This window comes from Sorangium aterium (genome assembly GCF_028368935.1).
Lineage (GTDB): Bacteria > Myxococcota_A > Polyangia > Polyangiales > Polyangiaceae > Sorangium > Sorangium atrum.
Genome location: NZ_JAQNDK010000001.1, coordinates 3,282,425 through 3,743,797 on the forward strand (window position 1 = coordinate 3,282,425; position 461,373 = coordinate 3,743,797).

Here is a 461,373-nt window from a genome sequence, read left to right on the forward strand (position 1 = left end):
GGCCACCCGAGCGGCGGGATGTACATCTGGTACGACTCCGTCAGCGACGACGTCGCCGCCCCCCTGGTCACGCGAGAAGCAGATCGGATCGCCGCCGCGCTCGCCGCCCTGGTAGCCGCCCGCCCCACTGTCGGCCAGCCCCTCGTCACCGGCTTCTCGCAGGGCGGCATCATGACCTTTGCCCTGGCGGTCACCCACCCCGAGGCGCTGGCGGCCGCCTTCCCCATCAGCGGTCTGCTCCCGCCGTCGCTCTACCCGTCGGCGGCGCTGAGCTCGGGGCCGCGCCCGGCGACGCTTCCGCCGGTCACCGCCTTCCACGGCGCCTCCGACCTGGCGGTGCCGACCCGAGGCGCGCGCGCCTCGATCGCCGAGCTGCGGCTCGCCGGGTACACCGCGGAGCTGCGCGAGTACGCCGGGGTCGAGCACGACACCTCCGACGAGGAAGTGGGCGAGATCTTGGAGCGGATGGGGCGGGCCGCCGACGGCCTCGGGAACGCGGCGCCGGCGCCTTGAAGCGGGCGCGCTCGTCGACTTCTGCGCGGGACGCGCAAGGGGGGTAGCTCAGGGCAGGACGCTCGCACCCTCGCGGAGCGCCGGGAGGCCCCATGTCCGCAGCGGCGCCGACTGAGAAGCTTCTGGGTGTACAAGTGGACATGCGGTATGGCGCTCGATGTCCTCGAGTGCCCGGCCTGCAAGGGCAGGATGAAGCTCGTCGCCATGATCACCGAACCGAGCAACATCGCCCGCTTCCTCACCGCGCTCGGCGAGCCGACCGACGTTCCAGGCCGCTGCTGACGATGGTGCATGGCGAGGTCGAGCGCGAGCGGGTGTCGACTGCGCTGGGCGCTGTGCTGCCGTGGGCTGATGTTGGATTCGACGCGCCGCGAACCGCGACGGCGGCCGTTGGGACGAGCTCAGTACGGTACAGCTATACGGTAGGATGCCTTCCGCTTGGTGCTACGTCGCGGTAATCGCAGGCGTTTCACGAGTGGAAGGCCTGTCTCATCGCATGAGGATTGTTCTGTCGATGATCTCGTACACTCGGACTGCACGAGTCAGGAACGGCTCCGAGAATCTCGACTTTGCGGAGCGTGTTTGCTTGTCCTATCCGCTTGCGTCACTGCAATATTGACGCGCGAGCGCCAAGGTGGCCGCTGCGGTTTGGAGGAGCAAAGATGAACCTTTCTACCATGATGGGCCTCGCAGTGGGCGTCTCGTTGGCTTTCGGAGCAGGCTGCTCTGGAACCGGCGATGACGGCGGAGGCGGAACGAGCAGCGGCGGCACGGTCATTCCTCCAGGTTCGGGCGGCGGCACAGCCGGCGGAGGAGCGGGCACCGGCGGAGGAGCGGGCACCGGCGGAGGTGAGGTCGGCGGCAATGGCGCAGGCGGAAGCGGCAGTGCGACCAACGCGGGCGGCAGTGCCGCGGATGGTGGGGCTACCTCGGGTTCGGGCGGTGAGACGGGTGGAGGCTCGGGCGGTGAGACGGGTGGTGGAGGCTCCGGCGGGGCCGCGCCCATCGATTGCGATTCCGGCGGGGCAGTGATGACCTACCCTACCCTTCCGGGCGCCTCCGAGAGCCCGCTCTATACGGTGACGGCCAACGGGGCGGCGCAATTCGTCGAAAAGATGACCAAGTTTGGCCAGGAGATGCAGGTGCACTACGCCCACTTCGGCGTGGCAAGCGGCTGCAAGGCGACCGTCGCCGTCACGGTGAACGGCGGCTTCAGCTCCTACACCTTGAGCCCGAAGAGCCGAATGCTGTCGGCGACCAAAAACGGTGACACGCTCACCTTCGACAGCGGGCCCAACTACTTGATCCTGCAGATCGCCTCGAAGGAATTGCTGTTCGTCCTCATTGACGACCAAGAGATCGATCCGCCGAAATTGGGCGACGCCGACGTGAAGAGCCTCGCAGACTACGGCGTGGACAACACGGGCGCAGCGCTCGTCACCTCCAAGGTGCAGTCCGCCATCGACGCCGCCTCCGGATCCGCGCAGAACATCCTCTACGTGCCTCCGGGACGCTACAAGACCGGGGAGTTGTGGCTGAAGAGCAACATGACCATGTATCTGGCGGCCGGCGCCATCCTGGACGGTTCGACCAGCACGGGCGACTACAATGGCACGGGCGCACCGGCCGTCGAAAACACCTCCCACGGCGTGGTTCACATGAACAAGGTGAGCAACACGAAGATCCTCGGTCGGGGGGTGATCGACGGCAACGGCTCGAAGATCCGTGGCACCAACAACGATACACCCTCTTTCAAGATCAACACCCTCCGGATCGACGACAGCACGGACGTGTTGGTCGACGGCATCGTCGTGCGCGATCCAGTCTTCTGGAACACGCTGATCTTCGACAGCGACAAGGTGACCATCCAGAACTTCAAGGTGATCAATCGCCGCCCCACCACAACAGCTTACAACCAAACCGACGGAGTGGACTTCGACTGCTCCACGAACGGTAAGCTCTACAACGCCTTCATCTACAGCGGTGATGACAGCATGTCGCCGAAGCGCGAGCAAGAAGGCAAGCTGGACACCAAGGCCATCACCTATGAGAAGGTGGTTGCCTACAGCAACTCAGCGGCGACGAAGATCGGAACCAAGACCTACGGCCAGGTGATCGAGGATATCACCTTCAAAGACCTCGACATCGTCAAGGCCGGCCGGGCCCTCGGGATCAACGCGGACGACACCGCTGTCATCCAGAACATCACCTGGCAGGACGTCAGGGTCGAGACGGTCGACGGCAGGATCATCGACTTCGAAGAAGATGCAACGGCAACCTGGCGCAACGCTCCCAACCGGGCCACGGTCAAGGAAGTGTTCATCAACAATGTTGCCTCTGCCGTGAACAAAGAGATCTACATTCACGGCAAGTCGAGCACCGTGAACTTCAATGGGATTCACTTCGACAATTTCACCATCCAGGGCAACAAGGTCACGGGTCGAAACGGCTGGAACGTGAACCAGTACGTGTCCAACATCACGTTCAAGTGAAAGAACGCCGAAAGCCAACTCCTCCGGAGTTGGCTTTCCCAGGCACCCGTTGCGTGGGCAGGCACCTACGTGCTTTCGAGCGCTAGGGCCGCGGATCCACGGTCAAGTAATCGGTGACGCCCTCGAAGACGACACCAGGTGGCGTGAAATAGATGTCCGTGATCGGCGCCCCGCCCGGGGTCGTCGAGATGACCGGCGCCCCGCCTCCCCAGTAGTTGTGCTCGGCGAACAGGTAAATGCGCGAGTCCGGAACCACGTCTGCCGGCGAGAACGACACCGACACATCTCCGTCGACCGGGGCGACAGGATCGATGCCGGCTGGATTCACTCCTGGCGGCAGATTGCCGGGTACGCCATTGTTGACGAAGCGATTGTTCCCGACGCTCCCGAGCGTCCCGCCGCCCAGATCGATGACAGCCCCGCCATCCGCTCCAATCGGCACGGAGCTCGACTGCGACCAGTAAACGGCTTCTCCCGTCAGGTTCTCGAACGAGGAGTTCTCGACCAGGACGTGAAGCTGGTCGATCTTGTTCGTGTTCACGGTCCGGGTCGGTGCCACCCTCAAACCGATCCCGCGGCCGAGGCCCGAGATGTCGACGTTCCGAACGGTGAGATTAATCGCCTTGGTCTGAGGCATTTCCGTCCCGCTGTACCGAATTTGCGCGTCCTCGTTGCCGTTGTTGTTGGTCACGGGGTCGTAGATGCCGTTCGTGTTCCTGTTGCTGAGGACGGAGTCGCTGATCGAGACATTGTAGGTGCCGTTCTGCGGGTTGGCGGCATCGATGAGCTTGACGTTCGTGCTCGCTGGATCGCTCAGATGAGCACGGCGAATGTCGACGTTCAGGATGCCGTCCGCGCTCGCGTGGTGCTGGATCTCGATCGAATCGCCGTTGGCGTTGTCGCCCGTGAGGAACGGATTGCTGATCGAGACGTCCCACACGTCCGCGTCCACGAGGGGGCTGTAGCCGCAGGCCAGGAACACCAGGCCATCGGCCGCGAACGTTCCGAACGGCGAGAGGTTCGACGCGTCGTAGTTGGTCAACTCCAAGTTCGATACGGAGTGGTCGATCGTGATGAGCGTGATGCCTCTCGACCGGACCACGTGGTCGGTGATCCCGATCGTCGTCGGATCGGGAAGGTCCTGCGACAGGTCCTTGATGACGTTGTGATCGACGTCGAACGTGGAGGTCACGCCCGTGTCGTCGATGAGCATGATCCCGTCAGAATTGCTGTCGCGAATCACGTTGCGCTTGATGTCGACGGTCCCAGCGTCGGCGATCGATCCCGGCGCGCCGAGAAAGCTGCAGTAGCTCTGCGCCTGCAGCTGCGGATCGAGCAGCGGCGTCCCCCGCGCGTCCGGACCGCACGACACCAGCGTAATGGCGCCGAAGTGGTTCGTCTGAGGCGCGAAGAGGATGTAGCCATTCGGCCATTCGCCGGCGCACGTCGTGCCGCTGCACGTCGAGGGCGGCGGCCCCTCGATCTCGGGCAGATCGTGGACCGCCATGTCGTTGGTCATCAGGTTGTCCTCGATACATGGATTCTCGGCGTTGATGCCGAGAATCGATGAGCGGAACGCGTTGTCGATATGGATGTTCCGAACCACGTTGTTCTTGGCCAGCCGGATCACGTCTCCGTCGTAGCGGGCGCCGCTCGTATTGGTGAGCGTCGCGCGGGCGCTATGGGGGTTGGCGACCGTCACCTTGGGGCCCAATCCAATCAGCTGTTGTCCGTCCTTCAGCTGAATCCCACCGTCGAGCACGCCATGGGACTGAATTACATAAAGGGTGTCGCCGGGGCCGGAGCGAGCCTCCAGGGCCTGTAACGAGTTGAAGGGCCGATTCTTCGAGCCGTTGCCTGCATGCGGCGGATCAGCCTTGACGTACCACGTGGCGGCCTCGCTGCTGCCTGCAATCAGCAACACGCCCAGCATGACCAGCGACGAACCGCCTGCCGACAGTCCTCTGTCGCGCAACTTCATCTGTGACCTCCCCCCGAGTCGGTTGATGGCAGTAAACAGCGGCCTAATGTTCTGTAGTACAAGGAAACTGTCAAGGCTCGGAGGACGGCGATCGAGGGTCGCCAGCGGACATCTCGGGGCGCTGACGTCGAGGGCGCGACGAGGGCGTCGAGATCGGCTCCAGCGAGATCAACGTGGCTGTCCACGACGATCAGGGGAGAAGGAATCCCAAACCGTTCTTGACTCGTGTTTCGCCCTTTTTGTTGCCTATCGACCGGGGCACCTCTCCGAGGAGAATGCCGACGGTTCCGCGCCGCGCGCTCGCGCGTCGCGCTGTCATACCGCGCATCCCTCCATCTTCGTCCGCAGGGGTCCGTCGAGGGGCGCGCGGGGTGGCGAGCGAGCGGCTTCGGACGGCATCCCGCGGCGGGAGGTGCTACCCCCTCGCGCACCGTGAGCCCCCGCTTTCCGCAAGAGCAGTCATCCGCTACGCCCGCTTCCAGCGGCCGGACCTCGTCCCCGCCCGCTTCGGGGGGCCCGGTCCGCTTTCCCGAGGAGCTGCCCATCTCGGCGCGGGTGCTCGATATCGCCCGGGCCATCGAGGCGCACCAGGTCGTCATCGTCGCGGGCGAGACCGGCTCGGGTAAGACCACGCAGCTCCCCAAGATTTGCCTGGCCATGGGCCGCGGCCTCTCCGCGCGGATCGGCGTCACGCAGCCGCGCCGCATCGCCGCGACCAGCGTCGCGGCCCGCGTCGCCAAGGAGCTCGGCGTCGAGCTCGGCAAGGAGGTCGGCTACAAGATCCGCTTCTCGGACAGGACGAGCCCGGCCACGTACGTCAAGTACATGACCGACGGCATCGTCCTCGCCGAGATCCAGGGCGATCCGCGGCTCTCGGGCTACGACACGCTCATCATCGACGAGGCCCACGAGCGCAGCCTCAACATCGATTTCCTGCTCGGCTACCTCAAGCGCCTGCTGCCAAGGCGCCCGGATCTCCGCGTCATCGTCAGCTCCGCGACGCTCGAGACCGACAGGTTCGCGGCCTACTTCGGCGGCGCTCCGGTCATCGAGGTCTCCGGCCGCACGTACCCCGTGGAGGTCATCCACCGCCGCCCGGAGAGCGGGGAGGCCGAGATCGCCGACGCCGTCGCCGCCACGGTCGAGGAGATCACCTCGATCGATCCGCGCGGGGACATCCTCGTCTTCCTCCCCGGAGAGCGGGAGATCCACGACACCATGGCCGAGCTCACGCGCCACGGCCTGCCGCACACGACGCTGCTGCCGCTCTACGGGCGGCTCCCTCAGGGCGACCAGCAGCGCGTGTTCCAGTCCTTGCCGGGGCGGCGGATCGTGCTCGCGACCAACGTCGCGGAGACGTCGCTCACCATCCCGGGCATCGTGTACGTCATCGACTCCGGGCTCGCCCGCGTCAACCGCTACAGCCCGCGCACGGGCGTCACCCAGCTCCAGATCGAGCCCATCTCGCGCGCGAGCGCCGATCAGCGCAAGGGGCGCGCGGGCCGCGTGCAGAGCGGCGTGTGCTTCCGGCTCTACGACGAGCAGGACGACCGGGGGCGGCCCGCGTACACCGATCCGGAGATCCTGCGCGTCGGCCTCTCGGGCGTCATCCTCCAGATGAAGGCGCTCGGGCTCGGCGCCATCGAGGATTTCCCCTTCCTCGACGCGCCGTCGAAGCGCGCCGTGGACGAGGGCTACAGGGTCCTCGAGGAGCTCGGCGCCCTCGACGACGCGGCTGAGCTCACGGACATCGGCAGGAAGCTCGCGCGGCTGCCGCTCGACCCGCGGCTCGGCCGGATGGTCCTGGGCGGCGAGAGCGAGGGGGCGCTGGCCGAGGTGCTGATCATCGCCGCCGCGCTCGGCGTGCAGGATCCGCGGGAGCGGCCGCTCGCCGCCCAGAAGCAGGCCGACGACGCGCACCGGAAGTTCAAGGACGAGGCCTCGGATTTCGTGGGGCTCCTGAAGCTGTGGAGCTTCTACCAGGACGCGCAGGGCCGGCTGACCCAGAACCAGCTCAGGAAGGCCTGCCGCGACCATTTCGTCTCGTACCTCCGCATGCGCGAGTGGGCCGACGTGCACCGTCAGATCAGCCGGATCACGAAGGAGATGGAGTTCTCGCCGAACGACGCGCCCGCGAAGGGCGACGCCATCCACCGCGCGCTGCTGCCCGGGCTGCTCAGCCGCATCGGCATGTGGAACCAGGAGAACAAGGTCTACCTGGGCGCCCGGCAGACGCGCTTCCAGCTCCACCCCTCGTCGGGCCTCGCGAAGAAGCCGCCCGCGTGGATCATGGCCGCCGAGCTGGTCGAGACGTCGCAGCTCTTCGCCCGGATGGCGGCCGCCGTCGATCCCGCGTGGATCGAGGCCGCGGCCGGGCCGCTCTGCAAGCGCAGCCACAGCGACCCGCACTGGGCCGCGAAGCCGGCGGCCGTGATGGCGCGGGAGCAGGTGACGCTGTACGGGCTGCCGATCGCGCGGGATCGGCGGGTCGACTTCGGGGCGATCGACCCGAAGTCCGCGCGCCAGATCTTCCTCCTCCACGCGCTGGTCCGGCAGGAGTACGCGACGCGCGCGCCGTTCATGGACGCGAACCGGCGGCTCTTCGAGGAGGTCAGCCGGCTGCGCGACAAGGCGAGGAGGAGCGAGATGCTGGCCGACGAGCACGCGCTCGAGCTCTTCTTCGACCGGCGCGTCCCCGAGGGCGTTTATAGCGGCAAGACGTTCGAGGCGTGGCGGAAGGAGGCCGAGGCGGAGGACCCGCGGGCGCTCCACCTGTCGCTCGCCGACGTCCTGCTCGACGAGGCCGCGGAGCTCACGCCCGAGCGCTTCCCCGATTCGCTCGAGCTCTACGGCGCCGCCGTGCCGCTCTCGTACCGCTTCGATCCGGGCGAGGACGACGACGGCATCTCCCTCTCGCTGCCGCTCGTGCTCCTGCCGCAGGCCGATCCCGACGAGCTCGAGTGGATGATCCCCGGGTGGCACGCCGAGAAGATCGCGCAGCTGCTCGAGTCGCTGCCGAAATCGCTCCGCAAAGCGCTCGTCCCGCTCGCCCCCCTCCGCGAGGTCGCCCGGGAGATCGCGGCGGAGCTACGGCCGTTCCAGGGCCCGCTGCGGGCCGTCCTCGCGCGCGCGGTCGAGGACCGCACCGCCGAGCGCGTGCCCGCCGACGCGTTCCGGCCCCAGGATCTGCCGCCGTACCTGCGCTTCTATTTCCGCGTGGTCGACGAGGACGGCCGGGTGATCGGCGAGGGGCGCGAGCTCCGGGAGCTCAAGGAGCGGCTTTCCGGCCGGGCGCGTGAGGCCTGGGCGAGGGTCGGCAAGGCGGGCCTGGAGCGGGACGGGCTCACGTCGTTCAGCGTCGAGGCGCTGCCCGAGCGCGTCCAGGTCGACGCCGGGCGCCACAAGGTGTTCGGCTACCCGGCGCTGATCGACGGGGAGACGTCCGTGTCGGTGCGCGTGCTCGCCTCGAGGGCCGCGGCGGCCGAGGCGACGCGCGCCGGGCTGCGGCGGCTCCTCTTGCTGCAGCTCGGGGGCAAGATGAGCCAGCTCGAGCAGCCGCTGCGGAGCGCCGTGGCCGTGAGCGGCCTCGGCGCCAAGGTGGCCCCGGGCGAGCCAGGCCTCGCCCGGCAGATCGCGCTGCGCGCGCTCGACGAGGCGTTCCAGCTCGGCGATCCCGGCGCCTTTCCGAGGACGAAGGCCGCGTTCCTCGCGCGCCTGGACAAGGGCCGCGGGTCGCTGCAGGGCGTGCTGGGGAAGCTCGCGGGGCTGGCGCGGGAGATCGGCGTCGAGGTCGACCGCGTGCAGGCGATGCTCCGGTCGATGACGGGGAAGCCGGGCGCGCCGAGGCCGGCGCTCGACGACGTGCGCACGCAGGTCGACTTCCTGCTGCCGGTCGGGCTCTTCTCGCGCGCGCCGCTCGATCGGCTCGCGCACCTGCCCCGGTACCTGCGCGCCGCGCAGATCCGGCTCGAGCGGCTGCCCAACGGGCCGCAAAAGGACCAGAGCAAGGCCGCGCAGGTGCTGCCGTTCTGGCAGGACTACCTCAAGCACCAGCAGGGGCTGCGCGACAAGGGCGTGCCCGCGGAAGAGCTCGAGTCGTTCCGCTGGCTGATCGAGGAGCTCCGGGTGTCGCTCTTCGCGCCCGAGCTGAAGGCGGCTGTCCCCGTGTCGGCGCAGCGGCTGACGGAGCAGTGGAAGCGGCTGCTGGGATAGCGGCGCAGGGACGCGCGCGACCACGGCCCCGAACAGGGCCCCACGACCGCGCCGCGCGCCGCGCCCCGTCCGACGCACGGCCGCCGCCGGTTTCCCCGACCGGGTTTTTCCTTAAGACGTACGCCCGCTTGGCCGCGGCGCACCCGCTCCAATGAGCACTGGACGCAGCGCTCACCCCGCTGGCAGGCTGCGCGCCGGCGAGGCTCCTCGTCCGGGTCCTCGGTGAGCGATGCAGGCAGGTGACATCATCGACGGCCGGTTCTGCATCGAGCACCTCGCGGCCTCGGGCGGGATGGGGGCCATCTACCGGGCCCGCGATCAGGAGACCGGCGAGGCGGTCGCGATCAAGCTCCTGACCACCGAGAGCGCGCAGCACCTCGTCCGCTTCGAGCGCGAGGCCCACGTGCTCGCAGCGGCCCGCGTGCCCGGCGTCGTGCGCTACGTCGCGCACGGCGCCACCGCGTGGGGACAGCCGTTCCTCGCCATGCAGTGGCTCGACGGCGAGACGCTCTCCGACCGGCTCACCCGCCAGGGCCTCACGCTCGAGGAGACCCTCGATCTCGGCCTCCACGTCGCGAGGACGCTCGGCGCCGTCCACAGGCTCGGCCTCGTCCACCGCGACCTGAAGCCGAGCAACCTGCTGCTCGAAGGCGGCTCGCTCGAGCGCGTGCACCTCATCGACTTCGGCCTCGCCCGCGCCGTCGCCGACGAGCCGCTGACGGCCGCCGGCCTCGTCCTGGGAACGCCCGGGTACATGGCCCCCGAGCAGGCGCGCGGCGAGCTCAGCGTCGACACCCGCGCCGATGTGTTCGCCCTCGGCTGCATCCTCTACCGCTGCCTCACCGGCCGCGCCGCCTTCCAGGGCAACGCCGGGCTCGCCGTGCTGATGAAGGTCCTCCTCGAGGAGCCGCCCCGCGCGCGCGACCTCCGGCCCGCCACCCCCGCCGCGCTCGACGACCTCGTCGCCCGCATGCTGGCGAAATCCCCGCTGGATCGGCCGGCCGACGGCGGCGCCGTGGCGGCCGAGCTCGCCACGATCGACGCGCCCGAGAGCAGCGTCGGCGGGCCCCGCTCCTTCCCGCCGCGCGCGGTGGAGCTCACGACCGGCGAGCGGCGCGTGACCTGCCTCGTGGTCACCCGCGAGCGCGCTATCAACTCGAGCAGCGCGGCGGAGCCGCGCTGGGGCAACTCAAGCAGCGCGGCGGAGCCGCACCGGGACGACGCAGGCGCCGCGGCGGAGCCGCACAGGGACGGCGCACGCGACGCGGCGGAGCCACGCCAGGCGGAGCTCTGGCAGCTGCACGACGTGGCCGAGCAGTACCGCGGCGAGCTCGAGCTCCTCGAGGGCCGCTCGCCGCTCATCGTGCTGTCCGGCGCGGGCGCGCCGACCGACCTCGCGGCGCGGGCCGCCCGGTGCGCGCTCGCGCTGCAGGAGCTGCTCGGCGGCGCGCCCGTCGCGCTCGCCACCGGCCGGGCGGAGCTCTCGGCGCGCGTGCCCGTCGGCGAGCTCATCGACCGCGCCTTCCAGATGCTCGCGGCCCACGACGACCGCTCCCTCCCCGCGGGCGTCCGCATCGACGAGGTGACCGCGGGCCTCATCGGCATGCGGTTCGACGTCACCGAGGACGCCGCGGGCCGCGTCCTGCACGGGGCGCGCGACGAGCGGACCGCGCAGCTGCTTGGCAAGCCGACCACCTACGTTGGCCGCGAGCGCGAGCTCGCCATGCTCGTGGCCGAGGTCGATCGCTGCATCGACGAGGGCGCCGCGGGCGCGGTGCTCGTGACGGCCGAGGCCGGGATGGGCAAGTCGCGCCTGCGCAAGGAGCTCATCCGCAAGCTCCGCGAGCGGGGAGACAGGTTCGAGGTCTGGATCGGCCAGGGCGACCCCATGGGCGCCGGCGCCGCCTTCGGCCTGCTCGCGAGCGCGCTCCGGGACGCGCTCGGCGTCGCGGACGGCGAGCCCCTGGAGGCGCGGCAGCGCAAGATCCGGAGCCGCGTAGAGCAGCACGGGGGCACGGACGCGCCGCGGGTCGCGGCCTTCCTCGGCGAGCTGGTCGGCGCGCCGTTCCCCGACGAGCACGACGTGCAGCTCCGGCTCGCGCGGCGCGACGCCGTGCTGATGGGCGACCAGCTCCGCCTCGCCTGGGAGGACTTCCTCCGGGCGGCGTGCCGCGCGGGGCCCGTGCTCCTCGTGCTCGAGGACCTCCAGTGGGGCGATCTCCCCACCGTCACGATGGTCGACGAGGCGCTGCGCCAGCTCAAGGACATGCCGCTGCTCGTGCTGGCGCTGGGGCGGCCCGACGTGCGCCGGCTCTTCCCGAAGCTCTGGGAGGGCCGGCTGGCCCACGAGCTCCACCTCACGCCGCTCCCGCGCCGCGCGAGCGAGCGGCTCGTGCGCGAGGCGCTGGGCGCGCACGCCCGGCACGATCTCGTGGGGCGGCTCGTCGAGCGCGCGGACGGCAACGCGTTCTTCCTCGAGGAGCAGATCCGCGCGGCCGCCGAGGGCAAGAGCGAGGGCCAGCCGGAGACGGTGGTGGCCATGGTGCAGGCGCGGCTGGAGACGCTCGACGCCGAGGCGCGGCGGCTCCTCAGGGCGGCGAGCATCTTCGGCGAGACGTTCAGGTCGAGCGCGGTCGCGGCGCTCCTCGGGAGCGCGGACATCGCGCAGGTCCTCGCGGAGCTGCTCCGGCGCGAGGTGATCGTGCGGCGGGGCGAGGGGCGGCCGCGGGACGACGCGGAGTACTGCTTCCGCCACGCGCTCGTCCGCGAGGCCGCCTACGGCATGCTGACGGCGCGCGACCTCCGCATCGGCCACGCGCTCGCGGGCAGCTTCCTCGAGGCGGCCGGCGAGGGCGATCCGAGGGCCCTCGCCGAGCACTTCGAGCGCGGCGAGGAGCCCGAGAAGGCCGCCGAGTGGTACCTGCGCGCGGCCGACAACGCCCTGCGCGGCAACGACCTCGCCGAGGCGATCGCCTGCGCGGAGCGCGGCATCGCCTGCAGGCCGGATCCGGCCGCTGTGGGCGCGCTCCGCCTCGTCGAGGCCGAGGCGCTGCTCTGGCGCGGCGAGCCGGCCCTCGCGGAGCAGCGCGGGATCGAGGCGACGCGGCACCTCGTGCCGGGCTCCGTGGCGTGGTTCTCGGCGTTCACGCAGCTCGCGGGGGCGGGGCACAAGCAGGGCCACTACGAGCGCGTCGAGCGCTGGATGATGGTCGTCCTCGGCACGGAGCCGCTCGACGGCGCGCGCATCGCGAGGAACGCCTGCCTGCTCGAGGGGGCGATCGTGCTCCTGCTCGGCGGCCGCTACGCGTGCGTCGACGCGCTGATCGACGCGGTCGAGCGGGCGACGGAGGACGCGTCGGCCGCGGATCTCATGATCGAGGCGAAGCTCCTCTACCTGCACGGCCTCCTCCGGCAGCACAACGGCGATCCGAGCGCCTGCATCGCGAGCATGAGCGCGGCGCTCGCCGCGTTCGAGGACATCGGCGATCGCCGCGAGGCGTGCCGGGCGCGGCTCAACATGGGCCTCTGCTACGTCCAGTTCGGGTACTTCGAGGCGGCGGCGGGGGTGCTGCGCGCCGGGCTCGAGGAGGCGGAGCGGATGGCGCTCGACGACCGGGTCCCGAACGCGCTGCAGAACCTCGGCCTCGCGCTGGCCCACGCGGGCGAGGTCGACGCGGCGAGGACGGCCCTGCGGAGCTCGATCGAGGCGCTCACGCGCCGCGGCGACCGGCGGCGGGAGTGCGAGAGCCGGCTCCAGCTCGCGCGCGTCCTGCTCCTCGCGGGCGAGCCCGCGCTCGCCGAGGCGGAGGCGCAGGCGGCCGAGGCGCTCGCGCGGGGGGTGCCGGAGCGGCTCCCCGCGGCCATCGCGGCGCGCGCGCGCGCGCTGCTCGATCTCGGGCGCGCCGGCGAGGCGCTCGCCGCCACGACGGAGGCCCTGTCCCTGCTCGAGTCGGGCCGCCGTGACGAGGAGGGCCCGCTGGTGCGCCTTGTCCACGCCGAGGCGCTGGCCGCGACGGGCCAGATGGCCGAGGCCAAGGGCGCCATCGCCCTGGCCCGCAACGGGCTGCTCGTGCGGGCCGGGAGGATCGGCGATCCTGTCTGGCGCGAGCGCTTCTTGCGCGATGTCCCCGACAACGCGCGGATCCTGGCGCTCGCGCAGGGCTGGCTCGACGGACAGCCGCCCTGAAGCGGCTCCCGCTCTGCAGAGAGGGTCGGTCTTTCGCGGGGAAGCGCCGATTCCGCGGCACTTTCCTGCTCCACGGCGGGTGGAATCATTTTGTCGCGCTGGATAGGCGACGTCACACGTAAGCTGAGTGCCTCCATCTGACCTTGTGATTGCGCGCAGGGAGGCAGCTCCATGATCCGGTCGTCCGTCGTGTTGATTCCCCTCGTGGCCATCGCCGTGGCAGTCTCCTGCAGCGACGAAAGGAGATTCCGGCCGCCGACGTCGGGGGACCTGCCCTCCGCCAGCAGCACGACCAGCGGCGGCGGACAGGGCGGCGCCGGCGGGCAAGGCGGCGGCGCCGGCGGGCAGGGCGGCGGCACCGGCGGACAGGGCGGCGCCGGCGGGCAGGGCGGCGCCGGCGGGCAGGGCGGCGCCGGCGGGCAGGGCGGCGGCGACATGCCGAGCTGTTCCAACGGCGCGAAGGACAGCAACGAGACGGACATCGACTGCGGCGGTGCCTGCGCGACGCCGTGCCGGGTCGATCAGGCGTGCGCGGAGGCCGCGGACTGCTTCTCAGGGCGGTGCGAGGAGAGCGGAGGCAGCGGCGGCGCTGGGCGCGCGTGCGTGGCGGCGCAGTGCGACAACGGCGTGAAGGACGGCGACGAGACGGACACCGACTGCGGCGGCGGCGCCAGGCCGCGCGGCGGCAACCCGGCGTGCCCGCCGTGCGCGACCAGCAAGGCCTGCGCAGCGGGCTCGGATTGCGAGTCGTTGAGCTGCGTGAACGGCCAGTGTCTGGAGCCGACCTGCAGCGACGCCGTGAAGAACGGCAAGGAGACCGACGTCGATTGCGGCGGGCTCTGCGGCGGCTGCGCGCCTGGCGACGCGTGCTCCAAGTCGACCGACTGCCGCGAGCTCGTCTGCTACGAGCAAATCTGCCAGGACGCGACATGCAGCGACGGCGTGAAGAACGGCAAGGAGACCGACATCGACTGCGGCGGGACGGAGGCGTGCAGCACCCGGTGCCCTGCGGGGCAGCGTTGCAACGCCAACACCGATTGCGCGACGTCGATCTGCAACACGACGAACCACGTCTGCGCGTGCCCGGCGTGGATGGTGATCTCGCCCGTGAGCGGCGGCGGGAGCTACTGCATCGATCAATACGAGGTGACGAAGCAGGATTACGAGGTCTTCCTCCAGGCGAACCCGGTGCTCGCCGGCATGCCGGCGGAGTGCGCAGGGAACATCTACCGTCCCTCGTTCGGGTGGCCCTACACGGAGGGGCGGGTGCCCGTCACCTACGTCGACTGGTGCGACGCCTACGCGTACTGCTCCTACATGGGCAAACACCTCTGCGGCAAGATCGGCGGAGGCGCGAACTCGCCTGCCGACTTCGCGACCCCGACGCGGAGCGAGTGGTTCAACGCGTGCTCCGGCCAGGGCGTGAACGAATACCCGTACAGCGATCTCTACAGTGAGGCGACCTGCAAGGTGGAAGACCCGACCGGCGAGCTCGCCAAGAAGCCCGTGCCCCCCAACCCCATCCCGCCGATCTCGCCCTGCGAAGGCGGGATCACGGGCCTCTTTCACATGAGCGGCAACGTGGCGGAGTGGGAGAACTCGTGCGACGCGCAGGGCAATTGCCTCGTCCGCGGCGGCTCACGGGCCTCGCAGCAGGACGCCGATGACATTGCGCGCGACGCGCTCAAGGCGGCCAGGTGCGACGCGCTCCTGGACCAGGATCGCCTCACCCCGTCTCCGGACATCGGCTTCCGCTGCTGTCTCTGAGCGCCCGCGCCGGATACGCGCCAGGCGGCCGCCCGGCCGCCGCGCTCGCGGCGGGCGCAGAGGGCGCTCGACGCGCCCCGCGCCGGCCGCCACCGCCAGCGGGCGGCGGCCGCGCTCATCGGCGCCGCCGCCCGGCCGACGAGCTCACTGCGCCGGTTCGGGATCGCAGCCGTAGAGGACGTCGACAGCGGCCATGGAGTCGTCCTGGACCAGCCGGCACGCATCGGGACAGAGCGTGATCATGTCGTTCGCGATGTAGAAGGAGCCCGGGGTGCACGCCGCCGCGCTCGCCACCTGGTCGAACGACTGCGGATCGCTGCCGTCGCCGGGCGTGTACTGGACGACCACGGTCGAGAGGTCGATGACCTCCCCCGGCGGCGAGTCCGGCACCTCGAACTCGCACGCGACCACCGCGCCCGTGATGACGCCCTCCGCGATCGCCTGGAACACCACGTCATAAGAGCTCGTCTGGCAGAGCGGGAACCTGAGGCCGCCCGTCCTCTTGCTGAGCGTCTGGTAGCCCGTTCCCGGCGCCACGGCGGTGCCGCACATCTCCTCGACCACGTCCGCGTCGGGCGCGTAAGCGTCCGTGGCGACCGTGTTCTCGTGGAGCCCGACGATGCTGTGAAAGACGTAGTTGGGCGCGGTCACGTCGCCGAAGACCGCCGGGTCCAGGCCGAACAGCATCTCTTCGAAGTCCGTGGCGACGTCCTCCCATTCCTGTCGCGTGTCGTCGATATAGATGTTGCGCGGCAGGTGCGTCGACTGGCAGCCCACGTGGTCGTCGGTGATCACGGTGATCACCTTGAGCGAGTCCTCGCGCACCCACTCCGACCACCCGGCCGGCGCCACGCCGAACTCGTCGGGCAGGCCGCCGTTGTAGCTCCCGAGGAGCACGCAGAGCGCGTCGTTGCTCCTGATCTCGTGGCTGTAATGGTAGAAGACGGGCGGGTTGTTCCCCGGCGCCTCGGGGACCGGGGAGCAGCTCGCGGCGCTGAGCGGGGCGCCGACGCAGATCGAGTCGTCGACCTCCGCAGCGCCGTGCGCGGAGATCATGATGACGCGGTAATCGATGCCGCTCTCGCCGATGATCGAGGCGAAGCTCTCATTGATGTTGTTCTGTACGCTGATGATCTCGTTCGCCATGCTGGGCGAGTTGTCGATGACGAACACGATGTCGACCGGCCGCTTCGTGAGCGTGGCGTGGGCGACCGTGGCGACACAGGCGGTGTCGGGCGTCACGGGGCCGCTGCCGCCCGTGTTGGAGCCGCTGGAGCCGTTTCCGATCATCCCCCCGTCTTCACCGCCCGCGCCGCCCTCGCCCCCGCCCGCGCCGCCCTCGCCGCCCCCACCCACGCCGTCGCCTCCACCGACGCTCGCTCCAGCCGTCGCGCTCGCCTCGCCCTCCGCCCCGGAGCTGCAGGAGCACCCTGTGGCGCCGGTCATCACCAGGACACCCAACCCAACAAGCGGAACCAACATGGTAGACCGGGAGAGCTTCACATGAACCTCGACCGCTAGGGCGCATGAACGCGCCATTCCAGATTGCACAACTGCAACGAGATGTGGTGACGATTTTGGCCCGACCGCGATTTTTCTCGGGGGCTGTTCCATGACATGTGTCATGGAAGGGCCTTTGTCATTCCACGTGGTGCGCACGGCGAGGCGCGTGGAGGGAGGCGCGGGCAGGCCGGCGGTGACCGGCGCCGGCCACCGGTCACCGGCCGCGAAGCGCGGGCGCCAGCTGGAACGCGGCGCCGCGGCGCGTCGGGCGCCTCGGCTCCTCCGACGCTCCGCGTGGGCTGGATGGTCTCTGCACAATGCGCCCCTAGGATGCAGGTATGAGCCTACGTCATGACTTTCCTCGCATCGGCATCGATGCGATCGCCCTCGCCGTCCCCCGCCGCTTCGTCGACCTCACCGAGCTCGCCGAGGCGCGAGGGATCGCACCATCCAAGTACCTGACCGGCCTGGGGACCCGCCGGATGGCGATCGCCGCGCCCGACGAGGATCCGATCACCCTCGGGGCCAACGCGGCCCGCCGGCTGTTCCAGCGGTCGGGCGCGAGCCCTGCGGACATCGGGCTCTGCGTCGTGGGCACCGAGACCGCCGTGGACCACGCGAAGCCGGCGGCCTCCTTCCTCCACGGCCTGCTCGGGCTGCCGAGCGCGTGCCGGGTCTTCGAGGCCAAGCACGCCTGCTTCGGGGGCACCGCGGGCCTCCTCAACGCGGTGGACTGGATCGCCTCGGGCTCGGCCCGCGGCCGCGCCGCGCTCGTCGTGTGCTCGGACGTGGCGCGCTACGCGCTCGGCTCCGCGGGCGAGCCCACCCAGGGCGCCGGCGCCGTGGCGCTGCTCGTGCGCGAGCGCCCGCGCCTCGTCGAGATCGAGGTCGGCCAGACCGGCACGTACGCGCGCGACGTCTACGATTTCTGGCGGCCGCTCCACCACAAGGAGGCGCTCGTCGACGGTCACTACTCGGTGCAGTGCTACCTCGACGCCCTCGCCGGGGCCTACGGCGACTGGCGCCGCGTGGCGGGCGACGGCGATCCCCTCGCGCGCACCTGCTACCACGTCCCCTACGGCAAGATGGCCCGCAAGGCGCACCGCCACCGGCTGGCGATGGACGGCCTGACCGAGCAGGCCGCCGACGAGAGCTTCGCCGTCGAGGTGGAGCCGTCGCTCGATCTGCCGTCGCGCATCGGCAACATCTACACGGGCTCGCTCTACCTGGCGCTCGCGTCCCTGCTCAACGCGGAGGCCCGCGCGCTCGAGGGGCAGCGCGTCGGGCTGTTCAGCTACGGATCCGGCTGCTGCGCCGAGTTCTTCGCGGGCAGGATCGGGCCGGAGGCCGGGGCGGTCGCGGCCGCCCTCGAGATCGACGCCCCGCTCGACGGGTGCCACCGCGCCTCCGTCGCGGAGTACGAGGCGCTGCGCAAAGGCGACGAGGCCGCCGACCGCCGGCCGGCGCCCGAGGGCGCCGAGCGCGCGGCCGCGCGCCTCGACAGCCGGGTGGTGTACCTGGGGCTCGACTCGAGCGAGCGGCGCGTCTACGCCAACGAGTGAGCGCCGGAGCGGGCGGCTCGCTCAGCCGGAGCCGGACGGTAGGGACGTGAGGTCCGAGAGCTTCACGGTGAAGAGCTCCGCCCCGCCGGCCGCTGCGACGACGACCCGCAGCGTGCCGGAGGGGGCCGGTCGCTTCAGGCGCGCGGCGACCGCGCGCGTGACCGGCGCGAGCGGCGCGATGATCTCGGCCATCGCCGAGCGCGCCATCACGCCGACCAGCATCGGCGCGCGCTCGCCGGCGGCCAGGGCGGAGCGGAGCACGCGCTCGGGTTCGAGCGCCGGGTCGCGCTGCTGCAGGCCGATCGCGATGAGGTAGCCCGTCGGTTCTCGCAACGAGAGGAGATAACCCGTCAGCGGCGAGGAGGCGCTGCTGCGGGCCGGAAGGCGCTGCAGCAGGCGCGCGAGCTCCGGGCGGTGATCGGCGAGCAGCTCGGCCCGCTCCTCGTGATCGGACATGCCCGCCCGCCCTTGCTTCGCGTAGGCGTTCGGCGTGAGACCGCGATTCCGCGGGGTGATCGTCGCTGCGTCTTTCGGGACCATGTTCCTCCAGCGAGGGCTCCTGCCCTCCGTGTTGTTTGTTCCGGTCACCGCGCCGCGGGTGTCACGAAATCGGACGCGACCTCGCATCGCTCGCAAACACCGGCCGCACGGCGCTGCACCGGGGCGCTTCGAGCCCGCTCCGCCGCGCGCGCGCCCGTTCGCGCCCCGGCGGACGACCGCCCGGCGCGCACGGCCGGCGGAGAGGGCACATCCTCGTGCGGCCGATGGCCGGCCAGGGGCCGGGAGCGGGCCGCGGAGGCGCCCTGGACCCCGCCTCGATCGGCAGAGAGCGCGCGGCGACGGCTGCGCCCGTCGTCCATCGCGAGGGCGCGGCCCCCGCCCGCGGCGAGGGCGCGGACCTTGCGATGAGGCGCCGCGAGCTCGCTGCCCTCCGGCGTGGAGCGCTCCGGCGCCCGGTGCGCCTGCGCGGAGGAGCGCCAGCCAGAGGGAGAGCCAGCCGATGCGAGATCGAATGGGGAGGATGGGACAGGTGATGGCCGCAGCCGCCATGGTGGGGGGCTGCGCCTCCACCGAGGCGCCGCGGGACCCCGCGCCGTCGGTGGACGGCGCGGCGGCGGCGCCCGCGGCGCCCGACACGGCGGTGGCCCCCGCGCGCCTGCGGGCGGCGTACATCGCGGCCGTGCAGGCGTCGGCGCCCGAGAGCTACCGGGTGATCGAGGTGTCCCCGGGCGGGAACGAGGCGAGCCTGCGCGCACCGAACCCGGCGCACCGGCTCGCGGCCGATTTCAGCGCGTCGGGCGTGCGGATCGCGCCGGAGGAGGGCGAGGCGCGGTGGAGCTTCTCGATGGCCGCCGCCCGGTACGGATGCGCGGGCGATCTGCGCGAGGTCGCGCGCGCGTCCCCGAGCGCCACGAAGAACCGCGTGGAGCTCCGCCGGCAAGGCGAGGCGCCGGGCGAGGAGCTCGTGGAGTGGTACGTGAACGGGCCGCTCGGGCTGGAGCAGGGCTTCACGGTGCCCGGGGCGCCTCCCTGCCTCGCCCCCGGGGACCAGGACCTCGTGATCGAGCTCGCCCTGGGCGGCGATCTCCGCGCGACGCCGCTCGCCGGCGGCGACGGGGTCGCGCTGCGCGAGGCGTCCGGCGCGGTGGCGATGCGGTACACGGATCTCCACGCCACCGACGCCGCGGGGCGGACGCTGCCCGCGTGGATGGAGCTCGGCGTCGACGAGCGCACGCTGTCGCTGCGGGTGGACACCGCCGGGGCCGCGTACCCGGTGACGGTGGATCCGCTCGCCGCCTCGGAGCGGACGGCGCTCATCGCGGTCGACGGCTCGACCCCGATCCACCTGAACGGCGACGCGATCGCCATGTCGGGCGACACCGCGATCGTCGGGGCGCCCGGGAGCGCGGCGTACGTGTTCGTGAAGAGCGGCGGCGCCTGGACGCAACAAGCCAGGCTCGTCCCGGGCGACGGGCCCGCAGGCGACGGCTTCGGCACCTCGGTCGCGATCTCGGCGGACACGGCCGTGGTCGGGGCGCCCTGGGGGACCGGGGGCGCGGGCGCCGCCTACCTGTTCGTGCGGAGCGGGGGCGTGTGGTCCGAGCAGGCCAAGCTCGTCGCGAGCGGCGGCGCCTCGAACCCCGCGGGCGGAGCGGTCGCGGTCGACGGGGACCGGGCCGTCCTCTCCGCCGAGACGTCGGTCTACGTGTTCGCCCGCAGCGGCGGGGCCTGGAGCGAGGAGGTCGAGCTCGTCGCCCCGGCCGGCGCCAACGCCTGGAGCACGCCGCCCGTCGCGATCGAGGGCGGCACGGTGGTCGTGGGCTCGCCGGGGGACTCGTGGTGGTGGGAGGGCGACGGCGCGGGTGCCGCGTTCGTCTTCGAGGCGAGCGACTGGGGCGACGCGCGCAGGCTCGCGGCGCACCCGCCGGATACGTTCGATCGCTTCGGCAGCTCGGTCGCGATCTCGGGCGGGCGCATCGTCGTGGGCGCGCCGGGCACCGACAGCCCGCCGATGCCGTGGTACCGCCTCGGGCGGGGCATGGCGTACGTGTTCGACCGCGGTGCGAGCGGCTGGAACCAGGAGGCCCGGTTGATCGCGAACGACGGCAGGACCGGGGACGGCCTGGGAGGCGCCGTCGCTGTCTCCGGCAACGCGGCCATCGTCGGCGCGATCCTGGCCGATCGCTTCGATCAACCGGACGCGGGCGCGGCGTACGTGTTCGTGCCGACGGGCGGCGAGTGGGTCGAGGGCCCGCAGGCCAAGCTCGCCGGCAGCGGACCGACCGGCAGCGCGTTCGGCAAGACCGTCGCGATGTCGGGGAGCTCGGTCATCGTGGGCTCTCCCGCGTACGCGTTCGAGCTCGCCCAGGACAGCGACGCCGACGGCGTGATCGACGCGGACGACAACTGCCCTGCCGCCGCGAATCCGTCGCAGGTGGACAGCGACGCCGACGGTCACGGCGACGCGTGCGACCCGCGGTGCGTGACCTTCCGGCGCGGCCTCGGCGGCGACGTGGCCGACGCGACGCTCTGGCAGGTCTCGCCCACGTGGAACGACGCCGTGAGCACCACGCTCTCGACGGGCACCGGCACGGGCGGCGTCCGGCGGAGCCTCCTCCGGTTCAACCTCGCCGGCGTCCCGGCGAGCGCGGAGATCGCCTCGGCGACGCTGTCGCTGTACCAGACGTACAAGATCGAGAGCAGCACCGTGCGCGTCCACCGGGCCACCGCCGCGTGGACGGAGTCGGGCGTCACGTGGGGCAACTTCGGCGGCGGCGGCCATTTCGATCCGGCGATCGAGGCCTCCTTCGTCACCGGCGGGCCAGGCGGCACCACCGGCTTCCGGAACGTCGACGTGACCGCGCTCGCGCAGGCCTGGGTGAGCGGCGAGCTCGCCAACCACGGCGTGCTGATCGAGGAGGCCGCGGTGACCCGGAGCTCGCTGCGGAGCAGCGAGAGCGCGAGCACCACGGAGCGGCCGGCGCTCACGGTCTGCTACCACGACACCTGCGAGGACGGGATCCGCAACGGCGCCGAGTCCGGCGTGGACTGCGGGGGCCCGAGCTGCGCGCCGTGCGCCCCCGGCAGCGTCCTCTGGAGCAGGCTCTTCATCAACGGCTGGTACGAGTCGATGCGCGCGCGCGCCGTCGCGGTCGACGGCGCGGACAACGTGATCTTCGGCGGCTACGCCTATGGCCCGATCGACTTCGCCGAGAACGGCGCGCCGGCCTCCATGGAGCTGTGGAATACCCAGTTCCTCGCGAAGCTCGACCCCGCGGGGTACGGGGGGTGGAACACGCGCCCGCTCCACGGCAACACCGTCCGGAGCGTCGCCGCGTCGGGGGCCGGCGAGCTGCTTGTGGGCTCGAACACCGGGCTGCAGCGGTACAGCGCGTGGGGCGAGCTCCTCGCGGAGGTCGAGGGCCTCTACCAGGTCGAGGTCGCCCGGGCCGGCTCGGGCGCCGCGCTCGCCAGCGTCCTCTGGGACGCGGTCGATCTCGGCACCGGCCCCCTCGGCGGCGCGCCGGGCAGCGAGCTCCTCGTCGCGAAGCTCGGCGCGGCGGGCGCGCCGATCTGGACCAGGACCTTCGCGGCGGACCCGTACGACAGCGACCCCACGAGCGTCGCCGTCGACGGCGCGGGCAATGTCATCGTCCTCGGCAGCTTCTCCGGCGCCCTCGACCTCGGCGGCGGACCGCTGGCGAGCTCGCCCGCGGCTCAGGGCACGTACCTGGCGAAGTTCGATGCGGCCGGGAATCACGTCTTCAGCCGGGTCGTCTCCTGGGCGCCGGGCGACGGCGAGGTCGCCGCGACCCCGTCCGGGGACCTGGTCGTCGCCCTGGGAACGACCGTGACCAGGTTCACCGACTCGGGCGCTCCGCTGTGGAGCGTCGATACGAGCGGCCTCGGCACGCTCTCCAGCTACTGGGACATCAGCTCTGTCGCCGTGGACAGCGCCGGCAATGTGTTCGTCAACCCCCGCGGCGCTGTCGCGAAGCTCTCGCCGTCGGGCGCCGTGCTGTGGTCGGTCGACCCGATCGGCGACGCGGAACACGGGCAGATCTTCGATCTGGCCGTGGACAGCGCCGGCAACGTGATCGGCGCGGGCACGTACGACCACGAGGACGCGATCGTCGTGAAGCTCGCTCCGTAGCCCGGGCAGCGCCCCGGCGCGGTCGCGGTCGTCGCGGGCTCCTGGCGCCTGGCCAGGAGCCCGGGATCACGAGCTCCGCGCGCGGGCGGTCGACTCCAGCCCGCCGGGCACGAAGTCCGTCCCCTTCTGGACACGGTCGTTCCACGTCTCGGGGGGCTTGCCTGAAGGCACTTCCCGCATCGTGATGCACCCCGGCACCGGGCACACCAGCGCGCACAGATTGCAGCCGATGCACTCCTCTTCGTCGACGAACGGGACCCGCGACGGCGCCGCCTCCCCGCTCGGATCCGCCGTCACCGCGCGATCCGGGAGGACCTTCGGGAGGTGGGTGTGGCCCGCCGCGCGCGCCTCCGCCTCCGTCCTCCCCGGCAGGTGGATGCACTGGTGCGCCCCGTCCATGCAGGCGACGTAACAGAGCTGGCACCCGATGCACTTGTCGGCGCTGATGTCCGCGACCACGCGGTACGACAGGTCGAGCTCGCCCCACTCCTGGACCTGCGGGATCGCCCTGCCGCGCAGCTCGTTCACCGAGCGCATCCCGTGATCGTCGAGCCAGTCGCTGAGCCCCTCGATCATCTCCTCGACGATGCGGTAGCCGTAGTGCATCACCGCGGTGCAGACCTGGACGCTCGTCGCGCCGAGCGCGATGAACTCGGCGGCGTCGCGGGAGTTCGAGATGCCGCCGATGCCGGAGATGGGCAGCCGGCCGACGCCGGGGTGGCGCGCCAGCTGGCTCAGCAGGTGGAGCGCGATCGGCTTGACCGCGGGCCCGCAATAGCCGCCGTTCGTCGACGCGCCGCCGACCCGCGGGAGCGGGACCATCCGCTCCAGATCGACGCCCATGAGCGACTTGACCGTGTTGATCAGCGAGACGCCGTGCGCCCCGGAGCGGAGCACGGCCTCGCCCGGCTCCAGGATGTCGCCGACGTTGGGCGTGAGCTTCACGATGACCGGCGTCGTCGCGAACTCGACGGCCCAGCGCGCGATCTCCTGGAGGACCGCCGGCTCGTTGCCGACGGCCGAGCCCATGCCGCGCTCGCACATCCCGTGCGGACAGCCGAAGTTGAGCTCGAGCCCGTCCGCGCCCGTGTCCTCGGCCTTGCGGATGATCTCGCGCCACTCGTCCTTCGTCTCGACCATCAGCGAGGCGATGAGCGCGTGGCTCGGGTAGCGCCGCTTGATCTCGCGCATCTCCTTGAGGTTCACGTCGAGCGGGCGATCGGTGATGAGCTCGACGTTGTTGAGCCCCATGAGCCGCGTGTTGCCGTAGTCGATGCCGCCGAACCGGCTCGACACGTTGACGATAGGGTTCCCGAGCGTCTTCCAGACCGCGCCGCCCCAGCCGGCGTCGAAGGCGCGCCGGACCTGATCTCCGGTGTTGGTCGGCGGCGCCGAGGCGAGCCAGAACGGGTTCGGGCTCTTGATCCCGGCGAAGTCGATAGAGAGGTCGGCCATCGCTCAGCTCCCTTGCGGTGAGGGCCCGGGCGCCGCGCCGCCCGCCCGCGCCGTCGTCGTCATCATCGCTTCGTGCATCGCGCGCGCGGCGATCTTCGCCTCGGCGACCGCGTTGACGACCTCCTTGCCGCCGTTCACGCAGTCGCCGCCGCTGTAGACCCTCGGGTTGCCCGTGCGGTGCGTCGCCGGGTCGACCACCACGCGCCCCCTCGCGTCGAGCACCACCCCCTCGAACGCGAGCGCCACCTGCGTCGCCCGGCTCTGCCCGATCGCGACAGCGACGAGGTCGGCGGGCAGGAGCTCCTCTTCGGCCGGCCCCGGCGCGGGGCCCCGCGCGCCCATGTCGGCGGGCGCGTCGGCGGGCGCGATCCGCAGCGCGACGACCTTGCCGCCCTCGCGCACCACCTCGACCGGCACCCGGTTCTCGACGAGGCGCGCTCCGGCGACCCGCGCGCCCTCGAGCTCGTGCGCATAGCCCGACATCTCGGCCTCGGAGCGGCGGTACACGACGGCCACGTCGACCCCGAGCAGCGCGAGCTCGTGGGCGACGTCGAGCGCCGTGTTGCCGCCGCCGATCACGACCGCGCGCCGCACGCCCGCGAGGTCGAGGCCCGGGTCGGCCTTGAGCCGCTCGATGAACGCGGTCGCGCCCACCACGCCGTCGCCGTCCTCGCCGCGGAGCGCGAGGCGCGCGTCGGCGCCCAGGCCGAGCCCCAGGAAGACCGCGTCGTGCTCCGCGAGCAGGTCGCGCGCGGAGACCTCCCCCGGCCCGGCCGCCTGCGCGACGACCGAGACGCCGGCGCGGAGCTCGACGTCCCCGAGCGACAGGACCCACTCGAGCTCCCGGAGCGCCTCGTGCCCCTTCATCTTGTAGGGCGCGATCCCGAGCGTGTTCAGGCCGCCGGGGATCGCCTTCCGCTCGAAGATCACGGCGCGGTGCCCCTCGAGGGCGAGGTAGCCCGCCGCGGCGATCGACGCGGGCCCCGCGCCCACGAGCGCGACGCTCTTGCCGGTGGGCGGCTTCGCCCGGAAGATCGCCGGATCGCGCGCGAGGGCCGACTCGACCGCGTAGCGCTGGAGGCGGCCGATCGCGATCGGCTCGCGCCCCCACGCGTTGTAGACGCAGTCGCCCACGCAGAGCACCTCGACGGGGCAGGCCTGCCCGCACGACTGGCCGAGCAGGTTGGCCGTGAGGATGGTGCGGGCCGCGCCCTTCACCTGGCCAGCCGCGATCTTCCGGATGAACGTCGGGATATCGATCGCCGTCGGGCACGCCTTGACGCAGGGCGCGTCGACGCAATAGAGGCACCGGTTCGCCTCGGCGACCGCCTCGGCGTCGGTGTAGCGCGGGCTCTTGTCCTCGAATCGCTCTTCGATCCGACCGGACGGGAGGGCTGAGAGGCGTATCGGGGCTCGGGTCATGCTGGCGCTCGCGCGGCTCCTCTCGATGGGTGCGTGGTGGGTGGTGACTAGAAGGCCTGGGCTCCCTGGCTCGGTCCGAGCCGGCGCGGGAGGTAGCGCCCGGCGCCCCGCTGCACGTCGAGCTTGCCGTCCGTGCACTGGACCCGGCCGTTCACGATGACGTGCGTCGGCTTCCCCTTCACCTCGAAGCCCTCGAAGATGCTCCTGTCGCACCGGTGATGGTGCGTCTTCGCGGAGATCGTGCTCGTCCCCTTCGGGTCGAAGATCACGAGATCCGCGTCGCCGCCCGGCACGATCGAGCCTTTGCGCGGGTACAGCCCGAAGATCTTGGCCGGCTGCGTCGAGAAGAGATCGACGAAGCGGTGGACGTCGATCCGCCCCGCGAGCACCCCGTAGGTCCAGAGGAGGGCGAGGCGGTTCTCGATGCCGGCGGCGCCGTTCGGGATCCGCGAGAAATCGTCCTTGCCCATGTCCTTCTGGCCGACCTGGTTGAAGGGACAGTGGTCGGTCGCCACGGTCTGGATGAGCCCCGACGAGAGCGCGGCCCACAGCGCGTCCTGGTGGCCCTTCGGCCGGATCGGCGGGCTCATCACGTAGGCCGCCCCCTCGAAGCCGGGCTTCTCGTACACCGAGTCGTCGAGCAGGAGGTACTGCGGGCACGTCTCGGCCATGACCACCTGGCCCCGGCTCCGCGCCTCGGTGACCGCGGCGAGCGCCTCCTTGCAGGTGAGGTGGACGATGTAGATCGGCTCGCCGATCATCCGGGCGAGCATGATCGCGCGCCCCGTCGCCTCGCCCTCGATCGGCGCGGGGCGGCTCTGCGCGTGGAACCGCGGGTGGGTCTTGCCCTCCTTCAGGAGCTTCTTCTGGAGCGCGACGACCGCGTCGCCGTGCTCGGCGTGGACGGTCACGAGCGCGCCGAGGCCCTTGGCGGCCTCCATCACCTGGATGAGCTCCGGATCGTCGACGCCGATGGCCCCGCGGTAGGCCATGAAGGTCTTGAACGACGGGATGCCGTGCTCGCGCGTGCAGACGGCCATCTCCTTGAGCGTGTCGTCGCCGAACCAGGTGACGGCCATGTGGAAGGCGTAATCGGAGACCGCCTTCTTCGCCTTCTCGTTCCACATCGCGAGCCCGTCGAGCAGCGCCTGCCCTCGGGCCGGGATCACGAAATCGATGATCGAGGTCGTGCCCCCGGCGACGCCCGCCGCCGTGCCGGTCTCGAAATCATCGGAGCTCTCGGTCCCCATGAACGGCAGCTCCATGTGCACGTGGGCGTCGACCCCGCCGGGGAAGATGAGCTGCCCCGAGGCGTCGATCACGGTGTCCCCCGCGCGCTCCTTCGACAGCCCGGCGCCGACCGCGGCGATCTTCCCGTCCTCGCAGTAGACGTCGCCGACGAACCGGTCGCTCGCTGTGATGATCTCGCCGTTCTTGATCAGGATGCCCATGTTGCTCCTCTGCGGGTGAGCGCCGGGCGGCGGGTCCCCTCCGGGGGGAGGCGCCGCCATGGCGAGGGAAACGCCGGGGGAGAGAGCCGGCCGCGAACAGCGCCCCGGCGCTGCTGGTGTCTTCGCGGTGGACTTCGCATCGCTCGTCGCGCTCGTCGCCTGACCTCTCCGTCCTCCCGCCGCCCCGGGCCCTCAGGGCAGATGTTCCGTGAGCTCGCCGTACGTCTCGGGCCGGCGATCGCGGTAGAACTGCCACGTCCTCCGCACCTCCTCGATCAGGTCGAGGTTCATCTCGGCGACGACGAGCTCGTCCTTGTCCTCGCTCCCCGTCGCGAGGAAGCTGCCCCTCGGGTCGCAGAAGTAGCTCGTCCCGTAGAACTTGCCGATGTTCCACGGCGCCTCGGTGCCGACGCGGTTCGAGGCGGCGATGAAGTAGCCGTTGGCCACGGCGTGCGCGGGCTGCTCGAGCTTCCAGAGGTACTGGGAGAGCCCGGCGACCGTCGCCGAGGGGTTCCACACGATCTCGGCGCCGTTCAGGCCGAGCAGCCGCGCCCCCTCCGGGAAGTGGCGATCATAGCAGATATAAACGCCGATCCGCGCATACCGCGTCTGGAACGTGGGATACCCGAGGTTCCCCGGCTTGAAGAAGAACTTCTCCCAGAACCCGTTCGTGTGCGGGATGTGCGTCTTCCGGTACTTGCCGAGGTACGTGCCGTCGGCGTCGACCACGGCGGCCGTGTTGTAGTAGACGCCCGCCATCTCCCGCTCGTAGATCGGGATGATCATCACCATCTTGTACTTCTTGGCATACGCCGCGAGCCGCTCGACCGTCGGGCCGGGGACGGGCTCGGCCACATCGCACCATTTCGCGTCCTGCGAAGGACAGAAGTAAGGTGTGTTGAAGACCTCCTGCAAACAGAGGATCTGCACACCCCTCTTCCCCGCCTCGTCGATGAACGGCAGGTGCTTCTCGAACATCGCGTCCCGGATGGCCATGACGGAGGCGCCGTCGTCGCCGATCGGGGTGGAGCACTGGATCAGCCCGCCAAGTACATTCCTTGCCATCAGAACCACCTCGTGATGACGATCTTGCGCTCCGTGTAGAAGTCGATGGCCGTCGGGCCGTGCGCCTTCAGATCGCCGAAGAAGCTGCCCTTCTGGCCGCCGAAGGGGAAGAAGGCCATGGGCGCCGCGACGCCGATGTTCACGCCGACCATCCCGGCGCCCACGCGGTGCTGGAACTCGCGCGCCGCGCGGCCGCTCGACGTGTAGATCGACGCCGCATTGCCGTACTCGCTCCGGTTCGCGATCGCGATCGCCTCGTCGAGGTCGCTCGCGCGCATCAGGCACGCGACCGGCCCGAAGATCTCCTCGGTCGCGATCACCATCCCTGGCCGCACGTCGTCGAAGACCGTGGGCCCTACCCAGTTGCCGTCCGGATACCCCTCGACCCTGGCGTCCCGGCCGTCGAGGAGGAGCGTCGCCCCCTCCGCCACGCCCTGGTTGATGTACGAGAGCACCCGGTCCCTGTGCGCCGCCGAGATCACCGGGCCCATGGTCACGCCCGGCTTCGACCCGTCGCCCAGCACGATCCCCTTCGCGTGGCGCACGAGCCCGTCGCGCACGGCCTCGTAGGTGTCGCCGACGCACACGACGACGCTGCCGGCCAGGCATCGCTGGCCGGAGCAGCCGTAGATGGACTCGGCCACGTTGGCGACCGTCATCTGCCGCTCGGCGTCCGGCATCACGACGAGGAAGTTCTTCGCCCCGCCGAGCGCCTGGACCCGCTTGCCCGCCTCCGCGGCGCTCTTGTACACGTGGCGCGCGACCGCCGACGAGCCGACGAACGACACGCCCGCGATGTCCCTGTGCGCGCAGAAGGCGTTCACGACGTCGCGGCCGCCGTGGACCAGGTTCACCACCCCGGGCGGCAGCCCGGCCTGCTCGATCAGCTCGAAGATGCGCTGCTGCGAGAGCGGGACCTGCTCCGACGGCTTGAGCACGAACGTGTTCCCCGTCGCGATCGCGTACGGCAAGAACCAGAGCGGCACCATCGGGGGGAAATTGAACGGCGTGATCGCCGCGAAGACGCCGAGCGGCTGGCGGATCGTGTGGCAGTCGATCCGGGACGCCACGTCCTCGAGGCCCTGCCCCATCAGGAGGGCCGGGATGCCGGCCGCGTGCTCGACGTTCTCGATGCCGCGACCGAAATCGTTCCGGGCCTCGGACAGCGTCTTGCCGTGCTCGGAGGTGCAGATCGCCGCGATCTCGTCGCGATGGGCGTCGAAGATCTCGCGCAGCTTGAAGAGGTAGCGCGCCCGCTGCACCGGCGGCGTCGCGCTCCAGCCGGGGAACGCCGCCTGCGCGGCCTTCACCGCCGCGTCGACGTCGGCCGCCGTCGAGAGGGGGACCTCCGCAAGAGATTCCCCGGTCGCCGGGTTCTTCACCTCGAGGCGCGTCGTCCCCGAAGCTCGAGACCAGGCTCCGCCGACGAAGTTTTCCAGCACACGCATCGTGAAAAACCTTTCCCCCCGGCGAGGTCGTCACTCGGCAGCCCCGACCAACAGGCCGGGCGCCGCCCCTGGCTGCTGGGCATCACAGCCCACCGATCGAGCGCTACATGCGGTGGGGGCCATCCGTCAAGCCTCGCTGCGAAGCGGCGCGCGCCGCACCCGCCTGCGGAAGATCCCCAGCGCACATCCCGTAGTATAGACCACAGAGCGGCTGGCGGCCCACCGTGCAACTGCCCAGCAGGACGTCATGAAATACTTTGGAAATAACTCGGGTATGCCCTGGGTGGGCCGCGTGAACGACGCGAACGACGCAAACGAGAGGACCATGCCGCTCGAGCGACTCCATCCGCCACGGCGCCCCACGCCGAGCCGGCCCGGCGCGGCACCGCCTTGGCCGCGCACGGCGCGTCGCGCGCGGCCAAGGCGTCACGCGCGGCCAGGGAGGAGTCGCGCCGAAGCACCGCGCGGCACCTCGACCGGAGCACCGCATCGAAAGTCGCTCGTGGTCGTTGCCCCGTCGATCGAACCGTCCTAGGTGCACCCCATGGACCTCGCGGATCCTTGCCCGGTGGCCAGGCGCACGACTATCCCAGGGGATGGCTGTGCGCGCTGGCGGCTCGGCGGTGCGCAGACGTAAGATCGGTGCGCGCTCGGTGAGACGATGACCAGACCCAGCATGCTGTTCGACACGACGGAGCACGTGCTCATCGCCGTCCACGGCAGGGAACCGCCGAGCGACGAGGAATGGGAATCGTATATGGTGGCGGCGGGCAGCCTGCCGCCCACCTGCACGAAGACTCTCGTGGTGACCGCCGGAGGGGGACCCAACGCGAAGCAGCGGGCGTCCATCAACGACTACGTGAGCAAGACCGCGCTCACCGTGGCGATCTGCACGGACGCGCTCCTCGTCAGGCAGATCGGGACCGCGCTCAGCTGGTTCAACCCGCGGGTCAAGGCGTTCCGGGGCAGCGACGTCGTGGCCGCGCTGCGCTATCTGGAGATCACCGGGCCTGAGGCCGCCTTGGTGCAACACAAGGTCACGAAGATGAGACTCGAGATCGAGGGCCGGCCGTCGCGCGCGCCGCGCTGACCCGGGGGCCGCCGGGGAGATCGGGGCGACGCGCGGGGCGCGGGGGTGGTAGGACAGGGACCGGACCACCGCGATGAACACGACCCGCTGGCAGCAGCTCATCTCCTTGCGAGAAGCGCGAGAAGCGCGAGAGGCGCGAGAGGCCCCGAACGGCGCGTGGCGGCCCCGCTTCTTCCGCCCGGCGCGCGAGGACGACGCGGAGGAGCTCGGCCGCTTGCTCCACGACGACGCCCGGATCGAGATCTTCGACACGATCGACCGGCAGCTCGCCGACCTCGTGAAGACCCGCCACCCCCGGGAGCGCCTCGGTGAGCGGGACATCGCGCGGCTCGTGGGAGAGCGCCTGAACGGCGTCCCTATCGAGGCCTATGGAGTCTGGGTCTACTATCCGTGGTCGCACCGCCTCGTGCACCTGCTCGATGAGGCGGAGTTCGTCGAGCTGCGGACCGACCGGAACAAGCACAAGATCAGCGGTGAGGAGCAGGCCGCGCTCGCCCGCCGGCGCGTGGGCGTCGTCGGCCTCTCCGTGGGGCAGTCCGTGGCGATGACCATCGCGCTCGAGCGGGGCGCCGGCGAGCTGCGCCTCGCGGACTTCGACCACCTCGATCTCTCGAACCTGAACCGGATCCGGACCGGCGCGCACAACCTCGATCTGCCGAAGGTCGTCGCCACGGCGCGCGAGATCGCCGAGCTCGACCCGTTCCTCGACGTGAAGTGCTTCCCCGAGGGGGTCACGGCGGACAATATCGATCGCTTCCTGCTCGACGGGGGCAAGCTCGATGTCCTCGTGGACGAGTGCGACAGCCTCGATATCAAGCTCCTGCTCCGCGCGAACGCGCGCGCCCACCGCATACCGGTCGTGATGGAGACGAGCGACCGGGGGCTCATCGACGTCGAGCGCTTCGATCTGGAGGGCGATCGGCCGATCCTCCATGGGCTCGTCGGCGATCTCACGCCCGAGCGCCTCCGCGGCCTGTCGACCGAGGACAAGGTGCCTTATGTCATGCAGATCATCGGGCAAGACGCGATCTCGCTGCGGCTCCGCGCGTCGCTCATCGAGGTGCAGCAATCGGTGAGCACATGGCCTCAGCTCGGGTCGGCGGTCGTCCACGGCGGGGCGGCCGCCGCGGACACGGCGCGCCGGATCGCCCTCGGCGAGCCGGTGCGGTCGGGCCGGTACTACGTCGACCTGGAGCAGCTCATCGGCGGCCCCGAGGGGGAGCCTGCCGCCGCGGACGCGCCGCGCGCGCCGGGCCCTGCCCTCGCCGCGGCGGCGGGCCCGCTCCCGGCCGCCGAGGCGGGCGCCGTCGAGCTCGACCCGGCGCGGCTCCGGCGGCTCGTCGCGGCGGGCGTCGCGGCGCCCTCGGGCGGCAACTGCCAGCCCTGGCTCTGGGTCCACGAGGGCCGTCGCCTCGGGCTGTTCCACGACCGCGCGCGCTCCGAGTCGCTCGCCGACTTCCAGGGCGCGGGCGGCGTGGTCGCGCTCGGCGCGGCCGCCGAGAACGTCGTCCTCGCCGCGCACCGCGAGGGGCTCAGCGTGCGCGTCTCGCCGTTCCCGCGCGAGGGCGACGAGGACCTGGCCGCGACGTTCGCGTTCTTCGGCGCGCCGCCGCCCGGCGCCGAGGAGCACCTGATGGATGGCCTCGCGGACGCCATCGGGATCCGGCACACGAACCGGCGCCCCGGCCAGCGGGCGCCGCTCGCGGAGGAGCACCGCGCCGCCCTCCGCGCCGCGGTCGAGTCCGTGCCCGGGGCGCGCCTCGAGCTGCTCGAGGCGCCGGCGGAGCTCGACGAGATCGGCGCCCTCATCGGCGCCGGGGATCGGCTCCGGATGCTCGCGAGGCAGACCCACGCCGACATGATGAGGGAGGTCCGCTGGACCGAGGCGGAGGCCGAGGCGCGCCGGGACGGGCTGTTCGTCGGCACGCTCGAGCTCTCGCCGACCGATCTCGCGGGGTTCAAGATCTGCCGGGATTACCGCGCCCTGGAGCTCGTGCGGCGCTGGGGCGGCGGCCGGGGGCTGGAGAGGATGGCGCAGAAGGCGATCCGCTGCGCGACGGCCGTCGGGCTGATCACCCTGCCGCGCGCCCGGCCCACCGACTATTTCCAGGGCGGCAGGGCGGTCGAGCGCGCGTGGCTCACCGCGGCGCAGCTGGGCATCGCGGTCTACCCGATGACGACGCTGCCTTACCTGTTCGCGCGGCTGATCCGGGGCCGCGGCGAGGGGCTCGACGCGGAGACCGCGGAGGCCGCGACCGGGCTCCGGGAGCGTTATCTCCGGCTGTTCGACGTCACCGACGCGACGGCGGAGGTCCTGCTCTTCCGCCTGTCGCTCGCGGGCCCCGTGTCGGCGCGCTCCCTCCGCCGCCCCCTCGACGACGTGCTCGTCGTGCGCTGACCCGGTGGCGCGGGCGGCCCGCGCCGCTCCGCGGCGGCCTGCGCAGAGCCGCGGCGGCCCGCGCGGCGCCGGCCCTCACGGCGTCGGGCGATCGCCGAGGAGCCAGCTGCGCGCGGCCCCCTCGTCCTTGAAGACCCGCACGAGCTGCGCGGTCCCCGCCTCACGGGCGATCCGGCTCGCCTGCAGCGCCGCGAGATCGCTTTGCACGAGCTCGGCGGCCCTGATCACCCCCATCGCGGTCGAGGTCGCCGCGATGTCTCGGAGGAGCTCCGTCGCCTCCTCCGAGGCGATGGAAAAGCCACGGAAGTCCACGAGGACGCGGATCCTCCGGCCGTAGAGCGAGCCAAGGGCCTTCTTGTACTCCGCGGCGTACGCTTGCGCCTCCTCCGTGCGCACGACGCCCTGCAACGTGACCTCGATGAGAGCGTTGATGAGGTCGATCTTGAGCTGGTACATGCCGCCTCACCTGGAGAACCGAGACCAAGAGACCATAGCGTCGCGCCGCCGCCGATCCAGGCCGTTATCGCAGCTTCGGCTCCGTGAGCCGGTAGACGTGCTCCACGAACTCCGGGACGACCTCCCTGGCGACGATCCACAGCCGTCCTTCGCCGAGGTCGAGCAAGCTGGCAGGCCCCTCGTACGTCAGCTTGCCGCGCTCACCGAAGTAGATGAACGACTTCCTGTCATGGGCGCGGAACCAGCCGCACGCCGCGTCGAGCAGCGGGCCCAGCGCGGCGTCTCCGCCGGGGTGCATCGGGAAGATGCGCACCGAGTCGAGGAGGCGGAAGAGGTTCGTGCCGAGCTCGCCGAGCTCGAGGACCGCGACCGCCAGCGGCTCGCCGTGCTGGCGCGCCACGAAGAGCGCGCGCTCCCGCTCCAGGCCCGCGCTGCGCCAGCGCTCGACGCAGGGCCCCATCCCGAGCCTGCCTGGCACGAGATCGAGCGCCTCCGCGTACATGCGCGGCGACGTCGCGCACACGAGGCCGAGCAGCGCCGCCTGCTCCCCGGGGGTCGGCTCGCCGATCTCGATCGGCCCGCCGGCCACGTGCTGCCCGCCCGCCACGTGCGGAGCGCGCGGCGCGGCGCGCGCGTCCACCCCCATCAGGCGGAAAGGCAGCGACAGCACGTGGCCCGTCTCCTGGCGCGCGCGGGCGAACTCGAACAGCGATCGCTCGTTCCACGCGACGTGCGCCTCCGCGTAGGCGATGATCCAGCGGCACTCCGGATCGGCCATCGCGTGCTCGAAGCAGCGAGTGAACATGTCGCGGAGCACCTGCCGTGAGCTCAGGTTCGACGCGGACTTTGGCCGCTTCGCGAGCTGATGAATCATCCACGTGCTGTGGTATGGCTTCATGATCGAGAAATTGCCCTCGATCCCGTGCTCGGACAGACACGCCACGTTGTACAGGAGGTGCGGCACCGCCGCGGCCTTCTGCGCCATGGTCAGGAAGCTCGGCTTGATGGCCTCGAAGTGCTCTGGCCGCCGCCCGGAGAGGTTGAAATAGCCGGACGAGTCGAAGAGATCCCAGAGCTCCGCCTGCCACGCGGTCCCCCCGTAGGTCGTCGCGTGCAGGATGCGGGAAACGAGCCTGAGCCAGCGCCGCTCGTCCTCGCGCCGCGCGGCGGTCACGTGCACGCTGCAGAGCTGGGTGTCCGCGCCCTCCACGGCCGACACCGACCGCACCTCGCCCCGCAGGTGGACGACCCCGTCGTCGCCGTCGGGGAGCTCCAGCGAGAGCTTGAGCCTGGGGAGCAGCGGCGGGTGCCCCCTCGTCAGCGCCATCCGCAGGCCCGCGAAGGACACGTCGACCACCTCGGCCTCGATCGGCGGGAGGTGAAGCCACTGGGGGTGCAGGAAGCGCGCGGTGAGGTCGGCCTCGACGCCCCGCTGCTGCAGGCTCTTGCGGAGGCGCTCCACGCGCGCCGGCAGCGCGGAGACGAGCTCGCCCGGGCGCACCTCGTCGGCGCGGACGTTGAAGCGAAAGACGGAGTTCTGCCCGGCGATCTCGACCGCGGCGTCCTCGCTCCAGCCCTTGATGCCGAACCACGTGACCGTCCCGGCCCCCACCTCGCCGAGCATCACGCAGAGGGGCGGCGCGCTCTCGGCGGAGCGGCGGACGACGCCCTTCCTCCGCAGCAGGAAGCCGAGGATGTTGCGCACCCTCCTGGGGTCGTCGATGATCTCGCGCACTTGCCCCGCGTCCGTGGCCGTGGGCCTGAACAGGCTCGCCGCGGCCGCCTTGGCCACGCCCTCATCGACGAGGGCGCGCAGCACGTCGTGGATCTGCCCCGCCGCGCGCGAGGGGGTCGCGTCCTGGAACGACAGCCCGATGAGCGGCCCCCGCAGGCCCATCGACTGGAGCACCAGCACGGCGGAGAGCGGACCGATCTCGACGTCGCGGGCGTACAGGCGCACCCGGACGGCGCTGCCGAAAGGGAACGAGGTCCGATAGTCGGGCTCGATCCAGGCGCCCATCGAGCCGAGCAGGACGACCGGGTAGCTCGGATCCCGCCCCTCGATGCGCAGCCGGACCGCGCCGCCGTCCAGCCAGCACGCCTCCGGCACCCCGATCGCCGGATCGCCCCCGAGGAGCACCCGATCCAGCGGCGCCCCATCCGCGCTGCCGCCGGCGGTCCAGCGCGCGTCCTGCCCGAAGCCGACCTTCGGAATCACGGTCACGCGGTCGCCCCCTCTACCGTGAGGCCACGCGCTCCAGATGAGGAACAGGCAACGATGCTGCTCCGCCGACGTGGCGAGGAAGCACGACGCCGTTCGGCGAGCTCGCCAACACCCCGCAGGAGCTCACCTGGAAGCCGGGAAGGAGGCAGATCCACTTGCGCGTACTTCCATATCCTCTGTACCGGATGTCAACATCCCGCGTCAAGCGCCGCCCGTGCCGCGCGCGCCGACGAGCATCGACGTCGCCGTCGTCAACGTCATCGACGGCGCCACGTCGCCACGTCGCCACGTCGCCACGTACCTTTGCGTTCACCCGTCCGTCGTAATCGCGGTCGCCCCGCGCCCTGAACACGGGAGCAAGATCGCGATGGATCCACGGGAGAGCGGGGCGATGGTCTGGACGTGGCAGGCGGCCACGGCTGTCCGTGCTACAAAGCGCCACCCCGATGCCCGACTTGAGCGCCTTTCTGCACGCCGACGGCTGGATCACGCTGGCGACCCTCAGCGCGCTGGAGATCGTGCTTGGGATCGACAACATCGTCTTCCTCTCCATCATGACGGCGAAGCTGCCGCCGGAGCAACAGCCGCTCGCCCGCCGCATCGGCCTCCTGCTCGCCCTCGGGATGCGGCTGCTCCTCCTGCTCGCGATCTCGTGGGTGATGGGACTCAAGGCCACCCTGTTCAGCCTGCTCGGACAGGACTTCAGCGGGCGTGATCTGATCCTGCTCGGCGGCGGCGTGTTCTTGATTGGCAAGGCGACCCACGAGATGTTCGACAAACTCGAGGTCGACGATCCCAAGGAAGAGCAGCCGAAGGCGAAGGGGTCGTTCGTCTCCGTCATCACGCAGATCGTGCTGCTCGACATCGTCTTTTCGCTCGACTCGGTCATCACCGCCGTCGGCATGGCGCAGCACATCTCGATCATGATGGTGGCCATGTTCATCGCGGTGGGCGTGATGCTCGTCTTCGCCGGGAGCATCGGCGCGTTCATCCAGCGCCACCCGAGCATGAAGATCCTCGCGCTGAGCTTCCTGCTCCTCATCGGCGTGGTGCTGGTGGCCGACGGCATGGGCCAGCACATCAGCAAGGGGTATATCTACTTCGCGATGGCCTTCTCGCTCGGCGTCGAGCTCATCAACATGCACCTCCGGGCGCGCCAGCGGCGCACGAAGATGGGGAGCTCTCCAGACCTCTCGCCGGCGCACGAGCAGGCTCCTCCGGGGAGCTGAGGCCACGCGGGGATCTCCGCGGAAGAGCCGGAGAGGCGGCGGAGACCGGGGCTCTTGGAGCGAGCACCGGGAGAGCCTGTAAACAATTCGCACAGAGGTGGTCTCCGAGGGTAGACGGCGAGAGCGGCCGGTCCCAGAAGTGACACCGGGGTTCTCCACCGAGGTGAGTGTGAGCGACGAGCGAGACGACCAAGGAGACTCAGAGCGGGGAAAGCGGCGGCGCATCGTCGTCGTCGACGACGACGACGCGATCGTCGAGACGCTGGCGGAGGTGCTGCTGGCCGAAGGGTATGAGGTCGAGGGGTACACCGACCCCCTCGAGGCCCTGGAGCGGCTGCGCTCCCAGGCGCCGCCCGACGCCATCGTCATCGACTGCGTGATGCCGTTCCTGGACGGGCCGCGCCTCATCGAGACGCTCGCGGCCGAGGGGAGAGCGGCGCCCGTCGTGCTCGTGACCGCGCTCAGCGATCCCGGCTTCTGCATCGATCCGAACCACCCGGACGCGACGAGGATCATCAACAAGCCGTTCGACCTGGAGCAGCTGCTGGAGACGCTCGACGACCTCACGAGCGCGCCCCCGGTGAGCGCGCCAGAGGCGCGGCGGCGCTCGCGGACCGCGTCGACGCAGCGGACGTAGCGGCGTCGGCGCGTCAGCGCTGGCGCGCCGTGGTACGGGCGCGCCTGCGCACGAGGCCGGCGCGGCGCCCCGCTCAGGGGCCGCCGCGTCGGCGCGCCTGCGCGCCGTGGTCGCGCGGGGCGCTCAGGGCCGGGGGAGCGCCGCGGAGAGCCCGTGGACGGCCTCGGCGCCCACGGGGACGGTGACGCTCGACCCCTTGAAGTCGCCGCCGACCGGCTCGTAGGAGCCGTCGAGGCACTGCGCGAGGAACGTCTCCGCGATCGCGTTGAACGACATGGAGTTCTCCGGGCGGGCGAAGCCGTGTCCCTCGTCGGGGTACAGCACGTACGTGACCGGGATCCCCTTGCTCGTCATCGCCTTGACGATCTGATCGCTCTCGGCCTGCTTCACGCGCGGATCGTTGGCGCCCTGGCCGATGAGGAGGGGCCGCTTGATCTGGTCGGCGCGGTAGAGCGGCGAGCGCGTGCGCAGGAGATCGCGGCCGTCCTCCGTGCGGGGGTCGCCGACCCGCTTCGCGAAGAGCTCGAGCATCGGCGCCCAGTAGGGCGGGATGGACTGGAGCAGGGTCACGAGGTTCGACGGGCCGACGATGTCGACGCCGCAGGCGAAGGTCTCCGGCGTGAAGGTCAGGCCGACGAGCGTCGCGTAGCCGCCGTAGCTGCCGCCCATGATCGCCACGCGAGCCCTGTCGGCGATGCCCTGCGCGACGGACCAGTCCACCGCGTCGAGCAGGTCGTTGTGCATCTTGCCCGCCCACTCGAGGTCGCCCGCGTTGACGAACTTCTTCCCGAGGCCCGTCGAGCCCCGGAAGTTGACGCTCAGCACGGCGTAGCCGCGGTTCGCGAGCCACTGGTGCATCGGATCGAGGCGGAAGGAGCTGCGCGCCCAGGGGCCGCCGTGGACGAGGAGCACCATCGAGAGCGGCCTGTCGGGCTTGCCGTCGCCGTCGGGGTCGGCGCCGCGCGGCAGCGACAGGTAGCTCACGAGCTCGAGGCCGTCGCGCGCCTTGATGACCACGGGCCGCAGCTTCACGAGCGGCTGCGACTCGAGCGCGGCGCGGTTCGTGAAAAGGAACGTCGCCTTCTTCGCGTCACGATCGTAGAGGTAGTATCGGACCGGGCCGTCCGAGACCGTGTATCCGACGGTCCAGCGCTTGTCGTCGAGCGACCGGCTCAGCACGTCGAGCTCGCCGTCGGCGACCGCGCGGAGGGCGTCGAGATCCGGCTGGATGCTCTTGTCGAGCACCTGCCAGCGCTTGCGCTCGCGCTCGGAGGCCGCCGCCTGGACCTTGCCCGTCTTCGGGTGGACGATCACGTCGCTGACATCGGCCTTCGCGTCCTCGGCGAGCACCGCGGGCTTCGCCTTCCGCAGATCGAGGGTGACGAGCGCGGAGGTGTCGCGGCCGCGGCTGTCGCGGAAATAGAGCGTCTTGTCGGCCGCGTCGAAGCCGATCGCCTCGCTCGTCACGGCGTCCTCGGGCCCGAACGCGACGAAGGGCTTCGGCTCCTTGCCCGTGAGGTCGAGGTACTCCTGGCCTCCGTCGCGCGTCATCCTCGACGCGAGCCGCACCTTGAAGTCATGGTCGGTGACGAACCCCACGAACCCGTCGTTCTGCCGCACGAGCTTGCGCTCGCCGGTGCGCACGTCGACGCGGTAGAGGTCGTGGACCTTCTTGTCCCGATCGTTCATGCCGATCAGGATCTCGTTCGGGATCTTGGGGCTCATCCCCTCGAACATCGCGGAGATGCCGTCGAAGGGGGTGAGATCCTTGATCTGCCCGGTCTTGAGCTCGACGGCGTAGATGTGCCAGTTCTCGTCGCCGGCCTTGTCCTGGCGATAGAGGACGTAGTCCTTCGCGTAAGGGAACAGGAAGGTGCGCACCCCGCGGCTCTGCTCCTTCGTGACAGGCTTGGCCGACGCGGGCGCCTGGGCCGGGCCGACCCACACGTTGAGCACGCCGTCGGAGGGGGCGAGGAACCCGAGCCGCTGGCCGTCCGGGCTGATCTGGGGGGACATGCGATCCGGGTTGCCGAAGAGCATGCGCCGGGGCATGAGCGTCGCGTCGGCGCGCGGCCCGGCCTTCGTCGGCGCGGCCGGGGCCGCTGCCGCCGGGGCCGCGGACGCCGGGGCTGCGGGCGCAGCCGGGGCCGGCGCTGCGGCCTGTCGGGGGGGCGGCGGCGCGGACGCCGGAGCGCCGCCGCAGGCAAGCGGCGCGACCAAGGGCAGCAGGAACAGGGATCGGAGCTTCTGGGGCAAGTCCATGGGTTCACCCGGGGCGCGGAGCCGCTGGCGGCACCCCGCATGCGCCGGGCCCGCGCGCCGAGCGTCATAACCGAGATCCCGGAGGCCGGTCTACGGCGCCGCGCCGGAGGCGCCCGCGATCCGCCCAGCCCGGATCGCCTGATCCGGGGGCGTGCCAGGTCCGTGTCAGGCGGCTTGCTGCGGGGTCGTGCTGGTGGGCGCGCCGCGCGTGTCGAGCGCGAGCTTGCTCGACAGCCACGCTCGCACGCGCTCGAGGTGGAGCGCCTCGTGCTGCTCGGCCACGCGGAACTCGGCGGCCATCTCTTCCTGGCCGTAGGCGATCGCCAGGTCGATGAGCATCCGCCAGCCGTCGTTGTCCGTGAGCTCGGCGACGAGCAGCGCCTGCAGGCTCTGCCCGAGGTTGATCCTCGGCTCGACGGCGACCGCGAGGACGCCGGTCGACGCCAGGCCGATGACGTCGGCGCCGGGCGTCATCGCGGTCGGATCGGCCCCGAGCCGCTCGATCGCGCGCTTCACCAGCGCGAAGTGCAGGAGCTCCTCGTCGCGGATCGCCTCGAGGTCAGCGCGCGTCGGGCCTCCCTCGAAGCTCCCCTCCGCGTCGTGCTTGGCGATCATCGCCTCGTAGAGGCGCGTGCCCGAGCGCTCGAACTGGAGGCGCTCGCCGAGCTTGTCGATGAGGAGCGCGGGGGGCCTGCCGTGGATGAGCTCTCCGGCTGCCTTGACGACCCCCTTGACGCTCGCCGGCGGCGGCACGCTCCCGACCGTGCCCGACTCCCTCGCGTACTCGCTCCTGACCGCCGCGGCGTCGGCCTCGCTCCCGGGGGAGCTCGGCGGGATCACCTGCGCAAACTCGATGAGCTCCTTGCTGTCGATGGGAGAGGTCGCGATGCCCGTGGTGTTGGTCCCCATCTTGATCTGTTTCATGGCGTCGCCTCCTTCTGTCCGTCGATCTTCTCGGCGCGCCGCGAGAGCTCGGTGCCCGGCGTGAACCGGTAGCCCGCGGCCACGATCTCGGAGGGGGAGCCGGCGGAGTTCATCTGCTGCCGGTAGGCGATCGTCGCGGCGCTCTCCGGGACGACCCTCGGATCGACGATGTCCTCGCCGACGGCGCGGAGATGCACCTCTCTGGACAGCACGTCGCGCACGAACTGGCGGTGGCTCTCGTGGGAGATCGGGTCCGGGAGCGAGGCGGGGAGGATCTCGGCCGCGTCGCGCCCCTCGATCCGGTTGAGGTGGTCGATGGCCACGTGGAGCTGCCCGAGCTCGTAGTCGAGGAACCGCTCCCAGATCCGCTTCACGCGGGCGTTCTGCTCCTGCTGGAGGCAGCTCCAGTAGTTGTAGACCTCGGTGGCCTCATGGAGGACCCACTTCTCCAGCCAGGTCTCCTCGGGGTCGATGATCGCCTCGTACTGCGTGACGTGCTGCTCCTCGATCGAGGCGATCTCGGCGTAGAGCAGCCGCGCCACCGGGTCCGTGAAGAACGGCCCGACGTTGACGTAGTAGTTGTGCGTCTGCTGCTCGGCCGACATGATGGTGAGCGCGTTGAGCTTCGTGATCCCGCTCGCGGTCCGCCGGTCGTACGGCGCGCGCACGTCGTCCTCGGGGGCGCGGTGCTCCACCGCGGTCGGACGCCCCGCCGTCACGTCGGTGTACGACTGCAGGATGTTGTTCGCGTCCTTGCCTTCCAGGCGGTCCAGGAGCGCCGAGTAGCGATACAGGTGATCGTAGTCCTCGAGCATGCCGAAGCGATAGACCTGCGCGAGGTACGGGTCAGGCTCGGCGAGCGCCACGTGCGCGGTGATCTCGATCGCGACCTGCTCGTATCCGATGGTGGTCTCCAGCGGCGACTGATCCGGCGGGTTGAGCCAGTTCACCAGCGTGGCCTGGTGGTGATCGACGCGCCGCACCTGGGCGAGCACGCGCCGCAGATCCCGGTTCATGCGCGCGAAGCTGTGCAGGAACCGCACGCTCTCGAGCTCGATGCCGTTCATCAGGATGACGCGCACGCGGGTGAACGCGTCGTCGTCGAGCTTGCTGAACGGCACCTGGACGAGATCACGCCAGTTGAACGACTGGCGGTCGAGCGGTGTCCCCCGCTCTCTCAGGAGATCAAGAGCCATGTTGCCCCTCCTCGCGCGTCGCGCTCGTGCGCCGTGCTGGTGCGCCGATGAACGGCCGCTGCGGCGATACCTGAAGCCGCCTTCACGAGGGCGCAAGCGTGGGTTTATCCCGAGAGGCCGGGTCCGCGCGCCGGCCTTTCCCGCATGAATCCGCCAGACGCATGTGCGCGCCCGCGTCCGCGCTGTGCTAGAAGAGCGGTCACGTTGATCAAGCGAGAAATAAACCGCCAAGGACGCCAAGGACGCCAAGATAAGATTCTCTTCTTGGCGCTCTTGGTGTCTTGGCGGTTCGAAATTCCGCGCTTTTCAGGCAATTTCAACCCGTTTGTCGCTCTAGAGCACCGCTCGTCCTGAAGAGAGAGCAGAGCGCCGGGGCCGCCGCGGCGCGCTGGCGGGCCGGTCGTGGAGGAGGTGTCGTGATCTCCAGCAGCGTCCCCGAGCTCCGGCTCCGCACCCGCAACGCGATGCCTGTCCGCGAGGGCGGCGACTACGTCCTTTACTGGATGATCGCGAGTCGCCGGACACGGTACAATTTCGGTCTGGAGCGCGCGATCGCTTGGTCCATGGCGCTCGATCGACCGCTCGTCGTGCTCGAGGCGCTCCGGTGCGGCTACCGCTGGGCGAGCGACAGGATCCATCGCTTCGTGATCGACGGCATGGCCGACAACGCGCGCCGCCTCGCGGCGGCCGGCGTCGCGCACCACCCCTACGTCGAGCCGGCCGAGGGGGCCGGCAAGGGCCTGCTCGGCGCGCTCGCGGCGCGGGCGTGCGTGGTGGTGACGGACGACTACCCCTGCTTTTTTCTCCCGCGGATGGTCGCCTCGGCCGCACGGCAGGCGCCGGTCCGCCTCGAGCAGGTGGACTCGAACGGCCTCTTGCCGATGCGCGCGGCCGATCGGGTGTTCACGACCGCGCGCTCGTTCCGCATCTTCTGGCAGCGGGTGATCGGCGAGCACCTCGGCGCGCAGCCGGCGGCCGATCCGCTGAAGCGGGCGAAGCTCCGACCTGCGGCTCCCCTCCCCCGCGCGATCGCGCGCAGGTGGCCGGCGGCCTCACAGGCGCTCCTCGGGGGCGACCCTGCGGCGCTCTCCGCGCTCCCCATCGATCACACCGTCCCGCCGGCGCCCTGCCGGGGCGGCCCGGAGGCGGCTGGCAAGGCGCTCGCGCGCTTCGTCTCGGAGCGGCTGCCGCGCTACCTGGAAGAGCGCGATCACCCCGACGCCGGCGCGACGAGCGGCCTGTCGCCGTACCTGCACTTCGGCCACCTCGCGGCGCACGAGGTCTTCGCCGCCGTTGCCCGGCGCGAGGCCTTCCGCGTCGAACGGCTCGGCCTCCCCGGGGACGGCGTGAAGCGGCCGAGCGGCAGCCGCGAGGGGTTCTGGGGGATGAGCGCCTCTGCCGAGGCGTTCCTCGAGCAGCTCGTCACCTGGCGGGAGCTCGGCTTCAACGCCTTCGCGCTCGGGGCGAGCGAGGGAGACGGGCCGCGCCCCTCGTGGAAGCGCGATCCGACCGATTACGCGTCTCTCCCGGACTGGGCGCTCGCGACGCTCGAGAAGCACGCGCGCGACAGGCGCCCGCGCGTCTACCCGCTCGAGGCGCTCGCGGCGGGGGCGACCTACGACAGGATCTGGAACGCGTCGCAGGTCGAGCTCCTCCGCGAGGGGCGAATCCACAATTATTTGCGGATGCTGTGGGGCAAGAAGATCCTGGAATGGTCGCGGACGCCGCGCGAGGCGCTCGAGATCATGATCGAGCTCAACGACCGCTATGCGCTCGACGGCCGCGACCCGAACTCGACCTCCGGCATCTTCTGGGTGCTCGGCCGCTACGATCGGGCCTGGGGTCCAGAGCGGGAGATCTTTGGCACGATACGTTACATGTCGTCAGAGAACACGGCCCGGAAGCTGCACCTCAAGGAGTACCTGGCGCGCTATGCGCGATAGCGCGCGCGGCCACGGACGGCGCGGGCGGAACGCGGGGGGCTCGCCCTCGGCGCTCGGGGAGGTGGAGCCGGGGAGCTCACCCCGGGAGCAGCCCGGCAGGCCGTGAGCAGCGCGGGGCACCTCGCCACCGGCGGCTCCTACGCCGGACGCTGGCGGCGCGCTGGCGGCCAGGGCGCACGCGGGGTTCGACGCGGCCGCCGAGGTGAGCTATCGAGCGGCCGTGGAACTCCTCCGTGAATTTTTCAGCAGGCTGAGGGAGCTCGAGTCGCTGCTCCAGTGGGGCGGCTACCCCGTCCTGATGATCATCATCTTTGCCGAGACGGGGTTGCTCATCGGGTTCTTCCTTCCCGGGGACTCGCTGCTCGTCACCGCCGGGGTGCTGGTCAACGCGGGGCTCATCAACCCGCTCGGTCTACCGAACTTCCAGAACCTGCTCCTGATGAACGTCACGCTGATGGCGATGGCGATCATCGGCGATGCGGTGGGCTTCACGATCGGGCGGCGCGCCGGCCCGAAGATCTTCACGCGCGAGCAGTCGCTCCTGTTCCGCAAGGATCACCTGATCGCGACGCAGAAGTTCTACGAGAAGCACGGCGGCAAGACGATCATCCTCGCGCGCTTCATGCCGTTCGCCCGGACGTTCGCGCCCGTCGTGGCGGGCGTGGGGCAGATGCAGTACCGGCGCTTCGCGATGTTCAACGTGGTGGGCGGCGTGCTCTGGGTCTTCTCGATGACCTTCCTCGGCTACTTCCTTGGAAAGGTCTTCGACGCCAAGCAGATCGAGCGGGTCGTCTACCTGATCATCTTCGTCTCCGTGGCGCCGGTCCTCTTCGGGGCGATCAAGCACAGGCTCCAGCAGAAGAAGGACGCCGCGCGGATCGGGGCCGAACCGTAAGCGTAGTCCGACGGACGTCGCGAGCGGATCGCGTCGAGCACGTCATCGCGCGAGCCCTCCCGGGCCGTGCGCTCCCGAGAGCCCCAGGAGGCTGCCCGCCTCTTGTACTCCGCACCACCTCCCCGCTACGCTCTCGTCCCACCATGGCGCAGCTGCCCGCCGTCCCCACCGGCGTCCCGGTTCCCGGCGACGTCCTCGCGGGCAAGTACCGCATCGAGCGCGTCCTCGGCGCGGGGGGCATGGGCGTGGTCCTGGCGGCCTGGGACGTCGTCCTGGAGCGCCGCGTCGCCGTCAAGTTCCTCCTTCCCGAGGCCGCCGCGCTCCCCGACGCCCGCGCCCGCTTCCTCCGCGAGGCCCGCGCCGCCGCGGCCCTCGACGGACAGCACATCGCGCGTGTCCTCGACATGGGCGCGCTGAGCACCGGCGCCGCCTACATGGTGCTGGAGTACCTGACCGGCGACGATCTCGGCCACGTGCTCCAGACCCGCGGCCACCTCCCGCTCGCCGACGCCGCCGACTACCTGCTCCAGGCCTGCGAGGCGATCGCCGAGGCCCACGCGCGCGGCATCATCCACCGCGATCTCAAGCCGAAGAACCTCTTCCTCACCCGCCGCCCCGACGGGACTCCCCTCCTCAAGGTCCTCGACTTCGGCCTGTCGAAGTTCGTCGCCACGGGCGACTCCGTCAAGGAGGCGAGCCTGACCGCGACGGGCCTCATCATGGGCTCCATCCATTACATGTCGCCGGAGCAGATTCGCAGCCTCAAATACGCAGATGTCCGCACGGACATCTGGGCACTCGGCGTGATCCTGTATCGCATGCTCACCGGGCGGCACCCGTTCGAGGGCGACAGCATCACCGCGGTCACGGCGGCCATCATCATGGACACGCCCACCTCCGTCCTCGCCCTGCGGCCGGACCTGCCGCCCGCCGTCGGGGAGCTCGTGAGCAGGTGCCTTGTGAAGGACCCGGGCGCCCGCGTCCAGAGCGTCGCCGAGATCGGCCGCGTGCTCGCGCCATTCGGGACGCAGCGCGGGCGGCTCTCGTTCGAGAGCATCGACCGGATCCTGCCGGAGCGTGCATCCCGCGCCGGGTACCCGCCGGTGGGCGCTCCCCCCGCGGCCCCCGGCGCGCTCGGCACGTCCTCACCCGCGTGGCGTGGAGCGCCCGGAGCGGCCGAGGCCGCGACGGCGCCCATGCCGGTTCGCCCGGACATGCCGTCATCGCCCGGGAGCGAGGTGGCGGGAGCAGCGCACGCGACGCTGCCGCACGCTTCCTGGGGCAACACGACGCGGACCCGGGGGCCGCGCAGCCGCGTGGCGCTGCTGGCGGGCGCCGCCGCCGCGCTCGTCCTGATGACCGGGTTCTTCCTTGCGTGGCGGCAGACGGCGAGCGTGTCCCCTGACAGCGACTCGCCGGTGGCCTCATCGGGCGCTGCGCCCGAGAGCGGACCTGTATCCCCGGGCGCGACCCGCACCCCCGACGCGGCCGGCGTCCCCGGCGCGGCCGGCGTCCCCGGCGCGGCCGGCGCTGTGACGGCGACCCCCACCGTCGCCGTGATGGAGACCGCGAGCGCTGCGCTAGAGGCCGGCGCAGCGCCGGTCGCGAGCGCCTCCCCGGACGTCGGCGCGAAGGCAGCGGCATCTTCGACAGCGGCGAAACCGCCCGTGAAGGCGAGCGCGAACACCGTGAGCACGGCCAGACCGCCGTCGTCTTCACAGGTCAGGACGCAGAACAAGCGCGAGGATCCTTGGAACAAATGGGACTGAGACGAACAAGGGGCACTCGCGCGCTGCGCTGCGCCGCGCTATGCGCCGTCCTCTGCGCGATGAGCCCCCCGGCTTCCGCGCAGCCCAATGATCCGAAGGCCCAGGCACAGGAGCTCTTCGAGCAGGGCCGCGCAGCGGTGGAAGCGCGAGACTGCGTGCGCGCGATTCCGCTCTTCCGCCGGAGCCAGGCGACCTATCCGTCGCGCGGTACGCTGTTCAACCTGGCCCAGTGTGAAGCGGACCTCGGGCGCGTGGCGAGCGCATGGCAGCACTTCAAGGAGCTGCTCACGCAGCTGACACCGGGCGATCCCCGTCTGCCCATCACCGAGCAACGCATCAGGGAGCTGGAGCCGCGCCTGCCCAAGCTGGTCATCGAGCTCGCGCAGGGCGCACCGGCGCCGACGGAGCTGCTCCTCGATCAAGCGCCGCTGCCGCAAGCCAGCGTCGGCAACGAGCTCCCGCTCGACCCCGGGAACCATGGCGTCGTCGCGCGATGGCCCGGCGGCCGGCAGACCGACGCGCCCGTGACCCTCGCGGAGGGTGCGCGCAACGTCGTGCGCCTCGAGCCGCCGCCGGCCGCCGCGCCGCCTCCGGTCCCCGTACCCGACGCGCCGCAGGCCCCCGCGATCTCCCCGGGCTCGCCCGCCATTTCCCCTCCCCCGTTGCCCCCTCCCTCGAGCTTCAGGCGCACCCTCGGTTTCGTCATCGGCGGCGTCGGCGCCGCGGCCGTGGGCGGGAGCCTCATCACGGGCGGGCTCGCGCTCGGCACGAAGGGCGACCTCGAGAAGGAATGCCCAGATCCCTCGCGGTGCAGCGACGACGGCATGTCCCTCAGCTCGCGGGGCCAGACGCTCACCACCGCGAGCACCGTGCTCGGCGCCGTCGGCCTCGCCGGGATCGGCGCTGGCCTTGTGCTGCTCCTGACGGCGCCGCAGGAGCGCAGCTCGGTCGCCCTCGCGCCCGCGATCCTGCCGGGCGGCGGCGGCGCGCTGCTGCGCAGCCGCTTCTGAGGGCCCGGACCGGCGCCGCCGGCGGGCCAATTCCATAATCAACAGGAATTACGCATACTTGATAGCATCTCAAAAAAAGATCGCCCGGCGTGTCGATCCCGCGCACCGCCGTTCGTCGTGACGATGAAGCCACGGCTCGCCCCGGGCAAGAGACCCTCCGGAGCCCAGCTCCACCACGGAAGCAAGGAGACACGACCATGCGATTCATGATCCTGATCAAGGCCACCAAGGACAGCGAAGCGGGTGTCATGCCGAGCGAGCAGCTCCTCACCGAGATGGGGAAGTTCAACGAAGAGCTCGTCAAGGCCGGCGTGATGGTCGCGGGCGAGGGGCTCCACCCGAGCACGAAGGGCGCGCGCATCCGGTTCTCGGGCGAGAAGAGGACCGTCGTCGACGGGCCCTTCACCGAGACGAAGGAGCTGATCGCGGGCTTCTGGATCTGGGACGTGAAGTCGAAGGAAGAGGCGATCGAGTGGGTGAAGCGCTGTCCCAACCCGATGTACGAGGACTCCGAGATCGAGATTCGCCAGGTGTTCACGGCGGACGACTTCGGCCCTGCGCTCACGCCCGAGCTCAGGGAGCAGGAGGAGCGCCTGCGCGCGCAGACGGCGGAGAAGAAGTAGCCCCGCGCGCCTCGGGGCGCGCGCAGGCGGCGGAGGGCTTGCGCCGGCGGCGGAAGGTGTTCTGATCGGGCGCCGTGACGGCCCCCGATGTGCATCGCACCATCCACGCGGTCTTCCGCATCGAGTCGGCCAGGCTCATCGCCGGCCTCGCGCGGATGGTGCGCGACGTCGGCCTCGCCGAGGAGCTCGCGCAGGACGCGCTCGTCGCCGCGCTGGAGCGGTGGCCGGAGTCGGGCGTCCCGGACAAGCCGGGCGCGTGGCTCATGGCCACCGCGAAGCGCCGCGCGATCGACGAGCTCCGCCGGAGCAAGCGGCTCGAGCGCAAGCACGAGGAGCTCGGCCACGAGATCGAGGCCCAGCACGCGCTGGCCGCGCCGGATCTGGACGCCGCGCTCGACGATGACGTCGGCGACGACCTCCTGCGCCTCGTCTTCACGGCCTGCCATCCGGTCCTCTCGACCGAGGCGCAGGTCGCGCTCACGCTCCGCCTTCTCGGAGGCCTGACGACCGAGGAGATCGCGCGCGCGTTCCTCGTCCCGGAGCCGACCGTCGCCCAGCGGATCGTCCGCGCCAAGCGGACCCTCGCCGAGGCGCGCGTCCCCTTCGAGGTCCCCCGCGGGGCCGAGCTCGCGCCCCGCCTCTCGTCGGTGCTCCAGGTCATCTACCTGGTCTTCAACGAGGGCTACTCCGCGACGGCCGGCGGCGACTGGATGCGGCCTGCCCTCTGCGAGGACGCGCTCCGCCTCGGCCGCATCGTGGCCGAGCTCGTGCCGAAGGAGCCGGAGGTCCACGGCCTCGTCGCGCTCCTGGAGATCCAGGCGTCGCGCTCCAGGGCGCGGGTCGGCCCGTCGGGAGAGCCTATCCTGCTCCTGGATCAGAACCGCGCGCGCTGGGATCACCTGCTGATCCGCCGCGGCCTCGCGGCGCTCGAGCGCGCCGAGGCGCTCGGCGGCGCGCGCGGTCCCTACGCGCTCCAGGCCGCGATCGCCGCCTGCCACGCGCGCGCGCGCGCCGCGGCGGAGACGGACTGGGCGCGCATCGCGGCGCTCTATGCGGCGCTCGCCCAGGTCACGCCGTCGCCCGTCGTCGAGCTGAACCGCGCCGTCGCCCTCTCGATGGCGTTCGGCCCGGCGGCGGGCCTCGCCGTCGTCGACGCGCTCACCTCGGAGCGCTCCCTCGAGGGCTACCACCTCTTGCCGAGCGTGCGCGGCGACCTCCTCGCGAAGCTCGGCCGCCTCGACGAGGCCCGCGTGGAGCTCGAGCGCGCGGCGTCGCTCACGCGCAACACGCGCGAGCGCGACCTGCTCCTCGCGCGCGCCGCCGCGTGCGCGGGCGGCTCGGCGCCGCCGTCGCGGTGATCACGGCGGGGGCGGCGCCCCTACCGAGCCGCGGACAGCCGTCGGCTCACCCTCGATCCACGGCCGCCGCGAACACCGCCCCGCTCGCCGCCGTCGCCGCGCTGGCCAGCCATCGCTCCAGCGCCGCAGGCTCGTCGCACGCGAGCACCCGCGCCTGCACCGCCTCCGGCACCGCGAGCCCCCGCGCCGAGAGCACCGCGAGGATCGCGCGCGCCTGGGTGCGCGCCTCGACCCACTCGTCCGTGAACCGCGCCGCGTCGCGCTCCTCGAACAGCGCCGCGACCGGCACGGCGCCGAGGCCGTGCTTGCCCAGCTCCGGCAGGAGGGGCACCTCCGCGCCCGGACGGTAGGTGATCGACGCCGTCCCCGGCCGCACGACCTCGAGCTCCCGCCGCTCCGCGTGCGCGATCCACACCCACGGCCACTCGTGCTCCAGGTAGAGCTTCACCTTCTCCTCGAGGTAGCGCCTCGACTGCGTGCCCCGGATCTCCACGGCCAGCAGCGGCGTGCCGCGGTAGGCGTCGTTCCGCGGCGACGAGAGATCGCCCACCACCACCACGTCCGGCGCCCGGAGCGACGGCCCCCCCGGGTCGCTGAGATCGCAGTACACGTCGGTCATCACCGTGAAGCCCTCGCGCGCGTGCGTGCGGAAGAGGGCGGCGAGGAGCGCCATCACGATGCCATGGATGTCCTTGCTCCCCATCTGCTCGATCAGCTCCCCGCGGTGCAGCTCCCACGGGCTGCCGTCGTAACAGTCGTCGGGCGTGCCCAGACGGCGGCCGGTGGGGCCGAAATCGCGCAGCTCGATCGGCCCCGTGTTCCGGGGCGGACGGGTCGGCAGGCCGTTCGTGCGTGCAGTCATGCCCACGATCCTAGCACGTCGCCGCGCCCCCCCCCGCCGGGCGCGCTCGCCGCAGCCACAGACGTGCTCTTCCGGCGGCCCGTGAAGGGCCGCGTCGCGCCCGAGGTCCTCAGGCCGAGAGCCGCTGGTCCGCCACGTCGAGCGCCGCGTCGAGCGCCGCGATCCCCTCGTCGATCTCCGCCTCGCTGATGATGAGCGGCGGCGCCACGAGCAGGTGGCTCACCCACCCCATGACGGACACCCCGCGCTTCGCCGCCTCGGCGACCACCGCGTCGACCACCAGGGGCCGCCGAGCCGCCTTGTCCTGCGGCACGTTGAACGGCTCCTTGGTCGCGCGGTCCTTCACGAGCTCCACCGCCCAGAACAGGCCGATCCCGCGCACGTCGCCGATCGAGGGGTGCTTCTCCTTGAGGGCGCGGAGCTTCGCGCCCACGACGTCTCCCATCTTCGTCGCGCGCTCGAGGAGGTCCAGCCGGCGATACTCGTCGATCGCGGCGATCACCGGGGCCAGCGTGAGGGGGTGGGCCTCGTAGGTGTGGCCGTGCGCGAACATGTTGTCGTCGAAGTAGTCCGCGATCGCGCGGGAGGTCGCGACGACCCCGAGCGGCGCGGCCGCGTTGGTCACGCCCTTCGCGGTCGTCAGGATATCCGGCACCACCCCCCAGTGATCGACAGCAAACCACTTTCCGGTCCTGCCCCAGCCGCTCATCACCTCATCCGCGATGAGGAGCACGCCGCGCTTCCGCGCGACCTCGGCGATCTTCGGCAGGTAGTCGGCCGGCGGGATGAGGACGCCGTTCGTGCCCACGACCGGCTCGACGATCACCGCCGCGACGTTCTCCTCGTGATCGATCATGTAAGCCAGGTAGTCGGCGCACGCGACGCCGCACTCGGGGTGGCTCCGGCCGAGCGGGCAGCGGTAGCAGTTCACCTCCGGGCCGAACACCACGCCCGGGATCTTGCCGGCCGGCTCGATGAACCAGCGGCGAAAGTCGCCGGTCGCCGCGACCGAGCCCGCGGTCGACCCGTGGTACGACGTGTAGCGCGCGATGATCTTGTGCTTGCCCGTGTAGAGCCGGGCCATCTTGAACGCCGCCTCGTTCGCCTCCGTGCCCGACGTCGCGAAGAAGAACTTGTCGAGCCCCTTCGGCATCACCTCCAGGAGCTTCTGCGCCACCCTGGCCCGCACCTCGCACGTGTGCGCCGGGCTGATGTAGGCGAGCTGCCTCGCCTGCGCGCAGATGGCCTCGATCACGGCCTCGTTCTGGTGGCCGAGGTTCGAGCAGATGAGCTGCGAGGACAGGTCCAGGTAGCGCTTGCCGGACGCATCCCAGAACGCGCAGCCCTCCGCGCGGGTGACATGGATCGGCTTCCAGCCGCGCTGGGCGCGCCAGGTGCCGTACGTGTGCTTCGTGGTCAGCTCGACGATGTCATCGCTCATGGCAACCTTCGCGGTTCGAGGAGGCGCTCAGCGTAGAGGGTGATCAGACCTCCTCGCACGCGAATTCCCCGGCGCCGCTCGCCCGCTCCCGCGCGCCGCGCCCGCGATTCCGTGCAGCGCGCCCGCGATTCCGCGCGGCGCTCCGCCGTCGCCGCCGCGACGCTCGGACGGATCGAGCGCGCTCGCGGTGCCGCGCGCGATCCCGTCGCCAAGGACGGTCGCGATCCGTCCATGAGCGGGCGAGCTCGCCGTCATGCCGATCGTTGACATATTAGAGGTTACTAATATGGTGCGGCGCATGACCACGAGCCACGAACCCCCCGCTCCTCCCCCCATTTCGCCTTACCTGACGGTCGACGACGCCCGCGCGGCCATCGACTTCTACAAGCGCGCGTTCGGCGCGACGGTGGTGGCCGAACAGCCGACGCCGGACGGCAAGAAGCTCATCCACGCGGCCCTCCTGGTGAACGGCGGCCTCGTGATGCTCAGCGACGATTTCCCGGAACAGTGCGGCGGGGTGAGCCGCACGCCGAAGGCGTTCGGCGGCACCGCGGTGACGCTCCACCTCGATCTGCCCGACGTCGACGCGACCTGGAAGCGCGCGGTCGAGGCGGGCGCCAACGTCGAGATGCCGCTCGCGGACATGTTCTGGGGCGACCGATACGGCATCATGACCGACCCGTTCGGTCACCGCTGGTCGCTCGCGACGCGGAAGAAGGCGGCCACGCAGGAGGAGCTGGACGCCGGCGCCAAGAAGCACTTCCCCGCGGCGACGTGATGTGGCGCGAGGTGGCGCGCGGCGGCGTGAGGTGACGTGAGGTGACGGACGCGCGCTCCCCGGACGAGACGTTCCGCGCGATCGCGGACCCCACGCGGCGCGCGATCCTCGACGCGCTGGCCGGCGGGGAGCGCTCGGTCACCGAGCTGTGCGCGATGTTCGACGTGACCCAGTCGGCGATCTCGCAGCACCTCAGGGTGCTGCGGGACGCCGGGCTCGTCGCGCCCCGCCGGGAAGGGCGCTCGCGGCTCTACCGCGTGGAGGCCGCGCCGCTGCGCGCGGTCTACGACTGGGCCGCTCATTACGAGCGATGCTGGTGCAGGAGCTCCGGTCGCGAGGTGCCCCGGTGAGAGGCGCTCAGGAGAAGCCCATCGGGCACCGCCCTGCAGGCTGCGGCGCGGCGGGCCGGAGCGCCGGCTCCGCCGGGCTGCCCTGGACCGCAGCCGCGCGGCCTTCCGCGCTCGCTCGCTCGCGCTCCCCTTCCAGGATCATCGCCACATCCCCGCTCGGCCCCATGGTGAGCCCGCGGCGCACGTGTCGAATGGGCGCCTGGCTCTCGAGCCGGAGCCTGTATCTCCCGAGGATCGTGCCGAGGACGACCTTCATCTCGTACATCGCGAACGCCGCGCCAAGGCACCGGCGGGCGCCGCCGCCGAAGGCGATGAACTCGAAGGGCGTGAACTTCCGCTCGAGGAACCGCGAAGGGCGGAATCGCTGAGGCGACGGGTAGAGGTCCTCGCGGCCGTGCAGGAGCAGCGGCGAGGCGGCGATCGCCTCGCCGGCCGGGACGGTATAGCCCTTGAGCTGGAACGGCCTCTTCACGACGCGGGCCACGTCCACCACCGGCGGGTGGATGCGGAGCGCCTCCAGGCACACCGCCTCCAGGTACGGCAGCGACGCGAGCGCGTCCGGCTCGGGCGCGGGGCCGAGCGCGTCGAGCTCCTCGCAGAGGCGCGCGAGCACGGCCGGCTCGCGGTGCAGCCAGTACATCGCCCACCCGAGCGACATGGCCGTCGTCTCGTGGCCAGCGAACAGGAGCGCCCGGAGCTGGTCCGCGATCTCGACGTCGCTCATGCCCGCGCCGTCGTCGTGGCGGGCGCTCATCAGCAGGCCCAGGATGTCCTGCGAAGCGTCCCCCTCCGCACGCCTTGCCCGGATCTCCTCGAAGAGCAGCGCGTCGAGCGCCCTGGCCGCGCGCTTGTGGCGCGCGTAGGGGCCAAAGCCGGCGAAATCGCGGCGGAGCGCAGGGATGATCATGAAGCTCCGGCCCAGCGACTCGATGAGCCCGAGCACGGCCTCGCGGGTCCTGCCGACGCGCGCCTCGCCTCTCACGCCGAAGACCACGCGGACGATCACGTCGAGCGCGATCGCCTGGGTCGCCGCGAGCATCGAGAACGAGTGACCCGGCCGCCACCGCGACGCCACGTCCAGGCTGATGTCCGCGATCGCGCCGCCATAACCCCGCATCGCTGCGGCGTTGAACGGCGGGGCGAGCAGCCGCCGATCGCGCCGGTGCCGCGCGCCCGCCGTCACGACCACCGACGAGGTCCCGAAGACCGGCTCCGTCAGCTGAACGCCCCAGACATCGAACTCGTCGGGGTCGGCCGCGTAGACCGCGCGGATGGCCTGCGGATCGCCCGTGATAGTCAGCACTCCGTTCGGCGACCTCACGCGAAATGTGGGACCGTACTCGGCGGCGTAGCGCCTGAAGACGGGCTCGGAGGAGAAGAATCCTGCGCGAATGGTATCCACGAGGCCGAGCGACTTCGGCCCGGGCGGCAGAGTTCCCATGGTGCTGCTCCGTGAGTAAAACGAGGGTTGTCGGGGTGTCCCCGGCCGGAGACGACCAGGGCGCCGGGGACATTCCGACACGCGGACCGGCGTTCGGTTCCGTCGGTTTCGTCGATTCCGAGCGATCGCCGGCCCGCGCTCAGGCGAGCGGCGCGCACCGCTGCGCCACCTCGACAACGGCCTCCTCGAGCAGAAGCTCGCGCTGCTGCCCGCCCTCCCGCTCACGGATCGTCACGGAGCGGCGCTCGGCTTCGCGTCTTCCGATCACCGCGACGAGCGGGATCGCCGCCGCGTGCGCAATGGCGATCTTCCGCGAGAGCGTGTCGTCCCCTGCATCGAGGATCGCGCGCACCCCCTTCCGCTGGAAGTCGAGGAGGACCTCTTCGGCATAGGCGCGCTGCGCGTCCGTCACAGGAACGACGACGAGCTGCTCGGGAGACAGCCAGAGCGGCAGCGCGCCCCGATAATGCTCCAGCAGGATGCCCAGGAAGCGCTCCACGCTGCCGAACAGGGCGCGGTGCAGGATGGCGGGTCGCCGGCGCGCGCCGGACGCGTCGACATAGGTGATGTCGAAGCGCTCCGGCAGCACGAGATCGAGCTGGATCGTGCCGCATTGCCAGCTCCGCCCGAGCCGGTCGCGCAGCACGAACTCGAGCTTGGGCCCGTAGAAGGCCCCTTCCCCGGGCTGCAGCCTGTACTCGAGCCCCGCGCTCCTCGCCGCGCCGGACAGCGCCGCCTCCGCCCTGTCCCACACGGCGTCGCTCCCGGAGCGCTCGGCGGGGCGGGTCGAGAAGCCGACCACCATGTCGCGGAAGCCGAAGCCAGCATAGAAGTCGCGCAGCGCGCTCGCGAAGCGCACGACCTCGGCCTCGACCTGCTCCTCGACACAGAAGATGTGGCCGTCGTCCTGGGTGAACTGGCGCAGGCGAAAGAGGCCGTGGAGCGTGCCGCTCGGCTCGTCCCTGTGCACCATGCCGAGCTCGCCGATACGCAGCGGGAGATCCCGGTACGAAGGCGCCATGCGCGCCACGATCTGCATGTGACCCGGGCAGTTCACCGGCTTGATCGCGGCGGCGTGATCCTCCTCGTGCAGCCGGAACATGTTCGAGGAGAAATTGTCCCAGTGGCCGCTGGCCTTCCAGATCGCCTGTCGCAGGATGAGGGGCGTCCGGACCTCTCGATAGCTGTCACGCATCATCTGGCGCCGGACCGCCTCCTCGAGGAGGCGATAGAGCGTGAACCCGCGCGCGTGCCAGAACACCATGCCTGGCGCCTCCTCCTGGATGTGGAACAGGTCGAGGCGCTGGCCTAGATAACGATGATCGTCTTCGTCGAGCATGTCAGTCTCCGTCGGCGGTGGCCGGCCAGACGGAGCGCTGCAAAGCGACGTGCCCCGTCCGGATCCCGGCGGGGCTTGGTTCCTCGTATGCTCGTCAGCTCACCGCACGCACACGAGACCAATCCCGCCGGTGCGGGTCGTGGTCGTCGTGGTCGCGGTGAAGCCGGCGCTCACGTGGACATGTGTATCGCGGCGTCCGGATCTCGTCAACCCGGACGTTTCTCGTCAGGTTCAGGTTCAGGGACGGACAGCGACCGCGCGGGACAGGAGCAGCGCGCCGGTGAAGAGGTAGCCCGAGCAGGACCGGAAGACATCGTAGGAGCGGCCGAGCAGCGGAGCGCTCCGAAGAATGTCCCCGATGCGCCACATCTCCTCGATGCGCGTGATCTCGAAGCTCTCGCCGCCGTCGATCATGCAGAAATCGTAGGTCAGGATCACCCGCACGGGATACGCGCAGCGCGGGAACAGCCTCAGGTACAAGGTGCTGTCGACCAGGGTACGGCCCGCGTCACGCGGCTCGGAGAGCTGGACGTCCAGCTGGGAGATGTCGAGGTCGAAACGGACGCCGACGCGAGATCCCGAGAGGCCGACCTGGTACGTCTCGATCCCGCGCACGCGCCGCCATGGATTGACGAACTCGATGCCGCGGGCGAGGTAGGGATAGACCTCCTTCTCCAGCGTCGCGATCGGAACCTTCGTGTCGTACATGAGGAGCGAGAGGCGCCGGAAGCGCGCCTCCAGGTCGGCGAGCCCGAGGCGCGGCATCGTGGGGATCGTGAACGGGAGGCAGTTCACCTTTGTCGCCATGTCGTGACTCTCCATCCGGGTACGCCCCCGCCCGGTGTGAAGCGCCGGTCCGGGCGCGGAACGACGAAGGCCGAGACGCAATGGATGGGCCGAGGCGGAGCGTGCTGGAGGTGCGTGCTCTGCGGCGCGTCGCGCCGCCCCGCGCGCGCCGCGTGTGTGCCGCCGCGCAGAGCGCTCGAAAGGCGCTGTTCTCCGCGCGGTTCAGGGAGAGAATCGGCGCGTCCGCCGTGGATTGCCCTGGTCCCTGGGGCGCCCGCGGTTATCTTCCCGGGCCGTTCGGCACGAGGCGCGCGGCGTTTCGCCCTCTCTGCCGGCGGCGAGTCACGAGGAGAAGAAGTGTCACGGGTCGTGGAGCGCGCAGCGAAGGCCGCCAGCAGTATCACGGAGCGGCGCAGGGCCGCGGCGCGGCGGGTCGCCGCGTTCATGGCGCTCACCCTCGCCTCGGCGGGGTGCGCCGCGCAGGGCGCGCCGGCGCCCGCCGCGCGCGGCGGCGCCGACCCCGGCGCGAGCGCGGGAGCTCCGGCGCCCGCCGCGCGCGGCGGCGCCGACCCCGGCGCGAGCGCGGCGGCCGAGCCGCTCTTCCGTGAGGCGGAGTCGCTCGCGGGGCGCTACCGCGTGATCGGCGTACAGCTCTTCGTGCTCGACCAGGCCGCGGAGGCGGGCGCGGACAGCGCGCGCGGCGCGGCGCGGCGGGCGGCGCTCGAAGCAGAGGCCGCGCGGCTGCGGGCCGGCGTCGCGGCGGCCTACGCCGCGCTCGTCGACGCGCCGGCGCTGCGCGCAGCGGAGCAGCGGCCGCGGGCGCTCCTCGCGCTCGCGCGGGCGCTCCAGGACGGCGGGGACGCGCGCGGCGCCGAGGCGCGGCTGCGCCAGCTCGCCCTCGAGCACCCGGCGTCCGGCGAGGCGGCCGAGGCCTACCTCGCCCTGGCCGACCTGGCGTTCGCCGCGGGGCGCCTCGACGAGGCGGTGAGCGCCTGCGACGGCGCGCTCCGCGGCGCCGCGGGGGCGCCGCTGCGCAAGCGCGCGCTCTACGTGAAGTCGTGGAGCCTGCGGGGCATCGGCGGCCGAGGCGCCACCGAGGGGGCCATGAGGGCGCTGCGCGCGATCGTGCAGCTCGGCCCCGGGCGCGCCGGCTCGCTGGAGGCGACGATCGACGAGGCCGCGGAGCGAGAGCTCGTCGAGCTCTACGCGGCGCACGGCGACCTCACCCAGGCCCGCGCCTTCTTCGCGGGCGCGGGCGAGCGCGCGGGCCCGCGGCTGCTCGGCGAGGTGAAGGCCCGCGCCGCGCGGCGCGGGCGCCCGGAGCCGCCCGACCGGCCGACCCTGTGAGGAGCGCCGCCGCCCGGGAGCCTCACCCCTCGCCTGCGTCGATCCGGAACCGCGGCGCCTCGATGCGCTCCCCTCGGCACGCGGGGCAGCGGCTCGGCTTCGCGAGCGACCGCCGCTCGTCGAACGCGTAGCCGCAGCGCAGGCAGCGCGCCGGCGCGACCGAGAGCCGCTCGCCGCGCGCGCGCAACGAGCGCGCGAGGTGCTCGAGGTGCGGCGCCACGTCGCGCTCCCGCATCCCGAGGCGGGTGGAGAGCTCCCACGCGGTCGCCGCTCCCCTGCGGAGCTCCTCCAGGAGCGCCTGCCGCGCCGTCTCCGACCGGGGCGCTGGGCTCGGCGGTGGCTTCGGGTCGCTCATCGCTCTCCGCGAGCGTGACACCGCGGCGGCGCCGGTCCAGCGCGCGAGCGCGCCCGCGGCTCGCGGCTCGCGCGAGCGCGCTCGCCAGCGCGGCGTGGGCACGACAGGCGCACAGGTGCTGACTCTCACGACGGCGGGGCAGCGCAGCGCGGCAGAGCCCGCGCGGCCATTGCGCTGCCCACAGCGCGCACGGAGAATGCCGCTCCGGAGAACAGCAGCGCATGACCCCGTGCCCGTCCGACGACGCCCTGGCCACCTGGCTCGCGGGCAACTTCCCGCACGACGACGCGGCGAGCATCCGCGGGCACGTGGCCGGCTGCAACAGCTGCCGCGCGCGGATCTCGGCGCGCCCGAGCGACAGCGACCTCGGGGCGCCGCTCTTCCTCCACGCGACGCACCAGCGCTTCGGCGAGAGCGAGCTGCCGCCGCCGCCCCCGCTCTCCTGGACGCCGCCCTCGACCTTCGACGACTACCGCGTGGTGCGGCCGCTCGGCCGCGGGGGCATGGGGCAGGTGTACCTCGCCCACGACGAGGTCCTCGACCGGCCCGTCGCGCTCAAGTTCGTCGCGGCAGACAGCCCGGATCCCAGGACCATCGAGCGGCTGCGCGTCGAAGCCCGCGCGATCGCGCGCCTCCAGCACCCCAACGTCGTCGCCGTCTACCGGATCGGCGAGGTGCGCGGGCGGCCGTACATCGCCTACGAGTTCGTCGAGGGTGAGCCGCTCGAGCTGCTCCCGAAGCCGCTCCCGTGGCCGTCCGCGCTGCGCCTCGCGCTCGGCCTCGCCCGCGGGCTCGCCGCGGCGCACCGGCGGGGCGTCCTCCACCGCGACATCAAGCCGGCGAACGTGATGCTCGACGCGAGCGGCGAGGTGAAGCTGCTCGACTTCGGCCTCGCCAAGCTCGCCGACCGGCCCGGCGCCGCCGCCCTCGACGCGGGCCTTCGCGCCGCGCCGAAGGCCTCCGTCGCGCCCGCGCCGTGGGCGCTCGCGGACATGTCCGCCCTGACGACCGCGATCCCGGTGGCGCTCGACGCGGCCTCCGCGCTCGGGACCGCGAGCCTGACCGACGGCGGCATGATGATGGGCACGCCGCTCTACCTCGCGCCGGAGCTCTGGGCGGGCACCGCCGGCACGCCCCGCTCCGACGTCTACGCGCTCGGGCTCGTCTTCTACGAGCTGTGCGCGGGCCGGCTGCCTCACGCGGGGCTCGAGGTGCACGCGATCGCCAGCTGGGTGACGGCGCGGGCGCTCCCGCCGCTGCGCTCGATCTGCCCCGACGTCCCGGAGATGCTCGCGGCCGTCATCGATCGCTGCGTCCTGCGCGAGCCGGAGGCGCGCTTCGCGTCGGCCGAGGAGGTGCAGGCCGCGCTCGAGGAGACCGAGGCGCTCTGCCGGGCGTTCCAGATCGTGCGCCACGCGTCGTCCCCCGCGAGCGCGCAGGACGCTGGCGCGGACGTCGTGCGCGCCTCGTTCGAGCGCCTCGCCCCGCGCGCCGAGGCGCTCGTGACGCGCTTCTACGAGCGGCTCTTCACCCGCGAGCCGGCGCTCCGGGCGCTGTTCCCGCCGGACATGCGCGAGCAGCGGCTCAAGCTCGCCGCGGCGCTGCAGCTCGTGATCGACAACCTGCGCGCGCCGGACAAGCTGGTCGAGATGCTCGAGGCGCTCGGGCGCCGCCACGCGGCGTACGCCGCGTTGCCCGAGCATTTCGACGCCGTGGGCCGCGCGCTGCTCGAGGCGCTCGAGGAGCTCGAAGGAGACGCGTGGGCGCCCACCACCGCGCGGGCGTGGGCGGGCGCGTACGCGCAGGTCGCCGAGGCGATGCGGCGCGGGCTCGAGGCCGCGCGGGAGGGGGCGGTCTCCTCCACGCGGGCGCCCGCGCGGCTGCACGCGGCGGAGACCCGCTTCGCCACGAGCGCCGACGCGAGCCTTGCCTACAAGACCACGGGCGGCGGGCCGATCGATCTGGTGCTGGTCCAGGGGTGGGTGACGCACGTGGAGGCCGCGTGGGAGGGCGCGCTCATCTCCCGGTTCTTCGCCGAGCTCGGCGCGTGGGCGCGGCTCATCGTGCTCGACCAGCGCGGCACCGGGATGAGCGAGCGCGAGGGCGTGGGCGTTCCGGCCGAGCAGCAGGCGGAGGATCTGCTGGCGGTGCTGGACGCGGCCGGCGTGGCGCGCGCCGCGCTCCTCGGCGTCGGCGCCGGGTTCGCGCCGTGCGCGCTGCTCGCGGCGGCTCACCCGGCGCGGGCGCGCGCCCTGATCGCGCTCGGGAGCGCGGCGCAGATGTCTGCCTGGCCGGGGTGCCTCTTCGGGCTCGCCGGCGAGGACGCCGAGGAGGCGGAGCGCGCGCTGCGGAGCGGCTGGGGCGAGCCGCTCTTCCTCGATCGCCTTGCCCCGTCCGCGGCGGATGACGGCGCGTTCCGGCGCTTCTGGGCCGCGTACCTGCGCCACGGCGCGAGCCCGGGCGGGGCGGCGCGCATGCTCCGGACACACGCGGCGGCCGACGTCCGGGCCGCGCTGAGCCGTGTGAGCGCCCCCACGCTCGTGCTGCACCGGGCCGGCGATCGGGCCGTCCCGGCGGCGGCCGGGCGCGACCTCGCCGGCCGCATCCGCGGCGCGCGCTACGTCGAGCTGCCGGGCGTCGATCACCTGCCCTTCGTCGGCGAGTCGGGTCCGCTGCTCGCGGAGCTGCAGGCCTTCCTCGGCGCGGATGCCGGGGGGAGCCCCGTCTCGAGCCTCGTGCCCTCCACGGCGCTCGGCGCCGCCTCCGGCGGCTGACGCGCTCGGCGCGGGGCCAAGTACGCGGTGCGTCGTCGCCCGGCTCGCGCCGCGAAGCTCTCGCGGACACTCCTGCGCTCGCACGACGAGCCGCCGGGCGCGCCCGCCTCTCGGACGCTCGCGCTCGCTGCGCTTCCTCAACCGATGTTTGCCCGCGTCACGATGGGCTCGAGTTCAGCGTGCGGACGTCCGCGTCTCCGGCTTCGCCCGATACGACTTGAGAGTTCTCCTTATCTCGATGTCTCGCCCGAAAAAAGGAAACATCCTATCTACCTTGCGATCGCGGGATTCGGCCGCTAGCTTGAATTGATGATGCGATGGTCACGCCCGTTGACCTGCTGTGTCGCTGCCGTGCTTGGCGCATTCGCGAGCGCTTGCTCCGGGACGGAGCAGGGCTCCGCCGGCGCAGCCGGCGTGGCGGGCGCAGACGGGGCGGGAGGCGACGGCAGCGCCGAGGGCGCGGGCGGCGCCGAGAGCGCAGGCGTCGAGGACGCGGGCGGGGGCGCCGACTGCCCTCCTGGTGAGGAAGGCTGTCCGTGCGGGCCTCTGGGTCGGTGCGACGACGGGCTCTGCTGCGCAGACAGCGGTTGTATTTCGGAGTGTGCCAGCGCCGATGAGGACGCGACGGTCCACGGCGACTGCGACTGGCGGGGAGGCCTGCAGGACCCGTCGTTCCAGCGCTCGGATACGTGGTTCACCACAGGGGAAGCGCTCGTCTCCCCCGAGATCGAGGGCAACGGCAACCCGGGGGCCGGCGTCATCGGGAGAGAAGCGGTGTGCCAGATGGCCGGCTTCTATCAGCGCCTCTCGCTGCCGGACCTCGCGTGCGTCGGCCCGCTCCTCCTCACGTTCGCCGCGCGCATCGGCTGCGAGCTCGCGATGGACTGCCTCGGCCCTCCGGGGGTCGGGGTCCGGATCGACGGAGGGTTCACCGACCTCGATCTCATGCCCTCTTCGTCCTTTGCCCCGCAACGCGTGTGCCTGGGAGAGCGCGCCTACGGCAGGCCGATCGAGCTGCTCCTCGGGCCCGCCCGGCGTTCTCCCCTGTGCGATGAGGGCGCCGGACAGGACTTCACGCTGACGTTCGATGACGTCGCCCTTCAGCCTGATGAAATGAACGAGTGCCCGCAGCCTGGCCAGGTGTTGAACGGCGACTTCGAAGCAGGCGCCGCCGGCTGGAAGGCGACCCCCGAGAGCGGCGTCTCCGAGATCGGGGGCGGCCTGGGCCAGGGCGGCGGCAAGGGTGGACATCTCGCCACCACACGGTTCTGCCAGGCTCCCTCGCTCGAGGGCACGCTCTCGGCGCCCTTGCCGTCCGCCGCGCTTCCGAGCCCGGCGCTCCGCATCTGGAGCCGTGGGAGCCCCGGGGCGATCGTCGACGTGATGCTGAGCGCGCACCGGCTGACGGCCCTGACGGGCACGGGCGAGGCGCGGGTCTCGCATGCCTGCTTGCCCCGGTGGGCGCTCGGCATGGCGCACCGCCTCGCGTTCGCCTTCCGGAACCGGCACAGCCAGCCTTGCATGGACGAGAACGAGCGGGACTTCACGGTGGATGATCTCGCCATCGTCTCTGACGACCGCTGCCCCGAAGACGCGCCGCTCTTCGACCCCGGCTTCGAGAACGACGGCGCCGACGCCGGCCTCTCGCCGACATGGGTCCTCAACGCGGAGGACCCGGCGCGCGGCAGCGCCAGGCTCGCCGTCGATTCGGCGGCCGCGCACGCCGGCGACGTCTCGCTCTCGCTGTCCGTGCGGAAGCCGTGCCGCGAGCCCTCGGCCTCCACCGTGTTCACCGTCCCCGAGCCCCAGGGGACGGCCGGTCCGGCGCTGAAGTTCTGGTACCGCACGAGCCACCTCCTCGAGGCGACCGCCTCCTCGACGCCAGGGGGCGCCCTGGCGGCCAGCGAGCGCTGGACGCAACAGACGATCTGCCTGGATCCGCGCACGGCGGGCGGGCCCCAGCAGCTCTCGTTCAAGATAAAGGCCAGCGGGACCTGCGACGCGCCGCTCGACGACGAGGCCTTGCACGTGGACGACGTCGAGGCGACGACCGACCCCTCCTGCCCGGCCGCGCTGCTCCCCTGAGCAGCGGAGCCCTGGCGCATCGCTCCAGTCGCTGGCAGAAGGTGCCTCTCGGCTCAGCCGCGCTTCCGGCCCACCAGGATCACGATCGGATACGCGAAGTGGACCTCGTCTCCCCGGAGCTCTGCGCCCACGCCGAGCGCATCCACGCCGACGTCGGCGCGGTAGAGGGCCCGGAGCCGGTCCGCTCCGCCGGGCTCCGGGAAGGAGGCCCGGAGCGCGGCCTCGAGCTCCACCTCGAGCCGGTACCGCGTCGTCGTCTCGATCTCCAGCCCCGCTGCGTCGAACAGGGCTCGGAGCTCCCGCTCGGTGAGCGCGCTCGCGTGCGACGGATCGCGGATCTTCTCCGCGGCATCGTACGCTGCCTGCTTGTCCGCGGCGGGCGCCACGTCGATCACGGCGACTCGCCCGCTCCTCTGGCACACGCGGGCCATCTCGCGCAGCGTCACGAGCGGCTCCAGCAGGTGATGGAAGCTGTAGCGCGTCGTGACCAGGCGATAGCTCTCGTCCGGATAGGGCAGCCGGCTCGCGTCGCCGAGCTCCCAGGTGACGTTGGAGAGGCCGAGGCTCGCCTGCCGCTTCCGCGCCTCGTCCAGCATCGCCGGGACGATGTCGAGCCCCCGCACGCTCGCCACCCGCTGGGCCAGCGCGCAGGCGACGATCCCCGGCCCGCAGGCCACGTCGAGGGCCGCGTCGCCCGGCGCCGGGGCGAGCGCGTCGAGCAGCAGCCCCATGGCGGACTCCGCCGAGTGGGCCTGGACCTCGGCGAACGGCCTGGCCTGGCGGGTGAACTGTTCCTGTATCAACGCATCGTGCGCCGTGGGAGTGGCTTGCTTCATGGCGTTCGAGGGTGGACGCTCTTCGGCTTTACGGCTGCCGGCGAACGGACAAAGATCGCCGCCGAGAGGCCACGCCTTGCAAGCCCGCGTCCTGACCCCGACGGAGACCACCGAGCACCTCGCGCGCCTCGGGCTCGATCATGCCGGCGCGCGCGCGTTCTCCTACGAAGACGAGCTGCCGGGAGCCGCCTACGGCTGGCACACCCACGCGCGGCACCAGCTGCTCTGCCCGCTCGCCGGCACGGCGCGCCTCGAGGTCGAGGACGCGTCCTTCCTGCTTCCCCCGCAGCTCGCCGCGCTCATCCCCGCGGGCGAGCGGCACGCCACCACCTGCGGCGACGCGTCCATCGTCTCGATCTATTTCGAGCCCGCCGCGTTCCCCTCCCCCCTCGCGGCGGTGAGGATCTTCGAGATCCCCGCGCTCCTGCGCGAGATGGTGATCTACGCGCGCCGCTGGCCGGTCGCGCGGCGTCCGGACGACGCCGCGGCCAACACGTTCTTCGCGGCGATGGCGGACATCATCGGCCCGCTCCTCGATCGGGGCGCCACGTACCGGCTGCCCCGCGGCAGGACGCGGCCGGTGCAGCGCGCGATCGAGTGCGCGCTGCGCGACGTCTCCAGCGCCGATCTCCCGCGGGCCGCGGCGTTCGCAGGGGCGACGGAGCGCACGCTACGGCGGCGGTTCCGCGAGGAGACCGGCGTCACGTGGCGCGGCTTCGTCACCCGCGCGCGCGTTCTCCGGGCGATCGACCTGCTCTCCGGCCCGAACGCCAGCGTGACGCAGGTCGCGCTGGACGTCGGCTTTCAGAGCCTCGGCGCGTTCGCCGCCGCGTTCCGCGCCGTCACCGGCCAGACGCCGAGCGAGTTTCGCAGGACCGCCCGGCCATCGCCGGGCGGTGGACACAAAAGCTAAAAGCTGACCCGAGCCGACCTGACGGCGCGGACGCGACCGTCGAAGAGCGCGCCGCGGGCGGCGGCGTGCGCCGCGAGTTACTGCGTGATCGCCCGGAGGTCGAGCATCTCCTCGACGCTCGGCACCACGATGAGGTCGCAGCGGCGGTTCTTCTGCCGGCCCTCGTCGGTGTCGTTGGTCGCGACCGGATCGGTGTCCGCGAAGCCCGCCGCGCTCCAGTTCGCGACGGGGAGCGCGCCCCCGCCGCCCTTGACGTCGGCCGGGCTGACGAGGAACACGAGCACCTCGCGGGCGCGCATCAGCGACAGGCCCCAGTTGTCGCGGAACTGGCCGCCCGCGAGCGGCTTGTTGTCCGTGTGGCCGGCGACCTGGTAGTCGCGCTGGAGCAGCGACTTGTCGTTCTTGACGACCGTCGCCACCTTGAGAAGGATCTCCTTGCCCTCCTTCTTCAGCGTCTCGCGCCCGGAGTCGAAGAGGACGTCGCCCGGCAGCGAGATGACCATCCGGTTGTTCCGGATGTTCACCGCCAGGCCGAGCTTCGTGAGCTCGTCCAGCTTCTTCTTGAGCGTCTCGAACCGCGCCTTGATCGCCTCCAGCTGGCGGGCGCGGGCCTTGAACTCGGCGAGCGCCTTTTCACGCTCCTCCAGCGTCGAGCTGAGCTGCGACACCTGCGTGCTCGTCGCCTGGAGGTTCTCGTTCAGCTTGCTGATGTCGACGCCGGCCGCCTCGAGCTGCTTCGTCAGCTCCGCGACCTTCGCCTGGGTCGCCTCGAGCTCCTTCTGCGTCTCGGCGAGGCGGCCCTCCGTGGTCTGGTGCTGGCTCTGAAGGCGGTTGTACTTGTCGAGCTGGGCCTTCCACTCCTCCTCGGAGTAGCCGCACCCCAGCGAGGACGACGCGATCACGGCAGGCAGGAAGGCCGCGAAAGCGGTTCTGCGACCTTTCAAGACACGAGGGTGCATGAGCACGCTCCTTCACTCTAGTTGGTGAACATGAGCTGGGGCCGATCGCCCGGCCCGCGCCCGGTTCCAGGGGACAGCGGCCTGTCAGGCCGTGCGGAGGCGTACCCTACCGAGGTCGCGCGCGATTGTAAAAGGCCGTATCGAGCCGCCCGACCCGCTGCCTCGTGCGCCTCTCTCCGTCGCCGCGCCCCATCACCGCGTCAGCCAGGCGCGGCGCGCTGACGCGGCGCGTGTATGCGCCATCGCAACACGGGTGCGCTTGTCCATTGTTCCCGCCTGCGCACCTGCTATTGGGACGGCCCATGGCCTATCGCATCACGCTGATCCCGGGCGACGGCATCGGCCCGGAGGTCGTGACGGCGACTCAGGATGTGGTCTCCGCCGCCGGCGTCGCCGTCGACTGGGAGATCCACCACGCGGGCATCGAGGTCGCGAAGCTGACTGGATCGCCGCTCCCCCTCCCCGTGATCGACGCCGTGCGGAAGAACCGGATCGCCCTGAAAGGCCCGGTGACGACGCCGATCGGGGGCGGGTTCCGCTCGGTCAACGTGACGCTCCGGCAGACGCTCGATCTCTACGCGAACGTGCGGCCGATCCGCAGCCTGCCGGGCGTCGACACGCGGTTCGACGTCGACATGGTCATCGTGCGCGAGAACACCGAGGGGCTCTACGCCGGGCTCGAGCTCATGATCCTGCCCGGCGTGGCCCAGAGCATCAAGCTCACGACCGAGCGGGGCTCGACGCGCATCGCGGAGTTCGCGTTCCGGTACGCGAAGGAGCACGGCCGGAGCAAGGTGACGATCGTCCACAAGGCGAACATCATGAAGATCTCCGACGGCCTCGCGCTCGACTGCGCGCGGAGGGTGGCCGTGGGGCACCCCGAGATCCAGCTCGGCGAGATGATCGTCGACGCGGCCGCCATGACGATGGTCCGCGATCCGAACCGGCTCGGCGTGATCGTGACGGAGAACCTCTACGGCGACATCCTCTCGGACCTCGGGGCCGGCCTGGTCGGCGGGCTCGGGATCGTGCCCGGCGCGAACATCGGCGACGACGCGGCGGTCTTCGAGGCGGTGCACGGGTCGGCGCCGGACATCGCGGGCAAGGGCTACGCGAACCCGACGGCGCTCGTGCAGAGCGCCGTGATGATGCTGCGGCACCTCGGCGAGCACGACGCGGGCGATCGGATCGAGCGGGCGCTGACGACGCTCTACCGGGCCGGCCAGGTGCGCACGCGCGACCTTGGCGGCGCCGCGAGCACAGGCGACTTCACCCGGGCGCTCTGCGCGGAGATCGAAAGGCCTCGCGCGGAGGCCTAGCGGAGGGCATCCTGATCCCGCAGACGTGGGATCCGCCTTCACGTGGCTGCTCGAGTGGTGCGCCGAGCTCGTCGGCGCGACGGATGGGGCTGCCGGCGCCACGGGCGACGAGGCGAGGCGCCGGCGGCGGCTTGTGCTGTTCCTCGCGCTCTCGTCCATCGTCGCGGCGAGCTACTTCCTCAGCGAGATCTGGGGCGTGAAGGGCCTGCTCCCCGCCGTCACATTCTTCGTGCTCGCGGTGCAGGCGACGCGCGCCGTCCTCGACGCGCGCGCGTCGCTGTGGCGCGCCGCCGCGCTCGACCTCGACGACCCGGCGCAGCGCCCGCGCGCTGGCGCGGATCCGTGGTTCTCTCCGCCGACGGCGAGGGTCCTGCGCGCGCTGGCCGCCGTGATCGACGCCACGCGCCGCGAGCGCTACGCGGCCGCGCTGGAGCGGCTCCCGTCGGTCGATCGGGCCGCGCTCCGGCCCGACGAGGCGCGGCTGCTCGAAGCGGCCCGCGCGCTGCTCTCCCTGGGCCTCGGCGACCCGACGCGCGCGGCGCAGCAGGCGATCGTCGCGCTGCCCACGGGGATCGACGCCATCGACGCGCGGCTCGGCCGCGTGGTGATCGCCGACGCGTGGAAGAGCCCCGCGCGGCTCGAGGCGATCGATCGCGCGTGGCGGCAGGAGCTCCAGGGCGGCGTGGCGTCCGAGGCGCTCGAGCGCCTCCTGTCGCTGTCGCGGCTGCGCCTCGCGCCGCACGCGGTGGAGGCGCTCCAGCCGGTCGAGGCGCGCGCGCTGTCGGCCGAGGCCTGGTCGATCGGCGAGGAGGAGCTCGCCGCGGCGCTCGAGTCCCGCGCGCGGAGCGGCGTCTACCGCTGAGCCGGCGGCTCACCGCGGCGGCAGCAGTCGGGTCACAGCAGTCGGGTCACAGCAGGCGGCTCACCGCGGCGGCTCGCGGCGGCTCACCGCGGCGGCTCGCGCGGCACGGCGGGCGCGACCTCGCGCACGAGGCGGAGGCCGCCGAGCGAGATCTCGACCACAGCGGCGAGCCGCTCCGCCACGAGCTGCTCCGCCGAGGGCCCCGCGGCGCGCGTCTCCGCGATGAAGGCGAAGCAGCGCCGGCCGGAGCCGCCGAAGGCGACCGCGAAGCCGTCGATCGGCGCTCCCGGCGGGGTGTCGGCGACACCGATCGCCACGACCGTGTCGAACCCTTCCGGCACGTCGATCCGGCGCTCGGCGGCGGTGAGGCCCTCGCCGGGGCTCGGCAGGTCGCGCCAGAGCCGCGCGCGCGCCTCGCACGCCGCGCGGCTCGCGCGGCCGTCCTCGCGCCAGGTGCGCACGAGCAGCGACGTCGACGACGCGGCGTGGGTCGCGACGAGCCAGGGGCCCTCGCCGTCCTCGACGCGGAAGCCGCGCGCATCGGGCAGCGGGAGCCGGAGATCGAAGCGATCCGAGCGGTATTCACCGCGCTCCCCGTCGCCGAGCGTCGACGCCGCCTGCGCTGGCGGCGCGGGCCTCGGCGGCTCGGGCGGCGCGGCTGGCGCCGGCGCGCACGCGGGCACCAGGGCGAGCAGCGCGGCGGCCGGCGCGAGGGCGCGGCGCGGCGCGCGCGCCTTCGGCTGCGACCCGTGCCCCGGCGCTCCGCCGGGCTCGGCGCGCGACGCGGACCTCATCGCGTGAGCAGCACGAGCAACGCGCCTGCGCCGCCCTCCACGTCCGGGGCCGTCGCGAAGGCGGCGACGTGGCGGGCGACGCGGCCGTTGCTGAGCCAGGCCGCGATCTCGCCGCGGAGCACGGCGTGGCCGCCGGGCGAGTGGTTGCCCTTGCCGTGGACGATGGCGACGACGCGGTCTCCGTCGCGCTGCCGCTTGCAGACGAACGCCTCGACGGCCTCGCGCGCCGCCTCGAGCCTCAGGCCGTGCAGATCGAGGGTGCCGTCGACGGCGTAGCGTGCGCGGCGGAGCCGCCTGAGCTCGCGCGGATCGACGTCGAGGCGCCGGCCCTCGATGCGCTCGCTGTCGTCCGTGGTCTCGAACTTGATCCCCTCGATGACGAGCGAGCGCATGCGCGAGCGCGCGTCCTCGTCCGGGTCGAACGCGATCGTCGGGAGCGCGGCCCGCTCGACGCGGCTGGCGGTGACCGGGATCCGGGTCGCGCGATCCTCGAGCACGCGGACGCCGGCCATGTAAATGGCGAAGGTCTCGGGGTCGACGGGCCGCGGCGCCTGCTCGGCGCCTGCCCGCGGCGCCGCGCCGGCGCCCGGGGGCGCGATCGATCTCGCCTTCGTCTTCGCCTCGGGCGCGGACGCTGTCGCCTTGGCCTTCGCCTCGGGCGAGGACGCCGTCGCCTTGGTCTTGGCCTCGGGCGCCGGCTTGGCCTTGGGCTTGTTCAGCTGCCGGAGCGTGGCGAACGGCTGATAGAACGCCTCATCCGCCTTGCGCGCCGCCGCCTTCGCGGCTCGCGCCGGGCTGGCCGCCGATTTCGGGTCTCTCTCGCGCTTCGCGCCCTTCGCCATCCCCCAGAACATCGCTCGCGAGGCCGCGGAGTGCAAACCGGACGGCTTCGATGCCGGCGAGCTGCCCGTCCTCGAAGTGCCAGTCGGGGTCGTCGAGGCCGGGGAAGTCGTGCGGGTTGCGGATGTCCTCGGCCGTGAGCGTGGGGATGAGGCGCCGCGCGAGGTCGATGACCTTGGCCCTCTGCGCTCCCTCCATGTCGGCGAGCAGCTCGAAGATGCGATGGAAGAGCTCGGCGGGCGAGGGGGGCGGCTTGCGGCGCGCCGGGGCGGGCCGCGTCGTGAGAGCGCATCGGGCGCAGCATACGCCATCGGGCCGAGCGCGCCGCGCCCCGCCGCCCGACCGCGCGTGGAGCTCAGCCGCCTCCCGCGCGCGGGAGCGCGGGCCGCGGCGAGGGGAAGCAGGGCTCCGCCGGCACCCCGAAGGCAGCCAGCGTGAGCACCGGCATGATGGCGCCGAACACGCCGAGCCCCATGAAGGCCGCGATCCCGAGGTGCAGCAGGGAGGTGGCCACGACGACGGCGCGCCGGGTGAGCCGTGGCCAGATCAGGAAGGCGTACCCGAGCTCCACGGCGAGCACGGACCACCCAGCGGCCTGCGCGACCCACGGGTGACTCGCCAGCCAGGAGAAATCGAGCTGGCGATACTCCGGGAGCATCACCGAGCGCCAGATCGCCTCACCGTTCCACCAGGCTTGGCCTGCAGCCTTTTCCAGTCCGCTCGCCAGGTAGGCGACGCAGAGGTGCAGCTGGACGACGCGCAGCCCGAGCCGCGCGGCAGGCGTCGGCTCGTCGGGCGCGCAGGCGAGGGCGCGACGTGACCCATGCCCCCGCCGATCGAAGGACAGCGCCGCGCCGGAGGGCACCCAGACGAGATAGAAAAGAAAGATGTTGGCGAACACGTCGGCTCCGTAGACGGTCGGGTCCGCCGTCACCATCAGCATCCTGTGGGTGCTCCAGGCGAGCAGCGCAGCGGCCCTCGTCCTGAGGCCACAGAGCAGCGCGGCCAGGGAGAGCGCGTAGACGGCTCCGGTGCCCACGAGGATCGGGGCTTCGCCGATCCCGAGCGGGGCGAGGAGCGCGGTCAGCCAACCGATGCCGGGCAGCTCGCGCGGGGTGAACGCGTCCCGGAGCGGGTCCTGCAGGATGCCCGCGGGGCCGTAGAGATCGAAGAGCAGCGGAGCGACGAGCGCCGCCTGGGTGAGGAGCACGGCGGCGAGCCCGATGCGGAGCGCCGCGAGGGGCATGGCGGACGCCGGGGCGAGCGCGAACCGTTCGATCGCCGAGGCCGCCGAGGCCAGCGCGGAGACCGGGAAGAGCCCGGCCCTGCCCGAGGCGCCGCTCGGCTCGCTGCTCACGGTCACGGCGCGCCGCCCTTCGCGCGCGAGGCGGCCTGGAACCTGCGCCGGGGGACGAGCTTCGCCTGGTAGATCAGGCCCCACGTCGGCCGCTTGCCCTCGCGGTATTCCTGCATCGACGGGAGATCGCAGACCTCCAGCCGGACGATCACGCTCGCGGCTCCTGGGTACCTCGCGAGCACCTTGCCTGCCCACGAGGCCGCGAGCGAGCGCCGCAGCGACTCGTCCTCTTCGGTCATGAAGAGCGCCACGATGCTCCTGACCCGGAGATCCGCCTCGTGGTTCGCCCCGGACTCCAGGACGTCGGAGATCACCCTCCCTCGCGCGTCCGTCACCTGAAACCTCGCCCAGGGCAGCGCGCTGACCGAGGGAGCGAAGAAGTTGTAGCCGCTGTCGGCCCCGGAGAGCGCCCCGTAATACGCGGCCGCCTGGCCGAGCCGCCCCGCCTCGCGCAGATCGACCTGGAGCGCCCCGAGCACGACGAAGCCGAGGTGCGCTGCCGCCGCGGCCATGGCCAACGGGGCGAGGCGCCGACGTCCTTGTCTTCCACCCATGAGGCTCCCTCCGCCGGCCCCCGCGCTCGAGGACCGGCACCTCCCCGCGGCGCGCGCGGAGTCATCGGTTCTCCGGCTGGACCAATCCTGCGGTTTCCACACAGCGCGACGCGACGAACGGGGCCCGCCGCGCCCAGGCGGCGCTCCTGGATCGAGGTCAGCGAGGCTCTTCGAGGCTCATGATCGGCCCGGAGGGGTCCTCTGCCGGCGCTGCATCCGATCGCCCGTGGTCAAGGGGCCGCCCGTAGGGATGGAAGTCCCCGTAGGGCCGGACCGGTCTGAACGGCCGGAAGCTCCCATACGGCCTGTACGGCCTGTGCGGCCGGAAGTACCCATACGGCCTGTATGGCCAGAATGGCCTGAACGGCCGGAAATTCCCATGGTAAGGGACATCATCCGGGGGAAACCAGGCGTCGGGAAAGTCCGAGCTCGTTGTCTCCTCGACGAGCACGAGATCCTGGATGGGTGTCGTGCTCTCCGCAGCAGCGATCTGCGCGGTGCCGAGCGCCATTCCGGACAGCGTCAGGGCCCCGAGCGCTTTCACCAGCTTCATCACGGAATCCTTTCACGATGCGAGCGCCTTGCCGGGCGTCATCCCGTGCAGGCTGCGTCCATGGCGATGCAAGCGTGAGGCCCGTTCGCGGCGGACCGCTGGCTCCGCGCGCGGCGGCGCGGGTTCCTGACAACCGCGGCTCGGCGCCGCGCGCGCGCCTCGCACGCCCCGGGGCGTCGCGTGTGCGCGCGGTGGACAGCGACCGACACCGGCCTGAGCGCGTGCGCGTCGCTATCGACGCGACGCCCCTGCCCGGCTCAGGGCGAGATCAGGACATTCGCCAGATCATCGACGATCCTGCCGACATCGCCGCCCTCGAGATTGACGAGCACGGTGATAGAAGCATCCTTGTCGACCGCGTAATAAGACGACGACGTGAAGCCCCAGATACCACCGTCGTGACCGACCAGGACGCCGAGCGGAGATTCCCGGCGCGACAGCCCGAGGCCGTACCCGGTGACCTCGCCGAGGGGCGCGTCGACCCACGCGGTCATCTCTTCGAGCTCGGCGGGGCCGAGCAGCGCGCCGTCGAGCACCTTGCGGTAGAAGCTCGTGAGGTCACCCGTGGTCGAGACCAGCGCGCCCGCCGCGCCCGCCGCGGACGCGTCGATCGCGGAGGTCATCTCGACGAGCTCCCCTCGGCTCCGCCCGTAACCGTGCACGAGGCCGGGCACGGCCTCCTCGGCGCCGTCGAGGTACGTGTGCGCGAGCCCCGCCGGCTCGAGGACGCGGCTGCGGAGCAGCTCGCCGATCGGCTCTCCCGAGGCCGCCTCGACGATCAGGCCGGCGATGATGTAGTTCGTGTTGGAGTAGGCGAAGCCGCGCCCTGGCTCGAAATACGGCGGCTTCGACGCCGCGAGCTCGATGAGCTCCGCGGGTGTCCACGTGCGCGTCGGATCGTCGAGGGCCGCGGTCCAGAACTCGTCGAGCGCCGTGTAGTCGAAGATACCGCTCGTGTGGTTCAGGATCTGTCGCACGGAGATCTTCTCTCCGTGGGGGACACCGCCGACGTACGCGGATACGGTATCGTCGAGCGACAGCCGGCCTTCTGCGCGGAGCATCAGCGCCAGCGTGGAGACGAAGGTCTTCGTGATGCTCCCTGCGCGGAAGAGATCGCCGGGCTGGATGGCCACGTCGGCCTCGGTGTCCGCGACCCCCGCGGCGCCGAGCCAGCTGCACCCGCCGAGGTGCACGGCGGCGGCCGCGCCGGGGAGCCGCTGCGCTTCCACGGCCGCGTCGAGCGCTCTCTGGAGCTCCAGCGAGAGCTCGTCGCAGCCGGCGCCCGGCGTATCGCCTGAGCCGCCGGGTCCAGCGGCGGCGCTGCCGACTCCGACGCTCCCACCGCCGTCGTCGTCCGCGGTGGCCACCGTGTCGAGCGGAGCAGGCGAGGAGCTCATGCACCCCGCGAGCAGGACAACGCCGATGCAAGAGAAGAAAGCGGTCGGCCGAAGAACACGGCGCATCGATCGGGTCTCCATGGCCTCCCCGTGAGGTCCACTGCTGCGCTCCGCGGCGCCGCTCCCGATCTCCCGGGGCGGCCCCGCGAAGGGCGCGCATCAAGACGCGACAGGTCCGACCGTGTCAACCGGCCCGCGCAGGCGCGAGTGCTCTCGCCCACGCTGGACGTCGATAGCGCAGCTTATCGCGTGTGCCGGCGGACAGGCCGTTCCCACGAATCACGCGGTCAGCGCGGCGCCGCCGTCGCGACGGCGAGGGCCCGCAGCAGGGTGATCACGGCGATCGAGTGGCTGATCCGGCCGTCCTGCATCGCTGCCATCACGTCGCCTGCGCTCATCACGACCGCTTCCGTGCTCTCGTGCTCGTCGCCCTCGGGCTCGCCGACCCGCCGCGCGCCGCGCGCCAGGTAGAGGAAGCAGCGATTCGCCTGGAGCGCGGGATTCGGGTGTACCCACCCGAGCGTCTCGAGCGACTCCACAGTATACCCCGTCTCCTCCAGGAGCTCGCGCGGCGCAGCGGCCGCCGGCTCTTCCCCTGGATCGACAAGGCCGCCTGCCGTCTCGATGGTCACCGCGTCGACCCCGTGCCGGTACTGCCGCACCAGGACGAACTGGCCTTCATCCGTGATCGCGGCCACCGAGATCCAGTCGGCGAGCTCCAGCGTGAAGGCGGGATACGACGCGCCCGCGGCCATGACTTCGTGGCGATGGATCGCGAGCGGACCGAACGTACCGGCGAGCGCCGAGGCGTGCCGGCGAGGAATCGTGATACCCATCCCGCCTCACTACTACGGCGTGCCCCTCGCCGCCGTCTCCGGCGGGGCGCCCGCCTTCTCCGGCGCCGCTCCCGTCTTCTCCGGCACGGTGCTCGCCTTCTCCGGCGCCGCACTCGCCGCCTTCTCCGGCGCCGCTCCCGCCGTCTCCGAAGCGGAGCTCGCCCTCTCCGGCGCCGCGCTCGCCTTGTCCGACACAGGGCCCGCCATCTTCTCCGGCGCCGTGCTCGCAGACCTGTCGCGGCGCTCCCGCCGGAGCACCTCCTCCGCGTCCTCGCCGGACATCCCCTCGGTCGCCCCTCGCCCTTCGTCCTGCGGCGGCGGCCACGCGGTCACATAGCGGGGTGCCTCGCCGGGTCCGGACGCGTCGATCCACGAGACGCTCCCCGTCCCTGGCGCGCGCACGTCGACGTGCACGAACGAGCTGTTCGGATAGTACCCACAGCCCGTGTCGGCGAGCGCGCGGCAGGCGGCTGCGAGCTCGTCGTTCCTCACCCCGGCGATGCGCAGATCGAGCGCCCGCCCCGTCTGGTGCAGGCTGCCCTGGCTCTGCGGCCTGTACCCGCTCACGAGCGACACGAGCCGGCCCGGGTACCGCCGCGCCAGCGCGTCGATGCGGGAGAGCAGCCCGGGATCGAGCAGCCGCACGCCGGGCGCGACCTCCCCTGCCTGCACCCCGCTCGCCCTGCTCCCGACGGCTCGCGGCTCATCGCCAGCGCGCCGCCCCTTGCGGCTCGCCGCTTCCGGCCTCCGCGCGGGCGCGCCCTCGTCGGACAGGATCGGCCGCGGCGTGCCCCACGGGCGCGCAAGCAAGGAGAGGGCGCGCCGGGCCTCCTCGCGCGGCTTCCCCTTGCAGTCGACAAGCTCGAGGCGCTCGGGCTCCAGCCCGCTGCGGTCCATCGAGAGCACCGGTCCGTGGCACGGCTTCGGAGGCGCCTCCCGCTCCATCCCCTTCTTCGCCCCGCGCCGCTTGCTCTCGACCGTGCGCGCCGCCCGCCTCTTCTCCTTCTTCTTCTCGCCGCCCGCCTTCTTCTTGGCGACCCCCTTTTTCCCGCCGCCCGCCTTCGCCGAACCGCCCGCGTTTTCCTCGGCGTCTGCAGCCGCGTGCGGCGCCTTCCCGCGGGAGCGAGCCGTCCCCGTCCGGTTCCGGTCCCCCGCCCCGCTCGTCTTCTCGTCACCGGTCGCGGCCGACGCGCTCTTCGCACGGCCATGGTGCGAGCTCTCCCGCGTCTTCGTTCGCGGGGCTTGCTCCGCACCTGCAGGGCTCGCTGGCGCGCGATCCCGACGGGTCTGCACGCTCCCCTCTTCCCTGGATTCCCCGGACCTCTCGGCAGCGGCGTGCGCCCCGGGCAGCGGCTCCGCGCGGACGGGCCCCGCCAGGATCGCCGGCACCGCGATGCTCACCAGCACCGAGAGCGCGGCCGCGCGAGCACGCCTCAGGCGCGCACGCGGCTCCCCCCTGCGCACAGCTCCCCCTGCGTCCCGCGGCGCCGCGCCTGCACTGCTCACGGATCGAAGGCTCATCATGGAAAGCTCCAGTCGGGTCGGGTGCGAGTGCCATCCACCACGAAGCAGATCTCCAGGACACGGCGTCGCCGCCCGTCCGCAGGATGGGGGTTGGTAAGGGCAGTCGGCGGTCCGCTTCTTGAATCGACCTGGGACGAGACCGGCAACCTCGAAACGGCGTCTCCGAGACGCCCCTCGCGGAAGCTCGAAAGCTCGGAAGGGAGACTCGGAAGGCAAGCTCAGAAGGGACCGAACCCTGAGGACAGGAATGGCATGAAGTGCGGAGGGCAGCCCAATTTTCTGCGGCGCTGACCAAAGGCTGTGGTAGGAACCAGCTGCCTCGCGACTGCGGTCGGGTCGTGAGCGCGGCTCCGGGGTGCATGGGGGCAGAGCCCCTCGTCACGCGGTCCGCGGTCGGGTATCGCCCGGCGCACCACGCACTGCGGCGTGGCCCTACCTTCACGATCAACGCGGCCAGCGTGATCAGCGCGAAGATAGGCGTCGCGTCCCTTGCGCAACATCGTCCGGGCCATCGCGGATCGCGGGGGAAGCGCCCGGCCCAACACGCACCAGCCTCATTCACCACACCATCGATGCAAGCGGGGCGCCACACGCGGGATGCGGAAGCCGAACCCGGTGGCGCGTCCATGATCGCTCCGAGGTCACCAGGGGCACGACATGCGGCGAATTCGTAGAGACGCAACCAAGGTCTGGCACAATCCCGAGCTCCACACGGCCTATGGCCGTGGTCAGCCGAACAGCGCGGGGCTGCCGCGTCCGACGCAGACCGGCGAGGACCGGCGGGCAGCCAAGCAACACCGCGCCGCGCTCGAGGCGCTGTTCTCTCCGCGCAAGGAGCCGGAGGCAGAGGACAGCAAGGGCGGGCGCGTCAAGTCCGGACGCGACGCCGCGTCCAAGGCGCCGGGGCGCATCGTCCTCGCGCCGCCTCCGCAGAGCGACCCGAAGGCCGTCGAGCGCCAGCGGCTCCTGTCGAAGCTGCTCTGCGCGTCGGGCCGGCCCAACATCTCCAAGGCCGCGAACGAGTTCCTCCGCGCCGGCCACGCGTTCCCCGCGGAGCAGGACGTGTACCTGCAGCTGCTCGAGCACAGCGACGAGCAGCGCATCCAGGAGGCGATCGACGAGCTCGCGGGCATCCTCGTCGGCGAGCTGCCGAAGCGGCGCGCCGTGCTCGAGTCGCGGCTCCGCCGCATCGAGGAGTTCGCGGAGGAGCCCGCGACGCGCGAGGCCGCCGAGCGGCTGCGCCGCCAGGTGAGCGGCAGGCCCGAGGCCCCGGCCGCGGATGGCGCGCCCCGGCGCAGCGCGGGCGGCGACATCTCCGAAGCGAGCGGCGAGGCGGAATGACGCGCGCGGAATTCGAGGCCGAGCTCCGCAAGCTGATCCAGACGTTCGAGACGGGCACCGGCAACGAGCGGTGCGTCGCGTGCGTGTCGTGCGAGCGCTGCGTCGACTGCACGTTCTGCCGCAACTCGAAGGCGCTGCAGCGGTGCCACTACTGCGTCGACACCCAGCGCTCCTCGGACAGCACGCACTGCCGCGGCTGCCGCGATCTCATCGCGTGTAGCCACTGCGTCGCGTCCGAGCGGTGCACGCAGTCGTCGTACCTCGTGCGCTCGGTCGACTGCACCGGCTGCACCTACTGCTTCGGCTGCGTGGGCCTCGTCCGGAAGGACTTTCACATCCTCAACCAGCCGTACGATCGCGGCACCTACTTCAAGCTCACGGCCAAGCTGATGCGCGAGCTCGGGCTGAGCGCGGGCACCGGGGCGGAGCCCGCCGCCGCCGCGCCGAGTCGAAGCGCGGCCGCGCAGCGCTAGCGATGCGCGCGGTCGTTCAACGCGCGCTCGGCGCGCGCGTCGAGGTCGAGGGCCAGGTGGTCGGCGCCATCGAGCGCGGCCTCGTGGCCTTCGTCGGCGCCGCGAAGGACGATGACGACGCCGACGCCGACCACGTCGCCGGCAAGATCGCGGGCCTCCGCGTGTTCAGCGACGACGCCGGCAAGATGTCGCGGGCGCTTTCGGACGTGCGCGGCGCCGGCGTGCTCGCGATCAGCCAGTTCACGCTCTTCGGCGACGTCCGGCGCGGCCTGAGGCCGAGCTTCGACGGCGCCATGGAGCCCGTGCGCGCCGAGGCGCTGTACGAGCGCTTCATCGCCGCCTTGCGGGCCCGCGGCCTCACGGTGGCCACGGGCCGCTTCCGCGCCGACATGCGCGTATTCGTCGAGAACGACGGCCCGGTCACCATCCTCATCGATTCGAAGCGGACGTTCTGAGGGATCCGCCGCGATCGACGGCGACAGCCACCCCCTTCTCCCCGAGCGCCGCGCAGGCTACGGGGGGAGCCATGCGGATCAGCATCGTGGGCGCGGGCGCGCTCGGGCGGATCTACGGCGTGCGCCTCGCCACCCAGGGAAACGACGTCACGTTCGTGGTCCGGCCCGAGCGCGTCCACGACGCACGGCCGTTCGTGGTCGAGCAGGTGAACGGCGCCGATCGACGCGACACGCTCGCTCGCCCGCGCCTCGCGGCCGAGATCCCGGCCGACGCGGACGTCGTCCTGATCACCGTGCGCTTCGATCAGCTCGTCCCCCGCGCCGACCTCGGCGGCGCCGCGCAGCGCGGGGCGGGCGGCAGGTCGGTGGCAGATCTGCTCCGCGGCGGCCCGGCCGCGCCCGCCGTGGTGCTCACGCCGCTCCTGCCCAGGGAGCGCGCCGACCTCGAGGAGGCCGCCCGGCGCCGCATCACCCCCGCGATGCCGGGCGTCTCGGGCTACCTGGACGAGCGCGGCGTGGTCCGCGCCTGGATCACCGAGCTCGCGTCCACGCTCATCGACGAAGAGGGGGGCGCCCCCGCCGAACGACCGCTGCTCGAGGAGCTCGCGCGCCGCCTCACGAGCGCCGGTGTTCCGGCGCGGATCGAGCCCGACGTGGGCGCGCAGAACGTGGCCACCACGACCGCGTTCTTCCCCCTGATCGCCGCCATCGACGCGGGCGGCGGGGCGAGCGCCCTCCTCGAGAACGACAGCGTGCTCAGCACCGTGATCGAGGCCACCAGGGAGTCCGTAGCGCTCGCGAACCGGCTGGGCAAGGTGGCCCCGTGGACGAAGCTCCTCCTCCGGTTCATCGGGCCGCTCACGCTGAAGCCGGGCATCGCGCTCGTGCGCCTGCTGGCCCCGGAGTTCTTGCGGTTCCTCGACGTGCATTTCGGCCCCAAGCTCCACGCGCAGCACCTCGCGATGGGCGCCACCGTCCTCGAGATGGGCCGAGAGCGCGGCGTGAGCATGCCGGCGCTCGAGCGGCTGCTCGCGCACCTCGGCGGCCGCCCCGGGGCGCGCTGAGCCGCGCCTTCCTGCGCCCGCGCGCAAGCGTCGGCGTGTCGCCGCGTCAGCGCGCGCGCGCGGCCGCGAGCTGCGCCGCGAGCACGATCGCCTCGCGCATCCCGCGCGGGTCGGCGCGGCCCGTCCCCGCGAGATCGTACGCGGTGCCATGGTCGACGCTCGTGCGCACGATCGGCAGGCCGAGCGTGACGTTCACGGCCTCGCCGAAGCCCAGGAGCTTGCTCGGGATCGTCGCCTGGTCGTGGTACATGGCGACGACCCCGTCGAGCGCGCCGCGCGCCGCGAGCCGGAACGCCGTCTCCGCGCCGACGGGCCCGGTCAGCTCCGCCGCCGGGCCCGAGCGCGAAAGCCGCCGCGCCGCGAGGCGGATCCCCGGCGTGATCCGCACCTGCTCCTCGTCGCCGAGGAGGCCGCCTTCGCCAGCGTGCGGGTTGAGCGCGGCGACGGCGACGCGCGGTTTCTCGCGGCCGAGGTCGCCGAGCAGCCGCGCGAGCCACACCGCGGCGCGCGCCACCTCGCGCGGGCTCACCGCCTCCGGCACGTCGCGCAGCGGCAGGTGCGTCGTCACGAGGGCGGTCACGAGCTTGCCCGAGGCGAAGGCCATCGTGACCTCGCGCGCGCGGAGCCGCCGGCCCAGGTGCTCTGTGTGCCCGAGGAAGTCCGCGGACCCTGGCGCGCCGCTCGTGGCGATCGCGTGCTTCGACGCGGGCCCCGTGACCAGCGCCGCAGCGACGCCGTCGCGGACCAGGTCCGTCGCCGCGTCGATCCATGCGAGCTGCGCCGCGCCGTCCTCCGCCTCGGGCCGACCGAACGCGCTCGGCCGCGAGAGCCGCGTGCTGCCCGCCCAGAGCCCGATCGTGCCGGGCGCGAGCTGCTCGATGGCCGCGCGCCCATCGACCACGACGAGCCGGCGGGCCGCGACCCGGACGAGCCGCGCTGCCCGCCGGACGATCGCCTCATCGCCGACGAGCACGCAGCGCGCGCCCTCGACGGACGCCGCGCCGGCCACGGCCACCTCGGGGCCCACCCCGCTGGGGCACCCGACGCTGATCGCGACGATCGGCGGCCCTTCGGCGCGCGAGCGGCCGCCGCCGCGCGCCGCAGCGGCGGTCGTTCGCGCGCCGCCGCGGCGAACCGGCGACGTCATCGGGTGATGCGCCGCTCGCGCCCGGGCGGCGCAGCGTCGTGCGCAGACGGCCCCGCTCGCCGCTCGGCTTGCGCGGATTCCTCGTCCTCGCCGTCCTCGCCGCCCTCGTCCTCGTCGCCCTCGTCGTCGCTCTCCTCGTCCTCGTCCTCGTCGCGCAGCTCCCCGCGCTCGTCGCCCTGGGCCTCCTCGCCGGCCCCGCTTCGCTGGAGCGCCCTGCTCGCGTCGCCGCCCTCGGGACCACCGGCGCCGGGGATCGGCGACTCGAGGCGGTACCCGGCCCCGCGCAGCGTGACGAGGGGCAGCGCCGCGCCGAGCTTCGCCCTGAGGCGCCTCACGTGGATGTCGACGGTCCGCGCGCCGCCCTCGTACTGGCTGCCCCAGACACGGCGGAGGAGCTCTGTCCGCGACACAACTTTTCCGCGGCGCTCGCACACGTACGAGAGCAGCGCGAATTCCTTCGCGGTGAGCGGCACATGCATGCCGCCGACCGAGACGTCATGGGCCGCGCGGTCGATGACGATCGCGCCCACCTTCACCCGCTCCTCGGTCGCGAACTCGCTGCGGCGCCACTCGACGAGGCGCACGCGCGCGTAGAGCTCGGCGGGCACGTACGGCACGAGCAGGAAGTCGTCGAAGCCGCTCGACGGCTCGATCCGCGCGATCTGCGCGACGCTCACGGCGACCAGCGCGCCGACCTCCTCGAGGCGCGGCTCGCGGCGCAGCGCGCGAAGCGCCGCGGCGGCCAGATCCGGCCTGTCGAGCGCCTCGACGACGATCGCCCGTGCCTTGCTCTCGTCGTCGTGGAAGAGCCGCGGTGGATCGTCCCAGAGATCCAGGGTCCGCACGTCAGCGCCCAGCGAGCGCAAGACCGATGCGGCACCCTCGTCGCGCTCCAGATCCGGTCCGTGTCCAACGATGGCTATGAACGAGCGACGCGCCATGAACGCCCCGTATACGGGTGTCACGGCGGGCCGGCAAGACGCACCGCGCTAAACCCACCAATCCCGCTGTCGTGCTTACCTTCCGCCTGGCGTTCCAGCCTTGAAAATCAGCCGATCCGCGTTCCGCCGACCGTGATGAGATCGATCTTGATTGTGGGGCAGCCAACACCCACGGGGACGCTCTGTCCGTCCTTGCCGCACGTCCAGATGCCGTCGGAGACGGCCACGTCGTGGCCGAGCATGGTGACGCGCCGGAGCACCTCGGGGCCGTTGCCGATGAGGTTCACGCCCTTGAGCGGCGCGGTCAGCTTGCCGTCCTCGATGAGGTAGCTCTCGGTCAGCGAGAACACGAAATCGCCGTTCGAGATGTCGACCTGGCCGCCGCCGAACTTCTTCGCGAAGACGCCGCGCTTCACGGACCTCACGATCTCCTCGGGATCGTGCGGGCCCGCGAGCAGGATGGTGTTCGTCATCCTGGGCATCGGCGCGGCGGCGAAGCTCTCGCGACGCCCGTTGCCGGTCGGCGTGAGCCCGAAGTGCCGGGCCGAGAGCCGGTCGTGCATGTACCCGACGAGCTTGCCGTTCTCGATGAGCGTGCTGCGCTCGGGCTCGTGGCCCTCGTCGTCCACGTTGATCGTGCCGCGCGACTGCAGGAGCGTCGCGTCGTCCACCACCGTGCAGAGCGGGCTCGCGACGTCCTTGCCGACCTGTCCCGCGTAGTTGCTGGTCCCCTTGCGGTTGAAGTCCGCCTCGAGCCCGTGCCCCACCGCCTCGTGGAGCAGGATGCCGCTGTCGCCCGGGGCGAGCACGACGTTCATCTCGCCCGCGGGCGCGTCGCGGGCGTCGAGCATCGCGACCGCCTGCCGGGCGGCCTCCTCGGCGTGCCACTCCGGCGACTTGCCCTCGAAGTAGGCCGTCGTCATGCGCCCGCCGCCGCCGCTCGATCCTTCCTGGCGCTTTCCGCTGCGCTCGGCGAGCGCCCGCACGCCGAAGCGGATGAGCGGCTGGACGTCGTGCGCCATCCGCCCGTCGCTCGTGGCCACGAGGACCTCGCGCACCTCCTCGACGAAGCTCGCCTCCGCCTTGACGATGCTGGGATCGTAGGCGAGCGCCGCGGCGCTCGCGCGCTCGAGCAGCGCGCGCTTCGCGAGCCCGGGGGCGTCGAGCGAGATGCTGGGCAGCTCGTAGCGGGTCGGCAGCTCGCGGCGCCTGAGCTCGATCTTCTCCTTGCCGCCGGAGCCCGTCGCGATCTGCGCCGCCGTCTCGGCCGCGCGCCGCATCGCGTCCCAGGTGAGGTCCTCCGTGTACGCGTACCCGGTCGCGTCTCCTCGCTGGACGCGGACGCCGACCCCCATCGACACCCCGCGCGACGCCGCCTTCAGGATCCCTTCGTCGAAGGTGAACCCGCCTCCGGCGCGGTACTCGAAGAAGAGGTCAGCGTAATCACCTCCCTTGGACAGGGCGACGGAGAGGAGCCGCTCGCAAAGCGCGGCGTCGACGGCATTTTCCTCTCCAGGAGCGAACGGGGCACGGTAGGCCTGGCTGCGCGACATGGTGCCCAACTCTAGGTCCATTCGCCGGGACGGTCGAGAAACGGCGGCGGTCCGGAGCGCCCTCCCGCCGACGCCCGCGCCCGCCCCCGCCGACGGCCGAGCTCGCGACCTACCCCCTGCCCTTTCATCCGGCGCGGCGCGCATACATCGCCCGCGCGCCCACGCCCGACGCCCACGCCGCGATCGCGGGGTCGCGCGACCGCGCTACCGCCAGCGAAGCGACCGCGGGTCGCGGAAGATCTCACGAAATGTGCAACAAGGCCGCTCGACTGCTAGGCTTAACGCTGTCTTCGCGGGAATGGCGGCGCTCGCCACCTTCCCCGCGATCTTCGCGAATCCCCGGCCGTTCAGCGCGTTCCTACAGGGTAGGGCGCGCTCTTCGACGCGCCTCGACCGGACCGCCCAGCGTCCGACCGGGGCGGGGGCTCGCGGCCACCGCGCCAGGCGGTCGCCGCGTCGCCAGACAGGGGGCCCCCGGGGGGCCGCACACTGCAAACAAGCACCTTCGCGGTAGCTTCCGGAACTTCCGGCGCCGCGCGCTTGTACGTGGTGGCGGGATTGGCTAGGTGTTTTTTAGGCGAGGTGAGGGATGCCGACGAGGCGCCCGAGCAACGCCTTGCTGCCCTCAGCAGGAGATTCCCATCGCCGTGGCGGTCGATCGCGACAAGGTACTCCAGACCGCGCAGAAGCTTGTCGAGCGGAAGCGCTTCGACAAGGCCATTGTCGAGTACCAGAAGCTGGTCGCAGACGATCCGAAGGACGTCCGCACGCTGCTCAAGATCGGCGACCTCTACCTGAAGACGGAGGAGTACGTCGAGGCGATCACCACCTACGAGCGCGTCGGCCAGTTCTACTCCCTTCAGGGCTTCGCGCTCAAAGCGATCGCCGTTTACAAGCAGATCCGCGAGATCATCCACAAGCACGTCCCGCAGTACGAGGATCGCTTCGGCCACATCGTCCCGCGCCTCGCGGAGATCTACACGCAGCTCGGGCTCACGAGCGACGCGCTCGCCGCCTACGACGAGGTCGCGACGCGCCTCCTCCGCGCGGGGCGACCGACCGCGACGCGATCGACATCTTCAAGCGGGTCGTCGACCTCGACACGAACAACCCCCTCGCCTACCTCCGCCTCGCGGAGGCGCTGATCCGGGTCCGCGACTACGACGCCGCGATCCAGCGCTTCGGGACGGCGGCCGAGCTCCTGCTCAAGCTCGGGCGGCGCGACGACGCGCTGAAGGTGGTCGAGCGCCTGCTGCAGCACCGCCCGGACGCCCGGTTCGCCCGCATGGCCGCCGAGATCTACCTCGATCGCGGCGATCCGAGCGACGGGATGTCGGCCCTGACCAAGCTGCAGATCGCGTTCAAGGAGAACCCGCGAGACCTGGAGACGCTCGCGCTCCTCGCCCGCGCCTTCGATCTGCTCGGGCAGCCGGCCAAGGCGATCGAGGTGCAGAAGGAGTCGGCGCGCATCGCCAAGGAGGCCGGGCGGGTCGACCATTTCGCCGCGCTCGTCTCGGCCCTGATCACGCGCGCCCCGAACGACGAGGGCGTGCGCCAGCTCGCCTCCCAGATCGCGCCCTCGTCGAGGAGCACGCGCGCGTCGATCGACGTCGAGCTCGACGAGGGCGAGGGCGAGGGCGACGACGAGGAGGCGGAGGAGCTCGACGTCGAGGACGACGAGCCCGCGTCCGCGGTGCCGATCCCGCTCCGCGCGTCGCAGCCCTCGACGTCGCCGATCGCGAGCCCGCGGCAGCTCGTCGCGCACGCCGAGAGCCTCCGGCGCGACCGGCAGTACGACAAGGCGGTCGCCCTGCTCAAGGGCGGCGTCGCCCGGCTGCCGGCCGCTCGAGAGCTGCGCGAGAAGCTCTGCGACGTCCTGATCGAGGCGGGCGATCAGGACGCCGCCGTCGAGCAGATGCTCGCGTTCGCGCAGCAGCTGGCCAGCGAGGACGCCGTCGACGACGCGGCGAGGCTCCTCGACGAGGTGCTGCTGCTCGATCCCGGCAACGCGCAGGCCACGGAGATGCTCAACCTGCTCGGCTACGCCGTCCCGCAGGAGGACGAGCTCGCCGACGAGGAGCACGCCGAGCCGGAAGCCTCGCCGACGGCCGGCGAGAACGACGCGTACGCGTCCGAGGTGCCGAGCCAGGACCTCTACGACCCCGACGCGCCGCTGCCCGCGTACACCCTCGACGAAGACGGCGTCGTCGAGGCGCTCCCCCGGCGGCCCGAGCTCGTCACGCACCTCGACGACCCGTTCGCGAACGAGCCGCCGCTGCCGAGCTTCCCGATCGAGGACGTCGAAGAGGTCGAGGACGTCGAGGAGCTCGAGGCCATCGACGACGAGGAGGAGGAGACGGCGTCGGTCAACCCGAGCCGTGCGCCCGAGCACCCCCTGGCCGTCGCTGCGTCCCAGGCTCCGCCCCCGGCGTCCTCGATACCTCCCCCTCCCGTGCTCGCGGCGCCGCCGCCGGCCCTGTACAGCCCGGTGTCGGGCCGACCGGCGTCGGTCCGACCGGCGTCGGGCCGCTCCGTGCCGCCGGGGTCCTTGCGGCGCGCGGACGCGCTCGACGAGGACGCGCTCGAGGAGGTCGAGTTCTTCGCGCAGCACGGGATGTTCGACGAGGCGCGGAACATCCTCGAGGAGCAGCTCGCGCGGCTGCCGAACCACCCGCTCCTGATGGAGCGGCTGCGCGAGGTCACGGAGCTGGCCTCGGACGCGCGGGGGGTGGTGCGGGCGGCGACCGACAACGAGAGCGGCACGCGGGCCGTCCCGCGCGGCAGCGAGCGGCCGGACGAGGATCGCGCGTTCGACATCGCCGAGTCGCTCAAGATGATCGATGAGCTTGAGGTCGTTCCGGGCTCGGTGACGGGCGTCCAGGACGATCCTCGGCAGATCAGCGTCGAGAGCGTCTTCGAGCAGTTCAAGGCGGGCGTCGCGGCGCAGATCTCCGAGTCCGACGCGTCGACGCACTACGATCTCGGCGTCGCCTACAAGGAGATGGGGCTCTACGCCGACGCGATCGGCGAGTTCGAGCTCGCCGCCCGCGACCCCGGGCGAGAGTGCGTCTGCCAATCGATGATCGGCGTCACCCACCTCCAGATGGGCAACATCGAGGCGGGCATCGACGCGCTCATCCGCGGGCTGCACGCCTCGCACAAGACGGTCGAGCAGGAGCTCGCGCTGACCTACGAGATCGCGAACGCCTACGAGATGCGCGGCGTCCCCGAGCAGGCGCTCTACTACTTCCAGCGCGTCGCCCGGATGAGCCCGAGCTACAGCGACCCGCGCGGCAGCGTGGCGGAGCGGCTGCGCCGCATCGACGTCCCGAAGCCGGCCGCGCGCGCCGTCGGCGCCGAGATGATCGCGGACGAGTTCGACGCCGCCTTCGACGATATGCTCCCGAGCGGCAAGCTGCCCTGAACGCATCGCGCGCGCGGCCGCGCGGGTGCGCCCTGGAAACGACAGAAATTGGGCCACGGCGGGCGCTCTCCGGTACCGGAGGGGCATGAACCGACCGCTCCTCTTCGCCGCCCTCACCTCGGTCCTGGCTGCCGGTTGCGGCGCCGGGATCGAGACGAACGCTCGATCCGGTCGCCCGCAGGACGGCTCCGCCAAGGTGGCGGCGCAAGCGCGGCGCGAGGTCCCGCAGCGGACGAAGGGTTCGCTCGACGAGCGCGGCCCGATCGCCGACGAGGCGTCCGGCGCGCGCAAGCCCGGCGATTATGTGGCCTACCGGTTCTCGGGCAGCTTCAGGAAGACGCCGCTGCTCCTCACGCAGCGGGTCGTCGCGCGTGAAGGGGACGTCCTCGTGGTCGACGTGACCCTCGAGGACGGCAAGAAGACCGAGGCCCTGCGGGTCCGCATGAGCGACGAGCCCAGCAGGCGCGGTGAGATCCTCGGCGCGGCGTGGATCGACGATGGCGCGGAGCGGCCGGCGACCCTCTCGGCCTACGACGCGATGATGGCCAAGACCGCGCTCGCCGCCGACGAGAACGAGGACGTGCTCGGCAGCGAGGCGGTGAACGTCGAGGTCGGCGGCTCCTCCATCCCGTGCCAGCGGACCAGCTTCCGCGTGCGCATCGGCAAGACGAAGGCGACGATGCGCACGCTCCAGAGCGACGACTTCGCCTGGGGCGACGTGGGCGGTGAGATCACGGCCGAGGACGGGCGCGTGCTCTACCGCGCCGAGCTGATCGACAGGGGCCACGCGGACATGGATGAGCGCGCGGCCGCCGGCGCAGAGCCCAGCCCCGCGCCCCGACCGGCGACCGTGGCGCGCTCCGCTGACGAAGACGAGGCGTACGACGACTACGAGGACTGAGCCGGCAGGGGCGCGTCGCCCCGGTTTCCCTTCGCGACGAGGATCTCGAGCGCGCGCGCGGCCGCCGCCTTGACCAGGTGGCCCATCTTCGGGTGCTCGGGCTCGAAATCCGGCTCGATCCCCTCGGCGCGCAGCGCCTCCGTGCAGACCGGCCCGATGGACGCCACCACGCCCCGCGCGAGCGCGGCGCGCAGCCGCTCGACGAGCCCCTCCTCGGCCGCCACGAGGAGCGCGTGCTCGACCTGCGCGCGGCTCGTGAAGAGCGTGATCGCCGCGCCGCCGTCCGCCATGAGGCGGAGCGCCTGCCGGAGCGGCGCGGTGTCCTCCGGGAGCGCCCAGCGGTACACCGGCACCGGCGTGACATGCGCGCCGGCCGCCGAGAGGCTCGCGTAAAGCTCGTGGCTCGGCGCGCCGTGCTCCTGGACGGCGACGCGCTTTCCGCTCAGGTCGCCGAGCACGCTGACGGCCTCGACGATCTCCCGCCAGGTGTTCGGCTCGCGGACGGTGATGAAGCGGGTCAGGCCCAGCTCGCGCAGCGCCGAGGCCGGCTTGGGGCCGCGCACGACGATCTGCACGGACGAAAGCGCCGCCGCCAGGAGAGATACGCCCTGGGCGTCCGCACCAGCGTCACCGTCGGACGCCTCGCCGCCCTGGCTCGGCTCGAGCGCAGGCGCCGCCTCGGCCACGAGCGCCCGGGTCCCGACGCCGGTCATCAGGATCACGACGTCGAACTCGGCGCCCGCGAGGCGCCGCGCGAAGTCGAGAGCGCGCTCGTTCCTCTCGATGGGCACCTCGCGGAGCGTGGGCGCCGTGACGGGCACACCGCCATACCGCTGGATCAGCGAGGCCATCTCGGAGGCGCGGCGGCTCTCGAAGCAGATGACGCGGCGCCCGGCGAAGTCAGACGGCGCGGGCGGAGAGGGACGGTCGTTTCGTGGGTGGGTGGGCGTGCTCACCCGCGCAGCATAGCCCGGGTCCAGCGCTGGCGGGTTTCGGGCGGTTGACCAGTTTGCTAAGCTCCTCGTGTGAGCCATCCGATGAGCAACGAGGCTTCCGGGGTCCAGGGGAGCGGGCTCTCGCGTGCGACGTCGGAGAACGACGTCGGCCCCGATCCCGTCATCGGCGCGGGCATCGCGCTGCTCGGGATCTTCTTGATGGGGGTGGGGGGCGCGCAGGGCGCGCACTACCTCTTCAACTTCGGCGTGCTCGTGGCGGTTCTCGGGGCCGTCCTGTTCGTCCTGTTCGTGGCGCTCACGGCGCTGAAGCAGCGACGGGCGCTCGGCCTCGCGAGCCGCGCTCCGAGCCCCGAGGGCAGCGCCGAGCAGCGCGACGCGCGCGACTGATCGGCCGAGCGGCGGCGGCGCCCGGCAGCGGCGCGACGCGCGCGACAGAACAGATCAGCCGAGCGGCGCTGGCGCCCAGCAGCGGCGCGACACACGCGACGGATCAGCCGAGCGGCGCTCGCGCCCGGGTCACGCCGGGGGCTCGCTGCCGGGATCGCTCCGGTCGTCCGGCAGCGCCGGAGAGCCGGCCTGAGGGCCGGCCTCGACGGAGAGGTCCGGCTCGATGTCAGCGAGCGAGACGCCGAGCTCCTCGGCGATGCGCTCGATCTCGGCCCGCTCGGCCGGCGTGGGCGTGCCATCCGCGGCCGCGAGCCGGATCAAGAGGCGCACGACCTCCACCCGCTCGCTCGCGTTGCAGAGCGCCTTGAGCTCGCGGTAGCAGCGGTCGACCTCGCCCTCCTGGAGCGCGGGCAGCTTGCCCTGCAGGGCGTTGAACACCGCCTCGACGCCGCTCGGCGCGAGCCCGTCGACGTGCGTGAGCAGCTCGCGGAGCAGCTCGTCTTCCTTGTCGGAGAAGCGGCCGTCGACGCACGCGACCTTGCCGAGCAGGACGATGACGGTGGCGATGTAGCGGAGGACGACCGCCTCGTCGTCCGGGAGCGCCGCGCGGAGCTCCGTCAGGAGGGCGTCGAGGTTAGGGAACGAGCCCCCCTGCTTCAGGCCGAGCCAGGCGAGGAGTCCCACGTGATGAGGCTACCAGATCCTCGCCGGGCAGGGCAGCCCGGCGGAGCCCCGCCCTCTACGCCCATCACGCCCGTCACCGCGTTCGTCCATGTCGCCGTCGCCTTGGTCCATTCCCCAGCGGCCTACTCCTCGCCGCCGCGGTCCGCAATCCAATCGTCCACGGGGTTGTCGGACTTCGGGGTCTTCAGGATCGAGCCGTCAGGCCCGTCCTTGCGCACGACGAGCGTGCGCCGCGTCGTGGTGTCGGGCGTCTCGCGCGCGACCACGGTGATCACGTTGACCCCCGGCCGGAGCGGCGCCTCGAACGAGAACTCGGCCTTCTTCGGGTCGGCGCCGTCGCGGTTCGACTTGTAGTAGAGCTTCCTCGACCCGACGAAGATGAAGGTGTCGAGCAGCCGCTCGCTGTCCGACGCCGTCCCCGTGATCTTCATGGTGCCGGCGCTCGTCGCCAGCGCCGCCGCGGCGATGTCCAGCGTCGGCGGCGCGTGCGAGTAGAGGTCCTCGAACGCGACCGCCGCCGGAGCCGGCCCGCCGCCAGGGGTCACCTCGCGCGCCGCGACGAACGCGAAGCGCCCGGCGCTGAGGTCGATCTTGACGAACCCGCCTGGCGCCTCGCCGAGCACCTTGACCACGGCGCCCGCCGCGAGCCGGCCGAAGCCGCGCGCGCTCGCCTCCGGCGACGGGAGCAGGGTCGCCCCCTCCGCCCCGGCCTTCATGGTGGAGCCGCCGCCGTTGAGCTGGATGCGCGGCGAGATCGGGATCTTCACCTTCTCGCTGGCGAACTCGCGGAGATCGCGATCGCCGACCGAGAGCGTGAGGGTCGCCTCGGGCTCCGACAGCTGCTGCTCCACGTCGAAGCTGAAGACCACCTTGCGCACGTCGCCCGGCTTGATGTTCGAGATGTCGAAGCGCCCCGCGTGCAGCATGAGCCCGTCGCCCGAGAGGTTCGCGATGTTCGCCTGCGTCTCGTACGACGGCCCCTTGCCGACGTTCTTGACGGTCAGGTACATGCTGACCCGCTCTCCCTTCTGGATGAGCCCGTCGCCGTTGCCCTCGCGGTCATCCGCGATCTGATAGGCGTACTGGAAGAGCGGCCGGTCGAGCGCGCGCACCGTGGGCCGGATCTCGACCGCCGGCGGCTCCGCCGCGGCCGCGACCTCGAACTTCACCTTGAGGCCGTCGCTCCGGGAGAGGGCGTCCATCGGGATCGTGCAGACGCGCTTCTCGTTCGCCTTCCTCGGCTTCGTCGAGCCGATCTTCCGCCCCTCGACCTCGCACCAGCCGAGCGGCGCCTTCGCGCTCTTCGTCTGGCCGGGGCCGATCTTGCCGAAGATGAGCTCCTTGCTGTCGAAGTACGGGTTGTCGCTCTCCGTCGTCCCACGGAGCCGGTAGACCGGCTGCTTTCCGTTGTTCTTGACCGTGACCCGGAGCTCCATCGGCTGGCCCGCGGTCACCTCGGCGCTCGGGCGATCGGTCTCGACCTTCACGTCGAGCTCGGACTTCGCCGCCGGCGTGGCGCCCTCGGGCGCGTCGGACCAGTCGACGCCGAGCTTCGTCAGCTCGGCCGCGACCTTGCCAAGCTCCTCCTTGCCGACCTGATCGATGTAGTCGTGCATCGCCCGGAGCTGCTGGAGCCTCGGCGTGGAGGGCGGCATCCGCGCGGCGAGATCCCGCGCGAAGCGGATGGGGAAGTCGACGGCGAAGTCCTCGTCGATGTCGCCGCCGCGCTCCCGCATCTGCTCGCGCTCGGCGCTCGTGAGCTGGTAACGGACGACCTCGGACGGCTTGCCCGCGGCCGCCGCGCGCGCGTTCGAGAGGTGCGCCGAGAGATCGCGCTCCCGGAGCCCATCCTTCTGCACGGTGAGATCCATCTCGAGGTCGTCGACCGTCATTGGATCGAGCTCGATGTCCGGCGTGACGCCGACGCCCTGGATCGAGATGTCGCCCGGCGTCAGGTACTGCGCGATCGTGAGCTTGAGGGCCGCCTTCTCGGCCGTGACGTCGGGGAAGACGAGCTGCACGCTGCCCTTGCCGAACGTCTGCGAGCCGACGATGACGGCGCGATCGTTGTTCTTCAGCGCCCCGGCCACGATCTCGCTCGCGCTCGCGCTGTTGCCGCTCACGAGCACCACGATCGGGTACAGCGGCTCGGTGCCCGGCCCCTTGGCGCGCTTCTCCTCGCGCCCTTCGGAGGCGCCGACCGTGGACACGATGACGCCGTCGGCGAGGAACTTGTCGGCGATGCGCGCGGCCTGATCGAGCAGGCCGCCCGGGTTGCCGCGCAGATCGAGCACGAGCCCCTTCAGCGGCCCCTTGCTGCGCAGCCCGTCGAGCGCCGCGTCGAGCTCCGCGGTGGAGGTCGCCTGGAACGTCTTGAGCCGGACGTAGCCGACGCCGCCCTCCAGGGCGCGCGACTCGACGGACCTCACCTTGATCACCTCACGGGTCAGCTCGAAGGCCTTCGGCCCCTGCCACCCGCCCTCGCCCTCGCGGGTCAGCCACACGGTGACCGGGGTGCCCGGATCGCCGCGGAGCCTCCGCACAGCGTCGTCGAGCGGCATGTTGAGCGTCGACTCGTTGTTGATCTTCACGATCCGATCGAGCCGCTTGAGGCCCGCCCTGCCCGCGGGCGTGTCGGGCATCGGGTTCAGGACGGTGAGCATCTGGTCGCGGATCGAGATCACGACGCCGAGCCCGCCGAACGCGCCCGACGTGGAGAGGTTCATCTCCTTGTACGCCTCGGGGCTCAGGAACGTCGAGTGCGGGTCGAGCGTGTGCAGCATGCCGTTGCACGCGGCGTACTCGACGTCCCGCAGATCGACCTCGGTGCCGCGGAGGTTCTTCTGGAGGAAGGTGAAGACCTCGCGGAGGCGCGCGGAGACGTCCCAGGGGCCCTGGATGTTGTCGATCCGGAACTTCTTCTCGCTGGTCTCGACGCGGACGGTGACCTCGTTGGGATCCTCGTTGAGGACGATCACCTGCGCGACGTCGCGCTGGACGGCGTTGAGCGCCGACAGCAGCATCTCCTTCGGCTTGACGCGATCCGGCTCGACGTACTTGTCCCGGATCATCTTGAGCGTCTCGTTGACGGCCTCGAGGCGGGTGAGGTCGTACGGCGCCTTGGCCACCTGTCCGGTGACCGCGAGCGCGGGCTCGAACCCGCGCCAGAGCCCGCCAGGGCCGAACTGAAGGACGAAGTACGCTGCCAGCGGGAACGCGGCGGACACGACGAGCGCCTTGGCGATGCGCTCCATGGGTCGGTGAGGCATACGGCGATCGAGTATAGACGCGCTCCAGCGAGCGTCGACCGACGTCGATGCTCGCTGGCCCGAGCACCGCGTTCCAGCGCGGGCGCTACACGGGCTTGTGCGTGTCCTCTTGCTTTTCTTCGGGCTTCGCCGGGAGTTGCTTGGCCGCCTCCTCGTCGTCGTCGCGGAGCCCCTTCTTGAAATTCCGGATGCCCTCGCCGATCCCCTTCCCGACGTCGGCGATCCTCCCCGCGCCGAAGAGGAGCAGTGCGAGGCCTACGAGGAGGGCGATTTCAAGCGGTCCGATGCGGCCCATAGCGTTGATCCCTTGAAGGCTGCCACGCTCTCAGCGGCAGGTGGCGGCGGTCCACAGCCCGGTTCGAGTGGACCCATACCACCCATCCTCCGCACCGGCAACGCAGCGGTTCGAAGCGCGGAGACCCGTGCTAGGCTCGCGCACCGGCTTCGCTGGAGGAGAGACCAGGCGCGTGAGCACCCGCTCGCTCCGCCAGCGGTTCACAAATCAAGAACGGCTCGACGGCCCAGACGGGATCGCCAGCCGACCGGCCCGGACGCCAGCCTCGGATGAGGCAGGCGGTGATCCATGGCTCGAGCCCTCGCAGGCTTCGCGACAGTCGACACGGGGAAAACACGATGCCGATGAACCGCTTGAATCGTAAGGCAGCGCATTGTCTGGCAGGAGCGTCCGTGGCAGCGGCGGTGCTCGCCGGCGCCGCCGGGCGCGCGAGCGCTCAGCAGGCGAGCGGGGGAGACACGGTGAGCGTCGACGGCAAGGGGATCGTCGGCGGCGCGTTGCTCGGCGGCGAGGTCGTGATGCTGACCATGGGGGCGATCGGGGTCGAGCGCGCCTGGCCGTACCTCGTGTTCGGCGGGCTCGGCGCGGTGGGCGGCGGCGTCGCCGGCTACTTCGTCGAGGCCGCGGAGCCGCCCGCGGAGGTGCCGCTCTACATGCTCGCCGGGGGCATGGCGCTGGTCATCCCGACCCTCGTCGTCACCCTGAACGCCACCGCGTACAAGCCCCCCGAGTCCGACCAGAGCGAGCCGATCCGCAACGAGCCGGCCGCGGAGCCCGCGCAGCCGGGGATCAACGTCCAGCTCACGACGGACGCAGCGCAGGTCCTCCGGCGAGCCCGCCGGGAAGCGCCCCGGCTCGGCCTCGTCGACATCACGCCGCGCCGGGTCGCGCTCGGCGTGCCCGCGCTCTCGTTCAAGCCGCTCTACTCCCAGGACGAGATGTTCAAGTTCGGCGTGGCGCAGGGGCACGAGGTCCGCGTCCCCGTCCTCCGGGCGACCTTCTGAGGGGCCCGGGGTCGCCCCGGGCGGCGGCGCGGGGCAGGCGCCCCCCTGCCCCGCGCGCCGGTCTCTGTGCCGATCCCTACGCTCGGCGTTAGGCTCTCGCCGTGGCCGACCTCCACGACCCTCCGCTCCCCTGGTCCACGCGGCTCTGGTTCGCCTTCGCGTGCTTCTTCCGCGTGCTGTTCGATCCCCAGTTCGCCGAGCGGGCCTGGCAGGCGCGCGAGGCGGTCGCCGCCCTGCCGCCGGCCGAGCGCGCCGAGCCGCGGCAGCTCGAGCGAGATCGAGCAGGCGGCGCGCCCGCCGCCCCCGAGGCGGCTGCGGCGAGGGAGCCCGCCCCCGCGCCGGTCACCGCGCCCGCGCCGCAGGCCGCGCCCGCGGTGAGCTCGGCGCTCCAGCTGCTCTCGCTGCTCCAGCGCGAAGGGCGGCTCGTCGACTTCCTCGAGCAGGACATCGCCTCGTTCGGCGACGCGGACGTGGGCGTGGCGGCGAGGATGGTCCACGAGGGCTGCCGCAAGGCGCTGCGAAGCCACGCGAAGCTCGCGCCCGTGCGGCGCGAGGACGAGGGGGCGAAGGTGACGCTCGAGGCCGGCTACAACCCCTCCGAGATCAAGCTCATCGGCAACGTGTCCGGGACCGCGCCCTACAGAGGGGTGCTGCGCCACCGGGGCTGGCGCGCCGACGATGTCTCGCTGCCGACGCCGGTCGCCGGCCACGACGCCAGCATCATCGCCCCCGCGGAGGTCGAGCTATGAGCGCGCGCTACATCATCGGCATCGATCTCGGCACCACCCACTGCGCGCTCGCCTATGCGCGCCTGCCCGAGGACGGAGCCGACGCGCGGCTCGCGCCGTCGCCCGAGGTGATGGCCGCCCCGCAGCTCGTGGCGCAGGGGACGCTCGAGGCGCGGCCGCTCCTGCCCTCCTTCATGTACATCCCTCACGAGAGCGAGGGCCCCCAGGCGCTGCCCTGGGACGCCGAGCGGCGCTTCGCCGTCGGCGAGCACGCCCGGGCGCGCGGCGTCGACGCGCCGGCGCGCCTCATCTCGAGCGCGAAGAGCTGGCTCAGCCACGCTGGCATCGACCGGCGCGGCTCGACGCTCCCGCTCGGCGCGCCCGAGGACATCGAGAAGATCTCGCCCGTCGAGGCGTCGTGGCGGTACCTCGAGCACCTCACCGAGGCGTGGGATCACCAGTTCGCGAAGGACGATCCGGCGCTCGCCCTCGTGAAGCAGGAGATCGTGATCACGGTGCCCGCGTCGTTCGACGCCGCCGCGCGCGATCTCACGGTCGAGGCCGCGAGCGCCGCGGGGTTCGAGGACCTCACCCTGCTCGAGGAGCCGCAGGCCGCCGTGTACGCCTGGATCGACGCGGCCGGCGAGGCGTGGCGCAAGCACCTCCAGCCGGGCGACGTGCTGCTCGTGATCGACGTCGGCGGCGGGACCACCGACTTCTCCGCGATCGCCGCGGTCCCGCGCGACGGCTCGCTCGAGCTCGTCCGCGTGGCGGTCGGCGACCACATCCTGCTCGGCGGCGACAACATGGACCTCGCGCTCGCGCACGTCGTGAAGGCGAAGCTCGCCGCCGAGGGCAAGGAGCTCGATCGCTGGCAGATGTCGTCGCTGACCCACGCCGCGCGCGTCGCCAAGGAGCGGCTGCTCGGCGATCCGTCGATCAGCGAGGCGCCGATCGCGATCGCCGGCCGCGGCTCGAAGCTGCTCGGGGCGGCGATCCGGACCGAGCTCACGCGGGACGAGATCACGAGGACGCTCGTGGACGGGTTCTTCCCCGAGGTCCCCTCGTCCGCGCGCCCCGCGACCCGCGCGCGCGCCGGCCTGACGCAGCTCGGCCTCCCGTACGCGCAGGACCCGGCGATCACCCGCCACCTGGCCGCGTTCCTGGGGCGGCAGGCCGGCGCGACGTCGAAGCTTCCGGGCTTCGCCCCACAGGGAGGGGCGAACGCCGAGCCCGGCCGCGCGCCGCTCCTCCTGCACCCGACGGCGGTGCTCTTCAACGGGGGCGTCATGAAGAGCGCGGCGCTGCGCGAGCGGCTCGTCGCGACGCTCGGCGCCTGGCTCGAGCAGGACGGCGCGCCCCGGCCGCGGGTGCTCCCGAGCGACGACCTGGATCTCGCGGTCGCGCGGGGCGCCGCCGCCTACGGCCTCGCGCGGCGCGGCCGTGGGCTCCGGATCCGCGGCGGGACAGCGCGGGCCTACTACGTGGGCATCGAGGGCGCCGTCCCCGCGGTGCCCGGCCTGGAGCCGCCGATCACGGCGCTCTGCCTCGCGCCGTTCGGCATGGAGGAAGGCACCGAGGCGACGCTGCCGCCGCAGGAGTTCGGCGTGGTGGTCGGCGAGCCGGTGCGCTTCCGCTTCTTCAGCTCGTCGGTGCGCCGGGATGACCAGGCCGGGACCGAGCTCGAGAGCTGGAAGCCCGGAGAGCTCGAGGAGCTCTCGCCGATCGAGGTCACCTTGCCCGCGGAGGGCCGCCGGGAGGGCGACATGGTGCCAGTGCAGCTGCGCGCGTCGGTCACCGAGGTGGGGACGCTGCTCCTGGAGGCGATCCCCCGCGAGGCGCAGAAGCCGAACGAGCGCTGGCGGATCGAGCTGTCGGTGCGCGCCGAGGCGTGAGCGCGGGGGTGCCTGCGTCTGAAGCGGCACGACCCGCCGTCCATCCTGAAGCGCAGCGCGCCCACGCGCGCTACCCTCACGACGCGCCGCAGCATGCAGGAGGCCAAGGAGCGAGAGGCGGAGCGCGAGGCCAAGCCGGAGCGCGCTCATCGAGGGCACGACATGGCACCGACAATTCGCAGGCTCCGCGTCGTCCATTCCACGAGATATACCTACGATCGCCCGGTGGAGCGCAGCGTGCACAAGCTGCATCTCTGCCCGGTGCACGACCGGGATCAACGGGTGCTCTCGCACACGCTCACGATCGATCCCTGCGTGCCCACGGTGGAGTTCGAGGACGTCTTCGGCAACCGGGTCACACGCTTCGAGATCACCGCCCCGTATACCGCGCTCACGATCTCGGCCGACTCGATCGTGGAGCTCTGCGACGCCGATCCTTTCGCGTTCGCGAAGAAGAAGATCCGGCCCGCGTTCCCCCTCGTCTGGATGCCCTGGGAGCAAGCGATCATCGCGCCTTATGTGCGCCCGGCGGAGCTCCCCGACACCCAGCTCCAGGAGCTCTTCGATTACGCCATGTCGTTCGTCGAGAAGAACGACGCGGACCTGATGGAGACGCTCTTCGCGATCAACCTGACGCTCTTCCGCGAATACAAGTACGTGCCGGGCTCCACGAACCTGGCGACCACCCCGTATGACGCCTTCGTGAACCGGCGCGGGGTCTGCCAGGATTTCGCGAATCTGTTCATCTGCATGGCGCGGCTCCTCGGCATTCCGGCGCGCTACGTGTGCGGATACCTCTATACCGGCAACGTCGGCACGAGCCGCGCGGGGTCCGACGCGACCCACGCGTGGGTCCAGCTCTACATCCCGAACATCGGCTGGGAGGGGTTCGACCCCACGAACGGCGTGCTGGCCAGCCTCAACCACGTGCGGGTCGGTTACGGCCGCAACTACATGGACGCAACGCCGACGGCGGGGACGCTCTACACAGCCGCCGCCGAGACGATGAGCGTCGATGTGACGGTGGCCGAGGTCGACTAGCTCTCTCCGCTGGCTCGCCCGCGCACCGACAGGCGCCTGTCGCAGCGAGCGCACAACGACATGGGAGAGCGCGAAATGGCGGCCGCGGGGGAGGCAGGCGTCCTGCCTTCCCCTGCGGCCACGGGGCGAATCGCTGAAGGTCGGTCGGACAGAGCCGCTGGACCTCAGCGCGTCGAGATCACTGGCCGTCCTGGAGACAGGCGGTCCCCTGCTCGATGCACGCGCCCTCAGCGGTGGTGGCCGCCTCGGTGCCGCACGCGTTGCACGCCTCGTCCGCCGCCTCGTCCGTTGTGCACGCGACATAGCAGGGGTCGCCCTCCGCCGCGCCGCAGGCCTCGCAGATACACTGCGTGACCGCCTCGTATTTCGGGATCGAGGACTCGCAGAGGTCCGCCGGGTCGGCGTCGGCCACGAGAGGCGCCGAGCAGGTCACGCAGTCCGCGCCGCCGCCCGTGCCGCCGGCACCGCCCTCGCCGCTGCCGCCCTGGCCGCTGCCGCCCTGGCCGCTGCCGCCCGTGCCGCCGCTGCCGCCCTCGCCGGCCGAGGTGCTCGCGGTGGTCCCGCCGCCCGAGCCCGTCGTCTCGGTGTCGTCCCCGCACCCCGCGGAGAAGGCGGTCGCGCCAAGGATGAGAGCCATCGAGCCAATGCTGACAAGATTAATATTACGCATGTTGTCCTCCGGCGCGCTCGAACGAGCGCCCGTCGTCGATCGTCGCTTCGTCTGTCAGTCCCAAGGGGACTCGCCGGTCGCGACAACCCCCGCGTGCCGGCGGCGGCACACTACTCCACCCAGGCTGTGACGCTCAACTATCTTCCATGCGGCGCGCGAAACGGCTGACCGCGCCTGGCCCGGTCGAGCGACCCCAAATACCATGGCATGCGCGTTGAGGACGAGCCGACCAGCGCCCGCGGTTCGGGGATCGCCCGACTCGGACGCCCCGACGAAACAGCACCGAAATCGCGCGTCGCGAGCCGCGCGCGCCGCCGTGGCCGGGGGCTCGCGGCGCACGCTCGCCGCGAGCGTCGCACCGAATCCCGCAAGTCACGAGTTCCGAGCCTCCTTGTGCTCCACGGAACGCCGCCCCGTCGCCGGAGCGCCGCTGCCCGCGCAGCGCTGCGCCATCTCGATGCCTCGAGCGAATCTGGAGATGGCGGCGGACGTGGCCGGGAGCGCGCGCCTTCGACGACTTGAAGGTGGAAGTTGGAAAGCGCTCGTGACAGCGGCCCTGGAGCGCGGCTCTGCTATGATCAGAGGCGCGGCGCCTGCGTCGTGCGCGATCGCAGAGCCCGGCCTCGCGCTGCGATCGCGCACGACGGCGCCAGCGATACGGCCCCACGCGCGCCGCGGAGCTGCGGCGCGCGCGGGGCTCGTCGCGCGTCACGGGGGAGGGCACGATGAGCATCCGGTTGCGCGTGTTGCGCGTGTGTCTGGCGGCGACGCTCGCGGGCCTGTCCGCCTGCGCGAGCACGCCCGTGCAATGGGCCTCGCCGGAAGGGCAGCCGAAGCTCCCGCCCCCGCGGGAGATCAACGCCGTCGCGCGGCCGGACGCCGCGCACTGCGCGGCGATCGTCGGGGCCACGCTCATCGACGGCCGGGGAGGGCCGCCCGTGCGCGACGCCGTCGTCGTGGTCCGCGGCGACCGCATCGTCGCCGCGGGCGCGCGCGGCGCCACCGACGTCCCGGCCGGCGCGGAGGTCGTCCGCGGCGCGGGGCTCTGGGTGCTGCCCGGCCTCATCGACGCGCACTTCCACCTCGAGGGCGATGACGGGCTGCCCGGCGTCATCCTGCAGCGCGGCGTCACCTCGCTGCGCGAGCCGGGGAACTGGATCGAGGCGTACGACGCCGCGCGCAAGCTCGGCCCGACGCCGCGGCTCTTCCTGGCGGGGCCGCTGCTCGACGGGCCGTATCCGGCCTATCCGGAGAACGCGATGCTGGTGCGCGACGCGGCCGAGGCGCGCTGGGCCGTCGATCAGCTGGTCGAGCGCGGGGCATCGGCGATCAAGGTCTATTTCCGCCTGCCCCTCGGGCTCGTCGAGGAGATCGCCAAGGCCGCGCACGCGCGCGGGGTGATCGCCGTCGCGCACCTCGAGACCGTGGACGCCGCGGCCGCGGTCCGCGCCGGGCTCGACGGCATCGAGCACATCACGTCGCTCGGCACGGCCCTCGTGCCGCCGCGCGAGGCGGAGCGCTACCGCCAGTCGGTGATCGCCGACAACGACGCGCGCGTTCCGGGGCGCTACGAGATCTTTCGCGGCATCTCCCTCGCCGCGCCGCGGACCCGAGCGCTGCTCGGGCTGCTCGTGGCGCGGGGCACCTTCCTCACCCCGACGCTCGCCATCTTCGAGCGCCGCGCCGGCGACGCGGGCGCGACGGAGACCGAGGTGCGCGGCTTCGAGAACATGATGAAGCTCACCCTCGCGGCGCGCCGCGCCGGCGTGCGGGTGGTCGTCGGCTCCCACGGCAAGGCGCCGGGCGCCGAGCGAGGCTGGGCCTACCAGCACGAGATGGAGCTGCTCGTCGAGAGCGGCCTCTCGCCCATGGAGGTCCTCGTCGCTGGCACGCTGGAGAACGCCAGGTACTTTCGCGTCGACGACCGGCTCGGCAGCGTCGAGCCGGGCAAGCTCGCCGACCTCGTCCTGGTCGAAGGCGACCCGCTCGCGGACATCCGGGCGATGCGCCGCGTGAAGCGGGTCATGCTGAACGGGAGGTGGGTCGGCCCGGCTCAGGCCGAGTGAGCCGCGCGCGCGCTCGCCGCCGCGGGCTCGGCGCGCGCGTTACGTGGAGTTGCGCGGGCAGGACGAGCGCACGCGGAGCGCGCCGCCGCCATCGCGCGGCGCGCTCCGACAGAGGGCCTTCAGCCCATCTCGATCTCGACGCGCACCGTCGAGCCGGCCGGCGACAGGGGAATCACGTTCCCCGCGACGGTCTTGCCGTCCACGGTCAGCTTCTTCACGCCCTTGCACACCCCCGAGTTCTTGACGCTGATCTCGTAGGTGGCGCCGCGGAAGCGGCGGGAGATGGAGAAGCTCTTCCACGCCTTGGGCACGCAGGGATCGAGCTTCAGCCCGTCGTACTGGGGCTGCACGCCGAGGATCCCCTGGCTCACGGACACGAACGTCCAGGCCGCCGTGCCGGTGAGCCAGGCATTCTTGGCTTCACCGAAGACCGGGGCGTCCTTGCCAGCGATCATCTGCGCATAGACGTAGGGCTCGGCGCGATAGGTCTCGATCTGGCTCTCCTTCGCCGAGGGGCAGATGGAGAGATAGTACTCCAGCGCGCGCTCCCCTTCGCCGAGGAGACACCAGCCGAGGTGGATCCAGGTGTTGTTGTGGCAGAAGATGCCCGCGTTCTCCTTCACGCCCGGCGGATACGAGGTCACCTCACCGAGCTCGAGGTGATAGGTCGTGTACGCGGGCTGCTGCAGCACGATGCCGTTCTTCGTGTAGAGGTGCTTGTGCACGCTCTCCATCGCCTGCTTGGCGCGGCCGTTGTCCGCGCCGGCGCCGCCTAGGACGCACCAGCCCTGGCTCTCGATGAAGATCTTCCCCTCCTCGTTCTCCTTGCTCCCGACCGGCCGGCTCTCGGCGTCGTAGGCGCGGCGGTACCACTCGCCGTCCCAGGCCTCCTTCTCGATGACGGCCAGCATCTCCGCGTACTGCTCACGCATGCGCGCAGCGTCGGACTTCTGGCCCATCCAGTCGTACAGGGCCGCCATCTCGCGGCTGGCATAGAGGAAGAGGCCGGCGATCATCACGGACTCGGCCTTCGAGTCCTTCACGTCGCCCGCGGTCTGGAAGCTCTCGTTGGGCTCGGTGCTGAAACAGTTCAGGTTGAGGCAGTCGTTCCAGTCCGCGTGGCCGATCAGCGGCAGGCCGTGCGGGCCCCGCTTCTTCATCGTGTAGGCGATGGACGTCTCGAGGTGGTGAAGGAGGTCCTCCTTCGAGCCCGGCTTGTCGGCGTAGCCCACAGCCTCCTTGAGGATGGCCTTGTCGCCGGTCTCCTTGATGTACGCGCACGTGGAGAGGATCAGCCACAGGTGATCATCGTAGAAGTCGCCGCCGATGTCGGCGTTCCCCTTCTTCGTCAGCGGCTGGTACTGGTGGTAGCAGGTGCCGTCGCTGAGCTGGGTGGCGGCGATGTCGAGGATGCGCTGGCGGGCGCGCTCGGGGACGAGGTGCACGAAGCCCAGGAGATCCTGGTTCGAGTCGCGGAAGCCCATGCCCCGGCCGATGCCGGTCTCGTACATGCTGGCCGACCGAGAGAGGTTGAAGGTCGCCATGCACTGGTACTGATTCCAGGTGTTGAGCATGCGTGTCGCGTGCTCGTCCGGGCAGTCGGCCTGGAAGTTCGAGAGGATCCCGGCCCAGTCCGACTTCAGCTGGGCGAACGCGCCGTCCACGACGCCGGGCGCCGAGTACTTGGCGAGGATCTCCTTGCCCTTCTGCTTGTTCAGGACGAAGGGCGCCTTGAACTTGGGCAGGTCCCCGTGGTCCACGTACGAGAGCACGAAGCTCATCGTCTCGCTCGCGCCGGGCTCGAGCGAGAGGCTCACCTGGTGGCTGCCGATCGGGTTCCAGCCGAACGCCTTGGAGTTCGTGGCCTTCCCCTTGGCCGGCACCTGGGCCTCGTGGAGGCCGTGGTGGACGCTGCCGCAGAAGGCGTCACGGCTCGTGTCGAACCCGTCGATCGCGCGCGTGCAGGCGAAGAGCGTGTAATGGGAGCGGCGCTCGCGGAACTCGGTCTTGTGATAGATGGCGCTCCCCTCGATCTCCACCTCGCCGATGGAGTAGGTGCGCTGGTAGTTCGTCATGTCGTTGAGCGCCTCGAAGAAGCAGAACTCCTGAAAGGAGAAGAGCTGGATGTCCTTCTTCGAGCCGCTCTTGTTGGTGACCCGGGTGCGCCAGATCTCCACGTTCTCGCCGGGAACGATGAAGAAGAGGACCTCCACCTCGACGCCGTTCTTCTCGCCCGTGATCTTCGTGTAGCCCAGGCCGTGGCGGCACTCGTAGCGATCCAGAGCCGTCTTGAGGGGCTTCCACATGGGGTTCCACACGACCCCGCCGTCGTTCACGTACAGGTAGCGCCCGCCGAGGTCCATCGGCACGTTGTTGTACCGGTAGCGCGTCAACCGGCGCAGCTTGGCGTCCTTCCAGAACGTGTAGCCGCCGGCCGTGTTGGTGCAGAGGCCGAACATCTCGTCCGAGCCCAGGTAGTTGAGCCAGGGCAGCGGCGTGTCGGGCCGGGTGATGACGTACTCGCGGCTCTCGTCGTCGAAGTGGCCGTACTGATTGCTCATGGACGCGCGGTCTCCGTGGATAGCGACAGAAAAAAACCCGGAGGCAGCGCTGCCCCGGGTCGGATAAGCCGATGATTGTCAGGCCTGGGGCCTCCGAGCGAGCTCAGAGGGTCGCCACTCTAGACCCCGGCGCCTCCGCTTGTCAACGGGGCCTGGGGGCGCGCTCGCCGGCGTTTTGCCAGGGAGAACGCCGCGCTCCGTCGCGCTCCGTCGCGCTCCGTCGCGCCGTGTTGCGCGTTGGCGCATGGTTGGTGTGCGGCAGACAACGCAGGATTGCAGTGAAGGAGAAATTTTACACACCGAAGCTCCGCGGGCCTCGACTCGCTCGCGGAGCCGCGTATCCGCCGCTTCAACCGGCCTTGAACGTGTCGTAACGGCCGGCGCGCGGCGCGACGCGCGCCTCCAGCGCTGCGCGCTCCGCGGGCGGCATCGGGAAGGAGAGGGATCGCGCGCCCAGGTTCTCGCGCACCTCGGCGATCGACGAGCAGCCGATGATCACCGTGTCGGCGTGGCTCGCCGCGTAGTGGATGAGCTCGCTCGCGCTCGCGGCGCGATCCTGGAGCAGGCGGCCCGCGGCCATGATCTTCATGCCGATGACGCCGACTCCGCGCCGCCGCGCCTCCTCGACAACGGTCGTCAGGAACGGTCGCCGCGCCGGATCTGCGGGGTTTACCGCGCAGAGCACGGTGTCCACAGGATACCGCCGCATCGCCTCCAGGAGGATCCGCGGGTCGTGGTGGCCGGTGATCCCGACGTGGCGCACGCGGCCGTCCGCCCTGGCCTGCTCCACGGCCTCGATGGCGCCCCGCTTGCCGAAGATGGCGTCGAGCTCCTCGATCTCCCGCAGATCGTGCAGCTGCCATAAATCGAGGTGGTCTGTCCCGAGCCGACGCAGGCTGTCGTCGAGCAGCCGCAGCGCGCCGTCGCGATCGCGCGCATGGGTCTTGGAGGCGAGGAAGACCTGCTCGCGCGCCTTCGGGCCGGCGGCGCGGAAGGCCTCACCGTAGTAGTCCTGGCTCTGCTGGTATGCAGGCGCGGTGTCGCAGTACCTGACCCCGAGGCGCAGGGCCTCCAGGATCACGGGCACCGCCTCGCGGTGACGGCCCGTCGTGCGGAGGATCCCCTCGCCCCCGAGCGACACCGGCTCCACCTGCGCGCCGGTCCGCCCGAGCGTGCGGGCCGGCCCCCCGGCGGCCGCAGGCGCCGCCGGCGACGGGCGGCCGGCTACCCCGACCGCCACGGCCGCTGCGGTCGTGGCGACCGCTCCCAGCACGCCACGATGGCCGCCGTCGGCAACTCCCGTCTCGCTCGGCTCGCGCATAGGGCCTCCTGGGGACAACTCTATCAACCGAAGGGTCACACGTAAACCGGGGGCAGGATCCATGCAGTCACGGCTCCGGCGACCGGTCCCACGCGTCGGTGCGCTGCTGCGTGGGCAGCAATCGTGGGGCCTCGTGTTGCTATGGCACGACGCGGACGCTACAAGCGGGCTCACAGCTTCTGCGCGAGCGACACGGCTGTCGCTCTCCGCTGGCGGCCCGCTCCCGGAGACTGCTGCGGGGCGGGCGGGAGGTGGTCATCGGCCGTGATCGAGCTGCGTGACGTCAGCAAGGTGTACCGGCACGGCGGGCGCGAGGTGACGGCGCTGGAGGGCGTCTCCTTGCGCGTGGCCCCGGGCGAGGTGTTCGGGGTGCTGGGGCACAGCGGCGCGGGCAAATCCACCCTCATCCGCTGCGTCAACCTGCTTGAGCGGCCCACCGCGGGCGAGGTGAAGGTCGAGGGACGGGACATGCTGGCGCTCGGCCCGCGGGAGCTCCGGCAGGCCCGCCAGGGCATCGGCATGATCTTCCAGCACTTCAATCTCTTCTCTGCGCAAACCGTGGCGGAGAACATCGCCTATCCGCTGGCCATCGCGGGCTGGCCGCCGGGACGCATCCGCGAGCGGGTGGATGAGCTCCTCTCGCTTGTCGACCTCTCGGACAAGGCGTGGGCCTACCCGGCCCAGCTGTCCGGCGGCCAGAAGCAGCGGGTGGGGATCGCCCGGGCGCTCGCGCCGCGGCCGCGCGTGCTGCTGTCCGACGAGGCCACCTCCGCGCTCGACCCGGAGACGACACGCGCGGTGCTCGGCCTGCTGCGGGACATCAACCGGCAGCTGGGGCTCACCATCCTGCTCATCACCCACCAGACGGAGGTGCTCAAGGAGATCTGCCGCTCGGCGGCCGTGCTGGAGCGTGGCCGCGTGGTCGAGCAAGGCAAGGTCATCGACCTGCTCGCGCTCCCCGGCGCACGCTTGAGCGCGCTGTGTTATCCGCCGTTCACCGCGGGCAGCTGGTCTGTCCGCCCCGGAGGCCGCCCCGGAGGCCGCCTCGTCTGCCTGTCCCTCGCCGGGGACGCTGCCGCTCAGCCGGTATTCGCCGTGCTGGCGCGCCGCTTCGGCGTGGACGCCACCCTGCTCGAAGGCACGGTGGAGCGGGTTGGAGGCGTCCCGGTGGGCCGGCTCTTGGTCGAGCTCACCGGCGCCCCCGACGCGCTGGAGCAGGCGCTGAGCCACCTGCGCGAGCAGCGTTGTCTGTCGGAGGCCGTCGCCCATGCCTAGCGAGCTCGTGGCGTCGCTGTGGATAGCCACCGTCGAGACGCTCTACATGGCGTCGGTCTCCGCGATCCTGGTCGTGCTCGCCGGGCTCCCGCTCGGCGTGCTGCTGGTGATCACCGACCGCGGCGGGCTCTGGGAGCGGCCGCTGGTCAACCGCTCGCTCGGCACGCTCGTGAACGTGGGGCGCTCCGTGCCGTTCATCATCCTCATGGTGGCCATCGTGCCGCTCACCCGGCTCCTCGTCGGCACCACCATCGGCACCACGGCCGCCATCGTGCCGCTGGTCGTCGCTGCGATCCCGTTCATGGGGCGCGTCGTGGAGCAGAGCTTGCGGGAGGTCGACCCCGGGCTCCTGGAGGCGGCGGTGGCGATGGGCTCCACCCACCGGCAGGTGATCCTCCGGGTGCTCCTGCCCGAGGCGCTGCCGTCCCTCGTGCGCGGCACGGCGCTCATGGTGATCAGCGTGCTCGGATACAGCGCCATGGCGGGCGCCGTGGGCGGCGGCGGCCTCGGCGACCTGGCGGTGAAATACGGTTACATGCGCTTTCGCACGGATGTGATGCTGGGCTGTCTCGTCGTGCTCCTCGTGCTGGTGCAAGGCGTCCAGCTGCTCGGGGACCGCCTCGCCTCCCGGCTCGACCGCACGAGCCCCCGGGGCGCCGGCGCCCGCGATTGACCCTGTTCCAGCGGCCTGGCCCGCGCCGCCTCGCCCCATGAACCCTCCGGAGGACTGACCATGAAGGGAACCCCAGCGATCGTTGTCTCAGCGCTCCTGCTCTCGGTGACGGCGCTGCTCTCCAGCTGCGGTAAGCCGGACGAACCTGCCGGCGCCGGCGGCAGCCGCACCTTGAAGGTCGGCGCCACCCCCGTGCCGCACGCGGAGATCCTCCGGGCGGCCGCGCCGCTGGCCGAGCGGGAGGGTGTGAAGATCGAGGTGGTCGAGTTCACCGACTACATCCAGCCGAACATCGCGCTTTCGGACGGCCAGCTCGGCGCCAATTACTTCCAGCACGTGCCCTACCTGGAGCGCTTCAGCGCCGATCGCCGGCTCTCGCTGAGCAGCGCGGCGGCCGTGCACCTCGAGCCGCTGGCCCTTTACTCCACCAAGCACGCTCGCCTCGAGGACCTGCCCGAGGCAGCGCAGGTGACGATCCCGGCCGACCCGACCAACGGGAGCCGGGCCCTCCAGCTCCTGGCCCAGCACGGGCTCTTGCGCCTCCGCGAGGGGGTGGGGGTCGCCGCGACCGTGAAGGACGTGCTCGACAGCCCGCGCAAGCTCGCGCTGCGCGAGATCGACGCCGAGCAGCAGCCGCGCACGCTGGCGGACGTCGACGCCGCCGTCATCAACGGCAACTACTTCCTCGAGGCGCAGAAGAACCTGAAGCTGGACGCGAAGGTGCTCGCCCGCGAGTCCGCCAAGGGCAACCCGTACGCGAACGTGCTGCCGGTGCGGAAGGGCGATGAGACGCGGCCCGAGGTGCAGGCGTTGATCAAGGCGCTGCACTCCGACGACGTGCGGCGCTTCATCGAGTCCCACTACGGCGGCGCGGTGGTGCCGGCGTTCTGAGGTGGGCGCGCGCCGGCCGACGCTCCAGGGCGAGCGCTACCGGCTACCGGTCGGGCCGGGCGCGCGCCTTGCGCCGGTAGGCGCCCGGGGTCTCGCCCATGTGGCGCCTGAAGGCCTTCACGAACGCGCCGTCGGTGGCGTACCCCACGGCGCCCGCCACCGACGCCATGCTCGCGGCCTCGTCGGCGAGCATCTCGGCGGCGCGGTGCATGCGCCAGCGCGTCAGGTACTCGAGCGGAGCGACGCCGAGCGCCCCCTTGAAGCGTGCGGCGAAGGCCGAGCGCGACACGCCCGCGGCGCGCGCGAGCGCCTCGACCGTCCACGGGTCGGCGGGCCGCTCGTGCATCCGCTGCAAGGCGACGCCGAGGGAGGGGTCCCAGAGCGCTCGAAGCCAGCCCGGTTGCTCGCACGTGACGCCCGCGACATGGGTGCGCAGCGCCTGCACGAACAGCACGTCGGCCAGGCGGCCCGCGACGAGCTCGTAGCCGGGCATCTCCGCGTCCATCTCGGCGGCGACGAACTGCAATGTCGACTCGATCCACCGCGTCGCGACGCCGCCGTCGCCCTGCACGTGAATGAGCTCGGGCAGGCTCGCGAGGAGCGGGTTCAGGCGCGCGTCGGTGAAGTGAAGGCCGCCCGCGACGATCGTCGTCGGCGCCCCATCGCCGCCGTAGTGCACGATGCCCCCGCATCGGCCCCCGCGCTGCGCATACACCACCTCGGGCGAGACGGCGCGCGAGCCGGGGCGGTCGCGCAGCGCATGCGCGAGCCGGGCGCGCAAGAAGACGACGTCGCCGGGCGCCAGCGTCAGGCGGCGCCCGCCCGCGTCGAGCACGCAGCCGCCCCGCGAGAGCGCGTAAAACGTCGTCACGTCGTGCGCGTCGATCCGCATGCCCCAGGGCGCCTTCAGCTCGAGCCGACCGTAGATCTGGCTCTGCAGCTGGACGCTGCGGAGCGCCTCCGTCAGGACGTCCATGCATCTTCCTCTCTGGACGATCGAACCATTTCTATGGACGATACAGCGCTGTTCGTCTCTTCGCGAGCCCTTATCGTGGAGCGCGTGGGGGCCGGCGCTGCGGCGCCACGGGGCCGACCCACGCGCGAAGGGAGACCCAGTCATGACCACGAAGGAGAGGCTCGTCCTCGTCACCGGAGCTACCGGACAGCAGGGCGGCGGCGCGGCGCGAGCGCTGCTGTCGCGCGGCGTTCGCGTCCGTGCTCTCGTCAGAAATCCCCAGGGAGAGCCCGCCGCGGCGCTGCGCCGGCTCGGGGCAGAGGTCGTGGGCGGCGACCTGGGCGACCGCGCCTCGCTCGAGGCCGCGGCCCGGGGGGCGGACGCCGTCTTCAGCGTGCAGCCGAGCGAGGGGCAACCGCAGTACGGCGTCACGTCGGAGGACGAGGCGCGCTTCGGCAAGAACGTCGCCGACGCCGCGCGCGCGGCGAGGGTCCGGCACCTTGTGTACACCTCGATGGCCGGCCTCGAGCCGGGCACGGGAGTCGGCCACTTCGAGAGCAAGTGGCAGATCGAGACGTACGTTCGCTCGCTCGACGTGCCCTTCACCATCCTGCGCCCGGGGGCGTTCTTCGAGCTGCTCACCCAGCCGCAGTTCTACGCGGCGCCGGGGAAGTTCACGTTCTTCTACCCGCCGGAGCACCGTATCCCCTTCATCGCGGCCGAGGACATCGGCGCGATCGCGGCCGCGGTCCTCGCGGCGCCCGACGCCTTCGCAGGCCGAACCCTCGAGCTCGGCGGCGACGTGCTCACCGGCGTCGAGACGGCGGCCGCGCTCGGGCGCGCGACGGGGCAGCCGCTCGCCTATGCGCGCTTTCCGGCCGAGGCCCTGCGCGAAAATACCCTGTTCGAGCGCATCGTCGAGGCCGCGCTCAAGCTCCGCGTCGACATCGACGTCGCCTCGCTCCGCGCGCTTCACCCGACGCTGAAGACGCTCGCGACCTGGCTCGAAGAAGGGGGCGCCGCGCGCATTCCCGTCACGTCGCGCAGCGGCGCGCAATGAGCATCGGGCCTCGGTAGGGCCGAGCTCGGCGGGCCAATGATCCGGCCGCCCACGGCCTCAGGGACGAGCCTTGGGCACCCGGAAATAGCCCTCAGTCCCTCGCTACCACCGGTCGTCGGAGTCGTCGTCGTCCGACCCCCTGCCCCGATCGTCGTCCTCGAACACCAGCCTTCCAATCACCACCTGGCGCACCGCCGCGGGATAATAGGCCGTGACGGCGGCCGTGCTCCAGGTGTGCCCGACGATGGTGTCCGAGGTGTTCGTATAGAGCCGCATCGTCCCGTAGCCGGCGCCGGAGGCCCCCCGGCCGCTCGACGCGTACCTGGAGTCGGACGAGCCGTGGTGCGTGCTCGTCGAGTCGACGATGCTCACCTCGAACTGGAATGTGCCCGCGACGAGGGGGCTGACGGGTAGCTTCGCCCTCGGCGCCCGGCGGAGGATCGCGACGTGCCCGGTCGACGACTCGCCAGCGGGGTAGCGGATGGCGATGATGTCGGCGGCGCGCGCGTCCCTGGGGTCGTGGATCCTCTTGAATCCATTCTCCTCGACGATGGCGTCGTAGTAGGCGGCCGCGCTCGGGCTCCGGCTGCCCAGCCAGTCGTTCAGCGATGCTTCGGTGAACCCGTAGCCCCGCTTGAGCAGCTCGGTCAGGAAGGTGGCGCACTGCGTCCGGTTCGCGTAGCGGCGCGCGCCGGCCACGCCAGCCCAGCTGATGAAGCTGGGGCTCGAGTTGTATTCGTTGTTCTCCGAGCTGACGTTGTCCACGAGGCTCTCCGCCCACCTGAGATGGTCGACGTGATGCGCAGCCGCGGTGCGCGGCGAAATCCACACGAGCCCCGGAAGGACGAGACAAGCGATCTCCAGCATACGACGACGAACGCTCGCCATGATCCACCTTGGAATGCAATGAGTTGCTCGAACTGGCGCGTCGCACTCAGCGCGCGGATTCCCGTGATGTATTAAGTACGATCGAGAGGCGCCGTTCAATACAAATTTGCAGCACAATCATCTTTGGGAGTCGCTTGTCCCACAGGCGCACAGACGGACAGGCATCCTCTCGCGCCGTGCGCCTCGCGGGGCGGACGGTGACGCGATAGCCAGCGCGGCGCGGGTGAGCTGCGCGAGGACGGAAGGAAGGGCGACGAGCGTAATGGGGGCAACGAGCGAAGCCGAGGCAACCGACGTGACCGACGTAACCAACGCGACCAACAACCAGCGGGCCAGTGCGCCGTAACCCCGCGACAAACCGGGGCACGCGCTTGCGTCGATCGAAATCGGTCGATTTCGAATGAGTGGCTGTGTTAACCTGGCCTGTTGTTCCGAGGCCCGGGTGGCCCAGGAGAAGGCTCGGGGAGGGGCGTGTCGGACCTGGAGCGACGGGCAGGCGGCCTCGGTCGGCCGCCAGCCGGTCACTTCGACTTGATGCGGAACTCCACGCGCCGGTTCATGGCGCGGCAGCCCTCGTCGTTCGTGAAGCAGAGAGGCGCGCCGGCGCCGTAGCCCGGCGCCGTCATCGGCGTCGCGACGCCGTGCTGGACGAGGTAGCGGACCACGGCGTTCGCGCGGCGCTCGGACAGCTTGATGTTGTGATCCACGCTGCCCTGGTTGTCCGTGTGCCCCTCGACCGTGAGCGCGGTGATCTCCGGGTGCGTCCGCAGGATGTTCGCCACCGCATCGAGGACCGAGAACGACTCCGGCCGGATCTCGTCCTTGTCGAGGTCGTAGAAGATCGGCCGGGCGATCTTGATGCGATCCCCCTCGATGACCGCCTCGGCAGGCGCCGCCGGCTGGACGACCACCGGAGGAGGAGGAGGCGGCGGCGCCGCGCTCGCCGCCACCGACATCTCGGTCTTCGCCGACCCGCACCCCGCCGCAAGGGCGCCCAGGACCACAAGCCAGATCGCTCGGTTCGCTCGCATTTCGCGGCTCTAGCACGGGGAATCGCCCGGAAGAACCGGAAGAAGCGCGCGGGCGCGCGCGAGCCGGCGCGGCGGCGCGCCGGACCTGCGGAATGCGCCGCGACGATCCAGTATCGTTGCTGCGCGCACGCATGTCCGCCCCCGCGAAGAGCTCGAGCCTGATCGTCGGAATCGACCTCGGCACCACGCACACCGTGGTTGCGTGGGCCGAGCGCGACGCCGATCCCGGCGCGATCCGCGTCTTCTCGATCCCGCAGCTCGTGACGGCCACCGAGATCGAGGCGCGCCCGCTGCTGCCGTCGCTGCTCTACGCGCCCCTCCCCGGCGAGGCGCCGGCCGATCCGTTCGGCGACGCGCCCTTCGCGATCGGCGAGCACGCGCGCCGGCGCGGCGGCGAGATCCCCGGGCGGCTCATCGCCTCGGCGAAGAGCTGGCTCTGCCACCCAGCCGTCGACCGCACGGCGCCCATCCTGCCATGGGGCGCGGCCGAGGACGCGGCCTCCCTGCCGCGCGTCTCGCCGCTCGACGCGAGCGCCCGGATCCTCGCCCACGTGCGGCGCACCTGGGACGACGCCTTCCCGGAGCGCCCGCTCGCGGCGCAGGAGGTCGTGCTCACCGTGCCGGCCTCGTTCGACGAGGTCGCGCGCGAGCTCACCGTCGAGGCCGCCCGCCGCGCCGGCCTCTCGGCGCGCCTCCTCGAGGAGCCGCAGGCCGCGTTCTACGACTTCATGCGGCTCGCCGGCGCCGAGGGCCTCGACGCCCTGCTCGCCCGCTCGGGCGGCGAGGCGATGGTCCTCGTCTGCGACGTCGGGGGCGGCACGACCGATCTGTCGCTCATCCGGGTGGCCCAGGGCGCTGGCGCGGCCAGGGGCCGCCCCGAGGTCTCGCGCGTCGCGGTCGGCCACCACCTCTTGCTCGGCGGCGACAACATGGACCTGGCGCTCGCCCACCTCTGCGAGCCGCGCCTCGTGGGCGCAGGGGAGAAGCTCGACCCGGCGCGCTTCGGGCAGCTCGTGCTGGCCTGCCGCGCCGCCAAGGAGCGCCTGCTCGCCGGCGGCGCGTCGTCGGGCGGCGCCGGCAGCGCCGCGTCGTCCGGCGGCGCCGGCGCGGCGCTGCCGGCGCCGCCGGACGACGCGCCGGTCACCGTGCTCTCGCACGGCGCGCGGCTCGTGGGCGGCGCGCTGACGACGCGCCTCGGCCGCGAGGAGGTCGAGGGCGTCGTGCTGGACGGCTTTTTCCCGGAGGCGCCGCGGGACGCCCGGCCGCAGCGCGGGCGGAGCGGGCTCGTCGCGTTCGGCCTGCCCTACGAGCGGGACGTCGCGATCACCCGGCACGTGGCCTGGTTCTTCGCGCGCCACGCCCCCGAGGCGCGAGGGCCGACCGCGCTGCTCCTGAACGGCGGCGTGTTCCGCGCCCGCCGCGTCGCGGAGCGCCTCGCGCAGGTCGTCGAGCGCTGGGGCGGCCCGCCGCTCGATCTGCTCCCGCACGCCGATCCCGACCTCGCGGTGGCGCGGGGTGCGGTCGCCTACGGCCTCGCCCTCGCGGGCCGCGGCGTGCGCATCGAGGGGGGCGCGGCGCGCGGCTACTACGTCGGCCTCGAGCCGCCGGCCGCCGGGGGGCCGCGGCCGGCGGTCTGCGTCGTGCCGCGCGGCGCGAAGGAGGGCAGCGTCCACGCGGCGGCCGGGCGGACGTTCGCGCTCGTCGTGGGGCGCCCGGTGCGGTTCGACCTGTTCGCGTCGGACGACGCGCGCGCCGATCGCGCGGGCGACCTCGTCCCCCTCGAGGACGACCGGTTCGAGGCGCTGCCGCCGATCGCTGTGGCGTTCGACGCGGGGGACGCGGCGCGCGCCGCGACCGGAAAGCAGGCGGAGGTGCGGGTGCAGATCGAGGGGGAGCTCACCGCGATTGGCACCCTGGACCTCGCCTGCGTCGAGGTGGACGCCGCGGCGCCGCGCCGATTCCGGCTGGCGTTCCAGCTGCGCGAGGACGGCCGCGGCGCGCGCGCGGCCGAGGCCGCGGGAAGCGCGCCGGACGGCGCCCCGGCGGAGCGGGCGCAGGCGAGGCCTCACGCCGCGGCGACGCCGGGCGGCAAGCGCCTCGACGAGGCCCGGGAGGCGATCGAGCGGGTGTTCGGCAAGGGGCGGCCCGACGTGGCGCCGCGGGAGGCGAAGAACCTCGTGCGCGAGCTCGAGCGCATCCTCGGGGAGCGCGCCGCCTGGACGACGGAGACCGCGCGGGCGCTGCTCGACACCCTCGTCCCGAGCGCGCGCTCGCGGCGGCGCTCGGCCGATCACGAGCGCGTGTTCTGGTCGCTCGCCGGCTACTGCCTCCGCCCCGGGTTCGGCGACGCGGGCGACCCGGCGCGCGTCGCCGCGCTCGCGCCGCTCTTCGCCGAGCGGCTGGCGTTCCCGCAGGAGGCGCGCTCCTGGCAGCAGTTCTGGATCGCCTGGCGCCGCATCGCGGGCGGCCTCGACGAGCCGCTGCAGGTCGCGATCCGGGATCTGGCGGATCCGTTCCTGGCCCCGGCCGAGCAGCGGCTGAAGAAGCCGAAAGGCGTGAAGCCGGAGGCGCTCGACGATCTGCTCGAGCTCTGCGCGTCGCTGGAGCGCGTGCCCGCCGGCCGGCGGAGCGAGCTCGGCGCGTGGATCCTGGAGCGCACGTGGACCGACCGCGACGCGCGGCTCTGGGCGGCGATCGGCCGCCTCGGCGCGCGCGTGCCGGCCTACGCGAGCGTCCACCATGTGGTGTCGCCGGCGGCGGCCGAGCGGTGGCTCGACCACCTGCTGCGCGAGAAGTGGCAGGAGCTGCCGTCCGCGGCGCCGGCCGCGGTGCAGCTCGCGCGCAGGACCGGGGACCGGGCGCGCGACGTCTCGGACCGGGTCCGCGGCGAGGTGGAGCGGCGGCTCGTCAAGGCGGGCGCGCCCGAGGCGTGGCTCAAGGCGGTGCGCGAGGTGGTGGCCGTCGAGGAGTCCGAGCGCGCGGCGTTCTTTGGAGAGGGGCTGCCGGTGGGGCTGCGGCTCGTGGGAGAGTAGGGAAAGCGCTTCTGCACGCTTCGAGATCGACTGACGGTCTCACTTCCAGAGAGAGCAGGCGCGGTCCACGCACCCGCAGGCCGCCTCCGGGCTCAGGCGGTCACATGTCGAGATCCGTCGCCCGGAGGGAGATCATGAAAGAGATCGGCGCCGCAAGGGTCAGCGCCGAAGTCGGCGCCCGAACCTGCGCTCCGCTCTACTCGCCGGAAGCCGCCTCGATGCAGGCCTCGAGCTCCGGCGTCGCCCGCCAGCCGCACTCGCCCGACGCGCCCCGCTCGCACACGCTGTGCTCCTTGTAACACGCGTACTCCTCGAGCCACTCGCACGTGGTGACGACGTCCAGATCCTTGTCCGCGCAGATCTGACCGCTGCAGCCCGTCACCTTGCACGGCGCAGGCTCGTCGCCGCCAAGGCACGCCTCGAGCTCCGGCGTCGCCCGCCAGCCGCACTCGCCCGACGCGCCCCGCTCGCACACGCCGTGCGCCTTGTAACACGCATATTCCTCCCGGTACTCACACGTCGTGGCCACCTCCTCATCGGCGCAGACCTGGCCGCTGCAGCCGGTCACCTTGCACGGGGCAGGCTTGTCGCCGCCGAGGCACGCCTCGAGCTCCGGCGTCGCGCGCCAGCCGCACTCGCCCGACGCGCCCCGCTCGCATACGCCGTGCTCCTCGTAACACGCGTACTCCTCGCGCCACTCGCAGGTCGTGACCACCTCCTCATCGGCGTCGGCGCAGACCTGACCGCTGCAGCCGGTCACCACGCACGGGGCAGGCTCGTCGCCGCCGAGGCACGCCTCGAGCTCCGGTGTCGCGCGCCAGCCGCACTCGCCCGACGCGCCCCGCTCGCACACGCCGTGCTCCTTGTAACACGCGTATTCCTCGCGCCACTCGCAGGTCGTGACCACGTCCTCATCGGCATCGGCGCAGACCTGACCGCTGCAGCCGGTCACCTTGCACGAGGCCGGCTCGCCGCCCGCCACCCCGCCTCCCCCAGGGCCAGCTCCCCCGCCCTCGATCGGGCCCTGACAGCCTTTGCCCTTGGCGCCGGTGAGCAAAGGTACGAAGAGCATGAGCATCGCAACGACGAGCCGGTGACGTTTGCTGAAAAGATCCATCATCAAGCCTCCTATCAAGAGATAGACTGACCGTGCCATTCGGCAGCCGCAGGCGCCAGGGTTCATACTTCGTGCCAAGCGCGGCGCCGACGCCCGCACGCATCCCTGCGCGCAGGCGCGATGCTCCCTCGGTGACGAACAGATGCCCACAAGCGGTGTGAGCCGCCTCCTGGTCATGAGAGCTCACCCCGAGATCGGGGCATCGAACAGCGCCACGGCGCACGCCTTGCGGGCAGGTCCCTGACCGCCGGCGGCCCGCCGGTCGCACACTCTGGCACAAGCCGCGGGAATACACGCAAATTCCTTGGCTTTTTCGTGGGGTTCTGCATGGCCCACGGCTTGCTAAGTGCGCCGGGCACGGGACCTGAACAGTGCACGCGCACCGGCGCAGACATGACGCCCTGTGTCTCGTCCTCAACGAGGTGAACAATGACCTTCCTGTCCAGAACTTACGCCGGCTGGCTCGTCCTCGCGACGGCGGCGGCCTCGGCCGGACTCACCGGCTGCGGGAACGGCTCGACGGGGCCTTCCTCCGAAACCGGCTCGACCGATTTCATCTCTGACAACCCGAGGGCCGGCGGTGGAAGAGATACGGCCGAGGATGGTGGCGGCGTCGCAGCGGGCACCGGCGGCGACGGCGCCCCGACCGCGCCCCCGGCCGATGGCGACGCCGAGCGCGCGATCACCGAGGCCGACATCATCCAGGTCAAGGACGGCAAGCTCTACGCGCTCTCGCAGTATTCGGGGCTCAGCATCATCGACATCTCCCGGCGCGACCGGCTGAGCCTCGTCGGGCGCTACCGGGCGAGCGGGATCCCCTTCGAGATGTACCTGCGCGACGGGGTCGTCTACGCGATGTTCTCGTCGTGGACTCAATACATCTACGACGCGGCCACCGGCTCATACTCCTATGAGCAATCGAGCCACATCGAGGCGCTCGACGTCTCCGACCCGGCGGATATCGAGCAGATCGGCTCGTTCGACCTGCCGGGCGCCATCTCCGACTCGCGCATCGTCGGCGACGTGCTCTATACCGTCACGTTCGAGGATGGCGGTTGCTGGGGGTGCAAGGAATCGCGGAACACCACGGTCACCTCCCTGGCCGTCGGCGACCCAGCCCATATCGCCGTGGTCGATCAGCTGAGCTACGACGACGACCCCAACGACTACGGGTGGCAGCGCAGCGTGAGCGTCACCCAGGACCGCATGTACATCGCCGGCATCGAGTGGGACGGCACCGACGAGGGGCACTCCACCATCCAGGTCGTCGACATCTCCGACCCCGGCGGCGCGCTCGTCGAGGGCGCGAGCGTCGAGGCCGTCGGCCAGATCCAGAGCCGCTGGCAGATGGACGAGCACGAGGGCGTCCTCCGCGTCGTCAGCCAGCCCGGCATCTGGCGGACCAACGCGCTGCCCGGCGTCCAGACCTTCACCGTCGCGTCCTCGCAAGAGCTCACGCCCCTCGGCTTCACCGAGCTCACCCTGCCCAAGCCCGAGACGCTGCGCTCCGTCCGCTTCGACGGCGACCGCGCCTACGCGATCACGGCGGAGCAGACCGACCCGCTCTTCACCATCGACCTCAGCGACCCGGAGCACCCCGCCCAGGTCGGCGAGCTCGAGATGCCCGGCTGGGTCTACCACATGGAGCCGCGCGGCGACCGGCTGCTCGCCCTCGGCTTCGACAACGCCGCCACCGACGGCTCGCTCCACGTCTCCCTCTTCGACGTCTCCGATCTCGCGAAGCCCACGATGCTGAAGCGCGTCCATTTCGGCGGCGACTGGGCGAGCTTCGCCGAGGACCAGGACCGGATCCACAAGGCCTTCACCATCCTCGACGATCTCGGCACCCTCCTCGTGCCGTACAGCGGCTGGGACATCGCCGAGGGCAAGGGCTGCGGCTCGTACAAGAGCGGCGTCCAGCTGATCGACTTCACGGCCGACACGCTCACGAAGCGCGGCTCCGCCCCGGCGCGCGGCCAGGCGCGCCGCGCGTTCGTCCATGACACGCGGCTCTTCGCCGTCTCCGACCAGGAGGTCGGGACGTTCAACATCGATGATCGCGACGCCCCGGTCGAGGCCGCCGACCTGGCCCTGGCGACGGTCGTCAGCAACACGGTGGCCACCGGAGATCTCGTGGTCCGCATGGGCGCGGACTGGTGGACGCAGGCCGCAGAGCTCGATGTCGTGTACGCCGCGGAGCCGGGGCGAGCCGAGCCGATCGGGAAGCTCGACCTCGCGACGCTGGCCGCCGGATCGACGGACGACTGCTATGGATCCGGCCTCTCCAGCGCGCAGCTCTTCGCGCACGGGCAATTCGCCTACCTGCTCTGGCCCTCGTACGCGGACTCGACGAAGACGAGCCTCGCCGTCATCGACCTCACGAACCCCCAAGCCCCTCGGATCGCGAGCCAGCGCGATCTGCCGTTCAACAGCAACGCGCTCTACTATTACGGGTACTACGGCAGGATCGTCTCCGCCGGCAGCGCCGTGGTCCAGGCAGGGAGCACGCTCGTGCTCCGCAATGTCCAGGAAGAGTACTACTACTACGAGGACGGCAGCGCGCAGCCGCAGCCCCGTGATCCGTCGCTCGAGATCATCGACCTCTCGAACCCGTCGAGCCCGACGCACCGCTCGCTGCCCCTGCCCGACGGCGGCGGCTACACGGGCCTGCAGGTCGACGGCACCACCGTGCTGACGTCGCACTGGGTGCCGCTGCCGAACGACCCCTCCAGGGCGCGCTTCTACCTCGACCGCATCGATGTGGCCGATCCCTCCTCGCCGGTCGTGCGGACGTCGGTCAATGTGCCCGGCTCGCTGCTCGCCTTCGATGGCGCGTTGAACCGCGCGCTCACGGTCGACTACGAGGCGGTCGAGATCCAGGTCGCGAAATACCAGGAGTGCTACAGCGCGTTCAGCTACACCGCTGAATTCGTGCCGGCGAACCAGGAGAATTATGAGGGGCCCGGCGTCTGCCGCGGGACGCGCCACACCCTCAAGCTGCTCGACGTCGGCAGCGCGAGCGCGCGCCTCCGGGACGAGCACACGCTCGACGACGACACCCGCGTGGACCAGGTGTTCGTGGGCGATGACCGCGTGTTCATGTACACGTCCGGGTACTTCGCCGTGGGCGACGCGGTGGGCGGGGGCGCGTACTCGTCCGGGATCCTCGTGGCCAGCGGGCTCGTGGAAGGCAGCATCGATGTCGCGATGCAGGAGCTCTCGGCCCCCGACGCCGGCTGGCCGCGCGCCGTGGACGGGACGCGCCTCCTCCTCGCCGGCTACAGCCCGCCCGCGCTCTCGGTGCTCGACGCGGCCGACCTCGACGAGCTGACGCTCGAAACGAAGGGCGAGCTCTCGTCGTACGCCTCGCAGGTGACGATCTCCGGCGACACGGCGCTCTGCGCGCTCTGGTACCACGGGCTCGACGTCGTCGACATCGGCGACTGATCCGCGCGCCGCCCCTTCGCCCCGCGCGGCTCGTCACGGGCAGCGCGGCGAAGGCGCCGCCCGGCCGCTACCCTCCCCCGTAGATCTGCCCGATCTTCTGCACCGAATCCCACACGTACACGCAGCCCGAGGTCAGCAGGAGCCCGGGCAGGATCACCGCCGACCAGGCGAGCGAGAGCCGCGCGCTCGGCGAAGGGCGCTCCGTCTCCACCAGCGCGGCGCGGGCGAGGCGCCGGACCGCGTCGGCCCGGGCCGGATCGAGCGGGGCGACCTCCGGCAGCTCGGCGAGGCCCCTCGCCAGCGGATCCTCTCCTGAGAACGGCTTCATCGAGAACCTCTCCGCGCGTGTCTATCCACAGCGTCCGTCGCGTCCGCGGCGGAGATCGGGGTCGTCGATCCCCGCCGGGGCCGCTCAGCATTTCGCCTTTCGAGGTGGGCCGCAAGCTCGGCGCGGGCGCGCGACAGGCGCTTGCGCGCGGCGTCCTCGCGGATGCCGAGCACCAGGGCGACCTGCGCCGAGTCGAGCCCCTCGACGGCCCCGAGGAGCAACACCTCGCGGTGCACCGCCGCGAGCTCGCGGAGCGCCGCCTCCAGCGCCGCCACGTCGGCTCGGGCGTCCGCCGCGCCCTCGGGCTCGGGCGCAGCCGGCGCGGGCTCGCGGGAGAACAGCGCGGCGCGGGCGAGGTCGAGCAAGGCGGAGCGGCGGTGGCTCCGGTAGCGGTTCCTGGCGATCGTGAACAGCCACGCGGCGAGATCCGTGTCCTCGGCGAGCCGGCCGGCGTGGCGCGCGACGGCGAGCCAGGTGTCCTGGAACAGGTCCTCGGCGACGTCGCGCCGGCCGGAGAGGCGCACGAGGAAGCTGAAGATCCGGGCGTTATAGCGCGCGTAGAGCGCGTCGAAGGCGCGCGGATCGCGGCGCCTCAGGCGAGCCGCGAGCTCGGCGTCGGACGGAGCTGCTGCGCCCTCCCTCTCCACGCCGGCATAACGCGCGAGCGCCGCGGGCGTGACAAGGAAGTTTTCCTGTCACGGGATCCGCGGCGCCGCGTTGGGGCTCGTGAAGGCCGGCGCACACGGCGGCGGCGACGACGACACGCGGCAGGCAGAGAAGAGCAGACGAGAGGGAGACACCGATGTTCGATTTCTTCGTCGAGGGCGGCTGGGGGATGTGGCCTATCCTGGTCTTCGGGATGGTCACGGTCGGCGCGGGGCTGCAGTTCGCCCGGCGGCCGGAGCCCGGCAAGCTCGGGTTCATCGCGGCGATGGGGCTGACGACGCTCGTCGCGACGATCCACGCGACGTGGATCGACCTCGGCGCTGTGTTCAGCTACCTGTCCGACCCGGCGAAGGTGCCGGACGGCGAGCTCGCGCGCGTGCTCGTCGTGGGGCTGAAGGAGAGCACGCGGCCCGGGTCGCTCGGCGGCTTGCTGCTCGCCATCGCGTGCCTGCTCTCGGCGGTGGGCGTCCTGCGCGCCGGCCGGGCGCCGGCGGACGGCGGCGCGCGCCGCGGCGAGCCGCGCGACGCGCATTCATGAGCGCCGGCCGCGCGGCCGCGAGGGCTCCCGCACCCGGCGGAGAGGGCGGGCGGGAGCGCGGCGGCGGGTCCCGCCCGACGCCCGCGCTTGGCGCCGGGGCCCGGGTGCGGCACACAAGGTCCATGGGCAGAGCCGAGCTCGCGCAGCTGATCGATCGCGAAGGCCTCGACGCCTCGGATGGCTCGCGAGGCCGCCTCGCGATCGCCGTCCCGGCGGCGTGGGCGCGCGACGGCGCGGACATCGAGGTCGCCGTGCCCGCCCGCGTCACCTGCGCCCGCTGCGACGGCGGCGGCTGCGACAGCTGCGCCCGGAGCGGCGCCCACCGCGCCCCGACGGAGGTCGCCGCGAGGACGCTGCGGCTCCGGCTCCCCCCCGATCTCAGCGGCGGCGTGACGCTCCGCCTCGTGCGCCCGTTCGGCGAGCTCGCCCCGCTCGATCAGCTCCTCGTCGAGCTCCGCGAAGGCAGCGCGGCGTCGCCGGGCGTGCACCGCGTCACGCCGCCCCCGTCGGACGCGCTCGCGCGCCCCCCGAGCGCGAGCGGCGGGCGCTTCGGTGTGCTCGGCGCCGGGCTCGGCGCGCCGGCCCTCATCGCGACCCTCGCCGCGATCGCGGCGGTCCTGGGGCTCCTGTTCGGCCGCTGAGCGCGCAGGGAGTCGCTCGCTCCGCCCTCGGTCGACGCGAGCGAGCCCGGCTGGAGGCCCTCGCTGCCGTGCTTTGCTCATGCTAGCGAGAGGCCCGCGGACGCGCGCTGGAGTCGACCGCACCGCCACCGCCGCGGAGGGAGAGCAAGCACATGAGCCTCAGCGAGCCCATACGGGCCAGGATCGCCACCATCATCCGCGAGAGCGATGTCGTCCTGTTCATGAAGGGAACGCGCACCATGCCGCAGTGCGGGTTCTCCGCCGCGGTCGTGAGCATCCTCGACGAGCACCTCCCCGAGTACCAGACGGTGGACGTCCTCTCGGATGCCGCCCTGCGCGACGGCATCAAGGAGTTCTCGAGCTGGCCCACGATCCCGCAGCTCTACATCCGCGGCGAGTTCATCGGCGGCTGCGACATCGTGAAGGAGCTGCACGCGACCGGGGAGCTCGTGAAGGCGCTCGGGCTCGCGCATGGCGAGGGGCAGGCGCCGCCCACGCTCCGCGTGACCGCGGCGGCGCTCGCAGCGTTCGCGGCCGCGAAGGAGTCCGAGGCCGACTTCGTCCACATCGAGATCGACCCGTCCTACAACTACGGTCTTTATTTTGGACCGCGGCAGGCAGGCGACATCGAGGCCCAGGCGGGCGGGGCGGTGTTCCTGCTCGACCGCGCGAGCGCGCGGCGCGCCGAGGGGCTGTCGATCGACTTCGTCGAGGGCCCCTCCGGCGGCGGCTTCAAGCTGGAGAGCCCGAACGAGCCGCCGAAGGTCAAACAGATCTCGTCGGCCGCGCTCAAGGCCTTGATGGACGGCGGCGAGGCGATCGAGCTGTTCGACGTCCGGACCGAGCAGGAGCGCAAGATCGCCAGGATCGAGGGGGCCCGTCACCTCGACCAGGCAGGGCAGCGGCACCTGGAGACGCTCGCGAAGGACGCGCGGATCGTCTTCCACTGCCACCACGGCGGCCGCAGCCAGGCGGCCGCCGAGCATTACCTCGCGAAGGGCTACAGGAACCTTTACAACCTCCAGGGCGGAATCGATGCGTGGTCGCAAGATGTCGACCCCTCGGTGCCGCGGTACTGAGCGCCTCGGCCAGAGGCACGCCCATGACGAGCAGCGGCACCCCCACGGCGAGAGACACGCAGGCATCGTGTCTCGGTAGAATTTTTCGACCACACCGTCCGACATGTGAGAGCCTTCAGGGCCGGCGTGGGATCATGTATGCGTAAGGTGTGGGTGCCGACGATCAGTCGACGATCAGGGCGTCCGACACCGAGCCGTCGGCGTCGCCGGAGGGGGCGACGCCTGGCCTGGTGGTCATCTTCGCCCGCGGCCAGCCTGCCTGCGCGCCGATCCCGCTCGAGGGCGGCGCGGTCGTGCTGGGCCGCGCAGCGGCGGACGACACGGTCGTCGTCGAGGACGAGCAGGTGTCGCGCCGGCACGCCCGCATCGCGCTGTCGGGCGACGGTCTCCGGATCACCGATCTCGGGAGCAGGAACGGCACCTTCGTCGATGGAGCGCAGATCGAGGATCAGGTCTTCTCGTCGCTCCCGCGCGTGATCCGGCTCGGGAGCACGCTGCTGCGCTTCACCGCGGACATCGAGCCGTTCCAGCGCGGCGGGGTCCTGGAGCACGAGGACGGGCTGGTCGGCCCCACGCTCAGGCAGGTCCGCGAGGCGATCCACCGCGCGGGGATGCGCGGGGATACCTTGCTGCTCACCGGGCCGAGCGGCTCGGGCAAGGAGCTCGCGGCGCGCGCCTACCACGCGGCGACGGGGCGGGGCGGCCCCTTCGTCGCCGTGAACTGCGCCGCGATCCCGGAGGGCCTCGCGGAGCGGCTGTTCTTCGGGGCGCGGCGCGGGGCCTACTCGGACGCGACCGCCGACGCCGAGGGCTATGTCCAGGCGGCTCACGGCGGCACGTTGTTCCTCGACGAGGTCGCGGAGCTCGATCCGTCGGTTCAGCCCAAGCTGCTCCGCGTCCTCGAGACCCGGGAGGTGGTCGCGCTCGGCGACACGCGCCCGCGCAAGGTGGAGTTCCGCCTGTGCGCGGCCACGTTGAAGGATCTCCAGGCCGAGGTCGCGGCGCGCCGGTTCCGGGACGACCTCTATTACCGGATCGGCCGGCCCGAGGTGAGGATCCCGTCGCTGACAGAGCGTCTCGAGGAGCTCCCCTGGCTGGCGGCGGCGGAGCTCAGGCGCACCGGCGCGCGGCTCGCGCCGGGCGCCAGCTTCCTGGAGTGCTGCGCGCTGCGCGCGTGGCCGGGCAACGTGCGGGAGCTGCTCTGCGAGGTGCGGCAGGCGGGCCTCGCGGCGCTCGCGGCCGGGCGCACCGTCGTGGAGGTGGCGGATCTCGCGCCGTCCGCGGGCCTCGACATCACGGAGGTCGCGAGGCGCACGCCGGCGCCGCCGGAGATGCGGCGGCTCGCCATCGAGACGGCCCTGCGGCGCGAGCAGGGGAACGTCACGCGCGCGGCGCGCTCGCTCGGGATGCACAGGAACCAGCTGCGCCGGTGGCTCGCCCGGCATGGCATCGACTCGGCGGCGTTCGCCGGCGCGGGCAAGCGCAAGAGCGGCGCCTCCCTCCCCACCGCCAAGGATGGCGAGCGCCACGAGCCCTCGTGACCGGCGGCGGATGAGCGGTTGAATCCGGCGGGCGACAACCTATGAAGATGGCCAGGGAGTCTTCATGAGCTCAGAGATCAGAACCACGGATCTATGCGATGAGCACCCGGACGTCCTGGTCGCCGATCCGATCTTCCGGGATTACGGCGGAGCTCGGCTGTTTCACGGGCGCATCACCACCGTGAAGGTGCATGAGGACAACGTGCTCGTCCGCAAGGCGCTCGAGGAGCCCGGCCAGGGGCGGGTGCTGGTCGTGGACGGAGGCGGCTCCCTCCGCTGCGCGCTCCTCGGAGACAACATCGCCGCCATGGCCCATCAGAACGGCTGGGCCGGTGTGATCGTCCACGGCTGCATCCGCGATGCGGAGGCGATCGCCCGCATCCCGATCGGCGTGAAGGCCCTCGCGACGCACCCGAGGAAGAGCGCCAAGAAGGGCGCGGGGGACCGCGACGTCGCCGTGACGTTCGCCGGGGTCACGTGGGTTCCTGGCGAGCTCGTCTATGCCGATCATGACGGCATCATCTGCGCGCAGAAGCAGCTTGCCTGAGAGCCCGAACGCGCGCTCGCGTCCGAGGTGGGGCAAAACGCACGTCCTTGGGCGCTTTCGCCACACATCGAGAGAAGGTCGCGCGGCGGCTGCGCCCAGCATCGATGGGCTCGGCTCCAGTCGGGACGCGTGAACTTCGCGCGCTGCGTCGAAGCGCGCCAACTGGCGCGGCCAATGCATCACCAGCGGAGGAGGAGCAATCAACACCTCGTAGAAACGGGAGGACAAGAATGAGCAACATCACGTCCGAACTGAAGAGCGATCTGAACAAGAGCCTGTCGTCGCTCCAGACCCTGCGCGACGAGATCCGCGTCAGGCTCCACCTTGCCGGCATGGATGCGAAGGACGCCTGGGACAAGCTGGAGCCCAAGCTCCTCGACGCCGAGAAGCTGGCCGAGGACGTCTCCGAGGCCTCGCGGAACGCGCTGCGCGAGATCGTGGAGAAGGTGAAGGAGTTCCGCTCGTCGCTCCCGTCCTGATCGCCGCGTCATCGCGGCGGAATCGAGACGGGAACGCGACGAGATCGCGGTGGGGGCGCGACGCCGGATCAGCCCCGTAGCGCGGCCGCCACGACGCGCGCGACGCTCCCCCACCGCGGATCCGCGGCGCAGGCCGCGAGCCTCTCCCCGACGACGTGGGAGCGCCGGTGATCGTAGAAGCCGGGCGGCCGCGGGAAGGTGGTGAGCGGCGCGCGCAGGATCGACTTCTCGACCTGCGCGAGCATCGCCGTGTTGTGCACGAAGCCGAGCCCGCTCTGGATGTCGGCGAGCGTCGAGCCCGGGTGGCCTCCCCAGGGCGGGACGACGGCCGCGTGCGCGGCGGCGGGCGCCTGGTTCACCGCGATCACGCCGTACCGAAGATCGAGCAGCGCGCGGTCGAGCGCGGCCCCGACGGCGGGGTCCTCCTCGCTCATCGGGTGCACAACGATCGTCGCGCCAAGGCTGCCCCTGAGCTGGTCGTTGCAGAAGCGGGTCGCCGCCTCGAGGAACTCCGCCGGATCGCTCGATCCGACCTCGACGACGGAGAGCACGCCGCCGAGCGGCTCGGCCGAGAACAGCGGCTCGGCGGCGTCCGACGCGGCGAGCCCGGCGATCAGCGTCCAGGGGAGCTCGCCCGGCCCTGGCGCGCCGATGCGCGCGACACCGCACGGCAGCGGCACGTCAGCGGAAGCCTCGAGGCGCTCGGGGTCGATCGGCGCGCGCCCGGCCGTGAGCGCGGCGTACCGCGCCTCGGCCTCCGGGTGCGCGGCGCGCCGCGGCGGAACGGCGGCGAGCGCGCGGCGCAGCATCCGGAAGAGCAGCGGCCGCTGCGCGAAGCCCCGGGGCAGCACGAGGACGCTCGCAGCGTGGCTGCCGTACGCTCCGCTGACGACCTGGCTCGCGAGGCACCTCGCCTGGAACCAGAGCTCGTCGCCGCCGTAGAGCCACGGCATCACGAGGACCGGGCTGGCGCCGCCGAGCGTGGAGGAGACGGGCTTGTCCAGCAGCCGCTCTCCCGAGGCCCGCCGGCGCGCCTGCAGCGGGCCCGGCGGCCCCCAGACGAGCGCGTCGTGCGCGGCCGCCGTGCCCGTGACGTGGACCTCCGAGACGGCGGGGTGGGCCGCGAGGTAGGCGCCCGCATCGGCGCCGCCGTAGACGAAGCGGAGGAGCCCGCGCGAGACGAGCGGCGCGAGGGCGCGCTCGACCACCGCGCCGAGGGGCGCGCTCCGCGGGCTCATCGCGAGCGCCACGACGCGCCCCTCGACGAAGAGCTTGTGCAGCGCATCCCGGAGGGGGACGCCGGCGACGTCGCCCGCGCCGAGCACCAGCGCGACGCCCCCCTCGGGGTCGCGCTGCTGGTAGAAGCGCGCCTGCTCTTGCCGCACGCTCTCGCGCGTCGCCCCGGGCTGCATCAGCGCGCGCGCGCGGAGCGGCCCGTGCAGGGCGGTGTCCTTCAGGCGCGCCGGGAACACCTCCACCTCGATCCGGCCGTCCGCGCGGGTGCGCACCGCCCCGCGGCCGAGCCGGGGGCGTCCGCGCGCGGCGATCTCCTCGAGCGCCTCGGCGAGGCGGCGCACCTGCGAGAGCGTGACGCAAGGCCCCGTGAGCCACGCCTCGCCGCTCGCCGCCGAGCCGGGATCGAGCCCCCTTTCGGCGCAAACCATCTCGACCTCGGCGCGCGCGGCGGCGAGCAGGCCGGGGAGCGACGAGCGGAGCAGGAAGGCCTTCTCGAGGGCCGGCATGCGAGCGAACCCGAGCGCGGCGTCGCCCAGCTCGGACAGCGCACGATCGAGCTCGGCCGAGGGTGTCTCGGCGCTGCGCGCGGCGCGCGGATCGACCGCCGGCACGGCCGCGGCTCCGCTCGAGGCGGCGCTTCCGGGCGCGAGTTCTGTGACGGCGACGACTTCGGGGACTGGCGGCATCGGCACGGAGATTACAGGCTGGAGATCGCGCGCGCGAGCGCAGCGACGGTTCGCGGCGCACGTGTAGCCGACGTGCTCGGGATTCGGTACAGTCCACCGCCATGGATTGCGCTTTCACCACGGGTCGGGGCCCAGCGCGCGCGCCCTCCTCCAGGGCAGCTCTCCACCCGGCAGCTTGCGGCCTCCTTCTCGGCCTCGGCTCGCTCCTCCTCGCGCCAGCGGCGACAGCGCAACAGAACGCTCAGCCGCTCCCGCAGGGCCAGGCGCAGCCCGGCGGAGCTGCCCAGACGCCGTCCGGGTATCCTCAGCAGCAGGGGTATCCTCAGCAAGGTTACCCTCAGCAGCAGGGGTATCCTCAGCAAGGCTACCCTCAGCAGCAGGGATATCCTCAGCAGCAGGGATATCCTCAGCAGCAAGGCTACCCTCAGCAGCAGGGATATCCTCAGCAGCAAGGCTATCCTCAGCAACAGGGATATCCTCAGCAGCAAGGCTACCCTCAGCAGCAAGGCTATCCTCAGCAGCAAGGCTACCCTCAGCAGCAAGGCTATCCTCAGCAGCAAGGCTATCCTCAGCAGGGCTACCCCCAGCAAGGTTACCCTCAGCAGGGCTATCCTCAGCAAGGCTATCCTCAACAGCCGCCCGGCTATGGTCCGGGCTACGCCTTGCCGGCCGGGCCCCCACCGCCCCCGAAGCCCCCCGAGTCCACCTGCTGCCGCTGGTCGGTCCGCTACAACGCCCTGGATCTCCTGTTCGGAAGGATGACCTTCGAGGGCGAGGTCGCCGTCATCGGGCCGCTCACCATCGGGATCGCGCCGTCGTGGATCTGGGGCTCGCTCGAGGATGCGTCGCTCGACACGACCGGCTACGCGCTCGCGGCCGACGTCGGCGTCTACGTCGAAGGCAAGGCGCTGCGGGGCTTCTGGGTGAAAGGGCGCATCGGCTACGAGTCGTTCGAGGCGGTCATCACCCCTCCAGGGCGGCTCGAGGGCCGCGGCGATGTGAGCAGCGTCGTCCTCGGCGGCATGGTGGGGAGCACGAACGTGCTCAGCCGAGACGGCGGGTTCGCCATGTCGGGAGGCTTCGGGATCGGCGTGGCGCTCGCCGATCCCGTGACGATCACCGCGGGCCCCTACCAGTATTCCTTCTACGAGAAGGCGGGGAAGATCAAGCTCATGGGCTCGCTCTCGCTCGGCGTCGTCTTCTGATCGACGCCCTCGCCTGTTCGTGGCCTCAGCCTCCCCGCACGCGGCGCCGGCCCGGTCGGTGAGCGCGGCGCCTGCCACGGGAAAGGCGACCGGCGGCGAACCTCTCGCGCGCGGCGCGCGGCGCGCGGATCGACCCCCCCGCACGGCCGGCGGCGTCCCCGGAACTTGGCCCCGCGCGCGGCGCCGTGGGACTCCTGGACCATGCCCTCTCGCATCGCCCGCCGCCCCGGGCCGGCGCTGCTGCTCCCGTTCCTGGCGGCGCTCCTGTCGATCGCGTTCGCCCTCCCCGCGCGCGCGTGGGTCGAGGTGCACGTCGCCGGCGACGACGTGCGGCTGTCGATCGATCGGGCCGGCGCCGCCACGGTCGAGCACAAGGTCACGCTGAAGATCTCGGGCGGGCCGCTCCGCGCGCTCGACATCCAGGGCGTCGACCCGGACGCCCAGCTCGACGAGGGCAGCTACGCCGTGCCCTTCAAGGCCGCGGAGGCGGGCTCGCTCGCGTCCGCGACGCCGGTCGCGATCGAGCTCCTGCCGCCCGACCCCCGGCCGCGCGAGGACGGCACGCGCCGCCCGGCGGCGATGCGGGCCCGCTTCGACGGCAAGGGGCTGAGCCGCGGGGTGTTCGTGCTCTTCTTCCGCTACCGCACGGACCTCATGAAGCGCGGGCTCATCCGGCAGGACGGCCCGAGCTCCCGCGTCTCCTGGAGCGGCCCCGTCTGGGACGACGGCTACGACTCGGCGCGGCTCACCGTCGCGCTGCCGGCCGCGCCCGACGAGCCGCGCGTCGACGAGGCGCGGCCCGACGAGGCGGGCGAGGCGGCGTCCCCCGACGCGCTCCCGGCGCCGACGACGCTCTCCACGCTCCGCCGCGCGCTCGACAAGGACGAGCTGGAGCTGCTCCGCCCGTACGCCCCCAAGGCCGAGCCGATCCGGTGGGCGGTCCGCGCCGACGCGCGCGCCTTCCAGCCCGAGCCCGCCGCGGCGAAGCCCGGGGCCGACACGCTCGGCCGCATCTCGGACGCCGCGGCCGGCAGCCCCGATCGCAGCCGCACCCTCTACGTGGCCGCGGGCGTGGTCCTCTTCGCGCTCTACAGCGCCCTCGTCGCGCTCAAGGCGCGCGAGCACGAGCGCCTCGCCCGCGCCGCGGGCGTCGCGCCGCGGCCCATCGTCCCGATCCCGCTCGCGCCGCGCGCCGCGCTCGCGGGGCTCGCGCTCGTCGCGGGCGTCGCCCTGGAGCTCCTGCTCACGGACGGCACGCCGGGCGCCGCGCTCGTGGCCGCGGCGACCGCGCTCGCCGCGCACCGCACGCCCCGCCCGGAGCGCGCCGCCGCGACCTTGCGGCGCCCTGGCAAGTGGCTCCCCATCGCGGAGGCCGAGGCGTTCCGCGAGCCGCCGCGGGTGCGCGGCGTCTACCTCGACGTCTCGACGCGCGCCGGCAAGGCGCTGCTCGTCGCGCTGCTCGCCGCGCTCGGCGCGGGCGTCCACGCCGTGGCGGCGGCCTCGCCGTACCACGCCCACCTGCTCGCGCTCGACGCGACGGCGCTGCTCGCGATCTTCTGTACCGGCCGGCTCGCCGAGCTCCCCGCCGATCCGGCGGCGCGGCCGGTCGCGTTCCTGCGCGACGTCGCGCGGCGCGTGCGGCGCTTGCGGAAGGCCCCCGCCGGCGCCGCGGCTGCGGCGCAGGAGCTCCGCGTCGTCGGCCGCCTCCGCATCCCGGACGGCAGCCCCGACGCCGACGAGCTCCGGCTCGGCCTCTCGCCGCGCGCGGCGCTCCCCGGCTTCGTCGCGATCGAGGTCGGCGTCGTCTACGCGCCCGGCGCCGGCGGCGCCATCGGGCTGCCCGAGGTCCTGCTGCGCGTCGCCCCCGGCTCTCCGTGCGAGCGCGCCGTCGAGGGGGTCGCGAAGAGCGGCCGCTCCTCGCGCGGCCGGCGCCCCGGCGAGCGCGTGCTCGCGTTCACGCCGCGCCTGCCGACCGCGAGGATGACGGCGGCCATCGCCGCCGCGCTGGTCCGCGCCGTGTCCACCCCGCCCGCGAGCGCCACACCCACGAAGCCGTCCGGCGCCGGCGCGGCCGGGGCGACTCGCGCGCCGCGCCCCCGCAAGAAGGCGGTCTCCGCTGCGGCGTAGCGCCGAGTCGGCCCCCGTCCCGACACGCTCTCGCGATCCGCGAGCCCCTCGTCAGCGTCCGTGAGCCTTCGTAAGCCTTCGTAGACAGCGCGCGAACATCTCGATATATGGCCGCGCGATGAGCTTCGGAGTTGCGGGCTCGAGCTTTCTTACGCGGTTCCAGCCCATGCGCACGCCGCTGCTCGTCAGCGAGCGGATCTACGCTGCTGTCGGGGGCTTGCTCGGGCTGCTGACCACCGGGGTCGTGATGCACGCTTGCCTCGGCCCCACCGCGCACGCTCCGCTCCTGATAGCGCCGATCGGCGCTTCGACCGTGCTCGTGTTCGGGGTCCCCGCGAGCCCGCTCGCCCAGCCGTGGTCCGTGCTCGGCGGCAACGTGCTGGCGGCCGTCATCGGCGTCACGGCGGCTCGCGTCATCCCCGATCCGCTGTGCGCCGGCGCCGCCGCGGTCGCGCTCACCATCGCCGTCACGAGCCTGCTCCGGTGCTTGCACCCGCCCGCGGGCGCGGTGGCGCTCACGGCGGTCATCGGCGGCCCGGTCGTGACGAGCCTGGGCTATCACTTCGCGCTCGTGCCGGTCGCCATCAACTCCCTGCTGCTCGTGGCAGCCGGGCTGCTGTTCAACAACCTGGTGCGCCGCAGCTACCCGCACGTCGTGACCTTGCCGGTCTCGCCCCACGGCACCGCCGACGCCCCGCCCGAGCTCCGCGTCGGCTTTTCGCCGAGCGACATCGACGCCGCCCTCGAGCGCCTGGGTACGCCCCTCGACGTCGAGCGCGAAGACCTGATCGCCCTCGTCCGGCACGTCGAAGAGGAGGCGCACCGGCGGCTGCGCGGAGGCCTCACCTGCGGCGAGATCATGTCGCGCGATCTGGTCACGATTCACCCCGACGATCCGAGCGCGCTCGCGCTCCGCCGCCTCCGCGAGCGCGCCCTGCGCGTCTTGCCGGTGGTCGACGAGCGAGGCGTCGTGCACGGCGCGATCGACGTCTCGATCGCGTCTGTCATGCCCGAGGCCACCGTGCGGGACTTGCCGTCCATCTACTTCGAGACCGCCGGCGAGGACACGCCGATCAACGAGCTCTTCCAGCTCCTCTCCCGAGGGCGCGTGCACGAAGCGCTGATCGTCGACGCCAAGATGCGCCTGCGCGGCATCGTGACCCAAACGGATCTCCTGGCCGTGATCGGCCGCGCGCAGCTCGCCAAGGGCTCGGCGCTGGTCGGGTAGTGCGCCCAGGGCAGTACGCCCCCATGCGACACAGGCGCGCATCGCCACAGCGCACCATCCATGCACACGCCTTCACGTGCAAGAACACCTTGCTACGCCGGCAAGACGACAAGACGACAAGACGGCAAGACAACAAATCGCGGTCGGCTCCGCTCGAGCGTATAGCGAGCGATGACCGAAGCATGGTAGTCTCGAGATAATCGTCTTTGTCTCCAGCGCCATCGCTGAAACGGATCGAATCCTGCATGGGTCGGCGCCCTCGCGGCCTCTCCAGCGAGGGTTGAGCGGCCAGTCGACGCTCGCGACCCCATCGTCGGCCTTGGTCACCTCGGAGTCTGGTCACACGGCACATTTGCACGTCACATTTGCACGTGTTGAGCCGGCCCTGAAGGAGCTCTGGCGCCCATCACGCCTGTTGCGGTCATCCGTCCTCGAACAGGCCTCAACCGATCGGGAGCGAACATGGCAGAAAGACCCATTGTCCGCGTCATCACATCCAGGCCGCTGTCCGTGTGCGCTGCGGCCTGCGCCTGGCTCGCCGCGGGCGATGCGTCGGCGGCGTACCAGTTCGACGCCACGGAGGCCGCGTACGACGCGACCTACGCGGCGGCCCCCATCGACGTGACCGGCGTCGTCGTCGACGAGGCGGGATCGCCGGTCGCGGGGGCGGAGGTGACGGCCATCGGCTGGGGGAGCGGCGCGGTCAACCACGGCGAGATCGCGTTCACCGACGGCGCGGGCGCGTTCACGCTCTCGGCGCTCGCGCGGCGCTCGGTCCTGCTGCGCGTCGAGGTCGACGGGTACTACAGCGAGATCATCCCTGCCGACCTGCACCGGCCGCTCGCCGAGGCGGGTGCCGGGGTCGGCCGGGTCGTGCTGACCGAGCAGCGCGCGGGCCGCGCCCGGATCCTCGTGGGAGGCGACACGATGTTCGGTCGGCGCTTCATCGACAGCGACGAAGACGGCATCGAGGGAGAGGTGGGCGACCTCATCCGCCCCGCGACGCGGCAAGCCGACGCGAGCGCCATCCTCACCTTCCTGCGCGACGTCCTCTCGTCGGCCGACTACACCCAGGTCAACCTGGAGTGCCCCGTCACCGCCAACCCGCAGACACCCCACCCCTACAAGTCGTTCACGTTCTTCTCCTACCCCGAGACGGTCAGGGCGCTCGCGCTCTCCGGCGTCGACGCCGTGAGCCTCGGCAACAACCACATGTTCGATTACCTGGGGGCAGGAGTCGCCGACACGCTCACCGCCGTCCCGAACGCCGGCCTCGACTGGTTCGGCGCAGGGCTCGACGAGACGATGGCGAAGGGCACCGTGCTCTACCGGACGCTCCGCGGCGTCGACGTGGCCTTCCAGGGGTTCAACCAGATCGTCAACGACGGGACGACGCTCCCGGAGTACGCGCTCACCGCCTCCGACGGGCCTCCTCCCAAGGCGGGCGCGCTCGAGCTGGGCCTCACGGAGATCAGCGACTTCATGGCGCAGGACGCGGTCGGGCGCTTCGCCATCCCGGTGGTGCACGGAGGCATCGAGTACAGCGACTATCCGTCGTCCGGCATGCGGCGGCGGTTCACCCAGCTCGTCCAGAAGGGCGCCGGCATGGTCGTGGCGCACCACCCGCACACGATCCACGGCATCGGGCTGTACAACGCCGGCGCCGGCCCCCGCTACATCTTCATGTCGCTCGGCAACATGGTCTTCGATCAGGACGTCTTCGAGACGTACCAGTCGTACCTCGCCGCCATCGACATCGACGAGGACGCGAGCGGCAACCGCGCGGTGCACCGCGTGCAGCTCATCCCGTTCCAGAACGAGGACTACGTCCCGAAGCTCGTGGGCGGCGCCTGGCTCGGCCGGGCGATCCGCCACATCGGTCACCTCTCCACGACGCTGCCAGCGGCGCCCGCGCCCGGCGAGGCGGCGGACGGCCTCACCGGGGCCGTCGTGTTCGCGAGCGGCCCGCGGGCCGTCGCGGCGAGCAGCCCCTCGCAGTACACGACGAGCGACGCCGTCGAGACGCGGAGCGCGCCGCTCACGAGCCGCCGCACAGCCCCCCTCGCGCACCTGCGCTCGAGCCCGGCGGACTCGCTCGCCGCCGTCCGGACGACGGCCGCCGCGAGCTGCGACTACGGCCGGGAGATCATGCTCTACGGCGACTTCGAGGACGGCGACATCGACGACACCTCGCACGAAGGCTCGATGTGGTCGATGAGCGAATACCGCTACATCGAGAACAGCGTCGTCCACGGCGGGACCGGAGCGATGGTGTTCCTGCGCAAGTCGAGCAGCACCTCCGAGGTCTCCACCTACATGAACAACCGCGTCAAGTTCGAGCCTGGCCGCAAGCTGACCCTGACCGGCTACATGAAGGGAGACAACGCCGGCCAGATGCGTGTGCAGGTCTACTGGTACACGAGCGGCGGGACCAGCGTGTCGAACAGCGTCGTGTTCACGCGCGCGGCCGGCACCTACGGCTGGCAGCCGTTCACCGTCGACCTGACCCCGCCGGCGAACGCGGGCTCCGTCCGGTTCTATTTCAGGGCGGGTGTGCCGGCGAGCGGCGAGGCCACCTCGTTCCTCGACGACGTGTCGCTCATCGAGTGGGAGGGCACGGTCGCCGACAGCTCCCTCGGGTTCGCGTTCGCCACGCCGAACGACTGGAGCTTCGTGCGTTGCACCGCCACGGATCCCGCGCTCACGAGCCTCGGTGTGACGATGACGCACCGGTCGTACGCGCTGGCCCCGGCGACGCCCTGAGCGCGCCGCCGCGGCCCGCGACGGCGGGGGGCGCGGCGGGCGCGCGAACACGCCGCGCGGCGTCGAGCAGGCCGAGCTCGACGCCGAGGCAGAGCTCGGGCCCGCCGCCGACGTCGAGCGCGCCCTCGCCCCGCAACGTCATGTAGCCGCCCGCGCAGACGAACGGCGAGAGGCGCTCCGCCAGCGCGTACGAGGCCGAGACGCGCGCCTTGAGCACCTCGTTCCGCCCGGGGAGATCGCCCTGGAACGGGCCGCGGTGGTAGGCGCCGACATCGGCGCTCAGCGAGAGGTCCTCGACGTCGAGCGGCAGGCGAGAGCCCATCGCGAGGCCCACGGCATACAGGGGCTCGCGCTCCGCCGCGCGCCCGTCGTTGGCGTTCGGCGCGCGCGGCTCGCTGTGGAGCCCGAAGCTCAAAATCGTATAGGCATACCGGCTCGAGAACTTGAGGCCGACGTTGCCGTGCAGGCCAGTGCTCCCCCAGAGCGCGAGCCGGATCCCCCCCTCGCGCGGCAGCGGGATGAGGCCGAGCGACTCCCCCTCGAGGTTGTCGGTCACGTTGATGACGCCGATCTGGAGCCCGTCGATCTTGCGGGCCACGTTGATGATGCCGATCTGGAGCCCGCGCTGCTCCTGCGAGACGTTGATGGCGCCGATCTGGAGCCCGTCGACGCGGCCGATATTGACGGCAGCCGCCTGCACGCCCGTCACCTGTCCGCGAGCGACGTTGACGGCGCCGGCCGCCTGCAGGCCGTCGACGTCGGCGTACGTCTGGTTGGCGACGCCGGCGATCTGCGCGCCGGCGACCGTCGTGCTCGCCCAGCCGAAGAGCCCCGCGAGCTGCACCCCCGCGAGCGGAGCGTCCGCCAAGGCGAAGCCCGCCGCGAGCTGCAGCCCCTCGGCGCGCCCCGAGACGACGCTCGCGACCCCGAGCTGTAACCCGCGCAGATCCCCCGACGTCCACGAGAACAGGCCGATCTGGGCGCCGTCCACGAACCCGACGCGCCCGAGCAGGAGCGCGAGATCGAGGTGGGTCGCGAGATCGGGCGCCGTGGCGTTGGTGCTCAGCGGGAAAATGAGCGACAGGTTGACGGGGAAATACGGCGTATCCGGGCCGCGGCGCGCCCGCTCCCCGCCCGCGCCGCCGGCGCCGGATGGGTCGCTCGGCCCGGCGGATCGGGGCGCGGCGCGCCCGGGCGCCGCGTCCGCCGGCTGCTGCGCGAGAGCGCTGCGCGGCGCCAGCACGGCCGGAGCGAGCGCGCAGGCCGCGACGATCGGCGCGGTCCGAAGAGAACACCTCGCGCACCGCGACATCGCACCATCGTACACGCGTGCAGCGCCGAAAGGCTGCTCCGCAGGCGATGAATCGAGCCATGGTGCGGCGTCACGCCGCGCGGGTCCATCACGGCGCCGCATGGATCCATCACAGCACCCCTGGCTCGACTTCCGCGCGGTGCTTCGATACCCTGCGGGGGCGGCGCTGCGCCGTGGACTCGCCACCTGCGCTGCGCCCACGCACCACGGACTCGCCACCATGAAGCCATCGTCTCTCGCGCCCGTGCTGGCCCTCTCCGCGCTCGCCGCCGGCTGCGGCTCGGAGACTGAAGGCCCAGACCTCGTGTGGCCGATCGGAGGGACGGACGAGATCCAGCCGATGTCGTCGAGCTTCGGTCCCCGCCTGCAGACCTCGCGCGATGGCGTCTACGACTTCCACCGCGGCATCGATATCCCCACCGTCATGGGCACCCCGGTGTACGCGGTCGCCGACGGAAAGGTGATACGCGCAGGCCGCTACCAGGACTTCGAGGACGTCGTTGTGCAGATCGAGCACTGCGATCCGCCGGGCGCTTGCTTCTACAGCACCTATATCCACCTGGCGATGCCGGTCGTCGAGACCGGCGATCAGGTCGGGCGCGGTCAGCACATCGGCTATACCGGCCTCGCGGCCAGCAGCCTGTTCCCCCACCTGCACTTCGAGATCCGCGAGGGAGGGCACGAGAAGGTGTACTGCGTGCACCCGCTCCGCTTCCTCCCGACGCCGGGCGGGCTGCCGCCGGCGCTCTCCGCGCGCCGCACCGACGAGGACGCCACGTCGAGCGTCTCGGTCGAGGTCGAGGCCACCCTGCCAGGCATCTCCCCGGGCCTCGTCGAGGTCGCGGTCGCGACGTCAAGCCGGTCGACCGGAGAGGTCATCGAGGAGCGGGTGTTCAACTACGAGGAGTGGAACCGCAAATATACAGGGGAGGGAGACGCCGCGACCATCGACGAACAGAGCCTCGGAGGCATCCGGATCGAGCCGGCGAAGTTCAATGCGCAGTCGTCGGCGTACGTGATCGCGTTCCGCTTCAGCGACCTCGGCGGCACGGCGTCGGCCGACGAGCTCCAGATCACGGCGCGGGCGCGCGACGTCGAGGGCCATGTCGTCGAGGCGAGCGCGCCCTGAGGCGGCGCGGCGCCCGGGCGAGGCGCGCGTGCGCGCTCGCTCGGTCGAGGCGCGAGCGCGCCCCGAGGCGGCGCGGCGCCCGGGCGAGCCCGCGGCTCAGGCCTCGCCGACCAGCGCCGCCATGTCCGCGGGCAGCGACGACGTCACGACGAACGCAGGCACCGCGTCGCTGCCGCCCCACCCGATGTAGTGCGCGTGCAGCGCGTGGCGGCTCAGCCCCTCCACCGCGGGCCCGCCGTAGAGCACGTCGCCGGCCAGCGGGTGCCCCACCGACGCGAAGTGCGCCCGTATCTGGTGCCGCAGCGCCCGCGGCGCCCGCGCCTCGACGAGCTCCCAGAGCCCCACCTGCCGCACGCGCTTGTACATCGTCGCGGCCGGCCTCGGGGCGTATCGCGCCACGTCGCGCGGGTGGATGCACGGGTAGACCCGCTTCTTGTCCTTCGGGTGCGGCGCGAGCGGCACCTCGATCGAGCCCATCTCGGGGAGATCGCCGATCTGGCAGATGAGCAGGTAGCGCTTGTCGAGCCGGCCCTCCTTCAGCCCGGCGCCCAGCGCCGCGAACGCCGCGGCCGTGCGCGCCGCGAGCACGAGGCCGCTCGTGTCCGTGTCGAGCCGGTGGCACAGCCCGGGCTCCCGTGGAGAGAAGCCGATGCCCGCCATCTCGGGGTACCGCGCCACGAGCGCGTTCGCGACCGTCCCGCGCTCGCCCGGATGGAGCGGCGCCGTCGGCACCCCGGCGGGCTTGTTCACCACCACCAGATCGTCGCGCTCGAGCACCACGTCGAGCGGCGCGGAAGGATCCGGCGTCGCCGCGCCGGAGGCCTCCGTGGGCTCGACGTCGACCTCCAGCACCTCGCCGGCCGCCGCGACGTCGCCCTTCGACGCGCGCCGGCCAGCGCCGCTCTTCCCCACCCCGAGCACACGCACGCGCCCCTCGGAGAACAGCCGCTTCGCGCCCGCCCGCCCCAGCCCGGGGAGAAGCTGCACGAGCAGCTTGTCGAGGCGCGTCCCTGCATCCAGCTCGGTGATCGTGATCTTCATAGCTCCTACGGAATCGCCCCCTGCCACCCGAGGCCGAGCGCGGGCGCTCGCCGGCTCCCGACCACGCTCTCTCCTATCACTCCCAACATGGGCAGGCCGAACCGGTTCCACGAGGGGCCCGCGCTGCGGGCGCCGGCCGTGGTAGGGCGGGTCACGCGCCACGCGACGCCCGCCCCGAGCAGAAAGCCCGCGGCCGTGGCGCCGACCCAGGCCCGCTGCTGCGCCTCGGTCGGCGACTCGAACACGAGCGGGCTGGCCAGCGCGGCGGCGCCCAGCCCGCCGAGCATCGCGCCCACGTCGATCGCCAGGATCTCCGACGGCGTGACGTCGAGCTGCGTCGCCGCCGCGGCCGCCGCCAGCCAGCCGAGCGCCGCGCCGTAGCCCATCCCGGCGATCGGCGTCCGCTGCACGTCGCCCCGCCCCGCCCACTCGACCAGCCCGCCCATCATGAGCCCCAGCCCGCCGCCCGACTGCGCCATCAGCGCGCCGCCCTCGGACATCCGGCCCAGCGAGAGCCCGAGCGCCGCCAGCGTGATCCCGGCGGTCCCGCCGATCAGCCCGGAGGCCCAGCGCTCCTGGGCCGGATCCTCCGCGTGCTGCGCGAAGCGGCCCTGGTAGATCAGGTGCCCCGCGATCGTCGGCCACCACGTGCCGGACCCGAGGTACCACGCGTCGGCCACGCCGACGTCCCACTCCTCCGCGATGATGATCGCGCCGCCGAGCCCGATGCCGGCGCCGACCGCCAGGAGCGGGTAGAGCAGGCGCGGGTCGTCCGAGCCGCTCGATCGCTGGATCGAGAAGCCCACGAGGCCTCCGTAGAGCGTCGCGTTGGCCGCGAGCGTCGCCTTCCCCATGCTGCGCGCCGGCGTGGCGAGGCGCCCGCGGCACCGCTCGGGGCACGGCGCCTCGCGGGCCGAGGCAGAGGCCGCGGCGGCGCCGACGTCGAGCTCGGCCAGGAGGTCGCGGAGCATCACCGCGGCGCGCACCGCGAGGTCGTCCCGCGCGACGCGCTCGACCCGCACCCTCAGCGACCTCGATCCGCCGGACGCAAGGGCGAGCCTGAGCTCCACCTCGTCGCCGCGCAGCTCGAGGCTCGGCGCGATGAAGAGCTTGTCGCTGGAGCGCGCGCGCTCGATGAGCTCGGCCTCGTCGGGCCGCGATCGCGAGGCGACGCGGTCCGCCAGATCCACCGAGAGGCCGAGGTCCTGCGCCGTGTCCGAGAGGAGCGCGTCGAGCGCGCTGGCGAGCGGCGCGGCGCGCTCCTCGGCCTCGGGCGCGACCGCTGTCGCGAGCACCACGGCCGACCTCGACGGCTGCGCGGGTGCCGGCGGCTGCGCCGAGCGCTCGTGTCCTCCGGAGCGCGCGGGCGACGCGGCGTCTTCAGGCTGAACCGACGCGGGCGACGCCGCGCCTTCAGGCTGAGCCGACGCTGGCAGCGCGGCGGCGAGCGCCGCGGCGAGCGCCAGGGCGCCCGCGCCACCGCGGAGGTGCCAGGGGTCGATCATGGGGTTGCTGCTTCGGCCAGAGGCGGCGCTCGCCGCGGTGGCCACGCCGCTCGGGGCGTCGATCAGAACATGAACGTGCCGCTCGCGAAGAGGTCGAACGTGTTGCTGTCGTTGATGTAGAAGCGGCGGCCGACCGCGTTGATGGTCGGGCGGTAGTTGGGGTTCGGGCTGCCGGTGACGGTGAGGCGCCCGTCCGCGTCCTGGCGGCGGCAAGGCCCTGCCGCCCCGAGGCTGTCCTTGTACTGGGAGTTGCACGGCTGGTCGCCGCCGATGCCGTGCCCGCCATCGTGGCGGAAGCCCGCGCCGATCTGGAACTTCACGAGCTCCGCCGCCCTCCACGTCACGCTCGCCGAGGCGCGGTACGAGCCGTACGGCTGGACGTCGCTGAGCCCCGTGAAGTACGTCCGCTGCGAGCCCTGGTCGACGACCGACGGCGAGCAGGCCCTCGCATCGCCGGTCCTGCACAGGTCCGGATCGTACGCGTCGTTGTCGCGGAACGCCGCCCACTGCGGCTGGCGCAGCGAGCTCGCGTCGCTCGAGCCGAGCGCGTCGAACAGCTCCGAGTAGTCGCGCCCCTCGGAGTGGTACTCGCCGGTGAAGCGCAGATCGAGCGTGAGCCCGGTGTACTTCTCGCGGTTCTCCCAGGGGACGATCATCACGCCGAGCATCACGCTGCCGACGAGCGGCGGGTGGTTCACCAGCGACGTCTTCAGGTCGGTGAGGCCGTAGTCGCTCGACTCCTGCTGGAACTCGAACAGCGCCTTGAACCCGCCGTACGGCTCGACGTACTTGATCCGCTTCGACAGGTACGTGTGGACCTCGAGGCCGATGGTGCCGCGCGACACGCCGGGGTCGCGCTGGGCGATCCCCTCCCCCTCGAACTCGCTGTCGCTGCTGTTGTTCCGGTTGACGTCCGTCGGATCGGCGCACTTCACCTGGCCGCTCTTCGGCGCCTCGGTGCAGGCGTGCATCGGCTCGCTCACGGGGAAGCGCCCCTCGACCCCGAACAGCCAGGTCGGCTTCGTCCGGTCGCGCGCCTGGTTCATGATGTTCACGTCGAGGCCGACGGCGAGGTACTCGATGCCGCTCCGGTTCGGCGACGTGAAGGGCATCTGGAACAGCTGCTCCCCCGGGGCTCCCGCGAGCGCGACGGCCTGCGCCTCCGCCCCGGCGCTGCCGTTGAGATCGGTGAGCTCGCGCGTGTGGTTCAGGATGAGCGGCATCCTGAGGTAGAGCGCCAGGTCCCGGTAGAGGCCGACGTCGAGGCGCAGGTTGAGCTTCGAGGTCGCCTCGTTGTAGGTCGCCACGTTGAGCAGGTTCGACGTGTAGCCGCCCGACGACAGCCCCGGCCCGGCGATGCTCGTCTCGCGCCGGATCTTCGCGCTCTTCGACGCGTACTCGAAGCCGAAGCTGAAGTTCAGATCAAAGGTGTCGCCGTCGTCGAACGCGTCGACGACGCTCGTGATCTCGCCCGTCTCCATCATGAGCCGCGGCTCGGTGGCGCTCCGCGGCTCGTCGGCGGCCGCGGGGGACGCGGCGAGGAGAGCCGCCGCAGCGAGCGCGAGCGACGCGAACGCCGAGCCCCCAGCCACGTTGATGGCGACGCGAGCGAGATGGCCTTCGCAGTACCTTCTGCCGTGCATGCTCATGGTTATCCGTCGGACGGACGCTACCGGCCGGGGTAGGAGGGTGTCAATCCGCGAATCGCTCGCCCGGCTCGCGCGGTCGCGCCCCGCCGCTCACGCCGCAGCAATTCGCTCCGTTCCGCGTCGTCCGCGGCCGCGGGGCGCCGTTCAGGGCGCCGTTCAGCGCGCCGAGGAGCGCTCCTCGGGGGCGAACGGGCTCTTCCCCTCCTCGCTGTCGGGGAAGATCTCGCTCGTGATGTCCTCCGCGGCGAGCTCCTCGCGGGCGGTGCTCAGGTCGCGCGACGTCTGGTCGAGCCGGTCGGCGAGCACCCCCAGGAACTGCCAGAGCAGCTTCACGGCGAGCTCGTGCTCCTTGCGGAGGATCTCGAAGAAATCGGCGCGACGGACGGCGATGAGCTCGCTCTGCTCCACGGCCGAGACGGTGGCCGAGCGCGGCATGCTGCGGATGAGGGCCATCTCGCCGAAGTGCTCGCCCGGGCCGACCTCGCTCAGCACCGATTCGCCGCGGATGATCCGGACGAGGCCCGAGAGCACGATGAAGAGCTCGTCGCCGCGATCTCCCTCGCGCACCACGATCTGGCCGGGCTCGAACGAGAGCACCTCGGCGACCTGCATGACCCGGAGCATCTCGCGCTCCTGCAGGCGCGCGAAGAGCGGCATCTTCGCGAGCACGTCGCGCTTCAGGGCGAGCAGCCGGGCGCGGACGCTGTCGCGGTGGTCGCCCTGGCCGAGCCGCACGAGGATCGCGGTGATGTTGTCCTTGCCGCCCTTCCTGTTCGCGAGATCGATGAGGCCGTTGGCGGCGATCTCGCCGTTCTCCTCCTCGAAGAACGGCTCGAGCTCCGCGGTGTGCGCGATGTACCCGTGGAGCCCGTCCGACGCGAGGAGGAACTGGTCGCCCGGGAGCACCTCGATGGTGAGCGTGTCGACCTCGACGCGCTCGTACACGCCGACGGCGCGGGTGATCGCGTTCTTCTGCGCGACCTTCTCGATCTGATCGCGCGTGAGCTTCCCGCGCTTGATGAGCTCGTTGTAGACGGTGTGATCCTCGGTGACCTGCTGGATGCGGCCCTCGCGGAGGAGGTAGATGCGGCTGTCGCCGACGTGCGCGATGTAGCCGTGCGAGCCGGCGATGAGGAGCGCGGAGAGCGTCGTGCCCATGCCGCGCTTCGTCGTGTCGGCCTTCGCTTCCTCGTGGATCCGGGCGCACGCGCGCTGGACGGCGTGCTCGAGCAGGCTGAGGACCTCCTTCATCGCGGCGCGCCGCACGTTGCTGCGCGCCTGGTTCTCGATGAGGTCCCGCTCCTTCTTCAGCTCCTCGTGGATGATGCGGACGGCGAGGGCGCTCGCGACCTCGCCAGCGGCGTGCCCGCCCATCCCGTCGGCGACCACGAAGAGCGCGAGCTTCTTGTCGACGAGGTAGTTGTCCTCGTTGTGGTCCCGCATGCGGCCAACATCGGTCGCCGCATAAAACCTGATGTTTTCGGACAGGCCCATCGGTTCGGGCAGGCTAACCGAGGGCGCGGGAGGAAATCACTACCGATTGCGCCCACCACGAACCAGGCGGTGGAGGACGTCGACGGACGACCTCCTCCCGTCCATCGCGCCCTCACCGCGCCCGGGGCGTGGCCGCTGGCGTACGGCGCGTGCGGCGCGTGCGGCGTGCGGCGTCGGGAGACGCTCGGGGGGCGGGTGGGGAATCGACCGCGTGGCCGCGGTTGCGAGCGGCGGTACATTCAGAGCGCGTAGAATGGGGGTTGTATGCGGCTCATCCTCTTCGATAACACCGACGTCGGGTGGGGTAGCGCGCGGCGGGCGAACGGCGCGAGGCGGCGCGATGACGCGGCGGCGCGCGCGCGCCCAGCAGCGGCCGACGCCGCCGGTTCCGCCGAGACCGGGGATCTCGAGGTCCTGGGCGAGGCCGTGGGCGCGACGATCGGGCTCACGCCGATCTGGCGCGCCGGTGCGCTCCTGCACCGCATGACGGGCGCGGCCGACGCGTGGCAGTCCGCCGCGAGCTGGGCCGAGGCGCTCGGCTGGGCGGCGCGCGCGGCGCGGGAGCGCGGCCGGAAGATCGCGTCGCTGCAGGCCTGGGGGCACGGCGGCTGGGGGTACATGCGCATGGGCGGGACGCGGCTCGACGAGGCCGCGCTCCGGCCCGGCTCGCCGCTCGATGAGGCGCTCGACGCCCTGAGGGCCGAGCTCGCGGGGCCGGACGCCCTCGTGTGGCTCCGCTGCTGCAGCGCGTTCGGGCACACCGGCCGGTCCTTCGCACAGGCGCTCGCGAGGCGGCTCGGCTGCCGCGTCGCGGGGCACACGTACATCATCGCGTTCTACCAGAGCGGGACGCATTCGCTGCGCCCGGGCGAGACGCCGTCGTGGGATCCACACGAGGGCGTGCGCTTCGCCGGCGGGGCGCCGACCGGCGCCAAGTGGTCGTCGCGCGGGGCGCCGAACACCGTCTCGTGCCTGGCGGGCGATCTCCCGCAGGGCTACTGACGCCGAAGGCGCGGCGAGGCCCGGCCCGCTCGGGCGCTCGACCCGCGCCGCCGCGCCGGCGTACGCTGCCGCCATGACGTCGTCCGGAGCGCAGCGAGCGCGCGCGCTCGATCTGCTGAGCCGCGGGGACATGGCGGGCGGGATCGCCGGGCTCGAGGCGCACGTCGCGGGCGCGCCGGACGACGCGGGGGCGTGGCTCGCGCTCGGCGCCGCGTACGCGGCGGAGGAGCGCTGGGCGGACGCGGCGAGGGCGCTCGCGCGCGGGGTGAAAACCGGCGGAGAGGAGCAGATCGAGGCGCGCCTCGCCTACGCCCGCGCCCTGGTCCGCCTCGGCCGGCTGGACGAGGCGGCCGCGGAGCTCCGGCGGGGCGCGGCGATCGAGCCGCCCGATCCGCGGGCGCTGCGCGAGCTCGGGGTCGTGCTCTACGATCTGCGCCTCTACGACGAGGCGGCGCGCTGGCTCGCGCGCGCGTGCGAGGCGGCGCCGGAGGACGCGCGGGCGGCCTTCGCGCTCGGGCTCGCGCACGAGGCGCGGCGGGAGATCGCGCCGGCCATCGCGGCCTACCGCGAGGCGGTGAGGCGCGCGCCCTCGTTCCCCGACGCCCGGCTCACGCTCGCGGACGCGCTCGCGTCGATCGGGGAGCATGAGCGAGCGCTGGGCGAGCTCGAGGCGCTGCTCGCGCGCGAGCGGAGCCACGAGCAGGCGGCGAGGAACCGCGAGGTGCTGCAGCGCGCGCTCGCCGAGATGCGCGCGCGCCGGCTGCTCGGCAAGACGGAGCGGGAGCTCGCGCGGTCGGCGCTCGTCATGGAGGCGCAGCTCAGGCGCCGCGAGGCGCGCGCGGCGCCCGCGACGGCGGAGGGAGCGGCGGCGCGGCAGATCGTCCGCTACACGGCGCCGCTCCTCGAGCTCCACGTGACCCTCGACTCCCCGAACAATGGCCCCGGGAGCGGCGCGATCGAGGCGCTGCACCTCGCGCTGACCGATCCGGACCGCGCCGCGCGCGCCGAGGACGACGTCTTCAAGGTCACGGTGATCGGCGAGGACGGCAGGCAGGCGCCGGTGAGCTACGCGACGGGCGCGTCGCTCACGCTCGTGCGCGAGGCGATCGGCTGCCCGATGACGCAGGCGAGCGCGCTCTATACCTCGCTGCTGAAGGGGAGCCCCTCGGTCGACTGGGGCGGCGCGACGCTGCGGTTCGCGAGCGTGCCAGGCACCGGAGGGGCGCCCGGCGGCGAGCGGCACGGCCTCCTGGTCGGCCAGCGCGCCTAGCCTCGGCTCGGCGGTGCGGCGGCGCGGGGCGCGTCGCCGGGCGCGATCATCCCGAGATCGAGCAGCGAGGAGTAGTGCCCGTCCGGCGCGAGGATGACGTGGTCGACGAGCGGCACGCCGATCACCTCGCCGGCGGCGGCGACCGCGTTGGTCATGGCCACGTCCTCGGGCGACGGCGCCGAGTCGCCGCTCGGGTGGTTGTGCACCAGAACGAGCGCCGAGGCCGCGTCCGAGAGCGCGGCGCGGAGGATGTCCCTCGCCGTGACGGAGCACCCGTGGAGCCCGCCCTGCGCGACCCTGCGCGCTCCCCTCATCCCGTTGCGTCCGTCGAGCGAGATCACCCACATCTGCTCGTGATCGAGCGGGCCGAGCTGCGCCGCGCACCACGCCGCGATCGAGGCCGAGGTGCGCACCGGAGGCCGCGGGCGCACGGCGCGCTCGAAGGCGCGCCGCCCGAGCTCGAGCGACGCGGCGATCCGGAGCGCCTTCGCGAGCCCGAGGCCGGGGTGCTCGGCGAGCGCGTGCGGGCCGAGCCGCGCGAGCCCCTCCAGCCCCGCGAAGCGCGAGAGGAGCGCGGCGGAGACGAGCGTCACGGGGGTGCCGACCAGCCCTGTGCCCAGCACGATCGCGAGCAGGTCGGCGTCGCCGAGCGACCAGATCCCCTCCTCGAGCGCTCGCTCTCGCGGGCCGACGAAGGCGGCCAGCGCCGCGGGGTCGTCGGTGCACGTCTCGGGGAGGTGATCAGGGAGCAAGGCGGCGCGCTTCCACGGGCTCATGCGCGAGCGACAAGCACGCTGCGGGCCCGCCTGCCGGCCCGGGGCGCCGCGGGGACGCGCGCGCCGGCGAGGCGGCGGAGCGGCGGCGGAGGGTGGCGGCCGCCAGGCCCTCGACGGCCGCCAGGCCCTCGGCGGCCGCCAGGCCCTCGCGCCGTCGCGCCCTCGCCCGGAGCGCGAACGACGCCGCGCGCGCGTCACTCGACGCGGACGATCGTCTCGGCGGGGAGGCTCTCGGCGAACGCGTCGCGCGCCGCGCGCACCCTCGCCTCGACGAGGCCGTCGAACGTGAGCTTCGTGCGGTACTCGATGCCGGACCACCTCGGGTAGGAGCCGATGTCGACGTCGCGGTGGGCCTCGACCACGCGGTCGAGCATCGGCTTGAGCTGCCCCTCGTCGAGCGTCGTGAACACCGCGAGCGAGACGAACGGCGCCCCGCCGGAGAGCTCCGCCTGGATGAGCGCCTGCTTCGCCCGGAAGATCTGCGGCACGCCGGGCAGCATCCACACGTTGCGCATCACCACGCCGGGCCACGCGGCGCTGCCGCCGGTCACGAGCCGCGCGCCCTCCGGGATGCGGGCCATGAGCAGGTGCCCCTCGGTGAGCCGATCACCATAGTAATCGCGCAGGAGGCTCTCGATGTTGGGCGCGCTGACCACCGGCACGCCGAACGCGCGCGCGACGCCCGCGATCGTCAGGTCGTCGTGCGTCGGGCCCACGCCGCCGCTCGTGAAGACCCAGTCGTGCGACGCCGCGAGCGCGCGCACCTCGGCGGCGATCACCTCGAGCTCGTCGAGCACCATGACCGCCCGCTCCAGCCTGACGCCGAGCGCGCGCAGGGTGCCCGCGAGCACGACCAGGTTCTCGTCAGCGATCTTCCCGCTGAGCAGCTCGTTGCCGATGATCAGCGCCGCTGCGGTCCTCATGTCACCCTTCTTCCGCTCAGCTCTCGAACTCGCGCGTCACCGGGCGCCCGTCGGCGTCCATCCCGAGCAGCTCCTCGACGCGCTTCTCCGCGCGATCGAGGCGCTCCTGCGCCGAGCGCGAGAGGCGGATGCCCTCCTCGAAGAGCGAGAGCGCGCGCTCGAGCGGCAGGTCGCCGCCCTCGAGCTCCGCGACGATCTTCGCGAGGCGGCGCGTCGACTCCTCGAACGACATCGCGTCGGCGCCCGCGGCCGCGCCGCCGCTCCGCGGAGCGCGGTCGGCCTCGGCCTTCGCCGGCGCCCCGGCGGCGCGGGGCTCCGCGCTCGATTCGACGCGTGATTCGGCGCGTGATTCCACGCCCGCGTCGCCCTCGTCCGTCGCGTTGCTCATCGTCGTCATGAGCCAGGGTCCCCCGGGGGTGCGGCCGGCGCAAGCAGGACGGCGCTCGCGCCGGGCGGCACCGCCGGCACGAGGAGCACGCCGTCGGGATCGGCCACGACGGGGACCGCCAGCCCATCCGGCCGGACGAGCCGTGCCGGGCGCGAGGAGGCGCTCATGGACGCGCTCCGGTCGTTCGGGACGATGGCCACCCACACGACGCCCGTCGCCAGCGCGGAGCGCGGCCGATCGAGCGCCCGCGCGTCGACGCCGGAGAGGGCGGCCCGCGCGAGCGCGCGCACCCCTTCGTCAGGATCGAGATCCCGCGCCGCGACGAGGACGCGCCTGCGCTGCACCTCGGCGCGCCGGGACAGGCCGCGGACGATCGCGCGGCGCACCGCGGGGTCGTCCTCGAAGCGGTACGCGCGGGCGAGAAGGGAGACGCTGTCGGGCATGGGGTCGCTCCCGAGGCCGAGCGCGACGTGCGCGCGCACGACGGGATCGCTCCCCTCGAGCAGCCGCTCGATCCTGCCGCGGACCACCTCGTCGTCGCGGGCCGCGAGCGCGCGGGCGGCGAGCGGCGACAGCGGTCCGCCCGCCTCTGCGAGCGCGGCGAGCCGCGAGGTCGCGATCGCCCCGCCCCCGGGCTCCGCGAGCAGCGCGACGCCGGCGGAGATCGCCGCCGCGTCGGGCGCCGCGTCGCCGCTCTGCGCGGCGCTCGCGGCGCCGGGCGGCGACGCGGCGAGCGCCGCGAAGAGCGGCGCGAGGGCGGCGAGGGCGCGCTCGCCCCGGGCGAGCGCGCCGCGCGCCGCCGCGTGGACCGCCGCGCGATCGCAGGAGGACGGGGAGCAGGCGCCGACGACATCGACCGCGTCGCGGAGGCCGAGCGCCACGGCGCCGAACACCCCGACGGCGCGATCGCTCGACCCCTTCGGCGCGGCGAGCGCGGCGAGCAGCCGCTTCTCGAGCGCCTCGGGCGCGTCGCGCAGCGCGAGCCCGCGGACCACCCCGGCGCGCAGGCCGAGCCTGCGGAGGTCCGCGTCCTTCGCCGCGCGCGGGCCGTCGAAGAGCTCCGCGACCGCGGCCCGCGCCTCGGCCCCCGGCATCGTCGCCAGCGCGAACGCGGCCGCCGTCGCGAGCTCGGGGCGCTCGCTCGGGAGCCGGCGCAGCTGCCGCGCCGCCTCCGTGCCGCCCGCGCGGCCGATCGCCGCGACCGCGCGGGGCCGCGCGTCGTCGGGGAGCAGCGGGAGAGAGCGCGCGAGCGCCGGCACGAGCCGCTCCGCCGGCGCGAGCTCGGCCAGCCTGAGCCCCTCCATCCGCCCGAGCTCGGATCCGAGCAGCGCGGCCACGGCGTCCGGCGCCTCCGGCGCGCCGAGGTAGACGAGGATCTCCGCGGTCGGCTCGAAGAGCCCCGGCTCTGGCTTCCGGAGCCACGCGCGGGCCTTCGCCAGCGCCGCCTCGTCGCCGAGGCGCGCGAGGGCGCGCGCGGCGGCCACCTGCGCCGCCCTGTCGCCGCCCTCGAGCATCGGCCGGAGCGCCGCGATCGCCCGGAGATCGCCGAGATCGCCGAGGAAGCTCGCGAGCGCCGGCTCGATCCGCTTGCGGCTGCCGAGCAGGAGCTGGAGCGACGCGGGCGGGTGCGCCTTGAGCGCGCGGGCGGCGGCCTCGCCCGCGGCCCCGCCCTGCACGATCGCGTTCACGAGCACGCCGAGCGCGCGCCGCTCGCCGGTGCGCGCGAGCGCGAGGGCGGCGGTGCCGCGCAGCACCTCGCCGAGCGGCGAGGCGGCGCCGCGCGCGGGCGCGCTCTCCGAGAGCTCGCGCGCCAGGAGCTGGCGCACGCTGTCGCGCTGCGCGTGCGGCGCGAGCGCCCGCACCGCCGCGAGGCGCGCCCTGGGATCGCGCGCCCCCGGGGCGCCGTGCTGCTCCAGCGCGGCGAGCAGCGCGCTCACCGCCTCCTCGGTGCCGATCGCCCCGAGCCGCTCGATGCCGCGGAGCCGCGCTGCCGGGTCGCTCGACGAGAGCAGCCGCTCGCCGACGGGCACGCCGAGGCTGCCGCGCAGCGGCGTCGCGCCGGCCTCGGCCCCCGCGGGCGCCTTGCCGCCTTCGTCCGCGGCCTGCGGCGCCCGGGCGGTCCGCGCGACCGGCTGAGCCGCTGCCGAGCCCGCCATCGCGGTGGCCGCGAGCGCCGCGGCGAGGCCCAGGGCGCGGGGGGTTCCAGGGAGGAATCGCATTCGCTGCACCGCACTATCCCGCGATCGACGGCCCGCTGTCACGCCCCAGGCCAGGCCGTGTCAGCGCCGCGTGACAGCCTGGAATTTGATGGAAGCACGCGCTAGGTCGACCTACCGTGCAGCCGCGATAATGCGGCTGTGAGAGAGGTGACGCTTGATCGACCTGGTACGGACACTGGAAAAGGCCATCACGGTCTCCGCCGACAAGGCGTGGCCGGTCTTGCGGCGACTGAGCCGCCTCGGCGGCGAGCCCAGGCCGTTTCACCCGAAGTGGAGCGACAAGCCGATCCCGAGGGGCGGCGAGCGCACGGCGCCCCCGCTCGGCTGGCCTCGCGAGACGGACAGCCTGTGCCCGCGCTGCGTCAAGGAGGCGCGCGCCGAGATCCTGAGTGGCAGGGCGGACTGGACCAGGCTCATCACGGACAACCCCGGTGAGATCCGCGCCAGCATCGTCGCGCGCGAAGGGCGCGTGGTCATGGAGAAGACGTGCCCGAAGCACGGCTTCTTCTCGGACACGATCTCGATCGACCCGGCGTTCCTGGCGCGGATCGAGCGCCTCTTCGGCGGCCGCGACGTCGAGATGACGAAGGACAGGATCCACGACCACGGCTCGAGCACCATCCGTTACGGCCGCGGCGCGGTGCTCACGGTCGACCTGACGAACCGCTGCAACATGATGTGCGACCCGTGCTTCATGGATGCCAATCAGGTCGGCTACGTGCATGAGCTCTCCTGGGAGGAGATCACGCGGATCCTGGACGACGCGGCGGCGGTGCGCCCGCGCCGCCAGATGTCGATCCAGTTCTCCGGCGGCGAGCCGACGCTGAGCCCGCACTTCCTCGACGCGATCCGGTACGCGCGCGAGAAGGGGTACTTCGCGGTGCAGTGCGCGACGAACGGGATCCGCTTCGCGGACGAGCCGGGCTTCGCCAGGAAGGCCAAGGAAGCGGGCCTCCGGATGGCGTACCTGCAGTTCGACGGGGTCACGAACGACGCGAACGGCCACCGGAAGATCGGGAACCTCTACGACGTGAAGCTGCGGGCGATCGAGGAGCTCTCGGCCGCCGGGATCGACGTCATCCTGGTCGTGACGATCGTCAACGGGGTCAACAACGATCAGGTGGGGCCCATCATCGACTTTGCGGTCCAGAACGCCGACAAGATCACGGTCGTCAGCTTCCAGCCGGTCAGCTTCACCGGCCGCGACGAGGACATCTCCGACGAGCTGCGCGAGAAGCAGCGCTATACGCTGAGCCACCTCGCGCACGACATCGCCCGGCAGACCGGCGTGACCGACCCGTTGCGCGACTGGTTCCCCCTGTCGGCGCTCAGCCCCTTCGGCAACGTGACCGACCTCCTCGACGGCCCCGACAAGGACTGGGGGCAAATCAACTGCGGCTGCCACCCGAACTGCGGGATCGGGACCGTGCTGTTCGTCCACAAGAAGACGAAGCAGATGGTCCCGCTGCTCGACTTCATCAATGTCGAAGGGCTGCTCTCCGACCTTCGCGCGATCTTCGACGCGGGGCGCGGCCGCGCCATCACGAAGGCGCAGGTCGTCGCGGCGCTGCTGCGCCATTACCAACCGGACAAGGCGCCGCCCGGCTTCCACCTCGCGACGCTCTTGAAGCAGTTCATGAGCCAGACGGGCGCCGCGCACGCCGGCGAGGGCGACGCCCGCGAGTACGAGTGGCGGGTCCTTTTCGTCGCGGGCATGTGGTTCCAGGATCTGTTCAATTACGACTTCCGCCGCACCGAGATGTGCATCATTCCGTACGGAACGCAGCTCGGCGAGATCAGCTTTTGTGCGTACAACACCGGGGCTGGATGGCGGAACATCCTCGAGAAGATGAAGGCCAACGCCACCGTGGCCGAGTGGTACAAGAAGCACGGTAGGCACCCTGTCTATGCGAAGAATCAGGATCTTCCTTTACCGGCCTACGACAACCCCCTAACGATCATCGAGCACGACCTTGCGTTGCGCGAGCGCGAGCAGGGCGGCGCGCGCACACGGCGGGCGGCCCGGCGGCTGCCGATCGTGAGCTGATCGCGCCTCCTCCTCCCACGCCGCGCGCGGCACCACAGCCCCGGATCGCCGACGGACAGGTCACGTGAGCCCCTGGGCTCGGCGCCTCTGGGCCCGGCGACCAGTCGCAGGGCGCCTCACATCGACACAGAATCCGGTTCTCCTCGCGGCCGTGTGGGCCGTGTGGGAGGAGCACGCGCTCGCGCGAGCGGCGCGGGAGTCGTGGAGAACGCACCACGCATGGTGTAGTCTGGTCACGTGACCTTGCACGCGGGCCGCTATGAGAGCTTGCGCGCCATCGCGTCAGGCGGCATGGCGACGGTGTATCTCGGGCGTGCCGTGGGCGCCGGCGGGTTCGAGCGCCTCGTCGCCCTGAAGATGATGCACCCGCACATCGCGGCGGAGCCCGAGTTCGTCGCGATGTTCCTCGACGAGGCGCGCCTCGCGGCGCGGGTCCGCCACCCCAACGTCGTCGCGACGTTCGATCTCGTCGAGGACCCGCTGTTCCTCGTCATGGAGTACATCGAGGGGCCGTCGCTGCACAACCTGCTCCGCACGTGCGCGCGGGCGAAGCGGCCCGTCCCGCTCGGGATCGCGCTCCGCATCTTCCTCGACGTGCTCGCGGGTCTCCACGCCGCGCACGAGCTCACGGGGAGCGAGGGCGAGCCGCTCCACCTCGTGCACCGCGACGTCTCGCCGCAGAACGTGCTCGTCGGCGTCGACGGCATCGCGCGCATCACCGACTTCGGCGTGGCCCGCGCCGAGACGAGGCTCGTGTCGACGCGGGGCAACGCGCTCAAGGGCAAGCTCGCCTACATGGCGCCCGAGCAGATCCGGGCCGCGAACGTCGATCGTCGCAGCGACGTGTACTCGGCCGGCGTGGTGCTCTGGGAGATGCTCACGGAGGAGCGCCTGTTCAAGGCCGACAACGACGGCGCGCTGCTCGCGCAGATCCTCGAGGGCGCGCCCACGGGTCCGCGCGGGGTGGTCCCGTCGGTGCCGACCGCGCTCGACCAGATCTGCCTGCGCGCGCTGCGCACCGACCCCGACGACCGCTTCCCGACCGCCGCGGCGTTCGCCGAGGCGCTGGAAGACGCGGCCACGCAGACGCCGGGCCTCGCCGTGTCGTCGCCCCGAGCGGTGGAGGCGCTCATCAAGGAGGTCGGTTTGCGCGGGCCGCCGGAGGGCCTCGCCGGGCCGGTCAGCGCGCGGAGCGGTCCCGCGTCGGCGCCCAGGTCGGCGCGATCGCCGCTGAGCCAGCGCTCTCCGTTGAGCGATCGTCTGCCCCTGAGCCAGCGCGCTCCGTCGAGCGATCGTCTGCCCCTGAGCCAGCGCGCTCCGTCGAGCGATCGTCTGCCCCTGAGCCAGCGCGCTCCGTCGAGCGATCGTCTGCCCCTGAGCCAGCGGAGCGCCGAGGCGGCGCCGGACAACTCGGGCGTCGAGGGCAGCGCGCCGGGGCTGGGCGCCGTCGTCTCCGAGGCCGTCTCCCGCGGCCGGCACCACATCGTGCGTCGCCGCGTGCTCGCCAGCGCCTGCGCGGTCGCGCTCACGCTCGGGGCAGGCGCCTTTCTCGCCGTCGGCCAGCGCGAGCCCGCCGCTCCCTTCACGGCGGAGAGCGCCTCTGTCTCCCGGATCTCGTCCTTCTTCCCCGCGGCCGCGGCGGCCAGCGGGCCGCTCCAGGCGATCGCGCCCGGGCATCCCGGCGAACCGGCCGGATCCCCGGTCCCCGGCGGCTCCGCTCAGGGCGCTGTTCCCGACAGCTCCGCTCAGGGCGTGATTCCGGGCAGAGCCGCCCAGAGCTCCGCCCCGGGCTCCGCGGGGAGGCCCGCACAGGTCCCTGCTCCCACCGCCAACCGTGCGACGAGCCCCGCTCCGCGGCCGAGCTCCAGAGCGACCCCGCCCACGGCCGTCAAGCCCAGGACGAGCCGGCCCGACACGCGCACGACCAGCGGATCCACGGCCCCGACGGCGAAGCCGGCCACCCGCTCATCGACCGCTCGAAGCGCGGCGCCGAAGACCCCGCCAAAGGCGCCAGAGCCGAAGCGGAGCGCTCCACGGACGACCTCCCGGACGCCCTTCAAGCCATCAGGCCTGTGACGCGCACAGGGCTGTGACGCACGACGTCACTGCGGAGATAGCCCGAGACGGTACCTGCGCATGGCCCCAGCGCGGCCCCCGGGCCGAGCCATGATCCTTTTCGCCACCTCGTCCAACACTCCGACCATGGAGACACGTCCAATACCCCGACGACCGCGAGCACCCGCGACCTCGGCGCCGATAGCGCGACGTCGGGTCGCGCTATCGCACATTGAACGCGCCGCAGCGTGGCCTACATGCTCACGGAAGACAGCAGAACGTCAGTGGTCGCCTCACGAGCGCGATAGGGGAGGTAGGCTATTCTTGTCGTGGGGCGGTATGTGCTCGCCCAAGTGAAAGACGCGCCGCACGTCGGACGTTACCCCGGGGGGAACCAGCTCATGCGCTCGCTTTTCGAGCAGGTCGTCGAGTGCTGTGGCCTCGCACCCGCGTTCGCCAGAAGGATCATCCAGGAGGCCTGCGAGCGGTGCGACGTGTCGCCGCCCGAAGCGATGACGCCAGCCGATCTCATCCGCTCGCTCCCGCACATCCGCCAGGCCCTCGGCGTCTTCCTCGATCCTGGGGAGGTGGCGCTGAAGACGGCCGCGATGCGAGCCCTCGTCAAGGGCTCCTGGCCGTCGATGGCCGCGGTCGTCCCCCCTGATTCGAACCAGGAGAGCCGGACGGCTCAGGACGAGCCCAAGGTCAAATCGAGCTCGTAGAGCTCGTAGTGCGAACGCCGCATTCCGAGCGCGACATACGTCGACTGCGCTCGCGCGTTCGCGGTCTCCACGTACAGGCGAATGCCGCATACGTCCCCCGCGTCCGCTGCCATCTCGTGGACTCGCCGATACAGCGCCCGGAAGACCCCGTTGCGCCGCTGCGCGGGGGTCACATAGACGGACTGGATCCACCAGAAAGTACCGTTTCTCCAGTCACTCCATTCATAGGTTATCATCAGCTGCCCGGCCATCTCGGACGCGTGCTCAGCCACCAGATAGAACCCTTTGGCCTCATCCACGATCAGCGCGGCGGCGCCGCGGAGGGTGGTGGCGGCATCCAGCACCTTGCCCTCCGTCTCGAGCGCCATGGCCCGGTTGTTCGCCGCGATCAGCGCGGCGTCGGTGGGCGCCGCCCGGCGGATCACGAGCGCTGTCACGAGGCGACCTCCCGGCGGGCGTCGCAGGGACGCGCTCGGCCCGTGCGGCCGGAGAGCTCGGGAGCGCTGCGTCGGATCGACATGGCCGACCCCATAGCGCGGGCAGCACGGCTGCTCAATCACTACGCGCACGCACAACGCGCATGACGCGCGGCGCCTCGATCCAGCGACGAGCGCGGCCGGCGACGACCGCTCGCGAAGGCGTCGCCGCGGCGCGTTATGTTTCAAGGAGCGATCCTCGATGGGCGCGCCCGGCGCGCGGCGCGCGGTCCGTGGCTCGGCCGCGCCGGCGGCCTCTTGCGCCGGTTGGCGGAGGTTGTGCTCCTCGCCCGATCGCGCATACCCTCCGGGCGCCGAAGCCTCCCGGAGGGTGACCCTTGACACTGCTCGTCAGCGACTCGATTGCCCAGCGCGTCCAGCGGCTGGAGATCCCTTTCAACAGCTTCGGGGTCGATCCTTACGGCATCTCCCAGAAGCACCTGGGTCTCTTCTTCTCCCTCCTGGACTTCTTCTATCATCACTACTTCTCAGTGGGCGTCACGGGCCTGGAGAACGTCCCCGCGCGCGGTCGGGCGATGCTCGTCGGCAATCACTGCGGGGGAGTCGCCATCGACGGGGCGATGGTGGTCGCGTCGATGTTCTTCGAGATGGATCCGCCGCGCCTGGCCGAGGGGATGGCGGAGAAATTCATCAATCGCCTCCCCTTCACCTCGCTCTGGTCGAGCCGCACAGGGCAGTTCACCGGCCTCCCCGAGCACGCGAGCCGCCTCCTCGAGGACGAGCGGCTGCTCATGGTGTTCCCCGAGGGGGCGCGCGGCACCGCCAAGCTCTACAGCGAGCGCAACTCGCTCGTGCACTTCGGGTCCGGGTTCGTCCGGCTCGCGATGAAGACGAGGACGCCCGTCATCCCCTTCGGCTTCGTCGGCGGCGGCGAGGCGGTGCCGACCATCGCCAACTCGTACACGATCGGCCGGCTGCTGGGGGTGCCGTACATCCCCATCACCCCGTACCTCATCCCGGCGCCGCTGCCGGTCCAGCTGGAGATCACCTACGGCGAGCCGATGACGTTCGCCGGGACCGGCGCCGAGGAAGACGAGGTGATCCTGGGCCACGTCGAGCAGGTGAAGGCGAGGATCGCCGAGCTCATCGAGGCCGGACGAAAGCGGCGCCGCGGGAAGCTTTCGCTGGACTGGCGCGGCGCCACGCCGCCCAGGCCCGCCTCATCGAAGGAGCACGCATGAGGGTCCTCATTCCAGGGATCACCGGCCAGCTTGGCCGCATGGTCGCGACGCGCCTCCTCGAGGAGGGGCACGAGGTGATCGGCATCGACCGGCGGCCGTGGCCGACCGCCCCGGCCGGCATCGAGATGCACAACGTGGATCTGCAGAAGCGCGCCGCCGAGGACGTGTTCCGCAAGGCCCGGCCCCAGGCCGTCATCCACATGGCGACCGTGACGCACCTCGTGGAGCAGACGGAGGAGCGGTATCGGATCAACCTCGGAGGCACGCGCGTCGTCTTCGACAACAGCCGCGCCTGCGGGGTCGAGCACGTGATCTTCGTCGGCCGACACACCTACTACGGCGCCGGCCCCGAGTCGCCGCTCTACCACACGGAGGAGGATCCTCCGATGGCGGTGTCCACCTTCCCCGAGCTCGCCGACCTCGTCGCGGCCGATCTCTACGCCTGCACGGCGCTCTGGCGCGCTCCGGAGCTCTGCACGACCGTTCTCCGCATGTGCTACACGCTCGGCCCGACAGGCCACGGCACGCTGGCGAGCTTCCTCCGCGGCCCCCACGTCCCGTACGTGCTCGGGTTCGACCCGCTGTTCCAGTTCATGCACGAGCAGGACGTCGTCACCGCCATCTGCCTCGCCCTCGAGAAGCGCATCCGCGGCGTCTACAACGTCTCTGGCCCGCAGCCTGTGCCCCTGTCGCTCATCATCCGGGCGGCGGGCCGGGTGGCGGTGCCCCTCCCCGAGTTCGTCCTGCGCAACGCGCTCGGCCGCTTCGGCCTGCCGAAGCTCCCGCGCGCGGCGCTGACCCACATCAAGTACCCCGTCGTCGTGGACGGGGCCGCGTTCCGCGCCGCGACCGGGTTCAAGCACGCCATCGACGAAGCCCAGGCCATCCGCGAGTACCGCGACGCCCACCCGGTCCCAGCGAGCCGCTCCTGAGCCGGGGATAACCTCTCATGAGATAAGGAGGTCCCGATGTTGTTGTCCGAAAAGGTCAAGCAGTTCGCGCCGGCCAGGCTCACCGCGGACATCGGCGATCTGCCCGAGCCGGAGAAGAGAGCGCTCGCCAAGCTCATCGAGGCTTCGCGGCAGCTCGATCCCGTGTTCGATCGGCAGGCCTACGCCGGGAACCCGGAGCTCCGCGAGGAGCTCGTCGCGGACGGCACCCCGGAGGGGCGGGACAGGCTCGCCTACTTCGACATCATGCGCGGCCCATGGGACAGGCAGGATCACCACCGCCCCTTCGCCATCGACGAGCCCCATCCGCCCGGCGCCGGCTTCTACCCGGAAGATCTCTCGGCCGACGAGCTCAACGCGTGGATCGAGCAGCACCCGGGCGACAAGGAGGCCTTCACGAGCCTGTTCACGCTCATCCGCCGGGACCAGGGCCGGCTCGTCGCCGTGCCGTACAGCCAGGCTTATGCGGCGTGGCTCGGCCCCGCCGGCGCGCTCCTCGAGGAGGCCGCGGCGCTCACCGCGAGCGAGAGCCTGCGACGGTTCCTGAGGTCCCGGGCCGCCGCGTTCCGCTCCGACGACTACTATGCATCCGACAAGGACTGGATGGACCTCGACAGCCGCGTCGAGGCGACCATCGGCCCTTATGAGACCTACGAGGACGAGCTCCTCGGCCTCAAGGCCTCGTTCGAGTCGTTCGTCACGGTGAGCGACCCCGACGCCTCCCGGAAGCTCTCGAAGTACAAGGAGCTCCTCCCGGAGATGGAGCGCAACCTGCCTGTCCCCGAGGACGTGAAGACGGCGCGCGGCGGGGAGAGCCCCATCCAGGTCGTCGACCTCGTGTTCAGCGCTGGCGACGCCCGCAAATCGGTCCAGACGATCGCGTTCAACCTGCCGAACGACGAGCGCGTCCGCGCCGAGAAGGGGGCCAAGAAGGTCCTGCTCCGCAACGTCATCGAGACGAAGTTCGAGCTGATCATGCGCCCCATCGCCGAGCGCATCCTCGACCCGGCGCAGCTCGATCACCTGTCCTCCGACGCGTTCTTCAACGAGACGCTCTTCCACGAGCTCTCGCACAGCCTGGGCCCTGCGTTCACGACCGTGAGCGGGGAGCGGGTCGAGGTGCGGATCGCGCTCGGCCCGACGTACTCGGCGCTGGAGGAGGCCAAGGCCGACGTGATGGGCGCTTACAACGTCCTCTTCATGATCCAGCGAGGCCACTTCGCGGCCGATTTCAGGGAAAAGCTCCTCATCTCCTATTTCGCAGGGCTCTTCAGGAGCACCCGCTTCGGCGTGGCCGAGGCGCACGGCAAGGGGGCCGCGCTCCAGATCAACCGGTTCCTCGAGGAGCGCGCCGCCCGCTTCGACCCGGCGACACGACGCTTCACCGTCGACGCCGCGGAGCTCGAGGCCGCGATCACCCGCCTCGTCCGCGACCTCTGCATGGTGCAGCACCGCGGCGACAGGCAGGCCGCCGGCGAGCTCCTCGCCAGGTACGGAGAGGTCTCGGAGCCAATGCAGCAGGCGCTCGGCGGCCTCGAGGGGATCCCGATCGACATCCGGCCGATCTACCCGCTCGCCGGCGAGTGAGCCGCCGGCGAGCGGCGCTCACGGCCCGATCTGCACGAGGAACGCGTCGCCGGCGCCCCGGCTCGTGGCCGTGGCCGCCCCGAGATCGAGGACGCCGTCGAAGCGGCCGGTCACCCAGCTGTCGCCGAGGAGATCGACGGCGACGGCGGCGCCGCGCTGCTCGCCCGAGTCGCCGAACGAGCGCAGCCAGATCGGGTTGCTGGCAGGGTCGAGCTTCGCCACGAACACGTCGGCGGCGCCCGTGGCGGAGTCCGCCTCGTTGCCGATGTCGAGGCTCCCCTGGAAGGAGCCGGTGAGGAGGATGTTGCCCGCCAGATCGACCGCGACGGAGGCGCCCTCCTGATCGGCGTCGTCGCCGAAGTCCTCGCACCACTGGAGGACACCGTTCTCGTCCAGCCGGAGGAGGAAGATGTCCTTGTCTCCATTGCTCGTGAGCAGCGACTCGCCGAAGGAGATCGCTCTCCGGAACGAGCCGGTCACGAGGATGTTGCCCGCTCCATCGACGGCCACGCCGAGCGCTTCGGCCGCGTTGGTCGCGTCAGCCGCCTTGCTCCAGACGTGATCGCCCGAGGGGTCGAGCTTCGCGATGAACAGGTCGGTCTTGGCCTCGGTGGTGAGCGGCTTCTCGCCCCCGAAATCGACCTCCCCGCTGAACCAGCCGACGACGATGATGTTGCCGTCGCCGTCGACGGCGACGCCCGTGCCGGCCTGATCTCCCTTGCCGCCGAGCCGCTTGGCCCATTCGACGTTGCCGGCGGCGTCGAGCTTGGCCAGGAAGGCATCGCTCCTGCCGTGGCTCTCCAGGGTGAACCGCTCGCCCTGACGGCCCTCGCCAAAGTCGAGCGTGCCCGAGAACTCGCCGGTGATGAAGGCGTTGCCCGCCTGGTCCACGGCGACCGCCGCCGCCTGTTGCGTGGCCTCGTCGCCGAAGCGCCGGCTGAACTGGTGCGCCCCGGTCGCGTCGAACCGCGCCACGACGACGTCGGCGCGGCGGCCGGCGCCCGCGAGCACGCCGCCGCCGAAATCGACGTCGCCGGCCACGCTGCCCGCGAGCACCACGTCGCCCCCCGGCGCGAGCGCGACCGCCCGGGCGACGCTGTCCGCGAAGCGGCGGCCGAACCGGAACCGCCCCTCGCGCGTGGAGGCGTCGCGGGAGAACGAGACGAGGAAAGAGTCCGGCTCGGCGAGCGCGCCCAGCTCGTCCGACGGGCCCGCGCCGAGATCGGTGCTGCCCGACGCCGAGCCGACCACCACGACGGCGTCGGCCGAGGCGGCGATGCCCAGGCCCTGCTGAGCGCCGGCCCCGCCGAGCGCGACGCTGTGCACGGGATCGCCCGTGCACGCTCGCCCGTCGCAGTTCTCGTCCTCGGGCGTGGCGCAGCTCTCGAACGTGGGCAGCACCTGGCCGACGCAGGCGCCGACGTCCGTCCCGTCGTCATTGCACGCGGCGACGCCGCCCACGCAGAGGCCGACGCCCTGCGTGCCCTGCGGCCCCGCGTAGCAGGCCGCCTCGGTACGGGGAACGCAGATCTCCTGCACCTCGCTGCCGCCGCCCGCCCCAACGCCGCCGCCGCCGGCTCCCCCCTCGCCCACCGGCACGGGATCCGCCGCCACGTCGGGGAACGGCGCGATGAAGGCGCACGCTCCGAGGCCGGTGCAGGCGAAGGCGAGCGCCGCGACGATGCCCGCTCCGGGGCGATGGGCGCCGCTCACAGCACTCCCTGCACGGCGACCCCGGCGCCGTCCGCGCCGACCCATGGCGAGAGCGCCGTCGGGCCGGGGGTGCGGGGCGCGGGCGCAAGCCGCCGCCCGGCGGCGTCCGGAGGAGCCGCGGGCGAGGAGGACGAGGGCCAGAAGAGGTACGTGGCGACGCCGCCTGCGATGAGGGCGGCCCCGGTGAGCACCGTGCTCGTGACGGCGAGCGCTTGCCCGCGATCGTGCAGCGCCTGCCGCTCGCCCAGCGAGCCCGGGGCAGGGTTCGCGTTCTTCTTCAGGAAGCTGTGCCGCACGTCGTACGCCACGACGCCCGTGACCACGGCGCCGGCGGCGAGCGCGGCCGCCGTGCCCACGACGACCACCGGCGAGATGCGCGGGCCGGGCGCGGGCGCGCTGGGCAGCGCCCGGCGCGCGGGCGCGATGGACAGCAGGACCGCGGGCGATCGCTTGCGGCCGAGATCGGCCCGCAGCTCGACGACCGCGCCCGTCTCGGCCTGCACCGACGCCTCGAACCGCGCCGCATAGTTCTCGGCCTCCACCACGACCCGCCGCGCCCCGGGGCTCACGAGGATGGCCGCGCCGACGAGCGCGGCGTGGATCGGCTCACCATCGATCTCGACGCGCACGCCGGTCGCGTCCTCGGGCAGCTGCAGGACGATCTGCGACGTCTTCACGCGAAGCTTCTCTAGTCGTGCCCGCGACTCCCTGGCGAGCGCGAGCTCGCTCCGCGCGGTCGCGCCGGACGCGGCGAGCTCAAATGCGTTGAGCGCCTCGACGACGTGGCCGAGCGCTTCATGACAGACCCCGAGGTGATACCAGAGAGGCGGGGACACGACGATCTTGCTGATGCGCTCGTACGTCTCCAGCGCCTCTGCCCACCGGCCGCCGTCCTCCGCGGCGAGGCCGAGCGCGAAGAGGCGCCGCGCGGACGCGAGCTCCGCGGCGCTCGGCTTGTGGGGCGCGGCGAGAGCCGCAGTGTCGCTCGCGACCGCGGCCGGCGGCGCGCGCCCGGCGTCCTCCGGGGGAAGCTCGGCGAACGCAGCCGGACCGACGCCGACCAGGGCGAAGAATACCACTCCGCCGATGGTGATCCGATGCTTCACCCACGCCTCCTTCCATCACCAAGCGATAGAGGCAGTCTAACCGTACTCACGCAGATCGATCCTCGACAACTGGAAAATTGTTTGAGATTGGCGTCCGATCCTGGAACGCTCTTGCACGACCCGCCTGGAACGCTCTCCCACTGTCGGTGAGGGCTTCAGCATGGTCGGATTCACGACGACACAGGAGTCGCAGGTACGAGCTGTGATAGCGCCCGTCGATCTCGTGCCAGGCCAGCTTCTCGGCCGCTATGAGCTGCTGATCGCCATCGCGCAGGGCGGAATGGGGACGGTGTGGGCGGCCCGAGAGCGCGGCGGGGCGGAGGGCGACAAGATCGTGGCAGTCAAGACGATGCTGCCGGCGCTCTCCAGCGATCCGCGCTGCAAGCGCATGTTCCTCACGGAGTCGCGCATCGCGGCCCGGATCAAGCACCCCAATGTGTGCGCGATCCTGGATCAAGGTGAGCAGAGCGGGGTGCTCTACTTCGTCATGGAGTGGATCGACGGCGACGCGCTCGTGGCGCTGCTCGGCGGCAGCACCCGCAAGCAGGGCAGCCCGCTCCCCCTGCCCGTCGCGGTGAGGATCGCGATCGAGGCGGCGCGGGGGCTCCATGCGGCCCACGAGCTACGGGACGACGGCGGCGCGCTGATCGGGCTCGTTCACCGGGACGTCTCGCCGCACAACATCCTGATCACGCGGGACGGCTCGGTCAAAATCGCCGATTTCGGCGTGGCCAAGGCCATGGCGCAGGTGGACAACCCGACGACCAACACCGGGCACATGAAGGGCAAGATCCTCTTCATGGCGCCCGAGCAGGTCTATAGCGAGCAGCTGGACCGGCGGTCCGACGTCTTCGCGCTCGGGATCGTGCTCTATCAGCTGACGACGGGCACCCACCCGTTCGCCGCCAGCCACGACCTCGCGACGATGGCGCGCATCGCGCGGCCCGAGCCGGTCGATCCGCCGGGCCCCCTCGTCCCCGGGTACCCCGCCGCGCTCGAGGCGGCGGTGATGCGCGCGCTCGCCAAGGATCCGGCCGAGCGCTTCGCGACGATGGCCGAGCTCGCGGACGCGCTGGAGGCGGTGAGCGCCGCCCTCGGCAGCCGCCCCGGCGAGGTCACGGGGTACATCCGCAATGCGCTCGCCGCGCGCACCGCGCGTCGCGCGGCGCTGATCAAGGACGCGCTGCGCGCCGCGGAGGGCAGATCGCGGGGGCGCCCCCCCTCGCGCCTGGACCCGCGCCGCCGCGCCCGGACGATCGCCACCGCGGCGGCGCTCGTCGCCTCGGGCGCGCTGCTCGGGGCGGCGACGCTCCTGTGGATCGGCCTTGGGGAGGGCCCCGGCGCGCCGCCCGTGGCGGTGCCCGCGGCGCCGGCCATCGCGGTGGAGCCGCGCCCGGGGGTCGTCACCGCCGAGCCGCACGCCCCGGAGCCCGCGCACGTGTCAGAGCCGGCCCCGTCCACCACGCCCGCGGCGCCGCCGTCCTCCACCCCCGCCGCGAGCGCGAGCCCGCCTCGCTCCCGATCGCCTGGCGAGACCGGGCGCGCCAAGTTCCGCGAGCCCGGCTTCTAGCGCGCGCCGGGGCCCCGCCCCGCGCCGACGAGCGCGCGCCGGGGCCCCGCCTCGCGCCGAGGAATATTCGAGAGGCGCCGGTTGTCCTCGGGCGGCCGGGCTTGCTATGAGCTCCCACCCGTTATGCACGACGTACGCGCCCTGAACGAGCTGGTCGCCAAAGAGAGCGCCTTCATCGACACCCTGCTGAGCGAGGTCGGCAAGGTCATCGTCGGTCAGACGTACATGATCGAGCGCATCCTCATCGGGCTGCTCACCGGGGGACACGTCCTCCTCGAGGGCGTCCCGGGCCTCGCCAAGACGCTCACGGTGCGGACGCTCTGCGACGCCATCCACGCGAAGTTCTCGCGGATCCAGTTCACGCCGGATCTGCTGCCCGCCGACCTCATCGGCACCGTCATCTACAACCACCAGAAGGGCGACTTCACCTCCAAGCTGGGCCCGATCTTCGCGAACCTCGTGCTCGCCGACGAGATCAACCGCGCCCCCGCGAAGGTGCAGAGCGCGCTCCTCGAGGCGATGCAGGAGCGGCAGGTCACGATCGGCGACACGACCTACCCGCTGCCGAGCCCGTTCGTGGTCATGGCGACCCAGAACCCGATCGAGCAGGAGGGGACCTACCGCCTCCCCGAGGCGCAGGTCGACAGGTTCATGCTCATGGTCAAGGTCGGGTACCCCGCGCGGGCCGAAGAGCGGCAGATCATCGACCGCACGACGTCCGCGATCGAGGGCAAGGCCGCGAAGGTGACGACCCCCGAGGAGCTCGTGTCCGCGCGCAAGGTCGTGCGCGACGTGTACATGGATGATCGCGTGAAGGACTACATCGTGGACGTGGTCTTCGCGACGCGCGAGCCCGGGCAGAAGGGGATGCGGGAGCTGAGCAGCCTCATCGAGTACGGGGCGAGCCCGCGCGCCTCGATCGCGCTGGCGCTCGCGGCGCGCGCGCACGCCTTCCTGCGCCACCGGGGCTACGTCACGCCGGAGGACGTGAAGGCGATCGGCCCCGACGTGCTCCGGCACCGGGTCGTCCTGACCTACGAGGCGGAGGCCGAGGAGGTCACGTCCGAGCAGATCGTCCGGCGCGTGTTCGAGGTGGTCGAGGTGCCGTGATCAAGGCCTCCGGCTCGAAGAACCCGCTGCCGCCCGAGCTCCTGAAGCAGCTCCGGCGCATCGAGATCCGGACGCAACGGCTCGCCAACGAGCAGCTCTCCGGGACGTACTCGTCCGTCTTCAAGGGGCAAGGGCTCTCGTTCCGCGAGGTGCGCGCGTACCTGCCCGGCGACGACGTGCGCTGGATCGACTGGAACGTCTCGGCCCGCATGAGCGAGCCGTTCGTGAAGGTGTTCGTCGAGGAGCGGGAGATGACCGTCATGCTGGTCGTCGACGCCTCGCAGAGCGAGCAGTTCGGCACGCGGCGCGCGTCGAAGGCGCGCGTCGCCGCCGAGATCGCCGCGCTCTGCTCCTTCAGCGCCATCAAGAACAACGACCGCGTGGGCCTCGTGCTCGCGACCGAGGCCATCGAGAAGCTCGTCCCGCCGAAGAAGGGGGACAAGCACGTGATGCGCGTCATCCGGGAGATCCTCGGGCACGAGCCGAAGTACACGGGGACGAACCTGAAGCTCGCGCTCGAGACCCTGGTGAAGGTGGCCAAGCGGAGGAGCGTGGCCTTCGTGATCAGCGATTTCTTCGCCTCCGGCTTCGAGCGCTCGCTCTCGCTCGCGAGCGCCAAGCACGACGTGATCCCGGTGATGCTGGTCGACCCGCGCGACGAAGAGCTGCCCGACGTGGGGCTCGCGACGTTCGAGGACTTCGAGACCGGGGAAGAGGTCGTAGTGGACACCGGCGATCGGGCGGTGCGCGACCACTACCGCGCCGCCATGCGCAAGGTGCGGAGCGACCGCGACAAGCTGTTCAAGAAGCTCGCGCTCGACGCCGTGGTGGTGAAGACCGGCGAGAGCTTCGTGAGCCCGCTGCGCGACCTGTTCGCCAAGCGGGCGCGGAGGCTCAGGCGATGAGGACGCGCCGCTCGGCGGTCCACGCCGCGCGCGGCGCGAGCCCGCTCGCGTGGGCCGCGCTGGCGACGGCGCTCGCGTGCGCGGCGCCGGCGCGATCGCAGCCGGACGCTGGCGGCGCCGGCGGGCCCGCCGCTGACGACACCCCGCCGCCGCCGGCGCTGCCGGCCCCGGCGTCGGCAGCGCCGGCGGCGAAGGAGCGCGGCGAGAGCGTGTGGGCCTCGTGCGCGGAGCACGTGCCGCCCGGCGCGACGCGCCCCCGGATCGAGGAGACGTTCCCGAAGAACGGGTTCAGCGGGTACGCGGCCCACCTCGAGATCACGGTCACGCACGGCAAGGGCGAGACGGTGCTGCCGGAGGGCTTCAAGGTCCAGGGCGACAGCGACGCCGCGCGCGCGATCCAGAAGGCGGGGTTCGTCCTGCCGGAGGCCGACGCGGGCGCGGGGCCGACCAGCACGACGACGGCGACCGACGCCGGCGCCACGACCAAGCTCGTCATCCCGTTCGTCCCGCTGCCCAAGGAGCCCGGGAGGAGCGCCCTCCTGCTGCCGCCGGTGCCGATCGCCGTGTCCCGCGCGAGCGGGGAGCTCGTCACCGTCTGCACCCGGCCGCACGAGATCGTGATCGAGGACCCGATCGCCAACGAGCGGGATCCCAAGGTCAAGCCGAACCCGCCGCCGCGGCCGCAGCGGGAGGAGTGGGTGCTCGCGAAGCAGCTCACGGTCGGCATCCTCATCGGCGCGGCGCTCGGGCTGCTCGTGGCGTGGCTGGTCCGGCGCTGGCTGCGCCGGCCCCGCGTCGTGGTCGCGCCGCCGCCCAAGCTGCCGTGGATCGCCGCGCTCGAGGAGCTCGAGGCGCTCCGGCGCTCCGACCTGCTCGGCGAGGGGCGGACCGGTGAGTACTTCGACCGCGTGAGCGACTGCGTGCGCAAGTACCTCGGCGCGCGGTACGGCTTCGACGGCCTCGAGACGACGAGCGACGAGATGCGGGAGCTGCTCGCGCGGGTGCGCCCGCCCGTGCCGGTGCTGCCGCAGATCGCGCGGTTCCTCGCCGACTGCGATCTCGTGAAGTTCGCGCGCCTCCAGCCGAGCGAGGCCGACTGCCTCACGGCGCTCGACGACGGCGAGAACATCGTGCACCGCACGACCCCGCCGGCGGCGCGGCCCGGCGACGGCGCCGGCCCCCGGAGCTCGCCCGCCGGCGGGCAGCAGCCGCCCGCTCGCCCGTCCGGGACGCCGGAGGAGGCGCCTTGAGCCGCACGAAGCGCGCATCGCTCGCCCTCATCGCGACGCTCGTCGTCGCCGCGGTCGCCTGCGTGTACCCCTACCTCGCGCGCCGCGAGGCCTGGTCCTCGGCGAGCTGGCAGAACCCCTGGTTCTTGCTCGCGCTCATCGCGGTGCCCGTCGTCTGGTACTGGGGCATCTTCGCGGAGGACGCGCGCAGGCCGCGGCTACGGCTCGGCACGGTCGCGCCGCTCGCGCGCGGGCCGCGCGGCCTGCGCAGCCACCTGCGCGACCTGCCGGGCGTGCTGCGCGCCGTGGCGCTCGCGCTGCTCGTCCTCGCGATGGGGCGGCCGGTCAGCGTGCTCCGCGAGCAGCGCTCGGACGACAAGGGCATCGACATCGTCGTGGCGCTCGACCTGTCGGGCTCGATGCGCGCGATCCTCGACGCGCGGCCGAGCGACCTCCCCGGCCAGCCGAAGCTGCCGCGCGGCAAGCGGCTGACCCGGCTCGACACGGCCAAGCTCGTCCTCCAGGACTTCATCAGCCGCAGGAGGACCGATCGCCTCGGCGTCGTCGTCTTCGGCAAGGCCGCCTACGTGCTGTCGCCGCCGACGCTCGACTACCACCTGCTGACGCAGATGGTCTCGCAGATGACGCTCAACGTGATCGACGGCAGCGCGACGGCGATCGGCGACGCGCTCGGCACCGCGGTCGCGCGCCTGCGCAGGAGCGACGCGCAGTCGAAGGTCGTCATCCTCCTGACCGACGGCGACTCGAACGCCGGGGCCATCTCCCCCGAGTACGCGACCCACCTCGCGACCTCGCTCGGCGCGAAGGTCTACACGATCCAGATCGGCACCGACGACGAGGTCGAGGTCGAGGACGGCATCGATCTCTTCGGGCAGCCGCGCTACGTGCGCCACCGCTTCCCGGTGAACCCCGCGCTGCTCCAGGAGATCGCGCAGAAGACCGGCGGCGCGTCGTACGTGGCGACCGACGCGAAGGGGCTCGCGGCCAGCATGCACGACGTGCTCGACCGGCTGGAGAAGACCCGCTTCGAGGCGTCGAGCGCCGCGTACGAGGATCTCTTCCCGTTCCTGCTCCTGCCCGGGGTGTTCCTGATCGGGCTCGACGCGCTCCTGCGCGCCTGGCTGCTCCGGAGGTTCCCGTGAACTTTGCGGCTCCCTGGTTCCTGCTCGGGACGGCGTTCGCCGCGCTGATCGGCCTCCTGCTCATCCTCGGCGGCTTCGGCGTGGCGCGCGCCATCAAGCGCTTCGGCGACGAAGATCGCGTGAAGGCGCTCACCACCGCCGATCCGGCGAAGCGCCGCGCCTGGAAGGGCGTGCTGCTCGTGCTCGCGACGGCGCTCGCGTTCGTGGCCGCGGCGCGCCCCCAGTACGGCAAAGGCACGCGGCTCGTGCCGGCGACCAACGTCGACGTGGTGATCGTGCTCGACTACTCGAAGAGCATGTACGCGCGCGACGTCGAGCCGTCCCGCATCTTCCGGGCGAAGGTCGAGGTCGCCCGCCTCATCAAGGATCTCGAGGGCGCGCGCTTCGGCGCGGTCGCGTTCGCCGGCGAGCCGATGGGCTTCCCGCTGACCGCCGACGGCGCGGCGATCGCGCAGTTCTTCCGCCAGCTCGACCCGAACGACATGCCGATCGGCGGCACGGCGATCGCGCGCGCGCTCGACCAGGCGAACGAGCTCCTGAGGCGCGATCCGAAGTCCGCCGAGCACAAGCGGATCATCCTGCTCGTCACGGACGGCGAGGACCTCGAGGGCTACCCGCTGAGCGTCGCGCAGGCGATCGGCGCCCAGGGCACGACGATCCACGTCGTTCAGATCGGCGGGCGCACGCCGGAGCCGATCCCGGAGATCGGCCAGGACGGCCGCATCGTTGGGTGGCGGACGGATCGCCAGGGCAAGCCGCTCACGACCGAGCTGTCGCTGTCGGGCGAGCAGCAGCTCGCGTCGATCGCGCAGGCGACGCCGGGCGGGCAGATCATCCGCGCGGAGAAGGGGACCACGGGCATCGAGACGATCGCCGCGGAGCTCAGGCGGCAGATGAAGAGCGAGCTCTCGGAGCGGGTCGAGACGGTCTACGCGGACGTCTACTTCTACCCGCTCGGCCTCGCGATCCTGCTCCTCATCGCCGAGGTGTTCCTCAAGGACGCTCCGCGCCGTCGCTTCGTGGCGACACACCCCGAGGCCGCGCCGAAGCGCGCCGGACTGCTGAAGGGGCGCCCGCTCGGCGCGGACCTCGCGGCGGGAGCGGGGCCGACGCCTCGGGGCAACGCGGGAGGGCAGCATGCCGCGTCGTGATCGCAAGCGCGTGGATCTCGCCGGGTTCTTCGCGCGCCGGGGGCGCTGGATCGCGATCGGGCTCGCCGCCGCGTGCCTCACCGGGGCCGCGTTCTCGGCGGCGACCGGGTGCAGCGGGTGGGATCCGACGTCCCCGTTCGAGCGGAACGCGCCGGCGGTCGACCAGGCGATCCGCGATCTCGACGCGGGCAACCTCGAGTCTGCCGCGCAGGCCCTCGAGAGCTACCTGGGGACGGGCGCGTGCAGCGACGCCGGCATCGGGCTGCCGGACTCCGTTCGCCAGAAGCCGAACGGCTCGTTCGATCTCGGGCTGACGCTGTTCCACCTGGCCGAGCGCTACGGTCATCGGTTCGGTGACGAGGGGCTCGCGGACGGCGGGCCGGAGCAGGAGCAGAGCGACGCGCTGCGCGGGATCGAGATCGACTGCGCGCTGGTCCTCGTGAAGGCGATCGGGGCCGATCCGAGCGTGCCGGCCGACCTGCGCGCGCGGGCCCGCTACCTCTCGGGCAACCTCGAGTTCTTGCGGCGCAAGTACGAGGATGCGGTGACGTATTACGACCAGGCGCTGGCCATCATCCCCGGGGTCCTCGAGGAGGCCGGTGGCGACGGCGTCGGCCGGGACGCGGCCTGGAACCGGGCGATCGCGCTGCGGCGCATCGAGGACCAGAAGGACGCCGCGCCGCCGGACGCCGAGCCCGATGCGCCGCCGGACGCCGAGCCCGATGCGCCGCCGGACGCCGAGCCCGACGCGGGCGACGACGGCGGCGACCAGGACGCGGGCAACGACGGCGGCGAGCCTGACGCGGGCGACGACGGCGGCGGCCAGGACGCGGGCAACGACGGCGGCGACCAGGATCAGAGCCCCGACGCTGGCCCGCAGGATCAGGCGCCCGACGCCGGCTCACCCGAGCAACCCGAGCCGCCGCGCGAGCAGCCCCAGGAGCCGCCGCAGACCGGTCGGCAGGACGATCGCATCCTCGACCAGCTCGAGGAGGCGCCGACGTATCAGGAGCAGGAGGCGAAGAACAAGGCCGGTATGCGGCGCGGCCGCGGCATGGAGGACAAGTGACGCTCGCGCTCGCCCCCCCGCGCCTCGCGCCGCTCGCGGCCGCGCTGCTCGTGGCGTTGCTCGCGTTGATCGCCCCGCTCCGCGCGCGTGCCCAGCAGCAGCCGGAGCTCACGGCGCGCGCGAGCGCCACCGACGTCGAGGTCGGCGAGCCGTTCACGGTCGAGGTGAAGGCGCTCGTCGAGCGCGGCGCCGGCATGCCCTCCGATCCGGAGCTGCGTGTCCCGCCCGACCTCTCCATCGTCTCCGGCCCGAGCATCGGGACGCAGATGAAGACGCAGCTCGGGGGCGGCGTCATGATCACGCAGCTGGGCATCAGCGCGACGTGGCAGATCGTCGCGAACAAACCCGGCCGCTACACCATCCCGGGGCCGACGATCTCGTGGAACGGCAGGCGCCTGCCGGCGGCTCCGATCCTGATCAAGGTCGCGCCGGCGAGCGGGCGGCCTCGCCGGCCGAGCAACCCGTTCCTGTTGCCCGGCGGCCCGCTGCAGGGCTTCCCATGGCCGTTCGGCGGTCCGGGCGGCCTCTTCGACGACGAGGCGACCCAGGACCAGCCCGAGGCCGAGGCGACAGAGCTGGCGATGCCGCGCGAGCCCGACCCGGTGGTGTTCCTGCGCGCCATCCCCGACAAGACGACCGCGGTGGTCGGCGAGCAGGTCACTGTCTCGTTCTACCTGTACTTCCGCGAGAACGCCGAGATGACCGAGCCCCGCGCGGCGCCCGCGCCGGACTTCCTTCGCCACACGCTCCTCGAGGACCCCCGCACCGAACGGCCCGTGTACACGCGGGTCGGCGGGTACCGCTATGCGGCCCGCCTCGTCGACAAGCTGGCGCTGTTCCCGCTGAAGACGGGCGAGCTGCGCACGGGCAGCATGCAGACGCGCATCACCGGTCGCCGGATCGGCGCGCGCGTGCTGCGCGAATCGAACGACGTCGTCGTGAAGGTCACGGAGCCGCCCCTCGCCGGCCGCCCGTCCGGCTATGCCGTCGGCGACGTCGGTCAGTTCACGCTCAAGGCGACGGTGCAGCCGCGCCAGATCGAGCAGGGCGGCTCGGTGGCCGTGAACGTGCAGATCGCGGGCACCGGCAACTTCCCCCAGTCGCTCCGGGTGCCGGAGCGGACCGGGCTCGACTGGCTCGACCCGGAGAAGCGCGACGCGATCGAGCCGCGCGGCGGCGCGATCGGCGGCACCCGCTCGTTCGGCTACGTCGTCCGGATCCAGGAGAGCGGCGCGGTCGATCTCGGGAAGATCGAGCTCCCCTACTGGGATCCGGCGCAGAAGCGCTACGTGGTCGAGCGCGCCGAGCTCGGCGTCGTCCAGGTCAGCCCGGTGGCTCCTCCGGCGTCGTCCGGACCGCCGTCCAGGGCGCCTCTCGCCGAGGGCGACGGCGCCGGCCGCGGCGCGCCGTTCGCCGGCATGCCGGGGCTCCGCACGTCGCTCGGCCCGCACACCCCGCCCGCGACGCTGCCCCTCGACGGCGCGCCGTTCTGGCTGCTCCTGGCCGCGCCGCCGCTCGCCGTCACGCTGTTCGGCGCGGGCGATCGGCTCTTGCGCCGGGCGCGCGATCGCCGCGCGGCGGGCGCGAGCTCGCCCGCCCGGCTCGCGGCGATAGCGCAGCGCGAAGCGGAGGAGGCGGCCGCGCAGGGAGATCTCGGGGCGACGGCCGCGGCGATCGAGCGTGCGGTGCACCGGGCGATCGAGTCCGCGACGGGCCTCCGCTCGCGCGGCGTCCTGCTCGCGGAGCTCCCTGGCGAGCTCGGCCGGCGCGGCGTCCCCGAGCCGCTCTCGTCGCGCGCGTGCGAGGCGCTGGCCGCGTGCGAGGCGATCCGGTTCGAGCCGACCGCGCAGGAGGGCGGCGGCGCCGCCGCCGCGGCGCTCGTCGAGCAGAGCCGCGCCGTCGTGACCGAGCTCTCGCGATGGAAGCCCGCATGAACGGCCGCCGCAGGCGCCTCCTCGCCGGCGCGCTCCTCCTCGCCGCCAGCCTCGCGCCGGCGCTGCCGTCGAGCGAGGCGCGCGCGCAGCCGGCGGAGTCCCCGGAAGTGATGTTCCAGGAGGGCACGGCGGCGCTCGGCCGCGGCGAGTACGGCGCGGCGATCGACACGTTCGAGCTGCTCGCCGACCGCGGCTTCGTGCACCCGGACGCGAGCTACAACCGCGGGCTCGCCTACGTCACGCGCGTCCGCGAGGGCGCGGATCGCCCCGGAGACCTCGGCCGGGCGGCGGCCGCGTTCGAGGAGGCGCTGCGGCTCCGTCCGGGCGACGCCGACGCGGATCGCGCGCTGGATCTCGTGCGCGCCGAGATCACCCGCCGGCGCTCGCGCCGCGCCACGGATGCGGTCGACGTGCGCCCGACGCTCGGCCGGGTCATCGTCGGCCTCGCCTCGGAGCGCACCTGGGCGGCGGCCGCGCTCCTCGCGTCGCTGCTCCTCGCCCTGGGCGTGGTCCTGCGGCGCCGCCCTGCCGGCCCTGCGCACGTCGCGGGCAGCGTCCTTGCGCCGACGGCGCTCGTCGCGCTGCTCGCGCTGGTGCCGCTCACCTATGCGGCGCGGCACCTCCGCCTCACGACCCGGGCCGGCGTCGTGGTGGTCCCCGAGGTCCGGCTCCTCGACGAGGACGGGCGCGCGCTGCCCCGCGCGGAGCACAGCGCGATCCCCGAGGGTGCGTCGGTCGAGGTCGGCAGGAGATCGGGCGGGCTCGCGGAGGTCCGCTGGGGCGCAACGGAGGGGTGGGTTCCGGCGTCGAGCATCCGGCTGCTCGCTCCATGAGCCGCGCCATCGTGTGCTAGGTTGTCCGCGTGTGGGTACGCCGCGCAGCCATTCGCCCCGTCCCCTCGTACGCTCAGGTGCCGGCGCGCGTCCTGTCCGAGATCGAGGATCAGCTCGCCGAGGATGACGACGACTCGCGCAAGCAGCTCGACGACGCGTTCACGCGCTTCGAGCAGACGCAGCCTGCGCTCGCGGATCGGATCTCCTCGGTGCTCTCCGGCCCGCTCGACGAGACGGCGCTCGCCCTCGGCTATTTCCTGACGCTCGCGATCTGGCTCGCCTTCGACGAGCTGTTCGGTCAGGACCTCGACGAGGTCACCGAGACGGCGCTCACGGGCGTCGAGGAGTCGCTGAACCTGGACGAGCAGATCCGCCTCCACGATCCTGCCGAGGCGGTCGACTCGGACGACGTCATCGCGATGGAGCAGCCCGACGTCCTCGCCTTCGTGCAGGAGCACCTCGACGCGGCGCTCGAGGCGAACGCGCACGAGGTCGACGTCGACGACGTCCACGCGATCTACCGGGTGGTGCTGATCGAGGTCCTGGCCCTGAGCTACGCCGTCCGCCCGCCCTCGAACTGGGTAGCGCTGACGACCGAGTTCACCGCGTAACTTCCCGCCCGTCTCTAGACGACGCCGCTCTATCGTGCTGAGAAGGTGGCTAGGAAGGCTGGCATCTCCGCGCTGCGGCCGTCCTGGAGGAGGACGGTTCGGCGCGGGGCATTGATCGCGTCGAGCACGGCGACGAGCTCGCGGAACGGCGTCTTGTCGTCGCTGTGGAGCACCGCCTGGTCGGCGCGGCGGTCGCTCGGCGCGCGGTGCTCGCCGCTCCGCTCCCACTCGCGCTGGATGGCCTCGCCGAGCTCTCTGTAACGGATCGCGGTGGCTCCCGCCCTGCCGATCTCGACAGGACGTTTGGGGACGCTCACCTCGCTCAGGACAGTCGCGCCCTGCTTCCACACGAGGTTGAACTGATCCTCGCCGACGTGGACATGCATCGTCCTGAGAGGCTCCTTCTGGCACTCCTCACCGCACCCCGCGGCAGCAGGCACCTCCGCGCTCGTCTTGAGCCGCGAGTTCGTGACCCACACCGCCGTGATCAGCAGGAAGGCGATGGTCACCATCAGCAGATCGATGAACGGAATCATGTTGATCTCGCTGTTTCGCGCCCGCCTCTCGCCACCTCCCACGTCGACGCCCGCCATGGCTGCCTCCTTGTGTGTTCGTGTTGTCGCGGCGCACTCGCCCTCTCGGCGGCCGCGCTGCGATAGGAGGACAGAGCGCGGCGCGCGCCGGATGTTCCTGGAAAGCACCAACGTCCGCTCCCCCCGCCACGGGTGAACCGCTCGCGCGGGTGGGCCGCGCCGGCGATCCCGATGAGCGCGACGAGCGCACTCTCAGGCGGCCCACACTCCGCATCGTCCACTATTTCGGAGGCGCTTCGCTCCGCCCAGCCGCAAAAGACGCAACGCGTCAACACAAAGCAGCCTCATCCTTGCACGCCCTGAACATGGACAGGGCGGATGAAAAGCTCGATTTTCTCGGCATGGGCGGAGAGGCAGGTGCCCGTCGCCACGGACGAGAGGGCATCGTACCGTCCCCGGGCCAACGCAGCGTGCCGACCCTCGTGCGTCATGGCCGAGCTGTCCCTTGACAAACAATCCGCTATAACGGATGATGGACCTACGGGTTGGAGGTAAGCGGATGCGCCCCCAGAGTGCTCAAGTGATCGACCTCGAGGAATACCGGCAGCAGCGGCGGGTGGCTCGGAACGAGCATGCTCCCGACAGGAAGCCGTTGCCGGGCAGCTCATTGACCATGCAGGTCGCCCTCTGGTGGTTCCCGATGTGGACGTGGATGCCCGTCTGGCAGATGCGATGAAGACCGTCCGTCAGAACACACCACGGAGCTCTCCTGGGCTCGTTTCCGGCGATGGGCTCGGCGCGTCGTTGCCCGTGGAGGGCTACCAGAACGGCGTGCAAGCGTCCGCCGTATCGGCGGGGCGCCCTTCATCGCCCGTTGGACCACGCTCGCAGCGCAGACCGGAGAGCGTCGCTGGCCCCGCGAGCTCGTACTCCAGCCGCGCAAACGGAGAGGGGCCGCAGCGGGACGTGGACGAGGCCTCCGGAGACGCCTGGGCCTACGAGATGGCCCCGCAGGACGCCTCCTCGGCGCTCACCGGCATCGTCGGGGCCAACCTGCGTCGCCTCCGGACCAAGCGAGGGCTCTCCCTCGAGCGGCTGGCGAAGGCGTCTGGCGTGAGCCGGGCGATGCTCAGCCAGATCGAACTCGGCCAGAGCACGCCGACGATCAACGTGCTCTGGAAGATCGCGCGGGCGCTCGGCGTGCCCTTCTCGGCGCTGATCAGCGACCAGTCGCTCGGCGGCACATCGCTCATCCTGGCCGCGCGCGCCAAGGTGTTGACGTCGCATGACGGCTCGTTCACGTCCCGCGCGCTGTTCCCGTTCGACGTGCCGAGGACCGTCGAATTCTACGAGATCACGCTCGCGCCCCTCGCCACGGAACACGCGGATCCTCACCCACCGGGCACCGTGGAGAACCTCGTGGTGACCTCCGGAACGCTGGAGATGGTCGTCGGCGCCGAGCGCCATGTGCTTGCGACCGGCGACGCGATCATGTTCGACGCCGACGTGCCCCATCAGTACAGGAACCTGACCGATCAGCAGGTCATCCTTTACCTGGTGATGACGTACGTCGAGAAGACGGGCTGACAGGGGCGCTCGACAGCTCGGATCACCGAGGCGCCAGGACGCCGAGAGGGAAAGGACGTCTCCCGGCGCTGCTCTTCTCCCTCCGGTGCCGCGGCGATTCCGTGTGTTCTGCGCTGCGCTCGGGAAATGCCGGCCGCGCCGCCGCGCTCACCTGGATATGCTGGCGACGTTCGAGCCGGCGCCCATGTTGCTCGTGCCGCTCGCGCCGACGCCCATGCCGGTGCTCATGCACATCATCATTGGCATGTTGCCGCACATCATCATCATGGGCATGCCCATTCCCATCATCTTCATCATGGCTTCGCAGCGCTGGCGCAGCATGTCCATCCCCATGCCATCCATGGGAATCATCTTGCAGACCATACCCTCTTTATCCATCTCACAGGTCATCCGCGCCATGATCGGCATCTGACCCATCATGCCCATCATCTGCGGCATCATGCCCATCATCTGCGGCATCATGCCCATCATCTGCGGCATCATGCCCATCATCTGCGGCATCATTCCCATCATCTGGGGCATCATGCCCATCGTCTGCGGCATCATGCCCATCATCTGCGGCATCATTCCCATCGTCTGCGGCATCATCCCCATAGGCCCCATCATCGGCAGGCTCATCATCGGCATCATGGTGTTTCCCTCCGCGCTGCGCTGGTTTCGTTCGCGGTCCAGGCTAGGTGCTCGCGTAGGTAGGGGCAAGCAACGCCACCTGGCCGCGCCCCTTTTCCTCCGATGGAGCAGACAGGTCGCCGCCCCCGACGGATGCTGCGCCGGTTGAGCTCGATGCCCACGTGTGGTTGTGCTCGTTCGGACAGTCGATGACAGGTAGGGCCTCATGAACCGCGCGGCCTCACTCCGGGCAAAGGACATGGACGCTACGTCTCAGCCCCCGAGATACGCGGGTAGCTCCGCACACCGCTTCTGCCCGAGGACATGAATGTTCGGTGCGGTGCAGCGTCGCCCCTGGCCTGCCGGACGCGATGGCGGGCCGAGGCGAGGCCCGCGGAATCGACCGCTGACCGACGCCGGCCAAGCATCACGCCGCGGCGTCGCGCGCCCGTCCGCGCTATCATCGCGCCGCCTCGTCCCGGGCAGCCTGGCCCCCGCCGCATGTCCCAGCCCCCTACCGCGCCCGCGTTCGCCGAGATGACCGTCGGCGCGCACCGCCTCGCGCTCCTCAAGGACGGCGCGCAGGCGTACCCGGCCATGCTCGAGGCCATCGCCCGCGCCCGGCGCACGATCTGCCTCGAGACGTACATCCTCCGGGGCGATCGCACCGGCCAGCGCTTCGCCGAGGCGCTCATGGAGCGGGCGGCGGCCGGCGTCGAGGTGAACGTCCTCTTCGACGCCTGGGGCTCTTCCGTGTCGTCGTCCTTCCTCGACGGGCTCCGCCGCGCCGGCGTCCGCCCCCTCGCCTTCCGCCCCCTCGACCTCTCCGCCCCCCTCGGGAAGGTCGCCCGCCGCGACCACCGCAAGGCGCTCATCGTCGACGGTGCGGTCGCCTTCACGGGCGGCCTCAACCTCTCCGACGACTACGCCGCTCCGGAGGATGGCGGCGCCGACTGGCGCGATACCCACCTCCGCATCGAGGGCCCCGCCGCCGCCGAGCTCCAGTACTTCTTCTTGCGCACATGGCAGCGCACAGGCGGCGCTCCCATCGACGACGAGCGCTACGGCTACGCCGAGCGCAGGCCCGACCCGGCCGTGCAGATCATCAGCAACGACCTCCCCCGCCGGAGGCACCGCCACGGCATCCGCGAAGCCTACCGGCTCGCCATCGAGCGCGCCCGGCGCAAGATCTTCATCACCAACGCCTACTTCCTGCCGCCGCTCCGGATCATCCACGCGCTGTCCGCCGCGGCTCGCCGCGGCGTCGACGTCAGGATCATGGTCGCCGGCACCACCGACGTGCCCGCGGTCCTGCTCGCGTCGCGCGCGATCTACGGCCACCTCCTCGACGCCGGCGCGCGCATGTTCGAGTGGCGCGGCCGCGTCCTCCACGCCAAGACCGCGGTCATCGACGGCCTCTGGTCCACCGTCGGCTCCACCAACCTCGACAGCCAGTCGCTCCGCATGAACCTCGAGGTGAACGCCATCATCTCGCACCGCGGGTTCGCGGGCGCGATGGAGCGGATGTTCGCCGACGACCTCGCCCACTGCCGCGAGATCACCGTCGCGCGCTGGGCCCGGCGCCCGCTCTGGGAGCGCGCCGCCTCGTGGACGGCCTACCTCGCGCGCGACTGGCTCTGATCCGGCGCTGTCCGCCGCGCTCGGCCGGGGGTGCTACCGTTGCGGCATGTCCGATTTCCGCCGCTTCCGCGGCACCGAACGCTACCTCACGAGCGAGGCGCTCGAGGCCGCCGTCAACTGCGCGCTGGTGCTCGAGCGGCCGCTCCTCGTCAAGGGAGAGCCCGGCACCGGCAAGACGCTGCTCGCCGAGGCCATCGCTCGGAGCCTGTCGGCCGAGCTCATCACCTGGCACGTCAAGAGCACCACGCGGGCCCAGGACGGGCTCTACGTCTACGACACCGTGCAGCGGCTCTACGACGCGCGCTTCGGCGACGGCGACGTCCGCGACATCCGCAGGTACATCAAGCTCGGCCCGCTCGGTAATGCGTTCAACGCCTCGGCGCGCGTCGTGCTCCTCATCGACGAGGTCGACAAGGCGGATCTCGAGTTCCCGAACGATCTCCTCCACGAGCTCGATCGGATGCGCTTCCGCGTCGCCGAGACCGGCGACGAGATCGCCGCGCGGGAGCGGCCTGTCGTGATCATCACCAGCAACAACGAGAAGGAGCTGCCGGACGCCTTCCTGCGCCGCTGCGTCTTCCACTTCATCGATTTCCCGGAGCCCGAGCTCATGCGGGAGATCATCCGCGTCCATCACCCCGATCTCGATCGGACGCTCGCCGACCAGGCGATGCAGGTCTTCTACGAGATCCGGAAGAACACCCGGATCCGGAAGCGCCCCTCGACGAGCGAGCTCATCGACTGGATCGCCGTCCTGCGCAGGGCGGGCGTGGGTGAGGTGAAGCTCGACAAGGCGCTGCCGTTCCTCGGCGCGCTGCTCAAGAAGGAGCAGGACCTTGTCGCGCTGGCCGATCAGCTGGCGGGCGGCAGGCGGTTCCGGTCGTAGCGATGTTCGTCGCGTTCCTCTACGAGCTCCGGGCCCGCAAGGTCCCTGTCGGCGCCCAGGAGGCCGTCGGCCTCGCGCGCGCGCTCGCCGCTGGCCTCCACGAGAGCTCGCTCGAAGGCTTCTACCACGTCGCGCGGGCGATGCTCGTCCACTCGGAGGCGCACCTCGACGACTTCGATCTGGCGTTCGCCCAGCACTTCCGCGGCGTGCACGTGGAGGCCAAGGCGGTCACGGAGGAGCTCCTCTCGTGGCTCCGGGATCCCATCAAGATGCGCGCCCTCTCGGACGAGGAGAGGGCGATGATCGAGGAGCTCGATCTGGAAGAGGTGCTCCGGCGGTTCGAGGAGCGCCTCCGCGAGCAGCGCGAGCGCCACGACGGGGGGAGCCGGTGGATCGGGACCGGCGGCACCTCGCCGTTCGGCCGCGGCGGCTTCCATCCGAGCGGCATCCAGGTCGGCGGCCCCGCAGGCGGGCGCAGCGGCGCCGTGCAGAACGCCGACGCCCGCCGCTACCGCCCCTACCGCAGCGATCTCACGCTCGACGTGCGCCAGATCGAGGTGGCGCTGCGCAAGCTGCGCGCCTTCGCGCGCGAGGGCGGCGATCGCGAGCTCGACATCGAGGCGACCATCGACGCGACGGCCAGGAACGCGGGCGAGATCGAGATCGTCACGCGGCCCCCGCGCCGGCCGAACACGCGCGTGATCCTGATGATGGACGTGGGCGGCTCCATGGATCCCAGCGCCGCGCTCGTGTCGCAGCTCTTCAGCGCGGCGAAGCGCGCGACGCACTGGAAGGAGCTGCGGAGCTACTACTTCCACAACTGCGTCTACGAGAGGGTCTTCAGGACCGAGGGGCTCCTCGACCCGATCCCGGTGCGCGAGCTCCTCCGCGAGTGCGGGAAGCACCACAAGCTCGTGATGGTCGGAGACGCCTCGATGGCGCCCTACGAGCTGCTCGGCTCGTCGGGCTCCGGCGGCGGTGCGGGCTCCTCGTTCGACCCCGACGCGCGGCTGCCCGGCGTCGCCTGGCTGATGATGCTCCGCGACCATTTCGATCGCGCCGTGTGGCTGAACCCGGATGGGATCGGCCCCTACCCCCACCCGACCGTCGACGCGATCAAGGGCATCTTCCCGATGTTCGCGCTCACGCTGGAGGGCCTGGGAGAGGCCATCGCCGAGCTCGTCCGCGGCCGCGGCCGCGCCTGATCCATGCGGCGCGCGGGCCCGGGTCAACGGCCCGCGCGGCGGAACACCTCCGCCGTGGCCGACGCGACGAGCGCGCGGTCGAGCCAGCGGTCGAGCTCGCGCTCGCTCCTGCACGCCGAGATCTTCGCCGCGGCCGCCTTCGTGAGCCGCAATCCTCGCCGATCGAGGACACGCCTCAGCGCGTCGCGCTTGCCCTCGAGGATCCCCTCCTCGCGCCCCGCTTCACGGCCTTCCTCGCGCCCCTCTTCGCGACCTTCCTCGCGCCCCTCTTCGCGACCTTCCTCGCGCCCTGCATCGAGCACGGCGTCGAGATCCTCGTATCCACGCCGCTGGAGGAGGTTGGTCAGCGTGCTCTTCTCCGCCTCGCTTCGATCATAGAGCGCCTCGACGCGGACCGCGTTCTTCAGGATGCCCGGCGCGCTCAGCTGCTCCCCGGGGAGCGCGACGCGCACCTTCCGGTGCGGCTCGTGCACCTCGACCCGCCGTGGACCGATGAGGCGCACAACCCACAGGAGCTTCGTACCAGCCGCGAGCAGGTCGGCGATCTTCTCCTTCAGCGCCGCCTCGTCCTGCCCCACGTCGGCGTACTCGATCGCGAGCTCCGGCACGCCCTTCACCCAGCCCGGCCTGTCGGGCACGTTCCCTACCGCGACGTCCGGCGCCAGGAGGGTGCCCGGATCTGGGGAGTACCCCGTGTCCACGCCCACCTCCTTGACCGCCGGGTCCCACCCGACGACCGAGCTGCCCAGGTGGTTCGGCCCCGAGGCGCGCCCCCCCGTGGGGGCGCAGTAGACGGGGTGGCCGTTCGACAGCTCGTACGGATCACCCGCGCGGAGGTGCTCCGCGCGGAAAGGGCCTCGCTCCGCTGTCCGGCGCTTGACCTGCATGAGAGGACGTTAGCACGTCGAGGTGGCGTCCCGGCGACGCTCGCCACGCTCCGCGGCCGTCACGCGTTCGGCAACCACATGCGGAACGCAGCGCCCCCGCACCGGCCCGCCGTCGCGGCGATCTCGCCGCCGTGCGCCTCGACGATGACCCGGCTCAGCGCGAGGCCGAGGCCGGTCCCCTTCACCTTGGCGGTCACGAGCGGATCGAAGAGGTGGTCGGCCACGCACGGATGAACGCCGGGGCCGTTGTCCTCGACCTCGAGGTGCGTGCGCTCATCGCCCCTCCACGCCCGCGTGACGATCACGCCGCCGGCCCCCTCGTCGAACGCCTCGATCGCGTTGAGGTAGAGGTTCGAGAAGACGCGCTCGAGAAGGATCGGGTCGCACAGGAGCGTGAGGTCGGCCGGCGCGACGGCGACCTCGAACCGGACCGCCGTGCGCAACACCAGCGCGTGCCGCGCGCTCTCGATGAGCCGGCCGAGGTGCGCCGGCTCGCGCCGCAGCGGCTCGCCGCGCGCCAGCCCGAGGACGCTGCCGATGACCTCGTGCGCCTTGCGGATCTCGCACGTCACCCGATCGAGGTGGCGCAGCAGGCAAGGCCGATCGTCGAGATCGCGCTGCGCCAGGTAGAGCGACGACTCCGCGACCGCGAGGGCGTTGCGCAGCTCGTGCGCGACGCTCGCGCCGACCGCCCCCGCCGCGGCCAGGCGCGCGGCGCAGCACGCCATCTCGTGACCCTCCTTCGCCATAAAGCAAAGCCCAGCGTAGCCGATCCACGAGCGATCGCCCGCGCACGCTCCACGCTTCGCGCCCCGTACGCCGCCGCCGCCGCCGCCGGGAGGATCTTTACGACGCGACCGTCCCGGGCTGGCTCACTCGGCGTCCGCGGCGACCGGGAGGGCGGGTGTTTGCTCCGGAGCCGACTTGACGCGGCGCGCCCGCTCGAGATCGAAGAGCGAGAAGCGCTCGCCCGCTGCGGAGCCCGCCGGCGAGGCGCGGCCGAACAGCTGAAGCCGCACGGCGCGGTGCGGCGGCGGCGTGATCGCGCCCGGCGCCTCTCCCGGCTCTCCCGCGATCACCGCCGCGACCTCGGACGACTTCACCGCACCCGAGCCGCGGATGTCGACCTCGACCTCGAGGGCGACGAGGTCGCCGACGAGCCCGGCGCGCGCGAGCGCCGAGTGGACCTCGGGCCCGCCGACCTCGGCCCGCACGAGGTACTGGCGCACGTCGACCATCTTGGCGAGCCGCTCGATCTCCCGGCGGATCGGGAGCGACGCGGCCGAGAGGGCGGCGCTGCAGCGGGCCGCGAGGAGCGCCTCCGCGTCGCCGCCGATCGCGGAGCGCGCGAAGGCGAGCGCGTAGCGCGCGCCGGCGATCAGCTTGCTCAGGGACGGGTCCTCCGGGCCGAGCTTGACGGCGCCGCGGAACACCAGCCCGCGCGGGCTCGCGGCCGACATCGCGGCGACGAGCGCGTTGAGCGCGGCGGGATCGAGGTCGCGCTCGAGGCGGAGGTCGACGTACTCGTCGAGGCTGATCACGCCGAGCGAGAGCGCCGGCGAGAAGGTCATGTCGGGCTTCGGGTGGAAGCCCGCGGTGTAGGTCATCGGCGCGCCGACGCGCCGGAGCACGCGGGGCAGCTCGCGCACGACGTCGAGGTGGCCGAGCAGCGCCATCGGCCCGGCCTTCTCGAAGCGGAAGCGGTAGCGGAAGCCGCCGCGCCCCTTCGGCGCCGGCGCGATCCGCCGCGCGCGGTGGGGCGCCTCCCCTGCGGCGCGCGAGGGCTCCCTCTCGTCGCCGCTCGCCGGCTCCGCAGCGGGCGCGCTGACCCGCTCCGCTCCGCCATCGCTCGCCCGCTCCGCTCCGCCTCCGCTCGCCCGCTCCGCTCCGCCTCCGCTCGCCGGCTCGCCAGAGGGACCCGCGGCGACCGCGGGCGGCGCGGCGCCTGCCTCGGTGAGCACCGGAAGCGAGCGCCGGTGGGCGCCGAGCCGATCGAGGAAGGTGAGCCGCTCCTCGCGCATCTGCGTCATGTCGCAGGCGACACCGCAGTCGTAACAGACGAGCCGCCGCGTGTCGGCCTTGGCGTCGTCGAGGTTCGTGTGGTGGACGAACGCGCCGGCGACCTTGCCGCACGGCGGGCTCAGGCGGCTCTGGAGCGCCTTCCTGTACTCCTTCGCGAGGAAGCCCTCCTCGAGGCCGACGTCGATGTGATCCCAGGGCAGCCGCGCCGTCACGGGGAGGGTTCCGAGGTACTTCGCGCGGCCGACGCCGACGTGCGTGAACGCCTCCTCCCACACGGCGAGATCGAGCTGGTCCTCCCACGAATCGAAGCGGGCGCCGTGCCGCCAGGCCCGCTCGAGGACGTCGGCGAGGGGGCGGTCGCCGCGGGCGAAGATGCCCTCGAGGACGCTGGCGTGAGCCTCGTGGGTCTTCAGCGTGACGGCGCGATACGGCCGCACCGTGTCCTTGAGCAGCTGCTGCTTGCGCCCGACCTCGCCGAGCGGGTCCATCGCCGCCCACTGGAAGGGCGTGTGAGGCTTCGGCACGTGGGTCGAGACGCTGACCGTCACGTCGACCGGCTTGCCCTTGCCCGCCGCCCTCCGCCCGGCGCCGGCCGCGCGGGCGCCCGTCTCGACGATGCCGCGCACGTCCTCGTCGGTCTCGGTCGGCAGGCCGATCATGAAGTAGAGCTTCATCTTGCCCCAGCCCCGGCTGAACACGCGCTCGGCCGTCTCGAGGAGCTGCTCCTCCGTGACGTTCTTGTTCACGACGTCGCGCATCCGCTGGGTCCCCGCCTCCGGCGCGAAGGTGAGGCCAGTCGCGCGCACGCGCTTGAGCTCGTCGAGCAGGTCGGGCTCGAGCCCGTAGGCGCGCAGCGACGAGACGCCGAGCGAGATGCGCTCCGCGGTGAGGCGCTCGGTGACCTTCTTGATGAGCGGCGAGATGCACGAGACGTCGGCGGTCGACAGCGCCGTGAGCGAGACCTCGTCCTGGCCGGACCTCTGCACCGCGCGCATCACGGTGTCGACGATCTGCTCGGGATCGCGCTCGCGGACGGGTCGGTAGATCATGCCGGCCTGGCAGAAGCGGCACCCCTCGGTGCAGCCGCGGGCGATCTCGATCGACATGCGGTCGAAGATGGCCTCGGGCCCGCCGGTGGGGCTCTCGTCGGGGAACGGGTACTGGTTCAGATCGACGAGGGCGCGCTCGATCGGGAAAGGGATCCCGGAGGCGAGCGGGCGGTCCACGACCTCGAAGCCGGTGTCGGGATCGAGCCGGGTCGCGTAGAGCGAGGGCACGTAGACGGCGCCGAGGCGCGCGATCGCGACGAGCCGCTCGCGCCGCGGCACGCCCTCGCGCTTGAGCCGCGCCCACGTGAGGGCGACCTCGGTCGCCTTCTCCTCGCCGTCGCCGATGACGATGGCGTCGAGGAAGGGGGCGATCGGCTCGGGGTGGGTCGCCGTCGGGCCGCCCGCGATCACGATCGGGTCGTCCTCGCCGCGGTCCGCCGCGCGCAGCGGGATGCCGCCGAGGTGCAGCATCGTGAGGATGTTGGAGTACGTGAGCTCGAACTGGAGGGAGAAGCCCACGACGTCGAAGTCCCTGAGCGGGCGCGCGGACTCGAGGGACACGAGCGGCAGCCCGCGCTTCACGAGCTGGGCCTCCATGTCGATCCAGGGCGTATAACAGCGCTCGGCCAGCGTGCGCGGGTCGTCGTTCAGGAGCTTGTAGAGGATCTTGAAGCCGAGGTGGCTCATCCCGATGTCGTAGACATCCGGGAATGCCAGGCAGACGCGCGCCTCGACCGACGCCCAGTCCTTCACGACCGAGCCGACCTCGCCGCCCGCGTAGCGCGCGGGCTTCTCGACCTGATCGAGGAAGGAGGCGTACGGGTGATCGGCGAGCAGGGGGAGGCTGTCCATGGCGCTTCGGCGCGTAGCATGGCCGGCCGGCGCCGGCACCCGCGGCTCGCTCGAGCCGGCTCGAGCCGCCGTCCGGGGCCGCAGGCCGGAGCGGCGCGGCGGTCTCCTTGGGCTATGCTCACGACGTGCGCGAGCGTGATGCCCATCATGTGGAGCTCGACCGGGCGCGGCACGTCGAGTACCGGGACCCCAGCGAGTTCGACCGGATCGCCTTTGCCATGCGCACGCTGGACCGCCTCCGGCCGAAGCGGATGACGGTGGCCGTCTACCCCGCGCTCGCCGCGATGCGCGTCGAGCGCGGGAGCAACTTGCATCGCGGCGAGGGCGGCTCGTGGGCGATCGTCGGCATCCCGCCGCACGCGAGCCGCGAGCACATCGCGTACGCCCTCGCCGAGCTCGCGGGCGTCGAGTCGGTGCCTTACGCCGTACAGAGCCTCCTCGCCGCCGACAGGAACACCGACGCCTAGGCGCGCGCGCCGTAGCGTTGGAGCGCCCGAGCGCCGCTGCGCGGACATCGCCGCCGTCCCGAGATCGGCCGCGCGCGGCGGCGGGGCGGATGGTATTGCGCCCCGCACGAGGGAGAGCGACGCTGCGCCCGTGCCTGCTCCGATCCGGCAACACATCGCGCGCCACCGCGCGGCGAAGGCGGTGTGGAGCGTCATCATCAGCCTGGATCGCCACAACGGGCCGCGGGCCGCGAGCGCGATGGCCTTCGACGCGTTCCTCAGCCTGATCCCGCTCGCCGCCTTCGCCGGCTATGTGCTCAGCCGGATCCACCAGTGGTCGGATGTGGTGGTGCGGCCCATCCTGCAGGCGGCGCCCCCGGACGTCGCGAAGCTCGTCTCGGAGGAGCTCATCCGGCTCTCGCAGTCGTCGGCGGTCGCGCCGATCAGCATCACCGGCTTCCTCTGGATCACGTCCTCCGGGCTCTCGACCGCCATGGGCGTGTTCGACACGATCTACAACACGCGCGAGCGCCCCTGGTACGTGCGCAGGGCGATCGCGGCGGCGTGCGTGATGGCCAGCCTCGCCGTGGTGCCCGTGGTCGCAGGCGTCGGCGTGCTGATCGGCACGCTCTCCGGATCGATCGGCGCCCGCATCGTCGCCTTCGCCCTCCCCGGGGGCCTCGTCATCTGCATGGTCGCCGCCTTCTTCAGGATCTCGATCCAGCGCCCGAACATCGAGCGACGCCGGATCTTCCCGGGCGCGGTGCTCACGGTGGTGCTCTGGTCCGCCGTGTCGACCCTCTTCTCGCTCTACGTGGCCACGCTCGGCCGCTACGCCACGTTCTACGGGAGCCTCGCGACCGTCGCGATCTTCCTGTTCTGGCTGTGGCTCCTGGCGCTGGCGCTGCTCATCGGAGGCGAGCTGAACGCGCGCCTGGAGCGAGAGCGCGCCGGCGTGACGTCGATCCCACCCCCCGGCAAGTGGAGCGCGCTCGCGCTCTCCGACCTGCCCGAGTTCTCCGACCTGCCCCAGGGCGTCACGCCGCCGCCCCAGAGCGTCACGCCGCTGCCCCTGAGCACCACCCTCCCCCAGGGCGCAGCGCTCCCCCGCGGGGCCGCGGCGCGGCTCGGCGACGCCCAGGGCGCGGGCGGCGCGGACGAGGACGAAGCGCGCGGCGCACCGAGCTCGCCGCGCGAGCACCAAGCCGCTGGGTAGGCCGAAGCGGCGAAGGCCGACGCCCCCGGCGGCCGCGCGCTGAAGGACGGACGGTCGACGCGCGACGGTTCGGCTCGGCACGGGCGGTGAAAGCGCCTTCGCTCGTCCGCCACTCGGCGCTCACTCGGCGCGCATTCGCACGGTGGGTGCGCGCAACTCGCGCAGGGGCATGTCGAGGGCGGGCGTGAGGGGGAGCAGTCGAGCGTGCACGCGCACTACGGAGCGGGGGGTGACGGGGGCGGCGACCGACGCGCCGCGCCTTTGCCGGGCGACGCCGGGCTGTACTTTCTGGGGGCGCTGCACGAGCTCGTCGCCGTCGGCCTGCACCGCCCCGCGCTCGAGGCGCTGTGCGCAGGGCAGCGCGACCTCGCGGAGCCGCCCATCGACCGCGCGTACCTGCTCAAGATCCTCGACGAGGAGATCTGCCGCCAGTTCGGGCATCCGCTCCGGCCGCTCATCGAGCTCGTGCTCAACGCGGCCGACGCGGCCCGCGCGCCGCAGCCCGTCGTCGACGTCGCCGTCACCGACGGGCGCGTCGAGGTCAGCGACGCCGGCGCCGGCATGGGGCTCCGGGCAATCCTCTCACGGCTGCTCATCCCGTTCGCGACGGACAAGCGGCCAGGGATCGATCTCGGCCGGTTCGGGGTCGGGTTCTTTTCCGTGCTCGGGCTGGGGCTCTCGGATCCGGAGAGCTTCAGCCTGCACCTCACCACCGGCGACGGCGTCGAGGGCTGGGCGATCCGCGTCGTGGCCTGGCCCAGCGCGGGCGACGCGAGCAGCGCGCCTGCGGCCGCCTCGGAGGAGCTCGGGCAAGCCCGCGGCCGCGCGTCGCCCGAGCTCACCGCCGCCCTGATGTGCTCGGTGCGCCGGATCGCGCCGCTGCTCGGGACGCGCGTGCGCGTCACCTCGGCGCTGCTCGAGACCGCCACGGTCCGCGCTTACCTGCGCGACGCGCTCCACTTCTTCCCCGCGAGCCGCGCCCTCGTGCTGCTCGACGGCGCGGCCGTGAACGACGGCCGGCTGATCTCCGGCGGGCAGCTCATCCAGGAGCGGGTCGCGGTCGCGGTCGCGCCCCAGCCCCCCGGCGCGGCCGCGCTGGAGTCGCGGCCCCACCTCGAGGAGGAGCGCGACGACGCGCTCCTCGCGCGGTTCCACGTCGGCGGGCGAGGGCTGCTCCCGAGCATCTCGGCGGCCACCTTCCATGCCGGGGTCAAGGTCGACGCCTGCCTCGCCCTCGCCGAGCTCGCGCTCATCGATTTCCCGGCCGCCGTGGAGCTCACCGAGGGGCGGGACGCGCTCAAGGTCGGGCCCGAGTTCACCGCGGTCGCGACGGCGTTCTACCGGCGCCTCATCGAGCTCGCCGCGGCGAGCGGCGAGGGCCGTCGCACGCGCGACAGGCTCGCCGAGATGGCCGCCCAGATCAGCGCGCTCATGCTGCAATCCGCGGGCTGGGACGAGGTCGCCCTCGATCTCGCGCGCGCCCTGCTCGGCCCCGGGCGCTGCATGGTGACCCCCGAGCGGCGCGAGGCGCTGCTCGGGTTCCTCGGGCCGAGCGTGGCCGAGCGGCTGTTCGTGCCGGAGAGCTTCTGGGCGGAGCGCGAGTGGCAGCCTCACCTGCCCGGCGAGCGCGAGCTGCTCGAGGACGAGCTCGAGATCGACGCGCCGGAGACGCTCTCGGCCCTGGCGCGGCGCCGCGGCGACCTCGGGGGGCTGCCGCTGCTCGTCGCGCGGGCGACGAGCCCGCACACGACGATGGTCGCCCTCTGCCGGAGCCGGCTCCAGCCGGATCGCGGCGCGGGCGCGGCGGCGCGCCGGGCGCCGGGCGCGCCGCCGCTCCCCGACGCGCCGGGGCGGCGGCCGGCCGGGCCGCTGCCGTGCCTCGGCACGCGCCGGCTCCTGCTCATCCGCGACGACAGCGCGGCGGTGCGGCGCCCCTCGGGCTGGAGCGACTGGTACGCGCTGCGGGCCGCCTTCGACCGGGCCTCCGGGGTGCGCGAGGCCGATCTCGAGCGCGATCTCATCGTCGGCGAACCCGTGGACGGGACGGCCTTCGCGGCGCCCCGGCCCGGCGAAAGGACGTCTGGAGGCGAGCCATGACCCAGATCTCGTACGGGCTTTTCTCGGAGCTCTTGCTCGTGCGGATCCACGGGCGCGCCGAGGCCTACCTGCAGGCGAGCAGCGCGGAGCGCCTCGCGCTCGTCGCCGCCTGCCGCGGCGAGGCCACGGTGCCCGACCTCGCGCAGCGCATCCTCTCGCGCACCATCTACGCGCAGGCGTCGTCGCGCATCGGCCCGCTCCGCGAGCTGCTCCAGAACGCGCTCGACGCGTCGCCGCCGGGCGCCCGCATCGACGTCCGCTCGTCCGAGGACGGGCGCGAGATCTCGGTCACCGATCAAGGCCGCGGCATGAGCCGGACCGAGCTCCTCGCCGACCTGCTCGTGCCCTTCCGGAGCGGCAAGGCGGGCGAGCCCGACGCGATCGGCGAGCACGGGATAGGCTTCTTCTCCGTGCTCGAGATCGCGCCGTGGATCGAGGTGGTCACGGCGACGCCCTCGGGCGGGCACCGGCTGCTCGTCGCGCCGCTCGGCGGGGGGCCGCCCTACGAGGACTTCTCGTGGACGCTCCTGTCCTTGCCCCGCCCCTCGCCCGCGCCGTACGCGGACGGCGGCCGCGCGGGCGTCCCCGCGTCGCCGCGCGCCTCCGAGCCGCCGCGCCGCCCGACGACGGGCACCTCGGTGAGGCTGTCGCTCGCGCAGCCGATCTCGCGGCCCGCGCTCGCCGCGGAGGTCGCCGCGGCGGTGGGGCTGGTCGACGCGGCCGTCGCGCGGATCTACGTGGACGGCGCGCTCGTCAACACGGCGCGCGGGCGCCTCCGCCGCGCCGCGGAGGTGCCGCTCCGGCTCCCGCCGTCGGGCGAGCTCTGCGGGGCGGTCGAGCTGCTCGTGGGCCGGGGCGAGGGCATCGAGCCGCAGCTCACGATCACCCAGAAGGGGCTCACGGTGGCGGCGCGGATCGATCCCTTCCCCGGCCCCGAGCTCGGGCTTCACCGCGAGCTCGCGCGGGCGATCACGGCGGCGGGCTTCGGCCTGGTCGCGGAGCTGCCGCTCGGCGTGCCGCTCAACAAGGGCCGCTCCGCGGTCGCGGCGACCGCGTCCACGGCGGTCGAGGCGGCGCTCGTCGCGGCCTTCGAGCGGTTCGTCCTGCGCGACGCCCTGTACGACCGCGAGCTCCTGCGCGCGGTCGATCACCGCCTCTCCTCGGTCCTCGACCGGCTCCTCCACGCGGCGCTGCTCGGCGAGAGCATCACGATCGCGTCCGCGCAGGCGGTGGACGAGATCGATCCGGTCGCGCGCACCCCCACGGTGGCGGCGCCCGAGCACGTCATCCGCTTCGCGAGCGGGCTGCTCGACGCGCCCCTCTTCCGGTCGATCGTGGTCGACGCCGGCCAGCGGCCCTCGGGGGCGGCGCTGTCCCCGCCCGGCCAGGTCCACTACCGGAGCGCGCCGCTGACGCTGCGCGAGCTGCTCCAAGCGCACCGGACCGGCGCGCTCCGCCCGCTAGAGGCCGCGCCGTCGCTGTCGTCGAGCCAGGTCCGCAGCACCGCCCGCTGGCCGCTCGGCGCCTCCGGTCCGGGGCCGGAGCTCGCCGTGGGGCGGGAGACGCCCGGCGTGCGGCCCGGGGAGCTCGTGTACCTCGCGCTCGACGAGCCGCTCGCGCAGGCGTTCTGGCGGCGCCTCGCGAGCGAGGGCGCGGCGTCGCAGCCCCTCCAGGCCGCCGCCGGGGCGCCTCCGCGGGCGCCGAGCGCCGCCCCGTGCCCGATGCCCCGCACCTCGCGCGAGGCGCTCCTCAAGACCGCGATCGACGTGCCCGGCGTCCGCGCCGTGGCCGCGGTGATGACGATCATCGAGCGGCTCGACGCGGCGATCTCCGAGTCCACGGACCTGCCGGCGTCGCCGATCTGGGTGCACCAGGACCTCTACGGCCCCGACGAGATGGCGCACACCGACGGGAGCGGGATCAGCGTGAACCTCGCGTCGGCGCGGGTGCGGGCGCTGCTCACCGCGGTGCTCCTGCGCGACGACGCGGTCGCCTTCACGGCGCTGGCGGATCTCCTGCTCCACGAGAAGACGCACGTCTCGCTGGCGAGCTACGTCCCGCGCCCGACGGCCGAGCACGGCACGAGCTTCTACCGCCGCAAGGACTGGATGCGCCGCCGCCTGCTCGCGGCGATCGCGAGCGGCGCGGTCGCCGACCCGATGCGCTGGCTCGCGGTGGCGCGCCGGGGGCTCGCGAGCGCGGCGCTGCCGGCGCCGTCGGAGCTCTCGCGGGCGTTCCTCGCGGCGGCCGCGGCCGCATAACGCATCACGCTTGTCAGAGATAGGCTGTTCGACCTGCGCGAGATCGCCACGGGGCGTCGCGCGAACGGGCGCTCGGAGGACCCGAGCGCCCTCATGAAGCGTTGAAACTCCATGTGGCAGCGGACCTGCGCCTCGGTCGGCCCGAGCTCAGGTACGCAAACCATGATCACCGTGACGCGCCGGCACAACCCGACACAGTTCCAGCAACGTGGAACCGTTCCGGCGCGCTTCCCCGAACCGGCTCAGCGGGAGACGAGGTCCTGCATCCAGGCGACGTCGTCCGGCGTCGTCTCCTGGAGCTCGCCGGCCCACTCCTCGTCGGTCATGCGCTGGAAGTCTCCGGTGATCTTCTCGAAGTACGAGGAGGCGAGCCCCACGAAGGCGCGCCGCGCGCCGCACGGATCGGCGGTGACGACCATGAGCCGCGGCCGGCCGGTGCCCACGTGCAGCACGCGCCCGACCGGCGCGCCGCCCTCGTCGGTCGGCTGCGTGTGCACGTCGGCGATCGTCGGGTCCTCGGCCACGGTCTGGAAGACGTCGTAGAAGAGCCCGGCGTACCAGCCCTCCGCCCCCTCGTCCGAGCCGCAGCCGTGCTGAATCCGGACGGCCTGGTTGATGAAATCGAGGTGCCCCGCCGTGAGCGGCACCCCGGCGCGCTCGTTCTCGGCCATCTCGCCGAGCGTCCGCGCGACGCTCTGCAGCCGCGCGAAGTACGCCGGCACCCGCTGGTTCAGCCCCGGCGAGCCCGATAGATCGAGCGCGTCGACGACGCGCCCGCCTTGCTCCGCCAGCTCGGCGATGCGCGCATAGAACGCCGGGTACGGGTCGACGTAGGCGTCAGGGAACTCGCACGTGGCGCCGCTCGTGTACGACTGCTTGGCGTAGAGCAGCGTGTCGTGCCGGAGCTCGGCCCACGAGGCGAGCTGGGTGTTCAGGAGGCGCCGGCCCCACGCCTCGGTCTTCGCCACCGCGGGCAGCCCCGCGGTGTCGGCGAGCGCCTTCGCCGGCGACAGCTCCCGCAGCGCGCCGAGCCAGCGGTTGTAGAGGTTCTTGCTCCAGAAGTCGCCGGGGTGCGCGTCGACGAGCACGCGCATCATGTGCAGGTCCGGCGCGTAGGGGAACTGCCCGAGCTCGGGCGCGAGCAGCTGTCCCGCCTGATCGTTGCCGAGCGCGGCGAAGCCCACGTCGAGCGGGCTCGGCATCATGCGCTTGACGGTGCCGCCCTTCACCCGATCGTAGACCACGTTCGAGAAGACGTGGGAGTCGACGACGTACCGCTGGCCGAGCAGCGCGAAGCTCGACGAGAGGGGCATCGTACCCTTGTCGAGGCCGTTGATCATGATGTGGCTCGAGATCCGCTGCGTCCCGTGGCCCTTCTTCACCACGACGTCGATGATCTGCTCGTCCGAGAGCCCGGCGAGGCCGGCGGCGTCGGCGAGGCCGAGGTCCGTGAGCAGGACGTCGAGCTCGGGCAGCGTCATGTAGTCGCTCTCGCCGACGAAGGTCTGGACCGTGTCGTCGATGCGCGTGTACCGGGCGAGGGTGTTCTGGTCGGCGAGGGCGCGCAGCGCGTAGGCGCCCTCGAGCTGCCGCCGCTGGAGGATCTGCGTGCCGTCCTGCTGGGTCTCCAGGAAGCGGAAGTCGACGCGGCCGAGCCACATCATGCTGCGGAAGTAGCGCTGGAGCGCCGGTGCGTCGGTGTAGTGGCCGCGGGGCTCGAACTGTGAAAAGTCCATGATCCGGCCTGTGCCGAAGAGGCGCACGTTGCCCGTGCCCTGGTGGGCCTTGGCGCCCGCGACGAGCTCGTCGATCTTCGCGGCGTCCGCGCCCGCGACGGGCGCGACGGGCGCGTCGTTCAGGAGCGAGAGCGCCACGGCGGTGAAGAGGTCCACGTCGGCGCGCGCCTCGGCGCCGAGCTCGCCGGCGGCGCCCGCGGCGAGCCGCGCGCGCATCTCCTCGAGCATGGCCCCGAGCTCGGGCGCGAGCGCGGCGAGCTCCACGTCCTTCAGGATCGCGTCGTACGAGCGGTGGACCGCGTACAGGATGGAGTCGGCGGACACGTAGAGCGGCAGATCGAGCGCGTAGATGCTCGCGTAGCCGTAAGTGAAGGTCGGGAAGGCCTTCTTCTCCGAAATGACGAAGCCGTTCGCGGAGAGCTTCGCGAGCTCGTCCTGGTCGAGGGCGAGCGTGGAGCCCTGGACGAGCGAGAGGCCCTCGGCGTCCGCCGGCGCGTAAGGCAGGCCCGAGGCGAAGGGGACGGCGTACCTCGAGGCGAAGTCCTCCGCGGTCATGTTCGCCGAGGACTCCTGCTCATCGAGCAGCGCGTTGAGCTCCGCCTGCTGCTCGGGCCCGAGCGGCGCAGGGGGCTGCTCCGATTGCGTACCGCCGCTCTGCGTACCGCCGGTGTCGGGCTGCTGGTTGCTCTCGCCGGAGCAGCCGCCGGCGAGCGCAAGGAGGATCGGGACGACGTGAAAGTGAAGAAGCATTTTGCGCATCGTGTTTCCCTTCCAGAGCGCGCCTCCAGTGCGCGGGGCGCGGCGACCCCGCTACGGGCAAGGACAGTGCCGCGGGCGCGAGGCGCGCTCCCGTCCTCGTCCGAACAGGAAAGATCTGCTCCGATGCATCAGGATACGACTCCATCGGGAGGGCACGCCGCCGAGGAGGACCGGCGCGATGTCGCCGCGCCGGGATCGGATCGGGCCGCTCGCGATCTGCGCTTTGCGCGGAGAGCGCGTGGATTGACCATGAAGACCGTCGGCGAGAAGAAGCTCTCGTGTTGTCCTGACGACTCTCCTGCTCACTCTTCGCGCCGATCGGTGCTTGAGGGACCGCCGCTCGTGAGCCGCCCATGACTGTCGATTTCTTGCTCCCCATGACAAAATGGGAACACCGCTGTTCAACGGGGCCCCGAGGAAACTTGGCGGCCCCACGCACGATGAGCGTGACGGCGGCGAATCGGATCCACTACAAGGGGCGCCGGAGGCCAACCATGACCATCACGTTCTATTACGCCCCTCAGTCCAGCGCTGGTCGCATCCGCATCTCGCTCGCCGAGCTCGGCGTCCCCCACGAGGCCGTCCGGGTCGATCTGCGCGCCGGAGACCAGAGGAAGCCGGAGTTCCTCGCGCTCAACCCCAATGGCCAGGTGCCGACCCTCGTGATCGACGGCACGCCGATGTTCGAGTCGGTGGCGATCCAGATCGCCCTCGGCGAGCGCTACGGCGTCCAGAAGGGCCTGTGGCCGGCCCCCGGCTCGCCCGAGCAGCTCATGGCCCTGACCTGGCTCGTCTGGGGACAGGTCAACGTCACCAGCGCCCTGTACCGCTACATGAAGAACACGAGCGAGTGGTTCCCCAAGGAGCAGCAGGACGCCAAGCAGGCCGAGGCCGCGCTGAACGAGGTGCGCGGCCTGCTCCGCATCCTCGACAGCCGGCTCGACGGCCGCCCGTACGTCACCGGCGAGCGCTGTACCCTGGCGGATCTCGATCTTGCGTCCGTGCTCGGGTGGGGCCTGTCGATGACCAAGATCGACACCTCGGATCTGAAGAACCTGAAGGGCTGGCTCGGCCGCGTCATGGAGCGCCCGGCCGTGAAGGCCGCCATGGTCGACGACTGAGCCCGCGGGCGCCTCGCTCGCCCCGAGCGGGCGAGGCGCCGCCGCCTCTTCACCGCCCGCGCGGCCCGCGCCGACCGTCACGCGCGCTGTCGACGTCATGTCGGCGCGCGATGTCGCGGCCCGCGCCCCGAGCGCCCTTGCGCGCGCCCGACACATGCTAGAACTCGGCCGCAATGACGGTCCTCCAGGTCGCCGACCTCAGCTTCGGTTACGGCGCGGACAGGCTCTTCCAGGGCATCACCTTCTCCCTGGAGCAAGGCCAGCGCGCCGCGCTCGTCGCCCCGAACGGCGCGGGCAAATCGACGCTGCTCCGCCTTGTCACCCGCGAGCTCACCCCCGACACGGGCTCGGTCGTGATCCGCAAGGGGATCCGGTTCGCGTACTTCCGGCAGTCGCACGAGCTCGCGGCCGAGGGCACGGTGCTCGACGCCTTCCTCTCCGGCTTCTCCGAGGTGCTCGAGCTGCGCCACGCCCTCACCGCGGCGCAGCACGCGGCCGCCAGCGGCAGCGAGGCCGACCTCGCCCGCCTCAGCGATCTCACCGACCGCTACCACATCGCCGGCGGCGACGACCTCGAGCGCCGCGTGGAGATCATCGCGGCCCACCTCGGGTTCTCGCCCGCCGACATGGATCGCCCCGTCGCGAGCCTGTCCGGCGGCGAGCGCGGGCGCCTGCAGCTCGGCGTTGTGCTCGCCATCGAGCCCGATCTCCTGCTGCTCGACGAGCCCACGAACCACCTCGACATCGAGACCATCACCTGGCTCGAGAAGCACCTCGCGGGCCTCGGCGGCGCGCTGCTCTGCGTCTCGCACGACCGCGCGTTCCTCGACGCCGTCTGCCCGCACACGTTCGAGCTCGGGCAGCGCAGCTTCCGCGCCTACCCGCTCAAGTACAGCGACTACGCGCTCGCCCGCGAGGAGGACCTCGCCCGGGAGCGGGAGCTCGCCGAGCGGCAAGAGGCGTTCGTCGCCAAGACCGAGGACTTCATCCGGCGCAACATCGCCGGCCAGAAGACGAAGCAGGCGCAGAGCCGGCGCAAGATGCTCGACAAGCTCGAGACGATCGACCGGCCCGAGGACGTGTGGGCGACCGCCGAGAGGGTCCGGTTCCGGTTCGCGCCCGCCCCGCGCAGCGGGGACATCGTGCTCGACGCGCGCGGGCTGGGCGCCTCGCGCGGCGGGCGCACGCTCTTCTCCGGCGTGGACCTCCTCCTGCGGCGCGGCGACCGCGTCGGGATCGTGGGGCCCAACGGGACCGGCAAATCGACGCTGCTCAAGCTGCTCGCGGGCGCGGGCGCGCCCGAGGACGCGGGCGACGTGCGGCGCGGGACGAACCTCTGCCAGGGCTACTTCGACCAGCACCTCGGCTCGCTCGACCCGTCGAGGACCGCGGTCGAGGAGATCCGCAGCGTGCGGGCCGACATGAACGTCGACGCGACACGCCAGTACCTGTCGCGCTTCCGCTTCTACGGGGACGACGCGCTCCGGAAGGTGCAGGGCTTCTCCGGCGGCGAGCGGAGCCGGCTCGCGCTCGGCAAGCTGCTCCTCGAGCCGCGCAACCTGCTCTTCCTCGACGAGCCGACGAACCACCTCGACATCCCCGCCGCCGAGATCCTCGAGGAGGCGCTCGCGGGCTTCGAGGGCACGGTGCTGCTCGTCTCGCACGACCGCAGGTTCCTCGAGGCGGTGACGACGCGCATCGTCGCGGTGCGCGAGGGGCGCGTGGACATCTACCCCGGCGGCTTCCGCGACTACCGCGACAACCTCGAGAAGCTCGCGGCCGAGGCGGAGGAGGCGGAGCGCGCGCGCGAGGAGGGCGAGAGGGCGAAGGGCGCGCGGGGAGCGCGGAAGGCGGCGAGCGCGCCGCCGCCGCGCGAGGAGCCGCGGGCGGAGGCGGCGGACAGGGGCGCGAAGGCTCCTGGCCGCGCGGTGCGGCGGAGCGGCGCGACGATGCCGCCGCCGGACGACGCGGGCGCGGGCGACGCGGCGGCGCGGCGCCGGGCGTTCGAGAGCGACAAGGCGGCGGCGCGGGCGACGGAGCGCAAGCGCAAGCGGGTCAAGGAGCTGGAGGCGGAGATCGCGGCGGGCGAGTCGCGGCTCGCGGAGATGCGCGAGGCGCTCAAGCAGGACCCGGGCGGCGACTGGGCGAAGCTCGCAGCGGCGGCGCGCGAGGAGCAGGCGCTCGCGAAGCGCGTCGACGCGGCGATGGCGGAGTGGATGGCCCTGAGCGAGGAGCTCGGGGCCGCGGCGACGTTGGGAGGCGAGGCGTGAGGCGGGCGGGGGGCCCGCGAGGGGGGCGCGCCGCGGGGGCCCGCGTCGCGGGGGTGCTGCTCGCGCTCGCCGCGGCGGCGCTCGGCCCGGCGTGCAAGGAGAAGCGCGACGACGGGACCACGCCGGCGCAGGCGGTCGCCGAGCTGCCGCCGCTCGAGCTCCGCGACGACACGGCGAACCTGATGCTGACGTGGATCGACGAGAAGGGCGACACGCACGTCGAGATGCGCCCGGCCGACGTGCCGGCCGAGGGCCGCGCGCTCGTGCGCGCCATGCTCTCGGACCGGACGGAGGGGACGCGGGACGCGTTCTACGTCGCGGATCTGACGCAGAAGCGGCCGGACGGCACGTATGCGGTCCGGACGATGCCGCGGAGGGAATGGGAGTCGCTGCTGGAGAAGCGGCGCGCCGAGCACCTCGCGAAGACGGCGCCGCCGCCCGCAGCGCCGGGCCCCGGCGCGTCTGCGGGCGCCGGCGCGCCGGGCGCGCCGAGCCACCTCGCGGGGGTCACGGTGATCATCTACGGCGCCTCGTGGTGCAAGCCGTGCCACCAGGCCGCGGACTACCTGCGCTCGAAGGGGATCGCCGCGGTGGTGAAGGACATCGAGGAGGACGCGGGCGCGGCCGCGGAGATGCAGGACAAGCTCGCGAAGAGCCACCAGCGCGGCGGCAGCATCCCGATCATCGACGTGCGGGGGCAGATCCTCGTGGGGTTCAGCCCGGGGGCCATCGACCAGGCGCTCGCGCGGGCGGCAGGCGGGACGACGCTCTGAGGGGGCGGCGGCGGGCCGCTGCGCTCGCCGGGGGCGCGGCGGTGCGCGCCGCGAGGGCGTGGGCGGCACGGGCCGCCGCCCTGCGCAGATGGAGCGTTCGACCGCGGCCGCAGCTCGAGCTCCGAAGCTCTGCGACTCCGGCACCTCGAGCTGGCGACCCAGGGCACTCACTCCGCGATCCACGCATTCAGCTCGTCGAAGAGCGAGGCGGGAAGCAGATGAGGGAACTCCTCCACGAACTGCGCGACGTCTTTCCGGAGCTGCCGCAGAGAGTCCTGCTGCATTTGGCCAACGGCGCGCAGACTATCGTCACATCGCAAGCGTAACCACTCGACATCCAGACGCGGAACGTCTGCAGTCCGCTCGAGGACGAGCAAACAGGCCCGGAGTCGCTCGACCGTTTCAACCGTGGGCATAGAACCGCCTTGCTTGCTTCAGGGAGTGTTGCAGAGCTGCGCTGGATGCCTCCTTGGTTCCGGCAAGAGGGGTCCGAGAGACCGGCCCGAACCCCACAGATCGCGGCCGGGCGGGCTCGAATACCACCTCCTGGTCGATCAGAGTGGCACCCCTCTCGCCGTCGAGATGACGCCGGTCAACGTCCATGACTCGAAGATGTTCACGCCCATGGTGGATGCCGTGCCGCCGATCGCGCGTCCTCGCGGCTGACCGCGACGACGCCCCAAGAAGCTGCACGCCGACAAGGCATACGACGACCCGGCCCTGCGCTTGGCTTGCCATCTGCACCACATCCTACCCCGCATTGCTCGCAAGGGTATCGAGTCGTCGGAGAAGCTCGGCCGCTATCGATGGGTCGTCGAACGGACGATCGCATGGCTGCGTCGCTTCCGGCGCCTGACCGTACGCTACGAACGGCGGGCCGACATCCACCGTGGGTTCCTCAAGCTCTCCGTTTGCCTGATCTGCCTCATTTACGCCCGGGCTCGCCTTTGTTAGGTGCTCTTACTCAACGTGGACCATCGGTCCGCAGCGTCGAGTTAAGCGGCCGCTGGCGTGGGCTCCCGCAAGGTCCGGTGCCTCGGCACAGGCAGTCGGTGAGACAATCACCTGGACTCAGCCCTTGTGGGCGTCGATGCCCATTTCCACCGCTGTCACTGGCTGCGATCTGCGCCAGCTCCTGGATCGAACGTGGCGATTATTTTCTGCAGATTCACAACAACCTGAGTCCTGAAACGAAGACGCTCACACAACCTCTCCGCAACGAATACAACAACACTCTCATACATCCGATCGTAACTGGAGAGGCGCATCCCAGATTCGAACGCCACCAACTTCAACTGGTACATATACTCAGAAAAATTAATTCCACAATCATCACCCAGACCGTGATCTCCAATCAATACAACCTCAATATCGAGGAGCCTACCACGGTAAAGAATTCCAACATCAGTCTCTTCTTTCACCAGAGAGCAGCCGAGAATCTCGGTGAGAGCGCTGAGGAGCACCCCTTCATCGCCGCAAAAATCAACGAACACACTCATCGGCCTGGACATGGTCACCTCGGAGTCCATCTGAAGAAATACCCATCACCAATCATCGTGAGACCGTCAAGCTTGCCCCGTGAGATACCCAGGGCTCTCGCTGCGCCCTTCTCTGCTGCTTCCTTGGTGAGTCCGGTACCACGTGCATCCATGATAATCTCACGTGCCTGACCCCCGCCGCGAATGGAGTCATTCACGACGTTCTTCACAGTACCCGGGCCTGCCCCTGGGTCCAGCGGCCCGCGCTCCTCGTCGCCCGGGCGAGAGAGAGAGAGAGAGTGCGGTATGAAGATGCGCTAGAGCATTACCGCGTTCACGAGCATCGGCTCATGAGCATCATGCCGGCGCGAGAGAACCGCAGCAGGAGGTCGTGTTGATGGTTCTCATGGGACGACCTGAGGCGGCGCTTCAGGATCTCCTTTCTTGTTTTCGGATCAAATGGATTACCGACGCTCACGCCGGCTTCGAGCATGCGCCGAACGACCTCGTGCGCGACCTCGTTATCTTCGATGATAACCCCATGATTCGTGCTAATGTCGACGATCGCATACTCCTGGCTCGAGGAGTCGCCGCCTTCGACTTCGCTCAGCATGTAGCACTCCTTGTCCGATTGCCACATATGCTCAAACTCTTTCAGCCTATTGTCGTCCATGTTCCAATTCCCTCTACTACTTCTTGGGCGAGGCTGACCAAATGCAATCACGTTCATATCATGCTCTATCACTGTAGACACGCTCTGTGGCGAGCCCGCCTTGCGCAAATCCTTAAGGAATCCGAGATCCTGCTCGCTGGGCCCGTAGTCACCGCCCTTTGGATGAGTGTGACTGTTGAGACGGATGTTTGGCCCAATGGGCGGCCTGACCCTTGCGACGGACCCAGAGTAAATCCAGTACGTGCCGCCTCCACCACCTCGTCCCATTCCGGTTCGATAGACCAGAGCGAACTCGACTCTGAACTCCTTCTGCAGCGACCACATATCCATTGGGGTGAGGCGTCTTGAGATCATGACTCCGACTTCGCCGGGTGGCTCGGAGACGATGATGGATGGACTCCGCTGCTCAAGCGTCGCGATGGGGCGCCCTCCTGGGGAGCTGAAAGCCTTGCCGGACGGTAACACGGAGGATGCTGACAGGCCTGGGGTGCTCTCTCGCCCCTCATCCTTCCCCGCCGCCGGTCTCCACGTCGGCGAGATATTCGCCCTGGCGGCGGAGCTGAGAGCCCGAACATCGGAACGGAGCATGAAAATCGCTCCTGCAAGCTGGATCGCACCCACGACGGCCCCAAGGACGGGGTTCTCCTCCGTCAGGTATCGATAGACTGCGGCGGTCTCAGGGGACATCCTGTCGGTCGGACCGCCGCTGCTCCTTCCAGGCGGCACATAGGTAGCTCCGGCCGGGCCTGTTCCTCGTCCCGGCGGGGTCGAGTGAGTCGCTCCCGGAGACGATGTGCTCGTCTCGGGAGGCGGCGCAACCTGTAGCTCACCGATCTGCTTGATGTCCTTCCTGTCGCCGAAGATGCTTCTTGTCCTGTGCTGGACAGGCTTCACCGTGTCATCGTCAGCGGATACGGTCTTCAGCTGAAACCTGAGGCCAGCCTTGAATTATCAACCTCTTTCGACTCCGTCCCATTGGCGTCCACCAGCCGTATCGGATTCCCCCGCACGTACTGATACAGGTTCGGCCCATCTACAATCCCCGCCGGATCTGCGCTCGTCCACCTCCCCAGCCACGGCGCGTAGTACCGTGCCCCGTGGTCGTAGAGCCCCGTCTCCTCGTCCTTCTCCTTGCCCGTGTACCGGTACCTCCTCTGCGAGACCTCGATCCCCGACGCCGCCGACCAGTACGCCGTCGTCCCATAGGGATGGTACTCCTCATAGCCGATCACAAGCCCCGCCCCGTCGACCTCCAGCGACGCCGACCCGAGGTGGTTATCGAGCTGATACCGCACCCGCGGCGTCACCGTGAACGGCCCCGACGTGTCGACCGTCTTGGTCTCCACCATCGCCACCCGCCGCGCGCCATCCATCACGTGCAGCGTCTGCCGCTCCAGCACCAGCCCCGACCCGTTGCGCCTCCGGTACACCTCGTAGCCGCCGAGGTAGATGCGCTCGTCCACAAGCCCGTTGTGCTCCCAGACCTTGCGCACGCGCTGCCCCGCAGCGTCGTAGTCGTAATAGACATCGCCGCCGCCGTCGAGGTCCGTGCTCCGCACCTGGTCTTTCTCGTCCCAGGTCAGCGCCGTGATGTGCGGCATCGACGTCATGTTGCCGTGCGCGTCATACGCATAGTTGCGGAACGGCCCGTTCACCGGGTCCCCGGTCGTGCTCGTCAGCCGGTTGTTCTCCGTCTCCTGGTACGCATACCACCGCGTCCAGCTTCCCGTGCCCGCCTGGTGCACCATCCTCTGCAGGTTGCCCACCGCATCGTAGACATACTGCTCCGTATAGTTCCTCAGCGCCTGCGCGTCGTTCGCGTGCGGCAGCGACTGGATCGGCAGGTCGTTCTGGTCACGCGGCGCGTCCGACAGCCCGCCCGCATGCTCCCGCCCCGTCGCCTCGATCAGCCGGTAGACCGCGTCGTACACGTACTGCGCGCTCGGCGATACCACCGCGTTGTTGAAGAACACCGTCTGCTGCGCGCTGTCCCCGATCTCCACGATGTTCCCCACGGGGTCGTACACATACGTGAGGTTCTGCAGCACCGCGCTGTCCGAGCTCCGCGTCGTCTTCAGGCGCGAGAGCCGGAAGGTCAGCGGATCGTACGTGTACACCGTGAACGTGCCGTTGCCGTAGTCGATCCGCTCTCGCTGGCCCTTCGCGTCGTAATCGATGTTGTCGACGAACGTCGTCCACGCCACCCCGCCTCGAATCCGCGCCTCCACCCGCTCCAGCAGCCCCGCCTCGTTGTACGTCGGCTTGACCTCGCTAGCACCCGAGGCGGTCAGGCCATCTGGGGCGGTCAGGCTGGTTGGGCGGTTCAGCGCATCGTACGCCGTCTGCGTGCCGAAGCTCTCGGTCTCCAGCAGCGGGTCAGCCGCCGTCGCGATGGCAGCCACATCCGTCAGCGCCGACAGCACCGACCAGTCGGCGTCCGCGTGCACATCGCTGCGCAGCCGGCGCGAGGCCTGCAGCAGGTTGCCCTTGAAGTCGTACGCCTGGCTTGTCACCACACCCGCGCCATCATACACCTGGTACGCCCGCCCGCGCAGGTTCAGCGCCGTCGCCTGAGGGTGCGCTTCGCCGTAGACGTAACGGCGCGCCAGCCGCTCGCTGCCCGAGCCGAGCTGCACGTGCTCGTGCGTCGGCCGGCGCAGCCCATCGTACGACGAGCGGTAGACGAACCCACGCCCGTTCCAGGCGCGCAGCCGCTGTCCTGTCGCGCCCGCCAGCATCCACCGCTCGCCGCTGTCGTTGCTCTTCTGATAGAGCAGCTGCCCGCCCAGCCCGAAGCGATGCTGCATCGCCTCGTCGTCGCGCGCGTCCGTGATCAGGAGCGGCCGCCCCTCGATATCGAGCGTCGTCTGGGTGATGTACTCTCCCTCGGCCCCGTTGTCCGCCACCGCGCGGAACACCCGCCCCAGCGCGTCCAGGTGGCTCACCGCCGGCGTCCCGGCGTGCGCGGCCGCCAGGTTGGCTGCGCGGCGCTCCGGATCGCCCGCCGGCAGCGCCTGCCGCGCCGCGTACCACGCGCTCTCCAGCACCGTGTCGTTCGGATCGTGCGACGTCTGCTTCCACGCATCGAACACCACCCGCGAGAACGTGCCATTCGGCAGGTCGGTCCGGATGAGCCGGCCGAGCGGATCGTACCGCAGGACTGGCGTGACCCCCCACTCCACGAGCTCAGCTTCGTCCTCGTACTCGTTCGTCGCGCTGAAGAACGGCTCGTACTGCTTGACCGGATTGCCCTTGTTGTCCAGCACCGTGCGCCCGGTCCCGACCCAGCGCGACGTCGTGTGCGAAAAGACCAGGTCGCCCTGCGCGTCGTGCACCAGCGCGCCGTTCGCGTCGCGCTCGGGCGCGAGCCCTGGCTCGGCCTTCACCTTGCGCAGCACCTCGTTGCCCGAGCCGTCGGAGTAGCTGTATGTGTCCAGCCAGCGCGGGTTACCCGGTCCGTGCTGCTCGCGCGCGCGGGCGTGCACCACGTTCGGCTTGCCGGTGAGAACGAACCGCTCCAGGTCGTACGCGAACGTCGCCGTCGGATCCTCGCGCGTGTCGCCCTCACCGGCCCCCGACTTTCCCATCACCAAGATGGCCGTGACCCGGCCTAGCGCGTCGAAGAGCACCTCGCTCACGTTGCCATTGGCATCGGTGAGCTGCCGCGGGGCGAGGACGCGGTAGTCGGGGACGGCCTCCACGACGTTGCTCAGCGGGTCCGTCACCTCCGTCACGAGCAGGCAATACGGGTCGTAGGCGACCTGCGACGCATTGCCGAACGGATCGACGAACGTCGCCGGCAAGTAGAAGTGAGCCGCCGAAGGCACCGCCCGCCCCGAGGCCACCCAATAGTCCGGATCGTCCGGGAGCTGGACATAGCCCCCCTCCTCGAGCATGCCGCTCGTGACGCGGGTCCCGAACACCGACGTGATCAGCGAAGGCGTGAGGACCTTGGCGAAGCTCCCATACGGCAGCGCCCTGCTGCCGACCTCGCCGAACGGCAGCGGCCCCGTGAGATCGTCGCTCCAGTACCTCGTGCGCGCATGCTGCAACAGGCGCTTCTGGAAGCCCCCGCTCGGCGTCCCGTCGTACGCGAGCGTCGGCACGTCCTCCGCCGTGGCCGCCGCGTCGAAGACTGCCTGGAACCCGAGCACCCCCTCAGACCCGAGCGGCAGGCCGTGCAGCTCGTAGATCCGGGTCGCGGTCGGGACCCCGATCCGATAAGCACCCTCCTCGTCCGGGACCAGGTGCTTCACATCGTTCTCCGTCAGCGTCGCCTTCCCCTGCTCCTGCTCGGGGAACTCCGCCCACGCCGCCCGCCGGCGATACCCGATCTGCGCTGCCCGCAGGACCACACCGTAATTGTCGACTTCCAGCGTGAGCGCATGCGCCACGCGCGGATCGCTCTCGCTACGCTCGTAATGGTACTCCAGCGCCTCCCGCGCATGGGCGAAGAACACCGTGTGCGCATTGCCCACCGCGGGCTGGAGGCGCCGCATCGCGTAGCTGTGCTCCTTGACGACGTACGGACGCGGCTCCTCCGCCGACCCGTCGAGCGCGTAGACCTCCTGGCGGAGGGGCCGCCCCTTGAGCGCCCGGCACGCCTCGCGCATCTCCACGGCGCGGAGCCCCTCGGGAAGCAGCGTGTCCGCAAGGCGGACCGCCTCCGCGTCGCCGGCGTAATACTCGCTCTCGTACTGCGCCGAGATCTTCGCCCCCTCCATCCAGGCGCCGGTATGGAACCACGTCTTCGTCAGCACCGGCGGCAGGTGCAGCTCGGGATCGGCGTTTGCCGCGGGCGGCGCGAAGCCGGCCCCGCTGAACGCCGAGAACGACTCGGTGTCCCGCTGCTCCACCATGCCGAAGCCGCGCATCTCCCGTTCCACACCATCGTAGTCGCCGTGGTGGTAGGCATACGTTGTCACGAAGCGATGCCGCGAGATCGCGTCGAAGACCTCGACGCGCTCGATGACATGGACCACGAACGGCAGCCTCGTCACCCACCGTCGGCCAACCGCCCGGTCGGCGAGGTAGAACTTCGTCGACGGCGCATACGCCACCGTCGTAGTTCTGCCGAGGTTGTTCGCGATCGAGGTCAAGAGGTGCGGCTTCTTGCTCCCGAGCAGATCGATGTAGCGCACCCGCGGGCGCGCCCCGGGCAGCGACGAGGCCCACACCAGGCACCCGGTCCCGCAGCCGAGCAGATCGATCACCTCGACTGCCGCCAGATCGCTCACGTCGGGCAGCGGCGGCAGGATCACCGGTGCAGCCAGCGTATTGCCGGCGTTGTTCGCATAGAAGCGCACGCCGTCCGGGTGCAGGTAGACGATATCGGTCGTCCCCGAGCCGTCCACGTCGGCGAGGCGGATGCGCTTCGGGTCGAAGCGGCCCTCGTGATCGAACCGCATGCTGCCGCTCATCTGCACCTTCGCGCCGAAGCGGCAATATCCGAGGTTGGGCCAGTAACACACGTTGCCGTTCCGGATCCGCACGAGGTCCACCAGCCCGTCGCCGCTCATGTCGGCCAGGAAGATGCTCTGCGCCGCGTCGGCGAAGACGAGCGACGGCCCGCGCTCCTCGTCGCTCGGACGCGCGATCGTGATCGGCCGGTCGAAGCCGCCCTTGGCGAGCGACGGATACCACGTGAACGTGTCGGGCCCCGTGATCAGGATGTCCTCGTGCCCGTCGCCGTTCAGATCGATGAGGCGGACGTTCGGGTCGCTCCAGTCGACGTTCGGCTGCGACGCGAACGGGCGGAACGCCGCCCAGCCCGCGCCTTCGCGGTCGAAGTAGCCCGCCACCGGCCGCTCGAACACCACCCTCTCCTTGCGCCCATCTCCGTCGATGTCGAGCAGCTGCCCGCCGGAGACCGCCGGGCGAGATTGCAGCGGCCGCGCCGCGGACAAGAGGCCCCCGCCGAGGTTCTGCTTGTAATACAGCGCCTCGCCCTCCTCATTCAGCACGCCGGGCAGCGCCTCGCCGTCGAGATCGACCCACCGCCGCCCAGACCCCATCGTGCCGCCCGGCAGGTCTCGCAGACTCTCGGGGTCGAGCGACTTCACCTCGCGGTGAATCACCGGCTCGCTGTACGTCAGCGCGATCGGCGGGAGCGCCTCGCGGCTGTACGCCTGGGTCTGCGGATCGCGGAGATAGCCGGCCTGGGTCGCGGCGGTGAGGCGCGTGAGGTGAGGGCCCGGCACGTACGTGAGGTCGAGCGACCGCACGAGGCACGGCGTCTCGCCGAGCTCGGACATATGGTGAAACATCAGCACGCGACGGCAGAGCCGGTACGTGCGGATCTCGAACCCGGCGCGGTACACCGAGAACGGGAGCTCGGCGTCCCCGTCATCTTTCTGCCAGTTTTCAGCCTCATGGGGCCGCCTGCCGGCGTTTTTTTTGGGTCATGGGGCCACCCGCGCGGCGGAGTGATCCAGCTTATTTTGCAGGGTCATGGGGCCAGCTTCCGAGGTTTTTTGCAGCCTCATGGGGCCAGCTCGGGACGCCGCGGTCGGGATCTGAGACGGGCTCCTTCCGATGACGGCGCGGGTCGCCGTCGGAAGGAGGCCAATGCCCTACCGAGAGCTGATCATGGTTGACATCAAGGAAATGCTCCGCCGGCGTGCGGCGAGGCAGAGCGCGCGTCGTGTGGCGCGCGAGATGGGGTTCGATCTCAAGACGGTCGGCAGGTACTTCGATGCCGCAACGACGTTGCCACTGCCGCGCGACCGCGAGCCGATGGACGAGGAGATCCACGCGATCGCCCAGCGCGTGCAGACGCGCCCCGTGCTGTTACCGAGCACGCTCTTTGACGAGCGTGCGATCCGGCTCCGTGATGGCGTGCTGGGAATCCTCAACCATGTCAAGGCCCTGCGGCCGCCTCCAGCGGTGCCCCTGCGGGTAGCCGCTCCGCGGAGCGGCTACCCGCAGCCTCCGTACCGCCTCGATCGTTTCCACAACGTCGAGCGCGCTGAGCCCACATACCTGCATCCGCGTCCCGTCGGCAAACGCGAACCTGAGCCGCAAAGGCGGCGCCTCTCGGCGCTCCGGACGCACCACGACGGGCATGAGCGGGAAACTCTCGGCTGCCTTGGGGGCTCTTGGCAACGCGCCCTCGTCCGCACACTCACCTCCAGATAGCCATCGTTCGGCGGTGACCCGGCGGACACCGAGCTCCGTGGCGATCTCGGTCGGCGTCGCCCCCGCCCGGCAGCGCTCCTTGGCGTACGCCTCCGCCCGCCTTCGCAGCTCGCTCGGATACTTCCCACGCCTCTGCTGCTCTCAATGCATCGACAGCGCTGCACGCAGCCGCACTAGCACCCTGCTTCCTGGCATCGCTCGCTCCTCTGCGCCGAGGAGGGGAACGCCTCCTTCCGGCGCCGCATAACGTGCAGCCGAAACTGGCCCTGTCAAAAACGCATTCGGCGGAGCGGCTACGCGCAGCGCGTTCGTCCACAGATCCTGCGAAACAACCATCAATAGTAACCTGAACTCGATTCAACTTTGATTCAGCATTGGGTGCCACAGGGGAGGGAGGGGAAAGCACCAACCTGGAATCGATTCGGCCTTGTCATCTGCCCCCCCGGGTCACGTTCACGGGGGACCAGCACGGCCACATGATTCGCATATCTGTAAGGTGGCCTACGCGACGACGCGTCTCCGCTCAGTGGGACCCGGTCCAGTAATAGAAGGTGCCGCCCCTGCACATGGCGCAGGTATTCACGTCTCCCCGGCGGCCATGGTGGTGGCTGCTGATCCAGGTCGGCTGCCACCACGCCGGTGGGGTCAGAGGGCCCCAGTCGCCCTGGCCATCCAGCTGCCGGTGCTCCGAGATGGGTTGCAAGCCCTCCCTGCTCGCGACCTTCGCGAGCAGGGCCTCGCAGTCCTGGGCGGGCATGCTGGCCCGGAAATAATATTCCCAGTCCGGGAACATGTCTATGTCCTGCTCGTGGATGTCGCTCGCGCTCGGCGGAAGCCCTCCGCCAAACGGATCGCGTTTTTTTCCGTCGGCCTTACAACTCGACGCGCTCCCCCCAGCCAAGGCCAGAATGGAGAGCAGCGCAAAGGACGCGTATTTGGGGTAAAAGCAGACCATTCCCATGAGCAGGTGCACCCGGTTCTCATCCTACCATGTCACGGGTCCGACCGCGAGGCCACGGTCGCCCTTTTCGCTTGCACCACGCCCTGCCGCAGCCCCATCTGTCTTCGATCCCGCGAACGGGCCATCTTTCACAGCAGTGCTACTGTGCACGCCAGCGTTTCTGTGCGGCCTCCTCGTGATCACGCACTGGAGATAGCAGCATCCCGTCGCGCAGTATCTCGACAGAAAACAACTCCGTCTCTACACGAAATTCGACCCCCGGAAGCAGATCATGCCCGATCTTGGTTCGGCTCGCGCCCACGGCCGATCGGTGAGATTGGTCCGGTGGCACATCGAAATCCCAGATGTCGGTGAACGAACCCACTCCGCGAAACTCGTAGCCGCCATCACCGAACGAATATAGGGTTCCCGAGACGGTTGCTCGGGCGCCGCCGAGGCCATCGTTCACGATTGCGGCCCCGGACCAAGTGAAATCCGATGGTGATGCACTGTGTCTCGCTTGATCACGCAGCGCTTCGCGCAGCGTCGGCTCGGGGCCTGTCTTGAAGTCTGCATATCTAACGTTGTAGTCCGCGCCAGTCTCCATCGATAGCTTAGCTAGCTCATCAGCGGAGATGCGGTACGTGCCTCCGTTGCCGTACATATACTGTTCGAGCAGCGCATCCGAAAGATCCGACTTGCCCTTCAACAGAAATGCACCCCTCCACATCAAGTCCTCCCACGGGCCATACGGGCCTTCGTGGAACGAAGCTGTGGGCAACTCTCCCCAACGAAGGGGCATTCCTCCGTACTCAGGCTTGCTCCAATCTGTGATCGGAAAGCGCGTCTGCTGTTCGACGGGGACTAGACTACGGTGCTGCTCACGAACGACTTCGAGGCGCTCATTGTAGTCCATCGAGGGGTCTATCAGGGGAATGATTCGATCTTCTTCGCTGGGTGTTGCCGTCGTCTGGCCACCGGGCAGAGCAGAAGGCAGATCTCCCGCGTAGGAGAGGTTTTGCTGATCGGTCGTTCGCGTGTCATGTGGCAGCGGCGGGTCCAAGCCGGCCGGATCGAGGAATTTTACCGGGTTGTCTGTGGTATACCAGTATGAGCTCGCTGAAGCGTTGAAGCCGCTCGGGTCCGCCGCCGTCCACCTCCCGAGCCACGGCGCGTAGTACCTCGCCCCGTGGTAGTACAGCCCCGATTCCTCGTCCTTCTCCTGGCCGGTGTAGCGATACCGCTTTCGGCTCACCTCCGCCGCGCTGCTGGTCGACCAGTACGCCGTCGTCCCGTAGGGGTGATACTCCTCGTAGCCGATCACGAGCCCTGCCCCGTCCACCTCCAGCGACGCCGACCCGAGGTGATTGTCGAGCTGGTAGCGCACCCGCGGCGTTACCGTGAGCGGCCCCGAGGTGTCGACCGTCTTGGTCTCGACCATGGCCACCCGCCGCGCGCCATCCATCACGTGCAGCGTCTGTCGCTCGAGCACGAGCCCCGCCGCGTTGCGCTTGCGGTAGACCTCGTAGCCGCCGATGTAGATGCGCTCCTCGACGAGCCCGCTGTGCTCCCAGGCCTTGCGCACGCGCTGCCCGGCGGCGTCGTAGGTGTAATACACGACTCCGCCGCCATCGAGATCGATGCTTTGCAGCTGGTCGTTCTCATCCCACGTGAGCGCTGCGATGTGTGGCATGGCCGTCATGTTGCCGTGGGCGTCATGGGGATACATCGGGCTGGACGGCTCGCCTTCAGGAGCCCCGAAGGTGGTCACGAGCCGGTTGCTCGTCATCTCGTAGGAATACCGCCGGATCCAGGTCCCCGCGCCGGCCAGATGCTCCATCCGCTGGATGTTGCCGACTGCGTCGTAAAAGTACTGCTCGGTGTAGTTCCTGAGGGCCTGCGCATCGTTCGCGTGGGGCAGCGCCTGGATCGGCACGTCGTTCTCATCGCGCTGCACGTCGGCGAGCCCGCCCGCGTGCTCTCGTCCCGTCGCCTCGATCAGCCGGTAGACCGCGTCGTACACGTACTGCGCACTCGGCGACACCACCGCGTTGTTGAAGAACACCGTCTGCTGCGCGCTGTCCCCGATCTCGACGATATTCCCGACGGGATCGTACGTGTACGTCAGGTTCTGGAGAACCGCGCCATCCGAGCTGCGCGTGGTCCGGAGGCGCGCGAGCCGGAAGGTCAGCGGATCGTACGTATACACCGTGGACGTGCCGTTACCGTAGTCGATCCGCTCTCGCTGGCCCTTCGCGTCGTAGTCGATGTTGTCAACGAACGTCGTCCACGCCACCGCGCCTCGAATCCGCGCCTCCACCCGCTCCAGCAGCCCCGCCTCGTTGTACGTCGGCTTGACCTCGCTTGCATCCGGGGCCGTCAGGCTGGTTGGGCGGTTCAGCGCATCGTACGCCGTCTGCGTGCCGAAGCTCTCGGTCTCCAGCAGCGGCTCCGCCGCCGTCGCAATGGCAGCCACATCCGTCAGCGCCGACAGCACCGACCAGTCGGCGTCGGCGTGCACGTCGCTCCGCAGCCGGCGCGACGCCTGCAGCAGGTTGCCCTTGAAGTCGTACGCCTGGCTCGTCACAGCTCCCGCGCCATCATACACCTGGTACGCCCTGCCGCGCAGGTTCAGCGCCGTCGCCTGCGGGTGCGCTTCGCCGTAGACGTAACGGCGCGCCAGCCGCTCGCTGCCCGAGCCCAGCTGCACCTGCTCGTGCGTCGGCCGGCGCAGCCCATCGTACGACGAGCGGTAGACGAACCCTCGCCCGTTCCACGCCCGCAGCCGCTGTCCTGTCGCGCCCGCCAGCATCCACCGCTCGCCGCCGTCGTTGCTCTTCTGATAGAGCAGTTGCCCGCCCAGTCCGAAGCGATGCTGCATCGCCTCGTTGTCGCGCGCGTCCGTGATCACGAGCGGCTGCCCCTCGATATCCAGCGTGCTCTGCGTGACGTACTGCCCCTCGGCACCGTTGTCCGCCACCGCGCGGAACACCCGCCCCAGCGCGTCCAGGTGACTCACCGCCGGGGTACCGGCGTGTGCTGCCGCCAGGTTGGCCGCACGGCGCTGCGGGTCGCCCGGCGGCAGCGCCTGGCGCGCCGCGTACCACGCGCTCTCCAGCACCGTGTCGTTCGGATCGTGCGACGTCTGCTTCCACGCATCGAACACCACCCGCGAGAACGTGCCATTGGGCAGGTCGGTCCGGATGAGCCGGCCGAGCGGATCGTACCGCAGGATCGGCGTGACCCCCCACTCCACGAGCTCCGCTTCGTCCTCGTACTCGTGCGTCGCGCTGAAGAACGGCTCGTACTGCTTGACCGGATTGCCCTTGTTGTCCAGCACCGTGCGCCCGGTCCCGACCCAGCGCGACGTCGCATGCGAAAAGACCAGGTCGCCCTCCGCGTCGTGCACCAGCGCGCCGTTCGCGTCGCGCTCGGGCGCGAGCCCTGGCTCCGCCTTCACCTTGCGCAGCACCTCGTTGCCCGAGCCGTCGGAGTAGCTGTACGTGTCCAGCCAGCGCAGGTTGGCCGGTCCGTGCTGCTCGCGGGCGCGGGCGTGCACCACGTTCGGCTTGCCGGTGAGAACGAACCGCTCCAGGTCGTACGCGAACGTCGCCGTCGGATCCTCGCGCGTGTCGCCCTCACCGGCCCCCGACTTTCCCATCACCACCATCGCCGTGACCCGGCCTAGCGCGTCGAAGAGCACCTCGCTCACGTTGCGGTTTGCGTCCGTGAGCTGCCGCGGGGCGAGGACGCGGTAGTCGGGGACGGCTTCCACGAGATTGCTCAACGGGTCGGTCACCGCCGTCACGAGCAGGCAATACGGGTCGTAGGCGACCTGCGACGCATTGCTGAACGGATCAACGAACGTTGTCGGCAAGTAGAAGTGAGCCGCCGAGGGCACCGCCCGCCCCGAGGACACCCAGTAGTCCGGATCGTCCGGGAGCTGGACATAGCCCCCCTCCGCGAGCATGCCGCTCGTGACGCGAGAGCCGAACACCCACGTGATCAGCGAAGGCGTGAGGACCTTGGCGAAGCTCTCATACGGCAGCGCCCTGCTGCCGACCTCGCCGAACGGCAGCGGCGCCGTGAGATCGTCGCTCCAGTACCTCGTGCGCGCATACTGCAACAGGCGCTTCTGGAACGACCCGCCCGGCGTCCCGTCGTACTCGAGGTGCGTCGCGCCGTCCGCCGCGTCGAGGACCGCCTGGAACGCGAGCACCCCCTCCGAGCCGAGCGGCAGGCCGTGCAGCTCGTAGATCCGGGTCGCGGTCGGGACCCCGATCCGATAAGCACCCTCCTCGTCCGGGGTCAGGTGCTCCACATCGTTCTCCGTCAGCGTCGCCTTCCCCTGCCCCTGCTCGGGGAACGCCGTCCACGCCGCCCGCCGGCGATATCCGATCTGCGCCGCCCGCAGGACCGCACCGTAATCGTCGACCTCCAGCGTGAGCGCGTGCGCCACGCGCGGATCGCTCTCGCTGCGCTCGTAATGGTACTCCAGCGCCTCGCGCGCATGGGCGAAGAACACCGCATGCGCATTGCCCACCGCGGGCTGGAGGCGCCGCATCGCGTAGCTGTGCTCCTTGACGACGTACGGGCGCGGCTCCTCCGCCGACCCGTCGAGCGCGTAGACCTCCTGGCGGAGGGGCCGCCCCTTGAGCGCCCGGCACGCCTCGCGCATCTCCACGGCGCGGAGCCCCTCGGGAAGCAGCGTGTCCGCAAGGCGGACCGCCTCCGCGTCGCCGGCGTAATACTCGCTCTCGTACTGCGCCGAGATCTTCGCCCCCTCCATCCAGGCGCCGGTATGGAACCACGTCTTCGTCAGCACCGGCGGCAGGTGCAGCTCGGGATCGGCGTTTGCCGCGGGCGGCGCGAAGCCGGCCCCGCTGAACGCCGAGAACGACTCGGTGTCCCGCTGCTCCACCATGCCGAAGCCGCGCATCTCCCGTTCCACACCATCGTAGTCGCCGTGGTGGTAGGCATACGTTGTCACGAAGCGATGCCGCGAGATCGCGTCGAAGACCTCGACGCGCTCGATGACATGGACCACGAACGGCAGCCTCGTCACCCACCGTCGGCCAACCGCCCGGTCGGCGAGGTAGAACTTCGTCGACGGCGCATACGCCACCGTCGTAGTTCTGCCGAGGTTGTTCGCGATCGAGGTCAAGAGGTGCGGCTTCTTGCTCCCGAGCAGATCGATGTAGCGCACCCGCGGGCGCGCCCCGGGCAGCGACGAGGCCCACACCAGGCACCCGGTCCCGCAGCCGAGCAGATCGATCACCTCGACTGCCGCCAGATCGCTCACGTCGGGCAGCGGCGGCAGGATCACCGGTGCAGCCAGCGTATTGCCGGCGTTGTTCGCATAGAAGCGCACGCCGTCCGGGTGCAGGTAGACGATATCGGTCGTCCCCGAGCCGTCCACGTCGGCGAGGCGGATGCGCTTCGGGTCGAAGCGGCCCTCGTGATCGAACCGCATGCTGCCGCTCATCTGCACCTTCGCGCCGAAGCGGCAATATCCGAGGTTGGGCCAGTAACACACGTTGCCGTTCCGGATCCGCACGAGGTCCACCAGCCCGTCGCCGCTCATGTCGGCCAGGAAGATGCTCTGCGCCGCGTCGGCGAAGACGAGCGACGGCCCGCGCTCCTCGTCGCTCGGACGCGCGATCGTGATCGGCCGGTCGAAGCCGCCCTTGGCGAGCGACGGATACCAGGTAAACGTGTCGGGCCCCGTGATCAGGATGTCCTCGTGCCCGTCGCCGTTCAGATCGATGAGGCGGACGTTCGGGTCGCTCCAGTCGACGTTCGGCTGCGACGCGAACGGGCGGAACGCCGCCCAGCCCGCGCCTTCGCGGTCGAAGTAGCCCGCCACCGGCCGCTCGAACACCACCCTCTCCTTGCGCCCGTCTCCGTCGACGTCGAGCAGCTGCCCGCCGGAGACGGCCGGGCGAGTTTGCAGCGGCCGCGCCGCGGACAAGAGGCCCCCGCCGAGGTTCTGTTTGTAATACAGCGCCTCGCCCTCCTCGATCAGCACGCCGGGCAGCGCCTCGCCGTCGAGATCGACCCACCGCCGCCCCGTCCCCGTCGTGCCGCCCGGCAGGTCGCGCAGACTCTCGGGGTCGAGCGACTTCACCTCGCGGTGAATCACCGGCTCGCTGTACGTCAGCGCGATCGGCGGGAGCGCCTCACGGCTGTACGCCTGGGTCTGCGGATCGCGGAGATAGCCGGCCTGGGTCGCGGCGGTGAGGCGCGTGAGGTGACGGCCCGGCACGTACGTGAGGTCGAGCGACCGCACGAGGCACGGCGTCTCGCCGAGCTCGGACATATGGTGAAACATCAGCACGCGACGGCAGAGCCGGTACGTGCGGATCTCGAACCCGGCGCGGTACACTGAGAACGGGTCCTGACGGACCAGCCACGGGGCGCTCTCCGAGGGCGTGGGCGCCTCGGCGTCGTGCTCGCCGTAATCGAAGACGACCTCGAACAGGAAGCTCCCCGCGACGCCCGGCACCGTGTTCCCGTAACGGACGCGCTTGAGATGGCGGTTCGCAACCGCCGCGCGGCCCGCGTGGCGGTGGCTCTCCGCGGCCTCGTCGCGCGCCACGCCGGTCAGGTCCTCCGCCTTGTACGCGTAGGCCACGACATTGCCCTTGTCGTCCCGCGTCTCCTCCAGCAGCCACGAGAAGATGCGCGCAGGCCTCGCCGGGTCGGCAATCCGTGCCTCCGGGCTCCGCCCGTAGACGCTCGTTATGTTGTCCGGCGTCGTCGCCGTCCAGTACACGTTGCCGCTCTCCTTGACCTCGCGGCGCTCGATGCGCGCAAACGCGCCCTCCACGCGGGGACGGTAGCGGATCACCCGCTCGCTGTCCGTCTCGTACCGGTCGAGCACCGCGCCGTCGATCGACCGCGCCGGCACCAGATCCTCCGCGCCGGACAGGACGAACACATCGCTCTCGTGCGCGTCGTCGTAGCGGGGAAGGCCCCTGTCGGTCTTTCGCGTGATGCGCGGGATCGACAGCTGCCAGCCGGCGCCGAACGGGCCATTGCCAGCCCCGGAGTCGTACGTCACCGCCAGCGCTGGCCCGAACCCCGGGCGGCCGGGGCTCAGCGGCAGCGGGATCGAGAACGACCCCGTGCCCGTCACCGGGTTCGCGGAGAATTTCTCATCCACCCCGCGGATCGCGCCGCCGCCCTTCGGCAGCGCGGGCGCGGGCAGCTCCGGCGCCTTGGGCGCGCCGGGGAGGCCCTTCGGAGCCTCGGTGTTACCGGACCCCTCCCGGGCGAGGGGCGCGGCGTCTCGGCGCCTGCCGCCGGCTCCGCCGTCCGGCGCGGCCGGTGATGCTGCCGGAGCAGCGGTGGTTTCCTTCTTGGGTTCACGAGCGTTCATCCGTCTCCCTCTTCCCATGGCAATGGGCGGCCAACGCGCCCGGAGCGACTCGCTCCGGCACGACGGCGTCGACCGCCGAATCCGTGAGCGGCGCCGGGCCAGCGCCGCTCACGGACGGTTCGAGCTCACCACCCTGTCCTCGTCGCCCGGTCCCCCCCGGGACGAGGGCCCACCCCCTCTGCGGGCAGCGCTACTTGTAGAGCACGTTCACGATCATCGTGTTTGCCGCGGGCGCGGTCGCGTCGCCGTCCGCCGCGCCTACGGTCGCGCCGATGCCGATGCCGTTCGTGAACGCGATGCCGTTCGTGTGCTCGGCCGAGACCACCTGCCCGGCCGGCACCATGAGCGTCAACGCAGGCTCGGTCGTGCCGACGGTCGGGGTCCCCGCCGTGTTGTAGAGCTTCACGAACGCGACGCTCGAGCCCCAGTTGGCCAGGTGCCAGCCGAACACCTGCCCGGGAGAGCTCTTCGCGCTCTGTCCCGTGGCGCTCAGGCTGACGTTGCGGTGGACCGAGAGCCCACCCGCCGTGTCCGGCTTCACATGGACCGCGCCGACGGTGTTGGCGCCGGCCGGGAGCGACCCGACCAGGCGCACCGGCAGCGGGTCGTTCTGCGAGACGTCGACGGCGGTGCCGTCCACGCCTGTCTGCAGCTTGGCGCGGAGGACGTGGACGCCGAGGATCTCGTCGGTGGCGAGGAGCGTGCCCGCGCCCTCAGGAAGCGTGATGTTGTCCGACATATGCTGACTCCTTGGTGAGAGATCGCCTGGGTTTCGTCTACGGTCACGCCGACTCGAAGCCGTACTCACAGAGCAGGTAGATGTCCTGGAGCGTGTCGTTGAGCCGGCTGTTCGTGCGGAGGTCGCTCGCGATCACGCCCACCGCACCCCGGCTCGCGCTGAGCGTCCAGGTGCCGAGATCCTGCTCGTTCGGCGGCAGATCCTTCTTGTCACTGGCCCCCGTGTTGCAGCCGCCGGTGCTGTCCAGCGGGAACTGGTTGAGCGTGGACGATTCCTGCGCCGCGGCGCCTGGCCGCGCCATCGTCACCAGGAGCCTACCCTGGTTCAAATTCCAATAATGCGTCTTCCCGTTCCACCGCGCATAGAGCGTGTAGCTCTTCAGCGCGACCTTCTGCGTCGCCGGGGCGTAGGGGAACATCTCCGGCGTGAGCGGGATGGAGAGCTGCTGTGCCACGGCGTCATCCGACGGCGCCGCCATGAACCGGGCCCACTCGGCCGGCAGCTCGGACCGCAGGCTGAAGAGCCGGCGCCGCACCGGGGGGTGGTCGTGGTAATACGTCTTCGCCGCGGCCGCGAGGGCGCCGTTCGAGCGCGCCGTGTACCGGATGTGCAGGATCACATCGCTCACCGCCGCGATGTCGAAGCGGTTGTTCGCCGCGGGCAGCTCGATCTTGTAGGTGCCGAGCACGCCCGCGCCCTCGAAGGGGAGATACCGCTCGTCGCGCAGGTTCGGCTCGAACAGGCCCGCGTCGTTCACCCCTCCGCTGGTCGCGATCACGCCCGTCAGCGGCACGAGATCCGTCCGGAAGTCCTCGGTGTCCGCATAGGTCTGGGCGGTCACCGGCGGCTGCGGCGGCGGGCGCACGCGCGTGTTGCTCAGCGTGAGCGTGCAGCTCACGCCCGCGTACGGGCCGGTCACGGTCGGTATCGTGACGGCGACCGACTTGATGCGCCGGAAGTAGTGACCCGGGTAATCGAGATCGAACACCTCCTGCGTCAGCACGACGTCACAGGTGCCGGTCTCGCGCAGCCGCATGAGCTGCTCGGGCGCGACCTCGACGAGCGAGACGTTCTTGACGAGCTCCGCCTCTCGCGGCGTCTGCTCCAGGAACGCGGCCTCCAGGCGGCGGAGGTCGTGCTGGAGCCGCTCGCCCGCGAGCAGGCCCTGCTTCAGGCTGTCCCAGGCGCCGAAGCGCACCATCGCGGGCGTGCTGTCGGCCGTGCCGAGCTCGAACCGGAGCGCCCGCTCCGCGCGCCTCGCCATGTCGAAGGCCAGCGTGTACGTCTGGTAGTGGACGGTCGACAGCTCCGCCACCATCCAGTCGTACAGCTCCTCGGTCGTGCGCTTCCTGTCCCGGAGGAACTCGAGCACCTCGCGCGCCTGCTCGGTCTGCCGATCGTGGTTCCTGAGCTCCACCTCGGCCACCGCGGCGCGGATCTTCGCGGCGACGATCTGCTTCTCCAGCCCCTGCATCTCCTTCGCCGCGAGCCGCTCCTGCAGCGCCCACTCCTCGGCGCGCCGCTCGTAGCCGGCGATCGTGGACGCGATCGACGCGCCCTCGCGCAGCGCGCCGGCGGCCATGGAGAGCGCCTGTGCCGCCGCCTCGATCGACGCGCCCGAGGCCTGCCCGCCGATCGTGGTGAGGGCCACCGGGCTCCCCATCGTGCCCGCGCCGCCGAACGTCGTCGGCGGGGTCGCCTCGACGCCGGGGGCGACGGCGGCGATCACCTGCGCCGCGAGCCCGAGCTCCAAGCCCGTGATGCTCATGGCCAGCGCGCCCTGCTCCGCAGCGCTGATCCGCGGCAAGCCCGCGTAGTGGTCGCGGCGGAGCCGCGCCGTCTCGAGCGACCGCTCCAGCGAGGCGACGGTCGCCTGGGTCTCCTTGACCTGCTGCGCCTTGATCTCGCGCACCGCCGCGAGGAGCTCGACCTCGTGGCCGGAGCGGAGCCGCGCGATCGCCTCGCCGTCCTTCTTCTCCATGGCGGCGAGCAGCGCGGCGCCGAGCCCGGAGACCGCGCCGCAGAGCTCCGCCGCCTTGGCGAGCACCACCTGGAAGCGGTAGGGGAGCCGCGGGGAGCTCGCCTCGCCGAGCACCGTCGCGAGATCCACGCCGAGCGCCCTGGCCTGCACGAGCAGCATCGGATCGATGGGCGGCTCGAACAAGGGCAGCGTCCGGACCATGCCCTCGATGTTCATCGAGTGTCGGATCTTGAAGAGCCGATCGGCGACCGTGTCCCACAGCCCCGAGAGCGCCTCGTCGCGGGGCACGCAGAAGTACAGCTCTCCGAGGTCAGGCGCCCGCTCGTGGATCGTGGGGTGCGGCGGCTTGATCAGGGTCGCGAGGCTCTCGGCCTCGACGCGGGACCGCGACCCGATCACCGGGTCGGAGAGGTCTCCGAGCCCGAGCGCCTCGAGCTGCCAGTAGTTCCGCGGCGTCACCGCGTCCTTCCGCTCGACGCGCACCGGGCGCCGGCCGAGGATGTTGCCGGCGAGGATGTACAGCTGCGTCGCCTCGTTGAGCGACTCGATGGTCTCGCGCCGGAACAGCTGATCGCCCCACGCGATCAGGTTCTCGATGTACTTCGACACCACCGCCTTCTGGTAGGCGATCGGCCGCATCCGCGCGACGAGGTGCGGATTGAACGGGTCCTTCCGCCACGCCTCGATCTGCGCGGCGAGATCGAGCTTCTCCGACGCGTCACCCTGGTTCGTCAGGAGCGCGCGCATCAGCTTGGCCATCGCGCCCTGCTTCGAGGCCGGCAGCTCCCGGAGCTCGTCCTCGATCGAGGCGAGATCCTTGTTCTCGCGGAACGGCCGCACGTTCCAGAAGCGCTCGGGCGCCGGGGCCGGATCGCCGGTGGTCGGGTCGAAGATGAAGTGGAGCCAGCGCTGCGCCTCGGCGTGCCGGCCGCTCTGCATCAGCCGGAGGGCGATCAGGAACGGCGCGTGGAAGAACAGCTCCCAGTTGTAGATCGAGTAAGCGCCCTGGAACGAGAAGTCGACCTCCTCCTTCGGATACGGCGTGAGCACGTACTCGGGATCAGGGTCGTACGTCTCCTCGAAGTGGTCGCTGGAGCTGCGCTGGAGCGGCTCGGTCGGGTGGAGCGACCACTTGAGCAGCCCGTCCACGCCCGAGCGCTGCAGCTCCTTCCGGAACAGGCAGGCGTAGGGGTGGTAGAAGGACATGAAGCGGTATCGCTTCGCGTCTTCGTAGACGTGCGCGATGCGCGTCTCCTCGGGCGCCCTGTGCGCCCACTCGTCCGCCGCCGGCCCCGCGCGCATGGCGAACGCGCCGAATTTCAGGCCGATGTCGCCGTACGCCGTCATCCCGGGCTGAACCTGCGTGGCCTTATCCCACTCGGTGTACTCGGTCAGGACGAGATCGGCGAAGAACGTCGACTTCGCGTCCTTGAAGAAGAACGACACGCCTGCCGCGGCGGTGTCTTTGAAGTGCCCGCTGCCGATCTCGCGCGGAATGAGCGCGCGGAACGGGGTGACGCTGCCGAGCAGCGGGATGGTCTTCGCGAAGCCGTTGATCTTGATCGGAACGACCAGCTCTGTCGCATCCCTCGACACCACGTGCTGCCCCCGCCAGACGGTCCTGTAGGGAATTGCCGGATCGAAAAGATTGTAGTTCCGGATCTCGTAGCCGAAGTTGGTGCCCTCGAGCGCACCGCAAGCGCTCTGCACGAAGTGTCCGAGGCGAGTGCCCAAGGAGGTGTTGCTATACATCGCCGCGATCCCGGGCGGAGCCTGCTCGTCGTCGCGCTCCACGAGCAGCGAGACAAAATCCGTATTGGATTCCGACTCCAGCGTCACCTCCGAGCCGCCGCTCATCCGGCGCGCACCCCACGCGCCGTTGCGGCGCTGGCTCCATGCGAGGCGGATGTAATGGCTCGTCACCGCCGTCTTGCCCGCCTCGCGCGTGTCGCTCGGCATCGGCTGCTCCGGCTCGGCGCGCTCCTCGATGATCGGCCAGAAGAGGTGTGGCCGACGATCCACCACGGCGAGCAGGACCCTGTCCCCCTCGATGTCGAGATCGATGGGCTCCCAGGGAGTCCAGGACAGCCCGTCCACCCGCGTGCGGTAGAAATACTTGTACGGCTGGGCCGCGGTGCGGCCGACGACGTGGAGCACGTCGATCGGAAGGTGCGTGTCGTCGCCGTCCTCCTCCTGGTGGAACGCGCTCGCGATCTCGAGGTTCGCGACCTCGTCGAGCCTGTCCAGGTACCGCTCGAACGCGCGCTCCGCGGTGTCGTCGGTGATGTCCTGCTGCCGGAGCTCGGCCTCCAGAGCCTTGAAGAACGGCGACTTGTCGTCGCGCAGCGACGGGTCGAGGTACAGCTCGGTCTGGAGGAGCACCTTGCGGCTCGCCTCCCAGACGCGGTAGCTCTTCCGCCACGCCCACTCGCGCGCCGCCTCCTCCGGGAGCTTCAGCTCTCCCGACTCCAGGTTCATGAGCGCGCGCTGCACGAACGTCTGCACCGAGCCGATGGCCTGCTTCAGGCGCGAGGTGATCACCGCCGGGCTCGTCTCGACGTCCACGAGCAGGTTGGCGAACAGGTCGTCGCTGTCCTCGTATCCCCGCTTCGCCACGAGGTACGCCACCAGCGTCGAGCGGAGCCGCTCGCGCAGCACGTCGCGCAGCGGCGGCGCCACCCGCGCCCACTCGGCGTCGGAGTACTTCGCCTTCGCGGCCCGGACGATGCTCTGGGCAGGCCCGGCGTCGACCGAGTGCATCGAGATCTCCCAGTCGAACGCCTGCTGGGCCGAAACGCCGAGCCGCTTCAGCACCACGATCGCGCGGCGCACGAGCCCGAGGACCGAGACCAGCTCCGCGGCGTTGCTCGGATCGAGCGCCTCGTAGCCACGGGTGAAGAGCAGCGCCGTGACGTCCTCCACGGGCCAGCCCGTGGCGGCGGCCAGCTTCGCGGGCTCGGCCTCGAACAGGCTCGCCAGCGACGGGTTCGGCCCGACGAGGTGGGAGCGGAGCTCGACGAAATCCACGAGCTTCTCCCAGTCCGCGAACAACGGCGAGCCGCCGGCGCCGTCGATCTCGGCGCGCGGCAGCCCGTCGAGGTCGAGCGCCGGCGACGCGCCGGCGAACATCCGCTCGATCTCGTCGGCGCGCGCACCGAGCTGCTGCACGACCGCCGCGGCCCTGGCCAGGTGCCGGTAGGCGGCGCGCTGTGCGGCGCGGCTGGGGTCGTCGAGCGACGGCGGCGGCGAGGTGGGCAGCGAGAACGCGCTGCCGAGCGGCACGTCGTCGGACTCGCCCGTCGTGAGGATGTCCGCGATGAGCAGGTGTGTCGATCGCGCGTCCAGCTTCAGCGCCGCGCCGAGCGTGTCCTCGATGAGGGCCGCCTCGGCCTCGCTGTCCGGGGCGCCGTTCTTGCCTCGCAGCGCCAGCAGCGCGCCGAACATCTGGTCGAGCACGGAGTTGATGGCCTCGTCGGTCGCAGCGATCCGCGCGCGCCGGGACGGCCGCGCCCGGAAGATGACCTCGAGGTCGGCGGGCGACAGCCCCGAGCGCCGCACGCGATCGACAGTGTCCAGGAAGCGCAGCGTATGCTCGGGGTTGTCGGCCTCGAGCGGCTTGTAGGTGGTCAGGTTGTAGAGCGCGTGGAAATCGGGCAACGACAGCCGCGCCGCCCGCGCAAAGGTCACGTAGCGGTGGAGCTTCGCGAGCGTCACCGGCGCGAGGTCAGAGGTGTCCGCCGGGACGAGCGCGGGCAGCCCGAGCCCCGAGCTCGCGGTGAGCAGCGACAGCTCCTCCCGGCTGATGCGCAGGCCGGCGAGGATCGCGGGCGTGTGGGACTCGAACAGGGTGGCGGTCGGGAGGCTGGCGACCCCCGGCAGCGCGAGCGCGGCGTCGACCGGGTTGGTCACGGCCTTGTTCTGGAAGAGCTGCTCGTAGAACGAGGGCGTCTCGCCGGCGTCGCGGCGCTGGGTGTCGAGCGGCCCGAACCAGCTCGCGAGCGCCGCGATCGGCAGCGAGATGCCCCAGTCGGCGCGCAGCGCCTGGATCACCGCAATCACGCGCAGCGCGCGGCCGTTCACGACGTCGGTGCCGCTGGGCGCGCACGTGGCCAGCACCTGATCGAGCTCGCGAATCGACCAGCCGAGGCGCAGCCGGAGCCGCAGGAAGCGGTGCAAGATGTCCAGCGAGGCCGCGGCATCGCTCAGGCCGCCGATGCTCTGCTCGTCGATCTTGCAGCTATTCGCCGGCTGGATCGCCGGCGATCCGAAGCGATGGAGCACGGACGTCTCGAGCATGTCGCGCAGCTCGTCGTAGGACAGCCCCGAGCGCTTGAGGAACACCGGCACGTTGAACAGCCCGCCGGGGATCACGGAGACGCCCCAGGCGCTCGCCAGGGTCACGCCCGTGATCCAGGTGCCGCGGATCAGATCGAGCTCGCGCCCTGAAAGCCCGAGCCGATGGGCGGCCGCGTCCTCGGGATACATGGCCTCCGGGCTGGACCACTTCGCCCTCAGCTCGCTCAGGAATGCGTGCAGGGGCACGCCGAGGTGCTCGAGATAGACGCGCGCCTCGTGGTGCCGGTGGTGATACGGCAAGCTGAAGGGGAAGTCGGTTTCCGCCAGGCGCTCGTAAGCCGTCTCGTGCCAGTCCTCCTCGCCGCTGGGCGGGTTCGGCATGGCCGCGAGCTCCTCGGCGGTGCCGGCGGTCGCGATGTGCTCCGGGAAGGCGAGCGGCGCCTGGCTCTCGCTCACGAAGGCGTGGACGAGGATCTCGTTCACCAGATCCACGTACGGCAGCGGCGTATCGGCGTTCTGGCAGGTGAGGTCGATCCGGCCGATGTCCGGGCGCCGCCCGGCGCGCGCCGGCGTGGAGCCCGGCGCGCTGCCGAGGAGCAGCTCCTTCGCGGTCCACTTGGTGCTGCCGCTCTTCGTGATCGTGGAGCTGTACCGGTCGAGGAAGCGGAGCATGTCGACGAGGTACGCCGCCGGGCCGTAGACCGAGGCGCAGTGCGCGCACGCGCACGCGTCGGAGGAGCCGAAGAGCGCCTCGTACGTCGCGAGATCGGGCGCCGGCTGGCTCGCGCGGCGCGCGGGGTTGGGCAGGGCGTAGGCCGAGCCCTGGTTGAAGGCCGTGCCGAACTTGAGCGACAGCGCGAGCGCAACATCGGAGACGGCGACCGCCTTTTCGTAGATGTCGTTCGCGATCTCGACGCCTCCGAGGGCAGCGCCGAGCTCGGCGCCGACCCGGGGCTTGCCGCGGATGGAGATCTCCCGCGCCGACTTGAACCCGGCGTCGAGCAGCACCTTCGCCTCCTCGTACCTGGGTGTGAGATTGTGCAGCCGCTCGACCACCTTGAGATCGCGCACCGCGACCATGGGGTTGGAGAGCCCCGCGACCGCCCCCGGGTTCGACGCGATGAAGTGGCCGATGCGCGCCTCGCCGAGCTTGAACGAAGGGTTGTTGTTGAAGAACGTGGGCAGCTCGCTCCCGCCGACCGCGGCGATCGCGGACGCGACCGCCTTCGACGGGAACGCCTCCTCCAGGGCCCGCCGGAGGACCTTCGCGTAGGTCGCGCGCCTCTCGGCCACCGTCGCTCCGGGCGTGTCGGCCGGGTAGTTGATGGGCGAGCCGTTGCGCTGGATGGTGAGGACCGCGATCCAGTCGGCCTCGCTGTAGGCCGCGAGGTCCTTGAGCTCGGCGAACTGGGCGTCCTGCCAGCGCTCCCACAGCTCTTCGACGAGCGGGAAGTGATAGCGCGTGAGCGCGCCCAGCTGCAGCACGAGCTGGAGCCGCGGGATGTTGAGCGAGCCCTCGCTCTGGTACTCGGGCAAGGACGCGAGGTGGGCCCAGAAGGCCTCCGGCGTGCCATCGAACGCCAGGTACTCGGCGAGGAACTGTTCCGCGTAGCCCTCCTCGGACAGCACGAGCTCGACGAGCTGACCGAGGCTGCAGGTCGCTCCCGCGGGCGGCGCCCCCATGGCGAGATCGACGGCGGCCTGGGTGAGGAGATCGACGAAGCTATCGCTGACTTCGCCGCCCACGATCTTTGCTTCCTTGGCCTCGTCGAGCGCGCGGCGCAGCGCGGGTTTGGGGTACGACAGGAGCCCGCGCCGGGTGGCCGGCAAGCCCATGCGGACGAAGGGGTAAAAAGAATCGGCGGACCCGCCGACGCCGACGGACGTCAGGAGGGAGTCGGCCGCGACGAGCGCCTCGACCTTCCCGCGATCCACCTCGGTCCCCATCGCGACGAACTCGACCTGCTCGGCCTGAAGGGTTCCGAGGACCACCCCCTGCGTATGAGCCGCGGTGCGGGACTTGAGCTGCTGCAGCTCCGAGGGGCCGCGATCTTCCTGGTTCTGGCTGGTGACCAGGTCGACGACGGCGGTCGATGGGGCGCGGACGATCAGCGCGGAGCGGCCCAGCTCCTGATTCGACCCGTTGTAGACGATCACCCGGAGATCCGGCTGTTGCTTGCCGGATGCCAGCAGGGGCGAGTACGAGATCTTGTAATGACCCGTCGAATCGGTCGCCGACGAGCCGATCTCTATCTCTGACGTCAGCCTCACGTCGTAGGCGCGCACCGTCGCGTTCGCGACCGTCGCGCCTTGCTCGTTCCGCACGATGCCGCGTACGACCGATTGGGCTGGAGCGCGCCTGGTCGAGGTCAACGCGAGGTCCACCTCGATCCGCACGGTCGCAGGCGTCGGCGACACCTTCCATTGCGTGTAGCGCGTGACGTACTCCTCGGCCCCGGGCGAGAACACGCGGAGCGCGATCAGCGGCTTCCGCCCCTGGAAATGGCGATCCACGGCGGCCTGGTCGAGCGATATCTCGAAATCGCCGGTCTGGTTGGTCACGGCGACGGCGACGAGATCCGTGGTGACCTCCGCGCTGTCCCACGCCTCGACACGCACACTCCCGACGCCCCTTTCGGTCTTGGCTCGGACGACCCGACCGGAGAGTTTATACTTTTTCATGCGAGCTCCCTTCGATTCCATGGTCAAAAACCATCAGTTGGCGCAGTGTTCGGCCGCCGCGGCCGGTGCGCCTCGTCGCCGACGGTCGACAGCGGAGGAGATGACGAGGAGAGCCACCGCGGAACGATCGGCGCGACGATTCGCGCGCCGATCGCTCCGCACGAGGACGCTCTCGCGGTTCCGCGAGACATCAGTTGTTTGCTGTCGATCCCCTCTTCGCCCCTGCGTGCGTCAGCGGGCCACCGCGGACGCGCCTGCAGGACGTAATTTGAACTGCCACGGCGCGTCTCGTTGGAAAGCTCGAAACACGTCCCCGCCATTCGACGATCTCGGGGTACGTCCACGCATCACGCGCGATCGACGGTCGTCTGTCTCTTGCTGTCGCCGGCCGTTCGCGACCGCACGGCCACCGCCATGAGCTCACGCAGGCATGGCAAAGGCTGGTGTCCTTTGACGCGCTGCTCACGCAGCCTTCGCGCGGAACGTCACGTCGTCCCGGTCACACCCTGGCGACATCTTGCGCGTCCCCCACCGCCTCTTGGCCAGGCCTGCCGATTTTCGACTAGAATAGAGGGTCCCCTTCCGCGAGGCCTCATGCGCGGCGCGCCTACTGCTGTTGTTATCCTCCTCTCTGTTGCGGTCGCCGCGTGCGACCAGGCCGCGCCTCCCGCCGAGACGCCGCCCGATCCAGCGGCCGCCCAGCCGCTGTCCGCGGCGCCAACCCCTGTGATCGCCGCCGTCACCTGGCCGCCGGCCGCCTCGGTCGACCGGACCGCGCTCGCGGCGCTCCCGAAGACGGCGGCTCACGTCGCCAGGGCCTCGCGGGTCCCGGTGCTCGTGCCGTCCCAGCGCGAGCTCCTCGCGGCGCCGGTCCTCGTCGCCAGGGAGCACTGGACCTCGTTCTGGGCAAAGACGGACGCGATCACCGTCTCGCTCACAATGACCCGCCTCGCTCGCAAATATCCGAGCATTCCACCGTTCCGGGGGGCCCGCGCCGTGCGCGGGGCGCCGGCGTTCGTCACGATGAACGAGAGTATCTGGAGCGCATCGTGGACCGAGAACGGCGTCTCGTACGCGCTCGACGTCGAGTGCGCCTCCCCGGAGGCGCCGGCCTGCGCCTCGGACGCGCTCGTCCTCGAGCTCGCCTCGGAGCTCGTCTATGTGGGCGGCGACGTGCCCAGGGCCGCGGGAGACATGCCATGATCGCGCCGCTCCGCCCGCTCCGCCCGCTCCGCCCCCGCTCCGCCGCGCTGGCCTCGCTGATCGCGACAGCCGCGCTCGCGCTCGCTCTCGCGCTCTCGACGCGCGCCGCCGCGGCCGATCCGTTCTCGTACCGCCCGGCCGGCGAGCTCCTTCCAGGCTCGGGAGAGGGGCGCGTCGACGACGTCGTGTATGCCCCCTCCATGCGCTTTCCGCTCGAGGAGGGCCCGGCGTTCGCCAACTCCCAGGTCTACGGCAAAGGCGGGAGCGCGGGCCCTGCCGGTGGACAGTGCGACGCGGACAACTACGCCTATCCGTGGCGCGACAACTACTGCGAGCTGCGCTCGTGGGATATGCCTCTCTGCCCCTCCGGCACAGGGCACCAGGGGCAGGACGTGCGGCCGGCGACGTGCGAGGCGGGGAGACACTGGGTCGTCGCGGTGGTGGATGGCACCATCACGAGCGTCGGCAGCTACTCTGTCTACCTGACCGGCGAGGACGGGACCCGCTACGACTACCTGCACATGTCCGATGTCCAAGTCTCGCCCGGCCAGGACGTCTCGCGGGGAGAGCGCATCGGGCGGGTGTCCAACGTCTTCGGGGGCACGCCGACGACGATTCACCTGCACTTCAACGTGCGGCAGTCCGTGAGCGGCGTCGGCGTGGTCTTCGTGCCGCCCTACACATCGCTCGTGGCCTCGTACGAGGCGCTGCTCAACAAGCCCCCCGAGGGCGCCCTGGAGACCGCCGGCTGCAGCGGTATCGCGGGGTGGGCCCGCGACCCGGACGCGGAGAGCGCGCCGGGCGACGCGCGGCTCTACTTCGACGTCCCCGCGACCGAGGCGGGCGCGGAGGGCTACAGCTTCCCCGCGGACCTGCGCCGCGACGACCTCTGCGAGCCGCTCGGCTCATGCACGCACGGCTTCGAGGCGCCGATGCCGCTCAGCCTGCTCGGGGGCGAGCACGCAGTCCATGCCTATGGGGTCGACGCGCTGAGCGGCGAGGAGGTGGAGCTCGAGGGGAGCCCGAGGGCGCTCGAGTGCCCGCTCGATCTGCCCTCCGGCGTGAGGCGGCCGCTCGGCGGCGACGGCGCGCTGGGCGCCTGGGGGTTCTCGCGGTTCTGGGACGTCGCCAGCGCGCCGGACGCGGCGCTCCAGGCGCTGCCGGAGGGCGACGCGTTCCCGTCGTCGCCGCTGCTCGTGCGCGGCGACGACGGCGCGGCCTCCCTCTGGCTGATCGACGGCGCCGAGCGGCGGGCCGTGCCGGACGACGAGGTGGCCGGCGCGTGGAACCTCGATCCGGACGGGGCCGTCGTGTGGCCGGCAGCGAGGCTCGCCGCGCTGCCGCTCGGGCCGGCGCTGCGGCCGCGCCCGTTCCTTGTGCAGGGCTCCGGGCCGCTCTACGTCATCGACGCGCCGCCGCTGCCGGGCGAAGCCGGCGGCGCGGGCGCCGGTGGGGCTGGCGAGGCCGGCTCCGGGGGCGCTCCGGCCGGCGGAGACGTGGAGGAGGGCGCGCCCGGCACGAACGTCGGCGTTCACGGGCAGCTGCGCTGCGAGTGCGGCGCAGCCGGCGCAGGCGCTGCGGGCTCTGCCGGAGCGGGCTGGCAGCTCGGGCTCTTCGCGGCGGCGCTCGGCGCGGCCCGCACGCGGCGGCGCTCGGCGCGACGCGCGAGCGCGCCGCGTGAGGGCAGGCCGGCTCAGCCTTCGTGGATCTTGATCCCGGGGATCGACCGGAGCGGGCTCGCGTCCTCGACCCGAGAGCCCTCGAGGTAGACGTTCTTCAGGCTCTTGAGCTCCCGGAGCGGCGACACGTCGCTCACCCGCGTCCGCTTCATCTGGAGCATCTCGAGCTTCTTCAGGCCGGCGAGCGGGCTCACGTCGGTCACCTCGGTCTCATCGAACTGGAGCTCGGTGAGGCTGGTGAGGCCGGCGAGCGGCGAGAGGTCGGCGACGGGCGTGCGGCCGATGTCGAGCCGGTCGAGCTTGACAAGGCCGGAGAGCGGCGAGAGGTCCTTGACCAGGGTCGCAGAGATGCGCAGCGACTCCAGCCGCAGCAGGCCCTTGATCGGGCGCAGGTCGTCGATCTTGCCCGGCGGCAGGTAGAGCCCTTTGAGGCCCGTGAGCTCGGGGAAGATGCACGGATCGAGCTCATCGAGCCCCTGGGCCTCGGACAGGTTCATGGTCTTGATGTTCTTGAGCTCGGCGCGCTTGATCGGCCCCTCGGGCTTCTGGAGCTGCTGCCGCACCCTGGCCTCGAGCCCCGGATGAGAGAAGGTCACCGGATCGCTCTTGGTGCACACCACGTCTTGCTTCTTCGGCGGCGCGCTGGCCGCGGCCGCGGGGCTCGCGGCAGGAGGCGCGTCGGCGGGCTTCACCGCGGAAGGCGCGGCCGAAGCCGCCCCCGCAACGGGCTTCTGGGGCTCGTCGCAGCCGAGGAGGAGAAGGGCGATGCCAAGGGATGCAAGGACGAGAGGGCGAATCATCGCCGCGATGATACACGAGACGACGCAGGAAAGCCGCGTCTTCTAAAGGGCCCTCGCGCGCTACAGCGGCAACAGCAAAAGCCCTTGTCGCGAGTCGAGCTGCTCGGAGAACCAGTCCCGGTGGCGCCGCTCCACCGCGAGCGAGTGCCGGAGGACGTCGCGCGCGCGCTCGGAGAGGCCTTCACGGGACGATATCATCCGCTCGTAAGCAGCGCAGCTGTCCTCCTCGTAATGCCTCATCGCCTCGAGGATCGCCCGATCTCCGACCATCCCGTTCGTCAGCGCCTTGCTCTTCAGCTTGGGTCGGACGGCGCTCTCCACCGGCGGCTCGCCGAGCTCGTGGGCCAGGGCGGCGAGCACCTCGAGGTGACGCTCGTGATCGTGAAGGAAGCTCGCGAGCCGGCTCTTGTCGCCTGGTCGGCTCATCCGCGAGAGCGCTGCTGCGAGCGCGTCCACCGTGGACCAATTGAGCTCGATCAGTTCGGTCAAGGACCCGATGAACGCGGCTTCGCCGCCGATCACGGACGCCATGGAATATCGCTCCTCTCCTCGCGGAAGCGGACCGCCCGCGTGAAGAGGGAGGTGGGCGGGTGCTTCTCCAGGCCTTCGATGCTCGCAAGCCCGGTGCCGGGGCCCACCTGTGCAGCCGCTATCCATCGCTGCGCGTGCGTCGTCCAGGAAACCCGCGGTTCTCCACGCTTGTCGCCCGCCGCCGCGCCCGAGACGGCCCTCTCCAGGGCCTGCGCTCGAGGGGATGCGAAGACTCAACCCAGATGGAGGCGACGGCCCCGCGACGCCGGGTCGAGCGCGCGCCGGACCAGGACGGAGCCGTGACGTGCCAGGGCGCAATCGGCGCGCGCTCGCGCCGCACCAGGCAGCGAAGCGCGAGCACGTCCCGGACATGATCGCGTCTCCTCCCGAAGCGCCCGAAGCGCGAAGGCGGCGTTGTCCAGGTCAGGATCAGGAGGAGGAGAGGTGGACTTCGGTCGAGAGCGCTCTGGCGGCGCGCTCGGCGGAGATGCCGCTACTTCTTGCCAAAAAGGCCGCCGAGCGAGCCTGCGAGGCTGCCGACGTCGAGGTTGGCGATGGCGGGGGCCGCCGCGCCGAGCGCGGTGTCGACGTGGGCGGCGAGCGGCGCGGGGAGCTTCTCTTTGAGGAAATTGACCACCGTCTCCACGGCCACCCGGGCCTTGTCTTCCGAGATGCCAACCTTCTCTGCGACCTGTCGTACCAGCTCGTCCATGGCCTCGACGCTCATCCTTTCTGCGCGAGCCGCGCATCCGGGGCGAGCATCAACGCGCCGATCGACGCCGGCAAGGGAATTCGGCGCCGCGCGCTGCGCGCTCGACGACGTGGCCCCTCGCACCAGCGCGCGGCGGCATGTGCTCTCGTGGTGAGCCGCATCGTGGTGGGCCCCGCGCGACAATCCCCCTGGTCATTTCGTAAATAGTGTTGTTGAATCACGGGACATCAGCTCGCCCGGCGCGGGCGAGGGGCGAGGGGCGAGGGAGCGAGAACGATGTCCGGGTCCGCAAGTCACGAACCTGCGCTCCTCGTCGAGCTCACCCAGACGGACGGTTTCCTCTGCATGGCTGCATGAAAGGAGCGAGGGGTATGTCGAGATTCCGCTTGAGCCGACGAGCCATGCTGCGAGGCGCCGGCGCCATCGCCATCGCGCTCCCGTGGCTGGAGATCATGGGAACCGAGCGCCCGGCGCGCGCGCAGCCCGCCCCCGCCCGGCGCTTCCTCGCCGTCTACACGCCCGGCGGGACCGTGATCGACCGCTGGCGTCCGACCGGCACCGAGACGAGCTTCACCCTGGGCCCCATCCTGGCGCCGCTCGCGCCGGTGCAGGACCGGCTGCTCGTCCTCGACGGCCTCGACATGAAGAGCGCGATCGGAGAGCAGCACCAGAGCGGGATCATCGCCTGGCTCACGGGCACGGATCAGATGCTCACCTCGACCGGCTACGCGAGGGGGCCGTCCATCGATCAGGTGATCGCCTCCCGGATCTCCGCCGGTCAGAAGGCGAAGGCGAGCCTCCAGCTCGCGGTGCGCTGGGCGACGGGCAAGTCCCACGGCCTGATGTCGCCGATGAACATCGCCAATTTCGAGGACACCGCGCCGTACAGCCCCATCCCGCCGCGCCTCGATCCGGTGGAGGTCTTCACCGAGCTCTTCGGCACGCTGGACCCCGGCGCCAGCAACGACGCCGCCCTCCGCCTCGCGCGGAAGCGATCGATCCTCGACTACCTCGACCGGCGCTACGACGCCCTCTCCGCGCGGCTCGGCGCGGCCGACAAGCAGAAGATCGACCAGCACCTGACGAAGATCCGCGAGATCGAGCAGAGCCTCGGCAGCACGCCGGCCACGACGAGCGCTTGCCGGGCCCCGATGATGGTCGACACGTCCGACTACAACCCGAGCGCGGGGCTCAACGCGGACGACGTCGGCGTCATCGTGGACAGCTCGACCGACGCGGCGATCCCCAAGGTGGGCAAGCTGATGACGGACATGCTGGTGATGGCGCTCGCCTGCGACATCACCGCGGTCGGCACCCTGCAGTGGAGCGACACCGAGGCGAAGTACACGTTGCCGTGGCTGAACCTGACCGAGCACCACCATTTCTACCAGGAAATGGGCGGCTTCAGGCCGGCCGAGTGCGAGCTCATCTACACCTGGTACTCGGAGCAGCACCTCTATCTCTTGCAGGAGATGGAGAAGGTCGACATGGGCGGGCACTCGCTGCTCGACGAGAGCGTCGTCTTCTTCGGCTCCGAGATCTCGGATCCGGCGTCCCACATGAAGACGAACATGCCGTTCCTGCTGGCCGGCGGCGGCGGGGGCCTGCGCACCGGGCGCTGGGTCCGGTACCCGAGCTTCCCGCACAACAACCTGCTCGTCTCGATCTTGAACCTGTTCGGCGACCCCCGGACCACGTTCGGCTTGCGGCAGTACTGCACCGGGCCGCTCACGAACCTCACGTAGGCATCTCCCGCGATGCCTGGCAGAAGGCCAGGTTCGCCGCCTGAAGCGCCTCTCGCCGGAGGTGCCCTATATCTCCCGCTCGAGCGCGCGCACGAGGAGCGGCGCCACCGAGCGCAGGGCGCCGGGCGCATCGGCGAGCTGCTGGCTGCCAGGGTGCGAGTCGGTCCCGAGCAGCGTCGTGAACACGGAAGCCTTCCTGATCTTCTCGAGCGAGTCGCCCGGCAAGACGAGGTGGCTCGCGACGGCGTGGACCTTGGATGCGCCGGCGGCGAGGTAGGCGCGCCCCGCCTGGACGAGCGATGAGCCGGTGCGGACCATGTCATCGTAGATGACGACCTCGCGGCCCGAGACATCGGCGTTGATGCCGGTCACGCCGACGCCGTCGCCTCTCCGCTCCTTGTACACGAACGCCGGCTCGACGCCGAGGCCGCGGGCGAGGCTCTGCACCCACTTGGCCCGACCGGCGTCCGTCGCCGCAAGCACGTACGGGCGATCGCCCATCAGCGCGCGGACCGCCTGCGTGATGAGCGGAGCGCCGTAGAGGTGGCGCGTCACGTGCGAGTCGCTGAAGTAGAACTCGATGCCGTCGGTGTGCAGATCGAAGAGGAAGATGCGCGTGCCCGCGTCGCACGAGGGGATCGCCGAGATGAGCCGCGCCCGCGTCTTCGCGGTCACCACCTCGCCCGGCTTCACGGCCCGCTCCATCGTCGCGTAGCCGAAATAAGGCATCACGATGGAGAGCGACCGCGCGCCTGCGCGCGAGATGGCGCAGCCGAGATCGTAGATCTCCAGCCAGTCGAGGTCCCGGGGGGCGCCGCCGAGCAGGACCACGTCGCGCCCCCAGCAGTCGACCGCGACGCGCAGGTAGCGCTCGCCGTCGGGGAAGCTCTTGCGCTCGACGAGGCCGCGCTCGAAGTCGCCCGCGGCGAGGAAGGCAGGCTCGAGGTAGCTGTACGAGCTGATCGTGATGAGCAGGCGCCGCTGGCTCATCGCGCACCTCGGCGGGTCGTCCGGGCCGGAGCGGCGGGCCCTCGGCGCGCGCCCCGGGCAGCAGCGGCCTTCGCCGCCCTCGCGAACGGCGCAGCCTTCCCTGCCTTCGCGGACGGCGCGGCCTTTCCTGCCTTCGCGAACGGCGCAGCCTTCGCTGCCTTCGCGGACGGCGCAGCCTTCGCTGCCTTCGCGGACGGCGCGCCCACGCTGGCGAGGACGCTCTTCAGGTGGGACTCCGCCCCTGGTTCACTGGGAAAATCGACGGGATCGGGGAGATCTTTCATCTGCACGACGTCGCATCCTGCTTCACGCGCGGCCTCGTGCAAATGACGCCGGAACCTGGCGCGCGCGATGCCGCGGTGGTTGGTGCAGGCGAGCAGCCTGCCGCCCGGGGCGAGCACGCGGAAGGCGAGCGCTGCGAGCGCGCCGAAATCGCTCGCCGCGCTGAAGCGGCTCTTCTTCGTGGTCGCGAAGCTCGGCGGATCGAGCACGACAAGGTCGAAGCGCCGGTCCGACTGGGCGGCGGCCTTCAGCCACGGGAACACGTCGGCCTCGACCACGACGTGCGCCGCCGGGTCCGCGCCGATCGCGGCGAGGTTGTCGCGCGCCCAGGCGACCACGCCCCGGGACACGTCGACCGTCACGCTCTCGCGCGCGCCGCCCGCCACGGCCGCGACGGTGAACGCCCCCGTGTAGGCGAACAGGTTCAGCACCCGGGCCCCCCGGGCCAGCTCCCTCACCCGCCGCCGGTTCTCGCGCTGGTCGAGGAAGATGCCGGTGGAGAGCCCGTCGCCGAGCCGCACCTTGAACGGCAGGCCGTGCTCGAGGACGGTGAACTCCTCCGGGGCGTCCTCCCCCCGGCTGGCGTGCCGCGGCGCGAACTCCTCGCGCCGCGCGTCGACGATGACGCTCGCGTGCTTCGGGCGCGCCTTGAGGTAGACGCCCTTCGCCCCGAGCCGGTGGGCCGCGTCGAGCACGAGGTCCCGCGGCGGCGCGCCCGGCTCGCCCTCGCCCGCGCCGAACAGCGACACGACGAGGTGCTCGCCGTACAGGTCGACGGAGACGGAGGGGAGGCCGTCGCCCGCGCCGTGGACGAGCCTGAGCGCCGTTGTGTCGCCGGCGCGCGCGATCCCGTACCGCCGCTCGGCGGCCTCGCGCATGGCGCGCTCGACGGCCGCGACGCCGCCTGCGTACGGGTCCGCCGGCGCGGCCGCGAGCCACGCCTCGAAGGCCGCGGGCACCTGCGAGCGGAAGCTCGCGGCCGCGCCCGTGGCCGGGTGATCGAGGCGGAGCTCGGCGGCGTGCAGGAGCAGCCGCGGGGCCTCGGGGCCGCCGTAGAGCGGATCGCCGGCGATCGGGAGGCCGATCGCCGCGAGCTGCACCCGGAGCTGATGGGTGCGGCCGGTCTCGGGCTGGAGCTCGAGCAGGGCGCGGTCGCCGCGGCGCTCGAGGAGGCGGTAGCGGGTGATCGCCAGCACACCGCTCGCGGCCCGATCCTCCCGCCCCGCGGCCCGCTCCTCCCGCTTCGCGGTCCGATCCTCCCGCCCCGCGGTCCGATCCTCACGCCTCGCGGCCCGATCCTCACGCCCCGCGGTCCGATCCTCTCGCGCCCCGCCGGTCTCGGCGAGCGCGCGCATCGCACCTCCCGGCGCCGGGACGAGGCGGTGCCGGAGGGTGCCGCGCGGCGGGCGATCGCCGAAGCCGGAGACCGCGGCGACGTACGTCTTCTGCACCGTGCGCCCCTCGAACTGGCGCGCGATGGCCGCGTTCGCCTCGCGCCGCCGCGTGAACAGGAGGACGCCCGACGTGTCGCGATCGAGCCGCTGGTGGATCCCGAGGTACGCCTCCGCGTCGCCCCGGCCGCGGAGGAAGGCGCGGAGGCGCGTCACCATGTCGTCGATCCGCTCCGCCTCCGGCGCGTGCGTCGACAGGCCAGCCGGCTTGTCGACCACGATGAGATCGTCGTCCTCGGCGAGGATCCACTCCGGATGGATGTCGGGAAAGAGCTCCGAGAGCGAGAGGCGCGGGGTCATCAGTTCTGCTTGACGTCGGTGCCGGGCGGCGCCGTGAACTGGAACTCCGCCGGATCGATCGACGCGGGCTGCGACGCGTTCTCGAAGTCGAACCGGTTCCGGTTGCCCTGCGCGTCGACGATGAGGACGCGGCGCACGACGCCCGGGTCCTTCTTCGCGAGGAGCGCCTTGTCGATATAGAACATCACGAATTCGTAGTGGGGAGTCGGCGACCGCGGCTTGCCGACGAGCACGGGGCCGCCCTCGAACTGCGCCTTCTCGTTGAAGGTGAACGTGAACGACGGCCGGAGCCCGTGGCCCATGAGGAACGAGAGGGCGCCCGGATACTCCGAGTTCTGCACCGGCGTGACGAACATCTGCCGGTCCTCGGCGACGTAGATCTTGAGCGACACGCCGTCGGACACGATGCGGTTCTGGTTCGGCGGATCGTAGCGAAACGAGATCCTGTCCGGCTTCTGGACCGACAGCGTACCGCTCTGCTTCTTGACGGCCCCCGAGACCTTCTGCGTGTGCTCCTGCTTGAAGCGGGCAGAGTACGTCTTCTTGCCCACGAAGATCGCGTCGACCTCGGCCGCCACGGCGTCCGCGGATCCCGCCGCGGCGGGCGGCACCGAGGGCGGCGCCGCCGTGCCGGGCGCGGGCGCGGAGGTCGCCGCCGTCGCCTCGGCGCGCCCGCCGCCCGCGTCACGCGCTGCCGCGTCGCCGGCGAGCGGCCCCGCGTCGCGCCCCGCCGTCGCGGCGCCCGCGTCGTCGCGCTTCCGGCCCGCGTCCTCCGCCGGCGCGCCCGCGTCGGCCGACGCACGGCCGCCCGCCGCGTCCGTCGTCGCCGGAGCGCCCGCGCCGTCAGCCGCCGTGGGGGCGCTCGCCTGAGGCGGCGCGTCGGCCGGCTGCGGCGGCGCGGCGGCCGACTGCGGCAGGGCCGGCGCGGCGGCGGAGGGCGAGGCGTCGGGCGCCGCGCCGACGGGAGCGGGCGGCGCGTCGCAGGCCGCCACGACCAGGGCAGCGGCCGGGACGAGGGCGACGAGGCGGAGGCGGTTCATCGAAGAGCTCGCTTTCAAGGAGAGTGCGTCGCGTGTTCTAGGACAGGTAGGGCCGAGGTGGTAGCGCCGACCTCCACCGCCCCGGGCCCCGGGCCGACCGCATCGACCGCGCTCTCGCATCGTCGCGGGGGGCGGCTCGCGGCCGTCGTCGCTCGAAAAATGGGCCACGCCGAGGGCAGGGACGCCGACGCTCGCCGCAGCGCGCCGAGGGACGCCGGAGAGCCCCAGGGCGGCGGAACGAAAACGACGGGCGCGACGGCCAGCGCGGAGCGGCGGAACCCTGCCGGAACGGCGGAACGGCGGCGTGGACACGCGCTGGCGACGAGGTCGCCATGAGCCCCCGGGGCGAGACCATGTCTTGACCCCTATTTCCACGTAGCCCAAACTCTCCGGCCGCATGCGCGCCGGCACTCCCTCCCTGATCGATGCGTCGTCGCTCATCCTGATCCTGGACGTCTCGCGCAAGCTCGCGGCGCCGTGCGATCTCACCGAGCTGCTCGAGCTCATCATCAAGACGGGGCGGGAGGTGATAGGCGCCGACCGCGGGAGCGTCTTCCTCTACGACGAGGAGGCCAAGGAGCTTTACTCCCGTGTCGCCACGGGCGAGGCCCAGATCCGCGTCAGCATCGACAAGGGCATCGCCGGGGAGTGCGCGCGCAAGCGCCAGACCATCCTCGTCGACGACTGCTATTCCGACCCGCGGTTCAATCAGGAGATCGACCGCCGGACGGGGTATCACACGAAATCCCTCATCACGGTGCCGCTCATCGGGCTCGACGACAAGCTCGTCGGCGTGCTCCAGATGCTGAATTCGAAGGCGGACCACTTCGGCCCCGACGAGCGCGACGTCGCCGAGCTGCTCGCAGCGCAGGCGGCCGTCGCCGTGCAGCGCACGCTCCTGCTCGAGGAGCGCATGATCAAGCTGAAGCTCGAGCACGACCTCACCATCGCGCGCGACATCCAGCAGAACATCCTCCTGCGGCGGCTGCCGCGCTGCCCCGGATACTCGCTGTCGGCGTTCAGCAAGCCGGCGGACGACACCGGCGGCGACATCTACGATGTCATCCGGCTCGAGGAGCGCGCGGACATGTCGCCGATTCTCCTGCTGCTCGCCGACGCGGCCGGCCACGGCATCGGCCCCGCCCTCAGCGTGACCCAGTTCCGCGCGATGCTCCGCATCGGCCTGCGCCTCTCGGCCGACATGGACGCGCTCATGCACCACGTGAACCAGCAGCTCCTCGAGGACCTGCCGAACGACCGCTTCATCACGGCGTTCCTCGGGATCCTCGACCCGACGACGCACCAGCTCCGCTTCCACGCGGCCGGGCAGGGCCCGCTGCTCCACTACCGGGCGGCCGAGGGCCAGGTCGTGTGGCGCGATCCATCGACCGTCCCGCTCGGCATGTTCAAGGATCTCGACCTGCCCCCGACGCCGCCCCTCGTGATGGCGCCGGGCGATCTCCTCGTGCTGCTGACCGACGGCTTCTACGAGTACCAGGACGCCGCCGGGCAGGTGTTCGGCAAGGAGCGCGTCGGCGACCTCATCCACCGCCTGCACGCGCGCCCCACGTCCGACATTCTCGGCGCGCTCCTCGCCGAGGTGCGCCGCTTCGCCGGCTCGGCCAAGCAGATCGACGACCTCACCGCCCTGCTCGTCAAGCGGGACGCCTAGAGCTCGGCTCGGGTCTGGCCGCGTCGTCCGCGCCGACCGCATCTTCTACGGTCGCGCGAGCGGCGTCGGCAACAACGTGCTCTACGTCGGCGCCAAGACCGGGCGCGACGGCATCCACGGCGCGACCATGGCCTCCGACGAGTTCTCCGAGGGCGGCCCGAGCCAGCGCCCCACGGTGCAGGTCGGCGATCCCTTCATGGAGAAGCTCCTGCTCGAGGCGTGCCTCGAGATCTTCGCGGAGGACCTGCTCGTCGGCGTCCAGGACATGGGCGCCGCGGGGCTCACCTCGTCGTCGGTCGAGATGGCGGGCCGGAGCGGCAGCGGCCTCGACCTCGACCTCGTGCCGCGGCGCGCGGCCCGGCTCACGCCGTACGAGATGCTGCTGAGCGAGTCGCAGGAGCGCATGCTGCTCGTCGCGAAGCCCGGGTGCGAGGCGCGCGTCATCGAGATCTGCACGAAGTGGGAGCTCGACGCGGCCATCATCGGCAAGGTGACCGACACCGGCCGCTGGGTCGTGCGCGCCACGCCCGGCTACGACCCGCTCGGCGGCGCGGCCGCCGGCGTGGCCCTGAACCCGGTCGTCGTCTGCGACCTGCCCGTGGATTTCCTTACCGATGCGGCGCCGAAGTACGACCGCCCGCAGCGCGACGACGCCTCGCTGCCGGCGCGCCGGGCGTTCGATCCGCGCTCCATCGGCGATCCGCGCGGCGGCCCGCTCGGCGGCTCCGAGTACGTCGCGCGCCACACGGGCGAGGTGAAGGGGCCGCCCCCCGCGCTCGATCTCGACCGCGAGGCGCGGCTCCAGGGGCTCTGCCTCGCGCTGGCGCGCTCGCGGCCGCAGCTCCTCCGGAGCGCGCACGACGTCTCGGAGGGCGGGCTGGCGATCGCCCTCGGCGAGTGCTGCGCCGCCGCCGACGATCCCGCGGCGCTGGTGGGCGCGCGGGTGCGGCTGCCGGACGCGCCGGACGGCGTCGCGCGCGAGCCGCTCGCCGAGGCGCTGTTCGGCGAGGCGCCGAGCCGGATCATCGTGAGCGTCCGGCCCGAGGACGCGGCCGAGGTCGCGCGGCAGGCCAAGGCGGCGGGCGTGCCCTGCACCGAGCTCGGCACGACCGGCGGCGACCGGCTCACCATCGACGCGGGCGGCAGCGAGGGGATCGACGTCGAGGTCCGCGCCCTGCGCGAGGCGCGTGATCGGTGCCTCGAGCCGATCGTGGGGCGATAGCTCACCGGAAGCGCCAGCGGGCGTTCGTCTCCGCGGTTCCGGGGTTCCGCGGTTCCGCGCGCCCGCGCGGCGCCTTCGCCTATACTTGGAGCATGAAGCGCTGGCTCCCGCTCGGGCTCATCGCCGCCGGCGCCGTCCTCGGCGCGGCGGCGCTGCTGCTATCGCCCTCCGAGGAAGAGCGGATCCGCGAGCGGCTCACCCAGCTCGAGGAAGCGGTGCGCATCGACGAGGGCGAGCGGAATCCGCTGGTGCGCCACGGCCGCATTCGCGGTGAGTTCGCCGAGATCTTCGCGAAGGAGGCGAGCGCCCGCATCGCCGAGATCGGCGACAGCCTCCGCGGCCGCGACGAGCTCGCGAACGCGGCGACCCAGGCAGCGGTCGTCTATCAGACCGCGGAGGTGAGCCTGGGAGGCACGGAGATCCAGATCGACCCGGGCGGCATGACGGCGGAGGTGACCGCCACCGCGACGGTCACGGGCGCCCGGCATGGGCAAGAGGTCCGGCGCGACGAGCTGCCCGTAGCGTTACGGCTCGAGAAGATCGACGGCGAGTGGAAGATCGTCTCTGCCACCGTCCACCCCCGGCAAGCCCCTGGCGACGAGGGCCGCTGATAACCGCGCTCAGACGCGAGACGCGACGGCCACGAACTTCGCGGCCTCTGGCCAAGGCATCTCCTTAGATTCTTCGGAGAGTTCACACGGAGACGGGGAGACGGGGAGGAGATCTTCGAATACTCCCTATCGCCTCGCCTCTCTGTTCAATTTTCCGTTGAAAAAAGCTGTAGCCAAGGGAGTTCCTTGGGGCGTCGAGGGCACGCCAGGAGAGCGCTCACGCGCACCAAAAAAGAAAGGCCGGTCGGGAAGAACCCGCCGGCCTGAGGCCCGCTTTCGCGGACCCACCGGGACCGCACAGGAGCGCCGGTGGAGGAATTCCACCGGAGTCCTGGGAAGGCCCACGATCAGAAGAAACAAGTCAGGAAAGCAATACGAAGCGCAATCAAGTAAAGAGCGAAGACAAAGCGAAGACGGGCGGGAGGCTAAGACAAATCAAGAAGCCAGTCAAACCGAAAGAAGAAGCTGAAGCAAAGAACGAAGCGCAATCCGGAATCGAACGGGCAAGCTCAAGCGAAGCAGGGGAAAAGCTGAAGCGAAGCGCGAAGCAGCGTCAACATCGAGAGCGGCACAACAGATAAGAAAAGCTCGAACCGAAATCTGACAAGCTGATCAGGATGAGCCAACGCAACGGACGACGCGGGTCGCGCGTACTTCGGCCATCCCTCCTCAATCGCCTCGTAAGGCGTCTGTCGTCACGTGAACCGAAGCTCTCCGCCGGCACCGGCGACAAGTCAATCAAGGAGCCCGATACCGCAAGGGCCATGGCATTCGGGTGACGGCGGGGTCGCGATCGCTCGGCTTGCGCCGCCGATCTCCTCGCTCGGCGTCCCCCCGAAGACTGAGGCTTGTATTGCGAAGGTCATGCCAGGGGTCATCCCCTTCGAGTCCGCATGAAACAGGACGACGAGCAGGGGCGACATCTGGTGGATACATAAAGCAACCGGCGGGCCAACGGCGGAGGCGCCGCGGTCCTGGCGCCCAGCAGCCAAAATTGCCGCTGAAACCCACCCTCCGATGCGCGCGCGCGAGCCCGGAGGCCAGCGCCGGTCATACATTTCCGCAGGGACTGGTCCGATCCAGGGATGGGTTCAGATCCAGAACGCAGAGTTTACCTGGACATGAATATGTTCATCCTCGAGCGGCTGGACACCCTGCGCTGCACGGTGAAATCGTAGAAGTGCAACAGGGCAGGACGACTCCGATCGACGCTTTGCGTCGTATCTCGACGACGTGCTCCCCGCCAAAGGCGCAGCGCGCTACGCAGCGCAGCCCGCGATACGCAGCGCGGCGCGCAGCTCACCGCACATGGGGCGCAGCGCACGGCACACAGCACAGCTCGCGGCACATCCGGCAGAGCTCGCGGCACACAGCGCAGCTCGCGGCACACAGCGCAGCTCGCGGCACATCCGGCAGAGCTCGCGGCACACAGCGCAGCTCGCAGGGCTACTTGCAGCCGGCCTGAATCAACGGCTCGACCACCCCGGCGATGTTCTCTTGGGGCGCGGAGAACCTGTGGCGCTCGAGCTTCCGCAATGCGCCCAGGAACCTCGGCCAGCTGCCACCGCAGGTCGCGAGCAGCGCCCGGAGCTCCGGAGTCCCCGAGTTGTAGACACGGAACTGCACGAGCGACGCGTTGTTGATCGGACGGCGCGCGCCGATGTCGGCCTTGAGCCGCGCCAGCACCGCGTCCTTCTCGGCCCGCTTCTCGGCGTCGGGCGCCGCGGACGCATACAGCCGATTGAGGTGGACGTAGGCCGCGTGCAGCGCGCGCGTCCGCACCTCGCTCCTCTCCAGCTCCCTCATGTAGGCCGTCTTCTCCGCGGAGAAGGGGCCCACCCGCTCGTCCAGGTAGAGCTTGGTGAGCTCGTCCCCGACGAAGCTCGCAAGGCTCTCGTTCAACCTCGTCTGCCCCTTCACGTACAGCGTCGCGTGCAGCGACTCGTGGAGCACCACGTTGGCGAGATCGCCGAGCGCCTCGTCCCCGTCCGAGATCATCGTGGACAGGACCGGATCCTCGAGCCAGCCGAGCGTCGAGTAGGCGCCCGCCGGACGCACGTCGACGTCCCAGCCGGCCGCCTTGAGCGGCGCCGCGAACGCCTTGGCATCCTGGAGATGGAACCACCCCATGTAGGGGACGGTACCCACGATAGGAAAACTCCATGTCTTCGAGCGGAACCGGAGCGGCTCACACGCGCTCACCACCCAGACCGCGGCTGGGCGATCGAGCTCGACATACGTCCTGTAATTGCCGGTCGGGGTCAGCCCGTGGCGCTCACCGAAGCGCTTGATGTGCGGGACCTCGCGCAGCAGCGCGCGCGTCCGCCACGGCTTGCGGGCGTCGAAGGCGGCGTCCTCGAGCGACTCGGCGCGCCAGGCCATCGAGAGCTGGCCGGCGCCCGCCTGCGCGATGTAGCGGGCCTGTGTACACGATGCGAGCAGGAGACAGAGCGCGACGAGCCCCGCGGCGGCGCAGACCATGCGCGCCGCGGAGCGAGGGCGCGACACGGACCACGAGGGCGCGGCGCCGCGACGGGCGCTGGCCGCAAGCCTTTCGCTCATCCTCTAGCTGATAGCTGGCCGCGCGTGCTTAACAAGCTCTTCCGCGCAGAGGACGCGCGTCCCGCGCGTGCCGGTGGGGCGCGCGGGGGCGCGCCCCACCGATCAGGACGGCAGCGCCGCCCCCCACGAACTGAGCTGCACGGCCGGGACGATCGGCGCGCGTTCCCGTAGAGAGGGCTCCTCCGTGGCATAGAGGGGCTCGCGTGCGAGCGGGTAGTCGCGCGGCGCCCCGTTCGACAGCACCATCTGGATGGCGCCCAGGTGCCCGCTGCGGAACGCGGCGGCCGCGCACGCGAGATAGAACTCCCACGTCCTCATGAAGGCGCCGTCGAAGCCGGTGACCCGCTCGATCTTCTCCCTGTTCTCCAGGAAGTTACGGCGCCAGCAGCGCGCCGTGAGCGCGGAGTGGCGCCGCAGGTTCTCCGCGTCGAGCACGTCGAGGCCGCGCGTCGAGGCGCGCGTCGCCATCCCGTCGAGCGAAGGAGGCCAGTACCCCGGGAAGATGTGCTTTTGCAGGAAGGGGTCAGTCCGCGACGACTCCTGCTCTCTCGTGACGCTCTCGAGCACGCACACGCCGCCCGGGGCGAGCAGCGCCTTCACCCTGTCATAGAACACCTCGATACGTCGCTCGCCGGCATGGCACATCGAGCCCAGGGAGACGAGCCGGTCCCACCGCGGCTCGTCCTCGAGCTCGTCGCAGCTCATCACGCGGACCTCGACCGGGAGCCGCCGCGCCGCCGCCTGCTCGCGGATGTACCTCGCCTGGTTCTCGCAAAGGGTGATACCGAGGCACTGCACCCCGTACGCCTCCGCGGCGTGGAACATGAGGTGCCCCCACCCGCAGCCGAGATCCACGAGCCGGTGCCCGCGCCGGAGCGCGAGCTTCCGCGCGACGAGGGAGATCTTGTGCGCCTGCGCGTCGTCGAGCGTCTCGCCCGGAGAGCTGAAGTAACCGCACGACGTCTGGAGGCGCCTGTCCAGGTAAAGAGGATAAAAGTCGTTGCCTAGCCCATAGTGACGCTCGACGGCGAGCCTCTCGCGCTTCGCCGCCCCGGAGAGCAGCCCGAGCCGGAGCGCGTCGAGCACGCCCGAGAGGCCGCGGTCGAACGACGACGGCGCGGGCACGAGGCGCGGCAGGCGCGCCTCCACGGACCGAGCGAGCTGGAACAGGCCGGCGAGCGAGTCCTCGAGATCTCCCTCGAACGTGACCTCGCGCCGGACATATGCCTCACCGAGGCCGAGCGTGCCCCGGAACGCCGTCTCGCAGAGCGACCGACGCGTCCTGAACGTCACGGAGAACTCGGGCGCGCCCGCGCCGAAGCGCAGCCGCTCGCCGCCCCAGAAGCGCAGCTCGAACGGGGTCCCGCCGTGGCGCTCCAGCAGGCGCGACGCCGCTTCCTTGAACAGACGAGACCACGGCGGCATTTCGCCCTTCCTGACGATGAACATCGGACCCCCTCCGCGGCCCCCCGGCCGCCCGACGAGCTGACCCGAGCTGCGCTTTCCCGTCAAGCGACATGTCATCCATGCAAATGCCATCACAACGAGTCACCGAACGCCCACAGCGGCCGGCGGACACCCCGGACACGCGCTGTCGTCAGGGACAGGAGGAACGCAGTGGCCGGCTCGCTCATAGCACCGTAGTGGTGTTCGGGAGAGTCCCGACAACATGCTCGCGTGTCCGGGATGTTTCATGTTCCAGACGAAGGAGGGAAATCGGGAAGATGATTCGAATTTCTCCCTACCTTCCTGGTCGTGTTCCTGGTCGCGTGACGTACCCATCCGCTGTATGCGCTGCACCCCCTCGCGCCCGAAGCGCGCCTGTGCTCCATCCCACCCGGGAAGCGCTCCGCTCCGTCGCGGTCGGGCGCGCAGCACGCCCTCGCGCCGCTCCCGACCGGCCACGCGCTGCGCTCCCTCGCGGCCGGGGCGCGGTCCGTGGTACGCAGACCGGCCCGTGGACACGCCCAGCGATCCTCCCGCCGCCCCGCGAGACCCGCCGCCGCCCGCGCGGCGCGCAGGGAAGGCCGGCAGCGGTGAGCTCGTGTTCACGCGCGTCGGAGCGCGCACCGTGCTCGAGAAGGCGTTCGCCAGGAGCCCGCTCAGGCTGCTCGCTCCGAAGAACCACGGGGAGGCAGCGTGGGTGTTCGTCGCGAGCTTCGGCGGCGGCCTCGTCGGCGGCGACGAGCTCCACCTCCACGCGCGCGTCGGGCGCGGGGCCGCCGCGCTGCTCAGCACGCAGGCCTCGACCAAGGTCTACCGCTCGCCCCTCGGCAGCCGCCAGCGCCTCGAGGCCGAGGTCCAGGGAGGCGGGCTCCTCGTCGCGATCCCCGATCCGGTCGTCTGCTTCGCGGGCTCGCGGTACGAGCAGGACATCGACGTCGCGCTCGCCGACGACGCGTCGCTCGTGCTCGTCGACGCGCTGTCCTCGGGCCGGAGCGCGCGGGGCGAGCGCTGGGCGTTCGACAGGTACGCGTCGCACATCCGGGTGAGCCGCGGCGGGCGGGCCGCGCTGCTCGACGCGACGCTGCTCGACCCGGCGCACGGCGCGCTGCCCGAGCGCATGGGGCGCTTCGACGCCCTCGCGACGCTCGTCGCGCTCGGCCCGCGGGCGGCGAGCGCGGCGGAGGCGCTGCTCGCGCCGCGGCCGCCGCCCGAGCGGCGCGCCGAGCTCGTCGCGTCGGCGAGCCCGCTCCGGGGCGGCGGCGCCGTCGTGCGCGTCGCGGGCACGAGCGTCGAGCGCGTCGCCGGCTTCCTCCGCGGCGCGCTCGGCTTCCTCGCGGGTGAGCTCGGTGATGATCCGTTCGCACGAAAGTGGTAGCTTCGCGCCGCGCCGGCGACGCCGCGGCGTCACCGCGCCGGAGAGAGGGCGAACATGCACCTTGCGCCTCGTGATCTCGACAAGCTCGTGCTGCACGGCGCGGGCTTCCTCGCCCAGAAGCGCCTCGCGCGCGGGGTCAGGCTCAACTACCCGGAGGCCGTCGCGCTCATCGCGACGCAGATCCTCGAGCTGATCCGCGACGGCCGCAGCGTCGCCGAGCTCATGGACGTCGGCCGCCGCCTTCTCGGGCGAGCGCAGGTGATGGCCGGCGTCCCCGAGATGATCGCCGAGGTCCAGGTGGAGGGGACCTTCCCCGACGGGACGAAGCTCGTCACCGTCCACCACCCGATCGCGCTCGAGCACGGCGATCTGGCGCTCGCGCTCTACGGCAGCTTCCTCCCCGTGCCCGACCTGTCGCTCTTCCAGCAGGCAGGCCAGGGCGAGGCGACTGCCGAGCCGGCGCCCGGCGAGGTGCTCGTGAAGCCCGGCGAGATCGAGCTCTCTCCCGGCCGGCGGCGGCTCTCCCTCCCCGTGAAGAACCTGGGCGACCGGCCGATCCAGGTGGGCAGCCACTACCCGTTCTCGGAGACGAACCGCGCGCTCGAGTTCGACCGCGCGGCGGCGGCGGGGATGCGGCTCGACATCCCCGCGGGCACCGCGGTCCGCTTCGAGCCGGGCGACGAGAAGACGATCACGCTGGTGCAGGTCGGCCCGCACGGCGGGGCGGCGCACGCCGCGCCGGAGGAGCAGCAGGCATGAGCCACAAGATGCAGCGGCGGCACTATGTCGATATCTACGGGCCGACGGTCGGGGACCGGGTGCGGCTCGGCGACACCGGCCTCATCGCCGAGGTCGAGCGGGATCACACGTCCTACGGCGACGAGTGCAAGTTCGGCGGCGGCAAGGTGCTGCGCGATCGCATGGGGCAGATGCCCGGCGCCTCGAACGACGAGGCGCTCGACTGCGTCATCACGAACGCGCTCATCGTCGACTGGACCGGCGTCTACAAGGCCGACATCGGCATCAAGCGCGGCCGCATCGCGGCGATCGGCAAGGCCGGCAACCCGAAGGTGATGGTCGGCGTCACGCCGGGCATGATCGTCGGCGTGACGACGGAGGTCATCGCCGGCGAGGGCCACATCGTCACGGCGGGGGGCGTCGACGCGCACATCCATTTCATCTGCCCGCAGCAGGGGTACGAGGCGCTCGCGGCGGGCGTCACCACGTTCGTCGGCGGCGGCACGGGCCCGGCGACGGGCACGAACGCGACCACGTGCACCCCGGGCGCCCGCCACATCTCGCTGATGCTGCAGGCGACGGACGTCCTGCCGCTCAACATCGGCCTCACGGGCAAGGGCAACACCTCGTCGCCCGAGGGGCTGCTCGAGCAGGTGCGCGCCGGCGCCGTCGGGCTGAAGCTGCACGAGGACTGGGGCACGACCCCGCCCGCCATCGACTGCTGCCTCAGCTTCGCCGAGCACGAGGACATCCAGGTCACGCTCCACACCGACACGCTGAACGAGTCGGGCTACGTCGACGACTCCATCGCGGCGTTCAAGGGCAGGACGATCCACTCCTACCACTCCGAGGGCGCGGGCGGCGGGCACGCGCCCGACATCCTGCGCATCTGCGCCGAGCCGAACGTGATCCCGAGCTCGACGAACCCGACGCGCCCGTACACCGTCAACACGCTCGACGAGCACCTCGACATGCTCATGGTCTGCCACCACCTCGATCGGAACATCCCGGAGGACGTGGCGTTCGCCGAGAGCCGCATCCGCGGCGAGACCATCGCGGCCGAGGACATCCTCCACGACCTCGGCGCGATCAGCATCATCTCGAGCGACAGCCAGGCGATGGGCCGCGTCGGCGAGGTGATCACGAGGACGTGGCAGACCGCGCACAAGATGCGGGATCAGCGCGGCCGGCTGCCCGAGGAGCAGGGCGACAACGACAACTTCCGGATCCGCCGTTACGTGGCCAAGTACACGATCAACCCGGCCATCGCGCACGGCATGTCCCACGAGATCGGGTCGGTCGAGCCGGGCAAGCTCGCGGATCTCGTGCTGTGGCGGCCCCAGATGTTCGGCGTGCGCCCGGAGCTCGTGATCAAGGGCGGCCTCATCGCCTGGGCGCAGATGGGCGATCCGAACGCGTCGATCCCGACGCCTCAGCCGTACTACATGCGCCCGATGTTCGGTTCGCTCGGCACGGCGGTCGGCGAGACGAGCATCGCGTTCGTGTCGAGCCGCGCCATGGACGAGGGGAGCATCCGCCGGCTCGACCTGAAGAAGCGCCTCTCGGCGGTCCGCCGCTGCCGCCGGATCGGCAAGGCCGACATGCGGCTCAACAGCACGCTCCTGCCGATCACGGTCGATCCCGAGACGTACGAGGTGAGGGCCGGCGGCGAGCTCCTCCGCTGCGACCCCGCGAAGATCCTGCCCCTCGCCCAGAGGTACAGCCTCTTCTGAGGCGGGGAGCTCGTCCTCGGCCGCTCCTCGCCTGCGGGTTCACCCTTCTCTCCGTCTGCTGCCGTCTGTCTCCGTCTGCTGCCGTCCGCTTCCATCCGCGCGCATGAACAGGTGGCTCCTCCTCCAGCTCTCCGACTCCGCGTTCCCGGTCGGAGGGTTCGCGCACTCCGCGGGCCTGGAGGCGGCGGTGCAGCTCGGCGAGGTCGGGCCCGGGAGCGCGCTCTCGTCGTTCATCGCGAACGCTCTCTGGCAGGTGGGCCTCGGCGCGCTGCCGCTCGTGCGAGCTGCGCACGAGCGCCCGCTCGACATCGCGACCGTCGACGACGCGTGCGACGCCTTCCTCGTGAACCACGTCGCGAACCGGGCGAGCCGGACGCAGGGCCGCGCGTTCCTCGCGACGAGCGCGCGCGTCTTCCCCTCCGCCGAGATCCGTCGCCTCGACGCCGCCGTGCGGGCGCGGGAGGCGCTGGGCCACCACGCGCCGGCGTTCGGCGCGACCCTCGCGGCGCTCGGCGTCCCGCGCCAGGACGCGCAGGCCGTCTACCTGCACGCCTCGCTCCGCGGCGTCGTCTCGGCGGCGGTGCGCCTCGGGCTCGTCGGGCCCCTGGAGGCACAGCGACTGCAACTCGAGAGCGCGCCGATCCTCGACGCCGTGCTCCATGAGTGCGGAGATCACGGTATCGACGAGCTCGCGCAGCCGGCGCCGCTCCTCGATCTCTTCGGGGCCACGCAGGATCGGCTCTACTCGCGTCTCTTTCAATCGTGAGGTGACAGCATGCACGACCCTGGCGATCACGGGCATGGGCACAACGGCCACGGCCACGTTCATGGCCACGACCACGACCACGACCACGTTCACGGCCACGTTCACGGCCACGACCACGACCACGACCACGACCACGTTCACGGGGGTGGCCACGGGCACGCGCACGAGCACGGGCACACGCACGAGCACTGGGCGCATCCGGGGCTCTTCAGCGAGCGGGATGTGCCGAAGGACCGCGATTTCTCGGCGCGGGCGTTCACGGTCGGGATCGGAGGGCCCGTCGGCAGCGGCAAGACGGCGCTCGTGCTCGCGCTCTGCCGCGCGCTTCGCGACAGGATGCCGCTCGGCGTCGTCACGAACGACATCTTCACCCAGGAGGACGCCGAGTTCCTGCACCGCAACAAGGCGCTGCCGCCGGAGCGCATCCGCGCGGTGGAGACCGGGGGCTGCCCGCACGCGGCGATCCGCGAGGACATCAGCCACAACCTCGTCGCGCTCGACGACCTCATGGATCACGTCGCGCCCGCGCTCCTCATCGTCGAGAGCGGCGGAGACAACCTCGCCGCCCAGTACAGCCGGGAGCTCGTCGACTACACGATCTATGTGATCGACGTCGCCGGCGGCGACAAGGTGCCGCGCAAGGGCGGACCGGGGATCACGCAGTCGGACCTGCTCGTCATCAACAAGACCGATCTCGCTCCGCACGTCGGCGCCGACCTCGGTGTCATGGAGCGGGACGCCCGGAGGATGCGGGGAGACGGGCCGTTCCTGTTCGCGCAGTGCAACCGGAGCCAAGGAGTCCCCGAGATCATTGACCACATCCTCTCCGCCATGCGCCGCGCAACCACCACGGCGCCTCCCGCGAAATAGGCCTCTATCGCGCGCCTCCCGCTGCGAGAAGCGCTCACGCTCCACAGGAGTCGGCATACCGGAGCACATCTGCGCCGGGCGCGCGGCGCTGTCCCCTGTTAAAGGAGGACAGCGGCAACGCCGCTTCGACTTCCGTTTCGCTGGAATACCGGTTCTATTGGACGGTAGGCGGACTTCGGACGGGTGATAGAGGGCGGGGAGGGCTCCGCCGGGCGGAGCGACTTCCACCACGACCGCCGCGGTCGCCACGCGATCACGGCAGCGCCGGATGGCGAGGCGGCGCGGCGCACCCCTTGTAGACCAGAGGAGGAGGCATCAGTGAGCCAGGCCCGACCCCATGTGCTGGTGGTAGACGCCGAGAAGAGGGTCCTCGACAGGCTCGCGCTCGAGCTCAACCAGGGCGGCTTCGACGTCACCTGCGCCGAGAGCGGGCTCGCCGCGATCGAGCTCGTCAAGGCGCGCCGCTTCGACCTCGTGGTCGCCGATGTGGGGGCGCTCGGCACGGAGGGCGCCGGGACCATCGCCGCGCTCAAGGCGCTCGGCCCGGACCTCGAGATCATCGTCGGCGCCCCGTGCTCGAGCGCGAAAGACGCGGTGGAGTGCATCGAGCGCGGCGCGTACGACATGCTGGAGAAGCCCTACGACATCGAGGACCTGAAGCGGCTGCTCGAGGCGGCGATGCTGCGCACCCACCTCGACGCCGTGGCGGCCGTCCACCAGGCGAGCGCCGCCCTCGTCGCGTCCCTCTCGCGGGACGACTTCCCCGAGCGCGCCGTGGATCTCGCTGCGAAGGTCGTCTATACGACCTGCGCAGCGCTCTCCCTCGCGCTCGATCAAGGGGCCGCGCTGTACCAGGCGGCCTCCGGCGCCGAGGTGCCCGCGGCGTTCATCGCTCGGCTCGCCGGGCGCATCGAGGGCGCGCTCGCGCCCGTCCGCCTGTCCGCCGACGACGCGCCCGATCTGCTCTGTACCGCAGAGGGCGATCGCTTCGGCGCCGCCATCGTCGCGCCGCTCCGCCTTGGCGAGAGCTCGTTTGGCGGTCTCGTGGTGCTCCGCGACGAGCGCCTGCCGGCGTTCACCAGCCAGGAGGAGCAGGCCATCGGCATCTTCGCAATTGAGCTCGCGCTCGCCTTTTACGGCCACAAGGTACGGCGCTCGGTCGGCCCCTGCGCCGCCTGACGCCGCGCGCGGCGTGGACACGCGCGCGGCGCGCTCACCCGGGCCGAGATCTGCGGCTGGCGCCCGCAAATTCTTCGGCAATCGAGCTCAAGATTCCCTCTGGCGAACGCGTTCGCACCCCACTAAAGGAGGGGAGCGATGAGCTCCACCGCTGCACCATCGACTCTCCCCGCCAGGGCCCAGCGCGCCGCGACCTTCTACCGGGATCTCGTCGGGAAGAAGATCGCGATGGCGCTGAGCGGCGTCATCTTCTTCGGCTTCGTGATCGGCCACCTGGCCGGCAACCTCCAGGTCTTCCTCGGCCGGCAGAAGTTCAACGACTATGCTGCCTTCCTCCACGGGACGCCCTCCCTGCTGTGGGGGACGCGGATCGTCCTCCTCGCCTCCCTCATCGTCCACGTCTACACGGGCGTGACGCTCGCGCAGCACAGCCGCGCTGCCCGGCCGGTCCCCTACCAGGTGAAGGGGCAGCGGCGCCCGAACGTCGCCGCGCGCACGATGCTGCTGAGCGGCGGCGTCCTCGGCGCCTTCATCATCTATCACCTGCTCCACCTGACGACGGGCACCGTGCACCCCGACTTCGTGGCGCTCGACGCCTACGACAACGTCGTGAAGGCCTTCAGCCCGGGCCCCGCGGCGATTGCCTACGTCGTGGCGATGGGGCTCCTCGCCCTGCACCTCTACCACGGCGCGTGGAGCATGTTCCAGTCGGTGGGCTTCAACCACCCGCGCTATTCGCCGGGGCTCAAGAAGTTCGCCGCCGCGTCGTCGATCCTGCTCTTCGCCGGCTTCTCGTCCATCCCGCTGGCCGTCCTGTTCGGCATCGTCCGCTGAGCCCGGAGCGTCCGTCATCATGCAGCTGAATGCGAAGATCCCCGAAGGTCCCATCGAGAAGAAGTGGGACCAGCACCGCTTCAACCTGAAGCTCGTCAACCCGGCGAACAAGCGGAAGTACACCGTCCTCGTCGTCGGCACCGGCCTCGCCGGGGGCGCGGCGAGCGCGACGCTGGCCGAGCTCGGCTACAACGTGAAGAGCTTCTGTTTCCAGGACTCTCCGCGCCGCGCCCACAGCATCGCCGCGCAGGGCGGCATCAACGCCGCGAAGAACTACCAGAACGACGGCGACAGCATCTACCGCCTCTTCTACGACACCGTGAAGGGCGGCGACTACCGCGCGCGCGAGGCCAACGTGTACCGGCTCGCGCAGATCAGCGTGAACATCATCGACCAGTGCGCCGCGCAGGGCGTGCCGTTCGCGCGCGAGTACGGCGGCGTGCTCGCGAACCGCTCGTTCGGCGGGGCGCAGGTGTCGCGCACGTTCTACGCGCGCGGCCAGACGGGGCAGCAGCTCCTCCTCGGCGCCTACCAGGCCCTCGAGCGGCAGATCGGCCTCGGCAAGGTGAAGATGTACCCGCGCACCGAGATGCTCGACCTCATCGTCATCGACGGCAAGGCGCGCGGGCTCATCACCCGCAACCTGATCACCGGCGCGCTCGAGACGCACCTCGGCGACGCGGTCGTCCTCGCGTCGGGCGGCTACGGCAACGTCTTCTTCCTCTCGACGAACGCGAAGGGGTCGAACACCACGGCGATCTGGCGGGCGCACAAGCGCGGCGCGCTCTTCGGTAACCCCTGCTTCACCCAGATCCACCCGACGTGCATCCCGGTCTCGGGCGACTACCAGTCGAAGCTGACGCTCATGAGCGAGTCGCTCCGCAACGACGGCCGCATCTGGGTGCCCACGAACGCGGGCGACACGCGCCCGCCGGAGCTCATCCCCGACGGCGAGCGCGACTATTACCTCGAGCGCCGCTATCCGAGCTTCGGCAACCTCGTGCCGCGCGACGTCGCGTCGCGCGCGGCGAAGGCGGTCTGCGACGAGGGCCGCGGCGTGGGGCCGACGCGGCTCGGCGTGTACCTCGACTTCTCGGACGCCATCCGGCGCCTCGGCAAGCCGGCCATCGCCGAGCGCTATGGCAACCTCTTCGACATGTACGAGCGCATCACCGGCGACGACCCGTACAGCGTCCCGATGCGCATCTATCCGGCCATCCATTACACGATGGGCGGGCTCTGGGTCGACTACAACCTGATGAGCACGATCCCCGGCCTGTACGTGCTCGGCGAGGCGAACTTCTCCGACCACGGCGCGAACCGGCTCGGGGCGAGCGCGCTGATGCAGGGCCTGGCGGACGGGTACTTCATCATCCCGTACACCATCGGCGATTACCTCGCGTCGACGAAGCTCGAGCGGGTCGACGACCTCCACCCCGCCGTGAGGGACGCCGAGCGCGACGCGAGCGCGCGGCTGAACAAGCTGCTCGGCGCGAACGGCTCGCGAACGGCCGACTCGTTCCATCGCGAGCTCGGCAAGATCATGTGGGAGCAGTGCGGGATGGCCCGCAACGCGGCCGGGCTCAAGGGCGCGCTCGCGCGGATCCCGGAGCTCCGCGAGCAGTTCCATCGCGACGTCCGCGTCTCGGGGACAGGCACCGGCCTGAACCAGGAGCTCGAGAAGGCGGCGCGCGTCGCCGACTTCTTCGAGCTGGCGGAGCTCATGTGTCGTGACGCGCTCGACAGGGAGGAGTCGTGCGGCGGGCACTTCCGCGAGGAGCACCAGACGCCCGAGGGCGAGGCGAAGCGCGACGACGAGCGCTTCTCTTATGTCGCCGCCTGGGCATGGCGAGGCGAAGGTCAGGCCCAGGAGCTCCACAAGGAGCCGCTCCAGTTCAACGAGGTTCACCCCACGCAGCGGAGTTACAAATAATGCGCCTCACCCTCCATGTCTGGCGGCAGAAGGGCAAGTACGAAGCGGGCCGGTTCGTCACGTACGAGGTGCCCGACGTCAGCGAGCACATGTCCTTCCTCGAGATGCTCGACGTGCTCAATCAGCGGCTCATCCTCAAGGGTGAGGAGCCAATCGCGTTCGATCACGATTGTCGCGAGGGCATCTGCGGCATGTGCGGCTTCATGATCAACGGCCAGGCGCACGGCCCCCTCCGTGGGACGACCGTGTGTCAGCTGCACATGCGTCACTACAAGGACGGCGACGTGTTGTGGCTCGAGCCGTGGCGGGCCCAGGCGTTCCCGGTGGTAAGCGACCTCGCGGTGGACCGCAGCGCGTTCGACCGGATCATCGCGGCGGGCGGCTTCGTCTCGGTGTCGACGGGCAGCGCGCCGGACGCGAACGCGATCCCGGTGCCGAAGGTGGTCGCCGAGCGCGCCATGGACGCGGCGGCGTGCATCGGCTGCGGCGCCTGTGTCGCATCTTGTCCGAACGCGTCCGCCTCGCTCTTCACCGCGGCGAAGCTCACCCACCTGAACCTCCTGCCGCAGGGCGAGCCGGAGCGCGATCAGCGGAGCCTCAACATGGTCGCCCAGATGCGCGTCGAGGGCTTCGGCCACTGCACGAACGTCGGCGAGTGCGAGGCGGTCTGCCCGAAGGAGATCCCCCTCGACATGATCGCGAAGATGAACCGCGACTACCTGCGCGCGACGCTGATCCACCGCGACGTGCAGGCCAAGGGCGGCACCGGCTGAGGCGCCGCACCGCCGGCCTCGCTCGAGGCCGGCGGCGCCTCCCCTCCCTCCCCTCTCGTCGACGGCGAACTCCCTCCTCCCGCACGCCATGAACGGCGGCGCTCCGTCGCCGTCACCCCGCCGCCAAGGCGGGTGCGCCCCTGATTGACACCGGCTCGCCGCCCGGACGCGCTGCGCCGAAGGTGCGCCTGTGGCCCACGGGGTCAGGCCGGCCCTTCGGCCCATCACCGCCCGTACGGCCGGCCCCCCGGTCCCTGCAGGCGCAGGCTGCAGCGCCTCGGCACGAGGCTCACCCGAGCACGGCCCCGCGGCATGACAGGCGAGCCCTGGTGCCGTGGGTGCGCCAGCACGATCCCGACGGCCGCCGCAGGTGGGGCACGAGGCCGCCCTCATCTTCCGTTTTCGTACAATTTTTCACCAAAAACACAAGGATTTGCAGGCCCCCTGTGGAAAACAAAGCAGGAGTTTCCTGATCACCGACTCAGGGACTTCCTAAACCGTCTTCACATTGAGAGCCCCAACCGTACAGTCAACGTGGGATAAGCACTCGGCATGTTTCGAGAACATCTCGCCGCGACTCGCGCCTATGCCAGTGGGGGCTTTCCGAGCGTGACGAGCCGTCGCTCCAGTAGCAGCGCAACCGCGAAGATGCCGTGGCGCTCTCCCGCGCCGCAATGAAACGTGTCAGGGTCAACAGGCACTTGTTCGAGGTCACGAGTTGGAATAACCTCGAAATTGTCCTGAACGGGATCAGTCGTCATAAGACAATTGTGGTCACCCCACACCATGTCGTAGACTAGGTCGAACTTAGAGCGCCGCAGCGAGGGGGGGCATCCCGCGGCGAGCGCGTCGAGGATCGCATCGAGTATCGCTCTTCTGCGGAAGCCGGTTCGAGGGGAGGGCCGGCAGGAGGAGAAGCCAGAGGCAACGGCCGCGGCGACCTTTCTCCCGGCGGGTCAGGAGATCCGCTTTCCACATGGGAACGACGCGCACCGGGACCGCAAACCAGACCGACCGGGGCCGGGCAGATCGCCTGACGGCGCCCTGCTGCACTGTTCGTGCTGCGCGCCTTTGACGCGCGCCGGGGTCTGCGAGGCTGATCGGATGCGGGAGTTCGAACATCAGACAGGTCTCTTGGACGAGCGAAGAAGTAGGAGGGGAACTTCATGAGGTGCTGCATCGACGGCCTTAATCTGCATCCGACGAGCGTCCACGATGCTGCCGTTGTTCTCGACACCGTGACGGATCGGCTCCTCGCCGCGGGTGATCGGCGGGCGGCCTTCACCGACGTCTACGGTATCGTCACGCGCGCGGTCGCGGCGCAGGTCGGGCGACGCGATGGCATGTTCCTCGAGCCGGCGTGGATCTCGCGGCTCGCGGGCCGGTTCTGCGAGCGCTACCTCCAGACGCTCGGCTGGTACGATCGGGGCGCGGCGCAGGACTGCGGCGCCTGGCACATCGCGTACGCGAGCACGGCGTCGCGGTTCACGCCCCCCGTGCAGAACGCGCTGCTCGGCTTCAGCGCCCACATCAACTACGACCTGATCTTCGGGATCCACGCGACGATCGTCGAGTTCGGGCACGGCGCCGACCGGGCGATGCTCGCGCGGCTCAAGCACGATCACGATCAGATCAATACGCTGCTCCGCGCCTCGGTCATCGAGGCGCTCGCGCGCCTCACCGCGCGGCACGGCTGCCCCCTCAGCGCGTTCTTCCTGGACAACGCGCCGGAGGTCGCGGTCTGGGTGTCCATGGAGATGCTCTCGCGGTGGCGCGAGCGGGTCTGGGACGACGTCCTGGCGCTCCTCGCCGCGCGCGACGGGAGCGAGCGGGCGGCGCTCTCCCGCGGGATCGAGCGGCGCTCCACGCGCATCGCCCAGATGCTCGCGCTGCCCTCGCTCCACCAGGCGCCGCATACGGCGCTCCGCCTCCTGTCAAGGGCCGCGTGATCGCGGCCGACCGCAACCGGAGCCCCGCCCGATCGTAGAATGGGGGCATGAGCAAGCTGCCCAAGGAACCGCCCGCCGGCGAGATCACCCCTCCAGCGCTCTACCTGCGGCGGCGCGAGCTCCTCAAGAGCGCGGCGCTCTTCGCCGGCACCGCGTCGGCCATCGGCGGCGGCCTCGTCTGGCTCACGGGCGGCGCGGCGCGCCTCTCGGCGGCGGGCGCCCCCGGCGGCGAGGCCACGCCGCTCGGCAGCGCGGCCGCGCCGCCGGGGCCGCCCGCCGCCGGCGCGTCGTCCTCTGGGACGAGCTCGAGAGACCCGTTCGTTACCGACGAAGCGCGGACCTCCTACGAGGACATCGTTTCGTACAACAACTTCTACGAGCTCGGCCTGAGCAAGTCCGAGCCGGCCAGGAACGCCGGCCGGCTCAGGCTCCGCCCCTGGGCCATCGCGTGCGAGGGAGAGGTGAAGAAGCCCGAGGTCGTCGACCTCGACACCCTCCTCCGATGGTTTCCCCTGGAGGAGCGCGTCTATCGAATGCGCTGCGTCGAGGCGTGGTCGATGGTGATCCCCTGGCTCGGGTTCCCGCTGGGCGCGCTGCTCAGGCGCCTCGATCCGACCTCTCGCGCCCGGTACGTCCAGTTCACCACGTTGCTCGATCGAGAGCAGCTGCCCGGCCAGCGGAGCGACGTGCTGGAGTGGCCTTACGTCGAGGGGCTGCGGATCGACGAGGCGATGCACCCTCTCACGATGCTGGCCGTGGGCCTCTACGGCAAAACGCTGCTCGGCCAGAACGGAGCGCCCATTCGCCTGGTGGTGCCGTGGAAATACGGGTTCAAGGGGTGCAAATCGATCGTCAGCATCAAGCTCACCGAGCGGCAGCCGGCGACGAGCTGGAGCCGCGCCGCGCCGGACGAGTATGGGTTCTATGCGAACGTGAACCCCGCGGTGGATCACCCGCGCTGGAGCCAGGCGACGGAACGGAGGATCGGTGAGCTGCGCCGCCGTCCCACGCTGCCATTCAACGGCTATGCGGAGGAGGTCGCCGGCCTCTACAGCGGGATGGACCTGCGGGAGAGCTTCTGATGATGCGCGCGCCAGCGAGGACGATGTCGCCGCCGCGCGCTGCCGCCGCCGGCGTGCCGGCTGGCCGGAAGCTGGCCTGGCTCCCGCCCGCGGTCGTCGCCGGCGGGCTGATCCCGCTGGCCGTGCTCGGCGTGCGCGCCGGGGCCGGGGCGCTCGGCCCGGACCCCGTCGCCGAGGCGCTGAACCAGCTCGGCCTGCTCGCGCTCGTGCTGCTCGTCGCCTCGCTGGCGGCGACGCCGGTCAAGCTCGTGTCGGGCTGGACCTTTCCGCTGCGTATCCGCAAGGAGCTCGGGCTGCTCGCCTTCTTCTACGCGTGCGCCCACTTCCTGACCTACGCGATCGTCGATCAGGGCCTCGAGGTGCGCGCGATCGTCGAGGACATCACGGAGCGCCCCTTCATCCTCGCCGGCTTCGTCGCGCTCCTCGCGCTCGTCCCGCTCGCGGCGACGTCGACCGCGCGCATGCTGAAGCGCCTCGGCGCCGCGCGCTGGAAGCGCCTGCACCGGCTCGCCTACGTCGCCGCCGTCCTCGGGATCGTGCACTTCTTCCTCCGCGTGAAGAAGGACACGACGGAGCCGATGATCTACGGGGCGCTGCTCGCGCTGCTCTTCGCCGTGCGCATCGCGAGCGCCGTCCTGCGCAGGCGCGCGGCGCCGCGCTGAGCGCCGGCGTCACGTCGTCACGTCGTCACGTCGTCACGTCGTCGCGGCGCGGCGAACCTGCCGCGCCGCGACGCGCGTTCGGATACCCTGGGGCTTCGACGTGGAACGCGTGAGGACGGCGTCATGAAGCTCTTCACCATCGGGGACAGCATCTCTCAAGGCTTCATGTCGCTCGGCGCGGCGCGCACCCAGCTCGCCTACTCCACGTGGATCGCGTACGCGCTCGGCGTCGACGTCGGCGACGCGCTGTCGAGCCCGGCGTACCGCGTGCCCGACTACCCGGCCCACGGGCTGCTGCTCGATCTCGAGGTGGTGCTCCGCCGCCTCCAGCTCGCCTTCGGCACCACGATCGACAGGCTCGAGTGGGCCGCCGTCCTGCTGGAGATCAACCGGGTGCTCGACATCGCCGAGGACTACTACGAGCGCGGCGAGGGGGCCGGCCCCTACCGCGGCGGGACCGTCCCCTGGTTCCACAACGTCTCGGTGTACGGCTTCGACGTGGCCGACGCGTGGCTCGTGACCCCGAGGCTCTGCAGGGAGCGGATCGCGGCGGCGCCCGGCGCCACGGACGGCTTCCTCCAGGGGCCCAACGCGGCGTTCTACCGGACCGCGCTCCGCGTCCTCAACCCGTCGCGGGACGAGCGCCTCGACGGGTACAGCCAGCTCGACTGGCTCGGCCACCACGCGCGCGGCGAGGGCGTCGAGAACCTCCTCCTCTGGCTCGGCCCCAACAACGCCGTCGGCTCGGCGATCCTCCTCAGCGTCGCGGCGACCGAGGACAGGCCCGAGCGCCGGCCGGTCTCGCTCAGCTTCGACGAGCGGACCCGGGCGCAGTGGAACCTCTGGATGCCCGACGATTTCGTCGCCGAGTACGGCGAGCTGCTCGACCGGGTCGACACCCTGATGCGGCGCAACGAGAGCCCGGGCTGGCGGGTGTTCGTGGCCAACGTGCCTCACGTGACGATCGTGCCGATCGCCACGGGCGTCGGCGACCCGCTCCCTGGCTCGCCGCGCTACTTCCCCTATTACACCTATCCCCCGTTCGCTCGAGGCACCCGCCTGATCGAGGCGGGCGCGCCGCACCTCACCGCGGCGGAAGCGCGGCGCATCGACGCGACCGTCGACGCCTGCAACGCGCAGCTGCTCCGGCTCATCGAGGAGAAGAACGCCCGCCACCGCACGCCCCGGTATCACCTCGTCGACGTCTCCGGCGGCCTGGACCGGCTCGCGTACCGGCGCACCAGCGGCGAGCCGTCGTACGAGTTCCCCGCGTACTTCGCGGCCAACGTCGCGCCGCCGATGGACACCCGCTTCTACCACGTCGATCGCGCCGGGCGCCGCAGGGCCGGCGGCATCGTCAGCCTCGACGGGGTTCACCCGAGCGTCATCGGCCAGGGCCTCCTCGCCCACGAGTTCCTCAAGGTCATGAAGGAGGCCGGCGTCCCCGGCGCCGACCCGGACCGCCTGCCGTGGCCCAGGATCGTGGCGAGCGACACGCTCTATCAGGACCCGATCCCGCTGATGGAGGAGATCTACCAGTACGAGGAGCTGTCGTACGCGGTGCTCTCGGCTTACCGGTACCTCTTCGGAGGTTTCCAGGGGCGGCGCGGCAGCATCAAGGACTTCTAGAGCGGTTCCACCCGCCCCTGGAGCGTCGCAGAGCGGCGGTCACGGCACTGCAGGGGTGCTCCCACGCAGCATGAAATAGATGAGCACCCCCGTGACGGAGACGTAGAGCCAGAGGGGCAGCGTCACCCGAGCGATCTTGGCGTGCTTCGCGAAGTTCGCCTTGTAGGCGAAGTAGAACGACGTCAGCGCGAGCGGCACGATGCCCGCCGAGAGCACGATGTGCGAGATGAGGACGGCGAAGTAGACGGCGCGGAGCGGTCCGGTGCCCTGGTACTTCGTGTCGCCGTGGACGAAGTGATAGGCGAGGTAGCCGACGAGGAACAACGACGATGCGGCGAACGCCGAGACCATCAGGTACTTGTGCACGACCATCGCGCGGCGCTTGATCGCGAACCAGCCCGCCACGAGGAGCGTGGCGGCCGTCGCGTTCAAGGCGGCGTTCAACGGGGGCATGAAGCGGAGATCCGCGCCGCCCGCGCCCCGCCGGATGATCAGGATGTAGGCGAGGAACGCCAGCGCGGCCGCGGAGAGCACGGCATTGAAGGCGTAGAACGATCGGTCGCTTGTGCGGGCGAGCAGGCCGACGGGCTTCAAGTGGCTCGAGGCGTGGGACGACATCGCGCGGTCCATACCAGAGGAGCGCGCCGAGCGCGAACGCGAGCGGGCGACCTCGGATCAGCGAACGCGAGCGGACGGAAGCGGACGGAGAGCAGCGCCGGCGCTCACGGCCAGATCGAAGCGGACAGAGGTGGGGGCTCTTGAACCGCCAAGCCGCCAAAAGACGCCAAGAAAACAACAAAATTTGGCGTCTCTTGGCGTCTCTTGGCGACTTGGCGGTTCCATCATTCCGGGAGCGTGGGGGAGTTCTCCCACCACAAGCGGACGGAGACGAACGCCAGCGCTCGCAGGCCGACCGAAGCGGACGGGCGCGGACGGAGCCGCCCCGAGCGACGGCGGGCTAGGCGGAGCTCGGCGCGATCCCCATCGGGGGGCTGCGCTCGAGGTTCCGCAGCGGCTCGCGCATGGTCACGAACTCCTCGGCCGCGGTCGGGTGGATGCCGATCGTGGCGTCGAACTGCGCCTTGGTCGCGCCGCACTTCAGCGCGACGGCGAACCCCTGGACGATCTCGCCGGCGTCCGGCCCGACCATGTGGACGCCGAGCACCCGGTCGGTCGCGCGGTCGACGACGAGCTTCATCATCGTCTTCTCCTCGCGCCCGGAGAGGGTGTGCTTGAGCGCGCGGAAGGTCGAGAGGTAGATGGCGACGTCGTGGTGCTCTCGCGCCTGCGCCTCGGACAGGCCGACGGTGCCGACGTTCGGCTGGCTGAAGACGGCGGTCGGGATGCCGGCGTAATCCACGCGCGCGCGCTCGCCGCGGAAGAGCGTCTTCACCAGCGCCATCGCCTCGGCGATGGCCACCGGGGTGAGCTGCACGCGCGAGATCACGTCGCCGAGCGCATAGATGGACGGGACCGACGTCTGGAACGCGTCGTCCACCACGACCGCGCCGTCCTCGTCGAGCTTCACCCCGACCTCCTCGAGGCCGAGCCCCTTGGTCTTCGGCAAGCGCCCCGTCGCGTACAGCACGCAGTCGACCGCGAGCTCGGTGCCGTCGGCGAGCGTCGCGCAGAGCGCGTCGCCCCGCCGCTCGAGGCTCTCGATGGTCGCGCCCAGGCGGAGGTCCAGCCCCTTCTTCTGGATCTCGGCGGCAAGGAACGTCCGGATGTCGTCGTCGAAGCCGCGCAGGAGGTGCAAGCCGCGGTGGATCAGCGACACCTCGGCCCCGAGGCCGTGCAGGATGCCGGCGAGCTCGACCGCGATGTAGCCGCCCCCGACGATGACCGCCCGCCGCGGCATCGTCGGGAAGTGGAACAGGTCGTCGGAGCTGACGGCGAGCTCGCGCCCGGGGAGATCGGGGATCCAGGGGTAGCTGCCGGTCGCGATGAGGATCCGCTCGGCGGTGATCCTGGCGCCGTCGATCTCGACGGCGTGGGGATCGACGACCCGGGCGTGCCCCCGGCGGATGTCGGCGCCCGAGTTCTTCAGGAGCCGCTCGTAGACGCCGTTCAGGCGCTCGATCTCCTTGTCCTTGTTGCGGAGGAGCGTCGACCAGTCGAACGACGGGCCGGCATGCCCGTTCCCGCTGGCGCCGTGGCCGGGCACCGTCCAGCCGTAGCCGGCGGCGTCCTCGAAGTCCTCGGCGTAGTGCGAGGCGTAGACGAGGAGCTTCTTCGGGATGCACCCCAGGTTGACGCAGGTGCCGCCGAGGTGGCGCGACTCGGCGACGGCGACCCGCGCGCCGTAGGAAGCGGCCATGCGGGCTGCGCGCACGCCGCCGGAGCCGGCGCCGATGACGAACAGATCGTAATCGTACTTGGACATGGCGGACGACTATGCCCCATGCGGGGCGCGATCGCCGCGCGCCGTGCGGTCGCCGCGCCGCCGGCCTCCGATCCCTTCGGCTTCGGCTCGGCCACCGGCGCGGGGATTCTGCTACGGTCCCGCCGTTGCGCTCCTCGACCCACACTGGAACCTTCGCCGACGCTCCCTCACCGCGCCCGCGCGACGGCGACCTGCAGGAGCGTCCCGCGCCGCGCCTCGCGGGGCGCGCGCGCCGCGCCCTGCCCTTCGCGCTGGCGGCCGCGCTCGTCGCGTTCGTGCTCGGCCGGCTCGACTTCGACGCCTTCCTCGCCGCCCTGTCGCACGTCGATGCGCCGCTCTTCGTCGCCTTCGCCGCCCTCTTCGTCCTCGCGCTCCTCGGCGCCGACACGTTCGCGACCGTCCTCGTCTACCGCCGCCTGATCGCGCCCGTCGCCTTCCGCGATTTCCTCGTGCTCCGCGGCGCTTCCTACCTCCCGTCGCTGCTCAACCACCACGTCGGTCAGGCCTTCATCACGGTCTTCCTCGCGCGCGTGCACGCCGTGCCGCTCGCGCGCGTCGCCGGCGCGACGCTCGTCGTGTACGCGTCGTGGCTCGGCTGCCTGCTCCTCCTCGGCGCCGTCGCCGTGCCCGCGAACGGCGGGTCGCTCGCCGGGTCCGCCCTGCTCCTCGCGGCGGGCGCGCTCTACCTTGCGATCCTCGCGCTCCGCCCCGCCCGGCTCGCCCGCACGAAGCTCCTCGCCCCCCTCTTCGAGGCGGGCGTGCGCGGCCACCTCGTCGCCCTCGCCGCGCGTATCCCGCACCTCCTCGTCCTGTTCGCCGGCACCTGGCTCCCCTTCTGGTTCTTCGACGTGCGCATTCCCCTTGGAGCCGCGCTCACGTACATCCCGATCCTGATGGTGGCGGTGACGCTCCCCATCACACCGCAAGGCTTCGGCACGCGCGACGTGCTCGCCGCCGCGCTCTTCGAGGGCTTCGCGGCCGGCGCGACGCGCGACGCACGCCTGGCCGCCATCGCCGCCTCGACGACGACGTGGGCCGTGGCGCTCACCCTCGTCGAGGCCGCGCTGGGCCTGGCCCTGCTCCGGGGCGTTTTGCCCCATATGGAGGCAAAGAGCCCCACCGACGCTGCTGCCTCGGTCGCTCCCCCCTCCAGCGTCAGGGACGAATCGACATGACGCGGCTTAACGCGGCTCGCCATCGCGGAACTGTCACGGTATTTGCAATATTTTCTAAAGACGCTGTGGGTTATGGCCATTGGCTCATGGTTTGCCACCGCGTCAACAGCGTCAACAGCGGCAAGAGCGTCAAAGCGGCCAAAGAGAGATAGGTCGGCTGGGAGAACGTTCGGCGCGACGAGTTTCGGGTTATAGTCTCCGACCCCCTGACGTTCCTTTCGTCCTTCTGGCCGGGTGCGTCCCGCTGAACATCGCAGACTGGGCAAGTCCGCGCCGAGCGACCCTCTATGAAGAACCTGGTTCGTTTCCTCGCCTCCTCCGATCACGACGTCGCCCGCGCCGTTCGGCACGTGCGCCAGCAGGTCCGCGGCTTCACCCTGCCCGCGCCGCGGCCGATCGTGGTCCCGATGCGCATGGCGTTCGAGGCGGCGCGGGAGGCGTACTACTTCGGCGCTCGCGTGCTCGTCTGCGAGCCGCACTTCAAGTCGCACTGCGCGCAGTACGGCAAGGGCGTCCGGACGGGGAATTTCATCCACTACATCCAGGGGCGGGGCGACATCCTCCTTGGCGACAACGTGGTGCTCGACGGCAAGATCAACTTCGTCTTCGCCCGGCGGTTCTGCGACCGCCCCACGCTGCGGATCGGCGACAACACAGGGATCGGGCACGGCTGCCGGATCATCGTCGGCAAGTCGATCACCATCGGCAAGCACTGCCGCATCGCGGGGAGCGTCTTCATCCTCGATTCGAGCGGCCACCCGAGCGATCCGGAGGCCCGGAAGCAGGGCCTGCCGCCCTCGGACGCCGAGGTGCGGCCGGTCGTCATCGAGGACAACGTGTGGCTCGGGGCCCGGTCGATGATCTTCCCGGGGGTCACGGTGGGCGAGGGCAGCGTGGTCGCGGCGGGCGCCATCGTGATGGCCGATGTCCCTCCGTACACCGTCGTCGCTGGCAATCCGGCCCGACGGGTGGCATCACTGCGGACCGAGCCGGCGCCCGAGGCGAATCGAGCCGACGCGAAGAAGCACGGCGCGGACGACGCGGGGAGGCGCTCGGTCTCCGACAGCGCATCGTAACCCTGGAGCTTCTCATGGCGATCGAGTTGGATCAGGTGACCGAGATCATCGTCACGCTCAGCAAGGTTCCCGGCATCGGGCCTGATGACGACATCTTCGACGCAGGGGTCACCTCCATTCTTGCGGTTTCACTCATCCCCGAGCTGGAGGAGCGGTTCAACGTGACCATCCCCGACGACGGCAGGTTCCTTGCGGCCCGCACGCCGCGCGCGCTGACCGCGATGCTGCGGGAGCTCGAGTGATGAGAAGGACGGTCACGGTCGAGCTCGCGACGCCTGCGACCGAGATGGCGCAGGAGGAGATCCCGAAGCAGATCGCCTTCCTCTCGAAGGACATCTCGAACATCCGCTTCGTCCGCGAGGGCGCCGCGCTGGAGTTCGAGGCCCCCGAGGAGGGCGCGGGAGAGCTCGCGCGCGCGGCCGAGGGCCTCGCGCGCTCCATGCAGCGCAGCCTGCGCCAGATCGCGCGCAAGCTCGTGTACCGCAGCCCGGCGTGCGATCGGGTGGAGTTCCGCGGCGGCGCGCTCCCCGCCGGGATCACGCAGATGGGCCAGGGCCAGGTCGCCCTCGAGGGCATGCCGCTGCGGCTCTACCGCTACTTCGATCGCACGCTGGAGGCGCTCGGCGCGCCGTTCTCGCCGAGCCCGATCCTGGTGCCGACGTTGATCCCGGCAACGACGCTGGCGAAGTGCGACTATTTCCGCTCGTTTCCCCACATCGTCACGTTCACGTGCCACCTGCCGGAGGACATGCCGCGCATCGAGGATTTCCGGGCGAGGCACCAGGACCGGGACACCCTCGACGAGCGCGCGCTGAGCGACATGGCGCAGCCGGAAGTGTGCCTCTCGCCGGCGGTCTGTTACCACGTGTACGCGGCGAACCGGGACCGGGTGCTGCCGGCGGGCGGCGCGCGCTACGCCCTCGCGGGCCGCTGCTTCCGCTACGAGTCGAGCAAGATGGTCGACCTGCGGCGGCTCTGGGAGTTCACGATGCGGGAGATCGTCTTCCTCGGGTCGCGGGAGGAGGTCCTCGCGCTGCGCGAGCAGGGGAACGAGCTCGTGGCGCGCTACCTCGACGAGCACCGGCTCGCCGGCGAGATCCGGACGGCGAGCGACCCGTTCTTCATCGCGCCGGACGCGGCCGCCAAGACGTACTTCCAGATCAGCAGCGAGACGAAGTACGAGATCTCGCTGATGCTCCCGGAGGGCGAGCGCGTGGCGGCCGGCTCGCTGAACTACCACACCGACTTCTTCGGCCGCGCGTTCAGCTGCGATGTCGAGGGCGCGGGCCCGATGCACAGCGTGTGCATCGCGTTCGGCCTGGAGCGGTGGGTCTACGCGTTCCTGGCCCAGCACGGCGACGATCCGAGAGGCTGGCCCGAACTCGTGCGGCGGTCTCCCGAGATGGCCAGTCTGTAGAGAGGCTTCGCTGCCATGCAGCTCGAGCGCGTCGATCCGGTCGCGGCGGCGGACGAAGCCAGCTTCGTCCTGCGCGAGGCGTGGCCGCTGCCGGTCCTCCACTACACGGCCGACTACCTGAGGTGGCAGTTCGGCTTCCCCGGACCGGCGCCGCAGGCGGTGCTCGCGCGCGAGGGCGGCGAGCCGGCCGGCTTCATCGGCGTCGCCCCGCGCCGCTTCCGCTTCCGGGGCGTCACGTCGGAGGGATATGTCCTCTCGTTCGTGAGCGTGCGGCCGAAGTTCCAGGGACAGGGGCTTGCGAGCCGGCTGTACACGGAGCTCCTCGCCGGCCTCCGGGCGACCGGCCTGCCGATCGCGGTGTTCGTGGAGGCGCGGTCCGCGCCCGCGCAGCGCGTGCTCTTCAAGGCGGTGGCGGCGGTGGGCCTCGAGCTGAAGCAGCTCACCGCGTGCCGGAACCACGGCTTCCTCCCCCGGGCCGGCGCCGCGCCGCCGCGGGCCGTGGCCGCGCCGGCGGGGGCCTTGGAAGACGCGCTCGCCGTGATGGGGGCGTGCGGCGACGAGCGCGTGCTGTGGTCGGCGCCCGACGCGGCCCAGCTCGAGCACGGCCTGCGTGATCCGCGGCCGCGCCGGCTGCTGCTCGTCGAGGAGGCAGGCGGGGCCGTCGGCGCCGCCGCGGTGTTCCTGTCGGAGATCGCGACCGCTCGTGGGATCGACCGGGTGGCGACGGTCGACACGCTCTTCCTGCCGGAGCCGACCGCCGATCGGCTCGCGGCGGTGATGCGCGCGGCGTCGGAGGCGTTCGCCGGGGAGGCGACCGCGCCGGTGGTGAGCGCGCCGAACCTGGCGATCGTCCCCCAGGAGCAGCTGAGGCCAGCCGGCGTGCGCGCGACGGCCGCGACCTTCGACGCGTTCGTGATCCACCCGAAGGGCGGGCCATGGCTGGACGCCGAGACGACCAACCTCGAGGTCGTCTGACCCGAAGGTGCCCCGGGGGCATCCATCTATCTTGTAGATGGTTCCCATGAGAACAATGCCGATTCACAAGATGGATCGGCAGGCGCATGCTGAGGTCATGACCAACAACACTTCTTCGATGGTGATCCGGCGCTCTGGCGAGCGCGGCTATGCCGACCACGGGTGGCTGCAGTCGTTCCACACGTTCTCGTTCGCCGACTACCAGGATCCGGAGCACATGGGCTTCCGTGCGCTGCGGGTCATCAACGACGACCGCGTCGCCCCGTCGCGGGGGTTCGGGATGCACCCGCACCAGAACATGGAGATCGTCACCTATGTCCTGGAGGGGGAGCTCGCGCACAAGGACAGCATGGGCAACGGGTCGATCATCCGCCCAGGCGAGGTCCAGCGCATGTCGGCGGGGACGGGCGTGTACCACAGCGAGCACAACACCTCGCAGGCGGGCCCGACCCACCTGCTGCAGATCTGGATCGTGCCGGATCGGCGCGGATATACGCCGAGCTACGAGCAGAAGGCGTTCTCGAAGGAAGAGCGCCAGGGCAAGCTGCGGCTCGTCGCCTCGCAGGACGGGCGCGAGGGCTCGGTCACGGTCCACCAGGACGTGAGCCTGTTCGCGGGGCTCTTCGGGCAAGGCGAAGAGGCGCGCTACGAGCTCCCGGCCGGTCGAAACGCCTGGGTCCACGTCGCGCGCGGCAGCGTCGAGCTGAACGGGACGCTGCTCGAGGCCGGAGATGCGGCGGCCATCGGCGCAGCCGGCGCGGGAGGAGCAGGTCAGTCGCTCCACCTCGTCGGGAAGGGCGCGGGCGAGGTGCTGCTGTTCGACCTCGCCTGAAAGGCGGCTCTCGCTCCCTCCGCTCGGCGGCGGCTCAAGAGACAGAGGAGACAGCGCGAGATCGCGCCCATGCTCCACGGCATCAGGAGAAGCCTGCCGCCTGCAAGGGAGCTCCCTGGGGCAAACAGGCACCTTGCGGGCGGCGGCTCGAACCACCGCCATGATCATCGTCCCCCTTCGTTCGACCCCCGCAGAGGCGCGATGTCGCCGCCGCGCTGCGGGTCCGACGCCAGGAGGCAGCTGAATCCGTGCGTCTCGATCTGGCAGGCTTTGCGCGCCTCTCCCGCTTGCTCGTCGGCGGCATCCGCTCCATAGAGGTCTCATGGATGCCATCGATCTCCTCGTAAGCCACCACCGCGAGCTCGAGCAGCGATTCTCCGAGCTGAAGGAGGCCTCTTCCGTCACCGCGGCGCAGTTCACCGCTGCCGCCGACCTCCTCGCCACCCACATCACGATCGAAGAGCAGGACTTCTACCCGGCGGTCCGGGCTCGCCGCACCGAGGATATCCTCCTCGAGTCGCTGGAGGAGCACCTGTCCATCAAGCGCGTGCTGGCCGATCTCGTGGCCCTCGACGCCGCGGACGAGACGTTCGGGGCCAAGGTCCATGTGCTCGCCGAGCAGCTCGAGCACCACCACAAGGAGGAGGAAGAGCACCTGTTCCCCAAGGTCAGGAAGCTCCTTGACGACGGCGCGCGCGAAGCGCTCGGGCAGCAGATGCAGGCGAGGATGCGCGCGCTGCAGCAGGGGGAGCCCCGCAGGCTCGTCCTGGGCCAGACCGACGCCGCAGCGCCCCTCCCCTGAACCCATGCCCCTCCAGCCCCCTCTCCTCGGTGGCCCCCGGCGCCGTGAGCGCCCGGACGCGGCGCCCGCCCATGCAAGCCCACGCGACGGCTGTTAGAAAAGATACCCTCACGCAACACGCGCGTGCTCGAGCCGGACGTAAAAACCTGAGCCGTATGCAGGCGCCGGCGCCACCCTACAAGTCATCGAAACCCGAGAAATTCGTCGGAGCGAATGCGATTTTTCTAGTAGGAATTTCCCTATGGTCGTTATTCTAGACTGCTGCGAGTCTCGTGGCGGTGGTCCGGAATGGCCGCGGGAAGAGAGCATGGTGCGAAGAAGCCGATGGGCAGGGCCTGATGCCGTACGCCAGCTGCTCGGCGCAGCGGGCGCAGTCTGGCGCGCGAGCGAGCGATGCCCGACGCTCACCGGGGATCTTCGACGGAGGTAGGAGGTAGGATGACGGCTCGACCTGTACTCTCGATTGACACATCCTTCGACCCGGACAGCGCGTGGTTCGCGGCCGGACGCACCCAGCTCTACGGGCGTATGGGCGAGCAGTTCTCCATCGTACCGTTCGGACGTGCCAGCGCGGAGCGGCGGAGGATACTCCGCCAGATCGCGCGCGCCGAAAGCACCGGCAATCCATTCCGGGCGATCGTGGTGTCGTCCCACGGCAAGACGAGCTGCGTTGTGGACGACGAGTCGCCCGACGGCATCCTGCTCTCGCACGAGAGCCCTGCGCAGGAGATCGAGCTCTGGGCGCGCGGTCGCGTGCTCTATTTCTGCTGTGGCGAGACAGCGAACGGGCCGCTGTTCGACAGGCTCCTCGACGCGGGGGCGCGGGCGGTGGTCGGCTTCACGGGGAGGCTCGGCGCCACGACCGTCGACGGCAAGTTCTTCTGGCGGCTGCTCGATCACGAGCTGGTGACCTGCGCGCTGCACGACCAGCAGGTGCCGGGCTTCGAGAGGGCGAGGCAGCAGTTCCTGGAGCGCGTCACGCTGCGTCTGACGTCGCTCCCCGACGACGGAGCGGTGCGGGACGAGCTCTCGAAGATGAGGGACCAGCTCGTGTCGATGGTGATCCGGGGCCCGGGGAAGGGGTAGCAGCGCGCCGCCCAGGGGTCGTCCTGCGCGGGAGGTCTTGCCGGGGCTCCCGGCTCCCGGGGAGGTATAGGCGTTAACCAAACACCCCGCCGCGTTCTCCTACATCCGAACGTTTACGTAGTCGTAGTCGTAGTCGTAGTCGTGGTCGTGGTCGTGGTCGTGGTCGTGGTCGTGGTCGTGGTCGTAGTCGTGGTCGTGGTCGTGGGCGTCAACGGTTGGCCGTGAACGACCACGACCACGACCACGACTACGACCACGTAAACGTTCACGTTGGTGGCCGAACGAGCTTGGTTAACGCGTATGCCCCCGGGAGGGGGGTCGTCGCGCGGCTCGGAATCAGGGACGACGTTGCGGGAGCCCCGCTGGGACTCCTTCGAAGCGGGTCAGTACAGGAAACATATCCCCGGCTTCTCCTCGCATCTCCCGAGCACGCAGAAGCCCTCGCAATCGGCGTCACTCGAGCACGCCGTGCGGGCGCACGCACCGGTCGTATCGCACACGTGGTTCTTCGGACAGTCCGCTTCGACGGCGCACGACCTCGCCCGACACCGATGATGCGGCGCGCACGTCAGCGTCGAAGGGCAGTCGGCGCGCTGCGGACCTGATTCAGGGATAGAGTCGCTGGCGCTCGAAGCGAGGAACTTCCGAGTCGGCAAGGACGCCGAGAGACCCCGGAAACCTCCCTCTTTATTGGCGTCTTCTGGCGTCTTGGCGGTCTGTATCCTCCTTGCCCGAGCACCGGTTGACGGTCTGCATCTTTCTCGCCCGAGCGCCGCTCCAGGGCGGCCCTGGTAGGACGCCGCGCGGTCCGGTAGATCCAGGAGAGCGATGCGACACAAGCCCTCGGTCGTGCTCTCCTCGGCGGCGCTCCTCCTCGCCGCCACGGCGGGCGACGGCCTCGCCAGCCCGCGCGCGGCCGTGCGCGAGCAGGCAAGCGCCGCGTGGTTCATGGACGGCGGGCGCCGCGTCGACGTCGAGCGGCTCGGTCCGGCCGCGCTGGGCGCGTCCTCGACGCCGCGCGCGCTCGCGCCGGTGCGGCTCCGCTATCCAGGCGGCCGGACCGTTCAGGCGAGCGTCGGCGCGACAGCGATCGTGGAGGTCGAGCCTGGCGCCGAGGGCGCGCTCGGCGCCGCTGGCGTGGAGGTGGTGAGGCCGCTGATGCCCTCGATCGGGCTGTGGCTCGTCAGGGACACCGGCGGCGGCGATGGCCTCGACCTCGCCCAGCGCCTCCAGGGTGCGGCGCGGCCGGCCTTCGTGCGTGAGGCGATCCCGGACCTCCACGTGCGCCTCAAGGCGCACGGCGCGCCGTTCGCGCCGGACGACCCGCGCCTGCCCGACCAGTGGTACTTCGACGACCTCCGGATGCAGGAAGCCTGGGGGCGCACGCAGGGGGACGCGGCCACCTCCATCGTCGTCATCGACACCGGCTGCGACCTCGATCACCCGGACCTCGCCGCGAAGATGGATCCAGGGCTGGACGTCATCGACGGCGACGACGACCCCACCTACCAGGCAGGCGGACAGAGCGTGAACCACGGGACGGCCTGCGCGGGCCTGATCGCCGCCGACACCGACAACGGCGTGGGCATCGCGGGCGGCTGCCCCGCCTGCAGGCTGCGGTGCGTGCGGCTGCTCGACGACGAGCCGCGGCCGATCTCCGCCTCGGTCGACGCCTTCGAGTTCGCGCTGCAGGTGAACGCCGCCGTCGTGTCGAACAGCTGGGGGTACGCCGATCCGATGCCCGTCCCCAGGGTGGTCGAAGCCGCGATCAACCGCCTCTTCGACGCCGGGCGCAACGGGAAGGGGGCGCTCGTCCTGTTCGCCGCCGGCAACGACGACCGGGAGATCCTCGACGACGAGCTCCAGGCCGTGCGGGGCGTCCTTACCGTGGGCGCCGTCAACCACCTGGAAGACGCGACGCCGTTCACGAACCGCGGGAGATCCCTCGATCTCGTCGCGCCCACGGGGACGCTGAGCACCGATATCGCCGGGAGCGAGGGGGACGACGCGAGCGACTACACCGACCGGTTCGGCGGCACCTCGTCGGCGTGCCCTGTCGCCGCCGGCGTCGCGGGGCTGCTGGTGAGCGCCGCGCCCGAGCGGACCGCGGGCGAGCTCTACGACGTCATGATCCGGACGGCGCGGCTGGCGCCGTACGCGGTCCCCGACGAGAGCGGGCACGATCCCATCTTCGGGCACGGGATCATCGACCCTGTCGCGGCGCTCACGGAGGTGCTCGGGGACGCGCCGCCGCCGCTGGCAGGAGGGGGCGAGGGCGCCGACGACCAGCACGCCGGCTGCGCGTGCGCCTCGGCCGGCGCGGGCTCGGGCGAGCGGCGAGGCCTCGCGGCGGCGGCGCTCCTCGGCCTGGCCGCGGCGGCGCGCCGGCGCGGCGCGGCCCGCGCGCGCCGCGGAGGATGACGTCAGGCTCCGGGCTGCCGCCCCGTCCGGAGCTCGTCCCGCTGCGCGAGCAGCCACGCGCGCGCCTCGCCTTCCGTGTTGAAGAACGCAATGGCGTGCGAGCGCTGCGCGAGGAGGTTCATGCTCTTGAAGATGAGCGTCCCGATGACGCGGAGGGAGAAGCTCGCTCCGAAGAGCGCGACCGCATCGAGGCGCGCCGAGCTCAGCCCTTCCGCGAACGCCTTGCGCGCCGGAGGTGAGATCGCCCCGTTGCCGCGCGCATCGGAGAGCACCAGGACGTCGCGGCCGCTGTCCCTCAGGCGCTGGCACGCCGCGGTGATCGTGCGCGCCATCTGCTCCGAAATATCGCCCACGACCGTGATGAACAAGACGCCATCGGGCTCTTCGCGGAGGTCGAGGCGCGCGCCCTCCGGTCGGGGATCGCTCATGCGCCCCGCCGCGCGTCCCGGAGCGCATCCCGCTGGGCGAGCAGCCATGCGCGCGCCTCGCCTTCGGTCTCGAAGAACTCGACCGGATAGGATTGCCTCGACAGGATCTGCACGCTCTTCGCGGCGAGCGTCGAGACGACGCGCACGGCGAAGCTCGCGCCGAACAGCGCGATCGCGTCGAAGCGCACGCCGCGGAGCTCCTCCGCCATCACCTTGCGCGCCGACGCCGAGATGGTCCCGAGGCGGCGCGCATCGGAGAGCACGAGGACCGCGCGGCCGCCCTCCGACAGGCGCCTGCACGCGGCGGAGATCGCGCGCGCCGTGTCGTCCGAGATGTCGCCCTCGATGGCGGTGCACAGGATCCCGTCGGCGTCCTCGCGGAGGGCCTGGCTTGCGTCGTCGATGCGGGGGTCGCTCATGGCGTTGCACGGTAGCTCGTTTGCGCGGCGGTACGACGTTCGCTCGATCACGGACGCCACCCGCGCGACGATCGGCGGAGCGGCCGATCGAGCGCGTGGGTCGCCGTTCAGGGCCGCGCATGCGCCGGATCATCCGCGCGCCGCGCGAGCGCGTCCGTCACGGCTCGCGCGTGCGCCGGGGAGACGCTGGCGCGCCGCGGCGACGCGTGGAACATCGGACATGGCCCCTGCGAAGGAGACGCACATCCTGCCCCCGCGGGCGCGCCGCGGGGGGTGACGTCACGCCTGGGTTCGCCGCCCGGCCCGGTGCGCTCCCCGCTGCGCGAGGAGCCACGCGCGCGCTTCGGCTTCCGTCTCGAAGAACACGAGCCGAGGGAACCGCTTCGTGAGAAGGTTGATGCTCTTCATGATGAGCGTCGCCATGACGCGGATGGAGAAGCTCGCCCCGAAGACCGCGATCCCATCGAGGCGCGCCGAGCGCATCCCATCCAGGTACACCTTGCGCGCCGCCGGCGTGACCGCCCCGCAGCGGCGCGCGTCGGCGAGCACCAGCACGTCGCGGCCGCTGTCCGTCAGGCGCTGGAAGGCGTCCACGAGCGCGCGCGCGTTGTCCTCGAGGACATCGCCGTCGGTCGCGATGACCAGGAGGCCATCGGGCTCTTCGCGGAGCTCGAAGCGCGCGCCCGCCGGACGGGGATCGCTCATGTCGGACATGGTAGCCCATCCCCGCGACGCGCGCCCCGCGCGCCGGCGCTGCGCCGATGGCGCGCGCCTCGGAGGGCGGCAGCGTTATGCGCCCTGCCGCTGCGTGGCCCGGAGCGCGTCTCGCTGGGCGAGCAGCCACGCGCGCGCCTCGTCCTCCGTGTCGAAGAACGCCAGCGGATAGACCTCGCCCGTGAAGAATTGCACGCTCCTCGAGGCGAGCGTGGTCACGACGCGCAGGGAGAAGCTCGCCCCGAAGACCGCGACCCCGCTGAAGCGCACGCCGCGCAGCTCTTCCGCCAGCGCGCTGCGCGCCGCCGCCGTCAGGGTCCCGACGCGGCGGGAGTCGGAGAGCACGAAGACCTCGCGGCCGCTGTCCGCCACGCGCCTGAACACGGCGCAGAGAGAGCGCGCGATCTCCTCCGAGATATCGCCCTCGATGGCGAAACAAAGAAAGCCGTCGGCGTCCTCGCGGAGGAAACGGCACGTGTCCTCGGAACGGGGCTCGCTCATCTCCCGCAGGCTAGCGCATTCGGCCCACCGCAAGACGAGCGCTCGCGGGGCCGGCGAGAGAGAGCGCTCGCCGGGTGACGCGCCTCACCGACCGCCGCTCCGCGCGCCGCCACTCCGCGCGCCGCCGCTCCCCGTGCCGCCACTCCGCGCACCGCCACTCCGCGCGTCGCCCGGCGCGTAAGCCCCCGCTCAGCGCCTGCGCCGGCGCGCGGCCAGCGCGAGCAGCGAGGCGCCCAGCGCGCAGCCGAAGGCCGCGGCGGAGCTCGCGGGCGCGGCGGCCGGCGCCACGACGCGGCAGCCGCACCCGCCGTCGTCGACGCCCGCTGCCCCCTCGGCAGGCGCCTCGCCGCCGGCGCCGCCGCCACCGCCGCCGGTGGCCTCCGCGTCGGCCCGGCACGCGGCGACCTCGTCCGGCGTGCCGATGCACAGCGTCGGCTTGCGCGATTCGCCTTCTTGAAGGCCGTTCACCACGATCACGGCAAGGTCATCGGCGCCCGCCGTGTCGACGAGCGCCTCGCCCGAGGCGACGTCGCCGGCGCGCACCACCTCGCCGTACACGCGGCCGCGCCGCGCCGCGAGCAGCAGCGCGAGGCCGGAGAGCTGCGCCGGATCGTCCGCGGGCGCCGCGAGCGCGGCCGTCATGGTCGCGCGCCCCGCGGGGGGGACGCTGAAGTACTGCGCCGACGCATGGAAGACGCGCAGCCCGTCCGCGTAGGGCGCCGCGACCTCCTCCGGGGCGAGCCCGCGGTAGCCGGACCCGGCGGCGTAGGAGCGCTGGGGATCCGCGGCGGATCCGGTGAGCAGGTTCCAGGCGGCGAACTCCACGAACGCCTCGGCGAACGTCGTCTGCGCCTGCGACGAGAGCAAGGGGTCGAGCTGCTCGAACCACACAGGATCCGCCTCGCCGTTCGCGCCGTCCTCGAGGCGCTCCCAGAGCGCGCGGACCGTGCCGTCCCCGAAGCGCTCCTCGAGGAACTGGAAGAAGAGCGCGCTCCCGTAGCTGAAGGGGTCCACAGGGCCGGTGAAGGGCACGTCGAGCGACCGATCCGTGTTCGCGAGGTAGCCGTCGACGAAGCCCTCGAAGTCCTTCAGCGAGGGGTCGAACGACTCGGTCGCCCAGACCGCGGTCCCCTCCGTGATCAGCGTGTCCTGGCCGTGGTCGTAGGCCGCCTGCACCGCGTGGAAGAGCTCGTGGCTCCCGAGGATCCGGTTCGCCGTCAGCGTCGACGGATAGCCGTAGCCGCTGTAGTCGTTCTCCTGGGTCATGAAGCCCGCGCAGCGGTCCCCGGCGTCCTCGGCGCAGGCGTCGACGCGGAACACGCCGTCGCCGACGCCGGCGAAGTCGACGAGGTAGACGTCGAAGCGGCCGTCGCCGCCGTTGTCGGGCAGGTCCTCGTCGCTCCTCGGCGGCCGGAAGCCGAGGACGTCTCGGTAGTGGGCGATGACCTCGTCGTAGACGGCGGCGACCTCCTCGACGAAGTCGGGGACGCCCGTCGCGTCGTCGTCGGCGGCGGGCACCGCGCAGCGCCCCTCGCGCGCGAAATGGACGAGGAAGCTCCCCGACGCCGACGCGAAGGTCTCGACGCCGTCGTCCGGATCGAACCGGAACTGGAGGCTCGTGCCGCGCGAGTCGGGCCGGTCGAGCGGCGCCGCGGCGGGCCCGTCGAGCGGCGCCGCGGCCGTGTCGTCCGCGCCGCAGCCCGCGAGCGACGGCGCGAGCCAGGCCGCAAGCACGGCCGCGGCGCGGCCCAGGCGGCGCCACGGGGCCGCGGCGCGGGCCAGGCTGCTGCGCCACGCAGGCTCAGCGCCGGCGGTCCGCGTCACGGCAGGAGCGCCCACCGGACCTGGAAGTTGGCGGAGCCGGTGTTCTCCATGGGGACCATCCCGGTCTCCTGGCACTGCGCCTGCGTCTGCTCATTGTAGAAGTGCGTGACGGTCAGCTTGAGGCTCCGGCCATCGGCGAGCCGGAGCACGTAGACGAGGCCGGTCATCTTCACGCACCCGGGGTAGGTCCAGTAGCCGGAGAGCGCCGTCGCCGGGGAGTCCAGCCCGGAGCCGTCGGGGATGAGCTCGCAGCTCTCGGTGAAATACTCGTCGCTGCGGAGCCTCAGCTCGCCGGGCGCCTCGGTGATCCCATCGTAGTCCGGGGTGCCCGGGAGCCGCGCCGCCGTGACGCAGGACGGCCCGGAGTGGCCGCTGTTGATGCGCACGATGTAGCGCCGGAAGGCGATGTCCCAGTCCATGGACTGGAGCGACGCCTCGTCGGAGATCTCGACCTTCTCGAGGCCGGCGTCCGTGAACCGGGCATAGACGTAGGCGTCGGGATCGGAAGCGAAGGGGCCGCCCGCGGTGGCGTCGACGAGGGAGCGGATGCCGGCGCCGTCCTGCTCGTTGAGGATCTCCCCTGCCGCCACGGTGTCCTGGAGGTTCATCTGCTGGAAGACCTCATCCTCGCAGGGCACCGGCGTGGGCTCCGAGCAGACGGGCCCGGCGGGACCGCTGCCCCCCTCGCCGCCAGGGCCGATCGGGTCGTCGGAGCCGCAGGCGCACAGGGCAAGGAAGGCGAGGCTGGCGGCGACGAGGGGAGACGCAGTCGAGGAGCCCATTGGCGACATGGTAACCCAAAGTCGGAGCCGGCGTGCCCGCTAGGGCGCTCGGCTGCGCTGGTAGAGCCACCAGTCTCCGACGTGGTCGACGGCGACGATGCTCGGGTCGTTCGCGAAGAGGTGGTTCGCCCCCGCGCGCCGGCGGACGAGGAACCAGTCGAAGAAGGCGCCGTGGCGGCGGACGTCGAATATCGAAGGCGTCCACTCCCACCGGAGCGGCGTGGGCGGCGGGACGACGGCGCCCGGCTCCTCGCGGGGCCTGTAGGCGACGGGCGAGGCGTCCCAGACGGCGAAGTGGAAGCTGAGCCAGCCGCCTCGCGTGGCCTGCACCCAGGCGGGGAGATGGATGAACGGCGTCGTCGTCCGAGTCGAACCGCCGTGATCGAAGACGAGGTAGAGCAGCCTCGGCGCCTGCGGGATGCGGGCGATGATGGCGTCGAAGTCCCGCGTGCTCTGGTCGAATCGGCGGTAGTTGTCGCGGACCACGGCGCCGAGGGAGAGCGCGGCGGCCGAGAGCGCGAGCACGGCCGGCACCTTGAGCCAGGGCGATCGCGGCAGGTCCGGGAAGGCGCCGAGGGCCAGGAACAGCGCCGCGACGATCTCGCGCGGGTAGACGTACCACCAGAGGCCGATCTGGAGCGGCAGGGTCAGGAACAGGCCCAGGAACACGGCCGCGCAGGCGACCGGAACGAGGGCGGCGAGGCGCGCGAAAGACCGCTGCGGCGCGTCCGTCGCGGGCGAGGGCGCAGCGTCGGCGAGCCGTGCGGCGGCGCCGGCGGCGCATACGAGCAGCGCGGCGAGCACGAAGCGCGCAGCCCGGCCGGCGGCCGCCGCCTCGGCGGGATCGGTGAAGCTCGTGAAGAGGAGCGATGGGACCTCGCGGAGCCGCTCCCAGTGGAGCGCGGGCGCGATGGGCGCCGCGTGCAGCGTGTCGGTCCTGACCGCGAGCCACGCCGCGAAGAGGGCCAGCGAGGGTGCGAGCGGGAGCGCGATGGGGCGGAGCCGCCGCGTCGCCGGGAAGACGACGATCGCTGTGCCGACCACGGCGGCGAGCGCGAACGGGAAGCGGAAGATGTGCGTGAAGAACAGGGCGACGAGCGCGAGCGCGAGCGCGATCTGCCGGCCGCGCGAGGGGCGATCGAGGAGCAGGAGCGTCAGGCCGACGACCATCGCGAAGAGGCCGAGCGCGCCCATGTGATTGAGGAAGCCCCAGTGGGTGAGGTTGCACCAGACGAGGAGCAGGCCGAGGACGCCGAGGAGCGGGCTCCGCTTCAGGCCGTGAAAGAGGACGGCGAGGCCCGCGGGCAGGAGCGCGAGCATCGCCGCCGCCGCGACCTTCACCGCGGCCACGGGAGGGAGGACGAGCATCAGCAGGGCGCCGAGCGCGTACATGGACATGTACGGGACGGCGAGCGGCTGGAGCGTGAACTGCTCGCGGAAGTGCCACGCCGGGTCGAGGTAGTGCCTGAACGCCGCCGTCTCGGCCGCGTGGAACGGGAGATCGGTCATCGGCGGATAGCGGACGACCGCGAGCGGGACGGCGATCACATAGACGGACGCGGCGACGACGACGAGGGCGAGCGCCGCGCTGAGCGGCGCGCGGTCGACACGCGCCGCGGCGCTCGGTCGACACGCGCCGCGGCGGAGAAGGCCGGAGAGCGCGCGGCGCGCGAGGGCGGGCGCCGTCGTGAAAGACCGGGTGTCCAAGGTGCGGCGAGCCTACCACCGGGGATCGCCACGGACCGCGCGTGCTTCCGGAGCGGCGGCTCGTTCTCGTCGTAGAGAACGGCGACGAACGCGGAGGCAAGCGACGATCGCGGGCTGCCCCGCATGTCACGCCGTCCTCCCGGTAAACCTCCTCGAACGGCGCAGCCCTGACGAGCTGAGCCGCCCTGGTACAGAGTCTGCGCGCCGCGCGGCGTCTTGCCACCCGTCTCCACCCGGGAGAGTAATCGAGGAGCCTCCAGCGCGCCGAGAGAGAGGGGACGACGATGGGCATGGGGACCGCACCGACCGTGAAGGCTCTCGACGGCGCGCCGGCGTCAGCGGCTCACAGGGCGGTGCTGGACAGGAACGCCATACGCCGCGCCATGCGTCCGGAGCGCGCCGCGCACGGCGAGAGCCAGCGCCGCGCGGTCCAGCGCGCGACGTACATCGGCCTGTGGGTATGGCCTGGCTTCTTCCTGTTGGATCTGTACATGGCGACGTGGGTTTATCCCAGCGCGCCCCTCTGGCATTTCGCCGCGCTCCGGCTCGCGGAGCAGGCCGCCATCGTCGCCGTCTACCGGATGTCGCTCAGGAGAGACGTCTCCCTCCGGCGCATCGCCGGCGCCGGGGACCTGCTCTTCCTGGGAGCCGCCCTGTTCATCTCGGCGATGGCGCTCGACCTGGGCGGGGTCCGCAGCATTTACATGGATGGGCTCTCGGTCCTGATGCTGGTCCGCTGCGTCATCGTGCCGGCCCCCTGGTGGTCGGCGCTGCGGTCTCTGGCGCTCCTCGCGCTCACGTACCCCCTGGTGATGGGCACCGCCGCCGTGTTCTCCGTGCCGATCCGCGCGTCGCTGCTCGACGTGTCGGAGCTGGCGGGCGTCGCCGGACACTACGTCTTCGTGCTCGCCTCGGCCCTCGTGGGAGCGCTCTCGAGCCAGCTTGTCTGGTCCGCGCAGCAGCAGGTCTACCAGGCCCGCAAGCTCGGCCGGTACCGGCTGAAGGCGCAGATTGGCCAGGGAGGTATGGGCGAGGTCTGGCTCGCGTGGGACGAGACGCTGGGCCGCAAGGTGGCGCTCAAGCTGCTCCGCACGCAAGAAGCACCGGAGCCCGCCGATCTGAGGCGGTTCCAGCGAGAGGCTCACGCCGCCAGCGTGCTGAGCAATCCTCACACCATTCGCATCTTCGACTTCGGCGCGAGCGACGATGGCATCTATTACATCGCCATGGAGTATCTCCCGGGCGCGGATCTCGGCGCATTGCTCGCCGCGTACGGCCCGATGCCGCCGCAGCGCGCGGTGCGCTTCATCGCGCAGGCGTGCGAGTCGCTCATCGAGGCGCACGACGCAGGGGTCATCCATCGGGACATCAAGCCGCAGAACCTGTTCGTGACGCGCGTCGGCGACGATCACGACTTCGTCAAGCTGCTCGACTTCGGGATCGCGCGGGTTGTCCCCAGGGGGGAGCCCACCTCGGGCACCAGCACAGGCGTGATCCGCGGGACTCCCGAGTACATGGCGCCCGAGCTGTTCTGCGGTGAGCAGGCGGACGCGCGTAGCGACATCTACGGGCTCGGCGTGACGTTCTATACGCTGCTCGCGGGCGGTCCGCCGTTCGAGGGCAGCTCGCTGGCGCAGGTGATCGCGGCGCAGCTCTCGCAGCGGCCAACGCTGCCGTCGGCCCGCCGCAAGGAGCCGCTCCCTGCGCAGCTCGAGGCCGTCGTCCTCCGCTGCCTCGAGAAGGATCCGACGGCGCGCTTCCAGTCGATGCGGGAGCTCGCCAGCGCCGTGGGGGAGCTCGCCGACGACGCCGCGTGGAACGCGCGGGACGCGGAGCGGTTCTGGCGCGATCACGTCACGCAGCTGGCGAGGATGGAGGCGCCGACCCAGGAAGTTTCGGCCTGAGAGGGGCCGAAGCTCACGGCGCCTCGGGTCCCTTGCCCCTCGCCCCCGCGGCGCTCGCAATCTGGGCCTCGAGCGCCGCCACGCGCTCCAGCGCGGCCTCCTTCGCCGCGCGCTCCGCCTCCTTCGCCGCGCGCTCCGCCTCCGCGGCGGTCGGGAAGAGCTCCTCGCCCTCGGGCCCCGTGGCCAGCCGGAGGCGCGCCTCCTCGCCGGCGCCGATCCCCCGCAGCCAGCAGCCGAGCACGCGCGCGTGGATCCGGTCGACGTTCGTCGTCTCCACCCGGACGAAGCCGCGCGTCTTCAGCCTCCGGTAGCGCTGCCACCGCACCCGATCGCGGCCCCGCTCCCAGTCGGGATCGAAGATCACGAGCTCCTTCACCCCGAGCTCCCGGTAGCGCTCGGGCGCGTCCACGTCGTCCTTGTAGGGCTCGTCCGACGAGACGACTTCGAGCGCGAAGCTCGGGGCGATGCCCGTCTCCCACACCCTCCAGCTCCGCACGCGCCGGCCCGGCGGCACGCCAGGCAGCACGTACACGTCCGGGGCCACGACCTTGGAAGGATCGAATTGCCGATAATAGATGAACTGGTCCGCCCCCACGAACCTCGGCCGACCGAGCGCCTCGTACCAGCGCTCGATGAGAGGACGGAGGAGCTCCACGATCCACGTCTGAAGGGAGTCCTCCCCCATCTTCTTCTCCACCGGATAGAACGTCGGATCACGCTCCTTGCCGTCACGGTGCGCCCGCCGATGGACCTGCCTGTGCGCCTCGGTCGACATGCCCCATCCTACCCGACCGGGGCGCGCGCATCGACCCGCGCCGCTGCGGCGCGCGGGGCCCGCTCCTCGGCGCTGCACCTGCCCGCGCGACGCCGCCGACGCGATAGGCTGCGCCCACGTTGCTGCCCCTGCGCCTCGCCCCCCATCCGACCGACCTGCGCGGCCTCCCCGCCGCGTCCCGCCGCGAGGCCCGCGCGGCGCTCGCCGTCACCGCGCTCGCCACGGCGTGGTTCGCGCTCGCGGCGGCGTGGGAGATGTTCGGACCCGTCCTCGCCGGACATTACGCGTCGTCGGCGAGCGTCGGGATCATCGCGGAGAACATGCTCCGCTGGAAGATCCCCGGACCCGTCTGGGAGTACACAGCGAGCCGGCCGGCGCCCGGGATGTACTACTGCCACCACCCGTGGGGGATCTTCTGGACGACGGCCGCGTTCATGAAGGTCCTCGGGCGGCACGACGTCGTCTGCCGCCTGCCCGCCGTCCTGCTGAGCGCCGCGACGCCGCCCCTGCTCTACGCCCTCGGCCGGAGCATCTACCGCCCCGCCGCAGGGGCCGCCGCGGCGGCGGCGTTCGTCGTCCTGCCGATCACGCTGTCGTTCGCGAACTTCAACGCGCTCGAGGTCCCGGTCATGGCCTGGACGCTGCTCGGGCTCTTCGGCTACGTCCGCCTCTTACAGACGTCCAGGCGCCGCTACCTCGCGGTGAGCGCGCTCGGGCTCGCGCTCGGGATGCACGCCGACTGGCCCGCGTTCGTGCTCACGGGCGGGCTGCTCGCGTTCGGCGCGATCCGGGCCTACCTGCTCCCGAGGCGCGTCTTCGGCCCGCTCCCCGAGCGGCGCTACGCCGCGTGGTGGGTGCTCACCGCCTCGATCGCCGCCCTGACGGCCGCGCTCTACCTGGCCCTCTTCCAGCAGGCCGGCAAGCTCGGCGACCTCCTGACGAGCTACGGGCTCCGCTCCTCGGGGAACGCCGAGCCGCTCAGCAAGGTGCTCGAGAGCCGGCGGTACTGGCTCGAGCTCTCGTTCACGCCGATCGCCATCGCCGCCGGAAAGCTCGCCGCGATCGTCTGCGCGGCGCGGCTCGCCCTGCTCCGGCGCGAGCACGACGCGCTGCCGCTGCTCTACCTCGCGACCGCGGCGGTGCAGTACGTCGTCTTCCGGCAAGGCGCCGACATCCACATCTTCTGGCCGCACTACTTCGCGGCCTACTTCGCCCTCGCCGCCGCCGCCCTCGTCGACACAGGCGCGCTGCTCCTGGAGCGCGCCGCCGCCGCGCGGCGAGCCGCCCGGATCGCGACGCCGCCGGCCGGGCCGGCGCTCGACGCGCCGTCAGGCGGGCCGGCGCTCGCCACGCCGCCAGGGGGGCCGGCGCTCGCCGCGCTCGCGCTGTGGCTCGTGCCGCTCGCCGCCATCCTGCGCGACGGGATCCCGGCGCTGCGCTATGCGCGCGAGACGGGCGGGCGCTTCAACGAGCGGGGGCACCTCATCGACTCCGACGGGGCGAAGACGGCGTTCCTGCGATGGCTCGCGCCGAGGCTGCCGGGGACGCCGACCGACGCGCCCGTCGCGATGCACGAGAGCATGAAGGCCACCTGGGCCCAGGTCTGGGCGCTCGGCGGGCGCGTCGTGGCGCCCAACCGGCCCCCGCCGAAGGAAGCCCCGCCGCGCGGCGCCTACCTCGTGGACGCGCGGTTCATGCTCGATCGGGATCAGGCGAGCCTCGCGCAGCGCTTCGCCGTGACGGCGGTGGGCCCGTTCTGGGCGCTCGGCGCGGGCGACGGGGCGCGCACCTCCTCGGCGAGCGGCATCGAGGCGTTCTCGTTCCGCGAGCGAGAGCCGGGGCTCCTCGGCTGGTACCTCGTCTCGGGCACAGAGCCCGAGCGCGAGATCGTGCCGGATCCGTTCCTCACGTGGGAGCTCCGCACGCACTTCGGACAGCCGGCGGAGCCGCCGGCCGCGCCGCCCGAGACGCTGGAGCAGAAGCGGATCGCGCACAACATGGCGCTGGCCGCAGGCGACGGCGCGCGCGCGGCGGCGATTTTCGGGGAGATCAGCGCCGCGCTCGCGCCGATCGGGGCGCGGTTCGACGACGGCACGGAGCTGCTCGGGACGACGTTCCACGAGGGCGCCCGTTCGCTCCTCACGATCTTCGTGCGCGCGGGGGGCCCGGCGGCGAGCGACGTGGTGCTCGCGGTGCGCTCCCGGGTCGTCGAGCGCGCCCCGCTGTCCACGACGATGGCGGACCCGGTCGTCCGCGAGGTCGGACTGCCGACGGCGATCTCGCCGCAGCGCTGGAGGGCAGGCTTCCTCTATGCCGATCCGGTGCCGATCCGGAAGCGGCCAGGGACGGAGGTGTTCTGGGCGTCCCTGACGGCGCGCGAGCGCGGCCGCGCGCCGAAGCTCGTGGATCGCGGCGGCGCGTCGGAGGTCGAGGTCCTGCGGCTGCGATGAGCGGGCGCCGCTATCCCCGTGGACAAGGCCCCGCGTTCCGGTTTTACCTTCGGGCATGAGCTCTCGCCGAACAGGGTTGGTTCTGATCCTCGCGCTCGCCGCGGGCTGCGGCGCACCACCGCCAGCCGCCCAGTCGCCGGCGCAGCCCGCGTCGCCGGCGCAGCCCGCGTCGGAAGGGCCGACCGGCTCGACGTCCCCGGAGCCGGAGACCTCGGCCCCCCCGGCGCCGAAGCCCGCGGCGCCCCCGCCGGACGCGCAGGCCCCCGCGGCGGCCACGCCGGTCGAGGCGGCCCCGCCGCCGCCGGCCACCGCGAGACCGGACGGCAACGTGAGGCCCGGCCAGGCCACCGCGACCGGCACGCTGGGGGGCAACATCTCCGAATCGCAGGTCCGCGACGTCGTGGAGAAGCACGGCGAGCTGTTCGACGAGTGCTACAAGATCGGCGTCAAGAGCTCGCCGAAGTTCACGGGGAAGGTGACCGTCAAGGCGACCATCGGCCCGACCGGCAAGGTGAACAAGGCTGACGTGGTGAGGTCGACCGCGAAGAATCAGCAGGTCGATCGCTGCGTGGCCGATACGTTCGAGAAGATGCAGTTCCCCGCGCCCCAGGGCGGGGTCACGACCGTCATCACCTTTCCCATCGAGTTCAGCGGCGTCGAGCTCGTGCAACCCTGAGGGGAGCCCTGGCCGCGCGAGGACAGGGACTTCCGGTCGGGCGTGAGGTCTCGCTGAACTGCCCGGCCCCCTGGGAGGGGGCCTGCCGGAGGCGCGCGACCATGGATGGACTTGGACGACGAGGTCCTGGGCGCGAGCTCTGTCGAAGGCCGCGTCGGGGTTGAAATTTACAATGCTTCACGGTGCGACGTCACACCGAGAGGCCATGGCACACACTGCCGACCAAAGTGTCTGTCATGAGAACCGCTATTTCGCGTTGCGCAAAGCCCCGCCGGGAAGACACTATGAAGCCTCGCTCTGGTGCTTTCGGCGGCTCGCCGGGTCCGCCGCCATCAACGCTTGACCTCTTGGAGAGAGCCATGAAATCGAGATCTCGCCTGTCGTCCTTCGGTCGGGTTCCGGTCGGACATCTGCTGCGCGTCGCGTGCATCGGCGCGGCGCTGCAAGCGGCCGCGTGCTCCAGCGACGATGGCCCCAGCAGCGCCGGGGACAGCGGCGGCACGACAGGGAGCTCGGGGAGCGTGGGCAGCGCGGGCAGCGGCGGAAACGACGTCGGCGGCGCGGCCGCGGGCACCGGCGGGGACGACTTCGGCGGCTTGACCACGGGCGCCGGCAGCGGCAACAGCAGCTCGGGGAGCGGCACGCCCAGCACCGAGGACACCTGCGATGGCCTGGACAACGACGGCAATGGCATCGTCGACGACGTCGACGTCGGCGGCGACGGCGTCTGCGACTGCCTCCGCATCGCCACGCTGGGCAAACCGGGCCGGTGGGGCGACGGCGACGTCTTCGAGTCCTGGCTGAACGAGCGCAGCATCAACGGTGCCGTCGGCCTGAACGACGCCGAGCTCACCGCGGAGGAGCTCGCGAAGCACCAGGTCATCGTCATCCAGGACGTGAGCGACATCGGGCGCACGTACTCGGACGCCGAGGTCGAGGCGCTCCGCGACTGGCTCTCGAAGGGCGGCGGCCTCATGACGTTGATCGGGTACGGCCAGACCAGGGAGCGCGCGAACGTCAACACGCTGCTCGCTCCGCTCGGCGTCAGCTACGACGAAGAGCAGATCCTCCCGAGGCGAGGCGGCGCCACCGTCCCCATCACGGAGTGGAGCGGAGGGCACCCGGTGCTCGACGGGATCGAGGCTGTCGGCGTGGACACCGGCTACCCGGTGGTCGGCGAGGGCACCACGCTGGCGACCGGCGAGGGCTACGACGTGCTGAAGGCGCTGGAGATCGGCAATGGCCATGTCCTGGTCTGGGGCGACGAGTGGATCACCTACAACAGCGAGTGGGTCGATCATCCCGAGTACCAGGTCGAGCGCTTCTGGCTGAACGCCATCAAATGGATGACGCCGGCCAACGAGTGCCAGGTGGCCATCCCACCCCAGGTCAACTGAGCCCCTCGATCTCCCGGGCATCGATCACGCGGCCCGGGAGCCCTCGGCGCGCCGCGGGCCGGTCACGGTCCGGTAGAGCTCTTCGTATTTGCCCACCATCACGGCGCTGCTGAAGCGCTCGCGCGCGCGGCGCGCGCAGGCGGCGCGATCGAAGCGGGCCAGGCCCGCGGCGAGCGCGGCGAGGCGCGACAGGTCGCCCGGCGGCGCCAGGTAGCCGGTGACGCCCTCGTCGACGATCTCGGGAAAGGAACCGCGGCGAAAGCCGAGCACCGGGGTGCCGCAAAGCATGGCCTCGATGGCGATCAGCCCGAACGGCTCCTCCCACTGGAGCGGGCAGAGGACGGCGCGGGCCCCGCGCAGGAGCGCGACCTTGCGGTCGTGGCCCATCTCCCCGAGATCCGATACCCCGCTCTCCCGGAGGCGCGGGACGACCTCCTGGAGATAATAGATCTGGTCCTTGGGGTGCGCGCGGCCCGCGAGCTTGATCGGCAGGCCCGCGGCCCTCGCGATGTCGAGCGCCAGGTGGGTCCCCTTCTCCTCGGCGTAACGGCCCAGGTGCGCGAGGTAGCCCTCGTCGCTCAGGCTCGGCGGATAACGCGCCGGCGTGACGCCGTGATGGATGACGCACGAGCGCGGCAGCGGGATCTCCAGGGCGCGCTGCCGCGCGCTGATCGCCACGTACGCGACCTCCGGGTGGCGCGCGTAGATGCGCGAGCTCTCGCCGCAGGGCGCGTGGTGCAGGGTGTGCACCGCCGGGACGCGGACGAAGCGGGTGAACGGGACGGCGATCGGGCTGTTCACGTGGATCACGTCGAACCCGTCCTCGCGCGCGATCTCCACGAAGGCCCAGGCGACGTGGTTGACCTCGTCTTCCGGCATCGGGGGCCAGATCGGGCTCCCGTAGAGGGACCGGCGACGGCAGGTGACCACCGAATCTCCCGTCGCGAAGAGCGTGACCTCGTGTCCATGCGCCGACAGCCCCTCGGCCAGCTCGTGACAGAACAGCTCGGTCCCGCCGTACCCGGAGGGGGGCACCCGGATGAACGGGGTGGAGACGATCGCGATCCGCATGCTCTTTGCTCCTCGGTCGCCGCGCCGCGACCGGGGCGCCATGCTCGCCCCCGCTCGCAGCGGAGCGCATACCCGCAACCGGGACCCATCAACGAGCATGCCAGCGGGCTGCTCTCCACCTGCCCGGCCGAGGGAGCGCGCGAGGACAGCTGCTGCGCAGCAGACGCAGCGCAGCGCGGCGCGGCGCCCGCCAGGCCAGCGCGATCCGAACCAACGAGCGGCGGTGCGGCGCTTTCTTCAGGCGTCCCGTGCGTCTAGGATGCGCCCTCCCGCTCGCTCCTGCGCGCGGGGCAGCGCGGGGACCGTCGAGAGCCCGAGCGCCCCAGCCAATCTGCACACAGGTGGTCAATGACTTCGAGATCGAATCGTTACGGATCCGCGCTCGCGTTGAGCATTTCGCTGGTGGCCACCGCGGGCTGCCAGATGGCGACGATGCCCGATCGCGGCCTCATCAATGAGGACACGGGAGGGGGCGGCGGACAGGGAGGCACGGGCGGAGGGGGCGGCATCGGTGGCTCCGGCGGCAATGACGGCGGGGGGAGCAGCGACGGCGGCGGTGGCTCCGGCGGTGGCGACGGTGGCTCCGGCGGTGGCGATGGTGGCTCCGGGGGTGGCAACGGCGGAAGCGACGGTGGCGCCGGCGGAGTCGATGGCAACGGTGGCAACGGCGGCGACGCAGGAGCAGGCGGCGGCGGCGGAGCAGGCGGCAGCGAGGGACCCGGCGGGGGCGGCGGAGCGGGCGGCAGCGACGGCTCCGGCGGCAGCGGCGGGGGCGGCGTCCCGTGCACCGGCGACACCGATTGCCCCGCGCCCGACAGCGAGTGCGCGATCGCGAGGTGCGCCGGCGGTGGATGCACGACCGAGCCCGTGGCCTCGGGGACGTCCGTGAAGGTGCAGGTGGCCGGCGACTGCCGCGAACGCGTCTGCGACGGTGACGGCGCGGTCACGGAGGTCGACGACGACGGCGACGTGCGCGACGACCACAGCGAGTGCACGGTGGACTCCTGCCGCGGCGGCTCGCCGATCAACGCCCCGGTCGAGACCGGCACCTGGTGCTCCCGGGCCGACGGCGGGCTGTGCAACCCCGCCGGGGTCTGCGTGCAGTGCCTCGTCGACACGGACTGCCCGACCGAGGTGTGCATCAACTACGTCTGCCAGGTCGCCTCGTGCGAGGATGGCCTGCGCAACGGCGACGAGGGCGGCATCGACTGCGGCGGCAGCTCCTGCCCTCCGTGCGGAGCGCCGGCCAGGGTGACGTCCGTCGACTATCCGGTCATCGCGGTCGGCGGCGCGCTCGTGCTCACCGGCTCCGGCTTCACCGGGGCGACGGGGGTGACCGTTGGCTTCACGCCGCAGCCCTTCACGGTCGACTCCGACACGCAGATCACGATCCCCGCGCTCTCGAACGAGACGCCGATCGGCCCGGGGGACATCGTCGTGAACCGGCCGGGGGCGCGGTGGACGTCGTTCCCGGTGACGGTGATCCAGCTCCAGATCAACGAGATCGACGCCGACACGGCGGACAGCAGCGACGTGCTCGAGTTCATCGAGATCAGCGCGGGCTGGCGGTACGTGAACCTCGCCGGCTACACGCTCGTGCTCTACAACGGGGCCACGGACGGCTCCTACCGCGCGATCGAGCTCAACGCGACGACGGACGTGGGCGGCCTCCTGCTCGTCGGCAACAGCGGCGTCGTACCGGCGCCCGCCCTCGTCTTCCCGACCAACACCCTGCAGAACGGCCCGGACGCGGTCGCCTTGTACCAGGCGCTGCCCGCGGAGTTCCCCACGTCCACGCCGGCCACGGCGGCGCGCCTCATCGACGCGGTGGTCTACGGACCGGCGGCCGAGGAGGACACGCAGCTCTTGAACGCGCTGATCTCCAGCGCTCCGGGGCGCGTTCAGGTCAGCGAGGGCGCGACCTCCGCGCTGTCGCAGACGCAGTCGATCCAGCGCTGCGCCGACGGCCTCCGCGACGGCCGCCGCTTCGGGGCGGCGGCGCCGACCCCTCGCAGGCCCAACACCCTCCCCTGCCCCTGAAGGCGCGGCGCCACCGGCGTGCCGCGCCGCGCCGCCGCCCGGCGCTGGCTCCGGAGCTCAGCGCTCGAGGTGGACGTCGAAATCCTCGATGCTCACGGCGAGCTCGTAGCGCTCCTCGATGAGCCCCGCGAGCTCGGGGAACCCGTTCAGCGTGTCGCGCGAGTCGATCGCGTCGCCGGTCACCGAGGGGAAGACGTCGTGGCGCTCGACCACGATCGCGGCCGGCGGGCTCGCGGCGAGGTCGCGCATCAGCGCGTCGCGCGCCTCCTGCCGGGCCCACGCCGCGCGCTGCGGGACGTTGTAGAGGTAGCGCGTCGCCGGCGGGCGATCGGCGAGATCGTAGATCACCGGCTCGAAGCCCCACACGAACACGGGGCGCCCCGGCGCGACGCGCTCGCGCAGCCACGCGGCGACCTCCCGGTTCGCCGCGGCGTTGACGTCGGCGACCGACGCGAGGCGGTCGAGGCGCGCCTGGTCCCTCGCGCCCGTGGCGAGCACCGCGAGCCGCTTGGCGCAGCGCTCGATGTAGTCGTCGGCGACGTCCTTGGTCGCGGAGCGAGCGAAGGCGGTCGCGACGAGCGCCGCGAGGAGCGCCGCCGCGGCCACCTTCACGCCGGACCGCGTGCACCGCTGCCACGCCTTCCAGAGGCCGAGCGCGGCGAGCATCGCGGTGAGCGGCCACGTCGCGCCGTAATGGTAGGGGAAGAACTTCGCCTGCATCACGACGCCGACGAGGTGCATGGCGATCACGCCCGCGAGCAGCGCCACGCCCGCCCGCTCGTGGCGTTCGGGGTGCAGCGCGACCAGGCAGGCGAGGCCGAACGCGAGCGGGCCGGAGTAGTGGACGAGCCACTCGCAGACGCCGTACCACGCCATGCCGAGCACGCTCGCTCCGCGCCACCCGAGCGCGGTGTAGTGCGGCGTGAAGACGAAGAGGACCTCCCGCAGATCGCCGAGCGCGCCCCTCAGGGCGAACCAGGCGGCGCAGGCGAGCACCGGGAGCACGCCGCCCAGCGCGATGAGCAAGGCGGGCCGGAGCGCCGCCCAGAGGAGCGCGGCCGCCGTCGATCGGACCGGCCCGGACGCAGGCGTCGCAGAGCGCGCCGGCTCGCCCTGGATCGCGGTCGGACCCGCGTCGCTCCGGCGCTGGACGGCGGCCCGCTCCGAGCCGCGCCGCGCGAGCTCGGCGAGGGCGGGCGCGGCCAGCGCGACGGCGAGCACGACGCCGCCCCCGGCGAGGGGCGGCTTGAGGAGGCCGGCGGCGCCGAAGAGCGCGCCCGACACGACCAGCGCGGCGCCGCGCGGCGCGGCTCGTGACGCGCCGTCGCGGCCGCGCGGCGTGGCGACGAGCAGCGCGGCGATGGTGAGCATGCCCCCGAACGACTCGGGCTGCGCCGTGTGCCAGAAATCGAGCTGGGCGTGCACCAGCACGGCGAGCGCGGCGGCGACGACCCCGATCCTCCGGTCGCCGAAGAGGCGAGCGGCGAGCGACGCCATCGCGAGGCACATGCCGGCGAGGCCGAGGACCTCGAGGACGCGGATGCCCCACTGCGCGGGCCCGAAGAGGGCGCGGGCGAGCGCGTAGATGAGGAAGATGCCGGGCGGCTTGAAGTCGAACGCGTCCCGGTAAGGCATGCCGCCGTCGAGCACCGCGCGCGCGACCATGGCGTAGATGCCCTGATCGCGGCCGTAGCCGTAGGTCAGCACCTGCAGCAGCAGGAACGCGATGACGCCGAGCGACGCCGCCCGGATCGCCCGCGCCCCCGCGACGCGCGGCGGCCCGGCGGCGAGGCGCTCGCGCGCGCTCTCGCTCGAGGGGGCCAGGGGGACGGGGGCTGCGGTCGCATCCGGCGCGGCGTCACGCACGGGGCCCTTGTACCGGCTGGGGCCCGCCAGCGTCTACGTGCGTCGACATCCGATTCCAGCCGCCCTGCGCCGGGCGCCTGGGTGGAGGCGCGCCTCGGTGGAGGCGGCTCGCCGTGGGCGAGACCGACGCAACCGGCGCAACCGGCGCGACCGGCGCGCCCCCCCCATGGCCCACGCGCACGCGACCTTCACAAAGGATACACACCGGACGAACACTGTGTCGTTGCTCTCGAAGGGCGGGCGGCGTATACGACCCTGCCGCCTTGCCCGGAGAGGAGAAAACGGGCGCTCACGGCGGCGCGCGTTGGAGGCGCGGGAAGCGATGGTCGAAGTTCGCATGCCACAGCTCGGCGAGAGCGTGGTCGAAGGAACCGTCTCGCGGTGGCTCGTGCGCGAGGGCGATTTCGTCAAGCGCGAGCAGCCGCTGCTCGAGGTTGCGACCGACAAGGCAGACACGGAGATCCCGGCGCCTATCGCGGGTCGTGTCTCGCAGATCGCGGTGGCCGAGGGGACCGTCGTCGCCAAGGAAGGTCTGCTCTGTCGGATCGACGAGACGGCGCAGGGCGAGGCCCAGGCGACGGCCCAGCGCGCGAGCGCGCCGCCGGCGCCGGCGCCGTCCGAAGCGCGGGCCGCCGCGCCGGCGCCCGGCAGCAACGGGCACGACGAGAGCGCCCGCCCCCTGACGAGCCCGTCGACGAAGAAGCTCGCGCGCGAGTCGGGCGTCGATCTGCGCGACGTGCACGGGACGGGCGATCACGGCCGGATCACGCGCGACGACGTGATGCGCGCGGCGCACGGCGCGTCGGCCGAGCCGGCGCCTCAGCCGAGCGCGGCGGCCCAGCCGGCGAGCGCGGCCGCGGAGCTGTCGCAGCTCATCCAGGCGAGCGGCGGGTTCGTGCCGCCGGTGCCCGGCGTCGGGTACGGCGCGTACAAGGTGCCGCCCTACTCCCCGAAGCCCGGCGACAAGGTGGTGCCCTTCAGCCGGCGCCGCCGCATCACCGCCGACCACATGGTCTATTCCAAGGTGACGTCGCCGCACGTGGTGACGGTCGCCGAGGTCGACCTGCACGAGACGTCGAAGCTGCGCGACCTCCACAAGGACGAGTTCAAGAAGGCGGGCGTGTCGCTCACGTTCCTGTCCTTCATCTGCGCCGCGGCCGTCCGCGCGCTGCGCGAGCACCCGGAGTTCAACGCTCGAGTGCTCGAGAACTCGTACGTGGTGCTGCGCGACGTCAACCTCGGCGTGGCGGTGGACACGCCCGGCGGCCTCATCGTCCCGAGCATCAAGCACGCGGACGAGCTGTCGCTGCGCGGCATCGCGAGGAGCATCGACGAGCTGGCCGGGCGCGCGAAGTCCGGCAAGATCACGGCCGACGACCTCGCGAACACGACCTTCACGGTCTCGAACCCCGGCCTCAAGGGGAACCTCTTCGGCGGCGCGATCATCTCGCAGCCGAACGTGGGCATCCTCCGGATGGGGGAGATCAAGAAGCGCGTCGTGGTGGTCACGAAGGACAAGGAGGACTCGATCGCGATCCATCCGGTCATGTTCCTCGCGCTCTCGTACGACCACCGCATCATCGACGGCGTGCTGGCGAACTCGTTCCTCTGGCGCGTCACCGACATCCTCACACGCGGGGAGTTCGAGGTATGAGCGCGACAAGCGAAATTCAGGGCCTGCGGCCGCTCGGCGAGGTCGATCCGGAGATCGCCGAGCTGATCCGCCTGGAAGAGCGGCGGGAGGCGGACACGCTCCGGCTCATCGCGAGCGAGAACTACGTGTCTCGGGCGGTGCTCGAGGCGACGGGCTCGGTGCTGACGAACAAGTACTCCGAGGGGTACCCGCAGAAGCGGTATTACGAGGGTCAGCAGCAGGTCGACGTGGTCGAGGAGCTCGCGCGGACGCGGGTGGCCAAGCTGTTCGGGGCCGACCACGTGAACGTGCAGCCCTACTCCGGCAGCCCGGCCAACCTGGCCGTCTACCTCGCGTTCGCCCAGGCGAACGACACGATCATGGGCCTCGGCCTGCCCGCGGGCGGGCACCTGACCCACGGCTGGTCGGTGAGCATCACCGGGAAGTACTTCAAGAGCGTCCCGTACGGCGTTCGCGAGAGCGATCACCGCATCGACCTGGATCAGGTCCGCGACCTGGCGCGCGCCAACCGGCCGAAGCTCATCTGGTGCGGGACGACGGCGTACCCGCGCACGCTCGACTTCGCCGCGTTCCGGTCGATCGCCGACGAGGTGGGGGCGATCCTGGCGGCGGACATCGCGCACATCGCGGGGCTCGTGGCCGCGGGGGTGCACCCGTCGCCGGTGGGCATCGCCGACGTGGTGACGTCGACGACGCACAAGACCTTCCGGGGCCCGCGCGGCGCGATGATCCTCTGCAAGAAGGAGCACGCGAGCGCGATCGACAAGGCGGTGTTCCCCGGCCTCCAGGGCGGTCCGCACAACCACACGACCGCGGCCATCGCGGTCGCGGCGAAGGAGGCCTCGGAGGAAGGTTTCCGGGCCTACGCGAAGCAGATCGTGGCGAACGCGCAGGCGCTCGGGCGCGCGCTGGAGTCGCGGGGCTTCCGGCTCATCACCGGCGGGACCGACAACCACCTGCTCCTCATCGACATGACGCCGAAGGGGATCGCGGGCAAGCCGTACGCGCAGGCGCTCGATCGCGCGGGCATCGTGGCGAACTACAACTCGATCCCGTTCGATCCGCGCAAGCCGTTCGACCCGTCGGGGCTCCGCATCGGCACGCCGGCGGTGACGTCGCGCGGGATGGGCGTCGCCGAGATGGAGCGCCTCGCGGCATGGATGGATGAGGTGGCGCAGAACGTGAACGACGAGGCGCGCATCGCGCGCATCGCCGCCGAGGTCGCGGAGCTCTGCCGCGGCTTCCCGGCGCCCGGCATCCGGCTTTAGCTGGCCGGCGCTGCGGCGAGCCACGGCGCCGCCACCGAGGACGCCATGGAGAGCGATCTCCTGGCGTCCTCGGCGTTTTTGTGGCCGATCCCGAGGACGCCACGGAGAGCGATCTCCCGGCGTCCTCGGCGCCCTGCCAGCGTCACTTCACGTAGAGCTGCGCGGCGGCGACGCCCGAACCGGCGGTGGCCTTCACGATGTACTTGGCGTTATGCCGACGGGGAGCGACCAGCGGTAGCAGTTGCCTCGACCGCCGAGCACGGCGTTCGAGCCGCTCGAGTTGTCCTGCGCCAGCACCGAGGAGCCCATCGGGATCGGGGTCAGCGCGACGAGGCTGATGTCGAGCTCGGTGATCCCCGCGCCGACGCCGACGATCGTGTAGCACTTGCCGGGCATCAGCTGGATCTGCTGCTCGAGGGTCTGTCCGGCGCTGAACTGCCCCGCGATCGGCCCTCCCTCCTTCGTCATGCCGGGCGCCTCGGTCGCAGCGAGGTTGTTCAGCGGGATCGTCGCGGCGGAGGCGAGGTTGGGATCGATCGCCGACGCGCTGCCGGAGCTGCTCCCGCCGCTCGGGGCCGGCTGCTGCCCGCCGGTCTGCTGGCCAGGGATCGGGAACGGCCAGGGAAAGCCGCCAGGCTGCGCCGTCGGAGCGGGCTGCGTCGTCGTCGGGGCAGGCTGCGTCGGGGCGGGCTGCGTGGGGGCAGGCTGCGTCGGGGCGGGCTGCTGGTACCCGGGCTGCTGATACCCCGGCTGCTGGTACCCGGGCTGCTGATACCCCGGCTGCTGGTACCCGGGCTGCTGATATCCAGGCTGCTGGTACCCGGGCTGCTGATACCCGGGCTGCTGATACCCGGGCTGCTGGTAGTAGCCGGGCGGGGGCTGGTTCGCGTAGCTCGGCGGCGTGGACGCCTCCCGCTGTTGACAACCAGCAGCGAGGGCGACGGTGAGGACCAGGGCGGGCAGGACGCCAATCGTACGGAGCAAAAGAACCTCCTCGAATTTCCGGCAGAACGCCGCGTTCAATCTCACTGACGGGCTCGCGACGCAACGGGTGGCTCGCGGGGAGCTCCCCGGCGCGCCCCCCGAAGCCCGCTCAACCGAGCTCCAGGTCCGTCCGCCGGATGTCGCTTTGGACGTGGCACGCCCTCGCTTTCATCGCGCCCATCCGACGGATTGATGCTGTTTCTGCCATGATTTCCCGGGTTATTGCGGCCAGGCGCGGCTGGCCGGGGCCAAAAAGTGAGGTAGCCTACGGCATGACCGACCACGGCTCCCGAGCGAAGCTCGATCGTCCCGGAGAGTTTGCTCAGTGGTTCCTGGAACGAGAGATGCTGGCGAGCGCCGGCATGGGGATCGCGGCCGACAGGGCGCGGCTGCACCTCGGACGCGCGGTCACGTTCCTGGAGCAGGGGATGCTGCGCGAGTCGCTGGTGGAGGCGAACTCGGCCGCGTACCTCGATCAGGCGATCCGACCCGAGGCGCTGCTCATTGCGCGCATGTGCATCCTGCGGGAGTTCGTGGGCGAGCCCGGCGGCTGAGCGGCGCGGCGGCGCGAGGGGGCGAACGCCCGCGCCGGCTTGCCTGCGGGCTTGCGCCGCCGGCGCAGCCGCGCAAGACGCCTCGCACATAGCCCCCGCCCTCTGGCGGGTGTATGAGCGCCGCGAGCACAGCTGTCCCAACGAGGGGTCCGCGGCGTGCGGCAGGGCTGTGCGCGAGGAGGCCGCAGATGACGGTGACGGGTAGGTCGTTGGGTTCAGCAGTGCTCCTGGCTCTCTGGGCGGCAGCGCTGGGCTGCGGCGGCAGCAGCAAGGAGTCGGAGTTCGCGGACGACGCCCCGGACGCGGGGACGCCGCCGCCCCCGCAGCCGACAGCGTCCGTGCCGCCCCCGGACGCCGGCCTGCCCCCGGTCGCGGCGCCCACGGTGGCACCCTGCGATGGAGTCCAGTCGCTCGCGATGACCACCATGTTCCAGGGCCGCGCCGCCGGCGAGGCGCCGAAGATGCAGCCGGAAGGGGCGCCCGTCTGCAGCGTGGTGCCCGAGGGACAGACGGCCTCGGGGCAGACCTTCATGCTCCAGCCCGGCTATTGCTATACGTTCCTGGCGCAGGCGCTCCCCACCGTCACCGAGGTGGACATCCAGCTGGAGCTCGATCTGAACGCCGGAGGGCAGCCAGGGCTCGCTGCGTTCAACCTGAAACCGGTGCTCGCCGTCGACTCGGACACCGGCCCGACAGCCGCCATCGGAGCCAAGCAGAGCTGCTACCAATGGCCGTTCCCCATCGCGGCGACGGCCAAGCTGGTTGTCAAGGCGCGCACCGGCTCGGGACCGGTGGCGGCGCAGGCCTACAGCCGCAAGAAGTGAGCTGACCTCGCCGCGGGGGCGGCGGCGGCATCAATCCGCCCGGCCCCCCGGCGGCGGCGCGCGTTGCCGGCACGCGACGCGGGCCGCCCCGCTGCGCGCTGGACGCCCTTCCGCCGCCCCGGCGATGGTGCGCCGAGGCCATGGAGCAAGAACGGCCACGTCGCCGTGGCCGCCCTGCGCTCCGCTGGGAGATCCCGTAAGACTACAGGAGCGCGTCCTTGATGGCCTTGATCGGCCGAGCGCGGACCGACTTGCTCGCCGGCTTCGCGGCAAAGGTCATCGGCTGCTTGGTAAACGGGTTGATCCCCTGGCGCGCCTTCGTCGCAGGGCGCTTGACCACCCGGAACTTCGCGAAGCCGGGCAGCGTGAACACGCCCGACTTCTTGAGCTCGCGATGACCGATCGTGATGAGGGACTCGAGAACGTTCTTCACCTGCTTGCGGCTCAGCTCATCACCGGCAGCTTCGGTGATGGCCTGGATCAGGCCGCTCTTGCTCAACGTCTTCTTCGCGCCGCCCCCGGCCGTCTTCTTACTTGCCATGGCACTCTCCTCGGACATGAGCTCGCGCGCGACACCTCGCCGCGCACAGCCTCAGTGAACCTTACACACGACACAGGACAAAAAAAGACAAAAATGCGGGGAGAAATAGCGATTTCTGAGACGGGGCATCGCGCGGACCCCTGAAAGACCGCGCCGGAGCGGTGCGCCAGAGGGGGAACCAGCCGCCGGGAAGGGCGGCGGCGCGGCGCCATCGCGGGCCGGAGAGCGTCAAAAAACGCCTGGAGTGGCGCGGTTTTGCACGCTCCACGTCATGCGCGCGCCGCCTGGGGCGGCCGCGCAGGCGGCCGCCGCGACCTGGGCATACCCGCGGAGACGCGCGGGACAAGCCCTCAGCCGGCGCGCAGCTCGTCGAGGAGCGCCCGGGCTGCCTCGAGCGAGCCGTCCTCCGAGACGGACTTGTCGAGCATCAAGCGCGCTTTCCGGCGGTCACCGGCCGCGAGCGCCATCGCCCCGAGGTGGTAATAGGCGAGCGCCCGCGCGGCGGGCGTCGTGCCTCCCTCGCCGGGCTCGGGGGAAATCTTCATCAGGGTGACCGCGCGGTAAGCGCGCGCGGCGATGTCCTCTTCCCCCAGCCCGAGCGCGCTCTCGCCGAGCTCCATGGCGAGCTCGCCGTTCTGAGGATCGTTTTCGAGCGCCCTCGTGAGCGCCGTGAGCGACTCGTGCAGATTCCCCTCGGCGTCCTCGATGCGCGCGACGCGGTGGTAGACGGCGCCGAGGTGCCGCGAGCGGCGCCCCTTGGCAGCCACGATGAGCTCGGCGGTGACCGCGCGCGCCTCCCTCGAGTCGCCCGCGGCGATCAGCGCGTCGACGAGCAGCAGGGCGACCTCGTTATCTTCCGGGCGCAGGGAGCGCGCCTCCCGGAGCGCCGCGGCCGCCTGCGCGGCGTCGCCGACGTCGAGCAGCAGGCGGCCGGAGGCGACGAGGAGCGTGAAGCGGCCGGCCACGTCGGAGGCCGCGGCGGCGTCCTCGAGCGTGATGGCGGCGAGCTCGCGGTTCGCGCCGATCTCGGCGTAGAGCGCGCGCAGGCGGTCGCGGATCTCGGCGTTGCCCGGCGCGGCGCGGAGCGCGCGCTCGAGCCCGCCGCGGGCGTCGCCCAGGTGGCCCGCGCGCGCGCACGCGCCGGCCAGGAGGAGCGCCGTCGCGACGAGGGCGTCGCCCTCCTCGAGCGCGATGAGCCTGCGGTAGACGGCGCTCGCGGCGTCCCACCGCGCGGCGGACTCCTCGAGGCCGGCGAGCGCCTTGAGCGCAGCGCGGTCCTTGGAGTCGGCGTGGAGCAGATCGCCGAGGTGGGCGCGCGCGCGCTCGACGTCGCCCGAGCGCGCGAGGATCTCGGCGAGGCGCAGCCGGAGCGCGCGCGGCGAGGCGGCGCCCGCCCCCTCCGCCGCGGCCTCGCTGGGCGCGCCCGCGGCCTCGGCCTCGGCGGACCGCGCCGCCGCGCGCGCGAGCGCCCGCTCGAGCTCGGCGACGAGCTCGGCGGCGTACTCGGCGCCGCCGAGCGCGTAGGCGCGCTCGAGATCGGCGAGGGCGCGATCGCCCTGGCCGAGCGCGCCGTGGACCTCGGCCCGCGCGCGGTGGAGCCACGGGTCGTCCGGGCTCGCCTCGAGCGTCGCCGTGAGCGCGCGGGCCGCGCGGGCGTGGTCGGAGACCGCGCCGCACGCGTCGATGAGCGCGATCAAGACGTCGCGATCCCCGGGCGCGACGCGGAGGGCGCGCTCGAGGAGCTCGGCCGCCGCCGCGGCGTCGCCCGCGCGATCGCGGAGGATCTCGGCGGCGCGGCAGAGCGACTCGACGCGCGCCTCGTCGGCGTCGGCGACGTGCGCCGTGAGCACGTGGAGCTCGGCGAGGGCGTGCCAGGCCTCGCGGGCCGCGTAGCGCGACGCGAGCTCCTCGCGGAGCCGGTCGTTCGTGGGGCAGACGGCGTACCCGGCCTTGAGGGCGGCCTCCGCCGCGGCGTCGTCGCCGCGCGCGCCGTGCAGCTCGGAGAGCTCCAGGGCGAGCTGGGCCGCCTCGCCGCCCTGCTCGGTGCGCAGGAGCTTCTCGAGCGCGTCGGTGAGGTCGTCCGCGTTGTCGCGCTTCCGGCTGAGGCGCACGAGCGCGCGGAGCACGTCGCGGTTCGCGCCGTCCCAGTCCGCGGCCCCGAGGTAGACGTCACGCGCGCCGCGATCGTCGCCGCGCTGCTCGAGGAGGGCGCCGAGGCGCATCGAGAGCGACGCGATCGAGGCGACGTCCGCGCGATCCTTGGCGGCGTCGAGCTGCAGCGCGAAGAGCTCGCCGAGCTCGTCGGTGCGGCCGGCCTCCTCGAGCATCGTGGCGAGGAGGATGGCGGCCTCCACCTGGGTCGGATCCTCGTCGAGGATGTCGCGGAGCAGGGCCGCCGCCTTCTCCGGCGACCCCTGCGCGAGGAGGCGCGCGCGCTCGAGGCGCAGCGCGCAGCGCTCGGAGAGATCGTCGACGAGGGGCGCCGTCTCCTCGAGCAGCGCGGAGAGGCGCGCGGCGTCGCCGCTCCGCCGGTACACGCCGGCGAGGGGCGTCCAGATCTCGCGCTCGGCGGGCTCGCGGGCGCGGAGCTCCTCGTAGAGGCGCGCCGCGCGGACGAGGTCGGCGAGCGGGCCGGCGGCCAGCTCCGCGGCGTGCAGGAGCAGCGCGCGCTCCTCCTCGGGCGCCGAGGCGCGCGCGGCGCGCTCGGAGAGCCACGCGGCGGCCGCGAGATCGCCGGCCTCCTCGCGGAGCTCCGCCAGCGCGACGAGCGCCCACGCGGAGCCGGACGGATCCGACGAATCGGACGAAGACCGCGCGCCCGAGCCGACGATGCGCTGCAGGATCGACTCGGCCAGCTCGCGATCGCCGAGCGCGCGCGCGGTGCGGACGGCCTCCTCGAGGACCCCGGGGCCCTCGACCTCGGCGAGGAGCAGCAGCGCGTCCACGAGTGCGCGCGGCCGCCCGCTCTGCCGGGCGAGGCGCTCGAAGAGGCGGATCGCCCGCGGGTTCCTCGGATCGGTGCGGAGCGCGTCGCGCAGGATCGCCTCGGCCCGGTCCGGATCGGCGTGGAGCTCGAGCGCCTCTTCGAGGAGCGAGATCGCCTGATCGACGTCCGCCGCGTCCGCCGCGAGCAGCGCGGCCAGGCGGTACCGCGGCCCGGCGCGATCCGCGCCGCCCGCGGGGGCGGCCGGCGCGTCGGCGAGGCCGATGCGCTTGCGGAGGACGTCCGCCTGCGCGGCGCGGTCGCCGAGGCGCTCGTAGATGGCCTCCAGCGAGCGCCACAGCTGCTCGATGTCGGCGCCGGCGTCGCGGCCCGCGCGGTCGTGGAAGGGCGCGCCGGCCGCGATCTTCGCCTCCGCGCGGCGGTAGACGGCCGCGGCGCGCTCCTGATCGGCCGGCGAGAGCTCGAGGGCGCGGCCGAAGCGGAGCAGGAGCGCGACCTCGTACGGCTCGGAGGCCGCCCGGGCGACGAGCCGCTCGACGACGTCGACGTACCGCTGCGCCTGGCCCGAGCGGCGCGCGAGATCGAGGGCGGCGTCGTGCGCGGCGCCCGCGCCCGGCGTGAGATCGAGGACGCGCAAGCGGGCCGAGAGCGCGAGCTCCGGGCGATCGAGCGGGCCTTCGTAGAGCGACGCGAGCTCGCCGAGCGCCGCGGCGGCGTCCTCGGTGGGCTCGAGCGCAGGGCCGGCGAGCCGCGCCTCGAGGGCGCGCGCGAGCAGGTCGTGGCGCCCGCGGGAGCGCAGCGCGGCGAGGAGCTTCTCGTGCTCGGCGTCGCTCTCGCGCGCCGCCTCGAAGGCGGACTCGACGTACTCCGCCTCGCGGTCGGGCGCCCCCTGCCGGCGCGCGATCTCCCCGAGCGCGAGCAGGACCTCGGCCCGGCTGAACGAGGTGGCCGACGGGAGGCCCACGCTGGAGCGCGTCGGCGGCATCGTGCTGCGCCGCGCGCCGACGAGCCCCTCGCCCTCGTCGCGGGGCCGGCGCGCGACGAGCAGCAGCGCGCGGTAGGCGCGGTGCGCGCGCTCGAGCTGGCCGTCCTCGAGGGCGAGGCCGGCGAGGCCGTGGAGCGCGTCGGGGTGCGCGGGGTCGACGCGCAGCGCGAGGTCGAACTCCGCCATCGCGCGGGCGCGATCGCCCGTGGCGAGCGCGACCCGGGCGAGCTCGTAGTGGACGAGCGCGCGCTCCTTGGGGCGGCGGGCGCCGAAGTCGGCGATGATCCCGCGCAGGGCCGCGGTCGCGTCGTCGGTCCGGCCGGCGGCGGAGAGGGCGCGGCTCCGCGCGAGGCGCAGCGAGAGGTCGTCCGGCGCGAGCGCGATGGCCTCGTCGAACAGCGGGATCGCGGCGGCGGGCGAGCCGCCGCGCGTGAGGTAGAGGTCCGCGGCCTCGCGGAGGAGCGAGAGCCGGGCCGGCGCCTCGTCGGCGCGCGCGGCGTCGCCCGCGATGAGCGCGGCCAGGGCGCTCCACGCGCCCGACGCGCGGTAGAGGTATGCGAGCCGCTCGCGCAGCGGCGCGGGCTGCGCGGCGCGGGGCAGCGCTCGCTCGAGGGCGGCGCGGGCGCGATCGGGCTCGCCGGCGGCGAGGTACGCGTCCGCGAGGCGGAGCGCCGCCTGGTGCAGCTCCTCGGGCCCTGCGCCGGCGCAGAGCCGCTCGAGCGCCTCGGCGGCGGCCGCGTGCTCACCGCGGCGCGCGAGCAGCCGGGCGAGCGCGTCGAGCGCCTCGACGGACCCGATGTCCGCGGCGCGGCGGTAGCTCGCGATCGCGCGCTCGGGCTCGTTGAGCTCGTGCTCGGCGAGGGACGCCGCCTGGAGCCAGAGCTCGGCGGCCGCCCCGCCGGCGTCCGCCGACCCGCGCGCGGCCGCCTGCTCCTCGCGGAGCAGCATGAGCTCGCGGTGCAGCCCGCCCGCCTCGAGGAGCGAGGCGAGCCTGTCGACCGACGGGCCGTGCCCCGGGCTCTCGGCGAGGTTCAGGCGGAGCAGCGCGATCGCCTCGGACGCGCGCGTGGCGTCCGCGAGGAGCTCCGCGGCGTCGTAGCGGAGGGCGACGCGGCGCTCGAGATCACCAGAGACCTCGATCTGCAACTCGCGCAGGCGCACGAGCTCCTCGCGACGACCGGCCGCACGGAGCAGCGCGGCGAGGCTCTCGCCGATCGGCTCGTCCGTCGGATCGTCCGCGAACAGCCCGCCGTAGAGGGCGATCGCCTCGCCGGGCTCCGCCGCCTCGGCCGCGACGCGCAGCAGCCGGCGCCGCTCGCTCGGCGCGAACGGGAGCGCGGCGCCGCGCCGGCACAGCGCGACGATCTGCGGCCCGTCGCCCGCGCCCGCGAGCATGCCGACGAGCGCGTCGATCGCCCAGAGGGCGGCGCGCGAGGCCGGCCACGCGCCGGGCCCAGGGGGCTGCCCCGCCTCGTCGCCGAGGCGCTGCACGGCGATCTCGAGGAGCTCCGCCGCGATCTCGCGGGCCCGCACAGCGTCGCCCGCGTCGCGCGCCGCCTCCACGGCCTCGCGGTAGAGGGCGAGATCGTGCCCGGTCGCCGCGGCGAGCCGGAGCAGCGTCGGGACGAGCGATGGCCCGCGCCGCCGCCGCAGGAGCTCCGCGAGATCGAGCAGGATCGCGCGGTTCGCCGGGTCGTGGAGGAGCGCGCGCTCGAAGGCGCGCTCGGCGGCGTCCTCGTCGGCGCGCGCGTCGCGGTGCCAGCGGCCCACGCGGGCCGTGAGGTCGCGGAGCGTGGCGGCAGGGACGTCGCCGCGGCGCTCGAGCTCGGGCAGCGCGTCGGCGATCGTGTGCCAGCGGCCCGCGAGGTCCGTGAGCCGCAGGAGGCCCTCGGGCGGCTCGGCGCCGGGCGACAGGAGGAACGCGCGGAAGGCGAGATCGAAGGCGCCCTCCCGGTCGTCGCCTCGCTCCTCGAGGAGCGCCGCGGAGGCCTTCAGGATGGCGACCCGCTCGGCGTCCGTCCCGGCCGCGGCGAGCCGCGGTTCGAGCAGCGCGATCTGGCCGCGCCAGTCGTCCGCGTCGGCGCAGATCTCGAGCAACGCGCCGACGGCGGCGACCAGCGCGCCGCGGTGCTCGGCCGACGCCGGGTCGATGCGGCGGAGCAGCTCCTCGAGCCCCGCGCGCGGCGCGGGCGGGCGCGCGGCGCGCTCGCCCACGCCGTCGGCCGCACCGCCGCCGCCCTCGCCGCCCGCGCGGCGCGCGTCCCGCTCGGCCTCGTGCGCGCGGCGGTAGCCCTTCACCGCGAGCTCCCACGCGAGCGTGCGATCGCGGTGCGTGTCGCCGAGGCGCTGGAAGAGCTCCACGCTGCGCGCCGCGCCCGCCCCGCCGGGGAGCGCGCCGGCCGCGGACGCCTCGACCTCGAGCAGCGCGACGAGGTCGCCCCAGCGCTCCGCGCGCGTGTAGAGCGCGGCCAGCGCGTCCCCGCTCTCCGGGTCGGGCGCGAGCTCCTCGCGGATGCGGCGCCAGGTGGCGATGGCCTCGTCGGCGTCGCCGAGCTCGCGCTCGAAGAGCCGCGCGACGCGCCCGAGATCGCGCCGGCCGCCCGCGCCGCCGCGCACGGCCGCGCGGCGCTCCAGCACGGCCGCGAGCTCGCGGTACCTCCCGCCCTCCTCGAGGAGCGCCGCCAGGCCGTCGAGCGCCGCGAGATCCTGGCGGTCGTCGACGAGGCGCGCCGAGTACGCCGCGATCGCCCGCGCCTCGTCGCCGAGCCGCGAGGAGGCGAGCCGCGCGAGCTCCCCGAGGGCCTCGCGCCGCGCCGCCGGGTCCGTCTCGATCGCGGCGAGCGTGTCGAGCACGTCGCACCGCTCGGCGACGCGGTCGCCCTCCGCGAAGAGCCGATCGAGCGCGCGGGCGGCGTCCCGCGCGGCCTCCGCGTCGCCGCTCGCCTCGGCGAGCGAGAAGAGCCGGCGGAAGAGCGCGATCGCCCCGTCGGCGTCGCCGAGCCGGTCGCGGCGCAGGAGCGCGGCGTCGCGCACGAGCGAGAGCGCCTGCCGCGCGTCGCCGGCGCGCGGCTCGGCCGCGGCGAGGACCTCGGCGAGGCGGTCGTGCCGGCCGAGGCGCTCGGCGAGCTCGGCGAGCTCCGCGCGATCGCCGGCCTCCGACGGCCTGAGCTCGACGAGCTCGGCGAGCCGCGCGAACGCGCCCGGCTCGTCGCCGAGGGCGTCGCGGCGGAGCCGCACGATCTCGCGCAGCAGCGCCGGGCGATCGCCGACGTCGGCGCCCTCGAGCTGGATCTCGAGCACGCGCACGAGGTCCGTTGGCCTCTTCTCCTCGCGGTAGTGCTTCGCGAGCAGCGCGGCCGACCGCTGCCTCGCCGCGCGGGTATCGAGCGCGCCGGCCTCGCCGGCGGGCGCCTGCTCAGGCGGCAGCGCCCCGAGGATCCGCTCGAGCAGCGCGAAGGCGCCGACGGAGCGCGGCGCCGCGCGGACGGCGCGCGGCTCCGGGGGCGCGTCGAGGAGCTCCTCGACCACGGGGAGCGCCGACGCGGCGTCGCCGACCCCCTCGATCCAGAGGAGCGCGACGCGCTCGCGGAGCCGATCCGCGGCGTCGCCGGAGAGCCTCGGCAGCTCGGCCGACAGGAGATCGATGAGCGGGCGGTGCCTGCCGTGCCGCTCGTAGAGCCGCTCGAGCGCGGCGCGGGTGCGCGCGTCGTCCTGGAGCGGGAGGAGCTGCTCGAGGTAGCGCATCGTGCGCTCGCCGTCGCCGGCGAGGTCGCGCGCGACGGCCGCGGCGTCCTCCAGGAGGAAGACGCGCTCGTCGGCCGCCGAGGTGCGCTCGAGCATCGCGTCGTAGAGCGCGAACAGGTCCTCCCAGCGCTCGGCCGCGTTGTAGGCGAGCTTCAGCCGCTCGAAGCCCCAGAGCGAGCCAGGCACGAGCTCGACGAGCCGGCGGAGCAGCGCGAGGGCGGCCTCCGGCGCGTCGAACCACTCCTCGTGGTGCTCGACGGCCCGCCGGCCGATCTCCTCGACGATGTCGGGCGGGAGCGCGGCGCCCGCGTCGAGCGCCGCGGCGTGCGCGGCCGCGACGCGCTCGGGCTGCTTCGCCCTGCGGCCGAGCTCCTCGAGCCGATCCCAGAGGTCGAGCTCGCCCGGCAGCTCGGAGACCGCGCGCAGGGCGACGTCGAGGCCGCGCGGCGCGTCGTGGTCGTGGTGCTCGAGCAGGCGCTCGAACCAGCCGCGGCGGACGGCGGCGCGCTGCGCGGCCGCGAGGCTGCCCGCGTCGAGCGCGGCGCCCGGCGCGGCGTCCGCCGGCGAGCTCGCGAGGAGCGCCTCCAGCAGCGCCACGCGCGCCTCGGGGTCGTCGACCGCGTCGCACGCGCGCTCGAGGAGGAGCGCCGCACGCGCCTGCGTCTCGGGGCGCCCGAGCGCGCGCTGCACGATCTCGAGCACCGCGGGCTCGATCGTCCCGGCCTCGATCGCGGGCGCGACCGCGTCGAGCGCGTCCGCCGGCCGATCCAGCCGATCGAAGAGGAGCGTCGCGAGCTCGACGTCGAGCGCGACCCGCGCGCCGCCCTGGCTCCGGTCGCGGCGCACCGCGAGCACCTCCGCCGCGCCCTCGTGATCGCCCACCTCGGCGAGGAGGCGCCCCCGCGCCGCCAGCGCGTCGTCGTTCTCGGGATCCGCCTCGAGCAGCCGGGCGTAGAGCGCCGCGGCCGCCGCGCGGTTGCCGATCTCCTCTTCCCACGCGGCCCACGCGGAGAGCGCCCGCGGGCGCTCGCCCTCGCGCCCGCGCTCCACGAGGAGCGTGAAGAGCCAGCGCCGGTCCACGCGGCGCGCGAGCGTGTCGGGGCTCTGCGCGAGGAACGCGCGGAACGCCTCGAGCGCGGCGGCGTCGAGCGCGCCCGGCGCGGCGTCGCCGTCGTCCTGCGGCGAGAGCAGGCGCCGGTAGACGGACGCGGCGTCGTCCTGCCGCTCGGGATCGGCGGCGAGCACGCGCGCGAGCGCCGCCTCGATCGCCCGGACCCGCGCCGCCGCCTTGCCGGCGGGCGCGCTCCCCTCCCCCTCGGCCCTCATGCGATCACGGAGATCGAGCGCGGCGTCGACGAAGCGCGACGTCGCGCGCGCCCGGATCGCCGCGTCCTCGAGCGCGGCGAGCGCTGCGAGCGCCTCGTCGTCGGACGCCGCCGTCTCGATCAGGACCTCGCAGACGGCCGCGAGCCGTGCCCAGGCTCCCTGACCGCGGTAGAGCGCCGCGAGGCGAGCGGCGGCGTCGCGGTGCTTCGGCGCGACGGAGAGCACGCGCTCGTAGAGCTTCTGCGCCCGCTCCGGATCCGCGAGCGGCCCCTCCGCGAGCCCGGCGGCGCGCTGCCAGGCCGTCACCGAGGCGTCGAGGTCGCCCGGAGCGGCCTGCGCCGCCCGGGTATCGGGCGCGTCGGGCGCGTCGGGCGCGCGGATGCCGAACGCCGCGAGCTCGCCGAGGCGCTCCAGCCAGAGCGCCTCGTCCTGCGGATCGCCCGCGGCGGCGACGCGCCGCTCGAGCACCTCGCGGAGCAGCGCCGCGTCGCCGGCGGACAGCGCGAGCGCCTCCATCGCGGAGAGCGCGGCGCCCTCGATCGCCGCGCCGCTCGCGAGGATCGCGCGGTAGTGCGCGACAGCGCTCGGGACCTCCCCGCCCCTCGCCGCAGCGTCCGCCATGCGCAGCTCGTGCGCGACGCGCGCGTCGGGCGCCACGCCCGGGAGCCGCTCGGCCAGCGCGCCGTAGAGCGCGCCCCACGCGCCGCCCGCCGCGTACGTCTCGAGCAGCGCCTCGTACGCCGCGTCGTCGCCCGGGTCGTCCTTGATGGCCGCGCGGTACGTCGCGGCCGCCCCGGCGAGGTCGCCGACGTCGCGGCGCTGGATGGTGCCGATCGCGTGCAAGAGCTCCCGCCGCCGCGCGGGCGCGCACGGCTGCGCGAGCGCCTCGCGGTAGAGCGCGAGCCGCTCCTCGGGGCTGCCCTGCTCGCGCAGGAGCGCGTCGACGCGCGCGATGAGCTCGAGCGACGAGGGCTCGAACGCGAGCGCGCGGCGGTAGAGGGCGAGCGCCTGCGTCACGTCGCCGCTCGCGAGCAGCGCCTCGCCCGCGCGCCGCGCGAGGTGCGACAGCGCCGGGCTGTCCACCGCGCGATCCCCGAGCGCCCCCGCGAGCGCCGGCGCGCGGCGCGCGGACTCGCTGCCGTGCTCCGTCAGCCGCTCGACCTCGGCGACCCACCGCGCGAGCCTCTCCGGCGCGTATGCGGTCGCGAGCGAGAGCCCGCGCGCCGAGAGATCGAGCGCCTTCTTCGGGTCCCTGAGCTCGCGCTCGGCCACGGCGGCCGCCTCCTCGAGCGCCGCGAGCCTGCCCGACACGTCGGCCGGCGTCGGCGCGGACGCGCCCGGGGCCCACGCGACGGGCCCGAGCTCCGCCTTCGTCTCGAGCACGCGCACGAGCAGCGGCGCCGCCTTCTCCGCGCGCGCGATCGGCTCCAGCACCGCGCAGGCCGCGAGCCGCTGATCGTCGGTCAGCAGGAGGTGGGAGCTCTGCCGCGACGACTCCGCGCCGGCGGCGCCGTTGCCCGGGGGCGCGCCCAGCATCTTCTCGACCGCGAGCCGGCTCGATCGGTCGGCCGGATCGAGCGCGAGCGCCTGGCGGTACGCGGCGATCGCGCCGGCCGGATCGTCGAGCCGCGCCATGCGGATCGCGCCGATCCGGGCGAGCACCGAGGCGCGCTCCTGCCCCGCCGCGAGCTCGGCCTCGGCCTCGAGGAGCGCCTCGAGCTCGGCCCAGCGCCGCTCCTGCTCGAGCAGCGGGATGAGCCGCGCGTGCGCCTCGCGCGACGCCCCGAACGCCGCGAGGTAGCGGCGCCAGGCGGCGACGGCGGCGGGCAGATCCGCGAGCCGGGTGCGCAGCTCGGCCGCGCGGAAGGCGAGCTCCCGCGCCGCGCGGCGATCCGGCTCCGCCTCGGCGCGCCGCTCGAGCACCCACGCGAGGCCCTCGTGCGCCGAGGTGGCCTCGTACAGCCGCTCGAGCGCGGCGAGCGCGCCCGGCTCGCGCGAGGAGCCCGACTCCGCGAGCCTGCGGTAGGCCGCGATCGCGCCCGCGGCGTCGCCGAGCTCCTCCTCGTAGAGCCGCGCGAGCCGCTCCGCCGCGGCCTCGCGCGCCTCGGCCTCCGGCTCGGCCCCGGCGAGCCGCTCGAGCGCGCCCGCGAGCCCGCGCGCGTCGCGCTCGCGCTCGCAGAGCTTCGCGAGCCCGCGCGCGGCGCGCCGCACGGCCGCGTCGTCGGGCTCGCCGTCGAGCGCCTGCTGGAAGGACGCGCGCGCCTTCCTGCCGTCCCCGAGGCCCTCGTACAGCTCGCCGAGCTCGGCGGCGATGCGCGCCTTGAGCGGCTTCTCCTTGGCGCCGGACGACGCGCGCACGAGCACGCGCGCCGCGTCGGCCTGGCGGTCGAGCGCCGACGCGAGCGCCACGAAGCGCTCGCGCACCGCCTCGTCGGACGGGTCGACCGCGAGGATCTGCTCCGACAGCGAGAACGCCGACGCGAGATCGCCGAGCCGCTGGAACTGCAGCTCGACGAGCCGCTTCTGCACCTCGACGCGGCGCGGCCCGCGCAGGTTCTCGATCTGGAGGGCCATCATCCGCGCCGCCTCCTGGGCGTCCCCGCGGCGCGCGTGGGCCGCCTCGAGCGCCGCGGCCGCGCGCACGAGGACGGTCTTGCGCGCGAGCAGGGCCTCACCGGCGCGGAGGGCGGCCTCGTGGTCCGGGTTCTGCGCGAGCACCTCCTCGACGTGCGGCAGCGCCCGCTCGATCTCCTTGAGCGGGCCGCTGTAGAGGTCGATGAGCCGCGCGCGTATCTCGAGCGCGTCGGGCGGCGGCGCCTCCGCGGTGAGCGCCTGCTCGAGCATCCTCGCGATCTCCTGGTGCCGCCCGGCGCGCGCGTAGCGCGCCTCGAGCTCCCAGCGCGCCGAGGAGTCGCCCGGGTCGACCTTGAGGATCTGCTGGAGCAGCTTGATCGCGCGCTCCTCGTCGCTCGCGCCGTTTCCGCTGACGTCGATGAGGTCGAACGCGCGGTGGAGCAGCGACAGCTGCTCGGCGCGGTCCGCGCGGTGGCCCGCGGCGAGGGCGTAGAGGTCCGCGAGCTTCGGCGGCTCGTTCGCCTCCTGGAGGATGCGCTCGAGCCGGAAGAACGCCTCCTGGTGCGAGGGCAGCACGGAGAGCGCCCGCTCGAGGTAGGGGCGAGCGCCGCCGGGGTCGCCGAAGGAGTCGGCGAGGAACTCGGCCGCGCGCACGAGGACCTCGGCCTGGGCGGCCTGCGGGAGCATCCCGAACCGCCGCTCGCCGACGAGGCGCTCGTAGGCGAACGCGAGCTCGGAGAACCGGTCGTGGCGGGCGGAGGCCTCGTGGAGCTTCGTCCAGAGCTCGGGGTGCAGGCTCCCCTTGGCCGCCGCGGCCACGAGCACGTCGAGCGCGGCCGCCTCGTTGTCGATCCCCTGCTCGAGCGCGGCTTCGAGGTTGTCGATACGGAACGAGACGCGCGCGCTCTTCGTGTCCTGCTGCATGTGGATCCGGACCTCGGCTGGCGGTGGTGCAAGGGGCCGGCGTGCCGGCGCTGCCGTCGAACCTGCGCCCGCAGTGCGCTGCGGAGCGCTGCCCAAGGTAACAGGAGCGTTTCCCAAATGGGTAAATGGGCTCGGGGACGGGGCCCTGGCTCGGGCGGGAGGCCCGATCGTCGCGGGCGGCGGCCCTGCGCAGCGCGGGAGGCGCGGGAGCGTGAGGGAGGGTGGAGTCGAGCACTGGCGGAGCAGAAGAGAGGAGGAGATGCGACAGCGGTGGCACGCGCGTTCGTCCTGGTGGCCGCCCGCGGCGGGCTGCACGGCCGGGCTGCGGCGCCGAATGCGGGAGGGACGGGCTCACGGAGCTGCTGGGGTCGGCTGTACGGTTCGGTTGCAGGGCACGCGCGCGCACAGCGCCTCGATGGCTGCGGCGCGAGGTGGATCGGAAATAGGGGAGCGGAGCCCGCAAGACCCGCGGCCGTTTGGCCGCCCTCGCCGTCACCGCGAGGAGGGCCCTCTCGCCGCCGCCTGGAGCCCCGGGGCAATCGGCCCGGCAGGCGTCCTACGCGTCACGCGCGCCCCGCGTCGCCGCCGCTCAATCCTTGAAGATGTCGAATTGCTCGTGATAGCCCAGCGGATCCCTGCCACGGTAATCCCAATCGAACCATAGCTCGTCGAACTGAGGTTCGATCGTCCCCAGCACCTCTCTCTCGCTCGCGTCATCGAAGACCCTGACCTCCCCATCGACGTGGAAGAGGTTGAAGAGCCTCGGGCGCCCTCCCCTGGACCTGGCGACGACCAGGCCCCAAGGATGGGGCGCTACTTGGCCGCTTCGAAGCCGAGCCCGAAGCGGGCGCGGCGCGAGGCAGCGCCGGCGAGGTGGATTCTCTCGACGATGCGGCTCACGCACCGCTCGCTGTCGACACCCGTGTAGCCAGCCAGCTTGGCGGCGCCGTCCGGGACGAGCTCGATGTCGAGCTCGGCGGGGCCCTTCGGCGGCTCGGCGTAGCAATACGGCACCCGGCGCGACAGCACCTCCTCGAGCAGAGCGATCTCCTGCTTGCTCAAGGCCTTCGCGCTCTCCGCGTTTGCCTTCGCGATCACCCGCACCTTGGGCTTGCCTCCCATGCGGAAGACGTCGCACGCGATCCGGCCCTGCTGCGACCTGTCGTTCGCGGCCTCGACCCGCGCCCTCGCCGCATCGGCCTTCTTCTCGCGGTCGGTGTCCGTGTAGACCTTCACGAGCGAACAGCACGCGTGCGCCGAGCCGCTCGCGCACGCTCGATCCAGGGCCTTCTCGGCGATCGCTGCGTGAATCTTCGCGGGCTCGAGGTCCATGTGCAGCTCGCCGCGCTCCTCGCAGGCGGCGACGTCTCCTGCGTTGCAGGCGCGGTCGAAGCTCTCGTCGACCTCCTTGTCGTGGCCGTCCTGTCCCGAGAGCGCATCGCCGAGCGCGAAGCAGCTCTTCGCGCTCTTCTGGCAGGCGGCGCGGAGCTCCTTCAGATGGGCTTCGCGCTTGTCACACGCGCTCTTCGCGCCGAGCTTGCACGCCTCGCCGAACGCCCGCAGCGCAGACCCGAGCGAGAACCCTGGAGACTCCTTGCCTTCCGCCTTCGCGTGGAGGTCGCCCAGCGTCTCGCACGCGGCCGCCTTGCCCGCCGCGCACTCGGTCTCGCAGGTGTCGATGTCCTGCGCATCGCTGCACGTCTTCGCCGGCGCGGGGGCCGCGGTCGCCGCGCTCGACGCGGGTTCGGCGGGCGCCGGGCTCACGACCGGAGCAGGCGCCGCCCTGCTCGCACCAGGGGGCGCCTGCGCGGGCGGGGCGTCTGCGGGCGGAGCCGACGGACCGCAGGCCAGGAGCGAAACCGCGGCGCAGGACGGGAGGAGAATGGCAGCGAGGCGCATTTTCACGTGCGTCACCGTACAACCATTCGGACTCGGCAGGACGGAAAAACAGGATCGCTGGGCGCCAATGCCGTCGCAGCGCAATGCCGCTTCGAGCGCCCGAGCGTGGCGCGCCACGGTGTCGTTCGCGCGCGGCGGCCGGCTCCCCGCCGGCTCAGGGCGAGCAGGTCCCGGTGCCGTTGTTCTCCTCGCGCACGCTCTCGGGCGGCCAGTCGAGGCGCTCCACGAGCGCGTCGACCTCGCAGCTCGGCAAGCTCTCGTTGCCCATGATCTCGATCCAACCACCGATCGTCCGGGCGCCCAGGCCACGGAGCGTCGCGAGCGAGCGGTTCTCCGCGACGATGAGGCTATCGAGCTCGGCCAGGCCCTCGAGCCCGGTCAGCCCGAGCAGCGCGTCGTTGTCCTGGATGACGAGCTGGCTCACCCGGACCAGGCCACGCAGAGCGTCGATGTCCACGAGCGATCCGTTGCCTTCGAGCCTCACGACCTCGGTCACGCCGTCGCCCGCGCTGAACGAACCGAGCCCGTCGAGGCTGGTCAGCGCGGGGTTACCGACGATCTCGATCCCGTTTCGGACGTCGCGGAGGCCGCTCAGGTGCCGCAGATCCGTGAGCCGGGGATTGTACGCGATCGACAGCAGAGAGAGATCCGAGATCTGCTCCACGCCTGTAAGGCTCACGAGCCCGGCGTTATGGCCCAGGGAGAGCACCGACAGCTCGGTCACGCCGGCGAGGTCGGACAGGTCCGCCAGAGAGCCACAATCGGTGATGAACAGCTCTCGCAGGCGCGTCACGCCGCCGAGATCGATCCCGGTGAGCTTGGGGTTGGAGGTGAGATAGAGCGACGGCGCATCGCCCGAGTCCGAGCGAATGTACGCGAGAGCGTCGGCGATCACCAGCTCGGGATTCGATTCGATAACGGCATACAGGACACCACGGAGCGAGAGCATGCCCGTGAGCGTGCCCATCGATGAATTGCCGGTGATGATGAGACCGTCGACGGTCTCGAGCCCCCCGAGCCCGACCAGGTGCCGGAGACGCTCGTTCCGCGCGATGGAGATGGATCCCGCGTGACGGAGCTGGTCGAGGCCGTACAGCGAGGTCAGCTGCGGGTTCTCCGCCAACACGAGGTTCTGGACGGTCGAGAGCCGCGAGACACCGTTCAGCTCGCGGAGCCCGTCGTTCCCGCTGATGGCGAGCTCCTCGAGATCCTCGACGGCCCCGAGGCCGTCGAGGCTGGTCAGCCCGTCGTTGTCGATCACGCTGAGCCGCCCGCTGCGCAGGCTCTCCACCCCGCGCAGCGTCGCCAGCCCGTCGTTGCCCTCGATCCAGAGCTCCCCCTCCTCGAAGTTCTCGACGCCTGGCAAGAACAGGAGCGCATCGTTGTCCACAAGGCGGAGCGTCCCCCGGCGGAGGCCCTGAAGCCCGTCCAGCGACACGAGGTGGTCATTGCCTTGGATCAAGAGCACCCCTTCCTCGAACCTCTCGAAGCCTGACAAGGAATCGAGCTCATCGTTGTCGACCACGTGCACTTCATGTGCGTTCAGCCCGACGCCGGCGACGCTCTCGAGGATGGGGTTCTCGCGGATCTCGATGAGTCCCTTGACCTGTTGCAGGCTCGGAAGCTTGCCGAGGCGGAGCAGCGACGCGTTCCGCGCCACCTCCAGCCGCGCCCCGACGACGGAAAGGGAGTCGAGGCCGTCGAGGCTCGACAACAGCGAAGTGTCGCTGATCACGAGGCGGCCCGTGATGGTCGTCAGACACGCGAGCGGGGACAGATCGGAGACCTCGCCGCCGATGTTGAGCCTGCCATTGAGCCGAGTGACGCCGCGCAGCTTCTCGAGATCCTCCTGGCGATTGACATTCCAGGTCCCGTTTTCCACGCGGGTCGGGTCGCACCCCTGCTCGGCGCCCCCCGCGCCCCCGGCACCTGCGCCACCGGCACCCGCGCCCTCCGCACCTGCGCCCCCCGCACCTGCGCCGCCGGCACCCGCGCCCCCGGCACCCGCGCCACCGACGCCCGGCCCGCCACCCGAGGATTGACCGCCTGAACTGGCACTCGCGCCGATCGCCGGGTCGCCCGAGCTCGATGCCGTGGCGCCGGCACCACCAGCCCCTGCCGTCGCTCCGACCTCGCCTTCATCCGCCGACGGTCCCTCGATGTCGAGCGCATCCCGGGCCCCACAGGCCGACGCGAGCGCAATCACCGCAAACACGCCCACCCACCACGGGTTCCGCATGCCGCGAGGTTGGGCTCACCGCGATCCCGCGTCAAGAACGACCGGGTGCTGGAACTGTGCGGTTACAGCACGGAAATTTTGCAGGGGACGCGGAGTGCGCCATGCCGGTCTCGCTCGTCTGCGACCTCTGATAGGTCCGCTCAGGGTGGCTGTGGAGTCAAAGCTGTTCGTCCGGCGCATGGATCATCTGTTGATAGAGCGCCGCGTCCGAAGAAGGGATCGCTTGCGATCCCGCACACGCAGCCTGATCACCAGGGGCCGCGACCGGGGAGCCACGGCGCGCGAGCTTGCGCCGAGCTCGTCTCTGCGCGATCTTCTCGCCATGCAATTCGTCGAGGTGATCACCAGAGACGGCATCGCCGAGGTCACGCTGAGCCGACCGAAGGTCAATGCCATGAACCAGGCGGTGCTCCGCCAGCTGGCCGACGTCTTCCAGCGGCTGGCGGAGGACGACGCCGCGCGCGGCGTGCTCGTCCGGGGCGCCGGCAACTGCCTGTCTGCGGGTCTCGATCTCCGCGAGGTCGCGTCGCTCGATCGAGAGGGGCTTGGAAGCTTCCTCGACGACTTCGACGCCGCGTTCGGCGCCGCTTTCCGCTTTCCGAAGCCGTTCGCCGCCGCCGTTCACGGCCACGCGATCGCGGGCGGGCTCCTGCTCGCGATGTGCGCTGACTTCCTCGCCCTCGGCGCCGGCGACTACAAGGTCGGTCTCCCCGAGCTCGCCGTGGGCATCGCCTTCCCGCGCGTCGCCTTCGAGATCGCCCGCGCCGCCTCTCCCCCCCGCGCGCTCCGAAGGCTCGTCTTCGGCGCGGAGCTCCATTCCCCCGCGAGCCTCTTCGACATGGGCGTGGGCGACGCGCTCTCCGCCGAGCCGCTCGAGGACGCGCGCCGCTTCCTCGCCACGGCGTGCGGCCGCCCCGCCGCGGCGTTCCGCCTCGCCAAGGCGAGCCTCCGCAGGGAGGCGTGGGAGCGGGTCGCGGCGCAGCCGACGGCCGAGCGGGAGGCCCTGATGGACGCGCTCCTCTCCTCGAAGCAGGCCTTTCTACCGGCATGAACGCGCAACGCGCGGCGCGCGAGGGCCGTCGCTCGCGCTCCTGAGCGCGGAGGGGACACGTCGCTCGAGCTTCAGCGCTTCTTGCGTCGCCCTGGGTTCGATGGGCTGGACGCCGCGTGGGCCGCATCGTGTCGCGCGGGGAGCCGGACCTCTCGTGCGCTCTCGATCAGCGCTCGCACGACGGGCGCGCGTGAATCCTCGGCGCGCCACGTGACGAACTCGCTCAGGTTGAGGTGGAGGCCTTCGATGGGGCGCCACACCATCGAGGCCTGCGAAGCCATGTCCGAGATCTTCTCCCCGGCGAAGGTGACCGCGTCGCCGATCGCGACCAGCGCCATGAGCGCCTCGAGATCGATCACCTCCGCCGTCACGTGCAAGGTCACGCCCTGGGCGCGCGCCGCCGTGATGAGGTCCGCGTGGAGCCGCGGATAGAGCTGACGTGGCTGGAGGAGCACGCGCTCGCCCTCGAGGTCGCGAAGTCGAACCTTCTTGAGGCGCGCGAGCCGGTGGTCAGGCGAGAGGAGCAGGCCGAGTCGGTCGCGGGTCATCTCCAGGTGGCCGAGGGCGTCGTCGCTGGGCGCGTAGGCGCCGTAGCCGAAGGCGATCGTCCCTTGCCGCAGCGCCGTCCACTGCTCGACGCTGCTCATGGGGACGAGCTGCAGCCCGACGCGGGGCGTTCGCCTTCGGAAGGCCGCGACGAGGGACAAGAGCGCCCCCATGAAGGTCGTCCCCGATTCGAAGCCGATGACCACGGTGCCGAGCCTTCCTTCGGCGACCCCCTTGGCTTCGTCGACGGCCGCGTCGACGCTCGCCAGGATACTCCGGGCCCTCTCGGCAAAGGACTTCCCGGCGGCGGTGAGCTTGATGCCACGTCCCTCGGGCTCGAAGAGCTCGACGCCCATCTCCTCCTCGAGGTCCTGCATCTGCCGGCTCAGCGGCGACTGCGAGACGTGGAGCCTCTCGGCGGCCCGCCGGAAGCTCTGCTCCTCGGCGATGATCACGAAGTAGCGCAGGTGTCGGAGTTCCATGGGTTCGACCGTTGCCTTGGAGGTATCATACAAGCACAATCAATGTCTTGGACGGCTCGATACCGGAAGCGTACGTAAGCTCCCATGAGCATCACGAGTCCAAAGTCCCCCCGCGTGCTGGTGTCCGGCGCCAGCATCTCCGGTCTCACCACCTCCTACTGGCTCGCCCGCTATGGCTTCGAGGTCACGGTGGTTGAACGCGCGCCGCATCTGCGGCCGGGCGGTCACGCGCTCGATGTGCGCGGTCCGGCCATCGAGGTCGCGGAGCGGATGGGCATTCTCCCCACGATCCGCGATCGCAGCACGAGGCTGACGGGCATCGCCGTGGTCGACGCGGACGGCAACGAGCTCTTCCGCAGCACCGAGAGCACGTTGACGGGCGGCCGGCTCGACAGCCCTGATGTCGAGATCCTCCGGGACGACCTCTGTCAGGTGCTTCACGAAGCCGTGGGGAGCCGGGTCGAGTACGTCTTCGGCGACTCCATCGCGTCGCTGACCCAGGACGAGTCGGGCATCGACGTCACGTTCGCCGCCACCGCGCCCCGCCGCTTCGACCTCGTGATTGGCGCCGATGGACTGTATTCGGGCGTGCGGCGGGTTGCCTTCGGCCCCGACGAGCAATTCCTCCGTGCCGTCGGCGACCTGTACGTCGCCACCTTCGGCATGCCGAACTTCCTCGGCCTCGAGCGCTGGCAGGTGATGTACCGGCAGCCCGACTCCGTGGGCGCGCTGGTCATGGGGTTGCGGAGGGATGTCAACGCGAGGACCTACCTCGGCTTCAACGCCCCGGAGGGGCTCGCCTACGACGTTCGCGACATCGCCGCGCAGAAGCGGATGCTGGCCGAGCGCGTCGCGGGCGCTGGATGGGTGATCCCGCAGATCGTCGAGCACATGATGCGCGCGACCGACTTCCACTTCTACTCGCTGAGCCAGGTCCGCACGAGCACCTGGTCGCGCGGGCGCATCGTGTTGGTCGGCGATGCTGGATACGCCGTCTCTCTGGGCACGGGTCAAGCCACCTCGGTCGCGATGGTCGGCTCCTACGTCCTGGCGGGTGAGCTCGCCGCCCACAGGGATGATCTGGTGAGGGGCATCGCCTCGTACGAGGACGACCTGCGCGCCTACGTGACTCGCAATCAGGACATCGCGCTGGAGCAGGACGCCAGGCAAGACGGACCGCCCACCGAGGACGCGATCACGGGCGGCCTACCGGATTTCGGAGCGCTGACGCTGCCGTTCGCGCTCAAGCCCTACGAGGGTCTGGTGAGCCGCTCATCAGATCCACCAGCCGTGAACTCGCCCGGGGCCTCCTCGACGGGAACGGCCGGAGGTCGCATCAGGGGAGCGGCCCCCACAGCGTGCCGCAAACACCACCCGTGTAGTTGATGCGGTCCACGTATCCATACCCCGTGACTGGAGTGTCGGGACACTGGTATCGATTCGTGCCGATCGAGGTCGGGCTCTGGGACGACGGGGAGCCGGTACCCCAGTCCCCCCCGGGCGTGCTGCACCACACCTCCGCCGGCGAGCATCCCTGGCCACCGGTCGTGATGCATCAGACCCCCGTCGCGACCTTGTCGCTGGGACAATCGGTCGTCCAGATGTGGTTCGTCGTGGACGATGGACCGGGCGTACAATAGATCCGGAATTGGGAGCGAGACGAATTGCTCTCCCGCCTCACGGCAGGCCGAGCGCCGCGCAGGCCGGCCGCTGGCCGGCTTCGGCCGGCCGGAGCGACACTCTCATGGCTGGTGCATGCCCCCCGGAAATCGCGCAGAGCGGCTGTACGACTCCCCGCAACCCACCGTCCAGATCGAGCCGCCCCCTCACTTGCCCCGCGTCTTCGCCGCCTTCTGCCGCCGCACCATCTCCGCGATCCAGACGGGCGCGAACGGCGGCGTGCAGCCAGGCGACGCCGGGTAGTCCTTGAGCACCTCGAGCCGCTCGCCGATGGCCACTGCGCGGGCGCGCAACCCGGGGTTGTGGATGCCGATCTCGGCGAGACAGTGGTTCATCGACCACTGCTTCGGGCCCGGCGCCGCCTTCATCTCCGCCTCGATCTGGTCGAGCAGCGCGGAGAGATCGAGGCCGGCTGGGCTCTTCACGACGCGATCCGTCGTCAGGCTCCAGCCGGCGCGCCCGACCAGCTCGCTCGCGGAGTCCTTCCAGCGGACACGCAGCTCTTCGACGTGCCGCGACGCCTTGACCACGTTGACGATGAACCAGTCGAGGAGCTTGGGATAGCCGATCTCCCGGACCATCGCGTCCAGCTCGTCCGCCGACAAGGCCTTTGGCTTGAACACCAGCGTCGCCAGGAGGCGGGCGTCGGGGTCCCCGGTGCGCCACAGCTCGCCGGCCAGGGCGTGGTCCGTCTTCAGCTGCTTCGCGAGCGCGCGGAGCTGGGTGAGGTTCACGCCGTGGGCGTCTCCCGCGCGGACGTTGACCTCGCGCATCTTGTCATTGCTCAGCGCGGCGAGGTCCCGCATGACGTTGGTGAGGTCCATGGCCTCGAGCTAGCCGTATCCGCGTGCGCCGTCCAGCGACGCGGCGTCGCCTCGGGTCGCGACGCGGACTGGTCGTTGAACCAGCGTCGTTGTTCCAGGAGGGCCGGCATGCCCCCGCGAGGACGACTACAGCGCCGGCACATCGCCGCGAGCAGCGATACCACAACCTATCATTCACACTGAAAGCGCGGGCCAGCTCGAGGAACCAACCGACTTCCTCGGCAGAGTGGCGTACGATACTTCAGCACTCGCGCTGCGCGGGGGCAGTGGGGTCAGCATGCATTCAAACCACGATCGCCAGCGGCCAGCGCACCGCCAGGTCAGCGGTTTCCTCATCAGCGGAATCGTCCTTCTCGGCTGCGAAAGCACGGTCCACTACGAGGATACCCGGCCTTCTTCCGGAGGCACGGGTCACGCGGAAGGCACCGGAGCGACAGGCGGCGGAACATCGAGCGGAGGAACGGGCGCGAGCGGCGGCCTTGGGAGCGACGCTGGGAACACGACCGCCGCCGCGGGCAACTCGGGCGGCAGCGGAGGGGCGTCGGGCGGAGCAACCGGCGAAGGCGGAGGGACCTCAGGCGGAGCAACGGGCGAAGGAACCACACCGGCGGAATGTGACGCCTGCAACGCCGGCGATTCCTGCGCCGGCGGGCTCACCCCCCAGGTGCGTTGCGACAACGGCACCTGGGATCACGACGGTGATCCTGCCACGTGCTGCTCCCCGTGGGCCACGTGTGCTGCCGGCACGTACGTCTCGCGCGCAGGCAGCGCGGCCACGGATCGAGAGTGCACGAGCTGCCCGTCTGGCAGCTTCAGCCAGTCCTCCAACATGGACGAGTGTTCGCCGTGGACGGGTTGCGCGCCGGCTTCGAGGTCATGGCCACAGGGCGGAGTGGCGACCCCCGGAACAGCAACCGCCGATGCCGTATGCGCCGACCCTTATTATAAATTCGGTTCGGAGGGCTTGTACGTGGCCTTTGCCGTGGCGGTCGACGGCGGCGGCAATGTTTACGTCGCGGGAAACACCTACGGCGCGTTCGGATCGGACGGCGGTGAATCGGACGCCTTCGTCCGCAAGCTCGATGCGCATGGAGCCGTTGTGTGGACTCAGCGGTTTGGGACATCGAGCGACGACCATGCCAGGGGCGTGGCGGTCGACGGCAGCGGCAACGTCTACGTGGCTGGAACCACGGGGGGCGCGCTCGAGGGTGCCAACGGAGGCTTTGGCGACGCGTTCGTGCGGAAGCTCGACTCGAGCGGCGCGACGCTGTGGACACGGCAGCTTGCCACGTGGCGTTCGGAGTCGGCAAACGCCTTGGCTGTCGATGGCCAAGGAAATGCTTATGTTGCCGGAACCAGCTACGGGGGCGGCCAGAACACGGGTGAGGCGTTCGTGACCAAGATCGACACGAACGGCGCGCCAGCGTGGACTCAACTGTTTGGTGGGCCAGACGAGGACGAAGCCATGGCCGTAGCGGTCGACGGCAGCGGCAGCGCCTACGTCGGCGGATACACCTCCGGCGGCGTCGTCGCAGACTCGGACCGAGGACAGCGGGACGCCTTCGTCCGCAAGCTCGACTCGAGCGGCACGACGTCATGGACTCGGCAGTTCGGCTCCACGGAGAACGACTTCGTCTTCGCAGCGCGCGTGGACGGCAACGGGAACCTCTATGTTGCGGGGAGCACCGCCGGCGAGGTCGGCGGCCCGAGCGAGGGATCCCCAGAAGCCTTCGTGCGCAAGTTCGACGCAGGCGGCGCGACGTCATGGACTCACCACGCCGGCCATGCGTCCTACGACTACGGCTCTGCCCTGGCCATCGACGGCAAGAACGACGTCTACCTCGTGGGATCCACGAGCAGCGGCGAAGAGGACGTCTACGTGCGCAAGCTCGACGCGAGCGGCGCAGCGCAATGGACCAAGGAGATCGGGACGCTGCGCAGCGACACGGCGCTCGCCGCGGCCGCAGACGCCGACGGCAATCTGTACGTCGCCGGGTACACCGGCGGGTTCTTTACCACGTCGGACGCATTCGTCCTGCACGTGCCCACCGAATGACCCTGGGCCATCCGCCCGACGGGCCGCCGGGAATACGCTGAGCGTCTCTGGCGGCGTCAGAGGCTCATGCCGACGCCCACGCGGAGCCGCATGGCCACTGCGGCGCCGACCTCGCCCTCGTCGCTTCCCGCGCGTTGCTGCTTGAAGACGTACGTTTGCGCCGCCGCCTCGACGCCGAGGTAGAAGCCCTCCGCCAGATCGATGTTCACCCCTGTATCGACGCCGAACGTCCCTGCCAGGCCATGGCGGTCGGGCGCGCGCCCGGCGGTCTCGAACCGCTGCCTCATGACGGCCAGGCCGACGTCCACGCCGACGCCGAGGCTGATCACGGGCAGGTCCCAGGAGCGGGACAGGCGCACGTCCAGGCCCAGCTCATCATCGCTCGCCTCGAGGTGCTCGTTCTGGAAGGCGCTGCGGCACGCGCTGAGCCGGGGCGCGACGCCGAGGTGCTGGAGCTCGATCCCGTATCCGACGAAGCCGCCGTGACAGAGCGAATCCCCGGGGACAAGGGGCGTCCTGAGCTGATAGCCAGCCACCGGCCCGTGCGCGACCTCGCGGACGCCGCCGCCCTTGCGCACGAGCCGAGCGAACATGACGCGGCTCAATCGCTCGTCGCCGACATCCATCGTTTCCCCGGCGCCGGCCTCGACGCTCCCCTCCAGGAGAAAGTCGGGGCCTCGCCCCCGCACGAAGTAACGGCCAGGGCGCAGGCTGACGGTCCGCGTCGCGTCGCTCGCCCCCACCTCGGCCACCACCGCGCCCTCGCTGGAGTCCCGCATCACGAGGTAGGCCCTGCCGGCAGGAAATCGGAGCATGCCCCGGAGCGACGCATGGACAGGCAGCTCCGTCAGGACGAGCTTGCCCTGGCCGCGGAGGTCGTAACGGAAGGTGGGGTGTTGCGCCCCGGCCCACGTGCGGCTCGTGGCGCGCAGCGTGCTCTCGTACGCATGGCGGTACGCCTCTTCGAGGGAGACGGCGCCGTCTCGATCCGCGTCGGCCGTCCCGAGCAGCCCCGAGACGAGCGCGTGGGTGAAGAACGACCCTTTGAGCTCATCGGACTCCTGAGCGTCCTCGTTTCCGGAGCTCGACGTGAGCGTCACCATCCCTTGCCCGGCGAGCCGCTGATCGAGCTTGATGACGAAGGGCGGCGCGCTCGAGCCGCCCTTGACCCGCGTCAGCGCCCCGGAGCGGCACGAGTCGACGATCAAGAGCCGCGCAGAGGCCGCCGAGCCGCGGACGAGCTGCTCGAACTCCGTCAGCGAGAGCGGCGTCGGCCCGAGGTGAAGCGCGTTGGCGTCGGCGTGGCCGGAGTAATAGACGAGGTAGAGGACATCGGTGTCCGGGCTCGATATGGCCGCGCGGACACGGTCGTTCATCGTGATGAGCGTGCGCCGGACCGTCTCTACGCCCTCGCTCCGCAAGAGCACCAGGTTCGCCGGGGGGAAGCCGCCGAGGTCCTTGAGCACATCGTACATCTTCGACGCGTCGTCCTCCGCGTACCGGAGCTCGACCTCGCCCTTCTCTCCGGCGTTGTTGCCGATGAGCACAGCGAAGCGCTCGATACGCGCCTCGGCCGGGGCCGCCGAGGCGGCGACGGCCAGGCCGCACGCCCCGGCGAGCGCCGCTCTGCGACGGCGGATCACGGCGACGCCGCGGCCTTCTCCGCCGTGAGCGCGTCGACGTCGCAGCCCGGCGGGGCGGGCGGCGCGTCGGGGTGAGCCGCGAGCGCGGCCCGGAGCGGCTCGACCGCGATCGCCTCCGAGCAGAACAGCCCGAAGATCCGCTCGGTCCCGAGCGTGTCGTCGAGCACCGTGCTCTGGGGGAGGAGGACCTCCCGCCCCGGCTCGATCCGCGCCGCGACAGGACCGCTCGGGTAATAGACGCTCGCCTGGGAGGCCCCGTCGACGCTCAGGATCACGAGATATCCCGCCTCCGCGCTGGAGTACGTGAACTGGATCGCGTCGCCGGGCTGGAGCCGCTCGCCGGCGCCGCCGGGCAGGACGCTCCCGCCGCGCTTGACGTAGAAGCCGATGCGCTCCGCTCCCTTGATGCGCTCTCCCGGGATCTCCGCGTCTCGCCCCTCCGGCGCGGCGTGGAAGCGGAAGAAGAAGAGCGCCGCCGCCGCCGCGGCGAGCGCGCTCGCCGCCGCGGGCGCCAGCCATCGGCGCGGCGGGCGGACCTTCTCCGCGGCGCGGGCCGCCGGGGCGCCGCGGGCGAGCCGCAGGGGCGGCGCCGACGCCGTGAACGAGGCCCGCGCCGCCTCCATCCCGGAGCGCCGCGCCGAGCACCGCGGACAGCCAGCCACGTGCGCGCTCGCCTCCTGCGCCGCGGCCGCGTCGAGCTGGCCCGCCATGAGCTCGTCGAGCGTCAGATCCGAGAGGCACCCTTCGGGTCGCGCTGGCGTCATGGACTCGAACTCCCTTCTCTCATCCGGTCGGAGAGCGTGGCCTTCAGCCGCTCCAGCAGATTGCCGACGTGCCGGCGGGAGCAGCCCATCACGCGCGCGATCTCCTCGTGGGTCATCTCATCGGAGTAATAGTGGACGGCGACCTGCGCGAGGTCGCCCGGGAGCTGCGCGAGGAGCTCCCGCGTGAGGAGGGCGTTCTCGGCGGACGCCGCCGCGCTCTCTTGCTGCAGGGGTGCAACGTGGGTGTCGAGGAGCCGCAGCCGGTTCTTGTGATCGCGGATGCGGTTCAGGCATGCGTGCGTGGTGGCGCCGTAGAGCCAGCCCACCATCGGGCCCTTGCCGTCGAGCTGCCCGGGCTCGCCGAGCAGGGAGGCGAAGACATCCTGGAGGATCTCCCGCGCCTCCTGCTCGTTCCCGAGGAGCCGCCGCGCCCGGCGCAGCACGATGTGCCCATGCTGCCGGTAAGCCGCCTCGATCAGCGACACCAGCGCCTCGCGATCCTCCACGTCCGAGCGTGTACCACGATCAGTGCCAGTCGGGGTACGTCAAATCCTCGGCAGGCGCCATCCGGACGGTGAGCGACGCGCTCGACCCGCTGGCCGAGGGACGGATCTTGATCTTCACGTCATAGCCGGCGCAGGCGTTGTGCTCCGCCTCCGTCGTCGCCGCGGCGTCGCAGGCGTCGAAGGCAGCTTGCAGCTCTGCGTCCACGTCGCCTTCGCGGCTGAACACATCCATGACATGGAATCCCGGGGAGAGCGGTCCCCCGAAGAGATTCGACCAGAAGCTGTCTTCCGCCATCTCGCTCTCGACGTACACGATCACATGGTCCTCATCGACGCCGAGCGAGGTGCCCTCCCCGGCCGAGGCCTCGTCGAGCGCCGCTTCGACGGTGGCGATGCCGACCCGGGTGTCCACAACGCCGAACTCGCTGAAATCGTTGAGCGCGCTCTCCGGCGGGGGCGCATGGATCGACAGCGTGAAGCTCGCGGGAAAGCTCCCGGTCACCGCCGTCTGGACGGGGAAGTTCTCGACATCGCCCTGGGTGTTCCAGACCAGCACGGCGTCGACCGGCCCCGTCGGCGCGACGTCGAGCTCATTGACGATCGTGCCCTCGACCGTCAGGAGCGCCTCGCCCGGATAATCGGAGCCCACCTGGGGGTCGCCGCACGCGGCGAGCAGGAGCGGGAGCGCAAAAGAGACAATCGAACGATGCTTCATGACATCTCTCCTTGAGAAAAGAACAACGAGCCATGGTGAAGGAGCAAACCAGCCATCCGCGAGAGGACGCCGCGCGCAGCGCGCGCCGTCACCGCCGTGGTGCGGTCTCGCCGCCGACGGAGCTCTCCTGGAGGCACGGCGGGGCGCCTGCCGTTCGGTGCAGCGCGGCGCCCCAGAGGGGGCCCCGCCTTCGCTGGCCCCTTCGACATGGAGAGACCGCAGGGGTCCCGGTTCGGGCACGGCTCGACGTCGATTGTTCATCTTCCATCACTGCTGTACTTTTACCTCCCCATCACTCAGCCGAGCGACGCCCTGAAGCGGGCGCTCGCGCCGGTCGCCTCACGCGAAGGGACGACGCACACCCACGCCTGAGCCCCTCGCTCGACCCAGGACGGGGGATTGGAGAACAGCTGTTACGAAGTCCCGCGGCGGGCTGAGGTCGCTCACAGGCGTGCCGCCCGCCGGCCGTCGAGGCGGGTCGCCGGGCGCCGAGTTGTGATACTGCTCGTCTCCCCGGGGGGAGAAGGAAAGCACCATGTCGGAGTCGAAGCTCGCCGCGCCGCAGATGGTCGTCGACAGCCGTATGCTCTATTCGAGCTGGGTCCCAGCGGATCCTGCCGCCGCCGCGGCGCTCCTGCCGGACGGCATCAGGCCGGCGGAGAACAAGGCCATCTACATGAACCAGTACGTGGTCGACAAACCGGAGCAGACCTCCGGCTTCGGCGCCTATTCGCTCACCTACCTGGGGCTGGATCTCGCGGATCACACGACGCCCGACGGCGGGAGCCCGGCCCGGTTCTTCACGCACTACTTCAACTCCTCCGAGACGGTGATCGGGTACGTGCGCGAGCGCGGCGTGCCGGCGTCGCCCGGGGCGACGACGCTCGAGCTGCACGGCAGAGAGCTCGTGGCGACCACCTCGGTCGACGGCGTGCCCATCCTCCGGACCAGGGCGCTCGTCGGCAACAAGATCGGCGTCGTCGCGCGCGGCCACCTCGCCTACGTGACGAAGGTCGACGGGCGGCTCGTCGCCGGCAACTACCCCTATATCGCGGACATGGCCGACCCGTACGAGCTCCTCGCCGTCGAGTTCCTCGCGAAGGATCACCCGGTGTACGCGCTCCGGCCCGGGAGCCCGATGCAGGTGGTGAAGACCGCCTCATGGTACTCGCCCCGCAGCTCCTTCGTGTATCCGGGAGGAGAGCGGGACCTCTTCTGACGGCCCCGCCCCCGGCCGCCCTTCGCTCCGGCGCGGCGCTCGCCGCGGCCGGCGCGGCAGCGCGTGTCGGGAGTTCACCGGGACGCCAAGGCCGCCAAGAGAGCCAGGATTTTCTCTCCCTGGCGTCCTTGCGCCGGATGGCTCGTATTCACTTCATCCGAGCACCAGAGCGCCGTCCCCTGTGAGCCCGTCGCCGCCATGGCGGGGCGAGCGGCCCTGTACCGATCCTGCCCGCGCCGGCGAGCGCGCGCACACACACACCGAAGGACACGCCGCCAGGGTGGATTGGATGGGATCCCGCCAGAGCGCGCGATCGCGAAGGGAGAGAAGCCTGGAAGACCCGTGACCGCCTGGTCCTCGATCGTCGCGCCGCGGGCGGCGACGGAGACCCGCGCGGCCCCGTCGTGCACAACGCGGCCCCGGGTACGTCGGTTGCTCCGAGCCCGTCCGCGGCCGGAGCCGGCCGCTCGTACAAGGGAGAGAACGAATGAATCGACTGATTCGACTCGGAGCACTCTCGGCCTTCCTGTCGCTCGTCCTCTGGGGCGGCAAGGACGTGGCGGCCGCTCCGATCCCCGCCGCGCTGAGCAGCAAGCAGCTCAAGGACCTGACGACCGCGGACGAAGACACCACGTGCCAGTCGCTCACGCCGAGCCTCGTGCTCACTAGGGAGGATACCTGCGAGTTCGTCGGACTCCTGTGGTCCACGGTCGGGCAGGTCTGCACCGTCGTGAGGGACAAGTGCCTGGCCGAGGCCCAGCAGCCGCCGGCGCGAGCGGAGGACACGGCCACGGCGAGCTGTCTGCCGCCGGCCGAGTCGCGCGCAGGCTGCACCGCGACGGTGGCCGAGTACGAGGCGTGCATGCTGGCGAACGCCGAGAAGGTCCGAGCGCTCGATTGCGACTCCGCGACGAGCGCGCTCGAGGCCCCCGTCCCGGCGTGTGACCTCATCGCGCAGAAATGCCCCGATCTCGGCAACACCGACGATGACCAAGGCGAGGGCGAAGCGCAGCCCTGACGCCACCGCGAGGCGCGCTTCGCAGGCCCTCTGCCCGCCTCGGGCCGGCCGCGAGGCGCGCCGCGGCTACAGCGCAGCGCTCCCGATCTGCTGGATCGTCGCCTCCACCTGCAGCCGCTCTCGCTGCTCCGGAGACGACTGGATGAGCTCGTTCAGCTTGCTGTAGATGACATAGAGCTTTCCATCCCGGAGCACGCCGGTCGTCGGATAGACGTCGCCGAGCCGCTGGACCGCGCGCAACCTCGCGGTGCTCCAGCCGTCCTCGCTCGACAGCGAGAACGCGGCGTTCGACGCGACGCCGGCGGCCTGGTTCGCGACGACCACGAGATCCTTCTTCCCCACCAGGGTCAGCCCGTCTCCGCCCACGAACCGCTCGGCGACATCGACCCTGGAGAACCGCGAGGGGTCCGCGAGGGGCACCTTGAACAAGCTGCCATCGCTCTTCTTGACGACCAGCAAATAGCCATCGGGGTGGACGACCACCCCGTTGAGGTTGATCCCATCGCCGGCGAATCGCTCGTCCCGCAGGAAGACGGCCGCGTTTCCCTGCGAATCGACCTTGTAGATGGTCGGCGAGAAGCTGTCGGTGACATAGGCATTGCCGGCCGAGTCCAGGGCGATGCCGTTCACGAGGTGAGCGCCGGGGGACAGCGGCGCGAGATCCACGTAGTGGATGGCCTTGCCCGTGGCGAGATCGTAGACGCCCACGGCGGCCACGTTCTTCGGCCCCGCGGCAGACGGCTTGACGCTCGCGCCGAGGTCGGAGCTCACCGCCCAGAGGCGCCCGCGCTCGACGTCCACGGCGATGCCGAGCACCGAGCAGAGGCGTGGGTCGTCGACGACACGGGAGACGCCGCCATCGCCGTCCACCGCGTAGATCGCCCCCTCCCTGAACGAGCTCACAAGGAATTTGCCTCTGCTGCTGTCGAATTCGATCGTCTCCGGATACAGCGCCGGCCTGTGGACGGTGATGGGCTGTCCCGTGCGCTCCAGGGTGACGACCTCCGTGCGAGCGCAGCCGGCGGCCGTCAGCCCGATCGTCGCAACCGCGCACAGCGCCCGGGCGGTCAACCCCGCACGCGCCGAGCGCGCAGCCGTGCGCCGCGCGCTCGGCGTCCTGTTCATGATCGACATGTCAGCTCCTGTTCTGCTGAGGTATCCCCTCAGTTTCTTCGGAAAGTCACAGGGAGACAGGGAGACGGAGAGGGAAGTCTTCAAATACTCCCTGTTTCCCCGCTTCCCTGCTCAAATTCCCCGCTGAAAATGGCTGCAAAACGAGGGGATTCTCGGCCTGTTCTGGACAGGCTCGTGCGGTGTGCGGAGCGCGCTACCGAGGCGCGCTGCCGGACGCCCGGGGGCGCCTCTCCCACGTCGTCCATTCGTCGACGAACCGCTCCTCGATCCAGGCCTTCGCGGCGCGCGCGTGCCTCAGCTCCTGGCGCAGCTCGAGCACCAGAACGGCAGCCTGGGTGTCCTCGCGCTGCGCGTCGGGGAGGAGCAGCGCCTCCTCGAGCCGCGCCTCGATCTCCTGCTCGCGGCGCGCGAGCTCGACCATCTGCTCGCTCGCAGCGGCCGCGTCGGGCGGCGATGCCGTCGCGTCGAGGGCAGCGCCACGATCCCGCGCGAGCGCGTCGCCCGCGCCTGCCGCGAGCAGCGGCGGCCGCGCGCGCGCCACCTGGACGCTCAGGCCCGCAGCCGCCACGCCGGCCGCGGCGAGGCTGGCGATGGCCCGCCGCCGGCCCCGAGGGCTCGGCGTGGATCGCGCCCGGCTCCCTGCATCGAGAAGGCGCCTGACGCGCGGGAGGAGCGCGCCGGACGAGCGCGCCATGGCCGGGACCAGCGCGCGCCGCGGGGCGAGCGACGCGCCCGACGCGACCTGGACCAGCGCGCGCGCCAGACCGAGGGGATCCCCCGTGAGCTCGACGGCGCGATCGTCACAGGCGAGCTCCGCTGTCTGGCGGAAGCGGGACGACGCCCAGTGCACGAGGGGATGCACCCACAGGACCGACTGCACGAGGCCCGCGGCCGGAAACCACAGCCCGTCGCGGCGCTCGAGGTGCGCCAGCTCGTGCGCGAACACGGCGTCGACCTCCGCGTCGGTGAGGGCTGCGAGCCTCGCCAGCGGGACGCAGATCTCGGAGGCTCCGATCACGAGCGGGCTGCCGATGCCGGCGCTCTCCGTCAGCGCGACCCGGCGCAGCCCGGCCCGGGCGCGAAGCCGCTCCAGCCGCTGGAGCAGCCGCGCGTCCTGCACCTCCCTGCGCCCGCGGAGGCCACGCCACAGCAGCAGCGCCGACGTGGCGAACCGCAGCAGCCCCAGCGCGGCCGCTCCGGCCGTGCACGCAGCGAGCAGGCTCCACCCGGGGCTCCCCCCCGCGCGCCGCGCCGGCGATGCGGCGCCGGCGCTCTCCCTGGTCGAACCGCCCTTCTCCGGCGCGGCATCGAGGACCGCCGGCGCGGGAGCGTCCTCGAGCGACAGGACAGCGATCTCTCCAGGAGATGCCGTGTCCCCGGGCGCGCGCTCGAAGCCCCATGACATCGCCGCCGCGAGCAGCACCGTCGCGAGCGGACCGAACAGCGCCATCTTCCAGAGCAGGTGCCGCGTGGCGGACGAGAGGGAGCTCCGCCGAGCCAGGAGCGCCGCCGCCCCGGTCCACACCGCGGCGTGGGCCGAACAGGTGAGCAGCAGCGCCAGCCAGAGGGCCGCGATGCCGGGCCAGGTGCCCGGCCCTGCGAGCAGGTGGAGCGCCAGGATCACGCGCCTTTCTCCTTGATCAGCCGCTGCATCTCCTCGAGCTCTTCAGGGCTGAGCTGCTCCGACTCCAGGAGCTGCGCGGTGAGGGCCGAGGCCCTGCCGCCGAAGAACGAGCGGAGCACGCGGTGGAGCACGCCCCTCGCCGCCTCCTTCTGGTCGACCGACGCGCGGTACACGAACTGCCTGCCAGACCGCTTGCGCTCCACCCACCCCTGCTGGCTGAGCCGCTGCAGCAAGGTCGCCACCGTCGTGGGAGCGAGCTCCCGCCCGTCCTCCGCCATCGCCGAGACGACATCCCCGACGGAGCCTTCCCCGACGGCCCAGAGGGCCTTCATCACGGCGAGCTGCAGATCGGTCAGCGCTTCGGTGCCCACGACGACAAGTGTCGTTCATGGGCGGCCGTTCGTCAACTACAAATGTAGTCGCCCGAGTTCCGGGGGGACGGCCGCCGGGATCCCGGGCCCGGGTCGGGCCGCGCGCTACGTCGGCAGCTCCTCGAACTGGGGGAAGGCGTCCGTGATCTGATGCCAGGGCGCCTTCGAGCCGACGTAGATGTGGTGATCGGGCCCCTTCGTCGGCGCGCCGTCGAGCGTGCCGAGCTGCACGTGAGCGAAGCGCTGCTCGCGGACGACGTCGTACACGGGCGAGAAGCACTGCTTGCAGAGGCAGCGGTACCCGTCCTCGGACTCGCCGACCCGGAGCAGGTGCTCCCGCCCTGCGGTGACGCGGAGCCTGTCGATCTCGATCCCGCCGACGGCGGCGCAGGCCGCGCCGGTGCGCCTCCGGCACCTCGAGCAATGGCAGTAGAAGGCGTAGCCGAACGCGTCGTCGACCTCGAAGCGCACGGCACCGCAATAACAAGCTCCGTTCAACATGGCCCGTTTACCTCTCTCGAACGCGGCGCTGGAGAGCGCCGCTCTGGCTCCCTCGAACGCGGCGCCTGGGGGCGCCGCTCTGGCTCCCTCGAACCCGGCGCCTGGGGGCGCCGCTCTGGCCCTCGCGCCCCCCTCACCCGTCGGGGAACGGGATGAACTCGATGTCGTCGCCCGGCACCTTGGGGAAGCGCCCCGCCTTCCAGTCCTGCTTCGCGCGCTCGATGCGCTCCGGCGAGCTCGAGACGAAGTTCCACAGGATGTGCCGGTCGCCGTCGAGCGGGGCGCCGCCGAGGAGCATCACGCGGCTCTGCGAGAGCGCGCGGAGCGCAGGCCGCGCGCCCGCGCGGAACACGAGCATCGTCCCCTCCCCGAAGCGCTGGCCCTCGCAGCCGACCGACCCGTCGATCACGTAGGCCGCGCGCGCCGCGTGCTCCTCGGGCAGCGGGAGCGTCGCGCCCGCGTCGAGCTCCGCGTGGACGTAGAGCGTCGGCGACAGGACGCCGACCGGCGAGCGCGCGCCGTAGGCCTCCCCCGCGATCACGCGCAGCACGGCGCCGTCCCGGGTGACGACGGGGATCGTCGCCGCCGGGTGGTGCTCGAAGCGGGGCGCGTCCTCCTCGTGCTCCGTCGGCAGCGCGAGCCAGCACTGGACGCCGTGGAGGTGCGTCTCGTGCGCCAGATCGCCGCGCTCGGAGTGGACGATGCCGCGCCCGGCGACCATCCAGTTGACGTCGCCCGGCCGGATCGGCTGCGCCGTGCCGAGGCTGTCGCGGTGGAGGATCTCCCCCTCGAACAGGTACGTCAGCGTCGCGAGCCCGATGTGCGGGTGCGGGCGCACCGAGATGCCCTGTCCCACCGCGAAGCGCGCAGGGCCCATGTGATCGAAGAAGACGAACGGGCCGACGAGCCGGCGGCGGACCGACGGCAGCACGCGCCGCACGGAGAAGCCGCCCAGATCGCGGGAGCGCGCGTCGATGACGAGCTCGATGGCGTCCGCGGGCGAGTCCACGCAGGCGGGTTCATGGTCGGCATAAAGGCTCATCAGGGGGGCTCCTTCGCAGCGCTGGGCGGGGTGCGCGGGGCGTCGCCTCGGTCCAGCGATCGCTACCCTAGCCCAGGAGGAGGTCCGGATGTCGAGCGCCTCATGGCCCAGGTGTTTGCCTGGCTGCGTGTGAGGTGATGCCGAGCCGCCCGGCCCCCGGGGAGGGTGCCCGTCGCGCGGGGCAGCGACGGGCGGAACATGGAATGGCCCGAGCCTGTACGAGCTCGACTGGGGGCGCGGGGCTCTGCGTGTTCGCGAGGACGCGCTCCCGCAGCGCTGCGGGGACTCTTCTGTGCGCGCTTCGCGAACGAGACGCGGTCGTGTGCCCCCACGTTCGGGCGCACGGGCGATGTCGTGCAACTCGGAGCGCGACCGCGGGCGCGCCGTCAACCGCAGCGGCGGCCCGCCCAGGGCGCCGCCGCGGGTCGCGCTCGCTCGTGGCGCTGGCACGCGGGCGACCTCGTGCAGCCTAGGCGCACCGCCGTCCGTGCGCTCTCACGGCCACGTGGACAGACCGCCAGTGACAGCAGCCTGACGAACACTGGCGCCGCAGACAGCTGCGCAGTGGCCCACGCTCTGGACGGTATGACCCATGTCCATTGGGATACTCTCCTCCCAGTTGCATTTGACGCCCAATCCTGCCATCAGAAGAATTGGCTGCATCGCCAGGTTCTCCGGGCGGTAACAAAGGGGGAAGTAACCGATGAGAACGGAATGCGGACGGGTCGCATCGGCGGCGATGTTCGCTCTCGTGATCGGTGTCGCTTCGACGCAGGTAGAGGCATCGGAGCTGAGCGCCGGTGTAAGTCTCGGCTGGATCCACGCTGGCACTGCGCCGCGCTTCGCGGTAGGCCCGCACGCTGGGATATCGTGGCACCTTGAAAAGAACCTCCTGTTGAAGGTTCATGATCTGTGCAGCGTTCTACCTCCAATCCAGACAGGCGGACCCGGCGTTTACAATCACACCTCCGTTGCCCTTGGATATAGCTGGAGGGATGGCGACATTGGCGTGGGCCCATCGGTTGCGCTCTACCTCATGCCAGCGTGCGGAAGCACCTTGTGTGGACAGGTTGCCGGGATGGCGGTAGGCGGACATGCGCAAGCCAACGCGTACATTGCGGGGCCGCTGGGCATATCGGCGAGCGCCAATCTGGATTGGATCGACGGAAGAAGTCTTGTTCTACCAGGCTACGCATCCGTCGTTGTCGTTGCCGGTCCCGTGATGCGATGGAGTTCCAGATGAGCTCAAGAACGAGCCTGTTTCTCATCGTCGCTATCGCAATCTGGGCGTTGGCGGCGTGCAACTGGACGGTGGGAGACTGCTACCCTCGCGAGGAATGGACCTCGGGCGCAGGTGCGGGGCCAGGTTCGGAGCCCGTTCCGGTCTTCAGCTCCAGCGCAGCCGGTGACTTCGGTGATGCGCCATCGGGAGAACGGCAAGGCGCCGGAGAGCAAGAGATCCAGTGCAACAAGACGGATAGCTCAGAAGAAGAGGAAGAAGAGCGCCCGAGAGATAGCTCGGAGAGTCCGACAAATGGCACATGCTCAGGCCCCGGTGACACCGTCGGAGACGGCCAGACTTACGTATTCTGTAGCGACCTCTGCGTTTCGAAGTGTCCGCCGGCCGGAGTGAACGGCTTCTCGCCAACCATCTTCAGTTTCGTCACGACTATCCCCGACGACGGAACAGGCGAATCCGGAGGCTGGCAAAAAGCCACCGTCAGTCTGAAGGTCAAGCGGTGGGTTGAGATATATCCGGAGTTCTGGGAATGTCCACAGATGACGTTCGGGATGCCGCTGCGAAACAAAGATCAGGGGCAGATTCCAGCGGGCGAGGCCGCGCGCATCAGTGCCGACGTGGCGACCAAAGCTTCGCGTAAAATAATGAGGGCAAACCCCACTATTCCGCGAGGAATCTACTGTACCATGTTAAAGGACGAGATGGACATCAGCCTCCGCAAGCGCGTGGCCGGGTCCAGAGTCACACAGCCATGAAGCACGGGGTCGAGGAGTTGTTCGACGTCGTATATCGCTACTACCCTCGGCGAGTTCCGTACGAGGATCTTGGTCGCGTGCAAACAGAAGAGGATCGACGGCTGGTGGACGCCCGTCGCCGAGCCAGCGCCGATTGCGAACGGTGGCTTGGCATGTTGCGGCGCCTGCGTGAGCAGTTCCCCGAGAACGAGGTCGATAATTTCTCAGTTCATCTCGCGATGGGAAGCCACGACGGCTGTTATTCCGGTTCTCTCTATCTTCCGAAGGCCACCGGAGAACACCGACATGCAATCGAACTGAGGGTGAGCTTCCTGGTCCCTTATTACATCGTCTACGGCTCGCGCCTCGTTGATGACCTCGAGGGGATCGAGAGCCAGAAGTCGCTCCGCGCGACGCCACCTCGTGCCGTCACGATCTTCGTCCATGATACGGCCTACATCCTGCCCGCCTGGGTTGGCAAGCTGATCAAGCTGATCAAGCCCGAGCTTGTTGAACCACCTTCGATGGAAGATAAACCCACGCGGCAGGTCATCTCCTTTGAGCTATCGCCCGATGAGCAGCCGTACGCTGCAGGGATCGCCCAAGAGATCGAAGCGACATGGGGATACGAGCGCATGCCGCCGGAGGTCGGCAACGTGGTCGTGCCGGACGTGGCGACCAATCTACGACGTTTGGGAGAGGCCAGGCTATACGATTGCCTTTTTTCAGACGCATGGTAAGCCGGTGATGCTCTCAACCTCGACACTCACCGACACCCAAGCGATCTGGCAGAGCATGAAGCGCAGCGGACCGGGCTCGAACCGTCCACAGCGGGCCGAGCTCGCCGACGTGACCTTCGACCTTCGCGCCCGGTTCTATCGAGCCGGATAGCTCGCTGCGGTAAGCTTCGATCCAGTTATTCAGGAAAGCGCAGTGTCTCGACCTTGATGCCGTCCTCCCCCGTGATCGTCTCGCCCGACCAGTCCCAGCTGATGCCGCCCTTGCCCGGCGGACCGAGCTCGTAGGTGACGCCCTCCAGCGTGAGCTGGTCCTCGTCGAGGTAGGCGATGCCGATCGAGTCGCCGCCGCGCCCGGGGCCGCCGTAGCCGCCGTCGCCCCCTCGGCCGCCGTCGCCACCCTTGCAGGACCACGTGCCGTCCCCCACGGCGCCGCCTAGTTCGCCTCGGCCCCCTTCGCCGCCTTCCTCGGGCTCCCCGCCGTCGCCGCCTGGACCCGCGTCGATGGTCGTGATGACGCTATCGCGCAGCGTCAGCTTCGCGTGTAGCGCGATAATGCCGATGGTCGGGTGCCCGTTCTCGCCCGCTCGGCCGCCCCTGCCGCCGCAGCCGCCGGCGCCTCCCGAGCCGCCGCCGGCACCTCCCTTGGAGGCCACGCCGCACGTGGAGAGCCCCCCTCGACGGCCGCCGCCCCCGCCGCCACCTTGGCCCGGCATGCCCCTTTCGCCGTCGCCTGCCCAGTCGCCCTCCCATCCTGTCTCGGTGATACGCCCGATGCCCAGACCCGCGGCGCCGACGGCGCCGTACCTGCCGGAGCGCCCGGGGTGTCCATCGCCGCAATAGGTGGGCACGTCCCCGACGCCTCCCCCCCCATCATGCCCGGAGTTTGGAGTTGGCGACGGCTCCCCGTCGTCCCCGTCCTCCGCGCCGTCGGGGAGCCCGTCGCCTCCCTTGCCGCCAACGCTCGGGATTCCGCCGTCGCACCGATTCACCACCGCCGGGCCGCCGGAGACGGTGTCTGCCGAGCACGCATCGCCGCCGTACACGCCATCCGGTCCTGTCGCTGCCTCATTTAGCCCGCCCCATTTCTCCCCTTCGTGACCTGCCCACCCGTACGACGTGCCAACCTCGCTCCGGATGAGCTCCACGACCGTGCCGGATTGCACGAGCATTCCGATCGGGCCGCCCGACTTGAACCGCATGTCGACGATCGTCGATACCCCGTCCGCGGCTCCCGTATCTCCGGCGCTCGCTGGTACGACGGTCAGAGCGATGTCGTCGGTAGGTGAAATCTGAAGGATCGAGCGCGCGCCACGGGGCATCCGCTTCCAGTCGATGCAGCTGAAGCCGCCGATGAGATCCACGCCGGAAGGCAGCGCGAGGGGCCCGAAGAAGCCGTCGGCGCACGCGAACACGCGCCCTCGTGCGGCACGCGCGAGCTCCACGGCGCGCTGCAATGTGCGCACGGGCCGCTCCTTCGTACCCGGGTTCGCGTCGTCGCCGTCGCCCCAAACGCCGGCCACGAACACCCCGCAGCCATCCTCCCACACGTCCGCGGCGAGGCGCTCGAGACAGAACGACTCTGGCGGCGCGTCACCCTGACACGACGAGGTACCGTCGCAGCCCGTTCCGCCCGGCTCGTTGGGACCCGGTGCGGTGCCGCAGCCGGCCGCGACGAGGAGCAGCGCGGGGGACAGATAGATCGCTCTTGTGGTTCGCATCGTTCTCCCTCGATGTCGTGTCGTGCATGCGGGCATTCATTGGGGCGGTGGGGGATCGGGGACTTCGAATTGCCGGTAAGGCATGGAGTCGCCTTGCAGGCCCCTGCCGACGTGGTCATCAGGCGCGGCATTGCCGGCCAGTCCGCCGTCTCCACCTCTTCCGGCCTTCGCAGGCGCGTCCGGCCCGAAGCTCACGGAGGCAGCGATGGACGCCACGCCATACGAAGGGCCACCGAGGCCACCTCCGGCATCGCCTCCGCGACCGCCGTTGCCTCCACGGCCGCCGCTGCACGCAGGCCACATGTCGCCATAGCCGACCCCACCCCAACCGCCCTGAAGCCCAACGCCGCCTGGTTGGCCCGTTCCGCCGACCCCACCGCGACCGCCGTTGCCCGCGAACACCTCCGTCCGCTCGAGCGTCAGCGCGCTCCCCTGCAACGCAATGATGCCGAAGCTCGCCCCGCCATAGCCGCCGCCCTTGCCTCCCTGGCCGCCGCAGCCCCCGCTTCCTCCCGAGCCGCCGGCCGCCCCGGCCTGAGGTCGGCCCGCCGGGCACGCCATCATCTCGCCTCGCGATTTGCTGCCGCCGCCGCCGCCGCCCCCCTGGCCGACGCCGCCCTTCTTCCCGTCCTCACCCCGGACGCCGATCCAGCCATCGATGCTGAGCTGGCCTATGCCCACCGCGCCGGCCGCGCGACCGCCGTCAAGGCCGTCCTTCCCGCCTTTGCCAGCACTGCAATGCTCGCTCTCCGCGCCAATGCCTCCAAGGCCGTAGCCTTCTGGATTCTCCGCGGGTACCAGCTGCCCCGCAGCGCCATGGCCCCCCGATTCAATGTCGCCGTAGCCCCCAGATCCGCCCGTCGACTCGATGCCGTCGTCGCACACCGTCACGACGAGGAGAGCACCTTTCGCGAAGTCCGCGGTACAGGCGTCCGCGCCGTCGTTCCCCTGCTCGCCGCCGTTGGCCGGTTCGCTGCGGGCGTCCTCTCCCGGCTCCCCGTCCTTGCCGTTGCCCGCGATGATCTGGCTGTCCCGCACGATCGCCCTGGCCCTGGAGCTCAGGATCATCGCGATCGACGACTTGCCATCATCCGCGGACGCATCGGCCGTCTCGACGCGCACGCCGAAGATCACAGACTCCGCGTAGTCCCCCGCGAGTTCCGCATCCGCCACCCCGAGGACCCGCAGCGGGATCCCCCCCGGCGGAGCGATGATCGTCGGGTGATCCGGTCCTCCAAACGACCCCTCATACGACCAATCACCGTCGTCGTCACAGAAGCGGCTGCCCCAGAGGTCGACCCCGGAAGGCAGCGTGATCTCCTCCTCGAACAGCCCGCCGCACGCATACACGCGCCGGGTCGCCGCCTCGCCGTTGCCTCGTCCGCTCGCGGCGATCCCGATCGCCTGTTGCAGGGTCTTCACCGGTGCGTCCTTCGTGCCAGGGCTCCTGTCGTCACCCGACAACGGGCTGACGAATACGCCGCACTCGTCGAGCGCCATCGTCGTCGCTGGGTCGCCGTCACAGAAAGTCGGCTCAGGCGCTGGGGCACACTCCATCACTTCCCAGCAATCGTCGCGGTACGAAGTGCAAGCTATTAGCGTGCTGCTCGCTCCCCACGCACACACCGCGACAGCAACAGCGGCGGCCAATGCTCGTCGGCCTTCCCGTGGCCGCATCCCCTCGGTACCCGGCATGGTCACCACACCCCCTCGATCCGCACGCCCGTCTCGTGCCCGGTCACGACGGGCGATACATTGACCCGATCCTGAGCTGGCGTGCGTTCCAAGAAGGAGAAGTCGGTGAAGAAGGACGCGGCGGTGGCCGCGCCGATCACACCGCCCGTGATGACAAGGGCCGTACCCACCCGGTCGGACAGGTTGCGCGCGTCGCGCAGGCGCCGCAGCTCGCCGCACGGCGAGCGCTCTGGCGCTTGCCAGCACATGGACGAGCTCGCGCTTGGGTCGCTCATGAGCTGGTCCCGCCGAGCGCTCATATCCTGGTCGAGCTTGCTGGCGCTGATCATGAGGATGGCGCCTGTCGATACGGTGCCCGTCGCGAGCGTGATTCCCACGATACGCAGCGTCCCCGGCCAGGAAGCCCACGGGCTGGGGGCCTGCGCGCGCGGAGGGGGCAAAGCGCGCACGGGGGTCGGCGTCGCGGTCGCGGTCCCCTTGGTGCCGCTCGCCTCCTTGGTGCCGCTCGCCGCCGCACACAGCAACGGCATCGTGAACTCGTGCTCCGCGCCCGCCACGGCGCGCAAGTAATGAAGCGCGTCCTTGCAGCCCGGTGCACGGCCCCGCACCATGTGTTGGCCTGGCTCGAAGAACAGCGTGTAGGTCCGCGCGGTCCGGCCGATGCGCTTGCCGTCGATGAGCACCTCGGCGTCGGGCGGATCGACGCCGAGCACGAGCCGCGCGACGTGCGGCGCTGCGTTGCGCTGCCCTGCCTCGAATCGCTGCTGGAGCGCTTCTGGCAACACTTCGCGCTGTTCGAGGCTCCTGGCCAGGTGCTCGGCCGCGTCGCGGTACTTGTGCAGCGCAAGCTCGCAAAGGCCGAGCTCACCCGCGAGCTCCGCGCGCTCCACCTCGGTGCTGGTCGCCGCGTCTGCGGCCTCGAAAGCCGCCTTGTAGGCAGCATATGCCTCGGTCCATAGCCCGGCCTTGCGCGCTCTCCGACCACGGCGAACATGCTCTTTCACCGTCGACCCGTCGCTCGGTCCCGCCTTCGGATGGATATCGTCCGCGCTGGACGAGTTCGTGAAGGCTGTTGCGGCCCCGAGCATGAGAAGAATCGAGAGCGAATGCGCAGTGGAACGCATCCAGCGACGGTACTGACGCCGGCTGCTCGGCGTCAACCGGCAGGAAACCGCCACGTCTCGGCGGTTTTGGAGAGAATTGGCGGTCGGATGACGGAATGCGTTCATCCATCCGCCAGGTCCGACCGGATGTGGTCCAAATAGCTACAGATGGGCACATTGTCCGACCGAAGTCGCTCCTCCACTCAATTTTCTGAACCCTTTGGGCCGCCTCAGGTGTGCTGCTTACCGTGGCCAAGCCAGCGACCGTCTCCCTGGGCTTCGAGCTCTTCCGGCGCCTGGCCAGGCGCCACGGTGTGCCGGCGCGAGACGCCGAGGATGTCGCCCAGGAAGCGCTGCTGCGGGGGTTGGACGCCGACAAGCGGATCGAACCGGGCGGCGACCCGGGGCCGTACCGCGTCACGATCGCCGTCAACCAGGCGCGCAATCACGTCCGTGACGCGCGTGGCCGCGGCGAGGTACTGACGTCGTTCGATGAGTGCGAGATCCGAGATGAGTGCCTCACGCCGGAAGAGTTGCTCCGGAGACGGCAGCGGGAAAAGCTCGCCCGGGAGCTGATCGACCAACTCGAGCCCAAGTACCGGGATCTCGTGATCAAGCACGACCTCGAGGACATCCCGCTCGCCCAGATCGCCGCCGAGCAGGGGATCCCGCTCGACACGGTGAAGACGCGACACCGGCGGGCGCTCGAGGAACTCGAGGTGCAGGGCGGACGGCGGCGGGCGCGGCAGCGCTCTCGTGGATGGGACGACAGCGCCTGCGTGCCGGTCGCGTTGGGGTTCGGCCGCCGCGCGTCGTGGGTGACCTCCCTCCGCCGTTTCGGCATGAGGATCCTCGTTCAGGCCGCGCTCGTCCTGATGGCGGGAGCGCTCGTCTCCACGGTGCCGCCCTTGCCCGGCCTGGAATCGTGGACCAGGGCGGCGGCGGTCCGCGCCCCTGCCACCGCGCCCGCGGAGCGGGATGCCGTGGCGCCCCCCGCACGAGGTGGCGCCCACAGCGCCGCGGGTCCCGCCGGCGGAGACGGGGCGCTCGACGCAGCGGCGCCTGCCGCGGCGATCGCCCACGAGATCTCGTCGCGCACGGAACACGGAAGCGCGCACGGCGAAGCGATGGTGATCGGTACGCCCGCTCCCTCGAACGCGCAGACGACAAGTCACCGGGCCGCGCCTCCGGCGAGCGCCGTTCGACCGACCGCTGGCGAGGTCGAGAGGAGCCTGGTCGACCAGGCGCGGAGGGCCATCGAGGCCAACGACGTCATGGCCGACGTCGAGGCTCGCCGGCTGCTCGAGGCCCACGCGCGACAGTTCCCGCGAGGGCGGCTCGCCGCGGAGCGCGAAGAGCTGTTCAGGCAGCTTCGCTGAATCGTCGGCTACCCATCAACAGCTAGGCAGGCGGGGATAGCGGTGCTGCTTTCGCGCAGCGCAAGGCCGAGATCTGCCTTGTGTCGGACAAGAATGCTCAGGTCCAGGAGGCGAAAGTTCATGGAAGACATGCTGGGCGCGATGTGGCTCGTGTCGCCGCTCGGGCTCGCGATGATCGCGTGCGTCGCGATCGGCTTCGCGGTCACCGCGCGCGAAGCGCTGGGACGAGAGCGCGGGCTTCGCGAGGCGCGCGAGCACGCGCATGATGACGAGGAGGCAGCCCTCACCGATGCGAAGGAGCAGGCCGCGGGGGAGCGGGACCGATATCGGCGCCTTCTGGGCTGTCACGTCGACGCGGCGCTCGCAGAGCTGACACAGGTCCACGCGCGCCCGGTCCCCTGGCCAGGAAGGGTCCTCGAGTCGTTCTGCGCGACGACGCCTTCGTGGAGGAGAAAGCTGGCCGAGAGCACGGGGTTGGAACCGAGGGAGGTGGAGCGCTTGCTGAGGAGCGAGCTTCCTATGACGCCCGGTCTTGCTCGGCAGCTGGAGGCCTTCACCGGGACTCCTGCTCGGTACTGGGAGCGCCTTTGGCGGCTGCACGACGATCACCGGACGGACGCCGAGGAGACCGTGGTGATCCAGGTCGGCGAGCCCTTGACCAAGCGCGAGAGCTCGGCGCCGCCGGCTCCGCCCACGATGCCTGCCCGCGCGCTCGACGTTCCTCCGCCTGTGGTGCCGTCTCCCGAGCTTGCGGCCAGGAGCCCGCGCGCGAAGCTCTCGCCGCCTCCACAGCCGCGCCTTAGGTCGCCCCTCCCTGTCCGCGCCGCCACGGGGACAGAGCTCGTCCGGCGCGCTGCCACACTGACGAGCTTCCCGGTACAGCGCGACGAAGGGGGGGCGAGCTCCCCCAACGGGGCCGATTGGGAGGAAGCAGAGCGATCTCCGCTGAACACGACACTTCCGGGAGTAGGGAGCCATGGATGAGCGCCGCCGCGCCTCGCAGCTACACGCCATCAGGAGCCTGCTGGCGACCATGCCACCGCTCCGGGAACTGAGCAGCTACGGCTGACGTCATCCTTTGGTCGCGGACGCCTACGGGGAAGTCCTCGAGCCGGTGCCGCATGTGTGCGGACACGCGGCATCATCAGATTACGGGCGATTGCTCGCGGGGGACGGTGAAGCCATGGATCGTCCGTCGAATGAAGACGAGCGCGCCGCCGCGTGCGCGCTCCTGTTTTGCCCGGCGGTGGTCCGCGCCGTGCTGCGCTGGCTGGGGAGGCTGGGGGTCCCACCGTGCCATCGTACCGACGTTGCAGGCCAAGTCTGGCTCAACGCCTGGGAGAGCTGGCCCAGGTTCGATCCGAAGCGTGGCAGGCCGGAACGCTGGTTGAACGCGATCACCGTACATATTGCCTCGCACTATCACGAGCGCATGCAGCACCGCAGGCAGGAGCTCGTCGATTTCATCGATGTAGCCGATCCAGCACCGGATGCCGCTGCTGCGATGGAATCCGACAGCATCAGATCGGGCGTCGTCGACGCGGTAAACGAGCTCGATCCGCAGCTGCGCTTTGTTCTCGTGGCACACGATCTGGATGGGATCCCGATGGCCCAGGTGGCAAAAGACGCGGGGCTACCTCTCTCTACGCTCTACAAGCGACGCACAAAGGCCGTCGGTGCGCTGCGCGACATCATCGGGCTTCGGGTAACCATGGACTTCGCCCGGAGAGTGGGGTCGCAATGAGCATCAAAGGCCACGGGCCGCTCGGACGAGGCCGGGCTCACCACGACGATCGGCGCCTGCTGTCCGACCTCCGCGAGCTACAAGAACAGGCGCCTGTTGACGCTCACGATGGTTGCTGCTCGATTGCGCGGGCTGGTTGCTGGCCATCGCGAGGGTGAACGGCTGCAGTCACACCGTTGATGGCGCCGCATCGCGAGGGTGAGCGCTCCCGGTCACGGCCGTGCTGGTCGGCCCATCGCGCGGCCGAGCCTGCCGGAGTGCTCAGGCGCGTCAAGGGTGCCCCCGCCGGGGGCGCGGCGGCTACGCCGCCCTTGACCCGCCCTCCGCGCTCCGACAACCGTCCGGAGCGGGCGATGGGCGAACGGAGCCTCCGGCGGGGCTCCGGGCACCGGATGACCATCAACCAGCCTGCGCAATCGAGCAGCAACCATCGTGAGCGTCAACACACGGCCGCGCGCGGCGCATCCCCCGAGCGTCGCACCTCGCCCCCCGTCGCGGCCCTCGCGCCCACCACCGATTCGATCCCGAACGCGCCAGCGGCGCGCTCGACGCGAGCACCGTCAGCCGGGGGGTGGACCAGTTTTCGCGACCAGAGGTGGGTCAATTCTCGACGATGAAGCACGTACTGAACCGCGGCGGCCTGGCCGGCCGCAGCCCCCTCGTCGGCCCCTTCGGTACGAGGTTGTGAACGGACCGGTATGTGTCCGGCAACCTCCCGATGAAGCGGCCGCGCCGTGTGACTCAGGCGCGATGCGGCGCGACGCCTCCGGCTGCGCGTCCGCCGCGCCCCCTTCAGGCGCCCCGGGCACTCGGCAAGGCGGCGATTGCCGCCGGTGTTAGACCGATCTACGCTAAAGCGCTGGACAGCATTTGGGCCTTGTGGCGCAGAACCGATCCGTGAGATTTTTGTGGGCGATGTCACCAGAGGCGACGATCTAGACAGCCTGGTTCAGCGGCTTCGGTTGACCAATCGACTGGAATTTCGGCAGACAACTCATGCTTGTCGCGCAGGAGAGAGTTCAAGAGCTCACCAATGACGTTTAACGCCCTGCGATCCCACGGCACTACCCCTTCGGAGCAGCTCCTTCATCAGCTCTGCTCCGGAACTTTCCTCACTTTGTGGAGCTACTCGAATCTTTACCGCGACCAAGGCCAACGAGGAGCCGCCACGGACGGGAAAGAGCTTTGCGACCTTCTCGTCGTCTGCGGCGATGACGTTCTCATCTTCTCCGACAAGTCTTGTGTTTACCCCAACGGTCCCTCTCCCGATGTCGCTTGGGCACGTTGGTACAAGCGTGCCCTTGAAAAATCTGTCACCCAGGTCTTCGGTGCAGAACGCTGGCTTCGCATGTATCCGTCACGAGTGTATCTCGATAAATCATGTACGGCAAGACTGCCACTTGAGCTTTCGGGCAAGCCGAGATTTCATAGAATCGTTGTCGCTACGGGTGCTCGGGATGCGTGCAGGCAAGCGCACGGGGAGCCTGGTAGCATAGCAATACGTCCCGATGTTGTCGGGGCGCAACACACAGCATCTGGTGCAGTTCCCTTCGTGATCGGCTTCCCCGATGAAGCAAAACGGGTTGTTCATGTTCTCGACGACATAACAGCTCCTGCGCTCCTTCGTCAGCTCGATACCATTCAGGATTTTATCGCATACCTGCGGGAGAAGGAGGCACTGCTATTGCGTGGCGGTTTGGCTTACTCGCCGAACGAGCTCTGCCTTCTCGCTACGTACCTCGCTAGCGTCGGACCAGGTGAGCGTCATATGTTCCCTGGCGGAACGGAAGCGTCACCTCTTACCATCGATCCTGGAATGTGGGACGGGCTCAATTCATTGCCTAATGTTCAAAGAAAGCGAGTAGCGGATCAGGATAGTTACCTATGGGACTCACTGATCGAGCACTTCTCTGGTCTCCTTAGGCAAGGACAGCTCGTTGGAGAAGACGCAAACAATGTCGCACAAACGGAGCTTCTTCTTCGACGGATGGCTCTCACTCGCCGTGTCGAACGGCGCCATCTCGCAAAGGCGGTTCTTGACGTTCGCAAGCGAGTCCACGAATCCGGCAAAAACTCCGCGGTGCGCACTATCGCCCCTGGAAGCGAATCAACATCCACTTCATTTGTTGTTATTGCACTGCGGAATAACGAGACCGACTATGAAAAGTACAGAAGGTTTCGACTAAAGTTTCTCGAGGCGTATGCGCATATCACCAAGAGCCGGTTTCCGGATTTGATCCATATCGTTGGATTCGCTTGCGAGCCAGAAGGGAGCGACGGAGGCTCCGAGGACGCGATCCTATTTGAGCCTTCGACCTGGACAAACGAGGATTATGCGCGTGTACGTGCCATGGCGCGCGCAATAGGTTTGAAAGAGAACCCTGACCGACGGCGTATGCGAGACTGGGAGTTCCCCAGTAGAATTGCGAAGAGCCCCGATGAACTTCGCAAGGACCGCAACAAGAAGAAGCGGGAGCGACGTTCGCGTCATGGTAAGTAAGACAATGCACAATACAAGCCCCGCCGAACATACCGTTGCACCCGGCGGGCAGGATGTACCCCGCCCACGGGTGAATGCCGCGTCGGGCCGCCTGATGAAGGGCGCCAACATGCCCCGCTGCGGTTGAAGTGCACCTGGCTAGCGTGACTGCTCGGCCACTGCTTTGGAAGCGGGAGAGTATGAGTACCAGCCAATCACATCCTCTTAAGAACATGCACACCTTCCTGTGCTTGAGCGAGGCTACGGGATCGCCGATGCCCGTGGACATCCTTCTCGACTACTTCAGGAAGCTGGAACGCGCTTCGACGTTCACCATGCTCGCGCACCTTGCCGCGATTATCGCCAACACGGACGACGGAATTTTAGGTGAAACGTCCAGGTTGCTCACTCGCAGCGCTCTCATTTTTAGTCCAGGAGATTCTGCGGTGGAGAGCGCGGTTCGCGAATATGTACTATCGGCTGCCGACGACAGAGCTATCGCTCACGAACAGGTGATCTACTTCGCACAAGCCATCGCTTTGCTGGAGTGTCCGGAAGTAGGTGAAACGCCAACAGAAGGTCTCATCGCATTCCTATTGTTGGCCGCGAACGACCATGTTCATGATTGGCTCGCTCCGGACAGCTCTCGGTTAGATCTGCTTGATAAGACTGTAGCAGATTTCTGGTTTCTCAGCCTCTTCAACCACGGCGGGGATCCGCTTCGGCAGTTGGCTCGCACGGTTCTCATGATGGATCAGCAGCCGCGTATCAATGCACTCAGCGATCCGACCAAATGGCGTGAGCTGCAGCGACACGCTCTTGGTGCACCCTTTCCCGAATATCTCGATTCTTTTCTGAGCCCCATCTTCATGCTCAGTAGATTCTGGGGCGAAAGTGCCCCCCCCGTAATGAATCCAAGTTCGTTGTTCAAAGAGACGAGCCTCGCTCCAGGGGTCGGCGAACGGTGGCTTGCTGAGTTGACGTGGTCGCTCGACGAAGCGGCAACTCATCTGGAATCTCGGAGAAGGCCCAACGGCCTGCCTCATGCGCCAACGATCTTCTATCGAAAGCCATTCGTATCGGTACGTCCAGATGTTGTTGTTGCCAGTTCGCCATGGATGGTCGCTCAGCAGCTTACGATCGGACTCTGGGGACGGTTCAACGCCGCGGCGAAGACTATGTTCGAAAAGAGGGGGAATCAGATATGGTCGAGCACATTTGGCGAGCTGTTCGAGCGATGGTGTCGGAGCCTTGTCGCAGAGGCTCAAGCGCAAGGCCTATTCGCTGGGCGTGCTTTTCTGTCTCCGAACCTAGGCGACGACAATGAGATCGAGGACGTCGTTATCTTCGATGGCAATCTAGTAATGTTGGGCTCTGTCAAGGCCAAAATCGTTCGTGAAGAAGCTGTTAAGATTGCGCACTCGCGCGACGATCCGCTTGAGTGGCTCAGGTTGTTTTTCTTCGAGTCGAGAACTGAGGGGAAAGCCAAGGGGCATCGTGCTGGTGCCCTGTGGTTGCTTCACGACAAAATCGATCGTGTAAGGGCGGGCGAGTACGAACCGAGGATTCCAAGGGACGCATATGTTTTGCCCGTACTCATTGTATTCGACGACATCTGCGATACGCCGATGCTCTACAAGTGGCTGGAGCGAGAGTGCGTCACACGAGGGGCACTGCAACAAGATGATGTTCTTCCAGTTACTCTTGTGTCTTCCGACGACTATGAAAGCATGATGGCTTTTGCGTCTCGTGGGAAATCCGTATGCGAGATGCTTCAAGAGAAGACCTCGGCGCGATGGAAGTATATTTCTCTTAAGCAATATCTAATCCATCTTCATCCTCATCTTGAGGACCATCGGCTGCCAATTGCCGAGCGGACTTTTGGCGATCTTGGTAAGAGAACACTCGACCGACTGTTTCGTCGACACCTGGCACCTCACGATGGCGAAGAGGCCAGCAATGCAGCCGACTAGCGCAAAGAGCCAACATCCGCAGCCCAACCCGCCGCTGCTGCTGACGCCGCGCCGCAGCAAAGCATCAGACGTTAGGCACGCCATTCAGATTCTCAACCGCAATATGCCAGCGTGCGCTACGATTTAGGCGGCAACCGCAGCCGCCACGGGCTGCCAGAGCTCGTTGAGCCTCGCGCGGCTACTCCAAAGGTTCAGTGATGGCAACCAGCAATTCGAAGCGAAAGGATACTCAGGCCCGTAACGATCTCGTGACGGAGGCGATCCGTCTTCGCGAGAAATTCATGACGCGGCTCGATGGGTGCACCTTCGTCGATGCAAAATCGCTGCCTCTCGACGAATGGCTTTCCAAAGTCGATGAGATCGACGGAACCCAAGAATTTATGATGTTGTCGACATGTTTTCCCACCTCGGCTCATCGCAAGGAGTATCTTGACACAATTCACTCTCGCGACGACGCGTCGATTCGCCGACTGCTGCGCCACTTCCTTCCTTCCATGGGAACGCATCCAGCCGACCTGTATCATTTGCAGGGTGTTCTGGCAGAGCTAGGCAAACAGGATGCTCGGCGCGAAATCCGGGAATACGACGTGCGGCTCCTGCGATATCTTGTAACGAAAGGGAGTGAACCTGTCTGGGAGGGAATCCACTGGGTCCTAGATGCCGTCCGTCAAGCTCCACGTGACGCAGTGCAGGTACTTCGGACTTTTCTTCGTGCAAACTGGCAGCAGTTGTCAGATGCCTATATTGCTGGACTTGAAGATGCTGCCGAGATTATTCGGTGGCGATATCTGATATCGCCTCATACCAGAGACCGCTGCAAAGGCGTCGTCGCAAGTTTGTCGCCCCGAGATCTGGAGCTACTTGCCGCCGCCCTTTACGACGCGATGGGATATCGGTACGAGGTGACGCGCAAATCCAAGGATGGCGGTGTCGACGTTATCGCATTGAGCGAATCAGGGAGGAAGCGGCAGCGCCACCTCATTCAATGTAAGCACACGCGCTTGGTGGGCGTTGAACCCGTTAATCAGATCTTGGCAGTCGTGGAACGCCGCAGAGCGACACAAGCGGTGCTGCTGACATCCGGCCGGTTTACCAAGGGCGCGCTCGCAATCCAAGCGGAGGAAGATCGCGTCGAACTCGTCGATGGTGAAACTCTAATTTTGCGACTCAATGAGTATCTCGGCCCTGACTGGTACACGCGCAGCGAGCGCATTCTCGCTGGCGTCGCGCGCCGTGTAGGGAGGACAAGCTAACTGCGAGCACACATCTGCATCCCTCGGGTAGAACTATTGAATTGGGGACGCGAGCCGCCCCGGCCGAAAACCGCGCAGAACGCGGGCTCGAGTAGAGTAGATGGAGGGGCGCCTCAAAATGGGCTGGTGGCCGACGCGTGTGTCGCTTTCGCGCACCCACGCGCGGCACAGCCCCATGGCCTCAACGCTCGGGTGCTGCGCCGGCCAGCGCGACGCGCCGGAACTTTGCCTGTGGCCGGCGTGATGCCTGGGGCGTGTCGATTCGTTCGAGCAGGCGGACGGCCGAGATGGGTGTCGAGCAGGCGTGCCTTGTATCCTGCCTGGTGCGTGGTCGGGGTTACCTTCGAGTGAGCGGGCCCGCCCGTGGGGGAGGGCTGCCATCGGTGCGGGCTCCCCCCCGTCGCCGGACGTTGCGGGCACGACGAGCAACCGGCCGATCGTCTCGTGGACGACACGAGCCGCAACGTGATCCCCGAGGGCGACGGCACGGGTGAGCGTCTCGGCGAGCGAGGCGACCACCGCGGCGCGCGGCGACGGGTCGGTCGGCGCGAGCTCTCCGAGCCCGACGCTCGCCGGTTGGGCCCAGGTTGGGCCCGCGCCTTCCGAGGGGCTGCGATCCGTCGTCAGGCCCCTCCCAAATCCCGGGGGATCCGCCCGATCGCGCCGGTTCGCCACCGCAAATTCGTCCTTGGGCCTCGTCGCTCGTGCGGAGGGGCGGACGACGCAAGGCGCAACGATCTCAACAGTCTCACGCGACAGGGAAGGCTCGGTTCTCCTCCGCTGCGGCCCAACTCGGGCCCAACCGGCCGCCTTCGAAAGCTTCTTCTTCGGCGGCGCGGGCGCGGGCTCGCTCCCGCAGAAGGCGCCGTCTCGTGTCCCGCTCCGCGATCTCAGGTCGCTGAGCCCGGGCCAGGTCGGGCGGCTGGCTCAATCCAGCGGATCCCCATCCTCGTCGATTGCGACGGCAAAGGGCCCCGCGCTTGGCCCCGCCGGCATCACCCACCGGCCGGCCACGGCGTCGGGCGCGACGCCGGCGAGCTCCGCGATGCGCTCCTGCCAGTGCTCGGACGCCTCGGTCGCGCAGCGAATCACCGTGGACGCCGTCTTGCCCACTGCCGGCTCGGCCTCCAGCACCACGGCGACCTCCGCCGCGAGCGCCGCGTCCGCCTCGACGATCTCGGCGTCCGGATCGGACCGGCGGATCAGATCCGCGACGCGCGAGGCCTCCGACGAGCCGAGCACGTACGTCCCCACCTGCGCGCGTTGCGCTTCCACGAGCCGGCTGAGCGCGTCCTTGCCCGCCTCGCTCAACCCAGCAAGGTCGAGCGGCACCGCCCGCGTACGGGCCGAGCGCCCCGCCTCGGCGAGCGCCTCGGCAACGGCGCGCTCGTCCACGATCTCGCCTCCGAGCACCACGACATCGCCGAAGCGGTGCCGGCGGGCCACCTCCCTTGCGGCCAGCGAGGCGCCCTCATGGAGCGCGATCCCTGCCCGCGCGCACCCGACCCGCACGGCCGGGAGCGCCGCGCGGGACGCCGCCGCGCTGGCCAGGAGCACCGCGGAGATGCCGTATCCCCGCACCAGGTCGAGGCAAAGGAGCACGAGGCGGGCCGCTGACACCCGCGACAGCGTGCTGTAGGGGGAGTGGCGCGTGTCGGAGAGGTGGACGATCCGGTACCCCTGCACGAGCGACGCGATCTGCGACGGGAGGCGCGCGGCGGCGCCGCGCTCATCGAGAATGACGAGGGTTCGCTGGCTGGATGAGCTCATGACTGGCGTGGGGCGAAATGTAGCAGGTGGAGCTGACCGTTCGGAAGGCGGCCGATCGAGTAGGTGATGCGATTCACGCACGCGCGCTGCGCCGGCTGCCCTGACTGGGACTCCAGCCCTTCGAGCGTCTCCCTGGGCGCGTGAGAGCCCGAGTGCACCTGCCCCGGCGCGAGGGAGCGGAGGGCCGCGTCGTCGCGGGTCATGATGTCCCGTAACGAGCGCAGCGCCTGGTTGCGCGAGCGGAAGACCGTGTTCGTCTGCTTTGTCGGCCGCGAAGTCGCGAGCGCGGCCGGATCCTGGCCCGGGCCCGGCACGTGCGCACGCGCGTGCCCCACGTTGTTCCCGAAGCTGCGGTTCTCGGAATCCTCCAGCAGCCGCTCGGCCTCGCGAAGCGACGCGAGGCCGAAAGGATCGATCCACGCAAACGGGTTGACCGCATAACCGTAGTACCCCGACCCCCCGGCCACGCCGAGCGGATCCGGGGAGACGAACATGCCATCTGCCGGGTCGTAGTAGCGATAGCGGTTGTAGTAGAGGCCGGTCTCGGCATCTTCGTACTGTCCCGGGAACCGCAGCGGAGTGCTGGCGCCGCCGTCGCGCGGCGCCTCGAGCCCGAAGGCCCGCCGCTCCAGCGAACCCACGATGGCGCCCGCGTCGTCGAGGAGCTGCTCCGGCGTGCCGACAGGATCATTGACGTAATGAACCCATCGCCCATCGGCCTCGCGGTGCGCCGCCGGGAGTTGCAAGGGGCCGTGCCCATGGCGATGGCCGGGTGGTTACGGCGGGAAGACTACGGCGGGCTCAGGGGAGAGGCGCCGGCGAGGTCGTGCGATCCGCGCATGCCGAGCGGGTCGGCGAGCGAGAGCGCCGAGAGCTGATTCGGCTAACTGAAGAGCGTCTTGCTTGCGTGCCTTATTGATGCGACGTGTGACCGAATTCCACGGGCAACATCGACCCATGCTTCGTCGCGATCTTGCCACTTCGTGATCTCTTTTCGGTTCGATGGAAATGGCGGAAGTCGAGCGATAAGGGCATCATCGTCGGTCATGTCGACCGGGCTCACTAGAATTGGAACAATAACAGCGCTACTATGGCACTTCTCGATCTTGTTCATCATATCGCGCTCGTAGAGCTCGTTGAGGTATTCGGCGCTAATCAGTAGAAGTATGATTCTTGCGAGCTCCAGATTTCTCCATACCTGCTCTTTTAGATCTTCGCCACCCAGAACTTCTCCCTCGTGCCAGGTTCGAATAATCCTCTGGTGTCTGAGCATGCAGAGGTGATTCATCAGTTTCTCTCTGTGTTGCTCGTCGACGCGGGCATTCCCGCAAAACACGGGCACAGGCTCGAGGTCCTCTTGTGGATTGTGGTCGCGGGTGCGTCTCGGTGTCCACACGGACGAGCGTTGCCGAGGAACCCACAGTCGGTTGGTTCTGACATCCCGAGTTGAACGCTCGGCCGTTGCTCCAACGTGCTCCGTGCGCTCATCTCGCGTATCGTCCGCCCGCTCTTTTTGCGCGTTCGTGACATCGTGAGCCAACGACTCGATGGCTTTGACAATATTGTCGACGCTGCGAGCGATTTCGTGTTTCTTGGACGCCGGATCGAGCAGGTTCCGAGCGTCAAATTTTGGTGTTCGGACGATACGAACGTGGGAGTCGTGAGATCCTCTAGCGGTCGTCGTGCGTAATAGAACGTCAACAGCCCTGTTGATGGAGCCGCGCTCGGCGTGCTCGAAGGCGGACCCCCAGGCGGCCTGCTTCTCGAGGATGCCGGTGGCGAGGGCGGCGCGCTCGGCGTGCTCGAAGGCGGACCCCCAAGCGGTCTGCTTCTCGAGGATGCCGGTGGCGAGGGCGGCGCGCTCGGCGTGCTCGAAGGCGGACCCCCAGGCGGTCTGCTTCTCGAGGATGCCGGTGGCGAGGGCGGCGCGCTCGGCGTGCTCGAAGGCGGACCCCCAGGCGGTCTGCTTCTCGAGGATGCCGGTGGCGAGGGCGGCGCGCTCGGCGTGCTCGAAGGCGGCCCCCCAAGCGGTCTGCTTCTCGAGGATGCCGGTGGCGAGGGCGGCGCGCTCGGCGTGCTCGAAGGCGGCCCCCCAGGCGGTCTGCTTCTCGAGGGTGCCGGTGGCGAGGGCGGTGCGCTCGGCGTGCTCGAAGGCGGCCCCCCAGGCGGTCTGCTTCTCGAGGGTGCCGGTGGCAAGGGCGGCGCGCTCGGCGTGCTCGAAGGCGGCTCCCCAGGCGGCCTGCTTCTCGAGGATTCCGGTGGCGAGGGCGGCGCGGTCCCCGATGCTGGAGAGGCGCTCCGCGAGGCCGGCTATCCGGGTGGCGACCGACGCCTCATCCGCAAGTCGGAGCATGTCGATATAAGACCTCATGCGCGTTCATACGCTGAACCTGCTTGCAGTAGCTTGTCAAGCGGCACACGTGTGCGAATCCAGCCGCATCGGTGGGGCTGTCCACCGGACATCTTGCGTGCAGCCAAGCGGTTGGAGAGGACACCTCGGGCGGCAGGAGCCCCATCGGGCGCTATGTCCTCACGGCAGCGTCCGCTTCCTCGCATCCGGGCTGCGCCAGCACGCCGGCACGCCGGTTCGGCACCGGGATCCGTCCCGCCGGCCTGGTGCCCGGCGGCCGGCTCTCGCATGAGCCGCGAACTCGGTGCGGCCGGCGTCGGGGCGAACATCGATCTCCACCCGGTCCCCTTCCTCAGACCCCGACGTCGATGTGAAGGCGATCCCGACGGGGAGCCCACCGCTGCCTCCGCCACCGATGCTGCCGGCGCTGCGGCCGTGCCGTGGTGCCGCGGAAGGCCAGAGCCGCCGTGTGGTGCACGGAGCTCGGCGGGCGCTCCGCGGGGTCGCACAAGGTGAGAGATGCTGTGCGTTGAGTACGCGGGGGACGGCTGCGGAGATCAAGGGGCACGCCGGGCGCTCCGCGGGAGCGGCTGCAGCCACAAGATGGACGCACGCGAGCTCGGGATCGCGCCGGCGTCGCGCTGCTTGGCGCCGGAGCAGACAGCGGCCGCGGGGTCGAGGTGGATGCCGGCGCGCGCGGAGCCGTCGCCGGCGCCGAGCTTCACCTGGATGACTTCGCGCGCGAAGTCGGCACGCCGCGCGTCGGCCAGCTGGCGCCCGTTCTGCGCGACGTACATGGCGCCGGAGCAGAGAGGAAGGCCGCATTCCTCGCTCCGGAGCGGCCGCGGGTGCGCGGGGTCCCCGAAGGCGCGCTCCATGGCGCTCGAGCAGACAGGTCGCAGGGCCGAGGTCCGCGACCGCTCCGCGCACGGAAGTCGAGGTGGATACCGGCGAGTTCGGGGCCGTCGATGTCCGTGTGCTCAAGCGCGTTGGGCCCGGCTGTCGCTGGTTGTGAGCGCGGGCGTCCAAGCCGTGCGTGGTTGCGGCACGGCAGAACCGTAAGACACCGGCGCGGCCTGCCCTTGTCGCGCGGGCGCCGTCGCTTGAAGACGGGCGGATGCGCAGCGGAATGATCGAGCTCTTGAACCGCTTGTTCTCCCGCTCCGCTCGCCGGAGTACCGCGCGCGGTGTGATCGAGGTGATGGCGCTCCTGGGCGATCTGCATCGCCTGCGCGAGGTGATCGGCGTAGGCGCGGCTCGGCAGTTCGACGACGCCGAGAGGCCCGCCGGCCGGGGCAATAACGGCGACGCCCTCGAGCAGCGGCGAGGACGGCGGGACCGTCCGGGCTGCGGTGACTGCGGAGCCCCATCGGGCCATCCGTAGCCGGTCTCGTGGCTCCCCACCGATGGCGCCGCGGCGTGTGGCGCTCGCGGGCGGCTCAGACGCGCGAGCAACGTCGTGCGGCTCCAGGCGCGTGAGCGCTAGCGCGTCGTCGTCGCTGACCGCGCAGGCCACCGCCAATCGCCGCGCTCGCGGGCGGCGTGGCCGCGCGGGCGACGTGGCGCGGTGCCACGCGCGTAGCCGTCACAGCGCGCGGTCACCGCTACCTGGGCACGGCGCTACGCTGGGTCGGGCTTGCCGCCGACATCGTGCAGCGCGGGGCGTGTGGCCGGTCGCGCGCTCCCGCGGCGGCGCGGCCAGGCAGCTGGCGCCAGCACGTCAACACGCGCTGGAGCCGCGCGGGTAGCTGCCCGCTGGCGCACGCTCTGGACGGTACGACCCCTGGCCAGTGTAATGTGCTCCCTAGATTCCGTTTGACGCCGATCCTCTGATCAGAAGAATGGCCCGCGTCGGCACGTTGCTCACGAGTTGCGGAAGACGGGAAGGGGACGATGAGGATGACAGGCCGGCAGATCCCATCGGGGACAGTGCTCGCTCTCGTCCTCAGTGTCGTCCCGATGCAGGCAGACGCATCCGAGGTGAGCGCCGGAATTAACTTCGGGTGGCTCCAGGCTGGCACCACGACGCGTCTCGCGGTGAGCCCGCATGCGGGAATATCGTGGCGCATTAAGAGCGATCTCCTGTTTAGTCTTCGCGATCTGTTCAGTGTCGTGCCCCCAATCCAGATAGGTGGAGCTGGTGTCTACAACAGCACCATCGTTGCCCTTGGATATAGCTGGGAGAACGGCGACTTGAGTGCGGGGCCATCGGTCGCGGTCTACTTCATGCCGGCTTGCGGACGCACAATGTGTGGGCAAGTTGCCGGGATGGCGGCAGGCGCCCATGCGCAAAGCAACGCGTACATTGCCGGACCGCTCGGCGTGTCGGTGAGCGCGAACGTGGATTGGGTCGGCGGGAGAAGTCTTGTGCTTCCAGGTTATGTGTCGGTGCTTGTTGTCGCCGGCCCCGTGCTTCGATGGAGTGTAAAATGAACACAAAAGGAATTCTGCTGCCGATTGTGGCCGTCCTCATCTGCGTGCTAGCGGCATGCAACTGGACGGTAGGAGACTGCTATCCCCTCGAGGAGTGGGAGAGGGGTGCAGGTGCAGGTGGACCAGTCGGGCCGTCTGTTCCCGTCATCACCTCCGTCTCGTCAGGCGACTTCGGGGATGCGCCGCCGAGCGGATCGCAGTACGGTAGCGAGCGCAAGCTGCAGTGCAACAAAACGGACGACGAAGACGAGGAGGAGAGCCCGAGCGACAGCTCGGAGAGGCCGACAGATAGCCCGGAGAGCCCGCCAGACCCGTGCCCAGGATTCGGCGACATAGCCGGGGACGGCGCGACCTTCTTGAGCTGTAGCGATGCGTGCAGCTCGAAGTGCCCGCCGCCCGGGATGGCCCCATGGATATACGCAGATATTGATCCGTCGGAGTTCAAGTTTGTCACTATTGTCAAGGACGACGGCATGGACAAAGGCGGAGGATGGCAAGAGGCCAAGGCCAATTTGACATTCAGGAGACTCACTATCCCGCATGAGATCAAGAAATGGTCCTGCGCTTTTACCATCGGCATGCCGCTCCGGACTGAGATTTATGGACAAATCGATGCAGACCGTGCGGCCAGCCTCAGCAAGGAGATCACGGAGGACGTCGCAAACCGCATGGATTACTATCTCCCGCAGGAGGCGTTCTGCGACACGTTTCGCAAAGAGGCGGACGCTGCGTTCAAGTCTAAGTATAAGCGACTCGGTGCCAGGGTGACGAAATGATGGTGACAACTCGTTCCGAGCTGCTCGACGTCGTTTATCATTTCTACCCACGGGGCGTACGTTGCACCGAACGCAGCAACGTACCTCCCAATGGGTCCTTCTACGACGACACGGAGGAGCACCGCCGCCTGGTGGAAGCCGCAAACCGAGGACGAGCGGAGTACCCAACGTGGAAAGCGATGATCCGCCGCCTGGGGGATCGATACGGCCTTCAGAACGAGTCGCTCCACCTGTTGGCGGGAGGGGGCGACCCGGCGTACTCGGCCCGCATCTGGCTCACCGACGAAACAGCGCTCAGCTTCCACGTGTCCCTGCTCGGGCCATACTACGGGATCCACCTTCCCGGCATCCCCGAGGAGGAGCCGGTGGCGCGCGAGATCGCTCGGGAGATCGAGGCCACCTACCCCGGTTACCGACCGATCCCGGCGGAGCTCGGGAACGAGGTGGTGCCGGATGTGGCGATGGACACGGTGTTGATGGGCGAGGCGACGATCTACATGTGCCTCTTCTCGGTCGTGTGGACTTGGGTGGATCCGGAATAGACCTTCCCTGGCGTCCGCCGTCCACGTGGTCGGGCTCGTGCCGCGCCGCCGGCGAGGAGCTCGAGGCGAGCTCCGCGGCTTCGGCCCGCTGCGGCGCGGGCGCTGGGGTCGATGCGCACGTCGGCGAGCTCGAGAGCTATGGTCGTCCACCTGGTGGAGCTCGGCCATGTCGCGGCGGACGCCGGCGACCTCGCGATCGCGCGAACGTACACGGCGCCCGAGCAGATAGCGGGGCCGCGGCGTCGAGGAGCACCGCGGCGGGTTCCGCACCTTCCGGCGGACTGAAGGGAGCGGTTTATGAGAGGATGGGCTGTCCGATGAAAAGAAGAGCGTGGTCTCCCGGGTGCGGCGCGGTGGCAGTCTCCTTTAGCTCGGATCCCTGGGATTGGGCGTGGGTCGCCGTGGCACTGCTCGTGCTCGTCGGCATGGGCGCCGCGGTCGTCCTCGGCATCCGGCGCCGTCGCTGACATGGTAGAGCGGCTGTACCCCGCAAGGGGGGCGCTGCTCGCTTGGGCCGGCGAGGAGATCGAAGCGAGCTCGATGGCGCCCCCTCCGGGGGGGCGCGACTCCGTGGAGGTCGAGGCGCACGTTGGCCAGCAGCTTGCCGACAAAGTGTGGGATGGGTTCAGATACGGGCCGTCCTCCCGTGAAGTGATGCGGCTATTCAGGAAACCGAAACGTCTCGTGACGCTCGCCGCTCGGCCCTGTCGTCATCGTGCCATCGTGGTGCCAGCTGGTGCCGCCCGAGCCCGGCTGTCCGATCTCGAAGGTGACGCCCTCGAGCGTGAGCTGATCCTCGTCGAGGTAAGCGACGCCGATCGAGTCGCCGCCGCGCCCCGGTCCGCGCCATAGCCGCCAGGCCCTCCCTGGCCGCCACGGCCATCCATGCAGGCCTGAAAGACGTCCACTTGTGCGGCGCCCGGTGCGCCTCTGCCGCCTCTGCCGCCCTCCTGGGGCAACCCGCCGTCGCCGCCTGGGCCGCCGTCACCCGTCGTGCTCGTGCTGTCGCGCACGGTCAAGCGGCCGTGAAGCGCGACGAGGCCGATCGCCGGCTGTCCATTCGCTCCCCCGCGGCCCCCTCGGCCACCACAACCGCCGGCGCCGCCCGAGCCTCCTCCCGCGCCTCCCTTGGAGGCGACGCCGCACATGGCGAGCCCGCCCCGACGACCGCCGCCGCCGCCGCCTGGCCCGGCGTGCCCCGGCTCCCCTCGGCCCCCCTGTCACCCTCCCATCCTGTCTCGGTGAGGCGTCCGATGCCCTCGCCGGGCGCTCCCTGCGTTCCCGGAGCCCCGGGGCCCCCGTCGGACCCGGCGTAGCACCGGACATTGTCCTGCTCCGCGGTACCCCCGATGCCCGAGGGCGACGGTTTTCGTGCTCGGGCAACGATTTCGTGGTGACGAACCGTCGCGATCCGTCGCATTTGCCCCGCTGGGTGAAATTGTGAATGCTCACAGCAGCGCGCACCTCGCTAGCCGAGCGGCAGGCTGGTCGATCGAAGTTGACATCGGACATGTGAACGCTCACACTGTCGACCGGTCGTTATGCTTTTGCTTCGCTCCGGATGGGCCGTCGTGCACATCCAGCAGACGGTCATGAAGTAGAGATCGGTCATGTTGCTCGCGGCTGGGATCGCGGTCCTGGCCAGCGGGACCGTGGCTGTAGCAACGATCCGAGCGGCGGTGGGACCCCGGTGCAACCGGCAGCGGCGGGAACCCCGGAAGCGACCCGACGTATCTCGCCCAGCAGCAGGGCTCTCCGGGGGGCTGCACCATGAACATTCTGGTTGTGTTGTACGGCAACACCAGCTGCTCGATGATGGGGTGGCCACTGCTCGTGCGCATCATTGTCCTGTCGGAGCCTGCAGGCTGTGGCGTGAAGGCGGCCCGTTCGATGCATGAATAGGTTTGATACAGCATCATTTTTCCAGGGGTGAGGCGGATCGAATAACGTTCTATATGCCGACCAACGTGCAGAATGGCTGTACGATGGGACGGCCGCGACGAGGGGCTTGATTTCCGCGTTTGGATCTCCTGGCCCCCGTCATCTCGTCCATCTCACTCCAGCTTTTCGAGCGTGCTCGCCTGCTGAGCGCGGCCGGCGCGGCCCGCTGGTCGCAGGCGATTTTCGACGAATTTCGCGCGCCTGGCGCGCCGGGCGATCGCGCCCGTCAAGGACTCGGCCCGATGTCGGCGTCGAGTCACCATCGTGACTCCGCATCTGAGCTTATCGCACCTTCGTGAGGATCAGGTCCGCTCGCGATGCACAATCGGCTTGACGGACCTGCCAGCCCGGAACAATAGATACCCTCATCGTGCTGCCCGGCGCGCGCGAATAAACTTATCCACTCTGCGCGCATTTCGAGAATCATCCGCAGCGGCAATGGCCAGCACGGCGGTCCGCTCGGGAGCCTTGAGCGCGCGGCGAGCGACCTCGACCTGCGCAAGGGCAGCGTTGAGCAGTGAGAAGATTCCAGTTTTACTTACTTAAATTGACGAGGAGGACAAGATGAGATTCGGAACCAAGCAGAGCTTGCTTGCGGCGGCGACGGGCATCCTCGCCGTGTCGTGCGTCATCGGCCCCGAGGGGGCGTACGACGCCGAGATCGAGGAGGCAGGCTCACTCGAGGGCGCCATCACGATCGATACGAGCACGGTCTACACGATCGTCGGCGTCCAGAGTGGAAAATGCGTGCAGGTCGCTGGAGGCAGCACCGCTGATGGAGCGGCCATGCAGATCGCCAGCTGCAACGGCTCGACGCGGCAACAGTTCCGCATGGAATCGGCAGGCGGCGGCTACTATCGCATCCGCAACGTCAACAGCAACCGTTGCATGGACGTCGCGGGCGCCTCCACCAGCGACGGTGCGGCCATCCAGCAATATTCCTGCTGGACCGGGACAAATCAGCAGTGGTCGTTCACGGACGTCGCCAGCGGCGTCGTGCGCCTCACCGCGCGCCACAGCGGCAAGTCCCTGGACGTTTACGGCCGCGGCACCGCGGACGGCACCGCTGTGATTCAATGGGCGTCGAACGGCGGCACCAATCAGCAATTCCGACTCACGCCCGTGGGCTCGGGAACCGGCGGCACCGGAGCCACCGGTGGCTCCGGCGTCACCAGCGGCTCCGGTGGAAGCGGCGGCTCCGGCGGATCCGGCGGCACCGGCGGCACCGGCGGCACCGGTGGAAGCGGCGGCTCCGGTGGCGGCGGCGGCTCCCCCGGCACGCGCAGCGCCGGCTGCGGCATTCCCACCTCGCTCACCAGCGGTAACCGCACCATCAACGTCAACGGCACCACGCGCCAGTACGTGCTCGACATTCCGGCGAACTACGACCCGAACAAGGCGTATCGGCTGGTGTTCGGCTGGCACTGGCGCGGCGGATCGGCCAACGACGTCGTGAACAACGGGTACTATGGGCTCAAGGCGCTGGCGAACGGCAGCGCCATCTTCGTCTCGCCGAACGGCATCGACAACGGCTGGGCCAACACGGGCGGGCGCGACGTCGCCTTCGCCCGCGCGATGGTCGACTCCCTCAAGGCCAACCTGTGCGTCGACACGAGCCGCGTCTTCGCGACCGGGTGGAGCTTCGGGGGGATGATGTCGAACGCGCTCGGCTGTGATATGCCCGACGTCTTCCGGGCCATCGCGCCGATGTCTGGCGCCCTCTACAGCGGCTGCAACCAATCCAACACCCAGCCCGTCGCCGTCTGGATGTCGCACGGCCTGTCCGACAGCGTCGTCCCCATCTCGGCCGGAAGGGCGGCGCTCGACGTCTTCGTGCGCAAGAACGGCTGCAGCACCGAGACGAGCCCCGTGGGCTCCAACTCGTGCGTCGCCTACCAAGGATGCCGGGAGGGATACCCCGTGCACCGCTGCGAGTTTCCCGGTGACCACCAGACACCGAGCTTCGCGAGCTCGGCCATCTGGAGCTTCTTCACGCAATTCTGACCTCGCGCCCCGCCGACGCGGCGGCTCGGACAGCGGCAGACACGCTCGCCCGAGCCGCCGCCAGGGAAGAGGGAACCGTAGCCGCCCAGCATGGCCTTGAGTCCCGCGCCGAAGCCGGGGCGTTCGAGCGGCGCGGGCCCCGCGGGCGGGCTCTGCGCGGGCGCGTTGGTTCTGCCGGCGCGCCCCCTCGACGCTCACGAGGGCCACACCATGTTCACGACGATGCTTCCCAGCTCGACCGACGCCGCCCGAGTCCACCGGTTCGGCGGCCCCGAGGTCATCACCATCGAACAGGTGCCGGTCCCGCTGCCCGGCCCGGGCGAGGTGCTGGTCCGCGTCGCGGCGGCCGGGGTCGGGCCGTGGGACGCCTGGATTCGTGCCGGCAAGAGCGTGCTGCCCCAGCCGTTGCCGCTGACGCTCGGCTCGGACCTCGCCGGTGCCGTGGTCGCGGTCGGCCCCGAGGTGACTGGCCTCGCGCCGGGCGCAGCGGTCTTTGGCGCCGCCAACAGGCGCTTCACCGGCGCGCAGGCGGGCTATACCGTGGCGCAGGCGTGCAGGCTGACGCGCAAGCCTCTCCGGTTCGACGACGTGCAGGCCGCCTCCGTGCCGGTCATCGCCGTCACGGCGTGGCAGGCGCTGTTCGATCAGGCCCAGCTCGAGGCCGGACAGACCGTGCTGGTGCACGGCGCGGCCGGCAGCGTCGGCGCGTACGCGGTGCAGCTCGCGCGCCGGGCCCGCGCCCGTGTGATCGCGACGGCCTCGGCCAAAGATCGCGACTTTGTCCGCAGCCTCGGTGCGGACAAAGTCGTGGACTACCGGAGCGAGCGCTTCGAGGATGCCGCCAAGGACGTCGATGCCGTCATCGACCTCGTGGGCGGCGACACGCAGGCGCGGTCCTTCGCCGTGCTCAGGCCACGTGGCACCCTGGTCTCGGCGGTGTCGCCCCCTGATCAGGAAGAGGCCGCCCGCCGCGGCGTGCGGGCAAGCTTCTTTCTCGTCGACGTCACGACGGCGCACCTCGACCGCATCGCCGCCCTGCTCGACGCGGGCGAGCTCTCGGTCGACATCGGCGCCGTGCTGCCGCTCGACGAGGTCCGCGGCGCGCACGAGATGCTCGACGGCATCCGCCCCCGCCCGCGTGGCAAGATCGTCCTGGCCATGGCGCCTGCTCGCTGAGGTCCCGCTCGGCGCCCACGTCGGCGAGGGCGGCAGCGTCGCCCCGGGCCAGCGCCTTGCAGGGCGCGCCGCGCGGAGCCTCGCGCACCCATCGCGGCCGCCGTCCCGCGGCGATCGACGCGCGGGCAGGCCGCTTCACGGCGACGTGGCGATACCCTAGCCTGGCCGTGGATCTCCGCCGCGCCGCGAGCGCCCCAAGGAAAGAAGGACCATGGCCGTCACCTCTGGCTTCGACCTCACGAGCGAACGCTTCTTCGCCGATCCATTCCCGACGCTCGATCGGCTCCGCACCGAGGCGCCGGTCTATTTCTTCGAGCCGTTGCAGTGCATCATCATCACCGCTCCTGCCGATATCGAGGGGCTCGTGAAGGACCCGAGCTTCACCGCGCGGCGGGCGACGGCGCTCCTCGGCGGCCTCGGCATGCTCGGCGAGGACGAGCTCTCGAGAAAAATGTTCGACTCCCTGTCGCGGCTCGCTTTCTTTCAGGACCCGCCGCGCCACACGAAGCTTCGACAGCTCATCATGAAAGGGTTCTCGCCGTCGGCCGTCGAGTGGATGCGCCCACGGGTCGTGGGGCTCGTGCAGCGCGCCGTCGAGGAGGCGCGGCGCGACGGCGAGATGGACGTCGTCTCGGCGTTCTCCGAGGCGGTCGCGCTCAACACGCTCGCCGAGATGTTCGTGATACCGGAGTCCGATCGGCCGCAGTTCATGAGATGGTCGACGGACCTCCTGAAGCTCGCAGGCGGCGGGGTCAGCTCGGAGGAGCAGAAGCGGGCGGTGAAGCAGAGCTGCTGCGACATGGTCGACTACATGATGCGGCTCGTCGAGGAGCGCCGGAAGGCGCCGGGCGAAGACGTCGCGAGCCGGTTCATCGAGGCAGAGGACGGAGACACCGAGCTTGCGGGCGAGGCGGCCATGCAATGCTTCCAGATGGTCGCCGCGGGATTCGTGACCTCCGTGAACCAGATCGCGAACACCGTGCTCGCGCTCCTCGACCACCCTGCCGAGCTCGCGAAGCTCCGGGAAGCGCCAGGCCTCGTCCGCGGCGCGGTCGAGGAGAGCCTGCGCTTCGAGCCGTCCGTGCTCTCCCTCAGCCGCATGTGCGCCAGGAACACGGAGATCCGGGGCACCAGGGTCTCCGAGGGGCAGTTCGTCTTCGCGATGATCGCCGCGGCGAACCGCGATCCCGGGCTGTTCTCCGAGCCGGACCGCTTCGATATCACCCGGCAGCAGAGCCGGCACCTGACCTTCGGGAGCGGCGCTCATTACTGCCCGGGTGCCCCGCTCATCCGGATGGAAGTGGAGGAGTCGGTGCGCGCCCTGCTCTCGCTGCCGCGTTGGGAGCTCGCCGAACAGACGTTGAGCTACGCCGGCTCGAACCTGCAGGACCGCGGGCCGAGCTCGCTGCGCGTTCGCTTCCCCGCCGCCTGAAGCGGGCGGTCTCGGCCCATCACCACGATCACCGCGGGACCGAGCTGCGGCGCTGCCCGGCGCGGGCAGCCAGCTCGGGCCTCCCGCTGGACGATCCAAACCCCGTCCTCGGCTGGCCCGGCGTCACGATTGGCTTGCGGACGTTCTGACTTGAGCGCGGGTGCCGACGGAGGAGAGCACCCGCTCGAGCTCAATGGGATCGATTGGCTTCGTCATGTGCAGATCGAACCCCGCCTCCCGGGCGCGGCGGCGATCTTCCGCGTGGCCGTACCCGGTCTGAGCGATGAGGTAGGCCCGCGCCGTGGCGGGATCGGCGCGCAGCGCCCGCGCGAGGGCATACCCATCCATCCCCGGCAATCCGAGGTCGCAGAGCACCACGTCGGGCGCGAGCGTGCGCCCCATGGCGAGCCCCGCGGGGCCCGTGTACGCGACCTCGGCCTGATACCCGAGGAGGGCCAGCAATTGCTTGAGGATGTCCGCCATGTCGCGGTTGTCCTCGACCACGAGCACCCGGAGCGACTCCTCCCGCGACGCGGTCGCAGGCCGGACGGGCTCCGGTCGTCGGATGGAACGAACTGGCGCGGAGGAGAGCGGCAATCGGACGCGGAAGGTCGATCCGAGCCCTGGGCCCTCGCTGTGGGCCTCGACGGATCCGCCGTGCATCGCGATCAGGCTGTGCACGAGCGAGAGCCCGAGGCCGAGGCCGCCGCGCCGTCGATCAAGGCTGCTGTCGGCCTGACTGAAGGTCTCGAAGACGAGCGGGATCATCGATGGATCCATGCCGATCCCCGAATCCTCCACCACGATCACCGCGGTGTTCGTCGCCGGATCCGTCTCCAGGCAGGCGCCCACCCGGCCCCCCGCGTCCGTGAATTTGAGCGCATTGTGCAGGAGGTTGCCGATGACCTGCGCAAGGCGCGTGTGATCCCCGGAGACCCAGACCGGCTCGTCCGGGAGGGACACCAGAAGCTCGATGCCATTGCCCCGGAACGTCGGCGCATAATCGTCCGTGACCTGACGGACGATCCGCGCGAGATCACAGGGCTCCTTTCGCAGCTCGATCTTGCCCCGGGCGATACGCGACACGTCGAGCAGATCGTCGATCATCCGGGCCATGTGCGCCACCTGGCGCTCGATCATCTCGCGCGTCCGGACGGCCTCGGGCGCGTCGCCGCCGGTGATGTCGAGGACCTGAATGGCCGTGCGAATGGGCGCGAGCGGATTGCGCAATTCGTGGGCGAGCATCACCAGAAACTCGTCCTTGCGGCGATCGGCCGCCCGGAGGGCCTGCTCGCTCTCGAGCAGCGCCTGCTCGGCCTGCTTTCGTTCGGTCACCTCCTGCACCACGACGTTGATGCCGAGCATCGTGCCCGCCTCGTCGCGCACGGGGTGGACGCTGACCAGCCAATCGTGGTCCCCCTCGGGCCGCGCAACCCGGAGCTCGCGATCCGTCACCTCCTGCCCCGTCTCGAGGACACGCTCGCAGAGGTCTTTGAAAGGCGTGACCTCGGGGATGAACTCGCCGAGCGTGCGGCCGAGGTGCTCGGAGATGGGCCGACCGGTGATGCGCGCGAGCGTCTCGTTGACGCTCACGTACCGGAGATCCCGGTCGAGGAAGCAGAGGCCGACGGGGGCCGTCGAATACACGTTCTGCAGGAGCGCGAGGTGGCGCTGCGCGGCCTGCTCGCTCGCGCGCAAGCTCCTGCAGAGGCGATTGCGTTCGAGGACGGCTGCCACCTGCACGCTCAGCGTCTGCATGAGCGAGAGCTCGTCGGCGTCCATGTGCGAGCGTTTGCTGGTGGCGAAGGCCAGGGTCCCGAGCAGTCGGTCGTGCGAGATGAGCGGATATCCCGCATAGGCCTGCACGCCCGCCTTTTTCAGCTCCGACCCGCATTCCAGGGTCGAGCGCTGGAGATCGAAGGCGATGAGGGGCATCCGGGTCGCCGCCACGGTCCCGCACATGAACTGGCCGAACCTGATCGTCCGATATCGCTGCTCGTCCTCGGGCGAGATGCCCGCGGCCGACTCGAGGACGAGGGTATTCGGCTCGTCGCCGATCATGTAATTGAAGTAGAGCTCGACGCCGAGGTCGTTTGCCAGCTCCTCGAAGAGGGAACCGAGGAGAGCCGAAGGCTCGTCGCAAAGGACGAGCCGACTCGCGGCTTTTGCCAGGATCCGCAGGTGCGCGTGCCTGGCTCGCGCTTGCCCGGGCGTCTCGGCCGCAAGAACCAATTTCGGGTTGGGCGGCACGTGTACCCATCGGGCGGCACCGAGGGCTTCCTCGAGCCAACCCCCCTTTGCCTCCACCGTGCAGTGTACTGCGCGGCAGGCACGGCGCCATGGCGACGCTCGCCGAGTCCGAGCGCCCGCATTTCGCAGAATTTCCAGCGCCCGGTCGAGCAGACATCCTCGTCGACAACGAGCCCCGCGCGCGGCGTCTCAGCGGCTGGCCGCCGCCCAGCTGGCCAGCGGGTGCGCCTCGAACCAGCGCCGGGTGGCCGCGGCGCCGTTCTCGATCAGCGCGTCCATCTGGGCGGGGGTGATCTCGAAATCGGTGGTGGGGATGTTCGCGTTGTCGATGAAGACGGTCCTCTGGATGGCCGCGCTGTCGAGGTGCAGGAGGGTCGAGGTATCGAGGATGAACGAGGTAAGGGCCTTTACATAGCCCTCCAGGCCGTCGATGCGAGCTGGCAGAGGGCGCCAGCCGTCCTTTGCGGAGTCGATCTGCGCCTTCGTCCCCAGGCTGAAGCCGAGCGTGCCGGGGTTGACGCCGACCGCCTTGCCGAGCAGGCCCAGGATCGGCCGGCGGTGCGTGCCGTCGAAGAGGTCGATGGGGTAATTCCACGACACTCCGCCGTCCACGTAGAGATCGCCGCGGAAGGGGTAGGCCTCGAAGAAGAGAGGGATGCTCATCGACATGCGCACGGCCTGGTAGACGGGGACGTCCGCCTGCGCCTCGGCGGAGAAGACCTCGGCCACCTGCCTTGTGAGGTTGGTCGTCACGACGTAGAGCGCGCGCGCCCTGCCCGGGTGCTGCGCGGCGAGGGCCTGGAGGTCGCCGAAGGTGAGGTCGGGCTGGGCGCGCCCCGTGAGGACCCCGGTGAGCTCGGCGATCTGGGCGCGGAGCCAGGTCTCGAACGCCTTGCCCGGGTGAATGCCATAGCCGTTGAAGAGCCGGACCGTATCGCCGACGACCCAGCCGCTGCCGTCCATGAACGAGGTGAAGTCGGTCGAGCGCAGGATACGCCCCACCTGCTCCGCGCCGGCGCCCACGGCGAGGAGCGCCGCCGTGATCGCGCCGGCCGAGGTGCCCGCGACGCTGGTCACGGCGGCCAGCGCGCTCCGCTTCTCGAGCTCGGCGATGGCCCCCACGTACGCCATCCCTTTGACGCCACCGCCCTGAAACACGAGGTTTCTGATGGTCAAGACGCAGCCTCCCGCGAGCCATCGTATGCCGAAGACGGCGCGCTCGTGCAGGTTTATGGGCGCGATGCAGGGAGAGAGCACGCCAGCCGAGGCGCCTCCTGGCGGCGCGGGTAGGGCGTCGACGACCCGCTCCCACCCCGCCATAGGCGTTAAGCCTTCTCCTACATCCGAACGTTTACGTGGTCGTCATCGTGGTCGTAGTCGTGGTCGTAGTCGTAGTCGTAGTCGTAGTCGTGGTCGTGGTCGTGGTCGTAGTCGTGGTCGTGGTCGTGGTCGTTCACGGCCTACCGTTGACGACCACGACCACGACCACGACCACGACCACGTAAACGTTCACGTTCACGTTCACGTTCACGTTCACGTTCACGTTGGTGAACGACGGCCGAATGTTTCGGCTAACCGATGTTGCTCGGCCGGTACCAGTCAAAGTTGTTGTGGAACGGAAAGCTGTTGATCCCCAGGCTGATGCTGGCGTCGAGCGCGCGGACGTGGTGCCACCAGCCCACCGGGATGAAGAGCGCCTCGCCCGGCTCGAGCACGACGTCCTTCACGAGCACCGGGGCCATCGAGCCTTGCTCCGGGTCCCGATCGGCGTACATCGCGCGTGCGCCGTCGAACAGCGACGTCTCGAACGGCGCGATCATGCGGTAACGCTTCCTGCCGTACACCTGCCCGAACAGGATGTTGGACGTGTCGTAGTGGAGCGGCGTGACGGTCCCGGCAGGGCCGAGCCAGAGCGCCGAGGCGCCCAGGAGGCGCTGAACGGCGCAGTACCCGTCCGGGAGCACCACGTCGTCCAGCAGCGCGCCGAGCCTCGTCCGCTCGAGGACGCGGTTGTTGGCGACCATGTAGAAGTCGTTCGTCTCCTCGCGCGCGGCGCCGACGATGCGCGCGACGAAGTCGCGCAACGGCGTGCTCTCCGTGTGCCGCGCCGCGTGCATGTCGTAGTCGGGATCGCTCTGGCGTCCTGTCGTGACGTCGACCACGACATCGCCGAAGCGCTCGGAGAGGTAGGCCGGGGTCCACCGGCCGAAGGCGGGCCAGCGGGTCACGACGTCGGTCAGGATGACCGGGATGTTGCCGGCGACATAGACGTCGCGGAGCTCCTCGCCAGACACGCCGGAGCGCCGCGGAATTCCCGTCGGATCGCAGGCGGTCGACGCCATTCTCTGCTGGAGCCGCGCCAGCATCTCGTGCCGCCGCGCCGACCTGGCGAAGGGCCGAGCGGCGACGAAGATGGGCGAACGGACGATGGCAGAGAGCAACTCTCCGACCTGCGCGCTGCTGACGCCGGCCGCCTGGAGCTGCTCCGAGATCACCCCCTCGGACACGCCGCGCAGCAGGTTCTCCGTGGCCCAGCGCCACCACTCGGGCGCAACTTCCAGCTCGCGTTCCTGTTCGCCCATCTTCGACCTCACGATGTTGGGGAGCGCAACGGTGCGACGATCGAGCGCCTCACTTGCACGGGGGAGGAGGAGGCGGCATCGGCGGGATGATCTTCCCTCCTTCCCCGTCCGGCGGCGGCGGCGGCATCGGCGGGATGATCTCCCCCTCTTCCCCGTCCGGCGGCGGCGGCGGCATCGGCGGGATGATCTTCCCTCCTTCCCCGTCCGGCGGCGGCGGCGGCATCGGCGGGATGATCTCCCCCTCTTCCCCGTCCGGCGGCGGCGGCGGCATCGGCGGGATGATCTCCCCCTCTTCCCCGTCCGGCGGCGGCGGCGGCATCGGCGGGATGATCTCCCCCTCTTCCCCGTCCGGCGGCGGCGGCGGCATCGGCGGGATAATCTCACCGCCCTCGCAATCCGGAGGAGGCGGCATCGGCGGGATGATCTCCCCACCCTCCCCGTCCGGCGGCGGCGGCGGCATCGGCGGGATGATCTCCCCACCCTCCCCGTCCGGCGGCGGCGGCGGCATCGGCGGGATAATCTCGCCGCCCTCGCAATCCGGAGGCGGCGGCGGCATCGGCGGGATGATCTCGCCTTGATCGCCCGGGTCGTGTCCCCCGTCGACGCCCGGAGGACCACAGGCGACCACGAAGACGGCAGCAGCCGCCGCAGCCGCTCGAGACACCCGCTGCACCAGGGCCGCCGTCCGAGGCGGCGGCGTGGGCAACGGCGATAGCAAGGCTGCATCGTCCGAAAGAAAGTTACGTGACATGAACACCTCCGCCGGCGTCAGCGTGCAGGGCATGTGCCATCTCGCTACCGCCGGATATCCCTGAAGATCTCGCCTTCTACAGCGCTGCCCGACGCACCCGTCGCGCGTGGCCCAGAGTGGCTCAGCTGCGCGCGGCTCACCGCAGGACCCGCGCGAGCGCCGCGTCGTCGACCTCCTCCTCGGCGGCGTGCTCGAGCGCCGCGCGCAGCGCGTCGTCGGCCGTGGCCCCGGCGGCGACGCGGATGTGCTCCTGCGCCTCGGGGTAGCCGGCGACGCGCAGGAACAAGGCGGCGCCCACCCGGCGATCCCGCGGGGCGCTGGCGTCGTCGAGGGCGTGGAGCGCGTCCTCGGGGGTCAGGCCGGCGGCGCGGTAATCGCCGGCGGCGAGCAGCTTGCGGAGGTCCTCGCGCCAGGCCCCAAGCTCGCGGCCGCGCCGCTCCAGCGCCTCGGCGCCGCGCGGCGCTGCGCCGCCCGCAGTGGCGCCCTCGTGCGCATCGCGGATGCGCTGCGCGAGCGCCTCGGTCAGGGTGTCCTTTGTCCGGAGCACGACCGAGCCGCCGCCCCGGCGAGAGAGGAGGAGCCGCTCGCCGAGCGTCCGGACCGCGGCGAGCTCGGCGTAGGGGATCCAGACGGTCGAGAAGGGCCGCTCGACGCGCACGCCGTCGGTGCCCACCACGACCTGGGTGCTGCGCGCAGCGCGGCGAAGGAGCCACGTCGACAGCAGGGCGAGGGCGGCCCACGCCACGACCGGCCAGAAGCTGCCGGCGTTCGACAGCGGCCTGGTGAGCGCCGAGATCACGATGAGCCAGAGGATCGTGAAGACCGGCACACCGACGCAGCCGGCTGCGAGCTCGCGGTGGACGCTGCCGAGCGAGACCGCGACGCGCCGCTCCGTGGGGCCGATCCCGAGGGCTGCGAGCAGGCGCGCGCCCTCCTCCTCGCGCGCGACGTGCACCTCGATCACTTGCCCGCGGCGCAGGCATAGCTCCACGCGGACGTGCGGATCCGACAGGACCAGGCCAGAGCGGATGTCGGTGCGCGGGATCGATCGCTTCACGGCGCCGGAGGTGAAGCGCAGCCCGGCCGCGTCGGCGGCCACATGCGCCGGCCCCTTCCAGCCGACGGCGGTGGTGGCGAACAGCAGGCTCAAGAAGGAGAGGCCCAAGGCGGCGAGCACGCCGGGCAGGGTCAGGAAGAGAACGCTGACCGCGAACCTGCCGAGGCTCGGATCGTGGAGCACGCCTGCGAGGACCGAGGCGATCACGCTGACCAGGAAGGGCCCCGCGATCGCGAGCAGCGCGAGGCCTCCGAAGATGCGGCCGAGGGCCTCGTGGCGCCTCGCGACGCGGCGGCTGGTGAGCCTGAAGCCTGATCGGGAGGTCGCCCGCATCGCCCGGACCATTCTGCGCTCCTTGTCGGGGAGATCACTCAGCCGCTTACCGCAGGGCCCGCGCGAGCGCCGCGTCGTCGACCTCGTCCTCCGCGGCGCTCTCCAGCGCAGCGCGCAGCGCATCGTCGGCCGTGGTCCCGGCGGCGACGCGGATGTGCTCCTGCGCCTCGGGGTAGCCGGCGATACGCAGGAGCAAGGCGGCGCCCACCCGGCGATCCCGCGGGGCGCTGGCATCGTCGAGGGAATGAAGCGCGTCCTCGGGGGTCAGGCTGGCGGCGCGGTAGTCGCCGCCGGCGAACAGCTTGCCGAGGTCCTCGCGCCAGGCCGCTAGATCGCGGCCACGCCGCTCCAGCGCCTCGGCGCCGCGCAGCGCAGCGCCGCTGGCGGCGCCCTCGTGCGCATCGCGGATGCGCTGCGCGAGCGCCTCGGTCATCGTGTCCCCCGTCCGGAGCACGAGCGGGATGCCGCCGCCACGGCGAGAGAGAACGAGCCGATCGCCGCGCGTCTCGACCGAGTCGAGCTCGGCGTAAGGGAGCCAGACGGACGAGAAGGGCCGCTCGATGCGCGCGCCGTCGGTGCCCACCACGACCTGGGTGGGGCGCGCGGCGCGGCGGAGGAGCCACGTCGACAGCAGGGTGAGGGCAAACCACGCCACGATCGGCGCGGAGCTGCCGGGGATCGTCACAGGCGGGGAGATCTCTGCGATCACGATGAGCCAGAGGACCATGAACAGCGGCAGGCCGACGCAGCCAGCCGCGAGCTCGCGGTGGACGCTGCCGAGCGCGACCGCGACGCGTCTCTCCGTGGGGCCGATCCCGAGGGCCGCGAGCAGGCGCGCGCCCTCGTCCTCCCGCGCGACGTGCACCTCCATCACCCACCCGCGGCGCAGGCGGAGCTCCACGCGGACGTGCAGATCCGACAGGACCATGCCGGAGCGGATCTCGGCGCGCGGGATCGACCGCTCCACGGCGCCGGAGGCGAAGCGCAGCCCGGCCGCGTCGGCGGCCACGCGCACCGGCCCCTTCCGGCCGACGGCGGTGGTGGCGAACAGCGCGCTCAAGAAGGAGAGGCCCAGGGCGGCGAGCACGCCGGGCAGGGTCATGACGAGGGCGTGGAGCGAGAAGCTGCGGAGGCTCGGCTCGTCCAGCGCGTCGGCGAGGACCGCGGCGATCACGCTGACCAGGAAGGGCCCCGCGATCGCGAGCAGCGCGAGGCCCGCGAAGATGCGGCCGAGGCCCTCGTGGCGCCGCGCGACGCGGCGGCTCGCGAGCTCGAAGGCAGGTCGGGAGGTCGCCCGCATCGCCGGGGCCATTCTGCGCCCGTTGTCGGAGCGATCTCCAGCACGTACTTCTCGGCTCGTCCCTTCGCCGCATGGGCCGTGCTCCCCTTGCGTCCGTCGCCGCTCGCAGCGACGGCGCCAGCGCCGGGCGCGAAGGCTCCGGCGGCGCCAGCACCTCGGCGCGCATGCACACCCCGAGGTCTCGATGCATACGCCCTCGCTCGCCGAGTACATGAAGCACATCGACCGCGGCGACTGGGAGGGCGTGGGTGAGCTGATGCTCTCCTCCGCGAACAAGCTCGCAAAGATCGGCGCCGACTTCCTGATCTGCCCGGACAACACCATCCACCAGGCGCTGCGTCACGTCGAGCCGCTGTCGCCGCTGCCCTGGCTGCACATCGCCGAGGTCGTCGCGGAACACGCGGTCGAGCGCGGGTTCCGGCGCCTCGGCCTGACCGGGACTCGCTGGCTCGTCGAGAGCGAGATCTATCCAGAGAAGCTCGCGGCGCGCGGGCTCGAGTGGGTGCGCCCGAACGCCGACGAACGCGACGAGATGAGCCGCGTCATCCTGGAGGAGCTGGTATACGGCGTCTTCAGGCCCGAGGCGGCCGCCTGCTTTCAGCGGGTCATGAGCCGGATGAGAGACGATGGCTGTGACGCCATCGTGCTCGGCTGCACCGAGATCCCGCTGATCATGAGCGACGCGAGCTCTCCGCTGCCGACGCTCGACTCCACACGATTGCTCGCACGGGCGGCGCTGCGCCGGGCCGTGCGGGCATTGTGATCGCAGCCGGTCAGCACGGCGCAGAAGCTCCAACCCTGGGGTTGCGCGAAACCGCCTCGAGCCCCGTAGAAGGTGCGCGGGGTGATGCGCCGAGGCCGCAGCCTCCCATCATCACTGCGGCCCCGGCGAGGCAGGCGCGGCCCCGAAGAGGCACCCGTCAACGCAGCCGTCGGCACACCCGTAACCCAGTTTTCCCGCAGCCAAACAGATGCGACGAGCATGGCACATGGTTCGCTTGGCCCCTCTGCGTCATCTGATGCTCGTGAGGGCGCCGCATTCTCGGCGAACACGACGCGCTGGATGGGTTCAACCTGGAGGATTCTTTCATGGTAAGGATGCAGAAAGTGTGGCTGGCCGTCCTGGTGGCGGCCGTGGCCGGGGGCGCCGGTGCCGCAGCGCTCCCGAGCGCAGCGATCGCCGCGGGGAAGTGCGATGGCAAGGCGAAGCCCTGTCCGCTCCAGCAGTGGATGCGCGACAACGCAGGTACGCCCATGGCATCTGGCGAACTCTCCACGGTTGCGAAGGCGATGGAGAACGCAGGCAAGTTCGGCGGTGCCAACATGACGGACTGGGCCAAAATGGCCAAAAAGACGGCCGACGACGCCAAGGCCAACAAGACGGACGACGTGAAGGCCGACTGCAAAGCGTGCCACGACGCCTACAAGGCTGCCTATATCAAGAACGAGGCTCTCCGGAACAAGCCGCTCCCGTAAGCAGCGCAAAGCGCCGGTCCGCCCGGCCGCGGCATCATCAGGCGCTGGCGCGCCGCTGTCACGCTCGGCGCCGTGGCGCTCGGCCGCCGTGAGTGCAACGGTAGTACTAACCGTGGATCCAGTAGCGGTAGCCGTTGGTGCGGAAGGGCACGGCGAGCTCGCGGCAGATCTCGGCGATCACATCGGGGGTGAAGAAGTAGTTGCGAATGCGGGCGATGTGCTCGCCGTCGGTCTCGACGGTCCAGACGGTGCGCACCGCGGGTCCGGTGTCGTGATCGAACCAGAAGAGCAGCAAGAGCTCGCCGCGATGCTCGCGCACCTCGCAGCGCGGCGGGCCGCCGAGGTAGCCCGCCAGGTGACGGGCATCGACCCCGCCGGCGTCGGTGGTCGTGATCGACGACAGGCTGCCGACGAACGACCCGGTGCGCGGATCGGCCGGGGGCTCGCGCCCGTACTCGGTCACCACACCGACGATCTCGGTGATCGAGCTGTCGAGGAGCAGCGAGGTCAGGGCCTGCAGGTCGCCGGCGTTGAAGGCGGCGCAGAAGGCGTCGAGCACGCCCGGCGCGGGCGCCCGCGGCTCATCGGCCTCGGGCGCCACGAGCTTGCCGCGGCCGCGGTGCAACGCCGCCTTGACCGCGCCGACCGAGGTCGAGAGCGACGCGGCGACCTCCTCGAGCGAGAGATCGAACACGTCCTTGAGCACCACCGCCGCGCGCTCCTGGGGCGACAGGTGCGCGACCAGGGTGCCAGCGGCCTCGCGCGACGCCCGCTCGTCGAGCGCCTGCCCTGGCGCCGGAGCCGCTGCCGCGGGCTCACCGATCGCGTCGCGCTCGAGCCGCTGCCGCCGGGCGCGGTCGATCCACAGGTTCGACGCCACCCGGAACAGCCAGGCGCGCGGGTTGGGCACCTCGTGGAACAGGGTGCCGAGCGTGACGAAGCCGCGGGCCATGGTGTCCTGCACCAGATCCTCGGCGTCCCACGGGCTCCGGGTCAGGTAGCGGCAATAGCGGTACAGCTCGGGCCGGAGCGGCTCGAACACGTCGAGGAACCGCTGCCATGACGCCTTCACGTCATTGCTCAGCTCGCCGAGGTCGCGCGGATCGTCGCTCATGACCAGACCGGCTCGTAGCACAGGACCGACAGCCCGCCGCCCAGGTTCTGGGTCCGGATCTGCCGCAGCGACAGGCGCTGATCGCGGCGCGCGAACAGCGGCGTGCCGCCGCCGAGCACCACGGGGTGCACGATCAGGCGGAGTTCGTCGACCAAGCGGTGCTCGATCAGCGTCGACACAAGGGCGGCGCCGGCCCAGGCGACGATCGGCTTGCCGGGCTGCCGCTTGAGCGCGGCGATCTCCTCGGGGTCACGGGCCACGCGGGTGTTGGCCCACGCGGCGTGCGTCAGGGTCCGGGACAGCACCACCTTGGGCAGGGCGTTCATCTTGCGCGCGAACGCGAGGTCCTGCGGCGAGCGCGGGCGCGCCTCGGCGTCGGGCCAGTACTGGAGCATGAGCTCGTAGGAGGTGCGCCCGTAGACCGCGAGGCCGACGGAGTCGATCATCTCGTCGCAGTACCGCTCGAACTGCGGGCTGCCGTCCTGGAACCAGTCGAGCTCGCGGCCCGGGCCCTCGATGTAGCCGTCGAGGGAGGTGATCATGGAGACGTAGAGGCGTCGTTCGGTCGGGGGTGTCGTCGTCATGGCCCACCGACGAACGGCGCGGCCGGAAGGATACGGGGGGCGAGAAAATTTTCGGGAGGAGAGGAATCATGTGAACGGTCACAAACGCGGGCCTCACGGTTCGAGCGGCGCCTGGAGACCGTGGTGCTCCTGCGCAGGACCAGCGCGGCGCCTCACGCCCGCTCCTCGTGATCGACGCCGTGCTCCGGAGGAGCCCCGCCAGCCGTGTCCTCCCTCGGGCTGGACGATGCCTGCGGGCCGGTCGATTCGCATTGACGCAGGCAATGTGAACGTTCACAATCTGCTCGATCGCATCCTCTTGCTTCGCCCTGGATGGGTCGTCATGCGCACCGAGGCGTTCGTCATCGGATCGCTCTCGGCGCTGATTCCGTTCGCTCGGCCGTCTCCGATGCGATCACGGATGAGCTCTTGATGGGCTGCCGCTACGCCGTCTTCGACCACGCGACCCAGGCGCTCGGTGAGCCCATCACCGTCCAGGGCTTCGACGCGCCCTGTAAAAGCTAGCTGTCGCAACCGCTCACGGCGCGACGCACGGGCATCGACGCTCGTGCGCCGAACCCCATTCTGACATGCATCCAAGAGCTCTGAGGAGATCATGCAACGACCTCGCGCCTTCCTTCTTCTGGCTGGAGCCACGCTCGCGACGACCAGCGCCCTGAGCGGCGCCGCACATGCGCAGTCGAGCATCGACATCTCGATGACGGAGGCGCCCGCCACGCCGCGCCTGCAAGGCCCGTTCGTGTACGGCGCCGCGCCCTCGTCGCCGTTCTTGTTCGCCATCCCCGCCACCGGCCGGGCGCCGCTCGAGTTTTCTGTCTCGGGGCTGCCCGCGGGGCTCACGCTCACGTCGTCCACGGGGATCATCTCGGGGAAGACGCCGGCCGCCGGCTCCTATCCGGTCCAGGTCACCGTCACCAACGCCGCCGGCACGGCGAGCGCCACGTACACGCTGCAGTCCGGCAGCACGCTCGCCCTCACGCCTCCAATGGGCTGGAACAGCTACGACTCGTTCGGCGCGAGCGTCACCGAGCAGGACATGCTCGAGCAGGCGCAAGCGGTGAGGACGTACCTCCAGCCGTACGGCTGGAACACCGTGGTCATCGACTATCGATGGTACGAGCCCGGGCAGCCGATCGACGCGAACGGCCGCTATGTGCCGGCCACGGGCAAGTACCCATCGGCGACGGGCAGCAACGGTTTCAAGAGCCTCGCGGACGGCATCCACGCGATGGGCCTGGGCTTCGGCATCCACATCATGCGCGGCGTGCCGCGCAAATCGTACAACGCGAATCTCCCCATCGCGGGGTCGAGCTACACCACGCGCGACGCGGGCAACCCCGACGATCCCTGTCCCTGGGATGAGCACATGTGGGGCGTTCGCGGCGACACGCCGGCGGGACAGGCCTGGTACGACGCGCTCTTCCAGCAGTACGCGTCCTGGGGCGTCGATTTCGTGAAGATCGACGACATGCTCAACAACTCGACGCGCAGGTATCACCAGGCCGAGGCCGATGCGATCCACAGGGCCGTGGAGAAGACCGGGCGCTCGATCATGCTGAGCTTCTCGCCGGGTCCCAACGATCCCTCGTGGCTGATCGCCTCGTCCGGCCACCTGAACAGCAACGCCAACATGTGGCGCGTCGTGAACGACTTCTGGGATTACAACGCGCTCACCGATCTTCCCGGCGTGCTCCGCGCCGCGAGCACCTGGCAGGGCGTGAGCGACCTCACCCCGGGCCACTGGCCCGACCTCGACATGCTGCCGCTCGGCTACCTCGGCCCGCGCAACGAATGGCACGCGTCGGGTCAGACGAGGTTCACCAAAAACGAGCAGGTCACGATCATGTCGCTCTGGACCATGCTGCCGTCGCCGCTGATGTTCGGCGGCAACCCCGCGCGGCTCGGCTCGGACGCGTGGACGCTCGCGCTGCTCACCAACGAGGAGGTGCTCGCCGTGAACCAGGACGCGCTCGGCGCGCGCGGCCGCCGCACGACGGTGGACGGCGGCGAGATCTGGGTCCGTGACCTGAGCGGCGACCGCAAGGCCGTGGCGTTCTTCAATCATGGAGACCAGGACATGACGATGTCCGTGTCGCTCTCGCAGCTGGGCGTCACGGGAACGCCGGTGATCCGGGATCTGTGGCGTCGCGCCGACGTGAGCGGCATGAGCGACGCCCTGTCCGCCGACGTTCCCGCCGGCGCGGCGCTCATGTACACGCTGTCGCCGCCGGGCGGGACGGGCGAGGTCTCGAGCGCGGCCGCCACGAGCGGCTCGAGCGGAGGCGCAAGCACGAGTGAAGGCGGCGCCGGAGGAGGTGGAGGCGACACCGGAGGAGGTGGAGGCGCCGTGACGGCGGGCGTGAGCGCCGGCGGAGCCGGCAGCGGGGGAGAGGCCGGCGCTGCGGGCAGCACCGGCGAGCCGAGCGGCTGCGGGTGCACGGTGCCCGGCCACCGTCGCGCGCCCGCGGCGCTCCTCCTGCTCCTCGCGACGACGGCGCTCGGCGCGCTTCGTCGGAGAGCAGCCAGACGCAACGACGCGAACGTCGTCTGCCGCTGATCTTCGCGCCCCACCGCTCACGGACCGGCGCCAGCGTGAGCCTGCTCGACCTCTCGCCGCGTGGCTGCCCCGCGGATCCTGAAGTGGCCAAGCACGGTCCAGGCGTCGAGCACATCCTCCTCGCTCGGCGCCGGCCCGATGTTGTGGAGGACGAGCGGGATGCCGCGCGGCCCCTTGCGATCGCTGACGATGCCCACGTGGTCCGGCGTGCACGAAGGGCACGGCTTGAGGGCCCAGACCACGATATCGCCAGGCTCCCAGGCGCTCACCGCGGCCTCGTCGAACGTCCTGGGGAGCGACGTCGCGTGGGCGCGCAGGTACGTGAGCATCGGCCCGACGCGGCGATGATCGATGTTGCGATCGGGACGCTCGATTGTCGTGTAGACCGCCCGGCGCGCGAGGATGTCTTCGTGGATCTTCTCCTGGAGATCGATGCCCGCGGCGCGGACGGCGCGGACGACGACATCGGTGCAGACGCCGCGGTCCGGGGCCGGATCGCCGTTGGGGTAGCCGATCGCGACCCACGCGGGATCGTAGGTGACGCCGCGGGCGACCTCGAGGCGCGCGCGGGCGACGATCGGATCGGCGGACGCGGGCGCGATGGCGGGCTCGGCAGGAGGCGCTGGAGCAGGCTCAGGCGCGGGCGCGGGGAGCGACGCGGGCGCCTCTGCGCGTGCAGGCACAGGGGCCGACGCGTGACGGCTCTCGCGCGGAGCGGGACCTTGCGAGCCACAGGCCAGGACGGTGACCGCGGCGACGCACGCCAGGAATCGTGAGCTCATGGCGCGTCATCGGCCGGAGCGGGCGATCTGTGACAGGGACGGCGCACGAGCGCCCCAGGCCCTCCAGCGCCTCCCCCACCCCGCCCCGGCGGCGCGCCGCCCTCCGCGCGACCTGCGACGACGGCGCTGGGCAGACGCCTTCGGTGCAGTAGAACCAAGGCTCCCCCCTTGCCGAGGAGCTGCCGCATGACGCGTCGTCTTCAGGAGCGCCTGCTCGCGATCATGGACCGCAAGAACCACTGGGCCTGGGCGCACCTCACCGGCCCCGGCCTCACGCGAGACCAGCTCGCGGTCCACTTCAGGCACGAATACCGGGTCTACGTGCGCGACTTCCCCGTGCTGCTCGCGCGCGTGCTCGGCCAGTCGCCGCCGGCCGCGGTGCGCAGCGCCCTCGCCGAGAACCTCTTCGAAGAGCAGACGGGCAAGCTCTCGCTGGGCGTGTCGCACCCGGCGCTCTTCCTGGAGATGATCGACGGCCTGGGCATCCCGCGCGCGGCCATCGAGGACGAGTCGATCCCGCTCGAGCCCGAGGCCCACGCCTACAGGGCGCTGCTCGACCACGTGAGCGCGGCGCCGCCGTGGGTCGTGGGCGCGGCGGTGCTGACGATCTTCGTGGAGGGCAGCGTGCACGAGCGCGCAGAGCTCCTCGGGCAGCGCGAGGCGCCGCCGATCGAGGAGGCGCTGCGCGCGCACCCGATGGTGCGGCACTACGGGTGTCCGCCCGAGCGCATGCGCCTGGCGAGGGCGCACCGGGCGGTCGAAGGGGGGCACCGGCGGGACGCGTGGGAGATGGTGCTGGAGCACGCGCCGGACGAGGGCCCGATGGCGGACGCTGTCGCGTCGGCGGTGGCCGCAGCGCACGCGGCCTGGCTCGCATACCGGGATGGAGTCGCGCGCGCGATGGGGCTCCGGCAGGCCTGAGCTGGCCCCGGCGAACTCCTCCGGTTGTGCCTGACACGCGCAGGGTTCACTGGTAGTATCGCGCGCATCGCTTGGGCCGTTCTGTGCCCGTTCTTGAGGAGATCTCCCAGTATGTCCTTCTCGGCTCGTTCCTTTGCCTTCTTTGCCATGTTCACGCTCGGGTCCGTGGCCGCGTGCGGCGGCGAATCCAGCTCCGGGGCCGGCGGCGCCGGCGGGTCGGGCGACGACGCCGCGGGCCCGGGCCCCGGGAGCACCTCCTCCGGCCCCGGCGCGACCAGCGGCAGCGCCTCGAGCGGCGGCGGCGCCACCACCGGCAGCGCCACGACGAGCAGCGGCTCAGGCGACGTCGCCGCGAGCGCCACGAGCAGCGGCTCAGGCGACGTCACCGCGAGCGCCACGAGCACCGGCGCCGGCGACACAACGACCAGCACGGCGGCGACCGGCGGCACGGACCCCGGCGGCTGCAGCATCTTCTGCTCGGACTTCGAGGGCGGCTCGCTGCCTTCCGAGCTCCAGTTCTTCCCGGACTACCTGCGCCCGAGGATGGGCGAGTTCGTGACGCTGGACAGCACAGGTCACAGCGGCACCCACTCCGTCAAGGTCTCGGGCACGGACTTCAGCCAGATGCTCGGCGTGGCCGTGCCGAGCAACTTCTGGGGCAGGATCTACCTCAAGAGCGCCACCGACATCCAGATGGGCCACAACACGTATGTCGCGGCCGTGGAAGGCAACGGGGATCCCAACAACGGGGAGCAGATCCGCATCGGCGAGCACCAGTGTCAGCTCGAGCTGAACCGCAAGAGCGACGACAAAGAGAAGCTCTCGAACGGCGGAATGTACATGTGCAGCGGCGGCGTGAAGCTCGTCGCGAACACCTGGTACTGCCTCGAGTTCCACTACGACGGGCCGGGCCGCTCGGTGAATGTGTTCGTGGACGGCACCGAGGTCACCGCGATGGGCGTCACGGACTGGGGCCCGTACGACTACAAGCTCTTCAAGTTCGGGTTCGAGAAGTACCACGGCGGGGCCAAGACGATGTGGTACGACGACCTCGCGCTCAACTCGGAGCGCGTCGGCTGCGGCAAGTAAGGCCGCGCCGCGCGGCGCTGGAGGGAGCCTGAGCGGCCGCGGGAACGCCGCGGAGACGACATGAAGGCGATTGTCTACGACCGATACGGCTCCCCCGACGTCCTGAGGCTCGAGGAGATCCCGAGGCCCGATATCGGCGACGAGCGCTGAACCGAGGGGGGACCTACGTGATGCTCGGGGGCTCCATCGGTCGAATCTTTCAGCTCTTGCTCATCGGGCCGTGGATATCGAGGAGCGAGCAAAAGAGGATGCACCTTTTGGCAGCGAAGGCGAACCACGACCTCGCTGCCCTGGGGGAGCTGTTCCAGGCGGGCAAGCTGAGCCCCGTCATCGATCGCTGTTTTCCGCTCGACGAGGTTCCCGACGCGTTCCGCTACTTCGGCGAGGGGAGAGCGCGCGGGAAGATCGTCATCACCGTGTGACGGCGCCCCCTCTGCCGACCGACGCCGGGCTCACTCGTCGATGACGGCGTTGACGATCCCGTCGAAGAACTCCGCGTTCCCGACCGCGTCGAGCATCCGGTTCCAGCCGATCTCATCGAACGGCGTGGGCAAGCCGTGGTTCGTCAGGATGACCCCGATCAGCTCGCGGCGGCGATCGATCCACAGGAAGCACCCGGTGCCGCCCGCCTTGCCGTAAGAGCCGCTCGAGAGGCGCGACCCGCCGTTGGAGAAGCGGTGGGTCGCGAGCTCCCAGCCATACCCCTTGGGCGTCATCAGGAGATTCGTTAGCGGCGACACGTCGGTCTCCGACGCCCTCACCTCGGGCGTCTGGTTGCTCACCATCGCGGCGGCGACCTGGCGGCTCAGGACGCGGACGCCGCCGTACCTGCCGCCGTTCAGGATCATCTGGCAGAACACCGCGATGTCCCGCGCCGTCGAGAAGACACCGTCACAGCCGGCGATCCCGCCGAGCGCGTGATCCTGCTCGTCCTGCACCTCGCCGCGCACCACCCTCCCCCGGATCTCGGAGTAGCCCGTGGCCGCGGTCCGCGAGATGAGCGCCCCCGACGGGTTGAAGGTCGTGTCGCTCATGCCGAGCGGGCCCCAGATGCGCGCCTTCGCGAAGGCGTCGAGATCCATGCCCGAAGCGACCTCGATCACCCGCCCGAGGAGGCGGTAGGTGAGATCGCTGTAGAGCACCTGCGTGCCAGGCACGTACTCGAGCGGCGACTCCGCCATGCGCTGCCAGACGCGCTCGCAGTCCGGATCGTCCAGGAACTGGCTGTCCAGCGGCAAGCCGGCCGTGTACCGGAGCATGTCGCGCACCTTGATGGCCTGCTTGCCGTTGGCCGCGAACTCCGGGATGAAGTCGGCCACCCGATCGTTCAGCCGAAGCACGCCGTCCTGCGCGAGGATCACCGCCGACGTCGCCGTCGCGAGGACCTTGGTGATGGAGAGCAGGTCGAACAGCGTGTCGAGCGTCATCGGCTCGTCCGCGCCGCGGACCCGGGAGCCGAACGCCCGGTGCCCGACGATCCTCCCGCGCCGCGCTACCAGGGCGACAGCGCCCGGGAACAGGCCGTCGGTCACCCGGCGCTGGATGCGCGCGAAGACGTCCTCGAGGCGCTCCGAGCACAGGCCGACGCCCTCGGGCCGCCCAGGGACGAGGTGCTCGTACGTCGTCTGCGCGTACGCCTCAGCCACCTTGGTCGACAGGAACGCCGGCGCGAACGCGGCCACCGCCGCCGTACGGCCCAGCCCCTGGAGTAGGCGCCTGCGATTGAAAGATCCATGCTCGGTGCACATGCTCGCTCCTGATCCGTGATCCGTAGGGGGCGGGTCGTGCCGCTGCAGAGCCCGCTCGGGCGCGCCTTCGCGCGCCTTCGCTGAGGTCGCCATCGACGCTCGCGAACGCCCGAATTCCTGGACAGCAGGAGGCGTGCCGAGCAGCGTCCCCGACGGTTCGCGGCGCCGCGCCGCGAGAGCTCCAGCGGACGGTGCGCCGATCGTGCACCCGCCTGCACGATCGGCCGCGTGATCACCCGCACGGCCCCATCGCTCTGCACGGTTTTGCATGATTCGTGCAAACCAACGCCAAACCGGCGCACGGCGGCGCGCGGCGCCGCGTAGGATGTGCTCGTGGACGAAGCCTTTCCCGGCGGCGATGTGCGGGGCTCCTGCACGACGACGCTCCGGCTCGCGATCGTGGCCGGCAGCACGGTCACCTTCGCCCCGCTGCCGCCCCACGGCCGCGTCGTCCTCGGCCGCGACGAGGGGTGCGACGTGCGGATCGACGATCGCTCGGTGTCGCGCCGGCACGCGGCGCTCCACGTCGGCCCGCCGCTCCGGATCGAGGACCTCGGGAGCGCCAACGGCACCTTCGTCGGCGAGCCGCAGGCCCGCGCGCTGACGGCGCGCACGCACCGCCTGCGGCGCCTCTCGCGGGAGAGCGCGGAGGTCGGCGTCGGCGAGCGCTTCAACCTCGGCGCGACCACCGTCGTCGTCGGCCGCGCGCCCGCGGGGGCGGCCGAGGAGCCCGACCGCGGGAAGCCGCCCGCGGACATCGTGCTGCTGGCCCCGGTGATGGTGGCGCTCTACGAGCAGGCCGCCCGCGCCGCGCGGAGCCCCATCAGCGTGCTCATCCTGGGCGAGACGGGGGTGGGCAAGGAGGTGCTCGCCCGGACCCTCCACGCGCGCTCGCCGCGGTCGAGCGGGCCCTATGTCGAGCTGAACTGCGCCGCGCTGCCGCCGTCGCTCCTCGAGGGCGAGCTCTTCGGCCACGAGAAGAGCGCCTTCACGGGCGCCAGCCACGCGCGCCCCGGCCTCCTCGAGGCGGCCCACGGCGGCACGCTGTTCCTCGACGAGATCGGCGAGCTGCCCCTCGCCTTCCAGGCGAAGCTGCTCCGCGTCCTCGAGGACCGGAAGGTGCTCCGCATCGGGGGCCGCACCCCTCGCCGGCTCGACCTCCGCTTCGTGGCGGCGACCAACCGCGATCTCGAGGCGGAGATCGCGCGCGGCGCCTTCCGCCAGGACCTCTACTTCCGACTGAACGGCATCTCCCTCGTCGTCCCGCCGCTCCGCGAGCGGATCGCCGAGATCGGCCTGCTCGCCGGCAGGTTCCTCGAGGAGGCGTGCCGGCAGCTCGACCAGCGCGGCGCCCCCCGCATCTCGCCGGAGGCGCTCGCCGCCCTCGAGGCGTACGCCTGGCCGGGGAACGTGCGCGAGCTCCGCAACGTGATCGAGCGCGCGGCGGTCCTCTGCGCGGGGGAGTCGGTCCTGCCGGCCGATCTGCCGCCGCACCTGATGAACGGCGCCACGCCCCCGTCGAGCCGCGCCGCGTCGCGGCCCAGCGGCACCATCCCCCCGCCGCCGCCCTTGCCGCCGAGCGGCGCCGCGCTGCCGCCCGGCGGCGCCGCGCTGCCGCCCAGCGGCGCCGCGCCCCTGCCCAGCGGCGCCGCGCTGCCGCCCGGCGGCGCCGCGCCCCCGTCCAGCCGCGCCACGCCCCTGTCGAGCGGCGACGCCCCTCCGTCGGGCCGCGCCGCGCTGCCGCCGCCTCCGCCGAGCGGCGCCGGGCTGCCGCCGACCGACGCGCCGCCGCCGAGCGGGGACGCCCTGGCGAGGCTCCGGCTCGAGATGAAGGCCGCCGACCGACAGCGCGTGGTCGAGGCCCTCGAGCGGTCCGCGGGCAACCAGACGCGCGCCGCCAAGCTCCTCGGCGTCTCGCTGCGCACGCTGATCAACCGGATCGACGAGTACGGCATCCCGCGGCCGCGGAAGCGGCCCCCCTGAGCGGCGGGACGCTGGCCGCGAGACGATGTTGGTGCCGGACGACTCCTGGGGACGAATCCAGCAGCCAGAGCGACAGACGGGTTGAACCCACCGGACACGAGCAGAGTCTCGAACCGCCAAGCGCGCCACGGACGCCAAGAAGCGGACACGATTCGGGACGTCCGTGGCGGTTCATTTCACGCCAGATCGACGTGATCGGTGCCCCAGCTCCGCACGTGTGGCGCAGGCCTATCTCATCGGCACCAGCGGTAACCACGGTTTCCTCCTGTGGAGGAGGACCTGACGGCGCTCACCAGCTACCGCTCGAGCGAGCACGGCATCCTCGGCGACCGCCCCTCGCTCGAGGTGTGCTTCTACTGACCGTCTCCTGACCCCGGCCGCTTCCGCCGCGTCGCGGGCCCGCCGGTTGAATGGGGCGAACCGCGGCGGCATCAGAGCCGCGTGCTAGCCCCGGAGGCCCCATGCGTTTTTCTCGGACGCTCGCCGGTTGTGCGGTTGCATCGTGGATGTCCCTCTCGACCACCTCCGCGCTGGCGGAGGTGGTCCTGGACCAGATTCAGTTCTTCGGGCGAACCACCTGGAGAAAAGATTACAAGAGCGCGATATCCGACTTCAACAACATCCAGGTCAGCATCGCCGCAATACCCTACGAGGATGTCTACTCCGTCGAAGCGGAATACGCAGGGGTGACGACCCCGCTCACCTTCAACGACTACAACGATCGTTACTATGCGACGATCGACACGAGCACGGTGCCCTACGGCCCTCACACCTTGACGTTCACCGCGTACGACAAGCTCGGAAGAGCGTCGACGAGGCAGTATATCGTGCACAAGTACGCGCCGCCCAGCGTCTGGGTGACGAGCCCGCGGCCAAACCGCACGCTGACCGGGGACACCCGCATCGCTGCGACGTGCGTCGGGACGCCTCCCTATTCCTGCACGCAGCTCAAGGCGCGCGTCCGGAGCCAGGTGCGCGATGAGGAGCTGGTGGGCGTCCCGTCGTCGGTGCCAGGGAGGATGGACGTGCTGCACTACCTGTCATCGCCGCTTCAGTCGGGCGAGGTGCTCACGATCAGGCTCGAGGCGATGGACGGCGTGGGCCCCGTCTGGTACGGGCCGACCCTCGGCGGGGGACTCGGCTTCTACGACTGGGCGCTCCCGCGCGTCTACGTCGAGCGGAGCCCGAAGCTCACCGCCGTCCAGCGCGCCCCCGGCGCCATCCTCGATTTCGACGCGACGCGCGTCCTGTTCATCGATCACGCGCTCCAGATCGGCGTCGTCGATCGCATGACGCAGCAGGTGACGTGGCTCGGGGAGCTCCGGCTCCACCATGATTGGATGCACAAGCCTGGTTACGGGGCGCTCACGCCGTCCGGCGTCGCCATGCAAGCGTGGTACGGATACGTCTTCATGTGGAAGGACGGCGCGCTGGACCGGACGCCCAGGCAGGGCCGCCTCGACGCGGTGAACGGCGATACGCTCCTGTGGACGAGGGCCGACGACGACGAGGCCATCGTGCACACGTTCTCGACAGGCATCGAGACGAGCTTGTGGCACGACCCTGGCAGCGCGTCGCCGTTCCAGGCAGACATCACGGCGTCAGGCGACGCCTACTACAGCACGCACGAAGAGCCGTGGATCCGCGGACCGGGCGAGATCCGCCTCGGGAACCATCCCGGCTACTTGCAACGGCCGATCACCGACGGGACGAACGTCGCCGGCCGGTGGTGGAGCGGATCGGTGAGCTCGAGCTACCTCTACACGGCCGACGGCGCGGAGGTGTTCCTGGGCGACTCCAGGACCGGCGATGCGGCAGGGCTGCTGCTGCACGCAGGGTATGCGGCCTACCTGAAGAGCGACGGGGCCGTCAACCAGGTATGGCTGCGGACCCCCGCGGGCGACGAGCACCAGCTGAGCAACTTCGCAGCGCCGAGCCAGTTCGATCAGCAGGAGCTGCGCATCGGGCACGACGGCATCAGCGACACCGGCGAGGTCATGTTCCTCAACAACGAGAAGCGTTACATCGGGCGGCCTGGAGTCGCCCCGGAGGAGATCAGCAGCGACCTCGGACACGGGCGCTGGTTCGACGGGGACTGGTACGTCACCCTCGGTGACACCTTGTTCAAGGTGGCGAGCGCAGAGGCGCCGGCCTTCCTCGCCCCGTTGCCGGGCGACGCGACGCTCGTCGACGCCGAGGACGAGGACGAGGACGAGGACGAGGACGAGGACGAGGACGAGGACGAGGAGCAGAGCAGAGCGGCGGTCTCCCGCTACGCGCAGAGCAGAGCGGCGGTCACCCGCACAGGAGACGGGCCCAGATCGGCGTTTTCGGCGCGCAAGCGCACTCCCGTGCGCTGAGCACCGAAAACGCCGAGGTGGGCCCGTATCCGAAGCGGGTGACCGCCGCTCTAGAGGTTGCGGATCCAGGTGCGGAGGACGGCCAACCCGGCCTCGTCCACGATCTCGGTCCCGAGGGGCGGCATCGAAGGCCAGCCCGGATCGCGTCTCCGGGCGCGATCCACCACGTCGCTGCCGTCGGGATCGCCCCGGTTGATCACCAGGCCGACGGCGGTGCGGTAGGTGGCCGTCGACTCGACGGACGCGAGCTCGCCGACCCGGAGCGTGAAATCGAACCTGCGCTCCGGGTCATAGCAGCGCGCGCCGTCGCTCTTCGGGCGGCTCCGGTTGTGGCAGTGGCTGCAGTTCGCGTGCAGCCAGCCAAGGGCATCGCGCGTCACCGCGTCTCCGGGCAGCTGGATCGGCCGGGGCGGAGGATCCGACAGCATCCCGCGGGCGACGACCTCGTCGAGGTCGACCTCGCCCCGGCTCGTGGCGAGCTGGATCGCGGAGAAGCCGAGCACGCGGCTCCTGGTCCCGCCGTGGCAGCCCATGCACTCGGCCGCCGCGGGCACGTCGTGCGGCGTCCCGCGCGCGTCCGCGGCGCCGCCGGGCGTCGCTAGCGCGTCGGTCCCGTCGGCGTTCCAGACGTAGGCGACCGAGGCCCAGTCCTCGGGGGCGGGGCCCACCTTGGCGAGCACGCGGGTCTCGACGAGCGCCCCATCCCTCCGGAACTCCTTCCACAGGCGGGTCCCGTCGGGGAACTGCCATGCATCCTGATCGCCGGTGTCGATCTGCGCGCCGGGCGGCAGCCGGATGAACCGCTGCTTCTCGGCGCCGTCGCTCCAGAGCGCGAACCCGGGCTCGTAGGCCACCACGTCGCTCGCCACCGCGCGCGCGGCGATGTCAGCGTAGAGGCCAGTCTCCGACAGCGCCGCGGGCAGCTCGGCCTGGCGCTCTGGATCGGGCGGATCGCACTCGTGGAAGTCGTCGCAGCCGGCGGCGGCGAGGCCGGCGACGGCGAGCCAGAGCAGGGCGGAACCAGCGCGGGTCGGGCGCCTCTCGCGGGTGGACATGGCCGTATCTAGACAGAGGCCATGTGCCATCTCCAGTGATGGTTCGTGATACAGAATATCACCATGGTGAATCTATCGACCATCGACCTCAACCTGCTCCACGTCCTCGCGGTCACGCTCGAGGAGCGCAGCGCGACGCGCGCCGCGCGCCGGCTGGGCGTCACGCAGTCGGCGGTCTCGAACGCGCTCGCCAGGGCCCGCGAGCTGCTCGGCGATCCGCTGCTCGTCCGCGATGGCCGCGGCATGGCGCCGACGCCGGCGGCGGACGAGCTGCTGCCGGAGCTCGCGGCGGCGATGGGCCAGCTGCGGTCGATGATCGAGCACCGGCGGGTGTTCGACCCGCGCTCGTCGACCCGGGAGCTCACGCTCGCCTGCGCCGACAACTCGCAGATCGCGGACGTGCCGCCCGTCGCGGCGGCGCTCGCGCGGGAGATGCCGCTCGCGCGGCTCCGCGTGGTGAGCATCGATTACCTGGTGGCGTCGGGGGGCATGTCCGCGGGCGGGCTCGACGCGGCGATCGGGGTGCACAAGCGCAACCCTGGGCTGCGCGTCGCGCCGCTCTACCGGGATCCGACCGTGGGGGTCGTCCGCCACGATCACCCGATCGTGGGCCAGCGTCTGACGCGGGGCTCCTTCCCGCGGCTCGGCTTCATCGACGTGCACATCCCGCTAGGCCGTCCGGGTCGTGGTCACGCCATGGTCGAGCAGGCCCTCCGCGCGCAGGGCCTGGTCCGCCGGATCGCCCTGGTGGTCCCTGGTTTCGCGGCCGCGACGATGGCGGCAGCGGCCAGCGACCTGGTGGCGTTCATGCCTCGCCGCGTCGCCGTGGCGCTCGGGTCGCACCTCCCAGTCCGGATCGTCGAGCTGCCCGTGAAGGACCTCGGGCACGAGATCTCGCTCGCGTGGCATGAGCGGACGCACAAGGACCCGGCGGCCGCCTGTTTGCGGAAGGTCATCATGGAGACCTTGCGTGCGGCTGGCGGCGGCGGCTGCGACGAGGCCCCGCAGAGGAAGCGGCAGCAGCGCCGCCACGATGGCGGGGGATCAGGCGGTCATTGACCGAAGCCATCGTCCTTCTCGGCGATGTCGTTCACGCCGTCGTTGCCCTGGCCGATCGACTGCGCGGCTGAAAAATGCTGCTGGGTGTCGCCGCGGACCGTCGCGAGCGTCCGGGGTCGTGAGGCCCGGCTGGCCTCAAGAGGGGGCGTTGACCTCGAAGTTCCAGATCGTGTAAGGACCGACGGCATCTTCGCTGGCAGCCTTGAAGAACACATGGCTCGAGTAATCCATGAACAGCGTGTGGATCGTGTTTGCCGCCAGGGATTCATAGACGAACCACTGCCCGTCGCTGATCCTGCGGTACCAGAGCTGAATGGGCATGTCCCCCACGGTGATGGTCGACATCCTGAACGGCTGCGGAAAGCGCTCGTTGGTCCCGTTCCAGACCTTGATCCACTGGTCCGCGACGTGGGACTGGAGCTTGCGCGGCTCCGCCGGCCAGTTCGGTATTCCGCACGCACCGCCGATCAGCTTCGCGGTCCCCGGCCCTTGGCCGTCGCCGGGGTCGACGAAGCCACACCCCGTGAAGCCCGGGTTGGTGAAGGACAGGTGGTAGTGACCGTACCCCGATCCGTCCTCCACGTTGATGTAATTGGTGCCCTGCTGCATGCCCTCGCAATACTGGCGATACGTCCAGCACGAGCCCTCCGCTTCCTCGCAGGGAACGAGGTAGCCGTCCGCGTACCCCGTCTCATACGTGAACGTCGCCCTCGCGTCGGCCCACATGCCGTTCAGCGCATCGAAATCGTCGAAGCCGACGAAGCAGCTCAAAGCCGCCCTGGCAGGGCTGGCCGACAGCATCGCGCCGAGCGCCATGGAGGCGGCCACCGCGCCGCGCAGCAACGTTCGAACCGTGGTGTTCATGGGTCTCTCCGGTCTCTCTTGTTCGGGTTGGTTTCTCACGGCGCGGCCATGAGCTCGTCGAGCTCGCGCAGCGCCGGCGAAAGGAAAGGCGTTCGCTCCCGCCGTTATCCCGGCTGAGGCGGCGCGACTCTGGTGCCCTGCACCGCCCGGGAGCCCCGTAGAGCAACGCGCATACCAGGAGGAAGCGCGCTTCTCTCCGCCGCCGTCTCCGCGCCGGAGCGAGTCCCTGTCCCCCGCGGGGACGCGGCGATTCCAGCCGAATGGCGCTCGTCGACGGCGCGGGAGCCCTGACCTTCGCGAGCGGCGAAGGCCACCGCGGGCCGCGCGCGTCATGCAGACGGCCGTGACATGTCACGCTTGCTCGTCACGGTGCGACCGTGACATGTCACGCTTGCTCGTCACGGTGCGACCGTGACATGTCACGCTTGCTCGTCACGGTGGGGCCGGAGGCTAGCTCGCCGAGACTGCACCGCCTCCAGCCCCCTGATCCTACCTGGCAGCTCTGCCTTCTCCCGGTTTGAGCGCGCGGTCGGCCCACGCACCGGGAATCGAAGAAGCGCGCCAAGTCGAGGTCCACGATGCGATGCTTGCGACGGAGCAGTCAGAGCTCTCCGCGCCCTGCGGCCTCGATCGACGAGAACGTGTGCCTCGCGTGCCGCCCATGCAACGAGTTCGAGGCAGGCGCCACAAGAACTTCCATGTCGATGAAGCCGCCATCCGGGATGGATGAAAGATTCCAGGCACATGCGAGCCCGCGTGGTTCTTATGCTAAATCATGTTAACAACAGTCGAAGACGGGGATGCGTGAATAGCCTCCGGTGCTAGGTCCCTCCGCAGTACCTGCCCATGGGTGGGCAGGAGGAGGAAACCACATGCACTTGCTCCAGCACGTTCAGAAGCTCCGTCGTTTCACTCCGTCCCGCTCCCTGGGCTTGCGTGCCCTGGTGGGCGTCGGCCTCCTCGCGGGGGCAGGCCTGCTGCTCCCCGAGGTGGCCTCGGCGCAGGAGGACCCCATTCCCTGCCCGTTCGACAACGTCCTCTGCCTGTTCGAGGAGGAGGGCTACGGCGGGGAAATCTTCAACGTCCGGGCGCTGAACCCGCAGGTGGGCACGTGCGTCAACCTTCCGGAGCACGGCTGGGAGGGAAGGGCACATTCTGCCTACAACACCAACGGCGCCGGCGCCGCGATCTTCCAGAACGAGAACTGCATCGGCTACCCGTACCCCGTCTACGGCGAGAGCGGCCTGAGCCCGCTGCCGTTCGTTCCCAAGAGCGTCTACGTCTTCTGACGCGATGATCGGGCGAAAGGCGATGGGCAGCGCGGCCATCGCCTGGAGGCCGGGACGAGCCGGCCGGATCACAAAAAGCAGAACCGCGCGGGCCACCAACGCGGGCTGGCGCTCGGGGATGCGCGGGGCACGAAGAGGCCCAAGAACGAGGGCGCCGCTGTCATCCCCGACGGGTGACGGGCTCTTCGGTGGGCGGGAGGGGCGTGGCGGCGCGGGGGCGCGGCGCCACGGCCGCGCTCAGTACATCAGGTTGCCCTGGCCGAGCACGAAGGTGATGTTCTGACCGAACTGGGCCCGGGCGGTCGTCACGCGCGCGGTCGCGTTCACGATGCGGTTGCGGCGCTCGACCGCCGAGCTCGCCGCGAGGCCCTGAGCGATCTCGGCGCGCGCGAGGTCGAGCTGCTGCGCCGCAGCGGGATACAGCGTCATCGGGGCCATCACCTCGATGGCGTCGTCGATCTCGACGCGGGCGAGCTCCATCAGCTTCTGCTGCACGTCGGCGCGCGTGTTCGCGAACTGGTCGACGAGCACCCGCGCGGCGTCCAGCCGTTGCTTCGCGATGTCGGCGTTGAAGGCGGCGTTCAGCGCGCGCAGGAAGCGAGCGATGGCGTTCGCGTCGAGCGGCACGAGGTTGAGCGGCGTCCCGAAGCGCTGCTCGAGCTCCTGGGCGGCGGGAGAGAAGAGGAAGGGCGTCGAGGCGTAGAACGTGACGGCGTCGGTGAGGCCCGGATCCGCCTTGTCGTTGATCTGCAGGTTGTTGTGGAAGAAGGGCGGCGTGTCCGCGGCCTCGATGAGGGGCGGCGGGTTGAAGGTGCCGTTGCCGAACGAGTTGGGGAAGCCGATGCCCGTGGCGTCGAAGTTGGGCGCCGGCAGGTCTCGCCCGCCGAAGCCGCCGTCCGCGAGGAACTCGCCCCCGAAGCTGCCCCCGTTGAGCGGCGACCCCTTGGTGCGCGTGCCGGTGTCGAAGTTGCGGTTGTTGCCGGTGTCCTGGAAGTTCGCGCCAGCGTTGTGGTGGCACAAGTTGCAGCGGCCGCGGTTCGGGTCCATGAACGCTTGCCGGCCGTCCTCCGCCTCCGCGTCGAACAGGCGAACGCTCGCCAGATCGAGCTCGTTCAGCCGGCCCAGGCTGAGCTGGAAGGCCAGGGTCACGTCCTCTTCTTCCGGTGTCGGCAACCGGAAATCGACGCCCGGCTCGCGGGCGAGGCGCTTGGGAAAGTGCTGGGTGATCGCGTCCTTGAGGAAGCCGCGCAGCGTGCCGTCGCTCGAGCCGTCCCCGCCCCAGCCGGTCCGCTCCGTGGGGGGATTGGTGGTGCCGTCCCCCGAATCCGCCCGGATGCTGGTGCTGAGCGAGAGGACGTGGTTCACCCCGCGCGAGACGAACCGGTGCGTCGGATCGGCGAAGCCGTCCACATTCTCGAGGATGGCCGCGTCGTCCAGCAGATCCGATGTCTCGAGCTCGGCGAGCTCCGGCACCTGCCGGAACACGAAGAGCGGGTCATTGGGGTTGGTTTGGTCGAGGGCTTGGATGAACGGCACGTCGAGCGTCGTGTTGTTGGCCACGGGGTGGCAGGTGCCGCAGGTGCGGCCGTTGCCCTCGAACGTCTCGTGGAAGAAGACCCCCGCGCCCGCGCAGATGTCCTGCGAGACGAGCCCGGCGACCACGCGCGGATCCTGCGCGCATTCAGCGAGCCGATCCGCCAGGGCGAGCGATTGCGAAGCTTCATCGAGGGGCTCCGGAATCTCGTCCTCTGCCTCCGAGCACCCCCCGGCGAACAGCGCCATTCCGACCCCGCACGCGAGCAGCAGCCCCATCTTCGAGCGTCCCATCGAGCTTTCTCCGTTACAGGCGCAGCGCCCGGCCGTGGCGAGCGGCCACGAGCAGGAAAGCGGCGCGTTTCATCCACTCTTCAGCTGTGGTCGCGGAGCCATTCGAGCCGCCCGGCGGTGCGGCGTGGGCCTCGTGAGCCACGCCCCGGCGGGGAAACCGCCGGAGAGGCAGCCCTCGCCGCCCGGCGCGCGAGGCCGCGCGCTGGGGGCGTCAGGCGGTGCTAGGAGCGACCGCAGGCGAGCGATGATGTAGCTGAAGAAAAATGATGTTCAACGTTCGGCGCGGCGCAGGGCTCCATTTTTAAAGATTCTTTACAAACAGGCCCGGGAGGAGGCACGCGGGGGCGCGCGCCCGTGCGGTTCCCGCTGCGTGACGCCGGCGCCGACGCTCACCGCGCTGCCAGCCGCTTCTGTTTTCGCAGAGTGAAGCCGGCCCATGACGATGGGTCCGAGCCCAAGGACAGAGAGGTCCTGTGGCTCGTGATCGAGTGGCCGGCCTGAGCGCCACTTCGCCGACTTGGATCTCGTGGTGGATGGTCAGCTCGTCGTCGAGCTCAAGGCCATTGAGGGCATTGCCCCGATCCACGTTGCGCAGCTGCTGTCGTATCTCAAGGCGGCAAGACTTCGGCTTGGCCTCTTGATCACCTTCAAAGTGGCCTTCCTCCGTACCGGTGTCAGGCGTGTGGTTCATTCCCCGTAAATTTGGCGTTCTTGGCGGTTCCTCTCTTTCCTCGACGAACCTCCCGCGGTACTGCTAGATAGATAGCCGCCCTCTGGCAGCGGTCGGCTGGACAGCGGGCGTGTGCCGGCAGGCTACGAGTCGCTCGGGTCGCGCGCCGGATCAGGGCTCGAAGCCCTGGAGCGGCGGCCCACATAGCGAAGACGGCTGAGGTCTGCGTGGAAGAAGACCCGCTGGATCTTCCCGTCGGCCACCGCGAGCAGCAGCGCTGGCGGACTCGAGCTCGTTCAGGCACAGGCGCGTGACCACCGTCGTCAGATACGCCTTCGGGGAGCTCGCCTCGACCTCGTGGCTCCCCCAGCGAAGCCACGCCTCCTGCACCATATCCTCGGCGCGCCCCATGTCGCCGAGCATGCGGTACGCGAGCGCGACGAGGTCCCGACGACACGACTCGAACTCGGCGAGCCGGCGCGCGGAGGAGCTGGTCGTCATCGGAAGGATCTCGCATCCATGAGCGCGGCGCTCAAGCTGACCGCCCCCTGGCGAGCCCCACGGTCTCCCGCGCGTGGGTGCGTTGCTCGACGCAATCGAGCATGAACGCCGCGACAGCGCGGAACGACATGACCGCGGCGCCCGCCGGGAGCGCCTCTCCCGCGCTCCGGTAGCTCTCGTCCCGATCGTCGACCAGCCGGGGCGGCCTCGCGATCGTGAAGTCGCAGCGGCTCGCCCGGACGACGGTCTCCATCGCGACGAGGTCGCGCAGGTGGTGCTTGAGGAGCCAGCGGAACACCGGACGGGCGGCGAAAACGTGGCGGAGATCGTGCAATTTGTCGGAGAGGGGGCGCCGCATCGCAGCAGGTCCAGGGACGTGGCGCCCGGCGGCGCCGCGGGTAGGGCCCCACGGCGCCGCCGACTGGCCCGCTTGCTTGTCTACATTACGCTGAGCTCATCCGTTCTTCCCAGGCACGAAGCGGAGCGACGCGAGGCGCAGCAGCTCACCAGAGCCGCCCTTTGCCCTCAGGTAGACCTCGTGGGAGCCGGTGGCGCTCACCTTGCATGTCACGGTCGTCCAGGTCTCCCAGCCGCCGGTGGCGGGGACATCGCAGGTCGCGACGCGGCGGCCGCCCGCCAGCGGGTCGAGCCATACCTCGACGGCGCCGCCCTTCGCGCTGGAGGCCTGCAGCTCGATCTCGACCGACGCCACGCCGCCGCTGCCCAGATCGACGCTGCCGTACATGGCCCAGTCGCCGTCCTCCAGGCCGCCCAGCACCGGCCCTGCCGACTGGCTCGACACAACCTCGGTGCCGGACTCCTGGTCCGGCTCCGCGGCCGCGATCGCGGTGAAGCCGTCGCGGTACGTGAACACGTCGAAGTCAGCGCTCGCGTTGCTGGCAAAGACGCCGGCCTGGCTGCCGACCCAGCCCATGTTGACGGTATCGTAGTCCTCGAGCGCGCCGATTTCGATCGGCTCGCCCACCTGGGTCCAGGTCAGGCGGTCCGTGCTGAACCAGCCGGTGGCCTCGTGGTCCTTGCCGTGCACCAGCTTCAGCCAGAGGGTGCGCTCGGCCGGCGCCGGGGCATCGAAGCTGATCTCGGTCGCGTCCACCGCTTCATAGGCGCTCTCGTCGGCGTTGAGGACGGGGACGACCGACCGGAACGAGAAGCGGATCCGGTCTTCTGCGTCCGCCCGGACACGCGCCACCGACACCTCCTGGCTGATGGGGTGCACCCACGTCGGGAACGCCGTGAGATCCTGCTCCGGGACGGCGTTGCCCAGGCGAACGCCAGCCGCGTCGCCCTCCGCTTCGGGGGTGAAGTCCATCCTCACGATCATCGCCTTGGCGTGCAGCGCGTCCTTCTGGATCACCCACCGCGTCTCGTCCTCCGCCGGCTTGAGCCGGAGCCAGCCGGCGCGGTCGGTGACCGAGTAGCGATCGGACGGCATGTTGCCGTAGAAAGTCCAGGCCGGTGCGAGCTTGTCCCCGGTGAACTCGTCGTTGACGGGCAGCAGGAACGGGATGTCGCTGGGCGGCAGCGCCGGCGCCGGCGCCGGCTCGCCCAGGCGACCATTCACGACCGGGACCCCGGCACCGCTCTCGTCGTCGATCCAGGTCACCTGGCTGAGCAACCCCTGCCGGCCCAGGCCACGCCAGTTGCTTTCGCACTCGTACGAGTGGGAGAAGACCCACCACGTGCCGTCGGCGATCTGGAACGGCGCGGTGCTGTGCTGCGCGCCGCTGAACGGGGCCTCTCCCTTGAGGACGCTGCCCAGCGGCGTCCAGTCCTCGGGGTTGCTGCTCAGCGTGGCCGAGCGCCACCCGTACTGCTCGCCGCCGCACCCCGTGTGGGTCGAGTCGAAGTAATAGTAGAAGCCGTTTCGCTTCGTCATGGTGGGCCCCTCGGCCCAATTGGCCTCGACCGCGCTGTCGGGGTTGGCCGCGGGATCACCGCACCCCCCGTTCTCCACGTCCCAGTTGACGAAGCTGAGATCGATCGACTCGCCGCTGAGCTGCCCGGTCTCGGGATCGAGCTTCTGGAGCAGGTTGACGCCGAAGTTGTTCTCCTCGCCGCCCGTCCCTCCATTCCATTTGCACTGCCCCGCCTTCACGACGAGGTACGTGGTCCCGTCGTCGTCGACGAACACCGAGTCGTCATAGCCGGTCCCGCGGTCGAACGATACGAGCTCCGGGTCCTCTCCGGGCGGCGTGTAGGGGCCCACAGGCTCCACGTGGACGGGCTCTCCCCAGGGCCCTGCCAGGCTTTCGGCCTCCGCGAAGTACTGGTTGAAGTTGACGGCGAAGTAGACCCTGTAGCCGGCGGCGACCTTGACGATGAAGCCGCCCCACGTCCCGCCCCCCGCCGAGGTCGAGGCCTCCAGGCCGGACCACGCCGGATCGACGACGCGCGACACGCGCTCCCAGCGGATGAGGTCCCGCGAGTGCAGGATCTCGACGTTGGGTGAGATGTTGAAGCTGGAGCCGGTGATGTAGAAATCGTCCCCCTCGATGTAGATGTTCATGTCCGGGTGATCGCCGGGCAGGATCGGGTTCAGGTAGGTGGACTGGGGCTTGCCCGGCCAGCTCGCTGTCTCGAAGGCGGCGGTCAACGTCTTGTTCCCGTCCACCGTGACCTCCACGACGTCGTCCGCCTCGCTCGCGGCCCCGCTCCATCCCGTGAAGTCGGCGCTCGGCGCGGGTCTGGCGGTCACGGTCACCACTGTGCCGGCCCTGCGCAGGTAGGTTCCGGGCGGAGGATCAGTCGTCCCGTCCCCCTTCGCCTCGATGGTCAGGGGATATTCCACGGGCGCTACCTGCTCGTCCACTCCGCAGGACATGGGCAGGGACCCGATCAGGATCATCGCCGTAATGCAAGCGCTGTGTTTTCTCATGGTCATGTCCTGGGTCGTTCTGGCCGCCAATCCCGGCTACGAGGATCTCTGGCGGGTGTGCATGACGGCCCGTGCAGTCTTCGGATCGAAGGGACGAGCGCGGGCCCACTGTGAACGCTCACACGACGGGTGTCAATTTCCCTCGCGACGGGCGCGAGGTCGACCGGCTGGCCGGTGCGGCGGAGCGGCCTCTGCTCGATAAGTGGTTATCGAAATCGCTGCCGCCCGGCCAGTGCTCCACCCCCTCCACGCCCGACGGTCTCCTCGAGCCGGATTGGCCCCGACCAGCGCTGATGTGGGCGAGCGCGGTGACGCACGGAATCTGGGATCAAGGGCAGCGCAGCTCGCGGTGCGACCAGGAGTGGGCCGAAGCGGCATCGCGCTGCGCGGCGCGAGGCGCGTCGAGCGGCGGCCGCCCGTCGGCAGCGCAGGCGCCGCGCCGGTCCGTTCGCCATGCCGCGTACAGCAGCGGGATCGAGGCGACGACGAGCGTCGAGGCGAGATCGCAGGCGATCGCGACCCGGCGCGCGCCCACCCGGTCGATGACCGAACGAGCTTAGTGAATACCGATGCCCTCGGCCGCCTGGATCGATCCGGTTTTGTTCGGCGCTCTTCGTGGAGTGGGTGCGCTCATCGCGGCAAAGGTGACCCACACATAAGGCCTCACGTCCAGCTCAGGAGGGCTGCGTCGAGAGGCAATGAAGCCGATTTGTGCTGGATTTCAAGGTCGATCGGCACAGCCGGCGCGCTCGGTGAAAATCCAGGCTAGCGCTCCGCCGCCTGATCGCCCGCTAGAGCACCGATCACGTTGATCGAGCGAGAGATGTGCCGCCAAGGCGCCAAGGACGCCAAGAACAGAACACAAACTTGGCGTCCTTGGCGCGCTTGGCGGTTCAAAATGCTGCTCTTTTCTGGGGTTTCAACCCGTTTGTCGCTCTAGTACTACAGCCGCACTTGGTCCGAGGCGCGGCTGTAGGCATCAAAATCGTCGAGAAATCCGTGTTTGTCCGCTCGTCTGCAGCCGCAGATTGGCCGCAGGTGCGGCTGTAGTACTAGCCTATCGAGAGGATTGGAGGAAGGCATGCAGCACGCAGGGGGCGCGGCCCCGGACATCGGCCCCGCGACCCCGGACATCGGCGCCGCGGCCCCAGACATCGGCGCCGCGACCCTGAAGCGGGTCACCCGTGGCCTGATGCCGCTCTTCTGCCTCATGTACCTGATCGCGTACATCGACCGGCAGAACGTCTCCTACGCCAAGCTGGAGATGGTGGGCGCCCTGGGCCTCACCGAAGCCGCCTACGGCCTCGGCGCCTCGCTGTTCTTCCTCGGCTACTTCCTGTTCGAGGCGCCGGCCAACCTGATCCTCGTCCGCGTCGGCGCCGGGGTCTGGTTCAGCCGGATCATGGGCACCTGGGGCCTCGTCACCATCGCGCTGGGGTTCACCCAGAGCCCGGCCATGTTCTTCGTCCTGCGCTTCCTGCTGGGCGTGACGGAGGCCGGGTTCTTCCCGGGCGTGCTCTACGTCCTGACCCTCTGGTACCCGCATGCGCACCGCGCCCGCATGATCGGCGCCTTCATGATGGCCAGCGCCGTGGCCAACGCGGTGGGCTCGGTCATCGGCGGCGCGCTGCTCGATCTCAACGGCCTCCTGGGGCTGGCTGGCTGGCAGTGGGTGTTCGTGGCCACCGGCGCTCCCGCCGTCCTGCTCGCGCCTTACGTCCTCTGGCGCCTGCCGAGCCACCCCGAGCAGGCCCGCTTCCTCACCCCCGACCAGAAGGCCTGGCTCGCCAGGACCCTCGCCGCTGAGCCCCGCCAACAGGCGGAAGGCTCCCCCTGGCGGGCCTTGCTGGATATACGAGTGATGGCGCTTGCCGGCCTGTATGTCGGCTTGCCGCTCGGCGCTTACGGCCTCAGCTACTGGCTGCCCACCCTCGTGAAGGGCTTCGGCGCCTCGAACATCCAGAACGGCTTCATCAACGTCATCCCCTGGGTCTTCGTCGCCTTGGCGCTCTGGTGGGTGCCGCGCCATGCCGCCCGCAACGGCGTCAGCGCCTGGCACATCTCCGGCCCCATGCTGCTGGGCGCCGTCACCCTGGTGCTGAGCGTGGTCGTGCCGGGCGCAGCGCCCAAGTTCGCCCTGCTGTGCGTCGCCGCCGCCGCCATCTTCGCCGGCCAGCCGGTGTTCTGGAGCGTGCCCCAGAAGCTCCTCGCGGGCCCGCACGCCGCCGCCGGCATCGCCGCCATCAACTCGGTGGGCAACCTCGGCGGCTTCGTGGCCCAGAACGTGGTGCCGCGCATCTACGACGCGACCGGCAGCCAGCTCGCCCCCATGCTGTTTCTGGCCGGCTGCCTGATCATCGCCGGCGTCAGCATCCAGGTGCTCGTCCCCCGGCTGGCAGGCTGGTAGGGCGCCGGCGGAGAATGTCGCGCGGCGGTGCAGTGGGCTCCGTCTGCGTGGCAGCGAGAGCGCTGACCTCGCCCGCGTGGCGCGGACGGTTCATGACGCAGTGGTGGTGGTGCCGTGCGGCCTGGGCAGGCCAAGCTGATAACCACGGTCCGGCACCGCAAACTCGCCCGGAAGGCGCCTCGACCAACACGCGCCCTGCGCGGACTTGACTTTCGGATCGCGTTTGGGTTTTCTAGCCCCTCGGAACCCGGGTCCTCGACGAGAAGAGCTGGAACCTGTTCGACGCCGACATCCTGAGCTGGTGGCTCGCACCCGGCGTCAACCGACCTTCCCTCGCATCCCCGATAACGGACCTCGACCGATGACAACCAAGAAGCCTCTGCGCAGCCAAGCCTGGTTCGCCCGCCAGGACAAGATGGGGTTTTACTACCGCTCCTGGCTCAAGAACCGAGGCTTCCCGCAGGACCAGTTCGACGGACGGCCGGTGATCGGGATCTGCAACACATGGTCCGAGCTCACGCCCTGCAATTCGCATTTCAGGACGATCGCCGAGCATGTCCGCTGGGGAATTCTGGAGGCCGGCGGCTTCCCCCTCGAATTCCCGGTGATGTCGCTCGGCGAGACGATGCTCCGCCCGACCGCGATGCTGTTCAGAAACCTCGCTTCCATGGTTGTCGAGGAATCGATCCGCGCCAACCCGCTCGACGGCGTCGTGCTCCTGATGGGCTGCGACAAGACCACCCCCGCCCTCCTCATGGGCGCGGCGAGCGTCGATCTGCCGAGCATCGGCGTCTCCGGCGGCCCCATGCTGCGCGGCGTCTACAAGGGCCGGCCCATCGGCTCGGGCACCAACACCATCTCGATGAGCGAGCAGCTCCGCTCGGGCCAGATCACCCTGCATGAATTCCACGAGGCCGAGGCCTCGATGCACCGCTCTCAGGGGCACTGCATGACCATGGGCACCGCCTCCACCATGGCCTGCATGGTCGAGGCCCTCGGGGTCGGGATGCCGGGCAACGCCGCCATCCCGGCGGTCGATGCCCGCCGCAACCTCCTCGCCCGCGAGGCCGGGCGGCGGATCGTCGAGTTGGTTCGGCAGGACGTCGTGCTCTCGCAGATCCTCACCCGCGAAGCCTTCGAGAACGCGATCCGCGTCAACGGCGGCATCGGCGGTTCGACGAACGCCGTGGTGCATCTCATCGCCATGGCCCGGCGGATCGGCGTCGAGCTCGACCTTGACGACTGGGACCGGCTCGGCCGGGAGGTGCACTGCCTCGTCGACCTCATGCCCTCGGGCCGATTCCTCATGGAGGATTTCTTCGAAGCCGGGGGCCTGCCGGTCGTTGTCCGCGAGCTCGCCGAGAACGGACTCATTCACAAGGACGCCATGACGGTCAACGGCCGCACGATCTGGGAGAACAACCGGAACGCGGAGTGCTGGAACCGGGAAGTCATCCGCACCGTCGGCGCGCCCTTCAAGCCGAACGGCGGCATCGCGGTGCTGAAGGGCAATCTCGCGCCGGACGGCGCGGTCCTGAAGCCCTCCGCGGCCTCCCCGCACCTCATGAAGCATACCGGCCGCGCGGTGGTATTCGAGACGATCGAGGACCTCCACGCCCGCATCAACGACGATGCTCTCGACATCGACGAGACCTGCATCATGGTGCTCAAGAATTGCGGTCCGAAGGGCTATCCGGGCATGGCCGAGGTCGGGAACATGCCGCTGCCGCCGAAGCTCCTGCGCCGGGGCGTCACCGACATCGTCCGGATCTCCGACGCCCGCATGTCGGGCACTGCCTACGGCACCGTCGTGCTGCACATCGCGCCGGAGGCGGCGGCCGGTGGTCCCCTCGCCCTCGTCGCGACCGGCGACCTCATCACCCTCGACGTCGAGGCGCGCAGCCTGCACCTGCACGTCAACGACGTAGAGCTGGCCCGGCGTCGCGCCGCCTGGACGCCACCCGCGCCGCATGCGGACCGCGGCCATCTCAAGCTCTATGTGGAGCGCGTCCTGCAGGCGAACGACGGGGCCGACTTCGACTTCCTCGTCGGCAAGAGCGGCGCGCCCGTCGCCCGCGACAATCACTGAACCGGAGATCCACCTTATGCCACGCGCCGCCTCTTCCCCCTTCGCGGGCGTGTTCCCCGTCGCGCCGACGCCCTTTCTGGAGAATGGCGATCTCGACCTGAACGGCCAGCGCCGGGTGCTCGACTGCATGGTCGACCAGGGCGTCGACGGCATCTGCATCCTGGCCAATTATTCCGAGCAGTTCCTGCTCACCGACGCGGAGCGGGAGACGCTCACGACGCTTTGCCTCGACCATGTCGCCGGGTGCGTGCCGGTGATCGTGACGGTCAGCCACTTCTCGACCCGCATCGCCGCCGAGCGCGCCCGCCGCGCCGCCGCCGCCGGCGCAAGCCTCCTCATGCTGATGCCGCCCTATCACGGCAGCGGGCTCAAGGCCGATGAGACCGCCATGGTCGAGCACTTCGCTGCCGTCGCGGAGGCCGGGCGGATCCCGATCATGGTCCAGGACGCGCCCCTGAGCGGCATCGCGCTGTCGGTGCCGTTCCTCGTGCGCCTCGCCCGCGAGGTCCCGGAAGTCCGCTACTTCAAGGTCGAGGTGCCCAGCGCCGCCGCGAAGCTGCGCGGCCTGATAAAGGCCGGCGGCGACGCCATCGAAGGACCGTTCGACGGCGAGGAATCGATCACCCTCATGGCGGATCTCGACGCCGGGGCGACCGGCACCATGCCGAGCGCTCTCTTGCCGGATCTCATCAAGCCGGTGGTGGAGCATCACCGGGCCGGGCGGCGCAAGGAGGCGGCAGCGGAATACGCGCGCATTCTCCCCCTCATCAACTACGAGAACCGCCAATGCGGCCTGCGCGCCGCCAAGGCGGCGATGGCCGAAGGCGGCGTGATCCGCAGCGACGCCGTCCGCCACCCCCTCGAGCCGCTCCATCCGGCGACCCGGGCGGGCCTCCTCGAGATCGCCAGGGAGCTGAACCCGCTCGCGCTCCGCTGGGGCCGGTAGGCGCTGGAGCCGTGAAGGCGGCCCCTTCGATGCATGGATAAATTGTTGATATAGCGCCGTTTCTTTCAGGAGGGCCGGATCGCGGAAAAATGTTCTGTGAGGATAGCCCACGCAAAGCCATTCCGACCTGTCAAGAATTTCCCGCCAACGACCGGCAGTTGACATAACGTACACACAAAGTACGATCCACTGATCCACCTACAAGAACCAACAGATCCAACGAGTTCACTCGGCCGTGGTATATTGTCTACACCACGCTGGCGCGCCGAAGTCGTTAGTTTACCGACAGGTTAATTAACCGAACGTTTAATCATGATGCTTTCCGACGCACCCCACGTCGACGCCCTGAGCGCCACCTTCGCGGCCCTCGCCGATCCGACGCGCCGGTCGATCCTGACGTAGCTGATGGACGGCCCCGTGTCGACAGCCAGTTGACATAACGTCCAAAAGTACGATCCACTGATCCGCCTACAAAAACCACCAGCTCCAACGAGTTCACTCGGCTGTGTAATATTGTCTACACCACGCTGGTCGGCGCGTTTCCGTCGAATTGGCTGGCGCACGCCGCCCCGCGCTTCGATCTCGTGACGTTCCCGCTGCCCGTGACCACGCCGGCCATCACCATCGCGCAGGCGTGGCACCCCCGCTTCGATGCCGACCTCGCGCACCGGTGGCTGGGCGACCGGCTCCGCCGCGTCTACCGGTCGATCGCGGAGCGCAGGGCGTAGCCACGCCCGGCCGAGCGGCGCCGTGTCGGGGCGCCGCGGACGTCGACCTCGGATCGGCCTCGCAGCGCCGCCGACGCCGCGGGCTCGGCGCGCTTCGTCGCGCCCGCTTGCGGGTCCTGCTCAGGAAACGCAGCGTCTCGACCTGGGTGCCGTCCTGCCCCGTTACCATGTCGCCAGAACAATCCCAGCTGGAGCCGCGCGCAACGGCACCTTCTTGGCAACACGCGACCTCGCCCAGTTCGCGCGCAGAGCGCACATAGACGCATGCCCTCCCACGTCGGTGAGGCGGCGGAGGAACGGGGCGGGACGGCCGGCGGGACTTGACCCCTCGCGGTGCGGATCGGTACCATGCGCATGTTGGACCTCGGCTGGTACGGGGTTCGGCTACGCGGCTTGGGGGGTTGGCGCACCCGCGCGATGCTTGCCGTCCTCGGCCCCTGCTGTGGGTTGCCAACGCATGCAAGTGCATTTACCGGCTCCCACGGCTTTGCCTGGTTCTTGTTTGCGAGAGCGCCGCAGCGGCCGGCAAAGGTCGAGCGAGCGCGACGAATGGCCACCCGCTCGCACGCGGGGACATTGTTGGACTGATAGAAGGGAGAGACCGCGGGATGAACGAGACCCTCAAGAGATATGTGGACGTCGGGCTCCTGATCGGCGCCGAGATCGGCACCAAGATCGTCGGGGCCATCGCCCTGTGGATCGTGGGGCGCCTGGTCATACGCGGCATCCTTCGCTTGCTCGATCGAACGACGAAGTTCCGCAACATCGACGAGACGCTCGCGCGTTACCTGCACTCTGTCGCGAGCGTGCTGCTCAACATACTCCTCATCATCACGGTCCTCGGCGTCTTCGGCGTCCAGACCTTCACCTTCGCCGGGATCCTGGCGGCGACCGGGGTCGCCATCGGTATGGCCTGGTCTGGCCTGCTCGCCAATCTGGCCGCTGGCGTCTTCATGATCGTGCTGCGCCCTTTCAAGGCCGGCGACGTGGTCACCGTCGCCGGCGTGACGGGCATCGTGCATTCGATCGGCCTCTTCGTCACGTCGGTCGATACCTTCGACAATGAACGCACCTTTCTCGGCAACAACAAGATCTTCGGCGAGATCATCAAGAACCACTCCGATAACCCCGTCGCACGCTTGAACATCAATGTCCAGCTTCCCCACGGCGCCGACGTGCACAAGGTCATCGCGGTATTGAAGGAGAAGCTCACCAATGCGCCTCATGCCGCCAGCAACCCAGCGCCGTTCGTCGAGATGGTGGGCATGACCCTCTCCGGCCCGCTGCTCGTCGCGCATCCCTACGTCGAGAGCGCGAAATACCCCTTGGCGCTCGCCGCCGCACACCTGGTCGTTTATGACGAGGTCGCGAAGCTTGGCTACCCGACCCCGGCGCAGGCGGTGGTGCTCCGCGAAGACGGAGCGCGGCTCGCGGCGGTCAATGGGCACGACGCGCGTGGGCTCTCGCAGGTGTCAAACAGCGGGACGCCCGAAGCGCCCTGATCGGTTCCTGCAGCCCGGCCTGCCCCACCCCGCGGCGCGGGCGCGGGCTCCGCGGGCTCATGGCCAGGCGGTGATCTCGACGGGCCGCTTCATCCGCGTATCCTCGGCCACGAACACCGCCCCGCTCTGCCCCTCGGCCGGGAGGGGATCCCCCGTCGCGCGGTCGAACCTGAGAATGGTTCCGGGTGCCGCGTAGTTCATCGCGTCGAACCCCACCGTGAACAGCCGCCGCACCTCCCCGAACGTCAGCCCGCCCATGTGGTTGCCTCGCGGCGTGGTCCCAGTGAAGCCCGTGGGCAGCGTGTCGAGGAGCGCGCCGGTCGCGTCGTAGCGCCGGATGTCGGAGGATAGACATGTTGGGAACGTGGCGTCCGCAACCTCGTCCCCGCAGATCCTCGCAGGTGCCGACCGCACCGGTCCCATCGGTGACGTCGACGCATCTCCGCCGTCGCCTGCGGGCGGTGGCACCGTGCTCGCTCGTGTCCAGGCGCTTCGCCCCGCTGCGCGGGCGCCTGCGGCGGCCCGGACACGAGCTGCGCGCGGTGCCTCACGTGAAACGTGGGCGACGGCGGAGGGGCGCTCCGCTGGGGGCTCGAGCTCGGGGCAGGTGGACCAGGCTGGCCGCGAGGGCGAGGTCGAGCCGAGCGAGCTCATGACAGCGAGCCTGCGGAAGGGCTGGCGCCCTGCTTTCGTCGAGGCGAACCTTGGATTGCAGAGCAAAGCAGCTGCGCAAGGGGGCGCCAATGCAGAGGACCATCGGTCTGGATGTGCATGCCGCAAGCACGACGTTTGCGGTGGTCGGGGAGAGCGGCAAGCGGCTGGGGTCGCACTTGGTCGAGACGAACGGCCAAGCGGTGGTGGAGCAACTCAAGGCGATCGCCGGCAAGAGGCACGTGGTGCTCGAGGAGGGGACGCAGAGCGGGTGGCTCTACGAGATCCTCTCGCCGCACGCGGAGGAGATCGTGGTGGCGATGGTCTCGGAGAGCCGAGGCCAGAAGAGCGACGAGAGCGACGCGTTCCACCTGGCCGAGCAGCTGCGCACGGGAGCGCTCAAGCAGCGCGTGTTCAAGGAGGTGGGCGAGCACAAGAGGCTGGGCGAGCTGGGCCGCACCCACGCGATGATCGTGCAGGACGTGGTGCGGGCGCAGAACCGGATCAAAGCGTTGCTTCGGTCGCGCGGCGTGGCCGTAGAGGGCAAGAGCGTGTACTCGGACAAGGGCCGCGAGGAGTTTTTGAAGCAGCTGCCGGACGCGAGCCGCGGGGCGGCGACGATGTTGTACGCGCAGTACGATGCGGTGGAAGCCATCGGCGGCGAGCGGAGAAGGATCTCGTCGCCGAAGCGCACCGACACGCGATGAGCCGGGTGCTGGAGTCGTGCCCAGGGCTGGGTCCGATCCGGGTGGCGCAGCTGATGCCGATCGTGGTGTCGCCGGCGCGGTTCCGGACCAAGCGGCAGTTCTGGTCGTAGTGCGGCCTGGGGATCGTGATGCGCTCGACCTCGGACTGGGCCCGGAAGCCGGACGGCGGCTGGGTGCGGGCCGAGGTCCAGAAGACGCGCGGACTGAACCTGAATCACAATCACACGCTGAAGCACGTCTTCAAGGGTGCGGCGACGACGGTGATCACGCAGCTCGCCACCGAGCCGTTGCATCAGGACTACCAGCGGCTGATCACAGCGGGCACGAAGCCGAACCTGGCGAAGCTGACGCTCGCCCGCAGGATCGCCGCGATCGCTCTTTCGATGGCGAAGAGCAAGGAGAAGTACGACCCGACGAAGCATCGCAAGCAAGGCTAAAAACTCGTCTCACGTGTGGAGGTATCAATCCCCAAGAGAGGTGTGATCGCCGGCGCAGCAGCTGGAGACGAGCAGGGTTCAAGGGTGAGTATCCATTGCGCGGATGGCACGAGGGCAGTCGCCCCGATGTCCCAAGGATAGGCTATGCCCCCTCGGAGTACCGAAAGAAGCCATGGTCAGAAGAGGCCCAGATAGAAGGATGGTTCCCGCTTTCTGCGCGAGAACAACGGGGCTTCGATCTCGTCGAGGATGCCAGCGAAAACAGCACGCAAAGGGAGCGACCGTCATCCTCCGTATTGGCCAGCGGTTCCGATGCCAATCGCGGACGCGTGTCGACCGGGAAGCGCTCAAGGCTCGCCGCGCTTGCCAGCTGAACGCGGGCAAGCCACGCCGTGCCAGCCAGCCGAACCCGGACAAGCCACGCCGCACGTGCCGACTGGGAGCGGGCGCCTCCGTTGAAGAGGACGGTCGGCGATCGGAGGGGATCTGTCTTGACACTACGTTCCATAGAAGCTCGCGCAAAGCCATTCCGACCTGTCAAGAGTTTCCCGACAACGACCGGCAGTCGACATGACGTACAAAAAATCACGATCCGCTGATTCACCTGCAAAAGCCAGCAGATCCAACGAGTTCACTCGGCTGTGGTACAAGGAAAGCGGCGCAGCGAAGGTGAGCCGGTAGCGGAAACGGTAACAGCGCCCTTGGTCTGCTTCCCCTGCGCTTGGAAGGGCGTGCCAGGTGCGGGCGAACGCTTTTTTGATGGCTGTCCCTCCGCCCCCAGTTGGTTTGGCGTTCCGTGTTCTGCCGAGCCGCACCGCGTCGAATCCTTGCCACCTGAACCGCGCGTAGCTTCCGAGTTGTCCTTCCGTGGTATCGAAGGGACGCGTGGTATCACGGCGCTGCGCCATTTCGAGTGCGGTGCGAGCACACCTTGTCGTGAGCGGAGTCATCACCGTGAGCTCGATCGGCTGCGGCTCGGCTACCTCATGTTGCACGGGGGCGTGCCGACGGAGCGGCGGCCTCTGCTGCTTAGATGGAGAGTCCACCGGGCCCTCCTCGCACGGAGGCTCCTCGGATACGGAACGTCACGGCGCGGGCATGACCAGGGTCAGCCCATCGTGCGCGCCGAGCTGCGAGATGAAGATGGTCTGCATGTAGTCATACGTCGGGTCGTAGGTGTACAGGAACCCGTCCTGATCGATCTCCCAGAACTGGTCGGCGATCGGATCGTACGCGAGGCCGCCGGCGTTGGTGGGCTCTTGGTATGCCAGCAACGACCCGGCGCCGTTCGCGACGTCGATGGCGAAGAGGGGTGCATAACCGGCGACGAACCCGACCAGCTGGTCGCGGGTGGTGTCGTAGGCCATGCCGTCGTAGCTTCTGGGGGGCGTCCCGAGGAGGGTCGCGGCCCCGGTCGCCCTGTCCAGCTGGTAGAACCCGGGTTGGCTCCCGCGCGCGCTCCCGTACAGGTTGCCAGTCCTCGGATCGAGGCCGAGCCCGAACATTTTGTCGACGCCGTGGATGCCCACCAGGGTGGCGGCCCCGGTGGCGATGTCCACCGTGTAGAGTCCTTTGTTGGCGCGCCCGTCGATCATCCACAGGGTGCCGGTCGCCTCCTCCCAGGCGAGCTCGCCGATGTCGAAGCGCACGCCGAGCGGACCGACGTCCTCGAATTTCCGCGTCCGCAGGTCGAACCGGCGAAGCATGTCGTCCTCCTCGCGCACGGTGTAGAGGAACCGGCGCGTGCCCTCGACTTGGCAGGTCGCCGAGCAGCCGTCGCCGTTGACATGGCCGCCATCGTCGCACTCCTCGCCCGGACCGACCCTGCCGTTGCCGCAGGGGGACTCGGCGACGCACGCGCCGCTGATGCATATCGACTCCGCGGTGGTCGGGTCGCCGTCATCGCACGCCGTGTCGTCGGGCGCGTTCGGGTTCGTGCAGAGCCCCGTCCTTGGGTCGCACGCGCCCGCGACGTGGCACGCGTCCGGCGGCGCGCAGGTCACGTCGGCGCAGAGGCTCGGCTCGCAGCTGTAGACGACCGTGACGCGCGCGAACGCCCCGCCGAGCTCCTCGCTCCGGCTCAGCCCGTCGCAGCTCGGCGCGGAAATATTCACGGAGTTCACCCCGCCGAGCACGTACGAGCTGGGATTCACGTCGGTGAACGAGGCGAGCTCGTGATCCGAGTCACAAGTGCACGATCCGATAGGGTCGAAGTTGCCAATCGCGGCGCCATTGAGCGACACGGCGCGGACGCCGGCCTGGAAGGAGCAGTCGATGCCGCTCTCGAGCTCGACGTCGACCCGGCGAACGGAGGAGAACCCGCGCCGTCGGTGGCCTTGACTTGAATGGTGTAGACGCCCGGCGTGTCCGTCGAGAACGTGCCGACGGGCCCAGGAAGGCCGAGGACCGGGGAGGACCCGCTCACCTTCGAGCCGATCTGCCAGGTGATCGAGATCGCGTCGCCATCGGGATCCTCTGCGTCCACGGTGATCGTGGCCGTCTCGCACAGGGTGATGAACTTGCTGGGCGCGATGTCGAGGCTGTTGATCTTTGGCGGGGAGTTCAGGGCGACCACCGCGTCGAGGAGGCCGTCGGTATCCCCGCGGCACTGGGACACGAGCATGACTTCCCTCGTCCACTGCCCAGGGACATCCACCACCGTCTCGGCGGGAGCGCACTCTTCCGACGGCGAAGCGTCGTGCATCGGCGTAGCGCAGACGCGGTAATTGCCGCGAGGCAGCACGAACGTGCCCTCCGCGGCCGCGTGCGCCCCGGAGCCCGTGACGAGCTCGTCGTCGTAGGGCACGTCGCCGGCGAGGGGCACATCGATGTCGAGGGCGCTGGTCGCCTCCGCGATCGCCGTGTCCCTGCAGGTGCTGCTGGCGCCGACGACCTTGTAGTGAACCGCCGTCACGTCGTGCCGCTCGCCCCGGATCGCGAGGGCGGCACGGATGACCCCGGTCTCCGCAGCGTCACCGCCGTCGATCCCCTGTTGGCCGCACGCCGGCAACGCGAGCGCGAGCGCGACGGCCGTCGATCCTTGCACGAAGTCTCTTCGTCCCCTTCTCATCCTATCACCTTCCTGGGTTCTTCTCTTGGGTGGTGTGGTATCGATGCTCGAGCGTCGGCGATCCGGAGATCGAGGTCGCTCTGCCGAGGATTCCGCCGTTCGTGCACGTCATTCCGGCGATGTCAGCGCCTGGGTCGCCTTCATCGTCGTCGTTCCCTGCAGGGACGGGAGCCCCGCCGACACGTAAGTCCTTACGGGGACTGAGATGCTCGCAGATCTGCTCGCATTCAACCTCGCGCACGTGCCGTGGCCTGCGGCCGTGGATGTGGGGCGGCGCGGTCACCTCCTCCGATCCCGGGAAGCTCGTTCGGGAAGGCGGCCGAGGTTTTCGCGGGCTCGGACTCCGCGGTCCCCGGCTTCACGGGCTCGGTGAGGCGCTTGCCGAGCAGGACGAACAGGAGGATGAGCCCGACCGTGAGCAGGATGTGGCCCACCCCCGCGGTCCACGGCACGGCCTCCGGCACGTGGTAGCCGAGCACGGTCGCGATGCCGTGGACGCCCATCATGCTCACAGTGATCGCGACCCCCGCGTTGTAGAACCAGAAGAAGTACGTGAACAGCGTCGTCCCGGACAGCTGAAACTGCTTGTCGAGGGCGAGGACGATCAGGAAGCCCAGCGTGCCCAGGGCGAGCAGGTGGGTGTGCATGAGGGCCAATTGGGTCTCGCCGGTGAAGTGATTGACCTTGGTGAACTCTCGGTAGAACAGCCCGGAGACCACTCCGACGATCATGCAGACGTGTGCTGCGTTGTACGACTTCCGCATTTCGGTGCTCACTCCCTGTGATCGACTATCGCCCCGATAGGACTCCTTCAAGCGCTCGGTAGGGTCACGCACGGCGGCGGAGCTGCAGCACGCCGAGCGCGATGCAGAGCACGGCGGTGCCCCAGTGGATCGCGAGGTAGCCCGCGTGAGCGCCGCGCCACGCGAGCACGATGGCTCCGTCGACGACGGGGATCACGGAGCCGAGGAGCAGCGTGAGCGCCGCGGCGCGCCGCTCGCCAAGGAGCGCGAAGGCGATGAGCAAGGCGCCGACGGAGAGGTCGCGCACTCCCTTGGCGACAGCGTACGCGGCGAGGCCAGCGAGCGGCACGCCGAAGGCCGCAGCCGCGGTGCCGGGGACAACCAGGAAACGCGCGCCGATGAAGCACAGCGTGAGGCCGGTGAGCAGCGTGGCAATGCCCGCCCCACCGAGGCGGCGCAACGGAAGGGACGAGGCGGAGGAAGCGATAGTGGCGTTGTTCATGGGCTGGATGTAGCCCTCAGCGGACGCGCCCGCGATGGCCGGCGCGCGCAACGAATGTCCCTGAACGCTCACGTTGCGAGCGCTATAGATCATCGCTAGGCTCGCGCCATGTACCAGGATGACCCGCTATCGAGCCGATTTTCCATGGCAAAACTCTCGTCCGAGCTTGTCTGCCGGACCGCGGCGCGAGGGGCTTGGGCGCTCGAGCTTCCGGCGCGTCCGATCCTGGTGCTCCACCACGTGACCGAGGGGAGCTGCGTGCTGCGCGCCGGGCGAGAGGCTGTCTCGCTCTACCAGGGCGACGTGGCGCTGGTGCGACCGAACGTGGGGCACCGCGTCGACCACGGCGACGCGAGGGCGAAGCCCGTGCTCCTCGACCGGTGGCTCGAGGTCTCGCGAGAGGAGGACGGCGAGCGCGTGCTCGGCCGCGGCGCCGCCACGGCGCGCGCGCTGTGCGGCGTGTTCCGGTTCGAGCACGACGCGCTTGCCCCCTTGCTGCAGGTCCTGCCGACGGTGATCCACGCCGGCGCGCGGGCCATCGAGGCGCGGCCCTCGTTTGCCGACGCGCTGGCGCGCCTGCGGAGCGAGCTGCACGAGACGCGCCTGGGGGCGGGGCTGGCTCGCCGTCGCTGGCTCGAGCTCATCCTCATCGAGCTCGTGCGGCTGCTCGCCGACCGCGAGCCCGCGAAGCTCGCCGCGCTCGGCGCCACGCAGGACCCCGTCGTCGCCCGCGCGATCGCCGAGCTCGTGCACGACCCGGCGCGCGCGTGGGACGTCGACACCCTGGCGCGAACGGTGGGCGTCTCGCGCGCCACGCTCGCCCGGCGGTTCCTCGAGGCCACGGGCGCGCCGCCCATGGCGTACCGGGCGACGCTGCGCACCGAGCACGCGCGCCGCCTGCTTCGGGAGACGACGCTGTCGAACCAGCAGATCGCCCACGCGGTCGGGTTCGCCACGGTGCAGGCGTTTCAGCGCGCGTTTCGGCGCGAGACCGGGGCGACGCCGTCGGCTGTCCGCGCGCAGCTGCGCGCCGCGCACGGCTGAATCACCGCGCAGGAACGTCGATCAGCTCGTGACGTAGATCGAAGTAAGCGGACGTCTCGTTCGCTTGGGAATCGCCAAACCGTCAACTGCTCGCAGACCGCGGTCGGGAGGTGGCGCCGTGATGTCGTTGGCGCAGGTCGGTGGCGCCGTCGCGCTCGTCTTCGTCTCCGGCACCGGGATGCCCGTCGCCGCGGGCCGGTGAGCCACCACGGCGGCTCGGCACGACGAGCCCGACGGCACCCGCGGCCTCGGAAGCGGCCTCCGTGAGCGCTCACGACCTCGACGAGAGCGCGGCGCGCTCGTCCGCCACGCCCAGCGCGCGGGACGCCCCCTCCCGGATCCCGCGGAGCACCGCCTCGACGTCCCGCTCCGCGCCGAGGGCGAGCCCCCGGTCCGCGAGCGCGCGCGCGGCGGCCGGATCGCTCCCGGCGAGCGCCTGCTCCGCCGCGTGCAGGTAGAACTCCACCGCGAGCCGCGGCTCGCCGCCCCGCTCGAAGTGCTCGGCGAGCACCTTGGCGTCGTGCTCTCCCGCCTGCAGGAGCCACTCGGCGGCGAGCCGGTGCCCGAGCGCGCGATCGTGGTCCGGCAGCATCGCGTAGCAGCCGTCGCGGATGAGCGCGTGCCGGAACGCGTACTCCTCCTCGTCCGAGAAGCGGCTCTGCTCGCGGCGCTCGAGCAGCTCGCGCTGGAGCATCCAGGGCAGCCAGTCGACCGCGAGCGTCGACCCGCCGGCGTCGCCGAGCAGGGCGAGCGCCCCGGTCTTCCAGAACGCCTCGCCGAAGATGCTCGCCGCCCGCAGCAGCCGCCGCGCCTCCGCGGGGATGGCCTCGAGCCGCGCCTCGACCATGCCCAGGATCGTCTCCGGCAGCCTGTCCGCGCGCCCCTCCGCGACCGCCCGGATGAGCTCCTCCAGGTAGAAGGCGTTGCCGCTCGCGCGCTCGACCAGGCGCGCGACCTCGGAGGGCGGGAGCCCGTCGCCGAGGATCTGCCGCACGAGCTCCTCGGCCGCGCGGCGCGGCAGCGCGCCGAGCGTGATCTCGTGGACCTCGCTGCCCTCCCAGAGGACGGGGAAGACCTTCCGCACCTCGACGCGCGCCAGGTAGAGCACCGCGAAGGGCCGGTCGCGGAGCTCCCGGAGGACCCGCGCGATGAGCTTGAGCGACGCCGCGTCGCCCCACTGGATGTCCTCGAGCACGAGCAGGTAGGGCCCCGCCGCGCACGCCGCCTCCATGAAGTCGAGGTAGGCGAGCGGGATCTGATCCGCCATCAGGGCCGGGCTCTGCCGCGCCGCGAGGAACCTCGGATCGGCCTCGCCCGGGAACGGCGTGCCGACGATCTCGCCGAGGAACGCGGCGATCCTCGTCCTCTCGCCCGGCGTCAGCGCCTGGGCGCGGGCGACGAGCGAGAGGAGCCGCTCCCGCTGCGCCGGGGCGGGCTCGCCGCCGGTGATCCCGGCCGCGCCCCGGAGCGCGGAGCCGAGGAGCGAGAACGGCGAGCCCGCGCTCAGCGAGTCGCCGCGGCCGACCGCGACGGTGAGCTCGGGGTGCCGCTCCCGCAGGATCTCGATGAGCTCGTACCGCAGGCGAGATTTGCCGATCCCGGGCGGCCCGGTGATCAGGATGGCGCGGGGCTCGGGCCCGCCGAAGCTGTCTTCCAGGAGCTCGCGCAGGTTCCGGAGCTCCCTGTCGCGGCCGACGTAGGGGCTCGGCTTCCCGAGGAGCGTCCGCGCCGACCGGCCGACCTCGCGCTCCTGCAGCAGGAAGAACGTGCCGGAGCGCGCCGGCTCGATCTCGAACCGCGCGTCGAGCAGCGCCCGCGTCACGTCGTCGATCCACACGGGCGCGGGACTCCGCTCCGGGCGCGCGTCGCGCTCCGCGAGGGCGAGGAGCGCGGCCGCGCGGTCCATGACCGGGCCGACAGGGAGGCTGCCTGTGTGCTCGGCGCGGCCGGTCGTGAGCACGACGGAGGCCTCCGGCACAAGCTCGCCGAGCTTCAGGGCGCACCGCGCCGCGCGCGCGGCCTGCAGCGCGGCGTCGCCGACGCCGGCGATCGAGAGCACGATCGTCCCGTCGGCGAGCGCGTCCACGCGGGCCCCGAAGGGCTGCGCGCTCATGTAGAGCTTCCTCGTGAGGTCGCTCGGCTCCGCGGCGACGAGCGTGCTGGCCGCGCTGTCGCAGGGCGCAAAGCGCGGCTCCCGCGCGGCCACCAGCGAGAGCAGCCGGAGCTCGCACGCCGTGATCGCCTCGTACAGGACGGGGGGCGCGGCCAGGCCGCTCGTCGGATCGCGCTCGAGGGCGTCGAGCGCCTCGATGACGGCCGAGCCGTCGCGCGGCCGCTGCTCCGGGTCCTTCGCGAGCATGCGGGCGACGAAGTCATCGAGCTCCTGCGGCACCTCGGGCCGGAGGTTCCGCACGCGCGGCGGGTCTTCCATGAGGAGCTTCGCGAGGAGGGCCATCACGTGCTGGCCCTGGAACGCGGGCCTGCCCGTGAGGCACTCGAAGAGCACGGCGCCGAGCGAGAAGATGTCGGCCCGCGCGTCGAGGCGGTCGCGCTCGCCGGTGGCCTGCTCCGGGGCCATGTAGCCCGGGGTCCCCATCACGGAGCCGGTCTGCGTGAGCGCGCCGATGGTGCGCTTCATCCGGGCGATGCCGAAGTCGAGCACCTTGAGGCCGGCGACCTCGCCGCCGACGAGCAGCAGGTTGCTCGGCTTGACGTCGCGGTGGACGACGCCCCGCGCGTGCGCCGCCCCGAGCGCCTCGGCGGCCGCGCGGAGCAGGGCGAGGCTCTCCTCGAGATCGAGCTTCTGCCGGGCGAGGCGCTGCGCGAGGCTCTCCCCTTCGAGCCATTCCATGGCGAGGTAGGGCACCCCGTCGGGGGGTGATGCCGTGGGCCACGTGCCGGACGATCCGCGGGTGATCGAGCTCGGCGAGGATCCGCGCCTCGTGCTCGAAGCGGTGCGCGGCGCTCCGGTCGGGCTGGCCGAGGAGCTTGAGCGCGACCTGCGCCCCCGTGGCCCGGTCGACGGCGCGGTAGACCGTCCCCATCCCCCCGGAGGCCGCGACGCGCTCGAGCTGGAAGCGGCTGTCGATGACCTCTCCCGGGCGCATAAGGCGGAGGATGCACCGGCGTCGAGCCGTCTTCAACGGTCCGGCGGGCGGCGGCCATCCGGTGTGCAGCTATACGCTCGCGCGGTGCGCCAGGCAGTGAGTCGCGCTTCAGCTCTTCGGGATGCGCCACGTCACGCCGGCGCGGAAGAAGAGCACGTTCGGGATGCTCTGCCCGCCTCCGGGGATGCCGTCGTCCTCGTCGTTCATCGGCTCGTAGCGACGGAACAGGCTGTGTCCCGCCTGGGCGTTCAGCCACACCGACGCGAACGCGCGCACGCCGAGGGTCACGCCGGCGGTCGCGACCGAGTAGGCGATGTGATCGGTGCACTCCTCGGGCCGCGCCGCCCGCTCGTCCTGCTCGGTCGCCGGGTCGTCGGCCGGCTGGGCAGCGCACGGCCACGCGCCCCTCACGCGCGGGTCGCGCACGGCGTAGGCGTTCCCCGCCAGGTCCGCGCGCAGGCCGACCTCGACGCGATCCGAGAAGATGAGCTTCACGGCCGCGAAGCCCGGCAGGAAGGCCTCGACGCGGAAGAGGGGGCTCGGCGTCCAGTCGACGTACGCGGCCGGCAGCGGGAGGAACGAGCCGAAGCTGTACGACGCGAGCGCGCCGCCGCCGAGGACGAGCTTGTCCGAGAGCGTGTGGGTCACGAGCCCGAGCGCGCTGACGCGGACGAGCCCGCCGTCGACGGCCTCGAAGTCGCCCGCGAGCCCCGGCGCGACGCGCAGCGAGAGCGACCAGTCGTGGGGGAGCAGCTGGACGAACAGCACAGGGACATCGACGGCGTGGAAGGCCCGGAGCTCGTCGAAGCCGGGCGAGGTGCCGGCGTACGAGACCGCCTCGACGTGGTACGTCGCCCCCGGGATCAGGAACGTCCTCTCCCCGAGGGGGATCGGCACGTTGGCGTTGACCTCGTACGACGAGACCTGTGCCCGCACGGGGCGCGGGTCCTCGATCGCCGCGCCGGGCATGTACTGCGCGCTCAGGTCCACGAGATCGGGGAGCTGGGCCCACGCAGCGCCCGGCGCGAGGACCGCGAGGAGCGGCGCCAGGGCGAGGAGCCGCGGGGGGCGCGCGCCCCGGCGGGAGGGGCCCCCGCCTCGACGCTCGTCCGTGGCGCGCGCGGCGGCGCGATCGGCCGGCCTCATCGCGCCACCCGCTCGTCGAGCCAGTCGAACAGCCGCGCCTGGGCGAGGAGCTGGTTGCCACCCTGGCAGTGGACCTGCGACGCCGTGCCCGCGTCGAACACCATCATGTGCTTCGGGCACGTGAGCGCGCCGTAGAGGCGCTCCGACTCGCCTGGAGACGCGTCCTCCGCGCTGCCCTCCATGATCAGCGTCTCGCAGCGGATGCTCGCGACGCCATCGGCGTTGTCGTACTTGCGGAGCTCGTCGATGACCTCGTGCGGCGTCGAGACGCCGTGCTTCCATGTCACGTCGTCGAAGTACCAGCGCGCGTCGGGCAGCACAACCGAGGCGGCGTCGATGGCGCGGTCGAAGGCCGCGGGGCCGCGGCTGTGCAGCTCGAGCAGCCCGGGCATCGACGCGAAGTGGCGCAGCATCGCGTCGCGCCAGCTGACGACGCCCGGGTTGGCAACGAGGGCGCGCAGGCGGCGCTCGCGCGAGGCCGCCCGCGGCGCGAGGTAGCCGCCGAACGAGAGGCCCATCAGGACGAACCTGCCGGCGTCGAGCCGCTCGTCGCGCTCGGCGAAGTTGAGCACGCGGCCCACGGGGACCTCCCAGTCGGGCCGGAAGGGGTGTCCGTGGAGGCGCAGCGAGGCGCCCTGCCCCGGGCCGTGGAACGAGAGGACGTGGTAGCCCCGCTGGAGCGCGCCGTCGATGACCCACATGGTGTCCTCGGGCCACGCGTGGAGCCCCTGCTGCAGCACGATCGCGGGCGCGCGCGCCACCCCGGGCGCGTAATGGACGCGGCCGTGGAGCACGCCGTTCTCGTAGGGGATGTCGACCTGCCGGGAGTCGTAGCCCCGCATGCGGAGCGCCCGCCCGTGCAGGTCGAGCCCCGCGATCGTCGCCTCGACCAGGCGCGGGTCGGAGCGGTCCGCGTAGCGCATCAGCCCGGCCCGGTAGTACGCGCCCGCGCGCAGGAAGTGCGACGCGGCGCTCCGCGTATGGCCGCGGGCCTCCGCCTCCTCGCCGTAGCCCTGCACCCGCTTCGCGGTGGCCAGCCACTGGTCGAACCACGAGCGCTCGTCGCCCGGGAGGATGCGGGTGGCGGTGTCGAGCACCTCGCCGACGTCGGTCAGCCCCATCGACGCGAGGCCGAGCCAGAACACGATCTGCGCGTCCATCACCGGCTGGCCGATGAACTTGAACCGGTGCCAGACGGGCGCCGCCTGGCCCCGCCCGAGCGTGTCGTCGCCGTGGAACCGCGCGGACGCGACCTCCTGATCGACCCCGCGGCGGCCCGACGCGAACCCGAGCGCCGCCGCGCCCCCCGCGATCGCCGTGTGGGTGAGAAACCTCCGCCGATCGACCATCGGTGCACCTCCGGCGCCTGATGAAACTGATGTTTCAAACATGTGTTTCAAGAATTGACGCCCGCCAGCCGCATCGTCAAGGTATGTTTCAAACAATTGTATGAACGACCGTGACCCCCTCGCCCCTGCGGACGATCTCGATCCACGGCAGCGGCTCGTGGTCGCTGCGATCGATCAGATCGAGAAGCACGGCATCGGGCAGCTGACGGTGCGGAAGCTCGCGGCGGCGGCCGGCGTCAACATCGCCGCGGTGAACTACTATTTCCGGTCGAAGGAGGCGCTCGTCGCGGCGGCGCTCGAGGGGTCGATCCGGAACATGCTGTCGGACAGCGAGGATTTCCTCGCCCGGATGCCGGGTGATCCCCTGGAGGCGCTGAGTGGGCTGCTCGGCTACTACCTCGAGGGCGGGATGCGGTACCCGAACGTGGGCAGGGCGCTCCTGCACGACGCGTTTCACGCGGACGACTACAGCGGTCCTTTCCCGAAGCTCTTCGCGCCCGTGATGGAGCGCCTGCGCGATCTCGTCCGGGCGGCGGTGCCGGGGCTCGAGGAGCGGGCGGCGGCGCGCCGGGTGGTGGCGGCGCTCTCGGCGGTCTTCTTCCCGACGTTCTTCGCGGGGCTTTACGAGGGGCTGAGCGCGCTCGGCTCGCCGGCCGATCGCCTCGCCTACGCGCGAGAGCTGGCGCGGCAGACGCTGGCGCCCGCCGCGGTCCCGGAGCCGGCGGCGCCCGCGCCGCCCCGCGGCAGGCCGCAGAAGCGCGGGTGATCCGCGGGGGATCGCGGGCACCCGCTGGAGGGGCGGGCCTCGGCGCCGGGGGCGTCCCGGCGGCGCGGGCGAGCGCGCCGGAGATCAGCAATCGAAGAAGCGGCGAAGCCCGGGGCGGATGACCTCCTCGATGGTCTCATCGAGCAACACCCGGGCTTTCAGGCCGCTGCACAGCCCGAGCTGCTCCCCGTCCGGCGGGGCGTCGTGGGCCGGCAGGTGCGCGTGCTCGTGCTGCACGAGGTGCCGGAACGCGACGGGCAGGTAGCGCTCGATCGCTTGCCGCTCTGCCGAGGAGAGCTCCGGCGCGACCTGCTCGAGCAGGCGCCAGCCGAAGCGGGCGTGTCCGACCTCGTCGGCATAGATGCCCGTCAGCAGGTCGAGCAGCGGCCCGGGCGGCATCTCCAGCCGCTCCGCGCCGATGAGGGCCACGGCCACCGTCTCGCTCATGCAGCAGATGTGGATCACGTTGCGGAGCGCAGCGGCGCGGGGGGGCGCGTCGCGGTGCAGGGGGAACTCCGGGCGTTCCGGGACGCTCGCGGTCGCCGTCCCGCCGAGGGCCTCCACCACGGCGCCGCAAAGGATCCCGTGACGGCGCTCCTCGTCGGCGAAGCCCCGGCATGTGTCGGCGAGCTCCGGCGGGAAGCCCGCCCCGGCGAGCTGGCTTGCGAGCGCCTCGAACACGGCCGACGACGCGTGCTCGTTCACCATCCGCGCGTGCCAGGTGCCGATCGCCGACGGGAACAGCGCCGCGGGGTACCCGCTCACGTCGAAGGCACGCGCGCGCGCCTCGCCGCGAAGATCGAGGGTCGCGGCGTTCATGCGACCTCCGACAGGGCATCATAGGCGTCGAGCGCCGGCGGGACCGGGGGGCCCCAGGGCGTGCAGTACTTCTCATTGTAGAGCTCCGCCTCGGGAGCGACCACGTCGCCGAAACAGCAGACCTGCCGGACGGGCTCGGCCTCTCTGTAGGAGATCGCGTCGGCGCCCACGCCCACGATCAGCGCCGTGCAGCAGTTCACGAAGGAGGTGTCTCCGGCGAGGGCCGCCCGCTGCTCCTCGGAGATCCCCGTCCCGGGGGCGGGCACGCGCTGCGCGGTGTAGTCGAGGCAGCAGTCGAGCTCCGCGCGAGGGCGAGCCTCCGTGTCGTCGAGGTTCACCTGCTCGGCGCACGCGAGCCCGGCCGGAGCAGGCGGAGAGCCCCCGGAGCCGCCCGCGCCCCCCGCGCCCCCCTCATCGGGCGTCGGAACGACCCCACTCCCCATCGACGCTCCCCCACCGACTCCGGTCGTCGCACCGACTCCGGTCGTCGCACCGACTCCGGTCGTCGCACCGACTCCGGCCGTCGCACCGCCGCCGGCGGGCGGCGGGGCGTCCGGCACTTCCGCCGGGATCTCCTCGTCGGGATCCAGCGGTGACGACTGCCCACCAGAGACGTAACGTCCGTTGCAGCCCGCCAGGGCGCCACAGGCCAGCGCTCCCAGCGCGACCCTTGCTGCTGCACGCAATGCTGCCCGCCTCGTCTCCTCACGCATAAGTTCTCCTCCAGTAAAATAGGTCGTTTGCCGCAGGGCGCGGCGCGAGCCGAGCTCTCGGCCCATGTGCACCAGTGTAGGCGCGCAGCACAGCGAAGAGAATCTGCATTTTCGGCACATCATTGAACTGAAATTTAGAACAATGGCGCCGCCGGTTCCCATGGCCGGACCCCGGCACGAAGAGCGGAAGCGGTCACTCGACCGGTCCGCAGGCGATCGCCTTCATCCTCGCCCGCGTCTGCTCGGCGGTCACCGAGCGCGGGCTGGCGTTCCCCCAGCGCTCGATCACGCTCGCGTAGGCCTCGCACGCGCCGGAGATCTCGCCCATCTGCTCGAGGGCCTGACCGAGAAACCAGAACGAGCGGACGTACCTTACGGGCCAGCCCAGCATATCGCACGTCGTGACCGCCTTGCGAAGCGTGGGGATCGCATGGAGAGGCATGCCCGCGAGGTAAAAGACCGCGCCGACATCCGCCTGGACCTCTTGCCCGACTTGATTGCTCATCAGCGCGGTCAGCGGCAGCACGGGGACGGCCTCCGCCGCCTCCTCGGGGTGCTCGATCCACCGCGCGTAGGCCTGCACCACGGCGGAGCGCGCAGGGTCGGCCGCCCCCTGCACGCTCGACCGCGACAGGAGCTCGTCCACCTTCTCCTGGAACTCGGCCCTGGCGATGAGGCCGGCATGCAGCATGACCCGCAAGAGGTCCGGCGAGCCACCGGCGCAGGCGCTGTAATTGTCAAGACACGTCTTGGCGATGTCCGCTGCCTCGCGCCTGCGATCGGTCTCGAGGCAGACATCGATGAGCGCGCGGACGACATCGGCGTGCCCCCTGGACTCCGCGCTGATGTACATGCGCGCCTGCCGTAGCTGTTCCTCGGCCTGCGAGAAATTGCCCTGGATCGCGTTCAGGTTCGACTCGTCGAGCAGCGCGGTATAGCGCCGCTCCTTGTGCGGCAGCGAGACCCGGCTCTGCCGCATCGCCTCGCGGACCGCGTCGAGAGAGCGCCCTTGCGCATAGCTCGACCACGCAAGCCTGCGAAAGAGCAGCCGGCCCCTTCCGCTCGTCGTGGGCCGCGTGAGCCACAGGTCCTCCTCGACGTCCGCGCAGCGTCCGAGCGCGCTGTGGTGCTCGCTCCGGATCTCGTAACAGCTGGCCGCGGTGGGCGAAATCGCGAGGCACCGGTCGATGGCGGCAGTGGCGTCGTTGAAGCTCCCGAGCTGCCACAACGACTGCGCCAGCGTGGCCCATCCCTGCGCGTACTCGGGGTCGATGCCGATGACCCGCCTCGCCGCAGCGACGCTGGTATGGACGTCCGATCGCAGCGCGCAACGCGCGAGGAGGGCCAACATCTCCGCGTCGCGATCATACGGGTGCTGCGCCGTGAGCGCGGTCAGCCGCTCCGCGCAGCGCGCCGTATCCGCGGGGTCGCGGCCGAGCGCGGGCTCCATGGCCGCAAGGAGCGCTCGATCGCGGGGGTCGAGCGCGGCGCTCAGCTCCTCTGCGCGCTGATAGTGTTCCCGAGCTTCGGCGGGCTCCGGCGCGTAGATCGCGAGGCGAAGGTGCGCCTCGGCAGAGGAGTTATCGACGGAGATCGCCTGCCGCAGGCCGTCCACCGCCTTGCCCTCGTTGGCATCGCGAGCGGCCTTCAGCGCGGCGCTGTACAGGGCGAGCGCCGTAGTGATGGAGCGCGGCCCGGGAACGGTGGTCGCCCCGACCGGACGAGGCCCTCCGCGCAGCGCGAGCGCCCCAGCGATGACGGCCGCGAGCGCCATGGCGAGGCCGATCTTCCAGGCCGCCGCCCGCAAGCCGAGGCGTCTTCCGGTCGAGCGGAGCTCATCGCGACGCGCCGCGGCGCCGAGGCGCTCGGTCGCGGCCAGGGGGTCCACCACGTCCCCATCCGCCGCCTCGCCGCCCGGCGCCCTGGGCGGCTCGGAGAGGCCCAATGCGGGCGGCTCCGGCACGCCGAAGCTCGGCGCCGCGCCCTGCGCGAACGGCGCGAGCGCGCGAGCGACCTCGCTCAGGTCGGAGAGCCGAGCCTGGCGGTCCGTCGACAGCAACCGGCCAACCACCCTGGCGAGCTCCCGGGGCACGTCGGGCGCGACCTTCTCGAGCGGGGGAATCGCGCCTGTCACGATGATCTTGAACACCTGGCCGACGTTGTCGGCCCGGGTCGGGAGCACGCCCGAGAGGCATTCGTAAAGAATGAGGCCGAGCGACCAGTTGTCGGTACGGTGATCGATCTGTCGGTCTCCGAACGTCTGCTCCGGCGACATGTAGCAGGGCGTACCAAGCCTCGTCCCGCTCTCGGTGAGCCCCGTTGTCTGGGCGTCCTGTCCGCTCGTGGCCATCAGCTTCGCGATGCCGAAGTCGAGGACCTTGACCCGCTCGCTCGAGCCGTCGACAAGGAAGATGTTCTCCGGCTTCAGGTCGCGGTGGACGATGCCCAGCGCGTGCGCCGTCCCGACGGCGGAGATGACCGGCAGGAAGATGGAGGCTACCTCGCCGAGGGGCAGCCTCGGCTCGCGACGCAGCCTGCTTGCGAGCGACTCGCCGGACAGGAGCTCCATGACCATCACGGGCGCCCCGCTCTCGATCTCGACGTCGTGAACCTCGACGACGTTGGGGTGGCGGACGCTGCTCGCGAGCTTCGCCTCGCGCAGCAGGCGCCTGCCCACCGCGCCGCGCACGGCCCCGCCCTTCACGAACTTGAGCGCGAACGGCTTGCCAGTCAGCGTGTGGCTCGCGGCCCAGATCACGCCCATGCCCCCTTCACCGAGCAGCCGATCGAGCCGGTACCGGCCGGCGACGACGGCGCCTGGACGCCACTGCCGTGCGCGCTCGTCGCCTTCGCGCTCGTCGCCCTCACCCGGCGGAGAGCCCTCACGCGGCGGAGAGTCTTTTCCCGCAGCGGGTTGGGTCGCCTCGAGGCCCTGCGTCAGGTCCGCTCTCGATGCGATACGCATGGCAGCCTACGCTACCCGACCGCCCCCCCCTGTCCAGATCGGAAACGAACGCGCCCGACGTGCTGTCAGCCCAACAGGAAGGCGGTAAAGCGAGGACACGTTTGCAAGTGCAAGGCTCTTCCCGCATCCCTGCAAATATCTTTGGGCGACGAACAGCACCACAATGCGCCCGACGGCCAATCGCCCCCGCCCTTCTTGTTCAATTTGCCCGCTGAAAAGGGCTGCACGTGAGGCAATTTCTCAGTCTCGCCACAGCTCATCGCGTATGCGTCCCGATCCATCCGCTCGCTCGACGGCTGCCGAGCCATAACGCCGTGGCCCCAAGGACATCGTCTCACCAGATAGGGCGGTCGAGCAAAGAGACGCAGCGCTCGCTGAAGCTCAGTATCCCGGCTCGCGGTCCCTGGATCGGTACGCCCCAGGCGGGACCCCGACCTCCCGGCGAAACGCGACGTTGAAGGCCGCCTCGTCCTGGTAACCCACGGACGACGCCACCTCGGCGAGCGCGAGCCCGGGGCGCTCTCGCAGCGTCTCCTTCGCCAGCTCCATGCGCCAGCGCGTCAGGTGGCGGAGGGGGCCCTCTCCCACGTGCTCGCGGAAGGCGAGGGCGAAGCCCGAGCGGCTCATGCCGGCCTCCCGCGCGAGCGAGGCCACGGTCCACGCGCGGGCCGGGGCCTGGTAGAGCGCGTCCAGGGCGCGGGCGACGCGCTCGTCCGCGAGCGCCGCGCGGAAGGAGCCAGGAGGCGCGGGGCGCTCGAGCTCCGCGCGGATGGCCTGCAGGAGGAGCAGCTCCGCGAAGCGAGCGGCCATGACCGGCGCGCCCGGCCGCCGGCCGCGCACCTCGTCGCGGATGCCGTCCAGGAGCCGGCCGAGGCCGGGCACCGGCTCACCCGCCCCGCCGTCGAGGAGGACCACGGAGGGCAGCGCGCGGAGCAGCAGCGAACGCCCGGCGCCTATGACGTGCATGGCAGCGCAGAGCACCACCGTCCTCGCGCCGTCGCCGCCCAGCCGGCGCCGCACCGACTGCACGCCCGGCCGAGGAGGCGAGAGCCAGCGCTCCTCGTCGACGACGGCTGCCCCCGGCCGGTGCCTCAGGCAATGCGGGACGCCGTGGGGCAAGAGCAGCAGATCGCCCTGGCCGACGCGGATCTCTCGGCCGTCGAGCTCCAGCCACATCTCGCCTTCGAGGAGGTGGTGGAGAAGGACGATCTCCCGGGGGCCGATACGGGCCCCCCACGGCGCGCCGAGCTCGACGCGGCCGAAGAGGCTGGTCTCGATGCGCACGTGGCGGAGCAGCGCTGTCAGGACATCGGGCATTGGACGATCACAAAAGAGCGCTGGACCCTATCACATGGAGGGTCCCCCGGTCCGTCGCCATGGTTCAGCCACCGATTCACGAGGAGGCAACCATGGACGTTTTCATCACCGGCGCGAGCGGCTTCATCGGATCTGCGGTCGCCCGCGCCCTGGTCGCGCGCGGGCACCGGGTGCGCGGGCTCGCGCGGAGCGACGCGTCGGCAGCGAAGGTGCGCGCCGCCGGCGCGGAGCCGATCCTGGGGGATCTGTCGCAGGTCGACGTGCTCGCGCGCGCGGCGGCGGCCGGCGACGGGGTGGTGCACACCGCGGCGACGACAGGAGAGGATCGCCCGACCACGGACGAGGCGGCGGTCACGGCGATGCTCTCGGCCATGAGCGGCGGCGTCTTCATCACGACGACCGGAGCGCCGCGCGCGCGCTCGTCGCGGGTGCCCGTGCCGGAGGACGAGAGCGTCAACCCCGGCGGAGCGCTCGAGTGGCTCGTGGCGGCCGAGTCGCGCGTGCTCGGCGCGGCGGGCGTCCGCGGCCTGGTCGTGCGGCCGCCCATCGTCTATGGCGACGGCGGAGGTCCGGTGGCGGGCCTGGTGTATGGCGCGCGCGCCGCGGGGGTGGCGCGTTGTATCGACGATGGCGAGAACCGCTGGTCCACCGTCCACGTGCGGGATCTGGCGGTGGCCTACGCGATGCTGCTGGAGTCGGACGCGAGGGGCGTATTCCACGCCGCCGAGGCGTCGCCCGAGCCCATGGCGGCGCTCTTCGCGGCCATAGGCGACGCCGCCGGGGTCCCCGTGGGCTCGTGGAGCCTCGCGGAGGCCCTCGCAGCGCACGGCCCCCTCGCCGGCTTCCTGGCCATGGACGCCGCCCTCGATGCGACAAGGCTGCGCGGCCTGGGCTGGTCGCCGGAGGTCGGAGAGGCGCTCGGAGGCGTCTGCGGCGCCCTGCGCGACCCAGCGCAGGGGTATCGGACACCCCGAGCCGCGCCGCAGGTGCCGTGAGGGCGACATGAGGAGAGGCCCGCCCTGAAGCATCCTCTCGACTTTTTGAAAATTCACAGGGAGACGGGGAGTTGAACTCCGATGAATCTCCCCGCCTCCCTGTTCAATTTCTCTTTGTCAGGTGTGCTCCCAAAGCCGCACAGCCATCGCTGCCTCACGGCGCAGCGCCGTCGCGCGCGGCGCTCGCCGCCGGCGCCTCCCCTCCTCGCCTCCTGTCGAGGGCGAGCAGACAGAGATAAGAAAAGGCACAAACAACGACGCTCCCAAACACGAGCATCGGCAGCGAGTAGGCCAGCCTCTCCAGGCCCACCCCCTCGATCAGCTTTCCGGTGAGGGCCGGGAGGACCATGCCGCCGAGGCTGTCGCCGACCAGCACGAGCCCGGTCACGAACGCCGTCATGGGCACGATCTGCCCCGCGAGCGTGAAGCCGCTGGGCCAGAGCGGCGCCATGAAGAGCCCGAGGCCGAGCGCGACACCCCACAGGAGCGCGCTCGTGGGCGGCAGGAGCAGCATCATCGCGGACAGCACGAGACAGCCGCCCAGCCCCACGGGGATGACCTGCCGTGGCGTGAAGCGGATCGCCACCGGGATCGAGAGCAGCCTCCCGATCGTGAACGAGAGCCAGAACCCCGAGGTGAGGTACGCGGCCCCGGTCGCCGAGACGACGCCCAGCGTGAGGGAATAGGTGTAGATCCAGCTCCCGAACGAGATCTCCCCGCCGACGTAGGCGAACAGGTACAGCACCGCGACGAGCACCGGGAGGAGGTGCAGCGAGCGACCCGCGCCCTTCGCCGCGGCGTCCTTCCCGTCCTTTTCCCGGGGTTCGGGGCAGTGTCGCATCGAGAGCACGCCCAGGGCGACGAGGGCCGAGAAGGCGGCCACGGCCCAGTACGCCGCGTGGTAACCGCCCCAGGCGCCCGGGACGCGCGCGACGAGGAGCGGCGACACGAACGCGCCCAGCCCGAAGCAGAAGTGAAGCCCGTTCATGTACGGACTGACCTTCTCCCCGTGCGTCCAGAGGAGCAGCGCGTTCGCGCCCGTGTTGACAAACCCCTCCGCGAGACCCCGGCAGAACGCCAGGACCACGAGCAGCCATAACCACGGGACGGCCGGGATGATAGCGAGGCACGCTGCAGCGAGCAGGTGCGCTCCCCCGAGCAGGGTGTGCCCGTGCACGCGATCGAACAGCTTGCCTCCCCAGAGCGTACCGAGCGTGTAACCAACCCCCCCGCCGAGGAACAGCGAGCCCATGTCCCCGACGCTCGATCCCGTCTGCCGCGCCAGGTCCGGCAGGGTCGGCCCGGTGATCGCCGTGATGAGGCCCAGACAGATGAAGAGCCCGTAGTAGCCGGCCGTCTGGCGCAGCGCCCGGTCGCTCCACCGGCTCGAGACCGGACGCTCCTCCACGGCTGCAGTGCTCATCGCTTCACTCCTTTTGCCCCATGCAGGGGATCGTGTGCCGGCCCCGGCGCGGCCGGGCATCCGGGGGGATCGTCGGCGCGCGAGGCGCTGGCCGCGCGCTCGCGCTCGTGCTCGATGCGCCACGACTCGAAGGCCAGCGCCTGGAGCGCGGAGAGGACGAGGACGGAGACATCGGTGTTGACGTAGAGCCAGATGAACCCGAGCCCCAGGCCGCGCACGAGCAGGGCCACCGCCGTACCGACGGCGACGTTGCCGCCCCAGAACAGGAGGCACACGCCCACGCAGCGGATCGCGCGCCGGAGCGCAGGCGGGAGGAGCCCGGCGCGCATCCCCCGGCGGCGCCCCGCCGCATAGACCACGCAGGACGTGGCGGCGACGACGCCAAGGATGTAGAGCGCGTCCGACACCGCTACACCTCCCCGCGGAGCCGCGAGAGAGCGCGCGCCGCGAGCTCCTGGAGCAGCCGGCCGATCGCCGAGAGGCGCTCCCCCGGGATGCTCGACGCCGGCGACCCCTCCGGGACGGGCGCGGCGAGGACCTCGAAGCCCGCGCGCTCGAAGAGCCGGCGCGCGCGCACGATGCGGTGCGCGCCGGTGACCAGCAGGATCCTCCTTGCGCCCCTGGGCAGCAGGAGCTCCGCGCTGCGCTGGGCCTCCACCGCGGTCGTCAGCCCGCGCGGCTCCGTGAGCAGGGCCGACGGGGGGACGCCCAGGCCCTGCGCGAGGCGAGCGCGCGACTCGGCCTCGCTGGCCGGCCCGTTGCGGCTGCCGAGCATCAGAACGAGCGGCGCTCGCCCCCCGCGGTACAGCGCGACGCCCTCGACGGCGCGCCGGAGGGAATCCTCCGGGAGCCGCCCGTCCGGATCGACGTCCGCGCCGAGGACGACCACGGCGTCGGCCTGCCCGGCGTCGGGCGGCGACGCCATCCAGCGATCGAGCGGCGCGGCCGCCGGGGTGAACGCGGCGACGGCGAACGCCATGAGCCCGATCACGCCGGCCGCGGTGCTCAGGCGGTCCCACGCTCCTTCCATGCGCATGGCGTCGGATCCCTGGAGCCGCCCCTACGTCGCGCCCAGGAGGGCGGGCCTCGAGGAGCGCGCGAGCAGCCGCCGCGCCTCCAGCTCCTCCGCGACGCCGTGGATGGCGGCCTCGACGCGCTCGAGCGTCTCCTCGCTCATCCGGCCGTGCAGGGGCAGGCAGACCTGGCCCGCGCAGAGCCGGTCCGTGTTCGGGAGGGCGACGCCCGCGGGGAAGCAGTCCAGCGCGTGCAGGGGCGGGTAGAAGTACCGGCGCGCCTCGACGCCGCGCCGCGCGAAGGCCGCGATGGCGTCGTCGATCGGGGCGTCGATCAACCCGACCCCGAGGTTCTGCCCGTTGGGGGTCACGCCCGGCGGGATGCGCTGGGCGCGGTACACCTGCGGGTGCCGGGACAGGGCCGCGCGCAGCCGGTCGAGGTACGTCCGCCTGCGGGCCAGCGCCTCCGGGAGCCGGCGGAGCGACGCGAGCGCCAGGGCGGCGCGCAGCTCGTCCAGCTTGGCGTTCATCCCCGGGACCGACGCCGAGAGCGGCTGCGCGAGCCCGTGGTTGCGCAGCCGGCGCATCGCCGCGCTGACCTCCCGGTCCGGGGAGACGACCACGCCGCCCTCCGCGGCCACGAGGACCTTGGTGGCGTGCAGCGAGTAGGTCGTCGCGGTGAGCAGCGCCTCGGCCTCCCGGCTCGCGGTCTCGGTGCCCATGCCGTGCGCGTTGTCGTAGATCACGGCCGCGCCCGCGCCGCGGGCCTCGCGCGCGATGGCGGCCAGATCGGGCGGGACGCCGAACACGTTGACCGGGAGGACCAGCGTCGCGCCGTGCTCCGCGAGCAGGCGGCGCAGGTGCCCCGGATCCAGCGTCCAGGTCTCCGGGTCGACGTCGCAGAAGACCGGCTCGAAGCCCGCGTGCAACGCGGCGTTGAGCGTCGCGATGAAGGTGAAGGCCGGCAGGATCGCCTTGCCCCGCCGCACCGCCGCGGCCTCGATGGCGAGGCTGATCGCGACGGCGCCGTTCGAGACGGCCACGGCCTCCTCGACGCCGAGGAACGCCGCGATCGCCCGCTCGAAGCCCTCCGCGAGCGGGCCGCCGTTGCTCAGCCGCCCCGAGCGCAGGACGTCGGCGATCTGCGCCGCGATCGCGTCCGGCTCGTCCACCTGCGGCAAGACCATGGGGATGAAGGGTCGCTGGTCGCTCATGCTTGTCTCTCCGGACGAAGGCGCTGGTGTACGACGCGGCCGATGAACTCCGGGATGCCGAGCAGGTACCGCCGCCAGAGCCGCCGGGGCTCGACCGCCAGGCGGTAGAGCCACTGGACGTGGTTCCGGCGCACCCACTCGGGCGGGTACGCGACGGCGCCCGCCACCTGATCCAGCAGCCCCCCCATACACCAGGTGGCGCGCACCTGGAGCGCCCCGAGGTGCTGGCTCACCCAGAGCTCCTGCTTGGGCGGGCCGAGGCCGACGATGAGCAAGGCGGCGCCCGAGCCGTTGATCTCCCGGACCACCGCCGCCTCTTCGTCGGGGGCGAAGTACCCGTGGTGAACGCCGGCGATCCGGAGCCCCGGGCGCTCCGCGGCCAGGCGGCGCGCGACCTCGTCGGCGATCCCGGGCGCGCCGCCGAGCAGGAAGACCGAGGCCCCGCGCTCGGCGCAGAGGTCCGCGATCCGGCCCAGCTCGACCGGGCCAACGTTGATGCGCTCCGGGCACGGCCCGCCCAGCAGCCGCGCCGCCCAGACCACCCCGATGCCGTCGGCGTACACGACGTCGGCCCGGGAAACCGAGGCGCGGTACGGCGACTCGCGCGCCGCCAGCGTGGCGCAGTACGCGTTGACGTAGGTGTAGTAGTCGGGCCTTTCGCGCTCGGCCTGCAACGCCTCGTCCAGGCGGCGCAGCAGCTGCTCGAAGGAGAGCCGCGTGACGGGGACGCCGAGGACGTCGACCCGGGGCGCGCTCGAGGGCGCAGCGACGGTCATGCCTCGCCCCTGGCCGGCGCCACCTTGCCCTGCGCGCTGATGAACGCGCGAGGATCGGTGACCGGCTCGCGATCGAGGACGGGTCGCGCCTCGTCGGTGCCGAACATCGCGACGTAGTCGCCGTGGAACCCGTCGCAGATGTCGCGGAGCGCGCACCGCTGGCACCCCGCGCCCTTCTGGTAGCCGTTGTGCTCGACGCGGTTCAGCGCGTCGTGGCGGTAGGCCTCATCGCGATCCCCGCGGCGGCGGAGGAGCTTGTAGGACAGCCCTTCCAGCTTCCTCATCATGGGGCCGAGCCGCGGGTCCGTGTCGGCGCGGAGCATCCGGCCCCGGAGGTCGATCGCGTCCGCCAGGCGGAGGAGCGGCTGCCGGAGCCGGCCGAGGCGCGGCCGCGCGCCGAGCGGGACGGGCGGCGACACCGCGCCGGCCCGCATCCGCTGCGGGCCCTTGTTGGTCCAGGTCCAGCTCGCGAAATCCCACTCGTGCGGGTCGTACGAGAGCTGCTGGTAGTTGTACACAGACGGCCAGTGGCGCTCGGGGACGATGCAGTGGGGCAGGTACCGGACGTTCGCCTCGACGCCGGCCTGCGCGAGCACGTCCAGGGCCTCGTCGAGCGGGCCCCGCAGGTCGCCATAACGAGGCACGTTCTCCGCGGTGCGGGCGCCCTCCTTGCGCTGATCCGCGAAGGGGTTGAAGGCGAGGAAGTTGACGGCGCGCGCCCCGAGCTCCACCGACAGCTTCGCGATCGCCGGCAGCTGCGGCACCGCGAGCTTGGACATCACGCAGTTCACGCGGAACGGCACGTCGAGCGCGATGAGGTGGTTCAGCGCGCGCATCTGGCGCACGTGCGCGCCGCTCACGCCCACGGCCGCGTCGTGCGCCTTCCCGAGCCCCTGGACGCTGACGAGGAAGTCGGCGACGCCGGAGTCCTTGAACTGCTGCGCCTTGTCGCGCTTGTCGAGCACCAGCGCGTTCGTGATGAGCGTCGGCGCGAGGCCGATCCCGGCGCAGTACCGGATCAGCGCGTGGATGTCGCGCCAGATGGTCGGCTCGCCGCCCTGGATGTCGATCGCGTCGTTCCCGTAGAACTCGACGAGGGTCCGGCAGATCTCCTGCGCCTTCTCCAGCGACATGAACGGGTGCTCGGGGTGCTCCTTGTCCTCGATCCGATCGAGGAAGTAGCAGAAGTGGCAGCGCAGGTTGCACGTCTGCCCGAGCCACAGCACGCCGCGGCGCGTGAGCGCTCGGGTCTTGCCGTGGGGCCGCGGCGCGGCGGCCGGGCGCGCGGCCGGCACCGCCAGGGCGAGGGCTCGCTCGAGCAGGATCTCCGGCGGCTCGATGTCCGCCGAGACCAGCGACTCCTTTCGCCTGAGCTGCACCAACGAAACGTTGCCATCCGTGCTTGTCTTCACGTGGTCCTCTCCTGGATTCGATCCTTCACGCACGGCGCGCGGCGCCCTGCCGCTTCACGTGACTGCTGCCGGGAAGTTGAACCGCACCGCGATCGGGGCGATAGGGGAGCGGCATGCGCGCGCGGCGACCTCCGGTGAGGGATCTCCTCGATCCATGACGTCGTCGGCGCTCCGCGAGGACGCCCCGCCGCCGGCGAGGCGAAGCGTCTCGGGCAGCATGGCGCTGAAGACCGCGAGCGATCTCGTCTCGCGCGGCGTCCGCATGCTCCTCGCCGTGGTCGCCGCGCGGCTCCTGGGGCCGGCGGGCTTCGGCGACTACAGCTACGCCTTCGCCGTGGGCTTCCTGCTCGGCGAGCTCGCGGACCTCGGCCTTCACCTGTTCATCGCGCGGGAGGTGGCCCGCGATCCCGGCGCTCCCATCGGCCCGCTCGTGCGCCTCAAGCTCGCCGTGACGCTGGCCGCCGGCGCCGTCGGCCTCGTTGTCGGCCTCCTCGCGGGCGCGGCCTCGCCGCGCCGGACGCTCGTGTGGCTGCTGACGGCCGCGTGGCTCATGGCCTCGTTCGTCGAGATGCTCAACCAGGTGTTCCGCGGGCACCAGCGGATGGAGCGCGAGGTGATGGTGGCGGTCACCATGGCCGTCACGTCCTTCGGCCTGGGGACGGGGGCGCTGCTCTCGGGGCTCGGCGCGCTCGGCCTGGCGTGGAGCCTCGTCGCGGGACACCTGGTCGCCCTCACGCTGGCCCTGACCCTCGCCGCCCAGCTGCTCGAGCGCCGGCAGTGGTCCAGCGAGGGCGCGGCGCTGCCGCAGGGCTTCCTCCGCGAGGCCGGGCCGCTCGCTGTGGTGATGCTCGCCAGCCCCCTCTACTTCCAGCTCGATCTCCTGATGCTGGGCTGGATGAGCACCCCCCACGCGGTCGGCGACATGAGCGCGGTCCAGCGCATGATCGGCGGCGCCATGATGCTGCCGGGCGTCGTGCGCGCGGCGGTCTTCCCCGCCTTCGTCGCCAGCCGCTCCGCGAGCGCCCGCAGGCGCCTCGCCACGCTCACCTTCGTCGGGCTCATGGCCGCGGGCGCGCTCATGAGCGCCGTCGTGTGGTGGATCGGCGGGCCGCTCGTCCGGATCGTGTTCGGCCCCGACTACGCGAGCGCCGTGCTGCCGCTGCAGCTCCTGACCACGGCGCTCGTGTGGATGGTGCCGGAGCTCGCCATCGGCCCGATGCTGTTCGCCGCGGGCCAGCAGCGCCCGTACGCGGCCCTCTGGACGGCCACCGTGCTCCTCATCGCCGCCGGGGACCTGTGGGCGGTGCCCGCGCACGGCGCCGCCGGCGCGGCCGCGGTGAAGCTCGTGGTCACGCTCGGCCTCGTGGCCGGCGAGGTGATCGTCCTCTTTCGCGTCAGGGACCACCTCGGGGCCTCCTGAGCGGCCGAGGAGCGGGCCTCTCGCGGCGTCGTCGATCGCCCGGCGTGCCACGTCAGTAGCTCCCCACGCCGAAGAGCATGCGCAGCGGCGTGATCGCCATGATCTTCAGGTCGCCCCAGAAGCTGGCGTTGGCCAGGTAGTAGATGTCGAGGATGACGCTCTGGTCGAAGGTCACCTGGTTGCGCGCCACGACCTGCCACAGGCCCGTGATCCCGGGACGGCCGTCGGTGCGGAGGCGGTGCCACGCCTTGAGCGCGTCGTACTCCGCCATCGGATAGGGCCTCGGCCCCACCAGGGCCATGTCGCCTTTGAGGACGTGGAGGAGCTGGGGGATCTCGTCGAGGCACAGCCAGCGCAGGACGCCGCCCAGCCGCGTGATGCGCGGATCCCTCGGGTGCTTGGGGATGACGACCCCATCGTCGCGCACGAAGCCGGGGATCTCGCCGCGGATGACCGAGAGCCGCGCGGCGTCGCTCCTGTCCTCGCCGTCCCGGCGCCGCGTCCGCATCGTCCGGTACTTGAAGAACAGGAACGGCTTCCCGCGCAGCCCTGCGCGCGGAGCGACGTGGAACGCCCCGCCCGGGGACTCGAGGCGGATCAGCAGCGCGATCGTCAGCCACAGCGGCGCGCCCCCGAGCAGCACCGACAGGGCCACGAGCATCTCGACGGCCCGGGTGGCCGCTGCGTCGAGGCCGCCCCGCTCGCCCGAGCCGAACCGGACCACCGGGAGCCCCTCCGCGGTCCGCTCGGACAGGCCGAGGCGCTCCGCGAGCCACTCGAGGTCCCGCGAGGCGATCGCGACGGCCTGCGCCCGCTCGCGCGCCCGGTGCAGCACGTCCCCCACCGCGTCGAGGCCCTCGACGACGACGGGGGCGCCCGGATCCGCCGGAGGAGGCGGCGCGGTTGCACCTTGAGCGAAGGACGTCGTTGCAACGGTCAAGAAAACCTCCTGGTGGTCTCCGGTCCGGCGTCGCGGCGGTCCCCCGCCCTGCCGTCTCGCCTCAGCCCTCTCTCAGCTGCTCCCCGAACGCCCGGCGCGTCCGCCACCGCGCCCACGCCGGAAAGAGCTCTCCCACCACGCTGCGCAGGCGGAGCCGCAGCGGAGCGCCGCCCTGCGCCCGCGGCTCGCGCCAGAGCGCGGCCACGCTCTCGGCGACCCGGTCCACCGGGACGCCGCCGTCGTGCGGCCGGGACACCGACCCCCGGCGCCGCCGCTCGTCCTCGTGCAGGCCCGTGTCCACCCAGCCGGGGTGCACCTGGGAGACCCGGATCCCCCGGGGCGCGAGCTCGAGCTCGAGCGCGTCGCTGAGGCCACGGACGGCGAACTTCGTGGCGCAGTAGACGCTCTTCATGGGCACGGCGCGGAACGAGACCTCGGAGCCGACGTTGATGATGTGGCCGCCGCCGTCCCCCATCGCCTGCGCCGCGTGCCGGCAGCCGAGGATGACGCCGAGGAGGTTGGTGCGGACGATCGCCTCCACGTCCTCGAGCGCCATCTCGTCGAGGCGCCCGTAGCCCTCCCGGGCGGCGTTGTTGACGACGACGTCGATCCCCCCGAGGAAAGCGCGCGCCGCGCCGAAGAAGGCGCGCTGGGAGGCGTCGTCGCCGACGTCCACCGCGCCCGTGCCGAGCCGGCGGCCCGCGCCCTCGGGCGCTGCGCTCTGCTGCAATGCGAGGAGCGCCCGCTCGTCCCGCGCGCCGGCGAACACCCGGTGCCCCTCCGCGAGCGCGCGCGCGACGATGGCCCGCCCGATCCCGCGGGAGCCGCCGAGCACGACGATGGCGAGCGTCCGCTCAGGCACGCGCGACCCGCGCAAGCAGATCGCGCCCCAGGCTGCGCGCGAGGAGCTTCTCGCTGCTCACGAGGTGCTGCTGGTTGAGCCACGGCGCCGCGCAGGCGAAGCAGCCGTGATCGCGCAGGTGCTCCCACGCGGCCCGGACGCCGACCTCGAGCACGCTCCTGGCGGGGAAGTCCGCGAGCCGCTGGTTGCACGGGTACATGCGGCCGTCGCCGTCGATGAAGGCGTAGTACCTGCCCGCGCTGCACGGGAGGTACGGGAAGCGCTCTCGCCGCTCCTCCCGGGTCACGCGATCCGCGTCGTGGTGTTGCCACCAGCGCGCCATGTTCTCCCAGACGCGCTCGCGGAAGACCATCGGCGCCCCCCGGCGCTTCTGCTCGAGCAGCGCGTCCGCCAGGGCCTGCCGCTCGCCCGCGTCGAGGGAGTTGTCGCCGTGCACGCGCAGCTGCCGATCGGACTGCGGCGCGTAGCTCATGACGACCTCGAGCCGCGCGCCGAAGCGGCCCGCCAGATCGAGGAGCCAGGGCACCTGGTCCTTGTTCCGGCGGTTCAGCACCGCCTTCACGATGCGCGGAATGCCGCGCGCCTGGCACGCCTCGAGCGCCGTCATGGCCACGGCGAAGGTCCCCTGACCGCGGTTCAGATCGTTAATCGGCTCCGGACCGTCGACGCTCACGACGATCGAGCTCAGGTTCGCGAGCTCATCCACGCGCTCCTTGACGCGGAATCCGCTGGTGACCATTCCGACCGAGATCCCTCGGCTCACCGCCCGCTCGATGATGCGGCCAATGGATTTGTGCAGCATCGGCTCGCCGCCCGTGAGCGTCAGGACCGCCGTCCCCAGCGCCGCCGCCTCGTCCACGATCGCGCACAGCTGCTCGACCTTGAGCTGTCCGATGTCGTCCTGCCGGTGGTGGTAGTCGCCGTAGCAGTACTCGCAGCTCAGATGACATCGATTGGTAACACACACATCCACCCAGATCGGACGCGCTTCGCGGGCGAGCTTTGCGCGGACGAGCGAACCCAGGTAGCGAGGCGAGCGGTGCACGCTCGGCATATTAAGGAACTCGCCTCCAGATGTCATCCGGTCTTTGTAATTACTATTTCCTATGGTAGAGATCCTTCGACCGATCACGGTGCCACGGCCCCGAGCTTTACCGAACAGCGCGTCAAGGAGGTATTTTTCCGATGAGTGCGAGCAAGCGAATCCTGGTCACGGGTGGGGCTGGTTTCCTCGGGTCGCACCTCTGCGCACGGCTTCTGGCCGACGGGCACCACGTGATCTGCGTCGACAGCATGGTGACGGGGCGTGACGAGAACCTCGGGCCGCTGCTGAAGAACCCGCGGTTCGAGCTGCACCGCTGCGACGTGAGCGAGCCGCTCCGCTTCGAGGTCGAGCAGATCTACAACATGGCCTGCGCGGCGTCGCCCGTGAAGTACCGGGCCGATCCGGTGCACACGCTCAACACGAACGTGTTCGGCGCGATCAACGTCCTCCGCCTGGCGCAGGACCTGGGGGCCCGGGTCCTGCAGGCCTCCACCTCCGAGGTCTATGGCGACGCGCTCGTCCACCCGCAGCACGAGGACTACTGGGGGAACGTCAACCCCATCGGGCCGCGGGCCTGCTACGACGAGAGCAAGCGGGTCGCGGAGACGTACTTCTGGGAGTACCGCCAGACCCGAAACGTCGATACCGTCATCGTGCGTATTTTCAATACCTACGGCCCGAACATGGACCGGAACGACGGCCGGGTCATCGCCAACTTCGTTGTGAAGGCGCTGCGCGGCGAGGCGCTGGAGCTGTACGGCGGAGGCCACCGCACGCGCTCGTTCTGCTTCGTCAGCGACCTGATCGAGGGGCTGGTCCGCGTGATGAACGCCAAGGACCTGACCGGGCCGGTCAACCTCGGGAATCCGGCCGAGACGAGGATGCAGGACCTCGCCGAGCTCATCATCCGCAAGACCGGCGGGCGCGCGAAGCTGACGATGAGCGATGGCCTCATCGACGATCCCCAGCGGCGCAGGCCCGACATCTCCCGGGCGACGGAGCTGCTCGGCTGGCGCCCTGTGGTCGATCTCGACTCGGGCCTCGATCGCACGATCGACTGGTTCCGCCCGCGCGTCTGACGTCCGGCGACGAGCGCGGGGAGCAGGCTCGCGGGATACAAGCTCAGCCGCACGAACGCCGATCACGTCGAGCGAACGTGAAATGAACCGCCAAGGCGCCAAGGACGCCAAGAGCAGAAAATGTTCTGGCGTCTTGGCGTCCTTGGCGCGCTTGGCGGTTCGAAATTCTGCTCTTTTCTGGCGGGTTTAACCCGCCTGTCGCGCTGGAGGCGCCCAGCCGGGGCAGGCGCTCAGCCGCCCTTCGACGGGAGGCGGCCGGAGGTGGCCATGACGCGCCCGCCGCGGCCGGCGCTGACGTCCGCCAGGATGCGATCGCGCTGCGCCCGGATCCGCTGTCCGAGCACGCGGTGGATCGCGGCCCTGAGGGCCATTCCCCCGAGCCCGCGCGTGACCGCGCCGGGCCCCGGCGCCGATCTCAGCCGGTCCAGGAGGATCTTCGCCGCCGTCTGCGCCGAGAGCAGGCGGGCGCCGTCGCGGCGGTGGAGCTCCGGGTAGCTCGAGCGGAGCTGCTCTCTCGCGGCGGCGTTGCGCGCGAGCGCGCGGACCACGTCGGCCATGCTGTCCACCTCGAAGTGGATGGGCGCCTCGGGGACCACGACCAGCGCATCGCCGGCGACGAGCGCCGTGAGCCACGAGTCCTCGGTCACGAGGTCGACGGGCAGCCGAGGCAGCGTCCCGGCAGGCAGGAGCCCACGCTCGGCCATCACCGCGCCCAGCCGATCGCGATCGATGGCATAGAGGCGACCGGAGATGTAGTCCTGACCGAGGCTGGTCGTCAGCAGGCGGAGGACGGTGCCGAGCGGCGGGGGCGGCGCCCCGCGCGGCTGCTCGAACGCCGCGGCGACGGCGGCGCGCGGAGAGCGCTCCAGGGCGCGCAGCAGGGCCGAGATGGAGCCCTCGGCCGGGCGCACGTCCGCGTCCGTGAACACGAGGCGACGGTTGCGCGCCCGGGCCACGAGGGCGTTCCATGCGTTGTTCTTTCCGAGCTCGCTCTCGATGACGGCGAGCCGCGGCTCCCGCTCCCGGAACGCCTCGGCGACACGCTCGGTGCCGTCCGTGCACCCGTTGAGACAGACGAGGATCTCGTCCACCTCGGGGCCGAGCCGCGACAGCTCGGTGAGGGTCGCCTCGATGGTGCGGACTTCGTTGTACGCAGGCAGGCAGATGCTGGCAGCCATCGACTCCGACGCATACCACCACGCCGGCTCGGGTGTCACGCGGCGCGCGCCGCGCGGGATGGCCACCCAGGAACTGACGATGGCGACGATGGCGACGATGGCGGTCGCGCCGGCGATGCCGACGCGGTCGCACCCATTGCACGAAATTTAGGCTTGGGTAAGGCTCCTGATTATGTTAGCGTAAGAACAACCCCGCGTGACTACAAAGTCCGCCGGAGGTTCGCGCCGTCGCGCTGGTCTCGCGCCTGACGTCATCGTGATCCTTAGGTGTGCCGGTCCAGGTGCGGCGCTGAAAGGAGAGCTTATGCACAGGCTTTTTGCGTTCGTGCTCGCTGGCACGGTGCTCCTGGCAGCCTCGCCGCCGGCGCATGCGAAGCGACCGATCCTCGCCGAGGGGTCGCCGATGCACGGCACCAATGGGATGAATGTGGGGCCGGATGGTCGGCTGTACGTCGCGAGCTTCCTTGGCAATGAGATCGCCATCGTGAACCGCAACAGCGGAGCCATCGTGGATCGGCTCGACGCGTCGGACGGGATCGATGGCCCGGACGACCTCACGTTCGGCCCGGATGGCTCGCTCTACTGGACCTCGCTCATCCCTGGCAATGTCGTGAGGCACGCGCCGTCGGGCGCGATCACCGAGCAGTTCGTCGCGCCGGGGGTCAACCCCATCACGTTCTCCGATACGGGGCGGCTCTTCGTGGCGCTCGACTTCTTCGGTGACGGGCTCTACGAGGTCGATCCGGAGCTGTCGGCTCCGCCGCGCCACATCGCGAGCAACCTCGGCTTCCTGAACGGCATGGACTGGGGGCCCGACGGCAGGTTGTACGGGCCGATCTGGACGCAAGGCAGGGTGATCAGCATCGATGTGGACTCCTGCACTGGCGCTGTCGACCCGGACGTGGAGTGCGACCTCCAGACGGTCGCGGACGGCTTCTTCATCCCTGCGGCGGCCAAGTTCGACGGGCTCGGTCGGCTCCACGTGGTCGATCAGAACGGCGAGGTGGTGCGGGTCGACATCGAGACGGGCGAGAAGGAGGTCATCGCGGAGCTCACGCCGGGGCTCGACAACCTCGCCTTCGACCCGCAGGGCAATCTCTACGTGTCGAGCGCCAGCGACGGCTTCATCGTCCGGATCAAGCCGAACGGCCAGACGCGCACGATCATGCAGGGCGGCACGATCATGCCCGGCGGCGTGGCCGTGACGACCGAAGGATGCGCCGAATCGGTTTATGTGGCCGATCTGTCGTCGCTGCGGAAGTTCGACGGGGACACGGGCGCTCCGCTGGGCGTCGAGCGGTCGTTCCTCGGTCAATCGGAGTTTCACGCGCCTGCCACGGTGTCGGCGGACGGCTCGAATCTGATCTTGACCGCGTGGTTCAGCAGCGTGGTCCAGACCTACGACCCGGCGACGGCGACGGTCCTCGAGACGTACAGCAACTTCGTCTCGCCGCTCAACGCGGTCCGGTTCCAGGGAGATCTCGTGGTGGCCGAGCTCGGCGCGGGGCCGGGCGCGGCGCGCGTCGCCCGCCAGACGGCCGGCGGCCCCGTGACGCTCGCGCCGATGACCGTGCCCTCGGGCCTCGCGGTGTCGGGAGGCGACCTCTGGGCCGCAGACTGGGCCACGGGCCAGGTCCTCCAGGTGGCGGCGGGGGGCGTGACGCTCTCTCCGCCGCTCGTGGTGGCCGACGGCCTGGATCAGCCGGAGGGGATGGCCGTCGATCTGGACGGCACCCTGCTCGTCGTGGAGGTCGGGAAGCGCCGCCTGCTGCGCGTGGACCCGTCGACGGGGCACACCTGGGTCGTGAAAAAGTACCTGAAGGTGGGGCTCGAGGCGGTCACGGGGACGGTGCCGACCTACGCGTTGAGCAGCGTCGCCGTGGGCCCGTCAGGGACGATCTATGTCTCTGGCGACAAGGGCAACGTGCTCTATCGATTCTGACCCAATCGCGACGAGGAGGCGCTGTCCTCGTTCGTCCTCGCCCCCTGAATCCAGACGTGAGGCTCGCGACCTGCTGCTCTGGCCAGGAGCAGCAGGCGACCCATAGAGGATGAGCCCCGTTTCGCGTAAGCTCGCGGGCTGCATGACCGTCCCGACGCTGACACGAAGAGACCTCAACCGGGCCACGCTCGCGCGGCAGATGCTGCTCGCGCGGGAGCAAACGTCGGTCGTCCACGGGATCGAGCGGCTGATCGCCCTCCAGGCCCAGCTGGCGCGGCCTCCTTTCATCGGGCTCTGGTCGCGGCTGGCGGCGTTCCGGCGCGAGCAGCTCGTCCAGCTCGTCGTGCGCCGCGAGGTCGTCCGGGCGCCGTTCCTGCGCGGCACGCTGCACCTCGTGAGCGCAAGGGACTACCTGGATCTGCACCCGGTCATCGCGCCGGTGCTCCACGCCGGGATGCGGTCGGTCCTCCGCGAGCGCGCGGACGCCCTCGACATCGCTCGGCTGGTCGCCCTGGCGCGCGCGTACTTCGACGCGGAGCCGCGGACCATGGACGAGCTGCGCGATCACCTGGCCGAGCTCCACGCCGACGGCGACGTGCGCGCCATGGCCCTCGCGGTTCGCATGCACCTGCCCGTCGTCCAGGTGCCGGCCGAGACCCCATGGGCATATCCGGGAACGGCGGACTTCGCCCCGGCGGCGTCCTGGCTCGGCAAACCGCTCCGCGACGGCGGCGCGCCGCAGGCGCTCGTGCTGCGTTATCTCGCGTCGTTCGGCCCGGCGACAGCGACCGACGTGCAAACGTGGTCCGGCCTGACCCGCGTCAAGGAGGTGCTCCACGCCTTGCGAGAGCAGCTCTGCGTGTTCCGCGACGAGCGAGGCCGGGAGCTCTTCGACCTGCCCGACGCGCCGCGGCCGCCCGCGGACACCGCCGCGCCGGCCCGGTTTCTCCCCGATTACGACAACCTCCTGCTCGCGCACGACGACCGCACGCGGGTCATCGCGGACGAGCATCGCCCGCGGATCGTCATGTCCGCCAACCTGCGGATCCTGCCGACGTTCCTCGTGGACGGGTTCGTGGCCGGCACATGGACGATCGAGCGGAAGAAGGCCACGGCCGCGCTCGTGCTCGAGCCGTTCGAGGCCCTTGGCAAGGCGGCGCGCGAGCAGCTCGCCGAGGAAGGGGAGGCGCTCCTCCGATTCATGGAGGAGGACGCCGGCGCGTTCGAGGTGCGCTTCGGGAAGAATGGATCCACGAAGGCGCCTGCGGCGCGGGCGAAGGCGAAGAGCGGCGGAGCCGCCAAGGCGCCTGCGGCGGGGGTAAAGGCGAAGAGCGGCGGAGCCGCCAAGGCGCCTGCGGCGCGGGCTAAAGGCGGGGGTGCAGCGAAGGCGCCTGCGGCGCGGGCGAAGGCGAAGAGCGGCGGAGCCGCCAAGGCGCCTGCGGCGCGGGCGAAGGCCACGAGATGAGGCCGCCAGCTGCCCCCCTCATTTTAGTGGCATTGTGGCGAGAGAATTAGAAAGCAGGGAGACGGACTACCGAGGACGAGCGCGGCTGGAGCGGCCGCCGACCCGCGACCGCGAGAGTCGACGCTGAAGCGCGGCTCCGGCGACGGCGAGATAGAAGGCCATGGTTCCGCTACCTGACGCCGCTGGCCCCATGGTGCAGCCGTGGTCCCTCGGCGATCCCTCTCCGGGGCCGGTCGATGAGCTCGATGACCCCGTGTTTTCATCGGGTCCGGCCCCCACAGCGCTGCTCGATGCGGTGGCTGCCCCTGGGCCGCCGGAGCCTCCTGCACCGTTCCCGCCGTCTCCGCCGGCTGTGCCCGTCGAGGTTCCGCCCGCCGAGCCAACGGACGAGCTCATTTCGCCGCCGCCGGCGCCGCCCACGCCACCAGCGCCGCCCACGGCGCTGTCGCCGCCGCCAGAGCCGCCAGTACCGCCAGCGCCACCCGCGTCGCCGGCGCCACCAGCACCGCCCACACCGCCAGCGCCACCCGCGTCGCCAACGCCACCAGCGGTGCCAGCACCGCCCACACCGCCGGCGCCACCCGCGTCGCCAACGCCGCCAGCGGTGCCAGCACCGCCCAGGCCGCCAGCGCCACCCGCATCGCCAGCACCGCCCACACCGCCAGCGCCGCCGTCTCCGCCACCAGCGGCACCAATGCCACCAGCGGCGCCGACGCCACCAGCATCACCAGCGCCGCCCACGCCACCAGCAGCGCCCACGCCGCCGCTTCCGCTACCAGCGCCGCCCGCACCGCCGTCTCCGCCGCCAGCGCCGCCGTCTCCGCCGCCAACGCCGCTGTCTCCACCCGGGCCGCAGCCATTGTCCCCGGCGCTCCGCGGATGGGGGTCGTACAGCTCCGCATCCTTCTTCCCGTCCACGACGAGGACCTGGTCGCCCGGAAGCAGCGCGGTCACATGAGCGAGGTGGGACATCACGGTGGATGGGGCGGGTGTCCAGGAGTTCGTCGAAGGACGATAGATCTGCGCGACCGTCCCGCCGATGGCGAGCACCTCGCCCGTCGACAACAGCAGGGCCGAGTTGTTCACGCCCGACCCAATCAACATCGGCCCCGTGGGAGTCCAGACGTTCGTCGCCGGGTCGTAGACCTCCGCCGTCGTATCGACGACGAGCACGCGGCCGTCCAGGAGCCGCGTCGCCGCAGGGTGGCTCCGAGGCGTCCCCATGGGTGCCGCCAGCGACCAGGTATGGGTCGCTGGATCGTAGATCTCGGCGCTGGCGAGCGCTACCGCGGTCGAGGGGCCCGTGCTGTCTTCGAGTCCGTTGCGCCCGCCGACGACCAGCACCCTGCCGTCTTGCAGCAGCGTCGCCGCGTGCTCCGCGCGCCCGACGTTCATCCGCGCCACAGGGACCCAGGTGTCGTCGGCCGGCCGGTACAGCGCGGCCGATCGGATCCTGTCGATGGTGTACGGGTCGAGGGGGTCAAAAAACATCTCACCTCCCGCGATGAGCACCTCGCCGCTCCCGAGCAAGGTCGCCGTGTGTTTGGATCGCCACACGCTGTCCGGCGCGGTCAGCGTCCAGACATTCGCCGCCGGATCGTAGATCTCGTTGTTCAACTCCAGCGCTGGAGAGTCGTTCGGGATACCGCCGCTGATGAGCACCCTGCCGTCGGCGAGGCGTGTCAGATCGGGAGAAGACCGCGCGAAGTTCAAGGGAGCCGCCGTGGAGAGCGTCATGCTCGAGGGGTCGTAAAGCTCGTTGACCGCAATCGGGCCGATGCCGCCCGCGATCAGGATCTTTCCGTCCGGGAGCTCCACTGCCTTTGCGAAGTTCCGCGGCGTGTGCACCGGTCCAATCGGCGTCCCTGCGGGGGCGGCCGAGGGATCATAGATCTCGGCGCCCGGATGGCGCAGGCCACCGACGAAAAGGACCTTGCCATCCGGAAGCAGGGTCGCCGTACCTGCGCGGCGGGCCCCGTCGTTCACGGGACCTGACGAGAACGTTCGCGTGCTCGGATCGTAGACCTCGACCGGGTAGGCGATGTGAAGGTTCGATCCCATGCCCGAGACGACGACCCGCCCATCGCACAGGCGCGTCGCCGTGTGCCTGTCGCGCGGCACGCTCAGCGAGCCCGCGGGCGTCCATTCATTGGTGTCGGGATCGTAGACCTCGGTCGCGACCCCCCAGCTGGACACCACAAGCACGTCGCCGTCTTCCAGCAAGGTCGCCGTATGACCGGATCTGGCTTGAAGCATGCTCGGCCCCGGGGTCCACGCGCCGGTGGTGGGGTCGTAGATCTCGACGCTGGAGGAGGTGTTGCTCGTCGCGGTCCTGCCTCCCGTGACCAGCACGCGGCCGTCCAGCAGACGCGTCGCCGCGTGGTCGTTGCGCGCGATGGCCATCGCGGGCGTCGGCGACCAGCCGCCCGTCGTGGGATCGTAGATCTCGGCGGTGGCCGCCGCGAGGCCCCCGGCGACGAGCACCCGCCCGTCGTCGAGCACCGTCGCGGTGTGCCCCCCCCGCGCCGAGGTCATGGGTGCGGCGAAGGTCCACGTGTCGGTCGTTGGATCATAGAGTTCCGCCGTGCCGACACCCGTGCCGAGCGACCCGCCGCCACCCGTGACGAGCACCCTGCCGTCAGCGAGCAAGGTCGCCTGGTGAGCCCCCCGCGGCTCGTTCATCGGAGCAGCAGGCACCCAGGCGTCGAGCACGGGATCGTAGATGGCCGCGGTGGCGACCGGGAACAGCGTGAAGTCAGTATCCTGCTTGTATCCGCCCGCGATGAGCACCCTGCCGTCCGCGAGCGAGGTCGCCGTGTGCACCTCGCGGAGCGTCGCCTCGGGTGCGGCCGTGACGGTCCACGCCGGGTCGACGAGGAGCGGCATGCCTGTCTCCTCGACCCAGAGCGAGATCACATCGCCTTGCACGTCCAGCCGGGTCGCGATGCGCCCGAGCGGCGAAGCATAGGCTTCGGGAGCCGACACGATGATCCTCGCCTCCCCTGCCGCGTCGAGGACCTCCACGTTCGCGCCGCGGCGCTGGAGGCGCGCCCCTTCGACCTGCCACGAGGCGAGCGGCTCTCCGGCCGGCGCCCCCTCGGGGAACCAGAGCCATTCTTCCACGCCGTGTCGCTGCGCAGTCCAGAGCGCAAAACCACCCGCGCGAGGGTACGCGAGGGCGGCGCCGGCCTTCTGGCCTTCACCGCGCACTCCGACCTCGCGCACGTCGATGCCTAGCCCGTCCGGCAGGCCGAACCGCACGGCGCCGCTCCCGTCCGAGGGGAACGCGAGCGAGAGGCCACCTCGCGACGGGCTCGGCGCGAGCTCGAAGCCCCCCGCGGCGGGCCGGAGCGCGTCGCCGCCGCGGAGCACGGCCCGGGCGCGCTCCTCGAACTGCGCCTCCAGCGCCTCGACGTCGAGCGCTTCACCCGCAGGCGCCGCACATCCGAGCCCGCACGGCAGGCCGATGAGCAAGAGCAGCACCCCCCATCGCGCAAAACACCATGCAGCAAGACGCCACGAATGGCCATGAATCGCCTTTGTGCCCATATCCTTCCTTTCCCTGGTGCTCGCGCTCGTACCGGCCGGCCAGATCACCGGGCCCTCCCCTCCGAGGCAGCTCATCGAGCGAGACGTCGGCATGAGCCGTGCGACCTCCCCGAAGCGAGACGCGAGGCGGCCTCCTGGCTGCCGACGCTCGCTCGGTCTCCGCTTGGATGCGGCCAGCGGCGACCCCATTCACCGCGCCACGCAGGACCGGTGCCCCCTGCTCAGCGACGTCGCAGGCCGGGGCTCACCCGCGTGCGGAAGGAGAAAAGAACACCCCCATCGAGACACTTTGCAAGTAGTCTTACCCAACAACGTGCGCTGGACGCCCTGACTCGCTGTCGCCGGCACGGATCGGATATTGTGACGACAACACCTGGTTGTCGGAGTTCAGCTCGGGGCGCAAGGACTTCCCCCTGCTCTTCGATATCAACCACAACCCCAAGCCCGCCTACGACGCCGTGGTGGGCTTCTGAGGATCATGAACGCCAGTCGGGCCAGCGTGCCCGGCTCACGCTCGCCGCGACGCGCGCGGAACGCGCAACACCGGCGATGATCTGAGCCTCCCGCCTCCCACGGGCGTGGCCATTTCCGGCCACCCCATGGCCACTCATGGCCATTGTGCACGTGATTCCCGTGCTTTATCCCTCTGCCATGAGCTCCGAACGCGCGCCATCTTCCACGGCGTGGGCCGCGGGCAAGGCCCTCTGCATCCTGTCGGCCGTCGCTTACGGCCTGTTGACCGGGCTGATCGACATCCTCGATCCGCATCACCTCCGGAACCCTGACTGGCCCGGACACGCGAGGTTCCACCTGCTCTGGCAGATCAGCGCCGGGGCCCTCGGCGCGGTCGCTTCCATCTACCTCTTCTGGACGGCCACGCCGCGCACCGTGGAGCGTGTCCGGACAGGCGCGTTCCTGGGCGCCCTCCACATCGGCGGGTTCATCCTGGCCGCCGTCTTCAAGAGCGCCGCCGGCGCCGAGTTCGACGCCGGTGGCCGGGTCCTCCTCGGCTTCCTTCCGCCGAACATGCTGCACCTCGGCACGTCCGCGGCGCTGCTCTTCGCCGGCGTCTCCCTGTGTCACAAGAAAGGGGCTGCCACATGAGCCATCACACCGTCTCTGCTCCCGTCCTCATCATCGGCGCTGGCCCTTCAGGGATGGTGAGCGCGCTCTGCCTCGCCAGGCGCGGCGTCGACTGTGTGCTCATCGAGCGCCGGCCGGGCCTTGAGAATCACCCGAAGGCCCACGAGCTCTCGGCGCGCTCGATCGAGATCCTCCACGAGCTGGGGCTCGCTCATGGCGAGCTGTCCGCGGAGGCGTCGCCGGAGGAGGACGCCGCCAAGATCCTGTTCTGCGGCACGATCGGTGAGGAGTTCGGCTGCATCGATCTGCGAGCCAACGGCATCGGGCGCAAGTACCGAGAGCACCTCGAGGCGCCCATGCCCTACCTCAACCTCTCGCAGGTCGAGCTGGAGAAGCTCCTCCGCGAGCGGGTCTCGGCCTCGCCGCGGATCCAGGCGCTCCATCACCACCAGTGGGAGTCCTTCGAGCAGGACGCGGAGGGCGTCACCAGCCGGATCACGAACAGGACGACGGGTGAGACCTTCGCGGTCCGGAGCCAGTACGTCATCTGCTCCGACGGCGCCGGGAGCCGGAGCCGCAAGGCCCTCGGGATCGAGATGAAGGGCCCGGACAAGCTGCTCGACGTCGTCAACGCCTATTTTCAGGCAGATCTGCGCCGCGTGGTCCGCACCCGGGGCAAGCTCTACTTCATCTTCTCCCCCAAGGCGCCGGGCAGCGTGTTCATCGCCCACCACGTCGAGAAGCGCTGGGTCTTTCACCTCCCCGTGGCGACGCCGCACGAGAAGATCGAGGAGTATACGCCCGAGGTGATGCAGAAGAAGATCAAGGCGGCGCTCGGGCGGGACGACGTGGATATCGAGATCACATCGATGAGCCACTGGCGCATGACGGCGCAGGTGGCGGAGCGCTTCCGCAGCGGGCGCGTCTTCCTGGTCGGCGACGCCGCACATCGCTTCCCGCCCACGGGCGGGCTCGGCATGAACTCCGGCATCGGCGACGCGCACAACCTGGCCTGGAAGCTCGCGATGGTGATCGAGCGGCGGGCAGCGCCCGGCCTGCTCGACAGCTACGAGGCCGAGCGCCGCCCTGTCATCGAGACGAACTGCGACGAGAGCCGGCTCAACTTCGAGAGGATGAGCGAGGTCGCGGAGGCCTTCGGGATCGAGGTCGAGGAAGCTCAGTGGGTCAACGAGAAGCTGGCGAGCTCCACGATGCGCGCGCTGCCGGCCCCGCTCCGCGCCTGGACCGAGCGGCAGGTGCATCACTACGGAGAGAGCATCCTCTCGCGGTACCACCGCGATCCCTCGGTGAGAGAGCGCGTCCTCGCGGCCATCGCGCAGCAGAGGTCGCATTTCGACCGGATAGGGCTCGACCTTGGCTACACGTACGAAGAGGGCGCGCTGCTCGGCGACGGCACGAGGCCGCCTGAGGTCGACGACCGGGTGTCCTCGTACATCCCGTCGACGCGGCCGGGCGCGCGATTCCCGCATTTCTGGCTGGACGGCAACAGGAGACAGCGCGGCAGCCGCTCCATGATCGACTACGGCGCTTCGATCCTGCTGCTCGGCGCGGCCGTCGAGGCGCTGCCCGCGGACCTCGAGGCGCTCGAGCATGTCGAGGCGCGCCACGGCGTCCGGCTGTTCAGGCTGGGCTCGGCCGACATCCCTGCCTGCCACCGGGCCGCGGTGCACGCGCTCGCGCAGATCGAGCAGGACGGCGCGCTCCTGATCCGACCGGACGGGCATGTCGCGTGGCGCCAGCAGCGCGGCGTGACGTTATCCGTGGAGCTCATCGCGTCGATCGTGGAGCAAGTCTACGGGGTCTAGTTCCACCCACCAGGCGTCCTGCCAGGGATCCGGCGAGAGATTTCAACGCAAGGACGCAAAGCCGCAGAAAGGAAACGGGCGTCGTGGCGCCCTGCGCTCCTCCGGGAGACCGCGGGCGAGGGGCGGTCGCGACGTCACTGTGTCATCGGCAGCGCGACCAGGAGGTTCAGGTTGCACATCTCGTTCTGCGTGCCCCACCCCGGCAGCACCGGGGCCTCGGCGTCGCGCGTGTCGAAGGTGCATGTCACCTCGAGCGAGGAGCTCGGGTCGAGCAGCGGCCGCATGCGATACCAATAGACGCCCTGCCAGTGGACGTCCCAGTCGTCCACGCGCGCGATGCAGCTTTCCTGCGTCCCCGACCCCACGCGCAGGTCGAAGGTGCGCCCGCGCTCGTGCATGTGCGGCATCACGCCGAGAACCTCGATCGAGGGCAGCGCCGGGTCGAGCGCGAGCTCCGCCCGCGTCCTGCGCCATGTGTAGGCGGCGTCCTGCTGGCCGGGCGGCAGCGTGTCCGGGCCGTCCGGCTCGAAGAGGGTCGTCATGAAGCCGTCGTCCCCGACGAACACGGCGCGCCGCTCCACGGTGTCCTCGTAGCGGAGCCGGAGGCGCGTCGAGTCCTCGGCGGAGGCGCCCGCGTGGTCGTCATGGATGTTGTAATGCACCTGGACGACGAAGACGTCCTTCGCGGAGACCGGCGCCCCGGTGCCGCCGGGGAACTCGACAACATCCTGCCCGGGCGCCCAGGCGAACAGCGGCTGGAACGGCAGCTCGTCGGCCGGTCCGCCGAAGCACTCCCAGCCGGGCCGGTCCGGCGAGGCATCGTCGAGCTCCGTCATCACGTCCTGGTTCGTCTTGCCCTCCGCCAGCGACGCCTCCGAGGGGGTCACCCGATAGACCGTGACGTGATGAACGATGGACCGGACCCCGGGCGTCACCTGATATCCGGTGATGAAGCGGTCCGCGTCGAGGCCCGGGTCCACGGGGAAGCACCTCCACTCGTCGTGGGCCGCGAGGGGATCGGCGGGGTCGACCACGGGGGTGATCGGCGGCGTCATGTAGTCGACCCCGCCCTCGAGCGTGGGCACGGGCGGGGTGGGCGGCGCGCCCGCGCGATCGCCCTCGGCGCGCGCCCCTGTCGCCCAGCGATGGATGACGTCGAGCTCCTCGGCGGTGAGCGTCTCGTCGTCCTTGAAGTCGCCGCACGAGCCGTCGTGCTTCACAAGGAAAGGGGGCATATGGCCGCCCCGCACCGCGTCGTCGATCGCGCCGGCGCGCGCCTTCGCCGAGATGTAGTCGTCGAGGCGGAAGGGCGCGAGCCCGCCCTCCTGATGACACGCGGTGCACTTGGACGCCGTTATCGGCGCGACGTCCTGCCAGAACGTCGGCTCCTGCTCCGTCTCCGCCTCCTGCGCCGCGCATCCGAGGGAAAGCGCGAGGAGCGGCACGGAGGCGGCGAGGCCGCGCGCGTGGAGGAGCAGGATCGTCGTTCGCGTCGTTCGCCTCGATGGCCTCTCGTCGTGCTGTTTCAAGCGGACCTCCAGCAACTGTTTACGACGTACACTGTACTGTGTGTGGTATACGCAGTTGAAGGATGGCTGTCAAACCCAAGAGACGGCGAAAAACTGCGACGGAGTACAGCGGAGGCGGCGACGCCGTGCGCAGCCTCGAGCTCCTCTGGGGGGTCAGGAAGCGGCCGAGCCGGGGGCCCAGGCCCGGCCTGAGCCTCGATCAGATCGTGCGGGCCGCGATCGAGCTCGCCGACGGCGAGGGGCTCTCGGCGCTCTCGATGCAGCGGGTCGCCGGGAAGCTCGGGTTCACCACGATGTCGCTGTACAGGTACGTGCCGGGCAAGGCCGAGCTCCTGGATCTCATGCTGGACACCGCGGCGGGGGAGCTGCCCCTCGTGGACAGCGTCCCCGGGGGATGGCGGGCCAAGCTCGAGGCGGCGGCGCTCGCCGACTGGGCGCTCTACCACCGCCACCCGTGGTTCTTGCACGTGACGCCGGTGCGCCCCGTGATGGGGCCGAACGGGATGGCGGCGTACGACGCGGAGCTCCGCGCGGTCTGCGGGATCGGCCTCACCCCCCGCGAGGTGCTCTCCGCCGTCCACCTCGTTGACGGGTACGTCCGAGGCGCGGCGAGGCTCTCGGTGGACGCGGTCGAGGCCGAGCAGGAGACCGGCGTCACCGACGAGCAGTGGTGGTCCGAGCGCGCGTACTTCTGGGACAAGCTCTTCGACCCGGGGCGCCACCCGACGATGGCGAAGCTGATGCGCTCGGGCGCGTTCGACGACCACCCGTTCACGGAGGACGTGTTCCTGTTCGGCCTCCAGCGCGTGCTCGACGGCATCGAGGCGCTCGTCCGGTCGCGCTCCGGTCAGTGTGACGAAAGTCCCGAAACGTCACGACCCCCGGCGCGCGCTGGTGACGAAACTCCCGGCGACGCCCCCCGGCGTGACGAGGGGCCGACGTGCGCGCAGTGCGGCCGCGAGATCGCCCAGCCTGCCACGGGGCGGCCGCGGGCTTACTGCTCGCGGGCGTGCCAGCAGCGCGCTTACCGGGCGCGCAACGCGTCCGACGGGCGGTGATCGCGGCGGGATTTCTGACCCGCGGTACTAGCCCGTCCGGTCAGGCGGCGGCGTGCGGGCAGCAGCGCGGCATGGCAAGCGCTCTCGCCGCGGCAAAGCCGCCGGATGGCCCCGCTGCGGGCGTGGCGAGAGCGGTCGCGGCCGCGCTCTCACACCGTGTCCGGCGGCGCGCCGACGAACGCGCTCTCGTCGTAATGGCTGCGGGGGTTCCAGGCCGCGTAGCCCGCGCAGCCGGCGTCGTCGATCGCTCGGATCTGCTCCCGGATGTGCCACGGCGTGTACTCGTAGCGCTGCATGGGGCGCGAGCTGTCCAGATCGAACGCCTGGATCCAGCTGCGCAGCACCCCGATGCGCCCGGGCAGCGCCGCTACCCTGCGCCAGCCGGCCGAGAGCGACGCGTGCAGGATCTCGTAGGGGTGATGCGCAGGGTTCGCGAACCCGAAGCTGCCAGGGCCCCAGTGCGACGGGTACGGCATCGGCATCACGTAGTCGAAGAGCTCCACGGCGTCCTCCAGCCGCTGGCCTATCCCGTCCTGCGGCCCGAGCAGCGTGAACCCGAAGACATCCGCGGAGATCGGGCGAGACGCCGCATTGCCGACCTCCGCGCGGAGAAACTCGAAGAAAGCGCGGATCGTCGGCGCCCTCTCCTCGATCGGCGTCCGCGACCGCGGCTCGCGCGCCGCGCCGTAGCGCACGTAATCGTAGTTTACCTCGTCGAAGCCGACGTCGTACGCGCGGAGCGAGATCTCCGCGATCTCCCGCCATCGCGGCTGCGACCCGGGGTCGTGCCAGCCCCGCGGGCCGCCCTTGAACGCGACGAGCCGGGCGATGAGGTAGATGCCGGCGTCGCGCAGGGCGCCCAGCTGGACCCTTGTCACCTCGTCCCGCTCGAAGAGGAGCGCGCCCTCCTCCGATCGGATATCGATCACCAGGGAGTTCAGCTCTGTCCGCTGGACCAGGGAGGAGAGCCGATTCAGCCGGTCCACGCTCCTCCCCGCCGCGAAGCTCACGTAAACCGCCTTGGTGATCGTGGGCATGCTGTTCCCCCCGCCGAGGGGAGAGCACGTCCCCGGCCAAGGGAGCGCCGTGCGCGCCGGAACACCGCGAGAGCCCTACGCGACTTCCCGGCACTGCGCCTTCACACCGGAATTCTCGCGAGCCCCCCGGCCGCCCCCCTCACCCGGGTCACCCCCGCATCGCCTGGATCGGGCTGATCCGCGCAGCGCGGAGCGCCGGGAAAAACCCGCCGAGCAGGCCCATCACCGCCGCGATCGCCACCGACGTCACCAGGATCCCGGGCGTCGGCTCGAACGTGAACACGACCTCCGACCAGCTCGCGAAATTGACGGTCGAGAAGCGCACGAACCTCATGCCGAGCGCGGCGAGCACGCCGAGCGCCCCGCCCGCCAGCGCGAGGAGGACCGACTCGATGAGGAACGACAGGAGGATGCTGAACCGCGAGAAGCCGAGCGCCCGCAGCGTGCCTATCTCGCGCTGCCGGTTGGCGATCGACGAGTGCATCGTGATCATCGCGCCGATCATGGCGCCGATCGAGAAGAACACAGCGATGAGCACGCCCATCACCTTGATGAAGATGCTCGTCCCCTCGGACTGCTTCTCGTAATAGACGCTCTCGCGCATCACCTCGAGCCCGAGGTTCCGGTTCTGCTCGATCGACGCCTCGAACGCGTCGAACTTGCTGGCCGAGGTGAGCCGCGCCCGCACCGCGGAGACGCTCCCCTCGCGGCCGAACGCCGAGCGCGTCGTGTGCAGGTCGGCCCAGACCTCGGACTCCGACGAGGAGCCGCCGTCCTCGAACACCCCAACGACCTTCACCGGCCGGTTCTTTCGCAGCTCGAACGACTCGCCGATCGACAGGCCCTTGAAGCGGCCGCTGATCGCCTTGCCCACGATCACCTCGTCCGTGCCCGGCTGCGCCGGCCGGCCCTCGATGATCTTCACCTGCGGGCGGAACGCGAGCACGTCGTCGGGCACCCCGCGCACCTGGACGTTGGAGATGCCGTCCGTGCCGAGCTTCTCGAGGAGGATGACCGCGATCACCTCCCCCACCCCGTCCGGCTTGCCGTCCTGCCGCTTCGCGACCTCGGCGCTCGCGAGGATCACGCCGATCTGCTGCTCCTCGATGCTGCTCACCATCTCGGCGTCGGAGCCCTTCCGCATCACGATCGCGACGTCGTCCCGCGCGGTGCGCCCCAGGGTGCGCTCCACGCTGTTCGCGAGCATCAGCACCGACGCGAACACGAACACAACGAGGCCGAGCCCGGACGCCGTCGCGAGGGTCGTCGTCTTGCGCACCACCAGATTTCGAACGTTGTAGGCGACGGGGATCATGAGCGCTCTCTCCCGCTTTCAGGGTGTCGAAGACAGGCTGCGTGGGTCGCTCACGCCACGCGCCGGAGCGCGTCGGTGACCGAGAGTTTCGAGGCGTTGTGCGCCGGGAGGAGCGACGCGGCGAGCGACAGCCCCATCGAGAGCAGCACCGCCATGACCATCGTCGCAGGCTCGATCCGGAAGTAAGGGAACATGGAGCCCATGTTCTCCTCCAGCCATCGGCCCAGCCCGAGCTCGACGATCGGATACGAGATGACGAGCCCGATGAACCCCGCGAGCAGCCCGATGGTCGCGGCCTCGCCGATGATGAAGATCCTCACGTGCTTCGGCTCGAACCCGAGCGCGCGCAGCACGCCGTACTCCCGCGACCGCTCCCGGACGCCCATGGCGATCGTGTTGCCGAGGATCATCATCATGATGAGAAGGATGATGATGGACACGACGTTGAGCGCCGTCAGCACGGCCGACATCATCGCCATGAACGAGAGGTTCATCGCCCGCTCGCTCATCGTCGCCGTCTGGACGTCCTTCTCGTCGAAGATCTTGTCGATCGCCGCGCTGATGTCCGCGCTCCGCGACGGGTCGTCGATCCGGGCGGTCATCCAGCCGATCTGGTCGCGCTGCCGCTCGGGGAGCGACTCGTTCAGGTAGTCGTAGTGAAAGATGAACTGCGACCTGTCGATCGACTTGCGCGTGGCCGTGTAGATCCCCGAGACGTTGAACTGCCAGTTTCCGGGGTAGATCGTCCCCTCCAGCGTCACCGTGTCGCCCGGCTTCACCTTGAGCCGGGTCGCGAGGACGTCGCCCACGATGGCGCCCTTCCTGTCGCCCAGCCACCGCTCCATGTCCTCGGGCGAGACGACCATCTCGTCGTAGACCTTGAAGAAGGTCTTCGACTCGACGGCCATCGAGGCGAAGAAATTGTTGGCGTCGCGCGGGTCCTTGGCGCCGAACCAGCTCATGAAGGACCCCTCCGTCACGCCGGGGACCTCGCGGACGGTGTCCATGTAGCGCTTCGGCAACGGGAGGATGAACGAGATCTTGTGCCGCGTCGCGATCCGGTCCTTCGCGGCGTAGTCGGCGGCGACGTTCCACGCCGAGAGCACCGTCCGGAGGAGCACGAACGCGAGCACCGCCACCGCCGCGCCGATCACGGTCAGCAGCGTCCTGAACTTGTTGCGAAGGACGTTCCTGGCGGCGACGGAGACGAGGTTCATGACAGGTTCCCCTTGTCGAGCCGGCGCGTCACCGTGGCGCGCTCGGCGGCCTGCGGGTCGTGCGTGACCATCAGGATGGTCTTCTTGAACTCCTTGTTGAGCTTCTCCAGGAGGGCAAGGATCTCGTCGGCGCTCTTGCGATCGAGATCGCCGGTCGGCTCGTCCGCCACGATGATCGTCGGGTCGTTCACGATCGCCCGCGCGATCGCGACCCGCTGCTCCTGGCCGCCGGAGAGCTGCCGGGGATAGTGGCCCATCCGCTCCTCGAGCCCGACGACGCGCAGGGCCGTCTGCGCGCGCTTCCGCCGCTCGGACGCCGAGAGGTTCGTGAGCAGGAGCGGCAGCTCGACGTTCTCGACCGCGGTGAGCACCGGCATCAGGTTGTAGGCCTGGAAGATGAAGCCCATCGTCCTGGAGCGGAAGCGCGCCAGCTCGCCGTCGCTCATCCGCGTGAGGTCCTGCCCCGCCACGCGCGCCGTGCCGCGCGTCGGGCGATCGAGCCCGGCGATCAGGTTCAGCAGCGTCGACTTGCCCGAGCCCGAGGGCCCCATCAGCGCCTCGTACGACCCCTCGGGGACGTCGAGCGTGATGTTGTCGAGCACCACGATCGGCTCCTTGTCGCGGAAATAGCTCTTGCCGACCCCCTGCAGCTCGACAATGGGCTTCGGCTTCCCGTCGCGATACCCCTCGGTCATTCGCTCCCCTTTTCCCTCTCTTTGACCTTCTGACCGTCCGCGAGGTCGGCCGCCGGCCTCGCCACGAGGCGCGCCCCCGGGGCCGGGCCGTCGAGCAGCTCGAGCCCGCCGGGCGCGGGGCCGCCCACCTTGATGGGCACCATCTTCACCTGACCCTCGTTGACAACGAACACCACCTTGGCGCCGAGCCGCTCGACCACCGCGGACTCGGGCACGACGCGCTTCGGCGGCTCCTTCATCGCCTCCTCGGACAGCGCCTCGGCGAGGAAGCTGACGCGCGCGCTCATCTCCGGGAGCGCCTCCTTCGGCTCTCCGACGAACTTCACCTTCACCGGGATGGTCGCCTTGGCGCGGTTCACCCGCTTGCCGATCTCGAGCGTCGTGCAGCGGTGGCGCTTCGAGGGATACGCGTCGAGGACGACCTCGCACGGCTTGCCGGGCTCGACGAGGTAGAGGCGCGTCTCCGGGACATCGGTCTCGACGACGAGCGACGAGAAGTCGGCGATCTCGACGAAGTGCGGCAGCTCGAGGCCGACGACCTCCCCGACCTCGGGCGGCTTCGACATGATCGTGCCGTTGATCGGCGCGATGATCCTCCGGTCGGCCAGCGTGACCCGGAGGCTCTCGACGTCGGCCGCCGTGGCCTTGACCTCGGCGTCGGCCGCCGCCGCCGACTGGGTGAGCGAGTGCATGCGCGCGGTCAGGTCCTCCATCGACGCGCGGCCGGTCACCTGGCGCTCGACCAGCAGCCGCTCCCGCGCGACCTGCTGCTCCACCTCGAGGATGCTCGCGCGGGAAGCCGCGGCGCGCGCCCGCGCCGCTGCGACCTTGGCCTGGGCCGCGGCCACGAGGCTCTTCTGGTCGGCGTCTTCGAGCTCCACGAGCAGGTCGCCCTGCTTCACCACGTCGCCTTCCTTGACGTGCACCCGCGCGATGCGGCCGGGGATCTTGGCGCCGACCTTGGACACGACCTGCGGGACCACATACCCGGTCGACGTCACGGAGATCGACGCCTGCGCCGGCGAGACCAGCGCGACCTCGGTGGTGGTGACCTCGGTCTTGAAGATCGCGCTCTGCGCCCTGGGCAGGGCGAACGCGGCGGCGCCGGCGACGGCCGCGAGCACGACCGCGGCGACGAGGGCGGTGCGGAGCGGGCTCCGCCGATCGGGATCGACGTCCCGCTGGATCCGGAGCGATGCGAGATCCGAGCTGAGCTGGTCGGACACGGCGTCTCCCTTAACACGCTTCCGGCGTCGCGTTGAACTTCTATCGTTCCTTTTTAACGCGCGGCGCCAGCCACGCCCGACGCGCAGGACGCGGCCTCGCGCCCGACCCTGGAGCGGCGCTTGCGTCATAGCGAAATCGCTTCCCGCCGTGACAATTCGCCCGTCCAGACCGCAATGCACCGGGCGGCTGTGCCCGCCGCGCCTCACCTGTGGATGCGCGCTCCCTGGCGCGCGGCGGCGCTCGGGCCCTCACGCGAAGCGCACGGCGGGCCTCACGACCGTTCGCTGGCGCACCAGCGCACCGTTCCAGCGATGGGGCAGGAGCGGAACGCGGGGAAGGAAACCGCTGCAAGCAATCGAAACTACAAGCATTTTTTTGAATCAAGATGACGAGCGACCGATCGCGAACGACAGCGTCGCAAAACGGCCGAAGTGCCAATCACCGAGACCCACGCGGCGGAGCAGGCGCGAGGTGCACTGCGCGCCACACACGAGGTGGGATTGACGCCGGCGGTGCTGTACGCGCCGACGCGGGCTGCGGCGCGCCGCGGTGATCGGTGCGTGCGCCTGTGGTGCGAGACAGGCGCCATGCTCTCCCGGCGCTCCCGAGACCAACACCGCGTCTCGACGCCCCGACGCCGCACGTCTACGCTGTGACGATGGGTTTCGTCGCGAGCCTTTTCATCGTCTACGGGGTCGCCGGGGTGGTGCTGGGCGTCGCGGTCGCCATCGCGATCGGGCGCTGCCTCCACCACCGGCGGCGCTCGCAGATCGCCGCGTATGCGCGGAGCCCTTCGGCATCACCCGGCGCGATACGCGAGGGGTTTGCGCTCCTGCGCGGCGAGGTGAGCGCGGAGGACGCCGCGCCGGGCGAACCGGTGATCGCTGTCGAGATCCCGTGCGGCGGCCATGCCAGCGCCGCGCCGAGCGCGTGGCAGACGCGGGCGCGCGCGTTCTCGCTCCGGCTCCCCTCGGGCGCCGCGGTGCGGGTCGAGCCGACGAGCGGCAGGCTGAGCCTCGACACAACCTTCGTCCCGACGAGGCGCGGCGGCGCGCCCGCCTACGTGTCCGAGGTCCGCCCCGGCGACACGATCTACATCGCGGGCTCGGTGCGCCGCGAGATCGACGCGAGCGCCGCTGGCTCGGGGTACCGCGACGCCGCGCGGGCCTGGGTGCTCCGGGCGCCTGCGCACGGCAGCCTCTGCGTCGCCTCGGAGACGGTCATCGCCCACCACGCCCAGCGCGCGCGGTTCCACCGCGCCTGGGCGCTCGCGCTCGGCGGGGCGCTCGCGGCGCTCCACCTCGGCCCGTTCCGCGCGTTCCACGCGAGCGTGCTCGGCACCGTCGAGTCGGCCGGGAGCATCGACATCGGCTCGGCCGCGCTCGCGCTCTTCTTCGTCGGCGCCGCGGCGCTCACCTACCGCACCCTGGCCGAGCAGACCTCGCCCTGGATCGAGCTCCGCGTGGATCGCTCGAGGGCGGCCTAGCTCAGGCTGCGCGATTCGTCTGTAGCCGCGGCTTGCGCGCGGTGGATCGCCCGCGAGCAGGGATTGCGTGCCGAAGCGCCCTGGAGGCCTCCGGCAAGGCGTTGTCGGCAACCAGCAGGCCTGTGCCGCGGTGGTCCGGCATGTACATGTCGAGCGTCGGCTCGGCTGCGTCGTGGCGCGCTTCCGCTTGACGAAGAAAATGACGGTCTTGCCCTCCGGCTGGTCGGAATCGACGCCGGGATTCTCACGCGGTAAGGCGAAGGCGCCATGTCCCCGTCCGACCCCTTGTTGGTAGATCACGCGCCCCCCTCTCGGCTCGAGGCCGGCAAGGCCGCGCGGGTCCTGGCCGTGGCCCGCCTGGTCAAGCGCTTCGTGAGCGCCGGAGGGCGCCCCGACGCGACGCCCCCCACCTTCCCCGCGAGAGGATGCCATGCCCCTTGTGATCATCGTGTGGAACCCGGTGCACGAAGTCCTTCAGAAGCTCTCCCTGGGCCAGAAGTGGGAGGAGCTCGTTGCCGCGTTGGACGTCGCACAGAAGCGGTTCGTCGGCGTCAACGACGAGCTCATCTTCGTCGCACCAGACTACCTGTTTCACGACGATGTCGAACCGTACACGACGAAGGATTTGGAGTTCTATGGAAGCAAGATGAAATCCCTATCGAACGAGCTGCCGTCAAAATACCTTGTAGTGGCCGGCTCCATGCAGTGGGTCGATGACGGCAAGAAGAAGCTGTCGGTGTCCACGCTCGTCGCGAGCAAGGAATTCGTATTTCGCTACGACAAGAAGCGCAAGGCGGGCACCGAGGACTCCCCGCAGTTCGCGTTCAACCCGGGGACAACCACGGGCCACTTCGAGTGGAGTGGGCTCTCGTGCGGGATCGAGATCTGCCAGGATCACGAGGAGGCGGTCCTCCTCGATGAGGTCAGGAAGACCCTCGATATACACATCATGCTCTCGTTCGGCCAGATCCGGCGCGATCGGAACATGGCGCTCAAACGTGAGGGCATCTTCATTCAATGCGAGCTCGAGAGCTATGAATACTGGAACAAGCAAAAGCCCGGGTTTGAACCGGTGAGCGGCATTTTTCGACATAACCTTAAGCACCATCAGAGTTCCAAGCAATTAATACCACAGGTCAAATCGATCGCGGACGGACTGGAGGAGACGAGCCATGGTATCTTCCGGCTCGCCAAGACGGGACCCCGCACGACGTTCACAACGACGCAGCCGCTCACGTTCCAGAAGACGACGCCCCTGCTCACGACCTCGACGACGACGCCTCTGCTCACGACCTCGACGACGACGCCTCTGCTCACGACCTCGACGCCGCAGCCGCTCACGCTCCAGACGACGCCGCAGCCGCTCACGCTCCAGAAGACGGCGCAGCCGCTCACGCCCCCGAAGACGACCACGCCGTCGTTCACGCTCCCGCCCCCGACGTCGAAGTCGGTGCTCCCTCCAACGTCGCGCGTGGTTCAGCAGATCCCCACCTGGCAAGAGGATGACCTCGTCTCGCGGTGCCCTCTGTGCGACCGTGATTTCTCGTTCACGCTGCGTCGCCACCATTGCCGCAAGTGCGGCAAGGTCGTTTGCGACGACTGCTCCACGGCACGGAAGATCCTTCCAAGCCCCGTCCCGAAGCCGAGCTTCTTTTGGAGCAGCACGGTGGAGACGGGGGCGCTGCGCGTCTGCGACTCGTGCAACTGATGGCAGGATGGCGCTCTCCCTCGTTCGATCCCGTCCAGGCTCGGAGGGCTCATCCCCTGCCTCGTCGCGCTCGACGCCCGACCGCCGGGCGCTGCGCGAGCGGCTCCTCACGCGGGCCTTCGCGCGAAGCGCACGGCGGGCCTCACGACCGTTCGCTGGCGCACCAGGGCACCGCTCCAGCGATGGATCAGGAGCGGAACGCGGGGAGGGAAACCGCTGCAAGCAATCGAAACTACAAGCATTTATCGAACCCAGCGCACGAGCGACCGATCGCGAACGACAGCGCTGCACAACGGCCGAAGTGCCAATCACCGAGACCCACGCGGCGGAGCAGGCGGGAGATGCGCTGCGCGCCACACACGAGGTGGGATTGACGCCGGCGGCGCTGTACGCGCCGACGCGGGCCGCGGCGCGCCGCGGTGATCGGTGCGTGCGCCTGGGGTGCGAGACGCGCGCCGTGCTCTCCCGGCGCTCTTGAGACCAACACCCCATCTCGACGTCCCGACGCCGCACGTCTACGCTGGCACGATGGGTTTCGTCGCGAGCCTTTTCATCGTCTACGGGGTCGCCGGGGTGGTGCTGGGTGTCGCGGTCGCCATCGCGATCGGGCGCTGCCTCCACCACCGGCGGCGCTCGCAGATCGCCGCGTATGCGCGGAGCCCTTCGGCCTCGCCCGGCGCGATACGCGAGGGGTTCGCGCTCCTGCGCGGCGAGGTGAGCGCGGAGGACGCCGCGCCGGGTGACGCGGTGATCGCTGTCGAGATCCCGTGCGGCGGCCACCTCGGCCCGTTCCGCGCGTTCCACGCGAGCGTGCTCGGCACCGTCGAGCCGACCGGGAGCATCGACATCGGCCCGGCCGCGCTCGCGCTCTTCTTCGTCGGCGCCGCGGCGCTCACCTACCGCACCCTGGCCGAGCAGACCTCTCCCTGGATCGAGCTCCGCGTGGATCGCTCGAGGGCGGCCTAGCGCACCGAGCGCGCTGGAGTCCCGAGGAAATCAACAGAAGGGAAGAGAAACCGCAAGGGGCGCGAGGGGCGCAAGGGACGGGCAAGAGAAGTTCTCGTCTCTGGTCCCTTGCGCCCCTCGGCGCCCCTTGCGGTTCCTCTCTTTTCTGCATTCCTTGCCCTTGGACCTTGCTTCCCGGCAGATCGGTCGGGCCTCGCAACCCATTGATTCGCTTGTTCACGTTATCCAAGGGGCCGCGCGGCGCCGGCGATCCTGACGCTATGCGCGCGTCAGCGCGACGACGAACTCCAGGAAGGCGCGGACCTTGGCCGACACGAGCTGTGCGGCATGATGGTACGCGTAGAGGGGATACGTCTCCTCGGCCCACTCCGGCAGCACTTGAACGAGCCGTCCGTCGGCCAGGAGCTCGCGCGTGTAGAGCTCGAGCACCTGCGCGATCCCTTGTCCCGCGAGGCACGCCGCGAGGAGCGGACCGACCCCGTTCACCATCAGCTGTCCGGAGGCGCTCACGGGGACGACCTTCTTCCCGCGCACGAACTCCCATGCGAAATGGCTCCCCGTGGAGGGATCTCGCATCAGGACACACGGGTGCTTCTCGATGTCGCTCGGGCGGTGCGGCGCCCCGTGGCGCGCGAGGTACGCCGGCGATGCGCAGGTGACGACGCGCGTGCGCAGGAGCAGGCGAGACTTCAATGCCGACGGCTCCGGGTGACCGAACCGGACGGCGACGTCGAAGCCGTCGCGGATCAGGTCACCCATGCGATCGCGCACGGCGATCTCCATGGAGAGCTCGGGGTGGCGCGCGAGGAACGGCCCCAGGCGGGGCGTCAGCACGAACTGCCCGACGCTCCCGTCGACGTTCACGCGCAGGCGGCCGCGAACCTTGGCCGAGGAGCCGCCCGCCTCGATGGTCGCGTCCTCGATGGCGGCCAGGTGGGGCGCCACCGACTCGTAGTAGCGGAGCCCCTCGTCGGTCAGCGAGATGGAGCGGGCGGTGCGGCGGAACAGGCGCACGCCGACGCGGTCTTCGAGGCGGGCGATCGCACGGCTGACCGCGGATTGCGTGAGGCCGAGCGCCTCCCCCGCGCCAACGAAGCTCCCGGCCTCCACGACCGCGCGGAGGACGCCGAGGCCGTCCAGCGAACGCCTGTCGAACCCGCGAGGCCTACTTTTGATCATGCTCAGGCTTCCGAGGATACACGTGCAGCAGGCTCGATCGGCCGTTATTTCGATGCCTGAAAGGAAAGGGCACCACATGATCACGGCGAGCGAAGTAAGGTTGGGCAAGAGCGGTCCTTCGGTGTTTCCCATCGCCCTCGGCTGCATGGGCATGGGGGCTGGGAGCTGGTACGGGGTATCGGACGAGGCCGAGAGCATCGCGACCATCCACGAGGCGCTCGAGCGGGGCGTGAACGTCCTCGACACCGGCGACTTCTACGGCATGGGCAAGAACGAGCTCCTCGTCGGCAAGGCGCTGCGACGTCGCCGCGACAAGGCGCTCCTCAGCGTCAAGTTCGGAGCGCTCCGCGGCCCGAACGGCGAGATCCTCGGGCACGACGCGCGTCCGGCCACGACGAAGAACGCCCTGGCGCACAGCTTGTCGCGCCTCGGGGTAGACCACATCGACATCTACAGGCCGTCGCGCCTCGATCCCAATGTTCCGATCGAGGAGACGGTGGGCGCCATCGCCGACATGGTGAAGGCGGGCTACGTCCGCTACATCGGCCTGTCCGAGGTCGGCGAGGAGACGATCCGGCGCGCGGCGGCGGTGCATCCGATCTGCGATCTGCAGATCGAATATGCGCTGGTGAGCCGCGGCGCGGAGGTCGGCGTCATCCCGGCCCTGCGCGAGCTCGGGGTCGCGATGACGGCGTACGGCGTCCTGTCCCGCGGGCTGCTCACAGGCGCAAAGCCGTCGGGCGAGGGCGACTACCGCGCGCACATGCCCCGCTTCTCCGCGGGCAATGCCGAGAGGAACCAACCCCTCGTCGATGCGCTCGCGCGCCTCGCGACGGAAAAGGGCGTGTCCCCGGCGCAGCTCGCCATCGCGTGGGTCCGCGCGAAGGGCGCGGCTCAGGGCGTGACGATCGTCCCGACCCTGGGGTCGCGCACGCGCAAACAGCTCGTGGAGGCGCTGTCGAGCCTCGATGTCTCGCTCGACGCGTCGGAGGTCGCTGAGCTCGAGGCCGCGGTGCCCGCGAGCGAAGTCGCCGGCGCGCGCTACCCGGAAGTCCACATGGCGATGCTCGACAGTGAGCGCTCTCAGGAGAGGCGTCCCGCACCGTCGAGCAGCGACGCATCGAACGGCCAAGGGCGCTGAAGGGCAGGGCGACGCCGCCCTGCGCTAGATAAGTTGCTCTTACAGCGTCACCTTTCCAGTGCGGTGGCCCTCGGTTGGGACAGCGTGCTGGAACATCGGTCGGCTCGCCGAGCGGAAGCCGCGTCGTGCTGCCATTCGTTTTCGATACCAGGCGAGGTGATTGCGCCGGGGCGAACCAATAGCCGGGGTTACGCCGCGAGCTCCTCAATTTCGGCTCGGACGGCGTGCTCCGCGAATCTGCTCGAGCGTTGGTGGCGTTCGCCTTTCGATTTCAGCGGAGGTACGGGCTCAACGCCTGGAACCAAACCTCGGCCATGCGGTTATACCCTGCCTGGTTCGGGTGGAGATTGTCGGCGAAGAGGGACTGCTTGTAGTTCGGGTCGTTGGTGAACGCTGTGTACATGTCCACCAGCACGATGTGCTGCCCCTTGCTAACGCGCGTCGAAACCAGGTCGGGCATGGCCGCGTTGTAGGCCTTGACGTTGTTGTTCGTGCCGTCCGTTCTCGTCGGCACGATCTGCGCGAGCACCACGAGGATGTTCGGATCACGCATGAAAATCGAGTCGAGCAGCTTGCCCAGGCGATTCGGTGCGTCCGCAAGGTTGATGTTACCGTTGATGTCGTTCGTTCCGATCATCAACGTAATGATGTTGGGCTTGTAATTCGGAATGCTGGTGCCCACGAGCTGCGCGATGCCGTTGTTGCCCTCGATCGTCCAGCCGCCGTGACCCTCGTGGTTCCTCGGGAACGTCACTCCGTCCACCATGGGCACGCTGTAATCACTGGCGGAACCGACGAAGGTGATGTCGCGGTTCGCTTCGAGCGCGAGGTGGAACAGCGGGGCGCGGTAGCCGCCGGCGACGTTGAATCCCTGCGTGATTGAATCGCCGAAGGGCATGATCTTACAGGAGCCGCTCGCCGGGCAGGGCTGGAATGCCGGGCCGCCGCCCGCGCCAGCGCTGCCCCCTGCGCCACCTCCCTCGCCCGCGGTACCTCCGACACCGTCGGATCCGCCGCCCATGCCACCCGAGCCCGCTCCGCCGGCGCCCCCGGTGCCGCCGCCGGCCGTGCCTCCCCCACCGGCGTTCGCCGCGCCCCCGCTGGTCGCGCTCGAGCCGGAACTGCCGGGCGAGCCGCCACCCGCCGCTGTCCCGCTGCCGCTCGTGGTCTCGGAGCTGGCCGTGCTCGCGGTTCCGCCCGTCGTCGTGCCCGGCGAGTCGGCGTCATCACTGCACGCTGCGACGAGCAGCACCACACACGCGAGGACGGCGGAAGAAGAGAATTTCAGGCGGTGTACGAGCATCTCCTACGCATAGCACGATCGCGTGCTCCACCGCGATTGTGAAGCGCAGCTTATCGAGGTTGCCGTCGTCGTTGAACTATTTTATCGCGAGGGGAAGTGCGTCTGGACGGCGGCGCTCTTCGCGGCCACGCGGCGGCCGAGCGCGAACGGCGGTTACACCTCTCCAGCTACCCCCATGGCCGCCACCCTCTGCGAGGCCAGCGGAGATTCCGTGCCGTGTCAGGAGGACGTGCCTCCGGTGCTCCCGCAGGGGGGAGGGCGCCCGGCCTCCGCGCTCTCAACGAGCGGCTCCTGGGTCGTTCCGCTGCGGCTGTATGTGGTCGCCTTGGGTCTTGCCTGCCGCAGGCACGCGAGGCACGCCCGCCGCGAGGCATGTGCTTTCGTCCATCGACACCTCCGGCACGGGTTTCTAAGCGGCGCAGAGGCTCGACGACAGGATGGGGGTCGCCGAACGCGTACTCCCATCCTGTGGAGGGATGCGGATCGCGTAAGGCTCTCTATGTCCACCAGCGCGTGCACCGTGGCTGCACAGTGAAACGGCCACTACGCGGAGATTGACTTTCGGATCGCGTTTGCATTTCCTAGCCCTGGGATTCACCGAATAGCCAGGCGACACTGTCTCGACCCAGGGGAGGCGACGTCTTGCCGTACCGCGACAAGCTGGATGCTGCTTCGGGCACGGGGAAGCTGATCACCGTCCGCCGCTATCTCGATCCGGTCGCGGCCCAGATGGACCGCACGCTGCTCTCGGCCAACGGCATCGAGTCCCACGTGTTCGAGGCAGCGAGCTACAACCCGCTGCTGAGCGGCGCCGCCGGCGGCACGCAGCTGCAGGTGCGCGAGGGCGATCTCCAGCGCGTGGAGAGGCTCCTCGAGGTCCATCCCGGGGAGGCGGCCAGCAACGACGACGAGGAGGAGGCTGGCGGGGTCCGCTGCCCGCGCTGCGAGCTCGCCTACTGCTTCCACGAGCGCCTGCGCCTCGAGGGATCGAGCGCCGCCACCGCGCTCACGATCCTCGCCGCGCCGCTCCTGCTGTTCCTGCCGAGGCGCTGGCACTGCCACAAGTGCGGCCACGTCTGGGACGATCCGAAGGAGGGGCCCGCCGCGATGACGAAGCTCGAGGAGGGCGATCCGCGGCCGGTCTTCCGCCTGCGGCGCGCGCACTCGGGCATGGGCCTGTTCCTCGGCCTGTTCGCGGGCTTCTGCGGGGCGCTCCTGGTCACTGCCGCCCTGCCGCGCGCCGGTGGGGAGCTCGCCTTCGCCGTGCTCGTCGGGGCGCCCTTCATCGGCTGGGCCGTCGGTGGCTGGTGGCAGTACGATCTCTGCTCCGAGCCGGGCTGCCGCACGGCGCTGACGTCCGACCGGAGCGAGTGCCCGCGCTGCAGCGGCGCCATCGCCGGCGTCATTCGGTCGGCTGATGAGCACTACGCGGCGGCCGCGGATTTCCGGCGCGAGCTCAGCGCGCTGCGGGCGTCAGACCGGGCGCGCGAGGGCGAGAAGAAGAAGAGAACGAAGAAGCGGCCAGCCAGCGCTTCGGGTTGAGGACGAATGGCCGTGGCTGCCGAACACGCGGATCGCCGCGAACGGCGATCCCGCCGTTCCACGGTTTCGAAAAGCGCCCGGCGAGATTGACTTCCGGATCACGGTCGGATTTCCTGGCGCCCGCGTGGAGGAGGTCGCCCGCATGCCTGACAGCGCTCTCACCGCCGTGGTCGACGACGAGATCTGGACCCTGGACCGCCCCGTGTGGTTCAGCGGGGTACGGATGCGCGCCCGCACCACGGTCGTACGCCTCGACGACGGCAGTCTACTCCTTCACACTCCAGCCCCTCCCACCGATGGGCTGACAGAGCAGCTACGAGCCCTGGGCCCAGTGCGCTGGCTGGTGGTACCCAACTGCTGGCATCACCTCGGGGCACCCGCGGCGGCGGCCCATTTCCCTGACGCGAAGGTGGTGGGACCGGCGTCGGCGCTCAACAGGAACAAGGCGTTGAAACTCCACATGGATATCCACGACGCCCAGTTCGGCGAGCAGGTTCCCGAGTTCGAGGCCTTGCCACTTCAGGGCGTGCCGTTCTGGGACGAGACGGTGCTCTACCATCGGCCAACGCAAACCCTGCTCGGCGCAGACATCGTCCTTTGCGCCGGCGCCAAGGACCACTGGACTTTGCGTTACGCCGCGCGCATTACCGGCTTTTACGAGCGGGTGCGCGTACCCCCCGACGCCAGAAAGAAGATTCCGGATAAGGCCGCGGCCGCGCGCTCCATCCGCGCCATGCTGGAACGACCGGCCCAACGGCTCATCGTGGGGCATGCCGACGTCATCGAAGAAGGTTGGCGCGACGACCTCGCGCAAGCCTGGCGACTGGAGGGCGTGAAGGTGTAAGTTGACGGCGCCGCCTCCAAGCGGCGCTTGCCGAGCGCCAGCCCCGTCGATCGGGCGCCCGCCATCAGGCGCAGGGTGAGGCGCTCGCCCCGCACGCATCCTCGCCTCTCAACCAGCCGCTGCTCTCTGGCCCCTCCCTCGCCGGGCCCGCGCCGCTTAGCACTACTGCGGGAGGTCGCCCTGAGAAGCGAACCGCCTAGCCGCCAAGGGCGCCAAGAAACCAGGGGAAGAAGAGGGGGAATGCCAGGACGGCCCTCCCCTTCTTCTCTTGGCGGCCTCGGCGCCTTGGCGGTTTTTCTGCTGATCAGGGGCAACTTCCCGCAGTAGAGTTAGCCAGCCTCCGCGAGAAAGGCCGCGAGCTTCTCCGGGTTGCGGTGGGCATAGATCCCTCGAATCACGCCCTCGTCGACGCTCACGCTCACGGCGGCGATCAGGCGATCTTCGTCGTGGACCAGGAGCCCCGGGGAACCGTTGAACCACCGCAGCACGAAGCGGTAGCGGCCATCGGGATGCGCCGCGGCGCTCCAGACGCGGACGAAGAAGGTGCTCACCGCGTCCGCGCCGCGGAGCACGTGGGTCACCGTCTCGGCCTTGCCGCCCCCGTCCGCGTGGAGCTCCACGCCCTCCGCGAGCAGCCTGCGGAGCTCGTCGATCTGGCCAGCGCGGGCAGCATTCAGGAACGCTGTCAGGAGGCGCCGGTGCTCGGTGGACGACGCCGCGAACTTCGGCCGCGCGTCGCGGACCCGCGCGCGGGCACGGGAGGCGAGCTTCCGGCACGCTGCGCTCTCTTTGCCGAGCAGGGTGGAGATCTCGTCGAAGCTGTAGCCGAACACGTCGTGCAGCAGGAACGCGGCGCGCTCGTTCGGCGTCAGCCGCTCGAGGGCGTGCATCAACGCCACCGAGACGGTCTCGTCGATCTGCGGCTCCTCGTCAGGGCTCCGCGTGTCCTCCATCAACGGCTCCGGCAGCCATGTGCCCACGTACGTCTCTCTCCGGGAACGCGCCGATTGCAGCGTGTTCAACGCGATGCGGCTGCACACCGTGACGAGCCACGCGCGCGCGTCGCGGATCTGGTCGACGTCTGTCTGGCTCCACTTCAAGAACGTCTCCTGCACGATGTCGAGAGCGTCGGCGCGCGTGCCGAGCATCCGGTAAGCGAGCCCCTCGAGGAGGGGGCGGTGGCTCTCGAAAAGATGCGTTCGGTGATCCATGACGGTTACTCGATGGCGTTGGACATCAGCACGGCGAAGCGCCAGCCCTGCGCCGTCCGCCGGAAAACATGCGTGTACTTTTGCCGCGCGGCGAAGACGCCCGCGGCGCCGCCGCGCCGCATGGCCACCTCTTGCCGGCCCATCTCGACGGCCAGGTCGCCGCTCCCCTCGATCCGCTCCGGCATCTTCCTGAACGACGCGAAGCTCGCGCTCCGGAAGAGCTCCGCTTCGCACGCGAGGAACCGCTCGCGGCCGGAGACGACATCGTGCCCCGGGATCAGGAGCTGAATGTCGTCGGTGCAAAGCGCTGCGTAGGCCTCCGCGTCGCCCTGCTGGATGGCAGCAGCCTGCGCAGCCCGCAGCCCGCCGATCTCCCGGCGATCTTCCTCGGTGAACGGCCCGAGCCACACAGGCTCTCCAGGAGAGGCGAAGAGACGGTCGATCTCGGCCCGCGCGCTCGCGATGCGACGCGACCGAGAGACCTCGTCTCCGCTCATCCCCTCCAGCGAGATCACGTCGACCTTCGTGACGCCGATGAAGGCCAGTATCGCCCGCAGCGTGCGGGTCTGAAGCTCGTCCGCGGCGGCGGGCGAGGCGACGCCGCCGCGCGTCGTCACGACGGACGCCGACTTGCTGGTGAGTAGGCCCACGTAGCGCCCTTCTGCCTGCGCGAACGTACGGTCATTGCGGATGACGTGATCGAAGTACGCCTTGAGGGTCGATGGCAGCGTGAGGTTGTACAGCGGGCTGCTGATCAGCAAGTGATCGGCCGAGCTCAGCTCATCGATCAAGGCGTCGGACAGCACGAGGCCCTCGGGCGGCGGCCCCCCGGAAGGCGGCGGGGGCGCGAGAAACGCAGCGATGGTCGCGGCGTCGAGGTGCGGCACCGGATACCGGGCGAGGTCGCGAACGATGACGCGGCCGCCTGGATTCGACTCTGTCCAGCGTACCTGGAAATAGTCCGCCACGCTCCGCGAGATCGACCCTTGCGTGCG

General features: G+C 71.0%; 346 protein-coding genes and 2 pseudogenes (2 of these 348 only partly in view). 181 read left to right on the top strand and 167 right to left on the bottom strand.

Features of this window, described 5'->3' with window-relative positions; translation table 11 throughout:
* The 3 genes from POL72_RS12135 to POL72_RS12145 all read left to right on the top strand — a co-directional run.
* Nucleotides 1-513: the 3' portion of an alpha/beta hydrolase gene (locus POL72_RS12135; protein WP_272095306.1), read on the top strand. Its footprint begins 369 nt before the window's first position; only the last 513 of its 882 coding nucleotides appear in the window; its start codon lies beyond the left edge, outside the window; its stop codon occupies nucleotides 511-513.
* A 126-nt stretch (nucleotides 514-639) separates the two neighbouring features.
* On the top strand, nucleotides 640-795 hold the full coding sequence (locus POL72_RS12140; protein ID WP_272095307.1) for a hypothetical protein: 156 nt from the start codon (nucleotides 640-642) through the stop codon (nucleotides 793-795).
* A gap of 380 nt (nucleotides 796-1,175) precedes the next feature.
* A complete protein-coding gene (locus POL72_RS12145; protein ID WP_272095308.1) occupies nucleotides 1,176-3,005 on the top strand; it encodes a glycoside hydrolase family 28 protein in 1,830 nt (609 codons plus the stop codon).
* Nucleotides 3,006-3,087: 82 nt separating this feature from the next.
* On the opposite strand, the gene POL72_RS12150 is transcribed toward POL72_RS12145, so the two are convergent.
* The gene (locus tag POL72_RS12150) at nucleotides 3,088-4,986 is read right to left on the bottom strand and encodes a hypothetical protein (protein WP_272095309.1); all 1,899 of its coding nucleotides are present in this window, start codon (nucleotides 4,984-4,986) and stop codon (nucleotides 3,088-3,090) included.
* A gap of 555 nt (nucleotides 4,987-5,541) precedes the next feature.
* On the opposite strand from POL72_RS12150, the gene hrpA reads away from it, so the two are divergent.
* The 3 genes from hrpA (at nucleotide 5,542) to POL72_RS12165 (ending at nucleotide 15,151) form a co-directional block, all read left to right on the top strand.
* The gene (gene hrpA / locus POL72_RS12155; RefSeq protein ID WP_373372169.1) at nucleotides 5,542-9,198 is read left to right on the top strand and encodes an ATP-dependent RNA helicase HrpA; all 3,657 of its coding nucleotides are present in this window, start codon (nucleotides 5,542-5,544) and stop codon (nucleotides 9,196-9,198) included.
* A gap of 229 nt (nucleotides 9,199-9,427) precedes the next feature.
* Nucleotides 9,428-13,384, top strand: a complete 3,957-nt coding sequence (locus tag POL72_RS12160) for a serine/threonine-protein kinase (RefSeq protein ID WP_272095313.1) — start codon at nucleotides 9,428-9,430, stop codon at nucleotides 13,382-13,384.
* A gap of 171 nt (nucleotides 13,385-13,555) precedes the next feature.
* A complete protein-coding gene (locus POL72_RS12165; protein WP_272095314.1) occupies nucleotides 13,556-15,151 on the top strand; it encodes an SUMF1/EgtB/PvdO family nonheme iron enzyme in 1,596 nt (531 codons plus the stop codon).
* Nucleotides 15,152-15,295: 144 nt separating this feature from the next.
* Here POL72_RS12165 and POL72_RS12170 read toward each other — a convergent pair whose 3' ends face one another.
* Nucleotides 15,296-16,597, bottom strand: coding sequence for a hypothetical protein (locus POL72_RS12170; protein WP_272095315.1), 1,302 nt, complete (start codon nucleotides 16,595-16,597; stop codon nucleotides 15,296-15,298).
* A gap of 395 nt (nucleotides 16,598-16,992) precedes the next feature.
* Here POL72_RS12170 and POL72_RS12175 point away from each other — a divergent pair, with 395 nt between their 5' ends.
* Nucleotides 16,993-18,216 carry a hydroxymethylglutaryl-CoA synthase family protein gene (locus POL72_RS12175; protein ID WP_272095316.1) on the top strand — a complete coding sequence of 408 codons (1,224 nt, stop codon included), beginning with the start codon at nucleotides 16,993-16,995 and terminating at the stop codon, nucleotides 18,214-18,216.
* A 21-nt stretch (nucleotides 18,217-18,237) separates the two neighbouring features.
* Here the strand turns inward: POL72_RS12175 and POL72_RS12180 are convergent, their stop codons facing one another.
* A complete protein-coding gene (locus POL72_RS12180) occupies nucleotides 18,238-18,756 on the bottom strand; it encodes a hypothetical protein (RefSeq protein ID WP_272095317.1) in 519 nt (172 codons plus the stop codon).
* A 493-nt stretch (nucleotides 18,757-19,249) separates the two neighbouring features.
* On the opposite strand from POL72_RS12180, the gene POL72_RS12185 reads away from it, so the two are divergent.
* Nucleotides 19,250-22,870: a DNRLRE domain-containing protein gene (locus POL72_RS12185; protein WP_272095936.1), complete on the top strand. Its 3,621-nt coding sequence runs from the start codon at nucleotides 19,250-19,252 to the stop codon at nucleotides 22,868-22,870.
* A gap of 66 nt (nucleotides 22,871-22,936) precedes the next feature.
* Here the strand turns inward: POL72_RS12185 and preA are convergent, their stop codons facing one another.
* The 5 genes from preA to POL72_RS12210 all read right to left on the bottom strand — a co-directional run bounded on the left by preA (nucleotide 22,937) and on the right by POL72_RS12210 (nucleotide 29,711).
* A complete protein-coding gene (gene preA / locus POL72_RS12190; protein WP_272095318.1) occupies nucleotides 22,937-24,325 on the bottom strand; it encodes an NAD-dependent dihydropyrimidine dehydrogenase subunit PreA in 1,389 nt (462 codons plus the stop codon).
* A 3-nt stretch (nucleotides 24,326-24,328) separates the two neighbouring features.
* Nucleotides 24,329-25,747: an FAD-dependent oxidoreductase gene (locus tag POL72_RS12195; RefSeq protein WP_272095319.1), complete on the bottom strand. Its 1,419-nt coding sequence runs from the start codon at nucleotides 25,745-25,747 to the stop codon at nucleotides 24,329-24,331.
* Nucleotides 25,748-25,794: 47 nt separating this feature from the next.
* Nucleotides 25,795-27,198 (bottom strand): dihydropyrimidinase, encoded by a 1,404-nt coding sequence (hydA, locus tag POL72_RS12200; protein ID WP_272095320.1) that lies wholly within the window; start codon nucleotides 27,196-27,198, stop codon nucleotides 25,795-25,797.
* 192 nt (nucleotides 27,199-27,390) lie between these two features.
* Entirely contained in the window at nucleotides 27,391-28,263 is an 873-nt protein-coding gene (locus POL72_RS12205; protein WP_272095321.1) for a nitrilase-related carbon-nitrogen hydrolase, read from the bottom strand.
* Nucleotides 28,263-29,711 (bottom strand): CoA-acylating methylmalonate-semialdehyde dehydrogenase, encoded by a 1,449-nt coding sequence (locus tag POL72_RS12210; RefSeq protein WP_272095322.1) that lies wholly within the window; start codon nucleotides 29,709-29,711, stop codon nucleotides 28,263-28,265. The genes POL72_RS12205 and POL72_RS12210 overlap by 1 nt, the downstream gene beginning before the upstream one ends.
* Nucleotides 29,712-30,372: 661 nt before the next feature.
* On the opposite strand from POL72_RS12210, the gene POL72_RS12215 reads away from it, so the two are divergent.
* Together POL72_RS12215 and POL72_RS12220 are read left to right on the top strand one after the other, a co-directional pair.
* The gene (locus tag POL72_RS12215; protein ID WP_272095323.1) at nucleotides 30,373-30,801 is read left to right on the top strand and encodes a hypothetical protein; all 429 of its coding nucleotides are present in this window, start codon (nucleotides 30,373-30,375) and stop codon (nucleotides 30,799-30,801) included.
* A gap of 73 nt (nucleotides 30,802-30,874) precedes the next feature.
* Nucleotides 30,875-33,199 carry an Rv1355c family protein gene (locus tag POL72_RS12220; protein ID WP_272095324.1) on the top strand — a complete coding sequence of 775 codons (2,325 nt, stop codon included), beginning with the start codon at nucleotides 30,875-30,877 and terminating at the stop codon, nucleotides 33,197-33,199.
* Nucleotides 33,200-33,274: 75 nt separating this feature from the next.
* Here the strand turns inward: POL72_RS12220 and POL72_RS12225 are convergent, their stop codons facing one another.
* Complete coding sequence (locus POL72_RS12225) at nucleotides 33,275-33,655, bottom strand: STAS/SEC14 domain-containing protein (RefSeq protein WP_272095325.1); 381 nt, start codon at nucleotides 33,653-33,655, stop codon at nucleotides 33,275-33,277.
* Between the two features lie 64 nt (nucleotides 33,656-33,719).
* Nucleotides 33,720-35,879: a PilZ domain-containing protein gene (locus tag POL72_RS12230; protein WP_272095326.1), complete on the bottom strand. Its 2,160-nt coding sequence runs from the start codon at nucleotides 35,877-35,879 to the stop codon at nucleotides 33,720-33,722.
* 446 nt (nucleotides 35,880-36,325) lie between these two features.
* On the opposite strand from POL72_RS12230, the gene POL72_RS12235 reads away from it, so the two are divergent.
* Entirely contained in the window at nucleotides 36,326-37,108 is a 783-nt protein-coding gene (locus POL72_RS12235; protein ID WP_272095327.1) for a TerC family protein, read from the top strand.
* Nucleotides 37,109-37,277: 169 nt separating this feature from the next.
* Nucleotides 37,278-37,745 (top strand): response regulator, encoded by a 468-nt coding sequence (locus POL72_RS12240; RefSeq protein WP_272095328.1) that lies wholly within the window; start codon nucleotides 37,278-37,280, stop codon nucleotides 37,743-37,745.
* Between the two features lie 123 nt (nucleotides 37,746-37,868).
* On the opposite strand, the gene POL72_RS12245 is transcribed toward POL72_RS12240, so the two are convergent.
* The 3 genes from POL72_RS12245 to POL72_RS12255 all read right to left on the bottom strand — a co-directional run bounded on the left by POL72_RS12245 (nucleotide 37,869) and on the right by POL72_RS12255 (nucleotide 42,127).
* Entirely contained in the window at nucleotides 37,869-40,007 is a 2,139-nt protein-coding gene (locus POL72_RS12245) for a S9 family peptidase (RefSeq protein WP_272095329.1), read from the bottom strand.
* Nucleotides 40,008-40,172: 165 nt separating this feature from the next.
* Entirely contained in the window at nucleotides 40,173-40,931 is a 759-nt protein-coding gene (locus POL72_RS12250; protein ID WP_272095330.1) for a ferritin-like domain-containing protein, read from the bottom strand.
* On the bottom strand, nucleotides 40,928-42,127 hold the full coding sequence (locus tag POL72_RS12255) for a hypothetical protein (protein WP_272095331.1): 1,200 nt from the start codon (nucleotides 42,125-42,127) through the stop codon (nucleotides 40,928-40,930). Before POL72_RS12255 ends, POL72_RS12250 begins: the two co-directional genes overlap by 4 nt.
* 416 nt (nucleotides 42,128-42,543) lie before the next feature.
* On the opposite strand from POL72_RS12255, the gene POL72_RS12260 reads away from it, so the two are divergent.
* The 6 genes from POL72_RS12260 (at nucleotide 42,544) to POL72_RS12285 (ending at nucleotide 49,725) form a co-directional block, all read left to right on the top strand.
* Complete coding sequence (locus POL72_RS12260) at nucleotides 42,544-44,070, top strand: cryptochrome/DNA photolyase family protein (protein ID WP_272095332.1); 1,527 nt, start codon at nucleotides 42,544-42,546, stop codon at nucleotides 44,068-44,070.
* A gap of 220 nt (nucleotides 44,071-44,290) precedes the next feature.
* Nucleotides 44,291-44,965 carry a VTT domain-containing protein gene (locus POL72_RS12265; protein ID WP_272095333.1) on the top strand — a complete coding sequence of 225 codons (675 nt, stop codon included), beginning with the start codon at nucleotides 44,291-44,293 and terminating at the stop codon, nucleotides 44,963-44,965.
* Between the two features lie 143 nt (nucleotides 44,966-45,108).
* Nucleotides 45,109-46,734: a serine/threonine-protein kinase gene (locus POL72_RS12270; protein ID WP_272095334.1), complete on the top strand. Its 1,626-nt coding sequence runs from the start codon at nucleotides 45,109-45,111 to the stop codon at nucleotides 46,732-46,734.
* Between the two features lie 155 nt (nucleotides 46,735-46,889).
* On the top strand, nucleotides 46,890-47,744 hold the full coding sequence (locus POL72_RS12275; protein WP_272095335.1) for a preprotein translocase subunit TatA: 855 nt from the start codon (nucleotides 46,890-46,892) through the stop codon (nucleotides 47,742-47,744).
* A gap of 197 nt (nucleotides 47,745-47,941) precedes the next feature.
* Nucleotides 47,942-48,367, top strand: coding sequence for a YciI family protein (locus POL72_RS12280; RefSeq protein WP_272095336.1), 426 nt, complete (start codon nucleotides 47,942-47,944; stop codon nucleotides 48,365-48,367).
* A 74-nt stretch (nucleotides 48,368-48,441) separates the two neighbouring features.
* On the top strand, nucleotides 48,442-49,725 hold the full coding sequence (locus tag POL72_RS12285; protein ID WP_272095337.1) for an RNA polymerase sigma factor: 1,284 nt from the start codon (nucleotides 48,442-48,444) through the stop codon (nucleotides 49,723-49,725).
* 46 nt (nucleotides 49,726-49,771) lie between these two features.
* Here POL72_RS12285 and POL72_RS12290 read toward each other — a convergent pair whose 3' ends face one another.
* Both POL72_RS12290 and POL72_RS12295 read right to left on the bottom strand, forming a co-directional pair.
* The gene (locus tag POL72_RS12290) at nucleotides 49,772-50,587 is read right to left on the bottom strand and encodes a Uma2 family endonuclease (RefSeq protein ID WP_272095338.1); all 816 of its coding nucleotides are present in this window, start codon (nucleotides 50,585-50,587) and stop codon (nucleotides 49,772-49,774) included.
* 109 nt (nucleotides 50,588-50,696) lie between these two features.
* Complete coding sequence (locus tag POL72_RS12295) at nucleotides 50,697-52,028, bottom strand: aminotransferase family protein (RefSeq protein ID WP_272095339.1); 1,332 nt, start codon at nucleotides 52,026-52,028, stop codon at nucleotides 50,697-50,699.
* A 298-nt stretch (nucleotides 52,029-52,326) separates the two neighbouring features.
* On the opposite strand from POL72_RS12295, the gene POL72_RS12300 reads away from it, so the two are divergent.
* Together POL72_RS12300 and POL72_RS12305 are read left to right on the top strand one after the other, a co-directional pair.
* Nucleotides 52,327-52,806: a VOC family protein gene (locus POL72_RS12300; RefSeq protein ID WP_272095340.1), complete on the top strand. Its 480-nt coding sequence runs from the start codon at nucleotides 52,327-52,329 to the stop codon at nucleotides 52,804-52,806.
* Between the two features lie 41 nt (nucleotides 52,807-52,847).
* On the top strand, nucleotides 52,848-53,156 hold the full coding sequence (locus POL72_RS12305) for an ArsR/SmtB family transcription factor (RefSeq protein WP_272095341.1): 309 nt from the start codon (nucleotides 52,848-52,850) through the stop codon (nucleotides 53,154-53,156).
* A 7-nt stretch (nucleotides 53,157-53,163) separates the two neighbouring features.
* Here POL72_RS12305 and POL72_RS12310 read toward each other — a convergent pair whose 3' ends face one another.
* The 3 genes from POL72_RS12310 to POL72_RS12320 all read right to left on the bottom strand — a co-directional run bounded on the left by POL72_RS12310 (nucleotide 53,164) and on the right by POL72_RS12320 (nucleotide 56,743).
* Nucleotides 53,164-54,597, bottom strand: coding sequence for a cytochrome P450 (locus POL72_RS12310; RefSeq protein ID WP_272095342.1), 1,434 nt, complete (start codon nucleotides 54,595-54,597; stop codon nucleotides 53,164-53,166).
* A 139-nt stretch (nucleotides 54,598-54,736) separates the two neighbouring features.
* On the bottom strand, nucleotides 54,737-55,936 hold the full coding sequence (gene thrS / locus POL72_RS12315) for a threonine--tRNA ligase (protein WP_272095343.1): 1,200 nt from the start codon (nucleotides 55,934-55,936) through the stop codon (nucleotides 54,737-54,739).
* 237 nt (nucleotides 55,937-56,173) lie between these two features.
* Nucleotides 56,174-56,743: a hypothetical protein gene (locus POL72_RS12320; RefSeq protein WP_272095344.1), complete on the bottom strand. Its 570-nt coding sequence runs from the start codon at nucleotides 56,741-56,743 to the stop codon at nucleotides 56,174-56,176.
* A gap of 336 nt (nucleotides 56,744-57,079) precedes the next feature.
* On the opposite strand from POL72_RS12320, the gene POL72_RS12325 reads away from it, so the two are divergent.
* Nucleotides 57,080-58,069: a tetratricopeptide repeat protein gene (locus POL72_RS12325; RefSeq protein ID WP_272095345.1), complete on the top strand. Its 990-nt coding sequence runs from the start codon at nucleotides 57,080-57,082 to the stop codon at nucleotides 58,067-58,069.
* A gap of 22 nt (nucleotides 58,070-58,091) precedes the next feature.
* On the opposite strand, the gene POL72_RS12330 is transcribed toward POL72_RS12325, so the two are convergent.
* Nucleotides 58,092-58,424 carry a transcriptional regulator gene (locus POL72_RS12330; protein WP_272095347.1) on the bottom strand — a complete coding sequence of 111 codons (333 nt, stop codon included), beginning with the start codon at nucleotides 58,422-58,424 and terminating at the stop codon, nucleotides 58,092-58,094.
* Between the two features lie 221 nt (nucleotides 58,425-58,645).
* Between POL72_RS12330 and POL72_RS12335 the strand changes: the two genes are divergently transcribed.
* Both POL72_RS12335 and POL72_RS12340 read left to right on the top strand, forming a co-directional pair.
* On the top strand, nucleotides 58,646-61,198 hold the full coding sequence (locus POL72_RS12335) for an alpha/beta fold hydrolase (RefSeq protein WP_272095348.1): 2,553 nt from the start codon (nucleotides 58,646-58,648) through the stop codon (nucleotides 61,196-61,198).
* 351 nt (nucleotides 61,199-61,549) lie between these two features.
* On the top strand, nucleotides 61,550-63,283 hold the full coding sequence (locus POL72_RS12340) for a hypothetical protein (RefSeq protein ID WP_272095349.1): 1,734 nt from the start codon (nucleotides 61,550-61,552) through the stop codon (nucleotides 63,281-63,283).
* Nucleotides 63,284-63,336: 53 nt separating this feature from the next.
* Here the strand turns inward: POL72_RS12340 and POL72_RS12345 are convergent, their stop codons facing one another.
* Nucleotides 63,337-64,119 (bottom strand): class I SAM-dependent methyltransferase, encoded by a 783-nt coding sequence (locus tag POL72_RS12345; protein ID WP_272095350.1) that lies wholly within the window; start codon nucleotides 64,117-64,119, stop codon nucleotides 63,337-63,339.
* Nucleotides 64,120-64,195: 76 nt separating this feature from the next.
* Between POL72_RS12345 and POL72_RS12350 the strand changes: the two genes are divergently transcribed.
* The gene (locus POL72_RS12350) at nucleotides 64,196-65,032 is read left to right on the top strand and encodes an AraC family transcriptional regulator (RefSeq protein WP_272095351.1); all 837 of its coding nucleotides are present in this window, start codon (nucleotides 64,196-64,198) and stop codon (nucleotides 65,030-65,032) included.
* 77 nt (nucleotides 65,033-65,109) lie between these two features.
* Here the strand turns inward: POL72_RS12350 and POL72_RS12355 are convergent, their stop codons facing one another.
* Entirely contained in the window at nucleotides 65,110-65,991 is an 882-nt protein-coding gene (locus POL72_RS12355; RefSeq protein WP_272095352.1) for an OmpA/MotB family protein, read from the bottom strand.
* Nucleotides 65,992-66,293: 302 nt separating this feature from the next.
* Between POL72_RS12355 and POL72_RS12360 the strand changes: the two genes are divergently transcribed.
* Nucleotides 66,294-67,310 (top strand): isocitrate/isopropylmalate dehydrogenase family protein, encoded by a 1,017-nt coding sequence (locus POL72_RS12360; RefSeq protein WP_272095353.1) that lies wholly within the window; start codon nucleotides 66,294-66,296, stop codon nucleotides 67,308-67,310.
* 25 nt (nucleotides 67,311-67,335) lie between these two features.
* Complete coding sequence (locus tag POL72_RS12365) at nucleotides 67,336-68,172, top strand: hypothetical protein (RefSeq protein ID WP_272095354.1); 837 nt, start codon at nucleotides 67,336-67,338, stop codon at nucleotides 68,170-68,172.
* Between the two features lie 83 nt (nucleotides 68,173-68,255).
* Here POL72_RS12365 and POL72_RS12370 read toward each other — a convergent pair whose 3' ends face one another.
* The 9 genes from POL72_RS12370 to POL72_RS50950 form a co-directional block, all read right to left on the bottom strand.
* Nucleotides 68,256-68,966 carry a hypothetical protein gene (locus tag POL72_RS12370; RefSeq protein WP_272095355.1) on the bottom strand — a complete coding sequence of 237 codons (711 nt, stop codon included), beginning with the start codon at nucleotides 68,964-68,966 and terminating at the stop codon, nucleotides 68,256-68,258.
* Complete coding sequence (locus POL72_RS12375; protein WP_272095356.1) at nucleotides 68,963-69,808, bottom strand: Smr/MutS family protein; 846 nt, start codon at nucleotides 69,806-69,808, stop codon at nucleotides 68,963-68,965. Before POL72_RS12375 ends, POL72_RS12370 begins: the two co-directional genes overlap by 4 nt.
* The gene (locus POL72_RS12380; protein WP_272095357.1) at nucleotides 69,720-70,004 is read right to left on the bottom strand and encodes a hypothetical protein; all 285 of its coding nucleotides are present in this window, start codon (nucleotides 70,002-70,004) and stop codon (nucleotides 69,720-69,722) included. The genes POL72_RS12375 and POL72_RS12380 overlap by 89 nt, the downstream gene beginning before the upstream one ends.
* A gap of 157 nt (nucleotides 70,005-70,161) precedes the next feature.
* Nucleotides 70,162-71,169: an HTTM domain-containing protein gene (locus tag POL72_RS12385; protein WP_272095358.1), complete on the bottom strand. Its 1,008-nt coding sequence runs from the start codon at nucleotides 71,167-71,169 to the stop codon at nucleotides 70,162-70,164.
* Nucleotides 71,166-71,717: a hypothetical protein gene (locus POL72_RS12390; RefSeq protein ID WP_272095359.1), complete on the bottom strand. Its 552-nt coding sequence runs from the start codon at nucleotides 71,715-71,717 to the stop codon at nucleotides 71,166-71,168. The genes POL72_RS12385 and POL72_RS12390 overlap by 4 nt, the downstream gene beginning before the upstream one ends.
* A 157-nt stretch (nucleotides 71,718-71,874) precedes the next feature.
* Nucleotides 71,875-72,270, bottom strand: coding sequence for a hypothetical protein (locus POL72_RS12395; protein ID WP_272095360.1), 396 nt, complete (start codon nucleotides 72,268-72,270; stop codon nucleotides 71,875-71,877).
* A 257-nt stretch (nucleotides 72,271-72,527) separates the two neighbouring features.
* The gene (locus POL72_RS12400) at nucleotides 72,528-73,733 is read right to left on the bottom strand and encodes a serine hydrolase domain-containing protein (RefSeq protein WP_272095362.1); all 1,206 of its coding nucleotides are present in this window, start codon (nucleotides 73,731-73,733) and stop codon (nucleotides 72,528-72,530) included.
* Between the two features lie 221 nt (nucleotides 73,734-73,954).
* Complete coding sequence (locus POL72_RS12405; RefSeq protein WP_272095363.1) at nucleotides 73,955-74,503, bottom strand: NUDIX hydrolase; 549 nt, start codon at nucleotides 74,501-74,503, stop codon at nucleotides 73,955-73,957.
* Between the two features lie 12 nt (nucleotides 74,504-74,515).
* Complete coding sequence (locus tag POL72_RS50950; protein WP_272095364.1) at nucleotides 74,516-75,796, bottom strand: YcbK family protein; 1,281 nt, start codon at nucleotides 75,794-75,796, stop codon at nucleotides 74,516-74,518.
* A gap of 888 nt (nucleotides 75,797-76,684) precedes the next feature.
* Between POL72_RS50950 and POL72_RS12415 the strand changes: the two genes are divergently transcribed.
* The 4 genes from POL72_RS12415 (at nucleotide 76,685) to POL72_RS12430 (ending at nucleotide 79,360) form a co-directional block, all read left to right on the top strand.
* On the top strand, nucleotides 76,685-77,368 hold the full coding sequence (locus POL72_RS12415; RefSeq protein WP_272095366.1) for a hypothetical protein: 684 nt from the start codon (nucleotides 76,685-76,687) through the stop codon (nucleotides 77,366-77,368).
* On the top strand, nucleotides 77,365-77,841 hold the full coding sequence (locus POL72_RS12420) for a hypothetical protein (RefSeq protein ID WP_272095367.1): 477 nt from the start codon (nucleotides 77,365-77,367) through the stop codon (nucleotides 77,839-77,841). Before POL72_RS12415 ends, POL72_RS12420 begins: the two co-directional genes overlap by 4 nt.
* A 2-nt stretch (nucleotides 77,842-77,843) precedes the next feature.
* Nucleotides 77,844-78,296, top strand: a complete 453-nt coding sequence (gene dtd / locus POL72_RS12425) for a D-aminoacyl-tRNA deacylase (RefSeq protein ID WP_272095368.1) — start codon at nucleotides 77,844-77,846, stop codon at nucleotides 78,294-78,296.
* Between the two features lie 71 nt (nucleotides 78,297-78,367).
* Complete coding sequence (locus POL72_RS12430; protein ID WP_272095369.1) at nucleotides 78,368-79,360, top strand: ketopantoate reductase family protein; 993 nt, start codon at nucleotides 78,368-78,370, stop codon at nucleotides 79,358-79,360.
* A gap of 46 nt (nucleotides 79,361-79,406) precedes the next feature.
* On the opposite strand, the gene pdxA is transcribed toward POL72_RS12430, so the two are convergent.
* From pdxA to POL72_RS12445, 3 genes are all read right to left on the bottom strand, one after another.
* Nucleotides 79,407-80,507, bottom strand: a complete 1,101-nt coding sequence (pdxA, locus tag POL72_RS12435; protein ID WP_272095370.1) for a 4-hydroxythreonine-4-phosphate dehydrogenase PdxA — start codon at nucleotides 80,505-80,507, stop codon at nucleotides 79,407-79,409.
* Entirely contained in the window at nucleotides 80,504-81,352 is an 849-nt protein-coding gene (locus tag POL72_RS12440; protein WP_272095371.1) for a winged helix-turn-helix domain-containing protein, read from the bottom strand. Before POL72_RS12440 ends, pdxA begins: the two co-directional genes overlap by 4 nt.
* A gap of 203 nt (nucleotides 81,353-81,555) precedes the next feature.
* Complete coding sequence (locus POL72_RS12445; RefSeq protein ID WP_272095372.1) at nucleotides 81,556-83,001, bottom strand: TldD/PmbA family protein; 1,446 nt, start codon at nucleotides 82,999-83,001, stop codon at nucleotides 81,556-81,558.
* A gap of 647 nt (nucleotides 83,002-83,648) precedes the next feature.
* Between POL72_RS12445 and POL72_RS12450 the strand changes: the two genes are divergently transcribed.
* From POL72_RS12450 to POL72_RS12460, 3 genes are all read left to right on the top strand, one after another.
* Nucleotides 83,649-84,146 (top strand): tetratricopeptide repeat protein, encoded by a 498-nt coding sequence (locus POL72_RS12450; RefSeq protein ID WP_272095373.1) that lies wholly within the window; start codon nucleotides 83,649-83,651, stop codon nucleotides 84,144-84,146.
* 92 nt (nucleotides 84,147-84,238) lie between these two features.
* The gene (locus tag POL72_RS12455) at nucleotides 84,239-86,425 is read left to right on the top strand and encodes a tetratricopeptide repeat protein (protein WP_272095374.1); all 2,187 of its coding nucleotides are present in this window, start codon (nucleotides 84,239-84,241) and stop codon (nucleotides 86,423-86,425) included.
* An 85-nt stretch (nucleotides 86,426-86,510) separates the two neighbouring features.
* Nucleotides 86,511-87,326 (top strand): hypothetical protein, encoded by an 816-nt coding sequence (locus POL72_RS12460; RefSeq protein WP_272095375.1) that lies wholly within the window; start codon nucleotides 86,511-86,513, stop codon nucleotides 87,324-87,326.
* Here the strand turns inward: POL72_RS12460 and POL72_RS12465 are convergent.
* The gene (locus tag POL72_RS12465) at nucleotides 87,314-88,282 is read right to left on the bottom strand and encodes a uroporphyrinogen-III synthase (RefSeq protein WP_272095376.1); all 969 of its coding nucleotides are present in this window, start codon (nucleotides 88,280-88,282) and stop codon (nucleotides 87,314-87,316) included. The genes POL72_RS12460 and POL72_RS12465 overlap by 13 nt on opposite strands.
* Nucleotides 88,283-88,363: 81 nt before the next feature.
* Between POL72_RS12465 and POL72_RS12470 the strand changes: the two genes are divergently transcribed.
* Nucleotides 88,364-88,669 carry a hypothetical protein gene (locus POL72_RS12470; protein ID WP_044966374.1) on the top strand — a complete coding sequence of 102 codons (306 nt, stop codon included), beginning with the start codon at nucleotides 88,364-88,366 and terminating at the stop codon, nucleotides 88,667-88,669.
* A 129-nt stretch (nucleotides 88,670-88,798) separates the two neighbouring features.
* On the opposite strand, the gene POL72_RS12475 is transcribed toward POL72_RS12470, so the two are convergent.
* The 3 genes from POL72_RS12475 to POL72_RS12485 all read right to left on the bottom strand — a co-directional run bounded on the left by POL72_RS12475 (nucleotide 88,799) and on the right by POL72_RS12485 (nucleotide 92,917).
* Nucleotides 88,799-89,353 (bottom strand): tellurite resistance TerB family protein, encoded by a 555-nt coding sequence (locus POL72_RS12475; RefSeq protein WP_272095377.1) that lies wholly within the window; start codon nucleotides 89,351-89,353, stop codon nucleotides 88,799-88,801.
* Between the two features lie 122 nt (nucleotides 89,354-89,475).
* On the bottom strand, nucleotides 89,476-92,622 hold the full coding sequence (locus POL72_RS12480) for an MXAN_5808 family serine peptidase (RefSeq protein WP_272095378.1): 3,147 nt from the start codon (nucleotides 92,620-92,622) through the stop codon (nucleotides 89,476-89,478).
* 85 nt (nucleotides 92,623-92,707) lie between these two features.
* Entirely contained in the window at nucleotides 92,708-92,917 is a 210-nt protein-coding gene (locus tag POL72_RS12485) for a twin-arginine translocase TatA/TatE family subunit (protein WP_272095380.1), read from the bottom strand.
* 392 nt (nucleotides 92,918-93,309) lie between these two features.
* Between POL72_RS12485 and POL72_RS12490 the strand changes: the two genes are divergently transcribed.
* The 4 genes from POL72_RS12490 to POL72_RS12505 all read left to right on the top strand — a co-directional run bounded on the left by POL72_RS12490 (nucleotide 93,310) and on the right by POL72_RS12505 (nucleotide 97,585).
* Nucleotides 93,310-93,921 (top strand): hypothetical protein, encoded by a 612-nt coding sequence (locus tag POL72_RS12490; RefSeq protein ID WP_272095381.1) that lies wholly within the window; start codon nucleotides 93,310-93,312, stop codon nucleotides 93,919-93,921.
* A gap of 101 nt (nucleotides 93,922-94,022) precedes the next feature.
* A complete protein-coding gene (locus tag POL72_RS12495) occupies nucleotides 94,023-94,670 on the top strand; it encodes a DUF2760 domain-containing protein (RefSeq protein WP_272095382.1) in 648 nt (215 codons plus the stop codon).
* Entirely contained in the window at nucleotides 94,667-96,544 is a 1,878-nt protein-coding gene (locus tag POL72_RS12500; protein ID WP_272095383.1) for an Hsp70 family protein, read from the top strand. The genes POL72_RS12495 and POL72_RS12500 overlap by 4 nt, the downstream gene beginning before the upstream one ends.
* 162 nt (nucleotides 96,545-96,706) lie before the next feature.
* Nucleotides 96,707-97,585 (top strand): transglutaminase family protein, encoded by an 879-nt coding sequence (locus POL72_RS12505; protein ID WP_272095385.1) that lies wholly within the window; start codon nucleotides 96,707-96,709, stop codon nucleotides 97,583-97,585.
* A gap of 178 nt (nucleotides 97,586-97,763) precedes the next feature.
* Here the strand turns inward: POL72_RS12505 and POL72_RS12510 are convergent, their stop codons facing one another.
* Entirely contained in the window at nucleotides 97,764-98,222 is a 459-nt protein-coding gene (locus tag POL72_RS12510) for a hypothetical protein (protein WP_272095387.1), read from the bottom strand.
* A gap of 758 nt (nucleotides 98,223-98,980) precedes the next feature.
* Between POL72_RS12510 and POL72_RS12515 the strand changes: the two genes are divergently transcribed.
* Nucleotides 98,981-100,321 carry an amidohydrolase family protein gene (locus POL72_RS12515; RefSeq protein ID WP_272095389.1) on the top strand — a complete coding sequence of 447 codons (1,341 nt, stop codon included), beginning with the start codon at nucleotides 98,981-98,983 and terminating at the stop codon, nucleotides 100,319-100,321.
* A gap of 119 nt (nucleotides 100,322-100,440) precedes the next feature.
* Here the strand turns inward: POL72_RS12515 and POL72_RS12520 are convergent, their stop codons facing one another.
* Both POL72_RS12520 and POL72_RS12525 read right to left on the bottom strand, forming a co-directional pair.
* Entirely contained in the window at nucleotides 100,441-102,882 is a 2,442-nt protein-coding gene (locus POL72_RS12520; protein ID WP_272095390.1) for a glycoside hydrolase family 94 protein, read from the bottom strand.
* Between the two features lie 349 nt (nucleotides 102,883-103,231).
* Nucleotides 103,232-104,203 carry an aldo/keto reductase gene (locus POL72_RS12525; RefSeq protein ID WP_272095391.1) on the bottom strand — a complete coding sequence of 324 codons (972 nt, stop codon included), beginning with the start codon at nucleotides 104,201-104,203 and terminating at the stop codon, nucleotides 103,232-103,234.
* A gap of 264 nt (nucleotides 104,204-104,467) precedes the next feature.
* Here POL72_RS12525 and POL72_RS12530 point away from each other — a divergent pair, with 264 nt between their 5' ends.
* The 3 genes from POL72_RS12530 to POL72_RS12540 are packed head-to-tail and all read left to right on the top strand — an operon-like array spanning nucleotide 104,468 to nucleotide 107,042.
* Nucleotides 104,468-105,478: a methionine ABC transporter ATP-binding protein gene (locus tag POL72_RS12530; RefSeq protein ID WP_272095392.1), complete on the top strand. Its 1,011-nt coding sequence runs from the start codon at nucleotides 104,468-104,470 to the stop codon at nucleotides 105,476-105,478.
* Entirely contained in the window at nucleotides 105,471-106,151 is a 681-nt protein-coding gene (locus POL72_RS12535) for a methionine ABC transporter permease (RefSeq protein WP_272095393.1), read from the top strand. Before POL72_RS12530 ends, POL72_RS12535 begins: the two co-directional genes overlap by 8 nt.
* A gap of 60 nt (nucleotides 106,152-106,211) precedes the next feature.
* Complete coding sequence (locus tag POL72_RS12540; RefSeq protein ID WP_272095395.1) at nucleotides 106,212-107,042, top strand: MetQ/NlpA family ABC transporter substrate-binding protein; 831 nt, start codon at nucleotides 106,212-106,214, stop codon at nucleotides 107,040-107,042.
* Between the two features lie 43 nt (nucleotides 107,043-107,085).
* Here POL72_RS12540 and POL72_RS12545 read toward each other — a convergent pair whose 3' ends face one another.
* Entirely contained in the window at nucleotides 107,086-108,018 is a 933-nt protein-coding gene (locus POL72_RS12545; protein ID WP_272095396.1) for an AraC family transcriptional regulator, read from the bottom strand.
* A 142-nt stretch (nucleotides 108,019-108,160) separates the two neighbouring features.
* Between POL72_RS12545 and POL72_RS12550 the strand changes: the two genes are divergently transcribed.
* Nucleotides 108,161-109,057: an NmrA family NAD(P)-binding protein gene (locus POL72_RS12550; RefSeq protein WP_272095397.1), complete on the top strand. Its 897-nt coding sequence runs from the start codon at nucleotides 108,161-108,163 to the stop codon at nucleotides 109,055-109,057.
* Nucleotides 109,058-109,159: 102 nt separating this feature from the next.
* Here the strand turns inward: POL72_RS12550 and POL72_RS12555 are convergent, their stop codons facing one another.
* Both POL72_RS12555 and POL72_RS12560 read right to left on the bottom strand, forming a co-directional pair.
* Entirely contained in the window at nucleotides 109,160-109,822 is a 663-nt protein-coding gene (locus POL72_RS12555; RefSeq protein ID WP_272095398.1) for a hypothetical protein, read from the bottom strand.
* Nucleotides 109,823-110,466: 644 nt separating this feature from the next.
* Entirely contained in the window at nucleotides 110,467-110,976 is a 510-nt protein-coding gene (locus POL72_RS12560; protein ID WP_272095399.1) for an OmpA family protein, read from the bottom strand.
* Between the two features lie 131 nt (nucleotides 110,977-111,107).
* Between POL72_RS12560 and POL72_RS12565 the strand changes: the two genes are divergently transcribed.
* A complete protein-coding gene (locus POL72_RS12565) occupies nucleotides 111,108-114,008 on the top strand; it encodes an Hsp70 family protein (protein ID WP_272095400.1) in 2,901 nt (966 codons plus the stop codon).
* A gap of 196 nt (nucleotides 114,009-114,204) precedes the next feature.
* On the opposite strand, the gene POL72_RS12570 is transcribed toward POL72_RS12565, so the two are convergent.
* Nucleotides 114,205-115,128, bottom strand: coding sequence for a hypothetical protein (locus POL72_RS12570; RefSeq protein WP_272095401.1), 924 nt, complete (start codon nucleotides 115,126-115,128; stop codon nucleotides 114,205-114,207).
* 426 nt (nucleotides 115,129-115,554) lie between these two features.
* Here POL72_RS12570 and POL72_RS12575 point away from each other — a divergent pair, with 426 nt between their 5' ends.
* A complete protein-coding gene (locus POL72_RS12575) occupies nucleotides 115,555-118,572 on the top strand; it encodes a beta-propeller domain-containing protein (protein WP_272095402.1) in 3,018 nt (1,005 codons plus the stop codon).
* A gap of 67 nt (nucleotides 118,573-118,639) precedes the next feature.
* Here POL72_RS12575 and POL72_RS12580 read toward each other — a convergent pair whose 3' ends face one another.
* Both POL72_RS12580 and POL72_RS12585 read right to left on the bottom strand, forming a co-directional pair.
* Entirely contained in the window at nucleotides 118,640-118,900 is a 261-nt protein-coding gene (locus POL72_RS12580; protein ID WP_272095403.1) for a hypothetical protein, read from the bottom strand.
* Entirely contained in the window at nucleotides 118,897-119,547 is a 651-nt protein-coding gene (locus tag POL72_RS12585; RefSeq protein WP_272095404.1) for an RNA polymerase sigma factor, read from the bottom strand. Before POL72_RS12585 ends, POL72_RS12580 begins: the two co-directional genes overlap by 4 nt.
* A gap of 155 nt (nucleotides 119,548-119,702) precedes the next feature.
* Here POL72_RS12585 and POL72_RS12590 point away from each other — a divergent pair, with 155 nt between their 5' ends.
* From POL72_RS12590 to POL72_RS12615, 6 genes are all read left to right on the top strand, one after another.
* The gene (locus POL72_RS12590) at nucleotides 119,703-120,104 is read left to right on the top strand and encodes a hypothetical protein (protein WP_272095406.1); all 402 of its coding nucleotides are present in this window, start codon (nucleotides 119,703-119,705) and stop codon (nucleotides 120,102-120,104) included.
* Nucleotides 120,105-120,226: 122 nt separating this feature from the next.
* Nucleotides 120,227-120,745, top strand: coding sequence for a hypothetical protein (locus tag POL72_RS12595; protein ID WP_272095407.1), 519 nt, complete (start codon nucleotides 120,227-120,229; stop codon nucleotides 120,743-120,745).
* Nucleotides 120,746-120,897: 152 nt separating this feature from the next.
* The gene (grxD, locus tag POL72_RS12600) at nucleotides 120,898-121,824 is read left to right on the top strand and encodes a Grx4 family monothiol glutaredoxin (RefSeq protein WP_272095408.1); all 927 of its coding nucleotides are present in this window, start codon (nucleotides 120,898-120,900) and stop codon (nucleotides 121,822-121,824) included.
* Between the two features lie 149 nt (nucleotides 121,825-121,973).
* On the top strand, nucleotides 121,974-123,365 hold the full coding sequence (locus tag POL72_RS12605) for an FHA and sigma-54 interaction domain-containing protein (protein ID WP_272095410.1): 1,392 nt from the start codon (nucleotides 121,974-121,976) through the stop codon (nucleotides 123,363-123,365).
* A 64-nt stretch (nucleotides 123,366-123,429) separates the two neighbouring features.
* Nucleotides 123,430-123,912, top strand: coding sequence for a ribonuclease E activity regulator RraA (gene rraA, locus POL72_RS12610; RefSeq protein WP_272095411.1), 483 nt, complete (start codon nucleotides 123,430-123,432; stop codon nucleotides 123,910-123,912).
* Nucleotides 123,913-124,142: 230 nt separating this feature from the next.
* A complete protein-coding gene (locus POL72_RS12615; protein WP_272095413.1) occupies nucleotides 124,143-124,391 on the top strand; it encodes a hypothetical protein in 249 nt (82 codons plus the stop codon).
* Between the two features lie 68 nt (nucleotides 124,392-124,459).
* Here POL72_RS12615 and POL72_RS12620 read toward each other — a convergent pair whose 3' ends face one another.
* Nucleotides 124,460-126,238 carry a hypothetical protein gene (locus tag POL72_RS12620; protein ID WP_272095414.1) on the bottom strand — a complete coding sequence of 593 codons (1,779 nt, stop codon included), beginning with the start codon at nucleotides 126,236-126,238 and terminating at the stop codon, nucleotides 124,460-124,462.
* Between the two features lie 86 nt (nucleotides 126,239-126,324).
* Nucleotides 126,325-126,933: a hypothetical protein gene (locus tag POL72_RS12625; RefSeq protein WP_272095416.1), complete on the bottom strand. Its 609-nt coding sequence runs from the start codon at nucleotides 126,931-126,933 to the stop codon at nucleotides 126,325-126,327.
* Nucleotides 126,934-126,975: 42 nt separating this feature from the next.
* Here POL72_RS12625 and POL72_RS12630 point away from each other — a divergent pair, with 42 nt between their 5' ends.
* The 4 genes from POL72_RS12630 to POL72_RS12645 all read left to right on the top strand — a co-directional run bounded on the left by POL72_RS12630 (nucleotide 126,976) and on the right by POL72_RS12645 (nucleotide 133,636).
* Nucleotides 126,976-127,518, top strand: coding sequence for a hypothetical protein (locus tag POL72_RS12630; protein WP_272095417.1), 543 nt, complete (start codon nucleotides 126,976-126,978; stop codon nucleotides 127,516-127,518).
* A gap of 201 nt (nucleotides 127,519-127,719) precedes the next feature.
* The gene (locus POL72_RS12635) at nucleotides 127,720-129,645 is read left to right on the top strand and encodes a hypothetical protein (RefSeq protein WP_272095418.1); all 1,926 of its coding nucleotides are present in this window, start codon (nucleotides 127,720-127,722) and stop codon (nucleotides 129,643-129,645) included.
* A 118-nt stretch (nucleotides 129,646-129,763) separates the two neighbouring features.
* Entirely contained in the window at nucleotides 129,764-130,873 is a 1,110-nt protein-coding gene (locus tag POL72_RS12640) for an HPP family protein (RefSeq protein ID WP_272095419.1), read from the top strand.
* A gap of 462 nt (nucleotides 130,874-131,335) precedes the next feature.
* Nucleotides 131,336-133,636 (top strand): CapA family protein, encoded by a 2,301-nt coding sequence (locus POL72_RS12645; protein WP_272095420.1) that lies wholly within the window; start codon nucleotides 131,336-131,338, stop codon nucleotides 133,634-133,636.
* Here POL72_RS12645 and POL72_RS12650 read toward each other — a convergent pair.
* Nucleotides 133,575-134,948: an LA_2272 family surface repeat-containing protein gene (locus tag POL72_RS12650; protein ID WP_272095421.1), complete on the bottom strand. Its 1,374-nt coding sequence runs from the start codon at nucleotides 134,946-134,948 to the stop codon at nucleotides 133,575-133,577. The two genes, POL72_RS12645 and POL72_RS12650, sit on opposite strands and share 62 nt — an antisense overlap.
* 220 nt (nucleotides 134,949-135,168) lie before the next feature.
* Here POL72_RS12650 and POL72_RS12655 point away from each other — a divergent pair, with 220 nt between their 5' ends.
* Nucleotides 135,169-136,077 carry a peptidoglycan DD-metalloendopeptidase family protein gene (locus POL72_RS12655; protein ID WP_272095423.1) on the top strand — a complete coding sequence of 303 codons (909 nt, stop codon included), beginning with the start codon at nucleotides 135,169-135,171 and terminating at the stop codon, nucleotides 136,075-136,077.
* A gap of 96 nt (nucleotides 136,078-136,173) precedes the next feature.
* Here the strand turns inward: POL72_RS12655 and POL72_RS12660 are convergent, their stop codons facing one another.
* From POL72_RS12660 to POL72_RS12675, 4 genes are all read right to left on the bottom strand, one after another.
* The gene (locus POL72_RS12660) at nucleotides 136,174-137,118 is read right to left on the bottom strand and encodes an RluA family pseudouridine synthase (protein ID WP_044966392.1); all 945 of its coding nucleotides are present in this window, start codon (nucleotides 137,116-137,118) and stop codon (nucleotides 136,174-136,176) included.
* Nucleotides 137,119-137,123: 5 nt separating this feature from the next.
* On the bottom strand, nucleotides 137,124-138,623 hold the full coding sequence (locus tag POL72_RS12665) for a hypothetical protein (protein WP_272095425.1): 1,500 nt from the start codon (nucleotides 138,621-138,623) through the stop codon (nucleotides 137,124-137,126).
* A gap of 62 nt (nucleotides 138,624-138,685) precedes the next feature.
* Nucleotides 138,686-140,266: a hypothetical protein gene (locus tag POL72_RS12670; protein WP_272095426.1), complete on the bottom strand. Its 1,581-nt coding sequence runs from the start codon at nucleotides 140,264-140,266 to the stop codon at nucleotides 138,686-138,688.
* 162 nt (nucleotides 140,267-140,428) lie between these two features.
* Nucleotides 140,429-141,766 (bottom strand): Stp1/IreP family PP2C-type Ser/Thr phosphatase, encoded by a 1,338-nt coding sequence (locus POL72_RS12675; protein ID WP_012239102.1) that lies wholly within the window; start codon nucleotides 141,764-141,766, stop codon nucleotides 140,429-140,431.
* Between the two features lie 264 nt (nucleotides 141,767-142,030).
* On the opposite strand from POL72_RS12675, the gene POL72_RS12680 reads away from it, so the two are divergent.
* Nucleotides 142,031-142,768, top strand: coding sequence for a hypothetical protein (locus POL72_RS12680; RefSeq protein ID WP_272095427.1), 738 nt, complete (start codon nucleotides 142,031-142,033; stop codon nucleotides 142,766-142,768).
* A 73-nt stretch (nucleotides 142,769-142,841) separates the two neighbouring features.
* Entirely contained in the window at nucleotides 142,842-144,038 is a 1,197-nt protein-coding gene (locus POL72_RS12685) for a tetratricopeptide repeat protein (RefSeq protein ID WP_272095428.1), read from the top strand.
* Here POL72_RS12685 and radC read toward each other — a convergent pair.
* From radC to POL72_RS12705, 4 genes are all read right to left on the bottom strand, one after another.
* The gene (gene radC, locus POL72_RS12690) at nucleotides 144,035-144,814 is read right to left on the bottom strand and encodes a RadC family protein (RefSeq protein WP_272095429.1); all 780 of its coding nucleotides are present in this window, start codon (nucleotides 144,812-144,814) and stop codon (nucleotides 144,035-144,037) included. The two genes, POL72_RS12685 and radC, sit on opposite strands and share 4 nt — an antisense overlap.
* Before the next feature lie 194 nt (nucleotides 144,815-145,008).
* Nucleotides 145,009-145,737 carry a competence/damage-inducible protein A gene (locus POL72_RS12695; RefSeq protein WP_272095430.1) on the bottom strand — a complete coding sequence of 243 codons (729 nt, stop codon included), beginning with the start codon at nucleotides 145,735-145,737 and terminating at the stop codon, nucleotides 145,009-145,011.
* Nucleotides 145,738-145,753: 16 nt separating this feature from the next.
* Nucleotides 145,754-146,134, bottom strand: coding sequence for an exodeoxyribonuclease VII small subunit (xseB, locus tag POL72_RS51655; RefSeq protein ID WP_373372170.1), 381 nt, complete (start codon nucleotides 146,132-146,134; stop codon nucleotides 145,754-145,756).
* Nucleotides 146,131-148,344 (bottom strand): HEAT repeat domain-containing protein, encoded by a 2,214-nt coding sequence (locus POL72_RS12705; RefSeq protein WP_272095938.1) that lies wholly within the window; start codon nucleotides 148,342-148,344, stop codon nucleotides 146,131-146,133. Before POL72_RS12705 ends, xseB begins: the two co-directional genes overlap by 4 nt.
* 154 nt (nucleotides 148,345-148,498) lie before the next feature.
* On the opposite strand from POL72_RS12705, the gene POL72_RS12710 reads away from it, so the two are divergent.
* The 3 genes from POL72_RS12710 to POL72_RS12720 all read left to right on the top strand — a co-directional run bounded on the left by POL72_RS12710 (nucleotide 148,499) and on the right by POL72_RS12720 (nucleotide 153,168).
* Nucleotides 148,499-150,391 carry a radical SAM protein gene (locus POL72_RS12710; RefSeq protein WP_272095431.1) on the top strand — a complete coding sequence of 631 codons (1,893 nt, stop codon included), beginning with the start codon at nucleotides 148,499-148,501 and terminating at the stop codon, nucleotides 150,389-150,391.
* A gap of 237 nt (nucleotides 150,392-150,628) precedes the next feature.
* A complete protein-coding gene (locus POL72_RS12715) occupies nucleotides 150,629-152,467 on the top strand; it encodes a serine/threonine-protein kinase (protein ID WP_272095433.1) in 1,839 nt (612 codons plus the stop codon).
* A 380-nt stretch (nucleotides 152,468-152,847) separates the two neighbouring features.
* Nucleotides 152,848-153,168 (top strand): hypothetical protein, encoded by a 321-nt coding sequence (locus POL72_RS12720; protein WP_272095434.1) that lies wholly within the window; start codon nucleotides 152,848-152,850, stop codon nucleotides 153,166-153,168.
* On the opposite strand, the gene POL72_RS12725 is transcribed toward POL72_RS12720, so the two are convergent.
* Nucleotides 153,135-153,605 carry a GNAT family N-acetyltransferase gene (locus tag POL72_RS12725; RefSeq protein WP_272095435.1) on the bottom strand — a complete coding sequence of 157 codons (471 nt, stop codon included), beginning with the start codon at nucleotides 153,603-153,605 and terminating at the stop codon, nucleotides 153,135-153,137. The genes POL72_RS12720 and POL72_RS12725 overlap by 34 nt on opposite strands.
* Before the next feature lie 377 nt (nucleotides 153,606-153,982).
* Here POL72_RS12725 and POL72_RS12730 point away from each other — a divergent pair, with 377 nt between their 5' ends.
* Genes POL72_RS12730 through POL72_RS12740 form a run of 3 tightly spaced genes read left to right on the top strand, consistent with a single transcriptional unit; the run spans nucleotide 153,983 to nucleotide 157,383 of the window.
* Nucleotides 153,983-154,846 carry a lysophospholipid acyltransferase family protein gene (locus tag POL72_RS12730; RefSeq protein WP_272095436.1) on the top strand — a complete coding sequence of 288 codons (864 nt, stop codon included), beginning with the start codon at nucleotides 153,983-153,985 and terminating at the stop codon, nucleotides 154,844-154,846.
* Nucleotides 154,843-155,778, top strand: coding sequence for an SDR family oxidoreductase (locus POL72_RS12735; protein WP_272095437.1), 936 nt, complete (start codon nucleotides 154,843-154,845; stop codon nucleotides 155,776-155,778). Before POL72_RS12730 ends, POL72_RS12735 begins: the two co-directional genes overlap by 4 nt.
* A 36-nt stretch (nucleotides 155,779-155,814) precedes the next feature.
* Nucleotides 155,815-157,383: a DUF8614 domain-containing protein gene (locus POL72_RS12740; RefSeq protein WP_272095438.1), complete on the top strand. Its 1,569-nt coding sequence runs from the start codon at nucleotides 155,815-155,817 to the stop codon at nucleotides 157,381-157,383.
* An 18-nt stretch (nucleotides 157,384-157,401) separates the two neighbouring features.
* Here POL72_RS12740 and POL72_RS12745 read toward each other — a convergent pair whose 3' ends face one another.
* Both POL72_RS12745 and POL72_RS12750 read right to left on the bottom strand, forming a co-directional pair.
* Nucleotides 157,402-159,096 carry a hypothetical protein gene (locus tag POL72_RS12745; protein ID WP_272095439.1) on the bottom strand — a complete coding sequence of 565 codons (1,695 nt, stop codon included), beginning with the start codon at nucleotides 159,094-159,096 and terminating at the stop codon, nucleotides 157,402-157,404.
* Nucleotides 159,093-160,202 carry a hypothetical protein gene (locus tag POL72_RS12750; RefSeq protein WP_272095440.1) on the bottom strand — a complete coding sequence of 370 codons (1,110 nt, stop codon included), beginning with the start codon at nucleotides 160,200-160,202 and terminating at the stop codon, nucleotides 159,093-159,095. The genes POL72_RS12745 and POL72_RS12750 overlap by 4 nt, the downstream gene beginning before the upstream one ends.
* A gap of 223 nt (nucleotides 160,203-160,425) precedes the next feature.
* Between POL72_RS12750 and POL72_RS12755 the strand changes: the two genes are divergently transcribed.
* The 10 genes from POL72_RS12755 (at nucleotide 160,426) to POL72_RS12800 (ending at nucleotide 171,777) form a co-directional block, all read left to right on the top strand.
* Nucleotides 160,426-161,772: a serine/threonine-protein kinase gene (locus POL72_RS12755; RefSeq protein WP_272095441.1), complete on the top strand. Its 1,347-nt coding sequence runs from the start codon at nucleotides 160,426-160,428 to the stop codon at nucleotides 161,770-161,772.
* A 123-nt stretch (nucleotides 161,773-161,895) separates the two neighbouring features.
* Nucleotides 161,896-162,882 (top strand): AAA family ATPase, encoded by a 987-nt coding sequence (locus POL72_RS12760; RefSeq protein WP_272095442.1) that lies wholly within the window; start codon nucleotides 161,896-161,898, stop codon nucleotides 162,880-162,882.
* Nucleotides 162,879-163,787, top strand: a complete 909-nt coding sequence (locus POL72_RS12765; RefSeq protein WP_272095443.1) for a DUF58 domain-containing protein — start codon at nucleotides 162,879-162,881, stop codon at nucleotides 163,785-163,787. The genes POL72_RS12760 and POL72_RS12765 overlap by 4 nt, the downstream gene beginning before the upstream one ends.
* Nucleotides 163,784-165,037 (top strand): hypothetical protein, encoded by a 1,254-nt coding sequence (locus POL72_RS12770; RefSeq protein ID WP_272095445.1) that lies wholly within the window; start codon nucleotides 163,784-163,786, stop codon nucleotides 165,035-165,037. Before POL72_RS12765 ends, POL72_RS12770 begins: the two co-directional genes overlap by 4 nt.
* Complete coding sequence (locus tag POL72_RS12775; protein ID WP_272095446.1) at nucleotides 165,034-166,179, top strand: VWA domain-containing protein; 1,146 nt, start codon at nucleotides 165,034-165,036, stop codon at nucleotides 166,177-166,179. The genes POL72_RS12770 and POL72_RS12775 overlap by 4 nt, the downstream gene beginning before the upstream one ends.
* Complete coding sequence (locus tag POL72_RS12780; protein ID WP_272095447.1) at nucleotides 166,176-167,330, top strand: vWA domain-containing protein; 1,155 nt, start codon at nucleotides 166,176-166,178, stop codon at nucleotides 167,328-167,330. The genes POL72_RS12775 and POL72_RS12780 overlap by 4 nt, the downstream gene beginning before the upstream one ends.
* Entirely contained in the window at nucleotides 167,317-168,399 is a 1,083-nt protein-coding gene (locus POL72_RS12785; RefSeq protein WP_272095448.1) for a tetratricopeptide repeat protein, read from the top strand. The genes POL72_RS12780 and POL72_RS12785 overlap by 14 nt, the downstream gene beginning before the upstream one ends.
* Complete coding sequence (locus POL72_RS12790; protein ID WP_272095449.1) at nucleotides 168,396-170,333, top strand: BatD family protein; 1,938 nt, start codon at nucleotides 168,396-168,398, stop codon at nucleotides 170,331-170,333. The genes POL72_RS12785 and POL72_RS12790 overlap by 4 nt, the downstream gene beginning before the upstream one ends.
* Nucleotides 170,330-171,166, top strand: coding sequence for an outer membrane protein assembly factor BamD (locus tag POL72_RS12795; protein WP_272095450.1), 837 nt, complete (start codon nucleotides 170,330-170,332; stop codon nucleotides 171,164-171,166). Before POL72_RS12790 ends, POL72_RS12795 begins: the two co-directional genes overlap by 4 nt.
* A 29-nt stretch (nucleotides 171,167-171,195) precedes the next feature.
* On the top strand, nucleotides 171,196-171,777 hold the full coding sequence (locus POL72_RS12800; RefSeq protein ID WP_012239127.1) for a hypothetical protein: 582 nt from the start codon (nucleotides 171,196-171,198) through the stop codon (nucleotides 171,775-171,777).
* 29 nt (nucleotides 171,778-171,806) lie between these two features.
* Here POL72_RS12800 and POL72_RS12805 read toward each other — a convergent pair whose 3' ends face one another.
* A complete protein-coding gene (locus tag POL72_RS12805; RefSeq protein ID WP_272095451.1) occupies nucleotides 171,807-172,370 on the bottom strand; it encodes an ExbD/TolR family protein in 564 nt (187 codons plus the stop codon).
* Between the two features lie 906 nt (nucleotides 172,371-173,276).
* Here POL72_RS12805 and POL72_RS12810 point away from each other — a divergent pair.
* Nucleotides 173,277-173,897: a helix-turn-helix domain-containing protein gene (locus POL72_RS12810; RefSeq protein ID WP_308738114.1), complete on the top strand. Its 621-nt coding sequence runs from the start codon at nucleotides 173,277-173,279 to the stop codon at nucleotides 173,895-173,897.
* A 147-nt stretch (nucleotides 173,898-174,044) separates the two neighbouring features.
* Here POL72_RS12810 and POL72_RS12815 read toward each other — a convergent pair whose 3' ends face one another.
* Nucleotides 174,045-174,527 carry a hypothetical protein gene (locus POL72_RS12815; RefSeq protein WP_272095454.1) on the bottom strand — a complete coding sequence of 161 codons (483 nt, stop codon included), beginning with the start codon at nucleotides 174,525-174,527 and terminating at the stop codon, nucleotides 174,045-174,047.
* A gap of 480 nt (nucleotides 174,528-175,007) precedes the next feature.
* Between POL72_RS12815 and POL72_RS12820 the strand changes: the two genes are divergently transcribed.
* Genes POL72_RS12820 through POL72_RS12830 form a run of 3 tightly spaced genes read left to right on the top strand, consistent with a single transcriptional unit; the run spans nucleotide 175,008 to nucleotide 178,238 of the window.
* On the top strand, nucleotides 175,008-176,147 hold the full coding sequence (locus tag POL72_RS12820) for a phospholipase D-like domain-containing protein (protein WP_272095455.1): 1,140 nt from the start codon (nucleotides 175,008-175,010) through the stop codon (nucleotides 176,145-176,147).
* Between the two features lie 46 nt (nucleotides 176,148-176,193).
* Nucleotides 176,194-177,033, top strand: a complete 840-nt coding sequence (locus POL72_RS12825) for an AAA family ATPase (protein WP_272095456.1) — start codon at nucleotides 176,194-176,196, stop codon at nucleotides 177,031-177,033.
* A gap of 2 nt (nucleotides 177,034-177,035) precedes the next feature.
* Nucleotides 177,036-178,238 (top strand): vWA domain-containing protein, encoded by a 1,203-nt coding sequence (locus POL72_RS12830; RefSeq protein WP_272095457.1) that lies wholly within the window; start codon nucleotides 177,036-177,038, stop codon nucleotides 178,236-178,238.
* Between the two features lie 23 nt (nucleotides 178,239-178,261).
* Here the strand turns inward: POL72_RS12830 and POL72_RS12835 are convergent, their stop codons facing one another.
* The 3 genes from POL72_RS12835 to POL72_RS12845 all read right to left on the bottom strand — a co-directional run bounded on the left by POL72_RS12835 (nucleotide 178,262) and on the right by POL72_RS12845 (nucleotide 183,048).
* Nucleotides 178,262-179,125 (bottom strand): Uma2 family endonuclease, encoded by an 864-nt coding sequence (locus POL72_RS12835; protein WP_272095458.1) that lies wholly within the window; start codon nucleotides 179,123-179,125, stop codon nucleotides 178,262-178,264.
* A 59-nt stretch (nucleotides 179,126-179,184) separates the two neighbouring features.
* On the bottom strand, nucleotides 179,185-179,853 hold the full coding sequence (locus POL72_RS12840; protein WP_272095459.1) for a sensor histidine kinase: 669 nt from the start codon (nucleotides 179,851-179,853) through the stop codon (nucleotides 179,185-179,187).
* 144 nt (nucleotides 179,854-179,997) lie between these two features.
* On the bottom strand, nucleotides 179,998-183,048 hold the full coding sequence (locus tag POL72_RS12845; RefSeq protein WP_272095460.1) for a TIGR03960 family B12-binding radical SAM protein: 3,051 nt from the start codon (nucleotides 183,046-183,048) through the stop codon (nucleotides 179,998-180,000).
* A 125-nt stretch (nucleotides 183,049-183,173) separates the two neighbouring features.
* On the opposite strand from POL72_RS12845, the gene POL72_RS12850 reads away from it, so the two are divergent.
* The 4 genes from POL72_RS12850 (at nucleotide 183,174) to POL72_RS12865 (ending at nucleotide 189,068) form a co-directional block, all read left to right on the top strand.
* A complete protein-coding gene (locus tag POL72_RS12850; protein WP_272095461.1) occupies nucleotides 183,174-183,515 on the top strand; it encodes a hypothetical protein in 342 nt (113 codons plus the stop codon).
* A gap of 130 nt (nucleotides 183,516-183,645) precedes the next feature.
* Nucleotides 183,646-184,710 carry a YihY/virulence factor BrkB family protein gene (locus POL72_RS12855; RefSeq protein ID WP_272095462.1) on the top strand — a complete coding sequence of 355 codons (1,065 nt, stop codon included), beginning with the start codon at nucleotides 183,646-183,648 and terminating at the stop codon, nucleotides 184,708-184,710.
* A gap of 204 nt (nucleotides 184,711-184,914) precedes the next feature.
* Nucleotides 184,915-186,807 carry an ATP-binding protein gene (locus POL72_RS12860; protein WP_272095463.1) on the top strand — a complete coding sequence of 631 codons (1,893 nt, stop codon included), beginning with the start codon at nucleotides 184,915-184,917 and terminating at the stop codon, nucleotides 186,805-186,807.
* Nucleotides 186,804-189,068, top strand: coding sequence for an ATP-binding protein (locus POL72_RS12865; protein WP_272095464.1), 2,265 nt, complete (start codon nucleotides 186,804-186,806; stop codon nucleotides 189,066-189,068). The genes POL72_RS12860 and POL72_RS12865 overlap by 4 nt, the downstream gene beginning before the upstream one ends.
* A 242-nt stretch (nucleotides 189,069-189,310) precedes the next feature.
* Here POL72_RS12865 and POL72_RS12870 read toward each other — a convergent pair whose 3' ends face one another.
* Nucleotides 189,311-191,563: a DUF3160 domain-containing protein gene (locus POL72_RS12870; RefSeq protein ID WP_272095466.1), complete on the bottom strand. Its 2,253-nt coding sequence runs from the start codon at nucleotides 191,561-191,563 to the stop codon at nucleotides 189,311-189,313.
* A 446-nt stretch (nucleotides 191,564-192,009) separates the two neighbouring features.
* On the opposite strand from POL72_RS12870, the gene POL72_RS12875 reads away from it, so the two are divergent.
* The 4 genes and pseudogenes from POL72_RS12875 to POL72_RS12890 all read left to right on the top strand — a co-directional run.
* Entirely contained in the window at nucleotides 192,010-192,684 is a 675-nt protein-coding gene (locus POL72_RS12875) for a glutathione S-transferase family protein (RefSeq protein WP_272095467.1), read from the top strand.
* Nucleotides 192,685-192,857: 173 nt separating this feature from the next.
* Nucleotides 192,858-194,954 (top strand): ABC-F family ATP-binding cassette domain-containing protein, encoded by a 2,097-nt coding sequence (locus POL72_RS12880; RefSeq protein ID WP_272095468.1) that lies wholly within the window; start codon nucleotides 192,858-192,860, stop codon nucleotides 194,952-194,954.
* A complete protein-coding gene (locus tag POL72_RS12885; RefSeq protein ID WP_272095470.1) occupies nucleotides 194,951-195,727 on the top strand; it encodes a glutaredoxin domain-containing protein in 777 nt (258 codons plus the stop codon). The genes POL72_RS12880 and POL72_RS12885 overlap by 4 nt, the downstream gene beginning before the upstream one ends.
* 448 nt (nucleotides 195,728-196,175) lie before the next feature.
* A pseudogene (locus POL72_RS12890) lies at nucleotides 196,176-196,591 on the top strand (transposase); the annotation flags it as partial.
* 245 nt (nucleotides 196,592-196,836) lie between these two features.
* Here POL72_RS12890 and POL72_RS12895 read toward each other — a convergent pair.
* The 3 genes from POL72_RS12895 to POL72_RS12905 all read right to left on the bottom strand — a co-directional run bounded on the left by POL72_RS12895 (nucleotide 196,837) and on the right by POL72_RS12905 (nucleotide 204,198).
* A complete protein-coding gene (locus POL72_RS12895; RefSeq protein ID WP_272095471.1) occupies nucleotides 196,837-197,226 on the bottom strand; it encodes a hypothetical protein in 390 nt (129 codons plus the stop codon).
* Between the two features lie 313 nt (nucleotides 197,227-197,539).
* On the bottom strand, nucleotides 197,540-198,772 hold the full coding sequence (locus POL72_RS12900) for a hypothetical protein (RefSeq protein ID WP_272095472.1): 1,233 nt from the start codon (nucleotides 198,770-198,772) through the stop codon (nucleotides 197,540-197,542).
* 26 nt (nucleotides 198,773-198,798) lie between these two features.
* Nucleotides 198,799-204,198, bottom strand: coding sequence for a toxin TcdB middle/N-terminal domain-containing protein (locus POL72_RS12905; RefSeq protein ID WP_272095473.1), 5,400 nt, complete (start codon nucleotides 204,196-204,198; stop codon nucleotides 198,799-198,801).
* Between the two features lie 247 nt (nucleotides 204,199-204,445).
* Between POL72_RS12905 and POL72_RS12910 the strand changes: the two genes are divergently transcribed.
* Nucleotides 204,446-205,015 carry a hypothetical protein gene (locus tag POL72_RS12910; protein ID WP_272095474.1) on the top strand — a complete coding sequence of 190 codons (570 nt, stop codon included), beginning with the start codon at nucleotides 204,446-204,448 and terminating at the stop codon, nucleotides 205,013-205,015.
* 523 nt (nucleotides 205,016-205,538) lie between these two features.
* On the opposite strand, the gene POL72_RS12915 is transcribed toward POL72_RS12910, so the two are convergent.
* The 4 genes from POL72_RS12915 to POL72_RS12930 form a co-directional block, all read right to left on the bottom strand.
* On the bottom strand, nucleotides 205,539-205,808 hold the full coding sequence (locus POL72_RS12915) for a hypothetical protein (protein ID WP_272095475.1): 270 nt from the start codon (nucleotides 205,806-205,808) through the stop codon (nucleotides 205,539-205,541).
* Between the two features lie 307 nt (nucleotides 205,809-206,115).
* Nucleotides 206,116-213,336: a SpvB/TcaC N-terminal domain-containing protein gene (locus tag POL72_RS12920; RefSeq protein ID WP_272095476.1), complete on the bottom strand. Its 7,221-nt coding sequence runs from the start codon at nucleotides 213,334-213,336 to the stop codon at nucleotides 206,116-206,118.
* Nucleotides 213,337-213,526: 190 nt separating this feature from the next.
* The gene (locus POL72_RS12925; RefSeq protein WP_272095477.1) at nucleotides 213,527-214,075 is read right to left on the bottom strand and encodes a hypothetical protein; all 549 of its coding nucleotides are present in this window, start codon (nucleotides 214,073-214,075) and stop codon (nucleotides 213,527-213,529) included.
* Nucleotides 214,076-214,118: 43 nt separating this feature from the next.
* Nucleotides 214,119-223,034, bottom strand: a complete 8,916-nt coding sequence (locus tag POL72_RS12930) for a Tc toxin subunit A-related protein (RefSeq protein WP_272095478.1) — start codon at nucleotides 223,032-223,034, stop codon at nucleotides 214,119-214,121.
* A 726-nt stretch (nucleotides 223,035-223,760) separates the two neighbouring features.
* On the opposite strand from POL72_RS12930, the gene POL72_RS12935 reads away from it, so the two are divergent.
* Nucleotides 223,761-224,237 (top strand): hypothetical protein, encoded by a 477-nt coding sequence (locus POL72_RS12935; protein ID WP_272095480.1) that lies wholly within the window; start codon nucleotides 223,761-223,763, stop codon nucleotides 224,235-224,237.
* On the top strand, nucleotides 224,234-226,006 hold the full coding sequence (locus POL72_RS12940) for a M23 family metallopeptidase (RefSeq protein ID WP_272095481.1): 1,773 nt from the start codon (nucleotides 224,234-224,236) through the stop codon (nucleotides 226,004-226,006). The genes POL72_RS12935 and POL72_RS12940 overlap by 4 nt, the downstream gene beginning before the upstream one ends.
* Here POL72_RS12940 and POL72_RS12945 read toward each other — a convergent pair.
* The 3 genes from POL72_RS12945 to POL72_RS12955 all read right to left on the bottom strand — a co-directional run bounded on the left by POL72_RS12945 (nucleotide 225,931) and on the right by POL72_RS12955 (nucleotide 227,959).
* On the bottom strand, nucleotides 225,931-226,716 hold the full coding sequence (locus tag POL72_RS12945) for a leucine-rich repeat domain-containing protein (RefSeq protein WP_272095483.1): 786 nt from the start codon (nucleotides 226,714-226,716) through the stop codon (nucleotides 225,931-225,933). The genes POL72_RS12940 and POL72_RS12945 overlap by 76 nt on opposite strands.
* Before the next feature lie 60 nt (nucleotides 226,717-226,776).
* Entirely contained in the window at nucleotides 226,777-227,247 is a 471-nt protein-coding gene (locus POL72_RS12950; RefSeq protein WP_272095484.1) for a ferritin-like domain-containing protein, read from the bottom strand.
* A gap of 493 nt (nucleotides 227,248-227,740) precedes the next feature.
* The gene (locus POL72_RS12955; RefSeq protein ID WP_272095485.1) at nucleotides 227,741-227,959 is read right to left on the bottom strand and encodes a hypothetical protein; all 219 of its coding nucleotides are present in this window, start codon (nucleotides 227,957-227,959) and stop codon (nucleotides 227,741-227,743) included.
* A 401-nt stretch (nucleotides 227,960-228,360) separates the two neighbouring features.
* Between POL72_RS12955 and POL72_RS12960 the strand changes: the two genes are divergently transcribed.
* On the top strand, nucleotides 228,361-229,704 hold the full coding sequence (locus POL72_RS12960) for a DUF1552 domain-containing protein (protein ID WP_272095486.1): 1,344 nt from the start codon (nucleotides 228,361-228,363) through the stop codon (nucleotides 229,702-229,704).
* A gap of 66 nt (nucleotides 229,705-229,770) precedes the next feature.
* Here the strand turns inward: POL72_RS12960 and prs are convergent, their stop codons facing one another.
* From prs to POL72_RS12975, 3 genes are read right to left on the bottom strand one after another with little or no spacing between them, the layout of a single operon-like run.
* The gene (gene prs, locus POL72_RS12965; RefSeq protein WP_272095487.1) at nucleotides 229,771-230,694 is read right to left on the bottom strand and encodes a ribose-phosphate diphosphokinase; all 924 of its coding nucleotides are present in this window, start codon (nucleotides 230,692-230,694) and stop codon (nucleotides 229,771-229,773) included.
* Nucleotides 230,691-232,727 (bottom strand): RluA/RlmK domain-containing protein, encoded by a 2,037-nt coding sequence (locus tag POL72_RS12970; RefSeq protein ID WP_272095488.1) that lies wholly within the window; start codon nucleotides 232,725-232,727, stop codon nucleotides 230,691-230,693. The genes prs and POL72_RS12970 overlap by 4 nt, the downstream gene beginning before the upstream one ends.
* Nucleotides 232,727-233,767: a LolA family protein gene (locus POL72_RS12975; protein WP_272095489.1), complete on the bottom strand. Its 1,041-nt coding sequence runs from the start codon at nucleotides 233,765-233,767 to the stop codon at nucleotides 232,727-232,729. Before POL72_RS12975 ends, POL72_RS12970 begins: the two co-directional genes overlap by 1 nt.
* Before the next feature lie 397 nt (nucleotides 233,768-234,164).
* Here POL72_RS12975 and POL72_RS12980 point away from each other — a divergent pair, with 397 nt between their 5' ends.
* The 3 genes from POL72_RS12980 to POL72_RS12990 all read left to right on the top strand — a co-directional run bounded on the left by POL72_RS12980 (nucleotide 234,165) and on the right by POL72_RS12990 (nucleotide 237,272).
* Nucleotides 234,165-235,439 carry a SpoIIE family protein phosphatase gene (locus POL72_RS12980; RefSeq protein WP_272095490.1) on the top strand — a complete coding sequence of 425 codons (1,275 nt, stop codon included), beginning with the start codon at nucleotides 234,165-234,167 and terminating at the stop codon, nucleotides 235,437-235,439.
* A 76-nt stretch (nucleotides 235,440-235,515) separates the two neighbouring features.
* Nucleotides 235,516-236,661 (top strand): AIR synthase-related protein, encoded by a 1,146-nt coding sequence (locus tag POL72_RS52225; protein ID WP_272095491.1) that lies wholly within the window; start codon nucleotides 235,516-235,518, stop codon nucleotides 236,659-236,661.
* Between the two features lie 92 nt (nucleotides 236,662-236,753).
* Nucleotides 236,754-237,272 (top strand): nuclear transport factor 2 family protein, encoded by a 519-nt coding sequence (locus POL72_RS12990; protein ID WP_272095493.1) that lies wholly within the window; start codon nucleotides 236,754-236,756, stop codon nucleotides 237,270-237,272.
* A 1,446-nt stretch (nucleotides 237,273-238,718) separates the two neighbouring features.
* Here POL72_RS12990 and POL72_RS12995 read toward each other — a convergent pair.
* On the bottom strand, nucleotides 238,719-239,834 hold the full coding sequence (locus POL72_RS12995) for an aminopeptidase (protein WP_272095494.1): 1,116 nt from the start codon (nucleotides 239,832-239,834) through the stop codon (nucleotides 238,719-238,721).
* Between the two features lie 102 nt (nucleotides 239,835-239,936).
* A complete protein-coding gene (locus tag POL72_RS13000) occupies nucleotides 239,937-241,283 on the bottom strand; it encodes an SAM-dependent methyltransferase (protein ID WP_272095495.1) in 1,347 nt (448 codons plus the stop codon).
* 508 nt (nucleotides 241,284-241,791) lie between these two features.
* Here POL72_RS13000 and POL72_RS13005 point away from each other — a divergent pair.
* The 13 genes from POL72_RS13005 to POL72_RS13065 all read left to right on the top strand — a co-directional run bounded on the left by POL72_RS13005 (nucleotide 241,792) and on the right by POL72_RS13065 (nucleotide 256,803).
* Nucleotides 241,792-242,655: an urease accessory protein UreD gene (locus tag POL72_RS13005; RefSeq protein ID WP_272095496.1), complete on the top strand. Its 864-nt coding sequence runs from the start codon at nucleotides 241,792-241,794 to the stop codon at nucleotides 242,653-242,655.
* A 54-nt stretch (nucleotides 242,656-242,709) separates the two neighbouring features.
* Nucleotides 242,710-243,414, top strand: a complete 705-nt coding sequence (ureA, locus tag POL72_RS13010) for an urease subunit gamma (protein WP_272095497.1) — start codon at nucleotides 242,710-242,712, stop codon at nucleotides 243,412-243,414.
* On the top strand, nucleotides 243,411-245,126 hold the full coding sequence (ureC, locus tag POL72_RS13015) for an urease subunit alpha (RefSeq protein ID WP_272095498.1): 1,716 nt from the start codon (nucleotides 243,411-243,413) through the stop codon (nucleotides 245,124-245,126). The genes ureA and ureC overlap by 4 nt, the downstream gene beginning before the upstream one ends.
* A 103-nt stretch (nucleotides 245,127-245,229) precedes the next feature.
* Nucleotides 245,230-245,892 (top strand): urease accessory protein UreF, encoded by a 663-nt coding sequence (locus POL72_RS13020; protein ID WP_272095499.1) that lies wholly within the window; start codon nucleotides 245,230-245,232, stop codon nucleotides 245,890-245,892.
* A 9-nt stretch (nucleotides 245,893-245,901) separates the two neighbouring features.
* Nucleotides 245,902-246,762, top strand: a complete 861-nt coding sequence (gene ureG, locus POL72_RS13025) for an urease accessory protein UreG (protein WP_307730554.1) — start codon at nucleotides 245,902-245,904, stop codon at nucleotides 246,760-246,762.
* Nucleotides 246,763-247,080: 318 nt separating this feature from the next.
* Nucleotides 247,081-247,941 (top strand): response regulator, encoded by an 861-nt coding sequence (locus POL72_RS13030; RefSeq protein ID WP_272095500.1) that lies wholly within the window; start codon nucleotides 247,081-247,083, stop codon nucleotides 247,939-247,941.
* A gap of 138 nt (nucleotides 247,942-248,079) precedes the next feature.
* On the top strand, nucleotides 248,080-248,775 hold the full coding sequence (locus POL72_RS13035) for a succinate dehydrogenase cytochrome b subunit (protein WP_272095501.1): 696 nt from the start codon (nucleotides 248,080-248,082) through the stop codon (nucleotides 248,773-248,775).
* 19 nt (nucleotides 248,776-248,794) lie between these two features.
* Nucleotides 248,795-250,708, top strand: coding sequence for a fumarate reductase/succinate dehydrogenase flavoprotein subunit (locus POL72_RS13040; RefSeq protein WP_272095502.1), 1,914 nt, complete (start codon nucleotides 248,795-248,797; stop codon nucleotides 250,706-250,708).
* Entirely contained in the window at nucleotides 250,708-251,481 is a 774-nt protein-coding gene (locus POL72_RS13045; RefSeq protein ID WP_272095503.1) for a succinate dehydrogenase/fumarate reductase iron-sulfur subunit, read from the top strand. Before POL72_RS13040 ends, POL72_RS13045 begins: the two co-directional genes overlap by 1 nt.
* A gap of 1,166 nt (nucleotides 251,482-252,647) precedes the next feature.
* A complete protein-coding gene (locus POL72_RS13050; RefSeq protein WP_272095505.1) occupies nucleotides 252,648-253,430 on the top strand; it encodes a DUF5995 family protein in 783 nt (260 codons plus the stop codon).
* 47 nt (nucleotides 253,431-253,477) lie between these two features.
* Nucleotides 253,478-254,512 carry a protein-methionine-sulfoxide reductase catalytic subunit MsrP gene (gene msrP / locus POL72_RS13055; protein ID WP_272095507.1) on the top strand — a complete coding sequence of 345 codons (1,035 nt, stop codon included), beginning with the start codon at nucleotides 253,478-253,480 and terminating at the stop codon, nucleotides 254,510-254,512.
* Entirely contained in the window at nucleotides 254,512-255,174 is a 663-nt protein-coding gene (msrQ, locus tag POL72_RS13060) for a protein-methionine-sulfoxide reductase heme-binding subunit MsrQ (RefSeq protein WP_276596433.1), read from the top strand. The genes msrP and msrQ overlap by 1 nt, the downstream gene beginning before the upstream one ends.
* A 123-nt stretch (nucleotides 255,175-255,297) precedes the next feature.
* Nucleotides 255,298-256,803, top strand: coding sequence for a hypothetical protein (locus POL72_RS13065; protein WP_272095509.1), 1,506 nt, complete (start codon nucleotides 255,298-255,300; stop codon nucleotides 256,801-256,803).
* A 39-nt stretch (nucleotides 256,804-256,842) separates the two neighbouring features.
* On the opposite strand, the gene POL72_RS13070 is transcribed toward POL72_RS13065, so the two are convergent.
* Complete coding sequence (locus tag POL72_RS13070; RefSeq protein ID WP_276596434.1) at nucleotides 256,843-257,421, bottom strand: DUF420 domain-containing protein; 579 nt, start codon at nucleotides 257,419-257,421, stop codon at nucleotides 256,843-256,845.
* Between the two features lie 340 nt (nucleotides 257,422-257,761).
* Nucleotides 257,762-259,186 carry a glutathione-disulfide reductase gene (gene gor / locus POL72_RS13075; RefSeq protein ID WP_272095511.1) on the bottom strand — a complete coding sequence of 475 codons (1,425 nt, stop codon included), beginning with the start codon at nucleotides 259,184-259,186 and terminating at the stop codon, nucleotides 257,762-257,764.
* A 125-nt stretch (nucleotides 259,187-259,311) separates the two neighbouring features.
* Here gor and POL72_RS13080 point away from each other — a divergent pair, with 125 nt between their 5' ends.
* The 8 genes from POL72_RS13080 (at nucleotide 259,312) to POL72_RS13115 (ending at nucleotide 266,549) form a co-directional block, all read left to right on the top strand.
* Nucleotides 259,312-260,361 carry a lysylphosphatidylglycerol synthase domain-containing protein gene (locus tag POL72_RS13080; RefSeq protein WP_272095513.1) on the top strand — a complete coding sequence of 350 codons (1,050 nt, stop codon included), beginning with the start codon at nucleotides 259,312-259,314 and terminating at the stop codon, nucleotides 260,359-260,361.
* Nucleotides 260,362-260,648: 287 nt separating this feature from the next.
* Complete coding sequence (locus POL72_RS13085; RefSeq protein ID WP_272095514.1) at nucleotides 260,649-261,437, top strand: acyltransferase; 789 nt, start codon at nucleotides 260,649-260,651, stop codon at nucleotides 261,435-261,437.
* Nucleotides 261,438-261,451: 14 nt separating this feature from the next.
* A complete protein-coding gene (locus tag POL72_RS13090) occupies nucleotides 261,452-261,679 on the top strand; it encodes an acyl carrier protein (protein ID WP_272095515.1) in 228 nt (75 codons plus the stop codon).
* Nucleotides 261,679-262,854, top strand: a complete 1,176-nt coding sequence (locus POL72_RS13095) for a class-II aminoacyl-tRNA synthetase family protein (RefSeq protein WP_272095516.1) — start codon at nucleotides 261,679-261,681, stop codon at nucleotides 262,852-262,854. Before POL72_RS13090 ends, POL72_RS13095 begins: the two co-directional genes overlap by 1 nt.
* Before the next feature lie 15 nt (nucleotides 262,855-262,869).
* On the top strand, nucleotides 262,870-263,829 hold the full coding sequence (locus POL72_RS13100) for a GNAT family N-acetyltransferase (protein ID WP_272095517.1): 960 nt from the start codon (nucleotides 262,870-262,872) through the stop codon (nucleotides 263,827-263,829).
* Between the two features lie 46 nt (nucleotides 263,830-263,875).
* A complete protein-coding gene (locus POL72_RS13105; RefSeq protein ID WP_276596435.1) occupies nucleotides 263,876-264,661 on the top strand; it encodes a pirin family protein in 786 nt (261 codons plus the stop codon).
* Between the two features lie 322 nt (nucleotides 264,662-264,983).
* On the top strand, nucleotides 264,984-265,463 hold the full coding sequence (locus tag POL72_RS13110; protein WP_272095518.1) for a hemerythrin domain-containing protein: 480 nt from the start codon (nucleotides 264,984-264,986) through the stop codon (nucleotides 265,461-265,463).
* 438 nt (nucleotides 265,464-265,901) lie between these two features.
* A complete protein-coding gene (locus POL72_RS13115) occupies nucleotides 265,902-266,549 on the top strand; it encodes a hypothetical protein (protein WP_272095519.1) in 648 nt (215 codons plus the stop codon).
* Between the two features lie 113 nt (nucleotides 266,550-266,662).
* Here the strand turns inward: POL72_RS13115 and POL72_RS13120 are convergent, their stop codons facing one another.
* The gene (locus tag POL72_RS13120) at nucleotides 266,663-266,806 is read right to left on the bottom strand and encodes a hypothetical protein (protein WP_272095521.1); all 144 of its coding nucleotides are present in this window, start codon (nucleotides 266,804-266,806) and stop codon (nucleotides 266,663-266,665) included.
* Nucleotides 266,807-267,377: 571 nt separating this feature from the next.
* On the opposite strand from POL72_RS13120, the gene POL72_RS13125 reads away from it, so the two are divergent.
* A complete protein-coding gene (locus POL72_RS13125; RefSeq protein WP_272095522.1) occupies nucleotides 267,378-268,970 on the top strand; it encodes a S8 family peptidase in 1,593 nt (530 codons plus the stop codon).
* Nucleotides 268,971-268,972: 2 nt separating this feature from the next.
* Here POL72_RS13125 and POL72_RS13130 read toward each other — a convergent pair whose 3' ends face one another.
* The 7 genes from POL72_RS13130 to POL72_RS13160 all read right to left on the bottom strand — a co-directional run bounded on the left by POL72_RS13130 (nucleotide 268,973) and on the right by POL72_RS13160 (nucleotide 275,345).
* Entirely contained in the window at nucleotides 268,973-269,398 is a 426-nt protein-coding gene (locus POL72_RS13130) for a SpoIIAA family protein (protein ID WP_272095523.1), read from the bottom strand.
* On the bottom strand, nucleotides 269,395-269,817 hold the full coding sequence (locus POL72_RS13135; protein ID WP_272095524.1) for a SpoIIAA family protein: 423 nt from the start codon (nucleotides 269,815-269,817) through the stop codon (nucleotides 269,395-269,397). Before POL72_RS13135 ends, POL72_RS13130 begins: the two co-directional genes overlap by 4 nt.
* A 279-nt stretch (nucleotides 269,818-270,096) precedes the next feature.
* The gene (locus POL72_RS13140) at nucleotides 270,097-270,522 is read right to left on the bottom strand and encodes a SpoIIAA family protein (RefSeq protein WP_272095525.1); all 426 of its coding nucleotides are present in this window, start codon (nucleotides 270,520-270,522) and stop codon (nucleotides 270,097-270,099) included.
* A gap of 84 nt (nucleotides 270,523-270,606) precedes the next feature.
* Entirely contained in the window at nucleotides 270,607-271,032 is a 426-nt protein-coding gene (locus POL72_RS13145; protein WP_272095526.1) for a SpoIIAA family protein, read from the bottom strand.
* Between the two features lie 189 nt (nucleotides 271,033-271,221).
* A complete protein-coding gene (locus POL72_RS13150; protein WP_272095527.1) occupies nucleotides 271,222-272,856 on the bottom strand; it encodes an MXAN_6640 family putative metalloprotease in 1,635 nt (544 codons plus the stop codon).
* Nucleotides 272,853-273,638: an HmuY family protein gene (locus tag POL72_RS13155; protein WP_272095528.1), complete on the bottom strand. Its 786-nt coding sequence runs from the start codon at nucleotides 273,636-273,638 to the stop codon at nucleotides 272,853-272,855. Before POL72_RS13155 ends, POL72_RS13150 begins: the two co-directional genes overlap by 4 nt.
* A 39-nt stretch (nucleotides 273,639-273,677) precedes the next feature.
* Entirely contained in the window at nucleotides 273,678-275,345 is a 1,668-nt protein-coding gene (locus POL72_RS13160) for a hypothetical protein (RefSeq protein WP_272095529.1), read from the bottom strand.
* Between the two features lie 290 nt (nucleotides 275,346-275,635).
* Here POL72_RS13160 and POL72_RS13165 point away from each other — a divergent pair, with 290 nt between their 5' ends.
* Entirely contained in the window at nucleotides 275,636-277,249 is a 1,614-nt protein-coding gene (locus POL72_RS13165; RefSeq protein WP_272095531.1) for a serine/threonine-protein kinase, read from the top strand.
* 13 nt (nucleotides 277,250-277,262) lie between these two features.
* On the opposite strand, the gene POL72_RS13170 is transcribed toward POL72_RS13165, so the two are convergent.
* Nucleotides 277,263-278,024: a Uma2 family endonuclease gene (locus tag POL72_RS13170; protein WP_272095532.1), complete on the bottom strand. Its 762-nt coding sequence runs from the start codon at nucleotides 278,022-278,024 to the stop codon at nucleotides 277,263-277,265.
* A gap of 119 nt (nucleotides 278,025-278,143) precedes the next feature.
* Here POL72_RS13170 and POL72_RS13175 point away from each other — a divergent pair, with 119 nt between their 5' ends.
* The 3 genes from POL72_RS13175 (at nucleotide 278,144) to POL72_RS13185 (ending at nucleotide 282,547) form a co-directional block, all read left to right on the top strand.
* Complete coding sequence (locus tag POL72_RS13175; RefSeq protein ID WP_272095534.1) at nucleotides 278,144-280,474, top strand: ArnT family glycosyltransferase; 2,331 nt, start codon at nucleotides 278,144-278,146, stop codon at nucleotides 280,472-280,474.
* Between the two features lie 55 nt (nucleotides 280,475-280,529).
* On the top strand, nucleotides 280,530-281,150 hold the full coding sequence (locus tag POL72_RS13180; RefSeq protein ID WP_272095535.1) for an AgmX/PglI C-terminal domain-containing protein: 621 nt from the start codon (nucleotides 280,530-280,532) through the stop codon (nucleotides 281,148-281,150).
* A gap of 359 nt (nucleotides 281,151-281,509) precedes the next feature.
* Nucleotides 281,510-282,547, top strand: coding sequence for a hypothetical protein (locus POL72_RS13185; RefSeq protein WP_272095536.1), 1,038 nt, complete (start codon nucleotides 281,510-281,512; stop codon nucleotides 282,545-282,547).
* Nucleotides 282,548-282,571: 24 nt separating this feature from the next.
* Here POL72_RS13185 and POL72_RS13190 read toward each other — a convergent pair whose 3' ends face one another.
* Entirely contained in the window at nucleotides 282,572-283,618 is a 1,047-nt protein-coding gene (locus tag POL72_RS13190; RefSeq protein ID WP_272095537.1) for a glycosyltransferase family 4 protein, read from the bottom strand.
* Between the two features lie 387 nt (nucleotides 283,619-284,005).
* On the opposite strand from POL72_RS13190, the gene POL72_RS13195 reads away from it, so the two are divergent.
* Nucleotides 284,006-285,658, top strand: coding sequence for a lamin tail domain-containing protein (locus tag POL72_RS13195; RefSeq protein WP_272095538.1), 1,653 nt, complete (start codon nucleotides 284,006-284,008; stop codon nucleotides 285,656-285,658).
* A gap of 57 nt (nucleotides 285,659-285,715) precedes the next feature.
* On the opposite strand, the gene POL72_RS13200 is transcribed toward POL72_RS13195, so the two are convergent.
* Entirely contained in the window at nucleotides 285,716-287,524 is a 1,809-nt protein-coding gene (locus tag POL72_RS13200) for a glycosyltransferase family 39 protein (protein WP_272095539.1), read from the bottom strand.
* 322 nt (nucleotides 287,525-287,846) lie between these two features.
* On the opposite strand from POL72_RS13200, the gene POL72_RS13205 reads away from it, so the two are divergent.
* Together POL72_RS13205 and glyA are read left to right on the top strand one after the other, a co-directional pair.
* Nucleotides 287,847-289,178: a dihydrolipoamide acetyltransferase family protein gene (locus tag POL72_RS13205; RefSeq protein ID WP_272095540.1), complete on the top strand. Its 1,332-nt coding sequence runs from the start codon at nucleotides 287,847-287,849 to the stop codon at nucleotides 289,176-289,178.
* Nucleotides 289,175-290,446, top strand: a complete 1,272-nt coding sequence (glyA, locus tag POL72_RS13210) for a serine hydroxymethyltransferase (protein ID WP_276596436.1) — start codon at nucleotides 289,175-289,177, stop codon at nucleotides 290,444-290,446. The genes POL72_RS13205 and glyA overlap by 4 nt, the downstream gene beginning before the upstream one ends.
* Before the next feature lie 192 nt (nucleotides 290,447-290,638).
* On the opposite strand, the gene POL72_RS13215 is transcribed toward glyA, so the two are convergent.
* Nucleotides 290,639-291,430, bottom strand: coding sequence for a hypothetical protein (locus POL72_RS13215; RefSeq protein ID WP_272095541.1), 792 nt, complete (start codon nucleotides 291,428-291,430; stop codon nucleotides 290,639-290,641).
* Between the two features lie 272 nt (nucleotides 291,431-291,702).
* Between POL72_RS13215 and POL72_RS13220 the strand changes: the two genes are divergently transcribed.
* Entirely contained in the window at nucleotides 291,703-291,984 is a 282-nt protein-coding gene (locus POL72_RS13220; protein ID WP_272095542.1) for a hypothetical protein, read from the top strand.
* A 221-nt stretch (nucleotides 291,985-292,205) separates the two neighbouring features.
* Entirely contained in the window at nucleotides 292,206-292,808 is a 603-nt protein-coding gene (locus tag POL72_RS13225; protein ID WP_272095543.1) for a hypothetical protein, read from the top strand.
* Nucleotides 292,809-293,010: 202 nt separating this feature from the next.
* Here the strand turns inward: POL72_RS13225 and POL72_RS13230 are convergent, their stop codons facing one another.
* The 4 genes from POL72_RS13230 to POL72_RS13245 form a co-directional block, all read right to left on the bottom strand.
* A complete protein-coding gene (locus tag POL72_RS13230) occupies nucleotides 293,011-293,349 on the bottom strand; it encodes an HU family DNA-binding protein (protein ID WP_012239209.1) in 339 nt (112 codons plus the stop codon).
* A gap of 350 nt (nucleotides 293,350-293,699) precedes the next feature.
* Nucleotides 293,700-305,846: a tetratricopeptide repeat protein gene (locus POL72_RS13235; RefSeq protein WP_272095544.1), complete on the bottom strand. Its 12,147-nt coding sequence runs from the start codon at nucleotides 305,844-305,846 to the stop codon at nucleotides 293,700-293,702.
* Nucleotides 305,847-306,659: 813 nt separating this feature from the next.
* Nucleotides 306,660-307,760: an SEL1-like repeat protein gene (locus POL72_RS13240; RefSeq protein ID WP_272095545.1), complete on the bottom strand. Its 1,101-nt coding sequence runs from the start codon at nucleotides 307,758-307,760 to the stop codon at nucleotides 306,660-306,662.
* A 139-nt stretch (nucleotides 307,761-307,899) separates the two neighbouring features.
* Nucleotides 307,900-309,627, bottom strand: a complete 1,728-nt coding sequence (locus POL72_RS13245; RefSeq protein ID WP_272095546.1) for a leucine-rich repeat domain-containing protein — start codon at nucleotides 309,625-309,627, stop codon at nucleotides 307,900-307,902.
* Nucleotides 309,628-310,306: 679 nt separating this feature from the next.
* Between POL72_RS13245 and POL72_RS13250 the strand changes: the two genes are divergently transcribed.
* Complete coding sequence (locus POL72_RS13250; RefSeq protein WP_272095547.1) at nucleotides 310,307-311,035, top strand: enoyl-CoA hydratase/isomerase family protein; 729 nt, start codon at nucleotides 310,307-310,309, stop codon at nucleotides 311,033-311,035.
* A 71-nt stretch (nucleotides 311,036-311,106) separates the two neighbouring features.
* Here the strand turns inward: POL72_RS13250 and POL72_RS13255 are convergent, their stop codons facing one another.
* Nucleotides 311,107-312,063 carry a LysR family transcriptional regulator gene (locus POL72_RS13255; RefSeq protein WP_272095548.1) on the bottom strand — a complete coding sequence of 319 codons (957 nt, stop codon included), beginning with the start codon at nucleotides 312,061-312,063 and terminating at the stop codon, nucleotides 311,107-311,109.
* An 84-nt stretch (nucleotides 312,064-312,147) separates the two neighbouring features.
* Here POL72_RS13255 and POL72_RS13260 point away from each other — a divergent pair, with 84 nt between their 5' ends.
* Nucleotides 312,148-313,449: an FAD-dependent monooxygenase gene (locus tag POL72_RS13260; RefSeq protein ID WP_272095549.1), complete on the top strand. Its 1,302-nt coding sequence runs from the start codon at nucleotides 312,148-312,150 to the stop codon at nucleotides 313,447-313,449.
* A gap of 440 nt (nucleotides 313,450-313,889) precedes the next feature.
* Here the strand turns inward: POL72_RS13260 and POL72_RS13265 are convergent, their stop codons facing one another.
* Nucleotides 313,890-314,567 (bottom strand): DNA alkylation repair protein, encoded by a 678-nt coding sequence (locus POL72_RS13265; RefSeq protein ID WP_272095550.1) that lies wholly within the window; start codon nucleotides 314,565-314,567, stop codon nucleotides 313,890-313,892.
* A gap of 970 nt (nucleotides 314,568-315,537) precedes the next feature.
* Between POL72_RS13265 and POL72_RS13270 the strand changes: the two genes are divergently transcribed.
* Nucleotides 315,538-316,623, top strand: coding sequence for an SBBP repeat-containing protein (locus POL72_RS13270; RefSeq protein ID WP_272095551.1), 1,086 nt, complete (start codon nucleotides 315,538-315,540; stop codon nucleotides 316,621-316,623).
* A 56-nt stretch (nucleotides 316,624-316,679) separates the two neighbouring features.
* Here POL72_RS13270 and POL72_RS13275 read toward each other — a convergent pair whose 3' ends face one another.
* The 4 genes from POL72_RS13275 to POL72_RS13290 are packed head-to-tail and all read right to left on the bottom strand — an operon-like array spanning nucleotide 316,680 to nucleotide 320,251.
* On the bottom strand, nucleotides 316,680-318,266 hold the full coding sequence (locus POL72_RS13275; RefSeq protein WP_272095552.1) for a caspase family protein: 1,587 nt from the start codon (nucleotides 318,264-318,266) through the stop codon (nucleotides 316,680-316,682).
* Nucleotides 318,263-319,030: a DUF4384 domain-containing protein gene (locus POL72_RS13280; RefSeq protein ID WP_272095553.1), complete on the bottom strand. Its 768-nt coding sequence runs from the start codon at nucleotides 319,028-319,030 to the stop codon at nucleotides 318,263-318,265. Before POL72_RS13280 ends, POL72_RS13275 begins: the two co-directional genes overlap by 4 nt.
* Entirely contained in the window at nucleotides 319,027-319,536 is a 510-nt protein-coding gene (locus POL72_RS13285) for an RNA polymerase sigma factor (RefSeq protein ID WP_272095554.1), read from the bottom strand. The genes POL72_RS13280 and POL72_RS13285 overlap by 4 nt, the downstream gene beginning before the upstream one ends.
* Before the next feature lie 19 nt (nucleotides 319,537-319,555).
* Nucleotides 319,556-320,251 carry a hypothetical protein gene (locus POL72_RS13290; RefSeq protein WP_272095555.1) on the bottom strand — a complete coding sequence of 232 codons (696 nt, stop codon included), beginning with the start codon at nucleotides 320,249-320,251 and terminating at the stop codon, nucleotides 319,556-319,558.
* A gap of 535 nt (nucleotides 320,252-320,786) precedes the next feature.
* Here POL72_RS13290 and POL72_RS13295 point away from each other — a divergent pair.
* Both POL72_RS13295 and POL72_RS13300 read left to right on the top strand, forming a co-directional pair.
* Complete coding sequence (locus POL72_RS13295; RefSeq protein WP_272095556.1) at nucleotides 320,787-321,470, top strand: hypothetical protein; 684 nt, start codon at nucleotides 320,787-320,789, stop codon at nucleotides 321,468-321,470.
* 487 nt (nucleotides 321,471-321,957) lie between these two features.
* Nucleotides 321,958-322,488 carry a hypothetical protein gene (locus POL72_RS13300; protein ID WP_272095557.1) on the top strand — a complete coding sequence of 177 codons (531 nt, stop codon included), beginning with the start codon at nucleotides 321,958-321,960 and terminating at the stop codon, nucleotides 322,486-322,488.
* A gap of 66 nt (nucleotides 322,489-322,554) precedes the next feature.
* On the opposite strand, the gene POL72_RS13305 is transcribed toward POL72_RS13300, so the two are convergent.
* From POL72_RS13305 to POL72_RS13325, 5 genes are all read right to left on the bottom strand, one after another.
* Complete coding sequence (locus POL72_RS13305; RefSeq protein WP_272095558.1) at nucleotides 322,555-323,622, bottom strand: hypothetical protein; 1,068 nt, start codon at nucleotides 323,620-323,622, stop codon at nucleotides 322,555-322,557.
* 193 nt (nucleotides 323,623-323,815) lie between these two features.
* Nucleotides 323,816-325,246 (bottom strand): M56 family metallopeptidase, encoded by a 1,431-nt coding sequence (locus tag POL72_RS13310; protein WP_272095559.1) that lies wholly within the window; start codon nucleotides 325,244-325,246, stop codon nucleotides 323,816-323,818.
* Entirely contained in the window at nucleotides 325,243-325,617 is a 375-nt protein-coding gene (locus POL72_RS13315) for a BlaI/MecI/CopY family transcriptional regulator (protein WP_012239228.1), read from the bottom strand. Before POL72_RS13315 ends, POL72_RS13310 begins: the two co-directional genes overlap by 4 nt.
* Nucleotides 325,618-325,722: 105 nt before the next feature.
* Nucleotides 325,723-326,118, bottom strand: coding sequence for a GFA family protein (locus POL72_RS13320; protein ID WP_272095560.1), 396 nt, complete (start codon nucleotides 326,116-326,118; stop codon nucleotides 325,723-325,725).
* Between the two features lie 133 nt (nucleotides 326,119-326,251).
* Entirely contained in the window at nucleotides 326,252-327,160 is a 909-nt protein-coding gene (locus POL72_RS13325; protein WP_272095561.1) for a pirin family protein, read from the bottom strand.
* 1,239 nt (nucleotides 327,161-328,399) lie between these two features.
* On the opposite strand from POL72_RS13325, the gene POL72_RS13330 reads away from it, so the two are divergent.
* Together POL72_RS13330 and POL72_RS13335 are read left to right on the top strand one after the other, a co-directional pair.
* The gene (locus tag POL72_RS13330) at nucleotides 328,400-329,155 is read left to right on the top strand and encodes a hypothetical protein (RefSeq protein WP_272095562.1); all 756 of its coding nucleotides are present in this window, start codon (nucleotides 328,400-328,402) and stop codon (nucleotides 329,153-329,155) included.
* Nucleotides 329,156-329,232: 77 nt separating this feature from the next.
* Nucleotides 329,233-329,874 carry a hypothetical protein gene (locus POL72_RS13335; RefSeq protein WP_272095563.1) on the top strand — a complete coding sequence of 214 codons (642 nt, stop codon included), beginning with the start codon at nucleotides 329,233-329,235 and terminating at the stop codon, nucleotides 329,872-329,874.
* 176 nt (nucleotides 329,875-330,050) lie between these two features.
* Here POL72_RS13335 and POL72_RS13340 read toward each other — a convergent pair whose 3' ends face one another.
* Genes POL72_RS13340 through POL72_RS13350 form a run of 3 tightly spaced genes read right to left on the bottom strand, consistent with a single transcriptional unit; the run spans nucleotide 330,051 to nucleotide 334,375 of the window.
* Entirely contained in the window at nucleotides 330,051-331,592 is a 1,542-nt protein-coding gene (locus POL72_RS13340; RefSeq protein ID WP_272095564.1) for a hypothetical protein, read from the bottom strand.
* Between the two features lie 36 nt (nucleotides 331,593-331,628).
* A complete protein-coding gene (locus POL72_RS13345; RefSeq protein ID WP_272095945.1) occupies nucleotides 331,629-333,269 on the bottom strand; it encodes a hypothetical protein in 1,641 nt (546 codons plus the stop codon).
* 20 nt (nucleotides 333,270-333,289) lie between these two features.
* Nucleotides 333,290-334,375 (bottom strand): peptidase associated/transthyretin-like domain-containing protein, encoded by a 1,086-nt coding sequence (locus POL72_RS13350; protein ID WP_276596440.1) that lies wholly within the window; start codon nucleotides 334,373-334,375, stop codon nucleotides 333,290-333,292.
* A 263-nt stretch (nucleotides 334,376-334,638) separates the two neighbouring features.
* Between POL72_RS13350 and POL72_RS13355 the strand changes: the two genes are divergently transcribed.
* The 6 genes from POL72_RS13355 (at nucleotide 334,639) to POL72_RS13380 (ending at nucleotide 343,218) form a co-directional block, all read left to right on the top strand.
* A complete protein-coding gene (locus POL72_RS13355; protein ID WP_272095565.1) occupies nucleotides 334,639-335,769 on the top strand; it encodes an RNA polymerase sigma factor in 1,131 nt (376 codons plus the stop codon).
* A 120-nt stretch (nucleotides 335,770-335,889) separates the two neighbouring features.
* Nucleotides 335,890-336,753 (top strand): helix-turn-helix transcriptional regulator, encoded by an 864-nt coding sequence (locus tag POL72_RS13360; RefSeq protein WP_272095566.1) that lies wholly within the window; start codon nucleotides 335,890-335,892, stop codon nucleotides 336,751-336,753.
* 199 nt (nucleotides 336,754-336,952) lie between these two features.
* Complete coding sequence (locus POL72_RS13365) at nucleotides 336,953-337,513, top strand: sigma-70 family RNA polymerase sigma factor (protein WP_272095567.1); 561 nt, start codon at nucleotides 336,953-336,955, stop codon at nucleotides 337,511-337,513.
* A 1,033-nt stretch (nucleotides 337,514-338,546) separates the two neighbouring features.
* Nucleotides 338,547-340,013 (top strand): hypothetical protein, encoded by a 1,467-nt coding sequence (locus POL72_RS13370; RefSeq protein ID WP_272095568.1) that lies wholly within the window; start codon nucleotides 338,547-338,549, stop codon nucleotides 340,011-340,013.
* Between the two features lie 254 nt (nucleotides 340,014-340,267).
* On the top strand, nucleotides 340,268-341,965 hold the full coding sequence (locus tag POL72_RS13375) for a hypothetical protein (protein ID WP_272095569.1): 1,698 nt from the start codon (nucleotides 340,268-340,270) through the stop codon (nucleotides 341,963-341,965).
* A gap of 197 nt (nucleotides 341,966-342,162) precedes the next feature.
* Nucleotides 342,163-343,218: a restriction endonuclease gene (locus POL72_RS13380; RefSeq protein WP_272095570.1), complete on the top strand. Its 1,056-nt coding sequence runs from the start codon at nucleotides 342,163-342,165 to the stop codon at nucleotides 343,216-343,218.
* A 927-nt stretch (nucleotides 343,219-344,145) separates the two neighbouring features.
* On the opposite strand, the gene POL72_RS13385 is transcribed toward POL72_RS13380, so the two are convergent.
* From POL72_RS13385 to POL72_RS13400, 4 genes are all read right to left on the bottom strand, one after another.
* Nucleotides 344,146-344,988: a hypothetical protein gene (locus POL72_RS13385; RefSeq protein ID WP_272095571.1), complete on the bottom strand. Its 843-nt coding sequence runs from the start codon at nucleotides 344,986-344,988 to the stop codon at nucleotides 344,146-344,148.
* Nucleotides 344,985-345,734 (bottom strand): RHS repeat-associated core domain-containing protein, encoded by a 750-nt coding sequence (locus POL72_RS13390; protein WP_272095572.1) that lies wholly within the window; start codon nucleotides 345,732-345,734, stop codon nucleotides 344,985-344,987. The genes POL72_RS13385 and POL72_RS13390 overlap by 4 nt, the downstream gene beginning before the upstream one ends.
* Before the next feature lie 137 nt (nucleotides 345,735-345,871).
* Nucleotides 345,872-347,359: a hypothetical protein gene (locus POL72_RS13395; protein WP_272095573.1), complete on the bottom strand. Its 1,488-nt coding sequence runs from the start codon at nucleotides 347,357-347,359 to the stop codon at nucleotides 345,872-345,874.
* Between the two features lie 536 nt (nucleotides 347,360-347,895).
* Entirely contained in the window at nucleotides 347,896-348,216 is a 321-nt protein-coding gene (locus POL72_RS13400; protein ID WP_272095574.1) for a hypothetical protein, read from the bottom strand.
* Between the two features lie 251 nt (nucleotides 348,217-348,467).
* Here POL72_RS13400 and POL72_RS13405 point away from each other — a divergent pair, with 251 nt between their 5' ends.
* The 4 genes from POL72_RS13405 to POL72_RS13420 all read left to right on the top strand — a co-directional run bounded on the left by POL72_RS13405 (nucleotide 348,468) and on the right by POL72_RS13420 (nucleotide 351,556).
* Entirely contained in the window at nucleotides 348,468-348,722 is a 255-nt protein-coding gene (locus tag POL72_RS13405; protein WP_272095575.1) for a hypothetical protein, read from the top strand.
* Between the two features lie 1,045 nt (nucleotides 348,723-349,767).
* Nucleotides 349,768-350,547, top strand: a complete 780-nt coding sequence (locus POL72_RS13410; protein WP_272095576.1) for a hypothetical protein — start codon at nucleotides 349,768-349,770, stop codon at nucleotides 350,545-350,547.
* A gap of 179 nt (nucleotides 350,548-350,726) precedes the next feature.
* Nucleotides 350,727-351,089, top strand: a complete 363-nt coding sequence (locus tag POL72_RS13415) for a hypothetical protein (RefSeq protein ID WP_272095577.1) — start codon at nucleotides 350,727-350,729, stop codon at nucleotides 351,087-351,089.
* 317 nt (nucleotides 351,090-351,406) lie between these two features.
* A complete protein-coding gene (locus POL72_RS13420) occupies nucleotides 351,407-351,556 on the top strand; it encodes a hypothetical protein (RefSeq protein WP_272095578.1) in 150 nt (49 codons plus the stop codon).
* 193 nt (nucleotides 351,557-351,749) lie between these two features.
* Here POL72_RS13420 and POL72_RS13425 read toward each other — a convergent pair.
* Nucleotides 351,750-352,455 (bottom strand): annotated as a pseudogene (locus tag POL72_RS13425) (hypothetical protein); the annotation flags it as partial.
* Nucleotides 352,456-353,594: 1,139 nt separating this feature from the next.
* On the opposite strand from POL72_RS13425, the gene POL72_RS13430 reads away from it, so the two are divergent.
* From POL72_RS13430 to POL72_RS13440, 3 genes are all read left to right on the top strand, one after another.
* Entirely contained in the window at nucleotides 353,595-355,034 is a 1,440-nt protein-coding gene (locus POL72_RS13430) for an RICIN domain-containing protein (protein ID WP_272095579.1), read from the top strand.
* Nucleotides 355,035-355,358: 324 nt separating this feature from the next.
* Nucleotides 355,359-356,210 (top strand): NADP-dependent oxidoreductase, encoded by an 852-nt coding sequence (locus POL72_RS13435; protein WP_272095580.1) that lies wholly within the window; start codon nucleotides 355,359-355,361, stop codon nucleotides 356,208-356,210.
* Between the two features lie 211 nt (nucleotides 356,211-356,421).
* Entirely contained in the window at nucleotides 356,422-357,642 is a 1,221-nt protein-coding gene (locus POL72_RS13440; protein ID WP_272095581.1) for a cytochrome P450, read from the top strand.
* A gap of 123 nt (nucleotides 357,643-357,765) precedes the next feature.
* Here the strand turns inward: POL72_RS13440 and POL72_RS13445 are convergent, their stop codons facing one another.
* From POL72_RS13445 to POL72_RS13470, 6 genes are all read right to left on the bottom strand, one after another.
* Nucleotides 357,766-359,892 (bottom strand): hybrid sensor histidine kinase/response regulator, encoded by a 2,127-nt coding sequence (locus POL72_RS13445; RefSeq protein WP_272095582.1) that lies wholly within the window; start codon nucleotides 359,890-359,892, stop codon nucleotides 357,766-357,768.
* Between the two features lie 189 nt (nucleotides 359,893-360,081).
* A complete protein-coding gene (locus POL72_RS13450; RefSeq protein ID WP_272095583.1) occupies nucleotides 360,082-361,068 on the bottom strand; it encodes a patatin-like phospholipase family protein in 987 nt (328 codons plus the stop codon).
* Nucleotides 361,069-361,463: 395 nt separating this feature from the next.
* Complete coding sequence (locus POL72_RS13455) at nucleotides 361,464-362,474, bottom strand: cupin-like domain-containing protein (protein WP_272095584.1); 1,011 nt, start codon at nucleotides 362,472-362,474, stop codon at nucleotides 361,464-361,466.
* A gap of 49 nt (nucleotides 362,475-362,523) precedes the next feature.
* Nucleotides 362,524-363,192, bottom strand: a complete 669-nt coding sequence (locus POL72_RS13460; protein WP_272095585.1) for a hypothetical protein — start codon at nucleotides 363,190-363,192, stop codon at nucleotides 362,524-362,526.
* Between the two features lie 169 nt (nucleotides 363,193-363,361).
* Entirely contained in the window at nucleotides 363,362-364,627 is a 1,266-nt protein-coding gene (locus POL72_RS13465) for a hypothetical protein (RefSeq protein ID WP_272095586.1), read from the bottom strand.
* 34 nt (nucleotides 364,628-364,661) lie between these two features.
* Nucleotides 364,662-365,915 (bottom strand): hypothetical protein, encoded by a 1,254-nt coding sequence (locus tag POL72_RS13470; RefSeq protein ID WP_272095587.1) that lies wholly within the window; start codon nucleotides 365,913-365,915, stop codon nucleotides 364,662-364,664.
* Between POL72_RS13470 and POL72_RS13475 the strand changes: the two genes are divergently transcribed.
* Together POL72_RS13475 and POL72_RS13480 are read left to right on the top strand one after the other, a co-directional pair.
* Nucleotides 365,839-366,678 (top strand): aspartate/glutamate racemase family protein, encoded by an 840-nt coding sequence (locus tag POL72_RS13475; RefSeq protein WP_272095588.1) that lies wholly within the window; start codon nucleotides 365,839-365,841, stop codon nucleotides 366,676-366,678. The genes POL72_RS13470 and POL72_RS13475 overlap by 77 nt on opposite strands.
* 326 nt (nucleotides 366,679-367,004) lie before the next feature.
* On the top strand, nucleotides 367,005-367,391 hold the full coding sequence (locus POL72_RS13480) for a hypothetical protein (RefSeq protein WP_272095589.1): 387 nt from the start codon (nucleotides 367,005-367,007) through the stop codon (nucleotides 367,389-367,391).
* Between the two features lie 106 nt (nucleotides 367,392-367,497).
* On the opposite strand, the gene POL72_RS13485 is transcribed toward POL72_RS13480, so the two are convergent.
* Together POL72_RS13485 and POL72_RS13490 are read right to left on the bottom strand one after the other, a co-directional pair.
* Nucleotides 367,498-368,505, bottom strand: coding sequence for an RNA polymerase sigma factor (locus tag POL72_RS13485; RefSeq protein WP_272095591.1), 1,008 nt, complete (start codon nucleotides 368,503-368,505; stop codon nucleotides 367,498-367,500).
* Entirely contained in the window at nucleotides 368,502-369,089 is a 588-nt protein-coding gene (locus POL72_RS13490; protein WP_272095592.1) for a dihydrofolate reductase family protein, read from the bottom strand. The genes POL72_RS13485 and POL72_RS13490 overlap by 4 nt, the downstream gene beginning before the upstream one ends.
* 595 nt (nucleotides 369,090-369,684) lie before the next feature.
* Between POL72_RS13490 and POL72_RS13495 the strand changes: the two genes are divergently transcribed.
* A complete protein-coding gene (locus POL72_RS13495) occupies nucleotides 369,685-371,646 on the top strand; it encodes a putative Ig domain-containing protein (protein WP_272095593.1) in 1,962 nt (653 codons plus the stop codon).
* A gap of 17 nt (nucleotides 371,647-371,663) precedes the next feature.
* On the opposite strand, the gene POL72_RS13500 is transcribed toward POL72_RS13495, so the two are convergent.
* Nucleotides 371,664-372,428 (bottom strand): DUF1287 domain-containing protein, encoded by a 765-nt coding sequence (locus POL72_RS13500; protein WP_272095594.1) that lies wholly within the window; start codon nucleotides 372,426-372,428, stop codon nucleotides 371,664-371,666.
* 186 nt (nucleotides 372,429-372,614) lie between these two features.
* Here POL72_RS13500 and POL72_RS13505 point away from each other — a divergent pair, with 186 nt between their 5' ends.
* The 3 genes from POL72_RS13505 to POL72_RS13515 all read left to right on the top strand — a co-directional run bounded on the left by POL72_RS13505 (nucleotide 372,615) and on the right by POL72_RS13515 (nucleotide 374,860).
* Nucleotides 372,615-373,349 carry an iron-containing redox enzyme family protein gene (locus POL72_RS13505; protein WP_272095595.1) on the top strand — a complete coding sequence of 245 codons (735 nt, stop codon included), beginning with the start codon at nucleotides 372,615-372,617 and terminating at the stop codon, nucleotides 373,347-373,349.
* A gap of 111 nt (nucleotides 373,350-373,460) precedes the next feature.
* Nucleotides 373,461-374,438: a hypothetical protein gene (locus POL72_RS13510; RefSeq protein WP_272095596.1), complete on the top strand. Its 978-nt coding sequence runs from the start codon at nucleotides 373,461-373,463 to the stop codon at nucleotides 374,436-374,438.
* A gap of 170 nt (nucleotides 374,439-374,608) precedes the next feature.
* The gene (locus tag POL72_RS13515; protein ID WP_272095947.1) at nucleotides 374,609-374,860 is read left to right on the top strand and encodes a zinc-binding dehydrogenase; all 252 of its coding nucleotides are present in this window, start codon (nucleotides 374,609-374,611) and stop codon (nucleotides 374,858-374,860) included.
* 30 nt (nucleotides 374,861-374,890) lie between these two features.
* Here the strand turns inward: POL72_RS13515 and POL72_RS13520 are convergent, their stop codons facing one another.
* Nucleotides 374,891-376,186: a serine hydrolase domain-containing protein gene (locus POL72_RS13520; RefSeq protein ID WP_272095597.1), complete on the bottom strand. Its 1,296-nt coding sequence runs from the start codon at nucleotides 376,184-376,186 to the stop codon at nucleotides 374,891-374,893.
* A 333-nt stretch (nucleotides 376,187-376,519) separates the two neighbouring features.
* On the opposite strand from POL72_RS13520, the gene POL72_RS13525 reads away from it, so the two are divergent.
* Together POL72_RS13525 and POL72_RS13530 are read left to right on the top strand one after the other, a co-directional pair.
* The gene (locus tag POL72_RS13525; RefSeq protein WP_272095599.1) at nucleotides 376,520-378,169 is read left to right on the top strand and encodes a sigma 54-interacting transcriptional regulator; all 1,650 of its coding nucleotides are present in this window, start codon (nucleotides 376,520-376,522) and stop codon (nucleotides 378,167-378,169) included.
* 506 nt (nucleotides 378,170-378,675) lie between these two features.
* Nucleotides 378,676-380,529 carry a hypothetical protein gene (locus POL72_RS13530; protein WP_272095601.1) on the top strand — a complete coding sequence of 618 codons (1,854 nt, stop codon included), beginning with the start codon at nucleotides 378,676-378,678 and terminating at the stop codon, nucleotides 380,527-380,529.
* Nucleotides 380,530-380,579: 50 nt separating this feature from the next.
* On the opposite strand, the gene POL72_RS13535 is transcribed toward POL72_RS13530, so the two are convergent.
* Nucleotides 380,580-381,584, bottom strand: a complete 1,005-nt coding sequence (locus POL72_RS13535; protein ID WP_272095602.1) for a hypothetical protein — start codon at nucleotides 381,582-381,584, stop codon at nucleotides 380,580-380,582.
* 63 nt (nucleotides 381,585-381,647) lie between these two features.
* On the opposite strand from POL72_RS13535, the gene POL72_RS13540 reads away from it, so the two are divergent.
* Nucleotides 381,648-382,643, top strand: coding sequence for a LysR family transcriptional regulator (locus POL72_RS13540; RefSeq protein WP_272095603.1), 996 nt, complete (start codon nucleotides 381,648-381,650; stop codon nucleotides 382,641-382,643).
* 135 nt (nucleotides 382,644-382,778) lie between these two features.
* On the opposite strand, the gene POL72_RS13545 is transcribed toward POL72_RS13540, so the two are convergent.
* Complete coding sequence (locus POL72_RS13545) at nucleotides 382,779-383,507, bottom strand: hypothetical protein (protein WP_272095604.1); 729 nt, start codon at nucleotides 383,505-383,507, stop codon at nucleotides 382,779-382,781.
* A gap of 872 nt (nucleotides 383,508-384,379) precedes the next feature.
* Here POL72_RS13545 and POL72_RS13550 point away from each other — a divergent pair.
* On the top strand, nucleotides 384,380-384,796 hold the full coding sequence (locus tag POL72_RS13550; RefSeq protein WP_272095605.1) for a peptidase inhibitor family I36 protein: 417 nt from the start codon (nucleotides 384,380-384,382) through the stop codon (nucleotides 384,794-384,796).
* Nucleotides 384,797-385,033: 237 nt separating this feature from the next.
* Here POL72_RS13550 and POL72_RS13555 read toward each other — a convergent pair whose 3' ends face one another.
* The gene (locus POL72_RS13555; RefSeq protein ID WP_272095606.1) at nucleotides 385,034-386,623 is read right to left on the bottom strand and encodes a nitrogenase component 1 family protein; all 1,590 of its coding nucleotides are present in this window, start codon (nucleotides 386,621-386,623) and stop codon (nucleotides 385,034-385,036) included.
* 517 nt (nucleotides 386,624-387,140) lie between these two features.
* Between POL72_RS13555 and POL72_RS13560 the strand changes: the two genes are divergently transcribed.
* Nucleotides 387,141-387,323, top strand: coding sequence for a GxxExxY protein (locus POL72_RS13560; protein ID WP_276596441.1), 183 nt, complete (start codon nucleotides 387,141-387,143; stop codon nucleotides 387,321-387,323).
* 141 nt (nucleotides 387,324-387,464) lie between these two features.
* On the opposite strand, the gene POL72_RS13565 is transcribed toward POL72_RS13560, so the two are convergent.
* The 3 genes from POL72_RS13565 to POL72_RS13575 all read right to left on the bottom strand — a co-directional run bounded on the left by POL72_RS13565 (nucleotide 387,465) and on the right by POL72_RS13575 (nucleotide 390,603).
* Nucleotides 387,465-387,794, bottom strand: coding sequence for a sigma factor (locus POL72_RS13565; protein ID WP_272095608.1), 330 nt, complete (start codon nucleotides 387,792-387,794; stop codon nucleotides 387,465-387,467).
* Nucleotides 387,795-387,825: 31 nt separating this feature from the next.
* Nucleotides 387,826-388,152, bottom strand: a complete 327-nt coding sequence (locus POL72_RS13570; protein ID WP_272095609.1) for an NAD(P)H-binding protein — start codon at nucleotides 388,150-388,152, stop codon at nucleotides 387,826-387,828.
* Nucleotides 388,153-388,248: 96 nt separating this feature from the next.
* Complete coding sequence (locus POL72_RS13575) at nucleotides 388,249-390,603, bottom strand: family 43 glycosylhydrolase (RefSeq protein ID WP_272095610.1); 2,355 nt, start codon at nucleotides 390,601-390,603, stop codon at nucleotides 388,249-388,251.
* 1,168 nt (nucleotides 390,604-391,771) lie between these two features.
* Here POL72_RS13575 and POL72_RS13580 point away from each other — a divergent pair.
* The 5 genes from POL72_RS13580 to POL72_RS13600 all read left to right on the top strand — a co-directional run bounded on the left by POL72_RS13580 (nucleotide 391,772) and on the right by POL72_RS13600 (nucleotide 398,362).
* Nucleotides 391,772-393,097 carry an MFS transporter gene (locus POL72_RS13580; protein WP_272095611.1) on the top strand — a complete coding sequence of 442 codons (1,326 nt, stop codon included), beginning with the start codon at nucleotides 391,772-391,774 and terminating at the stop codon, nucleotides 393,095-393,097.
* A gap of 205 nt (nucleotides 393,098-393,302) precedes the next feature.
* On the top strand, nucleotides 393,303-395,186 hold the full coding sequence (locus tag POL72_RS13585; RefSeq protein ID WP_272095612.1) for an IlvD/Edd family dehydratase: 1,884 nt from the start codon (nucleotides 393,303-393,305) through the stop codon (nucleotides 395,184-395,186).
* A gap of 16 nt (nucleotides 395,187-395,202) precedes the next feature.
* Nucleotides 395,203-396,132, top strand: coding sequence for a dihydrodipicolinate synthase family protein (locus POL72_RS13590; RefSeq protein ID WP_272095613.1), 930 nt, complete (start codon nucleotides 395,203-395,205; stop codon nucleotides 396,130-396,132).
* A gap of 584 nt (nucleotides 396,133-396,716) precedes the next feature.
* On the top strand, nucleotides 396,717-396,860 hold the full coding sequence (locus POL72_RS13595) for a hypothetical protein (protein ID WP_272095614.1): 144 nt from the start codon (nucleotides 396,717-396,719) through the stop codon (nucleotides 396,858-396,860).
* Nucleotides 396,861-397,468: 608 nt separating this feature from the next.
* A complete protein-coding gene (locus POL72_RS13600) occupies nucleotides 397,469-398,362 on the top strand; it encodes a mechanosensitive ion channel family protein (protein WP_272095615.1) in 894 nt (297 codons plus the stop codon).
* Nucleotides 398,363-398,419: 57 nt separating this feature from the next.
* On the opposite strand, the gene POL72_RS13605 is transcribed toward POL72_RS13600, so the two are convergent.
* Nucleotides 398,420-398,776: a hypothetical protein gene (locus tag POL72_RS13605; RefSeq protein WP_272095616.1), complete on the bottom strand. Its 357-nt coding sequence runs from the start codon at nucleotides 398,774-398,776 to the stop codon at nucleotides 398,420-398,422.
* A gap of 329 nt (nucleotides 398,777-399,105) precedes the next feature.
* Here POL72_RS13605 and POL72_RS13610 point away from each other — a divergent pair, with 329 nt between their 5' ends.
* The 3 genes from POL72_RS13610 to POL72_RS13620 are packed head-to-tail and all read left to right on the top strand — an operon-like array spanning nucleotide 399,106 to nucleotide 400,157.
* On the top strand, nucleotides 399,106-399,720 hold the full coding sequence (locus tag POL72_RS13610) for an IS110 family transposase (RefSeq protein ID WP_272095617.1): 615 nt from the start codon (nucleotides 399,106-399,108) through the stop codon (nucleotides 399,718-399,720).
* Nucleotides 399,717-399,830 carry a transposase gene (locus POL72_RS13615; protein WP_272095618.1) on the top strand — a complete coding sequence of 38 codons (114 nt, stop codon included), beginning with the start codon at nucleotides 399,717-399,719 and terminating at the stop codon, nucleotides 399,828-399,830. Before POL72_RS13610 ends, POL72_RS13615 begins: the two co-directional genes overlap by 4 nt.
* Nucleotides 399,831-399,848: 18 nt before the next feature.
* On the top strand, nucleotides 399,849-400,157 hold the full coding sequence (locus POL72_RS13620) for a hypothetical protein (RefSeq protein WP_272095619.1): 309 nt from the start codon (nucleotides 399,849-399,851) through the stop codon (nucleotides 400,155-400,157).
* 1,085 nt (nucleotides 400,158-401,242) lie between these two features.
* On the opposite strand, the gene POL72_RS13625 is transcribed toward POL72_RS13620, so the two are convergent.
* From POL72_RS13625 to POL72_RS13640, 4 genes are all read right to left on the bottom strand, one after another.
* Complete coding sequence (locus POL72_RS13625) at nucleotides 401,243-402,310, bottom strand: hypothetical protein (RefSeq protein WP_272095620.1); 1,068 nt, start codon at nucleotides 402,308-402,310, stop codon at nucleotides 401,243-401,245.
* Nucleotides 402,307-403,203: a PKD domain-containing protein gene (locus tag POL72_RS50955; protein WP_272095621.1), complete on the bottom strand. Its 897-nt coding sequence runs from the start codon at nucleotides 403,201-403,203 to the stop codon at nucleotides 402,307-402,309. The genes POL72_RS13625 and POL72_RS50955 overlap by 4 nt, the downstream gene beginning before the upstream one ends.
* Before the next feature lie 251 nt (nucleotides 403,204-403,454).
* Nucleotides 403,455-404,003: a DUF2871 domain-containing protein gene (locus POL72_RS13635; protein ID WP_272095622.1), complete on the bottom strand. Its 549-nt coding sequence runs from the start codon at nucleotides 404,001-404,003 to the stop codon at nucleotides 403,455-403,457.
* A gap of 52 nt (nucleotides 404,004-404,055) precedes the next feature.
* Nucleotides 404,056-404,472 (bottom strand): DUF4267 domain-containing protein, encoded by a 417-nt coding sequence (locus tag POL72_RS13640; RefSeq protein WP_272095623.1) that lies wholly within the window; start codon nucleotides 404,470-404,472, stop codon nucleotides 404,056-404,058.
* 108 nt (nucleotides 404,473-404,580) lie between these two features.
* Between POL72_RS13640 and POL72_RS13645 the strand changes: the two genes are divergently transcribed.
* Nucleotides 404,581-405,516, top strand: a complete 936-nt coding sequence (locus tag POL72_RS13645) for an AraC family transcriptional regulator (RefSeq protein WP_272095624.1) — start codon at nucleotides 404,581-404,583, stop codon at nucleotides 405,514-405,516.
* Between the two features lie 271 nt (nucleotides 405,517-405,787).
* Here POL72_RS13645 and POL72_RS13650 read toward each other — a convergent pair whose 3' ends face one another.
* The 3 genes from POL72_RS13650 to POL72_RS13660 form a co-directional block, all read right to left on the bottom strand.
* Nucleotides 405,788-408,367, bottom strand: a complete 2,580-nt coding sequence (locus POL72_RS13650) for a serine/threonine-protein kinase (RefSeq protein ID WP_272095625.1) — start codon at nucleotides 408,365-408,367, stop codon at nucleotides 405,788-405,790.
* A gap of 364 nt (nucleotides 408,368-408,731) precedes the next feature.
* On the bottom strand, nucleotides 408,732-409,769 hold the full coding sequence (locus POL72_RS13655; RefSeq protein WP_272095626.1) for a DUF6268 family outer membrane beta-barrel protein: 1,038 nt from the start codon (nucleotides 409,767-409,769) through the stop codon (nucleotides 408,732-408,734).
* The gene (locus tag POL72_RS13660) at nucleotides 409,766-411,118 is read right to left on the bottom strand and encodes an alpha/beta hydrolase family protein (RefSeq protein ID WP_272095627.1); all 1,353 of its coding nucleotides are present in this window, start codon (nucleotides 411,116-411,118) and stop codon (nucleotides 409,766-409,768) included. The genes POL72_RS13655 and POL72_RS13660 overlap by 4 nt, the downstream gene beginning before the upstream one ends.
* Before the next feature lie 100 nt (nucleotides 411,119-411,218).
* Between POL72_RS13660 and POL72_RS13665 the strand changes: the two genes are divergently transcribed.
* Nucleotides 411,219-411,884, top strand: a complete 666-nt coding sequence (locus POL72_RS13665) for a TetR/AcrR family transcriptional regulator (protein ID WP_272095628.1) — start codon at nucleotides 411,219-411,221, stop codon at nucleotides 411,882-411,884.
* 84 nt (nucleotides 411,885-411,968) lie between these two features.
* Here the strand turns inward: POL72_RS13665 and POL72_RS13670 are convergent, their stop codons facing one another.
* The 4 genes from POL72_RS13670 to POL72_RS13685 all read right to left on the bottom strand — a co-directional run bounded on the left by POL72_RS13670 (nucleotide 411,969) and on the right by POL72_RS13685 (nucleotide 417,698).
* Nucleotides 411,969-412,703, bottom strand: coding sequence for a ferritin family protein (locus POL72_RS13670; RefSeq protein WP_272095629.1), 735 nt, complete (start codon nucleotides 412,701-412,703; stop codon nucleotides 411,969-411,971).
* Nucleotides 412,700-413,146 (bottom strand): hypothetical protein, encoded by a 447-nt coding sequence (locus POL72_RS13675; RefSeq protein WP_272095630.1) that lies wholly within the window; start codon nucleotides 413,144-413,146, stop codon nucleotides 412,700-412,702. Before POL72_RS13675 ends, POL72_RS13670 begins: the two co-directional genes overlap by 4 nt.
* Before the next feature lie 463 nt (nucleotides 413,147-413,609).
* The gene (locus tag POL72_RS13680) at nucleotides 413,610-416,381 is read right to left on the bottom strand and encodes a serine/threonine-protein kinase (RefSeq protein ID WP_272095631.1); all 2,772 of its coding nucleotides are present in this window, start codon (nucleotides 416,379-416,381) and stop codon (nucleotides 413,610-413,612) included.
* 381 nt (nucleotides 416,382-416,762) lie between these two features.
* Nucleotides 416,763-417,698 (bottom strand): AraC family transcriptional regulator, encoded by a 936-nt coding sequence (locus tag POL72_RS13685; RefSeq protein WP_272095632.1) that lies wholly within the window; start codon nucleotides 417,696-417,698, stop codon nucleotides 416,763-416,765.
* A gap of 92 nt (nucleotides 417,699-417,790) precedes the next feature.
* On the opposite strand from POL72_RS13685, the gene POL72_RS13690 reads away from it, so the two are divergent.
* Nucleotides 417,791-418,693 carry an NAD-dependent epimerase/dehydratase family protein gene (locus POL72_RS13690; RefSeq protein ID WP_272095633.1) on the top strand — a complete coding sequence of 301 codons (903 nt, stop codon included), beginning with the start codon at nucleotides 417,791-417,793 and terminating at the stop codon, nucleotides 418,691-418,693.
* A 154-nt stretch (nucleotides 418,694-418,847) separates the two neighbouring features.
* Here the strand turns inward: POL72_RS13690 and POL72_RS13695 are convergent, their stop codons facing one another.
* The 6 genes from POL72_RS13695 to POL72_RS13720 are packed head-to-tail and all read right to left on the bottom strand — an operon-like array spanning nucleotide 418,848 to nucleotide 424,531.
* Nucleotides 418,848-420,116, bottom strand: a complete 1,269-nt coding sequence (locus POL72_RS13695) for an MFS transporter (protein WP_272095634.1) — start codon at nucleotides 420,114-420,116, stop codon at nucleotides 418,848-418,850.
* Nucleotides 420,113-420,523, bottom strand: coding sequence for a hypothetical protein (locus POL72_RS13700; protein WP_272095635.1), 411 nt, complete (start codon nucleotides 420,521-420,523; stop codon nucleotides 420,113-420,115). Before POL72_RS13700 ends, POL72_RS13695 begins: the two co-directional genes overlap by 4 nt.
* Nucleotides 420,524-420,525: 2 nt before the next feature.
* The gene (locus POL72_RS13705) at nucleotides 420,526-421,152 is read right to left on the bottom strand and encodes a YdcF family protein (RefSeq protein ID WP_272095636.1); all 627 of its coding nucleotides are present in this window, start codon (nucleotides 421,150-421,152) and stop codon (nucleotides 420,526-420,528) included.
* 24 nt (nucleotides 421,153-421,176) lie between these two features.
* Nucleotides 421,177-422,343, bottom strand: coding sequence for a DegT/DnrJ/EryC1/StrS family aminotransferase (locus tag POL72_RS13710; RefSeq protein WP_272095637.1), 1,167 nt, complete (start codon nucleotides 422,341-422,343; stop codon nucleotides 421,177-421,179).
* Complete coding sequence (locus POL72_RS13715; protein WP_272095638.1) at nucleotides 422,340-423,119, bottom strand: WecB/TagA/CpsF family glycosyltransferase; 780 nt, start codon at nucleotides 423,117-423,119, stop codon at nucleotides 422,340-422,342. Before POL72_RS13715 ends, POL72_RS13710 begins: the two co-directional genes overlap by 4 nt.
* Nucleotides 423,116-424,531: a radical SAM protein gene (locus POL72_RS13720; RefSeq protein WP_272095639.1), complete on the bottom strand. Its 1,416-nt coding sequence runs from the start codon at nucleotides 424,529-424,531 to the stop codon at nucleotides 423,116-423,118. Before POL72_RS13720 ends, POL72_RS13715 begins: the two co-directional genes overlap by 4 nt.
* A gap of 154 nt (nucleotides 424,532-424,685) precedes the next feature.
* On the opposite strand from POL72_RS13720, the gene POL72_RS13725 reads away from it, so the two are divergent.
* On the top strand, nucleotides 424,686-425,951 hold the full coding sequence (locus POL72_RS13725; RefSeq protein ID WP_272095640.1) for an oligosaccharide flippase family protein: 1,266 nt from the start codon (nucleotides 424,686-424,688) through the stop codon (nucleotides 425,949-425,951).
* 52 nt (nucleotides 425,952-426,003) lie between these two features.
* Here POL72_RS13725 and POL72_RS13730 read toward each other — a convergent pair whose 3' ends face one another.
* From POL72_RS13730 to POL72_RS13740, 3 genes are all read right to left on the bottom strand, one after another.
* Nucleotides 426,004-426,891 (bottom strand): sugar transferase, encoded by an 888-nt coding sequence (locus tag POL72_RS13730; RefSeq protein WP_272095641.1) that lies wholly within the window; start codon nucleotides 426,889-426,891, stop codon nucleotides 426,004-426,006.
* A 61-nt stretch (nucleotides 426,892-426,952) separates the two neighbouring features.
* Nucleotides 426,953-427,753, bottom strand: coding sequence for an SDR family NAD(P)-dependent oxidoreductase (locus POL72_RS13735; RefSeq protein WP_272095642.1), 801 nt, complete (start codon nucleotides 427,751-427,753; stop codon nucleotides 426,953-426,955).
* Entirely contained in the window at nucleotides 427,746-428,834 is a 1,089-nt protein-coding gene (locus tag POL72_RS13740; RefSeq protein ID WP_272095643.1) for a radical SAM protein, read from the bottom strand. The genes POL72_RS13735 and POL72_RS13740 overlap by 8 nt, the downstream gene beginning before the upstream one ends.
* 104 nt (nucleotides 428,835-428,938) lie before the next feature.
* On the opposite strand from POL72_RS13740, the gene POL72_RS13745 reads away from it, so the two are divergent.
* On the top strand, nucleotides 428,939-429,877 hold the full coding sequence (locus POL72_RS13745) for a UDP-glucuronic acid decarboxylase family protein (protein WP_272095644.1): 939 nt from the start codon (nucleotides 428,939-428,941) through the stop codon (nucleotides 429,875-429,877).
* A 230-nt stretch (nucleotides 429,878-430,107) separates the two neighbouring features.
* On the opposite strand, the gene POL72_RS13750 is transcribed toward POL72_RS13745, so the two are convergent.
* Nucleotides 430,108-431,055 (bottom strand): glycosyltransferase family 2 protein, encoded by a 948-nt coding sequence (locus tag POL72_RS13750; protein ID WP_272095645.1) that lies wholly within the window; start codon nucleotides 431,053-431,055, stop codon nucleotides 430,108-430,110.
* Here POL72_RS13750 and POL72_RS13755 point away from each other — a divergent pair.
* The 3 genes from POL72_RS13755 to POL72_RS13765 all read left to right on the top strand — a co-directional run bounded on the left by POL72_RS13755 (nucleotide 431,042) and on the right by POL72_RS13765 (nucleotide 434,462).
* The gene (locus POL72_RS13755; protein WP_272095646.1) at nucleotides 431,042-431,206 is read left to right on the top strand and encodes a hypothetical protein; all 165 of its coding nucleotides are present in this window, start codon (nucleotides 431,042-431,044) and stop codon (nucleotides 431,204-431,206) included. The two genes, POL72_RS13750 and POL72_RS13755, sit on opposite strands and share 14 nt — an antisense overlap.
* A gap of 153 nt (nucleotides 431,207-431,359) precedes the next feature.
* The gene (locus tag POL72_RS13760; RefSeq protein ID WP_272095647.1) at nucleotides 431,360-432,997 is read left to right on the top strand and encodes an NHL repeat-containing protein; all 1,638 of its coding nucleotides are present in this window, start codon (nucleotides 431,360-431,362) and stop codon (nucleotides 432,995-432,997) included.
* 142 nt (nucleotides 432,998-433,139) lie between these two features.
* On the top strand, nucleotides 433,140-434,462 hold the full coding sequence (locus POL72_RS13765) for a winged helix DNA-binding domain-containing protein (protein ID WP_272095648.1): 1,323 nt from the start codon (nucleotides 433,140-433,142) through the stop codon (nucleotides 434,460-434,462).
* Nucleotides 434,463-434,528: 66 nt separating this feature from the next.
* Here the strand turns inward: POL72_RS13765 and POL72_RS13770 are convergent, their stop codons facing one another.
* On the bottom strand, nucleotides 434,529-437,945 hold the full coding sequence (locus POL72_RS13770; RefSeq protein ID WP_272095649.1) for a Kelch repeat-containing protein: 3,417 nt from the start codon (nucleotides 437,943-437,945) through the stop codon (nucleotides 434,529-434,531).
* Nucleotides 437,946-438,361: 416 nt separating this feature from the next.
* On the opposite strand from POL72_RS13770, the gene POL72_RS13775 reads away from it, so the two are divergent.
* The 3 genes from POL72_RS13775 (at nucleotide 438,362) to POL72_RS13785 (ending at nucleotide 440,920) form a co-directional block, all read left to right on the top strand.
* Nucleotides 438,362-438,484, top strand: a complete 123-nt coding sequence (locus POL72_RS13775; RefSeq protein ID WP_272095948.1) for an endo-1,4-beta-xylanase — start codon at nucleotides 438,362-438,364, stop codon at nucleotides 438,482-438,484.
* Nucleotides 438,485-438,662: 178 nt separating this feature from the next.
* Nucleotides 438,663-439,115 (top strand): hypothetical protein, encoded by a 453-nt coding sequence (locus POL72_RS13780; RefSeq protein WP_272095650.1) that lies wholly within the window; start codon nucleotides 438,663-438,665, stop codon nucleotides 439,113-439,115.
* Complete coding sequence (locus POL72_RS13785; protein WP_272095651.1) at nucleotides 439,112-440,920, top strand: FAD-dependent monooxygenase; 1,809 nt, start codon at nucleotides 439,112-439,114, stop codon at nucleotides 440,918-440,920. Before POL72_RS13780 ends, POL72_RS13785 begins: the two co-directional genes overlap by 4 nt.
* A gap of 134 nt (nucleotides 440,921-441,054) precedes the next feature.
* Here POL72_RS13785 and POL72_RS13790 read toward each other — a convergent pair whose 3' ends face one another.
* The gene (locus POL72_RS13790; protein ID WP_272095653.1) at nucleotides 441,055-442,449 is read right to left on the bottom strand and encodes a monooxygenase; all 1,395 of its coding nucleotides are present in this window, start codon (nucleotides 442,447-442,449) and stop codon (nucleotides 441,055-441,057) included.
* A 125-nt stretch (nucleotides 442,450-442,574) separates the two neighbouring features.
* On the opposite strand from POL72_RS13790, the gene POL72_RS13795 reads away from it, so the two are divergent.
* Entirely contained in the window at nucleotides 442,575-443,507 is a 933-nt protein-coding gene (locus tag POL72_RS13795; protein WP_272095654.1) for a TetR/AcrR family transcriptional regulator, read from the top strand.
* A gap of 149 nt (nucleotides 443,508-443,656) precedes the next feature.
* Here the strand turns inward: POL72_RS13795 and POL72_RS13800 are convergent, their stop codons facing one another.
* The 5 genes from POL72_RS13800 to POL72_RS13820 form a co-directional block, all read right to left on the bottom strand.
* Nucleotides 443,657-444,544, bottom strand: coding sequence for a putative glycoside hydrolase (locus tag POL72_RS13800; RefSeq protein WP_272095656.1), 888 nt, complete (start codon nucleotides 444,542-444,544; stop codon nucleotides 443,657-443,659).
* 148 nt (nucleotides 444,545-444,692) lie between these two features.
* Nucleotides 444,693-445,859, bottom strand: a complete 1,167-nt coding sequence (locus POL72_RS13805) for an ABC transporter permease (protein WP_272095658.1) — start codon at nucleotides 445,857-445,859, stop codon at nucleotides 444,693-444,695.
* A 50-nt stretch (nucleotides 445,860-445,909) separates the two neighbouring features.
* Nucleotides 445,910-447,076: an ABC transporter permease gene (locus POL72_RS13810; RefSeq protein ID WP_272095659.1), complete on the bottom strand. Its 1,167-nt coding sequence runs from the start codon at nucleotides 447,074-447,076 to the stop codon at nucleotides 445,910-445,912.
* A complete protein-coding gene (locus tag POL72_RS13815) occupies nucleotides 447,073-447,771 on the bottom strand; it encodes an ABC transporter ATP-binding protein (protein WP_272095660.1) in 699 nt (232 codons plus the stop codon). Before POL72_RS13815 ends, POL72_RS13810 begins: the two co-directional genes overlap by 4 nt.
* On the bottom strand, nucleotides 447,768-448,997 hold the full coding sequence (locus POL72_RS13820; RefSeq protein WP_272095661.1) for an efflux RND transporter periplasmic adaptor subunit: 1,230 nt from the start codon (nucleotides 448,995-448,997) through the stop codon (nucleotides 447,768-447,770). Before POL72_RS13820 ends, POL72_RS13815 begins: the two co-directional genes overlap by 4 nt.
* 659 nt (nucleotides 448,998-449,656) lie before the next feature.
* Between POL72_RS13820 and POL72_RS13825 the strand changes: the two genes are divergently transcribed.
* The 3 genes from POL72_RS13825 (at nucleotide 449,657) to POL72_RS13835 (ending at nucleotide 453,158) form a co-directional block, all read left to right on the top strand.
* Nucleotides 449,657-450,484: a hypothetical protein gene (locus POL72_RS13825; protein WP_272095662.1), complete on the top strand. Its 828-nt coding sequence runs from the start codon at nucleotides 449,657-449,659 to the stop codon at nucleotides 450,482-450,484.
* Between the two features lie 430 nt (nucleotides 450,485-450,914).
* The gene (locus POL72_RS13830; RefSeq protein WP_272095663.1) at nucleotides 450,915-452,192 is read left to right on the top strand and encodes an FYVE zinc finger domain-containing protein; all 1,278 of its coding nucleotides are present in this window, start codon (nucleotides 450,915-450,917) and stop codon (nucleotides 452,190-452,192) included.
* 528 nt (nucleotides 452,193-452,720) lie between these two features.
* Nucleotides 452,721-453,158 carry a hypothetical protein gene (locus POL72_RS13835; RefSeq protein WP_272095664.1) on the top strand — a complete coding sequence of 146 codons (438 nt, stop codon included), beginning with the start codon at nucleotides 452,721-452,723 and terminating at the stop codon, nucleotides 453,156-453,158.
* 258 nt (nucleotides 453,159-453,416) lie between these two features.
* Here POL72_RS13835 and POL72_RS13840 read toward each other — a convergent pair whose 3' ends face one another.
* A complete protein-coding gene (locus POL72_RS13840; RefSeq protein ID WP_272095665.1) occupies nucleotides 453,417-454,337 on the bottom strand; it encodes a LysR family transcriptional regulator in 921 nt (306 codons plus the stop codon).
* A gap of 76 nt (nucleotides 454,338-454,413) precedes the next feature.
* On the opposite strand from POL72_RS13840, the gene POL72_RS13845 reads away from it, so the two are divergent.
* The gene (locus POL72_RS13845; protein WP_272095666.1) at nucleotides 454,414-455,478 is read left to right on the top strand and encodes an aldo/keto reductase; all 1,065 of its coding nucleotides are present in this window, start codon (nucleotides 454,414-454,416) and stop codon (nucleotides 455,476-455,478) included.
* A 271-nt stretch (nucleotides 455,479-455,749) separates the two neighbouring features.
* Here POL72_RS13845 and POL72_RS13850 read toward each other — a convergent pair whose 3' ends face one another.
* Nucleotides 455,750-456,730: an SGNH/GDSL hydrolase family protein gene (locus tag POL72_RS13850; protein ID WP_272095667.1), complete on the bottom strand. Its 981-nt coding sequence runs from the start codon at nucleotides 456,728-456,730 to the stop codon at nucleotides 455,750-455,752.
* Nucleotides 456,731-457,423: 693 nt separating this feature from the next.
* On the opposite strand from POL72_RS13850, the gene POL72_RS13855 reads away from it, so the two are divergent.
* The gene (locus POL72_RS13855) at nucleotides 457,424-458,323 is read left to right on the top strand and encodes a putative signal transducing protein (protein WP_272095668.1); all 900 of its coding nucleotides are present in this window, start codon (nucleotides 457,424-457,426) and stop codon (nucleotides 458,321-458,323) included.
* 142 nt (nucleotides 458,324-458,465) lie between these two features.
* Complete coding sequence (locus POL72_RS13860) at nucleotides 458,466-459,167, top strand: DUF4336 domain-containing protein (protein ID WP_272095669.1); 702 nt, start codon at nucleotides 458,466-458,468, stop codon at nucleotides 459,165-459,167.
* Nucleotides 459,168-459,496: 329 nt separating this feature from the next.
* Here POL72_RS13860 and sigJ read toward each other — a convergent pair whose 3' ends face one another.
* Nucleotides 459,497-460,378, bottom strand: coding sequence for an RNA polymerase sigma factor SigJ (gene sigJ, locus POL72_RS13865; RefSeq protein WP_272095670.1), 882 nt, complete (start codon nucleotides 460,376-460,378; stop codon nucleotides 459,497-459,499).
* A 5-nt stretch (nucleotides 460,379-460,383) separates the two neighbouring features.
* A protein-coding gene (locus POL72_RS13870; RefSeq protein WP_272095671.1) for an NAD(P)H-dependent oxidoreductase crosses the window boundary here: on the bottom strand, nucleotides 460,384-461,373 show its 3' portion. 33 nt of this gene lie beyond the right edge of the window; 990 of the gene's 1,023 nt are visible here — the last part of the coding sequence; the start codon falls outside the window, past its right edge; the stop codon is at nucleotides 460,384-460,386.

Coding starts and splice junctions, on each gene's coding strand:
- POL72_RS12390 (WP_272095359.1), bottom strand. CDS start 71,717: ATGGGTGGAAGACAAGGACGTCGGCGCCTCGCCCCGTTGGCCATGGCC.
- POL72_RS13125 (WP_272095522.1), top strand. CDS start 267,378: ATGCGACACAAGCCCTCGGTCGTGCTCTCCTCGGCGGCGCTCCTCCTC.
- POL72_RS13725 (WP_272095640.1), top strand. CDS start 424,686: ATGACGTCGTCGGCGCTCCGCGAGGACGCCCCGCCGCCGGCGAGGCGA.
- POL72_RS12910 (WP_272095474.1), top strand. CDS start 204,446: ATGCCCTACCGAGAGCTGATCATGGTTGACATCAAGGAAATGCTCCGC.
- POL72_RS12295 (WP_272095339.1), bottom strand. CDS start 52,028: ATGAGCGATGACATCGTCGAGCTGACCACGAAGCACACGTACGGCACC.
- hydA (WP_272095320.1), bottom strand. CDS start 27,198: ATGGGCATCCTGATCAAGAACGGCGAGATCATCACAGCGAGCGACCGG.
- prs (WP_272095487.1), bottom strand. CDS start 230,694: ATGAGCCAGCGGCGCCTGCTCATCACGATCAGCTCGTACAGCTACCTC.
- POL72_RS12720 (WP_272095434.1), top strand. CDS start 152,848: ATGCGCTCGCTTTTCGAGCAGGTCGTCGAGTGCTGTGGCCTCGCACCC.
- POL72_RS12270 (WP_272095334.1), top strand. CDS start 45,109: ATGGCGCAGCTGCCCGCCGTCCCCACCGGCGTCCCGGTTCCCGGCGAC.
- POL72_RS13430 (WP_272095579.1), top strand. CDS start 353,595: ATGAGATTCGGAACCAAGCAGAGCTTGCTTGCGGCGGCGACGGGCATC.
- POL72_RS13665 (WP_272095628.1), top strand. CDS start 411,219: ATGAACGACCGTGACCCCCTCGCCCCTGCGGACGATCTCGATCCACGG.
- POL72_RS12615 (WP_272095413.1), top strand. CDS start 124,143: ATGAGCAACATCACGTCCGAACTGAAGAGCGATCTGAACAAGAGCCTG.
- POL72_RS13105 (WP_276596435.1), top strand. CDS start 263,876: ATGAGAACAATGCCGATTCACAAGATGGATCGGCAGGCGCATGCTGAG.
- POL72_RS13670 (WP_272095629.1), bottom strand. CDS start 412,703: ATGAACGCCGCGACCCTCGATCTTCGCGGCGAGGCGCGCGCGCGTGCC.
- POL72_RS13375 (WP_272095569.1), top strand. CDS start 340,268: ATGCCCGTGGACATCCTTCTCGACTACTTCAGGAAGCTGGAACGCGCT.
- POL72_RS12870 (WP_272095466.1), bottom strand. CDS start 191,563: ATGCGCAAAATGCTTCTTCACTTTCACGTCGTCCCGATCCTCCTTGCG.
- POL72_RS12460 (WP_272095375.1), top strand. CDS start 86,511: ATGAACCGACCGCTCCTCTTCGCCGCCCTCACCTCGGTCCTGGCTGCC.
- msrP (WP_272095507.1), top strand. CDS start 253,478: ATGAGCAAGCTGCCCAAGGAACCGCCCGCCGGCGAGATCACCCCTCCA.
- POL72_RS13800 (WP_272095656.1), bottom strand. CDS start 444,544: ATGCCCACGATCACCAAGGCGGTTTACGTGAGCTTCGCGGCGGGGAGG.
- POL72_RS12950 (WP_272095484.1), bottom strand. CDS start 227,247: ATGGCGTCCGTGATCGGCGGCGAAGCCGCGTTCATCGGGTCCTTGACC.
- POL72_RS12560 (WP_272095399.1), bottom strand. CDS start 110,976: ATGCGAGCGAACCGAGCGATCTGGCTTGTGGTCCTGGGCGCCCTTGCG.
- POL72_RS12290 (WP_272095338.1), bottom strand. CDS start 50,587: ATGACTGCACGCACGAACGGCCTGCCGACCCGTCCGCCCCGGAACACG.
- POL72_RS13810 (WP_272095659.1), bottom strand. CDS start 447,076: ATGAACCTCGTCTCCGTCGCCGCCAGGAACGTCCTTCGCAACAAGTTC.
- POL72_RS12735 (WP_272095437.1), top strand. CDS start 154,843: ATGAGGGTCCTCATTCCAGGGATCACCGGCCAGCTTGGCCGCATGGTC.
- POL72_RS13140 (WP_272095525.1), bottom strand. CDS start 270,522: ATGAGCGATCCCCGTCCGGCGGGCGCGCGCTTCGAGCTCCGCGAAGAG.
- POL72_RS13020 (WP_272095499.1), top strand. CDS start 245,230: ATGAACAGGTGGCTCCTCCTCCAGCTCTCCGACTCCGCGTTCCCGGTC.
- POL72_RS12515 (WP_272095389.1), top strand. CDS start 98,981: ATGAGCATCCGGTTGCGCGTGTTGCGCGTGTGTCTGGCGGCGACGCTC.
- preA (WP_272095318.1), bottom strand. CDS start 24,325: ATGGCCGACCTCTCTATCGACTTCGCCGGGATCAAGAGCCCGAACCCG.
- POL72_RS13600 (WP_272095615.1), top strand. CDS start 397,469: ATGAACGAGACCCTCAAGAGATATGTGGACGTCGGGCTCCTGATCGGC.
- POL72_RS12205 (WP_272095321.1), bottom strand. CDS start 28,263: ATGGCAAGGAATGTACTTGGCGGGCTGATCCAGTGCTCCACCCCGATC.
- POL72_RS12925 (WP_272095477.1), bottom strand. CDS start 214,075: ATGTCGGACAACATCACGCTTCCTGAGGGCGCGGGCACGCTCCTCGCC.
- POL72_RS13515 (WP_272095947.1), top strand. CDS start 374,609: ATGCTCGGGGGCTCCATCGGTCGAATCTTTCAGCTCTTGCTCATCGGG.
- POL72_RS12835 (WP_272095458.1), bottom strand. CDS start 179,125: ATGCAGGTCAAGCGCCGGACAGCGGAGCGAGGCCCTTTCCGCGCGGAG.
- POL72_RS12415 (WP_272095366.1), top strand. CDS start 76,685: ATGCGGCGAATTCGTAGAGACGCAACCAAGGTCTGGCACAATCCCGAG.
- POL72_RS12590 (WP_272095406.1), top strand. CDS start 119,703: ATGTTCGATTTCTTCGTCGAGGGCGGCTGGGGGATGTGGCCTATCCTG.
- POL72_RS13050 (WP_272095505.1), top strand. CDS start 252,648: ATGAGGTGCTGCATCGACGGCCTTAATCTGCATCCGACGAGCGTCCAC.
- POL72_RS13405 (WP_272095575.1), top strand. CDS start 348,468: ATGATCGAGCTCTTGAACCGCTTGTTCTCCCGCTCCGCTCGCCGGAGT.
- POL72_RS12420 (WP_272095367.1), top strand. CDS start 77,365: ATGACGCGCGCGGAATTCGAGGCCGAGCTCCGCAAGCTGATCCAGACG.
- POL72_RS13180 (WP_272095535.1), top strand. CDS start 280,530: ATGAGCTCTCGCCGAACAGGGTTGGTTCTGATCCTCGCGCTCGCCGCG.
- POL72_RS12650 (WP_272095421.1), bottom strand. CDS start 134,948: ATGTCGCGGTGCGCGAGGTGTTCTCTTCGGACCGCGCCGATCGTCGCG.
- POL72_RS13205 (WP_272095540.1), top strand. CDS start 287,847: ATGGTCGAAGTTCGCATGCCACAGCTCGGCGAGAGCGTGGTCGAAGGA.
- POL72_RS12235 (WP_272095327.1), top strand. CDS start 36,326: ATGCCCGACTTGAGCGCCTTTCTGCACGCCGACGGCTGGATCACGCTG.
- POL72_RS12785 (WP_272095448.1), top strand. CDS start 167,317: ATGCCGCGTCGTGATCGCAAGCGCGTGGATCTCGCCGGGTTCTTCGCG.
- radC (WP_272095429.1), bottom strand. CDS start 144,814: ATGAGCCCGTGGAAGCGCGCCGCCTTGCTCCCTGATCACCTCCCCGAG.
- POL72_RS12250 (WP_272095330.1), bottom strand. CDS start 40,931: ATGAAACAGATCAAGATGGGGACCAACACCACGGGCATCGCGACCTCT.
- POL72_RS13040 (WP_272095502.1), top strand. CDS start 248,795: ATGCAGCTGAATGCGAAGATCCCCGAAGGTCCCATCGAGAAGAAGTGG.
- POL72_RS12380 (WP_272095357.1), bottom strand. CDS start 70,004: ATGGAGGGAGCGCAGAGGGCCAAGGTCATCGACCTCGCGCGGCGCCTC.
- POL72_RS13685 (WP_272095632.1), bottom strand. CDS start 417,698: ATGCCCGATGTCCTGACAGCGCTGCTCCGCCACGTGCGCATCGAGACC.
- POL72_RS12930 (WP_272095478.1), bottom strand. CDS start 223,034: ATGAAAAAGTATAAACTCTCCGGTCGGGTCGTCCGAGCCAAGACCGAA.
- POL72_RS12215 (WP_272095323.1), top strand. CDS start 30,373: ATGACCAGACCCAGCATGCTGTTCGACACGACGGAGCACGTGCTCATC.
- POL72_RS13690 (WP_272095633.1), top strand. CDS start 417,791: ATGGACGTTTTCATCACCGGCGCGAGCGGCTTCATCGGATCTGCGGTC.
- POL72_RS12500 (WP_272095383.1), top strand. CDS start 94,667: ATGAGCGCGCGCTACATCATCGGCATCGATCTCGGCACCACCCACTGC.
- POL72_RS13070 (WP_276596434.1), bottom strand. CDS start 257,421: ATGTCGTCCCACGCCTCGAGCCACTTGAAGCCCGTCGGCCTGCTCGCC.
- POL72_RS12345 (WP_272095350.1), bottom strand. CDS start 64,119: ATGAAGCAAGCCACTCCCACGGCGCACGATGCGTTGATACAGGAACAG.
- POL72_RS12400 (WP_272095362.1), bottom strand. CDS start 73,733: ATGCGCCGTGTTCTTCGGCCGACCGCTTTCTTCTCTTGCATCGGCGTT.
- POL72_RS12980 (WP_272095490.1), top strand. CDS start 234,165: ATGCGCGCCGGCACTCCCTCCCTGATCGATGCGTCGTCGCTCATCCTG.
- POL72_RS12845 (WP_272095460.1), bottom strand. CDS start 183,048: ATGGACAGCCTCCCCCTGCTCGCCGATCACCCGTACGCCTCCTTCCTC.
- POL72_RS13510 (WP_272095596.1), top strand. CDS start 373,461: ATGTCCTTCTCGGCTCGTTCCTTTGCCTTCTTTGCCATGTTCACGCTC.
- POL72_RS12210 (WP_272095322.1), bottom strand. CDS start 29,711: ATGCGTGTGCTGGAAAACTTCGTCGGCGGAGCCTGGTCTCGAGCTTCG.
- POL72_RS13490 (WP_272095592.1), bottom strand. CDS start 369,089: ATGACGACGACACCCCCGACCGAACGACGCCTCTACGTCTCCATGATC.
- POL72_RS13340 (WP_272095564.1), bottom strand. CDS start 331,592: ATGCGAACCACAAGAGCGATCTATCTGTCCCCCGCGCTGCTCCTCGTC.
- POL72_RS13695 (WP_272095634.1), bottom strand. CDS start 420,116: ATGAGCACTGCAGCCGTGGAGGAGCGTCCGGTCTCGAGCCGGTGGAGC.
- POL72_RS13325 (WP_272095561.1), bottom strand. CDS start 327,160: ATGAGCCTTTATGCCGACCATGAACCCGCCTGCGTGGACTCGCCCGCG.
- POL72_RS12150 (WP_272095309.1), bottom strand. CDS start 4,986: ATGAAGTTGCGCGACAGAGGACTGTCGGCAGGCGGTTCGTCGCTGGTC.
- POL72_RS12825 (WP_272095456.1), top strand. CDS start 176,194: ATGTCCGATTTCCGCCGCTTCCGCGGCACCGAACGCTACCTCACGAGC.
- POL72_RS12995 (WP_272095494.1), bottom strand. CDS start 239,834: ATGAGCGAAAGGCTTGCGGCCAGCGCCCGTCGCGGCGCCGCGCCCTCG.
- POL72_RS12570 (WP_272095401.1), bottom strand. CDS start 115,128: ATGATGGATCTTTTCAGCAAACGTCACCGGCTCGTCGTTGCGATGCTC.
- POL72_RS13755 (WP_272095646.1), top strand. CDS start 431,042: ATGCTGGCAGCCATCGACTCCGACGCATACCACCACGCCGGCTCGGGT.
- POL72_RS13745 (WP_272095644.1), top strand. CDS start 428,939: ATGAGTGCGAGCAAGCGAATCCTGGTCACGGGTGGGGCTGGTTTCCTC.
- POL72_RS13640 (WP_272095623.1), bottom strand. CDS start 404,472: ATGAACAACGCCACTATCGCTTCCTCCGCCTCGTCCCTTCCGTTGCGC.
- POL72_RS12520 (WP_272095390.1), bottom strand. CDS start 102,882: ATGAGCAATCAGTACGGCCACTTCGACGACGAGAGCCGCGAGTACGTC.
- POL72_RS12680 (WP_272095427.1), top strand. CDS start 142,031: ATGCGGCTCATCCTCTTCGATAACACCGACGTCGGGTGGGGTAGCGCG.
- POL72_RS13155 (WP_272095528.1), bottom strand. CDS start 273,638: ATGGGCTCCTCGACTGCGTCTCCCCTCGTCGCCGCCAGCCTCGCCTTC.
- POL72_RS12225 (WP_272095325.1), bottom strand. CDS start 33,655: ATGTACCAGCTCAAGATCGACCTCATCAACGCTCTCATCGAGGTCACG.
- msrQ (WP_276596433.1), top strand. CDS start 254,512: ATGATGCGCGCGCCAGCGAGGACGATGTCGCCGCCGCGCGCTGCCGCC.
- POL72_RS13805 (WP_272095658.1), bottom strand. CDS start 445,859: ATGATCCCCGTCGCCTACAACGTTCGAAATCTGGTGGTGCGCAAGACG.
- POL72_RS13380 (WP_272095570.1), top strand. CDS start 342,163: ATGGCAACCAGCAATTCGAAGCGAAAGGATACTCAGGCCCGTAACGAT.
- POL72_RS12990 (WP_272095493.1), top strand. CDS start 236,754: ATGAAGCGCTGGCTCCCGCTCGGGCTCATCGCCGCCGGCGCCGTCCTC.
- POL72_RS13100 (WP_272095517.1), top strand. CDS start 262,870: ATGCAGCTCGAGCGCGTCGATCCGGTCGCGGCGGCGGACGAAGCCAGC.
- POL72_RS13590 (WP_272095613.1), top strand. CDS start 395,203: ATGCCACGCGCCGCCTCTTCCCCCTTCGCGGGCGTGTTCCCCGTCGCG.
- POL72_RS12245 (WP_272095329.1), bottom strand. CDS start 40,007: ATGGACTTGCCCCAGAAGCTCCGATCCCTGTTCCTGCTGCCCTTGGTC.
- POL72_RS13415 (WP_272095577.1), top strand. CDS start 350,727: ATGATCCGCCGCCTGGGGGATCGATACGGCCTTCAGAACGAGTCGCTC.
- POL72_RS13000 (WP_272095495.1), bottom strand. CDS start 241,283: ATGTTCATCGTCAGGAAGGGCGAAATGCCGCCGTGGTCTCGTCTGTTC.
- POL72_RS13845 (WP_272095666.1), top strand. CDS start 454,414: ATGATCACGGCGAGCGAAGTAAGGTTGGGCAAGAGCGGTCCTTCGGTG.
- POL72_RS12760 (WP_272095442.1), top strand. CDS start 161,896: ATGCACGACGTACGCGCCCTGAACGAGCTGGTCGCCAAAGAGAGCGCC.
- pdxA (WP_272095370.1), bottom strand. CDS start 80,507: ATGACGTCGCCGGTTCGCCGCGGCGGCGCGCGAACGACCGCCGCTGCG.
- POL72_RS12580 (WP_272095403.1), bottom strand. CDS start 118,900: ATGAAGCCGTTCTCAGGAGAGGATCCGCTGGCGAGGGGCCTCGCCGAG.
- POL72_RS13365 (WP_272095567.1), top strand. CDS start 336,953: ATGGATCGTCCGTCGAATGAAGACGAGCGCGCCGCCGCGTGCGCGCTC.
- POL72_RS12485 (WP_272095380.1), bottom strand. CDS start 92,917: ATGGGCCGCATCGGACCGCTTGAAATCGCCCTCCTCGTAGGCCTCGCA.
- POL72_RS13705 (WP_272095636.1), bottom strand. CDS start 421,152: ATGCGCATGGAAGGAGCGTGGGACCGCCTGAGCACCGCGGCCGGCGTG.
- POL72_RS12940 (WP_272095481.1), top strand. CDS start 224,234: ATGATCGCGCCGCTCCGCCCGCTCCGCCCGCTCCGCCCCCGCTCCGCC.
- POL72_RS12805 (WP_272095451.1), bottom strand. CDS start 172,370: ATGGCGGGCGTCGACGTGGGAGGTGGCGAGAGGCGGGCGCGAAACAGC.
- POL72_RS12170 (WP_272095315.1), bottom strand. CDS start 16,597: ATGACCGGCGCCACAGGGTGCTCCTGCAGCTCCGGGGCGGAGGGCGAG.
- POL72_RS12795 (WP_272095450.1), top strand. CDS start 170,330: ATGAACGGCCGCCGCAGGCGCCTCCTCGCCGGCGCGCTCCTCCTCGCC.
- POL72_RS13395 (WP_272095573.1), bottom strand. CDS start 347,359: ATGAGGTCTTATATCGACATGCTCCGACTTGCGGATGAGGCGTCGGTC.
- POL72_RS13620 (WP_272095619.1), top strand. CDS start 399,849: ATGCGCTCGACCTCGGACTGGGCCCGGAAGCCGGACGGCGGCTGGGTG.
- POL72_RS12740 (WP_272095438.1), top strand. CDS start 155,815: ATGTTGTTGTCCGAAAAGGTCAAGCAGTTCGCGCCGGCCAGGCTCACC.
- POL72_RS13130 (WP_272095523.1), bottom strand. CDS start 269,398: ATGAGCGATCCCCGACCGGAGGGCGCGCGCCTCGACCTCCGCGAAGAG.
- POL72_RS12670 (WP_272095426.1), bottom strand. CDS start 140,266: ATGCACGGCAGAAGGTACTGCGAAGGCCATCTCGCTCGCGTCGCCATC.
- POL72_RS13505 (WP_272095595.1), top strand. CDS start 372,615: ATGACGCGTCGTCTTCAGGAGCGCCTGCTCGCGATCATGGACCGCAAG.
- ureG (WP_307730554.1), top strand. CDS start 245,902: ATGCACGACCCTGGCGATCACGGGCATGGGCACAACGGCCACGGCCAC.
- POL72_RS12770 (WP_272095445.1), top strand. CDS start 163,784: ATGAGGACGCGCCGCTCGGCGGTCCACGCCGCGCGCGGCGCGAGCCCG.
- POL72_RS13860 (WP_272095669.1), top strand. CDS start 458,466: ATGCCTGACAGCGCTCTCACCGCCGTGGTCGACGACGAGATCTGGACC.
- POL72_RS12820 (WP_272095455.1), top strand. CDS start 175,008: ATGTCCCAGCCCCCTACCGCGCCCGCGTTCGCCGAGATGACCGTCGGC.
- POL72_RS13715 (WP_272095638.1), bottom strand. CDS start 423,119: ATGACCGTCGCTGCGCCCTCGAGCGCGCCCCGGGTCGACGTCCTCGGC.
- POL72_RS13565 (WP_272095608.1), bottom strand. CDS start 387,794: ATGACGACCAGCTCCTCCGCGCGCCGGCTCGCCGAGTTCGAGTCGTGT.
- POL72_RS13740 (WP_272095643.1), bottom strand. CDS start 428,834: ATGACATCTGGAGGCGAGTTCCTTAATATGCCGAGCGTGCACCGCTCG.
- POL72_RS13420 (WP_272095578.1), top strand. CDS start 351,407: ATGAAAAGAAGAGCGTGGTCTCCCGGGTGCGGCGCGGTGGCAGTCTCC.
- POL72_RS12320 (WP_272095344.1), bottom strand. CDS start 56,743: ATGGCGACAAAGGTGAACTGCCTCCCGTTCACGATCCCCACGATGCCG.
- POL72_RS13360 (WP_272095566.1), top strand. CDS start 335,890: ATGGAAGACATGCTGGGCGCGATGTGGCTCGTGTCGCCGCTCGGGCTC.
- POL72_RS13170 (WP_272095532.1), bottom strand. CDS start 278,024: ATGTCGACCGAGGCGCACAGGCAGGTCCATCGGCGGGCGCACCGTGAC.
- POL72_RS12545 (WP_272095396.1), bottom strand. CDS start 108,018: ATGGACGTCCTGACGGAGGCGCTCCGCAGCGTCCAGCTGCAGAGCCAG.
- POL72_RS13785 (WP_272095651.1), top strand. CDS start 439,112: ATGAGCCATCACACCGTCTCTGCTCCCGTCCTCATCATCGGCGCTGGC.
- POL72_RS13110 (WP_272095518.1), top strand. CDS start 264,984: ATGGATGCCATCGATCTCCTCGTAAGCCACCACCGCGAGCTCGAGCAG.
- POL72_RS12915 (WP_272095475.1), bottom strand. CDS start 205,808: ATGTTCCCGGACTGGGAATATTATTTCCGGGCCAGCATGCCCGCCCAG.
- glyA (WP_276596436.1), top strand. CDS start 289,175: ATGAGCGCGACAAGCGAAATTCAGGGCCTGCGGCCGCTCGGCGAGGTC.
- POL72_RS12830 (WP_272095457.1), top strand. CDS start 177,036: ATGTTCGTCGCGTTCCTCTACGAGCTCCGGGCCCGCAAGGTCCCTGTC.
- POL72_RS13475 (WP_272095588.1), top strand. CDS start 365,839: ATGCGGCCGAGGCCCTCGTGGCGCCGCGCGACGCGGCGGCTCGCGAGC.
- POL72_RS12525 (WP_272095391.1), bottom strand. CDS start 104,203: ATGCGCGAGCCGAGCGAGACGGGAGTTGCCGACGGCGGCCATCGTGGC.
- POL72_RS12960 (WP_272095486.1), top strand. CDS start 228,361: ATGCTGCGAGGCGCCGGCGCCATCGCCATCGCGCTCCCGTGGCTGGAG.
- POL72_RS12160 (WP_272095313.1), top strand. CDS start 9,428: ATGCAGGCAGGTGACATCATCGACGGCCGGTTCTGCATCGAGCACCTC.
- POL72_RS13385 (WP_272095571.1), bottom strand. CDS start 344,988: ATGAGCTCATCCAGCCAGCGAACCCTCGTCATTCTCGATGAGCGCGGC.
- POL72_RS13835 (WP_272095664.1), top strand. CDS start 452,721: ATGGGTTTCGTCGCGAGCCTTTTCATCGTCTACGGGGTCGCCGGGGTG.
- POL72_RS12180 (WP_272095317.1), bottom strand. CDS start 18,756: ATGGTCCCGAAAGACGCAGCGACGATCACCCCGCGGAATCGCGGTCTC.
- POL72_RS12310 (WP_272095342.1), bottom strand. CDS start 54,597: ATGGGAACTCTGCCGCCCGGGCCGAAGTCGCTCGGCCTCGTGGATACC.
- POL72_RS13455 (WP_272095584.1), bottom strand. CDS start 362,474: ATGGGCGAACAGGAACGCGAGCTGGAAGTTGCGCCCGAGTGGTGGCGC.
- POL72_RS12395 (WP_272095360.1), bottom strand. CDS start 72,270: ATGAAGCTGGTGAAAGCGCTCGGGGCCCTGACGCTGTCCGGAATGGCG.
- POL72_RS12705 (WP_272095938.1), bottom strand. CDS start 148,344: ATGCGATTCCTCCCTGGAACCCCCCGCGCCCTGGGCCTCGCCGCGGCG.
- POL72_RS13675 (WP_272095630.1), bottom strand. CDS start 413,146: ATGGGGAGTGGGGTCGTTCCGACGCCCGATGAGGGGGGCGCGGGGGGC.
- ureC (WP_272095498.1), top strand. CDS start 243,411: ATGAGCCACAAGATGCAGCGGCGGCACTATGTCGATATCTACGGGCCG.
- POL72_RS12565 (WP_272095400.1), top strand. CDS start 111,108: ATGTCCGCCCCCGCGAAGAGCTCGAGCCTGATCGTCGGAATCGACCTC.
- POL72_RS13330 (WP_272095562.1), top strand. CDS start 328,400: ATGAGCTCAAGAACGAGCCTGTTTCTCATCGTCGCTATCGCAATCTGG.
- POL72_RS12255 (WP_272095331.1), bottom strand. CDS start 42,127: ATGGCTCTTGATCTCCTGAGAGAGCGGGGGACACCGCTCGACCGCCAG.
- POL72_RS13145 (WP_272095526.1), bottom strand. CDS start 271,032: ATGAGCGAGCCCCGTTCCGAGGACACGTGCCGTTTCCTCCGCGAGGAC.
- xseB (WP_373372170.1), bottom strand. CDS start 146,134: ATGACGACGATGAGCAACGCGACGGACGAGGGCGACGCGGGCGTGGAA.
- gor (WP_272095511.1), bottom strand. CDS start 259,186: ATGTCCAAGTACGATTACGATCTGTTCGTCATCGGCGCCGGCTCCGGC.
- POL72_RS13535 (WP_272095602.1), bottom strand. CDS start 381,584: ATGTCCACCCGCGAGAGGCGCCCGACCCGCGCTGGTTCCGCCCTGCTC.
- POL72_RS13520 (WP_272095597.1), bottom strand. CDS start 376,186: ATGTGCACCGAGCATGGATCTTTCAATCGCAGGCGCCTACTCCAGGGG.
- POL72_RS12185 (WP_272095936.1), top strand. CDS start 19,250: ATGGCCGCAGCCGCCATGGTGGGGGGCTGCGCCTCCACCGAGGCGCCG.
- rraA (WP_272095411.1), top strand. CDS start 123,430: ATGAGCTCAGAGATCAGAACCACGGATCTATGCGATGAGCACCCGGAC.
- POL72_RS13220 (WP_272095542.1), top strand. CDS start 291,703: ATGACCGACCACGGCTCCCGAGCGAAGCTCGATCGTCCCGGAGAGTTT.
- POL72_RS12945 (WP_272095483.1), bottom strand. CDS start 226,716: ATGATTCGCCCTCTCGTCCTTGCATCCCTTGGCATCGCCCTTCTCCTC.
- POL72_RS12595 (WP_272095407.1), top strand. CDS start 120,227: ATGGGCAGAGCCGAGCTCGCGCAGCTGATCGATCGCGAAGGCCTCGAC.
- POL72_RS12445 (WP_272095372.1), bottom strand. CDS start 83,001: ATGTCGCGCAGCCAGGCCTACCGTGCCCCGTTCGCTCCTGGAGAGGAA.
- POL72_RS12145 (WP_272095308.1), top strand. CDS start 1,176: ATGAACCTTTCTACCATGATGGGCCTCGCAGTGGGCGTCTCGTTGGCT.
- POL72_RS12880 (WP_272095468.1), top strand. CDS start 192,858: ATGACGGTCCTCCAGGTCGCCGACCTCAGCTTCGGTTACGGCGCGGAC.
- POL72_RS12815 (WP_272095454.1), bottom strand. CDS start 174,527: ATGATGCCGATGATGAGCCTGCCGATGATGGGGCCTATGGGGATGATG.
- POL72_RS12330 (WP_272095347.1), bottom strand. CDS start 58,424: ATGAGCGACCCGAAGCCACCGCCGAGCCCAGCGCCCCGGTCGGAGACG.
- POL72_RS13550 (WP_272095605.1), top strand. CDS start 384,380: ATGCACTTGCTCCAGCACGTTCAGAAGCTCCGTCGTTTCACTCCGTCC.
- POL72_RS13580 (WP_272095611.1), top strand. CDS start 391,772: ATGCAGCACGCAGGGGGCGCGGCCCCGGACATCGGCCCCGCGACCCCG.
- POL72_RS12370 (WP_272095355.1), bottom strand. CDS start 68,966: ATGAGGTCCGCGTCGCGCGCCGAGCCCGGCGGAGCGCCGGGGCACGGG.
- POL72_RS13085 (WP_272095514.1), top strand. CDS start 260,649: ATGAAGAACCTGGTTCGTTTCCTCGCCTCCTCCGATCACGACGTCGCC.
- grxD (WP_272095408.1), top strand. CDS start 120,898: ATGAGCCTCAGCGAGCCCATACGGGCCAGGATCGCCACCATCATCCGC.
- POL72_RS12975 (WP_272095489.1), bottom strand. CDS start 233,767: ATGAACCGCCTCCGCCTCGTCGCCCTCGTCCCGGCCGCTGCCCTGGTC.
- POL72_RS13235 (WP_272095544.1), bottom strand. CDS start 305,846: ATGCAGCAGGACACGAAGAGCGCGCGCGTCTCGTTCCGTATCGACAAC.
- sigJ (WP_272095670.1), bottom strand. CDS start 460,378: ATGGATCACCGAACGCATCTTTTCGAGAGCCACCGCCCCCTCCTCGAG.
- POL72_RS13710 (WP_272095637.1), bottom strand. CDS start 422,343: ATGAGCGACCAGCGACCCTTCATCCCCATGGTCTTGCCGCAGGTGGAC.
- POL72_RS12510 (WP_272095387.1), bottom strand. CDS start 98,222: ATGGCTCTCATCCTTGGCGCGACCGCCTTCTCCGCGGGGTGCGGGGAC.
- ureA (WP_272095497.1), top strand. CDS start 242,710: ATGCACCTTGCGCCTCGTGATCTCGACAAGCTCGTGCTGCACGGCGCG.
- POL72_RS13035 (WP_272095501.1), top strand. CDS start 248,080: ATGAGCTCCACCGCTGCACCATCGACTCTCCCCGCCAGGGCCCAGCGC.
- POL72_RS13780 (WP_272095650.1), top strand. CDS start 438,663: ATGAGCTCCGAACGCGCGCCATCTTCCACGGCGTGGGCCGCGGGCAAG.
- POL72_RS12300 (WP_272095340.1), top strand. CDS start 52,327: ATGACCACGAGCCACGAACCCCCCGCTCCTCCCCCCATTTCGCCTTAC.
- POL72_RS12645 (WP_272095420.1), top strand. CDS start 131,336: ATGGCAGAAAGACCCATTGTCCGCGTCATCACATCCAGGCCGCTGTCC.
- POL72_RS13090 (WP_272095515.1), top strand. CDS start 261,452: ATGGCGATCGAGTTGGATCAGGTGACCGAGATCATCGTCACGCTCAGC.
- POL72_RS13065 (WP_272095509.1), top strand. CDS start 255,298: ATGAAGCTCTTCACCATCGGGGACAGCATCTCTCAAGGCTTCATGTCG.
- POL72_RS13760 (WP_272095647.1), top strand. CDS start 431,360: ATGCACAGGCTTTTTGCGTTCGTGCTCGCTGGCACGGTGCTCCTGGCA.
- POL72_RS12640 (WP_272095419.1), top strand. CDS start 129,764: ATGAGCTTCGGAGTTGCGGGCTCGAGCTTTCTTACGCGGTTCCAGCCC.
- POL72_RS13350 (WP_276596440.1), bottom strand. CDS start 334,375: ATGCTCGGGGCCGCAACAGCCTTCACGAACTCGTCCAGCGCGGACGAT.
- POL72_RS12685 (WP_272095428.1), top strand. CDS start 142,842: ATGACGTCGTCCGGAGCGCAGCGAGCGCGCGCGCTCGATCTGCTGAGC.
- POL72_RS13260 (WP_272095549.1), top strand. CDS start 312,148: ATGAGCATCACGAGTCCAAAGTCCCCCCGCGTGCTGGTGTCCGGCGCC.
- POL72_RS13645 (WP_272095624.1), top strand. CDS start 404,581: ATGTACCAGGATGACCCGCTATCGAGCCGATTTTCCATGGCAAAACTC.
- POL72_RS12575 (WP_272095402.1), top strand. CDS start 115,555: ATGACCTTCCTGTCCAGAACTTACGCCGGCTGGCTCGTCCTCGCGACG.
- POL72_RS12920 (WP_272095476.1), bottom strand. CDS start 213,336: ATGAACGCTCGTGAACCCAAGAAGGAAACCACCGCTGCTCCGGCAGCA.
- POL72_RS13545 (WP_272095604.1), bottom strand. CDS start 383,507: ATGAACACCACGGTTCGAACGTTGCTGCGCGGCGCGGTGGCCGCCTCC.
- POL72_RS13165 (WP_272095531.1), top strand. CDS start 275,636: ATGGGGACCGCACCGACCGTGAAGGCTCTCGACGGCGCGCCGGCGTCA.
- POL72_RS12540 (WP_272095395.1), top strand. CDS start 106,212: ATGAAGGGAACCCCAGCGATCGTTGTCTCAGCGCTCCTGCTCTCGGTG.
- POL72_RS13345 (WP_272095945.1), bottom strand. CDS start 333,269: ATGCGGCCACGGGAAGGCCGACGAGCATTGGCCGCCGCTGTTGCTGTC.
- POL72_RS13680 (WP_272095631.1), bottom strand. CDS start 416,381: ATGCGTATCGCATCGAGAGCGGACCTGACGCAGGGCCTCGAGGCGACC.
- POL72_RS12480 (WP_272095378.1), bottom strand. CDS start 92,622: ATGCCTCACCGACCCATGGAGCGCATCGCCAAGGCGCTCGTCGTGTCC.
- POL72_RS13540 (WP_272095603.1), top strand. CDS start 381,648: ATGGTGAATCTATCGACCATCGACCTCAACCTGCTCCACGTCCTCGCG.
- POL72_RS12895 (WP_272095471.1), bottom strand. CDS start 197,226: ATGAGTGTGTTCGTTGATTTTTGCGGCGATGAAGGGGTGCTCCTCAGC.
- POL72_RS13830 (WP_272095663.1), top strand. CDS start 450,915: ATGCCCCTTGTGATCATCGTGTGGAACCCGGTGCACGAAGTCCTTCAG.
- POL72_RS12655 (WP_272095423.1), top strand. CDS start 135,169: ATGAAGCCATCGTCTCTCGCGCCCGTGCTGGCCCTCTCCGCGCTCGCC.
- POL72_RS12175 (WP_272095316.1), top strand. CDS start 16,993: ATGAGCCTACGTCATGACTTTCCTCGCATCGGCATCGATGCGATCGCC.
- POL72_RS13280 (WP_272095553.1), bottom strand. CDS start 319,030: ATGACGCCAGCGCGACCCGAAGGGTGCCTCTCGGATCTGACGCTCGAC.
- POL72_RS13135 (WP_272095524.1), bottom strand. CDS start 269,817: ATGAGCGACCCCCGCATCGACGACGCAAGCCAGGCCCTCCGCGAGGAC.
- POL72_RS12375 (WP_272095356.1), bottom strand. CDS start 69,808: ATGGCGAAGGGCGCGAAGCGCGAGAGAGACCCGAAATCGGCGGCCAGC.
- POL72_RS13660 (WP_272095627.1), bottom strand. CDS start 411,118: ATGGTCGATCGGCGGAGGTTTCTCACCCACACGGCGATCGCGGGGGGC.
- POL72_RS13750 (WP_272095645.1), bottom strand. CDS start 431,055: ATGGCTGCCAGCATCTGCCTGCCTGCGTACAACGAAGTCCGCACCATC.
- POL72_RS12470 (WP_044966374.1), top strand. CDS start 88,364: ATGAGCAACGAGGCTTCCGGGGTCCAGGGGAGCGGGCTCTCGCGTGCG.
- POL72_RS13470 (WP_272095587.1), bottom strand. CDS start 365,915: ATGCGGGCGACCTCCCGACCTGCCTTCGAGCTCGCGAGCCGCCGCGTC.
- POL72_RS13500 (WP_272095594.1), bottom strand. CDS start 372,428: ATGAGCTCACGATTCCTGGCGTGCGTCGCCGCGGTCACCGTCCTGGCC.
- POL72_RS13530 (WP_272095601.1), top strand. CDS start 378,676: ATGTCCCTCTCGACCACCTCCGCGCTGGCGGAGGTGGTCCTGGACCAG.
- POL72_RS13295 (WP_272095556.1), top strand. CDS start 320,787: ATGTCGGAGTCGAAGCTCGCCGCGCCGCAGATGGTCGTCGACAGCCGT.
- POL72_RS13115 (WP_272095519.1), top strand. CDS start 265,902: ATGACGGCTCGACCTGTACTCTCGATTGACACATCCTTCGACCCGGAC.
- POL72_RS12220 (WP_272095324.1), top strand. CDS start 30,875: ATGAACACGACCCGCTGGCAGCAGCTCATCTCCTTGCGAGAAGCGCGA.
- POL72_RS12280 (WP_272095336.1), top strand. CDS start 47,942: ATGCGATTCATGATCCTGATCAAGGCCACCAAGGACAGCGAAGCGGGT.
- POL72_RS13305 (WP_272095558.1), bottom strand. CDS start 323,622: ATGTCGATCATGAACAGGACGCCGAGCGCGCGGCGCACGGCTGCGCGC.
- POL72_RS12360 (WP_272095353.1), top strand. CDS start 66,294: ATGGCCTATCGCATCACGCTGATCCCGGGCGACGGCATCGGCCCGGAG.
- POL72_RS13290 (WP_272095555.1), bottom strand. CDS start 320,251: ATGAAGCATCGTTCGATTGTCTCTTTTGCGCTCCCGCTCCTGCTCGCC.
- POL72_RS13480 (WP_272095589.1), top strand. CDS start 367,005: ATGGTAAGGATGCAGAAAGTGTGGCTGGCCGTCCTGGTGGCGGCCGTG.
- POL72_RS13440 (WP_272095581.1), top strand. CDS start 356,422: ATGGCCGTCACCTCTGGCTTCGACCTCACGAGCGAACGCTTCTTCGCC.
- POL72_RS12695 (WP_272095430.1), bottom strand. CDS start 145,737: ATGAGGACCGCAGCGGCGCTGATCATCGGCAACGAGCTGCTCAGCGGG.
- POL72_RS12840 (WP_272095459.1), bottom strand. CDS start 179,853: ATGGCGTGCTGCGCCGCGCGCCTGGCCGCGGCGGGGGCGGTCGGCGCG.
- POL72_RS13465 (WP_272095586.1), bottom strand. CDS start 364,627: ATGGTCCGGGCGATGCGGGCGACCTCCCGATCAGGCTTCAGGCTCACC.
- POL72_RS12535 (WP_272095393.1), top strand. CDS start 105,471: ATGCCTAGCGAGCTCGTGGCGTCGCTGTGGATAGCCACCGTCGAGACG.
- POL72_RS13815 (WP_272095660.1), bottom strand. CDS start 447,771: ATGACCGAGGGGTATCGCGACGGGAAGCCGAAGCCCATTGTCGAGCTG.
- POL72_RS12635 (WP_272095418.1), top strand. CDS start 127,720: ATGCCCTCTCGCATCGCCCGCCGCCCCGGGCCGGCGCTGCTGCTCCCG.
- POL72_RS13650 (WP_272095625.1), bottom strand. CDS start 408,367: ATGGAATGGCTCGAAGGGGAGAGCCTCGCGCAGCGCCTCGCCCGGCAG.
- POL72_RS13495 (WP_272095593.1), top strand. CDS start 369,685: ATGCAACGACCTCGCGCCTTCCTTCTTCTGGCTGGAGCCACGCTCGCG.
- POL72_RS13570 (WP_272095609.1), bottom strand. CDS start 388,152: ATGCGGCGCCCCCTCTCCGACAAATTGCACGATCTCCGCCACGTTTTC.
- POL72_RS12430 (WP_272095369.1), top strand. CDS start 78,368: ATGCGGATCAGCATCGTGGGCGCGGGCGCGCTCGGGCGGATCTACGGC.
- POL72_RS12335 (WP_272095348.1), top strand. CDS start 58,646: ATGACCCCGTGCCCGTCCGACGACGCCCTGGCCACCTGGCTCGCGGGC.
- POL72_RS13655 (WP_272095626.1), bottom strand. CDS start 409,769: ATGAGGCCGGCCGATCGCGCCGCCGCGCGCGCCACGGACGAGCGTCGA.
- POL72_RS12405 (WP_272095363.1), bottom strand. CDS start 74,503: ATGGGTATCACGATTCCTCGCCGGCACGCCTCGGCGCTCGCCGGTACG.
- POL72_RS13400 (WP_272095574.1), bottom strand. CDS start 348,216: ATGGAGCGCGCCTTCGGGGACCCCGCGCACCCGCGGCCGCTCCGGAGC.
- POL72_RS13615 (WP_272095618.1), top strand. CDS start 399,717: ATGAGCCGGGTGCTGGAGTCGTGCCCAGGGCTGGGTCCGATCCGGGTG.
- dtd (WP_272095368.1), top strand. CDS start 77,844: ATGCGCGCGGTCGTTCAACGCGCGCTCGGCGCGCGCGTCGAGGTCGAG.
- POL72_RS13250 (WP_272095547.1), top strand. CDS start 310,307: ATGCAATTCGTCGAGGTGATCACCAGAGACGGCATCGCCGAGGTCACG.
- POL72_RS13840 (WP_272095665.1), bottom strand. CDS start 454,337: ATGATCAAAAGTAGGCCTCGCGGGTTCGACAGGCGTTCGCTGGACGGC.
- POL72_RS13765 (WP_272095648.1), top strand. CDS start 433,140: ATGACCGTCCCGACGCTGACACGAAGAGACCTCAACCGGGCCACGCTC.
- POL72_RS12550 (WP_272095397.1), top strand. CDS start 108,161: ATGACCACGAAGGAGAGGCTCGTCCTCGTCACCGGAGCTACCGGACAG.
- POL72_RS12665 (WP_272095425.1), bottom strand. CDS start 138,623: ATGATCGACCCCTGGCACCTCCGCGGTGGCGCGGGCGCCCTGGCGCTC.
- POL72_RS13265 (WP_272095550.1), bottom strand. CDS start 314,567: ATGGACCTCACCAACGTCATGCGGGACCTCGCCGCGCTGAGCAATGAC.
- POL72_RS12675 (WP_012239102.1), bottom strand. CDS start 141,766: ATGGGCCTGTCCGAAAACATCAGGTTTTATGCGGCGACCGATGTTGGC.
- POL72_RS12355 (WP_272095352.1), bottom strand. CDS start 65,991: ATGCACCCTCGTGTCTTGAAAGGTCGCAGAACCGCTTTCGCGGCCTTC.
- POL72_RS13095 (WP_272095516.1), top strand. CDS start 261,679: ATGAGAAGGACGGTCACGGTCGAGCTCGCGACGCCTGCGACCGAGATG.
- POL72_RS12970 (WP_272095488.1), bottom strand. CDS start 232,727: ATGACCCCGCGCCTCTCGCTCTCGGAGCTCTTTCCCGACATCCATCCG.
- POL72_RS12195 (WP_272095319.1), bottom strand. CDS start 25,747: ATGACCCGAGCCCCGATACGCCTCTCAGCCCTCCCGTCCGGTCGGATC.
- POL72_RS13045 (WP_272095503.1), top strand. CDS start 250,708: ATGCGCCTCACCCTCCATGTCTGGCGGCAGAAGGGCAAGTACGAAGCG.
- POL72_RS13555 (WP_272095606.1), bottom strand. CDS start 386,623: ATGGGACGCTCGAAGATGGGGCTGCTGCTCGCGTGCGGGGTCGGAATG.
- POL72_RS13825 (WP_272095662.1), top strand. CDS start 449,657: ATGGGTTTCGTCGCGAGCCTTTTCATCGTCTACGGGGTCGCCGGGGTG.
- POL72_RS13190 (WP_272095537.1), bottom strand. CDS start 283,618: ATGCGGATCGCGATCGTCTCCACCCCGTTCATCCGGGTGCCCCCCTCC.
- POL72_RS12865 (WP_272095464.1), top strand. CDS start 186,804: ATGACCCAGATCTCGTACGGGCTTTTCTCGGAGCTCTTGCTCGTGCGG.
- POL72_RS13255 (WP_272095548.1), bottom strand. CDS start 312,063: ATGGAACTCCGACACCTGCGCTACTTCGTGATCATCGCCGAGGAGCAG.
- POL72_RS12505 (WP_272095385.1), top strand. CDS start 96,707: ATGGCACCGACAATTCGCAGGCTCCGCGTCGTCCATTCCACGAGATAT.
- POL72_RS12660 (WP_044966392.1), bottom strand. CDS start 137,118: ATGAAGATCACGATCACCGAGCTGGATGCAGGGACGCGCCTCGACAAG.
- POL72_RS12165 (WP_272095314.1), top strand. CDS start 13,556: ATGATCCGGTCGTCCGTCGTGTTGATTCCCCTCGTGGCCATCGCCGTG.
- POL72_RS13230 (WP_012239209.1), bottom strand. CDS start 293,349: ATGGCAAGTAAGAAGACGGCCGGGGGCGGCGCGAAGAAGACGTTGAGC.
- POL72_RS13320 (WP_272095560.1), bottom strand. CDS start 326,118: ATGTTGAACGGAGCTTGTTATTGCGGTGCCGTGCGCTTCGAGGTCGAC.
- POL72_RS13185 (WP_272095536.1), top strand. CDS start 281,510: ATGAAATCGAGATCTCGCCTGTCGTCCTTCGGTCGGGTTCCGGTCGGA.
- POL72_RS13300 (WP_272095557.1), top strand. CDS start 321,958: ATGAATCGACTGATTCGACTCGGAGCACTCTCGGCCTTCCTGTCGCTC.
- POL72_RS12955 (WP_272095485.1), bottom strand. CDS start 227,959: ATGGACGAGCTGGTACGACAGGTCGCAGAGAAGGTTGGCATCTCGGAA.
- POL72_RS13610 (WP_272095617.1), top strand. CDS start 399,106: ATGCAGAGGACCATCGGTCTGGATGTGCATGCCGCAAGCACGACGTTT.
- POL72_RS13410 (WP_272095576.1), top strand. CDS start 349,768: ATGAACACAAAAGGAATTCTGCTGCCGATTGTGGCCGTCCTCATCTGC.
- POL72_RS13370 (WP_272095568.1), top strand. CDS start 338,547: ATGACGTTTAACGCCCTGCGATCCCACGGCACTACCCCTTCGGAGCAG.
- POL72_RS13485 (WP_272095591.1), bottom strand. CDS start 368,505: ATGAGCGACGATCCGCGCGACCTCGGCGAGCTGAGCAATGACGTGAAG.
- thrS (WP_272095343.1), bottom strand. CDS start 55,936: ATGCTCGACGAAGACGATCATCGTTATCTAGGCCAGCGCCTCGACCTG.